Below are 456814 nucleotides of genomic sequence, written 5' to 3'. Positions count from 1 at the left end.
CGAGGGTGTGACTCTCGCCTCACTTCACGCGGCCAAGGGCCTCGAATGGGACGCCGTCTTCCTCGTCGGCCTCACCGAGGGCATGATGCCGATCACTTACGCCAAGACCGACGAGCAGATCGAGGAGGAGCGCCGGCTGCTCTATGTGGGCGTGACCCGGGCCCGCTCCCACCTCTTCCTGTCGTGGTCGCTCTCCCGCGCCCCGGGCGGCCGGGCCGTCCGCCGCCCCAGCCGCTTCCTGAACGGCCTGCGGCCGGGCTCCGCCGCCGCCCGCGCGGCCGGCGGCCTCCGGTCCGGCACGGCCGTCGCGGGCGCCGCGGGAGGCGTCTCCGGCGCCGAGCGGGGCGTCCGCAAGCGGCGCGGGCCCGCCCGCTGCCGGGTCTGCGGGCGGACGCTGACCGACGCGGGCGAGATCAAGCTGATGCGCTGCGAGGACTGCCCCTCCGACCTCGACGAGGCGCTCTACGAACGGCTGCGCGACTGGCGCGCCGGGCAGGCGGAGCGGCTCGGCCAGCCCGCCTACTGCGTCTTCACCGACAAGACGCTCCTCGCGATCGCCGAGGCGGTGCCGGGAACCGAACCGGAGCTCTCGTGCATCTCAGGTGTGGGAGGACGGAAGCTCGCCGCGTTCGGGGCCGACGTCCTGGCCCTGTGCGCCGGCGAGGACCCTTCGGAAGAATCTCCGGAAAAATAGTTTGCGCACGCGGACGGCATACCCATAGCCTTCCGAACACGGAGAACAGCGGTACTTCCGAGTTCCGGTGGATCCGTGCTGTACTGAGCCGACCCGGACTGGTTTCGACCGGTCCCCAAGACGCCGAGAGGAGGCGAAGACCAATGATCAGCTTCAACACCATCTGCAAAATGACCGATCGCCCGGTCGTCGCCACCCGTTCCCTCGGCTTCCCCTTCGGCTCTCTCGCGCTCTCGTCCCAGGGCACCGGTCTGTCCAACGCCGGTATTGCCCTGATCAATGAGCGACCGACCAAGGCGCCCAAGGTAACGGCAGCAGCAAAGGCACAGGCACACGCCTATGCCCTTGAAGCGAGGACGACCGCCGGCGCCGGATCCGCGCAGCAGCAGCACAGCACGATGTGGGCCTTCCGTGGGCTCGAACCCTGGAGAGATCCAGCCTGATCGGCATGATCAGGTCGGCACCTTCCAGGGCCGCGGAACCCACACCGGGATCCGCGGCCCTTTTGTTTGCCCCTCGCCAGGACGAGGGGCGTAAAGCCCGGCCACAAGCCGGCACAACAGACGAGGAAAAGACAACCGTGCAGCTCAAGGCACACACCCCGTCAGTAGCGACCGACCTGATCCCGCCGCCTGTCCCCACGGAGGACCCCTTGACCCCCCTCACCGCGCTCACCGATCTCGACGACGCCATCGAGAACCTGGGCACGCCCGTCCCCTGCCGCAGCTATGACCCCGAGGTCTTCTTCGCCGAGACCCCGGCCGACGTCGAGTACGCCAAGTCGCTGTGCCGCACCTGCCCGCTCCGCGAGGCCTGCCTGGCCGGCGCGCTGGACCGCCGCGAGCCGTGGGGCGTCTGGGGCGGCGAGCTGTTCGTCCAGGGCGTGGTGGTCGCCCGCAAGCGGCCCCGTGGCCGTCCGCGCAAGAACCCGGTCGCCGCATGAACGTCCTAGGCACCATCGACCGCCCCACCACGCACGACCCCAAGAAGCAGGATCCGACGATGCACCGCCCCGCCACCGAGCCATTCGGCTCCGAAGTCCTCTCCCGCAACACCTCGGGTGTGCCCACGGCACGCCAGAACAGGAACCGTGACATGCAACTCATCCCAGAAGCCCTGGCCCGTGCGCATATGCACGAGCGCCTCCGGGAGGCCGAGTCCGAACGAAGGGCCGTCCGCCTGGCCGCCGCGCGCCGGATGCAGCGCCGCGCCGAGCGCGCCTCGCTGCGCGCCCGCCGCGCCCTGGCCATGGCGGTCATGCACTGAGACCCCGCCGGGCCCCACCAGGGCCCGCCGGTCTCCGCCACCGAACAAAAACCCGTGGGGCCGGTCCGAACGGACCGGCCCCACGGGCCGTTGGGTGCGTCTGTGCACTCCCGGCCCGTTCGCGGGGATATCGTCTGGGAGTGGACCAGAAGACGCATGAATCAGTGCAGTTGGACCCTGAGGCCACCGAGACCGCCACGCCCATCACGTGCGCTCGCTGTGGCACCGCCGCCGACGGTACGCCGCCGACCTGGACCTGCTCCGTCGAGAACGGCAGCCGCCGCTACTTCTGCGACGACTGCGCCCGAGCCAACATCAGAGCCATCGAGGGCCGACTCGATTCGTCCTGGTGGTGAGGGCGGCCCCGCGGGCCGTCAGGCCGGTGTCTCCTGACTCTCATCGGCCGCCGCGAACCCGGGCACCCACGCCTCCATCTCCTCCCGCAGCCGCACGGTCGCGCCCAGCTGGCACAGCACCCCGATGGTGCTGGTCGTCACGCGGTGTATCAGCAGATACGCCGGCGGCAGATTGAGCTGCCGCGCCAGCTGGTACGCGGGGGAGCGGGGGTCGGCGATGCGCGTCGCCTGGGCGCGCATCCAGCCCCGGGTGAAGGTGAACTCCGCCACCTGCGCCGGCTCGATGATCGGCAGGAGGTAGTCCAGCACCGCACCCGGGTCCAGCTCGATGCCCGGCTTGACGAACCCCTCCTCCCGGAGCAGTTCGTGGACCTCCTCCGCCGCGCCGTCCAGGGTCATCCGCAGCGCGGTGCCGATCTCCTTCGGCAGGCCCTGCGGCAGGCGGTCCACCGTGCCGAAGTCCAGCACGCCCAGCCGCCACTTCTCCGGCGGCCCGTCGGGGGCGTCCCCCGTCAGCAGCCGGAAGTTGCCCGGGTGCGGGTCGGCGTGCAGCAGCCCCGTGCGCGCCGCGCCCGAGAAGAGGAAGCGCGCCAGTAGCTGCCCGGCCCGGTCCCGCTGCTCCTGCGTGCCCTCCGCTATCACCTCGGACAGCGGCACGCCCTCCAGCCACTCCGTGACCAGCACCTGCTCGCCCTGGTGCACCACGTCCGGCACCGTCACATCGGGGTCGCCCGCGAACTCCCGGGCGTGCGCGCTCTGGGCCCGGGCCTCCAGGCCGTAGTCCAGCTCCTCGGAGACGCGGTCCCGCAGCTCCGAGATCAGCGGCTTGATGTCCATCCCCGGGACCAGCGGCCCCAGCAGCCGGGCGAACCGGCTCAATTGGGTGAGGTCCGACAGCAGGGCCTCACCCGCCCCCGGATACTGCACCTTGACCGCGACCGGGCGCCCGTCGTGCCAGACCGCCCGGTGCACCTGACCGATCGACGCGGCCGCCGCCGGCTGGTCGTCGAACTCCTCGAAGAGATCCCGCCAGTCCTCGCCGAGCCGCTCCGCCAGCGCCGCGTGCACCGACTTCACCGGCATCGGCGGCGCCGCCTCCTGAAGCTTGGTCAGCGCCGCCCGATAGGGCCCGGCGACCTGCTCCGGGAGCGCCGACTCGAAGACCGACAGCGCCTGGCCGAGCTTCATCGCACCGCCCTTGAGCTGCCCCAAGGTCGCGAAGAGCTGCTCCGCCGTGCGCTGCTGAAGCTCCGCCGCGATCAGCTCCGCCGACCGGCCGCCGATGCGCTTCCCCAGGCCGAGCGCCGTGCGCCCCGCGAAGCCCAAGGGCAGCGCGGCCAACTTGGCGGTACGAGTGACCGCCTTGCGGGGTAGATCAGACATGCGCCCCTCCAACTAGCTGAACAGCCACGCCGCGGACGGCGGTTACCTGCTCATTGTCCCGTGCGGCGCCCCCGCGGCCGAGGCGTATACCGGATCGGAAGATCCCACCGCGCCGCACGGGCACCGCGGATGCGGCTCGACGGGCCGCGGGGACCAGGCCGGACCCGGCAGCGCCAGCTCCAGTCGCACCCCCGCGCCCGCCGGGGACCCGCCGTCGAGAAAGGCCAGCGCCCGCGCCACGGTGAGCCCCGCCACCACCGTGGCCAGTGCCATGTCGCAAGACGGTACCCCCGGCCCGCGGCCGGACCGCCACTGGGCGAGCATCCGGGGCCAGGCCGGGTCCCGCTCGGCCCGCCCCAGCTCGACGCACCCGGCACAGGCCGACCCGCCCGGCAGCACCAGCGGGCCCACCAGGCCGGTGGCCTCCAGCACGCCCGCGTACAGATGGGGCACACCCGCGGCGATCAGCTCACGGGCCGCTTCCGGGTCCGGGGCATAGGCGGCGAGTCCGTCCCGGGGCGCCCACACCACCAGCGACAGCGGCGGCTCCGCCTCCCCGCTCCCGCCCCCGCGGGTCCGGGGGCGGGGCCCCGGCGCCGCCTCCCGCACCACCCGGCGGGCCGCGGCGTCCCGCCGCTCGCCGATCCGCTCGGCGCCCACCCCGGCCGGCGCCACGTCCCACGGCTCGACACAGCCACCGTCCAGCACATCGACCCGGCCCACGCCCGAGGCCGACAGCAGCGCCGCCACCGCGGCCCCCACCCGGCCCGCGCCCCGCACCTGCACCCGCATCGCCTGCCGGGCGCCCATCAGCTCCATCGCCGCCCCCGCGCCGGCGTGCAGCACGGACAGGGACGCCAGATCCGGCCGCAGCCGCTCCACCGCCGGCCCCCGGTCCCGCACGGCCGCCGCGCGCTCGCCGCCCCCGTGCGGATCGTCGAGCAGCCCGGCCCGCGTGAGCCGCTCCACCAGACCGTCCACCCGAGCCTCGGTCAGCCCGACGGCTCTCCCTTCCTCGCGGAGCAGCGGCAGCCCCCGGGTGCCGTCGAGCAGCGTGAGGAAGCTGCTGGTCGCGGTGTCGACCGGGCCCACCCGCGTCGCGTGGGCCGGGGCCACGCCGAACTGCACGGTGTCACGGCTGTGCCAGGCGCGCCGCAGCGCGGGCTTGAGCATCGGATGCATGAGAAGTCCCCCCGTCGTTCCCTGTGGTTCCCCGTCGGTTCCCCGCCGTGCGTTCCCCTGTCGTTCCGGCCCCAGCATGGGCCTTCCGGCGCGACGCCGCGTGAAGTTGTCCACAGGTCCGGCGTGATAGTCGTACAAGCCAGGTGCTCTCCGGCTCTTTCGTCCCGACAACGACCGATGGGCGGGACTTCACGCCTCGCCAGCGGGTAACGTCGGGGCCGTGCCCGTCGACCCTCTGCACAGTGCCGCACGATCACCGCGCAGCGCCCCGAGCCCGCTCACCAGCGGCACGGGCACCGGTGCGGTGGAGGTCAGACGGAGCGCGCGGCGCCGCAGGACGGTCTCCGCCTACCGCGAGGCCGACCGCACGGTCGTGCTCATCCCGGCCCGGATGTCGGAGGCCGAGGAGCAGCGCTGGGTGCGGGTGATGCTCGACAAGCTCGCGGCCCAGGAGAGCCGGCGGATGCTGGGCGACACCGAGCTGGCCGAGCGGGCCGGGCGGCTCTCGGAGCAGTACCTCGGCGGCCGGGCCCGCCCCGCGACGGTCCGCTGGGTCACCAACCAGAACACCCGCTGGGGCTCGTGCACCCCCGCCGAGGGCAGCATCCGGCTCTCCCACCGCCTCCAGGGCATGCCCGAGTACGTCGTCGACTACGTCCTCCTCCACGAGCTGGCCCACCTGCTCGTGCCCGGTCACGGCCCGGACTTCTGGCGGCTGCTCGACGCCTATCCGCGCACCGAGCGCGCCCGTGGCTACCTCGAAGGGGTGGTGGCCTCCGACCGGCTGCCGCATCTCCCCGCCGCGCGGAGCGAATGACTCCGCGAGGCCCGGGCGCGGTCCGTCACGACCCCGAACGAATGCGAGAAGCACAGGCGTAACCGTTAGCCTGACGCAACGCATTCATCACATGTTCGGATGGGGGACGGTCGTTACGCATGGCCAGGGAATTCCAGCGCGGCCACAAGGCCAAGATCAGTGATCTGACGGCGGGGACCGATCTGTACGTGGGTGTGCAGATCGCCGGCCCCGGCCTGACCTTCGACATCAGCTGCTTCGGCCTCGACGCCCAGGAGCGGCTCTCCGACGACCGGTACTTCATCTTCTTCAACCAGCCCAAGTCGCCCGAGGGCGCCATCCAGCAGCTCGGCGCGCAGGCCGGCGACACCGAGTCCTTCCGCGTCACGCTGGACCGGATCCCCGCCCAGGTGCAGAAGCTCAGCTTCACGGCGACGGTCGACGGCGCGGGCCAGATGTCCCAGGTCGGCCCCGGCCATCTGCGGATCGTCGCGGGCGGCGAGGAAGTCGCCCGCTACTCCTTCACCGGCACCGAATTCAGCACGGAACGCGCCGTGATGCTCGGCGACTTCTACCTGAAGGACGTCTGGCGGTTCGCCGCGGTCGGACAGGGATTCGACGGCGGTCTGGAGGCGCTGCTCAGGAACTTCGGCGGCGAGGTGCTGGAGGAGGAGCCGGAGACCCCCGCCTTCCAGGCCCCTCCGGAGCACGCTCAGGCCGCCCCCGCGTTCGCGCCCCCGGCGCAGTCGGGCCCGCCCCCGGCCTTCGCGGCCCCGGCCGCCCCCGTGCCGCCGCCCGCCCCGGAACCGGCGCCCGCCTTCCAGACGCCGCCGCCGGCCCCCGCGCCCGCCTTCCAGGCCCCCACCCCGCCGCCGCACCAGGGCTTCCCGCCCCCGCCCGGCAGCACCCCGCCCCCGGCCGCCCCGCCGCAGATGCACGTGGCGCCCACCCTCGCCGCGCCCATCGCACCACCCGGCTACTTCGCCGACCAGACGGCGCCCGCCGGCGGCCAGCTCCCGCCGCCCCCCGGCCCCCCTGGCGTGCCCGGCCAGCCCGCCCCGTACGGCCAGCAGCAGCCGGGTGCGTACGGCCAGCAGCCTCCTTACGGACAGCAGCAGCCCTACGGACAGCCCCCGCACGCGCCCCAGCAGGCCGCCTCTCAGCCTTACGGACAGCCGGTACCGCAGCCCTTCCCGGGGCAGGCCGCGCCCTCGTACGGCCGGCCGGTCGCCGGCCAGGGCGCTCCGGGCGGCGCCGGGGTCCAGGCCGGCCTGGAGAAGTACCGCGAGGTCCCCACCGGGCAGCGCTGGACGCCGCAGAACCCCAAGCTCATCCGCGTCGACCTCGGCGTCGACCAGCAGCCCGTGCTCGCCCGCCAGGGCAGCATGGTGCTCTACCAGGGCAAGGTCGACTTCGGCTACAAGGGCGCGGGCTTCGCCGGCCGCATCGTCGGCAACGCCACCGGCCAGGAGATGCAGCTGATGCGCTGCACCGGCCGCGGACAGGTCTTCCTGGCGGAGAACTCCGCGCACGTCCACCCCATCGAGCTCCAGGGCGACGCCCTCTGCGTCTCCGCCGAGTCCGTGCTCGCCTTCGACGAGTCCCTCCAGCACGAGGTCCGCCGGATCGAGGGCCACGGCATCCCCGGCGGCGCGCTGTTCACCATGCAGTTCCAGGGCCACGGCACCGTCGTGGTCAAGACCCACGGCATCCCCGTGGTGCTGCCGGTCACCCCGACCACCTTCGCGGACAGCAACGCCGTCGTCGCCTGGTCCGCCGGCGCCCAGGTGATCGTCTCCAGCCAGGTGCGGCTGCGTCGCAGCTCCTACCCGGGCCACAGCGGGGAGGCCGTCAACCTCCAGTTCCGTGGCGCCCCCGGCAATTTCGTCGTCGTCCAGCCCTACGAGGTCTGAGGGAGCCCGCAATGACCATGAACCAGACTCCGATCCAGGGCTACGCCCCGACCCCGGTGACCGCCCGCATGGAGAACCACGGCAGCAGCATGCTGAAGGTCGCCCTCCAGACGGGTCACGACGTCTTCGCGCGCACCGGCTCGATGGTCGCCTACGAGGGCTACGTCCAGTACGACCCCAACCCGCCGGCCGTCCGGCAGATGGCCTCCCAGTGGATCACCGGCGAGGGCCTGCCGCTGATGCGCTGCCACGGCGACGGCCTGCTCTACCTCGCCGACTACGGCGCCGACGTCGTCTGCCTCCAGCTCAACGGCGACTCCCTCTCCGTCAACGGCACCAACATCCTCGCCTTCGACTCCCACCTCCAGTGGGGCGTGGAACGCGTCAAGGGCATGGCGAAGTTCGCCGGGCAGGGCCTGTTCAACGTCGGTATCAGCGGCACCGGATGGGTGGCCCTGACCTCCCGAGGCACCCCGATCGTCGTGGACTGCGGGCGCGGCGAGGACGAGACCTACGTCGACCCCGACGCGCTCGTCGCCTGGTCCAGCAACCTCCGGATGAAGGGCAAGCGCAGCTTCAAGGCATCCTCGCTCATCGGCCGGGGCAGCGGAGAGGCCTACCAACTCGGCTTCTCCGGCGAGGGATTCGTGGTCGTACAGCCCAGCGAGGACAGCACAGACCGGCTCCGGGCGCGGGGCTGAGGGGAAGCGAAGACACCATGCAGAGCCCGCTTTTCGGCTTCACCGAGGCCCAGACCCAGGACCGCTACGCCCTCCAGAACCCGCAGTTGCTGCGGGTCTCGCTCACCGGACACGACGACGTCCTCGCCCGTAAGGGCTCGATGGTCGCCTACCAGGGCCTCATCGAGTTCGACGGCGAGTACCAGACGCGCGGCCAGCGCGACTCGCGCGCCCGCACCGGCGAGGGCCTGGACATGATGCGCTGCTCGGGCCAGGGGACGGTCTACTTCGCCAACCTCGCGCAGTACGTCCACGTGCTGGACGTCGACCGCGACGGGCTGACCGTCGACGGCGCCTACGTCCTCGCACTGGACTCCACGCTGCACTGGGAGACCATCGCCGTCGACAGCCACGAGGCGATCTCCGGCACCGGCGCCCACCAGCTCAACATCACCGGACAGGGCAAGGTCGCCCTGATGACCTCCGGCCAGCCGCTGATGCTCCAGGTCACCCCGGACAAGGTCGTCAGCGCCGACGCGGACGCCGTCATCGCCTGGTCGACGTCGCTGCGCGTCAACATGCAGGCGCAGACGTCCTCGTCCGGTGTGTGGCGGCGGCGCGGCAGCACGGGCGAGGGCTGGGAGCTGAGCTTCGCCGGCCACGGCCACGCGCTCGTCCAGCCCAGCGAGCTGCTGCCGCCCCAGGGCGCGCAGATCGGCCAGGGCCTCATGGCCCAGTACGGCGTCGGCCAGCAGGGCGCCCACGGCCGCAACCAGGGCAACATCTGGTCCAACTGAGACACCGGCCCGAAGGACGCGTCCAGGGCAACGCGTCCAGGGCATGCGTAAGGGGCGGTCACCATGGGTGACCGCCCCTTACCGCTGCCCGTGCGCGGACCCCTACAGGCGCTCCAGCGTCCGCTTCACCAGCTGGACCACGGAGTCGTCCGCGACCTCGCCGACCTTGTCGTACGCGAACCAGCGCAGCTCCAGCGACTCGTCGCTGATGGCCTCCGCGGCGCCCGGCGGCACCAGCGCGGCGTACTGCACGTCCAGGTGCCAGTTGCAGGGCGCGGGGATCGGATGCCGGTCCAGGCGCACCGGGCCGCCCGGCAGCAGCGTCAGACCGGCGATGCCGGACTCCTCCGTCGCCTCCCGCAGCGCCGCGGCCTCCACCGTGGCGTCACCGGCCTCGCAGTGGCCGCCCATCTGGAGCCACATCCGCAGCTTGCGGTGGAGCGTGAGCAGCACCTTCCCGCGCGCCGGATCGATCACCAGCGCGCTCGCCGTGACATGCCCGGCCTCGCAGGGCTTCCACATGCCGTCCGGGTGGGCCGCCAGGTGCTCCAGATAGAGCCCGCGCAGCTCTTCCTGGTCCGGGTACGCGCCGAGCACCCGGACCGCGTCGTCGTGCAGGCTCACTTCTTGTCGTCGCCGTCCTTGTCGTCACCGGCCGGGCCGGCGTCGCCGGTGCCCTCACCGCTGCCCTTCGACAGGTCCGGCCCGGCCGCGCCGCCGCTCGCCGCCTCGCCGAGCATCTTGTCGATCTCGGAGAAGTCCAGGTGCTCGCGGTGGACGAAGCCGTCCGGGTCGTCGAGGTCACCGGCGGTCGGCAGCATGTCCGGGTGCTCCCAGAGGGCGTCCCGGCCCTCCAGGCCGCGCGCGTCCGTCAGCGACGCCCACAGCCGGGAGGCGTCCCGCAGGCGGCGCGGGCGCAGCTCCAGGCCGATCAGGGTGGCGAAGGTCTGCTCCGCCGGGCCGCCCGAGGCGCGGCGGCGGCGCAGCGTCTCGCGCAGCGCGTCGGCCGACGGCAGGTGCGGGGCCGCGGCGGCGTGCACGACCGCGTCCACCCAGCCCTCGACGAGCGCCAGGGCGGTCTCCAGGCGGGCCAGCGCGGCCTTCTGCGCCGGGGTGTCCTCCGGCTGGAACATGCCCTGCTGGAGAGCCTCCTGGAGCTGCTCCGGGTGCGTCGGGTCCAGCTGGCCGACGACGTCCTCCAGCTTGGAGGTGTCGACCTTGATGCCCCGGGCGTAGCCCTCGACCGCACCGAAGAGGTGCGAGCGCAGCCACGGCACGTGGGCGAAGAGCCGCTGGTGGGCGGCCTCGCGCAGGGCCAGGTACAGCCGGACCTCGTCCTGCGGGACACCGAGGCCCGAGCCGAGGGCCGCGATGTTCACCGGCAGCAGCGCGGCCTTGCCGGCCGGACCGAGCGGCAGGCCGATGTCCGTGGAGCCCACGACCTCGCCCGCCAGCACGCCGACGGCCTGGCCGATCTGGGTGCCGAACATGGCGCCGCCCATGGACCGCATCATGCCGATCAGCGGGCCCGCCATGGCCTGCATCTCCTCGGGCAGCACATCGCCCATGGCCGCGCCGACGCGCTCGGCGACCGGGTCCACCAGGTCCTTCCACACCGGGAGGGTCGCCTCGACCCACTCGGCGCGGCTCCAGGCCACGGCGGTGCCCGAGCCCGACGGCAGCGACGTCACGCCGTCCAGCCACAGGTCGGCCAGGCGGACGGCCTCCTCGACCGCGGAGCGCTCACCGGCGGTGACGCTGGCGTCCTTGGTGCCGTCGGCGGTGCCCTGCGCGACGGTCTGGCGCGCGATGTCCTTGGCCATGTCCCAGTTCACCGGGCCGCCCTCGTAGGAGAGCATCTGGCCCAGCTGCTGGAAGGCGGCGCCCAGGTCGCCCGGGTTCATCGAGGACCCGAACATCGCGGCGAAGGGGTTGTCCCCGCCGCCGGGCCCGCCGAACCCGAACGGATTCGCGGGGCCCTGGCCGCCCTGGCCACCGGGGGTCTTCTTGCCGTCGCCGCCGTTCTCCGGCTCCTCCGGCGGAAGACCGAATCCGAATGGGGTGTCACTCACGGGTTTCCTCGGCTCGTAGGGCCGCCGGCTTTCAGGACCGGCGGCGAATGCCCGACAACACCACCCAGCGTAGACACCTCGCCGGTATCCGGGCTTGGTGCTTCGCCGACCCGGGGCCTGCGGCAGGATGGACGTCACCTGGTCCGTACGCGTCATCTCGCGTACGTACTGAAGACAACCGCTGGAGACGCCCGGTGAGTTCCCCCGACCGAGAAGTTCGCGCAGCGCGAAACGGTTCCGCGCGAGACACCACGCGCCCGCATGCCCGGCGACCCGTCGTCGCGGTCACCGGCGCCGCCCGCGGCGTCGGCGCGCTGCTCACGCAGCGCCTCGCCGCCTCCGAGGAGGTCAGGCGGGTCGTGGCCATCGACGAGCGGCGCGGCGACGTGGCCGAGGCGCAGTGGCATGTGCTGGACGTGCGCGACCCCGCCATCGCCGAGAAGCTGCGCGGCGCCGACGTCGTGGTGCACCTCGCCCTCGACCTGGACCTGGAGACCGACGCCGCCGCCCGCACCGCCTACAACGTCCGGGGCACCCAGACCGTGCTCACGGCCGCCGCGGCCGCCGGGGTGCACCGGGTGGTGCTCTGCACCTCCGCCATGGTCTACGGCGCCCTCCCGGACAACGACGTGCCCCTCGCCGAGGACGCCGAGCTCCGCGCCACCGCCGAGGCGACGGGAGTGGGCGACCTCCTTGAGATAGAGCGGCTCGCCAGGCGTGCGCCCCGCGCGCACCCCGGCCTGAACGTCACCGTGCTGCGCCCGGCCGTCCTCGTCGGCGGCACCGACACGGCACTGACCCGTTACTTCGAGTCACCGCGCCTCCTGGTCGTCGCCGGGTCCCGGCCCACCTGGCAGTTCTGCCACGTGGACGACCTGGTGAGCGCCCTGGAGTTCGCCGCCCTGGAGAAGGCCGAGGGGGAGCTCGCGGTCGGCTGCGACGGCTGGCTGGAGCAGGAGGAGGTCGAGGAGCTCACCGGCATCCGGCGCATGGAGCTGCCCTCCGCCGTCGCGCTCGGCGCCGCCTCCCGGCTGCACCGCCTGGGCCTGACCCCCTCGCCCGCGGGCGACCTGGAATACACGATGCACCCCTGGGTGGTCAGCGGCAGCAGGCTGCACGCCGCCGGCTGGCGGCCCCGCTGGACCAACGAGGAGGTCCTCGCGGAGCTGCTGGCGGAGGTCGCCGGCCGGCACACGGTCGCGGGCCGCCGCCTCGGGCGCAAGGACGCCACCGCCGCGGGCGCCGCGGGGGCGACCGTGGCACTGCTCGGCACCGCCGCCCTGGTCCGTCGCGCCCGTAAGGCGCGCCGCAGGCTCTGACGACGCCGGGCGCGCGGCCCCCTCGGGGGCCGCACGCACGGGCGCTCGCACAGCCGACCGCCCGCCCCCGGTCCGCCGCGCTCCGGAGTGCGGCACGATGGACCGCATGGCCCGCACACATGACCACCCCGGCGAGCTCGCCGCCCCGGACCCCGTCCGCCTCCTCGCGATCCGCGACACCCCGCTGTCCGTGGACGAGGTCTTCGCGGCGGTCGGCGAGTCCTCGGCGGGCGGCACCGCCCTCTTCGTGGGCACGGTCCGTGACCACGACGGCGGCTCGGGCGTCGACGGGCTCGGCTATTCCGCGCACCCCTCGGCCGAGGCGGAGCTGCGCCGGGTCGCGGAGAAGGTCGCGGCGGACTTCCCGGTACGCGCGCTGGCGGCCGTCCACCGGGTGGGCGACCTGGCCATCGGTGACCTGGCCGTGGTGGTGGCCGTCTCCTGCCCGCACCGGGCGGAGGCGTTCGAGGCCTGCCGCAGACTGATCGACGACCTCAAGAGCGAGGTGCCGATCTGGAAGCACCAGAGGTTCTCGGACGGGACAGAAGAGTGGGTGGGCGCGTAGCGCCCTCGAGCAGGGAAATTGGGGGCACCTCCCAGCGGTAGCTGGGGGAGGGTGGGCGCGTAGCGCCCTCGAGCAGGGAAATTGGGGGCACCTCTCAGCGGTAGCTGGGGGAGGGTAGGGGCCTGAATCGGTCCCTCCGAGGCGCGTAAACCATCACCCCAAGCCACCTTCACCCCTGACGGGTGCGTTCCGCTTGCGTAACCGGCCCCCTGACGTGAGCGTTGAGGGGGCGGAAGATTAATCTGCTCATCAGTCAGTCATGGTGGCGCGAGGGTCGGGAGGGTGGCATGACAGCGCTCGTGTGGTTGCTGATTCCGGTCGCCGCGGCTGTCGTCGCGGCGCTGTGGGGCACCTGGGCTGCGTACGCGTCCCGCAACCGGAAGACCGGGGACGTCTCGGAGCTCGCCGGCTACGCGCGCTTCCGGGAGGCGATGGAGCGCTCGGACACGGGCAGCGGAGTCTCCTGAGCGCCGTCCGGAGCGGCGCCGGGCCCGTCCTGGGCGCCCCGCGTGAGACCGCGCGCCCCCCGCTTCCCCGGACGGACCGCCCCGAGGGTGGACTGTCCGACCGGTCCCGTACTGTCGTTCCATGCCCCGCCGCACCGCGACGATGCTCGCCTCCCTCCTGACGCTGATCGCGCTGCTCTGCGCCGGGGTGCTGATCCCCGTGCCGTATTCGGAGATGTCGCCGGGGCCGACGTACAACACGCTGGGTGAGCACGACGGCGAGCCGGTGCTCCAGATCTCGGGCCGTAAGACGTATCCGACCTCCGGCCACCTCAACATGACGACCGTCCGCGTCACCGGGTCCCAGTACCGGATGAACCTGGTCGAGGCGATCGCCGGCTGGATCGGCCACGACAATCTCGTCGTCCCGCACAGCACGCTCTACCCGGACGACAAGACCCCGGACCAGCTGAACCAGGAGACGGCGGAGGAGTTCAGCCAGTCCCAGGAGAGCGCCAAGGTCGCGGCGCTCAAGCAGCTGGACATCCCGGTGGGCACCCGCATCGTCGTGGCGTCCGTCGTCAAGGGCAGCCCCGCCGAGGGCAAGCTGCACGCGGGCGACGTGATCAAGTCCGTCGACGGCAAGGAGATCAAGCAGCCGGGCGACGTCGCCAAGCTGGTCACCGGGCACAAGCCGGGCGAGAACGTGACGTTCGTGATCGTGCCCGCCAAGGAGGCGGCCGCGGCGGAGAAGGAGAGGCGGGAGCCCAAGGGCGAGCAGACCGTCACCCTGACCACCGGCAAGGCGCCCGACGACAAGCGGGCGATCGTCGGGATCCAGGCGGGCACCGACCACACCTTCCCGTTCACCATCAACATCAAGCTGACGGACGTCGGCGGCCCGAGCGCGGGCCTGATGTTCGCCCTCGGGATAGTCGACAAGCTCACGCCGGACGACCTCACGGGCGGCAAGTTCGTCGCCGGTACGGGCACGATCGACGAGAACGGCAAGGTCGGGCCGATCGGCGGCATCGAGATGAAGACGGTCGGCGCGCGCTCCAAGGGCGCCCGGTACTTCCTGACGCCCAAGGCCAACTGCGCCGCGGCCGCGAAGGACGTCCCGTCGGGGCTGACCCTGGTCAAGGTCGACACCATCGACGACGCGATGAAGTCACTGGAGAAGATCCGCAAGGGCGACGCGGCGGGCCTGCCGCAGTGCTCCCGGAGCTGACCCCCTCGGCGCTGACCGCTCGGTATGCGCCAAAACGCCGGGCGGGCCGGAAGATCCAGCCCGCCCGGCGCATTTCAAGGACGAATCGGTAGGTGTCGGACCCGCCCGGGCTCAGTCGGCGAACGTGGCCGACAGCGCCTCGGCCAGCCCCGGCACCAGATCGGCGCCGGTCAGCACCTCGGTCGGGGTGTCCTTCTCGCGCAGCCGTACCGCGGACTCGCGGGCGCCGTCGCGCAGCACCGCCACCGTCATCCGGACCTCCTGGCGGTCCGGGTGGGCGGCGACCCACTTGGCGAGCTGCTTCTCGTTCAGGCCGTTGGGCACGGTGCCCTCGGCGGACGGCGGCAGCATCAGGCGCTCCACGGTCAGGGCGCACCCGGTCACCGCGTCGGGCCAGGCGATCGTGCCGAGGAACTTGTCCAGCGGCGTGCCGGCGGGCACCTCGTCCTGCTCGATCGGGGTGTACGAGCCGGCCTTGGCGTCGGCGTCGAGGCCGAGCTGGGCGGCGAGGCCGGGCTCCTGGGCGCGCAGCTTGGCGGTGTCGACGAGGGCGAACAGCCGGGCCGGCTGGTCCCAGCCGAGGGTGGAGGCGTACTCGTCGATCTCGAGGACGGCGCGGGTCAGCGGGCTGGCCGCCATGGGGGTGTTCGGCACGGCGGCGTCGGAGGCGTCGTGGGGGTCGGGAAGGCTGGAAGTGCTGGACATGCTCAATATCGTGCCCTGAGAGTGACCAAAAACGGGAACTGAGTAAAGCCTCGGTAAGTTGCCATCGTGGGCCCTAGGATCACTGGGCCCTGATCGACAGCTCCATTCACAGCGAACTTCGAGGTGCGCACCTTGGCTTTCCAGATGCCGGACCGCGGCGGAGGCCCGTCAGGGCCACGGATCAGAGTTGGCCGCCCGTCCCGGCGGATCCGGACCCTGCTGATGACATTGGGCGTGCTGGCCGCACTGGCCATGCTCTTCGTCATGTTCGCCGGGTTCTGGACGGACTGGCTCTGGTACCGCTCGGTCAAGTACTCCTCGGTGTTCACCACCACCCTCGGTACCAAGGTCGGCCTGTTCGCCGTCTTCGGGCTGCTGATGGCCGTCGTGGTGGGCGTCAACATCTGGCTGGCCCACCGGCTGCGGCCGCCGCTGAGCGCGATGTCGATGGAGCAGCAGAGCCTCGACCGCTACCGCATGAGCATCGCCCCGTACAAGAAGTGGGTGCTGCTCGCGGTCTCCGCGCTCGTCGGGCTGGTCGCGGGCGCCTCCGCGGCCGGGCAGTGGCGCACCTGGCTCATGTGGATCAACGGCGTCTCCTTCCAGCAGAAGGACCCGCAGTTCCACAAGGACATCTCCTTCTACACCTTCGACCTGCCCTGGTACCGCTTCCTGCTGAGCTTCGGCTTCGCGGCGGCGGTCCTGTCGCTGATCGCCGCCGCCCTGGTGCACTACCTCTACGGCGGCCTGCGGCTGACCAGCCCCGGCGGGCGGGCCACCGCGGCGGCCACCGGGCACCTCTCGGTCCTGCTCGGCCTCTTCGTGACGCTCAAGGCCATCGCGTACTGGCTGGACCGGTACGGCCTGGCGGTGAAGTCCAGCGGGCTGAAGTCGACGGACGGCTGGACGGGTCTGCGCTATGTGGACGCCAACGCCTATCTGCCGGCCAAGACGATCCTCTTCATCATCGCGCTGATCTGCGCGGTGCTGTTCTTCGCCACGCTCTGGCGCCGCACCTGGCAGCTGCCGGTGATCGGTTTCGGTCTGATGGTGCTCTCGGCGGTGCTGATCGGCGGGCTCTACCCGGCGATCGTGCAGAAATTCCAGGTCCAGCCGAACGAGCAGGCCAAGGAAGCGCCGTACATCAAGAAGAACATCACGGCCACGCGCGAGGCCTATGACATCGACGGCTCCGATGTGAAGGACTACAAGGGCACGAGCGACGTCAAGGGCAAGGACGCGGAGAAGCTGCGCGCCGCGGCGAACTCCACGGCCAGCCTGCGGCTGCTCGACCCGAACATCGTCTCGCCGACGTTCCAGCAGCAACAGCAGATCCGTGGCTACTACCAATTCCCGTCCACCCTCGACGTCGACCGCTACAAGATCGACGGCAAGGAGCAGGACACGGTCATCGGTCTGCGCGAGCTGAACATCAAGGGCATTCCCGAGCGCAATTGGATCAACGACCACTTCAAGTACACCCACGGCTACGGCGCCATCACCGCCAAGGGCACAACGACCGACGGCGCCGGCGCCCCGGACTTCACCGACAAGAACCTGCCCACCGAGGGCATGCTCAAGAAGTACGAGCAGCGGGTCTACTACGGCGAGAAGACCACGCAGTACTCCATCGTCGGCGGCCCGCAGAAGGAGCTGGACTACTCCAGCGACAGCGGTGAGAAGAGCTATTCGTACCAGGGCAAGAGCGGCGTGAGCCTCTCCAACCCGGTCAACCGCGCCGCGTACGCGGTGGCCTTCGGCGAGCCCCAGATCCTCTACTCCGGCGCCATCGGCGAGGGCTCGCGGATCCTGTACAACCGCACGCCCAAGGAGCGCGTCGAATCCGTCGCCCCCTGGCTGACCATCGACGGCGACGCCTACCCGGCCGTGGTCGACGGCCGCATCCAGTGGATCGTGGACGCCTACACCACGAGCAACGGATATCCGTACGCCTCCCGCACCACCCTCGGTGACACCACCGCGGATTCCCTGACCACGGGGCAGCGGGCCGTGGTGGCCCAGCAGAACCAGGTCAATTACATCCGCAATTCCGTCAAGGCGACCGTGGACGCCTACGACGGCACCGTGAAGCTCTACCAGTGGGACACCAAGGACCCGGTCCTCAAGACCTGGATGAAGGCCTTCCCGGGGACGGTCAAGGCGAAGAGCGAGATCAGCGGCACGCTGATGGACCACCTGCGCTACCCGCAGGATCTCTTCAAGGTCCAGCGCGAGCTGCTCACCCGCTACCACGTCACCGACCCGGGCACCTTCTACACCGGCAGTGAGCGCTGGCAGGTCCCGGACGACCCGACCAAGAGCAAGGGCAACGCGGTCCCGCCGTACTACCTGAGCATGAAGATGCCGGGCCAGTCGCAGCAGGCCTTCTCGCTGACGACCACGTTCACCCCCAAGAGCAGGGAGAACCTGGGCGCCTTCATGGCGATCGACGCCGACGCGAAGAGCAAGGACTACGGCAGGATCAGAATTCTGAAACTGCCGACCGAGAATCCGGTGCTGGGTCCCCAGCAGGTCCAGAGCAAGTTCAACAGCGAGACGGAGATCGCCAACGAGATCAACATCCTGAAGAAGGGTGACTCGGAGATCGAGTACGGCAATCTGCTGACCGTTCCCCTGGACGGCGGACTGCTGTACGTGGAGCCGGTGTACGTGCGCGGCAACCGCACGAACTACCCGCTGCTGAAGAAGGTGCTGGTCACCTACGGCGACCGGACGGCCTTCAAGAACACCCTGGACGAGGCGCTCGCCGAGATCTTCGGCGGCAAGGCCGACAGCGGCACCAAGCCCCCGGAGGGCACCAAGCCGCCCGAGGGCACGCCGCAGCCGCCCGCGGAGAGTCCCACGGTCAAGCAGGCCGTGAAGGACGCCCAGACGGCGTACGAGGCCGGGGAGAAGGCGCTGGAGGCCAAGGACTGGACGGCCTACGGCAAGGCCCAGAAGGACCTCAAGGACGCCCTGGACCGGATCGCCAAGGCCGAGGCCGGCGGCACCGGGGGTTCCGGGGGTCAGGACAAGGGCGACAAGCCCAACAGCTGACGGGCGGCCGGTAAGGCCCCACTCCGCGCCGTGGTACGGTTGTTCCACAACGGCGCGGGGTGGAGCAGCTCGGTAGCTCGCTGGGCTCATAACCCAGAGGTCGCAGGTTCAAATCCTGTCCCCGCTACTCAAAGACAAGGCCCGGAGTCCTCGGACTCCGGGCCTTGTCGTGTGCCCGGACCCGGGCGGCCCGGACCGCGAGGTGCCCGGACCGCGAGGTGTCCGGGAGGCGCGGACTGTGCGGGTTGTGTGCGGGGCTTCTGTGGAGAGTTTGGAGCCCCGTCGTGTCGGGAAGTCGGGAAGTCGACAAAACGCTGAAGTGACCTCACTGGCTGCGGCATACCAGGTGTACGCGGGTTGCGGGTGGTGCGACGATGGAGCTTATGGGGGACAGGACGAGGCTGTGGGAGACAGGTCGGCTTGTAGAAGCTCCCGGTGACGGGAGCGAACAGGAAGTGCCGTACGCCCGGACGGCGGATTCGGCCGACGCGGGCGACCCCGCCGACCTCGAGCTGGAGACTGCCCGCCGCCGTGCCGCGGAGACCGGTGACCCCGCCGCCCTGAGCATGCTCGGCGCCCTGCTGCTGCGCCGTGGCGACCTCGACGGGGCCGAGCGTCACCTGAGGGCCGCGACCGCCGACGGCGACCGCTCGGCCGCCAACAACCTGGGCGTCCTGCTGCACCAGCGGGGCTACGCCGACGAGGCCGCCGGCTGGTGGCGCATCGCCGCCGTCGCCGGTTCCGCCGCCGCCGCGCACGCCCTCGGCCGCTACCACCGCGAGCGCGGCGACGAGCCCGCCGCCGAGTACTGGCTGCGCCAGTCGGCGGAGTCCGGGCACGCCCTCGGCGCGTACGCCCTCGCCGACCTGCTGGAGCACCGCAGCGACGTCGGCGCCGAGCGCTGGTTCCGGGCCGCCGCCGAGCGGGGCCACCGCGAGGCGGCGTACCGCCTGGCACGCATCCTGGGCGGCCGCGCGCCGCGCGCCCGCTCCGGCGGCCTCGGCCCCGGCGGCGTGGAGACCTCCGTCCGCGAGCTGCGGGCCGCCGCGGCCGACAGCCGGGACGGCGGGCCGGCCGGCGAGGCCGAGCAGTGGTACCGGCAGGCGGCCGCCCGCGGCCACCGCCGCGCCGCCCTGCACCTGGGCACGCTCCTGGAGGGCCGCGGCGAGATCCAGGAGGCCGCCCGCTGGTATCTGACGTCCGCCAAGGACGGCGAGGCGCGGGCCGCCTGCGCGCTCGGCTTCCTGCTGCGCGACGCCGGTGACACCGACAGCGCCGCCGTCTGGTGGCGCCGCGCCGCCCAGGACGGCGACGGCAACGCCGCCAACGCCCTGGGCGCCCTGCACGCCGACCGCGGCGAGTCCGGCGAGGCCGAGCGCTGGTACCGCGCGGCCCTGGACGCCGGTGACATCAACGGCGCCTACAACCTCGGCCTGCTCTGCGCGGAGCAGGGCCGCACGGCCCAGGCCGAGCAGTGGTACCGCCGCGCGGCCTACGCCGGGCACAAGGAGGCGGCCAACGCCCTGGCCGTGCTGCTGCTCCAGGGCGGTGACGCCGCCGGCGCCGAGCCGTGGTTCTCCAAGGCCGCGGAGGCCGGCAGCGTCGACGCCGCCTTCAACCTGGGCATCCTCTACGCCGGCCGGGACGAGGACCAGCAGGCCTTCCAGTGGTACGAGCGCGCCGCCACCGCGGGTCACACCGACGCCGCCCTCCAGGTCGCCATGGCCTTGATGCGGGACGGCGACGAGGAGGCCGCCGAGCGCCATCTGCGGGTCGCCGTGCGCGGCGGCAACGCCGAGGCCGCCTTCCGGCTGGGCGCCCTCCTCGACCGCGACGACGACGCGCGCGAGGAGTGCGAGGAGTGGTACGGCAAGGCGGCCCGGCAGGGCCACCGGCGCGCCCAGGTCCGGCTCGGCATGCTCGTCGCCGAGCGGGGCGACGTGGTGGAGGCCGCGCACTGGTACCGCGAGGCCGCGGAGGCGGGCAGCCGTAACGGCGCCTTCAACCTCGGCCTGCTCCTGGCCCGCGAGGGCAGCGAGCCGGAGGCGGCCTTGTGGTGGGCCCGCGCGGCCGAGGCGGGCCACGGCCGCGCCGCCCTGCGGCTGGCCCTGCTGGCGGCCCGGCGCGGTGATCTCACGGAGGGCAGGCACTGGTGCGACTGCGCCGTGGAGCTGGGCCCGGCGGAGGTCTCGGAGCGGGCGGCGCGCTTGCGCGACGCCTTGCAGCAGGAGCTGACGGCCTGATCGCCGGGGCCCGGGAGCAGGCTCCCGGGCCCCGGGGGCCTCACCCGTTTGCCATGGTCGTCGTCGGCGGGTTAGAGTGGCGTTACCGACGCGGGGTGGAGCAGCTCGGTAGCTCGCTGGGCTCATAACCCAGAGGTCGCAGGTTCAAATCCTGTCCCCGCTACTTGCGGACGAAGGCCCGGATCCTGAGGATCCGGGCCTTCATCGTATGTGCGTAGGACGGCCGCGTGCAAAAGCGGGCGGCGCGAGGCCGCCCGCCGTCAGCCCGCCGCGCAGTTGGGGCACAGACCCCGGTAGGTCACCTCGACCGCCGCGACCTGGAAGCCGAAGCGCTCCTCCGGCGGCAGCTCCGCCAGGAGATCGCCCGACGGGTGGACATCACGGATCGTGCCGCACTGGGAGCACACCAGGTGCTGGTGGGCGTGGTGCGCGTTCGGGTCGTAGCGCTTGGCGCGTCCGTCCGTGCTCACCTCCATGATCTCGCCCAGGGAGACCAGCTCCCCGAGGGTGTTGTACACCGTGGCGCGTGAGATCTCCGGCAGCAGATGCGCCGCCCGGGCGTGCACCTCGTCCGCGGTGTAGTGCACATGGTCCCCGTCGAGGACCTCGGCGACGACGCGTCGCTGCGCGGTCAGCCGCCAGCCGCGTCCCCGGAGCCGTTCCAGCAGGTCACTCATGCCATTCACCTATCAGTCAGATGGGACCAGCGTAGCAGCGGGCCCTGTCCATCACTGGACCTGATGTTTATCTCTCCCTCTTCTTGACTTAGACAAAGTCCAATGTAGGATCGAGCTCGGTTCAGGCCAAGGTGGCAGGGCGAGATGACGACGGAGGCAGACGTGTCGGTTCAGAGCGAGGCCGTGACGCAGACGGGTCCGCTGACCACGGAGTCCGGAGCTCCGGTCGCGGACAACCAGAACAGCGAGACCGCGGGCATCGGTGGCCCCGTCCTGGTCCAGGACCAGCTCCTGATGGAGAAGCTCGCGCACTTCAACCGGGAGCGCATCCCGGAGCGCGTGGTGCACGCCCGCGGCGCCGGCGCCTACGGCACCTTCACCGTGACCGCGGACGTCACCCGGTGGACCCGCGCCGCCTTCCTCTCCGAGGTCGGCAAGCAGACGGAGACCTTCCTCCGCTTCTCCACCGTCGCCGGCAACCTCGGTTCGGCCGACGCCGTCCGTGACCCTCGCGGATTCGCGCTGAAGTTCTACACCGAAGAGGGGAACTACGACCTCGTCGGCAACAACACCCCGGTGTTCTTCATCAAGGACGCCATCAAGTTCCCCGACTTCATCCACACCCAGAAGCGCGACCCGTACACCGGCTCGCAGGAGGCGGACAACGTCTGGGACTTCTGGGGTCTCTCGCCGGAGTCCACCCACCAGGTGACCTGGCTGTTCGGTGACCGCGGCATCCCGGCGACGCTGCGCCACATGAACGGCTACGGCTCGCACACCTACCAGTGGAACAACGAGGCCGGCGAGGTCTTCTGGGTCAAGTACCACTTCAAGACCGACCAGGGCATCGAGAACCTCACCCAGGACGAGGCCAACAAGCTCGCCGGTGAGGACCCGGACTCCCACCAGCGCGACCTGCGCGAGTCCATCGAGCGCGGCGACTTCCCGAGCTGGACCGTCCAGGTGCAGATCATGCCGGCGGCCGACGCGGCCACGTACCGCTTCAACCCGTTCGACCTCACCAAGGTGTGGCCGCACGAGGACTACCCGCCGATCGAGATCGGCAAGCTGGAGCTCAACCGCAACCCGGAGAACGTCTTCGCCGAGGTCGAGCAGTCGATCTTCTCGCCGGCGCACTTCGTGCCGGGCATCGGCCCCTCCCCGGACAAGATGCTCCAGGGCCGGCTCTTCGCCTACGGCGACGCCCACCGCTACCGCGTCGGCATCAACGCCGACCACCTGCCGGTGAACCGTCCGCACGCCACCGAGGCCCGGACGAACAGCCGCGACGGCTACGCCTACGACGGCCGCCACGGCCGCGCCAAGAACTACGAGCCCAACAGCTTCGGCGGCCCGGCCCAGACCGGCCGCCCGCTGTGGCAGCCGGTCCCCGTGACCGGTGCGACGGGCAACACCGCCGCCCCCTCGCACGCCGAGGACAACGACTTCGTCCAGGCGGGCAACCTCTACCGGCTGATGTCGGAGGAGGAGAAGGAGCGCCTGATCGCCAACCTCGCCGGCTTCATCGCCAAGGTGTCGCGCGACGACATCGCCGAGCGCGCGATCAACAACTTCCGCCAGGCGGACCCCGACTACGGCAAGCGGCTCGAAGCCGCGGTCCAGGCCCTGCGCGGCTGAGCGCCCCGCGGCGGGTGAACCGCCGCGGGGGCTGTCCCACCAGCCGCTTGCCGTAAGAACGGAGAGGCCGGACGCCAATGGGCTCCGGCCTCTCCGGCTGCCCGCGGGCACCCCTGTCCGGAGCGTCCGGCCCTCAGGCCGACAGCGCGTCCTCCCGTGCCCGCTGGGACACCCAGGAGCGGATGATGTCGCGCACCGACACCACGCCCACCGGCCCCTGGCCGTCCAGGACGACGAGATGCCGGAAGCCGCCGCGCGACATGGCGTTCGCGGCCTCGTCGAGGGTCCACTCGGGGGCCGCGAAGACCACGTCGGTGGTGGTGTGGGCGTGGGCCGTCTCCCGGTCGGGGTCCTGGCCGGCGCCGACCGAGTTGAGGATGTCGCGCTCGGTGAGGATGCCGAGCCCGCACGTATCGGGGTCCAGGACGACCGCGGCGCCTATCCTGCGCGCGGACATCAGCCGTGCTGCCTGTCGGAGGGTGTGTGCGGGACCGATGGTGAGGACCACCGTGCTCATGGCGTCGCGGACGAGCATGGCTGGAGCCACCTCCTTGGCGGACCGTGAACTCCGAGAAGGAATTCACAAGTTCACAAGCGTGGAGTTCTCATCGTCACACGGTCCCGGGGGGACAACAAGGGGCGCGCGGGGCCGGAATATCCCTGCCGTGCGCTCCGGGGGGAGACGCCCCGGAGCGGGGGCGCGCGTCGGGGCCCGCGACCGGGCCCCGGGTACCTACGACTGGAGGTAGCCCAGCAGCTCGTCGTGGAGCAGGCCGTTCGAGGCGGCGGCGTTGCCGCTGTGCGGGCCGGGCACCCCGTCCAGGCCGGTGAAGCGGCCGCCCGCCTCCTCGACGATGACGACGTTGGCCGCCATGTCCCACAGGGACAGCTCCGGCTCGGCGCAGATGTCCACCGATCCCTCGGCGACCATCATGTACGGCCAGAAGTCGCCGTAGCCGCGCGTCCGCCAGCAGTCGCGGGTCAGGTCCAGGAAGCCCGGCAGCATCCCGCGCTCCTCCCAGCCGCTCAGCGAGGAGTAGGCGAAGGACGCGTCCGAGATCCGGCCGACCCGCGAGACCTGGAGCCGGGTGGCCGAGGTCAGGCTGCGGCCGGTGTAGGCGCCCGAGTCCCTGGCGGCCCACCAGCGGCGGCCCAGGGCCGGCGCCGAGACCACACCGACGACCGGCTGGTAGCCGCCCTCGCCCTGCACCATCAGCGAGATCAGCGTGGCCCAGACCGGCACCCCGCGGACGTAGTTCTTCGTGCCGTCGATCGGGTCGATGACCCAGCGGCGCGGCCCGGTGCCGTCGCTGCCGAACTCCTCGCCCAGGACGGCGTCGCGCGGACGGGCCCGCTGGAGATGGCCGCGGATCAGCTCCTCGGCGGCCTTGTCCGCCTCGCTCACCGGAGTCATGTCCGGTTTGGTCTCGACCTTGAGGTCGAGAGCCTTGAACCGGTCCATGGTCGCCGCGTCGGCGGCGTCCGCCAGGACATGGGCCAGGCGCAGATCATCGTGGTAGTCGGACATGGCTGAACAGTACCTGTGGGTGCCCTTCGGTCGGCCGAGGCCCGCCAGGACTCTTGACACCGTATGGCGGTACGTCAATTCTGTGCGCACGACCGCCGTGCGGCCGCACGGCCGGGGAGGCGACGATGCCCGCGGCACGAGAGCTTTTGCTGGACGCGGCCTTCGCGGCGCTCGGCAGCCGGCCCTGGAGCGGGGTCCGGATGGTCGACGTCGCGGCCGCCGCCGGGGTCTCCCGGCAGACGCTCTACAACGAATTCGGCAGCAAGGACGGTCTGGCGCGCGCCCTGGTGCGGCGCGAGACGGAGGCCTTCCTCGCGGGTGTCGTACGGGCCCTCGCCGGGCCCGGTCCCGGCGCGGACGCGGGGGCCCGCTGTGCCGCCGGAGCCGTATGGATCCTGCGTACGGCCCGTGTCAACCCCCTCGTGCGGGCCGCGCTGACCGGTTGCCGGGGCGACCGGGTCCCCGCGGCGGCGGCCCCCGCCGACCCGGCGCGGCGGGCCGCGCCCGGCTCCGCCGCGGCCCGCGCCACCCCGACGCCGGGAGGTCTGGCCGACGGCGTCCGGGACCGTGTCGTCGAGGCGGTCACGGCCGGGACGGCGGGTGCGGAGGGTCCGGCGGGAGACGCCGGGGACCGCGTGGCGGGGCCGGCCGGGGACGCCGGCCGGCCGGTGGGCGGGGTGCCGTGGGCCTGTGAGATGGCCGTCCGGCTGACGCTCTCCTACGTGGTCGCGCCGGTCGGCCCGGACGAGGAGGCCGCCGCGGATGTCGCCCGTCTGGTCCGCGCTCTTGTGGGCGACGGCCGCGGCGGCGGGTTCACTTGAGCCAGCCGATGCGGACGCTCGTCTCGCTGCCGAGCCCCGGGGCGCCGGTGTTGGCGAGGCCCTTGCGGACGGCCAGGATCTGCGGGCGCTGGTAGAGCGGCAGGGAGTGGCCGAGCTCCCAGACCTTGGCGTCGGCCTCGTTGTAGAGCGCGATCTGCTTCTGCGGGTCCGTGGTCCGGGACGCCTCCACCATCAGCTTGTCGACCTCGGGCGAGGAGACGCGGCCGTAGTTGCCGAAGGAGTTGTCGCCGTCCGGCTGCCGGTAGTCCTGGTAGGAGTCGGAGCGGTAGACGCGGTCGACCTGGCGGAACTGGGTGAGGTCGTAGTTGCTCCGGTGGACGTACCGGTCGAAGTAGTCGTCGCCCGGCACCTTGCGCAGCTCGGTCTTGACGCCGATCTCGCCGAGCATCTGCTGGGTGAGCTTGGCCTGGTCCTCCGCGAGCCCGGCGGCGTCGGAGGGCATCACGTACTCCAGGGTCAGCGGCTTGCCGTCCTTGGTGCGCGGCTTGCCCGCGCCCTCGTCCTTCCAGCCCGCCTCGTCCAGCAGCTTCTTCGCCCGGGCGACGTCGCGCTTGGCGAAGGCCCCCGCGTTGTCCCGGTAGCCCTCCTGGTTGGGCATGAAGAAGTGGTTGTTCACCACCTTGGGCTGGAAGGGGAGGTCCTTTCCGGCCACCTTCACCAGCGCCTCGCGGTCCACGCCCAGCGTCACCGCCTGCCGGACCCTGACGTCCTGGAGCGGACCCCGCCCGCCGTTGAGGCTGAGCGTCACCTGGTCCCAGCGGGCGCCGACGCGGAAGTCGGTGTCCTTGTCCTCCTTCAGCCGCTTGTACGCCTCGGGGGTGACCGCGGGGGTCTCGTGGATCTCCTTGTTGAGGTACGCGTCGGTCCGGGCCGTGCTGTCCATGGCCCAGAAGATGTACTTGTCCAGCTTCGGCTTCTCGCCCCACCAGGCCGGGTCCGGCACCAGGGTGATCGTCTTCGCGGTCTTGTCGTACTGCCCGACCTTCCAGGCGTTCGACGTCACGGGGACGGTCCCGGCCCAGCTCTTGTTGAAGCTGTCCGGGGTGGCGTTGAGGGACGCCGGGAGCAGCGGGTCGAAGAGCCGCTGCCAGTCGGCGAACGGGGTGGCGAAGGTGACCCGGACCTCGTGCTCGTCCTTGCCCTGCTCGACCTTGGCTATCTGGTCGTAGCCGCTGGTGGTCGCGACCTGGTAGCCCTTGTCCTTGCCGCTGAGGGCCTTCCACTGGGCCTCGAAGTCGGCGACGCCCAGCGGCTTGCCGTCCGACCACTTGGCCTTCGGGTTCAGCTCGTACGACACGACCTGCGGGTCGGTGGAGACGACCTTCGCGGAGGCGAGGAAGTCCGGGTTGGAGTGCGGGACGCCCTTGGCGTCGAAGGTGAACAGGTCCGGCTCCACCAGCTCCGTGATGGCGGAGGCGTCGCCCTGTGTGCCGTCCGTCTGGTTGGGGTTGTACTGGTTGATCCACTGCTGGATCGACACCTTGTACACGCCGCCCTGCTTGAGGTCGCCGGCCGGGTGCGGGTTGAGGTCCTGGGTGCCCGCCGCCGGTGCGGCCTTGCCCTGCGCGTCGTCGTCGGCGGAGCCGCTCCCTCCGCCGCCGCAGGCGGTGAGTACCAGCGCGGCGGAGACGGTCGCGGCGACGACGGCAGCGGCTCTGACGGCGCTGATCATGGGCGGAGTTCCTCTCGACTGGCGTACGTACGGCCCGGTCACCGTATGCACGTAACACCAGTCACAACAGGTCAGTTGAATGGGCGTTCGAAGCATTTATCACGCCTGAAACATCTATGAAACATGAAGAAACCAGTCCGCTTCATCCAGCGGATAGCGTCACCCACCGTGCTCGCCTATCTGACCAAACGGCTCGGGTACTACGCCGTGCTCCTGGCCGTGGCCGTCTTCGTGTCCTACGTGCTCTCGTCGCTCGCGCTGTCCCCGCGCGGCTACTTCGAGGGCCGCCAACCCCCGCCGCCCGCCGACTCGGTGGAGGCGCAGCTGACCGCGCTCGGGATCAACGACCACACCCCGCTGCTCGACCGCTTCGCCACCTGGCTCTCGCACGCCGCGCGCGGCGACTTCGGCCGCACCATCGACAGCGGGAGCGTGGGTGAGGAGTTCGGCCGCCGGATCGGCGTCAGCCTGCGGCTGCTGGTGGCGGGCACGGTGCTCGGCACGGTCGTCGGGATCCTGGCCGGCGCCTGGGGAGCGCTCCGGCAGTATCGATTCTCCGACCGGGCGGTCACCGTCTTCGCGTTCCTGCTCCTCTCCACGCCGACCTTCCTGCTCGCCGTGCTCCTCAAGGTCGGCGCGATGAAGGTGAACCAGAGCGCGGGCACCGAGATCATCTCCTTCACCGGCGAGAAGACCCCCGGACTCACCGGTTCCGTAGGCACGTTGCTCGGCGACCGCGCCGTCCACCTGCTGCTGCCCACCCTGTCCATCGGGCTGGGCACCGCCGCCGCGTACAGCCGCTACCAGCGCGGCACCATGCTCGACGTGCTCGGCTCCGACTTCCTGCGCACCGCGCGGGCCAAGGGCCTCACCTACCGCAGGGCCGTCCTCACCCATGGGCTGCGGACCGCGCTCGTGCCCATGTCCACCTTCTTCGCCTACGGATTCCTGGCGCTGTTCACCGGCGCCGCGTTCACCGAGAAGATCTTCGGCTGGCACGGCATGGGCTCCTGGTTCATCGACTCCATCGGCAAGAGCGACATCAACTCCGTCGTCGCGGTCAATGTGTTCGCCGCCGTGATGGTGCTGCTCTCGGGCTTCCTGGCCGACGTCCTCCACGCCGCGCTCGACCCGCGCGTCCGCACCAGCTGAGCCTTGACCGAGTGAGGCCCCCACCATGACCACCACCGCCACCCAGCCCTCGGCCGTACCCGAGCACACCCCGGGACGGGACGACCTCCCCGGGCCCGCCGCCCCGCCCGGCCGCGCCCGCGTCGCCCTGCGCCGCTTCGCCGGCAACGCCAACGCCGTCGTCGGCGCCGGCGTCCTGCTCCTGCTGTTCCTGCTCGCCTTCGCCGGCCCGTACCTGACACCGTGGAACCACACGGACATCGACTACACCGCCCTGCGCGAGGGCCCCTCCGCCGACCACTGGTGGGGCACCACCCGCATCGGCCAGGACGTCTACGCCCAAGTCCTGCACGGGCTGCGGAAATCCCTGCTCATCGGGCTGCTCGTCGCCCTGTTCGCCACCGTCCTGGCCTCCGTCGTCGGCGCCTGCGCGGGCTACTTCGGCGGCTGGGCCGACCGGCTCGTCACCTTCTTCATCGACCTGCTGCTCGTCTTCCCCGCCTTCCTGATCATCGCCATCGTCTCGCCCCGGCTGCGCGACACCGGCTGGCTCGCCCTCGTCGGCCTGCTCGCCGTCTTCGGCTGGATGATCACGGCCCGGGTGGTCCGCTCGATGACCCGCTCCCTGAAGGAGCGCGACTTCGTCCGCGCCGCCGAACTCATGGGCGTACACCCGCTGCGCATCGTCTTCCGGCACATCCTGCCCAACGTCTCCTCCTTCCTCATCGTCGACGCCACCATCGCCGTCGGCGGCGCCGTGATGAGCGAGACCGGCCTGTCGTACTTCGGGTTCGGCGTGCGGCCGCCCGACGTCTCCCTCGGCACGCTCATCGCCGACGGCTCCGACGCCGCCCTCACCTACCCGTGGATGTTCTTCTTCGCCGCCGGGCTGCTCGTGCTCTTCGTCCTCGCCGTGAACTTCCTCGGCGACGGCCTCCGCGACGCCCTGGACCCCACCTCGGGCCAGGGGTCCGGAAAGAAAAGGCGCCGCGCGCGCCGGAAGGGAGAGCGCCCATGAGCGCCCCGCTCACCGCCGCCACCCCCACCGGCACCCCCGCCGGAGACCCGCCGGTGCTCGACATCCGCGACCTGAGGGTCGACTTCGACGGGCCGGCCGGACCCGTGCCCGCCGTCCGGGGCGTCGACCTCACCCTGCGCCGCGGCGAAGTCCTCGGCCTGGTCGGTGAGTCGGGCTCCGGGAAGTCCACCGTCGCCCTCGCCGCCATGGGCCTGCTGCCCCGCACCGCCCGCGTCCACGGCTCCGTACGCGCCGCCGGCACCGAGCTGCTCGGCCTCGGCGACCGGGCCTTGTCCAGGATCCGCGGCCGGCGGATCGCCATGGTCTTCCAGGACCCGCTCTCCGCGCTCACGCCCGTCCACCGCGTCGGCGACCAGATCGCCGAGGCCGTCCGCGCCCACCAGGACGTCTCCCGCGCCCACGCCCGCCGCCGCGCCGTCGAACTCCTCGACCTCGTCGGCATCCCCGAACCCGGCCGCCGCGCCGACGCCTACCCCCACGAGTTCTCCGGCGGCATGCGCCAGCGCGCCATGATCGCCATGGCCGTCGCCAACGACCCCGACGTGCTCCTCGCCGACGAACCCACCACGGCCCTCGACGTCACTGTGCAGGCCCAGGTCCTCGACGTGCTGCGCACCGCGCAGCGTGAGACCGGTGCCGCCCTGCTGCTCGTCAGCCACGACCTCGGGGTGATCGCCGGCATGGCCGACCGGGTCGCCGTGATGTACGCCGGCCGGGTCGTCGAGAGCGCCCCCGCCACCGAACTCTTCGCCACGCCCCGCATGCCCTACACCATCGGACTCCTCGGCGCCGTGCCCCGCCCCGACACCGCGGACCGCCCCCTCACCCCGATACCGGGCGCACCGCCCGAGCTCCGCCTGCTGCCCCGGGGCTGCGCCTTCGCCCCGCGCTGCCCCCTCGCCGACGACGCCTGCGCCGCCGCCGAACCCGCCCTCACCGGCGCCGGGGACCACCTCGCGGCCTGCCTCAAGCCGCCCGCCGCCGACCCCGCCGCCCTGTACCCCGTACCCGACCACACCCCCGCGCGGGAGGCCGTACCCCGCGACGGACTGGCCTCCGTGCTCCGGGTGCGGGACCTGGCCCGGACCTTCCCCGTCCGCAAGGGCGGCGCCTTCGGCCGCCGCGTCGGCAGCGTGTACGCCGTCGACGGCGTGGACCTCGACATCCGGCGCGGCGAGACCCTCGGCCTGGTCGGGGAGTCCGGCTCCGGCAAGTCGACCACGCTCATGGAGATCCTGCGGCTGGCCGCCCCCGAGGCCGGCGAGGTAGAACTCCTCGGCCGCCCCACCCGAGACATGACGAAGCGTCAAGCGCACGCCCTGCGCGGCTCCGTGCAGCTCGTCTTCCAGGACCCCATGGCCAGCCTCGACCCCAGGATGCCCGTCGGCGAGATCGTCGCCGAACCGCTGCGCGCGCAGGGCACGAGCCGCGCCGCCGTGGCCCGGCGGACACCGGAACTGCTGCGCCTGGTGGGCCTGGAGGCCGCCCACGCGGGCCGCTTCCCGCACGAGTTCTCCGGCGGCCAGCGGCAGCGCATCGGGATCGCCCGGGCCCTCGCCGTCGAGCCGGAGCTGCTGGTCCTGGACGAGCCGGTGTCCGCGCTCGACGTGTCCGTACAGGCCGGCGTGCTCAATCTGCTGCGGCGGCTCAAGGACGAGCTGGGCCTCGCCTACCTCTTCGTCTCCCACGACCTCGCCGTCGTACGGCACATCGCCGACCGCGTCAGCGTGATGTACCTCGGCCGGACCGTGGAGTCGGGCTCGGTCGAGGAGGTCTTCTCCCGCCCCCGCCACCCCTACACCCGGGCCCTGCTCTCGGCCGTGCCCGTGCCCGACCCCGCCCGGGAGCGGCACCGGGAGCGGATCCTCCTCGCCGGCGACCCGCCGAGCCCGGTGCTGCGGGAGCCCGGCTGCCGCTTCCGCGGCCGGTGCCCGGTCTACGCGGGGCTGGCCGCGGACGAGCGGGCGCGCTGCGAGCGGGAGCGGCCCGCGGAGCGGTCGTTCGGGCCGGACCAGACGGCGGCCTGCCACTTCGCGGAGCGCGTCAGTGCGCCGAACCCGACAGCTGCAACCCCATGACCCCCAGGATCACCAGACCGATCGAGACGAGCTTGAGGGTGGAGACCAGGTCGCCGAGGAAGACCATGCCGTAGACGGCGGTGCCGGCCGCGCCGATGCCCGTCCACACCGCGTAGGCCGGGCCGACGTCGAGCTTCTTCAGGGAGAGCGTCAGCAGACCGAAGCTGCCCAGCGCGAAGCAGGCGAAGGCGATGGTCGGCCAGAGCCGGGTGAAGCCGTGCGAGAGCTTGAGACAGACGGCGAAGCCGGTTTCCAGCAGACCGGCGACCACGACCAGCAGCCACGCCATCAGATTGCCTCCCGTTGCTCGGTGACCGCCGTCCGTCCCGGTGCTGATGCCCTTGCCACTGACGGTCACCCGCAAACGTAGGCGATCAATCGCCTTCGCGCCGCTCCCTGGTCGCGAGCAGCCGGCGCAGCGAGTAGAGCCGCTGCGGATCGGCGTGGCCGTCCGCCACCCACTGGTCCAGCGCGCAGTCCTGCTCGTCGTGGCTGCACGCGCGCGGGCAGCCCTCGGTGCCCGGCTCCAGGTCGGGGAAGGCGTTGATGACGCGCGAGGGGTCGATGTGGTGCAGCCCGAAGGAGCGCACGCCCGGGGTGTCGATGACCCAGCCCGAGCCGTCCGGCAGCGGCAGGGCCAGCGCCGAGGTCGTGGTGTGCCGGCCCCGGCCGGTGACCGCGTTGACGTGCCCGGTCGCCCGCTGCCGCTCGACGAGGGCGTTGACGAGGGTGGTCTTGCCGACGCCGGAGTGGCCGACGAAGGCGGTGACCCGGCCCGTCAGCTGCTCGCGGACCCGCTCCGCGGCCCCGCCGTCCGCCAGCTCCTCCCGGCTGGTCACCACATGGCGGACCCCGAGCGTCCCGTAGGACTCCAGGAGCTTGTCCGCCGAGGCCAGGTCGGACTTGGTCAGCACGAGCAGCGGCTCCAGGCCGGCGTCGTAGGCCGCGACCAGGCAGCGGTCGATCAGCCGGGGGCGCGGCTCGGGGTCGGCCAGCGCGGTGACGATCGCCAGCTGGTCGGCGTTGGCGACGACGACCCGCTCGTAGGGGTCGTCGTCGTCGGCCGTACGGCGCAGCACGGAGGAGCGCCCCTCGACCCGGACGATCCGCGCCAGGGTGTCCTTGGCACCGCTCAGGTCGCCCACGACGGCGACCCGGTCACCGACGACGGCGCCCTTGCGGCCCAGCTCGCGCGCCTTCATCGCCACGATGGTGCGGTCCTCGACGAGGACGTGCAGCCGGCCGCGGTCGACGGTGAGGACGAAGCCCTCGGCGGCGTCCTCGTGCTTGGGGCGGATGTTGGTGCGGGGGCGGTTGCCCTTGCGGTTGGGGCGGACGCGGACGTCGTCCTCGTCGGGGTTCTTGCCGTAGCGGCGCATGGTGCTCTTCGTTCTCTCAGGCTCTCGACACCGTCGTCGCCCCCGCGACGGGCCCCAGCATCCCGGTCCACAGCTCCGGGAAGTCGGGCAGGGTCTTGGCGGTGGTGGCGACGTTCTCCACCTGGACGCCGTCGACAGCCAGGCCGATGACCGCGGCGGCGGTGGCCAGCCGGTGGTCCTCGTAGGTGTGGAAGACCCCGCCGTGCAGGGCGCGCGGGCGGATGCGCAGCCCGTCCTCGGTCTCGACGACGTCGCCGCCCAGCTCGTTGATCTCCTTGGCCAGCGCGGCCAGCCGGTCCGTCTCGTGCAGCCGCAGGTGGGCGATGCCGCGCAGGACGGACTCGGAGTCGGCGAGCGCGGCCACCGCGGCGATCACCGGGGTGAGCTCGCCGACCTCGTGCAGATCGGCGTCGATGCCGGTGATCCGGCCGGTGCCGGTGAAGGTCAGGCCCGCCTCGGACAGCTCGCAGCTGCCGCCCATGGCGGTGAAGATGTCGCGCAGCGCGTCACCGGGCTGCGTGGTGTGCTCGGGCCAGTCCGGGATGGTGACCCGGCCGCCGGTGACCAGGGCCGCCGCCAGGAACGGCGCGGCGTTGGACAGGTCGGGCTCCACGACGATGTCGCGGCCGAGCAGGGCGCTGGGGGAGACCCGCCAGACGTTCGGCTCGCCGCCGGACTCCGGGGTGTCGACCTGCGCCCCGGCCATCCGCAGCATGTCCACGGTCATCCGGATGTGCGGCATCGACGGCAGGACGGCACCGACGTGCCGGACCTCGACGCCCTGGTTGAAGCGCGGGCCGGAGAGCAGCAACGCGCTGACGAACTGGGACGAGGACGAGGCGTCGATCGAGACCGTGCCGCCCTCCAGCGCCCCGCCGCCGTGCACGGTCAGCGGCAGCGCCCCGCGCTCGTTGTCGTCGATCCGGGCGCCCAGGGCGCGCAGCGCGTCGATCACGCCGTGCAGCGGGCGCTCGTAGCTGCGCGGGTCGCCGTCGAAGCGGATGGGGCCGTCGGCCAGGGCGGCGACGGGCGGCAGGAAGCGCATGACCGTGCCGGCGTTGCCGACGTCCACGGTGGCCGGGCCGCGCAGCCGGGCCGGGATGACCCGCCAGGCCTCGCCCTCGCCGGCGCCCGCCGCGCTGCTGGAGGACACCGTCTCCTCGATGCCGACGCCCATGGCGCGCAGCGCCTCGGCCATCAGCAGCGTGTCGCGGGAGCGCAGCGGCCGGCGCACCCAGCCCGGCTCGGCGGCGAGGGCGGCCAGGACGAGGGCGCGGTTGGTGACCGATTTCGAACCGGGCACGGTGACGGTCGCGTCGACCGCCCCCGTGGCGAGGGGGGCGGGCCAGAGATCGGTGTGCGTGCTGCTCTCGGTCATGCCTTCACCTTAGTGGCTCGTACCGGGTCACAGACCGAGCAGCCAGCGCCCGCCTCCGGTCAGCGCGCACAGCGAGACGAGGTGGAAGAAGCCCAGCCAGACCACGGCGGGCAGATGGGTGAGCCGGGCGAGCTGGTCGGCGTCGGAGTCCGCCGCCCCGCCCAGCCGCCGCCTGCGCTGGAGCTCGAAGGCCGGCCGGACCCCGCCCAGCAGCAGGAACCAGACGACGCCGTAGGCGAACAGCGCCTGCACGGCCGGGCCGGTCAGCCAGGAGACCAGCACGAACGCGGCCCCGGTGACCACGACCGTCAGGACGCCGAAGGCGTTGCGGACCATCACCAGGAGCGCGGCGAGCAGCCCCGTCGCCCCCCACAGCAGCGCCGTGATGTGGCCCGCCGCGAGCAGCCAGGCCCCGGCGAGCCCCAGCAGCGACGCGGCGGGATAGCCGGCCGCGGCCGTGAGGACCATCCCGATACCGGTCGGTTTACCCCGGGAGACGGTCAGCCCGGAGGTGTCGGAGTGCAGCCGGATGCCGTCCAGCCGGCGCCCGCTCAGCAGGGCCGTCAGACCGTGGCCGCCCTCGTGGGCGATGGTGATGGCGTTACGGGTGATCAGCCAGACACCGCGCGGGACGACCGCCGCCAGGGCCACGACCCCCGTGACGACCACCAGCCACAGGGCGGGGTCGGGCTGGGTCGCGAAGACGCGGTCCCAGAGGTCGGTGGAGTGGGTGCTGTCCATTTGTGCGCGGCTCCTGGTGGGTCCGTGGCAGGGTGGCGATCATGTGTGGTCGATATGCGGCGGGCCGGAGTCCCGAGGATCTCGTGGGGTTCTTCGGGGTCGAGAAGTGGGAACCGACGGAGACGCTCGCTCCCGACTGGAATGTGGCACCCACGAAGAGTGTCCACGTCGTCCTCGAGCGTCCTCTGAAAGACGCCAGGGACCGGGGTCCGGTTCGCCAGCTGCGCTCGCTGAGATGGGGATTGGTTCCCTCGTGGGCGAAATCGTCCGAGGGTGCGGCGAAGATGATCAACGCCCGGGCCGAGACGGTCCACGAGAAGCCGTCCTTCCGTAGCGCGTTCGAGTCGCGCCGCTGCCTGATACCCGCCGACGGCTACTACGAGTGGGTCACCGGCGCGGCGGAGCGCGAACTGGAGGAACAGGGCCGGCGCAAGCGCGCCCGTAAGCAGCCGTACTTCGTCACTCCGGTGGACGGCTCGGTCATGGCGATGGCGGGGCTGTACGAGTTCTGGCGCGACCCTACGCTGCCGGGCGACGACCCCCGGGCGTGGTGGGTGACGTGCTCGGTGATCACCACGGAGGCGGAACGGGAGCCGTTCGCCTCCGGCGGGGGCCTGGAGGGGGCGCCGCGGTCCCTGGCGGAGATCCACCCGCGGATGCCGCTGGTGCTGCCGGCGGAGCGGTGGGGGGAGTGGCTGGATCCGTCGACGCCGGGGGGTGTCGTGCGGTCCTTGATGACGCCGCCGCCCGCGGTGTCGGTGCGGGCGTATCCGGTGGCGACGGCGGTCAGCGATGTCCGTAGGAACGGGCCGGAGCTTCTGACGGAGCTGGAGGCACCGGAGGAGGGGACGCTGTTCTGACTTTCCCCGGCCCCGCCCCTTCCCGTGTCCGGGGGCAAGCCCCCGGACCCCCGTTCCGCGCTGACGCGCGGTGTCCTCAAGCGCCGGACGGGCTGAATTTCGCCCCTGTCCGAGGCCGGCTTTCCCTGCCCGGTTCCGGGCGGCAACTCAGCCCGTCCGGCGCTTGAGGACCGGGGTCCGGGGCGGAGCCCCGGTTACGGGAAGGGGCGGGGTGGGGAAAGCTGGCACCCGTGATCGACATCGTTCCCACCCCCGCCGGCGACGCCCGTATCCACTGGCACAAAGCCCCCCGCCCCCGCCACGTCCTCGCCCTCGGCCACGGCGCCGGCGGCGGCGTCGAGGCCCGGGACCTCCAGGCCCTCGCCGCCGCGCTGCCCGCCCACCACGTCACCGTCGCCCTCGTCGAACAGCCCTGGCGCGTCGCCGGCCGCAAGGTCGCCCCCGCGCCGAAGACGCTGGACACCGCCTGGACCGCCCTGTGGCCCGCGCTGGCCGCGCCCGGTCTGCCGGTGATCGCGGGCGGCCGCAGCGCCGGGGCCCGGGTCGCCTGCCGGACCTCGGCGGAGCTCGGCGCCGCCGCCGTCCTCGCGCTGAGCTTCCCGCTGCACCCGCCGGGCAAGCCGGAGAAGTCGCGGGCGGACGAGCTGACCGGCACCGGCCTGCCCACGCTCGTCGTGCAGGGCGCCAAGGACCCCTTCGGCCGGCCCGGGGAGTTCCCGGCGGGCACCGCGCTCGTGCCCGTACCCGACGCGGACCACGGCTTCGCGGTGCCCAAGAAGGCCGTCACCGGACAGAAGGAGGCGCTGGAAGTGATCACGCGGGCCGTCGTCGGCTGGCTCGACGAACTCCGGAAGGAACCCCTCCGGTAATTCCCCCCGGCACCCGTTCGGCCGGTTGCGATCACCCGGGAATGCGTCGTGGTCCCCGGCTGTTGTGTACATCGTCACGACAGACCCGCTGGATACCGGCGTCCCGCCGGAGCGCAACGGCACGACAGAGGAATGGGAGCTCGCCGCATGGGTTCGATCGCATGCCTGTCCCGCCCGCAGCAGGCTGACCTGGGATGGTCCGCGCTGCATGTGGCGCAGCCCGCCCCTGCTGGAGCGGCGGACGGGCGGGATCGTCGTCTATTCTCCGATTCGAGCGGATCCGTTTCCGGTTCCGCCAGGGTGTTGGAGGAGGTGGGTCCGGTCACCGGGACCGACGAGGGGACCAAGGACAGCGCCGCCGGTGCCGAGAGCGCCGCCGAGCGCAACGCCCGTTTCGAGCGGGACGCGCTCACCTTCCTCGACCAGATGTACTCGGCCGCCCTGCGGATGACGCGCAATCCCGCCGACGCCGAGGACCTGGTGCAGGAGACCTACGCCAAGGCGTACGCGTCCTTCCACCAGTTCCGCGACGGCACCAACCTCAAGGCGTGGCTGTACCGCATCCTGACCAACACCTTCATCAACTCCTACCGCAAGAAGCAGCGCGAGCCGCTGCGCAGCGCGTCGGAGGAGATCGAGGACTGGCAGCTGGCGCGCGCCGAGTCGCACATGTCGACCGGTCTGCGCTCCGCCGAGTCCCAGGCTCTGGACCACCTGCCCGACTCCGATGTCAAGGAGGCCCTTCAGGCCATCCCCGAGGAATTCCGCATAGCGGTCTATCTCGCGGATGTGGAGGGCTTTGCCTACAAGGAGATCGCGGACATCATGGGTACCCCCATCGGCACGGTCATGTCCCGGCTGCACCGTGGCCGCCGCCAGCTGCGCGGCATGCTGGAGGACTACGCCCGCGAGCGCGGTCTGGTCCCGGCCGGTACGGCACCCGTGCCGCATGGTTCCGACGGGTCGCACAATCGGAAAGGCTCGGACTCATGAGCTGCGGAGAGCCGCACGACACGGACTGCTCTGAAGTCCTCGATCATCTTTACGAGTTCCTCGACCACGAGATGCCCGACGGCGACTGCGCCAAGTTCGAGGTGCACATCGACGAGTGCTCCCCGTGCCTGGAGAAGTACGGGCTGGAACAGGCGGTGAAGAAGCTCGTCAAGCGCTGCTGCGGCCATGACGACGTGCCCGCCGACCTCCGCTCCAAGGTCATGGGCCGGATCGAGCTGATCCGGTCCGGCCAGTCGGTGCCCGAGCAGGACGTGGTGGCCGAGGCGCGGGCGGCGGAGAAGGCCGCCGGTTCGCCGGTCGTCCAGGACTGAACCCGCGCCCGGGGCGGGCCCCCGGGGCGCCCCGCGGGAGCCCGCCAAACACCCTCCCCGAGGAACATCACCCGAAGGTGTGCATCCGCACGTCTCGGGCGGGGTAATACCCGAATGCGCCGTTCCCGGGCCTTTCCTGAGCCTATTCTCCCCATCCTGACGGCAAGCTTGTCGGCACCCGACGGGACGGGGAGGTCGCGCCATGTGGGCACTTCCGGCGTCGGCGCGCGCCTGTATCGCGTGCGCCGCTCTGGCCGCCGCCCTCTGCGTGGCCCCCGCGGCACCGCCCGCGGCGGACGTCCCCTGGTCCGCGGTCGTCCTGCTCGCCGCCGTCTGCGCGGCCTGCGAGCGGCTGCCGCGCCGCACCCTGACGCTCCCCGTGCTGCTCGCCGGGGCGTTCCTGCTGCCGCCCGCCGCCGCGGGCCTCGTCGCCGTGCCCGGCGCGCTCGCCGGGCGGGTCGAGCAGCGCCCGGCGGGCGCGCGCCGGCTGTGGCACGCCGCCCAGCTCTCCCTCGCCGCCTGCGCCGCCTCGTACGTCTTCGGCCTCGCCGCGCCCGGCCCCGGCCGCCCCGGCGGCTTCCCCGGCGCGCTGCCGCCGGCCCTCGCCGCCGCGCTCGCCTTCTCGCTCGTCTCGGCCGCACTCGACGGCGCGATCCGCGTCACCGCCGAGCGCCGTGCCCCGCGCGCCGCCTGGCGCGGCCTGCTGCCCGGCCCGCTGCTGCCGGTGCTGGTCTTCGGGCCGACGGGGCTGATGACGGCCGTCCTCTGGCGCAGCGCCTACGGGCCGCCCGCCGCGCTCCTCGTGCTGCTGCCGATCTCCGTCTCCTCCTGGTTCCTGGAGCGCTACGAACGCGAGCGCGCCGCCCACCAGGCCACCATCCGCGCCCTGGTGCAGGCCGTCGACCTCAAGGACCGCTACACCCGCGGCCACAGCGAGCGCGTGGGCCGCGCGTCCGTGCTGATCGCCCGCGAGCTCGGCATGGCCGGCGAGCGGCTGGAGGCGCTGCGGTTCGCGGGGATCCTGCACGACGTCGGCAAACTCGGCGTGCCCACCCGGCTGTTGCGCAAGGAGGGCCCGCTCACCCCGGAGGAGCGGCGCGTGATCCAGCTCCATCCCGAGTACGGGCACGAGATGGTACGCGGCATCGGCTTCCTGGACGAGGCGCGCGCGGCCATCCTGCACCACCACGAACGGCTGGACGGCAGCGGCTATCCCTACGGTCTGAAAGGGCGTCAGATCCCGTTGTTCGCCCGGATCGTGGCCGTCGCCGACGCCTTCGACGCCATGACCTCCACCCGCAGTTACAGCCGGGCCCGCCCGGTCCCGGCCGCCCTCGCCGAGCTCGACCGCTGCGCCGGCACCCAGTTCGACCCCCGCATGGTCGAGGCGCTCGCGGAGGCGCTCGACCGGCACGGCTGGCACCCCTCCGTCACCGCCGAGAGCGGCACGGGCTCGACGTTCACGGAATGCATAATTCTGCCCAGCGGAAACGTCCCTTCTACCCGGGACCCGGTCACCGGAGCGACCCGCCACGGCGGTGACGCATGACCTCCGCCCCGTACCCGAGGGCCACGGCCGGCGTGCGCGGCCCCGCGGCGCACCGCCCGGACGCCGGCGTCCGCACCGCCCGCCGGCTGCACGCCGCCGCCGCGGCCGTCGCCCTGACCGGCCTCGGCTGGACCGCCTGGCACGGCCTCGCCCAGCCCCGCGTCGCCCTCGCCTTCGGGGCGCTGATCGCCCTCGGCGAGGCGGCCCGGCGCCGCCACCCCACCACCGTCGAGGCCCGCGACACCGCGCCCGTCGGGGCCGCCGGCGGCCTCGCCTACGCCCTGCTGGGCGACGTCGCCGGGGCGCCCACCGCACACGGCGCCGCCCAGGTCGTCGCGGTCGTCCTCGCCGCCACCCTCACCGGCGCCCTCGGCCGCCCGCCCGCCCGCGACCACCTCGCCCGCCGCCTGCTGACCACCGGCTTCGCCGCCGTCTGCTTCCAGCCCCTGCACCACTCCGGCGCCCTCGACCGGTGGGTCGGCCACGGCCCCTACTACGCCCCGTTCCTGCTGCTCCTGCTCGCCCTCACCGCCCTCTGCGACGCCGTCCTCGCCGCCGCCCTCGGCCGCGCCCGCACCGGCGGCCCCTACGGCCCGGCCCTCCGCGACGAGCTGCGCGCCCTGCCCGGCATCGGCAGCGCCATCTGCGCCACCGGCGCCGTGATGGCCCTCGCCGTGGCCGTCGCCGGCCTCTGGGCCCTGCCCGTCTTCTGCCTGCCGCTGCTGCTCACCCAGCTGTCCTTCCGCCGCTGGTCCGCCGTGCGCGCCACCTGCCACCAGACGATCGCCTCGCTGGCCCGCTCCACCGAGATCGCCGGGCACACCCCGCCCGGCCACGCCCGCCGGGTCGCCGTCCTGAGCCGGGCCACCGGGCGCGAGCTGGGCCTGCGCGCGCCCGACCTCACCGTTCTGGAGTACGCGGCCCTCATGCACGACATCGGCCAGCTCTCGCTCGTCGACCCGGTGCCCGCCGGGGCCACAGAGCCGCTGCCGCCCGCGGAGCGCCGCCGGATCGCGCTGCTGGGCGGCGCCGTGGTCCGCCAGACCGGGGTGCCCGCCGAGGTCGCGGTCGTCGTGGAGCGTCAGGCCGATCCGTACCGTGAGCAGCCGCTCGCCGCCCGTATCGTCCGCACCGTCAACGCCTTCGACGACCTGACCGGCGACCGGGCGATCGGCCCGCTGCTCGCCCTGGAGCGGCTGCGCCTGGCCACCGCCCACGACCACGATCCGCAGGTGGTGGAGGCCCTCGGCCGGGTCCTGGCCCGTGGCCCGGACGCCTGAGCCCGGCCCGCCGCCCCGCCCGTAAGAGCCCGGTCAAAACCGGAGTAGGGGGCTGAACCCACGGGTAATGAGCGGGCGTCCAAAGGGGCATGGTTGGATGCGAAGAGCACGAAGAAAACGGCATGCAGAACGCAGAACGCGGTCTTCGGGGGGTGTCGGGCGCGCGACCGTCGGCAAGGAGGAACGGTAGGCGCAGCTTCCCGGAGCGAGTGAGATGTGGCAGGTTGTCCGTCAGGGAGGACGGCGGCCGTCACCTGGGACATCCGGCGTGGTCGCACGCAGAAACCGGCAGGCGGGAATCGTGAGGATCTTCGGCAAGGTACGGCATCGGCCTTCCGCCTCGTGGCGGCAGGCCACCGACCGCGCTTTCACTTTGATCGGCGACGGCCGGTACGAGGACGCGGGCGCGCTGCTGACCAGGGCGGCCGACATGGAGCCATGGCTGTCGGAGTCGTGGTTCAACCTCGCTCTGCTGCACAAGTTCCGGCACGACTGGGAGCAGGCGCGCGCCGCCGGGCTGCGCGCCGTGGCCCTGCTGGACCGCGAGGCCGGCGCCCCGGACTGGTGGAACGTCGGCATCGCCGCCACCGCGCTCCAGGACTGGCCGCTGGCCCGCCGCGCCTGGCAGGCGTACGGGCTGCGGGTGCCCGGCGAGGGCGGCCCGGCCGGCGAGCCGGTGGGCATGGAGCTCGGCAGCGCCGCGGTCCGGCTCTCCCCGGAGGGCGAGGCGGAGGTCGTCTGGGGCCGCAGGCTGGACCCGGCGCGGATGGAGGTGCTGTCCATCCCGCTGCCGTCCTCCGGGCGCCGCTGGGGCGAGGTCGTGCTGCACGACGGCGTCCCGCACGGCGAGCGGGTCACGGCCGCCGGGCCGTCCTACCCCGTCTTCGACGAGATCGAGCTGTGGGCCCCGTCACCCGTCCCCACCTGGGTCGTCCTGCTGGAGGCGGCGACCGAGGCGGACCGGGACGCCCTGGAGCGGCTCGCGGCCGACGCCGGCTTCGCCGCCGAGGACTGGTCCTCGTCCGTGCGGCTGCTGTGCCGCACGTGCTCCGAGAGCCGGATGCCCAGCGACGAGGGCGACGGCGAGCACCTGGACCCGCACGACCACAGCGAGCCCGGCCACCCCGGCCCGCTGGGCCACCGCACGGCCGGCTCCGGCTCGCTGTGGGTGCCCGAGCGCGAGTGCGGCATCGCGGCGCCCGCCGGGCTGGTCCGGGGCCTGCTGGACGGCTGGGTCGCGGACAGCCCCGATACGCGCGAGTGGCGCGATCTCGAAGAGGTCTGCTGACGGTCCGAGGCTGCCGCCCTTACCCTGTATAGGCATCCTTTTGGGTTTTGAGAGAGGCATAACGGCGGACATGGCGCAGCACGAGACCGACCAGCCGGTGAACGACGAGTTCACCGTGGACACCGAGGACTGCGAGGAGCGCGAGCTCGCGCACCGCGAGCGCGGCACGTCCCGCCCGATCACCGTCGTGGGCAACCCGGTGCTGCACCGGGAGTGCAAGGACGTCACCTCCTTCGACGACGAGCTGGCGCAGCTGGTCGACGACATGTTCGCCAGCCAGCGCACGGCGGAGGGCGTCGGCCTCGCGGCCAACCAGATCGGCGTCGACCTGAAGGTCTTCGTCTACGACTGCATGGACGACGAGGGCGTCCGCCACGTCGGCACCGTCTGCAACCCCGTCCTGGAGGAGCTGCCGGCCGAGTACCGCCTGCTCGACGACTCCAACGAGGGCTGCCTCTCGGTCCCGACCGCCTACGCCTCCCTGGCCCGCCCCGACTACGCCGTCGTGCGCGGCCAGGACATCGAGGGCAACCCCATCCGCGTCGAGGGCACCGGCTACTTCGCCCGCTGCCTCCAGCACGAGACCGACCACCTCTACGGCCGGCTCTACATCGACCGCCTCTCCAAGCGCGACCGCAAGGACGCCCTGAAGCAGATGGCCGAGGGCACGCCCCGCTACCCCGTCGTCGCCAACGACTGACCGGCCCCGCCCGCCCGGGCCCGTACGAGCGCGCGCTCCCCGCTGGAGCGCGCGCTCACGCGTATCCGGGGCCGGGGGCGGGTCAGCTCCCCGGGGGCCGGGTCAGCCCCCCGCCCTCTTCCGGAGCTCCTCGCGCAGGGCCTCCTCGCGGGCCGCCTCCTCCGGCGGGAGGACGTCGGCGGGGAAGTCCGAGGTCTCGAAGATCTGGCGGACCTCGATCTCCCCTTCCTTGAAGGGCACCTGCCGGGCCCACTCCAGGGCCTCGTCCAGGTCCGCGGCCCGGATCACCCAGTAGCCGGCGATCAGCTGGCGCGCCCCGGCGAACGGCCCCTCGGTCACGACCGGCCTGCCGCCCGAGAACGTCACCCTGGCCCCCGCGGCGGACTCCCGCAGGCCCTCGCCCGCCAGCATCGCCCCGGCCGCCGCCATCCGTTCGTTGAACCTCCCCATCTCGGCGATCTCCTCCTTGGCCGGCATCACTCCGGCCTCGGACTCCTCGCTCGCCTTCACGATCATCATGAACCGCGCCATGACGGACCTCCCGTTCGTTCCGCACGGACCCGTGGCCGGGCCCTCACTCTTCATCTATGCGTCGAACGGGCCGCCGTCGGATGGGCAGAGCGGGTGAACGGCTTTCCGGGACGTGGGCGTGAGGGCGGTGGAACAGTGTGGGAGCAGCGTCTTCCGCGCCGTCCAGCCCGTTCCCGTGATCACCCGTTCGACAGGGGAGGACCGATGTCCGCTCGTACCACCCGCACCCGCCTCACCAGACCCGCCGCCGGTGCCCTGGCCGCCGCCGTCGCCGTCACCCTGGCCGTGACGACCGCCGGCACCGCCGGGGCAGAGGGCGTACGGGCCGCAGCGCCGGCCTTCCTGGAGCCGTCGGAGCTGCCGCCGCACCCCGGAGGATGGCGGGCCGGGCCGGTCGAGCCGGGGCTGCCCGAGGGCGGGGTGCCCTGTGTCGTGGCCGCCGTCCTCGACGGCCAGGAGGACCGGGCCGCGCACCGCCGGTTCTTCACCGACCTGGACACCGGCGCGGACCAGGTGACGCTCACCGCGGCCGGCGAGGCGCAGGCCGCCGCGCTGGTCCGCGCGGCCGAGAGGTCCCTCAGGGGCTGCGCGGCCCGGGTCGTCCAGCAGGAGCCGCGGGCCAAGGCCGAGATGCGGGACTTCGGGGCGGTGAACGCCGGGGACGGCGGCCGCGTCCTCGGGATGCAGTCGGTCCACCCGCAGTCGTCGTGGGACATCAACCTCTTCGCCGTGGGCCGCTCCGGGACGAAGGTCACCCTGGTCCACTGGGGCCGGATGGGCCGCTGGGCCGACGCGCCCGTCCCCGCCTTCAAGAAGACGACGGCCACGGCCCTCGCCAGGCTCGGCCGCTGACCGGAGCGGGAGAAACGGGCCGAGGCCCGCCCCCTGGGAAGGGGACGGGCCTCGGTACCGGGGCTCGCGAGGTCTAGAACTCCTCGTCGAAGCCCACCGAACCCTCGACCGCCACCTGGTACGCGGACGCGCGGCGCTCGAAGAAGTTGGTCAGCTCCTGGACGTTCTGGAGCTCCATGAAGGAGAAAGGGTTCTCCGAGCCGAACACCGGGGCGATGCCCAGGCGCTGGAGACGCTGGTCGGCGACGCACTGGAGGTACTCGCGCATGGAGTCGGTGTTCATGCCCGGCAGGCCCTCACCGCACAGGTCGCGGGCGAACTGGAGCTCGCACTCGACGGCCTCCTTGAGCATGTCGGTGACCTGCTGCTGGAGCTCGTCGTCGAACAGGTCCGGCTCCTCCTCGCGGACGGTGTCCACGACGGAGAACGCGAAGTCCATGTGCATGGACTCGTCGCGGAAGACCCAGTTGGTGCCGGTCGCCAGGCCGTGCAGCAGGCCGCGGCTGCGGAACCAGTACACGTAGGCGAAGGCGCCGTAGAAGAACAGGCCCTCGATGCAGGCCGCGAAGCAGATCAGGTTGAGCAGGAAGCGACGGCGGTCGGCCTTCGTCTCCAGCCGCTCCAGCTTCTCGACCTCGTTGATCCACTTGAAGCAGAACTGGGCCTTCTCGCGGATCGAGGGGATGTTCTCGACCGCGTCGAAGGCGGCGGCGCGGTCCTCCGGGTCGGGGAGGTAGGTGTCGAGCAGCGTCAGATAGAACTGGACGTGCACGGCCTCCTCGAACAGCTGCCGCGACAGGTACAGCCGCGCCTCGGGGGAGTTGATGTGCTTGTACAGCGTCAGCACGAGGTTGTTCGCCACGATCGAGTCGCCGGTCGCGAAGAACGCGACGAGACGGCCGATCATGTGCTGCTCACCCGGGGACAGCTTGGCGAGGTCGGCGACGTCCGAGTGGAGGTCGACCTCCTCGACGGTCCAGGTGTTCTTGATCGCGTCGCGGTAGCGGTCGTAGAAGTCCGGGTACCGCATCGGGCGCAGCGTCAGCTCGAAGCCCGGGTCGAGCAGGTTCTTCTGTTCGGACGACATTACTGGCAGGCCTCGCAGGACTCGGGGTTCTCAAGGGAGCAGGCGACGGCGTCGGCGTCCGGGGTGACCTGCTGGACGGGGATGGTGGCGGCGGCCGAGGCCGAGCGGGCGATCCGGGTCGCCGGGCGCGAGCGCAGGTAGTACGTCGTCTTGATGCCCTGCTTCCAGGCGTACGCGTACATCGAGCTGAGCTTGCCGATGGTCGGCGAGGCCATGAAGAGGTTCAGCGACTGGCTCTGGTCCAGGTACGGCGTACGGGCCGCGGCCATGTCGATCAGGGCGCGCTGCGGGATCTCCCAGGCGGTGCGGTAGAGGTCGCGCACCTCCTGCGGGATCCAGTTCATGTCCTGGATCGAGCCGTTGGCGTCGGTCATCGCGTCCCGCGTGGTGCGGTCCCAGACGCCGAGCTTCTTCAGGTCCTCCACCAGGTAGGTGTTGACCTGGAGGAACTCACCGCTGAGGGTCTCGCGCTTGAAGAGGTTGGAGACCTGCGGCTCGATGCACTCGTACACGCCCGCGATGGAGGCGATGGTGGCCGTCGGCGCGATGGCCAGCAGCAGCGAGTTGCGCATGCCGACCTGGGCGATGCGGGCGCGCAGGGCGCCCCAGCGGTCGGCCCAGCGCTGCTCGGCGTTCGGGTAGTGGTCCGGGTGCAGCACGCCGCGCGCGGTGCGGGTCGCGGACCAGGCCGGGTGCGGGCCGTGCCGCTCGGCGAGGTCGGCGGAGGCCTCGTACGCCGCGAGCATGATGCGCTCGGAGATCCGGGTGGACAGCTCCTTCGCCTCGGCGGAGTCGAAGGGCAGGCGCAGCCGGAAGAAGACGTCCTGGAGACCCATGAGGCCCAGGCCCACCGGGCGCCAGCGGCTGTTGGAGTTGCCGGCCTGCTCGGTCGGGTAGAAGTTGATGTCCACGACGCGGTCGAGGAACGTCACGGCCGTACGGACCGTACGGTCGAGCTTCTCCCAGTCCATGTCGCCGTCGGTGCCCAGGTGGGCGGCGAGGTTGACCGAGCCGAGGTTGCAGACGGCGGTCTCGCCGTCGTCGGTGACCTCCAGGATCTCGGTGCAGAGGTTCGAGGAGTGTACGACCTTGCCGGGCTCGGCCGTCTGGTTCGCGGTGCGGTTGGACGCGTCCTTGAAGGTCATCCAGCCGTTGCCGGTCTGCGCGAGGGTGCGCATCATCCGGGAGTACAGCACGCGGGCCGGGATGGTCTTGACGGCCTTGCCGTCGGCCTCGGCCTTGCGGTAAGCGGCGTCGAACTCGTCGCCCCACAGGTCGACCAGCTCGGGCGTGTCGGCCGGGGAGAACAGCGACCAGTCGGCGTCGGCCTCGACGCGGCGCATGAACTCGTCCGGGATCCAGTGCGCGGTGTTGAGGTTGTGCGTGCGGCGGGCCTCCTCACCGGTGTTGTCGCGGAGCTCCAGGAACTCCTCGATGTCCGCGTGCCAGGTCTCCAGGTAGACGCAGGCCGCGCCCTTGCGCCGGCCGCCCTGGTTGACCGCGGCGACGGAGGCGTCGAGCGTGCGCAGGAACGGCACGATGCCGTTGGAGTGGCCGTTGGTGCCGCGGATCAGCGAGCCGCGGGAGCGGATGCGCGAGTACGACAGGCCGATGCCGCCGGCGTGCTTCGACAGCCGGGCCACCTGGTGGTAGCGGTCGTAGATCGAGTCCAGCTCGTCCAGCGGGGAGTCCAGCAGGTAGCAGGACGACATCTGCGGGTGGCGGGTGCCGGAGTTGAAGAGCGTGGGGGAGGAGGGGAGGTACGAGAGGGTGCTGGTCAGCCCGTACAGCTCGGCCACGTCGTCCAGGGCGCGCTCCGAGTGGTCCTCGGCCAGGCCGCAGGCCACGCGCAGCAGGAAGTGCTGCGGGGTCTCGACGACCTGCCGGGTGATCGGGTGGCGCAGCAGGTAGCGGCTGTGCAGGGTGCGCAGGCCGAAGTAGCCGAAGCGGTCGTCCGCGCCGTCGGCCATCGCCCGCTCGACGAGGGCGTCCAGGCGCGCGGCGTGGGCGCGCACGAAGGCGGCCGTCTCGTCGGCGATCAGGCCCTCGCGGTGACCCACCTCGACGGAGGCGGAGAAGGAGGTCGCGCCCTGCCCGGCCGCCTCGTCGGCGATCGCGCGGGTGAGCAGCCGGGCGGCGAGCCGGGAGTACTGGGGCTCCTCGGAGATCAGGCCGGCCGCGGCCTCGGTGGCCAGGGACCGCAGCTCGGCCTCGTCCGAACCCGGGTGGCGGCCGCGCAGCGCGGCGGCGGCGACCTTTCCGGGGTCGGTGGCGGGCAGATCGGCGGTGAGGTCGGTCAGGGTGCGCAGCAGCGCGGTCCCGGGGCCGCCGGTCGCTTCCGCGGACGCTGAGACCGGATCGGCGGGCGCGATGGTCACTGAGGCTCTCCCTCGCTCGGCAGGGGGCCGGGCGGGTGGCGCGCGACGGGCGCGTACGGGCATGCCTGACAGCACCAGGGCATGCTCGTAAGCGTCCATCGACCCAACCCGCGAGGCCCGGACGAATGCAAAACGCCCGGTGACGAGCGGGGGCTCGGCGGTGGGCGTGCTGTCGGCAGGTACTCGGACTCCTGCATGCGTCATTACGGCATACATGCACCGTTGCGGGACAGTTCCGGATTTCCACCGGATTCCCCTGCGACGACAGCGAGGACGAGCATACATCTAGTGCTGGCCGTCGCACGCACCACCACATCTTGTGTCACGCGGTAATCGCGCGGGTCGGAATGTGCTAACAGGGCCCAGGATTCCGGGCCTTGGCGCCGGGCACGAGAGAGGGCCGCCGCGCCCCTGCGAGGGGGTGCGGCGGCCCTGCGGGCCCCGGCCGGGGGCGCCGGACCGGCCTGGTCCGGGCGGGCCTTCCTGGGGGCTCCTAGTGGCCGCCCGGGGCACCCGCGGTGGCCGGCGGGAGCTCCTGCCGGACGCCCGGGTCGCCGGCGTCCGCGGTGTAGTCCGCGGCCTTGGTCTCGTCCACGCCGTCGGGCGCGCCGAGGGCCCTGAGGGCGAAGGTCAGGACGATGACCACGATCACATTGAGCACGAAGGCGGTCAGCCCGATATAGCCCTTTTCCCCGATAAGGGGGATGAGGTTGGTATTGCCGAAATGATCCTGGGTGGCGCTCGGCGTGTCGTACGCCCGCCAGGTGCCGTAGGCCATGCCGGCCACCCAGCCGCCGAGCAGCGCCCAGCGGTGGAACCAGCGGGTGAAGAGGCCGCCCACGAGGGCGGGCACGGTCTGGAGGATCCAGATGCCACCCAGCAGCTGGAAATTGATCGCGACCGTCTTGTCCATGGTCAGGACGAACACCAGCGCGCCGACCTTCACCAGGAGCGAGGCGAGCTTGGAGACCTTCGCCTCGTGCTCGGGCGAGGCGTCCGGCTTGATGAAGTCCTTGTAGATGTTGCGGGTGAAAAGGTTCGCCGCCGCGATGGACATGATCGCGGCCGGCACCAGGGCGCCGATGCCGATGGCGGCGAAGGCCACGCCCGTGAACCAGTCCGGGAACATGTCCTCGAACAGCTGGGGGATGGCGAGCTGCCCGTTCTTGACCTTGATCCCGGCGGCGATCGCCATGAAGCCGAGCATCGCCAGCAGCCCGAGCATCAGCGAGTACAGCGGCAGGATCGTGGTGTTCCGGCGGATGACGTTGCGGCCTTTGCTGGAGAGAACCGCCGTCACCGAGTGGGGATAGAGGAAGAGCGCCATCGCGGAGCCCAGCGCGAGCGTCGCGTACGCCCACTGCGCGTCCGGCCCGCTCACCAGGGAGCCGCGCGGCTTGCCCGTCTCCGGGTTCTTGACGGCGAAGGCGTCGCCCGCCGCGCTGAAGATGTGGTCGAAGCCGCCCAGCCGGATCGGGATGTAGATGATCGCGACGATGATCACGATGTAGATGAGGGCGTCCTTGACGAACGCGATCAGCGCCGGGGCCCGCAGCCCGGAGGAGTAGGTGTACGCCGCGAGCACACCGAACGCGATCAGCAGCGGCAGGTCCTTCATGAACCAGTTCGAGCCGCCGCCCACGCCGAGGACGTCCAGCACCGCCTGGATGCCGACGAGCTGGAGGGCGATGTAGGGCATCGTCGCGAGGATGCCGGTGAGCGCGAGCGCCAGCGACAGGCCCTTGGACCCGAACCGGCCGCGGACGAAGTCCGAGGAGGTCACGTAGCCGTGCTTGTGCGAGACCGACCAGAGCCGGGGCAGGAAGGTGAAGACGAGCGGGTAACACAGGATCGTGTACGGCACCGCGAAGAAGCCGGCCGCGCCGCCCGCGTAGATGGCGGCCGGGACGGCCACGAACGTATACGCGGTATAGAGGTCGCCGCCCAGCAGGAACCAGGTCACCCACGTCCCGAAGGACCGGCCGCCGAGCCCCCACTCGTCGAGGCTGTCCGCGTTCTCGGCGCGGCGCCACTTCGAGGCGACGAAGCCCATGACGGTGACGACGAGGAAGAAGAAGATGAAGACGGCGAGTGCCACGCCGTTCACGCCGTCCTTCATGCCCGCTCACCCGCCTTGCGCGCCCGCGCGAGCCGCTCGTGGCGCCGGACGATGGTGTACGCGACGACCGTCAGCAGGGTCGAGATCAGCACCCACAGCATCTGGTACCAGTAGAAGAACGGGATGCCGATGAAGGCGGGCGTGAGCCGGGAGTAGGAGTCGACCCACAGCATCGCGACGAAGGGTATGGCCAGGCATATGCCCGCCACGATCATCGGGACGGTCACGGCGGCGGTGGCCTTCCGGCCACCGTCCTCCGGTGTCCCTGTCGGTGGTTCCGTCATGCTGGTGACTCCCCCCTGTGTGATCACTGCGTGATGCGCAGGAAATCTAGGCGACGTCCCGGTGGGAGTCACCCCCTGTCCGTATATCGGTATGGCAATGTCATCTGGCCGGGAAGTGCCGTGCACGGACGGTGAGTTCGGGGGAGGGGGTTTCAGTAACCGGCGGTTACCGTTCCGGATGAGGGGTGGGGCGGTAAGGCATGACGGCCGCGCAAGGACTCGCGTACGGCGGCGACACCGCGCAGGGTGGCGGCGACGGCGCCGTCGGGGGTGGCGGCCGTGTGCGTACGGCAGTCCCGGCAGCGGGTCTCGTCGGACACCGGCCGCATCATGCGGCCGCACCCGCCGGTGCAGAGCCGCAAGGGGCGGGGCGGGGGCGCGGACGGGGTGACGGCCACCGGATCGGGCATCTTCCGCAGCAGCCGGTCGCGGGCGATCCCGGCGGGGGAGTGCACCCGCTCGGGCAGGCCATGGGTGAGCGCCTCCCGGAGATCGGCCGACGTCGCGCCGCGCAGCAGCCATTCCGCCGCCAGCGGGGCGAGCCGCGCGACGTCCCGCCCGGACAGCCGCAGCCGCCGCTCGGCGTGAGACACGGCGGCGAGGGCCCGGGCGCCGCGCTCGGCGAGCGGGTGGGGAGGGTGGGAGGTGTTCTCCCCTGTCTTCTTATGGGGACGACCGACGGACCGGGGGGTCGGCTCACCGACGGCCGGTTTTCGTGGAGTCGGTGCGGGGTGCTCGGGGGCGTCCGAGCCGATTGGCTGTCCGCCGTCCCGTACGCGTAAGGCGTCCCCGGCGGTCAGCGGTACGTTCGAGACGAGCTGCCGCGTGGCCCAGCGACCGCCCTCGCCCTGCGACCGCCACTCGTGCAGATAGCCCTCGGCGGCGAGCTCCCGCTTGGCACGGGTGAAGGCGGCGTTCTTGATACCGGCCCGTTCCCCGGTGACGGAGAGCGGCTGCGAGGCCGCGCCGTCGGGCAGCGAGAGCTGCCAGATGAGGAGGCGGACGGCGTTGGCGGACAACCGGGGGTGACGGACGAGGTCGTTGGGCACCTGCGAGAAGAAGCGCGCAGGGGCGATAACATGCCGGAGCATCCTAGGGAGGGCCTGTTCTCCTGGTGGGTGTAGACCCCCTTCGCCGGTTGCAGCCGGCGTTGGGGGTCGCTTCGTCCGCCGGAGGCGCGAAGCGAGGGAATCCCGGTCACGGTACCGTGAACTGACCGCACGAGCCGTCACCCGCAGGGGCGAATCACCCGGTGAATCGGCGGAGTTGAGGTCCTCCTCGCCGCCTACCGTTCGAGACACTCCGCGAGGAACCGCGCCCCCCGGCCGAGAACTTCCATGTACGCGGCCTCCGCCGCAGGCCCCTCGGCGCTCCCGTGCTTGAGATCGGCCCGGACTTGATCGATGAGCGCTTGCCAGCGGTCCCACTCCACGGTTCCCCGGTCGAGCCGGTCGACTTCCAGCTGTGCGTGGATGAGCAACAGGTTCAGCTGTCCCCGGAGCGTGCGGATGAGTTCTTCGATCTCGGCATTGGCGGGGCGGTTGAGCCGTTCCCGGCAGGCGCGGTGAGCGGTGGCGCGGACGGTGACGAGATCGAGGGGTGGGAGGTCGCCCGTCATCAGGGTGGTGAGGCGGGATGGGCGCCGGGTGGTGTGCTGGTCCATCTGTGGGAGTCCTCTTCGTCGTGGTGTCCCTACGACTCAAGTAACCGAGCGTGAGGCGGTGGGAGGGAGGCCGAAAAGGCTGTGGGCATCCTGTTCTCCACCGGACGAAATTGCCTGCGCATTACTTGCGTGCTGTTACGGACCCGATGCGTACGCCTACGGTGAGTCCATGCGGGAAAATGTCCGGCTGGTCACGCGGATGCAGGCACGCGACATGTCCCAGACCGAGCTGGCCGAGCAGATCAATGATGCGGTGGAGCAGCTCACGGGGCGACGCGGCGATGCGTCGGACAGGACGGTGCGCCGCTATGTCAGCGGGGAGACACGTTGGCCGCAGTCCCGCCAACGTGTGGCCTTGGAAGCCGTATTCGGGTGCACTGCGGAGGAGCTGGGGTTTACGCCCCGGGCGAAGAGGGCGCAGGGTGGGGCGATCGTCGCGTCAGACGCGCAGCATCCGCAGGAGGAGCCCGTGCACCGCCGCACCTTCATCGCCGCAACCACCGGAACCGCTCTGGCCGGTATGGCGCTGCCGACGGTCGGTACCGCGGACGTGCGACGGCTGCGCGGCGAGCTGGACGCCCTGTGGCTGCTGGACGACCAGGAGGGCGGCGGCCCGGCGCTTGAGGGACGTGCCTTGACCTTGAGCGAGCAGGCCATGAGTTTGCAGCGCAACGGAAGCGCGACCCAGCGCGTCCGCGGCCGCCTCTACGGATTGGCCGCCGCTTTCACCGCGACGGCGATGTGGGCGGCTGTGGACTCCCGTCGGCTCGATCGAGCCCAGCGGCACATGGAGTCGGCCATCACGTTGGCCGGCCTTTCGGGCGATGGGCAGGTACAGCATCAGACGTGGCGCTACGCGGCAATGCTCGCGGATCAGCGAGGGCGCCCGGCGGATGCCTTGGCTGCTGCCGAGGCGGCGATGTCCACGGGCGCGCATCGGCGCGATGCTCTTTATGCGAGTCTCAGCCATGCGCGACTGGCCCTGTCGCTTCCCGGTACCGGCGACCACCGCCGCGCACTCCGGGCACTTGATCGGGCTGCCGATGCGTTCAGCCGTGCGGATGGCTTTGAAAGCCGCCCCGCCTCCATGGGCTTCTTCACCCGAGGCGAACTTAGCGGGCTGACAGGCATCACGTATCTACGCCTCCGACAGCCGGACCAGGCTGAGTGCTACATGCATCGCTGTCTGACAGCCCTCCGTCCGGACCAGCATCGCAACCGGGCCTACTACATGGCGCATATGGCGCTGGCGCAGCTGGAGCAAGGGGACCTTGAACAGGCGTGTACGACCGCCGCGGCCGCTGTTCCACCCCGTGGTTCCGTCGGGACCGGCCGCACCCCGCATTTGCTCCAAGTGTTCACCACTGGGCTCAACATGAGAGCTGCCGGTTCGGCGGTTGCCAACGAATGGAACGAGCGTGCTCGCACTATCTGACTACCGAGGGAGATCGATATGTCCGCGAATGCCGACGCTGTGAAGCTGTTCCGTCACGGATTGGCGGACCTTCCAGCCGTCCAGTCAACGTTGGTGGCAGTTTATGCCGAGGTATACGCAGACCAGTTGGCCATCCCCTTCCACTCGGTGGAACGATTCGAGAAGCGACTGGCGGGTCATGCGTCACGCCCGGGGTGGGAAGCGGTCGTCGGTTATGTCGACGGTGAGCCTGTCGGTTATGCCTATGCTTCCCCTCTTCCGCAAGGCACACGCTGGTGGGCCGGAATGCTTAACCCGCTCCCTGAGGAGGACAGAGCCGAGGACGGTGCGCGGACCCTGGCCCTGTTCGAACTCATGGTGCGGCACCCCTGGCGCGGTACCGGCGTCGCACAGCGCATTCACGAGGAGCTGCTGACCGGACGCCCGGAAGAGCGGGTGACCCTATTGGTCGAACCCACGCACGTCAAGGTCAAGGCGCTGTACGAGCGCTGGGGATACGAGGACATCGGGGACCAGCGCCCGTTTCCGGACGCTCCCGTGTACGCCACAATGCTGCGAACCTTGAGGGCTTGAGCCGTGCTGGGACCCCGCGCCCATCCGCGCGACCGGACCAGGTCGAACACCGCTCGCCAGTCGTCGACCGAAGTGCCAGCCACCGAGACGTCGGGCAGTGCGACCATCAGCGGGGCGGGGCGTCCGACGGATCGGGGTTCTGTGCCTTCTCGCGTCACGGCCCGGCCGTGGCGGGCCACCGCCGATCCGAAGGCCGCTACGGCCGTCCCCGCCAGATCAACGCCTGGGCGACGATGACGTTCTCACCATTGAACGTGAGGGCGGGGCCTCCGTGCAGCTCGTAGCCGAGCTCGATCGCTTCGCTCACGCGTCGGCAGAACGCGGCGTCGTCGGAGCCGGTCATGACCCGGTAGACGGGCAATCCGTCTGGTGGTGTGCTCATGAGGAACAGGGTCTCAGCCGGTGGTGCGGGAGGGGAGCCGGATGCCCTGTCGGCCTGGGCCGCGGCGGTGTTTCCCGGCCACTTCCGGAACGTCCCGGGACGTGGGCGAGAATCACCGGCATGAAGATCGACGACCTTGTGATCCCCGAGACCGCCGCCTGTGTCGCCGCGCGCGAAGTGGCCACCGCCTACTGCTCGCCCGCGCTGCTGAACCATTCGATCCGGTCCTACCTGTGGGCCGCCGCGCACGCGAAGGAAGCCGGCATCGCCTTCGACGCGGAACTCCTCTACGTGGCGGCGCTGCTGCACGACATAGGCCTGGTGAAGGAGTTCGACAGCCACAGCGTGTCCTTCGACGAGGCGGGCGGGCATGTGGCCTGGGTGTTCGCGGCGGGGGCCGGGTGGCCCGTGGAGCGGCGGGTGCGGGTGGCCGAGGTGATCGTGCGGCACATGTGGAGCCGGGTGGACGTGGCGGAGGACCCGGAGGGGCACCTACTGGAGTACTCCACCTCCGTGGACATCTCCGGGCGCGGTATCGACGCCATCCCCGCCGGCCTCCGCGCGGAGGTGCTGGACCGCTATCCGCGGCTCGGCCTCAAGGACGAGTTCGTCGCGTGCTTCGAGAGCCAGGCCGAGCGCAAGCCGGACAGCTCCGCGGCGGCCGCGGTGCGCAACGGGATCGCCGCGCGCGTCGCCGCCAACCCCTGGACGCCTGAGCGGCCACGGTGGAGTCGAGTGCCGCCTCTTCTCGGAGTCCGGGCCTTCAGCGGGCCGGCCTACGAGGGGCGGCACGCTCCGACGCGTCAACTCGCGGGCTCGGACCGTTCGGCCCAGGCCTTCCGGCGACGCTTGATCGCGGTCTTGGCCGCCTCCATGGCGGAGTCGAACTCATGGTTCATCGGTGCGGGCAGGCAGAGGCTCTTACCGTTCACCAGGTCCAGCCTGATCCGGTACAGAGGGCCTGCCTTGCGGCCGAGGAGCTCGTCGATCCCCTTGTCCACGTCGACGTACTTGATGTCGTCCCAGGGGATGAACCGGCGCCTCAGCGGGGTCCTGGTGCGTATGCCGTCGGCCTCGACGAACGTGCGCCCGGAGTAGTAGTAGCACCCGGCCAGGGAGAGGGCCGCGATCATGAAGACCCCGATGGACCAGAAGCGCGTTCCCCCGCCGCGCGGTGACTCCGCGCAGCGCCGGCCGAACTCGTCCCAGCCCATGCCGAAGGTGATGAAGCACGGGAAGAGCACGCCGCTGAGGAGAAAGAGGGCGAAGGCCAACCACTGCCACCGGCGGGACACGGCACGAAATTCGATCGTTTGCACGCCCATACCCTACGTTTCAGGCGGATTGCGGAAGCGGCGCGTCAGAACCTGCTGGGTATCACTCGGTCCCGTGCGCGGAGCTTCACCGCCGTATCGGCGGCCGGCCGGCCGGCTCCGGCGCCACGTGGCGTGAATCGAGGGGGACGCGGCGACCCACGCGGGTGTAGACGGATGCCCGACGCATCCATTCCACCCCGTACCGAGGTGATGATGAAGACCACGACATCGCTCGCCGTCCCCCTCGCCGTCGGCCTGGCGCTGACGGCCGCGGCCGTCGCCCCCGCCTCGGCGGCCACCGCACCCCGTACGCACCAGCGGAGCGCCGCCCCCGCCGAGATCGTCCTGGGCAACCAGGACCACAACCGCACGGTCGCCGTGCGGAGCGGGGACGTGATCCAGGTCGAGCTGAAGGGTTCCCGGTCGGCCGGGGGCGTCTGGGCCTGGGACTACCCGGTCTCCTCCGACTTCCAGGTCCTCAGACACACCGGCCGCGGCAAGGACGGGAACGGCAACGCCTCGGGCACCTTCCTGGCCCAGGACAACGGGACCGCCGAGATCAACTCCACCCAGCAGTGCTACCCGGCACCGGACTGGTTCTGCCCCGCCGTCATCCTTCCCTGGAAGGTGACCGTCGTCGTGCGGTGAGCCCCGCGGCCGCCCCGCGTCACGCCCCCGCCGCGTAGCAGTGGACGGTCACCGTCCGGTCCGGGCTCCAGCGCTGCTCGGCCGTGGTGAGGCGGGTCCAGCCCGCGCGTTCGTACAGCGCCGTCGCCGCCGTGTCGGACGCGGCGACGTCGAGGACCGGGTGCAGGGCCCGCCGCCGGGCCTCCTCCGTGGCCGCGGCCAGGAGAAGGGCGCCCGCGCCGTGGCCCCGGGCCGCCGGGGCCACGAACAGCCGGCCGACCACCGCGGCCGCCCCGGGGGCGACGCCCCGGCGCGCGCTCCACACCGCCGCGGCGGTGTCCCCGGCCTCGGCGCGGGACAGGCCGATGTGTCCGGAGACCCGCCCGTCCAGCTCGGCCACCCAGGCCGCGAACAGGGAGGAAGGGGACAGCCAGGCCGCCGGGTCGGCCGGCCAGTCCAGGGGATAGGCGTCCCGCGCGTGGACCCGGGCGAGCGCGTCCACGCAGCCGTCGAGATCGGAGGCGAGGCGGGGGCGGACACGGACGCGGGCGTTCTCTTCGGTCATCCGGGCATGGAAACACGGTCTTCGAGGGCAGGGGTGACCGGCTCCGGCCCACGTCCGGTCCGGACGTTCTTGTCGGCTCCGGGCGTCCTTGCCCTCATCCCTCAGCCACGGGTAGCCCAGCTTCCTCGCGAACTCCGCCGCCCCGCCGCACACCTCCGCCCGTTCCCGCGGATCCCCCGACATGACCTGCGCCGTGAGCCGCTCGGCCTGCCGCTCCGGGGCCTCCTCCGGGGACGGTTCCAGGGAGATGTGCAACGGCATGGTGAACTGGAGCCACGGCTCGTCCCCGTGCTGGAGCCAGAAATAGTCACCGTCGACCCGGGCGCGGCGCGGGTGGTAGAAGTACACGCACAACTCGTCACGCGTGTCCGGCGTGAGGGTCACCCGGTCCAGGTCGCAGTCCCAGCGGTCGAACCAGTCGGGGTGACTCCTGAGCTCCTTCTCCAGGAGTCGCGCCACCGCCTCGGACCGGCTTTCCCAGCTGCGGTCGGCCGCCGCACGGGCGAGTTCCGCGTCGTACTGTGCGGCGTCGAAGCGGATGTCCGGAACGGTCTCGCCGCCGTCACCGGTGTTCCGCCAGTCCGCCCAGACCACCTGGTCCCCCTCGCGCCGGACGGTCACGGTGACGGCACCGCAGCAGGGTGCCCCGCACTCGGGCTCGGCCAGACGGACCTCACGCGGCACCTCCGTGGCCGTCAGCGGGCCCTCGGTGTCCAGCCATGCGCGGGGGCTGCCCGCGAAGCCGTCCGGGAACACCCGCTCCAGCACGTCCTGGCCGTCGATCAGCGGGCGGACCTCCTTGGGGTGGTCCCTGAAGCGGGGGTCGTTCCGGTCGGGGACGAGGAGGCGGAGGGTGAGAGTGCTGGTCGTAGCGGCCGTGCGGGGTGTTTCGTCGGGCATCGGACGATTGTCCCCTATGGGGGTGGGAAGGGGCGGGCGCTTCTCTCCTGCCCGCCCGTTCCTGACCCGGGCCCGGCTTTCGGACGCCGGACGTGCGGGGTCCTGCCGGTGATCGAGGACACCGCGCGCAGCGCGGTTACGTCACTCCGCCGGCCGCCTGAGCCGCGCCACGAACTTGTACCGGTCCCCCCGGTACACCGAACGCACCCATTCCACCGGCTCCCCCTGCGCGTCCAGGGAGTGGCGGGAGAGCATCAGCATCGGCAGCCCCACGTCCGTGCCCAGGAGGCCGGCCTCGCGGGGGGTGGCCAGGGACGTCTCGATGGTCTCCTCGGCCTCGGCCAGGCGGACGTCGTAGACCTCGGCCAGGGCGGTGTAGAGCGAGGTGTACTTGACCAGGCTGCGGCGCAGGGCCGGGAAGCGCTTCGCCGACAGGTGGGTCGTCTCGATCGCCATCGGCTCGCCGCTCGCGAGCCGGAGGCGCTCGATGCGCAGGACCCGGCCGCCCGCCGCGATGTCGAGGAGCGAGGAGAGCCGGTCGTCGGCCGTGACGTAGCCGATGTCGAGGAGCTGGGAGGTCGGCTCCAGGCCCTGGGCCCGCATGTCCTCCGTGTAGGAGGTCAGTTGCAGCGCCTGCGAGACCTTGGGTTTCGCGACGAATGTCCCCTTGCCCTGGATACGCTCCAGACGTCCCTCGACCACCAGCTCCTGAAGGGCCTGACGAACAGTCGTGCGAGAGGTGTCGAACTCCGCGGCGAGGGTGCGCTCCGGTGGCACGGGGGTGCCGGGAGGCATGGTTTCGGTCATGTCCAGCAAGTGGCGTTTGAGGCGGTAGTACTTGGGAACACGCGCGGTCCGCGCGCCGCCCGACGCGCTGCCGCTCTCCGCCGTACCGCCCTCGGTCACCATGGTGTGCCTTCCCGACTCCGATCCTGCTGCTGTCACCGGCTCCTCCGTCTGTCGCGGTCACATGGTGGCACGGGCAGAGCCCGAGGGGCCCGGAGATGCCCAGGTCGAGCTTGAGGTGTCGGTCCGGTAACGGAGCCGACAGCGACTCTTATACACCCTTGACACCCCAAAAGGTCTAGGCCAAGCTGCGGGCACTGGTCTAAACCATTAAAGACCACATTCGGTCCTTGAGGAGAGTGCTGTGAAGCGAGGGCTCATAGCGGCGACGGGTGTCGCGGCCATGTTGGTGAGTGTTGCTGCCTGTGGGTCCAGCGACAGTGACAAGGGATCGGGCGACTCCGGCGACAAGGCCAAGAGCCTCACGGTCTGGTTCATGGACGGCTCGAACCCGGCGGGCTGGACGAAATCGGTGCAGGCCGAGTTCGAACAGAAGACCGGCGCGAAGCTGAATATCCAGGTCCAGAAATGGGACGGAATTCAGCAGAAGCTCACCACCGCGCTTTCCGAGTCCAACCCGCCGGACGTCATCGAGGTCGGCAACACCCAGACCCCCTCCTACGCCCAGACCGGCGGCCTCGCCGAGCTCGGCGACCTCAAGAAGGAGATCGGCGGGGACTGGACCGAATCCCTCAACAAGCCGGCCGTCTTCGAGAGCAAGCAGTACGCCGCCCCCTGGTACGCCGCCAGCCGCGTCGTCATCTACAACAAGAAGGTCTGGGCGGACGCCGGCGTCAAGGAGACGCCCAAGACCCGCGCCGAATTCTTCAAGGCCCTTGAGGCCATCGAGAAGAAGGGCGAGGCCGAGCCGCTCTACCTGCCCGGCCAGAACTGGTACTTCTTCGACGGACTCACCATCGGCACCGGTGCCGACCTGGTGAAGAAGGACGGCAAGAAGTACGTCTCCAACCTCGCCGACCCCAAGGTCGCCAAGGCCATGGACATCTACAAGCAGTACCAGGCCTTCAGCAAGGCGCCCAAGGACAAGGACGAGGCCACCCCGCAGCAGGCCGACGTCTTCGCCAAGGGCAAGACCGGCGCCTTCATCGGCATGGGCTGGGAGGCCGCCACCGCGATCAAGGCGAACCCGGCCATCGAGAAGGAGATCGGCTACTTCACCATCCCCGGTGAGACCGCCGGCAAGCCCGAGGGTGTCTTCCTCGGCGGCTCCAACCTCGCCGTCGCGACGGGCAGCAAGAAGCAGGAACTCGCCAAGGAGTTCCTGAAGATCGCGCTGTCCGACAAGAACGAGAGCGCGCTGGCCAAGGAGGTCGGCTCGCTGCCCAACAAGGAGTCCCTGCTCGCCAGCGTCAAGGGCAACCCGGCCGCCGAGGCCGCGGCCCCGGCCGCCAAGGGCGGTGGCACCACGCCGCTGATCCCCGAGTGGGCCCCGGTCGAGAACGCGCCGAACCCGATCAAGGCGTACATGACGGCCGTCCTCAACGGGAAGTCCCCGGAGGAAGCCGCCAAGCAGGTCGAGGGCGACATGAACAAGCGCCTCAGCCAGAAGCAGTGAACCCACCGGTGACAGCCCACCGGTGACCGATCGGTGACCGACGGGGCCGTACGACCCGGCCCCGTCGCTCGGCGCGTCACCACCGCGCACCACCGCGTACCACAGCAATACCGTTCGACAGGGGAGAAGGCGGACGACGATGTCAGCGCAGATCGAAGAGGTGGCGGCGGATCCCGCCCCCCGGATCGGCAAAGGCGGCGCCCCGCCGCCCCGCGACGCCAAGGGGCGGGTCTCCCAGGGCGTTCCGTACCTCCTGATCCTCCCCGCCGCCGCGGCCACGGTGCTGCTGCTCGGCTGGACGCTGGTGAAGAACGGCATGCTGTCGTTCCAGAACCTCAACCCGCGCCAGCTGATCCAGCACGTCACCGAGTGGAACGGCGTCGACAACTACACCGAGGCGCTCGGCAGTTCCGACTTCTGGAGCGTCGCCGGCCGGTCGGTCGTCTTCACCGCCGCCAACGTCGTCCTGATCATGACGGCCGGCTGTCTGATCGGCCTGCTGCTCGCCCGTCTCGGCAGCAAGACGCGGCTGCTGCTCCTGCTCGGCCTCGTCCTCGCCTGGGCCATGCCCGTCGTCGCCGCGACCACTGTCTTCCAGTGGCTCTTCGCCCAGCGGTTCGGCGTCGTCAACTACCTGCTGGACTCGCTCGGCTGGCACTCGATGGCCGACTACAACTGGACCAGCGGGCAGTTCTCCACCTTCTTCGTGATCACCGTGCTGATCGTGTGGCAGTCGGTCCCCTTCGTGGCGATCAACCTCTACGCGGCCACGACCACGATCCCCAAGGAGCTCTACGAGGCCGCCTCGCTGGACGGCGCCGGCCCCTGGAAGCAGTTCACCTCGGTGACCTTCCCCTTCCTCAAGCCGTTCTTCCTCGCCACGACGTTCCTCGAAGTCATCTGGGTCTTCAAGTCGTTCACCCAGGTCTTCGCGATCAACGAGGGCGGGCCCGACCGGCTCACCGAGACGCTGCCCGTCTACGCGTTCGTCGAGGGCATGGGCAACCAGCACTTCGGCATGGGCGCCGCGATCTCCATCCTCACCATTGTCATCCTGCTGGCCCTGACGGCGTACTACCTGCGCCTTGTCCTCAAGCAAGAGGAGGACGAGCTGTGAAGCGCTCCTTGCTCGGCCGTGCCTGGCCCGGAACGGCCGCGGTCGTTCTCTTCGCCGTCTTCGCCTTCCCCGTCTACTGGATGTTCGCCACGGCCTTCAAGGCCAACAAGGACATCGTCAGCGACACCCCCACCTGGTTCCCCACGAGCCCCACCTTCGAGCACTTCTCCAAGGCCGTGGACGCCGACGGCTTCTGGACCCTGGTGGGCAACTCCCTCACCGTCACGCTGGTCGCCGTCGCCCTGTCGCTCGTCATCGCGCTCCTCGCGTCCTTCGCCGTCGCCCGCATGCGCTTCAAGGGCCGCAAGAGCTTCATCCTCGTGATGATGATGGCCCAGATGGCCCCCTGGGAGGTCATGGTCATCGCGTACTACATGATCGTGCGCGACGCCGAGATGCTGAACAGCCTCCTGCCGCTCATCGCCATCTACACCGTGATGGTGCTGCCCTTCACCGTCCTGACGCTGCGCGGCTACGTCGCCGCCGTGCCGAAGGAGCTGGAGGAGTCCGCGATGGTCGACGGGTGCACCCGCACCCAGGCCTTCATCAAGGTGATCTTCCCGCTGCTGGCGCCCGGCCTGATGGCCACCTCGCTCTTCGGCTTCATCACCGTCTGGAACGAGTTCCCGATGGTCCTGATCCTCAACAAGGACCCCGCCTCGCAGACGCTGCCGCTCTGGCTCACCAGCTTCCGCACCACCTTCGGCGACGACTGGGGCGCCACGATGGCCGCCTCCTCGCTCTTCGCCGTGCCCATCCTGATCCTCTTCGTCATCCTCCAGCGCAAGGCGGTCGGCGGTCTCACGTCCGGCGCGGTGAAGGGCTAATACTCCATGGACACGCTCACCCGGGACGCCCTGACGGTCCTCCAGCCCGGCTTCGAGGGCACCGACGCCCCCGACTGGCTGCTGAGGAGGGTCGGCGAAGGGCTCGCCTCCGTCGGCCTCTTCGGCCGGAACATCGCCTCACCCGAGCAGCTCGCCGCGCTCACGGCGCGGCTGCGCGCCGAGCGGCCGGACGTCCTCGTGGCCATCGACGAGGAGGGCGGTGACGTCACCCGCCTGGAGGTCCGCACCGGCTCCTCCTTCCCCGGCAACCTCGCCCTCGGCACGGTCGACGACACCGAGCTGACCCGCGCCGTCGCCCGGGAGCTCGGCCGCCGCCTCGCCGCCTGCGGCGTCAACCTCAACTGGGCGCCCTCCGCCGACGTCAACTCCGACCCGGACAACCCGGTCATCGGCGTACGGTCCTTCGGCGCCGACCCGCGCCTGGTCGCCCGGCACACCGCCGCCTATGTCGAGGGCCTCCAGTCCGCCGGCGTCGCCGCCTGCACCAAGCACTTCCCCGGGCACGGCGACACCGCCGTCGACTCCCACCACGACATGCCGCGCATCGACGCGGACCTCGCCACGCTGCACGCCCGCGAGCTGGTGCCCTTCCGCGCCGCCGTGGCGGCCGGCACCCGGGCCGTGATGAGCGCGCACATCCTGCTGCCCGCCCTGGACCCGGCCCTGCCCGCGACCCTCAGCCCGACCGCCCTGCACGGGCTGCTGCGCGCCCCCGTCACCGAGGGCGGCCTCGGCTTCGACGGCCTGATCGTCACCGACGGCATGGAGATGCGGGCCATCGCGGGCACCTACGGGATCGAGCGCGGCAGCGTCATGGCCCTGGCCGCGGGCGCCGACGCCATCTGCGTCGGCGGCGGACTGGCCGACGCGGAGACCGTGCTGGGGCTGCGGGACGCACTGGTCTCCGCCGTCCGCGCGGGCGAGCTCGCCGAGGAGCGGCTCGCCGACGCGGCCGAGCGGGTGCGCGCCCTGGCGCGCTGGACCTCGGAGGCGGGCGCGGCGCAGGAGGGGACCGCGCCCGCCCCCGAGGTGGGACTCGCCGCGGCCCGCCGAGCCCTGCGGATCACGGCCGCCGTGCCCTACGAGCCGCCCACGCGCCCCGTGCACGTGGCCGCCTTCACGCCCGTCGCCAACATCGCCGTCGGCGACGAGACCCCGTGGGGCGTCGGGGCCGAGCTGGCCCGGCTGCTGCCGGGCACCACGACCGGTACGTACGGCAGCGACGAGGCCGGCGCCGAGCGGGTGCTCCGGGACGCGGCGGACCGCCGGGTCGTCGCGGTCGTCCGCGACGCGCACCGCCACCCGTGGATGGCCAAGGCGCTCGACGCGCTGCTGGCCGCCCGGCCGGACACGGTGGTGGTCGAGATGGGCCTGAACGTCGCGCCTCCGGCGGGGGCGCTGCATGTGGCTACCCATGGGGCGGCCCGGGTTTGCGGCGTGGCCGCGGCGGAGGTCATAGCGGGGGCGTAGTTTCCCCTTGGGTACGCGAACGCCGGACGGGCTGGAAGATCCAGCCCGTCCGGCGTTCGAGGACGCGCCCGGAGGGCGCTCCCGCCGCAGGCGGCGAACCGGCCCGCGCCCGGGGAGCGACGAACTCCTGGCAGCGGGCGCCTACAGCCCCTGCCAGGCCGGCTTGTTCGCGTAGGTGTGGCGGAAGTAGTCCGCCAGCTTCAGCTTGGACGCCGCCGCCTCGTCCACCACGACCGTCGCGTGCGGGTGGAGCTGGAGCGCCGACGCGGGCACCAGCGCGGAGACCGGGCCCTCGACCGTCTGCGCCACGGCGTCGGCCTTGCCCTCGCCGGTGGCCAGCAGCACCAGGTGGCGGGCCTCCAGGATGGTGCCGATGCCCTGGGTGATGACGTGGTGCGGCACCTGGTCGATGTCGCCCTCGAAGAAGCGGGCGTTGTCGACGCGGGTCTGCTCGGTCAGCGTCTTGATCCGGGTGCGGGAGGCGAGCGAGGAGCACGGCTCGTTGAAGCCGATGTGCCCGTCGGTGCCGATGCCCAGCAGCTGGAGGTCCACGCCGCCGGCCTCCGGCAGCGCGCGGTCGTACGCCTCGCACGCGGCCTGGACGTCCTCGGCGGTGCCGTCGGGGCCCATGAAGGAGGACTCGGTCAGGCCGAGCGGCTCGACGACCTCGCGCAGCACCACCGAGCGGTAGGACTCCGGGTGGTCGGCGGGCAGGCCGACGTACTCGTCGAGCTGGCAGATGCGGGCGCGCGAGGCGTCCACGGCGCCCGCGCGGACCTTGGCGGTCAGCGCCTCGTAGATGGGCAGCGGGGTAGAGCCGGTGGCCACGCCCAGCAGGGCGTCGGGCTTGCGGCGCAGCAAGGCGGCCATGGCCTCCGCGATGAGCTCGCCGCCTGCCTTGGCGTCCGGGACGATGACAACTTCCACGACGGGCCTGCCGATCTGGAGAGTGGAGGAAACTCTTATGGGTGGTATAGACCAATCTAGCAGAGGGGGCGCCGCGGGCACGGCGGGCCGCCGGCTGGCGGGCCCGCGGGAACCCGTGGTCGACTGAAAGGGCTCCACGCGGCCGGGGACGGGCGCCGCCCGGCCCGTTCCGCGAGACCCGCCGGCGGGAGGCACGCAGGATGACTCGCGAGAAGCCGGGCCGGATGATGTCCGGCGAGATGGCCGAGCAGCCCGCCGTGCTGCGCCGGATCCTCGACGAGGGCGCCCCGGCGGTCCGCCGGACCGCCGGACGGATCGCCGCGCGGCACCCCCGCTTCGTCCTGCTGACCGCCCGGGGCAGCTCCGACAACGCCGCCCTCTACGCCAAATACCTCCTGGAAGTGCGGCTCGGCAAGCCCTGCGGCATGGCGTCCATGTCCACCATCACCGCCTACGGGGCCCGGCCGGACCTCACCGACGTGCTGGCGATCACCGTCAGCCAGTCCGGCGGCTCGCCCGACCTGGTCGCCTCCACCCGGGCCGCCCGCGAGGCCGGCGCGATCACCGTCGCGGTCACCAACAACGCGGACTCCCCGCTCGCGGCGGTCGCCGAGCACCACATCGACATGCTCGCCGGCCCGGAGAAGGCGCTCCCGGCGACCAAGACGTACACCGCCTCGCTGCTGACCCTCCACCTCTTCGTCATGGGGCTGGCCGGAGGCGACGGCGCCGAGGCGCGCGAGCTGCCCGGCCTCGCCGAACGGATCCTCGCGCGCGGCGCCGAGGTCAAGCGGCTCGCCGCGCGCTACCGCTTCGCCGAGCGCATGGTCCTCACCTCGCGCGGCTACGGCTTCCCGACGGCCCAGGAGGCGGCGCTGAAGCTGATGGAGACGAGCTACATCCCCGCCCTCTCCTACTCCGGCGCGGACCTGCTGCACGGGCCGCTCGCCATGGTCGACAACATCTCGCCCGTCATCGCGATCGTCCCCGACGGGCGCGGCGGGGAGGCGCTCCAGCCGGTGCTGGAACGGCTGCGCGGCCGGGGCGCGGATCTCTGCGTGGTGGGGAGCGAGGGGGAGGTGGCGGGGGCGTCGGCGGGGTTCGCGCTGCCGACGGCGGGGGTGCCGGAGGATCTCCAGCCGGTGCTGGAGATCCTGCCGCTCCAGATGCTGGCGTACGAGGTCGCGATCGCGCGGGGGCAGGATCCGGACGCGCCGCGGGCTCTGGCGAAGGTGACGGAGACGCGGTGACGGTGCGGGTGCGGTGCGGGTGCCGGTGCGCGGGGCTTTGTCCCCTGCCCGCCCCTTCCCACTGCATCCGATGTGCGGCTCCGCCGCGTGGCGGGGGCGGGCCCCCGGCCCCCTTTTCCGTGCTGCCGCGCGGTGGTCTCAAGCTCCCCCCAGCTACCGCTGGGAGGTGCCCCCAGCCGGGCTGGATCTTGCCCCTGTCCGAGGCCGGCTTTCCGCTGCGCCGGAGACCGCGTCCCTTGCCCATGGTCGGGTTTTCCTGCCCGGTTCCGGGCGACAACTCAGCCCGTCTGGGGGCACCTCCCAGCGATAGCTGGGGGAGATTGAGGACCGGGGTCCGGGGCGGAGCCCCGATCAGGGAGAGAAGGGCAACTCGAAGCCGGCCCGAAGCGCGCGGCCACTTCGGGCCGCGGCGCCAGACCCGGGACCCTCGACCCGGTTCGGCACCGCAGCCCGGAGCCGCCATCGGCCCGCCGGGACCGTGGGGTGTGCGGACCCCGCGGCCGGAGAGGCCGACCTGAGGCCGGGCGCGATCAGGGCAGAGAGCGCCGGGCCCCGCTCCGCCCTCCTGTGCGGGGAAGGCGGACGCTTTGCTCTTTCATTGTGGACTAGACCATTTGGCTCTGTCCATGCCTGTGCGGCCGGCAGGTGGACGAAATGCCGCCGTCGCCCGGCCGGCGGCCACGGGTAGGCTCACAGCGTGCCCTCCATGAACGACCTCGTACGCCAGCACACCGCCCTGGGCGACTCCGACCTGGAGTGGCTGCACCTGCTGGTCTCGGAGTGGCAGTTGCTCTCCGACCTGTCCTTCGCCGACCTCGTCCTGTGGGTGCCCACCCTCGACGGCACCCGCTATGTCTCGGTCGCCCAGATGCGTCCGAACACGGGCCCGACGTCCTATCAGGACGACATGGTCGGCCACCTCGTGCCGCGCGGCCGCCGGCCGATGCTCGACGCCGCCCTCGACGAGGGCCGGATCGTCCGGGAGGGCGACCCCGAGTGGCGGGAGGAGGTCCCGGTCAGGGTGGAGTCGATCCCCGTGCGCCGGGAGGGCCGGGTGCTCGGCGTGATCGCCCGCAACACCAACCTGCTGACCGTCCGGACGCCCAGCCGGCTGGAGCTCACCTACCTCCAGAGCGCCTCCGACCTCGCCCAGATGATCGCCAACGGCGCCTTCCCGTTCCCCGGTCAACAAGTCGACATGGACGCGTCGCCGCGCGCCGGCGACGGCCTGATCAGGCTCGACGCGGACGGCATCGTCCAGTACGCCAGCCCCAACGCGCTCTCGGCCTACCACCGTCTCGGCCTCGCCGCCGACCTCGTCGGGCATCATCTGGGCGAGACCACCGCTCAGTTGGCGCCCTCGCGCGGACCCGTGGACGAGTCGCTGGCCAAGCTCGCCAGCGGCTGGGCGCCCCGGGAGTTCGAGGTCGAGGCCAGTGACGGGGTCATCCAGCTCCGGGCGATTCCCCTCAAACCCAAGGGAAACCACATCGGTTCGCTCGTACTGCTGCGCGACGTCACCGAACTGCGTCGCCGCGAGCGAGAGTTGATCACCAAGGACGCCACCATCCGGGAGATCCACCACCGGGTGAAGAACAATCTCCAGACGGTGGCCGCCCTGCTGCGCCTCCAGGCCCGCAGGATCGGTTCGGCCGAGGGCCGCGAGGCGCTGGAGGAGGCGGTCCGCCGGGTCGGCTCGATCGCGATCGTCCATGAGACGCTCTCGCAGAATCTGGACGAGCGGGTCGAATTCGACGAGATCGCCGACCGGGTGCTCGCCATGGTCGCCGAGATCTCCCCCGGCCGGGTGGCCGGCCGGCGTACGGGCCGCTTCGGCATCCTGGACGCCGAGGTGGCGACACCGCTGTCGATGGTCCTGACCGAGCTGCTCCAGAACGCCATGGAACACGGCTTCGGCCCGGGGGAGCAGGGCACGGTCGAGGTCACCGCGGTGCGCAGCGGCACCCGGGCCGAGTCCCGGCTGCTGATCTCCGTGCAGGACGACGGCCGCGGGCTGCCGGAGGGCTTCGACCCGCAGCGTGCGGGCAATCTGGGGCTTCAGATCGTCCGGACGTTGGTGGAGGGGGAGATGGGCGGGACGTTCGACATGGTGCCGGCGGCTGGGCGGGGTACGCGGGTGGTGTTGGACATCCCGGTGCGGGCGGAGAAGGGGTGAGGTTCGGGGTGGGTGCGGGTGCGGGTGCGGGTGCGGTGGTGCGCCTGCGGCGGGCCTTTCCCCACCCCGCCCCTTCCCGAACCGGGGCTCCGCCCCGGACCCCGGTCCTCAAACGCCGGACGGGCTGAGTGGTTGCCCGGAACCGGGCAAGAAAGCCGCCCCGGCACAGCGGAAAGCCGGCCTCGGGCAGGGGCAATCCAGCCCGGCTGGGGGCACCTCCCAGCGGTAGCTGGGGGAGTGTGAGGCCACCGCGCGTCAGCGCGGAACCGGGGGCTTGCCCCCGCCACGCGGCGGAGCCGTACATCGGATGCAGAGGGAAGGGGCGGGGCTGGGGAAAAAGCCCCCACCGTCACCCCCGGACGCACTGAGCCCCGGACCCATCCGGATCCGGGGCTCAAAGCATGTATGGGGCACAACCCAGTGTGACCTGGGAGCGCGTCCGGGGGTACTGCGCGCTGCGGCTCGGGGGCCGAGGGGCGTCGATCAGGCGCTGGCGTTGCGCGCCCGGTTGCGAGCGGCGCGGCGCTTCATGGCGCGGCGCTCGTCCTCGCTGAGGCCACCCCAGACGCCGGAGTCCTGGCCGGACTCGAGCGCCCACTGCAGGCACTGCTCCATCACGGGGCAGCGACGGCAGACGGCCTTGGCTTCCTCGATCTGCAGCAGCGCAGGACCGGTGTTGCCGATGGGGAAGAACAGCTCGGGGTCTTCCTCGCGGCAAACGGCGTTGTGACGCCAGTCCATGGCTGCTCCATCTCCTCGTTATTGCGGCTACGTTGCTTGTGAATGTGAACGCTTTCACGAATCCCCCCGCAAGGGAAGGGCCGACGCCCAGTCAGGAAACTGGTGCGGTCCAGAGAAAAAGGGAGGGGGTTCGGGCTGAGTCGGTGGGCCGGATAGGCGGCCGTCCCGATCGCCATGAAGAGACTCGCAAACCTCGGCTGCGGATACAACCCCTTCTGGAAAGTTTTTTTTGATTCCTCGGTGTCGGCTAGGTCACAGCCGTACTTCCAGGGGGTGCAACCCAGTCTAAACGTTCGAGTGGAAGGACTTTAGCCCCTACCACTCACACAATCACACGCAGTGCACGGCGTACGCCTGTGAACGTCACGCTCGTACGCAGCCCGAGGTGGTCGCCGTCCATCTGGAAGGGCAAAGGAGCCTGCGAATGCAAGGTGAAGGCAGTCTGGTCGTGCAGCGACACGACGTGCTTTCCACGGGGTCCGCGCTCGGGTGTGGACGTCAACAGCTGGGTGACGTGCCGGCTCGCCGTCGCCGTGGACAGCTTGGTGAATCCCAGCACGTCAAGGGCGGTGTCGAAGGATGCCTGCGGTGAGGCGTAGACCGGGCGGTTGCCCAGGTACGTCCACGGCGCGGTGTTGCAGATTATCGACATGACGAGATTCTCGAGTGGCTCGTCGCCCGGTCGTTCGAGGGTGATCGTGCCGTGCCGGCGGTGCGATTCCTTGAAGAATTGGCGCATCACCTGTCGCACATACAGAGCGTGCGTCGAACGCTTGCCGCGCTCGCGCTGCTGCTCCACCCGGCCGATCACGCTCGCGTCGAATCCGAAGCCCGCGCAGAACGTGAACCAGCGGGACGGAACGCCCTCGTCCTCCGTGCCGGGCGAGCCGGCGGCGAGCCCGAGGCCCACCGTGCGCTCGGTGCCGTCGCGCAGCGCGTCGAGCAGCGCGCCCGTGGCCTCCACCACATCGTTGGGCAGGCCCAGGGCGCGGGCGAAGACATTGGTGGAGCCGCCGGGCACCACGGCCAGCCGGGGCAGGCCCTCCGGATCGGGGCCGGCGTGCAGCAGGCCGTTGACGACCTCGTTGACGGTGCCGTCCCCGCCGAGCGCGACCACGAGCTCGGTGTTGCCGTCCTCGGCCGCCCGCCGGGCGATGTCCCGGGCGTGACCCCGGTACTCGGTGGTGGCGACCTCCAGCTTCAGGTCGCTGGCGAGGGCGTGCGCCAGGACATCACGGGTACGGGCACTGGTGGTGGTGGCCGAAGGATTGACCACGAGAAGCGCACGCATGCGCGCCAGCCTACCTACCTGTCGGTACACGACCCATCCCCGGCCCGCCTTCCCGCCGCCTTCCCCGGCCCCCGCCGAGGGGCCGCCGACGCCCGCCGGGCCTCTCGCGACCGGCCCCCGGCGTTCCCCCTGCGGCTACCCTGCTGGGGTGAGCAGCAAGCAGTCCGCGTCGAAGACCCCCCGTAAGAGCGCCGCCCGGAAGGGTGCCGGCGCAGGCACCGGCCGCCCCGCGGGCCAGGGCGCGCCCGCCGGGCAGGCCGGGCCCGAGGGCCCGCGCCCCACCCGGCTGACGGTGGCGGCGGCGCTGTCCGGCCTGGAGGGTGTGGCGCTCGTCGCATCCGGGATCTACCTGCTGGTGATGGGGCTGCTGGGGAAGCCCGACAGCCCGCAGCAGGCGGAGACGGGCGGCCTGACCGTGCTGGCGCTGGCCGTGCTGCCGCTGGTGGCGGCGCGCGGCCTGTGGCTGCGGCGGCGCTGGAGCCGAGGGCCCGCGATGGTCACCCAGATCATGGCGCTGCCGGTCGCCTGGACGCTGGCCAACGCCGGGGGCGCGCTGATGATCACGGCGGGTGTGACGCTCGCGCTGGTGGCCATGGGCGCCCTGGCGCTGGTGGTGAACCCGACGGCGACCGAGGCGCTCGGCATCACACCGCGCGACGTCTGACCCCGCGGCGCCCCTGCCGGGCGGGGCCGCGGCACACCTCCGCGGGAGCCGGGGCCGCGCGGCCCCGCGACGCGGGGCGTCGCGGGATGCTCCCGCGCCGGGGACCGTACGCACCGCGGGATCCGTACGCGCCCCCGCGGTCACTCCTCGATGAGCAGCCGGTCCCGCAGCTGGGCGAGGGTGCGGGCGAGCAGCCGGGAGACGTGCATCTGGGAGATGCCGACCTCCTGGGCGATCTGCGACTGGGTCATGTTGCCGAAGAAGCGGAGCAGCAGGATCTTCTTCTCGCGCGGCGGGAGGTCCTCCAGCAGAGGCTTGAGGGACTCGCGGTACTCCACGCCCTCCAGCGCCTCGTCCTCGGCGCCGAGGGTGTCCGCGACGGCGGGGGACTCGTCGTCCGTGTCGGGCACGTCCAGCGAGAGGGTGCTGTAGGCGTTGGCGGACTCCAGGCCCTCCAGGACCTCCTCCTCCGAGATCCCCAGCTGCTCGGCCAGCTCATGGACGGTGGGCGCCCGGCCGTGCCGCTGGGAGAGCTCGGCGGTGGCCGTGGTCAGCGCCAGCCGCAGCTCCTGGAGGCGGCGCGGCACCCGCACCGCCCAGCCCTTGTCGCGGAAGTGCCGCTTGATCTCCCCGACCACCGTCGGCGTGGCGTAGGTGGAGAACTCCACGCCGCGGTCCGGGTCGAACCGGTCCACCGACTTGATCAGGCCGATGGTGGCGACCTGGGTGAGGTCGTCCAGCGGCTCACCGCGGTTGCGGAAGCGGCGCGCGAGGTGCTCCACCAGGGGCAGGTGCATCCGCACCAGGTGGTTGCGCAGCTCGGCGCGCTCGGGCGAGCCGTCCGGAAGCGTCCGCAGCTCGATGAACAGGGCCCGGGCACCACTGCGGTCGTTCGCATGGGGGTGCTGGTGCCACTGTTGTTGCTGGTGCTGATCCATGTGGTCCGCCCGCTCTGGTGGGTCGCTCGCCTCGCCCGGCTCCGGGTTCACCGGATCACCCGGATCCTCCGGGCGCGGCCGGGCAGGCTGCTGCGGGATGGCCGGGGTACGCACTCCCCGCGACGATGCAGTACTCACGGAGCCCCCTCTTCCGTCACGGCTGTCCGGGGCCGGCGCCGCGCTTCTTGTGCAGGCTGATGCTGACCGTGCGGTCGTCCGCGACGGTCGAGTCGACCTCACCGGCCAGGGCGGAGAGCACCGTCCAGGCGAAGGTGTCGCGCTCGGGTGCGCGGCCGTCCGTGGTGGGCGCCGAGACGGTCACCCGGAGCGCGTCGCCCACCAGGCGGAAGACGCAGCTGAGGACGGAGCCGGGCACGGCCTGTTGCAGAAGGATCGCGCACGCCTCGTCCACGGCGATGCGCAAGTCCTCGATCTCGTCGAGGGTGAAGTCCAAGCGGGCCGCGAGGCCGGCAGTCGCCGTCCGCAGCACCGACAGGTAGGCACCCGCAGCGGGCAGCCGGACTTCCACGAAGTCCTGGGTCCCGGGCTCGCCTGCGATTGGGGACACCCTCACCTCCAAGGTGGCACAAGCTTCTTGAGCTGTTACGAGCACCGGCACCGTGCTTCTGGGTGCCCTCCGGCGGAGGGCGGCGCGGTCCGGTGCGGCACATGGTTCGGCTGCGACGCTATCGCGATCCGAGGTTCCGTGGAGCAGCACCGCCACTGTCACTCATGGTAAACCCATGAGCACGGACAGTGCCTAGGGCCTTGCGGTCTCAATTCGAAAGAGCGGTCGCCCTGTTGGGATTTTCGTCACTCTGCGCGAGCGCCGCAAGAGTGCGGAGCGGTTCTCCGGACATCCGTTGCACCGTCCATTCGTTCATCGGCTCGGCACCGAGCGACTTGTAGAACGCGATCGAGGGGGCGTTCCAGTCCAGCACTGACCATTCGAAACGCTGATAGCCACGGTCGACGCAGATCCTGGCGAGCTCGGCGAGGAGCGCCTTGCCGAGCCCGGTGCCGCGGGCCCGCGGCCGGACGTAGAGGTCCTCCAGATAGATACCGTGCGTACCCGTCCAGGTGGAGAAGTTGCGGAACCAGAGCGCGAAGCCGAGTGGTTCACCCGCCGCCGCACCGCCGTCACCGGCGGATCCGTCACTCTCCGCTATCAGGGCGAAGATCGCCGGGTGCTCGCCGAACAGCGCTTCGCGCAGCTGCTCCTCGGTCGTCCGCACGTCCTCCAGCGCCCGTTCGTAGTCCGCCAGTTCGCGGATCATCACATGGATCTCGGGGACGTCGTCGGGCGTGGCGGGTCGGATCATGTCTGCATGCTAGCGGTCACCGGTGACAGTACCCCGGCGGCCGAGGGGCCACCCCCGCCGCCGGGCCGGGCGTCCGGGCGCCGGCCGGGCGACCGGTCCGACGGCAGGTCAGGCGGCCGGTCGGGCGGCCGCTCAGACGATCCGCCGGTCCACGTAGCACCAGCGCCAGCTCTGCCCCGGCTCGTAGCTGCGCATCACCGCGTGCCCCGACTCCTCGAAGTGCCCCGTGGCGTGCCGGAAGGGCGAGGAGTCGCAGCACCCCACGTGCCCGCACACCAGGCACAGCCGCAGCTGCACCGGGTGGCTGCCCGCCGCCTCGCACTCGGGGCAGGTGGCGTGCAGCGCCACCGGCTCGGGGCGCGGCAGCTCGGGAACGTGGGGGCATTCGCTCATGATTGCCAGATTAGAACTGAACCGAGACGGGTGGGGACCCATGGACGTAATGCCACTGCTGATGCTGGTCGCGGTCAGTGCCGCGATCGCCGGCGCGGCGCGGCGCACCCCCGTGCCCGCGCCCCTGCTGCTGGTCGCCGCCGGGCTCGTCGCCTCCTACGTGCCGGGGGTGCCGGACTACACCCTCGACCCGGCCATCGTGCTCCCCCTGCTGCTGCCGCCCCTGCTGCACACGGCCGCGCTCGACAGCTCGTACCTCGACCTCCGGGCCAACCTCCGGCCGGTCGCCCTGCTCTCCGTCGGCTACGTCCTCTTCGCGACGCTCGCCGTCGGCTATGTCGCCTATCTGGTGGTGCCCGGCCTGCCGCTGACCGCCGCGCTGGTGCTCGGCGCCGTGGTCGCGCCGCCGGACGCCGTCGCCGCCACGGCCATCGCGCGCCGCCTCGGGCTGCCCTCCCGGATCACCACGATCCTCCAGGGCGAGTCGCTGGTGAACGACGCGACCGCCATCACCGCCTTCAAGGTCGCGCTCGCCGCGGCCGTGGGCGAGGGCGCGACCTGGGGCGAGGGCCTGCGGGAGTTCGCGGTCGCCTCGGTCGGCGGGATCGCCGTCGGGCTGGTCCTCATGGTGCCGCTGCACTGGCTGCGCAAGCGGCTGCGCGAGCCGCTCCTCCAGAACACCCTCTCGCTCCTCATCCCCTTCTTCGCCTACGCCGCCGCCGAGCAGGTCGAGGCCTCCGGCGTGCTCGCCGTCGTGGTCGTCGGCCTCTTCCTCGGGCACCACGCCTGGCAGGTCGACTTCGCCACCCGGCTCCAGGAGGCGGCCGTGTGGCGGATGGTCGCCTTCGTCCTGGAATCCGCGGTCTTCGCGCTCATCGGGCTGCAACTGCCGGTGGTGCTGCGGGGCCTGGGCCAGTACGGGCTGGGGGAGACCGCCCTCTGGTACGCCTCCGCGGTCTTCGCCGCCGTCGTGGCCGCCCGTTTCGTCTGGGTCTATCCCGCGACCTTCCTGCCGCGCGTGTTCTCGCCGCGGATCCGTGAGCGGGAGACCGACACGACGTGGCAGGGCGTGTTCGTCGTTGGCTGGGCGGGCATGCGCGGTGTCGTCTCGCTCGCCATCGCCTTCTCCATCCCCGTCACCACGCACAGCGGCGAGCCGTTCCCCGCGCGCAACCTGGTCCTCTTCCTCACCTTCAGCACCGTGATCGGCACGCTGGTCGTCCAGGGGCTCACCCTGCCGCCGCTGATCCGCCGGCTGCGGCTGCCCGCCCGCGACCGGGCCGCCGAGACCCTCGCCGAGGCGCAGGCCCAGAGCGAGGCGTCCGTCGCCGCCGAGCGCCGCCTCGACGAACTCCTCGCCGACGGGAGCGCGTCCCTGCCGCAGCCCCTGGCCGACCGCCTCCGCACGGTCATGGAACGGCGCCGCAACGCGGTGTGGGAGCGGCTCGGGGCGGTCGACGAGACGACGGGGGAGTCGGCGGACGACACGTACCGGCGGCTGGCGAGGGAGATGATCGGGGCGGAGCGGGAGGTGTTCGTGTCGCTGCGGGACGCGCGGCGGATCGACGACGAGATGCTGCGGACGTTGTTGCGGCGGCTGGATCTGGAGGAGGCGGCGGCGTACCGGGAGGAGGAGTGAGGGTGGGTGCGGGTGCGGGTGCGGGTGCGGGTGGGGGTGCCGCTGCGCGGGGCCTTTCCCCAGCCCCGCCCCTTCCCGAACCGGGGCTCCGCCCCGGACCCCGGTCCTCGAACTCCCCCGGCTACCGCTGGGAGGTGCCCCCAGACGGGCTGAAATTCAGCCCGGCCGGCGTTTGAGGCCACCGCGCGTCAGCGCGGCCGGGGGCCCGGGGGCTTGCCCCCGGTTCAGGGAAGGGGCGGGGTGGGGGAAGAGCCCGCCGCGGGCGTCCGCCCCGGCGGCTCCGCCGGCTCCGCCGCCCCCGTCACCACCGCCGCCACCGTCGTACCCCTCGCGAACGCCCCCGCCTCCGTCAGCGTCGTCAGGCCGTGCAGCGCCTTCGCCACGTACAGCCGCTCCAGCGGCAACCCGTGCCGGGCCGTGAAGTCGTCCGCGAAGGCGTCCAGCTCGGGCGTGGTCCGGGCGTAGCCGCCCGCGTGGAAGCGCTCGTCCAGCCGCCAGTCGCCGCGCCGGCCGCCGAACGCCTCGGTCTGGAGGCGTTCGACCTCCTGGCCGAGGAAGCCGCCCTTGAGCACGGGGAAGCCGAGTGCCCGCTGGCCCTCGCCCAGCCCGGCCGCGAGTCCGGCGAGCGTGCCGCCGGTGCCGCAGGCCACGCCCACGACGTCCGCCATCCCGCGCAGTTCGAGGCCGAGCTCGGCGCAGCCCTGCGCGGCGGCGGCGTTGGAACCGCCCTCGGGCACGACGAAGCAGGGGCCGCCGGCCTCCGCGAGCAGGGCGGCCAGCACCTCCGGTTCCGTCTTGCGCCGGTACGTCGCGCGGCTGACGAAGACCAGCCGCATGCCGTCCGCCGCGCAGCGCGCCAGCGAGGGGTTGAGCGGCCGGTCCGCGAGCTCGTCGCCGCGCACGACGCCGACGGTCGCGAAGCCGAGCAGCCGGCCGGCGGCGGCGGTGGCCCGCAGGTGGTTGGAGTACGCGCCGCCGAAGGTCAGCAGCGTGCGGTGACCGGACGCCGCCGCGGCCCGCAGGTTCGGCGCCAGCTTGCGCCATTTGTTGCCCGGCAGGTCCGGATGTATCAGGTCGTCCCGCTTGAGCAGCAGCCGTACGCCGCGCCGCGCGAACCGCTCGTCCGCCAGCTCCACGAGCGGGGACGGCAGCCGCGGCCGCAGCGCGGCGAGCCCGGACGCGCCGCCGGCGTCGGCGGTACCGGCGCCACCGGCGGCACCGACGGCATCAGGCTCGCGCTCGGCGGGGAGGTCGCTGGTCATCCGCCTATTGTCACTTGAGTCGCTCACGGACCCGTTCGCGCAGCCGTTCCATGGAGAAGCCGACCGGGTCGCTCTTCCCCGGCCGCCATTCCAGATGGCCGATCACGGACCGCTCGGTCCAGCCGTGGTGCCGGCAGATCGCGGCCGCCACCTGCTCGGCGGCCAGCAGCTGCTCGGCCGGCCACGGGTCCTCGCCGTTCCCGAGGTTGACGCACTCGAAGCCGTAGAAGTGGACGTTGCCGTCGGTGTCCGCCCAGCGGACGGGTGGCAGCCGCTTCTCGGCGATCACCGCGCGGAGAACGTCGCTGTCGCCCGCCCCCGCGTGGTTGGTGCGCCCGCAGCCGACCAGGTGGATCCTGCCGTCCTTGGCGATCACGCCGTGGCAGAGCGGGCCGGGCAGCCGGTCGTAGCCGTTCCAGCAGAGGCGGACGGTGCTGTCGGTGCCCGAGGAGGCCGTGTGGTGGATCATGACGCCGTTCACCGGGCCCCAGGGGCCGTGGCCCGCGCGGTGGTGATTGCGCCATCCGTCGACCTCGACGACGGTGGCTCCCTCGCGTCTGAGCGCGGCGAGGAACTCGTTCGCGGACATGGGTGGGGCCATGCCGCCCTCCTTGGGAATGCGTATGACGTACGCCGGACGCGTAAGCCGAATGACCCCCTTCTACCCAAAAGTTCGCAGGTGGGCCGGGCGTTCGGATATCGTGCGAGCCGATCCGGCCTCCGGCCGAAAATCCCATCGTCGACACGGAAGCGCGAGACTCGGACAGTGGACTACCAGGCCGTTCTCGAAGAGGTCGCCGCGTTCGCGCGCCCACTGGTGGGCCGTGGCCAGGTGGCCGATTACATCCCCGCGCTGGCCGGGGTGGACACGGGACGCTTCGGGATGGCCGTCGTCGACATCGACGGCGGGGTGTACGGCGTGGGCGACTGGGAACACCCGTTCTCCGTGCAGTCGATCTCCAAGGCGTTCAGCCTCGCGCTCGTCCTCGCGGAGGGGGGCGGGCGGATCTGGGAGCGGGTCGGAACAGAACCGTCCGGAAATCCCTTCAACTCCCTGGTGCAACTCGAATACGAGAACGGCATCCCCCGTAACCCCTTCATCAACGCGGGCGCCCTCGTCGTCACCGACCGGCTCCAGACCCTGACCGGCGACGCCAGCACCACCATGCTGGAGTTCCTGCGCGCGGAGAGCGGCAACCCGGACGTCTCCTTCGACGCGGCCGTCGCGGCCTCCGAGACCGAGCACGGCGACCGCAACGCCGCCCTGGCCCACTTCATGGCCAGCTACGGCAACCTCGACAACCCCGTCCCCACGGTCCTGGAGCACTACTTCTGGCAGTGCTCCATCGAGATGAGCTGCCGCGACCTCGCCCTGGCCGGCGGGTTCCTGGCCCGCCACGGCCTGCGCGCCGACGGCACCCGGCTGCTGCCGCGCCGCGAGGCCAAGCAGATCAACGCGGTCATGCTCACCTGCGGCACGTACGACGCCGCCGGCGACTTCGCCTACCGGGTCGGCCTGCCGGGCAAGAGCGGGGTGGGCGGCGGCATCGTCGCCGTCATACCGGGCCGCTGCACGCTGTGCGTGTGGAGCCCCGGCCTGGACACGCGGGGGAACTCGGTGGCGGGTGTGGCCGCGCTGGACCACTTCACGACCCTGACGGGCTGGTCGGTGTTCTGACCCGCCCGGTGCGGTGGCGGGGCGCGGCCCCGTCCCTCATCGTGGACGAGGAGGTGCCGAGCCATGGAGCACGAGCTTCGCGCGGAGTACGCGGACGGGTTCTCGCCGGAGGACGCGGACGCGGTCGTCAAGACGTGGCATGTCGTCCGGCAGGAGGGGACGACCGGGATGTGCGGGCGGGAGCTTTCGCCGGGGGCGGCGACGCGGTCCGCGGACGACTGGGGGAAGGGTGGGGTGCCGATCTGCCATTCGTGCGGGGCGCTGTTCCTGCGGGAGTCGCCGTAGGGGCGGATCTTTCCCCTACCCACCCCTTCCCGATACCGGGGAGATCCCCGGGCCCCCTTCCGCGCTGACGCGCGGTGGCCTCAAACGCCGGCCGGGCTGAACAAGGGCGGGGCCGGGGAACAAAGCCCCGCAGGGCCGCCCCCTACGGGCAGCGGATGACCTGGCCCGCGTACGACAGGTTGCCGCCGAAGCCGAACAGCAGGACCGGCGCGCCGTGCGGGATCTCACCGCGGGCGACCAGCTTCGACAGGGCCAGCGGGATGCTCGCCGCCGACGTGTTGCCCGACTCCGTCACGTCCGTGGCGACGATCGCGTTCACCGCGCCCAGCTTCCGCGCCACCGGCTCGATGATCCGCAGGTTCGCCTGGTGCAGGACGACCGCCGCGAGCTCCTCCGGCGCGACGCCGGCCCGCTCGCAGACCTGGCGGGCGATCGGCGGGAGCTGGGTCGTGGCCCAGCGGTAGACGGACTGGCCCTCCTGGGCGAAGCGGGACGGGGTGCCCTCGATCCGGACGGCGTGGCCCATGCCGGGCACCGAGCCCCACACGACCGGGCCGATGCCGGGCTCGTCCGAGGCCGTGACGACGGCGGCGCCGGCGCCGTCACCGACCAGGACACAGGTGGTGCGGTCGGTCCAGTCGGCGACCGAGGTGAACTTCTCCACGCCGATGACCAGCGCGTTCCGCGCGGCGCCGGCCCGGATCGCGTGGTCGGCGGAGGCCAGCGCGTGGGTGAAGCCGGAGCAGACGACGTTGACGTCCATCGTGGCGGGCGCGCCCAGCCCCAGCGCGGCGGCGACCCGCGCGGCCGTGTTCGGGCTGCGGTCGTCCGCGGTGCAGGTGGCGACGAGGACGAGGTCGATGGCGTCCGCCGCCAGGCCACTGTTCGCGAGCGCCTTGCCGGCGGCCTCGGTGGCCATCGAGGCGACCGTCTCATCCGGCTCGGCGACGCGGCGGGTGCGGATGCCGACGCGGGAGCGGATCCACTCGTCGCTGGTGTCCACCATGGCGGCCAGCTCGTCGTTGGTCAGCACTCTGGCGGGCTGGTAGTGGCCGAGGGCGAGTACGCGGGACCCGGTCATCGGCGGTTCCTCCTGCGCGGGCGGGCAAGCTGGTACGGGAACCAACAGTCTCGACGGTACTCGTGTCGTACGGGGTATGTGATCCGCCAATGTTCAGGCCCGATAACTGGCACAAACCTCAGGGCCCGGCCGCGTCACACGGCCGGGCCCCGTCCTGCCGGCCCCCCTCGGGCCGTGGTCCGGGGTGCTCCCCGGCCCGGACTCAGCGCAGGGTGAGCGCCGAGCGGATCGTGGTGAAGAGCTGCGTCTGGTCGGTGACGCCGAGGACGCGCTCCGCCTGCGGGCCCTGCGCCGCGATGCGCACCTGGGTGCCGGTGTGCTCCTGGGCCTTGCCCGGGGTGTTGGTGGAGTAGTTCACCTTCAGCCGCCCGCCCTCGTTCGTCACGAGGGTGGAGGACAGGCCGGGCGGGGTCGCCTCCAGCGGGACGATCTGGCTGGTGTGGGCGTGGTCGGCGGTGGTGATCACGAGCGTGTCGGGGTGGGCGGCGGCGTACGCGCGGGCCACCTTCACCGCCCGGTCCAGGGCCGCGGTCTCGCCGATCTGGCCGCAGGGGTCGGCGGCGTGGTCCCGCTTGTCGATCGAGGCGCCCTCGACCTGGAGGAAGAAGCCCTTCTTGGAGCCCTTCTGCTTGGCCTCCAGCAGCTGGAGCGCCTTGCGGGTCTGGTCGTCCAGGGCCGGCGTGCCGGCCTTGCGCTCCGGGTTGCTCGTCACGCAGCGCTGCGGCTCGGTGCCGCCCTGCGCGGCGGCCTTGCCGGTCCACTCGACGGGCACGTTGCCGTCGGCGAAGAGGCCGAGGACGGGCTTGCCGGGCCGGGCCTTCTTCAGGCCCTTGTCGTCGGTGACCACCTGGTAGCCGAGCTTCTCGGCCTGCTGGGTGACGGTGCCGCCCTTGAAGCGGCCCTCGGTGATCTTCTGGTCGAAGCGGGCCTTGCCGCCGCCCAGCAGCACGTCCACCTTGTGGTTCACGCTCTGCTCGGCGATGGAGCCAGGGCCGCCCTTGGCGACCGTGTCGGCCGGGCACGCCTTCATGTCGGCCGGGCCCGCGCAGCTGCGGTCGGTGGCGTGCGAGGCGAGCACGGCCGGGGTGGCGTCGGTGAGCTCGGCGGTGGTGACGCTGCCGGTCGCCAGGCCGTTGCGCTGGGCCAGCTCCAGGATCGTCGTCATCGGCTTGTCGGTGCCGGGCGTCTTGGATATCCGGCCGTTGACGGTCTTCTGCCCGGTCGCCCAGCCGGTGCCGCTGGCCGCGGAGTCGGTGACGTAGTCCGGCTTGCCGTTCTTGTCGACGGAGTACGTGGTGTACGAGCCGGTGAGCGGGAACTTGTCCATGTTCAGGCGGCCCGCCGCGCCCACGGTGTAGTCACGGGCCAGGGTGATCTCCGAGTCGCCCATGCCGTCGCCGATGAGCAGGATGACGTTCTTGGCCTTCTTGGCGCCGTGGCCCGCGCTCAGCGCGGCGGGCGTCCCCTGCCCGGACGCGTCGCCCGAGTCCGACGCGGCGTACGCGGCCGGTACCGCGACCCCGGCGGCGAGCAGCGCGGCGGCACCCCAGGCGAGACGGCGCCGGTACGGACGAGAACCCATGGTGTTTCCTCCTCAGAGCCCGGGCGGGATGCCCGGCCGCACGAAGCTCACCAGGGGTGGGTGTACCGCGGGGGACGTCCAGGTGACGCCCAGGTCACCGCGGGCTGTCGGCGGGGGTCGCGGCGGAGGCCGGCGCCGTGGTGGGGGCCTCCGCCGCCGGCGCCGCGGCGTCGTCCGCCTTCAGCGCCTTGGCCTCGCTCTTGAGGATGCGCATCGACTTGCCCAGCGACCGGGCGGTGTCCGGCAGCTTCTTGGACCCGAACAGGACGACCAGGACGAGTACGACCACGAGGATGTGCCAGGGCTCCAGGGCGTTGCGCAGCATGGGGGCCGCACCTCTCTTCGGTTCAGCGGTGTCGGGTGGTGCCGCCGGACGGCGGCGTGGTTCCCGTTCACCATACTTGCCAGATTGCGCAACTGGACAACCAAAGTGGCCTCCCGGCCGTCTATGCGGTCGACAGGGCACGTGCCGGGGGAGCGCCGGGTAGCACCGGGGGAGTGGATGAGGGCTCGTAGATGACTGGCACCCGAGGGAAGCGCGGCTCCGGGCGGATGCGGATCCCGGCCGTGGTCTTGGTGTCGTTGCTGGCGCTGCTGACCGCCGGAGTCGGCTGGGTCTACCTCAAGCTCAACGGCAACATCAGCACCTTCGACGCGGGCGGCCTCTCCGACGACCGGCCCGGCGCCGGGGCCGCCGGGCAGAACGTCCTGGTCATCGGCTCGGACTCGCGCTCCGGCGGGAACAGCGGGCTGGGCGGTGGCGAGGGGGACGTGGGCCGCTCGGACACCGCCCTCCTGCTGCACGTCTACGGCGACCGCAAGCACGCCGTCGGCGTCTCCATCCCCCGCGACACCCTCGTGGACATCCCGCCCTGCCGGCGGCCCGACGGCACCTGGACGGCCCCGCGCACCCGGGCGATGTTCAACTCCGCCTTCTCCGTCGGGGAGTCGGCCAAGGGCAACCCGGCCTGCACCCAGAACACCGTCGAGAAGCTCACCGGCCTGCGGGTGGACCACACGGTCGTCGTCGACTTCGAGGGCTTCTCCGCCATGACCTCCGCCGTCGGCGGCGTCCCCGTGTGCGTCCCCAAGGACGTCTACGCGGGCGATCTGAACCCCAACCTCGGTGCCCGGGGCGACCTTTTGTTCCGCAAGGGCAAGCAGAGCGTCTCGGGGCAGAAGGCGCTGGACTACGTGCGCGTGCGCCACGGCATCGGCGACGGCTCCGACATCGGCCGCATCCGGCGGCAGCAGGCCTTCGTCGCCGGCATGATCAAGAAGGTGCGGTCGCAGGGCCTCAACCCGACGACCCTGCTGCCGCTGGCCGACGCGGCCACCAAGTCGATGACCGTCGACCCCGGCCTGGGCACGGCCGACAAGCTGATCTCCTTCGCGATGTCCCTCAAGAACATCGACCTGCACGACATCAAGTTCATCACCGTCCCCTGGCGTTACGCGGGGGACCGCGTCGACATCGTCCAGCCCGACGCCGACGCGCTGTGGGCCTCCCTCAAGGCCGACCGCACGATCGACGGCCAGGACGCCACGGAGAAGGGGCGCGAACCCGGCGGCGGCACCGGCGGGGCCGCGGGCGGGGCGGCCCAGGCGGACGCCGCCGCGCCGGTCACGGGCGACGGGACCCGGATCTCCGTGGCCAACGGCACCACCGTCACCGGCCTCGCCGCCCGCGCCGCCGCGGCCCTCCAGGAGCGCGGCTTCACCGTCACGGGCACCAGCACCGCGCCCGACCGCGACCAGGCGACCACCGTGATCACCTTCGGCCCCGGGCAGGCGGGCCGCGCCCGCGCCCTCACCCGGATGTTCCCCGGCGCCTACGTCCGGGGCGACGCGGCGGACGGCATCTCCGTCACCCTCGGGCGGGACTACGCCACCACGTCCGCCGCCTCGCCCGCCCCGGTCGCGGAGCCCTCCGCGGCCGCCTCCGGGACCCCCTCCCCGGAGACGAAGGAGCAGGCCCGGTCGGCGGACGACGACCCCTGCGCCGACCTCTCGTACGGCTGAGCGCGCGCCGCCGTACGGCAGGGGAGCACGGCCGGGGACATGGGCGCGTCCCGGCCGGGCAGGGGAACACCGTGCCTGTTTGATCCGTTTTCGTGGTAAACGCAGAGTGAGAGATCCGTTGATCCGTTCGTCGAGCAGTCCTTCTCCGAGGAGCAACGCCATGTCCGCCACCCACCGGGCGCTGCCCAGGCCGCTGCTGGTCCTGATCGCCGCCTTGATCGCGTTGGCCGGCGCGGCGTTCTCCGCCCCCGCCGCACACGCCGACCCCAGCACCACCGCCACCGGCCTCGACGCCGCGGCCGAGGTGCTCAAGAAGGGGCCCGTCTACGTCGACCCCCGGGCCGCCGCACAGCTCCCGGCGGCCGACGCCGAGGCGCTGGCGAAGAAGATCAGGGACGCGGGGAAGCCGGTCTTCGTGGCCGTCCTGCCCGCCACCGACGACTACCCCAAGGCGACGGTCTTCCAGGACCTGCGCACCAAGGTCGGCATCGCCGGCGTCTACGTCATCCACCGCGGCACCGAGTTCAACGCCCACGCCGACCGCAAGGTGATGCCGGTGGCCGCCGTCCGGAACCTCACCGGTTCCGTCCAGCGGTCCGGCGGCGACGCGAAGGCCCAGCTCAACAGCTTCGTCGACCAGGCCGACCGGCAGGCCAAGGGCCGTGAGCCCAGCTCGTGGGGCGACTCCGACTCCGGGGTCTCGGCGACCGGACTGATCACCGGCGGCGCGATCGTCGTCGCCGGCGGCGCGGGCGCGTACGCCCTCTACCGGCGCAACCGCAAGCGCCGGGAGGAGCGCGAGCGCGCCGAGCTCGACGCCCTCCGCGTCGTCGTCGACGAGGACATCACCGCCTTCGGCGAGGAGCTCGACCGGCTCGACTTCTCCCCCTCCGAGCCCGGCGCCGACGACACCATGCGCAAGGACTACGAGACGGGCCTCGACGCCTACGAGGAGGCCAAATCCAAGATGGCCGCCGCGAAGGTCCCGGCCGATGTGACGGCCGTGACCGAGACGCTGGACAAGGGCCGCTTCGCCCTCGCCACCCTCGCCGCCCGCCGCACCGGCGCCCCGCTGCCCGAGCGCCGCGTGCCGTGCTTCTTCGACCCGCGCCACGGCCCGTCCGTCAAGGACGTGGAGTGGGCGCCCCCGGGCGGCGCGGTCCGGACCGTGCCGGCGTGCGCGGCCGACGCGGCCCTGGTGGCCGACGGCCAGGAGCCGGCGTCCCGCACGGTCCGCACCCCGGACGGCCCGCAGCCGTACTGGAACGCCGGGCCCGCCTACGCCCCCTGGGCCGGCGGCTACTTCGGCGGCGGCCTGCTGCCCGGCCTGCTCGTCGGCACGATGCTGGGCGGCATGCTCACCGGCCCGGCCTACGCGGCCTCGCCCGAGGCGGGCGGGCCGGAGGGCGGGGACTACACGGGGTCGGACTTCAACTCGGACGACTTCGGCGGGGGCGGCTGGGGGGACGGCGGAGGCTTCGGCGACGGCGGGGGCGGAGGGTTCGGAGGCGGCGACTGGTGAGGGCGGTAGGGAGCTGGCCTGCTCGGGGTCGGCGTCCGCCCAGGACCGGCGGTGGCTCGGGGCCGGTGTCTGCCGGGACTGGCACCTGTCCAGGGCTGACACCCGCCCAGGAACGGCCGTCCGCCCAGGACGGCGGCGGCTCGGGATCGGCTCCCGCCAGTGGGGGCGGTGGCTCGGGATCGGCTCCCGCCAGTGGGGGCGGTGGCTCGGGATCGGCTCCCGCCAGTGGGGCGGTGGCTCGGGATCGGCTCCCGCCAGTGGGGGCGGTGGCTCGCGGCGGTGCGGGCGGCGGGGCTCCCGCCCCCGCCCCTTCCCGCATCCCCTCCGACATCCCTGAACGTCGTACGGGCCCGCCCTCAGCCCGTACGGCGTCCGGGGTCCGGAGCCGGGGGCCGCGCCCCGAAGCGCTTCCGCGCCGCCGCGAGCCCCAGCCCGTACAGCGCCAGCACGACCGCCATCAGCCCGTAGTACAGCGGCGGCAGCGCCGACATCCCCAGGGCCGGGCCCACCGGGGACAGCGGCAGCAGCAGGCCCACCACCGCCAGCGCCGACGTCGCGGCCCGGATCGGGCCCGGCACCCGGCCCTCCGCCGCGTGCCGCCCCGACCGCAGCAGCAGCATCACCAGCGCCTGCGTCAGCAGGTTCTCCGTGAACCACCCGGCGTGGAACGCCGCCTGCCCCTCCTCCTCGCCCAGCGACCGCACGGCCAGCGCCAGCACCCCGAACGTGGCGAGGTCCGCGACGGCGTTGAGCAGCCCGAAGCCGGTCATGAAGCGCAGCAGGTCGCGGGGGCGCAGCACCGCCGGCCGCCGGTGGGCGTCCGGGCCCGGGCGGTCGAAGGCGAGGGCGAGCTGGGCGGCGTCGAAGCACAGGTTCTGCACGAGCACCTGCGCGGGCAGCATCGGCAGGAACGGCAGCATCAGGCCCGCCACCAGCATCGCGATGACGTTGCCGAGGTTCGAGGAGAGCGTGATCCGCAGGTAGGCGGCGATGTTCCCGGTGCTGCGCCGGCCGGTGACGATCGCCCGCTCCAGGGCGGTCAGGTCCTTCGACGCGAGCACCACGTCGGCGGCCTCCCGCGCCACGTCCACCCCCTCGCGGGGGCAGATCCCGACGTCGGCGGAGCGCAGCGCGGCCAGGTCGTTGACCCCGTCGCCGAGGAACCCCGTGGTGCGGCCCGCCTCCCGCAGGGCCCCGACGATCCGCGCCTTGTGCTCGGGCGCGCACCGGGCGAAGACCGTGCTCCGGTCGGCCAGCACGGCCAGCTCCGGCCCGGTCAGCGCGTCGACGCGGTCGCCGGTGACGACCTCGCCGGGCTCCAGGCCCAGCTCCCGGCAGGCGCGGGCGGCCGTGCCGGGGTGGTCGCCGGTGAGGACCTTGACCGTCACGCCGCGCCGGGAGAGCGCCGCGAGCGCCTCGGCGGCGGTGGGCGCGAGGGCGTCGCGCAGCCCGACGAAGCCGAGGAGCGTCAGGCCGCGTTCGTCGGCCGGGGTGTACGGGCGGGCCCGGGCGGGCCGCTCGGCGACGGCCACGGCCAGCACCCGCAGCCCGTCCGCCGCCAGCTCGTCCGCGTGGCGGGCCAGCCGGGCGCGCTCCCCGTCGTCGAGGGCGCAGCGCTCCAGCACGTCCTCGGGGGCGCCCTTGACGACGAGGGTGTGCACGCGCCCGTCCACCGGCCCGGATCCGCGGACGACGGCGGTGGCGATGCGGCGGCCGGGCCCGTAGGGGAGGGCGGCGACGCCTTCGAGGTCCTCGGAAGCGGAGGCGGGGGTGGTGGGGGAGGGGACGGCGCGGAGGTGCCGGGCGGGGGTGTCCGGCCGGTCGGCCGGTGCGGGGGCGTCTCCGGCGGGGGCGATGTCGTCGCCGGTCCGGTCGGTGATCCCGCCGGCGATCCGGTCGGCCGGGGGCACGGGGAGCCCCGGGGCGGCGGCGGGGTGGGCGCCCTCCCGTTCGTACGCCTCTGTCCGGTCCGTCCCCGTCTCGTACGCCCCTGGCCCGTACGCCCCCGACGCGGCCGCCTCCTCGTCGGCGTCGAGGATCGCCTCGTCCAGGGCGTCCGGCGCGGGCAGCTCCGCGAGGTGGAGCGTCCACAGGGCGTTGACGGCGGCCCAGCGCAGCACGGCGGGGTCGTCCCGGCCGTCGGCGCCGACGGAGCGGGCCACGACGGGGCGGTCCTGGGTGAGCGTGCCCGTCTTGTCCACGCACAGCACGTCGACGGCGCCGAGGTCGTGCAGGGCCGGGAGGCGGCGGACGACGACCTCGCCGCCGCGCGCGAGCAGCGCGGCGCCGCGCGCCAGCGCGGTCGTGACGACGACCGGCAGCATCTCGGGCGTCAGCCCGACCGCCACCGCGACGGCGAACGGCAGGGTCTCCAGCCCGCGCCCGCGCAGCAGCGCACCGGCGATCAGCACGACCGGGGCGGTGAGCAGCATGAACCGTACGAGCGTCCAGGCGATGCCGTTCACGGACCGGTCGAACGGGCGCGGCACGCGCGAACGCTCCGGGCCGCGCGGGAGCGCCCCGGAGAGGACGGTGTCCGCCCCGGTGGCGATCACGACGCCGACTCCGCTGCCGGAGACGACGCTGCTCCCCTGGAGACAGAGGTCGGGGCGGGAGAGGAGATCGAGGGGTGCGGGGGCGTCCGCGGGCCGCGGGCCGGTGCCGTGCGCTTCGCCGGGTGACCGTTCCCGGTCGGCCGGAGGGCGTTGCGGGGCGGTGACCAGGACGGGGCGGCCCGGGGAGGGCGAGCCCGGTCCGCCGCGCGCGCCGGGGTGCCGCGTGCCGCCGGGCGCCGGGCCCGGCGCCGCCGGGGAACCCTCGTGGGCCGAGGCGCCGCCGCCCGCCGCGGGCACCCGCTTGCCGACCGGTGCCGACTCGCCCGTCAGGGCGGCCTCGTGCAGGGTCAGGCCCGTGGCGCGGAGCAGACGCAGGTCCGCCGGGACCACGTCGCCGGGGGCGAGCAGGACCACGTCGCCCGGTACGAGCTGGTCCACCGGCAGTTCGCGGGTGCCGGGCGGCGAGGTCTCCGTCGCGCGCCTGCGCACCGTGGCCGTGGTGGCGATCAGATCGCGCAGGGTGGCGGCGGCGCGGTCGGCGCGGTGCTCGCCGGTGGCGCGCAGGACGGAGCTGACCGTCACCAGCACCGCGATCACACAGGCCGTGCCCCAGGACGCCACCGCGGCCGAGACCAGGCCCAGGCCGAGCAGGACGGCGGTGAAGGGGTCGCGGAGGCCGCGGGCGAGCCGGCGCGGCCAGGACGCGGGGCGGCGGCCGGGGAAGACGTTCTCACCGTGCGCGGCGAGCCGTTCCTCCGCCTGCTGTTCGACGAGCCCGCGCGGTCCGCTGCCCAGCGCGCGCAGGGCCTCCAGGGTGGTGCCGGCCGCGCCCGCGCCGTCAGGCGCCCAGCCCACGGAGGCGCCCGGTGTGGGCCCCGGGGACGGCACCGGCACCGGCCTTGCGGTCGGCGAGCTGACCGACCATCAGCCGGACGATCGTGACGACGTCGGGGTCGTCGACGAGGTAGACCACGCGACGGCCCTCGCGGCGCGAGCGCACCAGCCCGGCCAGCTTCAGCTTCGCCAGGTGCTGGCTGATCGCGGGGAGGGCGCCGCCCACCCGCTCGGCCAGCCCGCTCACGTCGCTCTCGCCCTGCGCCAGCGCCCAGACCAGGTGGAGCCGGGCCGAGGAGGCGAGCAGTCCGAACGCGGCGGCGGCCTCGGAGAGCACCTCCGCCGAGGGGTCGTCGAAGTCCCCGCCCACGCCCCCGGGGAAGCCCTCGACGCTCCCGACACCTGCGGCCACTGTCGCTCTCCCGTCCCTGTCGGGCGTCCTGTGCCCGGCACGACCAGTCTAGGCACGGCGCGCGGCGGCGGCTCCGAGCGACGGAAGCCAGACATGCGCCGCCCGTCGGCTGGGCAGATGTCACCAGAGGAAACGGGCCGGATGGGCCGGAAAGGGCTCGATAGGGGGCGTCGTGGAAATCTCGGGAATTTTCAGTGCGATAGTCATCGGCCTGATCATCGGTGTGCTGGGGCGCCTGGTGGTGCCGGGACGCCAGCACATCGGTGTGCTGTGGACGATCGCGGTCGGTATCCTCGCGGCCCTCGTGGGCGCGCTCATCGCCCACGCGCTGGGCGTGGGCGACACCAAGGGGATCGACTGGATCAAGTGGCTGATCCAGATCGGTCTGGCGGCCCTGGGCGTGGCCTTCCTCGACTGTGCGAAGGCGAGGCGCCGCCACTGAGGCGCGGGAGCGGCCCGGCCGGCCTGGACCGCGGTCGGGAGGACGGCCGGCGGACCCGCCGGGCCGCGGTCAGGAGAGCTTGCCGCCGTAGTCCGGCAGCTTGAAGGTCCGCTCGGCGTGCCCGCCGGCCAGATCCGTGGTGTTGTTGCCGATATTGGCGATGATCTTGTAGCCCTGGGCCTCGATCTCCGCCCGCTTGGCGGTCTTGTACGTGCTCACGTCCCGGAAGAGGTCCGGGAGGTGACGTACGTACAGGCCGCTGACCGGATAGCCGACCCGCCGGAGGTTGTACTCGGTCGCCGCGTCCAGCAGGCCGGGCCGCGCGGTGACGAAGAAGACGGCGGCGCCCCGGGCGTGCGCGTACCGCGTCAGCTCCAGGACCGGTTCGATCGCCGGAGTCGGGTACTTCCAGTGGAAGTCCGTCTCCAGGGAGCTGTTGTCGATGTCGAGCACGACGGCCTGCTTCTCCCGCTGCGCGTTCGCCGTGCGCTCCACGACGTACGGCCGTGCCCCGTCGATGACGGACCTCACCTCACGCTGCCAGGCCGCGTAGTCGACGCCCTTCAGCCCGGCGGTTCCGGATGTCCGTGCGGCGCTCTCGGCCGGCGCGGGCGCCGGGGTGCCGGCCGCGCTCGCGGTGCTCGCGCCGGCGGTGGTCGCGCCCATGGCCAGAGCGGCCGTGGCCAGGGCAACGGCAGTGCTTCGGGCGGTGGCGCGGGAGATCGTTTCGGTCATGGACGGCATGCTCACGCCCGCCGATGACCGGTGCGGAAAGTCCTGGTGACCGGCCGGCGACGGCAGCCCCGCGCTTCCGTTTCCGCGCGCGTCCCTTCCGCGCGGCGAAAAACCGCAGGCATGCCCGCCAGGGCACCGGGTAGGCGGCGGGACGTCACCAACGGATCTGGGGAGGACGACGTGACCATCACGGCATCCACGGTTGCGACGGAGCGTTCGACGGCTGCCTCGCAGCGGTTCGAGGCATCGGTCGGGGGGCTGCCGTACATCGAGGACGCGACCACGGTGGCGCCACGGGACGCCCGCGAACTGTCGCGGCTCTTCTTCGACCGGCTCGCCGAGCTGGAGGAGGGGACCCACGCCTACCAGTACGCCCGTAACACCCTGATCGAGATCAACCTCTCGCTGGTGCGCTTCGCCGCCTCCCGCTTCCGCAGCCGGGGCGACCAGATGGAGGACATCATCCAGGTCGGCACGATCGGCCTGATCAAGGCGATCGACCGCTTCGACCTGTCGCGGGAGGTGGAGTTCACCACCTTCGCCGTGCCGTACATCGTCGGTGAGATCAAGCGCCACTTCCGTGACACGAGCTGGTCCGTGCACGTGCCCCGGCGCCTCCAGGAACTCCGGGTCGAGCTGGCCAAGGCCACCGGCGAGCTCTCCCAGGAACTGGACCACTCGCCGACCCCCGACGAGCTCGCCGCGCACCTCGGGCTGAGCCGCGAGGAGGTCGTCGAGGGCATCGTGGCCAGCAACGGCTACACCGCCGGCTCGATCGACGTGCCCGTGGACGAGGGCTCCGACCAGGTCGGCAACAGCTTCGCCGACCGGCTCGGCGACGTCGACCCCGCCCTGGAGGGCGTCGAGAACCTGCAAGCACTCAAACCGCTGGTCGCCGAGCTCGACGACCGGGACCGGCAGATCCTGCGGATGCGGTTCGGCGGGGAGATGACGCAGTCGGAGATCGGGGCGGAGCTGGGGATCTCGCAGATGCATGTGTCGCGGCTGCTGACGCGGATTCTGGGGCGGTTGCGGGTGGGGTTGCTGGGAGCTCGGTAGCGCTGGCGCTTGGCTTGTGGGTCGGGTGGTGCGGGTGCGGGTGCGGGTGCGGGTGCGGGTGCGTGGGGGTGCCGCTGCGCGGGGCCTTTTCCCCAGCCCCGCCCCTTCCCGAACCGGGGGCTCCGCCCCGGGCCCCCGTTCCGCGCTGACGCGCGGTGGCCTCAAACGCCGGCCGGGCTGGAGGTTGCCGGGGCCGGTCGTTGATCCGCCGAAGCCGAGCTGCGAGGCTGGACCGAGTGGACCGAGTGGACCGAGTGGACCGAGTGGACCGAATGGACCGAATGGACCGAATGGACCGAATGGGCTGAGCGGGTTGCTGCTCCGGTCCGGAGCAGCCCGGACCCGACCGGAGCAGCGGAGCCCCCTCCGAATGGGCCCCCGAGTCCGGGTGGGCCCCCGAGCGAGCGGGGAGCCCCGAGCCGCGAGCCGTGACCGCTCAGACCGCCAGCGGTAGCACCGGCCGCAGCCACGTCGCCCGTACCGTCTTGCCCTTGCCGTCGCCCTGCCGCACCACTTCCAGGTGCGTGGCCAGCTTCTCGACCATGTGCCAGCCCAGCCCGCCGCCCCCGGTCAGGTCCGGGGCGCGCGGTACCGGCGGCTCCGGGCTGGCGTCGGCGATCTCCACCACCAGGCGGCCCTGGACGGCCCGTACGCACAGCCGCCACCAGCCACCGGTGTGCCGGATGGCGTTGGCGACCAGCTCCGACACGACCAGGACGACGGCCTCGGGATCGGCCCAGGGACAGTGGCGGGCCAGGAACTCCGCCGTCGCGTGGCGGGCACCGGCGGCGTCCCCGTAAGGGGATTCGATGACGACCATCGTGCGGCTCCTTCTCGTTCTCCACCGGCCGCATACCCAGGGATCGCCGTCCCATGACGAATCGGTCCATGGGATACCCCACGCGACGATCCGGCCCCGGCGGGATTCAGCCCGGTTTTCAGCCCGGCCGGCGTTTGAGGCCACCGCGCGTCAGCGCGGAACGGGGGCCCGGGGGCGGAGCCCCGCCACGAGGCGGAGCCGCACATCGGATGCAGCGGGAAGGGGCGGGGCCGGGGAAAAGGCCCCGCGCAGCGGCACCCCACCCCCACGCACCGCCCGCCGCACACACTCACCCCAGCCGCTACCGCCCCACCCGTCCCACCCCCACAACCCCCACCGCCAGCAGCGCCAGCGCCCCACCGACCCACGCGGCCCCCGCCGCCGACCCCGCGTCCACCACCCGGCCGCCCACCAGCGCCCCCAGCGAGATCGCCAGGTTGAAGACCGACACGAACAGCGCCGAGACTCCTTCTCCTGTCCCCGGCGGCGCGCTCACCATCAGGCGGTTCTGCGTCGCCACCGACACCCCGCCGTACGCCAGCCCCCACAGCACCACGAGCACCGTGGCGCCCAGGACCCCGCCGCCGGCCACCGCCAGCGCGGGCATCACGACCGCCAGGGCGGCGGCGATCAGCAGGAGGGTGGCGCGCGGCCGGCGGGTCATCGTGGAGCCCGCGAGGAAGTTGCCGGCCACGCCCGCGACGCCGTACGCCACCAGGAGGCCGCCGATCAGCCCGGCGTCCGTCCCCGGGACCCGCTCCAGGAGCGGGCGTACGAACGTGTAGCCCGCGAAGTGGCCCGTCACCAGCAGCAGGACCAGCAGCAGCCCCACCCGTACCGGCGCGGCGCGCAGCGGGCCCAGGGCCTTTGCCGTGCCGCCGGCCGGTTCCGGGGCCGGCAGCGGCGGCAGCAGTACCGCGAGGGCGGCCGTCACCGCCAGCGCCACCGCGCCCATGGCCAGGAAGGCCGCCCGCCAGCCGCCCGCCGCGCCCACCACCGTGCCCGCGGGCACCCCGAGCACCGAGGCCACGGCTATCCCGCTGAAGATCAGGGAGGTGGCCGGACCCACCTGCCGCTCGGGGACGAGCCGGCCGGCCAGCCCGGCCGCGATCGCCCAGACCCCGCCGATGCACACCCCCACCAGTACCCGCAGCGCCACCAGCACCGCGATGCCCGTGGCGGCGGCCGACAGCAGGTTCGCCACCGTCAGCAGCCCCATCAGCCCCACCAGCAGCAGGCGCCGGTCCAGCCGCCCCGCGAGGCGCGTCACCGCGGGGGCGGCCACGGCCGCCACCAGCCCGGGCACCGTCATCGTCAGCCCCGCCGTCCCGGCGGACACCCCCAGGTCCTCCCCGATCGGGGTGAGCAGCCCCACCGGCAGCATCTCGGTCGTCACCACCGAGAACGTCCCGGCCGCCACCGCCGCCACGGCGGGCCGGCCCCCCGCCACCCTCGTCTTCTGTCGCACGTTCACCATGCGCCCCAGCCTCCGGAGCGGGGCCCCCGGGAACAACGCCCGATCCCTCACCCTTCCATGAGGGAGACTCATCGATCGGGAACGGACAGGGGAGGGGCGCCCGTGAGCGGCATGGACCTGCGGGAGCTGGAGTGTTTCCTCGTCCTCGCCGAGGAACTGCACTTCGGCCGCGCCGGCGAGCGGCTGTACGTGTCGCAGAGCCGCGTCAGCCAGCTGCTGCGTTCCCTGGAGGGCCGGATCGGCGCCCGCCTCGTCGAGCGCACCAGCCGCCGGGTCGCCCTCACCCCGCTGGGCGAGAGCTTCCGCGCCGCCCTGCGCCCGGCCTACGACGGGCTCCGCGCCACGGTGGAGGACGCCCGCGCCGCCGCCCGGGGCGTCGAGGGGGTGCTCCGGGTGGGGTTCCAGGGCACCGCGGACGGCGGGGTCATGGAGGCGATCGCGGCCTTCCAGGACCGCTATCCGGCCTGCGCGGTGGAGATCGTGGAGATCCCGTTCTCGGACCCGTTCGGCGCGGTGCGCCGGGGCGAGGTCGACACGGCCGTCGTGCTGCTGCCGGTGGCGGAGCCCGCGCTGGTCGTGGGCCCGGTCTTCTCCCGGCAGCGGCAGGCCCTCGCCCTCTCGGTGCGCCACCCGCTGGCCGGGCGGGCCGAGCTCTCCGCGGAGGACCTCGCCGGCTGCCCGCTCGTCGCCCCGGCCGGCCCCGCGCCCGCCTACTGGCGCGAGGCGCAGGCACCGACGGTCACGCCGGCCGGTCGGCCGGTCCCGCCGGGCCCCGCCGTCACCACCCTCCAGGAGGGCCTCACCCTGACGGCGGCCAACCGCGCCGGGATGCTGCTGTGCGGGCCGACCGCCGAGTACCACGGCCGCCGCGACATCACCTTCGTCCCCGTCACGGGCCTGCCCGAGTCGGCCCTCGGCCTGATCCGGCACCGGGACGGCGGGACCGAGCGGGTACGGGCCTTCGCCCGGGTGGTGGCCGCCACCGTGAGGTGACCGTGCGCCACGGCCGCCTCAGCGGGCCGGTCCGGGGAAGCCGGAAGGGACCGTGGAAGGAAAGGCGGAAGGGAAGTCCGAAGGGAAGCCGGAGGGAACGCCGGTGGGGAAGCCGGTGGGGAAACCGGAGGGAGCACCCGTGGGGAAGCCGTCCGGCGGCCCTGTGGGCATGTCCGCCGGGAAGCCCTCCGGAGCCCCCTTCCCGGGGTTTGCCGGATCCGGCGGCCCGGCCGGCCGCGGCGGCGCCGTCGTCCGGGGTATCTCCTCGATCCGCTCCGTGACCTTCTCCTTCGCGGGCTTGAACACGCCCAGGTAGAACGCCCCGAAGCCGACGCAGGCCGCGACGAACACCGCCAGGAAGCCCAGCAGGAGGACCATGCCGATCCGGGTCCGGACGTCCCCGGGCGGCAGCGCGGTGGCCCGCTCCGGCCGGCCCGCCGGGTAGCGGACGACGACGGCGTCCCCCTCCACCACCGTAGCGGAGCCGCCGGCCTCCTCGAACCGCCGCACCTCGCCCTCCGCCGTCGTGAACTCGTACACGTGGTGCAGGGCGGTCGAGGACGAGGAGTGGGCGCCCCGCCGCCGGGTGACCGTCCGCGCGTACAGCCGCAGGCAGCGGCCCGGCACTTCGATGCCGCTGCGCCACGCCGCCCTGAGCCGCCGCATCCGGACGATCGCCCAGACCATCCCCGCGATCCCGCCGGCCGCCATCAGCCCCGGCAGCGCGAGGAAGAAGAAGTCGAACATGTCCCCCCTTTGACGCGTGCCCGCGGCCCGCGTCGTATTGAACGAATCTTCGAATTGAACGAACCTTCGAAACAAATCCTTGAACAGGACTCTGTCCGGACCTCTCGGGGCCGGACGGGTGCGAAGAAAGAGGCCCGGCCGGAGAACCGGCCGGGCCTCTCTGTGACTTCGCTCCGCGCGTCAGGCCTTCTTGGTCTCCCGGAAGATCCTGTCGATCTCGGCGATGAGCTCCAGCGCCTTCTCGCCCGTCTTCGGGTCGTTCGACGCCTTGGCCGCGCTCAGCGCCTTGAGCGTGTCGTTGACCAGCTGGTGCAGTTCGGGGTACTTCTCGAAGTGCGGGGGCTTGAAGTAGTCGCTCCACAGCACCGAGACATGGTGCTTGGCCAGCTCCGCCCGCTGTTCCTTGATGACAAGGGCGCGGGTACGGAAGTCCGGGTCCTGGTTGGCCTGGTACTTCTCCTGGACTGCCTTGACCGACTCGGCCTCGATACGGGCCTGGGCCGGGTCGTATACACCGCAGGGCAGGTCGCAGTGGGCGCTGACCTGGACTTTGGCGGCGAACAGGCGGGAAAGCATAGAGCTGTCCTTCCTCGTGATCGTCTTCTCAGGTGCGAGATTACTCGGTGTGGGAAGGCTTTTCCCGGGTGCTGGAAGGGGCCCGGGGGCAAAAGTCCGGTAGTGGTCCGGTGCCGTCGCGGCACCGGTGGGACAGGCGGAGGAAGACGGACCGGGAGGTGCCGTGGTGCAGGAGCAAGTGGACGAGCGCGGGCAGGAGCTGGACCGCGAGCGTCGCGGACTGCTGCGGATCGGGCTCGCCGAGGTCCACAACCCGTCGATGGTGCCGACGCTGAACCCGGGTGACCAACTGGTCGTCCAGTACGGGGCGGTGGTCCGTCCGGGTGACGTCGTGGTGGTGCGCCACCCGTTCCGGCAGGACCTGCTCATCGTCAAGCGGGCCGTCGAGCGGCGCGAGGGCGGCTGGTGGGTGATGGGGGACAACCCCCTGGTGGAGAACGACAGCCGGGAGTTCGGCACGGTGCCCGACGAGTTGGTGGTGGCCCGTGCCTGGCTGCGGGTGCGCCGGCCGCCCGGCGCGGGTCAGCGCTCGGCGGGCGCGCTGCTGTCCTGGCTGGGCTCGGCGCTCAGGCCGGTGCGGGCCGTGCCGGCCGCCTCGGCGGCCCGGCTCTCCAGGCGCTTGCGGGCGCGGTAGGCGGCCACGTTCGCCCGGGTGGCGCAGCGGTCGGAGCAGTAGCGGCGGGAGCGGTTGGTCGAGGTGTCCAGATAGGCGTTGCGACAGGGGGCGGCCTGGCAGATGCCGAGGCGGTCGACGCCGTACTCCGTCAGATGGACGGCCAGGCCCATGCACGCGGTCGCGGTGTACGAGGCGCTCGCGCTCGCGGCGTGGTCGGCGATGTGCATGTGCCACTTGGGGCGGCCGTCGTCGTCGCGGAACTCGTGCCCGGAGATCTGCGGGCTGACGGGGAACTCCATCAGCAGCGCGTTCAGCAGGTCCACCGCGCGGACCTCGTCGTGCTCGGCCGCGGCCTCGAACACCCCGCGCAGCCGGGCCCGTACGGACCGCAGACGGGTGACGTCCGTGTCCGTGGCGCGCCGGGCGGCCTGCGCCCCGGCGCCGAAGAGCTCGCGGACGGCCTCCACGGAGGTGAGCGTGTCGGTGCCGCGGAGGGGCTCCTCGCTGTTGACCAGGCGCACGGCGAAGTCCGAGTAGTAGGCGAGTTCCACTTGGGGTCCTTACGCAGGCGGTCAGGGGGGCGTCGGTCCATGGCGGCCGGAGGTAATGGCCGACAAGCCATCGAGGGTATTACATGCCGGGCCTTCGTGCGGCGCGCTCCCGCAACGGCCGGGAGCGCGGCGGGGCGGCGGTACGGACCCACCCGTACCGCCGCCCCGCCGCGTCCATGCCCTCGCTCCTACAGCACCTTCGACAGGAACGCCTTCGTCCGGTCGTGCTGCGGGTTGGTCAGCACATCGCGCGGGTTGCCCGACTCGACCACCACTCCCTGGTCCATGAAGACCACGGAGTCGCCGACCTCCCGGGCGAAGCCCATCTCATGGGTGACGACGATCATCGTCATGCCGTCCTCGGCCAGGCCCCGCATGACGTCGAGGACGTCGCCCACCAGTTCGGGGTCGAGCGCCGACGTCGGCTCGTCGAAGAGCATCAGCTTCGGCTCCATGGCGAGCGCGCGGGCGATCGCGACGCGCTGCTGCTGGCCGCCGGAGAGCTGGGAGGGGTAGTTGCCCGCCTTGTCGGCGAGGCCCACCCGGTCCAGCAGCTTCATGGCCCGCTCCCGGGCGACCGCCTTGGTCTCGCCCTTGACCTGGACCGGCGCCTCCATGACATTGCCCAGCGCCGTCATGTGCGGGAAGAGGTTGAAGCGCTGGAACACCATGCCGATGTCCCGGCGGTTCCGGGCCACTTCGCTGTCCTTGAGCTCGTACAGCCGGTCGCCCTTCTGGCGGTAGCCGACCAGCTCGCCGTCGACGTACAGCCGGCCGGCGTTGACCTTCTCCAGGTGGTTGATGCACCGCAGGAAGGTGGACTTGCCGGACCCGGAGGGGCCGATGAGACAGAACACCTCGCGCGGGGCGACCTCCAGGTCGATGCCCTTGAGGACCTGCACGGCACCGTAGGACTTGTGGACGCCCTCGGCCTTCACCATCGCGTTCATGCGCGGACACCTCCGGACTGGCGGTTGCTGAAGGAGGTCAGGTTCGCCTTGATCTTCTGCCACGGGGTGAGCGGCAGGGAGCGCAGCGAGCCACGGGCGTAGTGCCGCTCCAGGTAGAACTGACCGATGCTGAAGATGCTGGTGAGGATCAGGTACCAGGTGGCGGCGAGGAAGAGCATCTCGACCGTGGCACCGGTGGACTGACCGATGTCCGTGGTGGAGCGCAGCAGCTCCAGGTACTGACAGGCGGCGGCCGCCAGCGACGAGGTCTTCAGCATGTTGATGAACTCGTTGCCGGTGGGCGGCACGATCACCCGCATCGCCTGCGGCAGAACGATTCGCCGCAGCGTGCGGCCCTGGTTCATGCCCAGCGCGTGCGCGGCCTCGGTCTGCCCCTCGTCGACGGACTGGATGCCCGACCGGACGATCTCCGACATGTACGCCGCCTCGTTGAGCCCGAGGCCCAGCAGCGCCGCCATGAACGGCGTCATGAAGTCGCTCATCTCGTCCCGGTAGATCGGGCCGAGGTTGATGTACGGGAAGATCAGCGCGAGGTTGAACCACAGCAGCAGCTGGACGTAGACCGGGGTGCCGCGGAAGAACCAGATGTAGGCCCAGGAGACCGCGGAGGTCACGGGGTTCTTCGACAGCCGCATCACGGCCAGGACCACGCCGAGCACCAGACCGAGCGCCATCGCCAGCACCGAGATCAGCACGGTCTTGCCGAGGCCGGTCAGGACGCTGGAGTCGAACATGAAGTCCGGGATGGCGTCGTAATTGATGTTCGCGGTGGCGAACGCGTTGACCAGCAGTCCCAGCAGGGCGAGCACGACGACGGCGGCGACCCACCGGCCGTAGTGCCGGACGGGGATGGCCTTGATCGCCTCCGGCTCGGGGCCGGGCGGAGGGGTGTCGGCGGGCCCCGACTTTTCGAGTGAAGCAGTCACGGGTAGTGCCTTTCAGCGTTGCCTACGAGGAAAGGGAGTGGGCCGGAGGCGGGGTCACTGACCGCCGTTGATCTTGACTTCCTTGACGGCGCCGGCCTCGACGCCCCAGGTCTTGAGGACCTTTTCGTACGCACCGTTCTTGATGATCGCCTCAAGGGCGGCCTTGAGGGCGTCCCTCAGCTGGGCGTCGTCCTTGCTGACGGCGATGCCGTAGGGGTTCGCCGCCACCTGGTCACCGATGATCTCGAAGTCCTTGCCGCCGCCGGAGGTGGCGACCGCGTACACCGCGGACGGGAAATCGCTGGAGACGGCGTCCACACCGCCGGCCTTCAGCCGGGTCTGGGCCTCCAGGTCGTTGTCGTAGGCCTCGATGGAGATCGGGTCCTTGTCGGACTCCTCGCACTTCTTGCTCTCGCCCTTGGCGAAGTTGTCCGAGACGGTGCCGCGCTGGACGCCGATCTTCTTTCCGCAGAGGTCCTCCCAGCCCTTGATCCCCTTGGTGTCGCCCTTCTTGGTGTAGAGCGACGCGCCGGCCGAGAAGTAGTCGATGAAATCGACGCCCTCGCTCGCCTTCTTGCCCGTCTTCGGGTCGATGCCCTCCTGGCGCTCCTTGGTGTCCGTCATCGCCGACATCGCGATGTCGTAACGCTTCGATCGCATTCCGGTCAGCAGGGCGTCGAAGACGCTGTTGTTGAACTCCAGCTTCACGCCGAGTTCCTTGCCGAGCGCGGCACCCAGGTCGAGGTCGACGCCGACGTTCTTGCCGTTCTTCTTGAATTCGATGGGCGGGTAGGCGATGTCGGATCCGACCTTGATGACCTTCGAGGCCTGGATCCGCTTGGGGAGCTTGTCGAAGAGCGGGGCGTTCGCGCCCTGCGGGGCACCGGCGGACTCGTCGCCGGTGCCGGGCTTGTCGCGCATATCGCCACAGCCGGACAGCAGCAGGGCGCCGGCGACCGCGATCGCGCCGGCGGCGGCCACACGACTCCTGGCGGCAGCCGTGCGAGGGGTGGTGCTTGCGGTCATTGCTGGTTCCTCCTGCGATCGAGGGGGTGGCCGACGGGATCGGACTGCAATTCACACAGCTCACACGAGGTCACGAGCACACATCGGCGGGCGCCGCGACCTCGTGTGATTGGGGCATCTTGCCATCTGGACTGCACCGTTCGGGGGGCTGTCTATGTCAAAATCGGATAACGGGTGATCCCCGTGCCGTACCGGCCCGCTTCGTACTACGGAACTTCGGCGCGCCTCTCCGGTACGAGACACAAGTCACGCACCTCTTGTCTCACTCCATGGACTTCCGGCACCAGTTGACACGCTTTTGACGTGCATGTGTGGGTGTCGTGACCTGCGGCGGCGTATCTCACTCGTCGGCCGTAGCGCTCATCCGGTAGAAAGACCAGTTACACCCCGCACCCCGGGGACCAGGGCACTTGTGCGCTTGTGCCCGGCGGCCCGCTACCTCGGGCGGCTACCCTCGACGGAAATCGACAAAGGGGTCAATGAAGTGGCAGCGGAGATTGTGAATCCTCGCAGCGAACGTGGTGCGGACGAGGCTCGGGACGAGCTCTTCGACCCGGCCTTCGCGCTGCACCGGGGCGGCAAGATGGCGATCGAGGCGACGGTGCCCGTGCGCGACCGGGACGACCTGTCCCTCGCGTACACGCCGGGCGTCGCCAAGGTGTGCAGCGCCATCGCGGAGCAGCCGGAGCTGGTGCACGACTACACCTGGAAGTCCCAGGTCGTGGCGGTCGTGACGGACGGCAGCGCGGTGCTCGGCCTCGGGGACATCGGTCCCGAGGCGTCCTTGCCCGTGATGGAGGGCAAGGCCATCCTCTTCAAGCAGTTCGGCGGCGTGGACGCGGTGCCGATCGCGCTCGACTGCCGGGAGGTCGACGACATCGTCGACACCGTCGCCCGTCTCGCGCCGTCCTTCGGCGGCGTCAACCTGGAGGACATCTCCGCGCCGCGCTGCTTCGAGGTCGAGCGCCGGCTCCAGGAGCGGCTGGACATCCCGGTCTTCCACGACGACCAGCACGGCACGGCCGTGGTCACCCTGGCCGCGCTTCGCAACGCCGCGAAGCTCACCGGCCGCTCGCTGGGCCAGCTGCGCGCCGTGATCTCCGGCGCGGGCGCGGCCGGTGTGGCCATCGCCAAGATCCTGGTGGAGGCCGGCATCGGTGACGTGGCGGTCTGCGACCGCAAGGGCATCGTGTCCGTGGGCCGCGAGGACCTCAACCCGGTCAAGCGCGAGGTCGCCGGGTTCACCAACAAGGCCGGTCTCAGCGGCCCGTTGGAGAAGGCGCTCGACGGCGCGGACGTCTTCATCGGCGTCTCCGGCGGCACCGTCCCGGAGGAGGCCGTGGCCACCATGGCGAAGGACGCGCTGATCTTCGCGATGGCCAACCCGACGCCGGAGATCCACCCGGACGTCGCCCACAAGTACGCGGCCGTCGTCGCCACGGGCCGCAGCGACTACCCGAACCAGATCAACAACGTCCTGGCCTTCCCGGGCATCTTCGCGGGCGCCCTCCAGGTGCGGGCGTCGCGGATCACCGAGGGCATGAAGCTGGCGGCCGCGGAGGCGCTGGCGGCGGTGGTCGCGGACGAGCTGAGCGCGGACTGCGTGATTCCGTCGCCGTTCGACGAGCGGGTGGCTCCGGCGGTGACGGCGGCTGTCGCGGCGGCGGCCCGTGCGGAGGGGGTGGCGCGGCGCTAGGTCTGTAGCGGCGCGTGGAGCCCTTGGGGTCCGCCGGGACGTTTCGTCGTCCGGGCGGGCCCTGCGGCGTTCGGGGTGCCGCTGCGCGGGGCTCTTTCCCCAGCCCCGCCCCTTCCCGACCGGGGCTCCGCCCCGGACCCCGGTCCTCAAGCGCCGGACGGGCTGAAATCAGCCCGTCCGGCGCTTGAGGACGCCGCGCGTCAGCGCGGCCGGGGGCCCGGGGATCTCCCCGGTTTCGGGAAGGGGCGGGGCTGGGGAAAGGCCCCGCGCAGCGGCACCCCCGTACCCGCACCCGCCGCCCCCTACCCCACCCGCCGCTGAAACACGTCATGCACCCCGTTCACATCACCCGCCACCAAATTGCTCCCCGAACTCCCGAACACCACGACCCGCCCCACCAGATCCACCGACACCCCACTCGCGTCCCCGTCGTCCTGCCCCCCGTCCGGCGCCAGATCGACCCGCTCCACGGCCCCCGTGCGCAGGTCGCGGGCGAACAGGTCCTGGTGGCCGTTGGTGTCGCCGGGCACCAGGTTCGTCGCCGTGGACGTGAAGTACGCCGTCCGGCCGTCGGCGCTCAGGACCGCGCCGTCGTAGGAGCCGTCGTTCGCCTGTGAGCCGTCGGGGGCGACGCTGAGCCGCTGGGTACGACCGGTGCGCAGGTCCTTGGCGAAGGCGTCCGTCCGGCCGTTGGTGTCGTCCGGCACGATCGAGGCCGAGACCGAGGAGTAGAGCGCGTACCGCCCGTCGGGGCTGAGCGCGATGCTCCCCGTGGCCGCCACGGGGCCGCCGTCGAGGGCCTGGGCGCCCCGCTGGGTGCGGCCGGTGCGCAGGTCGTGGACGTAGAACGCGCGAGCCCTCGGGTGCGGCGCCAGGAGCTCCGTGCCGCCCTCCGGGTCGGGGACCAGGACGGCCGCGCTCCTGAAGCCGACCGTGCCGCCGTCCGCGCTGATCACCGGGGAGGCGGAGAAGCCGTTCGCCTGGGAGCCGTCCTCGGCGACGCTCACCCGCCGGACGGTGCCCCGCACCCGGTCCTGGACGAAGACGTCCGCGACCTCGTTGGTGTCGCCCGGCACCAGGTCGCTCCGGGTGGACGCGAAGGCGACGAACCGGCCGTCGGCGCTGATCGAGGGATCGCGGTTGCCGGCCGGCGTCCCCGACGCGTTGGTCAGCAGGGCCTCCGTCCGGCCCGTCCGGCGGTCGCGGACGAAGACGTCGAGGCCGCCCGCCGGGTTCTGGCCCGGCGCGAGGTTCCCGGCCTCCGAGGTGAAGACGACGTACCGGCCGTCCCCGCTGATCGAGGCGTTGTACGAGGGCCCGTCGGCCCGGCCGCCGCCGGTGGCGACGCTCACCTGCTCCAGGGCGCCCGAACGCAGGTCCTTGACATAGACGTTGCGGAGGTCCGGCTTCCCCGGCACCAGGTTGGTGGCCCGCGACTCGAACACCGCGAACCGGCCGTCGGCGCTGACGCTCGCGTTGAGCGACTCGCCGTCCGCCCACGTCCCGTCGGCGGCCGCGCTCACCACGGCCGTGCGCGCCGGGCGCGCCTCACCCGCGGCCGCCGTGGCGGGCAGGGCCGCGGCACAGCTTCCCAAGAGCGCCACCACGACGGTGACGCGTCCGGAGCGACGCATGAGAATTCCCCCCTCGGGAACGAGCCCGTACGACACCTGTGCGGTACATGCGCGGGCCCGCAAAGCCAACCCGCCTCCGGGGCGCCCGGTCAACGGGAAAGCACACCCTCCACCGTGGATACGGCCGTTGCCGGAGCGGCCTGTGGACACCCCCGTGGCCGACGCGGCGCGTGTCACACCGGCGCCTGGTTCCGCCCCGCGCGTCGCGGGTCTAGGTTCGGATCATGTTCGCCGCCTATGCCGTACGCACCGACCGTGACCAGCCCCTCGAAGGACTTGAGTTGGGCCAGCGCCCCGAGCCCGAGGCGCCGCCGGGATGGACGGTCGTCAACGTCAAGGCGGCGTCCCTCAACCACCACGACCTGTGGTCGCTGCGCGGTGTCGGCCTCTCCGACGAGGTGCTCCCGATGATCCTCGGCTGTGACGCGGCGGGCCTCGACGAGGACGGCAACGAGGTCGTCGTCCACTCCGTCATCGGCCAGAGCGGCCACGGCGTGGGCCCGCGCGAGCAGCGCTCCATCCTCACCGAGCGCTACCAGGGCACCTTCGCCGAGCGCGTCGCCGTCCCCGCGTGGAACGTGCTGCCGAAGCCGAAGGAGCTGTCCTTCGCGGAGGCGGCCTGTCTGCCGACCGCCTGGCTGACCGCGTACCGGATGCTGTTCACCAACGCCGGCGTCCGCCCCGGCCAGAGCGTCCTCGTCCAGGGCGCCGGCGGCGGGGTCGCCACCGCGGCGATCGCCCTGGGCGCCGCGGCCGGGCTGCGGGTCTTCGCGACCAGCCGGGACGAGGCCAAGCGCCGGCGTGCCGTGGAGCTCGGCGCCGAGGGGGCCTACGAGCCGGGGGCGCGGCTGCCGCACCGCGTCGACGCCGTGATCGAGACCGTGGGCGCCGCCACCTGGTCGCACTCGGTCAAGTCCCTCAAGCCCGGCGGCACCCTGGTGATCTCCGGGGCCACCAGCGGCCCCAACCCGCCCGCCGCCGAACTCAACCGCATCTTCTTCCTGGAGCTGAAGGTCGTCGGCTCGACCATGGGCACCAAGGACGAGCTCGCGGACCTGCTCTCCTTCTGCGCCGCCACCGGCCTGCGACCGGTGATCGACTCCGTCCTGCCGCTCGACCGGGCGCGCGAGGGCTTCGAGAAGATGGCCGGTGGCGACCTGTTCGGCAAGGTCGTGCTGACGGTATGAACGGCGGATGCCTCCAAGACGCTTGCGCAAGGCGGCGCTGCTCGCCGTAGCCGCGGTCCTGGCACTCCTGGCACCGGGGGTTCCGGCGGCGGCCCGTACGGAAGCGGACATCCCGCCCCTCACCGACGACCGGGGCCGCGTGCTCACCGTCCGCGGCTGGAACCTCGCGGACAAGGAGCACCGCGGCGACGAAGCCCTCGCGGACATCACCGAGCGCTCGCTGCGCGACATGGCCGGGCGGGGCTTCGACCTCGCCCGGCTCGCGGTCTTCTGGGACGACCTGGAGCCGCGGCCGGGACAGTACAGCGAGCGCTACCTCCGGAAGATCGAACGGGTGCTGGACTGGGCGCACAAGTACCGCGTCCGCGTGGTGATCGACGCCCACCAGGACGTCTACGGGCCCGCGTTCGGCACCCACCGCGGCATCCCCGCCTGGGCCACCCGCACCGACGGCCTGCCCTACCGGCCGCACCCCGACGACTGGTTCGCCGAGTACTTCGAGCCCGCCGTCCAGGCCGCGTTCGAACACCTCTACCAGGACGAGGACCTGCGCCGCGCCCAGGCCCGGATGTGGCAGGTCCTCGCGGGGCGGCTCGCGGACCATCCCGCCGTGTTCGGGTACGACCTGATCAACGAGCCGATGGGGCGGATGCGCGAGGGCGAGAGCATCCCGGACGCGGCCCGCCGCATCGAGGCCACGCGGATCACTCCCATGTACAACCGCCTCGCCGACGCGATCCGGCGCGTCGACCGCCGCCACTGGCTGTTCGTCGAGCCCACCCCGGCCGCCGGCGAGGGCATCCCCACGGGCCTCGGCCGCGTCCACGACCCCAAGGTCGTCTACGCCCCGCACTTCTACAACGCGGCCATGGAGGCCGGGCGCGACTACGACCCGGCGGCGGGCTGGCTGCGGGCGTACGAGGCGGCCGTCGTCCACTACCCGCGCGCGATGCGCGTCCCGGTCGTCGTCGGCGAGTGGGGGCCGATGAACAGCTCCCTGCCGAACATGGGCCGCTTCTACGAGGACGCCCTCACCTCCATGTCCCGCTACGCGAGCGGCTGGGCGAGCTGGCAGTGGTGCTACGGCGGCGGCTACTGCGCCCTCGACGCGCGGGGCCGCTACCAGCCCAACAAGGCCCGCACGGCGGAGCCGTACGCCCCCGCCGTGGCGGGAGCGGTGCGGGAGGCGTCGTACGACGCGCGAACGGCCGTCTACCGCCTGCGGTACGCCCCGGCCGGCCCCGGCACGACGGAGCTGGCCCTGCCGCCCACGTCCCGCGGCTGGCGCCTGACGACCGAGGGCCCGGCCCGCGCCGACACGACGGCGGTGGGGCCGGGGGAGCGCGGCTCGGTGCGGGTGGTGGCGGTGCCGGGGAGGGGGCGGGGCGAGGTCAGGGTGACGGCGGTGCCGGGGCGGGGCTGAGCGGCGGGGCCCGTTCGGGCCCCGGGGTCCTCGGCACGCGCCCCGGCAGGGTGAGGCTCCGGCTCGCTCCCTCGCCCGCATGCCGTGGTGGAAGCCGGCCGCTTGTGCCGGTGGAGCGGACGCCCCGGCGGCCGGACGGCCCTCGGGGAGCCGGGCGGGTGCGGCGCGTCGCCGGTGCCCCGCCCGGAGCGTTCCCGGGCCCGGCGCCGGACGGCGTGCGGCGCCTCGGCCAAGGCCGCCCCGTCCGGGCGTCTCCGCGTCAGTCGTCCGGGTCGCGCAGTGCCGCGTCGATGCGGGCCGCCGCCTCCGCCAGGTGGCGGCGGGACTCGGCGAGCTGGGCGGGGGTGACCCCGTGGTCCCGGGCCGTGTCGCGGATGCCGTCGCGGAAGCGGTCCAGCAGGCGGTCCAGGTCGCGGGCCGGGTCCTCGGAGGGCTCGGACGGGTCCGTGGCCCAGTACGGGGCGGGTCCGTCCGGACGCGGGCGCCCGGAGCCGGACGCGCCAGCCCCGCGCGGCCCGCGGCCCGGGGCGTCCTTGCCCTCCGCCAGGCGCTGGCCGAGGTCGCCCAGTTCCCGGGTCAGGAGACCGAAGCCCTCCGCGATGCCGGACGGCCAGCCCTCCTGGCGGACGTGCTCGCCGACCTCCCGCTGGACGCGGTCGGCGATCCGCAGGACCTCCTCGTAGGCCTCCTCGTGCGCCTGCTTCGCCTGGCGGCGGGCCTGCTGGGCGTCCTGGCGGGCGCGGCGGCTCTCCTCCTTCGCCCGCCGGGCCTGCTCCTTCCACTGCTCCTTGGCGCGTCTGAACTCCTCCTTCGCGCTCTGGAAGGGGTCGCCCGCGGGCGGCTCCGCGCGCGTCCGGCGCGCGTCCTCGCGCATGTCGCGGCGGAGATCGCCCGCGGCGCCCCGGACGTCCTCGCGGATGTCGGAGGCGAGCGCGGAGACGGACTCGCGGATGTCCAGTTCGAGCTCGGCCAGCTCGCCCTGGCGGCCGGCGAGTTCGGTGCGGCCGGCGTCGGTGATCGAGTAGACCTTGCGGCCGCCCTCGGTGGCGTGCGTGACGAGGCCCTCGGCCTCCAGCTTGGCCAGCCGCGGGTAGACCGTGCCGGCGGAGGGGGCGTAGAGCCCCTGGAAGCGCTCCTCCAGCAGCCGGATGATCTCGTAGCCGTGGCGCGGGGCCTCGTCGAGGAGCTTGAGCAGGTACAGCCGCAGCCGGCCGTGGGCGAAGACGGGGGGCATCAGAGGACCTTTCCCTGGGCGGGGACGTCGGTGGGGGCGTCGTACGGGCCGTCGGCCCGGTCCGCGGCGTCCGGGCGGCGCAGCAGCGCGATCGCGCCGGTGACGGTGGTGACCTTGAGCTTCCCCCCGCCGGCGCCGAGCGTGCCGGTGACCTTCCGGGCGCCGAACCGGCCGCTGACGGCCAGCTCGTCGAAGGCGCAGGAGACCGCGCCGCCCGCGGTGTTCGCCCGTACCTCCGCGCCGGCGCCGGCCGGCAGCCGGACGGCGACCTCACCGGCGACGCTGCCCAGGGAGAGGTCGAGCCGCTTCGCGGCGGCCGCGGGGGAGAGGTCGACGACGACGGCGCCGGTGACCGTGTCGGCCCTGACAGCACCGCTCGCGCTCTCGACGAGCGTGATGTCCCCGGAGACGGAGTTGAGGCGCAGGTCGCCGCGGAGGCCCTGGGCCTCCAGCCGCCCGGCCACGGTCTCGGCGCGGACCTCGCCGGTCAGCCCGACGAGCGTGGCGTCGCCGGTGGCGCTCCGGATCTCCACGCGGCCCGCGAGGCCGGAGACGACGGCGTCCGCGGTGACGGTGCCGACCTCGGCGCGGGTGGCGGCCGGGACGGTGAGCGTCACGGTGGCCGTGCGCTTGCCCGCCATGCCGCCGAGGGGCCGGTCGAGGAGCTTCTTCCAGGTCAGGTCCTCGTAGGCGACGGTCAGCGTGCCGTCCACCAGGCCGACGGACAGCGGCGGGCCGTCGATCGCGGAGAGCTGGAGGGTCGCGGGGCCGGAGTCCGTGCCCACGACGTTGACCGCGCCGCCCAGGATCCGTACGGCGAGGGCCGTGACCGGCTCCTCGAAGGTGAGCTGCTCTGGCGTGGACAGTGACCACTCCGACCGGACCGGCATGCCGGGCCTCCTTGCTCGTACTCGTCAGGGCTCGTGCTGGGCTCGTGAGCGCTTGTCGGGTCCCGTCCGGGCCCGTCAGGGGCTCGTCATGGGCGCCCGGGGACGCCTGAGGGGTGGCACGCCCGGGGCGGCTCCCCGCGACGCAACCTATCGCGTCTTACGGGAAACACGATATATCGCGGATGGGTGAAGTCAAGAGGCGCCCGTTTGGCATAGCGTGGACGCATGTCCTCCGCTAATGACCACAGCCGCGCGGCCGGGGTCCTGCTGCTCTGCCGGGCCGAGCCCGACCGCGTACGCCCCTCCGCGCAGCTCCTGAACGAACCCCTGCTCCTGGTCCCGGCCGGCGAAGGATGGAGCGCGCTGATCCCCGGTGAGGACTCCTGGCGCTCCGAGGGCACGTCCCTGGCCGAGGCGACCGCGGGCTGGGCGCACGCCCTGGCCGTGGCCGAGTCCTGGCCCGTCGTCGGGCTGTGGTGGGACGCGAACGGCGCCGGGTTCGTGGTGGCCGCGGGGTTCCGCCGTACGGTCGGCTACCACTGGCTCGCCGACGGCACCCCGGCCGGCGAGGAGGCCGCCATGGGCGCCCTGCGCTCACGGCTCGGTCTCGACCCGGTGCTCGACGGCGCCGCCCTCGACGGGCTGGCCCGCCCGGACTCCGACGCCGGGGCCGCCGCCCGGGTGCTCGGCCTGATCGCCGTCCTCTCCCGCACCGGCCTGACGCTGCCGCCCGGCCTCGCGCCCGGCGCGAGCGCCGCCCGGCTGCGCGCGGCGGCCGGGGTGCTCCCCGAGGCCGAGGCCGTCGACTGGCCGGGCTGGCGGCAGGCCGTCCGGGCCGGGCTCGACGCCGCCGAACGCGGCACCCTCGGCGCGTGGACCCGCGGCCCCCGCGCCCGCGCCCTGGGCGCCGCCGAGATCGCGGCCGGCCTCGCGCTGGCCCTCGGCGCCCGCCGCGCCGGGCACCGGGGCTGGGCGGCCGTGGGCGCGGTGCTCGCCGCGGACGGCGCGCTGACCCTCGCCTACGACTGGTGGCGCGAGCGCACCTGAGACGGCCGGGGGCCCGGCGGGCTCCCGTGAACGCACGAAAGCGGCCGGTCCACCCCGCGGGGTGGACCGGCCGCTTTCTGCCGCAACCGTGTCTGCCGGTTCCGGCTCAGAGGTCGTCGTCGTCCTCGTCGTCCAGCCGCGCCAGCCACGTCGCCAGCCGCTCCACCGGCACCTCGAAGTCCGGGTTCAGGTCGACGAAGGTGCGCAGCTGCTCGGCCACCCAGCCCAGCGTGACCTCCTCCTCGCCTCGCCGGTTCTCCAGCTCCTCGATGCCGCGGTCGGTGAAGTACAACGTGCTCTCCGTCAGGGGTAGTCAGGGTGTGCGGGGACAGTTTCGCAGGGTGCGGGACATACCCGCCCAGGATAGGCGGGCCCCGAGCGCGCGCCGCGAAAGCGGCCGGCCCCCACCGCCGGAGCGATGGGGGCCGACCGCGTGGTCACCTCGGGTGAGGTCAGGCGTCGAAGACCTCGGCGACCAGAGCCTGCTGCTCCACCTGGTGGCGCTTGGCCGAGCCGACCGCCGGGGAGGAGGAGTGCGGCCGGGAGATCCGGCGCAGTCGCTCCCGGGCCGGGATGTCGGCACCCACGGCCAGGTCCAGGTGGTCGATCAGGTTGAGCGCGATGAACGGCCAGGCACCCTGGTTCGCCGGCTCCTCCTGCGCCCAGATGTACTTCTCCGCGCCGGAGTACTTGGCGATCTCCGCCTGGAGCTCGGCACCCGGCAGCGGGTACAGCCGCTCGATGCGGACGATGGCCGTGTCGTTCGCGCCGCGCTTGTCCCGCTCGGCGATCAGGTCGTAGTAGACCTTGCCGGAGCAGAAGACGACCTTGCGGACGTCCGCCGTGGCGACGGTGTCGTCACCGATCACCGGACGGAACGAACCGGTGGTGAACTCCTCCGCCTTCGACGCCGCGGCCTTCAGACGCAGCATCGACTTCGGGGTGAAGACGATCAGCGGCTTGTGGTGCGGGTTGTGGACCTGCCAGCGCAGCAGGTGGAAGTAGTTCGACGGCGACGTCGGCATGGCGACCGTCATGTTGTCCTGCGCGCAGAGCTGGAGGAAGCGCTCGACACGGGCCGAGGAGTGGTCCGGGCCCTGGCCCTCGTAGCCGTGCGGCAGCAGCAGGGTGACACCAGAGGTCTGGTTCCACTTCTGCTCGGAGGAGGAGATGAACTCGTCGATGATCGACTGGGCGCCGTTGACGAAGTCACCGAACTGGGCCTCCCACAGCACCAGCGCGTCCGGGCGGGCCAGGGAGTAGCCGTACTCGAAGCCCATCGCCGCGTACTCGCTGAGGAGCGAGTCGTAGACGTTGTAACGCGCCTGGTCCTCGGAGAGGTACAGCAGCGGGGTGTAGTCGTCGCCGGTCTCCCGGTCGACGAGCACCGCGTGCCGCTGGCCGAAGGTGCCGCGGCGGGAGTCCTGGCCGGCGAGCCGGACCGGGGTGCCCTCCATCAGCAGCGAACCGAAGGCCAGGGTCTCGCCCATGCCCCAGTCGATCGTGCCGTCCTCGACGCTGGCCGCGCGGCGCTGGAGCTGCGGCAGCAGGCGCGGGTGCACCGTGACGCCGTCGGGCAGGGTGACCTGCGACTCGGCGATCCGCTTGACGACCTCCTGGGAGATCGCGGTGTCCACCTGGACCGGGAAGCCGGTCTGCGGGGCCGGGACCTCCAGCGGGGCCGGGGCCGTGTCGGCCTGGCGGACCTCGATGAAGACCTTCTCCAGCTGCCCCTGGTAGTCCTGGAGCGCCTGCTCGGCCTCTTCCAGCGTGATGTCGCCACGACCGATGAGGGACTCGGTGTACAGCTTGCGCACCGAGCGCTTCTTGTCGATCAGGTCGTACATCAGCGGCTGGGTGAAGCCCGGGTTGTCGGACTCGTTGTGGCCGCGGCGGCGGTAGCAGATCAGGTCGATGACGACGTCCTTGTTGAACGCCTGGCGGAACTCGAAGGCGAGCCGCGCGACGCGGACCACGGCCTCCGGGTCGTCACCGTTCACATGGAAGATCGGCGCCTCGATCATCCGGGCGACGTCGGTGCAGTACATCGACGAGCGCGAGGACTCCGGCGGCGCGGTGAAGCCGACCTGGTTGTTGATGACGATGTGCACGGTGCCGCCGGTGCGGTAGCCGCGCAGCTGCGACATGTTCAGCGTCTCCGCGACGACGCCCTGGCCCGCGAAGGCCGCGTCGCCGTGCAGCTGGACGGGGAGGACCGTGAAGTCCGTGCCGGCCTTGCCGATGATGTCCTGCTTGGCGCGGGCGATGCCCTCGACGACCGGGTCGACGGTCTCCAGGTGCGACGGGTTGGCGGCCAGCGAGACCTTGATCTGCTCGCCGTCCAGGCCCGTGAAGGTGCCCTCGGCGCCCAGGTGGTACTTCACGTCGCCGGAGCCGTGCATCGACTTCGGGTCGAGGTTGCCCTCGAACTCGCGGAAGATCTGCGCGTAGGACTTGCCGACGATGTTGGCGAGGACGTTGAGGCGGCCACGGTGGGCCATGCCGATGACGACCTCGTCCAGGCGCGACTCGGCGGCCGCGTCCAGCACCGCGTCGAGCAGCGGGATGACGGACTCGCCGCCCTCCAGCGAGAAGCGCTTCTGGCCGACGTACTTCGTCTGGAGGAAGGTCTCGAAGGCCTCGGCGGCGTTCAGCCGGCGCAGGATGCGCAGCTGCTCCTCGCGCTCCGGCTTGGAGTGGCCGCGCTCCACCCGGTCCTGGATCCACTTGCGCTGCTTCGGGTCCTGGATGTGCATGAACTCGATGCCGGTGGTGCGGCAGTACGAGTCGCGCAGCACGCCCAGGATGTCGCGCAGCTTCATCATCGCCTTGCCGGCGAAGCCGCCGACCGCGAACTCGCGCTCCAGGTCCCACAGGGTGAGGCCGTGCTCGGTGATGTCCAGGTCGGGGTGCTTGCGCTGGCGGTACTCCAGCGGGTCGGTGTCGGCCATGACGTGGCCGCGGACCCGGTAGGAGTGGATCAGCTCGAAGACCCGGGCGGCCTTGGTGACGTCGTCGTCGTGGGAGACGTCGATGTCGCGCAGCCAGCGGACCGGCTCGTACGGGATCCGCAGGGCCTTGAAGATCTCGTCGTAGAAGTCGTTCTCGCCGAGCAGCAGCTGGGCCATGATCCGCAGGAACTCGCCGGAGGCGGCGCCCTGGATCACGCGGTGGTCGTACGTCGAGGTCAGGGTCATGACCTTGGAGATGCCCATGCGGTTCAGGGCGTCCTGCGAGGTGCCCTGGAACTCGGCCGGGTAGTCCATCGCGCCGACGCCGAGGATCAGACCCTGGCCGGGCATCAGGCGCGGCACGGAGTGCACGGTGCCGATGCCGCCGGGGTTGGTCAGCGAGGCGGTGACGCCGGTGAAGTCGTCCATCGTCAGCTTGCCGACGCGGGCGCGGCGGACGATGTCCTCGTACGCCTGCCAGAACTCGAAGAAGTTGAGCGTCTCGGCCTTCTTGATGGCCGCGACCACGAGCTGGCGGTCACCGTTGGGCTTGACCAGGTCGATCGCCAGGCCGAGGTTGACGTGCTCGGGCTTGACGAGGGTCGGCTTGCCGTCCTTCTCCGTGAAGGAGTGGTTCATGGACGGCATGAGCTTCAGCGCCTGCACCATGGCGTAGCCGATGAGGTGCGTGAAGGAGACCTTGCCACCGCGGGCGCGCTTGAGGTGATTGTTGATCACGATGCGCTGGTCGAACAGCAGCTTCACCGGGACCGCGCGGACGGACGTGGCCGTCGGCAGCTCCAGGGAGGCGTTCATGTTCTTGGCGACGGCGGCCGAGGGGCCGCGCAGCGTCACGTACTCGGGACCGGCGGGCGCCTCGGTGGCCGGAGCGGCCTTCTCGGGTGCCTTCGCGGCGGGCTTCGCCGGCGCGGCCGCGGCCGGCTTGGCGGGAGCCTGCTGCGGGGCGGCCGGAGCCTTGGCGACCGGCGCGGCCGGGGCGGCCTGGGCCGGGGCGGGCTGCGCGGGGGCAGCCGGAGCGGCGGCCGGAGCCGCCTGCGCCGCGACGGGCGCGGCGGCGGGCCGGGCGGGCTGCGGGGGCGTGGCCCCCGTCAGCGCCGTCGGCGGCGCGGCCGCGGCCTGGCCGGGCTTGTAGTCGGCGAAGAAGTCCCACCAGGCTCGGTCGACCGAGTTCGGGTCCTGGAGGTACTGCTGGTAGATCTCGTCGACGAGCCACTCATTGGAGCCGAAGACATCCGCAGGGCTCTTGCCCTGCCCGTCTTGGCCTGTCGAGATGCTCGAGGTGTTGGGGGACTGTGGCGACACGGCGGCAACCGCCCTCTTCCGCTTCACAAGGTGATGGACAGCGGAAATAAAGGCTACGCCTGTCCGGCCGGTTGATGCAGGCCACCCGGGCCAGCAGTCGCGCAAGTCACATTCCGCGACGGGTTTCGAGGCATGACTTGGCGGGAAACACACCGGGTTCCGCTTGGGCTGAGATCGGCCTGGGACCGGTCCACGGTGCGTCCGAGGGTGTCAGGGTTCGCCGGAGCGGGCCCCACACTCCCTCGAATGTGTGCTTCCGTCATCGACCCTACGTCAACTTTGATCACGGGGCTTTCCCGGAAGAGTGACCTGTATGCGACAGCCCTGGGGGGATTCGGCCACCCCGATGCTGCCGCCGTGCAGATCCACGGCCCAGCGGGCGATCGCCAGCCCGAGACCCGTACCGCCGTCCGTGCCCGGCCCCTGCTGGCCCGAGCCGCCCCGGTTGAACCGCTCGAAGACCCGGTGCCGCTCCGCCTCCGGGATGCCCGGCCCCTCGTCCAGCACCTCCAGCGCCAGCGACTGCGCCCCCTCGCCCCGGCGGGCCCGGACCGTCACCCGCCCGTGGGGAGGGCTGTGCTTGACGGCGTTGTCCACGAGGTTCGCCACGACCTGGTGCAGCCGCTCCGCGTCCGCGTGCGCGGTCAGCTCCGGCGGCGACACGTCCAGGTGCAGATGGACGTCCTTACGCGCGTTGGGGGAGGAGCCCGAGCCGTTGGCCATGCTCGTCTCCTTCAGCACCCCGGCCAGATACGGCCACACCTCGAAACGCCGGGCGTGCAGCGGCACCACCCCGTTGTCCAGCCGGGACAGGTCCAGGAGCTGCTCCACCAGCCGCCCCAGGCGCTCGGTCTGCCGCAGTGCCGTGCGCATGGTCTCCGGATCGGCCGCCGACACGCCGTCCACCACGTTCTCCAGCACCGCCCGCAGCCCCGCGATCGGGGTGCGCAGCTCGTGCGAGACATTGGCGACGAGCTCCTTGCGGTGCGTGTCCACCGCCTCCAGATCGGCCGCCATCCGGTTGAAGGCGTTGGCCAGGTCCCCGAACTCGTCCCGCCGCCCGGCCCCCACCCGGCGGGTGTAGTCACCCTGCGCCATCGCCCGGGTGACCTCGGTCATCTCGTCCAGCGGCGCGGTCAGGCCGTGCGCCACGAACTGCGTTATCAGCAGCGAGGCGATGATCGAGAAGACGGTGATCACCCGCAGCTCGGTGGCCGAGTGGATCGCCACGAACACCAGGAACGTCGTTATCACCACCGAGCCGATGACCAGCGCGCCCAGCGCCGCCTTCACCGACCGGTAGGGGTCCAGGGGCCGCAGCGCCTCCCAGACCCGGCCGCCCAGCCCCGCCGGGGCCGCAGGCCGCTCACCGGCCCGCGCCCGCTCCCGGGTCTCCCCGGCCCCGTCCCGTCCCGGGCGGGGGACCTGCCCGCCCCGCCGGTCGCGCCCGCGCTCGGCCCCGCCGCCGGTCATGCCGCCGGGGTCTCCAGCGCGTAGCCGACACCGTGGACCGTACGGATCCGCTCCGCGCCGATCTTCCGCCGGAGCGCCTTGATGTGGCTGTCCACGGTGCGGGTGCCGGAGGCGTCGGCCCAGTCCCACACCTCCGCGAGCAGCTGCTCGCGGGAGAGCACGGCCCGCGGCGTGTTCGCCAGGCAGACCAGCAGGTCGAACTCGGTCGGCGTGAGGTGCACGTCCTCGCCGCGCACCCGCACCCGCCGCTGCGCGTGGTCGATCTCCAGCTCGCCCAGCCGCAGGATGCCGCTGCGCGGGGTGTGCGCGGCCAGCGCCGCCCGCTCCACCCGCCGCAGCAGCACGTGCACCCGCGCGGCCAGCTCCCGCATGGAGAACGGCTTGGTCATGTAGTCGTCGGCGCCCACGCCCAGCCCGACGAGCATGTCCGTCTCGTCGTCCCGGGCCGTGAGCATCAGCACGGGCACCGGTCTCTGAGCCTGCACGCGCCGGCAGACCTCCAGGCCGTCGAAGCCCGGCAGCATCACGTCCAGGACCAGCAGGTCCGGCTGCCACGCCTCGGCGGTGTCCACGGCCGCGGGCCCGTCACCGGCGGTCCGCACCTGGAACCCCTCGGCCCGCAGGCGGGCCGCGATGGCGTCGACGATCGTCCGGTCGTCCTCGACGACCAGGACCCGGCGCTGGGCCCCCGCGGAGCCCGCGGCGCCGCTCGGGCTGATGTGTGTCTGCTCCATGCGCCCCGCCCCTAGCGTCTTCCCGTTCTGCTTCCCGGCCAGTCCCTTGCCACTGTGGCAAGCAGAGTACGGGCAGGTGGCGGGGGACGGCTACGCGGCACGGAGCGCGAGGTGGACGACGTCCGGGACGCCCCGGGCAACGGTGATCTCTTCGGTTCTTACCCCTTCGAACCCGGCATTCCGGAGGGCTTCCTCGAACTCCTCCGACGGCCGCGCGGACCACACGGCCAGCACCCCGCCGGGCGTCAGCCGCTCCCGGCACGCCGCGAGCCCGGCGGGGGAGTAGAGGCCGCCGTTGTCCTCGGTGACCGTCCAGCCCGGCCCGTTGTCGATGTCCAGGCACAGCGCGTCGTACGCCGCCGTGCCCGTCCTCAGGTGCGCGACCAGGTCCGCGCGGAGGATCTCCGTGCGCGGATCGGCGAGCGCCGCCGCCGAGACCGCGCCCAGCGGACCGGTCAGGTGCCAGTCGACGACCGCCGGCTCCCGCTCCACGACCGTGATCCGCCCCCAGCGCGGGGCGGCCGCCGCCCGCGCCAGCGAGAAGCCGACCCCGAGCCCGCCGATCAGCACCGACGGGCGCTCCCGGCCGGGCGGCAGGGCGGCGAGCGCGGCGTCGACCAGCAGCCGCTCGGAGCGGCCGTCGGAGGTGTCCATCAGGAAGCAGCCGTTGGCGATGATCTCGTGGACGTCACCCCGACGGCGCAGCGCCACCTCGCCGTACGGGCCGTCGCGCCGGTCCAGGGTGACCGGGGGCTCCGGATCCGGGCGGCTGAACCGGGCTTCCTGAGTGGTCATGGGCGGGCCTCCGGGGGATCGGATCGCTCGACGGACGCAAGGGGTGGAGCCGGGGTTGAGGGAGGTGACGGGAGTCACCGGGAGAAGGTGATTCGACGGGCCTCCGTGGACTTTAATGTTGCGGGTGCGGGCGGCGCACCCGTGTTTGACCGGTGCGGCGCGAGGCGCTCGTGAAGTGAGCGGGCCGCCCGCCGGGAACCCGTGGGGCACCGTGGGAGAGGGGTCTGGCCGAGTGAGTGTCGTGGACCCCGCCGACGTGCGGTCCGAGGCCGCCCGGGAGCCGGGGGACGCCTCCGCCGACGCCTCCGTGCCGGGCCGTGTGCCCGCGCGTGACGGCTCCCCCGGAGCCCCTCCCGCCGCTGACGTCTCCGGCGCCACCTCGCTCGACGGCGGCCGCCGCACGGCCGGCGACGCCCCCGCCGCGGACCGCGCCACCGCCTCCGGCGCCCAGGAGCCCGTACGAGCGCACCGCGCCTGGTGGCCGCCCCGGCGCGCGGGCCGGCGCCTGCGGCCGTGGCGCGTGCTCCCGACGCCCACCGGCACGCCCTTCAGCTTCGTCTACGGCCTGATACTCCTGGCCACCGCGCTCTACACCGACCTCGGCGACGAGGCGACCGTCGACCGGCTGCTGCGCGACTCCAGCACCGACGCCGCGAACCTCGCCGACCGGCCGCTCGTCGTCCTCGTCGCGAGCGCCCTGTGGGTCGCGGGCGGCCTGTACTCCGCGTACGGCATCCTCTTCGCCCTCGTCGTCAGCGCGCTGGAGCGCCGGGTCGGCGCCGCCCGGGCCGCCGGGGTCTTCCTCCTCGGCCATGTGCTGGCCACCCTCGCCACCGAGCTGCCCGTGGCGGGCGCGGTGGCCGCCGGGCGGCTGCCGGAGGCCTCGCTGCACCGCCTCGACTACGGCATCAGCTTCGGCGTGATGGCCTGCATAGGCGCGCTGGCCGTGCTGCTGCCCCGCACGGCGGGCCGGACCGTCCTCGGCCTGGCCGCCCTGACGTGCGCCCAGGACCTCGTCGAGCTCGCCGACCCCCTCGCCAGCTGGGGCCACCCGATAGCCCTGCTCACCGGCGTGGCCTGCCGTCCGCTTTTGCGCGACGGCCGGGAGACCGGTACGGAGGGGCGGGGCACCCGCTCAGCGGACCGTGCCGTCCCAGGCCCACTCCGCGCGCCGGTCGTGCCCGGGCAGCGCGCCCCGGCCGGTGGCCCACAGCAGGGTCGCGGCGGGGGAGTGCCCGGCGGCGGCGTCCGGGACGTCCGGGAACAGCCGGGCGAGGACGGGCGCGCAGAGCTCGTCGGGCAGCCGCCACCCGATGCCGAGGGCGCGCGCGAGGTCGTCGGTGTGCACGAGCGTCTCGACCAGGCCCATGGCGGCGAAGCCGGCCGCGTCGGAGTGGCCCCAGGGGTGCCAGGCCCGGTCCCGGGGGTCCGCGCCACGGATGGTGGCCGCCAGCAGCGCCGCGGCGATGCGGATGCCCTCCAGGCGGGCCGGTAGCGGCGCCTCCGGGTCGAGCGAGGCGAACAGCGCGATGTAGCGGTCGGTGGGCCGGGCGGTGAGCAGCCCCGCGTAGCCGACGAGGCCGAGCGCCAGATGGTCCAGGGTGGCGCGGCAGGACCAGTCGAGCCCGTGGGCGGGCCGCGCCCAGTCCTCCTCGCGCGACGCCCGCGCGAGGACGGCGGTGCACCGGTCGGCGGCCTCCGTCAGCATCGCGGCCCAGCCGGCCGCGGTGGGGGCCGGGGCGCCCGTCCGCGTGCCGGGGCTCTCCGGGTGGGTGACGCTCACGCCCGGCCCCCGTTCCGGACGACGTCGATCAGGCGCGCGTAACTGTCGCCGCCGTGGCCGGCCGCGACCGCCCGCTCCATGAACGCCTTGAACAGGCCCGGCACCTCCACGTCGAGCCCGCGCGCCGCGCTGGCCTGGACGAGGTGCTCGACGGACGCGAGATGCACGTCGAGGGTGGCGTCGTCGCCCGGGTACGCGCCGGCGTCGATCTGGGGCGCGTAGGTGTTCATGAAGCCGCAGACGGCCGTCATCCAGCGGATCGCGACCGGGGTGAACGCGGTCGCCGCGATCCCGTCCGCGCCGGTCAGCGCCGCGCCCTGGAGCCAGCCGCCGAGCGTCGCCCACATCATGCCGAGCAGCGCGGTGTCGTAGAGGGAGGCGGTCCCCGCGTCCTCGCCGAGGTGGACCGGCTCGCCCAGGCTCCGCAGGGTGCCCTCGTGCGCGGCGAAGGCGGCCGGCGAGCCGCTGTGGAGCAGCATCACCGCCGGGCTCCCGATGCCCGGCGGGGTCGACATGATCGCGCCGTCGAGGTAGTCGATCCCGTGTTCAGCGGCCCAGGCGGCGGTCTCGCGGGCCTGCTCGGGCGAGCCGGAGGTGAGGTTCACGAGCGTGCGGCCGCGCAGGACCCCGGCGCTGCCGGCCAGGACCTCCCGGACGACGTCGTACGTCGAGAGGCAGACGACGACCAGCGGGCTGGCGGCGACGGCCTCGGCGGGGCTGCCGGCGAGCCGGGCGCCGCGCGCGACCGGGCCGTCGGCCCGGCCGGCGGAGCGGTTCCAGACGGTGGTCGGGTGGCCGGCGGCCAGGAAGGCGTCGGCCAGGGCGGTGCCCATCTGTCCCAGGCCGAGAACGGTGACACTCATCGGTGGTCTCTCCCCGTGCGGTGCGAAGTGGATCAAGCGAGAACCACCCTCGCAGCGGCCGGAACGGCCCGACAGTGGCAGGACTGCCGACAGCCGAACCATTCCTGCCAATAGGCTGCCGGCATGAGCGCCGGAACCGTGGCAGTGGCCGTGATCGACGACGACGTCCCCTTCTGGGACCTGTACGAGCTGGGGGTCGTCACCACGGTCTTCGGCATCCCGCACCGGGACCTGGCCGACCCCTGGTACGAGCTCCGGCTGTGCGCGGTGGGCGCGGACCGGGGCGAGGCCGCGTCCGCCCACGGCTTCGGGCTGCGTACCCCGTACGGGCCCGAGGGGCTGATCGGCGCCGACACCGTGATCGTCCCCTCCGTGCCGGAGGCGTGCGTCGAGGGCGGCCGGGAGCTGCCCCCGGAGCTGATCGCCGCGCTGCGCGAGGCCGCCGCCCGGGGCGCCCGGATGGTGTCCCTGTGCGCCGGGGCCTTCGCGCTCGCCGAGGCGGGCGTCCTGGACGGCCGCCGGGCCACCTGCCACTGGATGCACACCGAGGAGCTCGCCCGCCGCCATCCGCGGGTGGAGGTCGACGACTCGGTGCTCTACGTGGACGACGGCGACGTCCTCACCAGCGCCGGCGTCACCGCCGGGCTCGACCTGTGCCTGCACCTGGTCCGCCACGACCTGGGCGCGCACGTCGCCAACCAGCTGGCCCGCCGCCTGGTCGTCCCCGCGCACCGGCCCGGGGGTCAGGCGCAGTACGTCGACCTGGCCGTCCCGGCCGCCGGGGACGACGGCCTCGCGCCCGTGCTCCAGTGGGCCACCGAGCACCTCGACCGCCCGCTGACCGTCGACGACCTCGCCCGCCGGGCCGGGATGAGCCCCCGCACGTTCTTCCGCCGGCTGCACGCCGCGACGGGCACGACGCCGCTGAAGTGGCTGCTGAACCAGCGGCTGGCCCGGGCGCGGGTCCTGCTGGAGACGACGGACCTGTCGGTCGAGCGGATCGGGGAGCGGAGCGGCCTGGGGACGGGGACGAACCTGCGGCGGCACTTCGCCCAGCACCTGGGGGTGTCGCCGACGGACTACCGGCGGGCGTTCCCGAACGCGGCGTAGGTGACTTCCTCCCCGGGCGCTGATCGCTCAGAGCGAACACGTCCGGGGGAACATCCGGCGGCGCCTACACATTGAGTCGATGTAGCTCAACTTGCCTGCCGAAGGGGAGATCATGGCTTTCACGTCCACACCGCTCACCCTGCCCGTCCTGCCCCTCGACGACGAGGTCGTGCTGCCCGGCATGGTCGTCCCCCTGGACCTCTCCGACGCCGAGGTGCGGGCCGCGGTGGAGGCCGCCCAGGCCGCCGCCACCGGGGACGACAAGCCGCGGGTGCTGCTTGTTCCCCGGATCGAGGGCGCGTACGTGGGCACCGGCACGCTCGGCCGCGTCGAGCAGGTCGGCCGGCTCTCCGACGGCGACCCCGGCGCGCTCATCCGGGGGCTCGCCCGCGTGCGCATCGGGGCCGGGACGACCGGGCCGGGCGCGGCCCTGTGGGTCGAGGGCGCCCGGATCGAGGAGATCACCCCGGACCCGCTGCCGGGCGCGGTGGCCGACCTGGTGAAGGAGTACAAGGCCCTGGCCACCAGCTGGCTGCGCAAGCGCGGCGCCTGGCAGGTCGTGGACCGCGTCCAGCAGATCGACGACGTCGGCCTGCTCGCCGACAACTCCGGCTACTCCCCGTTCCTCAACCTCGCCCAGCGCGTCGAGCTGCTGGAGACCGCCGACCCCGTGGCCCGGCTGAAGCTCGCCGTCCGCCGGCTCGGCGAGCACCTGGCCGAGCAGGACGTCGCCGAGTCCATCGCCAAGGACGTCCAGGAGGGCGTCGACAAGCAGCAGCGCGAGTTCCTGCTCCGCCGTCAGCTGGAGGCCGTCCGCAAGGAACTCGCCGACCTCAACGGCGACCCGGACAGCGAGTCCGACGACTACCGGGCCCGCGTCGAGGCCGCCGACCTGCCCGGGAAGGTCCGCGAGGCCGCGCTCAAGGAGGTCGACAAGCTCGAGCGCGCCTCCGACCAGAGCCCGGAGGGCGGCTGGATCCGCACCTGGCTCGACACGGTCCTGGAGATGCCGTGGAACGAGCGGACCGAGGACGCGTACGACATCCCCGGCGCCAAGGCCGTCCTCGACGCGGACCACGCGGGCCTGGAGGACGTCAAGGAGCGCATCACCGAATACCTCGCCGTCCGCAAGCGCCGGGCCGACCGCGGCCTGGGCGTCGTCGGCGGCCGGCGCGGCGGCGCGGTGCTCGCTCTGGTCGGCCCGCCCGGCGTGGGCAAGACCTCGCTCGGCGAGTCCGTGGCCCGCGCGATGGGGCGGAAGTTCGTCCGGGTCGCCCTGGGCGGCGTACGGGACGAGGCCGAGATCCGCGGCCACCGCCGTACGTACGTGGGGGCGCTGCCCGGCCGGATCGTCCGGGCGGTGAAGGAGGCCGGCTCGATGAACCCGGTCGTACTGCTCGACGAGATCGACAAGGTCGGCTCCGACTTCCGCGGCGACCCCGCGGCGGCCCTCCTGGAGGTCCTCGACCCGGCCCAGAACCACACCTTCCGGGACCACTACCTGGAGGTGGAACTGGACCTGTCCGACGTGGTCTTCCTGGCCACGGCGAATGTCCTGGACGCCATCCCGGAGGCGCTCCTGGACCGCATGGAGCTGGTCCGCCTCGACGGCTACACCGAGGACGAGAAGGTCGTCATCGCCCGCGACCACCTGCTGCCGAGGCAGCTGGAGCGCGCGGGGCTGGAGAGCGGCGAGGTGGTCCTGGAGGACGAGGCCCTCCGCAAGCTCGCCGGCGAGTACACCCGGGAGGCGGGCGTCCGCACCCTGGAGCGGGCGGTGGCCCGGCTGCTGCGCAAGATCGCGGCGAAGCACGAACTGGGCGAGCAGGAGCTGCCGTTCACCGTGGGCGTGGAGCAACTGCGCCCGCTGATCGGGCGCCCGCACCACACCCCGGAGGCGGCCCAGGACCCGGCCGAGCGCCGCACGTCGGTGCCGGGTGTGGCGACGGGCCTCGCGGTGACGGGCGCGGGCGGCGACGTCCTGTTCGTCGAGGCGTCCCTGGCCGACCCGGAGACGGGCGGCGCGGGCCTGACCCTCACGGGCCAGCTGGGCGACGTGATGAAGGAGTCGGCGCGGATCGCGCTGTCCTTCCTCCGCTCCCACGGTGCGGAACTGGAGCTGCCCGTCGGCGACTTCAAGGAGCGCGGCGTCCACCTGCACGTCCCCGCGGGCGCCGTCCCGAAGGACGGCCCGAGCGCGGGCGTCACGATGACGACGGCCCTGGCGTCCCTGCTGTCGGGCCGCCGGGTCCGCCCGGACGTGGCGATGACGGGCGAGGTCTCCCTGACCGGCCGCGTCCTCCCGGTCGGCGGCGTCAAGCAGAAGCTCCTGGCCGCCCACCGCGCCGGCCTCACGACCGTGATCATCCCGAAGCGGAACGAGGCGGACCTGGACGACGTGCCGGCGGAGGTCCTGGCGAAGCTGTCGGTGCACCCGGTCTCGGACGTACGCCAGGCCCTGGACCTGGCCCTCCGGCCGGCGGGGGCGCCGGTGGAGGTGCCGGTGGCGGCGTAACGGCCCTGATCCGGCGGTGAGACGGAGCGCCCCCACCCGTGAACGGGTGGGGGCGCTCCGTCGAGGTGTGTGCGCTCCGCGCGCGTCAGTCCGTGACCGCGCGCTGGAGCAGCGCCTGGAGCGCGTTCTGCTCCTCCAGGCTCAGGCCCGCCAGCGGGCCCTCCTCCTTGAGCAGGGTCAGGAGGCGCTCCCGCAGGTCCGTGCCCGCGGGGGTGAGGATCAGCTGCTTGGCGCGGCGGTCCGTCGGGTGCGGGTGGCGCTCCAGGAGGCCCTGGCTCTCCAGCTTGTCGATGACGAAGGTGGCGTTCGACGGCTCGCAGGCCATGCGGTCGGCCAGCTCCCGCATGGTCATCGGGCCGGTCAGCTCCCGCAGCGCCGTGGCCTGCGGGGCCGTGAGCTCCAGCCGGGCCGCGCGCTCCCGGACGTGGTCGGCGATCCGCCGGGCCAGGCCCGTGACCAGGCCGCACAGCTGCCGCTCGGCCGTCGCGAACGCCTCCCGGGCGTCCGCCGGGTCCACCTGGGTGCCCGTCGGCCGGCCCTGTGTGTCCGGGTGTGCGTCCGGTGTCGTCATGGCTCCCATTCTAGTCAGCGCATCAAGCTCACATCATGCGAGCCGACATTATTCAAGTCAGCATCATTCCAACTTGAATCATTCAAGCTGGAAGCTTATTGTCGGTCCGTCCCCACGACACCTCTGACGACACAGACGAAGACAAGGGCGGGAACATGGACGAGCGACTGCGGCGGCCGGCGGGCATGCACACACTCCGGCTCGGCGGTACGAAGCTGACCTACCTGCCCGACGGCGCCGGCCAGCTGACGCCCGGCTGGCTGCCCGACGCCACCGACGAGACCTGGGCCGCGCACCCCGAGTACCTGGACGCGACCGGCAACCTCGTCGCCAGCATGGGCGGCCTGCTGGTCGAGCGCGACGGCCGGGCGCTGCTCATCGACGCCGGCCTCGGCCCCCGGGCGACCCCCGCCGAACCCGGCAACGCCCACGGCGCCATGTACGGCGGCGCGCTCCTGGACAGCCTGGCGAAGGCGGGCCGCGCGCCCGGCGACATCGAGGCCGTGGCCTTCACCCACCTCCACCTCGACCACCTCGGCTGGGCCTGGCACCCGGCCCCGGGCAGCGACGCCCCGGCCTTCACCGCCGCCGAATACCTCTTCGCCGAGCCCGAGTGGGACCAGCGCCACCTCGCGGAGGAGCACGGCACGTCGAAGGAGATGCTCACGGCGCTGGAGCCCCGCGTCCGCACCGTCGCCGACGGGGAGGAGATCTTCCCGGGCGTCCGCGTCATGCTGACGCCGGGTCACACCGCGGGCCACGCCGCCTACGTCATCACCGACGGCGGGCAGCGCGTGATCGCCTTCGGTGACGCCCTGCACTCGCCGATCCAGGTCGACCACCCCGAGTGGTCCGCCGTCGTCGACCACGACCCCGTCCGGTCCGCCGACTTCCGCCACCGCCTGGTCGAGGAGATGGCCCGCCCGGACACCACCGGCTTCGGGCTCCACTTCGCCGACGTCGTCTTCGGACGGGTGGAGCGGGGCGGCGACGGCCCGGCCTGGCGCCCCGTCACCCCGTAGCCAGGACTGCCTCTTGCCCGTCGGCGGCCCGGTGGTGATGATCTGCTGAGTGTCCGGCGGCCCGCGGCGGGCCGGGGCCGGATCGGAGCGCTCGTGACGGAACAGCTGAAGCCTGGAGGACCGGCGGAGGAGACGGCACCGGTCCCGGGGGAGGCGGACCCCGCGCCCCGGCCGCACGGCACCAGGCGCCGCTTCCTCACCTACCTCCTCGCCGGCCCGACCCTCGCCGTCGCCGCCGGCCTCGGCCCGGAGGGGGCCACCCCGGCCGCCGCCGACGGCGTCGTGCCCACGCTCCCGGGCCCCGCCGACCTCGTCGACCTCGGCGACGTCCTGATCCTCGCCGGCGCCCCCACGGCACACCTGCTGGTGCTCACCGTCGGGGAGGACGGCACCGTCACCTTCCGGCTGCCCCGGGAGGAGGTCGGGCAGGGCATCACGACGGCGGTCGCGATGCTGGTCGCCGAGGAGCTGGACGTACCGCTCGCGCGGGTCCGCGTCCAGCTGGAGGACGCCCGGCCCGAGCTGCTGTTCAACCAGTTCACCGCGAGCTCCAACTCGGTCCGGTCGCTCTACGACCCCGTCCGGCACGCCGCCGCCGCGGCGCGCGCCCGGCTGGTGGCGGCCGCGGCCGACCGGTGGGACCTGAAGCCCGGGGCGCTCACCACCCGCGACGGCGCGGTCGTCGCACCCGACGGCCGCACCGCTCCCTACGGCTCCCTCACCACGGCCGCCGCCTCCCGGCACCTCGTGGCGCTCACGGCCAGGCCCAAACCGGAGTCCGCGCACACCCTCGTCGGCACGCCCACCCCCCGCGTCGACGCGCGGGCCATGGTCACCGGCCGGCAGCAGTACACCCTGGACCTCGACGTCCCCGGCGCCAAACCCTGCATGGTGCGCAGACCGCCGACGGTCCACGGCACGGTGCGCTCGGTGAACAACGAGGCCGCCGTCCGCGCCATGCCCGGTGTCCTCGACACGGCCGTCATCCCCACCGGTGTCGCCGTCGTCGCCGAGACCTTCGGCCAGGCGCTCGACGCCAAGAACGCCCTCGACGTCACCTGGGGACCCGGCACGGTCGACGGATACTCCGACGACGGCATCCGCGCCCGGCTCCGGTCGGCGGTCTCCTTCCCGCTGCTCCCGCTGCCGCTCACCGAACACCTCGACGCCGAGTTCGACTTCGCGCCCGTCAGCCACGCGCCCATGGAGACCAACGCCGCGGTCGCGGACGTCCGGGCCGACCGGGCGACGGTCTGGTCGGGCCTGAAGGCGCCGATCGTCGCCCAGCAGACCATCGCCAAGGAACTGGGGCTGCCGGTCGGCAAGGTCACCGTCCATGTGGTGCAGGCGGGCGGCTCCTTCGGCCGGCGGCTGTTCTTCGACGCCGCGCTGGAGGCCGCCCAGGTGTCGAAGAGGTGCGGGCGGCCCGTGCGGCTGATGTGGTCGCGCGTCGACGACATGCGGCACGGGCGGATGCGGCCCGCCACCCACCACAAGATCCGGCTCTCCTACGCCGCGGGACGGGTCGTGGGCCTCGACCACCGGGTGGCGGCCGTCGAGACCGACATGCGGCACGGCCTCGGCGAGATCCTCACCGCGACCGGCACCAAGCTCCCCGGCGGCCTGGGCAACGCGGCGTTCGCCCAGGGCCTCTTCCACCTCACCGTGAAGTCGCCGTACCACTTCGGCGTCACCAGCCAGCAGCTCACCGAGGTGCCGCTGCGGATGCCCACCGCCTCCTGGCGGTCGGTGTACTCGGCCAACACCCGGGGCGCGGAGGAGATGCTGATCGACGAACTCGCCGCGAAGATGGGCAAGGACCCGGTGGAGTTCCGGCGGTCCTTCCTCAGGAACCGCGCCCAGCGGGCCGTCCTCGACAAGGTCGCGGCCGAGGGCGCCTGGGGCCGCCCGATGCCCGCCGGGCACGCGCAGGGCATCGGCTTCCACGAGGAGTACAAGTCCCGCACGGCCGTCCTCGCCGAGATCGACGCGACCGACCCCCGGCACCCGCGCGTCACCAAGGCCGTGATCGCCGCCGACGTCGGCCGCGCCGTCAACCCCCGGGGCCTGGAGGCCCAGCTGCTCGGCGGGCTGACCGACGCGATCGCCACCACCCTCACGGCCGGGCTCCACATCGACAAGGGGTTGCCGCTGGAAGGCAGTTACTCGCAGTTCCACTACGCGCGGCAGAAGGACACGCCCCCGGACGTGCGGATCTTCGTCATGCCGGCCACCGGCGAGCCGGGCGGCGCCGGGGAGCTGGGCGTCCCGGCCGCGGTCGGCGCCATCGGCAACGCCTACGCGCGCGCCACCGGAACCCGCCCCCGCCGCTTTCCGGTCAACTTCGACGTCGACTTCACCCCCTTCCCCCGCTAGCGCCAGGAGCCCCGCCCGTGCCCTCCCACTCCTTCACCGTCAACGGCCGTCCGGTCACCGTGGACGCCCCCGACGACCTGCCCCTGCTCTGGGCGCTGCGCGACCTGCTCGGCGTCCGCGGCCCGAAGTACGGCTGCGGCATCGACGTCTGCAAGGCCTGCACCAGCCACCTCGACGGCGAGGCCGTCCGGCCGTGCGTCGTACCGGTCGCGGACGCCGCCGGCCGCGAGGTCACCACCATCGAGGGCCTCGCCGACGGTGACCGGCTGCACCCCGTCCAGGAGGCCTGGCTCGAACAGGACGTCGCCCAGTGCGGCTACTGCCAGCCCGGCCAGATCATGGCCGCCGTCGCCCTCCTGAAGCGCACGAAGAACCCCACCGACGCCGAACTCGACGCGATCGCCAACGTCTGCCGCTGCGGCACGTACTTCCGCATCCGCGAGGCGATCCGCAGCGCCGCGAAGAAGATGGGCTGACCTGGGACTGTCCCCGGCCGGACGCACCACACGGCGGGGCTTCGCGGCACCGGAGGCCGAAAGCCGCCCCTGGGCCCTCACGCCCCGTTGATCTCCCCGCGGCCCGTCGGTTGCATGTCCCCCGACCACAGATGTTCCGGCGTTCCGGCACTACGGAGGGGGAAAACCTTGCGTAAGCCCAGAGTACGTTCAGGAAGACCGGCCACGAAAAGCGGAATAGCAGGGGCGGCAGCGCTGTTGGGCGCTGCCGCCCTCGTCGTGTCCGCGATGCCCGCGCAGGCCGCCGCGCCCGCCCCGGACAAGGCGGAGGTGATCCCCGGGACGGGCACCGCGACCCCCGCCCTGGTGGACGGCATCCGCGAGCCGGTGAAGGCGAGCGGCAGCGCCGCCGACGCCGCGCGCGGCCACCTCGCCGAGAAGCAGAGCCGCTACCGCATCGACCGGCCGGCGCGTGACCTCGCGCCCGTACGGACCCAGAGCGCCGGCGCGGCGGAGACCGTGCGGCTCCAGCAGAAGCACCAGGGCGTGGAGGTCCTCGGTGGCCAGTACGTCGTCCGGATGGAGCGGAAGGACGGCAAGCGCGTCGTCACCGGCACCTCCGGCAAGTACTTCACCGGCCTCAAGGTGGGCACGACCGCGGAGATCGGCGAGGACCTCGCGGTCCAGCGGGCCGTCACCGCCACCCTGCGCGACCTCGGCGGCCACCGGCTCGACAGGACGGACGTCACCGCCTCGAAGGGGGCGCGGTCCAAGGCGGCGGAGTCGCTGACCGGCACCGCGCGCGGCCTGGTCGTGCTGCCCAAGGGCGCCGGCGTCCTCACCCACCACGTGACCGTACGCGGCACCGACCCGGCCACCGGCCGGCCCGTGCTGCGCGAGGTCTACATCGACGCCAAGGCCGGCTTCCCGGTGCTCCAGTACAGCGGGATCAAGACCTTCGGCAAGGACGGGGCCACCGACGGCGCCCGGGAGAAGGCCGCCTCGCGGGCCGCGGCGAAGGCGGCGAAGTCCGCCGGGCCCGCCGACGGCGGCGTGAGTCCCGGCGTCCTGGGCTCCGGCGTCAAGTACGACGGCACCACCGTCGAGCTGGGCCTGTACAAGGACACCGCCCGCAACGAGTACGTCATGACCGACCACGCCCGGATGTGGGACACCAGCAAGAACCTGCTGACCACCTGGGACGCGCGCGGCACGGACGTCGGCGAGGTCTCCGGCCGCTGGCCCGGCGGCATCAAGGAGTTCGGCTCGCCCGGCCCGCAGTTCGGCAAGGACGCCACCGAGGCCGGCGCGGTCGACGCGCACTGGGCCGCGGGCAAGGTCTACGACTACTACAAGAAGACCCACGGCCGGGACAGCCTCGACGGCCGGGGCATGACCATCAACTCCCTGGTCGGTGTGACCGAGTTCGGCGACGCGTACGTCAACGCCTTCTGGGACGGCACCAAGATGGTGTACGGCGGCGGCGACAGCGAGTACAAGACGCTCTCCGCCGACCTCGACGTCGTCGGCCACGAGATGACCCACGGCGTCGTGGAGAACTCCGCCAACCTCGTCTACGCGGGCCAGTCCGGCGCCCTGAACGAGGCGATCGCCGACTACTTCGGCAACGCCATCGACGTGGACGCCGCGGGCCTCGCCATGGACGACCCGAACGCGGGCCTCCTCGGCGAGAGCCTGTGCCGCACCAAGTCGCCGCGCGAGTGCGCCTTCCGCGACCTCAACGACGGCGCGACCACCTCCAAGAACTTCCTGGGGGTGAGCTTCGGCTCGGACAACGGCGGGGTGCACCTCAACTCCACGATCTTCTCGGGCGCCCTGTGGGACATCCGCGAGGACCTCGGCCGCACCCTCGCCGACAAGATCGCCTACAAGGCGCTGACGGAGTACATGACGCCGCTCGACGGCTTCACCGAGGGCCGTAACGCCGTCCTCGCGGCCGCCAAGGCGCTCAAGGTCTCCACGAAGGACCTGAACGTCGTCACGCGCTCCTTCAACGCCCACGGCATCGTGCCCAACTGGGAGCAGGCGCTCGGCGTCGACACCGACCTGCTGCTGCCCCGCCTCAACACCGCGGGCGCGGGCCTCGGCGCCGGCGGCGGCTGGTACGCGACGTCCAGGTCCAACGACGACGGCTCCGAGGCGTACTCGGTGTGGGCCGGCCGGGCGGACGGCAAGGGCGCGCCCAAGCTGATCAGCCCCAACGACGGACGCTTCCACGTCTACCCGGCGACCGACGGCAAGACGGTGGTCTGGGCGGCGTACGGCCAGACCGGCGTCGACGTCCTGTCGCGCCCGATCTCGGGCGGCCTGGCCAAGAAGCTCTACAGCACCCCCAACGGCGTCAGCGGTCTGCGGGTCGAGGGCGGCGTCGTCGTCCTGGAGTCGATGGACAACTTCGGCGGCCGGCACGTCGGTTACCTCCGCACCGGCGACAAGGAGCCGACCTGGGTCGACGAGGGGCGCTACGAGCTGGGTACGGCCCTGCCGTCGCTGAGCGGCGGCCGGATCGCCTACGCGAAGCTCTACCCGGAGGGTGACACCTACCGGATCGGCACCGAGGTGCTGGACCTCAAGACCGGCAAGAAGACCCTGATGGGCCAGGCCGGGAACCCGGAGTCCATCGGCCAGACGGGCATCAACGGCACCCACGTCTTCTGGCTCGCGGACGAGGTCCAGGACGAGGGGCAGCTGGCCGTGCGCCGGGCGAACCTCGACGGCACCGGGGTGAAGGACCTCAGCGCCGAGAAGGGCGCGGGCGCCCTCTTCCCCTTCGACCTCACGGCCTCCGACAGCGCGGTGACCGTCACCTCGGCGCTGCCGGACACGCGGTTCCGCAACGAGTCGATGCCCAAGCTGTGGCAGTTCGCCGCGGACGGCTCGGGCAAGGGCCGGGTCTCCTGCAACCGCGGTGAGCAGTCCTCGGCCGCCGCGGCCGGCGGCAAGCAGGTGCTGTGGATCGACGGCACCACGGGCTACACCGACCTGGTGACCCGCACCCGCCCGGCGGGCGCCTGCGGCTAGGCACCACCGGTCCCCGGGTGAGTGAAGGACCGGGCCCCCGGCGCCGATAGGCCGGGGGCCCGGCGTCCTGCCGGGCGGAGGGGACGGCCGTGCGACGGGCGAAGGGCCCGCGTCAGCCGTTGGCGAGTGCCTGGAGCCTGGTGTACGTGCCGTTGAAGCGGTTGTGGTCACCGACCACCGGGCCGGTGTCCGTGTACTGCCAGAAGGTGTGGAAGCCCCAGCCGGCCGGGAGCTCCCCCGCGGAGGCCCCGTACCGGGGGATCCAGAGCGGGTTCACGGCACCGAAGCCCGCGTAGTTGCCGGTGCACTGCTTCCACCAGCTCGTCGAGGTGTAGATGACCGCGTCCCGGCCGGTGCGGGCCCGGTAAGTGGCGAAGAAGTCCTTGGCCCAGTTGACGAGCTGGCTCGCGCTCATGCCGTAGCAGGCCTGACCCTCGGGGTTCCACTCCAGGTCGAGCACGCCCGGCAGCGTCTTGCCGTCACGCGACCAGCCCCCGCCGTGCGAGGCGAAGAAGTCGGCCTGCGCGGCACCGCTGGAGCTCGCGGGCTGCGCGAAGTGGTACGCGCCGCGGATCATGCCGGCGTTGTACGAGCCGTTGTACTGCTGGGCGAAGTAGGGGTTGGTGTAGCTGGTGCCCTCGGTGGCCTTGGTGTAGGCGAACCGGACCCCGCTGTCCCACAGGGTGGACCAGGCGACGTTGCCGTTGTGGCTGCTGACGTCCACGCCCTCGACGGCGGCGAGGGGCGGGATCGGCCCGGGGCCGTCCGGCGTGGACGGCTTCTCGTGGGACCGGATGGTGGAGCCCATCCAGTGCAGCTCGGGATGGGCCGGCGGCTTGCCGCGCGCTTCGTCCGCGGCGGCCCCCGTGTCCGCGGTGGCGGGCCCGGGGAGGACGAGGAGCAGGGCCAGCGAGGCGAGGAAGGAGAGGAGGGAGAGGAGAAACCGGGCGGGCCGGACGGTTGAGTGCGGGCGGACGCCGTGGGCGGGGCCTGGTCTGAGCTCGGGCATGGATGCCTCCGGGCAGCTCGTACGGCAGAGGAAGGACGCCGAATCGGAAATGACGTCATTGGTGTGACCATGTCATACCCAAAATTATGAGTGCGGACGCGCCAGGCATAGAGGGACGCGGTGCCGCCGTTGGTCTATTCCTGCGAAATACTGACGTAGCTGCGGTGACGACCCGCAGCTGGATGAAATTTTCACCAGCCGGAAAAAGCCGGAGAGGGCCCGACGTGCACCAGACGACACAGCCGCCCGCCGAGGGCGGCCGACCGCGCGCCGAGGACGGCAGTGGTATGGACCAGGCGTACCTCTCCCTGGAACGGGAGCTGGCCGTCTTCCTGCGCCGCGCCCGTGCCTCCTCCGGCGAGATGGCCCGCGCCGTCCACCCCGAGCTGGAGCCCGCGGCCTACGGCCTGCTGGTCCGCCTGGAGGACGCCGGGCAGCAGCGCGCCACCGACCTCGCCGGCTACTTCGGCGTCGGCAAGGCCACGATGAGCCGCCAGCTGCGCGCCCTGTGCGACCTCGGCCTCGTCACCCGCGAACCCGACCCGGCCGACGGCCGCGCCTCCCTGGTGCGGATCACCGAGGAGGGCCGCGCCCGCTTCACCCGCGTCCGCGACGCCCGCCGGGCGCAGTACGTGCGCAAGCTCGCCGACTGGGACCGCGGCGAGGTCGCCGAACTCGCCCGCCTCCTGCGCCAGCTGAACACCAGCGCCGAGAGCTAGCCGGGGCCCGGCGGCCGGGAGCCGTGCCGCGCCCGGCCCGTCACAGCTCCGCGTAGAGCGCCGTCGCGTCGTCGTGCGCCTTGCCGCGGCGCCCCGGGGCCGCGCGCTCCGCCTCGCGGACCCGGTCGATCAGGGCCTGCGGACCCTCCTTCGCCAGCACGCCGAAGCAGGCGGCCCAGTCGCCCTCGCGGAAGACCTCCACCCAGCGGCCCGCGCCGTCCGTGAGCGCCGCCAGCGCGCTGACCTCCGCGCGGGGCCGTACGCCCGTCACGGCGCGGGTCACGACGGCCGGGTCCGCGGCGGCCGTGAAGAAGCCGCCCTCGGCGTTGCGCTGCGCGTCCGTCACCGGCCCCAGCGCGCTCAGCCGGTCGATCCGGTCGTCCAGGACGGACGTGACCGTGCCGTCCGGGGCCGCCAGCAGCAACGCGGAGTCGGAGAGTACGAGGTGCTCCACCCGCTCCGCGTCCCAGCGCGCCACGACGACCGTGGCCTGCGGGGTGCGCCGGTGCGTGAGGTCGCAGGTGCCGCGATGGGCGTCCGCCGTGCGGGAGACGGCCTCGGCGAGGCACGACGCGAGCGCCATGTCCCGGCGGGATCCCGCGAGTTCGAGCAGCGCGCCGCCCAGCCGGGCGGTGAACCAGGGCACGTCGTGCGCGCAGCCCGTGTCCCCGTCGGGCGGTGGCGTCACCCCGTCCAGCAGGACCAGCGCCCCGCCGTCACCCGAGGCCGGCAGGGTCACGGACGCGAAGTCCTCGTTCGGGTGGTGCGGTTCCCCCGGGTGGGTGGCGAGTTCGATGCGCATGAGGTCAGTGTGCCGGATGTCGGAAATCTACGTCTGCGGGCGCGCATCCTGTCGGCCGCCGAAGCGTTCTTGAAGTGACGTACCGCAGGGGGTGTCGGTGCGCGCCGCGCGACCCCCTGACATATGTCGATGGTCAATTTCAAATTGATATTCACTCCTTCGAGTGGCCGGGCGGTCGAAGGGCGCCTGCCCCTCAGAGGTGCTGAAAGGGTCAAATCAGTACCAGGGGTGGGACGAGAGAAGATTGAGAGCACCGGTGCGGAAGAAGCGGCTTCGGGGCGGCGAGCGTGAGCAGCGGTCCACGGCGGTGCGGGAGCGCACCGCCCGGGTGCGTAACCGGCTGACCGCCTCCGTCGCGGTCACCGCCCTCGCCGTCCTCGGCGGCAGCGCCCTCGGCGTCGTCGACGCCGCCCGTGAACTCGGCCAGGCCCGGAAGCTCGTCACCCGGGCCGAGGACACCGGCCCCGCCCTCGCCCTCGCGCACTCCCTCGCGGACGAACGCGACGCCATGACCCAGTTCGTGGCGGCCGGCCGCGCCGACGCCGCGACGGCCGGCGTCTCCGAGGACCAACGCGCCCTTGTGGACCGGCAGATCGAGGAGTACCTCCCGGCCGCGCCCGCCTCGGTCCGCAGGCTCCTCGACGGTCTCTCCGCCACCCGCGAGCAGGCGCTCTCCGGCGGCGACGCCCTCACCGTCCACACCGCCTACACCACCACCGTGCAGGCCCTGCACCGCGCCGGTGACGCGGCCGGCACCGGCGGGCCCGCCGCCCTGCTGCCGCTGGGCCGCGCCGTCGAGGAGGCCTCGGCCACCCGCGCCCTGCTCCTCGCCGCCCTCACGGCGAAGCCCGCGCAGCCGGGCCGCCCCGCCTTCGCCGCGGCCGCCCGGCGCACCGCCCAGCGCGAGCAGGACGCCGTCGCCGACTTCCGCCGGCTCGCCGGGACGGGCGCGCGCGACACCTACGACCGGACCGTCGGCGGCGCCGAGGTCACCGTCGCCGAGGGCCATCTCACCCGTCTCCTGCGGGACTCCGCACCGGAAGGCCCCGCCGACCCCGTCCGTACCGCCCTCACCGTCCGCCTCGACCGGATGCGCGGCGTCGAGTCCGTCCTCGCCGCCGGAGAACTCGGGCGCCTCCAGCGGCTGCGCGGCGACGCCCTCACCGACCTGGAGCTGCGCGCCGCCGCCGCGGCCCTCTGCCTCCTCGTCGCCCTCGTCGCGGGCGTCCGCGCCGGCCGCTCCGTCACCCGGCCGCTCGACGTCCTGCGCCTCGGCGCCCGCCGCGTCTGCGCCGACCCCGCCGCCGAGCGGCCCATCGCCTTCAAGGGCCGCGACGACGAATTCGCCGAGACCGTGCGCTCGGTGAACGTCCTGCGCGAGACCGCCCACCGGATGCAGGAACGCATCGCCGTCCTGGAAGGCGAGCGCACCCGGCTCGTCGCCTCCCGCCGGACGCTCGCCGAGGAGCGCGAGGCCCTGCGCGCCCAGCACCAGGAGCTCACCGACCGGCTCTCCGAGCAGCTCGCCGAACAGCCCGCGGACCCCGCCCGGGAGCGCGCGCACGGCCTGCACGTCGGCCTGTCGCTGCGCACCCTCCGGCTGGTGGAGCGGCAGCTCGCCGTCATCGAGGGCATGGAGGCCCACGAGACCGACCCCGAGCGCCTGGAGACCCTCTTCACGCTCGACCACCTCGCCACCCGCATGCGCCGCAACAGCGAGAACGTCCTCGCCCTCGCCGGCGCCGAGACCGGCACCGGCCGCACCGCGCCCGTGCCCCTGCTCGACGTGCTGCGGGCCGCCGCCGGTGAGATCGAGCGGTACCAGCGGGTGCGGATCCAGTCCCTGCCGCCGCACGCCCGCCTCGCCGGCTTCGCCTCCGAGGACATCAGCCACCTCATGGCCGAACTCCTGGAGAACGCCACGGAGTTCTCCCCCTCCGAGGCCCATGTGCAGCTCTCCGGCTGGCTCCTGGAGACCGGCGAGGTCGTGCTCTCCGTCCAGGACGAGGGCATCGGCATCACCCCCGGCCGGCTCGCCGAGCTCAACGCCCTGCTCGCCGACCCGGACCCGGAGCCCCCGGCCCCCGCCCCGGGCGGCCGCGCGGGCCACCCGGAGCCGCGCGGCGAGCGGGGCGACGGCGAACAGGGCCAGGGCCTCGGGCTGCACGTCGTCGCCCGGCTCGCGGGCCGGCACGGCGTCCACGTCCAGCTGCGGGAGCAGATGACCGGCGGCACGGCGGCGGTCGTCGTCCTGCCGCTGCCGGTCCTGGCCGAGAGCTCGCCGACCGTCACCGGGCTCGCCGACGTCCCGCCCGTGCCGGGCGCCGCGGCGGCCCCGAGGGTCCACCTCCCCGGCACCCTCGCCGAGGCCGGCTCCCACACCCTGCCCGGCCGCCCGCAGCGGGCCGTCACCGGCCAGGGCACCGGACCGGGAGCCGCAGCCGGGCACGTCACGCCCGTACCGCTGCCCGCGCCCGTACACCCCGCCGACCCGCCGGCCCTGCCCCCGGGCAGCCCGATACGGGTCACGGGCCTGTCCGTCGCACCGGCCGTCGCCACCGGCCGGCACGCCCGTCTGCCGGCCCCCGCCGACCCCGCCGTCGGCAACGGCCTGCCCAAGCGCACGCCCAAGGCCGTCCCGCAGCAGCCCGCACCGCCGCCGGCGCGCGGCAGCGTCGACGCGGAGGCACTGCGGCGCAAGCTGTCCGGCTTCCAGCGGGGCGCGACCGCCGGCCGGCGGGACGCCGAGGCGGAGTGGGCCGGGCGCACCACCGATCGGAACGCAGCGGGGTCGCCCGCCGAGGGCGGCACTGTCGAGGAGGCACGCGGTTGACCGCAATTTCCCGGGGGGCGACCCCCGTCACCCCAGTCGGCCCCGTCGCCTTCGGGCTGAGCCACGAGGCCCGTAATCTGCGCTGGCTGCTGGCCGGCCTGGTGGAGGAGGTGCCCGGCGTCCGCTCGGTCGCCGTGGTCTCCTCCGACGGCCTGCTGCTGCTCTCCTCCGACCCGGACCGGCCGGCCTACCCCGGCACCGGCCGGCCGGAGGGGCCGCGCGGCTCCACCGGCGACCTCGCCACGATCGTCGCCGGCCTGGGCAGCCTCACCACGGGCGCCGCCTGCCTGATGGACGGCGGCGCCGTCAAACAGACCATGGTCGCGATGGACGAGGGCAGCCTCTTCGTCATGACCATCAGCGACGGCTCCCTGCTGGGCGTGCACACCTCGCCCGACTGCGACATGAGCGCCGTGGCGTACCACATGGCGCTCTTCGTGGGCCGGGCCGGCCACGTCCTCACCCCCGCCCTGCGCAGGGAGCTGCGCCAGTCGGTGGAGGCGGTCGAATGAGCCGGGCCGCCGCGCTCCGCCGCAGCCCGGCCCGGGTCCGCCCGTACTCGCTCGCCGGGAGCCCGCCGCACCGGTGCCGGCCGCTGCTCGTCGAGACCTTCGTCGCGGCCAGCGACGACCCCGACGCCCCGGCCGACTACCGGGCCGGTGCCCCGTCCGGGCCGCCCGGCGGCGGCCCCTGCCCGCGCGGGGTGCCCGAGGCGCGCGCCGTGGTGGAGCTGTGCCGCCGGCTCCGTACGGTCGCGGAGATCGCCGCGCTGCTGAGGATGCCGCTGGGCGTGGTGCGGGTGCTGCTCCTCGAACTGGCCGACGAGGGCAGGATCCGCGTCTTCGACAGCGACCACGGCACCGGCCGGCCCGACCGGGCACTGCTGGAAAGGGTGCGGGGTGGACTTCACCGACTCTGACCCGGGGGACGTCAGGAGGGGCGGCGGAGGCGCCTCCGCCGCCAAGGGCGCCGGCAGGGCCGCGGGGGCCGAGGCCGGCGAGACGGCCGGAGGCGCTGGGGTCCGGGGAGACGGGAGCGCCGGGAGCGGGGACGCCTGGGGCGCCGGGGCCGGTAAGGCCGCCAAAGGGGCCGGGGACGCCCGGGCCGCCCATGGGGGCGCGGGCGTCAAGGGCCCGGGGGACGCCGGGGGCGGCCTGGTGCCCAGGACGGGCGGGGCCGCCCGGGCCCGGACCCCCGGTGCGCCCGGTACCGCCGGCGCCGCCCTCGCCGTCCGGGAGGCCCCCGCGCCGCACCCCGTGGAGCGCGGCTGGCAGACCGACCGCACCCGCGCCCCCCACGCCACCAAGATCGTCGTGGCGGGCGGCTTCGGCGTCGGCAAGACGACCTTCGTCGGCTCCGTCTCCGAGATCACCCCGCTGCGCACCGAGGCCGCGATGACGGCCGCCGCCGAGACCCTCGACGACCTCACCGCCACGCCCCGGAAGACCACCACCACGGTCGCCATGGACTTCGGCCGGATCACCCTCGACGCCGACCTGGTGCTGTACCTCTTCGGCACGCCGGGCCAGAAACGATTCTGGTTCATGTGGGACGACCTGGTCCGGGGCGCGATCGGCGCGGTCGTGATGGCCGACACCCGGCGGCTGGCCGAGTGCTTCCCCGCGCTCGACTACTTCGAGACCTCCGGGCTGCCCTACATCGTCGCGCTCAACCACTTCGAGGGCTCGGCCCGCCACGAGCCCGAGGCGGTGCGCGAGGCCCTCGCCCTCCCGCGCCAGGTGCCCCTCGTGACCATGGACGCCCGGCAGCGGATCGCCGTCGTCGACACCCTGCTGATCCTCGTCGGCAGGGCACTCGACGCCACACCCGGATGAGAGACCCACGGGCCCCGCGGGGCCCGCAGGGTCCATGGGATCTACGGGACCTACGGGCCCCGCGGGAGGGGGAGCGGACCCGTGCGGAGCATCCTCATCGTCGGAGCCGGCCAGTCCGGACTCCAGCTGGCACTCGCGCTCCAGGCCCGGGGCTACGACATCACCCTGATGTCGGACCGCACGCCCGAGGAGACGCGCTCCGGCCGGGTGCCGTCCACCCAGTGCCTCTTCCCCACGGCGCTGCGCCATGAGCGCGAGCTGGGCCTGGACTTCTGGGCCGACCGCGCCCCGCGCATCGAGGGCCTGGGCGTCTCCGTGGCCGGCCCCGCCGACCTCCCGGGCGGCGGGCACCGCCGGGTGCTCGACTGGGTGGGCCGGTTCGACGGCTGCGCCCAGTCCGTCGACCCGCGGCTGAAGACGGCCGACTGGCTGGACACCTTCGCCGACCGCGGCGGCCGGCTCGTCATCCACGGCGCCACCGTCTCCGACCTGGACTTCCTGGTGCGCCGCTACGACCTCGTGCTCGTCGCCGCGGGCAAGGGCGAGCTCGCGGAGCTGTTCGGCCGGGACGCCGGCCGCTCCCCGCACACCGTCCCGCAGCGGGCGCTCGCCCTCGCCTGTGTGCACGGGCTCGGCCCGCGCCCCGAGCACCCGGGGTTCGAGGCGGTCCGCCGCAATCTGGTGCCCGGTGTCGGCGAGCTCCTCGTCGTCCCCACGCTCACCCTCTCCGGCCGGGCCGACGTCCTGTTCTGGTCGGGGGTGCCCGGCGGCCCGCTCGATGTCTTCCAGGACCTCCCGAGCCCCGGCGAGCACCTGGCCCGGACCCTGGAGCTGCTGGAGCGCTTCACCCCGTGGGAGTACGCGCGGGCCACCGCCGTCGAGCTGACGGACGGGGGCGCCACGCTGGCCGGCCGCTACGTCCCCACCGTCCGCCACCCCGTCGGGCGGCTGCCGTCGGGCGGGCTGGTCCTCGGCGTGGCCGACGCCGTCGTCGCCGACGACCCCGTGGCGGGCCAGGGCGCCAACGCGGCGGCCAAATGCGCGGCCTCCTACCTGGAGTCGATCACCGAGCGTGGCGCCCTGCCCTTCGACGAGGAGTGGATGACCGGCGCCTTCGCCCGCCACTGGGAGCGGGCCCGGCACGCCACCCGGTGCACCAACGCCATGCTCGCGCCGCCGGCCGCGCACGTCATGGAGCTGCTGGGGGCGGCGGCCGGGCTGCCGCCCGTCGCGGACCGCATCGCGCGCGGCTTCGACGACCCGGCCGACTTCGAGGACTACCTCTACGACCCCGAGCGGACGGCGGCCTATGTCGCCGGGGTGGTGGCGGAGTCCAGGGCCGCCGCCACCGCCGCGGGCAGCGCCGAGGCCCCGGACGGCCGCGGCACCGGCGGTACGTAGTCGCGCAGCGGGGCCTCTCCCGCGTCCGGGCGGACGGCCCCCAGCAGCGGGTTCGAGGCGATCGGCGAGATCTTCACGGCCGTGCCCGGCCGCGGGGCCTGTATGACGAGGCCGTCGCCGATGTACAGCGCGACATGCGTGGCGTCCTCGAAGTAGATCACCAGATCGCCGGGGCGCAGGTGGTCGAGCGAGACCCTCGGCAGCGTCCGCCACTGCTCCTGGCTCGTCCGGGGGATGACGTCGCCCGCGTGTGCCCAGGCCTGCGAGGTGAGGCCGGAGCAGTCGAAGGAGTCGGGGCCCTCGGAGCCCCACACATAGGGCTTGCCGAGCTGCGCGTACGCGTACGCCAGGGCCCTGCCGCCGGCCCGGGACGGCGCCCGCGCGCCGCTCAGCCGGCCGGAGGAGAGGAGGGTGCGCTGGGCCTTCCCTATGGTGCGCCGCTCCAGGCCGCGGAGGTCGGCGAGCTGTTCGGCGGAGAGGGAGGCCAGCAGCTTCTCCACCTCGGCCAGACCGCGGTTTATGGTGTCGCGCTGCTTCTTCTGCCGGGCGGCCAGCTTCTGCTGTGCGTCGAGGGCCTTGCGGGCCCTGACCGCGAGCTCCTCCGCCCGTCTCTCGTCGTGGGTGAGCCGGTGCACCGTCGCGGCGCGGTTGCTCGCGGCGCGGGTGATCTGGTGGCTGCGGTCGAAGGCGTGCCGGGGGTCGGGGCTGAGCAGGAAGCCGAGGAAGGGGGAGAAGGCGCCGCCGACGGCGCGGTACTGCTCCCGGGCGATGCGGCCGGCGTCGTCCCGGCTGTCGGTGAGGGCGCTCCGGGCGCGGGTGAGGTCGGTGCCCAGCCGGGTGGTCTCCGCGCGCTGCTCCTTGAGCTTCTCCTCGGTGGCGTTGTAGATCTCCGTGGCCGCCTCCGCCTTGCGGTAGAGGGCCTGGAGCCGGGCGAGCAGGGCGCTTACGGACTGGTCGGGCGGGTCGGCCGGCGCCGCGGACGCCGGGGGCGCCTGCAACGCGAGCGACGCGGCGCCGGCCATCAGCGCCGCGGTGCACACAGAGCGCACGAACCGTCCTGACACGGGCTCACCTCCGTTACTGGGCGTGATCGTTTGCCCACGGAGGATCGTGGCACGGCCGGTCGTACTTACGGCAGTGGGCATGGGCGAATCCGCCTAACCCGCTCACTCCTGCGGTGCCCCCACATCACCCACACGGAGGGGCGCGCGATTCCCGGCGCGCGCCACCTCCGGGGCCGTCACTTCCCGGGACGCGTCCATGGCCACTTGAGCCCGCCGGCCGGGAGGCCCTCGGGGTCGTACACGTACTTCCACCCCTTCGGCAGACCGAGCCGTCGCGTCGTGGCCGCCGTCTCCCTGCGGTACACGTACACGGCCGGGGCCCCGCCGTCCTCGGCCGGCACCGGTACCTCATAGATCTTCGGCGGATGCCCGGTGACGCCCAGCAGTACCGGCAGTACGCGCCCGTCCAGGGGCCCGCCCTCGAAGGGCGTATTTTCGCTTTTCACGCCACCAGTCTCCGTCAGACGGAGGACGGGCCCCCGGACGTAGCGGGGCCGGACGGGTCAGCCGGGCACCCGGCGCGGCGCGGGGAGGCGGGGATACGCCGCCGGGTCACCCGGGCCCGGCGGGCGCCGCGCTACGGGCCGTCCGCGGGGGAGGGGGAACGGCCTCCGGCCCGGCGGCGCCCTCGTGGGCTTCGTGACCCTGGTGGTCCTCGTCGTCCTCGTGGTTCCCGCCCGTGGCGCCGGGCTCCAGCAGGTGCCCGGAGTCCGTCACGACCCCCGCCACGCCCCGGGCCAGCCGCCCCACCGGTCCGTCCGCCGCCTCCAGCTCCAGCGCCGTCCGGGTGACCGCCGCCGCCTGGCTGTCGCTCGCCGCCGTCGCGACCAGCAGCGCCACGAAGTGGTCGACGAGCCAGTCGCGCACCTCCGGGGCCGCCGGCAGCTTCCCCTCGTCCAGCCAGATCAGCGACGCCGCCTCCACGGCGGCGATCCAGGTGCGGACCATCATCCGCAGCCGGGGACCCGGCGAGCCCACGGCCAGGTGGGTGAGGATGTGCCCGGCCGCCGCCCGCCGCACCCCGTCGACGATCGCGCCCGTACGGGACGTCTCGGCGACGCTGCCGCCCTGGAGCAGGGCGCTGAACCCGGCGTCGTGCTCGTCGACGAAGCCCAGGTAGCGGTCGAGGGCGGCGGCGAGCCGCTCGCTGAGCGGGCCGGTCTGCGGCTCGGCGAAGCACAGCTGGAGGTCGTCGGCCGCGCTGCGCAGCGCGGCCTCGTAGAGCTGCGGCTTGCCGCCGGGGAAGTAGCGGTACACCAGGGGCCTCGACACCCTGGCGACGGCCGCCACGTCGTCCAGGGACACCTCTTCGGGCGCGCGGTGCGCGAAGAGCGTGAGCGCGGCGGCGATCAGCTGGGTGCGGCGCTCCTCGACGCTGAGCCTGCGGTAGGCGGCGCGGGGGGCGGGAGTCGGTGCTGCCGGGGCGGTTCCGCTGCCGTTCATGCTCCGCAGCGTAACCGCCGCGCCGGAGCGCGGAACCGTGGTTGCGGGCCGTCCGTTCAGGCGAGCAGCCCCGAGCTGCGCCACAGCCGCCGGCCCGTCCCGCGCATCAGCCCGATGTCGTCCAGGAAGTCCGTGAGCCGCTTCGCGCCCGCCTGCATCACCTCGCGCCGGTGCCCGCTCGCCCGCACCTGGGCCACGGCCTCGTGGGGATCGAGGCCCACGTTCGTGTAGACGGCGGGGTTGACGAAGGCGAGGGAGAAGACGCGGGCGGCCTCACCGGCGCTCAGCCGGGTCAGCCCGGCCTCCCAGCGCGGGCAGCGCACCATCTGGCGGCGCAACTCCTCCCGCGCGTACCGCACATGGCGCGCCTCCTCGACCACGTGGATGCGGGTGACGCCCCGGACGAGCGGCTGGACGCGCTCGTCGGGGAAGGTCAGCCGCTGCATGTGGTCGAGTATCTCCTCGCCGAGGAGGGTGCAGGCGAACGAACCGGGGGTGGTGGACACCGTCTTGAGGACGCGGGCGAGGCCGTGGTGCAGCCGGGACACCGGGTACTCCGGGGCGCCGGCCTTCTCGACCATGCGGGCGAACATCTTCGAATGCCGGCACTCGTCGGCGATCTCGGTGAGCGCGTACCGGACGTGCGCGCTGGTCAGCGGCTTGTCGTAGAGATGGCGCACCAGCAGCTGCATCAGGATCACCTCGAACCAGATGCCGAGGGAGGCGAGCGCCGCGGCCTCGTGCCGGGACAGCTCCATGCGCTGCTCCTCGGACATCCTCCGCCACAGCGGGGTGCCGTAGAGGGAGAGCAGCTCCGGTGGCCAGAACCACTTGCCCGCCACGAGCGGCGCGTCCCAGTCCAGTTCGGTGTCCGGGTCGAAGGAGTGCCGGGCGGAGGACTCGAGCAGCCGCTCGGCGACCTTCTCACGGTCCTTGAGCAGGCCGAGCGCGTCCCGGAGCGGCTGCGGGGACGCGGCCTGGGACGCGGTCTGGGGAGTCACGGCGGTCATGGCTGAGGACACCTCATCTGTGAGTTACCCGTGTGAGTTACCCGCGGTCACACTTTATGAGACTGCTTGTCAGCAAGGACGTCAATCCCCCGGGAACACCCGGCGACCGGTCATTGACCCGGCGGTAACCGGCGTGTGAGCCTGCGAACCAGTCAGGCGCGCGAGGGACAACCTGGACACCGAGGGACAGGAGGCGTCGATGACGACGCGAGGGTTCCACACACACGAGCCGGCCGGACGCCTGTGGGAGGTGCCCGCCTCCGGGGCCGCCCGCTTCAGCTGGGACTACCAGGACGGCCGCGAACGGCTGCTGTCCCTGTACCAGAAGGGCAAGGACAAGCAGTGGGACGCCACCACCCGCATCGACTGGGACCTGCCGGTGGACCCGTACGACCCGGTGGGCATCCCCGACGAGAACCTGCCGGTCCACAACACGCCCTACTGGGACCGGATGACCAGGAAGGACCGGGACGAGCTGCGGCGGCTCTTCGCCTCCTGGCAGGTCAGCCAGTTCCTCCACGGTGAGCAGGGCGCGATGGTCTGCGCGGCCCGCATCGTGGAGTCCGTGCCGGACCTGGACGCGAAGTTCTACTCCGCCACCCAGACCATGGACGAGGCCCGCCACGCCGAGATCTTCAGCCGCTTCCTGCACGAGAAGGTCGGCCTGGTCTATCCGATCGACGACAACCTCCAGGCCCTGCTGGGCGACACCCTGCGCGACTCCCGGTGGGACATGCCCTACCTCGGCATGCAGGTCCTGATCGAGGGGCTCGCCCTCGCCGCCTTCGGCCTGCTCCGCGACAGCACCGACAAGCCGCTGATCCGGCAGATCCTGGCCTACGTCATGCAGGACGAGGCCCGCCACGTCGCCTTCGGCCGGATGGCGCTGCGCGACCACTACGCGCAGCTCACGGAGAAGGAGCTGCGCGAGCGGGAGGAATTCGTGATCGAGGGCTGCTACTTGATGCGCGACCGGCTGCGCGGAGAGGTGGTCCTCACGGACTTCGGGCTGCCCGCCGCCGACGCCGCCGAACTGAGCGAGCGCTCGGACTACCTGCGGATGTTCCGGAAGTTGCTCTTCAGCCGCATCGTGCCCTGTGTGAAGGACATCGGCCTGTGGGGCGAACGGCTCCAGCGCGCCTACGTCGACATGGGCGTCCTGGAGATGGGCGACTCCAGCCTGGACCTGCTCATGGCCCAGGACGAGGAGCTGGCCGAGCGGCTCGACGCGCAGCGCTTCGAGGCGGAGGAGGAGGCGCGCCGCAAGGAGGTGGCGGCCGTGATCGCGGCGGGCGCGGAGACCCCGGAACCGGAGGTGGCAGAGGTTTCCGAGGGGCGGGAATGAAGTGATCAAATCCCCGAAACCCCGGTCGTGACCAGTCCGTTAACACATCGCCGAACGACTCGTGCCTTCTTGGAACCTTCTTTTCGGTAGCGACGTCTTCGGGTGCACCAACGGCTACGAGTGCGTGCGCATGAGCACGCGCGCATAGCCACGCGGGGATCCGGAGCACACACCGAGGGAGGGGAAGTGCATGGCACGACTGACCGCTCGGAGGCGTCACCTCACGATGGCGGCGGTATCGGTCCTGGTGCTCGCCGCGACGATACCGGGCTGCGTGGCCATGGCCACGGAGGACTCGGGAAAACCTGAACAGACCCAAGGGAAGAGCCCGTCCGGCAGCGGGACGGCCGGGAGCACCGGGACGGACGGGAAGCCCGTGGCGTCCGCCACGCCGTCACCGCCGGAGCGGGTCTCCGCCGAGCTCACGCGCGGCAGCGAGAGCCTGGGGAAGGCGGTCAACCTCACCATCGACGACGGTCCCGAGCCGGGCTGGACGGTGAAGGTGCTCGACGTGCTGCGGAAGAACGGCGCCACGGCCACCTTCTGCATCGTCGGCTCCCGGGCGAAGGAGTACCCCGCCCTCGTCAAGAAGGTCGTGGCGGCCGGACACCGCCTCTGCGACCACTCCGTCGACCACAACGTGGCCATGGACAAGCGCTCCGAGGACTACCAGCGGCAGCAGGTCCTCGACGCCCGGAAGATGATCGAGGACGCCGCGGGCGGCGGCGCCAGGGTCCTCTACTACCGCGCCCCCGGCGGCGCCTTCACCCCGTACAGCCGGGAGGTCGCCGCCTCCCACGGCATGCGGCCCCTCGGCTGGAACGTCGACACCCACGACTGGAAGAACCCCGGTACCGACAGGATCGTCGCCACCGTGAAGCGCGATCTGCGCGAGGGCCCCACGATCCTCTTCCACGACGGCGGCGGGAACCGCGGCCAGACCGTGGCGGCCCTCGAACAGCTGCTGCCCTGGCTCAAGGAACAGGGCTACGCCTTCGGCTACCCGAGGATCCGGTAGCCGAGAAACCTTTCGCCGGACGGCGGCCGCCGCCCGGCTACCAGCGGAACGCGTCCGAGATCCCGGCCGGCGGGGCGGACGCCGGTCCCCGCAGCGGTGCGGCGTTGCGGGGATGCGCGGGATTCAGGAACCACCGGCGGGCCGAGACCAGCCACCAGATCCCGGCGAAGCCCAGCACCGCCGCCACGGCGATCGGCGCGTAGTTGAACGTGTCGACCGTGACCGGGCCCGACTGCGGCAGCATGAACAGCACCGTGATCAGCGCGACCCAGGAGATCGCCACCACCCCGACCGGCCGCGACCAGCGGCCCAGGTGCCAGGGCCCGCGCTCGAACGCGTCGCCCTGGCGCAGCCGCAGCAGCGTCGGCACGGCGTAGGCCAGGTAGAGGCCGATGGTGGCGATCGAGGTCACGGCCGCGTACGCCGTGGAGTTGATCAGATACGGCAGCCCGAGGACGAAGGCGCCGCCGGCGGCCAGCCACACGGCGTTCGTGGGCGTGCGCGTCTGCGGGTTGATCCGGTGCCACACGCGCGAGAACGGCAGGGCGCCGTCCCGCGAGAAGGCGTAGATCATCCGGGAGTTCGCCGTCACGGAGGCCATCCCGCAGAACAGCTGCGCCACGATCACCACGAGCAGCAGCAGCTTCCCGGCCGAGGCGCCGAGCGCGTCCAGGAAGATCTGGGCCGGCGGCACGCCCGTCGCGGTGTCGACCGTGCCCCGCCAGTCCTGGACGGCGTAGGTCAGCCCGGCCAGCAGCACGAATCCGGCGATCCACGACACCCAGATCGACCGTACGATCCCGCGCGGGCCGGCCACGGCGGCGTCGTTCGTCTCCTCGGTCATGTGCGCGGACGCGTCGTAGCCGGTGAAGGTGTACTGCGCGACCAGCAGCGAGATCAGCCCCACGTACAGGCCGGAGCTCCAGCCCGTCTCGTTGACGAAGTGGGTGAAGACGAACGACGTCGACCGGTGGTGGTCGGGCACGAGAGCCAGCGCGCCGACGATGACCACCACGCCGACCAGGTGCCACCACACGCTCACGGAGTTGAGGAACGCCACCAGCCGCACACCGAAGGTGTTCAGCACGGCGTGCAGCAGGAGCACGGCGCCGAACAGCGCGATGGTGTGGCCGGGGGTGGCGGCGAAGCCGAACTGGAGGTCCAGGTAGGCGTTGAGGAAGGACGCGGCGCCGAAGTCGATCCCGGCGGTCACCGCGACCTGCCCCAGGACGTTGAACCACCCGGTGAACCACGCCCACGCGGCCCGCGACCGCTCGGGCGCCATCCGGTGCGCCCAGAAGTACAGCCCGGCGGAGGTCGGGTACGACGAGCACACCTCGGCCATCGCCAGCCCGACGACCAGGGTCATGGCGCCGACGACGACCCAGCCCCAGGTGAGCATGGCGGGGCCGCCGGTGCGCATCCCGAACCCGTACATGGTCAGGCAGCCGGAGAGGACGGAGATGATGGTGAACGAGACGGCGAAGTTGGCGAAGCCGGACATCCGGCGGGCGAGGACCTGGGTGTAGCCGAGCTGCTGGAGGCGCTCTTCGTCGGAGGCGCTGGGGACGTCGAGTGGCACGCGATTCTCTTTCTCGTGGACACGGTCAAGGAATGTGCGGTGCGCGGTACTCAGCGGAGCGTGTGACTTCTTACGGCCTTACGGCTTACGGCTGGTGGCTTACGGCCTTACGGCGAACGGGGCGGCCGGATGGCGCGCAGAGCCCACTCCCGGTGGCGCAGGAAGAGCTCCTCGGCGTCGCCGCAGTAGGACCAGGGGACCTCGGAGGCGAACGGACCGATGGCGCGGAACACCTCGTACGCCTCGGCGTGCCGGCCCGCGAACGCCAGGGCGTGCGCGAGGTAGTTGGCGTCGTCCATGAACTGCGCGTGGGGGAGCGGCGGCCGGTGCCGCCACCAGTGCTCCAGCACATGGTCGATGTGCGGGCAGTCGACCCAGGGGTGGATGCTCAGGCCGTAGCTGCCGGCCTCGGTCTCCATCCGGTGCCGGTGCGACTCGGCGAGCGCCACCAGCGGGAGCGTGGCCAGCGGCAGGCCCTTGGGCGCGGTGTCGGCCCGCTCCTGCGCCCAGTGGAACATCTCGGCGCCCGAGCCGTGGTGACGGCCGAAGAAATAGGTGAGCACCTCGTGGTGGGCCTCGCGGTTGTACGGGTCCCGCGCCTCGACCTCCGCCCAGACCTGCCGCAGCATGTCACGGCCCGGGGCGTGCACCCGGATGAGGGCCAGCATCACCACCCAGGGCGACGGATCGGCGGGCCCGGCCTCGGCGGCGGCGAGGCAGGTGGCCCAGGCCCCCTCCATCTCCGCGCGCCCCTCGGCCACGCCGCTGATGATCGACCGCAGCGCCCGCACATGGGCCAGCAGCGCCAGCGCGTCCGCGGAGCGCGGCTCGGCCCGCACCCAGGTGTCGGCGAACCGGAAGCGCGCCCCGGCCCGTGCCAGCACCTGGAGCCGGAAGATCCGCCGGTCCCAGTCCCGCCCGCTCGCGGCCAGCAGATCCCGGGGCCCCTCCCAGCGCCCCATGGCCGCGTCCTCCAGCACCCCCCGCAACGGCAGGTCGTCCCGCGCGGGATGCCGGTCCACCACCGGCCCCGGCCGCCGTCCGTCGCCTCGCCGCAATCTCATGCGGACTTCCTCCTGATGAGCCATCAAGAAGGCAGGGCGACAGGCGACTTGCCGGACCCGGCCGTCACGTGATGCCCCCCGGGGCGGCACCCTACCCCTCGGGGCGGAGGGATGGCGTCGAACGACTGGGGCGGACGAGATTGAATTTTCGACAGGGGAACCGGGGAGGCGGTGAGCCGGGAAGCGCCCCAGGAAGCGACTCCGGAAACGCCCCTGACGAACGGACCTGGAGACGGCCCTGGAAGCACCCCTGGAAACGACAAAGAGCCGGACCCATGGGGTCCGGCTCTCGATGTCTGACACTTCGGCAGGTCGGCAACCTTACGGCGCCGACTGAAGCGAAGTGCCCCCGGCAGGATTCGAACCTGCGCACACGGCTCCGGAGGCCGTTGCTCTATCCCCTGAGCTACGGGGGCTTGCTTGTCGCTCGCTTGTCGCGGTGACGAGTAGAACACTACCAGCTCCGGAAGGGTGCCCCGCAACGTGGTTCGAGGGGCGGCCCGGGGGTGGTCCGGGAGGGCTGGAGAAAGATTCGGGAAGGCGCGGGGAGGGCCGGGAAGAGGGGCCTCAGGGTGGCGTGGCGGGGTAGCGCATGGGGTGGGGGCTCCGGTGGTGGTCGGGGAAAGCTCGCCCGCACGGGGTGGAAGTGGGGAAAACCCGGACGCAGCGTGGCGGGCGCGCTTACTCTCGGGGTGTGCCTGGCTTGTCCGGCCGGGTCCTTGTCGTCGACGACAACAAGGTCATCCGGCAGCTGATCAGGGTCAACCTCGAACTTGAAGGCTTCGAGGTCGTGACCGCGGCCGATGGTGCCGAATGCCTGGAGATCGTGCACCGCGTCCGGCCCGACGTGGTGACTCTGGATGTCGTCATGCCCCGGCTCGACGGGCTGCATACGGCCGCGCGCCTGCGGGCCGACGCGCGGACCCGCGACATACCGATCGCGATCATCAGCGCGTGCACCCAGCTGGAGGTCGACAGCGGCCGCTCGGCCGGGGTCGACGCGTTCCTGGCCAAGCCCTTCGAGCCGACCGAGATGGTCCGGCTCGTCCGGCGGCTGATGCGGCGCCGTAAGGGAGGGGGCGATGACCCGTTGCCGGGGGCCCCGGCCCCCGGGGACCGTCCCACCCATCGAAACCTGTTGGCCTAGCCTCCCCCCCTCTCCCCTAGGCTTGGGGCTGTGACCCCCGCCGATCTCACCCGCACCGTGCTGCACACCGTGCGCAGCGCCGTCGACGCGGACGAGCTGCCCGCCGTCGTGCCGGACCGGGTCACCGTGCGGGTCCCCTCCCGGCCGGGCTGCGGGGACTACGCCACCAACGTCGCCCTCCGCGTCGCCCAGGGCACCGGACGGCCCGCCGCCGAGGTCGCCGAGGTGCTGCGCCGGAGACTGGCCGCCGAGCCGGGGATCGCCCGCGTCGACATCGCCGGACCCGGCTTCCTCAATGTCACGCTCGTCGGGGACCCCTCCCTCCGGATCGTCCGCGACGTCCTCCGCCACGCCCGGCAGGAGGCCGGGACCCCCGCCCCGCTGCCCCTTCCCGCGCCGGACCCCGCGCTCCTGCGCCGCCTCGGGCCCGACGCCGCCCGCTGGAGCCAGGTCAGCCCGCCCGGCGTCGACCGGGCCGGACTGCTCGTCCAGCGCGAGAGCAACCCCCTCTTCCGCGTCCGCTACGCCCACGCGCGCAGCCGGGCGCTCCTCCGCAACGCCCACGACCTGGGATTCGCCCCCGAGCCGGGAGAGCTCGGCGACGCCACGGCGCACCCCTCTTCCCCGGCTCCCTCGGCACACTCGGCCCAGTCGGCGCTCCCCGCCCTCCTGGCCCTGCTCACCGACCACCCCCGGGTCACCGCCGCCCGCAGCCCCGAGCGCCTCGCCCGGCACCTGGAGCGGCTCGCCGACGCCTTTCTGAGATGGCAGACGGAGTGCCCCGTCCTGCCCCGCGGTGACGAGAAACCCTTGGCCGTCCACCGTGCCCGCCTGGCCCTCGCCCAGGCCGCGGGCACCGTGCTGGCCGACGGCCTTCACCAGCTCGGCATCACCGCACCCGCCCATCTCTGAAGATCCGAGGAGATCAGAGCCATGAGCCGCTCCGCCCACCCCGCCGGGCCCCGCTACGCCGACGTCCTGCCCGAGGGGCACTACACCGCCCCGCCGGCCGACCTCAACGCCCTCGACCCCCGCGTGTGGTCCCGCACGGTCGGCCGCGACGGGAACGGCGTCGTCACCGTCGGCGGGATCGACGTCACCCGGCTCGCCGAGGAGTTCGGGACCCCCGCCTACTTCCTCGACGAGGACGACTTCCGGGCCCGCTGCCGCGCCTGGCGCGACGCCTTCGGCACCGAGGCCGACGTCTTCTACGCCGGCAAGGCCTTCCTCTCCCGCGCCGTCGTGCGCTGGCTGCACGAGGAGGGCCTCAACCTCGACGTCTGCTCGGCCGGCGAGCTCGCCACCGCGCTCGACGCCGGCATGCCCGCCGAGCGCATCGCCCTGCACGGCAACAACAAGTCCGTCGAGGAGATCACCCGCGCCGTCGAGGCGGGCGTCGGGCGGATCGTCCTCGACTCCTTCCAGGAGATCGTCCGCGTCGCGCACGTCGCCGAGCGGCTCGGCAAGCGCCAGCGCGTGCAGATCCGGGTCACCGTCGGCGTCGAGGCGCACACCCACGAGTTCATCGCCACCGCGCACGAGGACCAGAAGTTCGGCCTCGCGCTCGTCGGCGGCCAGGCCGCCGAGGCCGTCCGCCGCGCCCTGAAGCTCGACGGGCTGGAGCTCATCGGCATCCACTCCCACATCGGCTCGCAGATCTTCGACACCTCCGGCTTCGAGGTCGCCGCGCACCGCGTCGTCGGCCTGCTCAAGGAGATCCGCGACGAGCACGGCGTCGAACTGCCCGAGATCGACCTCGGTGGCGGCCTCGGCATCGCCTACACCTCCGACGACGACCCCCGCGAGCCGCACGAGATCGCCCGGGCCCTGGGCGAGATCGTCACCCGCGAGTGCGCGGCGGCCGGCCTCGCCGTGCCCCGGCTCTCCGTCGAGCCCGGCCGCGCCATCGTCGGCCCGACCGCCTTCACCCTCTACGAGGTCGGCACCATCAAGGAACTGCCCGGTCTGCGCACATACGTCAGCGTCGACGGCGGCATGTCCGACAACATCCGCACCGCGCTCTACGACGCGGAGTACAGCGTCGCGCTGGTCTCCCGGACCTCCACCGCCGAGCCGATGCTCTCGCGCGTCGTCGGCAAGCACTGCGAATCCGGTGACATCGTCGTGCGTGACGCCTTCCTGCCCGCCGACGTGGCCCCCGGCGACCTGCTCGCCGTGCCCGCGACCGGCGCGTACTGCCGCTCCATGGCCAGCAACTACAACCACGCGCTGCGCCCGCCCGTGGTGGCGGTCAAGGACGGCGCGGCACGAGTGATCGTCCGGCGCGAGACCGAAGAAGATCTTTTTCGCCTCGATGTCGGCTGACGGTAATAAAGATCTCGGATACTGGACGGGTTGGGAAACGTCCGTCCGGTGAGTGAGACTGGTGCACTAGCCAAGATGTATGAGAAACGAGGTCGGATGATGCGTACGCGTCCGCTGAAGGTGGCGCTGCTGGGCTGTGGAGTGGTCGGCTCAGAGGTGGCGCGCATCATGACGACGCACGCCGACGACCTCGCGGCCCGCATCGGGGCGCCGGTCGAGCTCGCGGGCATCGCCGTGCGCCGCCCCGGCCGGGTGCGCGCCGGCGTGCCCGAGGAGCTGATCACCACAGACGCCACCGCCCTCGTCAAACGGGGCGACATCGACGTGGTCGTCGAGGTCATCGGTGGCATCGAGCCGGCCCGCACCCTGATCACCGCCGCCTTCGAGCAGGGTGCCAGCGTCGTCTCGGCCAACAAGGCGCTGCTCGCCGGTGACGGCGCGGCCCTGCACGCCGCCGCCGAGCAGCACGGCGCCGACCTCTACTACGAGGCCGCCGTCGCCGGCGCCATCCCGCTCGTCCGGCCGCTGCGCGAGTCCCTCGCCGGCGACAAGGTCAACCGGGTGCTCGGCATCGTCAACGGCACCACCAACTTCATCCTCGACAAGATGGACTCCAGCGGCGCGGGCTACTCCGAGGCGCTCGACGAGGCCACCGCCCTGGGCTACGCCGAGGCCGACCCGACCGCCGATGTCGAGGGCTTCGACGCCGCCGCGAAGGCCGCGATCCTCGCCGGCATCGCCTTCCACACCCGTGTGCGCCTCGACGACGTCTATCGCGAGGGCATGACGGAGGTCACCGCCTCGGACTTCGCTTCGGCGAAGCAGATGGGCTGCACCATCAAGCTCCTCGCGATCTGCGAGCGGGCCGCGGACGGCCGGTCGGTCACCGCCCGCGTGCACCCGGCGATGATCCCGCTCAGCCACCCGCTGGCCTCCGTCCGCGAGGCGTACAACGCCGTCTTCGTCGAGGCCGAGGCGGCCGGCCAGCTGATGTTCTACGGGCCGGGCGCCGGCGGCTCGCCGACCGCCTCCGCGGTCCTCGGCGACCTCGTCGCCGTCTGCCGCAACAAGCTCGCCGAGTCCACCGGGCCCGGCGAGTCGGCCTACACCCGCCTGCCGGTGAGCCCGATGGGTGAGGTGGTCACGCGCTACCACATCAGCCTCGACGTCGCCGACAAGCCGGGTGTCCTCGCCCAGGTCGCCACCGTCTTCGCCGCCCACGGCGTGTCCATCGACACGGTCCGCCAGACGGGCAAGGACGGCGAGGCGTCCCTCGTCGTGGTCACCCACCGTGCCGCCGACGCCGCCCTGTCGGCGACCGTCGAGGCGCTGCGCAAGCTCGACACGGTCCGCGGTGTCGCGAGCATCATGCGCGTCGAAGGCGAATAAGGGGAGTTACGAAAGCAATGTCTGCCATCAACAGCCGTCAGGCATCCGGGACCACGCACCAGTGGCGCGGCATCATCGAGGAGTACCGCGACCGGCTGCCGGTCACGGCCGACACGCCCGTGGTCACCCTGCGCGAGGGTGGCACGCCGCTCGTCCCCGCCCAGGTGCTCTCCGAGCGCACCGGCTGCGAGGTGCACCTCAAGGTCGAGGGCGCCAACCCCACCGGTTCCTTCAAGGACCGCGGCATGACCATGGCCATCACGCGGGCCAAGGAGGAGGGCGCCAAGGCCGTCATCTGCGCCTCCACCGGCAACACCTCCGCCTCCGCCGCGGCCTACGCCGTACGCGCCGGGATGGTCTGCGCCGTCCTGGTGCCCCAGGGCAAGATCGCGCTCGGCAAGATGGGCCAGGCGCTGGTCCACGGCGCGCGCATCCTCCAGGTCGACGGCAACTTCGACGACTGCCTGACCCTGGCCCGCGGACTCTCCGAGAAGTACCCGGTCGCCCTGGTCAACTCCGTCAACCCGGTGCGCATCGAGGGCCAGAAGACCGCCGCCTTCGAGATCGTCGACGCGCTCGGCGACGCGCCCGACATCCATGTGCTCCCGGTCGGCAACGCCGGCAACATCACCGCCTACTGGCGGGGCTACCGCGAGTACGCCGCGGACGCCCTCGCCACCCGCACCCCCCGGATGTGGGGCTTCCAGGCGGCCGGGTCGGCGCCCATCGTGCGCGGCGCGCCGGTCCTCGACCCGCACACCATCGCCACCGCGATCCGCATCGGCAACCCCGCCTCCTGGAAGTTCGCCGAGGAGGCGCGGGACGAGTCCGGCGGCCTCATCGACGAGGTGACCGACCGACAGATCCTCGCCGCCTACCGCCTGTTGGCCTCCCAGGAGGGCGTCTTCGTCGAGCCCGCCTCGGCCGCCAGCGTGGCCGGCCTGCTCAAGGCCGCGGAGGCGGGCCTGGTCGACCCCGGCCAGCGCATCGTCTGCACGGTCACGGGCAACGGCCTGAAGGACCCCGACTGGGCCGTCGCGGGCGCCCCGCAGCCGATCACCGTGCCGGTGGACGCCGCGGTGGCCGCCGAGCGGCTGGGCCTGGCCTGACCTTCACGTTCCACCCCGGGGCCGCGCCCCGGACCCGGCCGTCGGGCGCCGGGCGGGCCGCATTCCGGCCCGCCCGGCGCCCGGGGGCACGGCAAGGGCCCGTCCGGGCCCGGAAAACCGTCCACGGCGCCGCCGAAACGGGCGCGCCGCAGGCGACACGCATCGTGCGCCTCCTGTGCGCCCTATGTCGCCGCAGAACCTTCCTTCGATAGGCTGTACTCACTCCGCCCCGTCGCAGACCCCTGCCGCCCCCACGCGGCATCGCCGTCGCGGCCCCTTGCGGACGTTGCACGCCCCACCGAGGCCACACCAAGGAGAGTCATCGAGCGATGGCCGGTCCCGCCTTCCGCGCCGCCGCTGTCCGCGTGCGCACCCCCGCCACCAGCGCGAACCTCGGCCCGGGCTTCGACGCCTTCGGCCTGTCCCTGGGCCTCTACGACGACATCGTGGTCCGGGTGGCCGAATCCGGCCTGCACATCGACATCGCGGGCGAGGGTGCCGAGACCCTGCCGCGCGACGAGAGCCACCTGCTCGTACGCTCCCTGCGCACCGCCTTCGACCTGCTCGGCGGCCAGCCGCGCGGCCTCGAGGTCGTCTGCGCCAACCGCATTCCGCACGGCCGGGGCCTCGGTTCCTCGTCCGCCGCGATCTGCGCGGGGATAGTCGCCGCCCGCGCCGTGACCATAGGCGGGGCCGAGAAGCTCGACGACGCGGCGCTGCTGGAGCTCGCCACGGAGATCGAGGGGCACCCGGACAACGTCGCGGCCTGTCTGCTCGGCGGCTTCACCCTGTCGTGGATGGAGTCCGGAGTGGCGCGGGCCATTCGGATGAACCCCGCGGATTCCATCGTTCCGGTGGTCTTCGTCCCCGCGACCGCGGTCCTGACCGAGACCGCCCGGGGGCTGCTGCCGCGCAGCGTCCCCCATGTGGACGCGGCGGCCAACGCGGGTCGCGCGGCACTGCTCGTGGAGGCCATGACCAGGCGCCCCGAGCTGCTGCTGCCGGCCACCGAGGACCGCCTCCACCAGGACTACCGGGCCCCGGCGATGCCGGAGAGCGGTGCCCTGGTCAACCGACTGCGCGCGGACGGCGTCCCCGCGGTCATCTCCGGTGCGGGCCCCACGGTCCTCGCACTGGTCGAGAACGGTGCGGCCGACAAGGTCGCACAGCTGGCGGGAGAGGGATGGGCGGCCAACCGGCTGGCCCTCGACGCCGGGGGGACGAGCGTGCTGCCGCTCGCCTGAACACCGCGGGACCCGGGGCGACCCGGGACCCGCGAAAAATAGCGGTTGCCGGTCTTGGAGAGGGGGAATGTTTGTGGGATCCGGTAGTGTTAACCTCAAGTCTGCACTCGAAGCCACATCGGCTCGGTGCTCTGTGTCCCGATCAGGGACCGCTTTTCTTCCGGGAGCCTCCCAAACTGCCTGAGCAGCCTGCCTGAGCAGATTCGAGCACGCTCCGGAATCGGCGTGGGTGACATGAGTGAAGTTCTTGCGTCATGTCTTCACCTCATTTCTTCACGCCGGAACCAATGAACTGATTCTTCCGCCGTACCGGCGGACCACCGCCCCGGCCCGGTCCGCACAGCCAGACCGCAGCCGGACAGCACAACCGGTCGCCGAGCCAGACAGGCCGACGCCCGCTCCAGGGAAGGACCCCTTCGTGAGCGACACCACCGATCTGATGGGCGTGACCGCCTCCGGCACTGCCAGCAGTGCCGCCGGCAATGCCTCCGCGCCCGCCACGGACGCTCCCGCCGCGCCTGCCACCGGTGCTGCCACCGCCCCCAAGCGGCGACGCTCGGGCACGGGCCTCGACGCCATGGTCCTGGCCGAGCTCCAGCAGCTCGCCTCCAGCCTCGGCATCAAGGGCACCGCGCGGATGCGTAAAGGCCAGCTGATCGAGGTCATCAAGGAACGGCAGGCCGGCGGCTCCGCCGCGCCCGCCAAGGCCGGCGAGACGGCCTCCGACCAGGCCGCCGAGACCAAGCCGAAGCGCCGCGCCACCTCCAAGGCCCGTACGGGCGAGGCGGCCGCCGAGAAGGCCGACAAGCCCGCCGAGAAGGCCGCTGCCCAGCAGCAGATCGAGATCCCGGGCCAGCCGAGCAGTGACGAGGCGCCGGCCGGCGAGCGCCGCCGCCGTCGGGCCACCGCGCCCTCCGGCAGCCCCGAGCCCGCCGCCGAGGCCAAGGCCGAGGCGCGGACCGAGGACCGGGCGGCCGACAAGGCCGAGACGGCGCTGGACAGCGCCGAGGGCAAGGGCGCCAAGGGCGCCGACCGCCAGGACCGCGCCGAGCGCGGCCAGAAGGGCGACCGCCGCGACCGCCAGGACCGTGGCGAGCGCGGTGAGCGTGGGGAGCGGGGCGAGCGCGGCCAGCGCGGCGACCGTGACCGCGACCGCCGTGGCAACCGCGGCGAGGACGCCGGTCAGGGCGCCGGCCGCCAGCAGCGCGACAACCGTGGCGCGCCGCAGGGCGGCGCGGGCCAGGCCGGCCCGCAGGACGACGACGACTTCGAGGGCGGCCGCCGTGGCCGTCGCGGCCGCTACCGCGACCGCCGTGGCCGCCGTGGCCGCGACGAGGGCTTCGGCAACGAGCCGCAGGTCTCCGACGACGACGTCCTGATCCCCGTCGCGGGCATCCTGGACATCCTCGACAACTACGCCTTCATCCGGACGTCCGGCTACCTCCCGGGTCCGAACGACGTCTACGTCTCCCTCGCCCAGGTCCGTAAGAACGGCCTGCGCAAGGGTGACCACGTCACCGGCGCGGTGCGGCAGCCCAAGGACGGCGAGCGGCGCGAGAAGTTCAACGCCCTTGTCCGCCTTGACTCGGCCAACGGCATGTCGGCCGAATCCGGCCGTGGCCGCCCGGAGTTCAACAAGCTCACCCCGCTCTACCCGCAGGACCGCCTGCGGTTGGAGACGGACCCCGGTGTGCTGACGACCCGGATCATCGATCTGGTCGCCCCCATCGGCAAGGGCCAGCGCGGTCTGATCGTGGCCCCGCCGAAGACCGGTAAGACCATGATCATGCAGGCGATCGCCAACGCGATCACCACCAACAACCCCGAGTGCCACCTGATGGTCGTCCTGGTCGACGAGCGTCCGGAAGAGGTCACCGACATGCAGCGGTCGGTCAAGGGCGAGGTCATCTCCTCGACCTTCGACCGCCCGGCCGAGGACCACACCACCGTCGCCGAGCTGGCCATCGAGCGCGCCAAGCGCCTCGTGGAGCTGGGTCACGACGTGGTCGTCCTGCTGGACTCGATCACCCGTCTGGGCCGCGCCTACAACCTGGCCGCCCCGGCCTCGGGCCGCATCCTGTCCGGTGGTGTCGACTCGACCGCGCTCTACCCGCCGAAGAAGTTCTTCGGCGCCGCGCGCAACATCGAGGACGGCGGCTCGCTGACCATCCTGGCCACCGCGCTGGTCGAGACCGGCTCGCGCATGGACGAGGTGATCTTCGAGGAGTTCAAGGGCACCGGCAACATGGAGCTCAAGCTCGACCGGAAGCTCGCCGACAAGCGCATCTTCCCGGCGGTCGACGTCGACCCGTCCGGCACCCGCAAGGAGGAGATCCTCCTGGGCGCCGACGAGCTGGCGATCGTCTGGAAGCTGCGGCGGGTGCTGCACGCGCTCGACTCGCAGCAGGCCATCGAGCTGCTTCTCGACAAGATGAAGCAGACGAAGTCCAACGCCGAGTTCCTGATGCAGATCGCGAAGACGACGCCGTCCAACGGCAACGACTGAGCGCGGTTCGCGGCGCTGTAGCGCACCACCGGGGCCTCCCCGCCATGTCTGTGGCGGGGAGGCCCCGCGCGTATGCCTGGGCGGGTGCGGGTGCCGCTGCGCGGGGCTTTGCCCCCACCCCGCCCCTTCCCGAACCGGGGCTCCGCCCCGGACCCCGGTCCTGAAACTCCCCCAGCTACCACTGGGAGGTACCCCCGGACGGGCTGAGTTCTCGCCCGGAACCGGGCCGGAAAGCCCTGGCGCAGGGGAGAGCCGGCCGCGGGCAGGGGCGAAATCAGCCCGGTTGGCGTTTGAGGCCACCGCGCGTCAGCGCGGCCGGGGGCCCGGGGGCGTCAGCCCCCGGTTACGGGAAGGGGCGGGACCGGGGAAAACCCCGCCGTGACCTCCCCGTGACCTTTTGAGAGATGCACCACAGGGCCGGACCCCCGAGATGGCCGGAACCGATATCCCCGCATTGGCCGAAAGCGCAGGTCGCGATGGGGGTGAAAGATCCATTCGCACCCCCGCCGCCACCCGTTTTCTAAGAAGGTCCTCAGAAACCGCTGTGCAACCCTGACGCAGGCTTCCCCGTCATGAGAGATGACGGCGGACCCCGGCCACCCCGGGTGGCCGGATCGGCGGGGGTAGCCGAGAACCAGCGGAGAACAGAGGGACACGACGATGGCTGACGACAGCAAGAGCACGAGGGCGGGAGCGCACCGCCGCCGTGCCCGCGGGTCCGGCGGCCGCCGTCGCAAGGTCCGCACCCGCCGCAAGGGCCGAATAGCCCTGTGGACGGCCGGCGGGCTCGTCCTCGTGGCCGGCGCGGGCGCCGGCGTCCTGTACTTCAAGTTCAACGGCAACCTGCACAGCGTCGACATCAACGCGGCCCTGGGCAAGAACCGCCCCGAGAACGTCGACAACGGCTCCCAGGACATCCTCGTCCTCGGCTCCGACTCCCGGGCCGGCGCCAACAGCGCCTACGGCAAGGACGAGGGCAGCTCCCGCTCCGACACGGCGATGATCGTCCACGTCTACGCGGGTCACAAGAAGGCCAGCGTCGTCAGCATCCCCCGGGACACCATCGTGCCCCGCCCGGAGTGCCGGACGCCCGACGGGAAGAAGTCCCCGGCCGTCAAGCGCGCCCAGTTCAACGAGGCGTACTCGGTGGGCGGCGCGAGCTGCGCGGTCGCGACCGTCGAGAAGATGACCAACATCCGGATGGATCACTACCTGGAGGTCGACTTCGCCGGCTTCCAGAAGCTGATCGACAAGCTCGGCGGCGTCGAGGTCACCACCACCAAGCCGATCAAGGACAAGTGGAGCCACCTCGACCTGGCGGCGGGCACCCACACCCTCAACGGCGAGCAGTCCCTCGGCCTGGTCCGCACCCGGCACGGCGTGGGCGACGGCGGCGACCTCGGCCGGATCAAGCTCCAGCAGGCGTTCATCAAGGCGCTGCTGGACCAGATCAAGCACGTCGGCCTGTTCACCAGCCCCACCAAGCTCTACGGGATCGCCGACACCGCCACCAAGGCGCTCACCACCGACCGCGAGCTGGCCTCCGTCGACAAGCTGTACTCGTTCGCCAACGGCCTCAAGGGCATCGGCTCCGACGACATGCAGATGGTGACCCTGCCGGTCGCGGACGACCCCCTGGACCACAACCGGGTGGTCCCGGTGGCCGAGGCCACCGAGCCGCTCTGGACGGCGCTGCGCGGCGACCGGGAGATCCCGGAGTCCGTGCTCAAGGAGGCCGCGGGCGCCAGGACCGGGGCCGAGGGCGTCGTCAAATAGCCCGCCGTCCCCCGGGGCACCAGGGGAAACGGCCGGTGGAATAACCGGCCGCCACCTCTCGTTTTGGGGGATACGGCCAGTCCTGGCAAACTGGTACGTCGGCCCCGGTTCACGTAAGGCAATCCCGCCCTGCGACCCGGCGCCCTCCCGAACCTAGGAGATCCCTTGAAGCGCGACATCCACCCGGATTACGTCGAGACCCAGGTCAGCTGCACCTGTGGCGCGTCGTTCACCACCCGTAGCACCGTCGCCGACGGCACCATCCGTGCCGACGTCTGCTCCGAGTGCCACCCGTTCTACACGGGCAAGCAGAAGATCCTCGACACCGGTGGCCGCGTGGCGCGGTTCGAGGCCCGCTTCGGCAAGGCCGCCGCTGCCAAGAAGTAGCGACCCGCAGGCGCCGGTTCCCGGTCGCCCTTCGCGCGCGAGGGGTGACCGGACCGGCGCTTTGTCGTCCAGCAGGCCCGTCACTTCCAGCTAGGGAAACTTGATGTTCGAGGCAGTCGAGGAACTGATCGGTGAGCACGCCGACCTCGAGAAGCGGCTCGCCGACCCCGCCGTACACGCGGACCAGGCCAACGCCCGCAAGCTCAACAAGCGCTACGCCGAGCTGACGCCGATCGTCGCGACCTACCGTTCCTGGAAGCAGGCCGGCGACGACATCGAGACCGCGCGCGAGCTGGCCCAGGTCGACCCCGACTTCGCCGCCGAGGTCAAGGAGCTGGACAAGCAGCGCGAGGCCCTCACCGAGAAGCTGCGCCTGCTGCTGGTGCCCCGCGACCCCAGTGACGACAAGGACGTCATCCTCGAGGTCAAGGCCGGCGCCGGCGGCGACGAGTCGGCGCTCTTCGCCGGCGACCTGCTGCGCATGTACCTGCGCTACGCCGAGCGCGTCGGCTGGAAGACCGAGATCATCGACTCCACCGAGTCCGAGCTCGGCGGCTACAAGGACGTCCAGGTCGCGGTGAAGACCAAGGGCGGCAACGGCGCCACCGAGCCCGGCCAGGGCGTCTGGGCCCGGCTGAAGTACGAGGGCGGCGTGCACCGCGTCCAGCGCGTGCCGGCCACCGAGTCCCAGGGCCGCATCCACACCTCCGCCGCCGGCGTGCTCGTCACGCCCGAGGCCGAGGAGGTCGACGTCGAGATCAACATGAACGATCTGCGCATCGACGTCTACCGCTCCTCCGGCCCCGGCGGCCAGTCCGTCAACACCACGGACTCCGCCGTCCGCATCACCCACCTGCCGACCGGCGTCGTCGCCTCCTGCCAGAACGAGAAGAGCCAGCTCCAGAACAAGGAGCAGGCCCTGCGCATCCTGCGCTCGCGACTGCTCGCCGCCGCCCAGGAGAAGGCCGAGGCCGAGGCCGCCGACGCGCGCCGCAGCCAGGTCCGCACCGTCGACCGCTCCGAGAAGATCCGGACGTACAACTTCCCGGAAAACCGCATCTCGGACCACCGGGTCGGCTTCAAGGCGTACAACTTGGACCAGGTGCTCGACGGCGACCTGGACGCGGTGATCCAGGCCTGCGTCGACGCCGACTCCGCCGCGAAGCTGGCCGCCGCCGGCTGACCGGCCACGTCAGGCCCGTCCCGCCCGCCGGGCGGGCCCGACGCCCCCGGCCCGGCCGGGGGCACCTCCCGGCGTGAGCCGGGGGAGACCGACGACACCGTACGAACGCGCGAGAGGACCACCGTGAACCTGCTGCTCGCCGAGGTGGCGCAAGCCACCCAGCGGCTGGCCGACGCCGGCGTACCTTCGCCGCGCTTCGACGCGGAGGAGCTCGCCGCCTTCGTGCACGGCGTCAAGCGGGGTGAGCTGCACAACGTCGCGGACGCCGACTTCGACGCCCGCTACTGGGAGGCCGTCGCCCGCCGCGAGGCCCGTGAGCCCCTCCAGCACATCACCGGCCGCGCCTTCTTCCGCTACCTGGAGCTCCAGGTCGGCCCCGGCGTCTTCGTGCCCCGCCCCGAGACCGAGTCGGTCGTCGGCTGGGCCATAGACGCCGTGCGCGCCATGGACGTCGTCGAGCCCCTGATCGTCGACCTGTGCACCGGCTCCGGCGCCATCGCGCTCGCCCTGGCCCAGGAGGTGCCCCGCTCCCGGGTGCACGCCGTGGAGCTGGACGAGACCGCGCTCGGCTGGGCCCGCAAGAACGTCGAGGGCTCCCGCGTCACCCTCCACCACGGCAACGCCCTCACGGCGCTGCCCGAGCTCGACGGCCAGGTCGACCTGGTCGTCAGCAACCCGCCGTACATCCCGCTCACCGAGTGGGAGTACGTCGCCCCCGAGGCCCGCGACCACGACCCCGAGCTGGCGCTCTTCTCCGGCGAGGACGGCCTCGACACCATCCGCGGCATCGAGCGCACCGCCCACCGGCTGCTGCGCCCCGGCGGCGTCGTCGTGATCGAGCACGCCGACACCCAGGGCGGCCAGGTGCCGTGGATCTTCGCTGAGGAGTCGGGATGGGCGGACGCCGCCGATCACCCCGACCTCAACAACCGCCCGCGCTTCGCGACCGCGCGGAAGGCGATGCCGTGACCGCGGCTCCCCAGACATCTGCCCTGTTCGCCCCGTACGAGGAGGTCCGTTAAATGGCACGGCGATACGACTGCAGCGACGCGACCGACCGTAAGACCGGTCTGCGTGAGGCGGTGGCCGCGGTCCGCCGCGGTGAGCTGGTCGTGCTGCCCACCGACACCGTGTACGGGATCGGCGCGGACGCCTTCAGCGGGGACGCCGTGGGCGGCCTCCTGGAGGCCAAGGGCCGCGGCCGGGGCATGCCCTCGCCCGTCCTGGTCGGCTCCCCGAACACCCTGCACGGCCTCGTCACGGACTTCTCCGAGCAGGCCTGGGAGCTCGTCGACGCCTTCTGGCCCGGTGCGCTGACCCTCGTCGCCAACCACCAGCCGTCGCTCACCTGGGACCTCGGGGAGACCCACGGCACGGTGGCGGTCCGGATGCCGCTGCACCCCGTCGCCATCGAGCTGCTGACCGAGTTCGGCCCGATGGCCGTCTCCAGCGCCAACCTCACCGGGCACCCGGCGCCGCAGGACTGCGACGCCGCCCAGGAGATGCTCGGCGACTCCGTCTCCGTCTACCTCGACGGCGGCCCCACCCCCGCCGACGTGCCGTCCTCCATCGTGGACGTCACCGGCAAGGTCCCCGTCCTGCTGCGCGCCGGTGCCATCAGCGCCGAGCAGCTGCGCGAGGTAGTACCCGACCTCGAGGTGGCGAATTGATCGCCCCGCAGGGGCGTGGCATAGCGGGACCGGGCACGGACAGCACCACCGACACCTTCCGCATCCTCCACGTCAGCACCGGCAACGTCTGCCGCTCGCCCATCACCGAGCGGCTGTCCCGGCATGCCCTCGCCGACCGCCTCGGCGACCCCTTCGCCGGCGGCCTGGTGGTGGAGAGCGCGGGCACCTGGGGCCACGAGGGCGCCCCGATGGAGGCGCACGCCGCCACCGTCCTGGCCGACCTCGGCGCCGACCCGCACGGCTTCATCGGCCGTGAGCTGCTCGACGAGCACGTGATCCGCGCGGACCTGGTGCTCACCGCCACCCGCGACCACCGCGCCCAGGTCATCTCCATGGGCCACTCGGCGGGCCTGCGTACTTTCACGCTCAAGGAGTTCACCCGGCTCGTACGGGCCATAGACCCCGCGACCCTCCCCGACCCGGCCCGGGCCGGCGGGGTGGTCGACCGCGCCCGCGCCCTGGTCCAGGCCGCCGCCGCGCTGCGCGGCTGGCTGCTGGCCCCGAACGCGGAGGCGGACGAGGTCCACGACCCGTACGGCGCTCCCATCACCTTCTTCCGTTCCATCGGCGACGAGATCAACCAGGCGCTCGACCCGGTCCTCACCGCGCTCACCGGGGTCGCCGGCCGGCCCTGACCACCCGTCCACCGGGCCGGGACGGCCGGTGACCACCGACGGGCGGGGCCACCGCTCCCGGCCGGGAGCGGGCACGGCGGTGAACGCCGGACATTCGCCGGGCAGCTACCGGGCATATGCCCCGGCGTGGGCCTACATTGGTGCCAAGACCATCGCGCCGCACAGGCCGGAGGCAGCGATGCCCGCCACCCGAGCTTCGACCCGTGACCCCGGCGCGCCCCCCGCCGCCGCCGAGGCCGCGGCCGCGCCGCGCCCCGTCTGGGAGGGCGGCTTCGAGGCCCTGCTGCGGCAGGACCCCGAGCTCGCCGGGATCCTCGCCGGCGAGGCCCGCCGCCAGGCCGACGGCCTCCAGCTCATCGCGGCCGAGAACTTCACCTCGCCCGCCGTCCTCGCCACCCTCGGCTCCCCGCTGGCCAACAAGTACGCGGAGGGCTATCCGGGCGCCCGGCACCACGGCGGCTGCGAGCTGGTCGACCTCGCCGAGCGGATCGCCGTCGACCGGGCCAAGGCCCTCTTCGGCGCCGAGCACGCCAACGTCCAGCCGCACTCCGGCTCGTCCGCCGTCCTCGCCGCCTACGCCGCGCTGCTGTGCCCCGGGGACACCGTGCTCGCCATGGCCCTGCCGCAGGGCGGCCACCTCACCCACGGCTCCCCGGCGAACTTCTCCGGCCGCTGGTTCGACTTCGTCGGCTACGGCGTCCGCCGTGACACCGGCCTGATCGACTACGACCAGGTGCGCGCCCTCGCCCGCGAGCACCGGCCCAAGGCCCTCGTCTGCGGCTCGATCTCCTACCCCCGCCACCCCGACTACGCCGCCTTCCGCGACATCGCCGACGAGGTGGGCGCCTACCTCGTCGCGGACGCCGCCCACCCGATCGGGCTGATCGCCGGGGGAGCGGCGCCCAGCCCCGTCCCGTACGCGGACGTGGTCTGCGCCACCACCCACAAGGTGCTGCGCGGCCCGCGCGGCGGGCTGCTGCTGTGCCGGGCCGGCCTCGCGAGCAGGATCGACCGGGCGGTCTTCCCCTTCACCCAGGGCGGCGGCCAGATGCACACCGTCGCGGCCAAGGCCGTCGCCTTCGGCGAGGCCACCGCACCCGCCTTCACCGCGTACGCCCATCAGGTCGTGGCCAACGCCCGCACGCTTGCCGCCGCCCTGGCCGCTGAGGGCCTCACGGTGACCACGGGAGGCACCGACACGCACATGATGACCGTCGACGTCTCCGGGCTCGCCCTGGACGCCGTCACGGCCCGCGGCAGGCTCGCGGCCTGCGGCATCGTCCTGGACACCTGCGGGCTGCCGCACGGGAGCGCCCCCGGTCTGCGGCTGGGCGCCGCGGCGGTCACCACCCAGGGCATGCGCGAGCCCGAGATGGCCCGGATCGCGGTGCTCATGGGGGCCGCGCTGCGGGGCGAGGGCCCCGGGGGAGCCGGTGCGGGAGAGACCAGGGACACCCGGGGGACCCGCGCGGCGGTCGCCGAGCTGGTGACCACCTTCCCGCCCTACCCTCCTTACCCGGATCACATCCGGGAGCTGCAACCATCGCGGGATGGCCGCTCGTCTTGAGCTGTATTCACGGATCGGGGTCGGACGCGAATATGGTGTGGGGCTGTGATGTCCAGCGAGATCTCTGGGGCAGCCCGTGCGTGAATACCTGCTGACGTTGTGCGTCACCGCCGCGGTCACCTATCTGCTGACGGGGCCGGTGCGGAAGTTCGCGATCGTGGCCGGGGCCATGCCGGAGATCCGCGCGCGCGACGTGCACCGCGAACCGACGCCACGCCTCGGCGGTATCGCGATGTTCGGCGGGCTGTGCGCGGGGCTGCTGGTCGCCGCGCACCTGTCGAACCTCGGCAAGGTCTTCGAGCTCGGCAGCGAACCCCGGGCGCTGCTCTCCGGCGCCGGCCTGATCTGGATCCTGGGCGTCCTGGACGACAAGTGGGGCGTCGACGCCCTGGTGAAGCTGGGCGGCCAGATGATCGCCGCCGGTGTGATGGTGCTCCAGGGCCTGACCATCCTGTGGATCCCGGTGCCCGGCGTCGGCACCGTCTCCCTGACCTCGATGCAGGGCACGCTGCTCACCGTCGCGCTGGTCGTGATCACCATCAACGCGGTCAATTTCGTCGACGGCCTGGACGGCCTCGCCTCGGGCATGGTCTGCATCGCCGCCGCGGCGTTCTTCCTCTACGCGTACCGCCTGTGGTTCGGCCACAACGTGGAGGCGGCCGCGCCCGCGACGCTGTTCGCCGCCGTCCTGATGGGCATGTGCCTGGGCTTCCTGCCGCACAACATGCACCCCGCGCGCATCTTCATGGGCGACTCCGGCTCGATGCTCATCGGGCTGGTGCTGGCCGCGGGCGCCATCTCCATCACCGGCCAGGTCGACCCCGACCTGCTCTACCAGCAGGTCGGCGGCGAGCGGAACGCCGTGCAGACGATGGTGCCGGTCTACATCCCGCTGCTGCTGCCGCTGACGGTCATCGCGGTGCCGGTCGCGGACCTGCTGCTGGCGATCGTCCGGCGGACCTGGAACGGCCAGTCGCCGTTCGCCGCGGACCGCGGCCATCTGCACCACCGGCTGCTGGAGCTCGGGCACTCGCACAGCCGGGCCGTCCTGATCATGTACTTCTGGTCGGCGCTCATCGGCTTCGGCACGGTGGCCTACTCCGTGCACTCGGCGAGTGTCTGGATCGTGCTGCTGATCGTCGCCCTGAGCGCGGTCGGTCTGGTCCTCCTGCTGCTGCCGCGCTTCAAGCCGCGCGCGCCCCGCTGGGCCGAGTCCTTCGTGCCGCCGCGCTACCGCCGCCGGGCGGTGGCCGCCCCCGCCGGTGCCCTGAGCCCGGCCGAGGCCGCGGCCGCCGCCGACGCGGCGGGTCTGCACGGCGCCACCGCGGTGGGTGCGGAGGCCGACGCGGGGGCCGCGACCGCCGGGGAGCGGGAGCCCGTCCCGGCCGGACTGCACGGCGCGACGGCCATCGGCGACCGCTCGCGGTTCAGCCACGCACGGAAGATCAGCAGCCCCCGCTGAGGCGGGGACTCCCGGACGGCGGCGAGGCCTGCTTCGGGCCGAACCAGCCCGAAGCGGTCCGAACCGGTCAGGAGCGGGCCGGAGCCGATCGGTCACGGAGAGGTCACAGGAGGCCAAACGGAGGACGGGCCTCTAGCAGAGGAATCAGGGTCTCGTCAGCGCTATGACCAGCCACTTCACTCCTGCGTGTGACGTCGAGCACACGATGTAGGTAAAGACCTCATCAAATAGTTTGTGATACCGTTCACGAAACCCGGTGCTGAAGCCGAAGGACCGTAGTGCGGCGGCCCTTCGTCGCGAGTCCATGTCTCACTCCCGGGGATACGCTCGTTCACGACGAATCGTTGCTTCCGATCGCCGGAGAAACCCTTCATGCAGTCCAACGACGCCCGAACACTCCTTCAGTGCGCCGTCCCGACCGCCGCCGCCGGTGTTGTCGCAGTCGCCGTCAGCGGAGCGCTGGCCGGGGGCAAGGGCGCGATCGGCGGTGCCGTCGGCACGCTGGTCGCGGGCGGCGTCATGGCCATGGGGCTCTACGTTCTCCAGCGCACGGCCAAGTCCTTCCCGCACTTGTTCCAGGCCATGGGCCTGGTTCTCTATGTGACGCAGTTCCTGATCGCGGCCGTCGTGCTCGCGGTCTTCCGGGACACGTCGCTCTTCAACACCCGGGCCTTCGCGTTCTCCCTGCTCGCCGCGGTCCTCGTGTGGACCGCCGCCCAGACGCGGGCGTATCTGAAGGCCAAGATCCTCTATGTGGATCCGGAATCCGCCGAGGCGAAGAACACCACGCCCGCCGGGTCTCCGACGTGACCGGTAGGGCCGGAATAAAGGTGCCGGCGCTCACCTGCTATCGTCCGGTGCCATCTGAGGCACAGTGGGCGCAGGCGGCTGAACTCCCGAGTTTTCCGGGACGGAATCGGCGGTCCATGCAGCTGATGCCGAATACCCCGACCGGCCCCGCGCCGATCACGCCCCCCATCCGCATGACCAGTCCAGTGCCGTTCCGCGGCTGCGCGCCGTGCCGACACAACGAGGTTGCCGTACCTATGCGCCACGCTGAAGGAGCTCGCGGTGAGTGCTGACCAGATGCTCGCCTTCGAGACCGATTGCCACATCTTCGATGGGTGCGGCTTCCCGGCCCCAGGGCTTCACTCGTTCCTGTTCGAACCGATCTTCAGCATTGGCGGCTTCGACTTCAACAAGCCGATGCTGCTGGCCGTGCTGAGCACGGTCGTGATCATCGGTTTCTTCTGGGCGGCGTTCGGCCGGGCCAAGGTGGTCCCGGGCAAGTTGCAGATGGTCGGTGAGGCGGGCTACGACTTCGTGCGCCGCGGCATCGTCTATGAGGCGCTCGGCAAGAAGGAGGGCGAGAAGTACGTCCCCCTGATGGTCTCGCTGTTCTTCTTTGTCTGGATCATGAATCTCTGGTCGATCATTCCGGTCGCCCAGTTCCCCGTGACCTCGATCATCGCCTTCCCGGCGGCGCTCGCCCTGATCGTCTACGTCCTCTGGATGTACCTGACGTTCAAGAAGCACGGCTTCATCGGCGGCCTGAAGAACATCACGGGCTACGACAAGGCGCTGGGACCGATCCTCCCGCTGGCAGTGGTCCTCGAGTTCTTCTCGAACGTGATCATCCGCCCGTTCACCCACGCGGTCCGACTCTTCGCCAACATGTTCGCCGGCCACCTGCTGATCCTGATGTTCACGGTCGCCAGCTGGTACCTGCTGAACGGCATCGGGATCGCCTACGCCGGTGTGTCCTTCGTGATGACCATCGTGATGACCGCCTTCGAGCTCTTCATCCAGGCCGTCCAGGCGTACGTCTTCGTGCTGCTGGCCACCAACTACGTCCAGGGCGCTCTCGCCGAGCATCACTGAGCCCCACCCGGACCCCCGTCCACGCAATCGTCCGGTGGCCAACCCCCACCGGTCCGTGAAAGAGAAGGAAGAACGAGCATGTCTGCTGCTCTCCAGACCATCGCCGCTGGTGTCGAGATCAAGGGCAACCTGGGCTCGATCGGCTACGGCCTCGCCGCGATCGGCCCCGGCGTCGGCGTCGGCATCGTCTTCGGTAACGGCACCCAGGCGCTGGCCCGCCAGCCCGAGGCCGCCGGCCTGATCCGCGCCAACCAGATCCTCGGCTTCGCCTTCTGTGAGGCGCTCGCCCTGATCGGTCTGGTCATGCCGTTCGTCTACCCGTCTGCCTGATCGCAGCCTGACGACCACTGTTTTCGACGGAAGGCATTGATGTGAACGCCCTGATGTTGGCGTCGGAGGGGGAAATGGAACCCCCCCTCCTCCCGCCGCTCCCAGAGCTCGTCATCGGCCTGATCGCCTTCGCCATCGTCTTCTTCTTCCTCGCCAAGAAGCTCCTCCCGACGATCAACAAGTCTCTGGACGAGCGTCGCGAGGCCATCGAAGGCGGCATGGAGAAGGCCGAGGCCGCCCAGGCCGAGGCTCAGCAGGTGCTCGAGGACTACCGGGCGCAGCTCGCCGATGCCCGCCACGAGGCCTCCCGGCTGCGCCAGGAAGCCCAGGAACAGGGTGTCGCGCTGATCGCCGACATGCGGTCCGAGGGCCAGCGCCAGCGCGAGGAGATCATCGCTGCCGGTCACGCCCAGATCGAGGCCGACCGCAAGGCCGCCGCGGCCTCGCTCCGCCAGGACGTGGGCAAGCTCGCCGGCGACCTGGCCGGCCGGATCGTCGGCGAGTCCCTCGGGGACGCGTCCCGGCAGAGCCGTACCGTCGACCGCTTCCTCGATGACCTCGAGGCCAAGGCGGCCGACCAGAAGAAGGCCGAGGCCACCCGATGAGCGGAGCGAGCCGGGAGGCACTGGCCTCCGCACGCGAGAGCCTCGACGCACTCGCGGACAACACGTCCGTGGACGCGGCGAAGCTCGCCGACGAGCTCGCCGCGGTCACCGGGCTGCTCGACCGCGAGGTCTCGCTGCGTCGGGTCCTCACCGACCCGGCGCAGGGCGGCGAGGCCAAGGCCGAGCTGGCCCGGCGTCTGATCGGCGGACAGGTCGGCGGCGAGACCGCGGACCTGCTGGCCGGCATGGTCCGCTCCCGCTGGTCGCGCTCGCGTGACCTGGTGGACGCGGCCGAGGAGCTCGCCTCCGGTGCCGACCTCATCGCCGCCGAGCGCGCGGGTGTCCTGGACGACGTCGAGGACGAGCTGTTCCGCTTCGGCCGGATCGTGAGCTCCAGCAGCGAGCTCCGCTCCGCGCTGACGGACAAGGTCGCGGACCGCACGGCCAAGGCCGGGCTGGTCCGTGAGCTCCTGGGCGGCCGGGCCAACCCGGTCACCGAGCGGCTCGTGGCCCGATTGGTGACCGCGCCGCGTGGTCGTAGCCTGGAGTCAGGGCTGAACGCCCTCTCCAAGCAGGCCGCCGACCGCCGGGACCGGATGGTCGCGGAGGTCACCTCCGCGGTGCCGATGAGCGATGCCCAGAAGCAGCGCCTCGGTGACGTCCTGGCCAAGCTGTACGGCCGTCGTGTCCACCTCAACCTGGACGTGGACCCCGAGATCCTCGGTGGTGTCCAGGTGCGGATCGGCGACGAGGTCATCAACGGCAGCATCGCGGACCGTCTCGCCGAGGCGGACCGGCGGATGGCCGGCTGACCAGCCACCAATTCAAGAGCATGACTGACGGCCCGGGTTGGGCCGACGGTGTCCTCCGGGGGCCCGCAGCGCGACCGCTGTGGGCACCACACCCCGGAGAAGAAATACTTCGGGCCCAACAAGGAGAGCAGGGAACCCAGATGGCGGAGCTCACGATCCGGCCGGAGGAGATCCGGGACGCGCTGGAGAACTTTGTCCAGGCGTACAAGCCGGACGCGGCCTCGCGCGAGGAGGTCGGTACGGTCAGCGTTGCCGGCGACGGCATCGCGAAGGTCGAGGGTCTTCCCTCGGCCATGGCGAACGAGCTGCTGCGGTTCGAGGACGGAACCCTCGGTCTCGCCCTCAACCTCGAGGAGCGCGAGATCGGTGCGGTCGTCCTCGGCGAGTTCAGCGGCATCGAGGAGGGCCAGCCGGTGCAGCGCACCGGTGAGGTGCTCTCCGTCGCGGTGGGCGAGGGCTACCTCGGCCGCGTCGTCGACCCGCTGGGCAACCCGATCGACGGCCTCGGCGAGATCGCGACCGAAGGACGCCGCGCCCTGGAGCTTCAGGCTCCCGGCGTCATGGTCCGTAAGTCGGTCCACGAGCCGATGCAGACCGGTCTCAAGGCCGTCGACGCCATGGTGCCGATCGGCCGTGGCCAGCGTCAGCTGATCATCGGTGACCGTCAGACCGGCAAGACCGCGCTGGCCGTCGACACGATCATCAACCAGCGCGACAACTGGCGCTCGGGCGACCCGAAGAAGCAGGTCCGCTGCATCTACGTCGCCATCGGCCAGAAGGGCTCCACCATCGCGTCCGTGCGCGGCGCCCTGGAGGAGGCCGGCGCCCTGGAGTACACGACGATCGTCGCCGCTCCCGCGTCCGACCCGGCCGGCTTCAAGTACCTCGCCCCGTACACCGGCTCGGCCATCGGCCAGCACTGGATGTACCAGGGCAAGCACGTCCTGATCGTCTTCGACGACCTCTCGAAGCAGGCCGACGCCTACCGCGCCGTGTCCCTGCTGCTGCGCCGCCCGCCGGGCCGTGAGGCCTACCCGGGTGACGTCTTCTACCTGCACTCGCGTCTGCTGGAGCGCTGCGCCAAGCTCTCCGACGAGATGGGTGCCGGTTCGATGACCGGTCTGCCGATCGTCGAGACCAAGGCCAACGACGTCTCGGCGTTCATCCCGACCAACGTCATCTCCATCACCGACGGCCAGTGCTTCCTGGAGTCCGACCTGTTCAACGCGGGCCAGCGCCCGGCGCTGAACGTCGGTATCTCGGTCTCCCGCGTCGGTGGCTCCGCCCAGCACAAGGCCATGAAGCAGGTCTCCGGCCGACTCCGTGTCGACCTCGCCCAGTACCGCGAGCTGGAGGCGTTCGCCGCCTTCGGTTCCGACCTGGACGCGGCCTCGAAGTCGCAGCTGGAGCGCGGCAAGCGCATGGTCGAGCTGCTGAAGCAGGGCCAGTACGCCCCGTACTCCGTCGAGGACCAGGTCGTCTCCGTCTGGGCCGGCACCACCGGCAAGATGGACGACGTGCCGGTCGAGGACATCCAGCGCTTCGAGCGCGAGATGCTCGACTACCTGGGCCGCGAGCACAAGGGCCTGATGACCAGCATCGTCGAGGGCGGCAAGATGTCCGACGACACCCTCCAGGCGCTCGCCGACGCCATCGCCACCTTCAAGAAGCAGTTCGAGACCTCGGACGGCAAGCTTCTCGGTGACGACGCCACGGCCGGCTCCGCGAAGTGACCACGACGGAAGGGACCTGATCCATGGGAGCCCAGCTCCGGGTCTACAAGCGTCGCATCCGCTCCGTCACCGCGACCAAGAAGATCACCAAGGCGATGGAGATGATCGCCGCCTCGCGCATCGTCAAGGCGCAGCGCCAGGTGGCGGCATCGACGCCGTACGCGAGTGAGCTCACTCGCGCGGTGACGGCAGTGGCGACCGGCTCGAACACCAAGCACGCCCTGACCACCGAGGTCGAGAACCCGGTCCGGGCCGCGGTGCTGCTCGTCACGAGCGACCGCGGTCTGGCCGGCGGCTACTCCTCCAACGCCATCAAGGCCGCGGACCGCCTCACCGAGCGCCTGCGCTCGGAGGGCAAGGACGTCGTCACGTACATCATCGGCCGCAAGGGCGTGGCGTACTACGGCTTCCGGGAGCGCCCGGTCGTCGAGTCGTGGACCGGTTTCACCGACAGCCCGACCTACGCGGACGCCAAGAAGGTCGCGGGCCCGCTGATCGAGGCCGTCCAGCTGGACACGGCCGAGGGCGGCGTCGACGAGCTGCACATCGTCTTCACCGAGTTCGTCTCGATGATGACGCAGTCGCCGGTCGAGAAGCGGCTGCTGCCGCTGACCCTCGACAAGTCGGAGGAGGACGAGGAGGCCGCGAAGGGCAAGATCCTTCCGCTCTTCGACTTCGAGCCCTCGGCGGAGGACGTCCTCGACGCGCTGCTGCCGCGGTACGTCGAGAGCCGTATCTACAACGCCCTGCTGCAGTCGGCCGCTTCCGAGCACGCCGCCCGCCGCCGTGCGATGAAGTCGGCGACCGACAACGCCGGCGAACTCATCAAGTCGCTGTCGCGGCTTGCGAACGCGGCCCGCCAGGCCGAAATCACCCAGGAAATCAGCGAGATCGTCGGTGGCTCCAGTGCCCTGGCCGACGCTAACGCGGGGAGTGACTGACCACTATGACCACGACTGTTGAAACCGCCACGGCCACCGGCCGCGTCGCGCGGGTCATCGGCCCGGTCGTCGACGTGGAGTTCCCCGTCGACGCGATGCCGGAGATCTACAACGCGCTGCACGTCCAGGTCGCCGACCCGGCCGAGGACGGCAAGCTCAAGACGCTGACCCTCGAGGTCGCGCAGCACCTGGGCGAGGGCCTGGTCCGCGCCATCTCGATGCAGCCCACCGACGGTCTGGTCCGCCAGGCCGCCGTCACCGACACGGGCGCGGGCATCACCGTCCCCGTCGGCGACGTCACCAAGGGCAAGGTGTTCAACACCCTCGGTGAGATCCTGAACAAGCCGGAGGCCGAGTCCGAGGTCACCGAGCGCTGGGCGATCCACCGCAAGGCGCCGAGCTTCGACCAGCTCGAGTCGAAGACCGAGATGTTCGAGACCGGCGTCAAGGTCATCGACCTTCTCACCCCGTACGTCAAGGGTGGAAAGATCGGTCTGTTCGGTGGTGCCGGTGTCGGCAAGACCGTGCTGATCCAGGAAATGATCTACCGCGTGGCCAACAACCACGACGGTGTGTCGGTGTTCGCCGGTGTCGGTGAGCGCACCCGTGAGGGCAACGACCTCATCGAGGAAATGACCGACTCGGGCGTCATCGACAAGACGGCGCTCGTCTTCGGCCAGATGGACGAGCCCCCGGGCACCCGTCTGCGCGTCGCCCTGGCCGGTCTGACCATGGCGGAGTACTTCCGCGATGTGCAGAAGCAGGACGTGCTCTTCTTCATCGACAACATCTTCCGTTACACCCAGGCCGGTTCCGAGGTGTCCACCCTGCTCGGCCGTATGCCGTCCGCGGTGGGTTACCAGCCGAACCTGGCGGACGAGATGGGTCTGCTCCAGGAGCGCATCACCTCGACGCGTGGTCACTCGATCACCTCGATGCAGGCGATCTACGTCCCCGCGGACGACCTGACCGACCCGGCCCCGGCCACGACCTTCGCGCACCTCGACGCGACGACCGTGCTGTCGCGTCCGATCTCGGAGAAGGGCATCTACCCGGCGGTCGACCCGCTGGACTCGACGTCCCGCATCCTGGACCCGCGCTACATCGCGCAGGACCACTACGAGTGCGCCTCGCGTGTCAAGACGGTCCTCCAGAAGTACAAGGACCTCCAGGACATCATCGCGATCCTCGGTATCGACGAGCTGGGCGAAGAGGACAAGCTGGTCGTCCACCGCGCCCGTCGCGTCGAGCGCTTCCTGTCGCAGAACACCCACGTGGCGAAGCAGTTCACCGGCGTGGACGGTTCGGACGTGCCGCTCGACGAGTCGATCGCCGCGTTCAACGCGATCTGCGACGGTGAGTACGACCACTTCCCCGAGCAGGCGTTCTTCATGTGCGGTGGCATCGAGGACCTCAAGGCCAACGCCAAGGAGCTGGGCGTCTCCTAAGGCCCCGTGCCTTTCGACCGGGGGCGGGGCGCTCCCGCCCCCGGTCGTCACGTCCCCTATTCTTTGACCCAACACCTGCCGCACCCGGCAGGTGGAGACCCGAGGAGCCACGTTGGCTGCTGAGCTGCACGTCGAGCTGGTCGCGGCGGACCGAAGCGTCTGGTCCGGCGAGGCCACTCTGGTCATCGCGCGTACCACATCGGGTGACATCGGCGTCATGCCCGGCCACCAGCCGCTGCTCGGTGTGCTGGAGTCCGGCCCGGTGACCATCAAGACCGCCGACGGCAATGTCGTCGCCGCGGTGCACGGTGGTTTCATCTCGTTCGCGGACGACAAGCTGTCGCTCGTCGCCGAGGTCGCCGAGCTGGCCGACGAGATCGATGTCCAGCGCGCCGAGCGCGCGCTGGAGCGTGCGAAGTCGGAGGCCGACGCGGCCGCCGAGCGTCGCGCGGATGTCCGGCTGCGTGCGGTCACGGGCGTTCACTAGCCCGCGACCCACAGAGATCGTCCCTCAGCCGCGGACCGCACTGGAACATTCCAGGGCGGTTCGCGGCTGAGGCAATACAGGTGCGGTTGCTCTAGATGATGCGAGGAGGTCGGTGGAGATGGTCCTCGCTCTGCTCGTGAGCGGCATCGTCGTCTTGCTGGTGCTGTTGGGGCTGTTCGTCTTCGGGCTGCGCAGACGGCTGATCCAGCGGTCCGGCGGCACCTTCGACTGTAGCCTGCGGTGGAACGTGCCCGAGACGGACCCGGCCCCGGACGGCAAGGGGTGGGTGTACGGCGTCGCCCGCTACAACAGTGACCGGATCGAGTGGTTCCGGGTCTTCTCGTACGCGTACCGGCCGCGCCGGCTGCTGGAGCGCGCGTCGATCGAGGTGCTGGAGCGGCGGCCGCCGCTCGGCGACGAGGAGCTGGCCCTGCTGTCCGACGCGGTCGTGCTGATCTGTTCGCACCGGGGCACGCGCCTGGAGCTGGCGATGAGCGAGGACGCCCTGACGGGCTTCCTGGCCTGGCTGGAGGCGGCGCCGCCGGGCCAGCGCGTGAACGTGGCGTAGGTTTCCGTGGCATCGATCGTCGGCCGGGCGGGACATCTGTCCCACCCGGCCGACGATTCTCGCTATCGGAGCCCGTTGTCGACGGCGGTCATCAGTGTGCCGCTGTCCCCGGACATCTCCCAGATCATGACGCCACCCAGCCCCTTCGTCTTCAGCCAGGCCGTCTTCTTGCCGATCGACCAGACGTCGTCGAAGGTCCACCACTGACCGTTGGCGCCGGTGTAGCCGTACGTGGCCACGGACTGCTCGTCGTGGTGGACGGTCAGGTTCGGCACGGACGCCAGGAGGTTGTCGTAGCCGCGCGTACCGGCCTCCTCGGGGAACTGGCCGGGGGCCGCGCCGTTCGCCGTCTGCCACTCGCCGCGCGCGCCGCCGTCGGCGACCTGCTGCCAGCCGCGACCGTAGAAGGCCAGGCCCAGGACGATCTTGCGGGGGTCGACGCCGGCGTCGAGATAGGCCTGGACGGTCGACTCGACGCTGAACTTCGTGGTGTACGGGTCCTGGGCGTCGGTGTAGAGGTTGCCCTGGTGGCCGGTCCGGTTCGGCTCCCAGCTGTTGTCGCTGCCGGAGCCGTGGAAGTCGTAGCCCTGGACGTTGGCGAAGTCCATGTAGTCGAAGACGCTGGGCGTGCCGTCCTTGGTGGTGATGTCCCAGCCCGCCTCGATCTTGCCCGGGTCGGCCGGGGTGAAGGCCGTGACCAGGTACTTCTTGCCCGTGGTGGTGCTCAGGGCGTCGAGCTGGCGGCGGAATTCCGCGAAGAGCAGGGTGTTGTTGGCCTTGTCGTCCTTGGAGACGTGGTTGCCGGCGTGGCCCTCGGAGCCCGGCCACTCCCAGTCGATGTCGAAGCCGTCGAAGATCCCGGCGGCGACGCCGGCCCCGCCCCGCCCGTTGACGGCCGGCAGGTCACCCTTGATGTACATGTCGATGCAGGACTTCACGAACTTCTGCCGGGAGGCGTCCGTCTTGGCGACGTCCGAGAAGTACTTGCTGTAGGTCCAGCCGCCGAGCGACATATTGATCTTGAGGTTGGGGTGTTTGGCCTTGAGCTTCCTCAGCTGGTTGAAGTTGCCGGCCAGCTTCTGGTCCCAGGTGTCGCCCACGCCGTCGATCGACTCCCCGGCCGAGAAGCCCTTCTCGTAGTCGGCCCAGGAGTCGCCCGCGCCGTCCCCCTGGCTGGGGTCCTGGGGGTTGGGCGTGGTGGCCTTGGTGACGCCATTGAGGCAGGTGAGGTTGGTGGGGTGGATGTTGGAGAACGAGTAGTTGATGTGGGTGAGCTTGGCGGCGGCGCCGGTGGTCTCCAGCGACTTCACCGTGTAGCCGCGCCCGTAGATGCCCCACTGGACGAAGTAGCCCACCTTGGCGCGGTCGACCGGTGGCTGGGTGCCGCCCCCGGTGGTCCGTACGGTCAGCGGGGCGCTGGCCTTGCCGGTCTGGTCGGCGCTGTCGCGGGCCACGACGGTGTAGGTGTAGTCGGTGCCCGCGGTGAGGCCGGTGTCCTTGTGGGTCAGCTTGGTCACCGTGGCGACCTTCGTGGTGCCGCGGTAGACGTCGTAGTCCTTGACGCCCTTGTCGTCGGTGGCGGCGGGCCACTTCAGGGTGACGGTCGTGTCGGTGACCGCCGTCGCGGCCGGGGTGCCGGGCGCGGAGGGCGGCTTGTCGGTGCCGCCGCCGGAGCCGGTGCGCAGGGTGGCGGAGGGGCTCGCGGGGCCGGTCTGGCCGGCGGTGTCCCGGGCGACGACCTTGTAGGTGTAGTCGGTGTCGGCGCTGAGGCCCGTGTCGGTGAACGCCGTGGTGGAGACCGTGCCGACGACGGTCTCACCGCGGTAGACGTCGTAGTTCTTCACGCCCTTGTCGTCCGTGGCGGCGGCCCAGGTCAGGGCGATGCTGCTCGCCGTGACGCCGGTGGAGGAGGGCTGTCCCGGGGCGCTGGGCGGGGTGTCGGCGGGGGAGCCCTCGCAGGGGCCGCCGTCGAGCTTGCAGCCGGTGGGGTCGCCGTTGCCCGCGGCGACGAAGCCGAAGGTGACGCTCGCGCCGGGGGCGATGGTGCCGTTGTACTCGCGGTTCTTGGCGGTGTGGTGGGTGCCCGAGCTGGTGATCAGCGCGTCCCAGTAGGCGCCGACGCTGGTGCCGGAGGGGAAGTCCCACTCGACGGTCCAGGAGTTGATGGTGGTGGTGCCGGTGTTACGGATGGTCCACTCGGCCTGGTAGCCGGTGCCCCAGTCGGAGGTCTTGGCGAAGCCGGCGGTGGCCGCTGCCGCTTGGGGTGCTGCTCGGGGCGGTGCCTGGGATGCCGCCTGGGATGCCGTGGAGAGGCCGACGAGGGCGGCGGCCGGAAGCAGTAGCGCGGAGAACAGCGCCACCGCTCTGGATAAGGGGCGTCTGCTGCGTGGTGAGATGCCTGTGCTCAAGGGTGCTCCTCGAGAGTGGGCCGGCTGGTGGGGGGCCGTTCTGCTGGCCGGTGCGCCGTCGGGTGAGTGTGCGCTATCCGGTCATCCTCACCACGACTGTGAAGGGAGGTTAGAAAGGTCCGTACCAATGGTCAAGAGGTCTGGACCAACCCCAACTCCTGTGCCAGCACCGCCGCTTGCACCCGGCTGCGCAGCTCCAGCTTGGCCAGCAACCGGCTGACGTGCGTCTTCACCGTCGCCTCCGCCATGTGCAGCCGCGCCGCGACCTCCGCGTTCGACAGCCCCTCGCCCAGACAGACCAGCACCTCGCGCTCCCGGCGCGTGAGGGAGTCCAGCACCGAGGGGTCCGGCGCGCCCGGCGGGCGTACGGGCGCGGGGTGCGCGAACTCCGCGATCAGGCGGCGGGTCACGGCGGGGGAGATCAGGCCCTCGCCGCGCGCCACGGTCCGCACCGCCGCGACCAGATCGGCGGCCTCGCTGTCCTTCAGCAGGAAGCCGGAGGCCCCCGCGCGCAGCGCCCCGAACACGTACTCGTCCAGGTCGAAGGTGGTGAGCACCAGGACGTCGGCCAGCCCCTCCCCGGTCACCAGCCGGGTGGCCGACACCCCGTCCAGGCGCGGCATCTGCACATCCATCAGCACCAGGTCCGGCCGCAGCTCGCGGGCCAGCCGGACGGCCTCCTCGCCGTCCGCCGCCTCCCCGACGACCTCGATGCCGGGCGCCGAACGCAGGATGAGGACCAGCCCGGAACGCACGGCCGCCTGGTCCTCGGCGACCACGACCCGGACCGGCTCCCCGGCACCCCCGGCCGTACCCGCCGCCTCCGGCGCCCCACCACGTCGCTCCGTCATCGGATCCCCTTCTCAGGCTTCTCGGACCTCTCGGTCTTCTCTTGCTTCTCTTGTTTCTCCGGCACCGCCGCCCCGGTCAGCGGCAGCAGCGCCCGTACCCGCCACACCTTGCCGCCGGGCTCCTGCGCCGGGCCCGCCTCGAACGTCCCGTCCAGCAGCGCCACCCGCTCACCCATGCCGACCAGGCCCGCCCCCGAACCCGGCGCCCGGGGCACCGGCGCGGACCCGAACGGGCTGGTCACCTCCGTCAGCAGCGCCCCGCCCGCCCCCGCCAGCCGCACGGCGACCTCGCCCGGCGCCGCGTGCTTCACCGCGTTCGTCAGCGACTCCTGCACGATGCGGTACGCCGCCAGCTCCACCGGCGCCGGCAGCGGGCCGGGGCCCCGCTCGTCCCGCAGCACGAACGTGAACCCGTCGTCCACCACGGCCTTGCGGGCGTGGTCCAGCAGTGCGTCCACCCCGTCCAGCCGGGGCGTGGCCGCCGGCTCGCTCTCGGCGCCCGCCTGGCGCAGCAGCCCGATGAGCCGGCGCATCTCGGCCAGCCCCTGCACGCTGTTCTCCCGGATGACCCCGAGCGCCTCGCGGGACGTGCCCGGCTCGTTTATCGACAGCGCCGCCGAGGAGTGGATCGCGATCGCCGACAGGTGGTTCGCCACCATGTCGTGCAGCTCCCGTGCCATCCGGGCGCGCTCCGCGCCCACCGCCTGCCGCCGGTCCAGCTCGGCCAGCAGCGCCGTACGCTCCGCCTCCAGCCGGGCCGCGCGCGCCGCGTCCCGGTGCCGGCGGATGCCCACCCCGGTCCAGGCGGGCGCCACCAGGATCACGCCCACGCCGAACCCGATCAGCAGCGCCTCCGGCTCCCGCGTCAGCCCCACCGCCAGCAGCGTGGCCAGCAGCGTGAGCACCTCGCAGACCCGGGGGATCCGCCAGGCGACCGACGGCCGCCCGTAGAGCACCGCCGCGTAGACGACATCCGTGTACATGGCGATGGTCGCGACGAGCGAGCCCGAGCAGATGTCCACGGCGAGCGTGACCGTGGCGATCGCGAGGCCCGTCAGCGGGGCGCTGCGCCGCAGCAGTTCCGTCCCGCACATCACGACCAGCGCGACCAGGCTCAGCCACTTCGGCAGCCCGAACATCGCCGGGTTGTTGCGCAGGCCGAGGAACCACAGGAGGAGGCCGCCGAGCAGCCCGGCGACCGCGATGATCACATCGTCGCGCTCGGGGCGGCGGGGGAGACGGAGGACGCTGGCCGGCATGCGTCCATCACAGCACGTGGGAGCGGGTGCGGTCGTCCTCTGCCGGGCGCTTCGCCCCGGCGCGCGCTACATCGAACGATGCAGTCCGGGATCGTCAGGCGCGACGAGGAAAAGCCCGTCCCGCGCCGGGAGGCTGGAGGCGAGGGAAGGAGAGATCCGTGATCGTCACGTTGATCATCGTGTGCGAGGTGGGCTTCTGGGTCCTGCTGGCCGGCGGGCTGAGCCTGCGCTACCTGGCCCGGATGCCACGCACCGGGGCCGCCGTGCTGCTGCTGGAGCCCGTGCTGGAGCTCGTCCTGCTGATCGCCACGGCGGTCGACCTGAAGAACGGCGCGCAGGCAGACTGGAAGCACGGCCTGGCCGCCGTCTACATCGGCTTCTCGGTGGGCCTCGGGCACTCCACGATCAAGTGGGCCGACCAGCGCTTCGCGCACCGCTTCGCGGGCGGCCCGCCGCCGGTCAAGCCCCCGAGGTACGGCATGGCCCGCGCCGTCCACGAGTGGAAGACGGCCGCGCGCTGGATCCTGGCGGCCGCCGTCGCCATCGGCCTGCTCCAGGCCGCGACCTGGTACGTCGGCGACGCGGGTGACACCAGCTCGCTGCGCGGCTGGCAGACCAGGATGCTCTTCGTGGTCGGCATCAACCTGGTCATCGCGCTGAGCTACACCCTCTGGCCCAAGCAGCCGAAGCCCGGGACCGCCGCGGCCGAGGCCGGGGCCGAGGCCGAGCGCCCCCGGGTCCACGAGAAGCGCTGACACCCCGTCGGGCGGGGTTCCGGACCGGGCGCCGGCGTGTCCCTCACCGCTCCCCGCCCGGGACCCACAGGACGTCCCCCACCTCCTTGTTGGCCGCCCGCGCCAGGATGAACAGCAGGTCCGAGAGCCGGTTGAGGTAGGTGGCCGTCAGCGGGTTCATGATGTCGGCGTGCAGTTCCAGGGCCGCCCACGTGGAGCGCTCCGCCCGCCGGACCACCGTGCAGGCCTGGTGCAGCAGGGCCGCGCCGGGGGCGCCGCCGGGCAGGATGAAGCTGCGGAGCTTCTCCAGGTCCTCCAGGAAGCGGTCGCAGTCCGCCTCCAGCTTGTCGATGTACGGCTGTTCGACCCGCAGCGGCGGGTACTTGGGGTTCTCGGCGACGGGCGTCGCCAGGTCGGCGCCCACGTCGAAGAGATCGTTCTGGATGCGGACGAGCACCTTCACGATCTCCTCGGGCAGCTGCCCGAGCGCGATGGCCACCCCGATGGCGGCGTTGGCCTCGTTGGCGTCGGCGTAGGCGGCGATGCGGGTGTCCGTCTTCACGGTGCGGCTCATGTCGCCGAGGGCGGTCGTGCCGCTGTCACCGGTGCGGGTGTAGATGCGCGTCAGATTGACCATGGGACGAGCGTAGTCACGCGGCGGCCCGGCGGGAGGGGCCACGGGTGGCCGTGTCCCCGGCCCCGCACCTGTGACCCCTGGGGCTGAAGGGGCTCAACTGAGGCGTGGGATCAGGCTGATGGCCGTCTCGATGTGATGTCCGTCATGTGGGACGTGACGCGCATCTCTTACCGCCCAATGGCGCCTCCATGACCGCTAATGTCCGCCGGGAGAGTGCGTTCTGGAACAGCTATGTGCACAGGGAGTAAGGGGACAGCCGTGGCCAAGAAGCTCGCCGTGATCGGGGCCGGACTGATGGGCTCGGGCATCGCCCAGGTCTCCGCGCAGGCCGGGTGGGAGGTCGTCCTGCGGGACGTCACCGACGCGGCGCTGAAGCGCGGCACGGACGGCATCAAGGCCTCGTACGACAAGTTCGTCTCCAAGGGGAAGCTGGAGGCGGCCGCCGCCGAGGAGGCGCTCGGCCGGATCACCACCACCACCGACCTCGACGCCGCGGCCGACGCGGACATCGTCGTCGAGGCCGTCTTCGAGGACATCGACACCAAGCGGGACATCTTCCGCACCCTGGACGGTCTGGTGAAGGACGAGACGGTCCTCGCCTCCAACACCTCCGCCATCCCGATCACCAAGATCGCGGCGGCCACGCGGCGGCCGGAGCGCGTCGTCGGCGCCCACTTCTTCTCGCCGGTCCCGATGATGCAGCTCTGCGAGCTGGTCCGCGGCCACAAGACCAGCGACGAAACGCTGGCCAAGGCCCGTGAGTTCGCCGAGGGCGTCGGCAAGACCTGCATCGTCGTCAACCGCGACGTCGCGGGCTTCGTCACCACCCGGCTGATCTCGGCGCTCGTCGTCGAGGCCGCCAAGCTGTACGAGTCCGGGGTGGCCACCGCCGAGGACATCGACATCGCCTGCAAGCTGGGCTTCGGGCACGCGATGGGCCCGCTGGCCACCGCCGACCTGACGGGTGTCGACATCCTGCTGCACGCCACGGGCAACATCTACACGGAGTGCCAGGACGAGAAGTTCGCGCCGCCGGAGATCATGCGCCGCATGGTCGACGCCGGGGACCTCGGCCGCAAGAGTGGACAGGGCTTTTACCAGCACTGACGACAAGGCCGCCAGCTGATTCACCCTCTGGGGTGAATTAGGCATTGGTTCGCCGGTCGGCGGCAACTTTGTCGTGTGAGAGGCAGTCAGTTCTTTAGAACCTCACCCATACCAGGCACCACTCCCGGGAGCGCATATGCACATCAGGGGCGACCACGCCGAACTGGTCGTCGGGGGGCGCCTCGACGTCCGCAGCGCGGCGGACGCCCGTACGGTGCTGCACTCCGCCCTCGACTCCGGCCGCGGTGACCTGGTGCTCGACCTCACCGAGCTGGACTCCTGGGACGCCACGGGGCTCGGCGTCATCATGGGCGCGCACCGCCGCGCGGGGCGCACCGGCCGCCGGCTGGTCCTGCGCGGCGTGCCCGACCGGATGCAGCGGCTGCTGGTCGCCACCCGGCTGCACCGCATCCTCGCCATCGAGGGCGGCATCGCGGCCGAGTGCCTGCCGCGGGTCTGAGGCCCGGGCGGGATCCGGGCCGCGGAACCGGGCCGCCCCGGGCTCCGGATCCGGGCCCGCCGCGGTCGGATCTGGGCCCGAACCGTCATGAACCGGCCTGACAAAGGTCGGATTCGGGCCTGATTGCGGTCCGCTCCGGGCGCGATCAGCCCCCGCCGCCGGGCGCGCGATCCCCTGCGCCGACAGCCGGTACGGTGTGCCGGGAGGGGCCGGTGGGATGCCGGTGCCACCCATCGACCCATCCTGACGAGACCGTGACGTCCCCCGGGCGGCAGAGCCCCCTCGCATTCATGGATACTGTGCGAAGGTCTGAGGTTCGGTTTTCCCGCCGCATAAGGCCGCAACAGCACGCCCACGGCGGGCACCGGACGCGAAGCGCCGGCCGGGTACGTCCCGGCCGAGGGTTGAGGGAGTGCGGACAGGCCGGGAGGGCACGACGGCACGCCACGCATCTGGGGGGCTTTGACCATGGACCCGACGAACCGATCCGACGAGTTCGACGACCGCGGCCCGGAGTCCGCGGACAGCGGCTCCGAGCGGCCGGCGGCGGCCCACGACACCCCGGGCGCGGGCGCCGGACCGGTGCGCGTCGTCCAGCTCGTCGCGGCCGAGTACGTCCTCACCGTCAACCCCGTCGACGGCAGTGAGATCGAGCCCTGCCTGCCCGGCCGGCGGCCCGACCGCCCCGGGCGGCGCGGCCCCGCCGACCGGGCCGAGCTGGACCGGGCCTCCGTCCCGCCGGCCCCCGCCCGCCAGGTGGGTCCCGAGCTGCCCCTGCTGGACCGCCAGGAGGAGCGCGAGCGGCTGTCCCGCCTGCTCTCCCGCGGCCGCTCCGTGCGCCTCACCGGCCCCTCCGGCTCCGGCCGCACCAAGCTCCTGGACGCCGTCGCCGCGGACTGCGCGGACCTCGCCCCCGACGGCGTCGTCCGCCTCAGCGGCCACCACCGCACCACCTCCGACCTCCTGTACGAGCTGTACGCCGCCGTCCACGACGCGCCGCGCTACCGCCCGGACAGAGCCGAGCTGCTCACCGCCGTCCATGAGATCGGCGCGGTCGTCGTCCTCGACGACCTGGAGTTCGGCGGCGCCGCGCTCGACGAGCTGCTCGACGCCACCCCCGAGTGCGCCTTCCTCCTCGCGGCCACGCCCGAGGTCGCCGCGCCGTCCGCGGACTCCCACCTGGAAGAGGTGTTCCTCGGCGGGCTCGACCGCACCGGCTGCCTGGAGCTGCTGGAGCACGCCGTGGACCGGCCCCTCACGGACGAGGAGGCCGACTGGGCGGCGGACCTGTGGTTCGCCTCCGAGGGGCTCCCGCTGCGGTTCGTCCAGGCCGGCGCCCTGCTGCGGCAGCGCGACGAGATGGCCGCCGACCCCGCCGTCGACGAGTTCGGCGTCTTCGCCGAGCGGCCCTACGTGGCCGCCGAGGCCGAGGCCGCTCCGGGCCCCGAGGGCGTGCCGCTGCCCGCCCTCGCCGAGGTCACGGCGCCGGTGCCGCTGCTCGCCTCCCGGCTCGGCGACGCCGCCCGCACCACCCTGGAGTTCGCCGTCGCGCTCGGCGGCGAGGTCCCGCACCAGGCCCACCTGCCCGCCCTCGTCGGCGACACCCACGCGGACGCCGCCGTCGGCGAGCTGCTCGCCTCCGGCCTGATCACCGCCACCGGGTCGCACTACCGGCTGGCCGCCGGCGTCACCGAGGCGCTGCTGGCCGAGGGCTACGGCGCGGAGGCCGCCGACCGCGCGCACTCCGCCGCCCAGCACTACTCCTGGTGGGCCGGCCACCCGTCGGTGGCCCCCGAGCGGGCCGCCGCCGAGGCCGACGCGATCCTCGCCACGATGGCCGTGCTGGCCGCCGACGGAACGGCCGGGCACCCGGCCGCCGCCGTGCTGCTGGCCCGTACGGCCGCGCCCGCCTTCGCCGCGGCGCTGCACTGGAGCGCCTGGGAGCGCAGCCTCCGGCACGGCCAGGAAGCCGCCCGGCACTCGGGCGAGGTCGGTGAAGAAGCGTATTTCCACCATGAGTTGGGCGTGCTGGCGCTGTGCACGGGCAACCTCGACCGGGCCCGTGCGGAGCTGGAGGCGTCCGTCGGGATGCGCGGCGTCCTCGCGGACAAGCGCGGCGCCATAGCGGGCCGCCGGGCGCTCGCGCTGGTCGCGGACCGCTCCGGCCTGTCGATGGGCGCCGCCGCGGTGCCGATGGCCGTGCCCCGGAACGAGCCGGGCCGGCCGGGCCCCGTGCCCCCGGGCCTGACCAAGGCGCCCGCCGGCCCGCCGGTCCCGCCGCGTGAGCCGGCCCCCGGCCGTACGCCCGCGGGCGAGGAGGTGCCGGCCGCGCGCAGCGAGGAGTCGGCGACCCCGCCCTCGGCGCTGGTCCCGCCGGGCCGCGACGCCGGCTCGACGACGGCCGTCACCCGGATCGTGGGCGCCGGCGCGGCGCCCTTCGCGGGCCAGGGCGGCACCTTCGGGCAGAGCGGTGCTCCGGGTGCTCCGGGCCAGGGCGGTGCTTTCGGTAAGGGTGGCGCCGCCGCCCCGGCCGGTGCGGCCCCGCGGCAGCCGTGGGCGCGGAAGCTGATGGTGGCCGGCGCCCGCCGCAATCTCGCCGCGGCCGGCGCGGGCACCCTGCTCGCCGCCGTGCTCGGCACCGTCGTCACGCTGGGGATCACCTCCGGCGGCCAGGACGGCGACTCCTCGGACAGCGGTGTGAAGCCCGACCGCTCCGCGTCCCAGCAGGACGGCGACAACCCCATGAACGCCGACCAGCCGGCCCAGGGCGGCCCCGGCCACGCCCAGGTGCCGGGCAAGCACGGGAAGCCCGGCCAGTCGGGCGGTCCGGACGCCTCGGGCAGCCCGTCGCCGGGCGCCTCCGGCAGCGCCTCGCCGAGCGGCTCCCCGAGCGGCAGCGGCGAGCCCTCGCCGTCCTCCTCCTCGTCCTCCTCGGGCAGGCCCTCCCACAGCCCCTCGCAGTCGCCGGGCGGCGGCTCCTCGAAGCCGTCGGAGAAGCCCTCGCCCAGCCAGAGCGGCGGCGGGCAGTCCCCGTCGCACTCCCCGGAGCCGGAGCCCAGCAGCCCGTCCCAGCCCGCGTCGGGCGGCGGCTCCTCGGCGGCCAGCCAGTCGGCGGCGGGGCAGCCGTCGGGGGGTCGGCCGGCGGACGGGTCGGGCGGCGGGGAGCCGTCGTCCGGGACGCCGGTGGCGTGACGGGGCCTGTGCGGCCCGAGGAGCGTCTCGGAGTGTGACTGAGGGCCCGTACGGGTCGTGCCTTGCGGCACGGGCTGTACGGGCCCTCGGTGCGGGTGGGGCGGGGGCGGGGTGCCGCCGCGCGGGGCTTTTTCCCCGGCCCCGCCCCTTCCCGCTGCATCCGATGTGCGGCTCCGCCGCGTGGCGGGGGCAAGCCCCCGGGCCCCCGGTTCCGCGCTCCGCGCGGTGGCCTCGAACGCCGGCCGGGCCGAAATGAGCCCGAGGACCGGGGCGGAGCCCCGGTTCGGGAAGGGGCGGGGCCGGGGAAACCCCCTGCGGTCAGAACAGCCGCAGCTTGTCGTCCTCGATGCCACGCATCGCGTCGTAGTCCAGCACCACGCAGCCGATGCCCCGGTCCGTCGCCAGGACCCGCGCCTGCGGCTTGATCTCCTGCGCGGCGAAGATGCCGCGGACCGGGGCCAGGTGCGGGTCGCGGTTGAGGAGTTCGAGGTAGCGGGTGAGCTGCTCGACGCCGTCGATGTCACCGCGGCGCTTGAGCTCCACGGCCACGGTCGCGCCGTCGGCGTCGCGGCAGAGGATGTCGACCGGGCCGATGGCCGTCTGGTACTCGCGGCGGATCAGGGTGTAGCCCTCGCCGAGGATCTCGATGCGGTCCGCGAGGAGCTCCTGGAGGTGTGCTTCCACGCCGTCCTTGATGAGGCCGGGGTCCACCCCGAGCTCGTGCGAGGAGTCGTGCAGCACCTCCTCCATGGTGATGATCAACTTCTCGCCCGCCTTGTTGACAACCGTCCAGACCGATCCGTCGCCCTCCTTGAGGGTGCAGGGCGGGGACATCCAGTTGAGGGGTTTGTAGGCCCGGTCGTCCGCGTGGATCGAGACGCTGCCGTCCGCCTTGACGAGGATCAGTCGCGGGGCGGAGGGGAGGTGGGCGGTGAGCCGGCCCGCGTAGTCCACGGAGCAACGGGCAATGACGAGACGCATGGTGAGTCACGCTACTCGACACCTGCCCCTCGACGCGATTCGCCTCTTTTCGTGCGCCCGCCGTGGCCGGTTGTTGGTGCGTTCTCCTGGTGCCCCCGCAGTGGCCGAATTACCGTTGATGCGGGCGGTCGTCGTACGGGCACAGGGCGTCGTCGTCCGCTCGCCCATCCCTGAGACCCCGCTCGCGGGGTCGCGAGAGGAGAACTCATGTCGCTCGACGTCTCACCGGCCCTCCTTGAACAGGCCGAGCGAGGCGAGGTCGACGAAGCGGAATTCGTCGACTGCGTCCGGACCTCCCTGCCGTACGCGTGGGAAATGATCAGCTCCCTGGTGGCCCGGCTCAGGATCGACGGTGGCGAGTTCGCCGACAACCAGACGCCTCCGCCGGATGAGCGGGCCCGTGGGCAGCTGCTGCGCGCCCTGGCGAGTGACGCGATCCGCGGTGCGCTGGAGCGGCACTTCGGTGTGCGCCTGGCGTTCCAGAACTGCCACCGCGTGGCGGTCTTCCCGCTCGACGCGTCCGCCGACGACCGCCTGACCCGCTTCACCTCGATCCGGGGCCAGCTGCTGAACCAGTCCCCGGAACTCAGGGACTGCTGACGCGGGTGTGCTGCCGTTCCGCACGCGTACGACGTGATCGGTGCGGGCGGCAGCTCCGGGGGACCGCGGTGCGGCGCGGGCGTGCTCGGCGCCGGCGGCGGGACGGACGGGGGCCGTGCCGGTGTCAGGCGAGCAGGGGAAGGACCTCGCCGCCCAGCCGCCGGAGGTTGTCCTCGGTGGCGGCGAGATCGCCGGAGCCCTCGGCCAGCAGGGCGAAGCGGGTGATGCCCGTCCGCTCGGCGGTGGCGGCGAGCCGGTCGGCGCAGAGCCGGGGCGGGCCCACCGGGTGGAGCTCGCAGAGCAGTTGGGTGTACTCCAGCGGATCGCGCATCCGCCGCAGTCTGCCGTCGACGGTCACATGGGCCGAGAGGCCCTGGTGCAGCCAGCCCGGCATGGCCTTGGTGAGCGTCTCCGCGGCCTCCTGCCGGCGGTCACCGATCTGGACGACCCCGGCCGACACATGACCGGCCGCCGCGACCTCCTCGGGCGAACGCCCCGCCTCCAGCGCGCACTTGCGCCACAGGGCGACCATCTCGGCCTTCTCCTCGTCCCCGCTGTGCATGCCGAGCAGCATCGGCAGCCCGTGCCCGGCCGCGAGCCGCACGCTCGCGGGCGAGGTGCAGGCCACGATCACGGGCGGGCCGGAACGATCCTCCAGTTCGTCCGGGCGCGGTACGACCGGCACCGCGCGGAACCGGAACCGCGGTCCGGCGGCGCCGACCCGGGGTTCGCGCAGCCAGCGCATCAGCAGATCGAGCGATTCGGGGAACCCCTCCTCGTAGGCGCCGAGGCCGGAGCCGAAGACCTCCAGGTCCACCCAGGGGCCGCCGCGGCCCACCCCGAGGGTGAACCTTCCTTCGGAGACCAGGTGCAGCAGCGCCGTCTGCTCACCCAGCGCGACCGGATGCACGGTGGGCAGCACGCTGACCGCCGTGCCCACCTGGATCCGGCGGGTGCGGCCCAGCAGCAGGGCGGCCAGCGTCACGGCGGACGGGCAGACGCCGTACGGCACGAAGTGGTGCTCGGCGAGCCAGACCGCGTCCAGCCCGGCCTCCTCGGCGACCACCGCGGACCGCACGGCGCGGTGCAGCGCTTCCCCGTGCCCCTGCCCGGGGAACTGCGCTGCCAGGACGAATGCTCCAACGCGCATCGCTCTTACTCCTCCTAGCGACCGACGCGGCATCCCCCCACCCGAAATAACGCCTGACACGTGCCATGGGCACGGCCCGGCGTTAAGTTTTCATGATGATCGGAGAGCGGTCCGGGTGGTGGCGCGAGGACGCCCGCCCGAGGCGGTGACCGTGACGCGTAACCTGGTCACGGCCCGTAGCTCCCCAGACCTCCGAGGTGCCCCGTGTCCCCGCGCCGAAACCGCCCGCGAGGCGGTCCAGAAAGAGCAGCCGACGCCCCGCGCGAGGGCGGTGGCGGCGGCGATCGCTACGGACTGGAGCGGGCGGAGAGCTGGCAGGGGGAGGAGTGGGCCGTGCGCACCGTCAGCGGCGGCTCGGCGGCGAAGCACTACCGCTGCCCCGGGTGCGACCAGGAGATCCCGCCGGGCGTCCCGCACCTGGTGGCCTGGCCGCAGTACGGCGGCGGGGTCGAGGACCGGCGCCACTGGCACAAGGCCTGCTGGAACGCGAAGGACCGCCGGAGCGCGCGGCTCCAGCGGTCCCGTAACGCGCCGAGGTACTGACCGGGGGCGCGGCGCGCGCCCCGTCCGTCACGCGTCGCGGCTGACCAGCGACGTGTACGCGCCGCCCAGGGCGACGCCCGCCACGACGAGGACGATCCACAGCGGCTCCCAGCCGGTGGGCCCGGAGGACGCCTCGGCGGCGCCCGTCTCGTAGAAGGCCGCGAGCTGGTTGGGGATCGAGTACTCGAAGAGGGCCTTGCGGACGCTCTCCAGGCTCTCCGAGAACATGAACATCGCGACGACCAGCGGCAGCAGGACGACGCCCAGCATCAGCGTGATCGCCCCGGCCGAGTGGCGCAGCAGCGCGCCCATGGCGAGTGCGACCAGGCCCAGGGACGCGATGAACAGGCTCACGCCGACCGTCGCCTTGAAGTACGCGGCACCGGAGAGCTCGCCGTCCCACTGGTCGGCCAGCAGCGCGGAGTCGAACATGGCCACCAGCGTGGTGGCGACGAGGGTGAGCACGAAGGTCAGCAGGAAGAAGACGACCGCCTTGGCCGTCAGCACCCGGGCGCGGTCCGGGCACGCGGTCAGCGTCGTCCGGATGAGCCCGGTGCCGAACTCCGAGGAGATCGTCAGCACCCCGAGCGTCATCACGCAGATGGTGCTGAGCAGCACCCCGAAGAAGCCGAAGGCGAGCGGCGAGGACTCCTTGCCGAGCTCGTTGCCCGTGCCGTTCACCAGGCCGGCGGCGAGCAGGCCGATGCCGAGGATGAGGACGAGCATCACGCCGAGCGTCCACAGCGTGGAGCGGACGGACCTGATCTTGGTCCACTCGGACTTGAGGGCGTCGCCGAGGTTCGCCTTGCGCACCGGGATCGGCGAGACGTAGACGAAGGGCGCCGCCGCGCCGGTCCACTGCTGCTGCGGGGGCATGCCCGGCTGACCGGGCTGCGGGGCCTGCGCGAAGGCCGGCTGCTGCGGGGGCTGGGGGGCGGTCATCGGGCGTCCTCGCTGTCACGCTTGGTCAGGTCGGCGGGGCCGGAGGGTGCGGCACCAGGGGAGGCGTCGAGGGGGCGGCGGGGGCCGCGGGCGCGACGGGCGGGGCCGGCGGCGCCTGGGGCACCGGAGTGGCCTGAGGCTGCGGCGGCGCCTGGGGCGCGGTCTGCGGCGGCATCGGCTGGGCGTACGGGTTGGGCTGCTCGCCCGTGAGCGCCGGGTAGGGGTTGCCCGCCGGGGCGGCGGCCCAGCCCTGCGGGGCGGGGGCGCCGGGCCCGTAGCCGTACGGGTCGGCGGGCTGGAGGTGGGCCCGCGGGTCGGCGGTCGAGCGGTAGTCGACCGCGCCCTGCGTCATCCGCATGTACGCCTCCTCCAGGGAGGCCCGGTGCGGGGAGAGCTCCCAGAGGCGGACGTCGGCGTCGTGCGCGAGGTCGCTGATCCGGGGCAGCGGCACGCCCGTGACGCGCAGCGCGCCGTCCGGCTCGGGCAGCACCTGGCCGCCCGCCTCGACCAGCGCGGCCGTGAGCTTCTCGCGGCCCTCCGGCGCGGTGTCGGGCGTCCGCACGCGCGCGAAGTCGGCGGAGTTCGCGGAGATGAAGTCCTGCACGCTCATGTCGGCGAGCAGCTGGCCGCGCCCGATGACGATGAGGTGGTCGGCGGTCAGCGCCATCTCGCTCATCAGGTGCGAGGAGACGAAGACCGTGCGGCCCTCGGCGGCGAGCTGCTTCATCAGGTTGCGGACCCAGAGGATGCCCTCGGGGTCGAGACCGTTGACGGGCTCGTCGAAGAGCAGCACCTGGGGGTCGCCGAGCAGGGCGGCGGCGATGCCCAGACGCTGGCCCATGCCGAGCGAGAAGCCCTTGGAGCGCCGCTTGGCGACGTCCTGGAGGCCGACGACGCCGAGCACCTCGTCCACCCGGCGGGCCGGGATGCCGGCGAGCTGGGCGAGCGAGAGCAGGTGCAGACGGGCGCTGCGCCCGCCGTGCACGGCCTTGGCGTCGAGGAGGGCGCCGACCTGGCGGGGGGCGTTGGGCAGCTTGCGGAAGGGGTGGCCGCCGATGGTGACATGGCCGGACGTGGGCATGTCCAGGCCAAGGATCATGCGCATCGTCGTGGACTTGCCGGACCCGTTGGGGCCCAGGAAGCCGGTCACCGCACCAGGCCTGACCTGGAACGACAGATTGTGCACGGCCGTCTTGGCGCCGTAGCGCTTCGTCAGACCGACTGCCTCGATCATTCTCCGCCCCTCGCGAGCTTTCGTCGGGGCGCAAGCCCCCGTAAGGCTTAGGAGGATAACGAGAAGCTGACGGTTCCCGTTTTGTGAGAGTTAAGCGCGCGGTAGGTGGGACGGTGCGGACCGTGGCCGGAGCGGGGGAGCCGGGGGCAGCTCGTCGTAGCGGCGCGGGGCGGCACCGGTCTCCTCCGGCGCGGGCAGGCCGCTCGCCGTCAGCAGCGGGCCCCGGCCGCGGAGGATCCGGCGGCCCTCCGTCCGGACCGCCTCGTCGGCCCGCGCCCGGGCGACCCAGCTGGCCGGGTCCGGGCCGAGCAGGGCCCGCAGCTCCGCCGAGGCGGCGAGCAGCCCGCTGAGCAGGGCGTGCTGGTCGCCGCCGCCCGGCAGCGGCAGGCCGGTGGCCTCGTCGACGAGGACGCCGTGCACGCTGACGTAGAGATACGCCCCGCCGAGCCGCTCGCCGGACGGCATCGCCATGGGGAAGCCGGGCCCGGGCAGCAGGGCGCGCCGGTAGTTGAACTCGGTGGCGTCGACGGCCGCGAGCTGCTCGGTGTCCAGCCAGCTGATCACCAGCACGCGGTCCGCCGCCGGATCGGCGTACGGGGCCGCCGCCACATAGCCGTGCCGCCCGATGTGGCCCGAGCAGCCCACCCCGACGCCGCGCACCCGCACCGGGACCATCGGCACGGCCGTGGACAGGCCGTGCCCGGTGAGCTTGTGGAGGAGCTGGGCGGGGGAGGCGTTGGACCCGACGGCGATCACGGGGTGGCGCCGGCCCGCCGTGGGCCGGCCGAGCGCGGTCAGGGCGGCGTCGAGCCGTGGCCCGGAATCCGGCGGCCCGGCCTCGTCGGTCACCACCCGCCAGTCGCCGAGCCGCCGCCCCTCGGCCGCGCACAGCGGCAGCAACTGGTCACCGGTGAGCAGCGCGGGCTCGGTGACCGGGCGGCCGGGGTAGGTCAGCGGCAGCTCGGCGGGCGCGCCGCCGAGGCCGAGGGCTGCCAGGCTGCGGTCCGTCACCGGCGCCCGTCCTTCCCGGGCGTGCCCGCCCGTCCCCCCGCTCCGGTCCCTCCGGGCGGCTACGCGTCGCGCTTCTTGAGCAGGGCGTACGCCCCGATCAGGGCCGCGACCACCCACAGCACCATGATCGTGAAACCGCCCCAGGGGCCGTACGGGGCGTCGTCGTCGACGGTCACCACCTGCATGACCTTATGGCCCGCCTGGTCGGGGAGGTACTGGCCGACCTTCTTCGTGGCGCTGACGTTCCCCAGGATGCTGGAGACGAGGAAGAAGAACGGCATCAGGATGCCCAGCGACAGCATGGGGCTGCGCAGCATCGTGGCGACGCCCATCGAGAAGACCGTGATCAGGGTCATGTAGAGCCCGCCGCCGATGACGGCGCGCAGGACGCCGGGATCGCCGAGCGACGCCTTGTGCTCGCCGAGCATCGACTGGCCGACGAAGAAGGAGACGAAACTGGTGATCATCCCGATGGCCAGCGCGAGCAGCGTGGCCACGGTGATCTTGCTGAACAGGAAAGTGCCGCGCTGGGGAACGGCGGCGAGTGAAGTCCTGATCATTCCCGTGCTGTATTCGTTCGAAACCACCAGCACACCAAAAACGATCATTGCGAGCTGACCGAGCCCCATGCCCGCGAAACTCGTGAACGTCGGATCGAATTGGATCCGATCCTCGGCTGACAATTTGTTGAAGTCGTTTTTGGACAATGCGCTGATCAGCGCGCCGAGAGCGACCGTCACCACGACCGCGAGGCCGAGCGTCCACACCGTGGAGCGCACGGATTTGATCTTTGTCCATTCCGACTGGAGGACCTGGCTCGCCACCGCCATCGTCTCAGGATCCCTTCCCGCGCCAGCCGGCGCCCCAGCCCGCACCCGGCGGCGGATCACCCGGCCCCTGGCCGGCGGCCCGGCCCCCGGCTTCCGGTGCCGGTCCCACGCCCGGCGCGCTGTGCGCGTGGTACTCCACCGACTCGGCGGTGAGCTGCATGAACGCCTCCTCCAGGGAAGCCTGCTGCGGGCTCAGCTCGTGCAGCACGATCTGATGGCGCGCCGCGAGCTCGCCCAGCCGCGCGGCGTCCGTGCCGTCGACCTCCAGCGTGCCGTCCACGGTGGTCACCGGGGTGACCCCGGCGCCGGCCAGCGCGTCCAGCAGCCGCTCGTGGTCGGGCGAGCGCAGCCGGACGTACGAGCGGGAGTTCTGCGCGATGAAGTCGGCCATCGAGGTGTCCGCGAGCAGCCGGCCCTGGCCGATGACCACCAGGTGGTCGGCGGTCAGCGCCATCTCGCTCATCAGGTGCGAGGAGACGAAGACCGTGCGCCCCTGGGCGGCCAGGTTCTTCATCAGATTGCGGATCCAGTGGATGCCCTCGGGATCCAGGCCGTTGACCGGCTCGTCGAACATCAGGATGCGCGGGTCGCCCAGCAGGGCGCCCGCGATGCCCAGGCGCTGCCCCATGCCGAGCGAGAAGCCCTTGGAGCGCTTTTTCGCCACCGAGGTCAGGCCGACCGTGTCCAGAACCTCCCGCACCCTGGAGCGTGGGATTCCGTTGCTCTGCGCCAGGCACAGCAGGTGGTTGTAGGCGCTCCGGCCGCCGTGCATCGCCTTGGCGTCCAGCAGGGCGCCCACGGCCCGCAGCGGATCCCGCAGCTGGCGGTAGTGCTTGCCGTCGATCAGGACCGTGCCGGCCGTCGGATTGTCGAGATCGAGCATCATCCGCATGGTCGTGGACTTGCCCGCGCCGTTGGGACCCAGGAAGCCGGTGACGATCCCGGGCCGCACCGTGCAGGTGAGGCCGTCCACGGCGAGTTTGTCGCCGTAGCGCTTGGTCAGACCCTGGAGCTCGATCATTCAGCCACGGTAAGGGCCCTCCAGGCCGCCCGCCACCGGTGGCGGACCATCCGGATGGCGGCCGGGGACCGCGCCGTGCCGGGACGCCCCCGGCGTGCGCCCCGGCACGCGACGATGCCCCGGGCGCCGCCTTCGGGCGGCACACGGGGCATCGTCGTACGGGGGTGGGTGCTGCTCTCCGCTCGTCCTCGCGGGCGCCGGGTCAGCGGCTCTGCTGGGCCGGGACGCCGCGGGAGATCGGCTCGTCGTCACCGGGGACACCGGCCGCGGCCACGGCCGCGCCGGTCAGCGTGGCCAGCATCTCGCGGACGTTGGTCAGCTGGGCGTTGATGGAGTCGCGGCGGTTGGTGAGCGCCGCCAGCTCGCGCTCGGACTCGCTGCGGATGCGGTCCGCCTTGGCGTTGGCGTCGGCCACGATGTCCTCGGCCTGGCGCTGCGCGGTCTCCACCGTCTGGCGGGCCCGGCGCTCGGCGTCCGTCCGGAGCTTCTCCGCCTCCAGGCGCAGCTGCTCGGCGCGGTGCTCGATCTCCGCCAGCCGCTTCTCGGCCTTCGCCTGACGCGACGCCAGGTCGCGCTCGGACTGCTCGCGGCGCTTGGCCAGGTTGGTCTCGAAGTCCGCGGCGGCCTGGGCGGCCTTGGCGCGGGTCTCCTCGAAGAGGGCGTCCGCCTCCTCACGCTTGGACTGCGCGTCCTTCTGCGCCTCGGCACGCAGGGTCGCGGCGTCGCCCTTCGCCTTCTCGACGATCCGGGCGCCCTCGTCCTCCGCCTTGGCCTTGCGGTCGGCGGCGAACGACTCGGCGTCGTTGCGCACCTGCTGGGCGGCCGACTCGGCCAGCTCGCGGTGCTGTTCGGCCGCGCGACGGGCCTCCTCACGCAGATCCTTGGCCTCTTCCTCGGCCAGCCGAAGGATCTTCTCGACCCGGGCCCCCAGCCCCGCGTAGGACGGTTCCGCGTCGTTGACCTGGGCCTGAGCATTCTGCGTTTCGAGGTGGAGCTCCTCGATGCGCTTTTCCAGAGAGGTGATTCGGGCCAGTGCGCTGTCACGGTCGGCGACGAGCTTGGTAATGCGGTCGTCCACCTGGCCGCGGTCGTATCCACGCCGCACGAGCTCGAAGCCGAAGGGGGAGGAAGTGTCACTCATGGGGTTCCTGTCATAAGAGACCGGTGAGGTGATAGAGGGAATCCTAGGGGTGCGAGCGGCGTGGCATCGAGTGGAAGGTCGGCAAACCTGGAGAATGTCCCCTCGTTTGAGTGGCTACTTCTGGGACTGCTTACCACCCGATCGAGTTGCACCCGCACCCGCTGCCGCCTTCACCCCGCCCTCTTTGGCGCTTCCCGCCCCCGGGGCTTCAAAAGATTCCAACGCTTCCAACACGTCCTGGACACGGGAAATCTCGGCATTGATGTCCTCGCGGCGGCGCACCAGCACCTCCAACTCCCGCTTCCCCTCGTCCACGAGCCGCTTGGCCTCCTCCGCACCCTCGGTGCGCAGGCGCTCCGCCTCGCGTACAGCCGCCGCCTTCTTGTCCTGGGCCTCCTTCAGCAGCGCCTGGGACTCCCGCACCACGGCGGCCTTCTTCTGCTCCGCCTCCTTGAGCAGGCCCTCCGCCTTGCGCACCGCGGCGAGGCGGACCTTGCTCGCCTCGTTGCTGGCGTCGGAGACGAGCGTCTTCGCCTTCTCCTCGGCCTCCGCGAGCTGTTCGGTCGCCGCGGCCACGAGCTTGTCGCACCGCTCGCCCGCCGACTGCATGGCCTCGGCGGCCTCCCGGCGCGCCCGGCCGTGCAGCTCCTCGACCTCGCTGTCCACCCGGGTGCGCAGCTCGTCCGCGCGCTCCCTTATGGCCGTCGCGTCCCCGCGCGCCTCCGCGAGCAGGGTGTTGGCGTCCGTACGGGCCTGCTCCACCAGCGTGTTGCCCTCGCCGGTGGCCTCCGTGACGATCCGCTCGGCCTCCCGGCGGGCGGCGCCCACCATGGTGTCGGCCTGCTCCTCGGCCGCGGCCGCGGCCCGCAGGGCCTCCTCCTGGGCCTTCGCGACCAGCGCGTCCGCCTTCTCGGCGGCCTCGGCCAGCCGCTGCGCCGCGGCCTCCCGCGCCTCGTCCGCAGTGCGGTCGCCCTCGGCGCGCGCCTCGGCGACCAGCCGCTCCGCCTCCAGGACTGCGTCGGCCTTGAGCTTCGCGGAGTCCGCGCGCGTGCTGTTGGCGTTCTCCTGCGCGGAGCTCAGCGCCTCCGCGGCCTCGGCGGCCATCCGCTCCGCCTCGGCCGTGGCCTCCGCGACGAGCTTGTCCGCCTGCGCCGCCGCCTCCGCACGACGGGTGTTCGACGCCTCGCGGGCCTCGTCCACCATCCGCTCGGCCTCGCGCTGCGCGCGCTCCAGGGCCTCGGCCCCGTCCGCCCGCAGCCGGTCCGCCTGCGCGGTCGCCTCGGCCCGGGTCCGCTCGGCCTGCTCGGCGGCCTCCGCCCGGCGGGCCTCGGCGGCCTCCCGGGCCTTCTCCAGCGCAGCCGCGGCCTCGGCCGCCATCCGCTCCGCCTCGGCCGTGGCCTCGGCGATCAGGGCGTCCGCCTGCTCGGCCGCCTCGGTGCGGTGGGCGTTCGCCGCCTCCCGCGCCTCGTCGACGATCTTGTCCGCGTCGTCCTGCGCGGAAGAGGTCAGCTCGGCCGCGGTGTTGACGATCCGCTCCGCCTCGGCGTGCCCCTCCGTCCGCATCTTGTTCGCGTCCTCGCGGGCCTCGGCCCGCGCCCGCGCCGCGTCCTGTTCGGCTGAGGCCAGCGCGTCGGACGCGTCCGTACGCATCTGCTGGGCCTTCGCCGAGGCGTCGGACACCATCCGCTCCGCCTCGGCCGTCGCCTTGGCGATCAGCGCGTCGGCGTGCTCGGCCGCCTCGGTGCGGTGGGCGTTCGCGGTCTCCCGTGCCTCGTCCACCGTCCGCTCGGCCACGGACACCAGGCGCTCGGCCTCCGCCGTCGCCTCCGCCGTGAGGGTGCCGGCGTCCTCGCGGGCCTCCTCCAGCGTCCGCGCGGCCTCGGCCCGCACCCGGTCCGCCTCCTCGGCGGCCTCCGCGCGATGCGCCTCGGCGGCCTCCCGGGCGTCGTCGACGGTCCTGGCGGCCTCGGCGACCAGCCGCTCCGCCTCCGCCGTCGCTTCGGCCATCAGGGCGTCCGCCTGCTCCGCGGCCTTCGCCCGGCGGGCGTCGGCGGCCTCGCGGGCCTCGTCGACGGTCCTGGCGGCCTCGGCGACCAGCCGCTCCGCCTCCGCCGTGGCCTCGGCCATCAGGGCGTCCGCCTGCTCCGCGGCCTCCGCGCGGCGGGCGTCCGCCGCCGCGCGCGCCTCGTCGGCCGTCCGCGCCGCGTCCCGCTGCGCCTTCTCCACCGCGGCCTCGGCCTCGGTGATCAGCCGCTCGGCCTCGGACATCGCCTCGGCCAGCAGCTCGTCGGCCTGCTCGGCCGCCTCCGTACGGCGGGCACCCGCCGCCTCCCGGGCCTCGTCCAGTGTGCGGGCGGCCTCCGCCTCCAGCCGCTGACCCTCGGCGATCGCCTCCGCGACCGTACGCTCCGCGAGCGACTTGGCCGCCTCGGACGCCGCCTGGGCCTCCGCCCGGGTACGGGCCGCGTCCTCGCCGGCCCGCTCCCGCTCGGCGTAGGCGTCGGCACGGACCCGGTCCGCCTCCACCTGCGCGTCCGTGACCGTGCGCTCCGCGTTGTGCTCCGCGGCCGAGCGCAGCCCGGCGATCTCCTCCTCGGCCTGCTCGTGCAGCCCGGCGACGGAGTCCCGCACCTGCTGCGCCGTCTGCTCGGCGGCGGACACCAGCTCGGCGGCCCGCGCCTCGGCCTCCTCGACCAGGCGCCGCGCCTCCTCCTGCGCCTCCGCGACCCGCTTGCGCGCCGAAGCCAGCAGCTCCTCGCTCTGCTCGCGCGCCGCCTCCCGCTCCGCCTGCGCCTCGGTCCGGGCGTCGCCCAGCAGCTCCTCGGCCTCCCGGCGGCGCCGGGCGGCCTCCTCCTGCGCGGCGGCCAGCGCCTCGGCCGCCTCGGCGGCCGTACGCTCCGCGGCGGCGTTCGCCTCGGCCCGCACCCGGTCGGCGGTCTCCTGTGCCTCCGAGCGCAGCCGCTCCGCCTCGGCGTTCGCCTCGGCCCGCAGCCGCGCGGCCACCGACTCGCCCTCGGTACGGGCGGCGGCCGCCTCCTCGGCGGCCTCGGCCCGCAGCTCCTCGGCCTCGGACTCGGCCTGCTCACGCAGCGCGCGCACCCGCTCCGCGGCCTCCGACCGCTGCCGCTCGGTCTCCTCGCCGGCCTCCCGGCGCAGCCGCTCGGCCTCCGCGCGGGCGTCGCGCAGCGCCTCCTCGGCGGCCTCCACCCGCTGCTCGGCCTCGGTGTGCAGCCGGGTCAGCTCGGCCTCGGCCTCCGCGCGCCGCGCCTCCGCGGCCCGCTCGGCCTCCTCACGCAGCCGCTTGGCGGCCTCGGCGGCCTCCGTACGGGTGCGCTCGGCGTGGTCCTCGGCCTCCTCGGCCATCTCCTCGGCCTCGGCACGGGCCCGCTCCAGGGCCTCCTCGGCCTGCTTGCGCAGGGTCGCGGCCCGCTCGGCCGCCTCCCCGCGCACCCGCTCGCTCTCCGCGCTCGCGCCGGACCGGGTCTCCTCGGCGTCGGCCTTGGCCTTCGCCAGCAGCTCCTCGGCGGTGCTGGCCGCCTCCTCGATCTGCTGGAGCGCCTCCCGCCGGGCCTCGCTCCGCAGCCGCTCGCCCTCGGCGACGGCGTCGGCCCGCAGCTGCTCGGCCTCGCCGCGCAGCCGCCGCGCCTCCTCCTGGAGCTCGACGGTCCGGGCGCGGTACTCCTTGGTGTCGTCCTTCGCCTCGCCCTTGAGCTGCTCGGCGGTGTCCGCGGCCTGCTCGCGCAGCCGCTCGGCCTCCGCCTCGGCCTCACGGCGGATCCGCTCCGCCTCCGCGGCGGCGGCCTTCGTGGTGGCCTGGGCGTCCTCCGACGCCTTGGTCAGCACCTCCTCGGCGGTCCGGGCGGCCTTGGCGAGCTGCGCCGCGGAGTCCTCCGCGGCGGCGCTGCGCGCCTTCTCGGCGGCCTCGGCCAGCAGCCGCTCCGCCTCCGCCCGCGCGTCGTCGCGCAGCTGCTCCGCCTCGGCCCGCAGGGCCTCGGCCTCCTTGGTGGCCTCGCCGACCACCCGGGCGATCTCCGCCTTGGCCGTGCGGGCCCGCTGCTCGTTCTCCGACTCGGCCGAGGACAGCCGGCGCTCCGCCGACTCCTTGGCCTCCGTGAGGAGCTTCTCGGCCTCCGCCCGCGCCTCGCGCAGGGTCGTGTCGGCCTCCTGGACGCGCGCCTCCGCCGTACGCGTCAGCTCCGCCGAGGCCGCGCGGGCCTGGTCGGACTCCGCGCTGGTCACGGTGCGCAGCTGCTCGGCGTGGTCGGTGGCCTCCTGCGCCTGCGCGGAGGCGGCCGTCAGCAGCCGCTCCGCGTCGGCGCGGGCGCGCCGCAGCAGCGCCTCGGCCTCGGCACGGGCCTCCTCGGCGGCGGCGCTGAGCCGGCCGCGGGCCTGCTCCGTCAGCCGCTGGGCCTCCGCGCGGGCCGCGCCGAGCGACTGCTCGGCCTCCGCCCGGGACTCCTCCAGCAGCCGTCTGGCCTGCGACTCCGTACGGGCCCTGAGCTGCTCGGCCCAGGCCACGTTCTCGTTGACGTGCGACTCGACGGTCTGGCGGCGCTCGTTGAGCTCCTCGTCCAGCCGCTGGCGGCGGGCGACGGCCTCCGCGTGGAGCTCCGCCTCCATCCGCGCCTGACGCTCCGCCTGCTCCTGGAGCAGACGCTGCGTCTGGGCGCGCGCCTCCCGCAGCTCGCGCTCGGCGTCGGTGCGCAGCTGTTCGGCCTGAATCTGGGCATTACGGAGCAACTGCTCCGCCTGGTACCCGATGTCGGCGGTGTCGTACGCCGGACGGTGGGCGAGGTTGCGGCGCGCCTCGTGGAGCTTGGCGCGCAACACCTCGACCTGATATCCGAGGTCGTCGGCGTGCTGGACCGCCTTCTCCCGCTCCTTCTTCAGCCGCTCCATCTCGGCTTCGAATTGCGAGAGGTGGTCGTCAGCCTCGTAGCGGTCGTTGCCCCGCACTGCGCGGTCCCATCCGTCCCCTGGTCGCGTTGGCGGCCGGCCCCGTCCCGCGTAACCGGTGGAACCCGGAGCCCGCCCTTCCGAAGAAATGGTGTCAGATCATCGGTACAGCCTGGGCCGGGCCCCCACCCCTGACCCCGGCCGGACCTGCACTCTACCGGCCGGGGGAGGTGCGGGTCAGTGCTCCGGGTCGGCGGGGGGTGCCGAGGTGACCAGTTCGGTCAGTACGCCGTGGCAGTCCTTGGGGTGCAGAAAGGTGATGCGGGACCCCATGGATCCCTTACGGGGCTCGTCATAGAGGACGCGTACGTCCTTCTTACGGATCGCGTCCGCGTCGGCGTCCACATCCGGCGTACCGAACGCGATGTGGTGAACGCCCTCCCCGTTCTTCGCGAGCCACTTCCCGACCGCCGAGTCCTCCCGGATGGGCTCCAGCAGCTGGAGGTACGAGGCGCCGCCGTCCGAGGTCTCATTGATCTTGAGCATGGCCTCACGCACGCCCTGCTCCTCGTTGACCTCGGAGTGGAACACCTCGAAGCCGTAGGTGGCACGGTAGAACTCGACAGTCCGGTCGAGGTCGAAGCAGGCGATCCCGATGTGGTCGATGCGCGTCAGCATGGAACCAGTGCACCCCCCGCGCGAGCGGTTACGCAACGTGCGCGCGATCACACCCGCCGCCCGGTGACCGGGCGCGTACCGCTCAGTACATTGACGGAAACCCTCGTTAACCTCTCCGCTCGAAGGGGCCGCGCCTCATGTCTGGTACGAACGGTTCGACCGGCAACACCTCCGTGATCGTCGCGGGCGCCCGCACACCCATGGGCAAGCTCCTCGGGTCCCTGCGGACCTTCTCCGCGGCCGACCTCGGCGGCATCGCCATCAAGGCGGCCCTGGACCGGGCCGGCATCGGCGGCGACCAGGTGCAGTACGTGATCATGGGTCAGGTGCTCCAGGCGGGCGCCGGCCAGATCCCGGCCCGCCAGGCCGCCGTCAAGGGCGGCGTCCCCATGAGCGTGCCGGCCCTGACCATCAACAAGGTCTGCCTCTCCGGCCTCGACGCCATCGCCCTCGCCGACCAGCTCATCCGCGCGGGTGAGTTCGACGTCGTCGTCGCCGGCGGCATGGAGTCGATGACCAACGCCCCGCACCTGCTGCCCAAGTCCCGCGAGGGCTACAAGTACGGCGCGATCGAGATGCTCGACTCGATGGACCACGACGGCCTCACCGACTCCTTCGAGTCCATCGCCATGGGCGCGTCGACGGAGAACCACAACACCCGCCTCGGCATCGGCCGCGCCGCCCAGGACGAGATCGGCGCCCGCTCCCACCAGCGCGCCGCCGCCGCCCAGAAGAACGGCGTCTTCGAGGCCGAGATCACCCCCGTGGAGATCCCGCAGCGCAAGGGCGAGCCGGTCGTCTTCAGCAAGGACGAGGGCGTTCGCCCCGACACCACCGTCGAGGTGCTCGGCAAGCTGCGCCCGTCCTTCCACAAGGACGGCACGATCACCGCCGGCACCTCCTCGCAGATCTCCGACGGCGCCGCCGCCGTGGTCGTGATGAGCAAGGCCAAGGCCGAGGAGCTGGGCCTTGAGTGGATCGCCGAGATCGGCGCCCACGGCAATGTCGCGGGTCCCGACAACTCCCTGCACTCCCAGCCGTCCAACGCGATCAAGCACGCGCTGGACCGCGCGGGCCTGACCGTCGACGACCTCGACCTCATCGAGATCAACGAGGCGTTCGCCGCCGTCCTCGTGCAGTCAATCAAGGACCTGGGCGTCTCACCGGAAAAGGTGAACGTCAACGGTGGCGCCATCGCGCTCGGCCACCCCATCGGCATGTCCGGCGCCCGTACGGTGCTGCACCTCGCCCTGGAGCTCAAGCGGCGCGGCGGCGGTACGGGCGCGGCGGCCCTGTGCGGCGGCGGTGGTCAGGGCGACGCCCTGATCATCCACGTGCCGGGGAAGTGAACCGGGGGCCCGGCACGGGTCCCGGAGAGCGGCCCTGAGTCACGCACGTTCGGAACGGAGCAGGTCATGGTGGACGTCCCCGCACTGGTCGAGCAGGCAAGGGAGGGCCGGCCGCGCGCGGTGGCCCGGCTGATCTCCCTGGTGGAGGGGGCGTCCCCGCAGCTGCGCGAGGTCATGGCCGCGCTGGCCCCACTGACCGGCAACGCCTACGTCGTCGGCCTCACGGGCTCGCCGGGCGTCGGCAAGTCGACGTCCACCTCGGCCCTGGTCAGCGCGTACCGCCGGATGGGCAAGCGGGTCGGCGTCCTCGCCGTCGACCCGTCCTCGCCGTTCTCCGGGGGCGCCCTGCTGGGCGACCGGGTCCGGATGTCCGACCACGCCTCCGACCCCGGTGTGTACATCCGCTCCATGGCCACCCGCGGCCACCTCGGCGGCCTGGCCTGGGCCGCCCCGCAGGCCATCCGCGTCCTCGACGGCGCGGGCTGCGACGTGATCCTGGTCGAGACGGTCGGCGTCGGCCAGTCGGAGGTCGAGATCGCCTCCCAGGCCGACACCTCCGTGGTGCTGCTGGCCCCCGGCATGGGCGACGGCATCCAGGCCGCGAAGGCCGGGATCCTGGAGATCGGCGACGTCTACGTCGTCAACAAGGCCGACCGCGACGGTGCCGACGCCACGGCCCGCGAGCTCAACCACATGCTGGGCCTCGGCGAGGCCCGCGGCCCCGGCGACTGGCGGCCGCCCATCGTCAAGACGGTCGCCGCCCGGGGCGAGGGCACCGACGAGGTCGTCGAGGCCCTGGAGAAGCACCGGGCCTGGATGGAGGAGCGGGGCGTCCTCGCGGACCGCCGGGCCGCCCGCGCGGCCCGCGAGGTCGAGACCATCGCGGTCACGGCGCTGCGTGAGCGCATCGGCGACCTGCACGGCGACCGCCGTCTGGGCGCCCTGGCGGAGCGCATCGTGGCCGGCGCGCTGGACCCCTACCGGGCGGCGGACGAGCTGGTCGCGGGGATCACGGAGGGGGCGGGCGCGTAGGCGTCCCGGCCGGCGGGAACCGGCACCGCCGGCGGGCGAAGACTGCCGGGTTCCGGCAGTGCGGGCCGGGCTCCACCGAGATGATCATGTGAGGGCGCGGAGAGGTCTGCCGGGGCCCGGCAAGGGCGGCCCGGCGGCCGTCCGGCGCCGGCGCGGCCCCTGGCGGCCGGTGACGGCGCCCGCCGGCGGTCCGGTGCCGCCGCCCCGGTGACGGGCGGCCGGCCGCCCGTCCCGGCCGTCCGCGCGGTACGACCCACGCGACCGTTGGAGCGAACTCGTGAACACCCCTGCCCCCGGCTCCCCGTACACCGGCCCGACCGTGCCGGCCCCGTATCCGCCGGTGCCGATGGAGATGCCCGGCGGCGTCAGGACCGCACGCGTGTGCCTGTGGGTGCTCGGCGGTCTCAGCACCCTCGGCGGTCTGATCTTCACCGCCGTGGCCGCCTTCGCGGAGCGCGGCGACTCGGAGTTCTCCAGGGCCGGACTGGCCGGGATCGCCGTCCTGTCCCTGGTCCTCGGGGTCGCCTCACTGGTCCTCGCGGCGAAGTTCCGCACGGGCGGGAACGGGGTCCGGGTGGGGGCGCTGGTGGTGTCGGGGGTGGTGCTGCTCAACGCGCTGGTCAGCCTGGCGTCGGGGGCGGTGGTGGGCGGGCCGGGGATCGCGTTGGGGGCGCTGGTGCTGGTGAATTGCGTGAAGAAGGACGGGGTGGGGTGGTTCAAGCGGCCGCGGGCCTGAGCCCGCGGCGGGCTTGTCCCCCGACCCCGCCCCTTCCCGCCCGTCGAAGCCGTCGTCTCCCGGCCGCTTCCCGTCCGTACCGGCGCTGTCGCGCCATTCCTTGAGGAAGACGTCCGGGGCGGGGCTGCCCGTGCCCGTGCGCACGTAGTTCTTCAGCGAGGGATCAGGCCGTTCGGTCTTGTCCCGGGCCGACCGGATCAGCGCGGTTCATGACCACGGCCGCCGGCCGTCAGTCGCACGTGTTGAGCATCGCGACCAGCTGGTTCGCCTCCGCCTCGGTCACCGACAGGTCGTACAGGTACTTCACGTCCACCCAGGCGCGGGAGTACGTGCACCAGTACGTGCGGTCCGGCGGGCTCCACTGGTCGGGGGACTGGTCGCCCTTGCTGCGGTTCGAGGCGGCGGAGACGGCGATGAGCTGCGAGTGCGTCAGGTCGTTCGCGAACTGCTTGCGCCGAGGCGTCTCCCAGTGATCGGCCCCGGACCGCCAGGCGTTGGCCAGCGGCACCATGTGGTCGATGTCCAGCTGCGACGCCGAGGTGAAGTCCTTGCCGTCGTACAGGCTGTGCCAGGTGCCGCTCGTGGCCCGGCACTTGGCGTCCTGGGTGACGTTCTGGCCGTCCCGCTTGAGGACGGTCTCGCGGGTGTCGCAGTCGTCGCCCTGCTGGATCCAGTGGGGGAACTTCGCCCGCGAGTAGCCGGTCATGGGGTGCGGTGCCTCGACGGCCAGATCGGCGAGCTCGTTGCGGGCGGTGTCCGCGGGGGACGGCTCGGGCATCCGGGCGGGCACGGCGACGGCCGGTGTGGTGGCGCTGGGGGAGCCGAGGACCGCGGCGGCGGCGAGCGCGAGGGTGACGGCGGTGGACCGCCGAGCACGTGAGGTGAGCATGCGTCAGAAGTAGCAGCAGCCCCTGGGAGGTAAGGGGCATAGCGGAACGGTCGGCGTGTCATGGACGGTCGGGCGCCACGCCGGAAAAACCGGCCCCGGACGCCTTGTTCACCGCCTCGTTCGTCACAGCAACCACACATGTCACAGAACGCTCATACAAATTATCGAACCAGCGCTCGCCCGGGACCGTCTCAGCCGTCAACACCGAGTTCCGCAGGAATCCGTACGGAGATGCCTCGTCCAGGAGTGACCGGCCCTTGAGCAAGCACCGTGACAAGCCGCGCCCCCGCCGCAAGGGGAAGGAGAAGCCGGCCGGCAGGAGACTCGTCGACTACCCGCGCCACGGCAGACGCGGCGTCCGGCGCTGGCTCCCGTCCTGGCGGCAGCTCCTGGGCGTGCTCACGGTGTGCGTCGGCACCCTGGCCGGGCTGTTCGCCTGGGTCTACGCGAGCGTGGACATCCCCGACGAGAACGCCGCGGCCTTCCAGGAGGCCAATACGTACTACTGGTCGGACGGCAGCCAGATGGTGAGCCTCGGGCAGGTCAACCGGAACATCGTCCGCCTGTCGGAGGTGCCGGAGTCCGCCCGGACCGCCGTGATCGCCGCGGAGAACGAGAGCTTCTACAGCGACCGCGGGGTGTCGTTCAAGGGCATCCTGCGGGCGTTCGCCAGTACCGCCCAGGGCGGGGAGACCCAGGGCGGTTCCACGATCACCCAGCAGTACGTGAAGAACACCTACCTCTCGCAGGAGCAGACCGTCACGCGGAAGGTCAAGGAGTTCGTCATCTCGCTCAAGGTGGACCGGACGAAGAGCAAGGACGAAGTCCTCCAGGGCTATCTGAACACCAGCTGGTTCGGCCGCGGCGCCTACGGGATCGAGGCCGCGGCCCAGGCGTACTACGGCATCCCCGCCAAGAAGCTGAACCCGGGTCAGAGCGCCATGCTGGCCTCCCTGTTGAAGGGGGCGGAGCTCTACGACCCCGCCACCAGCGCGGCCAACCACGCCCGCGCGGTCGACCGCTGGAAGTGGATCCTCGACCGGCAGGTCAAGGCGGGGCTGCTCGCCGAGGAGGAGCGCGAGAAGTACCGGACCTTCCCGGAGCCGCTCAAGCAGTCGATGTCCACGAGCCTGGGCGGCCAGACCGGCTATCTCGTCGACGTCGCCAACAAATACATCAAGCAGCGCACGATGCTCACCGACCAGGACCTCGCGCGCGGCGGCTACAAGATCCACACCACCTTCGACAGGAACCGGATGCGGCAGCTGTCGAAGGCTGTGGAAGGCGTGCTCGGCCGGGACGTCGACCCGAAGAAGCGCCCGGCCGACGAGGGCGTCCAGGTCGGCGCCGCCTCGGTGCGGCCCTCGGACGGCGCCGTCCTCGCCCTCTACGGCGGCCCCGACGCCACCAAGCACTTCGCCAACAACGCGGACACGTCCGGCGTCCCCGCGGGCTCCGCGTTCAAGCCGTTCGTCCTCGCCGCCGCCCTCAAGCGCGGCGACGACCCCGACAGCTACTACGGCAAGGACGGCACCCTGCTCGCGCCGTCGGCCGACGGCCCCGGCCCGGACGACTCGCACCCCACCCTGCGCCAGGCGCTCACGACCGGCGGCAACGCCACCTTCACCCAGCTCGGCCGGGACGTGGGCCTGGAGGAGGTGCGGGACACGGCCGTGCGCGCGGGCCTGCTCAAGGGCAGCATGGCCGAGCTGGAGCGGACGTTCCCCATCGGGACCTCGACGCCCAGCGCCATCCGGATGGCGGGCGCGTACGGCACCTTCGCCAACCACGGGATGCAGAACGACCCGTACTCGGTGACGAAGCTGCTCAAGGACCGGGTGTCCGTCGGCGGCTTCGAGGACCGGGCGAAGGCGCGGCGGGCCATGGACAAGGGCGTGGCCGACGGCGTCACGGAGGTGCTCCGGGAGACGGGCGCCAAGGGCGTGGACGAGGCCGTGACCGACGGGGCGAAGGGGACCGGCCCCTTCGCGGCGGCCCGGACCGGGGACCAGGACCGGCTGCGGTCGGCGTGGTTCGTGGGCTACACCGAGGAGCTGTCCACGGCCGTGACCCTGTTCCGTACGAAGCCGGGGGAGCCGCAGCTGCTGCCGGTGTCGGAGGTCGGCGGCGAGGACGGGCGGCGCGGCAATGTCTTCCCGGCCCGCGTCTGGGCCGACTACACGCGCGCCGCGCGGTCCTGAGGAGTGCCGGGGCGCCCGCGCGAGGCGCCCCGGCCGGTGGGGCCGGGACTCAGACCCGCCCGCGCGTGGTCCGCAGGTGCTGGGCCACCGGGGCGAGGGAGGCGTAGAGCGCCTTGAGGTCCGCCTCGCCCAGCAGGTCGATGAAGTGCTCGCGGACGGAGGCGACATGGTGCGGGGCGACCTCCCGCATCATCTCCCAGCCCTGCTCGGTGAGGACGGCATACAGGCCACGCCGGTCGGACTCGCAGTTCTCGCGGCGGACGAGACCGGCGTTCTCCATGCGGGTGATCTGGTGGGAGAGCCGGCTCTTGGACTGGAGGGTGGCGGTGGCGAGGTCGCTCATCCGCATCCGGTGGTCCTCGGACTCCGAGAGATTGACGAGGATCTCGTAGTCGTTGTTGGTGAGGCCGAACGGCTGGAGGTCCCGTTCGAGCTGGTGCATCAACAGGCGGCTGACGTCCAGATGGGCGCGCCAGGCGCGCTGTTCCTCTTCGCTGAGCCAGCGGGTGCCGTTCTCGGTGTCCATAGACATAGAGGAATTCTACCTAAGAAAGTTGAAAAATTAACCAGTGTGGGTGCGGGTGACGAGGTCACGCGTTCGACGTCACCCTCCGCAGGGTACCGCTCACAGCCCGAAGCGGCGCTGGAGGTCTCCCAGCTGGCCCGGCATGCGTGGCATAGATGGCTGATTCGGCGGGGTTGCGCCCGGGACACCGGCCTGCTGCGGCACGCTGCCCGTCGAGATCTCCGCCATCAGCTGCTCCGTGGACTGAAGCAGTACCGTACCGGCACCGACGAACTCGAACTGATGCTCCTCGCCCGAGGTGCCGCCGATCCCGGTGAACGCCCGTACCCCGCCGAGGACCCCGGTCAGGTACTGGTGGTCGTAGTGGTGGCACGGCGAGGGGCAGTCCGCCCAGCCGACGAGCGCCTGCGGGTCGACCCGGATCGGCGGCTCGGCGAAGACGACCGGGCCGTTGGAGGCCGCGACGAACTTGCCGGTGCCGATCAGCGTGAGGAAGCCGGGGACGATCGACTGCTTGAGGGACAGGGACGGCTGGAAGGCCAGCAGATTCCCCGAGCGCACCGTGAGGTTGCCGTCCTCCAGGTCGAAGGAGTTCACGTCGAAGGAGCGGTCGGCGAGCAGCATCTTGCCCTGGCCCTCGGCCACCACCCAGTCCGCGGCGTGCAGCGGGGAGTGGAAACTGCGGGCGATGAGACGGTCGAGGCGGCCGTGGCCGATGCCGTGGAAGTCGATACGCCCGTAATAGGCGATCATCTTCCCCTTCTGGAGGAACCACTGGCCGTCGAGGTCCACGCTGAAGGCGTACGGATTGACGTTGTCGTCGACCGGCAGCGTGTGCGCGTCATGGATCACCGGGCCGTTCACAGCTTCTCCTCCGAGGCCTGTACGTACACCGTGCCGCTGCCGGACAGTTCGAGCTGGAACGCCTCACCGGAACCGCGGCCGACCATCTCGCGCCAGCCGAGCGCGGCCGAGAGTTTGTTGCGGACCTCGCCGCGGTGCGCGACGTACGCCTGCGGGTCGACGTGCACGGGCCGCCGCGGGGTGATCGGCAGCTCGATGAAGCCGCCGTGCGCCATCACCGCGACGGCGCCGTGCCCCTTGAGCGTCGTGGTGAACAGGCCCTGGCCCGTGACCTGGCCGCGGACCATGCCCATGACGCCGCCCTGCGAGCCCATGAACATCGTGCCCTGCTGGAGGGAGCCGTCGAAGGCGAGGAGGCGGTCGGCCTCCACGTAGAGCGTCTCGCCGGACAGCTCGATCACATGCACGTGGTGCCCGCCGTGGCCGAACATCACCGTGCCGGCGCCCTCCACGGTCATCAGGGGCGTCGCCTCGTTGGCCACCCGGCGGCCGATCATGCCCATCACGCCGCCCTGGCCGCCCGTGATGCTGGGCGTGAAGGACACGTCGCCCTTGTAGGCGAGCATGGCGCCGCGCTGGCTGAAGAGCCGCTGGCCGGGGACGAGCTTCGCCTCGACCATGCGGGAGTTCAGGAGCCGGAAGGGCATCAGACGTCACCGCCGATCGTGTTGCGCTCGCTGGGCTGTACGTACACCAGGCCCTCGCCCTCGAAACGGATCTGGAAGGCCTCGCCGGAGCCCTCGCCGATGAAGGTCCGGAAGTTCACCCCGGACTGGAAGTGCTGCTTCAGCTTGCCGGTGTGCGCGATGTACGCGCCCGGGTCCACCTGGAGCGGCGTCGACGGCGTCACCCGCAGCACGACCGCCTGGCCGTCCGACATGATCGCCGCCTGGCCGGAACCCTCGACGGTCGTCGTGAACAGCCCGGTGCCCTGGGAGGCGCCGCGCAGACCGGTGAAGGAGGTGCCGGTGCGCAGGGCGGCGTCGGTGCACAGCAGATTGCTGGACTCGACGTAGAGCGTCTCGCCGCGCAGTGTGACCAGGTTTATCTCGGTGGCGCGGTCGGCGAAGTAGCAGGTGCCGCGCCCCTTCACCTCCATCACTTCCATCTGTTCGCCGGTGAGCCGGCGCGTGACCATGCCGCGCAGGCCGTCGCCGCCGCCGGTCATCTTCTTGAACGACATCTCGCCCTCGTACGCGACCATCGCGCCGTTCTTGGCCTTGACCGCGTCGCCGGAGAGGTCGACGGCGAGAACTTTGCTCCCTTGGAGCCGAAACTGAGCCACGGGACGACGCTAGCGGCAGGACATACCGCTCGAACAGGCCCTGTTTGTCGTTGTGGCCCCGGAAGCGACCCGGAACCGTCCCGGAATGTCCCGGACCGGACCCCCATCCCGTGATCGTCCGCCGGGCTGAGACAATGGACCGGCTTGTGAATACCCTCACAAGCGGTAGTCGTTCCGCCACTCACACTCCGAAGGTGCCCCCGTGGACATCAAGACCGCCTCCGCCCTGCGCCGGCTCCGCCTGGTCTCCGCCCCGGAGGCCGTTTCCTTCCTGCTGCTGATGGTCTGCTCGGTGCTCAAGCGCACGACCGACTTCAACGCCGTGCCGGTGATGGGCGCCATCCACGGCATCCTCTTCGTCATCTACGTCCTGTTCTGGCTGGACGCCTGGAACAAGACCAAGTGGCAGCTGAAGACCGCCGCCCTGTACTTCATCCTCTCCGTCCTCCCCTTCGGCGGCTTCTTCGCCGAGCGCAAGCTGCGCCGCGAGGCCGAGGCGAGCGTCATCGCCGCCCGCGCCCGCAAGGAAGGCGTGGTCAACGCATGATCGTCGCCTTCTCCGTCTCGCCCCTGGGCGTCGGCGAGGACGTCGGCGAGTACGTGGCCGACGCCGTCCGTGTGGTCCGCGAGTCCGGCCTGCCCAACCGCACGGACGCGATGTTCACGTCGGTCGAGGGCGAATGGGACGAGGTCATGGACGTCGTCAAGCGCGCCGTCGCCGCGGTGGAGGCCCGCTGCGGCCGCGTCTCCCTCGTCCTGAAGGCGGACATCCGCCCCGGCGTCACGAACGGTCTGACGTCGAAGGTCGAAACGGTCGAACGCCACCTGTCGGAAGGCTGACCCGACCCGGCCCGCGCCTTCTTCGAGCGGCCGCCCGGAACGGACCCCACGGTCCGTTCCGGGCGGCCGCTTTCGCGTGGGACCGGGCGGCGAACCGCCGTGAACCGGTCGGACGCGCCAGGACCGGATGCGGTCGGCCGCGTCGTAGGCGTCCGCACGGTTGGCGTCCATGTCGCGGGCGAGATCGAGCAGGGCGCCGTACGGAGGGTCGAGGGCCTCATCGGCCGCGCTCATGTAGGCCACGACGACGGCAGCGCCGAAGACGTGGTGGCCGGAACCGGGGTGAGCGGCACACTGGTGGTGGGGATCGTGGTGCGGGGTGTCGTACGCTCGGCGGCGGCAAGATCGACAGCAGGACCGACAGGGGGAGTCAGCCGTGTTCAAGCTGCTCAAGAACGGTAACGGCGACGAGAAGTCCGCGCCCGGCCTCGACGCCGTGGTCGTGCTCCGCGACTCGGCCGCCGTGGCCGACGCCGTCGCCGAGGCGCTGGCCTCGGCGAGCGACGCGGAGCGGCCCGGCCTGGAGCGCGCCGCCGCGCTGATCGCCGAGCGGGCCGCCCGCCCGGAGCGCGAGGTGCGGGCCGAGTGGGTGCGCGGCGTCTGCGCCGAGGCCGGCGTCGACCCCGTCGCCCAGGAGCTCCACGCCATCCGGGCCGTCCGCAAGGCGGAGCCGCGGCTGCGCCTCGCGGACGCCGTGCAGCTGGTGCGTGAGGCACGGGAGACCGCCGCGTGACGAGGGAAACGCCTAGTCCTTCCCCTGTGCCGTCCGGAATTTGAGATACCGGCGGTCACCATGTGGCCGGGCGGTAGGCTCGTCCCGTGCCGAAGCCGCTCAGCCTCCCCTTCGATCCCATCGCCCGCGCAGACGAGCTCTGGAAGCAGCGCTGGGGGTCCGTGCCGTCGATGGCCGCGATCACTTCGATCATGCGGGCCCACCAGATCCTGCTGGGCCAGGTCGACGCGGTCGTCAAACCGTACGGGCTGACCTTCGCCCGCTACGAGGCGCTGGTGCTGCTGACGTTCAGCAAGGCCGGCGAGCTGCCGATGTCCAAGATCGGCGAGCGGCTGATGGTGCACCCCACCTCGGTCACCAACACGGTGGACCGGCTGGTCGTCTCGGGCCTGGTGGCCAAGCGCCCCAACCCCAACGACGGCCGGGGCACCCTCGCCTCGATCACCGACAAGGGCCGCGAGGTCGTCGACGCGGCCACCCGCGACCTGATGGCCATGGATTTCGGCCTGGGGGTGTACGACGCGGAGGGCTGCGCGGAGATCTTCTCGCTGCTGCGGCCCCTGCGGGTGGCGGCGGAGGACTTCGAGGACGCGGAGCCGGGGAGCGCCGAGGAAGGCGCGGACTTCGAGGGCGCGCGGGGCGCGTAGGCCGGGGCGCCCGCCGCCGCGAGGACACGCGCCGCGGCGGGGAAGGGGCGGCGAAGATCGCCCCGGAACGTGCGGTTACGCTCGTAGGCATGAAAAGAAGCGTGCTGACCCGCTACCGCGTCCTCGCGTACGTCACGGGCGTGCTGCTGGTCCTGCTGGTGATCGGGATGATCGCCAAGTACCTGCTCGACATGGATGTCTCGGGCGCCGTCCGGCTGATCGCCATCGCCCACGGCTGGCTCTTCATCCTGTACCTGGTCTTCGCCTTCGACATGGGCTCCAAGGCCAAGTGGTCGTTCGGCAGGCTGGCGTGGGTCCTGGTGGCCGGCACCATCCCCACGGCGGCCTTCTTCGTGGAGCGCAAGGCGGTCAAGGAGCTGGAGCCCCTGATCGTCGACGACGCCTCCCGCGCCACCGCCTGAGCCCCGCGGCTCGCGACACACGCCCCGGACACCCCTTGTGTTCGGGGCGTTCTTGCGCGACGATTTACTAGGACGTCCTAGTAAATCGGCCCCGAGAGGCGGCCCGCGCGGCGCCAGCCGCCGATCACTACCACTCGCGCCGGGGCGCGGAGAGGCGGACGACAGATCATGGACGCAAGCGCGATCGAGGCGGGGCGCAGCCGCTGGCAGGCCCGGTACGACGCGGCGCGCAAGCGCGAGGCGGACTTCACCACCCTCTCCGGTGACGAGGTCGCGCCCGTCTACGGCCCCCGCCCCGGTGACGCCTACGAGGGCTTCGAGCGGATCGGCTGGCCCGGTGAGTACCCCTTCACCCGGGGCCTCCACGCGACCGGCTACCGCGGCCGCACCTGGACCATCCGCCAGTTCGCCGGCTTCGGCAACGCCGAGCAGACCAACGAGCGGTACAAGATGATCCTCGCCGCCGGCGGCGGCGGCCTCTCCGTCGCGTTCGACATGCCGACGCTGATGGGGCGCGACTCCGACGACCCGCGCTCGCTCGGCGAGGTGGGGCACTGCGGCGTCGCCATCGACTCCGCCGCCGATATGGAGGTCCTCTTCAAGGACATCCCGCTCGGCGACGTCACGACCTCCATGACGATCAGCGGGCCCGCCGTCCCCGTCTTCTGCATGTACCTGGTCGCGGCCGAGCGCCAGGGCGTCGACCCGGCCGTGCTCAACGGCACGCTCCAGACGGACATCTTCAAGGAGTACATCGCCCAGAAGGAGTGGCTCTTCCCGCCCGAGCCCCACCTCCGCCTGATAGGCGATCTGATGGAGCACTGCACCGGGGGCATCCCCGCCTACAAGCCGCTCTCCGTCTCCGGCTACCACATCCGCGAGGCCGGGGCGACGGCCGCGCAGGAGCTCGCCTACACCCTGGCCGACGGCTTCGGCTATGTGGAGCTGGGCCTCAGCCGCGGGCTGGACGTCGACACCTTCGCACCCGGGCTCTCCTTCTTCTTCGACGCCCACCTCGACTTCTTCGAGGAGATCGCCAAGTTCCGGGCCGCCCGCCGGATCTGGGCCCGCTGGATGAAGGAGGTCTACGGCGCGAAGACCGACAAGGCCCAGTGGCTGCGCTTCCACACCCAGACGGCCGGCGTCTCGCTCACCGCCCAGCAGCCGTACAACAACGTGGTGCGGACGGCCGTGGAGGCCCTCTCGGCCGTCCTCGGCGGCACGAACTCCCTGCACACCAACGCCCTGGACGAGACGCTGGCCCTGCCCAGCGAGCAGGCCGCCGAGATCGCCCTGCGCACGCAGCAGGTGCTGATGGAGGAGACCGGCGTCGCCAATGTGGCGGACCCGCTGGGCGGTTCCTGGTACGTCGAGCAGCTCACCGACCGCATCGAGGCCGACGCGGAGAAGATCTTCGAGCAGATCAGGGAGCGCGGCACCCGGGCCGTGCCCGACGGCCGGCACCCCATCGGGCCCATCACCTCGGGCATCCTGCGCGGCATCGAGGACGGCTGGTTCACGGGCGAGATCGCCGAGAGCGCCTTCCGCTACCAGCAGTCGCTGGAGAAGGGCGACAAGCGGGTCGTCGGCGTCAACTGCCACCACGGCTCGGTCACGGGCGACCTGGAGATCCTCCGGGTCAGCCACGAGGTCGAGCGGGAGCAGGTCCGGGTCCTGGACGCCCGTAAGGCGGCCCGCGACGACGCGAAGGTCTCCGGCGCGCTGGCCGCGATGCTGGCCGCCGCCCGCGACGGCTCGAACATGATCGGGCCGATGCTGGAGGCGGTGCGGGCGGAGGCGACGCTGGGCGAGATCTGCGACGTCCTGCGCGAGGAGTGGGGGACGTACACGGAGCCGGTGGGCTTCTGAGCGGCCCCCGGGCCAGGGCGTGGTGAGGGCCTCCGGCAGCCGCCGGGGGGCCTCGCCACGCGCTGTCTCCCGGCACGCGGTCCCGTCCGCCGCACAGCCGCCCGTCACGCGGCCGTCCGGCGCGTCCGCCGGCGGCCGTCCCGGTCAGGCCGGGCGGCCCGCCAGCCCGCCGACCAGCAGGTCCGTGAAGGAGCGCGTCCACTCCTCGTCGACCGGCTCGGCGCTCACCAGGGCGCGGTGGACGACCGCCCCGGCGATCACGTCGAAGATCAGGTCCGCGTGGCGGGCCGCGGCCGCGGGGCTCTCCTCGTACGGGAGTTCACCGCGCTTCTGCGCCCGCTCGCGGCCGATCAGCACCAGCTGCTTCTGCCGGTCCACGATCGCGGAGCGGATCCGCGCCCGCAGCGCGTCGTCGCGGGTGGACTCGGCGACGACGGCCATCAGGGCCGTCTTCGTCTCCGGGCGCTCCAGCAGCGACGCGAACCGCAGGACCACGCCCTGGATGTCGGCCTGGAGGCTGCCCAGGTCGGGCAGGTCGAGGTGCTCGTCGAAGAGGGCCGCGACCGCGTCCACGACCAGCTCGCTCTTGCCCGCCCAGCGCCGGTAGAGGGTGGTCTTCGCGACCCCCGCGCGGGCCGCGACGTCGCTCAGCGTCAGCTTCCCCCAGCCCAGCTCGACCAGGGCCTCGCGCGTGGCGCCGAGGATCGCGCGGTCGGCCTCGGCGCTGCGCGGCCGGCCCGTACGCCCCTGGCCGCGCTGCCCGGGGCGCCCTGGGGGAGGGGCGTGAGTCATGCCGCGACCTTACCGCCGGGTAGCCCCTCGCATATGAGCCAGATCACGGAAAAGCTCGCCGGGGAGCTCCCGGAGGCACGGGAGTTGCAGTTACGCTACGAGGCGTAGCGTAAGAGCGACAACCACAGGTGCCGGGTGGGGACCCGGTGCCGGACTCCTTGCTACGGGCGCCCTCGACGGCGCGCTTTTCCGATCGCCGCGCGGAGGGGGGAGGATAGGGCCATGCAGCCACGGAACATGTCCATGAGTGGAGTGGTCGACCTCGCCGCGGTGAAGGCGGCCGGGGAAGCCAAGCAGAAGGCGGAGCAGGCACGGGCCGAGCAGGCCCGCCAGGGCGGCACGCCGCCCGCCGGCGCGCAGCGTCTCGTCTTCGACGTCGACGAGGCAGGCTTCGAGCCGGAGGTCCTCCAGCGCTCCGCCGAGGTGCCCGTCGTCATCGACTTCTGGGCCGACTGGTGCGAGCCGTGCAAGCAGCTCGGCCCGCTGCTGGAGCGGCTCGCGGCGGAGTACGCCGGCCGCTTCGTCCTCGCGAAGGTCGACGTCGAAGCCAATCAGATGCTCTTCCAGCAGTTCGGCGTGCAGTCCATCCCGGCGGTCTTCGCCGTGGTGGCCGGGCAGGCCCTGCCGCTGTTCCAGGGCGCCGCGCCGGAGGCGCAGATCCGCGAGGTGCTGGACCAGCTCGTCGCGGTGGCCGAGCAGCGCTTCGGCATCGTGGGCGCGCCGGTCGACCCGGCCGCGGCCGGCGCCGAGGCGCCCGCCGCTCCGCAGCCCGCCCCGATGAGCCCGCACGACGCGGCGCTGGGCCTGGCCCATGACGCGCTGGACGCCGGTGACCTGGGCGGTGCCGTCCGGGCGTACAAGAACGTCCTGTCCGACGACCCGGGCAACGCCGAGGCGAAGCTGGGCCTGGCCCAGGCCGAACTGCTCCTGCGGGTCCAGGACATGGACCCGCAGCAGGTCCGCAAGGCCGCCGCGGAGAACGCCGCGGACGTCCCGGCGCAGATCGCCGCGGCCGATCTGGACCTGGTCGGCGGGCATGTCGAGGACGCCTTCGGCCGGCTGCTCGACGCCGTCAAGCGGACCGCGGGCGAGGACCGCGACGCCGCGCGGGTGCGGCTCCTGGAGCTCTTCGAGGTGATCGGGGGCGACGACCCGCGGGTGGCCGCGGCGCGTACGGCGCTGTCCCGCGCGCTGTTCTGACGGGCCGGGGGCTCCGCTCCCGCCCACCGGTGCCCCAGGCGGCACCCTGAGCGGCACCAGCACCGCGCTTTACCAAAACTTGGTAATCGCGGGGGCTGTTACCGTGCGTAAGAAGGACCCGGGCATTCGCCCGGGTTTTTCTTTTATCTCCAGATCTCTCCGAACACGTTGCGGCGATCCCTCACGGTCGGCCGATGCGCACCCATCACCCCTTGGTTATCGGCTCGTTACTCGCTAGTAATGAACCTCTTGTGCCCCGGCCGCGAATGGACCACGATCGGCCGAGCTCGGTCCATTCCCCCGTCGCGGCAGCCGGTCGGTGTCAGGGGCATGGGTCCCCACCGGGTGGGCCCGCCCCCTTCGGGCGGCCCAGGGACAGGGGGGTCTCCGCCCCGGCGGCGGTGCCTGTCCCCGTGGTCGCGCACACGCGCGGCCTTGTGGTTGTCGCTCGGGGGTGATCGCCGGTGCTGTCGGGGCGTTCCGCGCCACCGGGTGCGGCGGCGCTCTTCCTCCGAGGACGTAGCACGTCTCCCATCCCCGGGTCCGGGTCCGCTCCCGCGGCTCCCGCACCGGAGATGCACGTCCGAGAAGGAGGCAAGTCATGGAGTCCCAGACTCGTGGTGGGACCAGATGGCGGCGGTTCGCCGTCGTCATGGTGCCCAGCGTCGCGGCGACGGCCGCGATCGGGGTGGCGATGGCGCAGGGCGCCCTCGCGGCGTCGTTCAGCGTTTCGGGCCAGCAGTTCGAGGTCGCCGCGGAGCGGCTGGAGGGCACGGGCTTCGTCCAGTACGGAGCCAACGACGTGACCAAGACGGGCAACAAGCCCGTCGCCGTGGTCGGCATCAGCGACGCGACGATCACCAAGCTCTGCCAGGCGGTGACCATCCCGACGCCGTTCGGCAAGGTCTCGATGAAGCTGAAGGCCGGTGGCGGGAAGGACAAGGTCAAGGCGACGAAGCTGTACATCGACGCCGACGAGATGAACGCCAACGCGGTGTTCACCAACGTCGACATCGGTGTGGCGGTCGACTCCACCACCCAGGGTCCCGGGCCGTCCAAGCCCGGTGGCGAGCACGGCGAGCGAGGCGGCTATGTGCCCGGTTCGTTCGCACAGCAGGCCGAGTCGGTGGTGTTCACGAACGTCAGCCAGCGCGCCTGGGCGACCTCCGCGGGCTCGTTCACGCTGCCCGGTCTCAACATGGGCGTCAGCATGGGCGCCGCCGACTGCAAGGACAACTGAGTCCGCCCGCGCGGGTGCGGGGTGCCTCCATACGCTTCCGTGCCCGTGCCGCGCCGCGCTCCGCAGCAGCCGGGAGCGCGGCGCCGGGCGCACGTACCACCGAATTCGCCAGTCCCGAGGAGCTGTACGACATGAGCGCCGACACGCGACCCCGGCAGGCAGACGCATCCGGCAGTGCCCGCACCTCGTTCCGGGAATGGCGGGGGCGACGTCCGTTCTGGGGCGGGCTGTGGACTCTGCTGGCCGGCATTCCGATCATGTACATCCCGTACCAGACCATGACCTTGGGCGATCTGCACATCCGCCTGGCCACCACCGCCGGCGCGGGCTCGCTGATCATCGGCGTGCTGCTGGTCGTCCTCGGCCTGACGCTCTGGTTCCAGCGGCAGTCGCGGATCTTCGCCGGTGTCGCGGCGATCCTGCTCGCGCTCGTGTCCCTGGTGGTGTCCAACTTCGGGGCGTTCCTGATCGGGTTCCTGCTCGCCCTCATCGGCGGCGCGCTCGGCGTCTCCTGGGTGCCGGGGAAGCCGGTCGCCGCGGCCGGGCGGGACGGATCGGACGTGCCGGACGCGCCGGATGTTCCGGACGGGCCTGACGGGAAGGGCGACGAGGGCCCTGAGGACGACCGGTCCCCGCTGTCCCTGACGAAGGAGACGAACGGGAGGCACCGTGCCGACTGACGAGGAGCGCGAGAACGGACGGGTGAGAACGGGTCCCCGGCACGCCGCGCCCCGGAAGCACCTGCTGGCCAGGCTGCACATGCCGGCGGGCAAGGCGGTGGCCCTGGCGGCGATGCCGTCCGCGGTGCTGATGGGCATGGGCCTCACGCCCCAGCTGGCGCGGGCCGAGCCGACGCCGGCGAACCCCTTCGAGGGTGCGTGCGCGACGGTGCCGGACCGGACGCCGGAGCCGGACGCCGGGAAGGGCGAGGCCGGGAACGAGGAGGGCGCGAAGGACGAGGGCCGGGACGGCGAGGCCCGCGACAAGGCCTCCGCCGAGGACGCGGCCCGCGCGGCCGGGAAGGCCGACGGCACCGGGAAGGCCGGAGAATCCGGCAAGGCCGGTACGGACAAAGCCGGTACGGACAAGGCGGGTAGGGGCGGCACATCCGGTACGGGCGACAAGGCCGGCACCGGCGGTGGGAACGGCACCGGCGGCAAGGCCGGTACGGGTGACGAGGCCGGTGACGGCACCGGCAAGGGCGGCCGGCTGCCCGCGCCGCCGCCCGCCGCGCCGTCCTCGCCCTCCCCGTCGCCCTCGTCCTCCAAGTCGGTCAACCCCCTCGACCCCCTGGGGCTCGGCGACGCGCTCAAGGACATCTTCACCGGGGGCTCCAAGTCCGGTGCGAAACCGCCGTCCCCTGGCCCCTCACCGTCCCCTTCCGCCCCGCGTTCCTCCGCGCCGGCCACCGGCGACGGCCAGGGTGAGGGCGGCAAGACCGGCCGCCCCGCCGCCCGGCCCTCGGGCTCCGGCGGCGCGTCCGCCTCGCGTTCCCCGTCCTCCCCGGCGGCGACTCCTTCCGGGTCCCCGTCAGGGTCGGCCTCCGCGTCACCCTCCGGCTCCCCGTCCCCCTCCGCCTCGGCGAAGGACGGCCTGCCGCCCTGTCCGGCGCCCAAGGTCGTGGACGGGAACGAGGGGCACGCCTTCCCGGTCAACCCCTGGTTCCTGGAGTCCGACAAGCTCACCCTCGGCGGTCTGACCTACGAGGGGATCAAGAAGATCACGATGGTGGACGGGAAGGAGAAGTCCGTCCTGAAGTTCACCGCGGACTCGGTGTCCATCGGCGACCTGCACCAGATCGTCAACGACCGGGCCAAGCAGTACCACGTGGCCGGGCGCGGCACCACGTCCACGATCACGGGCGGCAAGGTGACCATGTACACCGAGTCGCTGAAGGGCAAGCTCCTCGGGCTGCTTCCGGCGGACTACAGCGCCACCAGCCCGCCGCCCATGATCCCCGGCATGAAGCTGCCCGTCCCGATCTTCTTCACCGGAGTGAAGATCCGTCAGGGCGGTCAGTACGGCGGGACGCTGCACATCCCCAACCTGCACCTGTACGTCACCGAGGGAACGTATCCGCAACAGTGAGCAGCGGATTCCGGCCGGGCCGGACGGGAACGGCCGTGGCCGCCACCCCCGCGAGGGGATGGCGGCCACGGCCGTCGTACGTACCGGGGCGCGCGGACTAGCGGCTCTCGCCCAGGTGGTGCACCCGCACCATGTTGGTGGTGCCGGGGACACCGGGCGGGGAGCCCGCCGTGATGATCATGGTGTCGCCCTCGCTGTAGCGCTTGAGCTTCAGCAGCTCGGCGTCGACCAGGTCGACCATGGCGTCCGTGTTGTCCACGTGCGGCACGACGAAGGTCTCGACGCCCCAGCTCAGCGCGAGCTGGTTGCGGGTCGAGGCGTCCGTGGTGAAGGCCAGGATCGGCTGGGCCGTGCGGTAGCGGGACAGACGGCGGGCGGTGTCACCGGACTTGGTGAAGGCGACCAGCGCCTTACCGCCCAGGAAGTCCGCGATCTCGCAGGCCGCGCGGGCGACGGAGCCGCCCTGCGTGCGCGGCTTCTTGCCCGGGACCAGCGGCTGGAGACCCTTGGAGAGCAGCTCCTCCTCGGCGGCCTGGACGATCTTGGACATCGTCTTGACCGTCTCGATCGGGTACGCGCCCACGCTGGACTCGGCGGAGAGCATGACCGCGTCGGCGCCGTCGAGGATGGCGTTGGCGACGTCGGACGCCTCGGCGCGGGTCGGCCGCGAGTTGGTGATCATCGACTCCATCATCTGGGTCGCGACGATCACCGGCTTGGCGTTGCGGCGGCAGAGCTCGATGAGGCGCTTCTGCACCATCGGGACCTTCTCCAGCGGATACTCCACCGCGAGGTCACCACGGGCCACCATCACACCGTCGAACGCCATGACGACGTCCTGCATGTTGGCGACGGCCTGGGGCTTCTCGACCTTGGCGATGACCGGCACCCGGCGGCCGACCTCGTCCATGACGCGGTGGACGTCCAGGACGTCCTTGGCGTCGCGGACGAAGGACAGCGCGACCATGTCGCAGCCCATCGCCAGGGCGAACTTCAGGTCCTCGATGTCCTTCTCGGACAGCGCCGGGACGTTCACCGCCGCGCCGGGCAGGTTGATGCCCTTGTGGTCGGAGATGACACCGCCCTCGATGACGATGGTGCGCACCCGCGGACCCTCGACCTCGGTGACCCGGAGCTCGACGTTGCCGTCGTTGATCAGGATCTGGTCGCCCTTGGAGACGTCGCCGGGCAGGCCCTTGTAGGTGGTGCCGCAGATCGTCCTGTCGCCCGCGACGTCCTCGGTGGTGATGGTGAACTCGTCACCGCGCACCAGCTCCACGGGGCCGTCCGCGAAGGTCTCCAGACGGATCTTCGGGCCCTGGAGGTCGGCGAGGACGCCGACCGCGCGGCCGGTCTCCTCGACGGCCTTACGGAGACGGTGGTACCGCTCCTCGTGCTCCGAGTGGGTCCCGTGGCTCATGTTGAAGCGGGCCACGTTCATACCGGCCTCGATCAGCGTCTTCAGCTGCTCGAAGGAGTCGACGGCGGGGCCCAGGGTGCAGACGATTTTGGAACGGCGCATGGGGCAGATCCTATCGGTTTGTTTCGGAGCGGAATATTCGAGCTGTGGGAAAGACCGAGAGTCGGCCGGTGATCAAGCGCTGACCAGGGCGTAAGCCTGGGTGGCGATCTCCAGCTCCTCGTCGGTGGGCACCACGGCGACGGCGACCCGGGCGTACTCGGGCGAGATCAGCCGCGGCTCGTCGGCCCGCACGGCGTTGAGACCGGCGTCCACGGCCAGGCCCAGCTCCTCCAGGCCCGCGACGGCGGCCTCGCGCACCGGGGCGGCGTTCTCGCCCACACCGGCGGTGAAGGCCACGGCGTCGACCTTGCCGAGCACCGCGTAGTAGGCGCCGATGTACTTCTTCAGCCGGTGCACGTAGACGTCGAAGGCCAGCGCCGCGCGCTCGTCGCCCTCGTCGATGCGCCGGCGGATCTCGCGCATGTCGTTGTCGCCGCACAGACCGATCAGACCGCTCTTCTTGTTCAGGAGCGAGTCGATCTCGTCGACGGACATCCCGCCGTTGCGGGCCAGGTGGAAGATGACCGCCGGGTCGATGTCACCCGAGCGGGTGCCCATGACCAGGCCCTCCAGCGGGGTGAGGCCCATGGAGGTGTCCACGCAGCGGCCGCCGCGCACGGCCGAGGCCGAGGCGCCGTTGCCCAGGTGCAGAACGATCACGTTGACCTCGGAGGGGTCCTTGCCCAGCAGCTTGGCGGTCTCGCGGGAGACGTAGGCGTGCGAGGTGCCGTGGAAGCCGTAGCGGCGGATGCGGTGGGCGTCCGCGGTCTCCACGTCGATCGCGTAGCGGGCGGCCGACTCCGGCATCGTCGTGTGGAAGGCGGTGTCGAAGACCGCGACCTGCGGGAGGTCGGGGCGGAGCGCCTGGGCGGTGCGGATGCCCGTGATGTTGGCGGGGTTGTGCAGCGGCGCCACCGGGATCAGCCGCTCGATCTCCGCGACGACCTCGTCCGTGATCACGGTCGGGGCGGTGAACTTCTGGCCGCCGTGCACGACCCGGTGCCCGATCGCGGCGAGCTCCGGCGAGTCCAGGCCCAGCCCGTCCGCGGCCAGCTCCTGGGCGACGGCCTTCAGCGCGGCCTCGTGGTCGGCGATCGGCGCCTCCTTCTCGCGCTTGTCGCCGCCCGTGGCGAGCGGGGTGTGCGCGAGGCGGGAGGTCTCCTCACCGATGCGCTCCACCAGACCGACGGCCAGCCGGGCGCCGTCGGCCATGTCGAGCAGCTGGTACTTGACGGACGAGGAGCCGGAGTTGAGGACGAGGACGCGGGTGGGGTTGGCAGTCATGAAGGGCTTTCCGGGTCGGTTGTGGGGGATGTGGGGCGTGGGGGCGGTGGCGGTCACTGCCGGCCCCGGGGCCACGGCGGTCACCGCGGCCCCGGGGCCGGTCGTACGGGGGCCGGGCAGCCCCCGTACGACCGTACGGGTGTCAGGCGCGCTGCTCACCCTGCGCCTGGATGGCCGTGATGGCCACGGTGTTCACGATGTCCTGGACCAGGGCGCCGCGCGACAGGTCGTTCACCGGCTTGCGCAGACCCTGGAGGACCGGGCCGACCGCGACGGCGCCCGCCGAGCGCTGCACGGCCTTGTAGGTGTTGTTCCCGGTGTTGAGGTCCGGGAAGACCAGCACGGTGGCCTTTCCGGCGACCTCGGAGCCCGGCAGCTTGGTCGCCGCGACGGCGGCGTCGACGGCGGCGTCGTACTGGATCGGGCCCTCGACCTTGAGGTCGGGACGGCGCTCCCGGACGAGCTCGGTGGCCCGGCGGACCTTGTCGACGTCCGCGCCGGACCCGGAGGTGCCGGTGGAGTACGACAGCATCGCGATCCGCGGCTCCACCCCGAACTGGGCGGCGGTCGCGGCGGACTGGATGGCGATGTCCGCGAGCTGCTCGGCGTTCGGGTCCGGGTTGACGGCGCAGTCGCCGTAGACGAGGACCCGGTCGGCCAGGCACATGAAGAAGACCGAGGAGACGATCTGCGCGCCCGGCGCGGTCTTGATGACCTCGAAGGCCGGGCGGATGGTCGCCGCGGTGGAGTGCACCGCGCCGGAGACCATGCCGTCGGCCAGGCCCTCCTGGACCATCAGCGTGCCGAAGTACGACACGTCGGCGACGACGTCGTGCGCCAGCTCGACGGTCATGCCCTTGTGGGCGCGCGCCTTCGCGTAGAGCTCCGCGAAGCGCTCGCGCAGCGGCGAGGTGTGCGGGTCGATCAGCTGCGCCTCGGCCAGGTCGATGCCCAGCTCCCCGGCGCGCTTGCGGATCGCCTCCTCCTCGCCCAGCAGGGTGAGGTCGCAGACGTCACGGCGCAGCAGCACGTCGGCGGCGCGCAGCACGCGCTCCTCGGTGCCCTCGGGCAGCACCACCCGGCGGCGGGCGGAGCGGGAGCGCTCGATCAGCTCGTGCTCGAACATCATCGGGGTGACGCGGCCGGAGCGGGCCACGGAGATGCGGTTCGTCAGCTCCGCCGTGTCCACGTGCCGCTCGAAGAGGCCGAGGGCCGTCTCCGCCTTGCGCGGCGAGGCGGCGTTGAGCTTGCCCTCGACCGCGAAGAGCTCGGTGGCGGTCGGGAAGGACTTGCCCGGCACGGAGATCACCGGGGTGCCGGGGGCGAGCCGGCCCGCCAGCGCCAGGATGTCCGCCGTCGGCCGCTCGTCCAGGGTGAGCAGCACACCGGCTATCGGCGGTGCGCCCGCGCTGTGCGCGGCCAGCGCGCCGATGATCAGATCGGTGCGGTCGCCGGGGGTCACGACCAGGCAGCCGTCGGTCAGGGCTGGCAGGAAGACCGGGAGCATCGCGCCGCCGAAGACGAAGTCCTTCACGTCGCGGGCGAGCCCGGCGTCGTCGCCGAGCAGCACCTCGGCGCCCAGCTTGCGGACGATCTGGCCCACGGTCGGCGCGGAGAGCGAGGCGTCCTCGGGCAGCGCGTAGCAGGGCACCGGCAGGCTGGTGGCGAGCTCGGCGACGGCCTCGCGGTCGGCCGGGGCCACTCGGTTGACGACGAGCGCGACGACGTCGCAGCCCAGCGCCTCGTAGGCGCGGTAGGCGTTGCGGGCCTCGGCGCGGACGGCCTCGGCCTCCTGGTCCTGACCGCTGACCACGGTGATCACCGAGGCGCCGAACTCGTTCGCCAGCCGCGCGTTGAGCGCCAGCTCGTCCGGGACGCTGGTGTCGGCGTAGTCGGTGCCCAGCACCAGCACGTACTCGTACTCCCGGGCCACCGCCAGGAAGCGCTCCACCAGGGCCGAGACCAGCTCGTCCGTGCCGCGCTCGGCCTGGAGGGCGGACGCCTCGCCGTAGCTCAGGCCGTACACGGTCTCCGGTGACTGGCCGAGCCGGTAGCGGGACCGCAGCAGGTCGAAAAGCCGGTCCGGGCCGTCGCCGTGGACGAGCGGGCGGAAGACGCCCACCCGGTCCACATGGCGGGTGAGGAGCTCCATGACTCCCAGCTCGATGACCTGGCGGCCGTCACCCCGGTCGGTCCCGGTCACGTACACGCTGCGCGTCACGCGTGCTCTCCTTGCTCCATCGCCGTGTTCATGCGGTTCAAAAATTACCCGTTATGGTGGGCTTGCCCTCTTGACAATACCTGCGCCGCTGGTTAAGGCGCGCGTCAGTGCCCTCGACGGGGCGCCCCGGATCCTCCGCAGCGGCTCCGTGCCTGGTCAGGGACTTTCTCTGACGGAAGCCACGGCCGGTTCGGTTCCGTGCCGGCTGTGGGCCGGGCCCGGGCCGGACGCCTCCAGCCCCCCGGCGCGGGGCCGGCCGGGGTCCGGCCTGAGGCAGGATTACCGGGGGTTGCGCCACTACCCCCCGGCCCGTGAAACAATCGGTTCGGCTCACATGTACCAGTAGCGAGCAGGAGACACAGCCAGATGCGCATCGGAGTTCTCACCGCAGGCGGCGACTGCCCCGGCCTGAACGCTGTCATCCGCTCGGTCGTGCACCGTGCGGTCGTCGGCCACGGTGATGAGGTCATCGGCTTCGAGGACGGCTTCAAGGGCCTGCTCGACGGCCGGCACCGCAAGCTGGACCTGGAGGCCGTCAGCGGCATCCTGGCCCGCGGCGGCACCATCCTCGGCTCCTCGCGCCTGGAGCGCGCCCGGCTCCGCGAGGCCTGCGAGAGCTCCAAGGAGCTCGCCCGCGACCTGGGCATCGACGTGCTGATCCCGATCGGCGGCGAGGGCACGCTCACCGCGTCCAAGATGCTCTCCGACGCGGGCCTGCCGGTGGTCGGCGTCCCGAAGACCATCGACAACGACATCTCCTCCACGGACCGCACCTTCGGTTTCGACACGGCCGTCGGTGTCGCCACCGAGGCCATCGACCGCCTCAAGACCACCGCCGAGTCGCACCAGCGCGTCATGGTCGTCGAGGTCATGGGCCGGCACGCCGGCTGGATCGCGCTGGAGTCCGGCATGGCCGGCGGCGCCCACGGCATCTGCCTGCCCGAGCGCGCCTTCGACCCGGCGGACCTGGTCAAGATGGTGGAGGAGCGCTTCGCCCGCGGCAAGAAGTTCGCCGTCATCTGCGTCGCCGAGGGCGCCCACCCGGCCGAGGGCTCCATGGACTACGCCAAGGGCGCCATAGACCAGTTCGGTCACGAGCGCTTCGCCGGCATCGGCACCAAGCTCGCGACCGAGCTGGAGCGCCGCCTGGGTAAGGAGGCCCGCCCGGTCATCCTCGGCCACGTCCAGCGCGGCGGCACCCCCACCGCGTACGACCGCGTGCTCGCCACCCGCTTCGGCTGGCACGCCGTCGAGGCCGCCCACCGGGGCGACTTCGGCAAGATGACGGCGCTGAAGGGCACCGACATCAAGATGGTGCCGCTCGCGGACGCCGTCACCGAGCTCAAGCGGGTCCCGGAGAACCGGATGGACGAGGCCGAGTCGGTCTTCTAGCCCGCCCGCAGGTCTTCGACAGGCCCCCGCCGACCAGGTCGGCGGGGGCTTCGTCATTTCGTGAGGCATGCCACGTTTCGTCGATACGGCAGGAAAATATACCGAATTCAAGGCGGAGAGAAAGAGATCTTCCGCTCCGCTGCATGCCTTACCGCAGGTTATTTATGCAGAGTGTTTTTGTTTAATACACCCTCATATTGGCTTTATCTCGCCACATGTCCGGCTCTTCCCTCAGGTCTGTTACGTTCTTGATCATCTGCGGCGCGCCCACCGGGTCCGCCGCACGCGCCGATCGGGGGGATCGGGGGGATCGGCGGTCACGGCCCAGGTGCCGAAGCATGCCGCGCACGCCTTGCGCACCCTCTCCGCCCGGCCGGAAGAAACGTTTCTTCTGAGGGGGGTCCTCAGAGCGTGAACACAAGGGGGAACCGGGTGTCCGACCTCACCCGCCGCCGCATGCTGGGCCGTACGGCCGCGGTGGCCGCAGGATTCGCACTGGTGGCACCGGCCGCGCAGGCCATGGCCGCGGACGGCGCCACGTCCGCCGCCGGGCACGAGCACGACCACCACACCGGTGGCGGCCACCAGCCGTTCGACGAGGTCTACGAGGGCCGTCGCATCGAGGGCCGGCTCACCGCCGGCGGCGGCCACCACGACTTCGGCATCGCCGTGTTCGTCGACGGGCGCCCGCTGCACATCATGCCGCGCGGCAACGGCTGGATCAGCGTCATGAACCACTACGAGGTCTTCGACTCGCCGTACGAGGTGACGCGCGCCGCCGTGCGCGCGCTGCGTGGCGTCAACCTCGTCTGAGCTCGTCCCTTCGTTCGTGACACGGTAAAGGTCTGAATTTTTATGGCAGTTCGCAAGAACCAGGCAAAGCTGAGCAAGGCCGAGCGGCGCGACTTCGTCGAGGCCCTGCTGGAGCTCAAGCGCCGCGGCGGTTACGACAAGTACGTCGAGATCCACGACCGCTTCGTGATGAGCGACCTGGACGACCAGGAGCGCACGGGCCACGTCTCCCCGTCGTTCCTCCCCTGGCACCGCCAGTTCCTGCTCGACTTCGAGCGGGACCTCCAGTCCGTCAACCCGGCGGTCACGCTGCCGTACTGGGACTTCACGGTCAACCGCTCGCTGTCCGACCCGATCTTCGCCCCCGACTTCCTGGGCGGCACCGGCCGGGAGCGGGACGCCCAGGTCATGGACGGTCCGTTCGCCTACAGCGGCGGCCGCTGGCCGATCTACTTCAAGGCCGACGAGCGCCCCTTCCTGATGCGCGAGATCGGCAAGAACAAGGGGACGCCGCAGCTGCCCACGGCCGCCACGGTCGAGGCCGCGCTGGCCGCCCCGTACTACGACGAGGCGCCCTGGAACTCCACCTCCAAGGCCGGTTTCCGTAACCTCGTCGAGGGCTGGGCCAACGGCAACACCGGCCCGCACAACGCCGTCCACCGCTGGATCGGCGGCCACATGAACACGGGGATGTCGCCCAACGACCCCGTCTTCTGGCTGCTCCACTGCTTCATCGACAAGCTGTGGGCGGACTGGCAGAAGCGCCACCCGAAGGTGCCCGCGTACCTGCCGGTCGAGCCGGTCAAGGACATCGTCGCCCTGAACCAGCCGATGAAGCCGTGGATCGAGCAGGGCAAGCGGGTCGTCCCGGCCGACCTCATCGACCACAAGAAGTTCTACAAGTACGACACCGACGTGTAGTCGGTGGCCGGGGCCCGAGGGGGGGCTTCGGGTGCGCCGTACCGCGGAAGCGGTGCGGCGCACCGCTGTTTTTCCCGGGTGCCCGGGTCCGGGGCGGGGGCCCGATGTCGCCCGCGTGCCCGCGTGTCTGTGTGCGCACACGCCCACGCGCCTACGCGTCGCCGTCCCGCAGCAGCCGCAGCACCCGTTCGAACGCGCGCCGGTCCTCCTCCGACAGCCGGCCGCTCACGTGCGTGCGCAGGTGCGCGAGATGCCGTGACAGCGCCCGGTCCAGGGCCTTCTCGCCCGCCGGTGTCAGCACCGCCAGCGCGGCCCGCCGGTCGTCCGGGTCCGGTTCGCGGCGGATCAGCTCCGCCTCCTCCATGCGGTCCGCGAGCCGGGTGAAGCCGCCCGAGCTGAAGGCCACCGCGGTCGCCAGGTCGCTCATCCGCAGGGCGTGGCCGGGGGTCCGGCCCAGGCGCAGCAGTACCTCGAACCAGGTGTCCGGTACCCCGAGATCCTCGTGGACCAGCGGTTTCAGTCGGCTGAAGGCCTCCACGAACAGGCCGTACAGCGTCACGTCGTCGTCATTCAGCATGCGCTCCTTCACCCCACCAGGGTCGCAGAAAGCCACCCGACGGCAGAACCTTCCCTTGCAGTATCTGCTTCGGCAGACATATTGTCTGCCGAAGCAGATATTTCTTTTCGCAAGGTTTGGAGTCCGATCATGCGCAAGCGCGCGCTTCCCGCCCTGGGTCTCACCGTCGCCGCCGCCGGTATCGCCGGTGCCGCCCTCGCCCTGAGCCCGGCCACCGCGGGCGCCGCGAGCCCCGCGTACACCGGCCCGCGCACGGTCACGATCGAGGCCGTCGAGCGCGGCACCTCGATCAACATGGTCGACGTCGCCCCGGCCGACTCGGCACTCGGCGACCAGCTGATCGGCACCGGCGACCTCGTCGGCACCGACGGCCGCACCCTCGGGACCAGCAGCTTCCAGGGCATCTCCACCGACGCCGAGCCGCGTACGTCCGAGATGCTGACCTTCGTCTACGACCTGGGCGACGGCAACAAGATCACCACGTCGGGCACCGCGAAGCTGAACGCCAAGGGCCCGGTCTTCGACGAGCAGTTCGCCATCACCGGCGGCACCGGCAAGTACAAGAACGCCCGCGGCCAGGTGCGCGTGCTCCAGGAGACGGTGGAACAGGCGAAGGTCACCTTCGACATCCAGCTCTGACCCCGTCCGGCCGGCCGCCGGCCGTGACCACTCCCGACCCGTACGACTTGGAGAAACCCCGCATGACCACCTCCGTCAAGCTCACGGTCCTCGGCGCCACCGGCATGGCGGGCAGCCGCATCGTGGCCGAGGCGCTCACCCGCGGCCACGCCGTGACCGCCGTCGCCCGCAGCCACGACGAGCAGGCCCCGGCCCGGGACGGCCTGCGCCGGGTGTCCGCCGACGTCGCCGGCGCCGTGCCGGCCCCGGAGCTGCTGGACGGCGCGGACGTCGTCGTCAGCGCGCTCCCGGCCCGGACCGTGCTGCCGCTGCTGCCCGAGCTCGTCACCGCGGCGGGCGGCACCCGCCTGGTCTTCGTCGGCGGCGCCGGCAGCCTGCGCCTTCCGAACGGCGAGCGCGTCATCGACCAGCCCGGCTTCCGCGACGAGTGGAAGCCCGAGGCGTCCGCGCACGTCGAGCTGCTGGACGCGCTGCGCGCCCTGCCCGAGGGCGTGGACTGGACCTTCCTGAGCCCGTCGGCGCTGTTCCTGCCCGGCGAGCGCACGGGGACGTTCCGGCTCGGCGGCGACGACCTGCTGACCGACACCGAGGGCGCGTCCCGCATCTCGGGCGAGGACTACGCCGTCGCGCTGCTGGACGAGGTGGAGACGCCCGCGCACCGGCGCGCGCGCTTCACCGTGGGGTACTGACCGGGGGACCGGTCGAAGGGTTCCGGGGGGCGAGGCCGCAGGAGGGGGCGGCCTCGCCCCCCGGACGCATGCCCGGGGGAAGTGGCGGTGCGGGGTGGTCCGTGCGGCGGGGGCGTACGGGCCGCTCCGTACGGCCGGGGGGTACGGGCCGCTCGCGTGGTGGAACCGCGGGACGGGTTCTCGCGGCGGACCGGCGCGGCGGGTTCGTACAACGAATGCGTACGACGGGGTCACGCCGGCTTCGTCAGGAGCCCCACGATCCCCGTCACGTCACCCGCCCCGCCGCCCTCCGCGACCAGCCGGTCCAGCAGCGGCCGCAGCGGCGCGATCAGCTCCCCGCTGACCCCCTGGTCCTCCGCCGTCCGCAGGAGGTTGCCGAAAGCCGCCGCCTGCATCGCCGCGTTGGAGACGACGCCGTCCGTGTAGTCGCCCGACTCGGCCTGCTCGGCCATGTGCGGGATCGCGGTCGCCATCGCGCCGATCCAGCCCGTCAGCAGCGGCGCGAACTCCGCCGCCGGCACCTGCTCCGTGCCGACCAGGGCCAGGGCGTGGAAGACGCCCGCGAACATCCCGTACATCCCGCTCAGCAGCGCGATGTCGTAGAGCGCGGCCAGCCCCGCGTCCGCGCCGACGAAGCGCGCCGCGCCGAGCCGCTCCAGCGCCGGCCGGTGGGCCGCGAAGGCGTCCTCCGCGCCGCTGTAGAGGACGAACGCCTGGTCGGTGCCGATGCCCGGCGGTACGGCCATGATCCCGCCGTCGACGTAGGCGATGCCGTGCGCGGCCGCCCACCCGGCCGTCGCGCGCGCCTGTGCCGGGGTGCCGTTGGTGAGGTTGACGAGGGTGCGCCCGGCGAGCTCCGCCGCGACCGGGTCCAGCGTCTCGTGGACGGAGGCGTCGTCCAGGAGGCAGACGACCACCAGCTCGCTCGCGGTGACGGCCGCCGTGACGTCGGCGGCGCGGGCCGCGCCGAGGGCGACGAGCGGGTCGGCCTTGCCGGGCGTGCGGTTCCACACGGTCGTCGGGTGCCCGCCGGTCAGGAAGGCGGTGGCCAGGGCCTTTCCCATGGCGCCGAGGCCCAGGACGGAGACGGGGGAGTTGCTGCTCATGTACGTGCTCCTGAAGTGCGGTGATCGTGATCGTCGGAGGGGTTCGGCGCGCCCTCATCAGACTGCGCGACGCCGCGCGCCGCGCCAAGTACGCACAAAAAAGTGGGTGCTTACCCCGGGGTGGGTGCCGGGGCCGGGCACACGGAACGGCGGTGGGCCGGGACCCCTTCCGCAAGGGGTCCCGGCCCACCGCCGTCTGTCGTGCGTCCTCCGTGGCTACTGCGCCCCGATCGACTCCAGCATGTTGAGCTTCGCCGCCCGGCGGGCCGGCCAGACCGCGGCCAGCACGCCCACCGCGAGCGCGATCAGCAGGAACACGGCGATCCGGCCCCACGGCACGATCATCGAGTACTGCGGGAACGACGACCGCACCAGGTGCCCGCCGGACCAGGCCAGGAAGATGCCGACCCCGACGCCCAGCACCGCGCCGAACATCGCGATCATCACCGACTCCAGCCGCACCATCTGCTTGACGCCCGTGCGGGCCAGGCCGATCGCGCGCAGCATCCCGATCTCCCGGGTCCGCTCGAAGACCGACATGGCGAGGGTGTTGACGACGCCGACGACCGCGATCACGACGGCCATGCCCAGCAGCCCGTACATCAGGTAGAGGATGTCGTCGATGTTCCCGGCCTCCGAGCGGCGCAGGTCCTCCTGGCTCTGCACCTTGATGAGCGGGTTGCCGCCGAGGGTCTCCTTGATCTTGGCGCGGAGCTCGCCGGCCTTGCCGGGGGCGGCCTTCACCAGCACCTCGTCGTCACGCACCTTCTCCAGGTGCGGGTCCACCAGCGAGGGGGTGGCGAGGACGGCGGAGACGACGTCGTTCTTGGCGTAGACCGCGGCGACCTTCGGGGTGGCCTTCTCGCCGTCGTAGAAGTCCATCGGCAGAGGGGAACCGACCTTCAGGCCGCGGTCCTTGGCGTATTGGTCGGACACCGCGACGGTGCCCTTCCGCACGTCGGCGGGGGAGCCGCTGACGAACCGGATGTCCGCCACCTTACGGAGCGCCGTGAGGTCCGCGGCGTAGGCGAGCGCGGGGTCGTTCGAGGACTGGAAGCCGACCGAGCGCAGCGGGACCGCGGCGGTGACGCCGGGCTCCTTGGCGAGGGTCTTGGCGATGTCCGTGGACAGGCCGCCGAAGTTCGCCGACGTGACCTTGTAGTCGGCCGTCAGGTCCTGCTGGCCCATCTTCGCGACGCCGTGGTCGGCGGAGACGGCGACCACGGTCAGCCCGGTGATCAGGGAGAGGCCGATCATCAGGGCGGAGGCGGTCGCGGCGGTGCGGCGCGGGTTGCGCAGCGCGTTCTCCTTGGCGAGCTTGCCGCTGATGCCGGTCAGCCGGCCCGTCGCCTTGGCGAAGAGGTGGACGAACGGTCGCGAGAGCAGCGGGGCCAGGACGATGACGCCCGCCATCGTCAGGGCCGCGCCGGCCATGGCGATCTCCAGGCCGCCGCTGTCCTTGAGCGTGGTGATGTACAGCATGATCGCGACACCGGCGGCGGTCAGCAGGGCCCCGAGGGAGTTGCGCACCAGCAGGCCGCGGGGGGCCGGCGGCTGCTCCGCGGCGGCCAGCGCCTCCACGGGGGCGATCTTCGCGGCCTTACGGGAGGGCAGCCAGGCGGCCAGGACGGTCACCACGACGCCGACGGCGAGGGCGCTGAGCGCGGACACCGGCTCGATCACCAGCGGACCGTCGGGCAGGCTCGCCCCGGCCGAGTTCAGCACCGCGCGCAGGCCGGTGGCGACGCCGAGGCCCAGGACGAAGCCGGCGGCGGAGGCGACGAGGCCGAGCAGCCCGGCCTCGATCAGCACCGAGCGGACCACCTGGCGGCGGGACGCGCCCACCGCGCGGAGCAGGGCGATCTCCCGGCTGCGCTGGGCGATGAGCATGGTGAAGGTGTTGGCGATGATGAAGACGCCGACGAACAGGGCGATGCCCGCGAACGCCAGGAAGGTGTTGCGGATCGAGCTGGTCTCCTTGTCGATCGCCTTGGACTCCTCGGCCGCCAGCTCCTTTCCGCTCTGCGTCCGGAAGGCGTCCTTCGGCAGCGCCCGGCGGACCTCGGCGGTCAGCTTCTGCTGGTCGGTGCCGGGCTTCGCGACGACGATGAGCTCGCTGAACTGCCCCGGGGTGCCGAGGAGTTTCTGCGCGGTCGCGGTGTCGAAGAGCGCGAGGCTGCCGCCCGCGCTCACCTTCGGGTCGTCGGTCTCGGCGATGCCGACGAGCTTCTTGGTCATGACGGGCCCGTCGATGGCCAGCCGGACGGTGTCGCCCACCTTGGCGCCCGTCTTCGCGGCGGTCTTCGCGTCGAGGACGATCTCGCCCTCGGCGGCGGGGCCCCGGCCCTTGACGATCGGGTAGCGGCTGTCCTTGCCGTTCGCGCCGGGCACGAAGTTGGCGCCGGAGCTGCCCCACTCGCTGCCCGCCGGGTTGTTCTCCTTGTCGGCGACCATGACGGTGCCGCTCACGGACGGGCGTACGGAGGCCACGCCGGGCAGGGAGCGCACGGACTCGACCACGCGGGTGTCGAGGACGTCCTTCTCCTTGAGGGCGGACCGGCCGGTGGTGACGGAGACGGCGACGTCGTCGAGGCTCTTGGCCATCTTGTTGCGGTAGGCGCTGCCGACGGAGTCGCTGAAGACGAGGGTGCCGGAGACGAAGGCCGTGCCGAGGAGGACCGCGAGCGCGGTCATCATCAGCCGGGTCTTGTGCGCGAGGAGGTTGCGCAAGGCGGTACGGAACATGGGTGTGGTCTTGTCCAGGGTTCGTGGGGGCGAGCCGGGCGGTGGCGGGACGGCCGCGGGGCCGTGCGCGGGGCGGTGCGCGAAGGACGCGCGCGAGGCCGCGCGCGGGTGCCTCAGCTCGTACGGCCCTTGGCGTCGAAGCGCTTCATCCGGTCCAGCACCGCGTCCGCGGTGGGCTCGCGCATCTCGTCGACGACGCGTCCGTCGGCCAGGAAGATCACGCGGTCGGCGTAGGAGGCGGCGACCGGGTCGTGGGTGACCATGACGATCGTCTGCTGGAGGGCCCGTACGGACTCGTGCAGGAAGCCCAGGAGCTCGGCGCCGGAGCGGGAGTCGAGGTTGCCGGTCGGCTCGTCCGCGAAGATGATCTCGGGCCGGGCGGCGAGCGCGCGGGCCACGGCGACGCGCTGCTGCTGGCCGCCGGAGAGCTGGCTCGGGCGGTGCGCGAGGCGCCCGGAGAGGCCGACGGTGCCGACGACCATGTCCAGCCACTGCTGGTCGGGCTTGCGGCCCGCGATGTCCATGGGCAGTGTGATGTTCTCCAGCGCGGTCAGCGTCGGGAGCAGGTTGAACGCCTGGAAGACGAAGCCGATCCGGTCCCGGCGGAGCCGGGTCAGCTGCCGGTCGCCGAGCGAGGCCAGCTCGACGTCCCCGATCCGGGCGGACCCGGAGGAGACGGAGTCCAGCCCGGCCAGGCAGTGCATCAGCGTCGACTTGCCGGAACCGGACGGTCCCATGATCGCCGTGAACTCCCCCCGGCGGAACTCGACGGAGACCGAGTCCAGGGCGGTGACCCGGGTCTCGCCCTGCCCGTAGACCTTGCTCAGATCGGTGGCGCGGGCGGCGACGGCGCCGGTGGGGGCCTGGGCGAGCGGGAAAGCGGCCGCGTGGGACACGGGTCTCCTCCGGAGGGGTGGGATGGGACGTGGGGTGTGACAGACGTGTCCGGCGGGGGCCCGGGGACGGGCGCAATGGCCGGAATCGACTCCTCCAATTCTGTCGGGGCGGGGGGTGGGGGGCCTCAGCCGTACGGTCTGAATCGGGGGGTCGGCCGTAAGTCCGAGAGGGGGTGCGTCCGTAGTACTTGAGGGGGACGGGGTCGTTCTCAGGGGGCATGGGGGTGCCGCTGCGCGGGGCTTTTTCCCCACCCCGCCCCTTCCCGAATGTCCTCAAACGCCGGACGGGCTGAAATCAGCCCGTCCGGCGTTTGAGGACACCGCGCGGAGCGCGGAAAAGGGGGGCCCGGGGGCTTGCCCCCGGTTACGGGAAGGGGCGGGGCTGGGGAAGATCTCCCGGGCACGGGCACGGGCACGGGCCGACCGCCGTCTCCGTCGGCCCGCCGTCGCTACCGGCCCCGCCGCCCCGCCGCCGTCACCGTTCCCGCCGTCAGCCCCGCAGGGTCCGCGACGGCGCGTGCCCGTACACCCGCCGGTACTCGCCCGCGAACCGCCCCAGATTCCCGAACCCCCACCGGTACGCGACCTCCGCCACCGTCACGTCCGCCCGCCCCCGCGCGGCGAGCAGCTCCTGGTGGGCCCGGCCCAGACGTACCTCGCGCAGGTAGCCGAGCGGTGTCGTGCCCAGGTGGCGGCGGAAGGCCTCCTGGAGGGCGCGGGGGCTGACACGGCCCGCCGCGGCCAGGTCGGCGAGGGTCAGCGGCTGGTCGGCCCGTTCCTCGGCGGCCGCCATCGCCCGGCGCACGGCGGGGTGCGCGACCACGCCGGGCCGCTGCGCGTCCACCCCGTCGGTGACCAGCTGATGCGTCTCCATCAGCATCGCGGCCGTCGTCTGCGTCAGCTGCGAGGCCACGAGCGGGCTGCTCCGGGCGACGCCCTCGCCGAGCACCTCGCGGTGCACGGCGGCCGAGATGCCGGCCCAGCTGCGCGCGGCGCTCGGGGAGATCGCCCCGCTGAGGGTGAACCGGGCCCGTAACGGGCCTTCGACGCCGAGCAGGTCGGCCGCCGCCTGCTCGATGGTCTCGCGCGCCAGCCGGACCGTGGTCATCCGGGCGCCGGGGGCCCAGTGCACCTGGAACTTGCGGTACGGATCGAGGACGTACGTCTCGCCGGGCCCCACGACGCGCTCCTCCCGCCCGGGGGAGATGACCTTCACCCGCCCGCGCACCAGCTGGCACACCAGGAGGTACGAGTCCAGCGGCTGCGGCACCACCAGCGTCTCGGCCCCGTACTGGAGCCCGGAGACCGTCACCCCGGGGAAGCTGCCCTCCGCGTACCAGGCGGAGAACTCCTTGGGGTCGCCGAGCACGCTGAGCCGGTACGGGCTGTAGGCGGTACTGATGATCTCCCGCGTCTCGTCGAGATCATTGCTGAGGACGAGCGTGTGCATGTTGCCTGGGGCGTTGGGCCCCACGCCGGGTTCAGTCATGAGGCTTTCCTCGGGTGCCCGCGTTCTCCGGCCAGGAGCCGCGTTTGGCGAGTAGCCGACAGATGGCCCCGTTAGTACCGTTCTGCTTGGCCGCAGTCAAGGCAGGGGTTCTCCCCACAACGCTTTCGGGACAGCCCCGGCCGTGCGGTCACGGCCCTGGATACACGGGGGACATCCAGGGCCGTTCAACGGAGGGGTGCCCCGCCGTCCGCGGACAGACGGCGGGGTTTCTTCGCGCCCGGACGCGAACAGGGCACGTACGTGCGTCAGCCCTTGACCGCGCCGCCCAGGGTGAAGCCGCCGCCGAGCCTCCGCGAGATCAGCGCGTAGAGCAGGACCACGGGCGTGGAGTACAGGATCGAGAAGGCGGCCAACTGCCCGTACGTGACCTGCCCGTAGTCGCCGAAGAAGGTGAAGACCGTGACAGCGGCGGGCAGTTGCTCGGGGGAGAGCAGGAGCAGGAAAGGCACGAAGAAGTTGCCCCACATCAGCACGAAGCAGTAGATCGCGACGACGCCGACACCGGGCCCCATCAGGGGCAGCACCACGCGGGTGAGCGTCTGGAGCCACCCCGCGCCGTCGGTCCACGCGGCCTCTTCGAGCGTCTTCGGCACCCCGTCCATGAAGTTCTTCATCAGCCAGATGGCGAAGGGGAGTTGGGCGGTGGCCATGAACAGGGCCGTCCCGTACACCGTGTCGATCAGGTCGATCCGGACGAACAGGCCGTAGACCGGGACCATGACGGCGGTGATCGGCAGACAGGTCGAGAAGAGGATCGTCAGGAGATACGGGCGGTTGAACCGGGAACGGTAGCGGGACAGGGGATAGGCGGCGAGGGCGGCGCAACCGACGGTGAGGGCGGTGGCGCCGCCGCACAGCAGGAGGCTGTTGAGCATCGGGGTGAAGGTGATCTCGTCCGTCAGCACCGCCGAGAAGTTCTCGGCCGTCGGCCCGTCGGGCGCCTTCACCCGCAGCCCCGCCCCGGCGTCCACCGATGCCAGCAGCAGCCAGAGCAGCGGCAGCGCGAAGGAGGCGGCGACGACGAGGAGGGCGGCGTCGGCGGCGAGCCGGCGACGGGTGCGGCGGGAGGGTCTGGGGAGCGTGGGCATGGCACCTCCGTACGGAGCGGGGGTCGCTGCCGGGATACGTACCCACGCGGCGGGGCCGGGGCGCTCAGCGGCGGCCCGGCGGCGGCCCTATCCGGCGTGCCACTGCTGGTGCCCGGCACCGGCGACGCAGTCCCGGATCGTGACCGAGGCACCGGCCCACCAGTTCGCGTCGGTGATGGTCAGGCACCGGTGGTTGAGGTCCGTGTGCAGCTCGGTGCCGTTCCAGTGCCAGCCCTGGCGGGCCGGCCCGGAGCAGCTGTAGACCTGTACGGCGGCGCCGTTGTCGCCGTTGTCGAGCGCGGGTTCCAGGCACTTGCCGCCCAGATCGCTGCGGTACTGGTTGCCGTTGGGGGTCCAGCGCCGGCTGGGGGAGCCGTCGCAGTCGTACATCTGCACGGAGACGCCGTCGCCGGGGTTCAGGTGGGCGACGTTGAGGCATCTGTTGTTGTCGTTGGAGATGATCTGGACGCCGGCCGCCTTCGGCTCGGCCCGCTCTTCCCGGGTGGCGTCGGCGGACGCCGACGAGGTGCCGAGAACGCCGCCGATCACGAGCCCGGCGGCCGCCAGCAACCGCACCGAGCGGTACGTCAGTTCCATGTCTTTCCCCTCGGGGACGTGTGCACGGATGTCACGCACGCCTGAGGATGCCGTGGGTCTCGCGGAGTGGGAAGCCACCGGGTCTGGCGGGCCTGTTGTGACCGATAACCGACTCCTGGGGCGTGGGCGCCGAGGGGCCGTACCGCCGGCGCGGCGCCCGTGGGCCGCCGCGCCGGTACGGGGCCGGGTCCGTGTGAGGGCGCGGGTACGGGTCAGCCGGTCAGTTCGCGGGCGGCCAGGGCGGCGCCCTCCACCCGGGAGCGGATCTTGGCGAAGGCGGTCTCGCGAGAGGTGGAGGTGTCGTCGGCGAAGGGCGCGAAGCCGCAGTCGTCGCAGGTGCCCAGCCGGTCGACGGGCAGGTGGCGGGCGGCGGCGAGGACCCGGTCGCGGACCTCCTCGGGGGTCTCGACGCGCGGGTCGATCGGATCGGTGACGCCGACGAACACGCGGGCGTGCGCGGGCAGATGGTCGGCGAGTACGCCGAGCGCCTTGTCCGGGTCCGGCTCGCTCGCCAGCTGGACGTAGAAGACGCCGGCCTTGAGCCGCAGCAGCGCGGGCAGGAGGGCGGGGTACTCCACGTCGAGGCTGTGGGTGGAGTCCTGGTCGCCACCAGGGCAGGTGTGCACGCCGATCCGGGCCTGTTCGGCGGCGGAGAAACGTTCGAGCACACGGTTGTTGAGCGCGACGAACTGATCCAGCAGACCGCCGCCGGGGTCCAGCTTGAGCGCGAGGCGGGCCTCGGTGAAGTCGAGCTGGACGACGTGCGCGCCCGCGTCCAGGCAGCCGCGGATGTCGGCCTCGGCGCTGAGATCGTCGAGGAAGGCGTCGCGGGAATAGCCGTCGATGCCCTCCGGCGGGTAGAGCAGGCTGAGCGCCGAGGGGGCGATGACCGCCTGCTTGACGGGGACCGTCGCGTGCCGCTGGGCGGCCCGCAGATAGCGGTCGGCGTGCACGGCGTAGCGCAGCGGGCCCGAGACGAGACGGGGCAGCTGCCGCTGGTGGCCGTCGTCGAAGGGGATCACGACGCCGTAGGGCCCGAGGCCGTCCAGCCCGGTGAGCGGGTAGGTGGCGAAGCTGGGCTTGGACTGCTCGCCGTCGGTGACGACCGGCGAACCGATCTCCTCCAGGCGGCGGACGGTGTCGCGGACGGCGTCGTCCTGGGCGGCGGCGAGTTCGCCGTCGCCGATCCGGCCTTCGGCGTGGGCCGTCATGGCCGCGAGCAGTTCGGGCGGCCGGGGGACGCTGCCGATGGGCTCGGTGGGGATTCCCGCGGGGTTCGCGGTCATGGGCGGATCTCCAACTGGGCCCGGCCGTGGCTGCCGGTGAGACCGGAGGTGAGGCACTGGGTGGGCAACTGGCCGGGCAGCGCGGCAACGGTCCGGTGGGCCTCTTGTCCCTTGCCCCGCCCCGCCGTGACGTGCCCCGACAGCCTGAGGGTGAGAAGCCCGGCGGCGCGGCCGGTGGCGCCGTGGGTGTAGGCGATCTCCGAGCGCTCGCCGTCGGCGTACCGCACGGTCTCGGCGACATGGGAGCCGCCGGCCAGGGTGACGCAGGACGCGGCGGGGGAGACCCCGTCCAGGGTGCCGGTGGCCGCCACGGTGCGGCCGGGGCCGATGCCGCAGGTGTACCGGGCCTCCGCGTGGACGCGGGTCTCGCGGGGCTGGAGGGTGAGGGGTGGGTCGTATGTGCTGTCGCTGTCGCCGACGCACACGACGGCCTCTGTGTGCCGCCCGTCCTCATGGGCCTGACCGGCCGGCCCCCAGCCTTAGGACGCCCCCACCAGGACCAGCGAGCTCAACGCCACCGCCGTACCACGTCTGCCGATCATGCGCCCTCCAGGTCTCCGGATCCGCTACCGCCCCTGGCTACCCCGGTGATGCCTCCGGCCACCCCGGCCTTCGCAGCAGTCGCCCCGCGCGCGACCCCGCCCGTGCGCGGGTCGCACCTCGCGTGCCTCGCGGCGTGGCTGTGCGAGCCGCCGGGGGGGGAGGAACCGTGGACGGGGAACAGATAAGGGCATTGCGCAATGAATCCGATGAAAGGTGTCTCGATGAGCGGAACCGAAGCGAAGCGGCTCGTCTTCGCGATGCTGGACACGGACGGCGACGGCATCGTCTCGAAGGCCGAATACGCCGCGAGGGCCGAGCGGGTGGCCCTGGCCTCGGGCCGCACCCTGGACGACCCCATGGTCGCCGCCGCCCGCGCGGCCGGTGAGCGGGCCTGGAACGCGATGGACGCGAACGGCGACGGAGGGGTGACCTTCGAGGAGTGCGAGGCGTGGGCGGGCGCCGAGGCGTTCGACACGGTCTGCGAGCCGGTCCTGGCCGGCCTCTTCGACCTGGCCGACGGCGACGGGGACGGCGCGCTGACCCTCCCGGAGTTCCTGATGCTGCGGACGGCTCTGGGGAACCCGCCGCGCAACATCGCGGCGGCCTTCGAGGCGTTGGACGCGGACGGGGACGGGCGGGTGGGCCGGGACGACTATCTGGCGTCGATCCGCGCGCATGTGGCGGGGGAGAACTCGCCTGTGGGGAAGGCGCTTTATGAGAGGGGTGATGGGGTTCGCCCCGAGGGGCGGTGATTCCGGGTCCACTCTTTGGTCCGCCGGTCACGGCCCGGGGGTCGCCGCAGTGCCGCGTCGGTTCCGCGACCGGTGAGGCACTGCGGCGTTCACGGGTTATGCCTTGACGTTCACACCGGCCCAGGCGGCGTCCACGGCCTTGGCTTCGGCACTGTTCGCGCCGTAGAGGTCAGCGGCCGCCTTCAAGGTGCCCTCGCGGGCGCCGTGGTAGTCGGTGGTGGAGGTGAAGTAAGTGGTCAGTGCCCTGTACCAGATCTGCACTGCTTTGTCGCGGCCGATGCCCGTGACCGTGGAGCCGTCCACGGTCGGGCTGTCGTAGTGCACACCATTGATGTCCTTCGCGCCGCTTCCCTCGGACAGCAGGTAGAAGAAGTGGTTGGCGACACCGGATGAGTGGTGCACGTTGAGATCACCGATGCCGGGGCTCCAGTAGTCGGCCGAATGGCCGTCCCTGCTCGGCTTGTCCTGGTAGCGCCCGGGCTTGCCGTTGCCGAAGTAGTCGTTCTTCTCGAGGAGCAGGTAGTCGCCCTTGTCCTCCGCGTTGTTCGCGTACCACTCCACCGCGGTGCCGAAGATGTCCGAGGTGGCCTCGTTCAGGCCGCCGGATTCGCCGGAGTACTGCAGGTCCGCGGTGGCGGAGGTGACGCCGTGGCTGAACTCGTGGCCGACCACGTCGAGCTGGGTGAGCGGGTGCTGGTTGTTCCTGCCGTCGCCGTAGGTCATGGTGAAGGAGTCGTCGTCCCAGAAGGCGTTCTGGTAGGCGTCGCCGTAGTGGACGCGGGAGACGGGAGCCCGGCCGTCGTTCCTGATGCCGTTGCGGTGCAGGACGTTCTTGTAGAAGTCCCAGGTCTGGGCGGCGCCGTAGGCGGCGTCCACGGCGGCGGTCTGGTTGTCGGCGGGGCTGCCGGTGCCCCACTTGTTGTCCGCGTCGGTGAAGACGGTGCCCTTCCCCTTCGTGCGGTGCTTGAGGTCGACGGTGCTGGAACCACCGCGCACGCCGTCGATGAGGGAGTAACCCGTGGACGACTTGGTGGTGTTCAGTGCGACGGTGCCGCTGTACTGGCTGGCGCCGGAGCCGGTGGCGGGGACCTGTGAGCGGTCCGGTGCGGCCGCCCCGGAGCCGTCGTCGGGCGTGACGCCCTCGGCTATGTCGTTGATCAGCTGGATCTCGTACAGCTTCCTGCCGGTTTCGGCGTCGGTGATGACACGCAGTTTGCTCGGCGTGACACCGTCGTGCTGGGTGCCGGTGACGATGCTTTCATAGGCGAGGACGGGCTTGCCGCCGACGGCCCAGACGACCTTGCGGGGGGCGTCGCCGGTGGCCGCACCCGTGGTCTTCGCGGCCTTGGCCGTCTTGACCGCGGCGGACGTGGCGGCAGCCGGGGTCAGCTTCGGGTCGAGTGAGCCGATTCTGATGGGGGTCCTGACGGCCTTGGTGACGTCCTTGATGGTGCCGTCGGCGGCGCGGTGGACGACGAGGTCGCCGCCGACGACCGGAAGTCCGGCGTAGGTGCGCTCGTAGCGCGTGTGGACCGTCCCGTTGGCATCCTTGATGACGTCCTTGACGACCAACTCCTCCTGCGCGCCGAGGCCGAGCGCCTGGGCGGTGGCCGCGACGGACGTGCCGTCAGGGTGTTCCGCAGCGGCACCCGCCGATGCGGTGGCGGCACCGGCGGCGAGCAGGGCGCCGGTGAGGACGAAGACGCCGGATGTGAGAGCGAGACGACGGGCCCTGTCGCCGGCGGGGAAGAGTGAAGACATGCGGTTTCTCCGGAGAGTTATAGGGAGTGGGGCGGTTTTCGCCGCCTGTCCGTCCAGGGAGGGGAGGGACGGTTGAGGGGACACTCTCAGCCCATCGCACGCATGTCATATGACATATTGGCGATTTCGACCCCTTATTTCGATTTAGGGCTTGGTGCTTCACAGGAAGGACAAAGTCCTGATACGCGCCGACACGGGGAGCGCAGAAGCCTGCAACATGCCGCAAAGACGCCTTGCGGTGCGTACGGGGCCCCGGAGCACTCGGCCCCTTCGGCGGCATGCCGCTGAAGCCGTCCGCGTCTGAGCGGACGGGGGTGGTGGAGGCTGCCCGGGAAGGGCGCCTGTACGCGGCCGCGGAACTGGGCGAGCGACGAGGCGGCAACGGCGGTCGCCCGCCTAGTCGATGACGCCCGCGTCTGTGTGCCCGACCTCATGGGGAAGGAGGTCTGGTTCGCGCTGCGGGGCAGGTGAGGGTTGCCCGTGCTTGGTTCGCCGGATCGAGCCTCGGCGCGCGACGGGATTCCAGCCGTGCGCCCCCGAACCGGGCGTCCCCACCTATCCCTTGGCATCCCTCGACAAACCGGGCATCCTCAAGAAGGGCGCCGCACACGCGCGAACGCGCCCGGTTGGGGGGAACCATGTCCGGCATCAGAGGCGATACGGCGCACATCCCGGCACCACGCGAGTCCCCGCCGGAACGATCCGAACGACCCGAACAGCCCGAACGACCCGCACGAACCAACCCACCCACCCCACCCGACCGTCCCCACCTCACCCTCCGCCTCCTGGGCGGCTTCCGGCTCACCCGGGACGGCCACGACGTGACACTCCCCGCCGGCGCGCAGCGCCTCGTCGCCGTGCTCGCGCTACGCGGCCGGCTCGGCCGCAGCCGCCTCGCGGGCACCCTGTGGCCGGAGACGGAGCAGCACCGGGCCCTGGCGCGGCTGCGCACAACGATCTGGCGGGTCAACCGGGCGGCGCCGGGGCTGGTGTCCGGCACCGGCGCCCAGGTCGCCCTGGACGCCCGCGCGGACGTGGACGTGTCCGTGCTCGTCGACCACGCGCTGCGGGTGTTCCGGGGCGGGGAGGCCGACCCGGCCGCGGCCTGGTCCTCGGAGGGCGTGGGCGCGGACCTGTTGCCGGACTGGACGGACGAGTGGCTGACGGACGACCGCGAGCGGCTGCACCAGATGCGGCTGCACGTCATGGAGCGGATGGTCGAGAGCCTCTGCGAGGAGGGCCGGTTCGGGCTCGCCATCGAGATCGCGCTGCGGGTGGTGCGCGCCGACGTCCTGCGGGAGAGCGCCCACCGCGCGCTGGTGCGCGCCCATCTCGCGGAGGGCAACGTCGGCGAGGCCGTGCGCGCGTACGAGGCGTGTGTGGAGATCCTCCGGCGCGAGCTGGGGGTGGGGCCTTCCCGGGCGACGAGCGGACTGTTCGCGGACGACGCGGGCCGTGGGCACCTCGTGTGGACCGCCACGGCCTTCCGCGGCGGCCCCCGCACCCGTACGACCGCGCCCCCGGCCCGGTGAACCTACGACCCCGCGATCGGTGGCGCCCCTGAGGACGGGGACGCCGGCCCCCTGAGCGTACGACCGTGCCCCGCACCCCTCGAAGGGGTGCGGGGCACAGTCACGGACGGACGGTTCAGGCGCGGGAGCCGGCCTTCTCCTCCGCGTCGGCCTGCTTCGCCTCGCCCTTGGCGGCGACGGCCGAGCCGCCGGCCGCCGCCTGCGCGCCGCGGCGCGGCAGCAGGAGCGCCACCACGACCGTGCCCACGCCGAGGACGACGGCGCCGACCACGCTGGTGTGGGCGACGGAGTCGGCGAACGCCTTGTGCACGGCCTCGACGACGGTCTGGGCCTGCTGGGCGCCAAGCTGCGCGGCCTTCTCGGCCCCGATCTTGGGCGCGGCACCGGCCGCGACCTGCTTGCCGACCTCCTCGGCGACGTACAGCCCGGCGCCGACGGAGTCCTGCGCGGCGCCGAGCGCCTTCTCCGGCAGCTTCGGGCCGCCGCCCGCGGCGACCTTCGCGGCCGCGTCGGCGAGGTTGGAGGAGTAGGTCTTGGCGAGCACCGTGCCCAGGATGGCGATGCCGAGTGAGCCGCCGAGCTCGATCGAGGTGCTGTTGACCGCGCCGCCGACACCGAGCTGGGTCTCGGGGAAGGAGCCCATGATGGCGTTGGTGCAGGGCGACAGGGACAGGCCGATGGCCAGGCCCAGGATCATCAGCGGCACGAGGAAGTCGTCGTACGTGGAGCCCGCGTCGACGCGGGTGAGCAGCGCGATGGCGACCGTGCCGACCGTCATGCCCAGCGCGACGGTGACCTTCATGCCGAACTTCGGGGTGAGGAAGGCGGTCAGCGCGCCGCCGACGAAGACGGCGCCGGCCAGCGGCAGCATCCGGACACCGGTGTCGAGCGGCGAGTAGCCGAGCACGAACTGGAGGTGCTGGGTGAGGTAGTAGAAGGCGCCGAAGACGGCGAGGAAGAACAGCGCGACGGCCAGCGTGGAGCCCGCGAAGGCGCGCTGGGCGAAGCGGCGGACGTCCAGGACGGGCCGCGGGTGACGCAGCTCCCAGAGGACGAAGAGGACGAGGCCGACGCCGGCCAGCACGGCCGCGGTGATCGCCTTGGCGCCCCAGCCGAAGTGCGGACCCTCGATGATCATGAAGATCAGGGAGCCGACCCAGACGACGGAGAGCGCGCCGCCGACGTAGTCGATGCTGTCGACGCCGGACGCCTTGGACGGCGGGACGAGCAGCAGGGCGCCGACGATGCCGAGCGCCGCGATCGGCACGTTGATCAGGAAGGTGGAGGCCCAGCCGTGGTCCTCCAGCAGCGCGCCGGCCACCAGCGGGCCGACGGCGATGGCGAGGCCGGCCGTGGCGGTCCAGATGGTGATGGCCTTCGCGCGCTCCTCGCGCGGGAAGGTCGCGGCGAGCAGCGACAGGGTGGCGGGCATGATCATGGCCGCGCCGACGCCCATGACGGCGCGGGAGGCGATGACCCCGGTCGAGCTGTCGACGAGCGAGCCGGCGACGGAGGCCGCGCCGAAGACGAAGAGGCCGAGGACGAGCGCGCCCCGGCGGCTGTACTTGTCGCCGACGGCGCCGAGGATCAGCATCAGCGCGGCGTACGGGACGGTGTAGCCGTCGATGACCCACTGGAGGTCCGAGCTGCCGAGGCCGAGGTCCTTGACCATGTCGGGGGCCGCCACCGTCAGGGACGTGTTCGCCATGACGATGATCAGCAGGCTGAGGCAGAGGACCACCAGCGCCAGCCAGCGCCTCTTGTACGGACCGTCCATCTCGTCGACCGGGGTCGACATCGCGAGGCCCATCGGGCCACCCCTTCCATAACTTGCACACTGCTGTGCAATTACACAGCAGTGTGCAAGTTACGGGACTGCACGGCCACGTGCAAAATGAGGGGCACGATGTCGGCCAACGGCCGCGTCCGCAGCACCGTCTCCCCGATCGACCGACCGAGAAGAGTCCCCATGGCCGGCAGAGCGGACGCCAACCGGCGCCGCATCATGGATGTCGCGCTCGCCGAGCTGCTGCGCGACCCGGACGCGAGCATGGACCAGATCGCCCGCGCCGCCGGCGTCGTCCGGCGCACGGTCTACGGCCACTTCCCCAGCCGGGACGCGCTGATGAGCGCGCTCGTCGACGACGCCGCGAGCGCGGTGGAGATCGCCCAGGCGAAGGCCCTGCACGACGTCGGCGACCCCGCCGAGGCCCTGGCCCGCTCCATGCTCGCCGCGTGGGACATCGCCGACGGCTACCGCCTGCTGATCTCCCTCGCCCAGCGCAGCGTCACGGTCGAGGGCATCCACCGCCGCCTGGAGCCGGTGCGCCTGGAGTGCGCGGCGATGCTCCAGCGGGGCCTGGACGAGGGCCGCTTCGCCTCCCCGCTGCCGGCGATCGCCCTGGCCTACGTCCGCGAGCAGGTCCTCTTCGGCCTGATCCAGGCGGTCAACGACGGCGTCCTGGACCCCGCGACGGCGGGCCGCTCGGCCGCGGTGACGACGCTCACCGCCGCGGGCATCCCGGCGGCGGAGGCGGTGGAACTGGTGGCCGGGCTGCCGGACGCGGGAACGGACTGACGGCCTCCGGTAAGAGGCGTCAGGCGGCCGGACCGGCCGGCGTCCCCTCGGGCGCCGGCGCCTCTTCCATGCGCCACCACTGGCCCGGACTGTCCGTGTCCTCCCACTGCCGGACGTTCGCGCCCGGCTCCGCCGACCCGTCCTCGACCTCCAGCAGCAGCCCGCTGATGTGCGCGATCAGCGTGACGGTGCCCGGCGCGTCCAGGTGCCGCTCGACGAGCCACTCCTGGGCACCGTAGTTGTTGGCCTTCCACTGCTGGACGTTGGCGCCGTTCTCGGTGGAGGCTCCGGCGACGTCCAGCCGCTTGCCGCTGGCGGCGTTCACCAGGTGGTACAGCCCGGCACCCTCGTGGACGGGGCTCACGTGCCACAACTGCGCGGCGCCGCCGTCCTCCACGCCTTGGCGCACATTGGCACCGCTGCCCTTGCGGCCGCCCTCGACCTCCAGGAGCAGGCCACTGCCGACGTTGCGCACGCGGTACGTGCCTTCCATGGAGCCCAGCACCTCTCATCACGATTCAGGCACGACGAAAACATATTGATCTCTTTACCTATGCATGACTATAAGTTGGCCTCTCACCGATCCAGCAGAGGAACACGTTTCATGCGCCGCACCACCGTCCGCCGTACCGCTGTCGCCGCCTCCGCGGTCTCGCTGGCCCTGCTCGTGAGCGCCTGCGGCTCGGACAAGAAGTCCGACGCCAAGGACGAGCCCAAGGGCAAGGCCTCGCAGAGCGCCCCGGCCGCCGGCGGCGGCAAGGCCCTCTCGCAGGCCGAGCTGGAGAAGCTCATGGTGACCGAGGCCGACGTCCCGGGTCACAAGGTCACCCCCGCGACCGCGGCGGACCTCGCCACGGCCAAGGCCGTGTCCACCGACAAGGCCGAGTGCAAGCCGCTGGTGGAGGCCATGAACCTGCACGGCGCCGGCGCGCCGTCCGCGACCGTGACCCGCAAGGTCGTCGCGCTGCCCCAGAAGCCGTCCACGGCCCCGGACGCCTCGCCCGAGGACAAGGCGAAGGCCGCCCTCGGTGCCCTCGGCGCCACGATCACCGCCGACACGCTGGGCGCGCACAGCGACGAGAAGGCGGCCGGCGAGGCCCTCGCCGGGCTGAAGAAGGCCGGCGCGGCCTGCGCCGGCGGCTTCACCGTGATCGCCGACGGCGAGAAGACCAAGATGACGAAGGTGGCGCCCGCCGACTACACCGCGGGCGACGAGGCCGTCGCGTTCACCCTCGGCCTGGACGTGGAGGGCGGCCAGACCGCCCCCACGCACCTGGTCGCGGTCCGCAAGGGCAGCACGGTCGCCACGTTCTACGCCCTGAGCCTCACCGGCCAGGCCCAGCAGCCGAAGGCCGTCGTCGACGCCCAGGTGAAGAAGCTCGGCTGAGCCGGGCTCCCGGCGGGAGGAGGCGCTGGGTCTCGGACGCTCAGACCTCCTCCCGCATCAGCCGCAGATAGACCACCGAGAACACCGCCCCCACCAGCAGCAGAAGCAACGCCACCGCCGTGCCGTACCCGATCAGCGACTTCAGGAACGCCCGGTCGTACATGAACACCGGCAGCGTCTGGCTGCGGTTGCCGGGGCCGCCGCGGGTCATGGCCCAGATGAGGCCGAAGACCGACAGCGTCTGAAGGGTGTTGAGCATCAGGTTGGTGGCGATCGAACGGCGGATCATGGGCAGCGTGATGTGCCAGAAGCGGCGCGGCCCGCTCGCGCCGTCGACCTCCGCCGCCTCCGTCACCTCGCGCGGGATCCCGGAGAGCGCGGCGGAGTAGACGAGCATGGAGAACGCCGTGCCCCGCCAGACGTTGGCGAAGGAGACAGCCAGGATCGGCAGCGTGAACAGCCAGTTCTGGGCGGGCAGATGCAGCTGCTCCAGGACGGCGTTCAGGGTCCCGCGCCGGTTGAAGAAGGTGTAGAGCAGGAAGCCCGCCACGATCTCGGGCACCACCCACGCCGCGATCACGACCGCCCCCGTCAGCGCCCGTACGGGCCGTGAGGCCCGGCGCATCAGGGCCGCCAGGGCGAAGCCCAGCGTGTTCTGGCCGACGATCGACGACAGGACCGTGAAGAGCAGCGTCAGCACCACCGCGTGGCGGAAGTCCTCGTCCGCGAAGGCCCGCCGGAAGTTGGCCAGGCCGACGAAGGACGCGGACTCCTGCCCGGTCAGCTGGGTGTCGGTGAAGGCCAGGTAGACGCAGTACGCGATGGGGCCGGCGAGGAAGACGAGCAGCAGGACCGTCGCCGGGGCGAGCGGCAGCCAGCGGGCCGCCCGCCGCGCCGCACCACGGCCACCCGGTCCGGTGCCGCCCCTCCGGCCCGTGCCGGGCGGGGCGAGCGCCCGGGCGCCGGGCACCTCACCGCTCCCTTGCGGTCACACCGTCGGCGCCCGCGATCGACTTGAGCTCGTCGTCGTAGCGCCCGGCGGCCCGCGCCACGGACGCGTCGCCCGTCGTCACCGACTCCATCGCCTCCTGGATCGCGCTCGACACCTGCGGATAGACCGGCAGCGCGGGCCGGTAGTGGGTGTACTTCACCAGGCCCGTGAAGAAGTCGATGCCCGGCGTCGAGGACAGGTACTTCGGCGCCTTCGCCACGTCGTCCCGTACGGCGATCTGCCCGTCCCGCACGGTCCACTCCGTCGCGTTCCTCTCCGTCTGGAGCGTCTCGATCACCTGCCAGGCGAGGTCGGCCTTGCGGGACTTGGCGCTGACCGACCACGTCCAGCCGCCCGACATGCTGACCGCCCCGGGTGCCGCGCCGTCCTGCGTCGGGAACGGGGTCCGTCCCATCACCTTCGTCCACGCCGGCCACGGCTTGTCGCCGGACGGCACCCAGTTCTTGCCTAGCCAGTTGCCGTCCAGGGCGATGGCGAGCCTGCCCGACGGGAGCCAGTCGGTGGCGACGCGGGCGTCGACGTGCGGGTCGAGGGCGTCGGAGGGGTCCGGGCCGAGCTTCTGGGCGTAGACGGTGCGGACGAACTCCAGCGCGTCCCGGAAGCCCTTGCCGCCCGCGACCCACTTCTTCGCCGCCGGGTCGTACAGCGGGTCCTTCCCCGTGCCGTACAACAGCATCTCGAAGCCCTGCATGGTGGCGGCCTCGCCCGGCCCCTTGCCGGTGTAGACGTTGAGCGGAGTGACGCCGGGGACCTTCTCCTTCACCGCGCGGGCGGCCGCGAGGACGTCCCGCCAGGTCCGCGGGTGCCAGTCGGCGGGCAGCCCGGCCTTGGCGAACAGCTCCTTGTTGAACCACAGGCCCCGGGTGTCGGTGCCGTCCGGCACCCCGTACGTCTTCCCGTCCTCCCCGCGCGCCGCGGCCTTCGCCGTGGGGGTGAAGCGCTCCCAGTCCCGCCAGCCGGCCAGCTTGTCGTCCAGGGGTCTCAGATACCCGGCCTTGATGTCGGAGTTGATGAGGAAGGTGTCCTCACGGACGACGTCCGGCGCGGTCTTCGGCGACCGCATCATCTGCTGCACCTTGCTGTAGTAGTCCGCCTGCGACGCCTGCACCGGGACCAGCTTGAGCTTCTTGCCCTTGTGCGCGCGCTCGAACTCCTTCTTGATGCCGGCCAGATAGTCGTCCATGATCCGGACCTTGTTGTCCGTGCTGCGCTGGTAGGCGATCTTCACGGTGCCCGGGTCACCGCCCGAGCCGCCTCCGCAGGCGCTGAGCGGGACCGCCGCGGCGAGCGTGGCGGCGGCGAGGAGCAGAGAGGTGGTGGTGGAACGCACGGCTACGACCTCCTACGAGCGTCGGCCCTATGTGAGGAGTGACGTTCCCTCCTTGGCGCCGCCGCACGCGTCGGTCAGGGGTGCGGCGGGTCAGGGGCACGTCCCGTGCGACCAACTCGCCGGAGTCCTTGGGGATCACCGCGAACGTGTTGCGCAGGAAATGAACGCGGCATCGCTGACAGCCGGCGCCGAACCCGACCTTGCGGACGGCTTCGACCAGGCAGTTGCGCGATGGCCGCCCCATGACCAGAGGCTTCCCATTCGAGTGCCATGGGCGTGAGCATAAACAGGGCCGGCCGGCTGCCAGGGCTGGGGGTGACTGCTGTGTCAGAGGCTCAGCCAGCGGTAGCGCAGCTCCGGCCGGCCGACCTGGCCGTAGCGCGGGGCGCGGGTGGCCCGGCCCGTGGTGACCAGGTGTTCCAGGTAGCGGCGGGCCGTGATCCGGGAGATGCCGAGGCAACCGGCCGCCGCGGCCGAGGAGATGCCGTCGGGGCCCGCCTCGCGCAGCGCCGCCGTGATCGTCTGGAGGGTGTCCAGGCTCAGGCCCTTGGGGAGCGCGGCGGGCTGGGGGGCGCGCAGGGCCGCGAGGGCCGCGTCCACCTCCTCCTGGCCGCTGGCCTCCCCGACGACCGCGCGGAACTCCGCGTAACGGGTGAGGCGGTCGCGGAGGGTGGTGAAGGTGAAGGGCTTGAGCACGTACTGGACGACGCCGAGCGAGACGCCCTCGCGGACGACCGCCAGGTCGCGCGCGGACGTCACGGCGATGACGTCGGCCGTGTGCCCGGCCGAGCGCAGGGAGCGCAGGAGCTGGAGGCCGTGCCCGTCCGGCAGGAACAGGTCGAGCAGCAGCAGGTCGACGGGCGTGCGCTTGAGGAACTGCGCGGCGTCGCCCCGGCTGTGCACCACCCCGGCCACGGTGAACCCGGCCACCCGCCGTACGTACAGGGCGTGCGCGGCGGCGGCGAGCGGGTCGTCCTCGACCACGAGCACGCGGATCGGGCGCGGCAGCGCCTGGGGCACGGTCATGACGGCGCTCCCGCCGGGGAGCGCTCCCCGGCCGGTGCCCGCAGGGGCAGCCGGACGGTGAACTCGGCGCCGCCGCCCGGCGCCTCGGCGACGGTGACCGTACCGCCGTTGCGCCGCGCGGCCTGCCGTACGAGCGCGAGCCCGAGCCCCCGGCCGTGCGGGGCGGTGCCGGGCGACTTGGTGGACCAGCCGCGCCGGAAGACCTCGTCCATGACCTCGGGGGCGACGCCGGCGCCGTTGTCGGCGACGCGCAGGAGCAGCTCGCCGTCCCCGTCCTCCTGTCCGTCGGCCCGGACGGTGACGGTGACGTGGGCGCGCCGGGTGCCGGTGCGCGGCGCCCGGTTCGCCTCCTCGGCGGCGGCGTCGACGCCGTTGTCGATGAGGTTGCCCAGGATGGTCACCAGGTCACGGGCCGGGAGGCCGGGCGGCAGCAGCCCGTCGTCGACACGGGTGTCGGGGGCCAGGAGGAGCTCCACGCCGTGCTCGTTGGCCTGGGCGGCCTTGCCGAGCAGGAGGGCGGCGAGGACGGGTTCGGCGACGGCGGCGACGACCTGGTCGGTGAGGGCCTGGGCGAGTTCGAGCTCGGAGGTCACGAAGTCGACGGCCTCGTCGGCGCGGCCCAGCTCGATCAGGGAGACGACGGCGTGCAGCCGGTTCGCCGCCTCGTGCGCCTGCGAGCGCAGGGCCTCCGCGAGGCCGCGCACGGAGTCCAGCTCGCCGGAGAGCGCCTGGAGTTCGGTGTGGTCGCGAAGGGTGACGACGGTGCCGCAGCGCTCGCCGCCCGAGACCGGGGAGGTGTTGACGACGACGATCCGGTCGGCGGTCAGGTGCACCTCGTCCACCCGGGGCTCGGTGGCCAGCAGCGCCCGGGTGAGGGCGCGCGGCAGGCCGAGGTCCGCGACGGGCCGGCCGATCGACGCGCCGTCCAGGCCCAGGAGTTCCCGCCCGCCGTCGTTGAGCAGCGCGATCCGCCGCTGCCCGTCGAGCATCAGCAGGCCCTCGCGTACCGCGTGCAGGGTGGCCTGGTGGTAGTCGTGCATCCGGCTGAGCTCGGTGGCGTTCATGCCGTGCGTGTGGCGGCGCAGCCGGGCGTTGAGGAGGTACGTGCCGACGCCGCCGAGGGCGAGGGCGCCCAGGGCCACGCCGAGCAGGCCGATGAGCTGCCGCCGCACCTCGGCGCTGATCACCTCGACGGTGATGCCCGCGCTGACGAGCGCGACGGTGCGGTCCCCGTCCATGACGGGCGCGACGGCCCGGACGGAGGGCCCGAGGGTGCCGGTGTAGGTCTCGGAGAAGGTGCGGCCGCGCAGGGCGGGGCCGGTGTGGCCGAGGAAGGGCTCGCCGATGCGGGCGGGGTCGGGGTGGGTCCAGCGGATGCCGGACGGGTTCATGATCGTCACGAAGTCGACGCCGGTGTCGTGGCGGACCCGCTCCGCGTACGGCTGGAGGGTGGCGGCCGGGTCGACCCCGTGGACCGCTCCCCGTACGACCGGTGCGGCGGCGACGGCGGCCGCGGCGGTGGTGACCTGGCGGCGCGCGGCGTCCTCGGCCTGACCCCGGTCCGAGACGTACGCGAAGGCCGCGCAGCCGGTCACCACGGCGGCGACCAGCACGGTCTGCATCGCGAAGAGCTGGCCGGCCAGGCTGCGGGGGCGGGGTACGCGGGGTCTGCGCATGGCGGACAGTCTGCACCGGGGTGCCGTGGTGAACGTAATGCACGCAAGGGTGACCACGGTCACAGACCCGTGCATAGTCACCGGAGCCCCTCTCGTCGGGAGAGCGGGGCCGTGCAGGAGCCGCGTCGACGAGGAGACCTCCGTGACATCCGTGACAGCGCCGTCACCGCCGGGCGAGGACGGGCAGCCCCGCGCCCGCCGGGACCGTACGCACTACCTCTACCTCGCGGTGATCGCCGCGGTGGTGGCCGGCGTCGTGGTCGGCTTCGCCGCGCCCGGGGTGGCCGTCGAGCTCAAGCCGCTCGGCACCGGGTTCGTGAACCTGATCAAGATGATGATCTCGCCGATCATCTTCTGCACGATCGTGCTGGGCGTGGGTTCCGTCCGCAAGGCCGCCAAGGTCGGCGCGGTCGGCGGGCTGGCCCTCGGCTACTTCATGGTGATGTCGACGGTGGCCCTGGCCATCGGCCTGGTGGTCGGCAATCTGCTGGAGCCCGGCAGCGGGCTGCACCTGACCGAGTCGCTGCGGCACGCCGGCGAGGCCCAGGCCAAGGGCGCGCACGAGTCGACGGCCGACTTCGTCCTCGGCATCATCCCCACCACGATGGTCTCCGCGTTCACCGGCGGCGAGGTCCTCCAGACCCTGCTGGTGGCGCTGCTCGCGGGCTTCGCGCTCCAGGCCATGGGATCCGCCGGTGAGCCGGTGCTGCGCGGCGTCGGGCACATCCAGCGGCTCGTCTTCCGCATCCTGTCCATGATCATGTGGGCGGCGCCGGTGGGCGCGTTCGGCGCGATGGCCGCGGTGGTCGGCGCGACGGGCGTGGACGCCCTCAAGTCGCTCGCCGTCATCATGATCGGCTTCTATGTCACCTGCCTGCTCTTCGTGATCGTGGTGCTGGGGACCCTGCTGCGGCTGGTGGCGGGCGTGAGCGTCTTCGCGCTGCTGAAGTACCTGGGGCGGGAGTTCCTGCTGATCCTGTCCACCTCGTCGTCGGAGTCGGCGCTGCCGCGCCTGATCGCGAAGATGGAGCACCTGGGCGTGAGCCGCCCGGTCGTCGGCATCACCGTCCCGACCGGCTACTCCTTCAACCTCGACGGCACGGCCATCTACCTGACGATGTCCTCGCTCTTCGTCGCGGAGGCGATGGGCGACCCGCTCTCGCTGAGCCAGCAGATCTCCCTCCTGCTCTTCATGATCATCGCCTCCAAGGGCGCGGCGGGCGTCACCGGCGCGGGCCTCGCGACCCTCGCCGGCGGCCTCCAGTCGCACCGCCCCGAACTGGTCGACGGCGTCGGCCTGATCGTCGGCATCGACCGCTTCATGAGCGAGGCCCGCGCCCTGACCAACTTCGCGGGCAACGCGGTGGCGACGGTCCTGGTCGGCACCTGGACGAAGGAGATCGACAAGCCCCGCGTGGCCGAGGTCCTCAGCGGCCGGCTGCCGTTCGACGAGACGACGCTGTCGGGCGACGGGCACGAGGCGGCGCCGGAGCGGCGGGAGCCGGTGACGGCGGCGTAACGGGCGGGGGCCGGGGACCGGCCCTGTCCCTGGAGATCCGCCGGACGGGCTGTCCTTCAGCCTGTCCGGCGTCCGAGTACCGGGGTCCGGGGCGGGGCCCCGACCGGGAAGGGGGCAGGCAGGGGGAAGGCCCCAGCCCTCAGCCCCCCACCGCCGCCCCGCCCGCGTCCCGCGCCGCCGTCCCGTCGTCCCCTTCCGCCGTGCCGCGCGCCCGTGCGAGCCCCACCGCCTCCGTCAGCCATTCCGGCGGCCCCCCGCCGTCGACCGCCGCGCCCGGGTCCGCCGGTGTGCCGCCGGCCGGTGTCCCCGCGTCCCCGTCCGGCACCGGGTCCGGTCCGGCCCCGGTGGGGGCCGTGACCGCGACCGCCGCCTCGCCGTCCGCGACCGTGATCGTGACCTTCATGCCCGACTCCCTAATTGAGGACCGCGAAGCGGCCTTCGAACTGCAACTGGGCGCTGCTCAGGTTGCGTACCGTCAGCCAGTACGTCACATGCGTCCCCGAGGCCCGCTCGACCTGGGTCTCCCATTCGAGCTGCGGTGCCCCCGGCTGCGGGCTCGTGGGCATGAAGTACCAGATGACGTGCCATTCCTGCGGCCAGCTGTGGGTGAACCAGCGGCCGGTCTGGCCCGGGGCCAGGGTTCCGGTGAACTGCGTGCCTACGCGCATGCCTGTCTCCTCTCACCAGCCGAGGACCGCGAACCGGGCCTCGAAGTCGACCGGGTCGGTCACGAGGTTGGTCACGTCGATCCAGTACGTCGCGAAGCCGTCGCTCGCCCGCTCGACCCGTACCTTCCAGCGGACCTGCGGGGCGCCGGGGCGCGGGCTGGTCGGCACGACCGTCCACACCACGTGCCAGTGGGCCGGCCAGCTGTGCGTGAACCAGCGCCCGGTGCGGCCGCCGGCCAGGGTGCCGCGGAACTGCACGCCCACCCAGGTGGCCGTCTGGAGCGCCGCGGGGATCAGCTGCCGGAGGTTGGGCCGGTTACCGATGCGCTGGGTGGCCGGGCGGCCCGGGGCGTCCTGCTGGGGTGAGCCCGTGGCCCGGAGCAACTGCCGTGAGCGCGCGGGCGACAGCGGGATCCTGCCGTTAGCCCGCAGCACGCCCTGGGTGGCCGCCAGGGCTCCCACGACGATGGGGGAGGCGCTGGACGTGCCGCTGAACCGGTCGGTGTACCAGAGATCCTGGCCGGTGCCGCCCTGGAGGTCGCCGTAGCCGGTGGTGGTCACCTCGCGGCCCCAGCCCTGGGCGTCCACGCAGGCCCCGAAGTTGGAGAAGTCGAGCCGGGACCGGTCCGGCCCGTGGTCCGCGCCGTGGGTCCCCGGCGGCGGCGCCCCCGCGCCGACGACCACGGCGCCGGCGTCCAGCGCGGTACGCCGGAAGGGGTTGCGCCACCAGGCGGGGAAGCCGGGCTGCGGGGTGTCGTAGACCGGGTCGTCCAGGTTCTCCGCGCCGTTGCCCGCGGCCTCGACGACCGTGATGCCCCGGTCGACGGCGTACCGGATCGCCAGGTAGTCGTCCGGCCACCACTCGACGGCGATGAAGCCCTGCTGGCCGGCGCCCGTGGCCCGGGGGCCCGGCCGGTGGATCTCCAGCAGGATGATGTCGCCCGGGCCGAGCCGGTCGGCCGCGTTGCGGATCGCGGTCGCCGTAGGGATCGAGAACGCCGAGGCGCTCGTCACCGCGTCCGGGGAGATCCCGGTGACGCCGAAGGCGTTGACGTCACCGCCGATCTCCCCGAGCACCGCGGTGCCGTGGTTCACGAAACCGGTGTCCGTGCTGCCGGTGCCCGAGACGATCCCGCCCTGGTTCCGCAGCAGGTCCTCGTGGGTGAAGCGCCAGCCCCACTCGCAGTCGATCACCCGGACGCCGGCGCCCCGGCCGCCCGGCAGCGTCCAGGCGTAGCGGGCGTCGATCCCGCCCGGCGCGGCGTCGAGATAGCCCTGGCGGGCGGTGAAGTCCGGGGTGACGGGCGGGGCGTCGGCGGTGTCCGGGACCATGGCGTTGAGGGCGCCGGGCCCCTCGGCGCCGTCGGCCCCGGTCCGGCGGGCGGCCGTGCCGCCGGGCTTCCGTACGGCCTTCTTCACCGCCTTCTTCGCCGTCTTCGCGGCCTGCGCGGGGACCGTCCTCCGCTCCGTCCGCTGGACCGCCAGGTCCACCCCGGGCTTGACGTACGCGGCCTCGACCGCGTCCGAGGAGCGGAGCCGCTCGGCCAGCTCCTCCAGCCGGTCCGCCGGGGCGTCCACGTGGTGGAAGCGCGCCATCGTGTCGAGGGTCCACCGGGCCGCGTCGTCGCCGGCGGGCCCGCCCGCCGCGACCGTTCCGTCCGGCCCCGCCGGACCGTCCGCGCCGCCGTCCGCGGAGGCGCGCGCCGCCCGCCGGTCCACGCCGAAGAGCGGCGTGATCAGCACGTCGGACTCGGCCGCGACCGCGTCGAGGGCGCCCACCGCGACGCCCGCGTCCGCGGTCGCGCCGGTGGCGGTGATCCGCACCCCGGCGCCGGGGCGGGTCACACACACCAACTCGGGCCGCCCGAAGAGCGATTCGGGCGGTGGCGGCGAGCCGCCGGAATTCTCCGCACCTGAGGGCTGGGGCACGGCACTCTCCTCACCGCGTGAAGGGAAGGCGCGTCACGGCGGGCCCGCCTGGGGTTTCACATAGGCGGCCGCGACGTCCGGACGGGCGCGCAGTGCCTCGGCGACCGACTCGGCGTCCACCCCGGCGGGCACGTCGACCGTGCGCCACGCGAGGGCCTCCGGGTCGTCCGCGCCGGGGTGCAGGGGGCGCGAGAGCAGCCCGAACCGCCGTCGCAGACAGCCGTCGACGCCGCCCCCGGCCCCCTCGGGGCCGCCGGGCGCCGCGCCGTCGGCCGGGGGAGGGCGCGACGGCGTACGAAGCTGGACCACGACCTCGGCCACCGGGTTACCTCCGACACCCCTGACCCCACGGCTGCCGCCGGATCACTGGGCCCGGCCGACGTTAGTGAAACCGGCGTCACCGGCCCGTCACGCCGGCGTCACCAGGAGCGGAACGGGCGCCGCGGGGCACGCGGGAAGCGGACGGGGCCCCGGGCGTGACCGCGCGGCCGCCCGCCCGCCCCTGCCGCACAGCCGCCGTGTCACCCGCCGCCTGCCCGGTGGACAGGCCCCCGGTGCGTCACCGCGCACCCGATCGCCCCCGCCCCGGCGCACGGTGGTGTGTCAGGGCGCGCGTCGGTATGCCGTCACGCCCTGACCGCTCTCACACCGGCCGGAACCACACCGTCGCCAGCGGCGGCAGCGTCACCGTGACGCTCGCCGGGCGGCCGTGGCTGCGCACCGCCTCCGTCTTCACCGGGTCCGGGTGGGTGACACCGCCGCCGCCGTACCGCTCGGCGTCCGTGTTCAGGTACTCGCCCCACGCGGTGTACCGCGCCGGCACCCCCAGCGTGTACCCGTGCCGGACGACGGGCGAGAAGTTGCTGACCGCGAGCAGCGGCGAGCCGTCCGCGTCGTAGCGCAGGAAGGCGAAGACGTTGTCCTCGCTCGCGTCGCCGTCCACCCACTCGAAGCCCTCGGGCACGGTGTCCCGCTGCCACAGGGCGGGCTCGGCGCGGTAGGCCGCGTTGAGGTCGCGGACCAGGTCGCGCACGCCCCGGTGGTCGGCCTCGGCGGAGTACGAGGGGTCCAGCAGCCACCAGTCGGGGCCGTGGCTCTCGGACCACTCCGCCCCCTGCGCGAACTCCTGCCCCATGAAGAGCAGTTGCTTACCCGGGTGTGCCCACATGAAGCCCAGGTACGCGCGGTGGGTGGCGCGCTGCTGCCACCAGTCGCCCGGCATCTTGGAGACCAGGGAGCGCTTGCCGTGCACCACCTCGTCGTGCGAGATCGGCAGCACGTAGTTCTCGCTGTACGCGTAGATCATGGAGAAGGTCATCTCACCGTGGTGGTACTTCCGGTGGACCGGCTCCTTGGAGACGTAGACCAGCGAGTCGTGCATCCAGCCCATGTTCCACTTCAGGCCGAAGCCCAGGCCGCCGAAGCCGCCGGGTCCCACGTGGTGGGTGGCGCGGGTGACGCCGTCCCAGGCGGTGGACTCCTCGGCGATGGTGACGACGCCGGGGCAGCGGCGGTAGACCGTGGCGTTCATCTCCTGGAGGAACGCCACCGCGTCGAGGTTCTCCCGGCCGCCGTGGACGTTCGGCGTCCACTGGCCCGCCTCGCGGGAGTAGTCGAGATAGAGCATCGACGCCACGGCGTCCACCCGCAGCCCGTCGATGTGGAACTCCTGGCACCAGTGGACGGCGTTCGCCACCAGGAAGTTACGGACCTCCGTGCGGCCGTAGTCGAACTCCAGCGTCCCCCAGTCCGGGTGGGCGGCCCGCTGCGGGTCCCCCGGCTCGTACAGCGGCCGGCCGTCGAACTCCGCCAGCGCCCAGTCGTCCCGGGGGAAGTGCGCCGGCACCCAGTCCATCAGCACCCCGATGCCGGCCGCGTGCAGCGCGTCGACCAGGTACCGGAAGTCGTCGGGCGTGCCGAGGCGCGCGGTCGGCGCGTAGAAGCCGGTGACCTGGTAGCCCCACGAGCCGCCGAAGGGGTGCTCGGCGACCGGCATCAGCTCGACGTGGGTGAAGCCCAGGTCCTTGACGTACGCGGGGAGCTGGTCGGCGAGCTGCCGGTAGGTGAGGCCGGGGCGCCAGGACGGCAGGTGCACCTCGTAGACGGAGAAGGGCGCCTCGTGCACGGGCGTGGCCGCCCGGCGCGCCATCCACTCCTGGTCCCGCCAGACGTGGTGCGAGACGTCCACGACCGACGCGGTCGCCGGGGGCGCCTCGGTGCGGCGGGCCATCGGGTCGGCGCGCAGGGTGTACGAGCCGTCGGGGCGGGTGATCTGGAACTTGTACAGGGTGCCCTCGCCGATGCCGGGCAGGAACACCTCCCACACCCCGGACGCGCCCAGGGACCGCATCGGGTGGCCCGTGGCGTCCCAGTAGTTGAAGTCGCCCGCCACGCGCACGCCCTGGGCGTTGGGCGCCCAGACCGTGAAGCGGGTGCCGGGCACGCCGCCGTGCGTCATGGGCACCGCGCCGAGCGCCCGCCACAGCTCCTCGTGCCGGCCCTCGCGGACGAGGTGCAGGTCCAGGTCGCCGAGGGCGGGCAGGAAGCGGTACGGGTCCTGGAGCTCCAGCTCCGCGTCGTCGTACGTCACCAGGAGCCGGTAGTCGGGGATCTCCCGCAGTGGGAGCACCCCGGCGAAGAGGCCGTCCCCCTCGTCGTACAGCTCCGCCCGCAGGCCGGCGCCGGTGACCGCCACCGCGCGGGCGAACGGGCGCAGGGCCCGGAACGCCACCCCGCCGGGGACGGGGTGCGCTCCGAGCAGCGCGTGCGGGTCGTGGTGGGCGCCGCGCAGCAGCCGCCCGCGCTCCTCGTCGCCGAGCGGCTCGGCGGGCCGCACGCCGCGCCGGGCGGCGGGCGCGGGGTCGTCCGCCGTCCGGGGCCCGGTGGCCGCGGCGGCGGGCTCCCGTGCCGCGCCGTCGCCCCCGGGTTCCGTCTCCGGCGTGGTGGGCCGGGCCCGCGAGCCGTCCGGGAGGAAGGTCGCGGGGACCCCGGCCAGGCCGTCGGGAGGTGCGGCGCCGGGCTCGTACGGCGGTCGGCTGGACGGGGGTCGAGCGGTCACGGGGCGGTCCTCCTCGCGGCCCCGGCCGGTGACCGGGGGGTCGTCGCTGATGCGGGTCGGCGGTTCACGTGGGTTCCTCGGGGTCCGGCCGGCCCGGGGGTCCGGGGGCACCGCCGGGGTGGGCCGCGCCGTCCGCCCCCGGTCCGTGCCGGTACGTCACGGTGGCCGCCCGCGCGGCGGAAGCCGCGGCGGGCTTCCGGACGGCGGGCGGTGGCCCCGGCGCGTCCGCCTCGTCCCGCTCCCGCGGGTCCGCCAGCCGGCGGATCGCGGACATGGGGACCGGGAGCCAGTCGGGGCGGTGCCGGGCCTCGTAGAGGACCTCGTAGACGGCCTTGTCGGTCTCGTGGGCGCGCAGCAGCTGGGGGTCCTCGCGGGGGTCCTCGCGCACTCCGGCGTAGCCCTCGCAGAACGCGGCGCGGGCGCGGGCCGACCAGGTGGTGGCGGTCGCGCGGCCGACCGCGGCGGCGTAGTCGAAGGAGCGCAGCATGCCGGCGACGTCCCGGGCCGCGGGCTGCGGGCGGCAGCGCTCGGCCAGCGGGCGGGCGGGCTCGCCCTCGAAGTCGATGAGCGCCCACCGGCCGTCCTGGGCCGTGCGCAGCGCCTGTCCCAGGTGCAGGTCGCCGTGGATGCGCTGGGCGTGCCAGGTGCGGCCGGCCCGGCCGAGCGCCGCCAGCTCGTCGTAGGCGCCGCGCAGCGCGGCCCGGTAGGGGCGCAGGGCGGGGACGGCGTCGGCGGCGGCGTCCAGCCGCCGGGTCATCGAGGCGGCCAGGTGTTCGAGCTGGGGGCGGCGCAGGACGACCGTGGGCAGCGCCTCGGCGAGCGCGCCGTGCACCTCGGCGGTGGCGTGGCCGAGGGCGCGGGCGGAGGCGGTGAAGTCGGCCCGTACGGCCAGGGCGCTGAGGGCCAGCTGCCAGCCGTCGGCGGAGCCCGGCAGATAGGGCTGGAGCACGCCGAGGGTCATGGGGCCCGCGTCGGTGCCGGGCAGCTCGGCCTCGAACCAGGCGGCGGGCGGTGGCACCCGGTCGCAGGGGGTGCCGGCGAGGGCGAGGGGCAGTTCCAGATCGGGGTTGGTGCCGGGGCAGACGCGGCGGAAGAGCTTGAGGATATACGTTTCGCCGTAGACGACGGAGGAGTTGGACTGCTCGGCGCCGAGCATCCTCGGCGTCAGTCCGGCGGCGATGACGGCGCCCTCCTCGCGGGTGAAGCGCAGCGGCCCGAGCCGGCCGGGCACCCGCAGCCGCTCCAGGAGCAGGGCGGCCAGCCGGGGGTCGGCGAGGCCCTCGTAGACGGCGCGGCCGTGCAGCGGGCCGCCGGCGGGCCGGCCGATGAGGGCGGGGGCCAGGTGCGGCGGCAGGACGTCATGGACGCCGAGGAGCAGCTGGTAGCAGTCGTCGGTGCCGGCGTGCACGGCGGGGCCGCCGGCCGCCGTGGCTCCCGGGTGGCCGGTGGGGGAGCCGGGCTGCTGGGCCCGGACGAGGACGTGGAGCAGGCCCGGTGCGGTGCCCCCGGCGGTGTGGGGGAGCAGCTCGGTGGCCGCGACGAGCGTGAAGCCGGTGATCGGGCGGCCCTTCCCCGCGAACCACCGCTGACAGGGCAGCCACTCGGAGAGCAGCGGCACCAGCGAGCCGAGCAGCCCCGGCCCGTCGGCGTCCGGCCGCGGGACGGCCGTGGCCGACCCGGCGCGGACCGAGGACAGCAGCGGTCCGGGGGGCGTCCCCCGGCGGGTGGTCCCCCGGCGGGACGGTGCAGCGTCCGACATGGCGTCGCGTCCTTTCCCCGGGCACACGACAGGTAGGGCAAAGTGTCCCGGATTGCGGCTTTGACCGGTGCGCGGTGCGGGACGTGTCGGGCGAGGATCGTCCGTACGGTCAGCCCCAGCGGCCTCTGCATGCGGTGCGTGCGATGCGTGCGGTGCTAGCGGTGCGTGCGGGTGGCGGTCTGTGCGGCCGCCGCGGCGGATTCGAGCGGTGGCGATCCGGTCGGCCCGGCCCGTGCGTAGTAGTGAGGGTTCCCAGGGTTCGGAAGGGAAAACCGCCCGTGCGCGGCCGATCGGGACGCGCACGGGGATCCGCTCTCAGTGTCCGGCCGGCGGCGGCGCGCCGTGGCGCAGCCGGAACCAGTAGAAGCCGTGGCCGGCCAGGGTGAGCAGGTACGGCAGCTCGCCGATGGCCGGGAAGCGCACTCCACCGATGAGCTCGACCGGGTGGCGGCCGCTGAACATCTGGAGGTCGAGTTCGGTCGGCTGTGCGAAACGGGAGAAATTGTTCACGCACAGGACCAGGTCGTCGTCCCGCTGCCCCGGCACCCGGACCTCCCGGAGGAAGGCGAGCACGGCGGGGTTGCTGGAGGCCAGCTCGGTGTACGAGCCGAGTCCGAAGGCGGGGTTCTGCTTCCGGATCTCGATCATGCGGCGCGTCCAGTGCAGCAGCGAGGAGGGGCTGCTCATGGCGGCTTCGACGTTGGTGACCTGATAGCCGTAGACCGGGTCCATGATGGTCGGCAGGTACAGCCGCCCGGGGTCGCAGGAGGAGAAGCCGGCGTTCCGGTCGGGCGTCCACTGCATCGGGGTGCGCACCCCGTCGCGGTCGCCGAGCCAGATGTTGTCGCCCATCCCGATCTCGTCGCCGTAGTAGAGGATCGGCGAGCCGGGCAGCGACAGCAGGAGCGCGGTGAACAGCTCGATCTGATTGCGGTCGTTGTCGAGCAGCGGGGCCAGCCGGCGCCGGATGCCGATGTTGGCGCGCATCCGCGGGTCCTTGGCGTACTCCGCGTACATGTAGTCGCGCTCTTCGTCCGTGACCATTTCGAGCGTGAGCTCGTCGTGGTTGCGCAGGAAGACGCCCCACTGGCAGCCGGAGGGGATGGCCGGGGTCTTGGCCAGGATCTCCGAGACCGGATAGCGGGATTCCCGCCGGACGGCCATGAAGATGCGCGGCATCACGGGGAAGTGGAACGCCATATGGCATTCGTCGCCGCCCGCGGCGTAGTCGCCGAAGTAGTCGACGACGTCCTCGGGCCACTGGTTGGCCTCCGCCAGCAGCACCGTGTCCGGGTAGTGGGCGTCGATCTCGGCCCGGACCCGCTTGAGGAACTCGTGGCTGCGCGGGAGGTTCTCGCAGTTGGTGCCCTCCTCGGCGAAGAGGTACGGCACCGCGTCGAGCCGGAAGCCGTCGATGCCGAGGTCCAGCCAGAACCGGAGGGCGGCCAGGATCTCCTCCTGTACGGCCGGGTTCTCGTAGTTCAGGTCCGGCTGGTGGGAGAAGAAGCGGTGCCAGTAGTACTGCTTGCGCACCGGGTCGAAGGTCCAGTTCGAGGACTCGGTGTCCACGAAGATGATCCGCGCGTCCTGGTACTGCTTGTCGTCGTCGGCCCAGACGTAGTAGTCGCCGTACGGGCCTTCGGGGTCCGTGCGGGACTGCTGGAACCACTCGTGCTGATCGCTCGTATGGTTCATGACAAAGTCGATGATGACGCGCATGCCCCGCTGGTGCGCCGCGTCCACGAACTCCACGAAGTCGGCGAGGTCGCCGAACTCCGGGAGCACCGCGGTGTAGTCGGAGACGTCGTAGCCGCCGTCGCGCAGCGGGGACTGGAAGAACGGCGGCAGCCAGAGGCAGTCGACGCCCAGCCACTGAAGGTAGTCCAGCTTGGCCGTCAGACCCTTGAGGTCGCCGATGCCGTCGCCGTCGCTGTCCTGGAAGGACCGCACGAGCACCTCGTAGAAGACGGCGCGCTTGAACCAGTCGGGATCCAGGTCCTTGGCGGGGGTGTCCTCGAACGTGTCGTGGACGGGCTCATTGACGATCATGGTGTGGGTGACCCTCCGATCGGTGAGGACGGTCGCAGCGAGAACACGTGCGCGGGCGCGATGGAACGGCCCGGCTCCAGGCGCACATAGTTGTCCCTGCCCCAGTGATAGGTCTCTCCGGTGAGCTCGTCGCGCACCGGGACGGACTCGTGCCAATCGAGGCCGAGTTCCGGCATGTTCAACGAGACCGTGGCCTCCTGGGTGTGGTGGGGGTCGAGGTTGACGACCGTGAGGACGCACGAGCCGCCGGCCCGCTTGGAGTAGGCGATGACGGCGTCGTTGTCGGCGTCGTGGAAGCGCAGGTTGCGCAGCCGGCGCAGCGCGGGCTGGCGCCGCCGAAGCCGGTTCAGGAGGGTCAGCAGCGGAGCGAGGCCGGTGCCCGCCCGCTCGGCCGCCGCCCAGTCCCTCGGGCGCAGCTGGTACTTCTCGGAGTCCAGGTACTCCTCGCTGCCCGGCCGCACCGGGGTGTTCTCGCACAGCTCGTAGCCGGCGTAGACGCCCCAGGAGGGGGAGAGCGTGGCGGCGAGCACGGCCCGGATCTCGAAGGCCGCCCGGCCGCCGTCCTGGAGGTAGGCGTGCAGGATGTCAGGGGTGTTGACGAAGAGGTTGGGGCGCATGAAGGCGGCCGCCTCGCCCGACAGCTCGGTGAGGTAGTCGGTGAGTTCGTGCTTGCCGTTGCGCCAGGTGAAGTAGGTGTAGGACTGCTGGAAGCCGACCGCGCCGAGGGCGCGCATCATCGCGGGCCGGGTGAAGGCCTCGGCGAGCAGGACGACGTCCGGGTCGGTGCGGCCCAGCTCGGCGATGACCTTCTCCCAGAAGACCACCGGCTTGGTGTGCGGGTTGTCGACCCGGAAGATCCGGACGCCGTGCTCCATCCAGAACCGCATGACGCGCAGCGTCTCCCGGACGATGCCGTCGAAGTCCTCGTCGAAGGCCAGGGGATAGATGTCCTGGTACTTCTTCGGCGGGTTCTCGGCGTGGGCGATGGTGCCGTCGGCGCGGTGGTGGAACCACTCGGGGTGCTTGTGCACCCAAGGGTGCTCGGGGGAACACTGGAGCGCGAGGTCCAGCGCCACCTCCATCCGCAGCTCGCGCGCCCGCGCCACGAAGTGGTCGAAGTCCTCGAAGGTGCCGAGGTCCGGATGGAGCGCGTCGTGACCGCCGTCCGCCGAGCCGATCGCCCAGGGGCTGCCCACGTCGTACGGGCCCGCCGTCAGGGAGTTGTTGGGACCCTTGCGGAAGGCGGTGCCGATGGGGTGCACCGGGGGCAGGTAGACGACGTCGAAGCCCATCGCCGCGACCGCCGGCAGCCGCTTGGCCGCCGTGCGGAACGTGCCGCTGACGGGCGGGCCGTCCGGCGGCAGCAGCGCGCCCTCGGAGCGGGGGAACAGCTCGTACCAGGAGCCGAAGAGGGCCCGCTCGCGCTCCACCAGCACCGGCACCGCGCGGCTGGTGGTGACCAGCTCGCGCAGCGGATGCGCGGCCAGCGCGGCCGAGACGGCGGGCGCGAGGGCCGCCGAGAGCCGGGCCGCGGCCGGGCGGCCGGCGTCCCGCAGCGCGTCGACCGCCGCCAGCACCACCTCCCGGCCCTCGTTCTTGGGCACCCCGGCGGCGGCCCGCTCGTGGAGCAGGGCGCCCTCCTCCAGGACCAGTTCGGTGTCGATGCCGGCCGGGATCTTGATGCCCGCCTGGTGCCGCCAGCTCGCCACCGGATCGCTCCACGCCTCCACCGCGTACGTCCAGCGCCCCTCGGCGTCGGGCGTCACCTCCGCGCCCCAGCGGTCGGTGCCCGGCGCGAGCTCCCGCATCGGCGTCCAGGGGCCGCACCGGCCCGCCGCATCGCGCAGGACGACATTGGCGCCCAGCGCGTCATGGCCCTCGCGGAACACGGTGGCGGTGACCTGGAAGGTCTCACCGGCCACCGCTTTGACGGGCCTGCGACCGCAGTCCACGAGCGGGCCGAGGTCCAGGACGGGGATGCGACCGATCATGGGATCACCTGGAGGTTCGACGGAATCGGGCGGTCTGGAGGGTTCGGTTCTTTCTATCTGCTCCGCCGGCAGTCGGCCGGGTGCGCGCATGACTGCTCCTGTCCGCGTTCACTCGGGTGGGTGCGGAAGAAGTGCGGAGACGACGGGACCGTGCGACGGAGGCGATGGAGGAGGGGGCGGTACGGCTGACGCGTGACTTCCCTGCATACCGATGGAGCTTTCCCACCGGTCCCGGCCGGGCATGCCCGCCTCGGATGAACTACCGGTGCGTAGTTCCCCTGGCACCGTGTGGGGAGGACGGACGGCACTCCGTCACCCGTATGAAGTCTCCTCGTTGAGCCGATCGTGTGCAATGAGCGAAAAGGGGGTAAGTGGCGGCCGGACGGGGTAACGCCCACCCGGATCCGCCGCGGGAGGCCGTAGTGCCGCCCGGCCGCCCGTGACCCGTGCGTACGCGCGGCGTATTTCCGGGTCACCCCCCTGCATCAGCCGGTGATCCGCGCCGAGCGGTCACCGGCCGCGTACGGTCCACCATGCGGACCTGGAATGCCCGCCTCCGAGACCGACGAGGCCAGCAGCCGCAGCGCCGCCTCCGACGGGGAGCCCGGCTCCGCGCTGAACGCCAGCAGCCGCTGGCCGTCCGTGTCCGGCAGCCCCATCATCTCGAACTGGAGGGACATCGCCCCCACCAGCGGATGGTGGAAGACCTTCGTGCCCGAGGTGCAGGCCCGCACCGGATGCCGCGCCCACAGTGCCGCGAACTCCTCGCTGCGCATGCAGAGTTCACCGATCAGCTCGGCCAGCCGGCGGTCCTCCGGATGGGCGCCCGCCGCCAGCCGCAGCGCGGCGACCGCCCGCCTGGCCTCCTCCTCCCACCGCGGGTACAGCTCCCGCGCGTGGCTGTCCAGGAACAGGATCCGCTGGGTGTTGGGCCGCTCCTCCGGCCGGCCGGGCCCCGCGGCGTCGACATGGCCCGCCAGCAGGGCGTGACCCAGCGGGTTCCAGGCCAGCACGTCGTGGCGCAGGTCCAGCACCACCGCCGGCGTGCCCATCGCCGCCACCAGCTGCCGCACCCCGGCCCCCGCGCTCTGCGGCCGCGCCGCGGCCCGCCGCCCCGTCCGGCCCGGCCGGGCCAGGTTCCGCAGGTGCGCGTGCTCGTCCGGGGTCAGCCGCAGCGCCCGCGCCAGGGCGTCCAGCACCCCGTCCGAGGCGTTCCCCGACTGCCCCTGCTCCAGCCTGGTGTAGTACGCCACGCTCACCCCGGCCAGCTGCGCGAGCTCCTCGCGCCGCAGCCCCGGCACGCGCCGGCTCTTCCCGTACGCCACCAGGCCCACGTCCTCCGGCTGGAGGCGGGCCCGGCGCGTACGGAGGAAATCTCCCAACTCCGCAGGTGTGTCCATGTGCCCCAGTCAACATCAGGGGGCGCGGCGTCCGCCTGCCCCTGCCAGGGTCAGGCAGTTGCGCCCAACACGCGGAAACCGGAGCCGCCGCGCCGCTACCTTCGTGAGGGTGAAGGCCATTCGTCGATTCAGTGTGCGCCCCGTCCTTCCGGAGCCCCTACGACCGCTCAGCGAGCTGGCGCGCAATCTGCGCTGGTCCTGGCACCCCGAGACCCGTGAGCTCTTCCAGGCCGTCGACCCCGAGGGCTGGCGGGCCGCCGCCGGTGACCCGCTGCGGCTGCTGGGCGCCGTGCCCGCCACCCGCCTGGCCGCCCTCGCCGAGGACCGCCGCTTCCGGCGGCGGCTCGCCGCGGCGGCCGACGACCTGCACGACTATCTGACCGGCCGGCGCTGGTACCAGGAGCAGCCGGAGGGGCTGCCCGCCGCCGTCGCCTACTTCTCGCCCGAGTTCGGCATCACCGCCGCCCTCCCGCAGTACAGCGGCGGCCTCGGCATCCTCGCCGGCGACCACCTGAAGTCCGCGAGCGACCTCGGCGTCCCCCTCATCGGCGTCGGGCTGCTCTACCGCCACGGCTACTTCCGCCAGTCCCTCTCCCGCGAGGGCTGGCAGCAGGAGCACTACCCCCTGCTCGACCCCAACGAGCTCCCGCTCACCATGCTCCGCGAGCCCGACGGCACCCCCAGCCGCGTCAGCCTCGACCTCCCCGGCGGCCGCTCGCTGCTCGCCTACATCTGGCAGGCCCGCGTCGGCCGGGTGCCGCTGCTGCTCCTCGACTCCGACGTCGAGGAGAACGCCCCCGGCGAGCGCGAGGTCACCGACCGGCTCTACGGCGGCGGCGGCGAGCACCGGCTGCTCCAGGAGATGCTCCTGGGCATCGGCGGGGTGCGTGCCGTGCGCACGTACTGCCGGCTCACCGGCCACCCCGAACCCGAGGTGTTCCACACCAACGAGGGCCACGCCGGCTTCCTCGGCCTGGAGCGCATCCGCGAACTCGTGGAGCGCGGGGCGGACTTCGACGGCGCACTGGAGTGCGTGCGGGCCGGCGCCGTCTTCACCACGCACACCCCCGTGCCCGCCGGCATCGACCGCTTCGACCGCGAGCTCGTCGCCCGGCACTTCGGCCACGGCGCGGAACTGCCCGGCATCGACGTCGAGCGGGTGCTCGAACTCGGCCTGGAGACCTACCCCGGCGGCGAGCCCAACCTCTTCAACATGGCCGTGATGGGCCTGCGCCTGGCCCAGCGGGCCAACGGCGTCTCCACCCTGCACGGCCAGGTCAGCCGGCAGATGTTCGCCGGCCTCTGGCCGGGCTTCGACCCCGAGGAGGTGCCGATCACCTCCGTCACCAACGGGGTGCACGCCCCCACCTGGGTCGCCCCCGAGGTGCTCCGGCTCGGCGCCCGGCAGATCGGCGCCGGCCGGGCCGAGGACGCCCTGACCGTCGGCGGCTCCCAGCGCTGGGACGCCGTCGCCGACATCTCCGACGCCGACATCTGGGAGCTCCGCCGCACCCTGCGCGAGCAGCTGGTCGAGGAGGTCCGCGAGCGGCTGCGCGCCTCCTGGCGGGAGCGCGGCGCCGGCACCGCCGAGCTCGGCTGGATCGACGGGGTCCTCGACCCCGACGTGCTCACCATCGGCTTCGCCCGCCGCGTCCCGTCCTACAAACGCCTCACCCTGATGCTCCGCGACCGCGACCGGCTGATGGAGCTGCTGCTGCACCCCGAGCGGCCGATCCAGATCGTCGTCGCGGGCAAGGCCCACCCGGCGGACGACAGCGGCAAGCGCCTGGTGCAGGAGCTCGTGCGGTTCGCCGACGACCCGCGTGTACGCCACCGCGTCGTCTTCCTGCCCGACTACGGCATGGCCATGGCGCAGAAGCTCTACCCGGGCTGCGACGTCTGGCTCAACAACCCGCTGCGCCCGCTGGAGGCGTGCGGCACCTCGGGCATGAAGGCCGCGCTGAACGGCTGTCTCAACCTCTCCGTGCTCGACGGCTGGTGGGACGAGTGGTTCGAGCCCGACTTCGGCTGGGCGATCCCCACCGCCGACGGCACGGCCACCGACGAGAACCGCCGGGACGACCTGGAGGCCGCGGCGCTCTACGACCTGCTGGCCGAGCGGGTCGCCCCGCGCTTCTACGACCGCGGGGCGGGCGGGCTGCCCGGCCGCTGGATCGAGATGGTCCGCCGGACCCTCGCCACCCTGGGGCCCAAGGTGCTCGCCGGGCGGATGGTGCGCGAGTACGTGGACCGGCTCTACACCCCGGCCGCCGAGGCCCAGCGGGCGCTGAACCCGGACGCGGCCCGGGAGCTCGCCACCTGGAAGGCCCGGGTGCGGGACGCCTGGCCGGGGGTGGCCGTGGACCATGTGGAGGCGGTGGCGGACACGGCCCTGAACGGCACGGCCGAGCTGGGCTCCACGGTCTCGCTGCGGGTGAGCGTGACGCTCGGCGCCCTGGACCCGGCGGACGTCGAGGTCCAGGCCGTGGCCGGCCGGGTCGACCCCTCCGACCACCTCAGCCGCACCAGCACCTTCCCGCTCAAGCCCACCGCGGGCCCGGGCACCGACGGCCGCCGGATCTACGAGGGCCCGCTCACCCTCGACCGCACCGGTCCCTTCGGCTACACCGTCCGGATCCTGCCCGCGCACCGGCTGCTGGCCAGCGGCGCGGAGCTGGGGCTGGTGACGCTGCCGTCGGAGGCGGCGGACCGGGCGTCGGGGGTGTTGTTGCGCTGACGTAGTGAGGCGCCGTCCGGGGGAGGCGAACTCACCCCGGACGGCGCCTGGTTCATGCGGTGCCGTGCGGTGTCCGGTCAGTGGGGGTACCGGACGGGACCGGGGTGCAGGGCGGCGTGGTCGTCCACGTCGTGCGCACCCCGCGGGTCGCTCAGAAGCTCAGCTTCCAGCTGTTGACCGTGCCGTCGTCACCGGAGTAGACGTCCTGGACCTGGAGCTTCCAGGTGCCGCTCGCGGAGGCGCCGGAGGCGTCGACGGTGTAGGTCTCCTTGACGTCCTCGGCGGAGTCCCACGGGTCGGAGCCCTTGAGCTGCCAGGACTTGCCGTCCGGGGCGACCAGGTCGATCTTGAGGTCACCGCGGTAGGTGTGCGTGATGTTCACGTCCACCTTCAGCGTCGAGGAGCCGTTGCCGCTGCGGGTCACGACGATCGGCGAGGTGACGGCGCTGCTGGCGTCCGGGATCGCCACCGGGGTGGTGTTCTCGAAGACGCTGCCGCCACCGGTGGTGTTCACGGTCCACTTGAAGGAGGACGTGCCGGTCTGGCCGGCCGAGTCCTTCACCGTCACCGTGACGTTGCTGGTGCCGGTGGCCGTCGGGGTGCCGGAGATCAGACCCGTCGAGGAGTTGATCGACAGGCCGGCGGGCAGGCCCGTGGCCGAGTAGGTCAGGGCGCCGGAGGAGGAGCTCGACGCCTTGATCTGGAGCTGTACGGCGGTGTTCACGATGCTGGTCTGGTCGCCGGGCGCGGTGACCGAGACACCGGTGGTGGCCCGGCTGCCGACGTTGATCGCGGCCCACGCGTTGGCGGCGTTGTTGTACGTCTCGCTGCCGACGCCGAAGAGCTCACCGGCGGCCCACAGCGTCGCGTCGCGCGCGCCCGCGTAGTTGGTGTTGGACTGCATCCGCTGGGTCAGCGCCTTGAACCAGATCTTGGCGGCGTTGTCCCGGCCGATGCCGGTGACGGGCTTGCCGTCGGAGGTCGGGGAGTCGTAGGAGACGCCGTTGACGACCTTCTGGCCGCTGCCCTCGGAGGCCAGGTAGAACCAGTGGTTGGCCGGGCCCGACGAGTAGTGCACGTCGATGGAGCCGATGCCCGAGTACCAGGCGTCCTTGGAACGGCTGTCCTTGCTGGGCTTGTCCATGTAGCGCAGCGGGGTGCCGTTGCTGTTGATGTCGATCTTCTCGCCGACCAGGTAGTCGCCCTTGTCGGTGGGGTTCTCGGCCCAGAACTCCACGGCGGCCGCGAAGATGTCCGAGGTGGCCTCGTTCAGACCGCCGGACTCGCCGCTGTAGGTGAGGTTCGCGGTGGCCGAGGTGACGCCGTGCGTCATCTCGTGCGCGGCCACGTCGATCGAGGTCAGCGGCTTGGCGTTGCCGCTGCCGTCGCCGTACGTCATGCAGAAGCAGGTGTCCTGCCAGAAGGCGTTCACATAGGCGTTGCCGTAGTGGACCCGGCTGTACGCGCCCTTGCCGTCGCCCTTGATGCCGCTGCGCCCGTGGACGTTCTTGTAGTAGTCCCAGGTGAGCTGCGCGCCGTAGTGGGCGTCGACGCCCGCCGTGGCCGGGTCACTGCTGGTGCCGTTGCCCCAGGTGTCGTCCGCGTCCGTGAAGAGCGTGCCGGTGCCGGACGTGCCGCGGTTGAGGTTGTAGGTCTTGTGGCCGCCGCGCGTGGGGTCGTTGAGCTGGAACGACGGGGCGGACCCCGAGGTGCCGATGGTGACCTTGCCGCTGTACTGGCTGTTGCCCACGCCCTGCTTGACGCCCTGGAACTCGAAGAGCTTCTTGCCGGTCCGCGCGTCCGTGATGACGTGCAGCTCGTTCGGGGTGCCGTCGTGCTGGAGGCCGCCGACCACGGTCTCGTAGGCGAGGACGGGCGTGCCGTCGGCCGCCCAGATCACCTTGCGGGGCGCCCGCTCCGCCTTGGTGGCCTTCGAGCCCTGTGCCTGCGCGGCCTTGACCGCGTCCTTCTCGGCGGTGCCGGCGGCGAACGAGGCGCTGGTCGTCGGGACCGCGAGGCGCGCCTTGGTCGCCTTGGCGACGGTCTTGGGGGTGCCGCCCTTGGTGGCGTCGACGACGAGGTCGCCGCCGAGGACCGGCAGACCGTCGTAGGTGCGCTCGTAGCGGGTGTGCAGCGTGCCGTTGGCGTCCTTGCTGATGTCACGGACGACCAGCTGCTCCTTGGCGCCGAGGCCCAGGGTCTTCGCGGTCTGCGCCTTGGTGGCGTTCGCGTCGCGTATCAGCTCGGCGCGCTGCGAGGGGGTGAGCTTGACGGGCATGGCGCCCGGGTCCGCCTTGGCGACGAGGGTGCGGCCGGCGTCCGTGGCGTCGGTGCGGGCGGTGGCGGAACCGGTCTGCACGCCGACGGCCAGCATCGCCGTCACGGCGACCAGCGCGCCGGTGGCGACTGCGCGCCGATGGGGGGTGGGTCTCACGCTGACTCCTTCTGCGGTGACCACGGTGGGCGTGGCCTGAGGCGGCCGGACGGCGAACTGGCCGTCCGGGCAGAGCGAGGCAGAACACGTGGAACGTCCCCGGACACGGTGGGCCGCCCGGCGCTGTCGGGCACTCGGGAGGGGCCAACGGGAGCGGGGGGTGTGGGGGCCGGGTACGGGCCGGGGCGGCGGAGCCGAGACAGCGCGGCGGAGCCGGACCGGCGAAGCCGATAAGGGGATATGGAGGTAGCCGGCGCCCGGCGGTGGTGCCGTGGGGAAGCCGTGCGTCGGTGGAGGGAAGAGTGCCACCGCGGGCATGTACGTGTCAGGAGTGCGGCGGCAAGTTGGCCAAATTCCGTCCGTTGACGAAAGAACGTGGTCCGCATAGCGGTGCACGGCCCCTCGGGGCGGTCACGGTCGCCGCCGCCAGCGCGTACCCCCGGTCGCGCCGGGAACGCGGAAGTCCCCTTCGCGCGCCGGGCGGTGGTGCGTCCGGGATCGCTGGTCGACCGGAAATGGTGTGGTCCAATGACGGGCCCACGGGGGGCGACGGGTGCGGTGGGCCACCGGGGGACGGGGCGCGGACCGGCGGGCAACCCGGGTGCGGGGCGCGGCGTCACTCCGTTCACGAGGGGCCGGTCCGGCCCCAGGAGTGACGGAGGCAGCACCGATGAGGCAGCGAGCCGTACGCACCGCACTGCTCTCCCTGGCCGTGACCGCCGTGCTGGGCGCCACCACCGCGGGCACCGCCCTCGCCCCGGCGTACGCGGCCGGGCCGGCCACCGCCACCACGGCCACCGCTCCCGGCCGGGAACGGGGCTCCGGCCACGAGGCGACCCGGGCCGCGCTGCGGAGGCTGGTGGAGGAGGGCCGGCTCCCCGGCGCGGCCGCCGTGGCCAGGGACGGCCGGGGGACCTGGTTCGGCTCGGCCGGCGTCGCGGACACCGGCACGGGCGCGAAGCGCACGGCGGACGACCGCTTCCGGGCGGCGAGCATCACCAAGGTCTTCATCGCCACCGTGCTCCTCCAGCTGGCGGCGGAGGGGAGGCTGGGCATGGACGACACCGTCGAGAAGTGGCTGCCGGGCCTGGTCCGGGGCAACGGCAACGACGGCCGCCGGGTCACGCTGCGCCAGCTCCTCAACCACACCAGCGGCATCCCCAACCACACCGAGGACCCCGCCTTCCAGCACAACTCCTCCGGCAAGGGCTTCCCGGAACACCGCTACGACACCCATACGCCCGAGTCGCTGGTCGCCCTCGCGATGACGTACCCGCCGCGGTCCGCCCCGGGGGAGAAGCCGGTGTACTCCAACACCAACTACGTGCTCGCCGGCCTGGTCATCGAGAAGGCCACGGGACGGACGTACGCCGAGGAGGTCACGCGCCGCGTCATCGAGCCGCTGGGGCTGCGCGGGACCTCGTTCCCCGGCACCGGCGCCCGGATGCCCGCGCCGCACCCCGTCGGCTACTCCCGGTTCCACGACGACGCGCCCGACGCCCCGGTCCACGACGCCACCGAGCAGAACATGACCTGGCTGGGCGCGGCCGGCGACCTGATATCCACCGCCGGCGACCTCGACCGCTTCCACCGCGCCCTGTTCCGGGGCGACCTGCTGCCCCCGGACCGGCTCGCGGAGATGCTCGACGGGGTGCCCGGGCAGGGCGGGATGCGCTACGGCCTCGGGGTGCAGTCCGCGGAGCTCACCTGCGGGGTGACCGTCGTCGGCAAGGACGGCCGCACCAACGGCTCGATGTCCGCGACGGTCGGCACCGTGGACGGCCGGCACCAGCTCACCTTCAACATCAACGGCGACTGGCTCCAGGACACCTCGCTCTACTTCGACGTGATGGAGGCGGAGTTCTGCGGCAAGGTCCCCGGGCGGTCCTGACACCGTGATCTCCGGGGCCCGGCCTCCCGGGGCCCCGGAGCTCCCCGGAGATCAGACCAGGCTGTCCCGCCAGGCGCGGTGCAGCTCCGCGAAGCGGCCCGTGCCCGCGATCAGCTCGGCGGGGGTGCCGTCCTCCACGATCCGGCCGTCCGCCATCACCAGCACCCGGTCCGCGATCTCCACGGTCGACAGCCGGTGGGCGATCACCACGGCCGTGCGCCCGCGCAGCACCGTGCCCATGGCCCGCTGCACCGCCCGTTCGCCCGGGACGTCCAGCGAGGACGTGGCCTCGTCGAGGATGAGCACCGCCGGGTCGGCGAGCAGGGCCCGCGCGAAGCCGACGAGCTGCCGCTGCCCCGCCGAGATCCGCCCGCCGCGCTTGCGGACGTCCGTGTCGTAGCCGTCCGGCAGGGCCGTGATGAAGTCGTGCGCCCCGATCGCCCGGGCCGCCCGCTCGATCTCCTCGCGGGTGGCGCCGGGGCGGCCGATGGCGATGTTGTCGGCGACCGTGCCGGAGAAGAGGAACGACTCCTGCGTCACCATCACCACCCCGCGCCGCAGCTCCGGCCCGGCCAGCTCGCGCAGCGGGACGCCGTCCAGCCGGACCTCGCCCTCCGTCGGGTCGTAGAAGCGCGCGAGGAGCTTGGCGAGCGTGGACTTGCCCGCGCCCGTCGAGCCCACCACGGCCACCGTCCGGCCGGCGGGCAGCGTCAGGTCGAAGCGGGGCAGCACCTCGCCGCCCGTGCGGTACGCGAACCGCACCCCGTCGAAGACCACCTCGCGGCCCGGCCCGCCGGACGTCCGCTCCGGCAGCGGCCGCGGCTCCGCCGGCTCGGGGACCGACGGCCGCTGGGCCAGCAGGCCCGCGATCTTCTCCAGGGACGCGGCCGCGGACTGGTAGGAGTTGAGGAACATCGCGAGCCGGTCGATCGGGTCGTACAGCCGGCGCAGATACAGCACCGAGGCCGCCAGCGCGCCCAGCGCGAGCGCGCCGTCCGCCACCCGGTAGGCACCCCAGAGCACGATCCCCGCCAGCGCGGTGTTGGCCACCAGCCGTGAGGTCACCACATAGCGGGCCATCTCCAGCATCGCCTCGCCGTTGGCCTTCAGGTGCCGGGCGTTGAGCGCGTCGAAGTCCTTCTCGTTGGCGCGCTCGCGGCGGAACGCCTGGACCGGCCGGATGCCGTTCATCGTCTCGGTGAACTTCACGATCACCCGCGCGACCGCCGTGGACCGCTCCCCGTAGACGCGCATCGAGCGGCGCCGGTAGGAGCGCACGAGCAGATACAGCGGCGCGAAGGAGAGCACGGCCGCGGCGCCGGTGCCCCAGTCCAGGTACAGCAGCACCGCGGAGACGTAGACCACCGACAGGGCGACGCCGATCAGCTCCTGGAGGCCCTCGTTCAGCAGCTCGCGGATCGACTCGACGTCCGTGGTCGCCCGGGAGATCAGCCGGCCCGAGGTGTAGCGGTCGTGGAAGTCGACGCTGAGTGACTGGGCGTGGCGGAAGATCCGGCCGCGCAGGTCCAGCAGGACGTCCTGGCCGACGCGCGCGGTGATCCGGATGAAGGCGAACTGGAGCAGCCCGGAGGCCAGCGCGGAGACCAGATAGGCGGCGCCGATCAGGGTCAGCGGGCCGTGGTCGCCCCGGCGGAGGGCGGGCACACCGCGGTCGATGGCGAACGCGACGAGCAGCGGCCCGGCCTGCACGGCGGCCTGCTGGAGCAGCAGCACCACGACGGCGACCCGCACCGGCCACCGGGCGGGCGCGAGGAGCGAGCGCAACAGGGTGAGGGAGGCGCCCTTCGGCGCGGGCAGCACGTCCTTGTCGAAAGGATCGGCGGGACCGGAGGAATCGGAGGAGTCGGAGGGGTCAGTGGGAGCTGTGGGAGCTGTGGGTTCCGCGGAGTGAGGGGTGTCGGACGGGCCGGAGGAGGTCCGCCGGTCGGGGGTGCTGGTGGTCATCGGGGCCGCTCTTCCTCGCCGTGGGGGTCGCCGGACATCAGGGCGGCGTACTCGCGGTTCTCCTGGAGCAGTTCGTGGTGGGTGCCGACGGCGGTGACGCGCCCCTCGGAGAGCAGGGCCACCCGGTCGGCCAGCAGGACCGTGGACGGGCGGTGGGCGACGACCAGCGCGGTGGTGGTCGCCAGCACCTTCCGCAGCGCCGCCTCCACCAGCGCCTCGGTGTGCACGTCCAGGGCGGACAGCGGGTCGTCGAGGATCAGGAAGCGGGGTTCGCCGACGACGGCGCGGGCCAGCGCCAGCCGCTGCCGCTGACCGCCCGACAGGCTGAGTCCCTGCTCCCCGACCTGGGTCGCCGTCCCGTCGGGGAGGTCGTGCGCGAAGTCGGCCTGGGCGACGGACAGCGCCCGTACGAGCTCGGGCTCGCCGGCCCCCTCGGCCCCCATCAGGACGTTCTCGGCGACGCTGGCGGAGAAGAGCGTGGGGTCCTCGAAGGCGACCGAGACGAGCTGCCGCAGCCGTTCGCGGGGCAGCGCGGCGATGTCCTGGCCGTCCAGCGTGATCCGGCCGGCCGTCGCCTCGTGGAGCCGGGGGATGAGCGCGGTGAGCGTGGTCTTGCCGCTGCCCGTGGTGCCGACGAGGGCCATGGTCTCGCCGGGTCGGATGTGCAGGTCGACGCCCCGCAGCACGGGCGGCGCGTCCGCCGGGGCGTCGGGATAGCGGAACTCCACGCCCTCCAGGCGCAGCCCCGCCGATCCCTCCTCGCCCGCGCCGCTCCCGCCGCCGGCCGTGCCGGACCTCGCGCCGGCCTGCCCGGCCTTCCCGGTGCCCGTCCGCTGCGCCGGGATCGACGCCGTCTCCTCGGCGGGCGGCGGGGAGTCCAGCACCTCGAAGAAGCGGTCCGCCGCCGTCGCCGACTCATTGGTGATCGCGATCAGGAAGCCCATCGACTCCACCGGCCACCGCAGTGCCAGCGCCGTCGACAGGAACGCCACCAGCGTGCCCGCCGACAGCTCGCCGTCGGCGACCTGCACCACGCCCAGCACCAGCGCCGCGCCGAGGGCCAGCTCCGGCAGGACCATGATCATCGCCCAGAGCGACCCCAGCAGGCCCGCCTTGCGCAGTTCGAGGCCGCGCACCTCGCCGGCCAGCTCCCCGAACGCCCGCTCCTGGCCGCGGTGGCGGCCGAAGCCCTTGACGACGCGGATGCCGAGGACGCTCTCCTCGACGACCGTCGTCAGGTCGCCGGTCCGGTCCTGCGCCGAGCGCGCGGCCCGGGAGTAGCGCTCCTCGAAGTGCCGGCAGAGCACGATCAGCGGCACCACCGGGGCCAGCAGGACCAGGCCCAGCGTCCACTGCTGCGTCAGCAGGATCAGGAAACCGGCCACGATGGTCACGCTGTTGACCAGCAGGAAGGTCAGCGGGAACGCGAGGAAGATGCGCAGCAGCATCAGGTCCGTCGTGGCCCGGGACAGCAGCTGGCCCGAGGGCCAGCGGTCGTGGAAGGAGACGGGCAGCCGCTGGAGGTGGCGGTAGAGCGACGCCCGCATGTCCGCCTCGACGCGCGCCAGCGGCCGCGCGGTCAGCGCCCGGCGCGCCCAGAACAGGGACGCCTCCGCGCTCCCGAGCACCAGCAGCACCAGGCCGCCCAGCCACACCCCGGAGGGGTCGCGGCCGGCGACCGGGCCGTCCACCATCCACTTGAGGGCCAGCGGGATGACCAGGGACGTCAAGGACCCCAGGACCGCCATCAGGGCCGCCGCCAGCAAGCGGCCCCGCACCGGCCGGACGTACGGCCACAGACGGAGCAGCGAACGGGTGGCCGAGCGGCGTCGGGGCCGGGCGGGGTCTCCTCGGGTCTCAGTCATCAGGAGTGAGATTACGGTTCACCACTGACACCGCTCACTAGTTTTTTGGACCCAGGACCTCCGGTGGAGGGGCCGTCGGTCCCTGGGCCCGGGCCCGCAGCAGGAGGACCGAGCGGGGCCGGACGGCGACCGGCGAGCCCGCGCGCCGCAGGCCGCCCGGTGCCGCGTCCTGCTTCTCCAGGGCGGTGTTGACGAGGAGTTCGTAGCTGTCCGCCCACGGCGGCCCGGGGAGCGTGAAGCGCACCGGCCCCTCGCCGGCGTGCAGCACCGCGAGGAAGCTGTCGTCCGTCACGGGCTCGCCCTCGGGCCCGCGCTCGCTGATGTCACGGCCGGAGAGGTACATCCCGAGGGTGGCCTTGGGGGCGTACCAGTCCGCCCGGGTCATCTCCGTGCCCTCCGCCGTGAACCACGCCAGGTCCCGCAGGCCGTCCGCGCCCTGCGGACGGCCGGAGAAGAAGGCCCGGCTGCGCAGCACGGGGTGGGCGCGGCGCAGCGCGAGCAGCCGGCCGGCCAGGTCCCGCAGCGCCCGCCAGCCCGGGTCCTCCAGCAGGGACCAGTCGACCCAGCTGGTCGCGTTGTCCTGGCAGTAGGCGTTGTTGTTGCCGCCCTGGGTGCGGCCCATCTCGTCGCCCGCGACCAGCATCGGCACGCCCGTCGACAGCAGCAGGGTGGTCAGCAGGTTCCGCAGCTGCCGGCGCCGCAGGGCCAGCACGCCGGGGTCGTCCGTCGGGCCCTCCGCGCCGCAGTTCCAGGAGCGGTTGTCGCCCGTGCCGTCGCGGTTGCCCTCGCCGTTGGCCTCGTTGTGCTTCTGCTCGTAGCTCACCAGGTCGCGCAGGGTGAAGCCGTCGTGCGCGGTGACGAAGTTGACGGAGGCGTAGGGGCGGCGGCCGCCCCAGGCGTAGAGGTCGCTGGAGCCCGAGAGGCGGTAGCCGAGGTCCCGTACGTCCGGCAGGGCGCCGCGCCAGAAGTCCCGTACCGCGTCGCGGTAGCGGTCGTTCCACTCCGTCCAGAGCGGGGGGAAGGCGCCCACCTGGTAGCCGCCCGAGCCCACGTCCCACGGCTCGGCGATGAGCTTGACCCGGCGCAGCACCGGGTCCTGGGCGATGACCGCGAGGAACGGCGAGAGCATGTCGACGTCGTGCATCGAGCGGGCCAGCGCCGCCGCGAGGTCGAAGCGGAAGCCGTCGACGCCCATCTCCGTCACCCAGTAGCGCAGCGAGTCGGTGATCAGCCGCAGGACGTTCGGCTGCACCACGTGGAGGGTGTTGCCGCAGCCGGTGTAGTCGGCGTAGCGGCGGGCGTCGCCCTGGAGGCGGTAGTAGCGGCGGTTGTCGACGCCGCGCAGCGAGAGCGTGGGGCCCAGTTCGCCGCCCTCCGCCGTGTGGTTGTAGACGACGTCGAGGATGACCTCGATGCCGGCCGCGTGCAGGGCCCGGACCATCCGCTTGAACTCGCCGACCTGCGGGCCCCGGGTGCCCGAGGCGGCGTAGCCGGCGTGCGGGGCGAAGTAGCCGATGGAGTTGTAGCCCCAGTAGTTGCGCAGGCCGCGCCTCAGCAGGTGGTCCTCGTGGGCGAACTGATGGACCGGCAGCAGTTCGACGGCCGTCACGCCCAGCCGCGTCAGGTGCTCGACGGCCGCCGGGTGCGCGAGCCCGGCGTAGGTGCCGCGCAGGCGTTCCGGTATGCCGGGGTGGCGCATGGTGAAGCCGCGGACGTGCAGTTCGTAGATGACCGAGTCGGCCCAGGGGGTCTTGGGGCGGCGGTCGTCCGACCAGTCGTCGCCGTCCGCGACGACCACGCCCTTGGGGACGTACGGCGCGGAGTCGCGCTCGTCGCGCACGGTGTCGGCGATGTGCTGCTGCGGCCAGTCGCGGACGTGGCCGTACACCTCGGGCGGCAGGGTGAAGTCGCCGTCGACCGCGCGGGCGTAGGGGTCCAGGAGCAGCTTGGAGGGGTTCCAGCGGGCGCCGGTCCACGGGTCCCAGCGGCCGTGGACGCGGTAGCCGTAGCGGCGGCCGGGGCGGACGCCGGGGACGAAGCCGTGCCATATCTCGTGGGTCAGCTCGGTGAGGAGGTGGCGGGTCTCGCGCTCCCGGCGGCGGGGGCCGCCCTCGCCGCCGGCGCCGTCCGGTCCGCCGCCGGCGCCGCCCGGGCCGTCCGGGCCGTCGTCACCGCCGTCGTCGTCGAAGAGGCAGAGCTCCACGGCCTCGGCGCCGCCGGCCCACAGCGCGAAGTTCGTCCCGGCCACCCCGTCGGCGCCGCCCGCCTTGAAGCGGGCGCCGAGCGGCTCGGAGCTGCCCGGCCACACCGCGGCGGGCGGCGGACCGGCCCGGGGCGCCCGGGGCCGGCCGTTGGCCGCGGCCGTCACGGCCGGTCCCGCGGTGGCGCCGGCGGCCGTACGGGACCGCTCCGGGGCGCGCCCGAACCTGTCGTCCTGTTCCGCCTCTTGCTCGGGTGCGCTCGACACGTCTTCGCCTCCGGCGGCTCTCGACCAGCGCGCCGGGCACCCGGCTTCCCGTACCGGGCGTCGGCGGTCCTGTCCTTCCCCCAGTTCTGCCCACATCCACGGGCGCGCTCACCCGTGTGATCGGGCCCGCCGCGCGGGCGCGCGGGCCGCTCCCGCCGACCCGACCCCCCGGTGTCGCGCCCGTGGTTGGCCGGAATAAGATGCCTCACTCCGGCCACCGGCCGCGCCTCATGCGCACAGCGCGCATCGCCGTTCTCAGGACCATCTCATTTGGGACCGAACGGTGACATTCCCCAAGGGACGTGCTGTCCGTGGCATGTGGTTATCTATCGCCGAAGCGCGTGCCGCGCTCTGGGGGCTCCGCCTGGCCGCGGGCCGTGCGAGGGGAGACGACCGTAGTGAACGTGCAGCCGACATCGAGAGGGCGCGCGGGCCGCAAGGGCCTGTTGGCGCTGCTGCTCGGAATGGTGTTGCTGCTGGTCAGCGCCTGTGGTGGCGATGACGAAGGCAAGAAGAAGGGTGAGAAGGCCGATGACGGCAAGCCCTCGAAGGCCGTCGTGGAGATCGCCCCGAAGGACGGCGCGAAGGACGTCGCGACGAGCGGCGCGCTCAAGGTCACCGCGGCCCAGGGCAAGCTGACGTCCGTCAAGGTCGCCGACGCCAAGGGCAGGACCGTCGAGGGCAAAATAACCGGGGGCGGTTCGGCCTGGGAGCCGACCGCCCATCTCGCCGCCTCCGCCAAGTACACGGTGGACGCGCTGGCCAAGGACGAGGACGGCCGCACGTCGGCCAAGCACGCGTCGTTCACGACGCTCACCCCGCAGAACACCTTCGTCGGCTACTTCACGCCGGAGGACGGCGAGACCGTCGGCGTCGGAATGCCCGTATCGATCACTTTCAGCCGTGGCATCACGGACCCCAAGGCCGTCGAGCGGGCCATCAAGGTGACCGCCGAACCGGCCGTCCCGGTCAAGGCGCACTGGTTCGGCAACGACCGCGTCGACATCCGCCCCGAGAAGTACTGGGCGGCCGGTACGAAGGTGAAGGTCGACCTGAACCTCGACGGCGTCCAGGGCCGCGAGGGCGTGTACGGCTCGCAGACGAAGACCGTGAAGTTCACGGTCGGCCGCAGCCAGGTCAGCACGGTCGACGCCAAGTCGCACCAGATGACGGTCGAGCGGGACGGCAAGGTCATCCGGACCATCCCGATCTCCGCCGGCGCCCCCGCCAACCCCACCTACAACGGCCAGATGGTCATCAGCGAGAAGCACGACGTGACGCGCATGAACGGCGCCACCGTCGGCTTCACCAAGGGCGACGGCAAGGGCGAGTACGACATCCCGGACGTGCCGCACGCGATGCGCCTCTCCACCTCCGGCACCTTCCTGCACGGCAACTACTGGTCCGGTTCGTCCACCTTCGGCTCGGAGAACGCCAGCCACGGCTGCGTGGGCCTGGAGGACCAGCGCGGCGGTGGCGACCCGAACACCCCGGCCGCCTGGTTCTACACCAACTCCCTCGTCGGTGACGTCGTGGTCGTCAAGAACTCCGACGACAAGACGATCCAGCCGGAGAACGGCCTCAACGGCTGGAACATGCCGTGGTCCGAGTGGGGCAAGAGCAAGCCCACCGCCGGCTGACGGCCCTTCCGGCACGGCCCCGCGGCCCGGAGCACTTGTGACCGAGTGCACCGGGCCGCGTTCCGTTAACCGGGATTAACCTGTTGTCATGACTGTGCATCTTGAGGTTTCCGAGGGCGTCGGCACCATCCGTCTGGACCGGCCGCCGATGAACGCGCTCGACATCTCCACGCAGGACCGGATCCGCGAGCTCGCCGAGGAGGCGACCCACCGCGAGGACGTCCGCGCCGTCGTGCTCTGGGGCGGCGAGAAGGTCTTCGCGGCCGGCGCGGACATCAAGGAGATGCGGGACATGGACCACGCCGCCATGGTGGCGCGGTCCCGCGGTCTCCAGGACTCCTTCACCGCCGTCGCCCGGATCCCCAAGCCCGTCGTCGCCGCCGTCACCGGCTACGCCCTGGGCGGCGGGTGCGAGCTCGCGCTCTGCGCCGACTTCCGGATCGCCGCCGACAACGCCAAGCTCGGCCAGCCGGAGATCCTGCTGGGCCTGATCCCGGGCGCGGGCGGCACCCAGCGGCTGGCCCGGCTCATCGGCCCGTCCAAGGCCAAGGACCTCATCTTCACCGGACGTCAGGTCAGGGCGGACGAGGCGCTGACCCTCGGCCTCGTCGACCGGGTCGTGCCGGCCGCGGAGGTCTACGAGCGCGCGCTGGAGTGGGCGACCCGGCTCGCCGCCGGGCCCGCGCTGGCCCTGCGCGCCGCCAAGGAGGCGGTGGACACCGGCCTGGAGACCGACATCGACACCGGGCTCGCCATCGAACGCAACTGGTTCGCGGGGCTGTTCGCGACCGAGGACCGGGAGATCGGCATGCGGAGCTTCGTCGAGGACGGGCCGGGCAAGGCCAAGTTCGTCCGGCCGTCCGCCGGTTGACGGACCCCGCCCCCGGCCCGGCGGGGTCCGGGCCGGGGCACACCCGCCCGGGGTTGCCCCTTGTGGGGGAATTCCGGGACGAGCGGGCCCGTCTGCGCAGGGCTCCGGGGCGGCTCCGGGCGATCATTCCTACGGGGGCGGTCGCCGCAGGTCAGTATCGATTTTTCGGGCAACTGCCTGCCCATGGCATATGTCGTGCCGACCCCTTGGAGGGGCGGATTCCGGTACATCGAATCCCCCCGTTCCAGCCCATGACGTCTTTACGGCGGCCATGATGGGTGGCATGGCGGGCCTGGAAGGAACGGAGCAGCCGCGGCAGCGGGGCGGGGCGGCCGCGGTGCGGTGGTCGCCGGTCGTCGACGGCGAACCGGCGCTCAAATCGTTCGACCTGTTCGGCAACCCCGCGCTCGGCGAGGTCCGGCTGCCCTCGCGGCCGCAGTCCGCGGTGGCCGCGCGCCGGCTGACCCAGGCGGTGGTGCTGCGGCAGTGGGGCCTCTCCGCCCAACTCACCGAGCACGCCGTCCTGCTGGTCTCCGAGCTCGTGGGCAACGCCGTGCGGCACACCGGGGCCCGGTTCTTCGGCCTGCGGATGCTGCGCCGCCGCGGCTGGCTCCGGATGGAGGTCCGGGACCCCTCCCGCGGGCTGCCGTGCCTGATGCCCGTGCACGAGATGGACACCAGCGGGCGCGGCCTGTTCCTGGTGGACAAGCTCTCGGACCGGTGGGGCGTGGACCTGCTGGCGCGGGGCAAGACGACCTGGTTCGAGATGCGGGTCGCGGACCGCTGACCGCGGCGGTGCCGGGCGGCCCGGGGGAGAACCCAGGGGAAAACGAAGAGGCCCCCATCCGTCGGAGTGCGACGGGCCGGGGGCCTCTTCGTGTTCGCCGCGGAGAATTGGGGTGTGTTCCACGGCGGGATGCGCGACCTGGCCCGGGTCAAGGGAGGGTCGACGCGTCGACTATGACAGACGGCCTCGTTCCAGCCAAAGCGGCTATCACGTCATATTCGGGCAATCCGGAAAAGCGTCCTCGATAATCCAAGGTGAGATGGGACACCCGCCTTGTAAACCATGAATGAACCAGCAGTAACTCCTATTTTTATCCGGAGTCCGTGTCGGTGCTCGCGGGCGTGGGCATTCTGGAGTGTCATGTCCCGGACCACCCTGGAGGGCCGTCTTGGAAGAGAACCCCGTCGCCGCGTACCCGCCCACCCACTGGATACCGGCGGCCGGCGCCAACTACACGGTCTCCGCCCGCCCGGGCGCGTACCCGGTCGACCTCGTGGTGATCCACCTGACCCAGGAGACGTTCCCCGACGCGATGCGGATCTTCCAGGACCCCGCGGCCAAGGTCTCCGCGCACTACATGGTCGCCTCCGCCGACGGCTACATCGGCCAGTTCGTCCGCGAGAAGGACATCGCCTGGCACGCCGGGAACTGGAACCGCAACACCCGCAGCATCGGCATCGAACACGAGGGCTGGATCGACCGGCCCGAGTACCTCACGGACGCCCTCTACCGCTCCTCGGCGCGGCTGACCGCCGCCGTCTGCGACCGCTACGGCATCCCCAAGGACCGCACACACATCATCGGGCATGACGAAGTCCCCGGATCCACCCATACCGACCCCGGTCCGCACTGGGACTGGGACCGCTATCTCAAGCTGGTGACCGACGGCCGCTAATCTGTGCCGGTCACACCAGCACACAAGGGGAGGCCCACATGGCCGACATCGCCGACATCGAGGCGCGCAAGGCCGAGGCGCGAAAGGCTTTCGAGCGGTTCGACGTGGACGGGGACGGCCTGATCACGGCCGCCGAATACAAGAGCGTGATGGCTCAGCTCGGCGACTTCCACGTCACCGAGACGGTGGCCCAGGCCATCATCAAGAACAAGGACGGCAACGGCGACGGCGTGCTGTCCTTCGACGAGTTCTGGTCGTCCCTCAACGGCTGACCCGGGCCCGGCGCGGCGACCGGGTCAGCGCCAGCCCCGACGCTGCGCGCCGGCCCGGCGCCGCCGGTCGTTGCACAGCAGGCACCGGCCCCAGCCCGGCGGCAGCGGGTCCTCCGTGTCGCCGTAGAGCGGGTCGACGGCACCCTTGGGGTGCTCGGCGCACCCGGTGGCCGTCGCGCCGGCCCCCAGGGCATTGGCCGCGGCCAGCGCCCGGCGCAGGGCGTCGGCGAGCTGATCGGCCTCATGGGCCGCCGGTGCGGCGTCGAGAGCGAAGGCGATGTCCGAGGCGGTGTTGAGCGCGCTCTGGAGTTCGCGCAGGTCTGCGTAACTCATGCTCGTGAGCGTAACCGCCGGCACTGACAACGCCGCCCCCCGCCGGTGTACGGTCGGCGCCATGCCCGACGCCGCGTACCTCGCCGTGATGACGACGACCGACAGCGAGGAGCGCGCCCGGCTCCTCGCCACCACCGCCATCGAGCGCCGCCTCGCGGCCTGCGCGCAGATCGACGGACCGGTCACCAGCCACTACCACTGGCGGGGCAAGGTCGAGTGCGATACGGAGTGGCGGGTGCTGTACAAGACGACGGGGGAGCGGTACGCGGAGCTGGAGGCGCACATCAAGGGTGCGCAGGTGTACGCGACGCCGGAGATCATCGCTACGCCGATCACGGCGGGGAGTGACGAGTATCTGGCGTGGTTGCGGACGGAGACGGGGGTGGGGGCGCGGGGGTAGGCCCTGCGGGCGGCTTTTTCCCCAGCCTCGCCCCTTCCCGTGACCGGGCTCCGCCCCGGACCCCGGTCCTCAAACTCCCCCAGCTACCGCTGGGAGGTGCCCCCAGACGGGCTGAATTGTCGCCCGTAACCGGGGGCCCGGGGGCTTGCCCCCGGTTACGGGAAGGGGCGGGTAAGGGACAAGGCCCCGCGCAGCGGCACCCCGCCCCCGCCCGCACTCAGGCCGCCCCGACCCGCCACCTCTGCGCCGCCGACCCCCCGTCACGAACGTCCCGCACCCCCTCCCCCCGCGCCCCGCTCCGCCGCTCCACCTGCTCCCACACCCGCCCGTCCGCCTCCGACACCACTCTCACCCGGGTATCGCCCCCACCCACCCGCTCCGCCCGGAAGCGCTGGTCCGCCGCGTCCGCGTCGCACAGCGACGTCACCAGCAGACCGCCCCGCCGCTCGACGCACCGGTAGGGCTCGGCGACCGACTGGTACTGGTGGGTGTCGGGGCTGTAGCGCCAGGACTGGCGGTACGCGGCGCCGGTCTCGCAGGGCTGGAGTGCCACGAGCCAGGGGCGGAGCGTGCCGCGCGGGTCGCGGTACGCCGAGCCCTCGGCCGTGAGGCAGCCGCCGTACGCGGCGCTGTGGATCCGTACGGCGGACGCCGGGGCGGGGGCGTCGGCCATGGCGGGGGAGGCGAGACCGAGGGCGGCGACGGCGGTGCCGAGGAACGCGGCGGTGGAGCGGAGCGGACGGCGCATGGCGGGAACTCCTCGGATCGAAGGGGGAGGTCGAGGAACTGCGAGGGCGCTGACATTACTGACGGCATCAGGGTGCTGACACGCTGTTTCCGGTCATGGTCATCCGGAGACGGAACCGCTGGTCGGTCGGGATATCCTCACCAAAACCTTACGAAATATGAATAAGGGACGGTAAGAGCCTTGAAGGCGATACGTAAGACCGTCGTGGCGGCCACCGGAGTCGCGCTCGCGCTGAGCCTGGCCGCGTGCGGCGGCGGTGACAGTGGGGACACGTCGGACGGCTCGGCTGCCGGTAAGAGCGCGGCGGAGAAGAACGACGGCGCCGACAAGGCGCTCAAGGCGGCGGACCCGGTGACCGCCCTCAAGGCGGCCGCGGCCAAGGGCGCGCGGCAGAACACCTACCGCGCCAAGGGGAAGCTGAAGGACGAGCGGGGCGATTCCGTCACCGAGGGCGCCTTCCAGGTGAAGCCGCACGCCTCCGAGATGAAGGAGACCGGCCCGAAGACGGCCGAGGCGCCCGACGGAGTCACCCGTGTCATCGCGGTGGGCGACAAGATGTACTTCGACTCGCCCATGGTCCCGGGCAAGAAGTGGTGGACCTTCGGCGTCGGCGGCGCGAAGGACACCGACCCGTCGGAGCCCTTCGTCCGGATGGCGTCCGCCCTCAGCACCGCCAAGGACCTCAAGAACGCCGGTGTCGAGACGGTCGGCGGCCGCCGCGTGGCCCACTACCAGGGCACCGTCGTCGTGTCGGAGCTCGCCGGGTACAAGGGCGACGCGATGAAGGAGAACGACCGCGACTTCACCGCGAAGGGCTGGAAGGGTGACGGCCTGGAGAAGGTCACCCTCGACGTCTGGGTGGACGGGGACGGCGTGATCGCCAAGACCCAGGAGGCCGGCAAGCGCTCCAAGGGCGACTACCTCAAGGCCGACGAGTACAGCGACTTCGGCGCCGACCTGAAGATCCAGCCGCCGCCGGCCGCGGAGACCGCGACCGAGAAGGAGGCCATGGAGGCCCAGATGAAGAAGGCCAAGTAGCGGGCCCCTACGCACGCACGGGAGGGCGGGTGCCGGGACCCGGCACCCGCCCTCCCGCGTCAGCGGATCAGCGCGCGCTCAGCACTCGATGACGTTGACCGCGAGACCGCCCCGCGCCGTCTCCTTGTACTTGACCTTCATGTCCGCGCCCGTCTCCTTCATGGTCTTGATGACCTTGTCCAGGGAGACGTGGTGGCGGCCGTCGCCGCGCAGCGCCATCCGGGCCGCGGTGACGGCCTTGGCGGCGGCCATGCCGTTGCGCTCGATGCACGGGATCTGCACCAGGCCGCCGACCGGGTCGCAGGTGAGGCCCAGGTTGTGCTCCATGCCGATCTCGGCGGCGTTCTCGACCTGCTCCGGGGAGCCGCCGAGGACCTCGGCGAGGCCGCCGGAGGCCATCGAGCAGGCGGAGCCGACCTCGCCCTGGCAGCCGACCTCGGCGCCGGAGATGGAGGCGTTCTCCTTGAAGAGCATGCCGATCGCGCCCGCGGCGAGGAGGAAGCGGACGATGCCGTCCTCGTCCGCGCCGGGCACGAAGTTCATGTAGTAGTGCAGCACGGCCGGGATGATGCCCGCGGCGCCGTTGGTCGGGGCCGTCACGACGCGGCCGCCCGCGGCGTTCTCCTCGTTGACCGCCATGGCGTAGATCGTGATCCACTCCATCGCGCGGGCCTGCGGGTCGCCCTCGGCGCGCAGCTGGCGGGCGGTGTTCGCGGCGCGGCGGCGGACCTTGAGGCCGCCCGGCAGGATGCCCTCGCGGGACAGGCCGCGCGAGACGCAGGCCTGCATGACGCGCCAGATCTCCAGGAGGCCCTCGCGGATCTCCGTCTCGGTGCGCCAGGCCTTCTCGTTCTCCAGCATCAGGGCCGAGATCGACAGGCCCGTCTCGCGGGAGAGGCGCAGCAGCTCGTCACCGGTGCGGAAGGGGTACTTCAGCACGGTGTCGTCGAGGACGATCCGGTCCTCGCCCACCGCGTCCTCGTCGACGACGAAGCCGCCGCCGACCGAGTAGTACGTCTTCTCCAGCAGGGGCGCGCCGTCCTCGTCGTAGGCGAAGAGGGTCATGCCGTTGGCGTGGTACGGCAGGGAGCGGCGGCGGTGCAGGATCAGCTGGGTCGACTCGTCGAAGTCGATCTCGTGGGTGGAGCCGATCTCGGCGCCGAGCAGCCGCAGCCGCTTCGTGGCGCGGATCCGCTCGACCTCGTCGTCCGCGGTCTCCACGTCGACGGTGCGCGGGGAGTGGCCCTCCAGGCCGAGCAGCACGGCCTTGGGCGTGCCGTGGCCGTGGCCGGTGGCGCCGAGGGAGCCGAAGAGCTCGGCGCGCACGGAGGTGGTGTGGGCCAGGAGGCCCTCGTTCTTCAGGCGGCGCGTGAACATCAGCGCGGCCCGCATGGGACCGACCGTGTGGGAGCTGGACGGGCCTATGCCGATCGAGAAGAGATCGAATACGGAGATGGCCACGGTGGCTGCTCCCTCTGGTCGGTGGTACGTGGGTGGTGCGCGTGACGCGGGTCGTGCTGCGGTGCTGACGTGGCGCGGGGCACCGGGCTCACCTTCCAGTGTGCCCAGTGCCCCGAACCAACGGGTGAATCCGGTGCCGCTCTGTTACTTCAGACCGGCGTACAGCGGGTGCTTGTCCGCCAGGGCGGTGACGCGGCCGCGCAGCGCCGCCACGTCGTAGGACGGCTTCAGCGCCTCGGCGATGATGTCCGCGACCTCGCGGAAGTCCTCGGCCTGGAAGCCGCGGGTGGCCAGCGCCGGCGTGCCGATCCGCAGACCCGAGGTGACCATCGGCGGCCGCGGGTCGTTCGGGATGGCGTTGCGGTTGACCGTGATGCCGACCTCGTGGAGGCGGTCCTCGGCCTGCTGGCCGTCCAGCTCGGAGTTGCGCAGGTCCACGAGGACCAGGTGCACGTCCGTGCCGCCGGAGAGGACGGAGACGCCCGCCTCGGCCACGTCCGGCTGCACCAGGCGCTCCGCGAGGAGCCTGGCGCCCTCCAGCGTACGCTGCTGGCGCTCCTTGAACTCCTCGCTGGCCGCGACCTTGAAGGAAACGGCCTTGGCGGCGATCACGTGCTCCAGCGGACCACCCTGCTGACCGGGGAAGACGGCAGAGTTGATCTTCTTGGCGAGCTCCGCAGTGGAGAGGATCACACCACCGCGCGGGCCGCCCAGCGTCTTGTGGGTGGTCGTGGTGACGACGTGGGCGTGCGGCACCGGGTTGGGGTGCAGACCCGCGGCGACCAGGCCCGCGAAGTGGGCCATGTCGACCATGAGGTACGCGCCGACCTCGTCCGCGATCCGGCGGAAGGCCGCGAAGTCCAGCTGCCGCGGGTACGCCGACCAGCCGGCGATGATCAGCTTCGGGCGGTGCTCCTTGGCGAGGCGCTCGACCTCGTCCATGTCGACCACGTTGGTCTGCTCGTCGACGTGGTACGCGACCACGTTGTAGAGCTTCCCGGAGAAGTTGATCTTCATGCCGTGGGTCAGGTGACCGCCGTGCGCGAGGTTCAGGCCCAGGATGGTGTCGCCGGGCTTGATCAGCGCGAACATCGCGGCGGCGTTGGCCTGCGCGCCGGAGTGCGGCTGGACGTTCGCCGCCTCGGCGCCGAAGAGCGCCTTGATCCGGTCGATGGCGATCTGCTCGACGACGTCGACGTGCTCGCAGCCACCGTAGTAGCGGCGGCCCGGGTAGCCCTCGGCGTACTTGTTGGTGAGGACCGAGCCCTGGGCCTCCATGACGGCGACCGGAGCGAAGTTCTCCGACGCGATCATTTCGAGGGTGGACTGCTGGCGGTGGAGTTCGGCGTCGACAGCGGCGGCGACGTCGGGGTCGAGCTCATGGAGGGAGCTGTTCAGAAGCGACATGAGTTCTTCCTGGACTTCCTGGGCGGAGGAGGGCGGGATCAGCCTGCGGTGAAGGCGGTGTACTCGTCGGCCGACAGCAGCTCGTCCGGCTCGTCCGTGATCTTCACCTTGAACAGCCAGCCGCCCTCGAAGGGGGCGGAGTTCACCAGCGAGGGGTCGTCCACGACGTCCTGGTTGGCCTCGACGACCTCACCGGTCACCGGGGCGTACAGGTCGCTGACCGACTTGGTCGACTCCAGCTCGCCACAGGACTCGCCCGCGGTGACCGTGTCGCCGACCGCCGGGAGCTGGGCGTAGACCACGTCACCGAGCGAGCTCGCCGCGAACTCGGTGATACCGACCGTCGCCACGCCGTCCTCGGCGGCCGACAGCCACTCGTGCTCCTTGCTGTAGCGCAGCTGCTGGGGGTTGCTCATGGCTTGATTCTCCTGGATGCGCGTGGGTGCTTGTGCAACGGGTCTTGACAGGTGGGACGGGAATGAGGTGAGAGGGGTCAGCGCTCGCGCTTGTAGAAGGGCAGGGCGACGACCTCGTAGGGCTCATGGCTGCCGCGAATGTCCACGGACACACCCTTTGTACCGGGTGCGGCGTGCGCGGCGTCGACGTACGCGATGGCGATCGGCTTGCCGAGGGTGGGGGAGGGGGCGCCGGACGTGACCTCGCCCACCACCGCGCCGTCGGCGACCACGGAGAACCCGGCGCGCGGCACCCGGCGGCCCTCGGCGATCAGCCCGACCAGCTTGCGCGGCGGGTTCGTCGCGGCGCGCTCGGCGGCGGCCGTGAGAGCCTCGCGGCCGGTGAAGTCACCGTCGTTCGTGGTCTTGTCGAACTTCACCACCCGGCCCAGGCCCGCGTCGAAGGGCGTGGTCGCGGTCGTCAGCTCGTGCCCGTACAGCGGCATGCCCGCCTCCAGGCGCAGCGTGTCGCGGCAGGAGAGGCCGCAGGGCACCAGACCGGCGTCGGTGCCCGCGTCGGTCAGCGCCCGCCACAGCCGCTCGGCGTCGCCCGGCGCCACGAACAGCTCGAAGCCGTCCTCGCCGGTGTAGCCCGTACGGGCGATCAGCGCCGGGACGCCCGCGACGGTGCCCGGCAGGCCCGCGTAGTACTTCAGTCCGTCCAGGTCGGCGTCGGTGAGGGACTTCAGGATGCCCGGGGCCTCGGGGCCCTGGACGGCGAGCAGCGCGTAGTTCTCCCGGTCGTCGCGCACCTCGGTCTCGAAGCCCGCCGCGCGCTCGGTCAGGGCGTCCAGCACCACCTGGGCGTTGGAGGCGTTGGCGACGACCATGTACTCCTGCTCGGCCAGCCGGTAGACGATCAGGTCGTCCAGGATGCCGCCGCCGGCCTCGCAGATCATGGTGTAGCGGGCGCGGCCGACCGCGAGCGCGGAGAGGTTGCCGACGAGCGCGAAGTCGAGGGCCTGGCCCGCCTGCGGGCCGGTGAGGGTGATCTCGCCCATGTGGGAGAGGTCGAAGAGGCCGGCGCGGGTGCGGACCGCGACGTGCTCGTCACGCTCGCTGCCGTACCGCAGGGGCATGTCCCAGCCGGCGAAGTCGGTCATGGTGGCGCCGAGCGTGCGATGCAGCGCGTCGAGGGCCGTACGGCGAGGGGCATCGGTCATGGTGTGGGCTCCCAGGCATGGCGGTGAGGACGTCCTCCCCATCTGTCATCGGAACCTGAGAGGTTCACCGGAGCCGCGTCGACACGCGGGGCCCCGGCTTGCACCTTGGGTGGGACCGCACACGGCGGCCCGCTTTTCAGATCTGCCTCACCCGCGCGGTACGGGGCCTGAGAGATTCAAGGGAGGAACTTGCTCCTTCGGCGTCCAGCACGGGACGGCTGGAACTCTCCCGCGCGGATTCGAGCGGCCGGTATGCAGTTGGGTATGCGCTTGGCGCGCACATCATTGCATGGACCGGCCCGCGAAAGACTGCCCACGGCCCTCTTAATTGCATTACCTTTTCTTTACATTTCGTGGGTAGGGGGGCAGGGACCGGAACCGGGGGAGGGCGAACACCATGGGGACGCGGGGCGCTGGAGTGAGACGGGCCGAGCCCGCACCACGGGGCTGCCCGGTGCGCGGCGGGCCGGACGGCCCGGACGGACACGACCCCGCCGCGCCCGGCGGCCGGGCCCGGGTGCTCGACCTGCGCGACGGCGCGGGCCGGCCGGAGCTGCGCTTCCCGCCGGGCGACCTGCTGATCGTCTCCGGCCTGCCGGGCAGCGGGAAGTCCACGCTGATCCGGCGCGTGGTGCCGCCGCTCGACGGCCGCGCCGGCCTCGTGTGGTGCGTCGACTCCCAGGACTCCCGCGAGCGGCTGGAGCGCCGGCTGCCCGCCCGGCTGCCGTACGGCCTCTACCGCCCCTTCGCCCGCCTCGCCCACTACGCGACCCTGCGCCGTGCCCTCCGCTCCGGCTCCAGCGCCGTCGTCCACGACTGCGGGGAGCGCGGCTGGGTGCGCCGCTGGCTGGCCCGGGACGCGCGGCGGCGCGGCCGCGACGTCCATCTCCTGCTGCTGGACGTCGCCCCCGGCACGGCCCTCGCCGGCCAGGCCGCCCGCGGCCGGCATGTCTCCCCGCGCGCCTTCGGCCGCCACCGGAAGGCGATGACCCGCCTGGTGACGGAGGCGACGACGGGCCGGCTGCCATGGGGGACGGCGTCGGCGGTGGTGCTCGACCGTGCCGCGGTGGACGTGCTGCGGCGGGTCGCGTTCGAGGAGGGCCGGCCCGGGAAGGGCTGAGCCCAGCGGCCCGGGACGGCCCGCCGCGCGGCGCCCGGCGGCGGTGCGCAACCGATCACGCCCCGTGTACGTCCTCGCCCGCGGCGGCGGCGGCAACGGCACTCCCGTTAAAGTGCGGTTGCGGCCCGCACAAGACGTGGCGAGACGGTGGTTGAACGGCGTTGGAAGAGATGAGCATCCCCCAGCAGTACGACGGCACCCCAGGTGCCGCCCCGGCCGGCACCCCGGCCGGCGGAGTCCACCCCGGGTGGCCCGCCAACGAGCTCGAAGCGGTGCTCGCCGCTTCCCTCGGCGTCCCCGGCGCCGGGCCCCGCATCGTCGAGGTGCTCGGCCGCAGCCACGTATGGGTCCCGCTGCCGAACGGCGGCGGTCCCGGCAGCCCCGACCTGGACGTGCCGACCGTGGAGATCGAGGGCGCGGCGTTCGTCCCGGTCTTCAGCTCCGAGGGTGAGTTCCTGCGGGTCGCGGGCGACCGGATGTCCTTCACCGTGGCCCCCGCCGTCGAGTTCGCCCGCGGCCTGCCCCCGCAGGTCGGCATCGTCGTCAACCCCGAGGGCGCCGTCGGCGTGCCCCTCCCGCCGCCCGCGGTCGCCGCGCTCTGCCGGGCCGGGCGCACCGCCCTCGACGGGGAGGCCACCGGCGGCCGGGTGCGCCTCTTCGAGCCCGACTGGCAGGACGAGCCCACCGCCTTCCTCGCCGCCGCCGGCCTGGAGTTCGCCGGCGCGCAGGTCGTCCGGACCGCCCGCCGCGCCCTCGCCGCCGTCGAGGGCGGCGCCCCGGCCCTCTTCGTCGGCGTCGAGCTCGACCTGCCCGACCCGGGCAGCCGAGGCACCGTCATGGACGCCCTCGGCCGCGCCCTCGGCGCCGTGCCCGTGCCCTGGCCCGTCCAGCTCGTCTTCCTCGACGTGGCGCAGGACCCGGTCGTCGACTGGATGCGCTCCCGGGTCCGCCCGTTCTACGACCGTGACCTGTGACTCCTCTCCTGCTCGCCGCCGCGGGCTCGTAAGCTGGTTGGATGACCGCAGGGGGTGCGTCGGCGTGCCCCGGTGCGGTGGAGAGACGGCCGAGAGAAGAGGCGGACCCAGGTGAGCGCGGGCGCGGAGAGCGGCGTGGAGCAGATGCTGCGCCAGGTGGCGCCCGGTCGGTACGACGCGTACGAGGGCCTGCTGAGGGCCCTCGCCGAGGGCACCGTCTGGATGCTGCTCTGGCACGGGCAGTCCGGGGCGCCCGACGCCCAGTACGGCAACATGGAGGTCGACGGCCTCGGCTACGCCCCGTGCGTGACCTCCGCGCAGGAGCTCGCCGCCAGCGGCTGGAACCGCGCCCATGAGGTGATCTCCGGCCACGCCGTCGCCACCTCCCTCTACCCCGGCCGCTGGGGCCTGTGGCTCAACCCGCACGCCCCCGGCGGCGGCGTCGGCGTGCCCTGGCTCGACCTGCGGCGGATCGCCGCCGGCATGGACCGGCTGCCGGCCGGCCCGCTCCTGCTGAGCGAGCCCGCCATAGAGATCCCGCAGTTCTACGCCCTGCTCGGGCAGAACGCCCACCGCACGCCCGCGGTCCGGGCGCTGCGCCGCGCCTGGGTGCAGCCCTCCCTGGGCAGCCCGTACCTGGCGATCGGCCTCGACCTCTACGACACCTCCCCGGCCGCCGTGGAATCGGTGCGGTCGATGATGCAGCAGTCGGTCGGCGCGGTGCCCGAGGGGCTGCCGGTCTCCACGGTCGCGATGTCCGACGAGCACGACCCCGTCGCGATGTGGATGCACGCCAACACCCGGCCCTTCTTCGACCGCGACGCCTACGGCGGCGGCGCGCCCGCCCCGGCGGCCGGCTACGGCTACCCGCCCCAGGGCGGCGGCCGCACCGGCGCGTACTGACCGGCGCGTACCCGCCGTCCACCCCGCGTCCACAGGACGCCAGGGGCCCGCGGTGACCCCGCCGGCGGGTCCGCTGACGTCTCCGCGCTGCCCGTATAACGGAAGCCCCCTGCGCACATCACGGTTGCGCATCCTTTGCGAATGAGGGCTGGCGGGTGATCGCGGGGGCGTTGAAGACTCCCGCCCACAAGGACTTCCGGTCCTGTGTACGACCTGCTCCGCGTGTACGCACCGCACCATCGCACCTTTCGCACCAGTGATGTGAACCAGCCGCATACGCGCTGGGCGTTGGGCCGGCCAGCACCGGCCGAGAGGGGTCCTCCAGACGATGACGGCACCACTGCACGACACGGGCGCGGAGACCGCGGCCGTCGATGTCACCGCCGGCGTCCCGGCCAAGGCCATCGAGGGCCGCTCTCCCTGGCGCATCGCCTGGATCCGCCTCAAGCGCGACAAGCTGGCGCTGGCCGGCGGGATCGTCGTCCTGCTGCTGATCCTGGTCGCGGTCTTCGCGCCGCTGATCGTGAGCGTCCTCGGGCACCCGCCGAACGAGTTCCACGAGGAGGAGATCGACCCGCTGTTCAGCGTCCCCAAGGGCTCCTGGGGCGGCATCAACTCGGACTTCCTCCTGGGCGTCGAGCCGCGCAACGGGCGCGACGTGTTCAGCCGCATCGTCTACGGCGCGCGGGTCTCGCTGCTCGTCGCCTTCCTCGCGGCGGTCGTCGCGGTCGTCCTGGGCACGCTGTTCGGGATCGTCGCCGGCTTCTTCGGGGGCTGGGTGGACACGGTCGTCAGCCGCCTCATGGACCTGCTGCTGGCCTTCCCCCAGCTGCTGTTCATCATCGCGCTGGTCTCCGTGGTCCCCGACTCCCTCTGGGGGCTCACGGGTTCGGGCGTCCGCATGGGGGTGCTGATCGTGGTGATCGGCTTCTTCGGCTGGCCCTACATCGGGCGCATCGTGCGCGGCCAGACGCTCTCGCTCCGGGAGCGGGAGTACGTGGAGGCGGCGCGCAGCCTGGGCGCCGGCCGGGGCTACATCCTGCTCCGGGAGCTGCTGCCCAACCTGGTCGCGCCGATCACCGTCTACACCACCCTGATGATCCCCACCAATGTGCTCACCGAGGCCGCCCTCAGCTTCCTCGGTACGGGCGTCAAGCCGCCCACCGCCTCCTGGGGCGACATGCTCTCCCGGGCCGTCGACCACTACGAGGCCGACCCACTGTTCATGATCATCCCGGGTCTCGCCATTTTCGTCACCGTCCTGGCGTTCAACCTCTTCGGTGACGGGGTGCGGGACGCGCTGGACCCCAAGGGTTCGCGTTAGTCACGCCCGTAACAGCTCTGAACTCCCCCGCATGTGAGTGCCCCTGTCGATCCGTCAGGAGGCCGTTCCACCGAACCGCCGGCCCGTTACCCGGGCGGCGTCGATCACGGAGGTCGCTGCATCGTGACAACCCAGAGAACTTCGAGGCGGAGGGCGGCCGCAGGGGCGGCCCTCGTGGTCGCGGCCCTGGTCTCCACCGCGGCCTGCGGCGGTGGCGGCGGCAAGGACGACGACGGCGGCGACGGCAAGGCCGCGGGCTTCAACGCGGGCATCGGCAAGGTGGCCTCGGCCTCGGACAAGAAGGGCGGCGAGCTGAAGTTCATCGGCACGCAGGACGCCGACTCCTGGGACCCGCAGCGCGGCTACTACGGGTTCATGTGGGACTTCGCCCGCTACTACACCCGCACCCTGGTCACCCCCAAGGCCGCCCCCGGCCCGGAGAGCACCACGGTGGTGCCGGACATGGCCACCGACACGGGCAAGATCTCGGACGACAAGAAGACCTACACCTTCACCCTGCGCCCCGGACTCACCTGGGAGGACGGGCAGCCGATCACCTCCCGGCACATCAAGTACGGCATCGAGCGCACCTGGGCCACGGACAAGATCTCCGGCGGCCCCACCTGGCTGATGCAGGTCCTGGACCCGGACAAGGAGTACAAGGGCCCGTACAAGGACCAGAGCAAGGACAAGCTGGGCCTGAAGGCGATCGAGACGCCCGACGAGAAGACGATCATCTTCAAACTGCCCAAGCCCAACGGTGACTTCCTCCAGATGCTGGCGCTGCCCGCGGCCGCCCCGGTGCGCCCGGACAAGGACACCGCGGAGCGCTACGGCCTCAAGCCGTTCTCCAGCGGCCCCTACCGGTTCGTCTCGTACGGCCCGAACAAGGGCCTGGAGCTGGTCCGCAACGAGAAGTGGGACAAGGCCTCCGACCCGGTCCGCAAGGCCCTGCCGGACAAGATCTCCGTCACCCTGATCACCAACGCCGAGGACATGGACAACCGGCTGCTCGCCGGCGACTACGACCTCGACATCAACGCGACGGGCATGGGCTCGGCGGGCCGCCAGAAGGCCCTCAAGGCCCACAAGGGCAACGTCGACAACCCGCAGACCGGCTTCATCCGCTACGCGGCCTTCCCCAAGACCGTCGCGCCGTTCGACAACGAGCACTGCCGCAAGGCGGTCATCTACGGCGCCGACCACACCTCGCTCCAGACCGCGCGCGGCGGGCCCCAGGCGGGCGGGGACATCGGCGTCAGCATGCTGCCGCCGGCCGTCGTGGGCTTCGACGAGTCCTACGACCCGTACAACCTCAAGCAGGGCAAGCCCGACGTCGCCAAGGCCAAGGAGGAGCTGAAGGCCTGCGGCAAGCCCAACGGCTTCTCGACCACCATCGCGGTCCGCAACAACAAGCTCGCCGAGGTCGCCACCGCCGAGTCCCTCCAGGCGTCCCTGAAGGCCATCGGCATCGAGGCGCAGATCGACAAGTACGACGGCGCCCAGTCCACCGGCATCATCGGCTCGCCGCAGAACGTCAAGGCCAAGAACTACGGGATCATCATCATGGGCTGGGGCGCCGACTTCGCCAGCGGCCAGGGCTTCCTCCAGCCGATCACGGACGGCCGCTTCATCCAGCAGAGCGGCAACCAGAACTACCCCGAGCTCAACGACCCCGCGGTCAACAAGCTCTTCGACGACGGCATCGCCGAGATCGACCCGGCCAAGGCCGGAAAGATCTACCAGGAGGCCAACAAGAAGGTCATGGAGGGCGCCTGGTACCTGCCCTTCACCTACGAGAAGAACATCATCTGGCGCAGCTCGCGGCTGACCAACGTCTACACGGCCGACGCCTGGAACGGCCGTTACGACTACGCCTCGCTGGGTGTCGTCAAGTGACCGTCCGTCCGCTCCGCCGGCGCGCCCGCCGCTAGGCCCGAAGGGCAGGTGATGGCCGAGCGCGGCGGCCGGGGAGCCCCCAGCGGGCTCCCCGGCCGCCGCCGGGCCGACCGCTGTGTTCGCATATATCGTCAGGCGACTGTTCGCCGCCATCGTGATGCTGCTCGTCGTCATCCTCGTGACCTTCGGCATCTTCTTCGCGATCCCGAAGTTCACCGGGACCGACCCCGCGCTGATGTACGTCGGCAAACAGGCGGACCCGGAGGCCATCGAGGGCATCCGGCAGAAGCTGGGCCTCGGCAAACCCATCCTCGAACAGTTCTGGGACTTCGTCACCGGGCTCTTCGCCGGCCGTGACTACAGCGGCGGCGGCACGAGCGCCCACTGCCCGGCCCCCTGCTTCGGCTACTCCTTCAAGCACGACCTGCCCATCTGGCCCGAGCTGAAGGAGAAGCTGCCCGTCACCCTGACGCTCGCGGGCGGCGCCTGCGTGCTGTGGGTCACCGGCGGCGTCCTCACCGGCGTCGTCTCCGCCCTCAAGCGCGGCACCCTGTGGGACCGCACCGCGATGACCGTGGCGCTGGCCGGCGTCTCGCTGCCGATCTACTTCACGGCGCTGCTCTCCCTCGCCGTCTTCAAGTACCAGCTCGGCTGGGCCGAGAGCGCCGGCACCGCGTTCGCCGACGACCCGGCGGGCTGGTTCCGGGGCATGATCCTGCCCTGGGTCACCCTCGCCTTCCTCTACGCGGCGATGTACGCCCGCCTCACCCGGGCCACCATGCTGGAGGTCCTCGGGGAGGACTACATCCGCACCGCCCGCGCCAAGGGCCTGCGGGAACCGGTGGTCATCGGCAAGCACGCGATGCGCTCCACCATGACCCCGATCCTCACCATCCTCGGCATGGACCTGGGCGCGCTGGTCGGCGGCGCGATCCTCACCGAGACCGCCTTCAGCATCAAGGGTCTCGGCGCGGCGGCGGTCACCGCGATCAACGAGCGGGACCTGCCGATGATCCTGGGCGTCACCCTGATCACGGCCTCCGCCGTCGTGTTCGCCAACGTCGTCGTGGACCTGCTGTACGCCGTGATCGACCCGCGAGTGAGGCTCTCATGACCGACCTGCACAGGACGGGGGCCGTCGGCGAGCCCGTACGCCCGGACACCGCGCCGCCCGCCGCCTATCTCGACGTGCGCGACCTGCGCATCCACTTCCCCACCGACGACGGCCTGGTGAAGTCCGTCGACGGGCTGTCCTTCCGGCTGGAGCGGGGCAGGACCCTCGGCATCGTCGGGGAGTCCGGCTCCGGGAAGTCGGTCACCTCGCTCGGCATCATGGGCCTGCACACCGTCGGCCAGTACGGGCGCGGCAAGGCCCGGATCTCCGGGGAGATCTGGCTGGACGGCAAGGAGCTGATGACCGCCGACCCGGACGAGGTGCGGCGGCTGCGCGGCCGCGAGATGGCGATGATCTTCCAGGACCCGCTGTCGGCCATGCACCCCTACTTCACCGTCGGCCACCAGATCGTCGAGGCCTACCGGGTCCACAACGACGTCGACAAGAAGACCGCCCGCAAGCGCGCCGTCGAGCTCCTGGACCGGGTCGGCATCCCCCAGCCCGACCGGCGCGTGGACGACTACCCGCACCAGTTCTCCGGCGGCATGCGCCAGCGCGCGATGATCGCGATGGCGCTGGTCAACAACCCCGACCTGCTCATCGCGGACGAGCCGACCACCGCCCTGGACGTCACCGTGCAGGCGCAGATCCTCGACCTGATCCGCGACCTCCAGAAGGAGTTCGGCTCGGCGGTCATCGTGATCACCCACGACCTGGGGGTCGTCGCCGAGCTCGCCGACGACATCCTGGTGATGTACGGCGGCCGGTGCGTCGAACGCGGCCCGGCGGAGCAGGTCTTCCACACCCCGCAGCACCCCTACACCTGGGGGCTGCTCGGCTCGATGCCCCGGATCGACCGGGAGCAGACCGAGCGGCTGATCCCGGTCAAGGGGTCCCCGCCCAGCCTGATCAACGTGCCGGCCGGCTGCGCCTTCAACCCGCGCTGCCCCTACGCCGACGTCCCGGCGGACGGCATCACCCGCACCGAGCGCCCCGAGCTGCGGCCCGTCGCCGGCGCCGAGGGCGGCCGGCACCACTCCGCCTGCCACATGTCCCAGGAGGAGCGGACCCGCATCTGGACCGAAGAGATCGCGCCCAAGCTGTGAAGGACCACGAGATGAGCATCCCCGAACAGCAGGCGCCCGGCGGGCCGGAGCCGATCCTCAGGGTGAAGGGCCTGGTCAAGCACTTCCCGATCACCAAGGGGCTGCTGCGCCGGCAGATCGGCGCGGTGCAGGCCGTGGACGGCCTGACCTTCGACGTCCTCGCGGGGGAGACCCTGGGCGTGGTGGGGGAGTCCGGCTGCGGGAAGTCCACCATGGGCCGGCTGATCACCCGGCTGCTGGAGCCCACCGGCGGCACGGTGGAGTTCCAGGGCAAGGACATCACCCACCTCGGGGTCGCGGGCATGCGCCCGATGCGCCGCGACGTCCAGATGATCTTCCAGGACCCGTACTCCTCGCTGAACCCCCGGCACACCGTCGGCACCATCGTCGGCGCGCCCTTCCGGCTCCAGCGGATCACGCCCGAGGGCGGGGTGAAGAAGGAGGTCCAGCGGCTGCTGGGGCTGGTCGGCCTGAACCCGGAGCACTACAACCGCTACCCGCACGAGTTCTCCGGCGGCCAGCGGCAGCGCATCGGCATCGCGCGGGCGCTCGCCCTCAATCCGAAGCTGGTGGTCGCGGACGAGCCCGTGTCGGCGCTCGACGTGTCGATCCAGGCGCAGGTGGTCAACCTGCTGGACGACCTCCAGACCGAACTGGGCCTGACCTACGTGATCATCGCCCACGACCTGTCGGTCATCCGCCACGTCTCGGACCGGATCGCGGTGATGTACCTGGGCAAACTGGTGGAACTGGCCGACCGTTCGTCCCTCTACGCCCGGCCCATGCACCCGTACACCAAGGCGCTGCTGTCCGCGGTGCCGGTGCCGGACCCGGGAAGGCGGACGAAGCGGGAGCGCATCCTCCTCAAGGGCGACGTGCCCTCGCCGATCTCCCCGCCGTCCGGGTGCCGCTTCCACACCCGGTGCTGGAAGGCGACGGAGGTGTGCGGGACGCAGGAACCGGCGCTGGTGGCACTGGAGCCGGGGCACCAGGTGGCCTGCCACCACCCGGAGTCCGTGCCGGAGCCGGCGGCCGCCGCGTCCACGGTCTGAGCGCTTGTCCGAGTGTGTGTGCGGGACGAGTAAGAATGTCGCGTGCTCACCGATCTGTTCAGTCCCTCCGTCCAGCACTCGCTGGATCTCGCCGGGATCTTCGTCTTCGCGATCTCCGGCGCCCTGCTCGCCGTCCGCAAGAATTTCGACGTCTTCGGCATGGCGGTGCTGGCGGAGGTCACGGCGCTGGGCGGAGGTCTCCTGCGGGACCTGATCATCGGTGCGGTGCCGCCCGCCGCCTTCACCGACCTCGGCTACTTCCTGACCCCGCTGTTCGCCACGCTGATCGTCTTCTTCCTGCACCCGGAGGTCGAGCGGATCACCAAGGCGGTGGGGGTCTTCGACGCGGCCGGGCTCGGGCTGTTCTGCGTGGCCGGCACGGTCAAGGCGTACGAGCACGGGCTCGGCCTCACCTTCGCCGCCACGCTGGGCCTGGCCACGGCGGTCGGCGGCGGTGTGCTGCGCGACATCCTCGCCCACGAGGTGCCGTCGCTGCTGCGCTGGGACCGCGACCTCTACGCGGTGCCCGCGATGGTGGGCGCGGCGATGGCCGCGCTGCTGATCCGCTTCGGGTCGCTCAACGGGACGACGATCGTGGCCCCGGTGCTCACGGCGTTCGTGCTGCGGCTGATGGCGATGAAGTTCCACTGGCGGGCGCCGCGGGCGTGGCACCGGAGGAGTGCGGCGACGGAGGAGGTCTGAGGGCCTGTTGAATCTTCATACGGAATCCCTCAAAGATACTACCCGCGAGTAACTTTCGGGTGTAGCGTCGGATCATGGCACAGGCAACCATCGGTAACAGCGAGTTCGACCGGGACACGGCCATCCGGCCGCGGGTCCCCGGCGAGGGGGACGGCGGTGCCCCCGGCACCGCCGCGTACGACGTGGAGCTCTCCGAGGGATGGACCATCCTCGGCGCCGTCAACGGCGGCTACCTCCTGTCCGTGCTGGGCCGCGCCCTGGGCGCCGCCCTGCCGCACCCGGACCCGTTCACGATCACCGCGCACTACCTGACCACCTCCCGGTCCGGGCCCGCCGTCGTCCGCACCCAGATGGTCCGCACCGGCCGCAGGCTCTCGACGGGCCAGGCCGGCCTGTTCCAGTTCGCCGAGGACGGCACCGAGGTCGAGCGGATCCGGGTCCTCGCGACCTACGGCGACCTCGGCGCGCTGACGGACGACGTCCGCACCACGGCCAAGCCGCCCGCCATGCCGCCCCTGGAGCACTGCCTCGGCTCCGACTCCGTCCCGCCCCACCTGGTCAGCGAGCTGACCGGCCGCCTCGACCTCCGCCTCGACCCCGCCACGGCGAACTGGATCGAGGGCGAGCCCAGCGGCCGCGGCGAGACCCGCGGCTGGTTCGCCCTCGCCGACGGCCGCCCCGCCGACGCGCTGTCCCTCCTGCTCGCCGTCGACGCGCTCCCGCCGACCACCTTCGAGATGGGCCTGCCGGGGTGGGTCCCGACGGTCGAGCTCACGGCGCACATCCGCCGCCGGCCGGCGGCGGGGCCGCTGCGGGTGACGGTCACGACGCGGAATCTGGCGGGCGGGTATCTGGAGGAGGACGTGGAGGTCTGGGACGCGGAGGATCGGCTGGTGGCGCAGGCTCGGCAGTTGGCGGTGACGCCGCGGGGGTAGTGGCGGCGGGTGCGGGCGGTGCCGCTGCGCGGGGCGTTGTCCCCAGCCCCGCCCCTTCCCGTAACCGGGGGCTTCGCCCCGGGCCCCCGGCCGCGCTGACGCGCGGTGTCCTCAAGCGCCGGACGGGCTGAATTGTCGCCCGGAACCGGGCAAATCCAGCCCGTCCGGCGTTTGAGGACCGGGGTCCGGGGCGGAGCCCCGGTTCGGGAAGGGGCGGGGTGGGGAATGGGCCCGCCGCAGGCGCTCCCCGGCACGCACCCCCCGCTCAGACCTCGCGCCCCAGCCACCCCGCCAGTCGCCCATACGCGTCCGCCCCCGCGGGCACCGCCCGTACCTCCCCGAACGGCACCCCCTCACCCCGCCGCCCCGCCGGCAGGAACCGCTCCGCCCAGCCCAGCACCAGCTCCGCGAGCTCCGGGTCCAGCGGCAGCGGGTGACCCAGGGCCCGGGAGAGGTCCCAGGTGTGGGCGACCGTCTCCAGCACCATCCCCGACGTCAGATAGACCGCGCCCGGGAACTCGCCCCACTCCACCTTCACCGTCCGCGCGAGCTTCGCGTCGTCCGCCCACGCCGCGACCAGCCGCGCGCGGGCCTCCTCGTAGGCGGCGGACCAGCCGTCGTCCGCCACACCCTCCGGCGGCCCGCTCCACTCGACCGTGCCCGTCTCGCCCAGCTCCGCGCCGTCGTGCGCCCCCGCCACGAGGTGGCCGAGCAGGGCGCGGACGTCGAACTCGGTACAGGGGGTCGGGTCGCCGAGCCGGTCCGCGGGCACGACCGCGACGAGCCCGGCCAGCTGGGCGACGGCGCGGTCGAGGAGGCGACGGGGGTCGGCGGTGACGTCGGGCGTGGCGCTCATGGCGGATCTCCAGGTGAGGGTGCGGGACGGAACGGGAGCGGGAGTCGCCCCCGCTTCCGGCGTGTGCCGAGCATCCCGCCATAACCTGACAACGGCCGTCAGGTTTTCCGGGCCATCCTTGGCGGGTGAAATCCGACCGTCTGCTGTCGATACTGCTGCTGCTCCAGACCCGGGGCCGGGTCACCGCCGCCGAGCTCGCCGAGCGCCTCGACGTCTCCGTCCGCACCATCTACCGCGACATCGACTCCCTCTCCACGGCCGGCGTGCCGGTCTACGCCGAGCGGGGCCGGCACGGCGGCGTCGCGCTGCTCCCTGGCTTCCGCACGGACGTCACCGGCCTGACGGCCGACGAGGCGCGGGCCCTGTTCGTCCTCGCCTCCCGGAGCGCCCACGCCGACCTGGGCCTCGACGGGGCCCTCGGCTCCGCGCTGCGCAAGGTCATGGCCGCCTTGCCCGCCCCGCACCGCCCGGCCGCCGAGGCCACCAGCCGGCGCATCCTCGTCGACCCCGTCCGCTGGCTGACCGGCCCGGCCGCCGAGGTCCGGCTGGACGAGCTGAACGCCGCGGTCTTCGCCGACCGGCGGCTGCGGCTGCGCTACCGCCACGGCGGCGAGAGCGAACCGAGGACCTACACCGTCGATCCGTACGGGCTCGTGGCCAAGGCCGGTGTCTGGTACCTGGTCGCCGACCGGCGCGCACGGCCGCGGCTCTTCCGCGCCGACCGGGTGGCCGCCGTGACGGTCACCGACCGGCCCGTGCGCCACCGGCCCGGCGTGGAACTGGCGGACGCGTGGGAGGAACTGCGCCGCCGGGTCGAGCGGCGCCCGGCGGAGTTCCGGGTGACGGCGACGGTGCGGCGGGCCCGGCTCGACATGTTCCTGCGCATCGCCGGCTACCAGCTCGCCGGCCCGCCCTCCGACGGCGACCCGGCCACCGTCGAGCTTCTCCTGCCGGAGGCCCGCGCGGCGCGGCAGCTGCTGTCCTTCGGCCCGGACGTGGAGGTCCTCGCGCCGGAGGAGGTGCGGGAGGATCTCGCGGCGGTGGCGGCGCGGACGGTGGAGCTGTACGGCGGGGGCGGGAGGTCTGAGCGGGCGGGTGCGCCTGCGGCGGGCTTGTCCCCGCCCCGCCCCTTCCCGAACCGGGGGCAGGCCCCCGGACCCCGGCCGCGCTGACGCGCGGTGTCCTCAAACGCCGGACGGGCTGAGATCAGCCCGTCCGGGGGCACCTCCCAGCGGTAGCTGGGGGAGTTTGAGGACATTCGGGAAGGGGCGGGCAGGGGAAAGAGCCGCCGGAGGCCGTGTCCCCGGCAGACCGGGAACGCCCGGTACGCTCCCGCCCCCCAGCTCGTAGAATCGTGCGCACCATGGCCTACCTCGACCACGCCGCCACCACCCCGATGCTCCCGGAGGCGGTGCAGGCGATGACCGCCCAGCTCGCCCTCACCGGAAACGCCTCGTCGCTGCACGCCGCGGGCCGCCGTGCCCGCCGTACCGTCGAGGAGTCGCGCGAGTCGCTCGCGGCGGCGCTCGGCGCCCGGCCCAGCGAAGTGGTGTTCACCTCGGGCGGCACCGAAGCCGACAACCTCGCCGTCAAGGGCCTGTTCTGGGCCCGCCGGGACGCCGACCCGGCACGTACGCGCGTCCTCACCTCCCCCGTGGAGCACCACGCCGTCCTCGACGCCGTGCACTGGCTCGGCGAGCACGAGGGGGCGACCGTCGAGTACCTCCCGGTCGACCCCTACGGCCGGGTGCACGCCGACGCCCTGCGCGAGGCCATCGCCCGCAACCCCGACGACGTCGCCCTCGTCACGGTGATGTGGGCGAACAACGAGATCGGCACGATCATGCCGGTCCGTGAACTGGCCGGGGTGGCGGCGGAGTTCGGCATACCCGTGCACGCCGACGCGGTGCAGGCCTTCGGCCAGCTCGACGTCGACTTCGCGGCCTCGGGCCTCGCCGCCATGACCGTCAGCGGCCACAAGGTCGGCGGCCCCTACGGCATCGGCGCCCTGCTGCTGGGCCGCCAGTACACGCCCGTTCCCGTGCAGCACGGCGGCGGGCAGGAGCGGCACGTGCGCTCCGGGACGCTCGACGTGCCGGCCGTCGCCGCGTTCGCCGTCGCGGGCACCCTCGCCGCCGAGCGCCGCGAGGCGCACGCCCGGGAGGCCGGCGCCCTGCGCGACGAGCTGATCGAGGCGGTCCTCGCGGCCGTCCCGGACGCCGTCCTCGGCGGCGACCCCGACCCGGCCGGCCGGCTCCCCGCCAACGCCCACTTCTCCTTCCCCGGCTGCGAGGGCGACTCCCTGCTGCTCCTCCTGGACGCGCGGGGCATCGAATGCTCCACGGGTTCCGCCTGCACGGCGGGGGTGGCCCAGCCCAGCCACGTCGTCCTCGCCACGGGCACGGACCCGGCCCTGGCCCGGGGCACCCTGCGGTTCTCCTTCGGACACACGTCCTCGCGGGCGGACGTACGGGCGGTGGCCGACGCGATCGGCCCGGTGGTCGAGCGGGCGCGCACGGCGGGGCTGAGCTAGAGGGCGGGGCGGCACGCGGCCGCTCCGCTTTCCTGGGGCGCGGCCCCGGGCCTTCGGCTAAAGGACGACCTGTACGCGATCCAGCCCGGCCGGCGTTTGAGGCCGCCGCGCGGAGCGCGGAACCGGGGGCCCGGGGGCTTGCCCCCGGTTCGGGAAGGGGCGGGGCGGGGACAAAGCCGCCCGCAGGGCCCACCCGGCCCCGCACCGCCGTCCGGCCCCCGCCGGCAGGCCCCCGCACCGGCCAGCACCCCCGCCGCCGGCCACCCCGTACCCTGGTAACGCTATGACTGAATCCCTCGGCTTCCCCGGTGCCCCCGACCCCACGGCCCCCCGCAAGGGACTGCGCGTGCTCGCCGCCATGTCCGGCGGCGTCGACTCCGCCGTCGCCGCCGCCCGCGCCGCCGAAGCCGGGCACGACGTGACGGGCGTGCACCTCGCGCTCTCCGCGAACCCGCAGTCCTTCCGTACGGGCGCCCGCGGCTGCTGCACCATCGAGGACTCGCGCGACGCCCGCCGCGCCGCCGACGTGATCGGGATCCCCTTCTATGTCTGGGACCTCGCCGAGCGCTTCCGCGAGGACGTCGTCGACGACTTCATCGCGGAGTACGAGGCGGGCCGCACCCCCAACCCGTGCCTCCGCTGCAACGAGAAGATCAAGTTCGCGGCGCTGCTGGACAAGGCGCTCGCGCTGGGCTTCGACGCGGTCTGCACGGGGCACTACGCGACGGTCGTCCTGAAGGACGACGGCAGCCGTGAGCTGCACCGCGCGAGCGACATGGCCAAGGACCAGAGCTACGTCCTCGGCGTGCTGGACGAGAAGCAGCTCGCCCACGCGATGTTCCCCCTGGGTGACACGCTCACCACCAAGGAGGAGATCCGGGCGGAGGCGGAGCGGCGCGGCCTGGCCGTCGCCAAGAAGCCGGACAGCCACGACATCTGCTTCATCGCCGACGGCGACACCCAGGGCTTCCTGGCGAAGCACCTCGGCACCGCCGAGGGCGACATCGTCGACGAGTCCGGCGCCAAGGTGGGCACGCACGAGGGCGCGTACGGCTTCACCATCGGCCAGCGCAAGGGCCTGCGCATCGGGCACCCGGCCCCGGACGGCAAGCCGCGCTACGTCCTGGACATCTCCCCGGTGAACAACACCGTGACGGTCGGCCCGGTGGAGGCGCTGGACGTCACCGCCCTCACCGCGATCAAGCCCCGCTGGTGCGGCGTCGCCCCAGCCGGCCCCGGCACGTACACCGCCCAGCTGCGCGCGCACGGCGGCGAGACGGAGGTCTCGGCCGAGCTGGTCGGCGGCGAGCTGCGGGTGAGCTTCACCGAGCCGGTCCGCGGCGTGGCCCCGGGCCAGGCGATCGTGCTCTACGACGGCACCCGCGTGGTCGGCTCGGCGACGATCGCGACCACGGAGCGGGCGGTTGCCGGAGTGGTCACCTCTGGTTGACGCGTGTCTGGCGCATCGCTGAACCACGCCATAGGGTGTCTGGTGAGGGTTACCCGTACGTAAGAGCGTTAGGCGGCTATCGAGGCTCCGCCTCGTAGGGAGGTTCAGCCGTGCTGCTCAGCTTCCGCGTGGCCAATCACCGGTCGATCCGTGAAGAACAAGAGCTGTCGCTGGTGGCGACAGAGTTCAATGGGAAGACGGGTCGCGAGACGGATCTTCGTTCGGACGGCAAGACTGTCTCGGTGCTCCCCGCAATTGGCATCTTTGGAGCCAACGCTTCGGGCAAGTCAAATGTGCTGTCGGCGCTTCGATTCATGCGGAAGGCCGTCCGGGAGTCCTTCGCGGAGTGGAGCAAGGACTCCGGCGTGGCGGAGCGCGAGCCTTACGCGCTAGATCCCGCCGCCCGCGAGGAGACCAGCCTCTTCGAGGTCGAACTGCTGCTGGGAGTCCGCAACCCCACCCGTTTCACCTACGGCTTCGAGCTCTCGGACGAGCGCGTCGAGGCGGAGTGGCTCCATGCGTATCCCTCCGGGCGCCGCCAGGTGTGGTTCGACCGGGAAGCCGGCCGGTCGGACGACGAGGGGGGGAATTCCACTTCAAGGGCACGGGGCTGCGCGGCCCCAAGGACACCTTCGTCTCCCTCACCCGGCCCAATGCTCTCTTCCTCACGGTCGCCGCGGCTATGAACCATCCGCAGCTCTCGGCGGTGCACCGCTGGTTCCTCGACAACCTCTGGCTGGTCACCTCCGGAGCCGACGTCCCGGCCCGTACGGAATGGACCCGGGACCTCCTGGCCGACCCCAAGCGGACCGACGACGAGCTGCGTGAACGGTTCAACACTCTCCTCAAGGCCGCGGACCTCGGTATCAGCGAAGTGACGACCGACCCGGACACCGGTGAGCTCCAGCTCTTGCACCGGTCCCCGGACGGCTCCGAGCGGCCGTTGGATTTCCTGCGCCAGGAGTCACTCGGCACGCACGCGTGGTTCGCCTTCCTGGGTCCGCTCCTCACCGCTCTGAAGAACGGCGGCGTGCTCCTCGCCGACGAGCTTGATTCGAGCCTGCATCCGCTCCTCGCGGCGGAGGTCATCCGGTTGTTCCAGGACCGGGTGGCGAACCCGAAGAGCGCCCAGCTTGTCTTCACGACCCACGACGCCACCCTTCTCGGCCCCTCGGTGGCCGAGCGCCCGTTGGACAGGGACCAGGTGTGGCTCACGCTCAAGAACAGCACCGGCGAGACGGCCCTCTACCCGCTGACGGCCGCCAGGAAGGCCCGTAAGGACGACAATCTGGAACGCCGCTATCTGCACGGTCACTACGGCGGTACACCTCGCTTGGACGCGGGTGACATCGCGCGGGGGATCGCCCTGCTCGAAGAAGAGCTGAAGGCGACGGCGTGAGCAGGGGAAACCGGGACCAGGAGCAGGCCGGCGGCCGTCGTCGTCGTGGACGCCCGACGGGCGGCGGGCAGCTGCGCCGCACTGTTGACTCGTACGGTGATCAGTCGGTCCGGGTGATCTACGTGGCCGGCGAGGGCGCGAGAACCGAGCCTGAGTACTTCCGCCTGATCAACAAGACCTTCGGAGACCGACCGGGTCGGGAGAAGTTCCACCTCAAGGTGTGCGAGCCCAGTAATCCTAATGGGCTGCGGCCCGAGGCCGTGGTCGATCTCGTACTGTCCGAAGCGGAGAAGAAGGGGGACCAGGACTGCGAGAAGTGGGCCTTCTTCGACCGCGACGCGGAGGACAACAGGGACACGGAAATCCCCCGAGCCATGCGCAAGGCGTCCGAAAACGGCGTACATGTGGCGCTGTCCCATCCCTCGTTCGAAATATGGTTGCTGCTGCACTTCCGGCCGTTCACGAGTCAGGAGAACGGGCGGGACGCCGAGGTGATCAAACAGCTACGCAACCACCCGAAGGCCGACGGCTTCAAGGAGTACGACAAGGCGTCCGGTGACCGGGGCAAGGGGCTCGGTGGTGGCAGGGGTGAAGCTCTGATGAGGGAAGCGAGGGGGAGGGAGCAGGCGCCGATACGCAACGCCGTGCGCAACGCGCGGAAACTCGTTACCTCCTGTCCGCATGGTGATTGCTCGCCCAAGCGGGCGGACGATCTTCTCGCCGCGTCGAAGGCGGCGCGAGCCGATGCCGGGTCCTCCGGTGAGACGGCACCCGAGTCGTACGAGACATGGCGCACACGGACCGGCCACGCGGCCGACTGCGACCCGCTGAAGCGGGACCCGTCCAGTGACGTATGGAGATTTCTTGCCGATCTGGAGATCGCCACCGAAGACTCCTACTGACCGTGGCGATCGGTTTCCGTATGAGGCCGTGACCCGATTACGCTGCCCGGAGACTTTCCGAATCCCCACGGCGTACGAAGGACCGGTGCGTGGCCAGAATCACACTGCCCCAGCTGGAACGGCATCTCTTCTCCGCCGCGGACATCCTGCGCGGGCGGATGGACGCCTCGGAGTACCGGGACTTCATCTTCGGGATGCTGTTCCTCAAGCGCTCCTCGGACGAGTTCCAGCCCGAGTGGGAGCGGGTGTACGAGGCGGCACTCAAGAGCACGGGTGACGTGGAGAAGGCGCTCGCCCGCGCGAACAACCCCGAGAAGTACCCCTCGGTCTTCTATGTTCCGCCGCGGGCCCGCTGGTGGAAGGGTCCGCACGCCGACCCCGGGCAGCCGGGTGAGCCCGCGCTCGGCATCTCCATGCTCACCGACAAGGTGGGGGAGCGGCTCGACCAGGCGCTGGTGGCACTCCAGGAGACCAACGAACGGCTCACAGGCGTCGCCGCCCACATCACCTTCAACGAGATCATCGGCAACAAGCCTCGTTTCACCAACAACGAGCTGCGTGCCCTCATCCGCCACTTCAGCCTCTACCGGCTGCGGAACGAGGACTTCGAGTTCCCCGACATGCTCGGTGCGGCGTACGAGTACCTGCTCGGCCGGTTCGCGGACACCGCCGGCCAGCGTGGTGGTGAGTTCTACACCCCGCGCGAGGTGGTGCGGATGATGGTCCGCCTCGTCGATCCCCAGCCGGGAGACACGGTCTACGACCCGTGCTCGGGCTCCGGCGGCATGCTGATCGCCGCCAAGGAGCACGTGGAGGAGCACGGCGGTGATCCGCGGGAGCTCTCGGTCAACGGCCAGGACAAGAACGGCCCCTCCTGGTCCATGGCGAGCATGAACATGGTGCTGCACGGCATCCGGGAGTTCGACCTCCAGCACGGCGACACACTCGCCGAGCCGCTGCACCTGACGGCGGGCGGGCGGCTGCGTACGTTCACCAAGGTGCTGTCGAACCCTCCGTTCTCCCTCAACTACGACGCGGAGCAGGTCGCCGACGCGGACCAGCGCCACGGGACCCGGATGAAGGAGTGGACACCGGAGGGCGGCAAGAAGGCCGACCTGATGTTCGTCCAGCACATGATCGCGGTGCTGGAGGAACGCGGCGTCGCCGCGACCGTCATGCCGCACGGTGTGCTCTTCCGCGCCGGCAAGGAGCGGGACATCCGCCGTCGGCTGCTCGCCGACGACTGCATCGAGGCTGTGATCGGCCTCGGCCCGAACCTCTTCTACGGCACCGGCATCCCCGGCTGCATCCTGGTGCTCCGGCGCCCGGGCCGGAAGTCGAAGGACCGCGAGAAGCAGGTCCTCTTCATCAACGCCGACCGCGACTACCGGGCGGCCAGCAATCAGAACCAGCTCGGCCCGGAGCACATCGAGAAGATCGTCACCGTGTATCAGGGGTGGCGCGCGGAGCCCGGCTACTCGCGGGTGGTGGACAGGGACGTCCTCCTGGCCGCCGACGCGAACCTCAATATCCGCCGCTGGGTCGACAACTCGCCGCCTGCAGAGCCGCAGGACGTACGGGCGCACCTGTACGGCGGTGTGCCGAAGGCCGAGGTGACGGCCCGGGCGGCTCTGTTCGGCGCGTACGGGGTGGACCCGGCGGAGCTGTTCGCGGAGCGGGACGGGGACGCCGACTACGTCGACTTCCTCCCGGAGGGCCCGGAGGTCACCGCCGAGCGCATCCCGGCCCTTGCTGCGGCCAAGGAAGCGGAGCTGCGTGCCGCGTACGAGAAGTGGTGGGCCGGGCAGGCCGATCTCTTCGCCGCGCTGGCGGAGAACGGGCGGCTGATGGTGCTGCGCGGTCGCCTCCTCGAAGGCTTCAAGGACGCCGTCGGAGCGGTGAACGTCCTGGACGAGTACACGACGGCCGGCATCGTCGCCGACTGGTGGACGGAAGCGCGGTACGACCTCAAGGCACTGGCGGCGGGCGGCTACGAGCGGGTGCTCGACGGCTGGGTCGACTCGGTGGAGGCGATGGTCGAGCCGGCGGTCCCGCAGGACGACGGCACCACCGTCAAGGGGCGCAAGAAGACGAGTGTCACGGGTGCGGACCGGCGGCGTGCGATGGACCAGCCGGTGGTGCGGGTGCTGATTCCGGAGTTCCTGAAGGAAGTGGCCCGGGCTGACGAGGCGCTTGGGCTGGCGGACGCCGCGTACAAGTCGGCGGTGGAGGCTTTGGGGACGGCGCAGGGCGTGGGGGACGGCGCGGATGCGGATGCGGATGCGGATGCGGATGCCGATGAGGACGAGGGTGAGGGCGAGGCCGTGGAGCGCACGCCGGTCACTCCCGAAGAGCTCGCGCGCCTTGAGAAGGCGGTAGCCGCGCGCAAGAAGGAGCGCACGGCTGCCTCGAAGAAGCGGAAGGCTCTGGACGAGCGGTTCCTGAAGGACCTGCTCGCCGCGGCGGACGTGACGAAGGCGGAGGAGGGCGGCGCGGAGCGCGTCGTTCTGACCGTTCTGGACGATGACCTGTCCGGCCGTCTGGACGCGGCCGTTGCGTCGGGGCGGCGGGAGCTGGTGGCGGTGTTCCGTCGTTGGGCGGAGAAGTACGCGGTGTCCTTGGAGGAGCTGGAGAGGGAGAGCGCGGGGGCGGTCAGCGACTTTGGTAAGCAGCTGAGGGAGCTCGGCTATGAGCGGTGAGGTGCAGCTCGGTGAGCTCTTGCAGTACATCGAAGTTGGTACAGCTGTGCCAGCGCAAGCGCAATCGCCGACAAATGACGAGTGGGGCGTTCTACGTCTGGGTGCCCTAACCACAGGGCGGTTTGTTCCTGAGCAGGCTAAGCGGTTGCCGTCATGGGGCGCTGGGTATGCGAAATTGGAAGTAAGTGCCAACGATGTACTCATGGTGCGAGTCAATGGAGCGAAGTCCTTGGTGGGTGCAGCGCATGTTGTGAAGCATGTGCGACCTCGACTTATTCTGTCCGACCTTATGTTCCGACTCGTGCCAGATCGTGCAAGGCTTAACCCAAATTTCCTTGGTTTGTTGCTCGGATCAGAGGGTGTGCGGCGGCAGATTCATGGCGCTATGCGTGGTACGAGTGGTCAGTTCCAGTTGCCGCAATCGGAAGTCAAGAGACTCAAAGTTCCGTACATTCCACTGGTCGCGCAGCATCGGGTAGTGGCCGCCCATGCCGCGATCGAGCGGCGGATCACTGCGTTGGAACGGGTGAGCACCAAGCTTCGGACAGTCGAGGTTGCCCTCGTTGAGCAGTCGCTGGCCGGGGCACAGGACTGTGTGCCCTTGGAGAGCTGGCTGTATCGCATCGAGACCGGCAAGAGTCCAGCGGCCGAGAATGTCCCGGCAGGAGAGGGCGAATGGGGAGTTCTTAAGGTCAGCGCGGTGCAGAGTGGCTGGTTTGAGGCTCGCGAGAACAAGGTTGTTCGTGATGCTGGGCTGATCAACCCTCATTACGAGGTCCAAACGGGCGATCTGCTCATGACGCGAGCCAACACCGAGGACCTGGTTGGTCTGGCATGTGTCGTGCAGTCGGCACCGCCGCGCCTCATGCTCAGCGATAAGACTCTGAGGCTTGTGACCAACGAGTCGATGGCCGAGTCTTCCTTCATTCAGATGGCCCTGGCGAGTCCAGGTGTGCGAAATCAAATCAAGGCAGAGGCAACGGGTACGAGCGGCAGTATGAAGAACATCAGTCAGGCTGCGATCCGGCGATTGCTTGTGCCAAACGTCGCTATCCAGGAACAGCAGCGGGTGACTGCGGCGGTTGCATCCAGCCGGATGCGCATGGATAGCGTGCGGCGGCAGATCGCTAAGTTGCGAGCAGTGCGACAAGGTCTCCTTGACGACCTTCTCAGTGGTCGGGCCCGCGTCCCTCAAGGATGATCCAGGATGGATGACGTCATGTCGCCGGTCCTCTGAACCTGCCCGCTTTTATGCCTATGAGTAGGGTACTGAGCATGCCCCGGTCAGTCGTGATGTTCTGGTCCGGGGCCTCGCTTTCGCGGATGACTATCCCGCTGCCCGCCGCCGCGATTTCGACGCAGTTGTTTCCGCCACCCCCACTGAATGTCGATCGCTGCCAGCCACACTCGGCCATTTTCTCGGTCCTCTCACAAGTTGAGTGCGATGGACCGGATGAAACTCTGCGATGCGTCGGGCGGCAGTGCGGAACTTTCCATCAGGTCCAAGAGTGCACGGTAGTTGGCAAGTGGTGTCGGGGCGTTAATGAATTGGGCACCCAACGCGGTGTCCAAATGCACAGTGTCAATCTGAGGAACGGGGCCCTCGGTATAGAGGATTGATTGATCTGCGCCGGGAAACCCTCCTGCGCTGAAGGGGATGACCCGGAGCGTGACGTTGGTTCGATCTGCTGCCTCTGCCAGATAGTTCAGCTGCTTTCGGGCCACGTCTCGCCCGCCGAACTCCAATCGAAGTGCTGCCTCATGGATGATGCCGGTGTACGGCGTGGGATTGTCGCCCGTAATGACGGTTTGGCGACTCATACGGTGCGCGACTCGCAGTTCCACTTCAAGGCGTGGAAGCTTCGGCACAGTGAACTCGAAGATGGCCCGCGCGTGATCTTCCGTTTGGAATAGGCCGGGTACGTGCACAGTTTGGGCGGTTCGGATCCGGGCGGCGTAGTGCTCGATCTCCGAGACGTCGAGGTGTCCATCAGGCAGCTTCCCCCGGTACTCGTCCCACCATGGCCGCGTCCTGCGGCTGCCCGCCATTGCCGCGAGGGCATCGATCAACGCGGTGTCCGGGCACTTGTAGTGACAAGCCAGTTGGCGGACGCGGTCTCCACTCAGTCCGGTCCGGCCTGCCTCGATGTTGGAGATCATCGTGCGGTCCGCGCCGAGCATTGCGGCCGCTTCCTGGATGGAGACGCCGGCCTGTTCACGCAGGCGGCGCATCTCGGCCGCCAAACGTCGTTGGCGACCGGTGGGGGCGTTCCGTGGGGCCATGGGTCCTCTCTTGTGCGCGCGTACAGTCTGGCAGTGGCCTGCGCAACGGGTCTAGTGAGTCCGTCAGTTGTTCACTAATTCGTGAAAGTTGACTCACGTGTGAGTTGCAATGCCCTACGGTGTGACCCAAGCCACTCGCCTGGCATCCGCCTGCGGAAGCGCACCCGTCCGCCCGTACCCACCCGTACGGCTCGGACCGGCAACGACACCGTCCGGCGCCGGACGCGTGGCCGCACCGCATCCGACACACCCACCCCTCACGCCGCCGCACATGGAGGTGCCCGCGTGAACCTGAACCCGCTGCTGGAACGGACCCCCCACTCCCACCCGCCGCGCTCCACACCCACCCCCATCCCCTTCACCGACCCCTGGCAGTACGAGCTCACCCTCCCCCGCGACCCCCGTGGGCCCGGCATCGTGAGGATCACCCTGCGGGCGATCCTCGACGCGCACGGCCTGGGTGAACTCATCGAGTCCGCCGTGCTGTTGACCTCGGAGCTCGCCACCAACTCCGTCCGGTACGCGAAGGGTCCCGCCACGGTCTGCCTTCGCTGGACGCACCCCGTGCTGAGGGTCGGCGTCTCCGACGTCAGCCCGAAGTTCCCGGTGTACGCGTTGTTCCCCATGCCCGCCGCCGACGCGCACCGGGGCCGGGGGCTCCGGATTCTCGACCGGGTCGCCGACGCGTGGGGTGGCTGTCTCCTGGGCGACCTCCTGCTGACGCCCACCGGTAAGACCATCTGGTTCGAGCTGTCCCTGGACGCCGCGCCGCCGCCGGGGGTGCCGACAGCCATGGCAGGGTAACCCCGTACGTCCGTCACCCTGGTCTCTTCTCACCCGCAGGTAAAGTTCCTCTGCGCCCTCCTGGAGGGTGCGGGCGGGGGCCGGACAGCTATGGGTGGGGAGACCGGTGATGGCGCAGCCGGAGTATGACAAGGTCGAGCGACCGCTGATCGAACAGCTGGTCGCGATGGGCTGGGAGCACCTTCAAGGTGCCTCGCCGGGTGCTCCCGCCAACCACGCGGCCGACTCCGAGCGTGCTTACTTCACCGAAGTGGTCTACGCGAAGCGCTTCCGCACCGCCGTGGCCCGTATCAACCCGGGCCCGAGCGGCCACGGCACCTGGCTCACCGACGCGCAGCTGGACCACCTGCTCGCCCTCCTCCACGGACGGGTCCATGGTCAGGGGCCGACCGGGCACGGCGTGGCCGGGAACCTCGAAGTGACCCGCATGCTGCGCGATGGGATCAACGCTCGCACCGTCCCCGGCTGGACGAAGGGCGATCCGGAGTACATCCGGCTGGTCGACTGGGACGGCGACTTCGCCGTAGGGAACGACCTGCTCGCCGTCTCCCAGTTCCGGGTGGAGCGAAGCAAGCGCGAGCCCGCGACCCCGGACATCGTGCTGTTCGTCAACGGTCTGCCCTGGGTGATCATCGAGTGCAAGGCGCCGGTGACCAAGGGGAGGGACAGCCGGAGCGCGCTCGACGGCGCGGTCGGGCAGGTGCTGGATTACGCGGGCGTCGAGTCCCCGTTCGCGGTTGCCGAGTTCACGCGGTTCGCGCAGGTGCTTGTGGCCACCGACCGTGACCACGCCGAGATCGGTACGATCACAGCCGAGCCGAAGCACTTCGCGCCGTGGCGCACCGTGGCACCTTCCGGTGAGGATGAGTTCAGGTTCGCACCGTGGCGCACGGTGGTGCCCACCGGGGAGGACTGGGTCCGGAAGGAGATCGGGGTACCCGAGGGCCGGGAACTCACCGCCCAGCAGATCCTCGTCGCCGGCGTACTGCGGCCGTCCCACCTCCTCACCCTGGTCCGGGATTTCACCACCGAGACCGGTCGGGGCTCCCGCACGGTGAAGGTGGTCGGCCGGTACCAGCAGTTCCGTGCCGTGCACGTGCTCGCGCGCAACATCCTCGACCGGCGTGAGGCTCTCGCCGCCGGTGAGGACCCCGGGCACCGGGGTGGCGTCATCTGGCACACCCAGGGTTCGGGCAAGAGCCTGACCATGGCGTTCCTGGTGCGCTACCTGCGCACCCACCGGAAGCTGTCCGGGCAGAAGGTCGTCGTCGTCACCGACCGGCTGGACCTGGAGAAGCAGATCCGGGAGAGCCTCGCCGCCACCGGTGAGACAGTGCACCGTGCCCGTACGGTCACGGGCGCGCGTAAGCAGCTGGCCGTGGACGTCCCGGACGTCGTCCTGGTGATGATCCAGAAGGCGCGCAAGGACGACACGGCCGACGACGGCCGTGAGGAGTCGCTCGGGCACCGGCCGGGCGAGGAGCTCCACGTCCACAACCTGGTGGTGAACGACAGCTCCGACATCGTGCTGCTGATCGACGAGGCCCACCGGTCGCATGCCACCTGGCAGCACACGCGGCTGCGTGCCATGCTGCCGAGCGCCATCTTCATCGGCTTCACCGGCACCCCGATCCTCAGCGGAGACAGGAAGACCACTGAGGAGATCTTCGGTTCCTTCGCCGACACCTACACCCTGCGCGACGCGGAGCGGGACGGTGCGGTCGTCCCCGTGCGCTACGAAGCGCACAACGTGCCCCTGGAAGTGATCGAGAAGGCCGCGCTTGACGCCAAGTTCGACGAAGAGGTCCCTGAGGACCCCGAACAGCGGAGCCGGGTGCTGCGGAAATTCGCCCGCCGTAAGGAGGTCCTGGAGGCGCCCGCCGTCATAGCCGCGAAGGCCGATCACATGCTGCGGCACTGGGCGAGGACGGGGCTTCCGGACCGGTTCGGCGCCCAGGTGGTCGCGGTGTCGCGGCGTGCGGCGGTCGACTATCGTGTGGCCCTGCTCGAGGCCCGCGACCGGCTGCTGGAAGACCTGGACGCGATCGAGGCCGATCTGAGGCATGACCCCATGGCCGAGGAGAACGCCACCCCTGCGGAGCGTGAGCTCCTCTTCCTGCTGGGCCACCGGCACGTCCTCGCGTCGATCGACGCGGCCGTTGTGATCTCCAAGGCCCAGCCCGGCAAACGCAAGGACCCCGATGACTGGCAGCCCTGGACGCAGAAGACCCGCCAGGACACCCACATAGAGCGCTTCAAGCAAGGGCTGGGCGACCCCCTCATCGCGGCGGCGGTCGATCCGGCGTGGGAGGCGGTGACCCACGGGGCGCCGGCGGCAGGTGTGTACGGAGACTCGGCGGGTGACCCCTGGGAGCAAGACGCACCGACGACCCCGGACGCTGGTACGGAAGAAATGGATGGAGCGGAAGAAGACGGCGAGCCGATCGCGTTCCTCGTCGTCCAGTCCATGCTGCTCACCGGATTCGACGCCCCGGTCGAACAGACCCTGTACCTCGACCGCCCGCTCTACGGCGCCGGGCTGCTGCAGGCGATCGCCCGCACCAACCGCCCGTACACCAACAAGGAGTGGGGCCAGGTCGTCGACTACATCGGCATCGGTCCCGAGCTCGCGCGGTCCCTCGCTGAGTACGACCAGGCCGACCTGCGCGCGGTCTATGGATACGACGTGTCCTTCGACCACCTGGACCCGGACCACAAGGGCACCCAGCCCACCAGGGACCGGATGCTGCTCCAGGCGGACGCCGCCGCCGAAGCGCTGCTGACCGACCTGCACCGCCAGGTCACCGCGTTCCTGCGCGCACAGGGCATCGCCTCCCTCAGTGACGAGGCCCGGCGCGAGGATCTGCTGGAGGCCCTCGCCGACCCGCTCCTCCGTGGTGAGTTCGACGAACTCGTACGGGACTTCCTGACCGCCCTCAACGCGGTGCTGCCACTGCCCACCGCACTTGCCTACGAGGACATCGCGCGTCTCCTCGGCGAGACGCAGTACCTGGCTCGGCGCCGCTACCTGGACGGCCGGGACGAGTTCAGCCCGCGTCGTTACGGGGCGAAGGTGCGGCAGCTGATCTCGCGGCATCTGCTGGTGACGGAGATCCACGAGCGGGTTCCGTCCGTGGAACTGACCGACTCGGACTTCATGGAGCGCGTCAACGCCAACCGGGATCCCCGGGCCAGGGTCTCGTACATGACCAGCTCGCTCCGGATGCGCATCACCGCCAGCCTGGCCTCGGACCGTCCCCGGTACCAGAGGTTCAGCGACCGGCTGGAGGAGATCGTCCGGCAGATGGGTGAGGACTTCGAGCGGGCGGCCGCCGAGATGGCCGACCTGGTGAGCGATGTCACCGCCGCCGGGGCAGGGGAGGGTGGGGACGCCGGCCTCGACCCCTGGACGGAACAGCCGGTCCACGGGCTGCTCCGTGCCGAGTTCGAGCGGACCGGTGGGCCGGATCTCCCTCCGGGCGTCGACCTGATCCAGGCGGCCCGTGAGCTCACCGTGGAGATGGCCGGGCTGGTGCGGTCCCCCGACTTCGTCAGGCTGAGCGACACCCGGACCCGGGTGGGCCGGGAGCTGCGGAACTATCTGGAGGACCAGCTGGCAATGGACTGGGATCACACTGGTCCGCTGTCGAGCCTCCTGGTGGAGCTGGCGGTGGAGCGGCACCCGGAGTTTGTGCGATACGGCCGGCAGACAGGCCGCTGAGCCTGGCACCCGGGTGTCGTACCCGGGTGCTAGGAATGACCGGTGAGTACTTCGGTCCAGCAGGCGATCGCGTCACTCCCCGTACCCGGGGAGTGGACGTGGAGCGTCGCTGTCCGCCCGCGGCGGCGCACGCTGGGCATCGAGATCTCACCGGACGGCGGGGTGGTCTTCGCCGTGCCGGCGGACGCCGACCCGCGGGCCGTGGCCGACGCCGTACGGGCCAGGCTGCCACGTCTGGCCGAGGAGGTCAGACGTCGGCTACGCCGTCCCGCGGAACCGGTCAAGGAACTGGTCGGTGGGACCGGTTTCCCCTACCTCGGGCGCAACCATCGGCTGAAGCTGGTCTGTGGTGCGCAGGCTCGTAAGGTCCGGCTCTATCAGGGCTGGCTTGAGCTGCCCGACCCTGCCACAGCCGATGTCGGCGCCCAGCGGCTCGCAGCCTGGTACAGCGGTCTCGGGGACCGCTGGCTGGCGGCGCGCATGCCGCCGCTCGCGCTGCGGGTCGGAGTGGCGCCGAAGGCGGTGATGACGCGCGATCTCGGCCACCGGTGGGGTGCTCTCGGCCCGGACGGGGTGATCCTGGTGCACTGGGCGGTGATGCAGCTCCCGCCCGCCCTCGTGGACCTGGTCCTCATCCATGAGCTCTGCCACCTGCGGGTGCCCGGCCATGGCGCGGCATTCCGTCGGCAGGTGCGCCTTGCCCTCCCGGACGCCGACCGGCGTGAGCGGTGGTTCGCGGAGGTGGAACCGCTCCTCTGGCGGGGTGCTGCCCGCTGAGCGGCACATTCCCCCCGCTCGTCCGTCGGCGGGCCGCCCCGGACGCACCGCACCCGCCGGGCGGCCTGCCCGGCGGGTGCGTCGTCTCTCGGGGCGCGTGGCGCGCGGCGCGGTCGTCAGCGCCCGTTGACGGTCCGGGTGACGTTCGTGACCTCGCACTTGCCGCCGCTGGTCGGGCCGCCCGGCTTGGGGACGTACGGGGTCGACACGTCGAGGTTGCTGGTCTTGCCCGGGCCGACCCACATGATCGACGGGTTGCGGGTGGACAGGAGCGCGCCGTCCGGGCCGGTGAACTTCACCGTGAGGCGGTAGTCGTAGGTCGTCGTCGAGCTGCTGTTGGTGGCGCTCAGCTTCGCCGTGATGCCGAGGCGGTCGGTGTACGCGCAGTCGACGATCTTGATGTCCCGCATCGCGCTGTTGCGGCTGCCGCCGGACGAGCCCAGCGTGGAGGAGCCGCCGGAGGTCGTGGAGTCACCGGTGGTGCCGGAGGTTGTGCCGCTGGTCGTGCCCGAGCTCGTCGTGCCGCCGCTCGTGGTCGAGCCGCCGAAGGTGCCGCCGGTGCTGTCACCGCTGGTGCCCCCGGACGTGCTGCCGCCGGAGGAGGACGAGCTGCTGCTGTGGCTGGAACCACCGCCGCCGCAGCTGCCGCCGTGGCTGCCGCGCGCACCGGTGAGAGCGACTACTGCAATGGCGAATACCGCGGCGGCGCGGACATGACGAAGCTTCACGCTGAAGAACTCCCCCGAGAAGTGGCTTGAATTCATGCTCGCTTGACGAGCGCACGTCAGGCTAACAACGGCTTTACAAGCCGCCAAACCAGGCCGCTGTCTGTGACGAACCCGCAACCGAACGGGGCCCTAACCCTGACAGCAGAACACCCAAATCAGGCCAGATGGGGGCGGTGGGTCCGACGGCGTACGGTGGCCCGTATGAACATCACCGTCTTCTGCTCCGCCGCCGACCTCGACGACCGTTACACCACCCCCGCCCGCGAGTTCGCCGCGCTCATCGGCCGGGGCGGGCACACCATGGTCTGGGGAGGTTCCGAGTCCGGGCTGATGAAGGTGATGGCCGACGGCGTGCAGGACGGCGGCGGCCGGCTGGTCGGGGTGTCGGTCGAGTTCCTCGCGGCGAAGGCCCGGAAGGGCGCCGACGAGATGGTGATCACCAGGGATCTCGCCGAGCGCAAGGCGCGGTTGCTCGCGCGCGGCGACGCCGTCGTCATCATGGTCGGCGGCACGGGCACGCTGGACGAGGCGACGGAGATCCTGGAGCTGAAGAAGCACGGCATGCACGGCAAGCCCGTGGTCCTGCTGAACACGGCGGGCTTCTACGACGGGCTCAAGCAGCAGTTCCAGCGCATGGAGGCCGAGGGCTTCCTGCCGCTTCCCCTCACCGACCTGGTGTTCTTCGCCGAGGACGGGGTGGGCGCGCTGGCCTACCTGGAGGAGTCGGCCGGAGTGCGGTAGGGCATGGTGGGGGTATGGCAACACACCTGATCACCGGCGCCGGCTCGGGCATCGGCGAGGCCGTCGCGAACCACCTGCTCGCGCGCGGCGACGAGCTGTACCTCTTCGCGCGGGACGCCGGCCGGGCCAAGGAGCTCGCCGCGCGGTTCCCCGGTGCCCGTACGCTCGTCGCCGACCTCGGCAACCCCGACCGGATCGCCTGGGCCCTCGCCCAGCAGACCCTGCCCGACCACGTCGACTCGCTGCTGCACATCGCGGGCGTGTGCGACCTCGGCCAGATCGGCGAGCTGTCCACCCGCGCCTGGAACCACACGCTCGCGGCCAACCTCATCGCCCCCGCCGAGCTGACGCGCCTCTTCCTGCCGCAGCTGCGGGTCGCCCACGGGCACGTCGTCTTCGTCAACTCCGGCGCCGGCATGCACGCCCACGCCAACTGGGGTGTCTACGCGGCCAGCAAGCACGGCCTGAAGGCCGTCGCGGACTCGCTGCGCGCCGAGGAGCACGAGAACGGCGTCCGCGTCACCAGCGTCTACCCGGGCCGCACGGCCACGGCGATGCAGGAGAAGGTGCACCAGCAGGAGGGCAAGGAGTACGACGCCTCGAAGTGGATCGACCCGGAGTCGGTCGCGAAGACCATCCTGCTCTCGCTCGACCTGCCGCGCGACGCGGAGATCAACGACCTGACGGTCCGCCCCGGCCGCTGAGGCCGTGGGAGGGAGAGCGGGGCCGTCGTCTCGTACTCTTCCTGGGTGAGCGAGAAGAGCAACGTGAGCTGGGGCGCGGGGGCCGCCACCGGGATCGGTTCGATGCCCGGTGGTGACGCCCGCGAGGCCGTGAAGACCGTCACGGGGTCGCTGGAGGCCCTGCCGTACCTCCCGGAGCTGCCCGCGCGCGGGCCCGGCGCGGACATGATCGGACGGACCGCCGGGATGCTGGTGGACGTCTTCGCCCGCGTCGAGCCCAGCGGCTGGCGGATCGGCGACCACCCGGGCCGCGACACCAAGCGGGCCCGCTCCTGGCTGGGGGAGGACCTCGACGCCCTGGAGGAGTTCACCCAGGGGTACGACGGCACGCTCAAGGTCTCGGCCGTCGGCCCCTGGACGCTGGCCGCCGCCCTGGAGCTGCGCGGCGGCGAGGCGGCGCTCGGTGACCCCGGGGCCTGCCGGGACCTGGCCGCCTCGCTCGCCGAAGGGCTGCGCGAGCACCTCGCCGAGGTCGGGCGCCGGGTGCCCGGCGCCAAGGTGGTGCTCCAGCTGGACGAGCCGTCGCTGACCGCCGTGCTGTCCGGCCGGGTGCGCACCGCCAGCGGCTACCGCACCTACCGGGCTGTCGACCGCGCCGTCGTCGAGGGCGCCCTGCGCGACCTGGCGGACGTGGCGCGCGCGGCCACCGGTGCGTCCCCCGTCGTGCACTCGTGCGCCCCCGGCGTGCCTTTCGCGCTGCTGCGCCGCGCCGGGGTCGAGGGCGTCTCCTTCGACTTCTCGCTGTTCACCGAGCGTGAGGAAGAGGCGGTCGGTGAGGCCGTGGAGGCGGGCACCAAGCTCTTCGTCGGTGTGGTGCCCGGTGTGGACGGCCCATTGTCAGACCCTGCCGGTAGCGTCATGGGTGTCAGGACGCTGTGGCGCAGGCTGGGGCTGTCGCCGGGGACCCTCGCGGAGTCCGTGGTGATCACCCCCGCGTGCGGGCTCGCGGGTGCTTCGCCCGCATATGCCCGTGCGGCCCTCGCCCACTGCGCCCGGGCGGCGAGATCGCTCGCGGACAACCCTGAGTGACGGTGCTCAAGGGCCCGCCCATGGAACAACGGGAGGACGAGACGGTGGCTGGCGGACAGCACGGCGACGAGAAGCTCGCGGCGGAGGCCGCGCTTGCCGGAGCACCCGCGGAGGTGCGGGAGCAGCACGCGCGGCTCGCCGAGCAGATCGAGGAGCACCGCTTCCGGTACTACGTCAAGGACGCCCCGGTCGTCAGCGACGCCGAGTTCGACCAGCTGCTGCGCTCCCTGGAGGCGCTGGAGGAGGAGTACCCGCAGCTGCGCACCCCGGACTCGCCCACCCAGAAGGTCGCGGGGGCGTACGAGACGGAGTTCACGGCGGTCGAGCACCGCGAGCGCATGCTCTCCCTCGACAACGCCTTCGACGACGAGGAGCTCACCGCCTGGGCCGAGCGCGTCGCCAAGGACGTCGGCGAGGGCTCCGCGTACCACTTCCTGTGCGAGCTGAAGGTCGACGGCCTCGCCGTCAACCTGACCTACGAGCACGGCCGGCTCACCCGCGCCGCCACCCGGGGCGACGGCCGCACCGGCGAGGACATCACGCCCAACGTCCGGACGATCGCCGAGATCCCGGACCGGCTCCAGGGCGACCGGATCCCGGAGCTCGTCGAGATCCGCGGCGAGGTCTACTTCCCGATGGAGAAGTTCGAGGCGCTCAACGCCTCCCTGGTGGAGGCCGGCAAGCCCCCCTTCGCCAACCCGCGGAACGCGGCGGCCGGTTCGCTCCGCCAGAAGGACCCCAGGGTCACCGCCACCCGCCCCCTGCACATGGTGGTGCACGGCGTCGGCGCCCGCGAGGGCTTCGCCATCGAGCGCCAGTCGCAGGCCTACGACCTGCTCCGCGAGTGGGGCCTGCCGACCGCCGCGCACAACCGCGTCGTGGCCTCCCTGGCGGAGGTGCGGGAGTTCATCGCCCACTACGGCGACCCCGAGGTCCGGCACTCCATGGAGCACGAGATCGACGGCGTCGTCGTCAAGCTCGACGAGATCCCCCTCCAGGGGCGCCTCGGCTCCACCTCCCGCGCCCCCCGCTGGGCCATCGCCTGGAAGTACGCCCCGGAGGAGGTCAACACCAAGCTGGTCGACATCCGTGTGGGTGTCGGCCGCACCGGTCGCGTCACGCCGTACGCGGTGGTGGAGCCGGTCACGGTCGCGGGCTCCGAGGTCGAGTTCGCCACCCTGCACAACCAGGAGGTCGTCAAGGCCAAGGGCGTCTTCATCGGGGACACCGTCGTGCTGCGCAAGGCGGGCGACGTCATCCCCGAGATCCTGGGCCCGGTGGCCGAGCTGCGCGACGGCACCGAGCGGGAGTTCGTGATGCCCGCCGAGTGCCCCGAGTGCGGCGAGGCCCTGCGGCCCATGAAGGAGGGCGACATCGACCTCCGCTGCCCCAACGCCCGCGCCTGCCCCGCCCAGATCCGCGAGCGCCTCTTCTACCTCGCCGGCCGCCAGTGCCTCGACATCGAGAACCTCGGATACGTGGCCGCCACGGCGCTCACCCAGCCGCTGGAGCCCGCCGAGCCGCCCCTGCGGGACGAGGGCGACCTGTTCGGCATGACCATCGAACAGCTGCTGCCCATCAAGTCCCACGTCGTGGACCCGGACTCCGGCCTGCCCAAGCGCGACCCGAAGACGGGGGAGGAGAAGGTCGTCACCTTCTTCGCCAACCAGAAGGGTGAGCCGAAGAAGAACGCCCTGGCCATGCTGGAGAACATCCAGGCGGCCAGGCGGCGTCCCCTCGCCCGGATCATCAACGGTCTGTCCATCCGGCACGTGGGCCCGGTGTCGGCCGCCGTCCTCGCCCGCGAGTTCCGCTCCGTCGACCGCATCGCCGAGGCGAGCGAGGAGGAGCTGGCCGCCGTCGAAGGCGTCGGCCCGATCGTCGCGGCCGCCGTCAAGGAGTGGTTCGCCGAGGACTGGCACCGCGAGATCATCGAGAAGTGGCGCGCCGCCGGCGTCCGGATGGAGGAGGAGGCCGCGGCGGACGAGGGCCCGCGCCCCCTCGCCGGCCTCACCGTCGTCGTCACCGGCACGCTCGCCTCGCACACCCGCGACGGCGCCAAGGAGGCCCTCCAGAGCCAGGGCGCCAAGGTGACCGGCTCGGTGTCCAAGAAGACGGACTTCGTGGTCGTCGGCGACAACCCCGGCTCGAAGTTCGACAAGGCGATGGCGCTGAAGGTCCCGGTCCTGGAGGAGGACGGCTTCGCCGTGCTCCTCACGGAGGGGCCCGAGGCGGCGCGCGAGGCGGCCGTGGCACAGCCGTGAGGTGAGCGGCGCGCGGCGGGGGAGGCGCCGGGCCCTTCCGGCGACCCCCGCGGGACCCGGACGGGCGAAGGGGGCGCGGGAGAACGGGAGAGAGCGGGGGAGAACGGGGGAGGTCCGGGGCTCGCGGGGGATGGGCGCGGTGAGCTCCTTCGGGGGAGCTCCCCGCCGGGGCGCCCCCTCGTCCCCTCCCGGCTCCCCCGCAGCCCCCGCACCGGCCCGGCCCGCCGGCGCCACTCGAACCCAGGTCGCCACCCCGCCGGAGTAATGCCCGCATAGTCAGTGGGCATTACCCCTACAGCGCCTACCAGATGGCTACAAGAGGCCGTATCCCAATCGGGCAACCGCTGCCGATCGCTGCCCGTCGTAGCCTTCTGCGGCCTACTGTTGAGATGTGCGCCTGCCGTGGCGCGGGCACCGCCGGCTGTGAGAGGGACGGGCATGAAACCCACCGACAGCGCCGAACCGGTATCTCGGCTGCGCCGGGTCCCTCCGCCCGCGCTGCCGACCGTCTGCGTCACCGTGGCCGCGGTCGCCCTGGCGACCGGCATCTGCCGTGTCCTCGGCGCCGGCCACGCGATGTTCCCCCGGCACACCGTCGGCTGGGCCCTCGCCACCCTCACCGCCCTGATCGTCGCCCACCTCGTCGCCCTCGGCCGGGACCGCTGGTGGGGCGGCACGGGCTCCGGTGCCGCGCTCACCCTCGCCGTCCTGCTGCTCTACGGCTGGCTGCCCGCCGTCCTGATCAGCATCGCCGTCGTGCTGCTCGTCGCGACCGCGCGCCGCCACCGATGGCGGCAGGCGTTACTCCACGGCGCCGTCGACATCCTCGGCATCGGGGCCGCCGGCCTGTCCCTCGCCGCCTGCGGGGTCGTCGCCTCCGTCGAGCACCCCTGGCTGCCCGACACCTGGCCGCTCACCGCCGTCCCCAAGATCGCCCTGGCCGCGTTCATGTACCTGGCCGTCACCCGGGCCCTGCTCTGGTACTCCATGGCCCCGCGCACGGGCCTCACCAGCATCGCCCGCACCGCGCTCGTCCGGCAGGCCCTGGTCGGCGGCGCCCTGCTCGGCATCGCCCCGCTGATCGCCGTCGTCGCCGACCACGCGCCGCTGCTGCTGCCGCTCTTCGCCGTCCCGCTGATCGCCCTCGACTCCACGCTGTGGATCGCCCGCGCCCGCGCCGAGGAGCAGCTCCGCGACCCGCTCACCGGCCTGCCCAACCGCCAGTGGCTGCTGGAGCGCACCTGGACCGCGCTCGACGAGGCGGAGCGGGCCGGGTCCCGGTCCGCGCTCGTCCTGATAGACCTCGACCGCTTCCGGTCCGTCAACGACACCCTCGGCCACCTCGCCGGGGACCGGCTGCTCCTCCAGATAGCCGAACGCCTCCGCCTCGCCCTGCCGCGCGACGCGGAGGCCGCCCGGCTCGGCGGCGACGAGTTCGCGGTGCTGCTCCCCGTCGCCGACTCCCTCACCAGCGCCCAGCGCGTGGCGCGTTCGCTCGTCGCCGCCCTCGGCTCCCCCCTCGACCTGGACGGCCTCACCCTCGTCCTGGAGGCCAGCGCCGGCGTGGCCGTCTACCCCGACCACGCGCTCGACGCGGAGGGCCTGCTCCGCCGCGCGGACGTGGCGATGTACCAGGCCAAGCGCGACCGCAGCGGCGTCGAGGTCTACGAGGCCCGCCGCGACGGCAACACCCCCGACCGGCTGGGCCTGTTGGGCGACCTGCGCCGCGCGCTCGACGCGGGCGACGTGGAGCTGCACTACCAGCCGAAGGTCGGCTTCGACGGCCATGTGGAGGGCCTGGAGGCGCTGGTCCGCTGGGTGCACCCGGAGCGGGGCCGGGTCTCGCCGGACGAGTTCATCGCGATAGCCGAGTCCTCCGGGCTGATGCCGCGGCTGACCGAGTACGTGCTGGAGACCGCGCTCGGCCAGGTCGCGAAGTGGCGGGCGATGGGCCTGGAGGTGCCGGTGGCCGTCAACGTCTCCCCCCGCGACGTTCACACCCCCGGGTTCGCGGGTTCGGTCGCGGCGCGGCTCGCCCGCCACGGGGTCCCGCCGGGGGCCCTTCAGCTGGAGATAACCGAGCACGTCCTCCTGGAGGACCCGCAGCGCGCCGCCGACACGCTCGCCGGCCTGACCGGGCACGGCGTGAAGATGTCCCTGGACGACTTCGGCACGGGCTACTCCTCCCTGGTCCACCTGCGCCGCCTCCCGGTGAGCGAGCTGAAGATCGACCGTTCCTTCGTGGCCCGCCTCGCCATCGACAACGAGGACGCGGAGATCGTCCGCTGCACGCTCGACCTCGCCCACTCGCTGGGCCTGCTCGTCGTCGCCGAGGGCGTCGAGGACGACGAGACCTGGGAGCGCCTGCGCGACCTAGGCTGCGACGCCGTCCAGGGCTGGCTGGTCGCCGCCGCGATGCCGCCGGACGAGACGACGGCGTGGCTCCGCCTCCGCGGGGAGAGCGGCTGGCACCGCGAGGCCGACCGCGTCCCGGCCGCGCAGCCGGTGGACCGGCCGGCCCTCCAGCCGTCGGAGGAGGAGGCGGACCAGCCGGTGACGTGACCTCGTCCGGCGGTTCTTTCCCCTGCCCCGCCCCTTCCCGTAACCGGGGGCTCCGCCCCCGGGCCCCCTTTTCCGCGCTCCGCGCGGTGTCCTCAAGCGCCGGACGGGCTGAATTTCAGCCCGTCCGGCGCTTGAGGACCGGGGTCCGGGCGGAGCCCCGCACGCGGCGGAGCCGCACATCGGATACAGCGGGAAGGGGCGGGGTGGGGAAAAGCCCCGCGCAGCGGCCCCGCACCCCGCACGCCCACCCCCGCCCCCACCCGCCGGACCCCCCGCGGGGAAAGCGTTTCGCGGGCACATGCCACGGCGCCATAGGATTGGGCGCACAACCCGCCCAGAAACCGTCACGAACCCTGAGGATCGCCGCATGCCTGGCATCACGCGCGAGGAGGTCGCCCACCTCGCCCGGCTGGCACGTCTGGAGCTCAAGGACGAAGAGCTCGACCACTTCGCCGGACAGCTCGACGACATCATCGGCGCGGTCGCCCGCGTCTCCGAGGTCGCCGACCAGGACGTACCGCCGACGTCCCACCCGCTGCCGCTGACCAACGTCATGCGCCCGGACGAGATCCGTCCGTCGCTGACCCCGCAGGAGGCGCTCTCCGGCGCCCCGGCCCAGGAGCAGCAGCGTTTCAAGGTGCCGCAGATCCTGGGGGAGGACTGACCATGACTGACCTGATCAAGCTGACCGCGGCCGAGATCGCCGCGAAGATCGCCTCGGGCGAGGTCACCGCCGTCCAGGTGACCGAGGCCCACCTGGCCCGCATCGAGGCCGTCGACGAGAAGGTCAACGCCTTCCTGCACGTCGACCGTGAGGGCGCCCTCGCGCAGGCCCGCGCCGTCGACGAGAAGCGCGCCCGCGGCGAGAAGCTCGGCCCGCTGGCCGGCGTCCCGCTCGCGCTCAAGGACATCTTCACCACCAAGGGGATCCCGACCACTGTCGGTTCCAAGATCCTCGAAGGCTGGATCCCGCCGTACGACGCGACGCTGACCCGCCGGCTCAAGGACGCCGACGTCGTCATCCTCGGCAAGACCAACATGGACGAGTTCGCCATGGGGTCCTCGACCGAGAACAGCGCCTTCGGCCCCACCGGCAACCCCTGGGACCTGACCAAGATCCCCGGCGGTTCCGGCGGCGGTTCCTCCGCCGCCCTGGCGTCGTACGAGGCCCCCCTGGCCATCGGCACGGACACCGGCGGTTCCATCCGCCAGCCCGCCGCCGTCACCGGCACCGTCGGCGTCAAGCCGACCTACGGCGCGGTGTCCCGCTACGGCATGGTCGCCTTCTCCTCCTCCCTCGACCAGGGCGGTCCCTGCGCCCGTACGGTCCTGGACGCGGCCCTGCTGCACGAGGTCATCGCCGGCCACGACCCGCTGGACTCCACCTCCATCGACGCCCCCGTCCCGCCGGTCGTCGAGGCGGCCCGGAACGGCGACGTCAAGGGCATGCGCGTCGGCGTCGTCAAGCAGTTCCGCGGCGAGGGCTACCAGGCCGGTGTCCTCCAGCGCTTCGACGAGTCCGTCGAGCTGCTCAAGGAGCTCGGTGCCGAGGTCGTCGAGGTGGACTGCCCCTCCTTCGACCTGGCCCTGGCCGCGTACTACCTGATCGCGCCGTCCGAGTGCTCCTCCAACCTGGCCCGCTTCGACGCCATGCGCTACGGCCTGCGGGTCGGCGACGACGGCACGAAGTCCGCCGAGGAGGTCACCGCGCTCACCCGCGAGGCCGGCTTCGGCGACGAGGTCAAGCGCCGCGTGATCCTCGGTACGTACGCCCTGAGCTCCGGCTACTACGACGCGTACTACGGCTCCGCGCAGAAGGTCCGCACCCTCATCACGCGGGACTTCGAGAAGGCGTTCGGCGAGGGCGGTGTCGACGTGCTGATCTCGCCGACCACGCCCACCACCGCGTTCCCGATCGGCGAGCGCGCGGACGACCCGATGGCGATGTACCTCGCCGACCTGTGCACCATCCCGACCAACCTGGCCGGCAACGCCGCCATGTCGCTGCCCTGCGGCCTGGCGCCCGAGGACGGCATGCCGGTGGGTCTTCAGATCATCGCGCCCGCCATGGCCGACGACCGGCTCTACCGGGTGGGCGCCGCGGTCGAGGCCGCGTTCGACGCCCGCTGGGGACACCGACTGCTGGAGGAGGCACCCGTACTGTGAGCAAGCTCGAGAAGGCCAAGGGCTTCAAGAAGTCCAAGCCCGGTACCTACCTGTCCATCGGCACCACGCTGTTCGGCGCGGTGAGCGTCATCAAGCAGGCGAAGAAGGCCCGCGGCGAGAGCGACACGCTCCAGCTCGTGGACGCCGTCGTCTCCGCCGCCGCCATCGCCACCGGTGTCGCCCTGCTCGTGCGTGAGCTGCGCCGGATGAGCAGCGACGACGTCCTCGCGGACTGAAGGGTTATTTTCCGTGACCGTCACTGAACTGGTGTCGTACGAGGACGCGCTGGCTTCCTACGACCCCGTCATGGGCCTTGAGGTCCATGTCGAGCTCGGCACCAAGACCAAGATGTTCTGCGGGTGCTCCACGGAGCTGGGCGCCGAGCCCAACTCGCAGACCTGCCCCACCTGCCTCGGCCTGCCCGGCTCGCTGCCGGTCGTCAACGCGATCGGCGTCGAGTCGGCCGTGAAGATCGGTCTCGCGCTGCACTGCGAGATCGCCGAGTGGTGCCGCTTCGCCCGGAAGAACTACTTCTATCCGGACATGCCGAAGAACTTCCAGACCTCCCAGTACGACGAGCCCATCGCCTTCAACGGCTACCTGGACGTCCAGCTGGAGGACGGCGAGGTCTTCCGCGTGGAGATCGAGCGCGCCCACATGGAGGAGGACACCGGCAAGTCCACCCACGTGGGTGGCGCGACCGGCCGCATCCACGGCGCCTCGCACTCGCTGCTGGACTACAACCGCGCGGGCATCCCGCTCATCGAGATCGTCACCAAGCCGATCGAGGGCGCGGGCGAGCGGGCCCCCGAGGTCGCCAAGGCGTACGTCGCCGAGCTGCGCGAGCTCATCAAGGCGCTCGGCGTCTCCGAGGCCCGTATGGAGCAGGGCCAGATGCGCTGCGACGTGAACCTCTCGCTGCGCCCGAACGGCACCGAGAAGTTCGGCACCCGCTCGGAGACGAAGAACGTCAACTCCCTGCGCTCGGTCGAGCGCGCGGCGCGCTTCGAGATCCAGCGGCACGCGGCGGTGCTGTCCTCCGGCGGCACGATCGTGCAGGAGACCCGGCACTTCCACGAGGAGGACGGGTCGACCACGGCGGGCCGCATCAAGGACAACGCCGAGGACTACCGCTACTTCCCCGAGCCGGACCTGGTGCCGGTCGCTCCCGCCCGGGAGTGGGTGGAGGAGCTCCGCAAGGGGCTGCCCGAGCTGCCGCGCGTGCGCCGCAACCGGCTGCGCGAGGAGTGGGGCGTCTCCGAGCACGACATGCAGTCGATCCTCAACGCCGGCGCCGTCGACCTGATCGTCGCCACGATCGACGCGGGTGCCGACGCGGCCTCCGCCCGTAAGTGGTGGATGGGCGAGCTGGCCCGCCGGGCCAACGAGGCCGGTACGGACCTCGCGGCGCTGGAGATCACCCCGGAGCAGGTCGCGCGGGTGTGCGCCCTGGTCGCCGAGGGCTCGCTCAACGACAAGCTGGCCCGCCAGGTGATCGAGGGCGTGCTCGCGGGCGAGGGCGACCCGGACGCGGTCGTCGCCGGCCGCGGTCTCGCGGTCGTCTCCGACGAGGGCGCGCTGGGCACCGCCGTGGACGAGGCCATCGCGGCCAACGCCGGCATCGCCGACAAGATCCGCTCCGGCAAGGTCGCGGCGGCGGGCGCGCTCGTCGGCGCGGTCATGAAGGCCACCCGTGGCCAGGCCGACGCGGCGCGGGTGCGCGAGCTGATCCTGGAGAAGCTGGGCGTCGAGGGCTGATCCGCCCGCCGGCCGCCCGGTCCGCCGATGGCCGCCCCCACCACTGGTGGGGGCGGCCATCGGCGTTCACACTGTCGTATAACCGAAATCGGCTGCGATCAGCCATAGTTGGCCGGAATTGAACGGTGTGTCCCACGCCCGTCGAAACGGTCCGGCATGATCGCGAGGTGCGGGCCCACAACGTGTCCGCGATCGATGCCTGGGGGTAGTTATGCGACGGTGGAGCAGAGCGCTGACGGCGCTCGTGCTGGCGGGTGCGGGGATCACTGCCACGACGGTTTCGGCCACCGCGGCCGAGCGGGACCCGGCGGCCACGGCGCACTGCGACGTGGCCTGGGGAAGCCTCACCAAGGCGAGCAAGGACACGTCGTACAAGCCGCTGACGGACATCAGGGCCGGGCAGCACGAGTGCTACGACCGGCTGGTCTTCGACGTCCCGACCGCGGACGGCCGCCCGGTCGGCTACCGCGTGGCCTACGTCGACAAGCTGTTCCAGGACGGCTCGGGCGAGCCCGTCCAGGTCGGCGGCGGCGCCGTCCTGGAGATCCGGGTGGCCGCGCCGAGCTACGACCCGCTCTCGGGCAAGCAGACCTACCCCGGCCGCGTCGGCCAGCCCCTCCGCGGCGTGGACGTCTCCGGCTACCGCACGTTCCGCGACACGCGCTACGCGAGCAGCTTCGAGGGGGACACGCAGATCGGTCTGGGGGTGCGGGCGCGGCTGCCGTTCCGGGTGTTCCAGTGGGGGGACCGGGTGGTGGTGGATGTGGCGCACGGGTGGAACGTGGGTCGTTAGGCGGGGCGCCTGCGGCGGGCTTTTCCCCAGCCCCGCCCCTTCCCGAACCGGGGCTCCGCCCCGGACCCCGGTCCTCAAGCTCCCCCCCCAGCTACCGCTGGGAGGTGCCCCCAGACGGGCTGATTTCAGCCCGTCCGGCGCTTGAGGACACCGCGCGTCAGCGCGGCCGGGGGTCCGGGGATCTCCCCGGTTACGGGAAGGGGCGGGGCTGGGGAAAAGCCCCGCGCAGCGGCCCCGCACCCCGTCCGCCCACGCCCCCGCCACCACCACCAAACCCCCGCCGTTCACCCCCGCTCCCACCCCCCGCCTTCCCTCCGCCACCCCGCCCCACTACCGTCCCCGCCGGTAGCCCACGCCGCCCCGGACCCACCGGGCCCGGCCCGTCGGCCGCCGAAGGGGAGGACACACGTGTCGTACGGAGACGGAAGCCCGCTGCCCGGCCCCGGCATCCCGCGCAGACGCGCCCTCGCGCTGGGCGCCGGCGCCGTCGGCCTCGCCGCCGCGGGCTCGCTGCTGCCGCCCTCGCTCCGGGAGGCGATCGCGGCCCGGCCCGCCACCGCGGGCAAGGGGCGGGACGGCGGCCTCGCCGACATCCGGCACGTCGTCGTGCTGATGCAGGAGAACCGTTCCTTCGATCACTACTTCGGCACGCTCCGCGGCGTACGCGGCTACGCCGACCGCAACGCCGTCCGGTTGCCCGACGGCGCGAGCGTCTTCGAGCAGCCCGGCCCCGCAGGCCGTGTCCTGCCCTTCCCGGTCCGGGAGGCCGCCGCGGCGCAGCGCAAGGACCTCCAGTACATCGGCGCCCTCGACCACAGCTGGAACGGCGGGGCCAAGGCCTGGCGCGACGGCTGGACGGACGGCTGGGTCGGCGCGAAGTCCGCCGCGACCATGGCCCACTACGACCGCGCCGACATCCCGCTGCACCACGAGCTCGCCGACACCTTCACCGTCTGCGACGCGTACCACTCCTCGATCCACTCCTCCACCAGCCCCAACCGCAACCACCTGGTCAGCGGCTGGACCGGCTTCGAGCCGGGCGGCGCCCGCGCCGTCGGCAACGACGCCTACGCCGAGGACACCCACCCCGGCTACTCCTGGACCACCTACGCCGAGCGCCTCCAGAAGGCGGGCGTCGGCTGGCAGGTCTACCAGGAGTGGGACAACTTCACCGACAACAACCTGGAGTTCTTCGCGAGCTTCAAGGCCGTCGCGCGCAAGGCCCTCGCCAAGGCCGGCGGCGTGCGCACCATGACCGCCTTCTACGAGAAGGCGGCGGCCGCCGACGAGGCCGGCCGCAAGCGGCTGCTGGCCCTCCTCGACGAGGGCGTCGCCGCCCTGGACCCCGCCGACCGCACCCTCTTCCGGCGCGCCCTGCACCGCGGCGAGCCCGGTTCCCTGGCCACCGCCTTCGCCGCCGACGTGGCCGCCGGGACGCTGCCGAGCGTCTCCTACCTCGTCCCCTCCGCCGCCGACTCCGAGCACCCCGGCTCGTCCTCGCCCGTCGCCAGCGCCTCGATCGTCTACCAGGTGCTCGACGCGCTCGGCCGCAACCCGGAGGTCTGGCGGCACACGGCGCTCTTCCTCACCTACGACGAGAACGACGGCTTCTTCGACCACGTGCCGCCGCCGGTGCCCCCGGCCGGCACCCCCGGGGAGTTCTGGCAGGGCCGACCGGTCGGCCTCGGCATCCGGGTGCCCATGCTCGTCGTGTCCCCCTGGTCGCTCGGCGGCTACGCCTGCTCCGAGGTCTTCGACCACACCTCGGTCGTCCGCTTCCTGGAGCGCTGGACGGGCGTCCGGGAGCCCAACATCAGCGCCTGGCGGCGGACCGTCTGCGGCGACCTGACCAGCGCCTTCGACTTCACCCGGGGCCGCCCGCTGCCCGCCGTGACGGCGCCCGGGCCGGTACCGCCCTTCACCGGCCGCTGGAGCCCCAAGCCGCCCGCCGAGCAGCGCCTGCCGCGCCAGGAGCCCGGCACCCGCCCGGCGCGGGCGCTCCCGTACCAGCCCGACGCGGACGGCGCGCCGGCCGCCGACGGCTCCGCCTTCGCTCTGGAGCTGCGGAACAGCGGCACCGCCAGCGCGCACTTCGCGCTGTACCCGTACGCCGGTGAGTACGCGGCGCCGCTGCACCGCGACGTCCGGGGCACCGCCTCCCTGTCCGTACCGCTGAAGAAGGGCGCGTACCGCTTCACGGTGACCGGGCCGAACGGCTTCCGGCGCGAGTACGAGGGCACGGCGCGCGGCGCGGCCGGCCGGCTGCGCCTGGCCACCCGCCTCGACGCGGCCCGGCGCGAGCTCCACCTCACCCTCACCCACCAGGGGGCGAAGGGCGGCAAGCCCCTCACGCTCACCCTGGGCGCCGACGGCTACGGCGGCGGCGCGCCCCGCACCGTCACGCTCGCGCCGGGGGCGACGCGGACCCTGCCGCACGCCGCGGGCCCGGCCGGCGGCTGGTACGACCTCGTCCTCACCGCGGCGGAAGACCCCTCGTTCAGGCGACGCCTGATGGGACACATCGAGAACGGGGAGGAATCGGTCACCGGCTGACACTTCCGCTCTCCGGCGCGCACCCCTCCGTCCCCTGTGTGGGGTAACCCACAAAGGGGACAAAGGATCTTTTTCCCCTGCCACAGTGGCGACAGAGCCCCCCTCCCGAACCGCTGATCCGCTGGTTCGGACGCCGGCGGGGCCGTTCGCTCCAGAAGCCCCAGCGCTCGGCACCACGGGTCATTGCCCGGCGAGATCGACGCGATACCCGGGAAGAGCAGGGAATGACCTCACTTGCCCGGTGGTGCCTGCGCCGCCGCTTCGCCGTCATCGTCCTCTGGCTCGTCGCCCTGCTGGGCACCGGCGCCGCGGCGACGTTCGCCGGCTCCAGCTACTCCAACGACTACGGCGTGCCCGGCACCGAGTCCGCTCAGGCCACCGCGCTGCTCCAGAAGGCGTTCCCCGACGGCACCGGCGACGACACCGTCGTCTGGCACACCGACACGGGCACCGTGCGCGCCGCCGGCGTCGAGCAGCGCATGGCCACCGCGCTGCGCGAGATCGCGGAGCTCCCGGGGGTCACCGACGTCAGCGGCCCGTACGGCGCCGACGGCGCCGCCCGCGTCAGCCCCGACGGGCACACCGCCTACGCCTCCCTGACCTTCACCGCCGACGCCGGGGGGCCGGACAAGAAGCTGGTCCAGAAGGTCGTCGACACCGCCCGCGGCGCGGCCACGGACGATCTCCAGGTCGCGCTGGGCGGCAGCTCGATCGCGACGACCGAAGCCAAGAGCGGCCACCTCAGCGAGATCATCGGCGTGCTGGTGGCGGCGGTCGTGCTGTTCGTCGTCTTCGGCTCCCTCGCCGCCAGCCTGCTGCCCATCGCCACGGCGCTGGTCGGCGTCGGCACGGCCGCCATGGGCACCGTCCTGCTCGGCCACCTGATGAAGGTCGCCGACTTCGCGCCGATGCTCGGCACGCTCATCGGGCTCGGCGTCGGCATCGACTACGCCCTGTTCATCGTCACCCGGCACCGCAAGGGCCTGCGGGCCGGTCTGTCCGTGGCCGAGGCGGCCGAGCGGGCCGTCGCCACCACCGGGCGGGCCGTCGTCTTCGCCGGCGGCACCGTCTGCGTGGCGCTGCTCGGCATGCTCATCCTGCGGCTCAGCTTCCTCAACGGCGTCGCGATAGCCGCCTCGCTCACGGTCGTCCTCACCGTCGCCGCCTCCGTCACCCTGCTGCCCGCGCTGCTCGGCCTGATCGGCCACCGGGCCCTCAGCCGCCGCGAGCGCCGCCACCTCGCCGAGCGCGGCCCGCGCACCGAGGCGCTCACCGGGCTCGCCGCCCGCTGGTCCGCCTTCGTCGAGCGCCACCCCAAGCTGCTGGGCACGCTGGCGGCGGCCGTCATGCTCGTCATCGCCCTGCCGACGCTCTCCCTCCACCTCGGCACCTCCGACCAGGGCAACAACCCGGCCACCAGCACCACCCGCCAGGCCTACGACATGCTCGGCGACGGCTTCGGCCCCGGCGTCAACGGCCCGCTCACCCTGGTCGCCGACCTCGACGGCGCCGCCGACCGGCTCGCCTTCAACCGCCTGCCCGACACCCTGCGCCACACCGAGGGCGTCGCGTCCGCGAGCCCGTCGGTCCTGAGCAGCAGCGGCGACACCGGCGTCATCACCGTCGTCCCCACCACCTCGCCCCAGTCCCGCGACACCAGCGACCTCGTCGAGCGGCTGCGCGGCACGGTCCTGCCCAAGGCCATGGACCACACCGGCGTCGACGTCCACGTCGGCGGCCTCACCGCGAGCTACGACGACTTCGCCGGCGTCATCCTCGGCAAGCTGCCGCTCTTCGTCGGCACGGTCGTGGGCCTGGGCTGCCTGCTCCTGCTGCTGGCCTTCCGCAGCATCGGCATCCCCCTGAAGGCCGCGGTGATGAACATCGCCGCCGTCGCCTCCTCCTTCGGCCTGATCGTCGCGATCTTCCAGTGGGGCTGGGGCAGCGAGCTGCTCGGCCTCGGCGGGGCGGGCCCGATCGAGCCGTTCCTGCCGGTCGTCATGGTCTCGGTGCTCTTCGGGCTCTCCATGGACTACCAGGTCTTCCTGGTCAGCCGGATGTACGAGGAGTGGCTGGCCACCCGGGACAACCGCCGCGCGGTCCGGGTCGGCCTCGCGGAGACCAGCCGCGTGATCAACTCCGCGGCGGTCATCATGATCTCGGTCTTCCTCGCGTTCGTCCTGAGCGGTGACCGCGTCATCGCGATGTTCGGCATCGGCCTCGCCGCGGCGGTGGCCCTGGACGCCTTCGTCCTCCGGACGCTGCTGGTGCCGGCCCTGATGCACATGCTGGGCGGCGCGAACTGGTGGCTGCCGGGGTGGCTGGACCGCCGGCTGCCCCGCATCAGCATCGAGCCGCCGGAGCGGGAGAAGGTGCCGGTGGTGGCTGTGGTGCCGGCGCGGGTGGTGACGGAGGAGGGGGCTCGGGAGCGGGTGCCGGTGTAGGTGGCGGGGTGGGTGCGGTTGCCGCTGCGCGGGGCCTCTTCCCCACCCCGCCCCTTCCCGGAACTGGGGGCTCCGCCCCCCAGGCCCCCTTTCCGCACTCCGCGCGGTGTCCTCAAGCGCCGGACGGGCTGATTTTCAGCCCGTCCGGCGCTTGAGGACCGGGGTCCGGGGCGGAGCCCCGCACGCGGCGGAGCCGCACATCGGATGCAGCGGGAAGGGGCGAGGCCGGGGAAAAAGCCGCCGGCACGGCTAAGGCCCCACCCACCCCGCACCCGCCCCCGCCCAAGGCCTCCACCCCCGCCAGCGCCCGGCCGACCACCCCGAGGTCTATCCGTCGTGCGGCGCCGGGGGCGCCCTCAGCGAGGTCGACCTGCTGGCCGAGACCGCCGTCGCCGCCCAGATGGCGGGCGACCGGGAGCGGGCGCTCGCCCTCACCAAGCGCGGCCTGCGGCTGCTCGACGAGACCGAGGACCCGCTGCGGTCCGCCTGGTTCTGGACCCAGCGCGGCAAGCTGATGGTCGGCCTGGCGCGCGGTGACGGCTGGGCCGAGATCGAGCGCGCGCAGCGGCTGGTGAGCGGGCTGCCGGCGTCCCCCGTGCACGCCGAGGTGGTGACGCACGCCGCGGGCTGGCAGGCGACCCACGCCCCGGGGGCCGGGGCCTTCGAGACGGCCGAGCGGGCGGTCGGGCTGGCCCGGCTGGTCGGTGCCGAGGGCACCGAGCTCAGCGCCCGGCTCACCCGGGGCGGCCTCATGATCGACTCGGGTGAGGTGGAGGCGGGCCTCGCCGAGATGCGCGCCGTCTGCGCGCGCGTGGCCGAGGAGGGCCACCTCCTGGTGCTGACCCGCAGCCATGTGAACCTCGCGTCCGCCCTGGAGGGCGTGGGCCGCTCGGCGGAGGCCGCCGAGGTCGCCGCCGCCGGCGCCGGCACCCTCGACCGCTTCGGCCTGCGGGACGCCCGCGGCTGGGTGTACGGGAACCTGGCCGAGTCGCTGTTCTCCCTCGGCCGCTGGGAGGAGGCGGACCGGGCCGCGTGCGACTCCCTGCGCCTCGCCCAGGGCCGCAAGCCGCGCGGCACCGCCTCCCTGCGCCTCGCCGAGCTCGCCCTCGCGCGCGGCGACCACGACGCCGCCGAGCGCGAGCTCGCCGCCGCCCGGGAGTACTACGGCACCCACGACGAGCAGCCGCAGTACACCGTCCCGCTCGCCCGGCTCACCCTGGAGCTGGCCGCCGCGCGCGGCCGGATCCTGGAGGCGCGGGAGGCGCTCGCGGGCCCGCTCGCCAGGGGCCTGACCTCCGCCGTGCAGCGTTACGGATGGCCGCTCCTCGTGGCCGCCGCCACCGCCGAGGCCGACGCCCGCGGCCTTCCGGCGGCCGAGCCCGGCCGCGCCGCCGTGCTCGACGGCATCCGCGCCGCGGCCGGAGGACTGGCCCGCCACGCCCCCGTCTGGGAGGCGTACGGGCTGTTCCTGGAGGCCGAACTGCCACGCGCGGAGGGACGGGACGACGCCGGCCGGTGGGCCGCGGCCGTCGCCGCCTTCGAGCCGCTCGACCGCCCTTACGAGCTGGCCAGGGCGCGGTACCGGTGGGCCGACGCGCTGCTCGCCGCCGGTGACGCCCGGAGCGCCGCCGGACCGCTGGCGCGGGCCCACGAGGAGGCCGGCCGGCTCGGTGCCGTACCGCTGCGGGACGCCGTCGCGCTGCTGGCCCGGCGCGCCCGCCTGCCGCTGGGCGGGGACGCCGCGCCGGCCCGCGCGGCGGCACCGGAGCCCGACCCGGCCGAGGCGCTCGGCCTGACCCCGCGCGAGCGCGACGTCCTGCGGCTGGTCGCCGCGGGCCGCGGCAACCGGCAGATAGCCGAGGAGCTCTTCATCTCACCGAAGACGGCGAGCGTCCACGTCTCCCGCATCATCGCGAAACTGGGGGTCTCCAGCCGTGGCGAGGCCGCCGCCACGGCCCACCGGCTGCGGCTGGTCAGCCTCGCCGGGGCCGTATGACCACATGGCCCGAGTCGAGGTCCACCGGGCCCTTCCCCGGATCCGCGTCCCCCGCGTCCTCCCGTACCAGCTCAAGGCGGTTGCGCTCCTCCTCGGTGTGCTTGCGACCCGGTACGAAGAGCTCTTCCATCAGGTTGAACATGTCAACTCCCGTCGCGGCACCGTCACTCCAGTGTACGCAGACGGTTGTACGGGCCATGGGAATCGGGCGCGGAAGCCGTCAGCTCACTTCCAGCCGCAGGACGCGGTCGTCCTCGTCGCCAGGCCGGCCCCGGCCGTCCGTGTTGCTCGTCGTCAGCCACAGCCCGCCGTCGTCCGTGGCGACCACCGTGCGGAGCCGGCCGTACTCGCCCTTGAGGAACGCCTGCGGCTCCGCCACCGGCTTCGCGCCGCGCAGCGGGATCCGCCACAGCCGCTCGCCCCGCAGGCCCGCCGTCCACAGGGAGCCCTTGGCGTAGGCGAGGCCGCTGGGCGACGCGTCGGCCGTGCCCCACTGCGCCACGGGGTCCTTGAACCCCGCCTTCCCGGCCTTGCCCTCCACCGCCGGCCAGCCGTAGTTCCCGCCCGGTTCGACGAGATTGAGCTCGTCCCAGGTGTTCTGGCCGAACTCCGAGGCCCACAGCCGCTTGTCCGCGTCCCAGGCCAGGCCCTGCACATTGCGGTGGCCCGAGGAGTAGACCACCGAGTCCACCCGCGGGTTGCGGGGCGCGGGCCGGCCGTCGGGCGTCATCCGCAGGATCTTCCCGCCGAAGGACTCCGGGTCCTGGGCGAGGCCCCTCTCGCCGCTCTCACCGGTGCCCGCGTAGAGCATCCGGTCGGGGCCGAACGCGATCCGCCCGCCGTTGTGGACCGTCCCCTTGGGAATGCCCCGGAAGACCGTGTCCGGTGCCCCCAGCCGCCGCGCCGCGGGCTTCGCGTCGTCGTAGCGCATCCGGGCGATCCGGTTGTCCGACTCGGTGGTGAAGTACGCGTACACCAGGTGGTCGGTGGCGTAGTCGGGGGAGACGGCCAGGCCCAGCAGCCCGCCCTCGCCGCCCGCGGCCACCCCCGGCACCGTGCCGAGCTCGCTCTGCGCGCCGTCCTTCGCCGAGACCCGGACGATCTTCCCCGTGTCGCGGGATCCCACCAGCAGGTCCCCGCCGGGCAGCGCGGCCAGCCCCCAGGGCGACCCCAGCTTGGCGGTGAGCGTACGGACGACCTTCACGGAGCCCTTGGCGGGGGCGGCCGGCGGCTCGGTGGCCGCGGAACCCGAAGGGCCGCCCGGTCCCGGCGACTTGGCGCCGGAGGGTGTGCCGGGGAGGTCGCGGCCGGGGAGGCCGGCGCCGTCGTCGGAGCAGCCGGCGAGCGTCAGGAGGGCGGCGAGGGCCAGCAGGGGGCGGGTGGCGCGGCGCATGGGGTGGTCCTCTCGCCGTGGCGGGTGCGACTGCTGTTCCTTATACACGGTCGGCCGCGTGTACGAACGTGCCGTCGCCGCGCGGGCTTTCCCCGGCCCCGCCCCTTCCCGCCGCCTCCTATGCGCGGCTCCGCCGCGGGTGGGGCTCCGCCCCGGACCCCGGTCCTCGAACTCCCCCGGCTACCGCTGGGAGGTGCCCCCGGACGGGCTGGATACCCCGGGGAGCCGGGCAGACCGGGTCCTTCAGTCCCACGACCCCATCGCCCGCGGCAACGCCCCTATCTCCGCCAGGTCCTCCGGCCCCAGCCGCACCCCGGCGGCCCCCGCGTTCTCCACCGCCCAGCGTTCCTTCTTCGTCCCCGGCACCGGCACCACGTGCCGCCCCTGCGCCAGCACCCACGCCAGCGCGACCTGCGCCGCCGTCGCGCCGTGCCGGCGCGCGACCCGCCGCAGACCGGCCACCACCGGCTGGTTGGAGGCCATCATCTCGGCCGTGAAGCGCGGGTGGCGGGCCCGGACGTCCTCCGGTTCGAAGCCCTGGCCCGGGGTGAGCGTGCCGCTGAGGAAACCATTCCCCAGGGGCATCGCCGCGAGCACGCCGACGCCCCGCGAGGCGCACCACGGGATCAGGGCGTCGAGCGCCTCGCGCGACCACACGGACAGCTCCGCCTGCACACAGCTCACCGGGAAGACCTGCTGCACCCGTTCCAGCTGCCGGATCGTGGCGTCGTACAGCCCGGCCCGCGACCTGCGGTGCGTCCGGGCGCCGATCGCGCACCAGCCCAGGGCGCGCACCTTCCCCGCGGAGACCAGCTCCGCCATCGCGCCCCAGGTCTCCTCGACCGGCACCTCGGGGTCGGGCCGGTGCAGCTGGTAGACGTCGATGACATCGGTCTGGAGCCGGCGCAGCGACGCGTCGCAGGCCCGCTTCACATAGCCCGGCCGGCCGTTGGCGACCACGTGCTGCTCACCCACCAGCAGGCCGCACTTGGTCGATATGAACGCCTCCGAGCGCCGCTCCCGCAACGCCCGCCCCACCAGGAGCTCATTGGTGAACGGCCCGTACATGTCGGCGGTGTCCAGCAGCGTCGTGCCGGCGTCGAGCGCCGCGTGCACCGCGCGCAGCGCGCCCTCGCCGCTCCGCTGGGAGGCCGTGTACGCCCAGTGCATGGGCATGCAGCCCAGGCCGATCGCCCCCACCTCGAGCGCCGACGCGCCGATTGTCCTGCGCTCCACCGGCCGTTCCCCTCCCGTTCCTCGCCCTCAAAACTAACCTCTGCGGGCGGTGACTCTTCGCATAGCCTCCAGGCATGAGTGCAGATGACAGCGGTTCCGCCCGCCCCCTCGCCTGGCTGCCCATCCCGCCCGAGGAGATCGAGGGGCTCCCGGCGGGCCTGGAGTACGCCCACTGGAACGGCGAGCCCGACTACCCCACCGATCCCGCCCGGTGCGCCTTCTACGTCCCGCCGTACGTGACGAGCGGTGACGTCTGCGTCCGCCCCCTGCCCGCGATGACCGGCCTGCGCGTCGTGCAGACGCTGACCGCGGGCCTCGACCACATCCTGCCGTCCGCGCACCTGCTGCCGTCGGGCGCCCTGCTGTGCAACGCCCGTGGCCTGCACGACACCAGCACCGCCGAGCTGGCGCTCACCCTCACCCTCGCCTCCCTCCGGGACATCCCGGGCTTCGTCCGGGCGCAGGACGCGGGGGAGTGGCGGCAGGGCTTCCGGCCCGCGCTCGCGGACCGGTCCGTGCTCATCGTCGGCTACGGCTCGATCGGCCGCGCCATCGAGGACCGGCTCCTGCCCTTCGAGTGCGCGCGGGTCGTGCGCGTCGCGCGCTCCCCGCGCGAGTCCGAGCTCGGGCACGTACACGCGATCACCGAGCTGCCCGGCCTGCTCCCCGACGCCGACGTCGTCATCCTCGCGACCCCGCTCACCGAGGAGACCCGCGGCCTGGTGGACGCGGACTTCCTCGCGCTGATGAAGGACGGCGCCCTGCTGGTGAACATCGCGCGGGGGCCCGTCGTCGACACCAAGGCCCTGCTCACCGAGGTGGAGAGCGGCAGGCTGCGCGCGGCCCTGGACGTCACCGACCCCGAACCGCTGCCTTCCGGCCATCCGCTGTGGAGCGCCCCCGGCGTGCTCATCACCCCCCATGTGGGTGGACCTTCTTCGGCCTTTCTGCCGCGCGCCAAGAGGATGCTGCGTGATCAGCTGGCCAGATTCGCCCTGGACGCGCCACTGCAAAATGTCGTAGTCACCGCACCCTAGATACCACGTAGAGGTACCGTTCGACTGCACTGAGTGTCCATAACGCCGCTGCCGATTACGCTATGTATATGAGCTATGTCCCTGAGTGACGAGTCTGGTGTATCGTCCCGACCGGGGGCTGCGCCGGGCACCGTACGGCCGCAGCGAAGTACCGGAACTCGAGGGGGGCGACGGGCGATGCACGGCCAATGGACGATCAACCCGACGCGGCTCACGTACCGACCACGGCACCGCTGCGCGGCGCCACCGCCCGGCCCTCGGACAGGCCCTCGTCCCCGCCCCCGGTGCGGGCCCTCGCGCGGGACGGCGGCGCGGTGAGCGCCTCCGGAGCGGCGCTGCCCCGCCGCACCGGCGGCGGCTCCGGGCCGGCCTCGCCGCTGCTCCTCGCCCTCGTCTGCGGCGGCTACGCCACGGGCGCCCTCTTCGGCTGGGGGTCCGAGGAGCTCGCCTCGGCCATGGGCGACTTCGGCCTGGGCGGCGCGGCGGCGCTCGCCGCCGTCTCCTGCTTCTGGTACGGCCGGACGCACAAGACCCGGTTCCGCCTCGCCTGGCTCCTCTTCGCGGCCTCCTCCGCCATGGCCGGCCTCGGCAACCTCATCTGGGGCTGGTACGAGGTCGTCCTCGACCAGGACGTGCCCGCGCCGTCCCCGGCCGACTTCTGCTTCCTGCTCTTCGCGCCGCCCGCGATCATCGGCCTCCTGGTCCTCGCCCGCCGCCCCGTCACCCGCGCCGGCTGGGTCTGCCTGGCCCTCGACGCCTGGCTGACGGGCGGCTCGCTGCTGACCCTCTCCTGGAGCCTGGCCCTCGCGCACACCGCCCAGTTCCAGGGTGAGAACGTCGCCCACGCCGCCCTCTCGCTGGCCTATCCGCTGCTCGACATCGCCCTGGTCTCCATGGTCCTGGCGCTCCACTTCCGGCGCTCCACGGCCAACCGCTCCGCCATCAACACCGCCATCGCCGCCCTCGCCCTGACCGTCCTGTGCGACGCCCTGTTCACCTCGCCCCTGCTGCGCTCGCACTACCGCTCCGGCCAGATCCTCGACGCCGGCTGGTTCGCGGGCTACATGCTGATGGCGTACGCCCCCTGGGTGGCCCGCGAGAAGGGCGACGACACCGGTGCCGCCGGGCGCCGCGCCGCGCACACCCCGAGCCGCCCCATCGCCGGCTCCCTCGCCGCCCTCACCCCGTACCTGGCCGCCGCGGTCTGCACGCTGGGGATCCTCTACACCTTCCTCAACGGCCACCACGCCGACCGCGTCGTCATCTTCACGGGCTGTACGGTCGTCCTCGCCCTGGTCATCCGCCAGGGCATCATGCTGCTGGACAACATCTCCCTCACCCAGGAACTGGCCCAGAAGGAGAACCACTTCCGCTCCCTGGTGCAGGGCTCCAGCGACGTCATCATGATCGCCGCGCCCACCGGCATACTGCGCTACGTCAGCCCCGCCGCCGCGGGTGTCTACGGCCGGGACGCCGAGGAGCTCGTCGGCTCCGAGCTGGCCTCGCTGATCCACCCGGAGGACCTCGGCAGGGTCGTCCACGAGGTGCGCCGCTTCCTCGCCGCGCCACCCGCCGAGGAGCCCACCACCCGCATCGAGTGCCGCTTCCGCTCCGGCGGCGGCGACTGGCTCAACGTCGAGTCCACCGTCAACCGCCACCACGGCGGCCTGATCTTCAACAGCCGTGACGTCACCGAGCGCGTCCGGCTCCAGGCCCAGCTCCAGCACACCGCCGAGCACGACCCGCTCACCGACCTGCCCAACCGCGCCCTGTTCACCAAGCGGGTCCAGCAGGCCCTCACCGGCCGCAGAGCGACCGACGCCGGCACGGCCGTGCTCTTCATCGACCTGGACGGCTTCAAGGCGGTCAACGACACCGTCGGCCACCAGGCGGGCGACGAGCTCCTGGTCCAGGCGGCCCGCAGGCTCCAGGACTCCGTGCGCGCGGGCGACAGCACCGCCCGCTTCGGGGGCGACGAGTTCGCCGCGCTGATCATCGGCGACGGCACCCGCGACCCCGAGGCCCGCGAGTACCGCATCCACGAGATCGCCGACCGGCTGCGGCTCACCCTCTCCCAGCCCTACCGCGTGGAAGGAGGCACCGAGGTCCGCGTCGCCGCCAGCATCGGCGTCGCCTTCGCCGAGCCGGGCATCACCCCCGGCGCGCTGATGCGCAACGCCGACCTCGCGATGTACCGCGCCAAGCAGGCTGGCAAGGGCCGCGTCGAGCTCTACGCCCCCCAGATGCAGGCCGACGTGGTGCGCCGCGCCGAGCTCGCCACCCGGCTGCGCACCGCGCTGCACGAAGGCGAGTTCGCCCTGCTCCACCAGCCGATCGTGGAGCTCGGCACGGGCCGGGTCACGGCCGTCTCCGCGCAGCCCCGCTGGCGCTCCGCCCAGGGCGTCCTCTTCACCCCCGCCGAGTACCTCCGGGTGGCCGAGACCGAGCGGGGCGACGAGGGCGCGCGCGCCGCCGAGCTGGGCCGCTGGACGGTCGAGAAGGCCGTCGAGCAGGCCGCCCAGCGCTGCCGCGCGGGCCACGCCGTGCCCGTGTACGTCCGGCTCACGGCCGGCCGGCTGATGGACAAGTCGCTGCCGCCCAAGTACCTCGAAGGGCTGCTGATCCGGCACGGCCTGCCCTCCGGCGCGCTCGTCCTGGAGCTGTCCGGAAGTGATCCCCGGGTGCCCCTGGACGAGCTGGAGCGGCGGCTCGTCGCGCTGCGCCGGCTGGGCGTGCGGATCGCCCTGGACGGCTTCGGCAGCGGATACGCCGCGATCAGCGCCCTGCGCCGGCTTCCCATCGATACACTCAAGCTCGATCGCGGACTGGTCGACGGAGTGGTCGAGTCCGCGCGGCTGCACAAGATCACCGCAGGGCTGCTGAGGATCGCCACCGACCTCGGCATGCAATCAGTCGCCGACGGCGTCGACGTCCCCGAGCAGGCGCTCGCCCTCCGGGTCATGGGGTGCACCCACGGTCTGGGCGCGGCCTTCGCCGGCCCGCTCGACGAGCACCGGCTGCGGCACGCCCTCGACCGCGGTGCCTATCCGGTACCGGGCGCCGCCGTGGACGGTGGGAACGTCCTCGTCGGCGGCGCGGCGGGCCATGCCGGCGGGCACCTCCCGATCGGCATCCCGGCCCACCTCCCGGTGAACGCCCCGGTCAACGTCCCGCTGAACGCCGTCAACGCGGCCCTTCCGTCGGCCGTCCGATCGGGGGCCGCGGGCGGCGCCGGATCCCTTGCCCATGCTCCATTGCGTTCAAATAATGAGACGCCCGTCCCACCCACTTGACACTTCACATGCGCCGGGTGGAGGGTCAACCACATGCGCACCCGAATTCTCGTACTTGGAAAGCGCGTCGGCTGAAGCAGGCCTTCCAGAAGCCCTGCTGACCACCCCGGCGCGCTCCCCTCGCTTGCCTCATGGCACGAGGGGTTTTTTGTTGCACCGGAACCACGCGGAACTACGCAGACCCACCCAAACTCATCCGTCGAATCCTTCGAGAAGAGAATGTCGATGACCGAGCAGGCCACCGGGGCCCACCATCCGCAGCCGCGGGCCCGTAGCGGCGCCGCGCAGCAGCAGCCCGCCACCGTCGAGCACGTCACGGGTGCGCAGTCCCTCATCCGTTCGCTGGAGGAGGTAGGGGCGGAGATCGTCTTCGGTATCCCGGGTGGGGCGATCCTTCCGGCGTACGACCCGATGATGGACTCGTCGAAGGTGCGCCACGTCCTGGTCCGTCACGAGCAGGGCGCGGGGCACGCCGCGACCGGTTACGCGCAGGCCACCGGCAGGGTGGGCGTCTGCATGGCGACCTCGGGCCCGGGGGCGACGAACCTGGTGACGCCGATCGCGGACGCACACATGGACTCGGTGCCGCTGGTGGCGATCACGGGCCAGGTGGCGTCCAAGGCGATCGGTACGGACGCCTTCCAGGAGGCGGACATCTGCGGCATCACGATGCCGATCACCAAGCACAACTGGCTGGTCACCGACCCGGCGGAGATCCCGCGGACGATCGCCGAGGCCTTCCACGTCGCCTCCACCGGCCGGCCCGGCCCGGTGCTCGTCGACATCGCCAAGGACGCCCTCCAGGCGCGCACCACCTTCAGCTGGCCGCCGCACACGGACCTGCCGGGGTACCGGCCGGTGACCAAGCCGCACGCCAAGCAGATCCGCGAGGCCGCGAAGCTGATCACGCAGGCGCGGCGCCCGGTGCTGTACGTGGGCGGCGGCGTGATGAAGGCGCGGGCCACGGCCGAGCTGAAGGTGCTGGCCGAACTGACCGGCGCCCCCGTCACGACGACGCTGATGGCGCTCGGCTCGTTCCCCGACAGCCACCCCCAGCACCTGGGGATGCCGGGGATGCACGGCTCCGTCGCCGCGGTGACCGCGCTCCAGAAGTCCGACCTGATCGTCGCCCTCGGCGCGCGGTTCGACGACCGGGTGACCGGCAAGCTCGACTCCTTCGCCCCGTACGCCAAGATCGTCCACGCGGACATCGACCCGGCGGAGATCGGGAAGAACCGGGCGGCGGACGTGCCGATCGTCGGGGATGCCCGTGAGGTCATCGCGGACCTGATCGTCGCGATCCAGGCCGAGCACGCCGACGGCCACACCGCCGACTACAGCGCCTGGTGGAGCGACCTGAACCGGTGGCGCGAGACGTACCCGCTGGGCTACACCCTGCCGGAGGACGGCAGCCTCTCGCCGCAGCAGGTCATCCAGCGCATCGGGCAGCTCGCCCCGAAGGACACGATCTACGCCGCGGGCGTCGGCCAGCACCAGATGTGGGCCTCGCACTTCATCGACTACGAACAGCCGCGCACCTGGCTGAACTCCGGCGGCGCGGGGACCATGGGCTACGCGGTCCCGGCGGCGATGGGCGCCAAGGCCGGCGCGCCGGAGCGCACGGTGTGGGCGATCGACGGCGACGGCTGCTTCCAGATGACCAATCAGGAGCTGGTCACCTGCGCGCTGAACAACATCCCGATCAAGGTCGCGGTCATCAACAACGGCGCGCTGGGCATGGTCCGCCAGTGGCAGACCCTGTTCTACAACGAGCGTTACTCCAACACCGTGCTCCACTCGGGCCCCGGCTCGGACGGCACCGAGTCGCACGCGGGCACCCGGGTCCCGGACTTCGTGAAGCTCGCGGACGCCATGGGCTGCGTGGGTCTGCGCTGCGAGCGCCCGGAGGACCTGGACGCGGTCATCGAGAAGGCCAACGCCATCAACGACCGGCCCGTCGTCGTGGACTTCATCGTCCACCAGGACGCCATGGTCTGGCCGATGGTCGCCGCCGGCACCTCCAACGACGAGATCCTCGCGGCCCAGGGCGTCCGCCCGGACTTCGGCGACACCGAGGACGACTGAGAGTCCGCGAGAAGAGAGAGAACAAGCAGATGACCAAGCACACGCTCTCCGTCCTGGTGGAGAACACCCCCGGCATCCTGGCCAGGATCGCCGCGCTCTTCTCCCGCCGCGGCTTCAACATCGACTCCCTCGCCGTCGGCGTCACCGAGCACCCCGACATCTCCCGCATCACCATCGTGGTCAACGTCGAGTCGCTGCCGCTGGAGCAGGTCACCAAGCAGCTCAACAAGCTCGTCAACGTCCTGAAGATCGTGGAGCTGGAGGACAGCGCCGCCATCCAGCGCGAGTTGGTGCTGGTGAAGGTCCGCGCCGACAACGAGACCCGCTCCCAGATCGTCGAGATCGTCCAGCTGTTCCGCGCCAAGACCGTGGACGTCTCCCCGGAGGCCGTCACCATCGAGGCCACCGGCGGCAGCGACAAGCTCGGCGCGATGCTCAAGATGCTGGAGCCGTTCGGCATCAAGGAGCTGGTGCAGTCCGGCACCATCGCCATAGGGCGTGGCGCCCGTTCCATCACGGACCGGAGCCTGCGCGCCCTGGACCGCTCGGCCTGAGCCGAACGGCCGGAACCCGACGGGACCGGCGCACCGCGACCCGGCCCGTACACCCCTTCCGCCTCGACCCCCGCCCACCCGTCATACGGTGGGACGTACAACCGGAAACCCGGAAACAAGGAGATACCTCACGTGGCTGCCGAGCTGTTCTACGACAACGACGCCGACCTGTCCATCATCCAGGGCCGCAAGGTCGCGGTTCTGGGCTACGGCAGCCAGGGCCACGCCCACGCGCTGTCGCTGCGCGACTCCGGCGTCGATGTCCGGGTGGGCCTGCACGAGGGCTCCAAGTCCAAGGTGAAGGCCGAGGAGCAGGGCCTGCGCGTCGTCACCCCCGCCGAGGCCGCGGCCGAGGCCGACGTCATCATGATCCTGGTGCCGGACCCGATCCAGGCCAAGGTCTACGAGGAGTCCGTCAAGGACCACCTCAAGGACGGCGACGCCCTCTTCTTCGGCCACGGCTTCAACATCCGCTTCGGCTTCATCAAGCCCCCGGCCGGCGTCGACGTCTGCATGGTCGCCCCCAAGGGCCCGGGCCACCTGGTCCGCCGTCAGTACGAGGAGGGCCGCGGCGTGCCGTGCATCGCGGCCGTCGAGCAGGACGCCACGGGCAAGGCCTTCGCGCTGGCCCTCTCCTACGCCAAGGCCATCGGCGGCACCCGCGCCGGCGTCATCAAGACGACCTTCACCGAGGAGACCGAGACCGACCTGTTCGGCGAGCAGGCCGTGCTCTGCGGCGGCGCCTCCGCGCTCGTCAAGGCCGGCTTCGAGACCCTGGTCGAGGCGGGCTACCAGCCGGAGATCGCGTACTTCGAGTGCCTCCACGAGCTGAAGCTGATCGTGGACCTGATGTACGAGGGCGGCCTGGAGAAGATGCGCTGGTCGGTCTCCGAGACCGCCGAGTGGGGCGACTACGTCACCGGCCCGCGGATCGTCACCGACCAGACCAAGGCCGAGATGAAGAAGGTCCTCGGCGAGATCCAGGACGGCACCTTCGCCAACAACTGGATGAAGGAGTACCAGGCCGGCCTGCCCAAGTACAACGAGTACAAGAAGGCCGACGAGGACCACCTGCTGGAGACCACCGGCAAGAAGCTCCGCAAGCTGATGAGCTGGGTCGACGACAAGGAGTAGTCGCGGCCCCGGCGCCCGGTGCGCGGCGGACGGGGCCTCCGGGGGCGTGCGCGAACACGCCTCCCGGGGGCCCCGTCGCCCCCTTGTCCATGGTGTCCACCTCTCGTGGGTGACGTTTACGGATCGGCACCGGGCGGCCTCGTAACCCCCGATACACTGCGGAGCACAAACGCGTCAGGCTCACAGCGTCGTGCGTCACACGCGGCTGCCCTTCACCGCCTTCGGCCGTCGGGACGGCCGTCCGCAGAGGACTAGTGAGGACTGAGGACCACGTGAGCACTGCTTCGCCCCGCAAACCCGTCGTACTCATCGCGGAAGAGCTGTCCCCCGCGACCGTCGACGCCCTGGGCCCCGACTTCGAGATCCGCCACTGCAACGGCGCGGACCGTGCCGCGCTGCTGCCCGCGATCGCCGACGTGGACGCCGTCCTCGTCCGCAGCGCCACCAAGATCGACGCCGAGGCCGTCGCGGCCGCGAAGCGGCTGCGGGTCGTCGCCCGCGCCGGCGTCGGCCTCGACAACGTGGACGTCGCCGCCGCCACCAAGGCCGGCGTGATGGTCGTGAACGCCCCGACCTCCAACATCGTCACCGCCGCCGAGCTCGCCTGCGGCCTGCTGATCGCGACCGCCCGCAACATCCCGCAGGCCAACTCCGCGCTGAAGAACGGCGAGTGGAAGCGCTCCAAGTACACCGGCGTCGAGTTGTCCGAGAAGACCCTCGGCGTCGTCGGCCTCGGCCGCATCGGCGTGCTCGTCGCCCAGCGGATGTCCGCCTTCGGCATGAAGATCGTCGCCTACGACCCCTATGTGCAGCCCGCGCGGGCCGCGCAGATGGGCGTCAAGCTCCTCACGCTCGACGAGCTGCTGGAGACCGCCGACTTCATCACGGTGCACCTGCCCAAGACCCCCGAGACCCTCGGTCTCATCGGTGACGAGGCGCTGCACAAGGTCAAGCCGAGCGTCCGCATCGTCAACGCCGCGCGCGGCGGGATCGTGGACGAGGCCGCGCTGGCCACCGCCCTCAAGGAGGGCCGGGTCGCCGGCGCGGGCCTGGACGTCTACGCCTCCGAGCCCTGCACCGACTCCCCGCTCTTCGAGTTCGACAGCGTCGTGGCCACCCCGCACCTGGGCGCCTCGACGGGCGAGGCCCAGGAGAAGGCGGGCATCGCCGTCGCCAAGTCGGTGCGCCTCGCGCTCGCCGGCGAGCTGGTGCCGGACGCGGTCAACGTCCAGGGCGGCGTCATCGCCGAGGACGTCAAGCCGGGCCTGCCGCTGGCCGAGAAGCTCGGCCGGATCTTCACCGCGCTCGCGGGTGAGGTCGCGGTCCGCCTCGACGTCGAGGTCTACGGCGAGCTCACCCAGCACGACGTGAAGGTCCTCGAACTCTCCGCCCTGAAGGGCGTCTTCGAGGACGTCGTCGACGAGACGGTCTCGTACGTCAACGCCCCGCTGTTCGCCCAGGAGCGCGGCGTCGAGGTCCGGCTGACCACCAGCTCCGAGTCCACCGAGCACCGCAATGTGGTCACGGTGCGCGGCACGCTCTCCGGCGGCGACGAGGTGTCCATCTCCGGCACCCTCGCCGGCCCGAAGCACCTCCAGAAGATCGTCGCCGTCGGCGACCACGACGTGGACCTGGCCCTCGCCGACCACATGGCCTTCCTCCGCTACGGCGACCGCCCCGGCGTCGTCGGCACGGTGGGCCGCATCCTCGGCGAGGCCGGCATCAACATCGCCGGCATGCAGGTCTCCCGCGCCACGGAGGGCGGCGAGGCCCTGGTCGCCCTCACGGTCGACGAGTCGATCCCGGCCCCGGTCCTCGCGGAGATCGCGGAGGAGATCGGCGCGGTGTCGGCGCGCGCGGTGAACCTCACGGACTGACGCCCCGTACGACCGGAGGCCCGGCCGTCCCCTTACGACGGGGCGGCCGGGCCTCCGCCCGTACCGGCGGGCAGCTCAGGGGCGCCGCTGCCCCGCGTCCTCCCCGTCGTACTTCCCGCTCGTGTACTCCTCGATGCTCATGGTGTCCTTGGCCGCGGGCACCTGGATCTTCGGGTCGACCCCGTAGTCCGTGTACTCCTCGGTGGTGTCGACCGGGCCCTTGGAACCCTTGCCCGACTCCCGGGCCTTGAGGGGGAGATCGTCCCGGCCTACCCAGATGTCGATGTCGACCTCGTGGAGCCCGGAGATCCGGCGCGGCCGCGTGAAGTGCTCGCGCTGGTCGTCCTGTATCGCGTCGCCCTTGTACTCGTCGAGTTCGTCGAGGACGACGGTGCCCTTGAAGTGCGTGGCGGGCTTCCCGCCGACGGTCTCCTCGCCCACCTTGGTGACGCCCTTCGACGCGCCGAGGGCCGCGAGCCAGTCGGGCAGCTCGCCCTGGGCCTCCCGCGGACCGGGGTCCTTCTTCCCGGGAACCGGGCCGTCGCGATCGGTCCGCAGCCACCGGTCACGGGACATCCGGGGGGCCCTGGCGAACAGCGTCTTCTCGGTGCTGATCATCTCTATGGAGACCTCGGAGCCCCGGCCCGGGGCCTTGCCCCGGGGACCCCAGCTCTTCGTCGACGAGAGGTCGGGCTCGCGCGAGAAGGCGTGCTCCTCGCGCTTCTCGCCGCCGGCGTCCTTGGTCAGTTGCTTCGTCTTGTACGAGTTCTGCTGCGCGGTCTTCTGCCGGGCCGCCTTGAGCGCGGCGTGCGGGTCACGCTCCTCGCCGCCGCCGCAGGCCGTCAGTCCTAAGGTGAGGGCGGCACCGGCGGCCGCCACGACGCACTTCTGTATGCCGTTCAAGGGGGTCTGCTGTCCTCTGCCTCGCTCGGATCTTTCCGCAGAGAGTAACCCCTTGATTACAGGGCCGGGCCGCCGGCCGGGGTTCAGCCCTTGGTGCCGGCCCCCGAGGCCCCCTTGTCGTAGGCCTCCTGTGCGAACTGGTCGAGCGTGATGGAGTCCTTGAGCACGGGCACCTGGATCTTCGGGTCGACCCCGTAGTCCGTGTACTCCTCCGTCATGTCGCGCGTGCCCTTGGAATCCTTGCCGGACTCCTGGCCCTTGACGGGGAGGTCGTCGCGGCCGATCCAGACGTCGATGTCGACCTTGGCGAGCCCGCGCTTCCGGCGTTCCTCCACGAAGGCCTCGCGCAGCCAGTCCCGCATCGCGTCGCCCTTGTACCTCTCCAGTTCGTCGAGGACGACGGTGCCCTTGAAGTGCGTGGCGGGCTTCCCGCCGACCGTCTCCTCGCCGGCCTTGGTGACGCCCTTGGACGAGCCCAGGACCCCGAGCCAGTTGGGCAGCTCGCCCTCGGCCCGCTTCTGGATCTCGCCCTTCCGGGTGGCTTCCTTCTCCGCGGCCTTGTCCTTCACGTCGGTCCGCAGCCAACGGCCGCCGGCCAGCCCGGCGTTCCTGGTGAAGAGCGCGTCCTCGGTGCCGACCATCTGGTCGTAGTTGTCGAGCCCGTTGTCCTTGGGCTTGCGGGGCTGGTCCCAGCTCTTCTTGTCGGTGAGGTCGGGTTTCCGCGAGAAGGCGTACTCGACGCGCTCCTGGCCCTCCGAATCCTTGGACAGCCGCTTCGTCTTGTACGAGTTCTGCTGCGCGACCTTCTGCCGGGCCGCCTTGAGCACGGCGTAGGGGTCACGGGTGTCGGCCTTGGCGCCGTTCTCGGCGGTCCCGCCGCCGTGTTCACTCCCACCGCCGCCGCACGCGGTGAGGGTCAGGGCGAGGACGGCCCCTGTGGCCGCCAGGAAGGTCTTCTGTATCGCCTTCAAGGGCTTTACTGTCCTTTGTCGCGTATAAGTATCTCCGCAGAGAGTAACTCTCCGGTCACGGAGCCCGATGATCGCCCCCGAGGCGGACGGGCGAGGCCGGACCCCGTCGCCGCGTTCCCGATCTCTATGCTGGCGCCATGATCCGCATACCTCTTTCGGCGCTGGAAGTCGCGATGGTCCAGACGGGCACCCGCGCCGTCGACACCCTGCGCGACACCGCGGCCTTCGCTCAGGAACTCGAACGGCTGGGCTACCGCCGGATCTGGTACGCCGAGCACCACCACTCGCCCGCGATCGGCGCGTTCCCGCCGGTCGTGCTGACCGCGCACGCCGCCGCCTCGACCTCGTCCATCCGGCTCGGTTCGGGCGGTGTGCTGGCGCCCAACCACGCGCCCCTCACGCTGGCCGAGCAGTTCGGGACGCTGGCCGCCCTGCACGAGGACCGCGTCGACCTGGGGATCGGCCGTGGCCCCGGGACCTTCGACGAGGGCATCGCGCGGGCGCTGCGCCGAGGGGCCGGGCCGGCGACGGACGAGGAGTACCGGGGTGATGTCGCCGCGATCCTTTCCTTCCTCGTCGACGAGGTCGCGCTCGGGCCGCTGCCCGAGCCGTGGCTGCTGGCGTCCAGCACCGCGGGTGCCGCCCTGGCCGCGGAGCTCGGGCTGCCGATCGCCCTCGCGCACCACATCCGGCCGGAGAACACCCTGGCGGCGGTGGAGCGTTACCGGGCGGCGTTCACCCCGTCCCGCTGGTGCGCGGAACCCCGGGTGCTGGTGTGCGTGGAGGCCGTGTGCGCCGGGACGGAGGAGGAGGCCGCGTGGCGGCTCGGGCCGATGGAGGTCGTCAAGGCCGGGCTCCTCAAGGGCCGGAGCGACTTCCCCTTCCCGACGCCCGAGGAGGCGGCCGCCCACTCCTTCACGGCGGAGGAGCGCCGCGCGCTGGACGGCTTCCGCGCGCAGCAGGCCGTCGGCACGCCCGAGGCCGTCGTGGAACGGCTCGCCCGGCTGGCCGACGAGACCGGGGCGGACGAGCTCATGCTGACGACCCCCGTCCACGACCTGCGCGACCGCGTCCGCTCGTACGAACTCATCCAGCGTCACCTCGGGGCGACTTCGGCGCGCGAGTAATCTGCCCGCATGGGCGCACCAGAACGGTCGGCGGCCACCGCCCCGGCCCCTACCTCCGGATCGCCGCGGAGCTCCGCGACCGCATCGCCTCCGGCGAGCTGCGCGCGGGCGAGCGGATCCCCTCCACCCGGCGGATCGCTCAGGAGTGGGGCGTCGCCATGGCCACCGCCACCAAGGTCCTGGCGGTCCTCCGGCGGGAAGGGCTCGTACGGGCCGTGCCCGGCGTCGGCACCGTGGTGGAGGCCCCCGGCAACGGGCCGGACCACCCGGCCCGTGCGCCCCGGCGCAACGGCGCCCGCAACGGAACGCGGCACGGCGCGCGCGACGGTGAATCCGCGCTCACCCGGGAGCGCGTCGTGCGGGCCGCGATCGGCATCGCCGACGCCCAGGGCGCCGCGGCGCTGTCCATGCGCGCCATCGCCGCCCGGCTCGGCGTCTCCACGATGGTGCTGTACCGCTATGTGCCCGGCAAGGACGAGCTCGTCGTCCTGATGGCCGACGCCGTCTTCGGTGAGGTCGAGCTGCCGGCCGGGGCCCCCGCGGACTGGCGCGGACGGCTGGAGGCCGCCGCCCGGCTCCAGTGGGCCCTCTACCGACGTCACCCCTGGCTGGCCGGGGCGATGTCCTTCACCCGCCCGCTGCTCTCCCGGAACGCCCTCGCCCTGATGGAGTGGATGATGGCCCCGGTGCGCGAACGCGTCGCCGATGCCTCGGAGTTGCTCCACATCGCGGTCACCGTGGCCGGCTACGTGCGCGGCGTCGCCGTGAACCTCGAGGACGAGGCGGAGGCCGAGCAGGACACGGGCGTCACGAGCGCGCAGTGGCTGGAGAGCCGGCAGGGGCGCCTGGAGGAGATCCTCCAGGACGGCGGCTATCCGGTGTACGCACGGATCGCGGCGCGGCGGGACATCGCCTTCGACCTCGACTCGATGTTCACGTTCGGGCTGGCCAGGCTGCTGGACGGCATGGGTCCGCTCCTCGCGGGGAGCGCTCCCGGTCCGGACGCGTAGGGCGCGCGGGGCGTACGCGCGGCGCTCGTACGCCCCGTCAGCGGTAGGAGTCGATCAGCCGCGCCAGATGCCGCCCCGCGATCAGCAGCGGCGCCTCGTCCCGCGCGAGCTGGGCCGCGAGCTCGGCGCCCTCCAGGGTGCTGATCACGGTGTGCGCGAGCTCGTGCGCGCTCTCCGCGCCGAAGCCGCGGTCGAGGAGCTTCTCCTCGACCAGGCCCCGCCAGCGCGCGAACGCCTCGGCCGCCGCCCGCTGGATGTCGGGCGCCCGCTCGGCGGTGCCGATGCTGGTGGCCGTGACCGGGCAGCCGTCGATCCAGTCGGAGGCGCGCAGGGCCCCGGCGACCGTCCGGGCGCAGGCGTCGACCGCCTCGGCGGGGTCGTCCGTGCCGTCCAGCGCGGCCCGCAGGATGTCCGTGAACTCCTGGTCGCCGTGGCGGATCGCCTCCGCGGCCAGCTCCTGCTTGCCGCCGGGGAAGAAGTGGTAGACCGAGCCGAGCGTGGCCCCGGCCTCCCGGGAGATCTGCTTGATGCCGGTGCCCTCGTAGCCCTGGCGCTGCATCAGCCGTGAGGCCGCCCGCACGATGCGCTCGCGCGTGCCGAGGGCGGCGTCCGCGTCGCGTCCTGCCTCCGTGGTCGTGTTCACGCCCCAAGAATATCGGATAGAGCGTTCGTTCTAGAGCGTGCTACGTTCCTCCCTAGATAGAGCGTTCGTTCTAGAGGGGATCCTTCTGTGTCTTCCATGTCTTCCATGTCTGCCTCCGCGCCCTCCGTCACCGTCATCGGCCTCGGCCCCATGGGCCGCGCGATGGCCGGTGCCTTCCTGGACAGCGGCCACCGCGTCACCGTCTGGAACCGCACCGCCGCCAAGGCCGACGAGCTGGTGGCCCGGGGCGCCGAGCGCGCCGCCACCGTCGAGGAGGCGCTGGCCGCGAACGAGCTGGTGATCCTCAGCCTCACCGACTACGACGCGCTGTACGCGATCCTCGGCCCGGCCGCCGACTCCCTGGCCGGCCGTGTCCTGGTCAACCTCAGCTCCGACACCCCCGCGCGGGCCCGCGAGGCCGCCGCGTGGGCCGCGCGCCACGGCGCCGTCCACCTCACCGGCGGGGTGCAGGTGCCCCCTTCGGGCATCGGCAACCCGGAGTCGTCGACCTTCTACAGCGGTCCGGAGGACGTCTTCGAGGCCCACCGGCCCACCCTGGAGGTCCTCACCGGCGCCGACTACCGCGGCGCCGACCCGGGCCTGGCCGCGCTGTTCTACCAGCTCCAGATGGACATCTTCTGGACCACGATGGTCAGCTACCTGCACGCCGTCGCCGTCGCCCGCCGCAACGGCATCACGGCCGAGGAGTTCCTGCCGTACGCCTCCTCCACGGCGGCGTCGATCCCGGGCTTCCTCGCCTTCTACACCCCGCGCATCGACGCCGGCCGGTACGAGGGCGACGTCGACAACCTCGCCATGGGGCTGGCCAGCGTCGAGCACATCCTCCACACCACGGCGGACGCGGGCGTCGACACCACGCTGCCCGCCACCGTCCGGGACTTCATGCGGCGCGCCGTGGAGCAGGGGCGGGCGGGGGAGAGCGTCGTCAGCCTGGTCGAGACGTTCTCCCCGGCGGCCACCGGGAAGGGGGCGGCCGCGTAAGGCGTGCGTCCCGAAGGGGCCTGAAAGGCCGAGGGGGCTCGGGAAGGGCCCGAAGAGGCCCGAAGAGGGGGGTCGTGAGACATATTCGGCCGTTCTGCGGGATATGGCTGAACTATGCGTGGCGGACAGCGGTCAAGAAGCCTGGACTGGACTTACTGGATGTAGAGGACATCGTTCCGAACGCCTGGAGGTTGCCCATGACCGACGCCGGCCGAGTCCACGCCACCGTTCCGTCAGTTCCGCCGGCCCCCTCCTTCCCCCGCGACCGTACGTGTCCGTACCGGCCGCCGGAGAGCTACGGCGCGCTGGCCGCCGACGGACCCGTCACCCGCGTCGCGCTGTACAACGGGCGCGTGGTGTGGCTGGTGACCGGGCACGCGGAGGCGCGTGCCCTGCTCACCGACCCCAGGGTCTCCACCAGCAGGCAGAACCCGGACTTCCCCATGGTCGCGCCGCGCACCGAGTCGCAGAGCACCGTCGTCCTGCCACTGCTCGGCGTCGACGACCCCGAACACGCCCGCCAGCGCCGGATGCTGATCCCCCGCTTCGGCCTCAAGCGCGTCAACGAGATGCGCCCGCAGATCCAGGCGGTCGTGGACCGGCTCCTCGACGCCATGCTCGCCGCCGGGCCCGGCGCGGACCTCGTCGCCGCCTACAGCCTGCCCGTCCCCTCGACGGTCATCTGCTCCCTGCTCGGCGTCCCCTACGCCGACCACGACTTCTTCGAGTCCAGGTCGCGGCAGCTGTTCCTGGCGCGGACCGCGGTCGGGTCCACGGCCGCCCTCGACGAACTGCGCGACTACCTCAGAGGCCTGATCGCCCGCAAGGAGGCCGAGCCGGGGGAGGGGCTGCTGGACGAGCTCATCGCCGAGCGGCTCGCCGAAGGGGAGGTCGACCGCGAGGAACTGGTCATGATGGCCGTGCTGTTGCTCGTGGCCGGCCACGAGACGACGTCCAACATGATCTCCCTCGGCACGTTCACCCTCCTGGAGCACCCCGAGGAGCTCGCCGCGCTGCGCGCCGACCCGGCGCTGATGCCGGGCGCCGTCGAGGAGCTGCTGCGCTTCCTGTCCATAGCCGACGGTCTGGTGCGCGTCGCCGTCGAGGACCTCGACCTCGGCGGGCGGACGGTGCGGGCCGGCGACGGCATCATGATCAGCACCTCGGTGGTCAACCGCGACGCCGCCGCCTACGAGCGCCCCGAGGCCCTCGACGTGCACCGTTCGGCCCGTCACCACGTCGCCTTCGGGTACGGCGTCCACCAGTGCCTGGGCCAGAACCTGGCCCGCGCGGAGCTGGAGATAGCCCTCACCACGCTCGTCCGCCGCATCCCGACGCTGCGGCTGGCCGTGCCGGCCGGCGAGGTGCCGGTCAAACCCGGCGACACCCTCCAGGGGCTTTTCGAGCTGCCCGTCACCTGGTGAACTACCCGCAGCGGCAAAGAGATCAGCCACGAAGAGATCAGCAGCGAACAGATCAAGAGACAAGAGAGAACGGAACCGCGCCATGAGCAGCATCCGCGTCAGTATCGACTCCGACAACTGCATCGGCTCCGGCCAGTGCGCCCTGACCGCCTCCAGCGTCTTCACCCAGGACGACGACGGGTTCGGCATGGTCCTGCCCGGCCGCGAGGACGGCGCCGGCGATCCGCTGGTCCGGGAGGCGGTACGGGCCTGCCCGGTCCAGGCGATCGCACTTGAGGAGGACTGACCGGAGGACGTGCGGGCGGCCTCGTCAGGGGGCCGTCAGCATCGGCAGGGAGGACAGGTGCTCCTCCGGGACGTCGAAGGCCTCCGTCAGCGCCGCCAGATGCGGGGCGAGCCGGGCGGTCAGCTCCTGCCGGACCCGGGGGAGCGAACGGACCTGATCCGCGGTCAGCGCCCCCTCGGTCAGCAGCAGGCCGCTCCGGGAGTCCACCTGGTCCAGCAGGAACAGCGCGTTCAGGTCGGCCAGGACCGCGCGTGCGGCCGGGTCGGCGGCGCGGTCGCGGGCCGCGGCGAAGGCGTCGGCGGCCTTGCCCACCGTGTACGCCTCGACCAGATCCAGGGCGGCGGTGGAGGCGTTGTTCCAGCGTCCGAGCGCGTCCCCCGCCCCGCCGCCGCGCAGGTCGCTCCGGGCGGTGGTGTGCCAGTGGCGCTCGACGGCGGCGACGGCCCGCCGGAGGAAGCCGGGGTCGGCGGGGTCCTCCAGGCCGGTGGCCTTCGGCGGCTCCGGGGCGAGCGTGTGACCGAAGATCATCTCGGCTCCCGCCTTGCACCAGATCGCCAGGTTGTCCCCCTCCGCGGTGATCGCCCCGTCCGCGTTCGCGGCGAACTCGGCCAGCCCGTTCACCGGGAACAGCGCCCTGGCGCCGCAGCGCTCCCGGCTCTCGATCGTGATCTCCCGGGCCCGCCAGGTGATCCAGCCCTTCGCGACCGCCACGAGACGCTCGGCCTCGGCCCGCTCCCCGGGCCGGTGGGTGACCCAGTGCTCGGTGACCGCCCGGTGGAGGAAGGTCATGGCGTAGGCGGTGGCCACCCGTTCGAGCAGCCGGCCGTGGTGGCTGCGGTGGGCGGCCAGCGGTACGCGCCGCCCCGCCACCGGGCCGGAGATCCGCCGGGCGTGCGCGTAGCGGACGGCGATCGCCAGCGCCGCCCGGCAGCCGCCGAGCGTGCTCGCGCTCATGCACAGCTTCCCGACCGTCACCCGGGCGATGGCGTGCAGGAACCGCTTGCGCGGACTGCCCACGGCGCTGCTGAACGTGCCGTCCGGCGACAGCCGCCCGTGCGCGCCCTGGACGAGCGCGGTCCGGGGCAGACGGACGTGGTCGAAGGCGGTGACGCAGTGGTCCACCGGGCTGCCGATCCGTTCCGGGAGCATCGTCACGGTGACGCCCGGCAGGGTTCCCCGGTGGTCGCTCAGCGGGGTGAGGAAGAGGAAGACGCCCTGGTCCTGATCGTCGATCAGCAGCCGGGCCGCCACCACCGCGCTCTTCGGGCCGCCCGCCGGGCTGGTGTTGGGCATGAACTTCCGCGCGCCCTCGTGCGGGGTGTGCAGCACGAACTCGTCGCGCTCGCGGTCGTACCGGGCGGTGGTCTCCAGCGCGGCCGCGTCGTTGCCGTGCCCGTGCTCGGTGCACAGGAAGGTGCCGGTACGGGACATGGCGGTGAACTCGCTCACGTCGCGTGACGGCGAGATCACGTCGTCGAGCAGGCTCCCGAGGAAGAGGTTGTAGTGGATGCCGGCCACGGTCGCCGTGGCGCCGTCCACCACCGACGTCCACTCGTGCAGGGCCGCCAGCCCGCGCGGATCGCCGGCCAGGTGTCCGGGGGAGGGCAGCTCTTCGTTCAGGGCCCGCAGGCGGGCGTAGGAGAGCCGCCATCTCTCCTCGGTGCGGGTGTCACCGGGGTGGCGGAAGAGTTCGGTCGAGATCGCCTTGCGCCAGCGGCCGTGGGCATCGGTGCCCTCGGGGCCGTCGTGGAACAGGAGTTGGGTGAGCCCGGAGATGTCGAGAGCGGGCGAGGAGTCGGTCACGGGGGCAGTGTTGATCAACATGACCGAACCAACGACGAAGACCGGCCACCGGAAACCATCCGAAATTACTGTCGGTCAATCTTTCGTGACGGTCGGCGCGCGGCGCGGCGCGACCCGCGTCCCCGGGGCCGGCCGGGCGCCCGCCGCCGTCAGAGCCGCGCCGCCTTCAGACCCATGTGGAGCAGCAGCCGGTCCTCGCCCTCGTCCAGGTCGAGGCCCGTGAGCTGTTCCACGCGGGCCAGGCGGTAGTAGAGGGTCTGGCGGTGGATGCCGAGGGCCGCGGCCGTGCGGCCGGCCTGGCCGGCGCAGTCGAGGAAGGCCTCCGCGGTGCGGGCCAGTTCGGCGTGGGCCGCGGCCAGCAGCGGGCGTACGGAGGGGTCCGCGCCGGCCTCCGGGGGCAGCGCGGCCAGCGCGCGGTACGGGCCGATGTCCGCCCACTCCGCGACCGGGCCCAGCCGGGGCTCGGCCGCCGCCGCGCGGGCCGCGGACAGCGCCTCCACCCAGGCGGCCGACAGCTCGGCGAGGCCGCGGCGCGGCGCGGCGAGCCCGGCCGTCGCGGACACGGGCGCGACGCCCGCCGCCGGCGGGCCGCCCGCGCGCGGCGAGCGCAGCAGCCGGTCGGCGGCCGTCCGCGCGGGTGCCGGGGAGGCCATGGCCCGCAGCCGGATCAGCGCGGCCAGGGCCGGCGAGCCGTCCGGCAGGCTGTCCGGCACCGCGCACAGCGCCGCCACGCCCGACTGCGCCGCCAGTGCCGAGCCGGCGCCCTCCGCCTCCTCGCCCTCGGCGTCGCCCGCCGCCCGCCACGGGGTCACGGCCATCAGCACCAGCGGCCCGTCGCCCGAGGGGCCGAGCGCCTCCCGCAGCGCGGCCCGCGCCGCGTCCCGCCCCGCCGGCCGGCCGATCAGCAGTTCCCGCAGGAGCTCGCCCAGCTCGGCCTCCGCGCGGGCCTCGGCGGCCAGCAGCGCCCCGATCCGGGCGGCGGTCTCCATCGCCTGGGCGAGCCGCGGGTCGGCCGGTGGACCGCTCAGGTCCAGGCCGGCCAGCTGCTCGTCGTCCAGCAGCCACACATAGCCGTGGACCACGCCCCGATGGCGTACGGGCAGGCAGATGCGGCCCTTGAAGACCCCGGCCGCCGGGTCCGGCGGGATCCGCAGCGGCGCCTGGGCCCGCGCGATGCCGAACGCCTCGAACCACGCCCGTACGGCCGCCGTCGACCGCCGCTGGAGGATCGAGCGGGTGCGCACCGGGTCCATCGTCAGCTCGACGTCGTCGTCGCCGTGCGCGCCGAACGCGATCAGCACGAAGTCGCGGTCCTCCAGCGTCGCGGGCGCGCCGAGCGCCGCCGAGATGTCGTCCACGAGCTGCTGATAGTCGCCCCGCATGCGAGCCCCCCGCTCCTTTCCTCGGATGTTCCCTATGTCGGTTCTCCTATTGTCATACATCTGTCTGAGATCCCGGCCACGGATGCGTGACAGCTGTCGATGGTGGCGCGGTGGTGCGAACTCTACGTTTCACGTTGAGTTACTTATGCCGTCTCCCCAGGTGGGGGCGGCCGTCATCGTGGAGGTGCCCGTGCTGGGTCCCGTGATTCTCGCTGCGTCGCGCAGCGACAAGATGCGCCGCTTCGTGTCGGCAGCCCCGGGCACCAAGCAGGTCGTCGACCGGTTCATCGCCGGCGAGACCGTCGACCAGGTCGTCCCGATCGTGCGGGACGCCGCGGACAAGGGCCTTGAGGTCACCCTGGACGTGGTGGGCGAGGACATCACCACCGTCGAGCAGTCGTACGCCGCGCGCGACGCGTACCTGGAGCTGGTCGGCCGTCTGAAGGAGCTCGGCCTCGGCACCCGCGCCGAGATGTCCGTCAAGCTGTCCATGTTCGGCCAGGCGCTGGAGGGCGGCCACGAGCTGGCGCTCGCCAACGTCCGCCCGGTCGTCGAGGCCGCCGCCGCCATCGGCACCACGGTCACGCTGGACGCCGAGGACCACACCACCCTCGACTCCATGTTCGCCATCCACGAGGAACTGCGGAAGGACTTCCCGCAGACCGGCTGCGTCATCCAGGCGTACCTCTTCCGCACCGAGGACGACGCCCGCCGCCTGGCCGCCGCCGGCAGCCGCGTGCGTATCGTGAAGGGTGCGTACAAGGAGCCGGCCTCCGTCGCCTACCAGGACAAGGCCGAGGTCGACAAGGCGTTCGTCCGCATCGTGAAGATCCTGATGGCGGGCGAGGGCTACCCGATGATCGGGTCGCACGACCCGCGCCTGATCACCATCACCCAGGAGCTGGCCCGGCAGGCGGGGCGCAAACTGGACGAGTACGAATTCCAGATGCTGTACGGCATCCGCAGCGACGAGCACGTCCGCCTGGCCGCCGAGGGCCACCGGATGCGCGTCTACACGGCGTACGGCACCGACTGGTACGGCTACTTCATGCGACGTCTCGCCGAGAAGCCGGCGAACCTGCTGTTCTTCGGCCGCTCCATCCTCACCAAGGGCTGAGCCCCACCCCCCTTCCCCCCATAGCCCCCAAGGAGACACGGAACTCATGGACGCAGTGACCCAGGTCCCCGCCCCGGTCAACGAGCCGGTGCACAGCTACGCGCCCGGCAGCCCGGAGCGTGCCCGCCTCGAGGCCAAGCTCAAGGAGCTGGCGGGCAACCCCATCGACCTCCCGATGACCATCAACGGTGAGAAGCGCATGGGCGGCGGCGAGCCGTTCGACGTCGTGCAGCCGCACAACCACTCGGCCCGCATCGGCACCTTCCGCAACGCCACCACCCAGGACGCCCAGGACGCGGTCGACGCCGCCCTGGCCGCCGCCCCGGCCTGGCGCGCCATGTCCTTCGACGACCGCGCCGCGATCATCCTGCGCGCCGCCGAGCTGCTGGCGGGCCCCTGGCGCGAGACGCTGGCCGCCTCCACCATGCTGGGCCAGTCGAAGACCGCCCAGCAGGCCGAGATCGACACCCCGTGCGAGCTCGTCGACTTCTGGCGCTTCAACGTGCACTTCGCGCGCCAGATCCTCGCCGAGCAGCCGGTCGCCAACTCCGCCGGCGTGTGGAACCGCAGCGACCACCGCCCGCTCGAGGGCTTCGTCTACGCGATCACGCCGTTCAACTTCACCGCGATCGCCGGCAACCTGCCGACCGCCCCCGCCCTCATGGGCAACGTGGTCGTGTGGAAGCCGTCCCCGACCCAGACGCACTCCGCCGTGCTCCTGATGGAGCTCCTGGAGGAGGCGGGCCTGCCCAAGGGCGTCATCAACCTGGTGACGGGCGACGGCATCGCCGTCTCCGAGGTGGCCCTGAACCACCCCGAGCTGGCCGGCATCCACTTCACCGGCTCGACCAAGACCTTCCAGTACCTCTGGAAGACGGTCGGCAACAACATCGAGAAGTACAAGTCCTACCCGCGCCTGGTCGGCGAGACCGGCGGCAAGGACTTCGTCGTCGCCCACCCGAGCGCCGACCGCGAGATCCTCAAGACCGCGCTGACCCGCGGCTCCTTCGAGTTCCAGGGCCAGAAGTGTTCGGCCTCCTCCCGCGCCTACATCCCGCGCTCCATCTGGGAGAACGGCTTCAAGGAGGAGTTCGCGGCCGAGGTCGACGGCATCACCATGGGTGACGTCACCAACCTGGCCCACTTCATCGGCGCCGTCATCGACGAGCGCTCCTTCGCCAAGAACAAGGCCGCGATCGACCGCGCCAAGTCCGACCCGACCTGCACCATCGTGGCCGGCGGCACGTACGACGACTCGGTCGGCTACTTCGTCCGCCCGACGGTCATCGAGTGCACCGACCCGGCGAACGAGGTCTTCACGACCGAGTACTTCGGCCCGATCCTGGCCGTGCACGTCTACGAGGACGCCGACTTCGACGCGATGCTGGCCCAGATGGAGTCCGTCTCGGCGTACGCGCTGACCGGCTCGGTCATCGCCCAGGACCGCTACGCCGCGGCCGACGCGATGGAGAAGCTCCGCTTCGCCGCGGGCAACTTCTACATCAACGACAAGTCGACCGGCGCCGTCGTCGGCCAGCAGCCCTTCGGCGGCGGCCGTGCCTCGGGCACGAACGACAAGGCCGGCGCCGCGTCCAACCTGATGCGCTGGACGTCGACCCGCTCCATCAAGGAGACCCTGGTCCCGCCGACCGACTACCGCTACCCGCACATGGGCTGATCCCGGCCCGCTGCTGAGCCCCGCCCCCGTCCGGCCCCCCAGCCGGACGGGGGCGGTGTCGTGCCGGGCCCGGCCGAGGGCCCGGCACAGCTGTCACAGGCCGCCGCAGTAGGGCGGGATGATGTGGGAGTGGGCCACCCAGCCGGTGGTGCCCTTGGGCAGGCCGCCGCGGCTCTTGGCCTTCAGGACGACGCGGTCCCAGCCGCCCGACTTGCCGGTGATCCGGATCGGGTCCTTGAAGTAGAGCTGGCCCTTGACGGCGCCGGACGAGCCGGCCTTGGCGCGCAGCCGGGTGCCGTCGGTGTAGATCATGGCGTTGTCGGCGTTGCACACCTTGGCGGCGGCCTGCGCCGGGGCGGCGATCACGGCGGTGCCGCCGATGAGCGCGGCCGTGGTGAGCGTGAGGGACACAAGGGATATTCGGCGCACGGAAGCGTCCTCCGGTGGTTCGGTCAAGCGGTGTTCCGGACAAGATCGCGGCGTTGCCGCGGCGATCACCATAGGCGGCGGAGCATGGAGGTCCTGTGGAGACGTTGTCACGCCCCTGCCACGACTCCCGGCGCGTCGGCGCCGGCCCGCCACGATCAGTGCCAGGCCGGCGGTGAAGCCGCCGCCCAGCAGGACGAGGTAGAGCGGATGGAGCCGGCGCAGCCGGCGGGCCGCGACGCCCAGGGCCGCGACGCCCAGGGCCGCGACGCCCAGGGCCGCGACGCCCAGGGCCGCGACGCCCAGGGCCGCGACGCCCAGGGCCGCGAACGCGAGCCCCACGCCCACGGTGCGCGCCGACCGGGCCTTCGCCGCGGCGGCGAGGAAGTCACCGGCCGGGACCTCCGCCCGGCCCGCCGCGGCCGCGTAGATCTTGAACGGCACCCCGTTCCACGGCTGGTGGGCGACCGCCCCGGCCCGTTCCCCCCGCCCGGGCGGTGAGGGCCGCGACGGCCGTACGGGCCCGGTCGGGGGAGACCGCGCCGTACAGCGGCTCGCCGATGCGGACCCGTACGGCCGACCGGCGCAGCCTGCCGTGCTTGGGCAGCAGCCGGTCCGTACCCGCGATCCCCACCGGTACCACCGGCACCCCGGCCCGCTCCGCGAGCAGCAGCGCGCCCCGGTGGAACGCGCCGACCTCGCCGTCCTCCCCGTCGCCGCGGCGGGTGCCCTCGGGGAAGAGCACCACGGCCCGGCCCGCGCGCAGTTCGCCGGCCGTCGCCAGCAGGTCCGTCAGCCCGCCCCCGGTGCGCCGTACCGGGAAGCCCGCCGCGAGCCGTCGGCAGACGCGGCGCCGCCACGGCGTGGCGAACCAGTAGTCGGCGGCGGCGCCGATCAGCGGCGCGTGCCGCGCGTCCAGCGCGGCGAGGAGGGCGGCCGTGTCGGCGTGCGAGGAGTGGTTGGCGACGACGACGCACCCGCCGCGGGGCAGCCGGCCGCTCCGGGAGACCCCGCCCGTGAGGGTCAGCGCGACCGTCCACAGGGCGCGCCGCAACCACGCGGCGGCGACGGCGCGGCGGGCGGGCCGGCCGTCACGCGGACCGGTGGGCGGGGCGGCGCCGCGGCCCGTACGCCCCAGGGCTCCGGCCCTCCGCCGGGCGCGTCGTCCGGTGAGGAGGGAACCGCGCGCGGCGTACAGCTCGGTGGCGAGCCCACCCGGATGCGCGGCACGCACAGCGCCCCTCGGGCGCCCGGCCACCACCGTCCGGTGCCGGGCGGGACCGCGTACGACCCTGCCCAGCCGGCCCCGGAGCGCCGTGCCCCGCGGGCCGCGCCGACGGGGCGCGAGGGCTCGTACGCGCGCCCGCCCGGCGACACGGCGTGTGCCACCGCCGGGTGTGCCGTGGCGCCGGCGCGGCCGGACCGCGGCCGTCGCGGTCCCGTCTCCGTGAGCAGAAACCGTCCTCACAGCGTCACCACCATCGCGAGCAGCAGCGCCACCAGCAGCGAGTCGATCCGGTCGAGGAGACCGCCGAAGCCCGGCAGCCAGGTGCCCGCGTCCTTGACGCCGGCCTCGCGCTTGATCATGGATTCGAGGAGGTCGCCGAAGACGCAGCCGGCCAGCACCGCCGCCCACAGGGTGACGGTGAACGCGCCGGCGACGTCCAGGCCCGCGGCCACGCCCATGCCCGCGCCGAGCACCCCCGCCCAGGTCTTGCCGGGCGAGAGCCGCGACAGCGGCCGGGCGAGCCCGCCACCCATCCGGGCCAGCAGCATGCCCCCGCACCAGGCGCCGATGTCGCCGAAGGCGACGGCCACACCGATGGCGACCACGGTGTCGTCCAGCAGCACGAGCCCGGTCAGGGCGACCGGGATCCACAGCAGTCCGAAGACCGTGCGCGCGGCCCGCTCACCGCCCCGGGCGGGTGTCGCCGGACAGCAGCGCGGGCAGCGCGCCCGCCACGAGCAGCAGGGCGACGAGCCGCAGGTCGAAGACGCGCGGCGCCACGTCCGAGAGAATCCCCAGCAGCGGGACCAGCACGGCGGCGGTGCTCAGCACCACCCGCTCGCCCCGCCCCAGACGCACCATCCGGGCGTACTCGGCGACCGCGACCAGGCCCAGCATCACGGCCAGCAGCGCCCCGCCGAACGGGCCCATGCACAGCGCGCCGAGGAACAGCGGTGCCGCCACGGCCCAGGTGCACCAGCGGCGGCGCAGCTCACGGCGCATCCCCACGCGCGCGGGGAGCGCCGCCACGGCCACCCCGCCCACGGCCAGCGCGCCGGCGACGACGGGTACGACGCGGGTGAGCACGTCCTCGTTGGCTATGTAGGCGTTCACCGGCTCGCACCCAGCTCGCGCCACAGCCACCCCAGCCGGAACAGCGCCGTCAGCGCCGAGCCCACCGCGACCACGACGAGCACCGGCACGGCCCAGCCCGTCGCCGCCGCCACGACCGCCAGCAGACAGCGTTCCGTCTTGCCCACCGGGCCGCCGTTGCGCCGGGCGGCACCCGCCGCCGCACCCGCGAGCGACACCCAGGACGGCAGCGTCGCGGCGAGCGCTGCCACCGCCACCAGCCACAGCGGCGCGAGCGGCAGGAAGCCGGCGAGGACGAGCAGATCGGCCGCCCGGTCCCCGAGCTCGTTGAGCACCGCGCCCCGGCGCGTGGTGCGCCCGGTGTCGCGGGCGAGCGCGCCGTCGAGGTTGGCGAAGGCGAGGCGCGCGGCGAGGAGGAACGCGACGGGGGCGGCTGCCAGGGGCGCGGGCAGCAGCGCGAGCGCCGCCCCCGCGCCGGCCGCGCTGAGCACGCCGGCGGCGGTCAGGGTGTCCGGGGACACCCCGTGCCGGGCGAGCGCGGCGCGCAGCCCGCCGAGGCGGGCCGCGTACCAGGGCTTGAGTGCGTACAGGCCGTTCATGGGCCTTACTTTCGCCGACCGGTCCGCCGCCCGGATCGGCGCGGGTACTCAGGACCGCTACTCAGGCCGGTCCGGCGCGCGCTGAGTAGGCGGCCGTCCGGAGGCCCCCGTCCCACCGGCGAGGAGGGGCTCTTCGCCCGGACGGCCGAGCCTCCGTCTCAGATAGTAGGAAGACCGAGTAATTGTGCAGACAGCGAGCGCGGGCTGTCCTAGCGTGGAAGAAGCCGAACGTCCCGCTCCATCGAGCGATCAGCGGTTGTGGCCCCGTGCGCGAGCGCAGGTGATCCCTGCGGCACCCCGGCCCCCGCGTTCCTTCCGGCTCTCCGGCCCACCACGCCCCGGCCCCGGCGCTCTTCGAACCTTCCGCCGCCGTGCCGGGAACGGCGGGCCGGAGACAGGCAGCCGAACCCGACGCCGCGCGCCTCGCCCGCGCGCCCCCACGCAGAGGAGACGTGACCCCATGGCCGACACCGCCGTCCGCAGGACCCGCCGCTCCGCCCGCCGCGCAGACAGCACCGAGCGCGCGGCCGACCGCGTGAACGCCGCCGCCGCGCTCCAGCGGGCGCTCGACCGCCGCGACAACGGCGGCGTCACCGGGCACTGACGCACCCCGGGCCCGGACGCCGGCGGCTCTGCGCGTCGTCCGGCCGGGTTCAGCGCCCCGGCCGGACGATGTCGAAGTGGTCGATCCGCTCGCCGTTCTCCGCCAGGGCCGTCACCCGCAGCCGTGGCCGGCCGCCCGGAGCGGCCGGTTCCACCTCGACCACGAGGAAGGAGTAGCCGGTGTAGCGCACCCGCGACCACTCCACCGTCTCCGGCCGCTTCACCCCGCCCTTGCCCCAGGAGTAACTGGCGACGCCGTCCAGGTCCTTGACGTGGCCCTCGTAGCTGTCCGGCACGGGGAAGTCGTACAGCGACTTCCCGGCGCCCCCGGCGGTGACGTACACGATGCCGTCGCGCGGGGAGTCGACGGTCGTCCCGAGGGGCACCGCCTTGGTGACCCGCCCGCCCCGGATCGCGTCGGTCCGTTCGTAGACGTGGTTGTGGCCGTTGATGACCAGATCGACCTGGTGCTTCTCGAACAGCGGCAGCCACTGTTCGCGCACGGCGCCGTCCGAGGCGTGCGCCTTCGTCGTGGAGAAGGCGCAGTGGTGGAAGAAGCCCACGAGGAAGTCGATGTCCCGGCACCCGCGCAGCTCGCCGAGGCGCCGGTCGAGCCAGCGGGTCTGCCGGCCGCCGGTGTAGCCGGTGTTGGCCGTGATCTCGTACGAGATGTCGTTGGCGTCGAGCGCGACGACGCCGGTGTTGCCGTAGACGAAGGAATAGACGCCGGGCGCGGTCCGCGGGTCGACGCCGTTGGCCGGCAGCGTCCAGCGGGCGCTCTGCCCGCCGTAGCCGTTGGGCGAGTACCAGGCCTCCATGTCGTGGTTGCCCGTGGTCACCATCCAGGGGACGGACCCGGCCACCGACTCGGTCTGGGCGAGGAACTGGTCCCACACCCGCGCGTCGTAGACGTCCGCCGGCTTTCCGGCGCCGCTGTCGTCCGCGTAGCAGATGTCGCCGGCGTGCAGGTGGAAGGCCGGGTTCTGGCCCAGGATCAGCTGGTCGTTGGCGAGTGCGTGATAGCTGACGCCCTGGTCGCCGAAGGCCGTGAAGGTGAACTTCTCCGCGCGCGCCGGGGCGGTGCGGAAGGTGCCGATGGTCCGGAAGTGGCGCGGGTCGGCCGGGTCGTGGCCGTCGTGGCCGACGCCGTAGTAGTACGTCCGGCCGGGACGGAGGTTGTCCAGGGCGGCGTGCAGATAGACCTGGTCGACGGCCGGTAGCTTCCCGGACAGGGCCGGCGTGTGCAGGTCCCGCACCTCGGCCTCGATCCGCTGTCCGAGGTCCCAGGGCTCGGCCCCCACCCGGACGAACGGCTTCCGGACGGCGGACGGCACCTGCCAGGAGATCCGCATCCGGGTCCGCGGGTCGGCACCGAAGGCGAGGTGCCGGCCGAAGGGCGCGACGTGCCTGCCGTCCACCCGGCCGGTGGCGGGCCGGGTCAGCAGGCCGGGCGAGGTGAGCGCGCCGTTCACGACGGGGGCGTGCTGCCGGGCGTACGCGTCGGGGGCGCCGCCCAGCAGGCCCGTGCCCGCGACGGCCCCCGCCGCCACCGCCCCGGCGCGGAGCGCGCCCCGCCGGGTCAGCCGCGCGCGGAGGTACTCGTGCTGCTCCGGCATGGTCATACGGCTCGCGAGGTGCTCCGGGATGCCTACCCGTGGTGTGTCCATGCGGCAGAACGTGTCAGGAACCGACGGCTCCGGCATGGAGTTCGGGTGAACATGACCTTTCCGGATCGCAATGCGTCCGCATGGTGGACGGAGTGTGTCAACCAGCGGGACAGGAGAGTACGGTCCGCGTATGTCTCGCAGCATTCGCCTCGCAGTGATCCCCGGTGACGGTATCGGCCCTGAGGTCGTGGCCCAGGGCCTCAAGGTCCTCGCGGCCGCCCTCCCTTCGGACGTCAAGCTGGAGACCCGGGAGTACGACCTGGGTGCCCGCCGCTGGCACGCCACCGGTGAGACCCTGCCGGACGCCGAGCTCGCGTCCCTCAAGGACCACGACGCGATCCTCCTCGGCGCGATCGGCGACCCCTCCGTGCCCTCCGGCGTCCTGGAGCGAGGGCTGCTGCTCAAGCTGCGCTTCGCCTTCGACCACTATGTGAACCTGCGCCCCTCGCGGCTCTTCCCCGGCACGGCCACCCCGCTCGCCGGCCGCCCCGAGATCGACTTCGTCGTCGTCCGGGAGGGCACCGAGGGCCCGTACGTGGGCAACGGCGGCAGCCTGCGCACCGGGACCCCGGCCGAGGTCGCCACCGAGGTCAGCCTCAACACCGCGTACGGCGTGGAGCGCGTGGTGCGCGACGCCTACGAGCGCGCCCAGGCCCGCCCGCGCAAGAAGCTGACCCTCGTCCACAAGAACAACGTCCTCGTCCACGCGGGCCACCTGTGGAAGAACATCTTCGACCGTGTCGGCCGTGAGTACCCCGAGGTCACCACCGACTATCTGCACGTCGACGCCGCGACGATCTTCTTCGTCACCCAGCCCGAGCGCTTCGACGTGATCGTCACCGACAACCTCTTCGGCGACATCCTCACCGACCTCGCGGCCGCCGTCACCGGCGGCATCGGCCTCGCCGCCTCCGGCAACATCAACCCCGCCGGGGCCTTCCCCTCGATGTTCGAGCCGGTGCACGGCTCCGCCCCGGACATCGCGGGCACCGGGAAGGCCGACCCGACGGCCACCGTCCTCTCCGTCGCGCTGCTCCTCCGCCACCTCGGACACGAGCCGGAGGCGGCCCGGATCGAGGCCGCCGTCGAGGCGGACCTCGCCGCCCGCGACGGCTCGCCGAGGACGACGGACCAGGTCGGCGACGCCCTGGCGGGGCGAGTAACCGGCTAGCCCAGCCGCTGTGCTAGCGCGCGGTTGGGTGCGACCATCGACCCCGGGCCGCGCACACGTTTCCGTACCCGGCCCCACGCGAGCGATAATCGAACGTGGGGCCGCGGCATGAGAGGAAGCTCGGACGTCCTGGAGCCACCTGGACGGAGTGAGCGCGGTCCGCCACACACAAATGTGAAGGACACGCATCCATGACGACGCCCACGATCGAGCTCAAGCCCTCCGCGCACCCGCTGTCCGACGCAGAGCGCGAGCAGATCCTCGCCGACCCCGGTTTCGGCCGCCACTTCACCGACCACATGGTCACCATCAAGTGGACCGAGGGCCGCGGCTGGCACGACGCCCAGCTCGTTCCGTACGCGCCCCTGTCGATCGACCCGGCGAACATGACCCTGCACTACGCGCAGGAGATCTTCGAGGGTCTGAAGGCCTACCGCGGCCCCGACGGCTCGGTCGCCACCTTCCGCCCCGAGGCCAACGCCGAGCGCTTCCAGAAGTCCGCCCGCCGCCTGGCCATGCCCGAGCTGCCGGTCGAGACCTTCATCGCCGCGTGCGACGCGCTCGTCCAGCAGGACAAGGCGTGGGTGCCGGCGCACGGCGGCGAGGCGTCCCTTTACCTGCGTCCCTTCATGATCGCCACGGAGGTCGGCCTGGGCGTCAAGCCGGCCAACGAATACCTCTTCATCGTGATCGCCTCGCCCGCCGGCGCCTACTTCTCCGGCGGCGTGAAGCCGGTCTCCGTCTGGCTGTCCGAGAACTACGTCCGCGCCGTCCCCGGCGGCATGGGCTTCGCCAAGACCGGCGGCAATTACGCGGCCTCCCTGCTGGCCCAGGCCGAGGCGGCCGAGAAGGGCTGCGACCAGGTCGTCTGGCTGGACGCCCTGGAGCACAAGTGGGTCGAGGAGATGGGCGGCATGAACCTGTACTTCGTGTACGGGTCCGAGGCCAATGAGAAGCCCGTGATCGTCACCCCCGAGCTCACCGGCTCCCTCCTCGCCGGCATCACCCGTGACTCGCTGCTCACGGTCGCCAAGGACCTCGGTTACGAGTCCGCGGAGGGCCGCATCTCCACCGCCGACTGGAAGCGCGACACCGAGAACGGCACGCTCACCGAGGTCTTCGCCTGCGGTACGGCCGCGGTCATCACCCCGGTCGGCTCGGTCAAGTCGGCGGGCGCCGACTGGACGCAGGGCGACGGGACCCCGGGCGAGGTCACGATGAAGCTCCGCAAGGCGCTGCTCGACATCCAGACCGGTGCCGCCGAGGACACCCACGGCTGGATGCACCCCCTGGGCTGATCCCCGGGCCGGCCCCTGGGCTGCCTCTGGGCTCTCCCTGGGCAAGGGGCTTTCTTTCCGTACCTTCCACATCTTCCGTCCGTACCGACTCACGCGTACTCGCGTGCGTGCGCCATGAACGCAACGCACGCAAGTACGCGTGATCGTTGCTGCCCGGACCCTTTCCCAACCCGGCTCCGTCCGCCACCGTGATCGTTCATGGGACAGGAACAGACACGGGCGCGGGACGAGGCGCCGGACGCGCGGCACTGGAAGAAGATCTGGGTCGGCTCGGCCGGCAACATGGTCGAGTGGTTCGACTGGTTCGTCTACGCCAGTTTCGCCACCTATTTCGCGGGGTCCTTCTTCCCCGAGGGGAACGACACCGCCAAGCTCATGAACACCGCCGGCATCTTCGCCGTCGGCTTCTTCATGCGGCCGGTCGGCGGCTGGCTGCTGGGCCGGGTCGGCGACCGCCGCGGGCGGAAGGCCGCGCTCACGCTGACCGTCACCCTGATGTCCGCGTCCGCCGTCCTGATCGCCGTCGCCCCCACCTACGCGGTCGCGGGCTACGGCGGCGTCGCCGTCCTGCTCGTCGCCCGGCTGCTCCAGGGCCTGTCCGTCGGCGGTGAGTACGCGGCCAGCGCCACCTACCTCACCGAGGCGTCCGCGCCCGGCCGGCGCGGCTTCGCCTCCAGCTTCCAGTACGTGTCCATGACCGCGGGCCAGATCCTCGGCCTGGGCATCCAGATCATCCTCCAGCGCACGCTCACCAGCGGCGAACTGCACAGCTGGGGCTGGCGCATCCCCTTCGTCGTGGGCGCGCTCGGCGCGGCCGTCATCTTCTACCTGCGGCGCAACATGCTGGAGACGGAGGTGTACGACGCGGCCGACGACACCCCGGAGCGGGAACGCGGCACGATGCGGGCGCTGCTGCGGCACAAGCGCGAGGCGTTCCTGGTGATCGCGCTGACCATGGGCGGCACCCTCGCGTACTACACGTACACCACCTATCTGACGAAGTACCTCTCCAACAGCGTGGGCCTGCCCAAGCAGACCGCCACCCTCGTCAGCTTCTGCGCCCTGCTGGTCTTCGCCTGCCTCCAGCCGCTGGCCGGCGCGCTGTCGGACCGGATCGGCCGCCGGCCGCTGCTGATCACCTTCGCGGTGGGCGCCACCTTCCTGACCGTGCCGATCATGTCGCTGCTCAAGCACGCCGGGTCCTTCTGGCCGGCGCTGGGCCTGTCCCTGGTCGCGCTGGTCGTCATCACGGGCTACACGTCGATCAACGCGTGCGTGAAGGCCGAACTGTTCCCCACGGGCGTGCGGTCGCTGGGCGTCGCCCTGCCGTACGCGATCGCCAACGCCCTCTTCGGCGGCACGGCGGAGTACGTGGCGCTGTGGTTCAAGAACAGCGGCATGGAGTCCGGCTTCTCCTGGTACGTGGCGGGTTGCGCGGCGGTGTCGCTGGTCGTCTATCTGACGATGCGGGAGACGCGCGACATCGACCTGAAGAGGGTGGGGGAGGAGGGGCCGGGCGGACCGGAGGGCCAGGCCGGCCCGGCGTCGGAGACCGCTCCGGCGGACACCGGTTCGCCGGTGAACCCGTCCGCGCCCGCGCCGTCCGGCTGACCGCACGGGACGGCGGGTCCCACGGTGCGGGTGCCCGCATCGTGAGACCCGCCCGCGCGAAAACGGAATCCCTGCCAGGATGGCGCCCGTGCTCTCGTTCGCCATGATTATTGGCAGCAGGCGCGCCGGTCCGCAGTGACCGCCTCGTACCACCCGTACGTCGCGGTCGCCGTCGTCCCAGACCCGCGCGCAGACCTCTCGCACCCGCGAGAGGTCTTTTCGTTTCCCGGCCCACCTTCAGCCGGGGGCGGAGCGCATGCGGGACCATCAGGGGATGGTGGAGCCGGTCATTCCGGTAGACCGAGATCCCGACAGGAGTCAGAGCAGCATGACGGACGCAACCGACGACAGCCCTCGGCCCGATGGAGGCCGTCACGTGGACGACAGCTTCCATGTGTTCGACACGACGCTGCGCGACGGCGCGCAGCGCGAGGGCATCAACCTCACCGTCGCGGACAAGCTGACCATCGCCCGGCACCTGGACGACTTCGGCGTCGGCTTCATCGAGGGGGGCTGGCCCGGCGCCAACCCCCGTGACACCGAGTTCTTCCAGCGCGCCGCCGAGGAGATCGACTTCCGGCACGCACAGCTCGTCGCGTTCGGCGCCACCCGCAAGGCGGGCGTACGCGCCGAGGACGATCCGCAGGTCGCCGCCCTGCTCGACTCCGGGGCCCCGGTGATCACCCTGGTCGCCAAGTCCCACGACCGGCACGTCGAACTCGCCCTCCGCACCACGCTGGACGAGAACCTCGCGATGGTCCGCGACACCGTCGCGTACCTGCGGGAGCGGGGCCGCCGGGTCTTCGTCGACTGCGAGCACTTCTTCGACGGCTACCGCGCCAACCCCGGCTACGCGCTGCGGGTCGTCCGCGCCGCGCACGAGGCCGGCGCCGATGTCGTCGTCCTCTGCGACACCAACGGCGGGATGCTCCCGGCCCAGGTCGAAGCCGTGGTCCGGGCCGTTCTCGACGGCACCGGCGCCCGACTGGGCATCCACGCGCAGGACGACACGGGCTGCGCGGTGGCCAACACCCTGGCCGCCGTGGACGGCGGCGCCACCCATGTGCAGTGCACGGCCAACGGCTACGGCGAACGGGTCGGCAACGCCAACCTGTTCCCGGTGGTCGCCGCCCTGGAGCTGAAGTACGGCCGTACGGTGCTGCCCGCGGGCGCGCTCGCGGAGATGACCCGGATCTCGCACGCGATCGCCGAGGTCGTCAACCTCACGCCCTCCACCCATCAGCCGTACGTGGGAGTCTCCGCCTTCGCCCACAAGGCCGGGCTGCACGCCTCCGCGATCAAGGTCGACCCGGACCTCTACCAGCACATCGACCCCGAGCGGGTCGGCAACACCATGCGGATGCTCGTGTCGGACATGGCGGGCCGCGCGTCCATCGAGCTCAAGGGCAAGGAGCTGGGCGTCGAGCTGGGCGACGACCGCGAACTGGTCGGCCGGGTCGTCGAGCGGGTCAAGGAGCGCGAGCTCGCGGGCTATACGTACGAGGCGGCGGACGCCTCCTTCGAACTGCTGCTGCGCCAGGAGGTCGAGGGGCGGGCCCGCCGCTACTACCGGGTGGAGTCCTGGCGCGCGATCGTCGAGGACCGCCCGGACGGCACCCACGCCAACGAGGCGACGGTGAAGCTCTGGGCCAAGGGCGAGCGGATCGTCGCCACGGCGGAGGGGAACGGCCCGGTCAACGCGCTGGACCGCGCGCTGCGGGTGGCGCTGGAGCGCATCTACCCGCAGCTGGCCGAGCTGGAACTGGTCGACTACAAGGTCCGCATCCTGGAGGGCAGGCTGGGCACCGGCTCGATCACGAGGGTCCTGGTGTCGACGAGCGACGGACGGAACGAGTGGTCGACGGTGGGTGTGGCGGAGAACGTCATCGCGGCGTCGTGGCAGGCGCTGGACGACGCGTACGCGTACGGGCTGCGGCGGGCGGGGGTGGAACCGCAGGAGTGAGCGCCGGCAGCCCGTCCGGGGGCACCTCCCGGCGGTAGCCGGGGGAGTTCGAGGACCGGGGGTCCGGCGGCGGAGCCCCCGGTTCCGGGAAGGGGCGGGGCTGGGGACAATCCGCCGGGGGCAAGGTCAGAGCCCCCGCGCCCCCAGCCCGTCCCCGAGCAGCTCGTACGCCCGGTCCGCGTCCGCGTGCGCGTCGCCCAGAACCTCCGCCGCGGAGGCGCCGCCGGCCAGCCGCTCCCAGTTCCCCCGGGCCAGCACCTGGTGCACGGTGATGATCTGCGCCGCCCCCAGCCGCGCCGTCATCCCGTCCGCGCCCACCTCTCCCAGGGCGGCCGCCAGCTCCCGCTCGTCCTCCAGCGCGTAGAGCGTCAGTCGCGCCAGCAGGCTGGGCGTGCCGTACAGAAGGTCCCGGTAGGCCAGCACGGCCGGGACGTCGCACAGACCCGTGATCGGGTCGTGCGCGTCGAGCCGCTCGTGGAAATGGGCGCGCAGCGCTGCCAGGGCCCGCTCGCCGGGGGCCCGGCCGCGCACGACGCGCGCCGCCTCGCCCTGGTGGTCGGCGATGCCGTGCAGGACCAGGTCCTCCTTGGCGGGGAAGTAGCGGAAGAGCGTCGGCTTCGACACCTCCGCCGCCGCCGCCACCTCGGCGACCGACACCCGGTCGAAGCCGCGCTCCAGGAAGAGCTCGATGGCGGTCCTGGACAACAGCTCCCGGGTGCGCTGCTTCTTGCGCTCCCGCAGTCCCGTCTCCTCGTTCACGCCCTCACCCTATCAGGTGGTCGTTACTCGGAATCTTTTGTTACTCGGTTGCGTTTTCTGCTCCGCCGGTCTTTCATGGAGGAACCGAACGACGGAGGGACAACCGCATGACCACCTCAGTGCTGATCGTGGGCGCCGGGCCGACCGGGCTCACCCTCGGATGCGTGCTCGCCCGGGCCGGAGTGCCGGTCCGGATCATCGACAAATCCCCGGAGTTCCACCGGGCCTCGCGGGGCAAGGGGCTCAATCAGCGCAGCCTGGAGCTGCTGGCGGACCTGGGCGTCGCGGAGGAGGCCGCGGAGTCGGGGATCGAGCACATCGTGCTGCGCAAATACCGCGACGGCGTGGCGGTCGCCGACCACGTGGCGTTCGGGGACCGCGCCCCCACGCCCGACGCTCCGTACGCGAGCGGGCTGGTCATCCCGCAGTGGCGCACCGAGGAGATCCTCCGCGGCCGGCTCGCCTCGTACGGCGTGGAGGTCGAGCCGGGCTGCGAGATGACGGGGTTCACCCAGGACGAGCGGGGGGTGACGGCGACGCTGGCCGACGGCCGGCGCGTCGAGGCCGGCTATCTGGTCGGCTGCGACGGCGGCCACAGCCCGGTGCGCAAGGCGCTCGGTGTCGGCTTCGAAGGGGCGACCGAGGCCGAGGAGTGCATGGTCATCGGGGACGTGGAGGTCGACGGCCTCGACCCGGGCTTCTGGCACCAGTGGTTCGACGAGGACGGCGCCGTGATGCTCTGCCCCTTCCGGGGCAGCCGGCACTGGCAGTTGCAGGGCGCGGCCGAGCGGGACGCCGAGGGGCGCCTGGCCGAGCCCTCGCTCGCGTCCTTCCAGCGGCTCTTCGACCGGCATGTGCGGGTCCCGGGGATGCGGCCCGCGAACCCCACCTGGCTGTCGAGCTACCGCATCAACGTCCGGATGGCCGACCGGTTCCGGGTGGGCAGGGTCTTCCTCGCCGGCGACGCGGCGCACGTCCACTCGATAGCCGGCGGCCTGGGGATGAACACCGGGATCCAGGACGCCTTCAACCTGGGCTGGAAGCTCGCGCTCGTCGCGCGGGGCGTGGCGGGCCCCGGTCTGCTGGCCACCTATGAGGAGGAGCGGCTGCCGGTCGCCGCGTGGACGCTGAAGCTGACCGACGAGCGGCTGCGGGCGGTGCGCGAGGGCGTCATGACGGCGGGCGTCGGCACGGAGGCGGTCGTCACCGACGACATCACCACCCTGGGCGTCGGCTACGGCTGGTCCTCACTGGCCTGGGGCGGGAAGACGGCGGGCGAGCGGGCTCCCGACGCTCCCTGTACCGAGGCGGGGACGGGGCGGCCGGTCCGGCTCTTCGAGGTCTTCTCGGGCCCGCACTTCACCCTGCTGGGCTTCGGGGCCGACAGTGCGGCCGCCCTGGCGGAGGTGTCGCGGGCGTGCGGGGACCTGGTGCGCACCTGCCTCGTCGACGGGCGCGGGGGAGCGGCGGACGTGGCCGGCGCGGCGGCGGCCGGTGCCGGCCATCTGGAGCTGGTGGATTCCGAGGGGCACGCCCGCGCGGCGTACGGAGGGGAGACCGGGCGGAGCGGCCTGGTGCTGATACGGCCGGACAACCACATCGCGATGAGCGCGGCGGCGGACCGGGGCGCCGAGGTCGTGGACCGTCTCGGGCGCCTCGGCCGCTGACACCGCACGGGGTCAGGCCTGGGGGGCGGACTTGACGGCGGAGATGTCGAAGGTGAGCTTCACCTTGTCGCTGACCATCACGCCGCCGGTCTCCAGGGCCGCGTTCCAGGTCAGGCCCCAGTCGGAGCGCAGGATCTCGGCACCGCCCTCGAAGCCGACGCGCTCGTTGCCGTAGACGTCGGTGGCCGAGCCGTTGAACTCCAGGTCGATGGCGAGCGGGCGGGTGACGTCCTTGATGGTGAGGTCGCCGGTGACGCGGTAGCGGTCGCCGCCGAGCTGCTCGGCGGAGGTGGAGCGGAAGGTCATCAGGGGGAAGCGGGCGGCGTCGAAGAAGTCCTCGCCGCGCAGGTGGGCGTCGCGGTCCTTGATGCCGGTGTCCACGCTCTCGATCCTGACGTCCAGGGAGGCGGTGGAGCGGGCGGGGTCGGAGCCGTCGAGGCGGAGGCTGCCCTCGTGCTCGGCGAAGGAGCCCTTGACGTTGGTGACCATGGCGTGGCGGACGGTGAAGCCGATGCTGCTGTGCGCCGGGTCGATGGTGTAGTCGCCGGTCAGCGCGGCGAGCGCCGGGTCGACGGGGGCGGCCGTGCCGGTCGGGGTGCCGGCCGGTGCGGCGGTGGCGGCGGCGCGCTTGCGGGTGAAGAGACCCATGACTGCTCCTTGGGGGAATCGATGTCGTTGAATGTTCAACGAGAACGACGGTAGCGCGATCTGGTTCAAGTTTCAACATCTGGGAGGGTGGGTCGTGGGACGGCTCGGGAAGGGCTCCGTGGCGGTGCGCGCGGCGGCACTCGCGAAGAGGCTCGTGAGGGGTCTCGCGAGGGGATGCGCAAGGTCTCCCGCGGCGCCGCGGGAGCCCGGCCCGGGTAACCGGGGGAACCGGAGGAACCGGATCGCGACACACGCGTCACGGCCATTGCGGCCGTGTCGCGGCCGTGCGACGGTGCCTCCCGCACCGGTTCCCCGCGCCCGCGCCCCGTACGCCGTCGCACCTCCGCCCACCAGGGAAGGCTTCGCCGTGCCGTCTGCCCCGGCCTGGACCCGCCGTGGATTTCTCGCCGCCTCCGCCGCCGGCCCGCTCGGCCTCGCCCGCGCCCGGCCCGCGCGCGCCGCCACCCCGGACGACTTCGCCGTCCTCCGGCGGCGGTGGCGCGCGCTCATGCTCGGAGACGGCTTCGACAGCTCCGCCGAGCCCTACGCCTCGGTCCTGCGCCGCACCGGCGACCTCGCCCGCGCCCACCGCGGCAGCATGCGACCCGCGCCCGCCTCCCTCTGGCCCGACGCCCCCTTCGACCCGCCCTCCGGGATCACCCGCAGCTACTCCCGGCTGCACACCATGGCCCAGGCCTACGTCCAGCCCGGTACCGGCCTCACCGGGGACGGCGGCCTCGCCGCGGACGTCCTCGCCGGGATCGACCACCTCCACGAGCACGTCTACCACCCCGGCACCACCCGCTACGGCAATTGGTGGGAGTGGCAGATCGGCAGCCCCCGGCTGCTCCTGGACACCCTCACCCTGCTCCACGACGAGGCCGGCCCCGGCCGCCGGGCCGAGTCCCTCGCCGCCGTCGGCCACTTCGTCCCCGACACGGTCCTCGCCGACTACAGCGGCACGAGCACCGGTGCCAACCGCGTCGACCTCTGCCGCGTGGTGGCCCTGCGCGGCATCCTCGGCACCGACCCCGCGCGGACCGCCCTCGCCCGTGACGCCCTGTCACCCGTCTTCCCCCATGTGACGAAGGGCGACGGCCTCTACGCCGACGGCTCGTTCGTCCAGCACACCTGGGTCGCCTACTCCGGTACGTACGGCCAGGTGCTGCTCGACGGGCTCGGGCGGCTGTTCGCCCTGCTGCGCGGCTCCCCCTGGGAGGTCACCGACCCCGCCCGGCAGGTCATCCACGACAGCGTGGAGCACGCCTACGCACCCCTGATCCACGACGGCCTGATGATGGACAGCGTCTCCGGGCGCGCCGTCAGCCGCGGTGCGCAGAGCACCGATCCGCGCCGGCTCGCGCAGAGCGACCACCAGCGGGGGCGCGCCGTCATCGCCGCCGTCGCCCTGCTCGGCGACAGCGCGAGCGCCGCCGAGCGGGCCCGCTGGCACGCCATGATCAAGGGCTGGGCCGCGCGCGACACCACCTGCTCGCTGCGCGCCGACCCGCAGTTCGGCACCGCCGACCTCGCGCGCCTCGCCGCCGTCCTCGACGCCCCCGGCCTCGCCGCGCCCGAGCCGCTGGGCCACCGCCTGTTCGCCGCCATGGACCGCGCCGTGCACCGCCGCCCCGGCTGGACCGCGTCGATCGCCATGGCCTCAGACCGCATCACCTACTACGAGAACGGCAACGGCGAGAACCCCCGCGGCTGGCACACCGGCGCCGGCATGCTCAGCTGGTGGGGACCGCCGGCCACCACGGACCAGTACGGCGACGCCTTCTGGCCCACCGTCGACCCCTACCGGATGCCCGGGACCACCGTCTCCGCCAAGCGGCTCGCCGACAACGAAGGCGGCGGCTGGGGCATGCCCAAACCCGCCGTGCGCTGGGTCGGCGGGGTGACCGACGGCGAGTTCGCGGTCGTCGGGCAGCACCTCAAGGGGCTGTCGTCCACGCTGGAGGCCCGCAAGTCCTGGTTCTGCGTGGCCGATACGGTCGTCTGCCTGGGCGCGGGCATCACCGCCCGCGACGGCACCCCCGTGGAGACGGTCGTGGACAACCGCAACCTCGGCGAGCGCGGGGCGCCCCTGCTCACCGTGGACGGGGAGGCCCAGCCGCGCGACACCGGCTGGTCGCGCTCCTTCCCCCGCGCCCACTGGGCCCACCTCGAAGGACACGGCGGCTACGTCTTCCCCGGCGGCGCGCCCCTGGAGGCCCTGCGCGAGGCCCGCACCGGAGCCTGGCGGGACATCAACGCCGGCGGCGCCCCCGATCCGCTCACCCGCCGCTACATCACCCTCCGGCACCCGCACGGCACCGACCCCGTCGACGCCTCGTACGCCTACCTCCTGATGCCCGGCGCCGGGCCGCGCGCCCTCGCCGCCCGGGCCGCGGACCCGGGCTGGCTCAGGATCCTCGGCAACACCCGGGACCGGCAGGCCGTCGCCCTGCCCTCGCTCGGCCTCACCGCCGCCGCCTTCTGGGCCCCCGGGGCCGTGGGCGCGCTCGCCGTGACCGCCCCGGTCGCCGTGCTCGTCCGGGCGCGCGGGCGCACGGCCACGCTCTGCCTGGGTGAGCCCCCACGCACCGGCGTACCCCTGGAGATCGTCTGGTCCCGGCCAGTGCGCCGGGTGATCGCACAAGACCCCTCGGTGCGGGTGCTGTCCACAGGCGCGGCCCTGCGGCTGCGCGTCACCCCGGGTACGGCGTGCGCGACGCATCGCTGCACGGTGACCCTGGGCGACCAGGGGTGACGGCTGCGGAGCCGCCGGGCGCGCGGAGGCGCGTCAAGCTGCGCAGCCTACGGCTCCTACTGAAGAGTTTTGTGGGGTGTGGACAGCGGCCACCCCCGATCGGGGGTGGCGTAGGGGGAGGCGCCTGTGTAGTTCTGTTCCGCCTGCCCACCAAATCGCACATGACGTTGTATGGAACCGACATGAGGTTCGGGCCCCCCGGCCACGTACCGTCTATGCATGAGCAATCTCGAAGGTGCGCCCGTAGAGGCGAGTGACGTCCGTGGGCGCGTCGCCGAGCTGCACGCCATCCGCGAGCAGGTTCGGCGGGGTCCGAGCGAGCGGGCGACCCAGGCCCAGAAGGCCAAGGGGAAGCTGACGGCCCGGGAGCGGATCGACCTGCTCCTGGACGAGGGTTCCTTCTCCGAGGTGGAGCCGCTCCGCCGGCACCGTGCCACGGGGTTCGGCCTGGAGAGCAAGAAGCCCTACACCGACGGTGTGATCACCGGCTGGGGCACGGTCCACGGCCGGACCGTGTTCGTCTACGCCCATGACTTCCGGATCTTCGGCGGCGCGCTGGGCGAGGCCCACGCCACCAAGATCCACAAGATCATGGACATGGCCATCTCGGCCGGGGCGCCGCTGGTCTCCCTGAACGACGGTGCCGGCGCCCGTATCCAGGAGGGCGTCTCGGCGCTCGCCGGTTACGGCGGTATCTTCCAGCGCAACACCAAGGCCTCGGGTGTCATCCCGCAGATCTCCGTGATGCTCGGCCCCTGCGCGGGTGGCGCGGCCTACAGCCCGGCGCTGACCGACTTCGTCTTCATGGTCCGCGAGACCTCCCAGATGTTCATCACCGGCCCCGACGTCGTCCGCGCCGTCACCGGTGAGGAGATCAGCCAGAACGGCCTCGGCGGCGCCGATGTGCACGCCGAGACCTCGGGCGTCGCGCACTTCGCGTACGACGACGAGGAGACCTGCCTCGAAGAGGTCCGCTATCTCCTCTCGCTGCTCCCGCAGAACAACCGGGAGAACCCGCCCCGCGTGGCGAGCGAGGACCCGGCCGACCGGACCGGCGAGGCCCTCCTCGACCTGGTGCCCGCCGACGGCAACCGCCCGTACGACATGCGCAAGGTCATCGAGGAGCTCGTCGACGACGGCGACTACCTGGAGGTCCACGAGCGCTGGGCCACCAACATCATCTGCGCGCTGTCCCGGCTGGACGGCCAGGTGGTCGGCATCATCGCCAACCAGCCGCAGTCCCTCGCCGGGGTCCTGGACATCGAGGCCAGCGAGAAGGCCGCCCGATTCATCCAGATGTGCGATGCCTTCAACATCCCGATCATCACCCTTCTGGACGTACCGGGCTTCCTCCCGGGCGTCGACCAGGAGCACGGTGGGATCATCCGGCACGGCGCCAAGCTGCTCTACGCCTACTGCAACGCCACCGTGCCCCGGATCTCGGTCATCCTGCGCAAGGCCTACGGCGGCGCCTACATCGTCATGGACTCCCAGTCCATCGGTGCCGACCTCACCTACGCCTGGCCGACCAACGAGATCGCCGTCATGGGCGCCGAGGGCGCGGCCAACGTGATCTTCCGCAAGCAGATCGCCGAGGCGGACGACCCCGAGGCGATGCGGGCGCGGATGGTCAAGGAGTACAAGGCCGAGCTGATGCACCCGTACTACGCCGCCGAGCGCGGTCTGGTCGACGACGTGATCGACCCGGTCGAGACCCGGTCGGTGCTGATCAAGTCGCTGGCGATGCTTGCCACCAAGCACGCCGACCTGCCCTCCCGCAAGCACGGCAATCCGCCCCAGTAAGGGAGTACCCGCAATGGACAACACGCTCGTACGCGTAGAGAAGGGCACCGCCGACGCCGAGGAAGTGGCGGCCGTGACGGCCGTCCTCCTGGCCCGCGCCGCCGCCGTCGGCCACCACTCGGCCCCGGCCCGCCCGCGCCGCACCGCCGCCGGCTGGCGCCGCCTGGAGCGCAGCTCCGGCTTCCGGGCGCCGCACAGCTGGCAGGGCTGAGCACCGCCGGTCCGCGACCCGCACCGGGGCCCACCGGGCCCCGCCGGGGTCACCTCCGGCCGAGGCGCCACCACCCGGCTACGCAGAAGGTCCCCGCACTCCTCGTGAGTGTGGGGACCTTTTTGCGTCGGCGCGGCCGACGGCTCACCGCAGGCGCGCCATGAGGGCATGCTCGACCAGCGTGATCAGCGCGCTCTTCGCCTCGTTCCGGTGCCGGGCGTCCGTGATGATGATCGGTGCGTCCGGGCCGATTTGGAGCGCCTCACGGACCTCGTCCGGCGTGTACGGCTGGTGGCCGTCGAAGCCGTTGAGGGCGATGACGAAGGGCAGGCCGCTGTTCTCGAAGTAGTCGACGGCCGGGAAGCAGTCCGCGAGTCTGCGGGTGTCCACGAGCACGACGGCGCCGATGGCGCCGCGCACCAGGTCGTCCCACATGAACCAGAAACGGTCCTGACCCGGCGTACCGAAGAGGTACAGGATCAGGTCCTGGTCCAGGGTGATACGGCCGAAGTCCATCGCCACGGTCGTCGTGGTCTTGTCCGGCGCGTGGGTGAGGTCGTCGATCCCGGCCGACGCGGAAGTCATCACGGCTTCGGTGCGCAGCGGGTTGATCTCCGAGACCGCGCCGACGAACGTGGTCTTGCCCACGCCGAATCCACCCGCCACCACGATCTTCGCGGAGGTGGTGGAGCGGACCGCCTCGCCGCTAGAGGTTCCGAAGTCCACTGAGCACCCTTTCGAGCAGTGTCACGTCAGGCTGGCCGCCGGCGGACTCGTCGCCGCCGGGCTGATGGATGGCGACGAGCCCGGCCTCCGCCAAGTCGGCGACGAGGATTCGGGCGACGCCGAGGGGAATGGAGAGAAGTGCCGAGATCTCGGCGACCGACTTGATCTCACGGCACAGATGGCAGATGCGCTGGTGTTCAGGCAACTGCCCTTGAAGCTGGGACTGCTGTGCCGTGGTGTGCACCAGTGCCTCGATGGCGAGCTGGTACCGCGGCCTGGTCCGGCCACCCGTCATGGCGTACGGGCGGACCAGCGGATTGTGCTTGCCCCCGGACTTGCCCCCCGAGGGGGAGCCCGAGGCGCGCCGGTGCTGCTGGGGCGGCTGCGCCGGGGCATGAGGCTGCCGCGGAGGTCCCGCGGGCGCTTGGTGGCTTGGCGCGGAGGGGAAGTTGAAGCGGTTCAACGGGGGTTGAGCCTGCTGGTCATTTCCGTACGGGTAACCGCCTGGGGGCGTTGCCACGTCTCCTCCTCCGACTTGCCTGTCTGCTGCTGGTCGCGCCACCGCACCCTATGGCGCGGTGGCGCGAAACGCACTGCCTCTTTATTAGTTGAGAAGGCTCCCCTGCAGTTCGGCACGGAGATCGGGCGTCAGCACACTGCCCGCCCGGTCGACCAGGAGGGCCATCTCGTAGCCCACGAGGCCGATGTCGCACTCGGGGTGCGCCAGCACGGCCAGCGAGGATCCGTCGGAGACGGACATGATGAAGAGGAAGCCGCGCTCCATCTCCACCACGGTCTGGTTGACGGCGCCGCCCTCGAAGATCCGGGAGGCACCGGCCGTCAGCGAGGTCAGGCCGGAGGCGACCGCCGCCAGCTGGTCGGCACGGTCCCGCGGGAACCCTTCGGACATCGCCAGAAGAAGTCCGTCGGCGGAGACCACGACGGTGTGGGACACCCCGGGGGTGTTCTCCACGAAGCTGGTGATCAACCAGTTCAGGTTCTGCGCCGCCTGGCTCATCGGGCTCACACTAACGCTCCTGATCGTAGGTACCGCCGGGGCCGAAGCCCTGGCCGTGTTGCTCATGCTGCTCGTGCGCGGTGGTGTCGTTACCCGCGCTGCGCCCCTGCTGGACACCGCGGCGGAGATTGCTCAGCCTGCCGCGTACGTCCTCCGGGGCACGGGAGATCTGGGGCCCGTCCTGGGGGGTCTGCGCTGCCTTGCCCTCGACCAGATTGGCCTTGGGCACTCGGCGAGGCAGACCGGAGGAGGTGATGCCGCCGGCTTTCGGCTCACGGAGCTGCTCGGCACGGTGCCAGCGCTCGTCGTTCGTCGATCGCCAGTCGGGCTGTTCACCCTCCTGGGGCTGCTGTGGGACGTCCTGCTGGGGCGGCTCCGGTACACCGGCCCCCGTGGCCTCCTCGACTGACTCGGGCTCCTGCCACTGCTTCGCGCGGCGCGGCAGACCGGCCCCGGTCAGCGAGTGGGAGCCGCTCGAAGCGGGGCCCGGACGGTCGAACTCTACGCGCTCGGGCTGCGCCGTGTCAGCGGGCGGCAGGGATTCCGAATCCGCTCCGTAACCCTGCCGGCCGGCGTCCTGGTACGGACCGGAGTCCTGCCAGCCGGCCTGCTGCGCCGGGGTCTCGGGGCCGCCGAAGGGCTGCTGCGCCTCCGGGTAACCGGCCTCCGCGTAACCCTGTTCCGGATAACCCGCGTCCGGATAGCCGTGCTGCTGGTGGTGGGACCGGTCGTAACCCTGGTCGTAGCCCTGCGGGTCGGCCTGCGGAACCGCGTGCTGGCCGGTGTGCTGCTGCGCGTGCTGGCCGGTGTCCTGGTCGGGCCGCTGCTCGTACGGCTGCGCCTGCTGGGGCTGCTCGTACTGCTGGCCGAAGGACTGCTGGTCGTACGACTGCTGCTGCGGGACCTCGTCCCGGAACAGCGGACGGTTGTCGGCGGCCTGCTGCTGCGCCTCCAGAGCGGCGCGCCGCTCCTCACGGAGCCGCGAACGGCCGACCGGGTCCAGCGAGGGGGCACCGGAGGGCGCCTCCTGGCCGGCCTCGTAGCGGGAGTCGTCGAAGCCGAGCTCGGCGGCGGTGCGCTGCCGGCTCACCGGGGCGGTCTGCTGCTCGGGCACCATCCGGGAGACCGTGAAGTCGTCGCCGGACAGCTCGTCCTCGCCACCGCCACCGTGCGTGATCGCGTCCGGCAGCATGACCAGCGAGGTGGTGCCGGCCTGCTCGCCCGACGGGCGGAGCTGGACGCGGATGCCGTGCCGGGTGGCCAGCCGGCCGACCACGAAGAGGCCCATGCGCTGCGCGATCGCGACGTCCACGCTCGGCGGGTTGGCCAGGCGGTGGTTGATGTCCGCGAAGTCCTCGGCGGTGAGGCCGATGCCCTTGTCGTGGATCTCGACCATGACGCGGCCGTCGGGCAGCCGGGTCGCGGTCACCCGGACCTTGGTGTGCGGGGAGGAGAACGTGGTCGCGTTCTCCAGCAGCTCGGCGAGCAGGTGCACGAGGTCGGTCACGGCCAGGCCGTGGATCTCGGCGTCCGGGACGCCGGACAGCTCGATGCGCTCGTAGGCCTCCACCTCGGAGGAGGCGGCGCGCAGCACGTCGACCAGCGGGACCGGCTGGTCCCAGCGGCGGCCCGGCTCCTCGCCGGCGAGGACCAGGAGGTTCTCGCCGTTGCGGCGCATACGGGTGGCCAGGTGATCCAGGCGGAAGAGGTTCTCCAGCTGGTCCGGGTCGGCCTCGTGCTCCTCCAGCTCCGTGATCAGGGTCAGCTGGCCCTCGATCAGGGACTGGTTGCGGCGCGAGAGGTTGGTGAAGATCGCGTTGACGTTGCCTCGCAGCAGTGCCTGCTCGGCGGCCAGCCGGACCGCTTCCCGGTGGACCTGGTCGAAGGCGCGGGCGACCTCGCCGATCTCGTCCCGGGTGGTGATCGGAATGGGCTGGATGCGGGTGTCGACACGGCCGGGGTCGGTGCGCGAGAGCTGGTCGACCAGGGCCGGCAGCCGCTGCTCGGCGACATCGAACGCCGCGCGTCGCAGGTGGCGCATGTTGCGGCTCATCGAGCGCGCCATCATCCCGGCCACGAAGAACGCGATGAGCAGGGCGACGATCATGATGGAGGAGTGCAGGATGGCGTCGCGCTGGGCGTTGGAGGAGATCAGCTCGGCCTCGTCCACGGCCTTGTCGGCGAGCTCCTTCTCGACCTCGCGGTAGGCGTCGAACTTCGCCGTCGCGGCGGTGAACCACGCGTCCGGGGTGACACCCGCCTCCGCGAGCTGCTTGGGCGTCTTGCCCGAGGAGATCGCGGCGAACATCTTGTCCTGCTCGGAGATCTTGGCCTTCGTGGCCATGATGTCGTTGAGCCGGCTGATGTCGTCCTCGCCACCGGCGGCGTCGTACTCGCCGCGGGCGATGTACTCCAGGAAGTTGTAGGAGGAGAACGCGGTGACCTGCACCTCGTGCTCCGAGCCGGTCGCGGCCTCGGCGGAGCCCGCCGAGCCGGCCGCACCGGCGGCCGGGTTGGTCTTGGACGCCGAGGCGCCGGGCTTGACCAGCAGGTGGGTGCCGATGGACCGCTGGAGCGACTCGGCGGCCTTGGCCAGCTCGATCGCGTAGACCATACGGCCGTAGGAGTTGCTGCCGGTGCCCAGGCCCAGCTCGTTGGCGAACGCCATGAGCGGACGCTGGATGGCGCCGTAGCCGTCCTCGGTCTTCACTCCGCCCAGGTCGGAGGTGTAGGCGATCTTGCGCAGCTTGGGCAGCGTCTGCTCGGCCTCGCGGAAGAGCTTGACGCGGCGGCGCAGGCTCAGGGTGTCCGGGGCCTGCTTGACGGCGTTGTCGAACTCCTCGCGGGCGGCGTCCGTCGCGCCCTGCGCCTTCTTGATCGTGGCGTTCTCGCGCTCACCCTTCAGCATCGGCTCGGCGATGATGTCGCGCTCGTCGATGACGGCGTGCGCGTAGGTGGCCGCGGCACGGACCAGCCGCGCGGTGTTCGCGGCGTCCTTCGCCTCGGTCCAGGTGTCGACGGAGCTCTTCACGTCGAGACCGCCGAAGACCAGCGCCACGAGCACCGGGATCATCAGGATCGCGTTCAGCCGGACGGGCACCCGCCAGTTGCGCGGCGAGAGCCGTCCACCGCGGCCGGCGGGCGGTGCGGGAGTTTCGGGGACGTCGGAAGGCGGCACCGCTGTGCGCGACGGCGGGGTGAAGTTGCCCCGTTCGTCCCGCGCCTGCTGTGCGGCGCCCGTCTTTCTGCGCGTCACTCGACCAACAACCTCTCGGCGTCGGCACCTGCGTTGTGTGCCGTTTTTCGGCTGAGCCGTTACTGCTCAGTTCCTGGAATTCCAGCACGTCAGCCGTGTGCATTCCAAACACTGGACATGACGGCCGGGCGAAGCGATTTGCCCGACATAAAACGGGCATTAAGAGCGAGCGGCGCCAAATGCCGGGGCAAATGTGCGCACAGTGAAGTCGGCCGAACGCACCGAGTGGTCGCGTCCGGCCGATTCTCTGTCGAAACGTTATGAAGCATGTGCCGTGCCGTGGCCAATGCCACAACCCATTTGTCATGCCTGGGTGGTGTGCGCAACGTTATTTCAGTCGGGCCATCAGAGCGTGCTCCACAAGCGTGATCAGCGCGCTCTTGGTCTCATTGCGGTGCCGGGCGTCCGTCGTGATGATCGGCGTGTCCGGTCCGATCTGGAGCGCCTCGCGCACCTCCTCCGGCCCGTAGGGCTGCTGCCCGTTGAAGCCGTTGAGGGCGATGACGAAGGGCAGGCCGCTGTTCTCGAAGTAGTCGACGGCCGGGAAGCAGTCCGCGAGTCTGCGGGTGTCCACGAGCACGACGGCGCCGATGGCGCCGCGCACCAGGTCGTCCCACATGAACCAGAAACGGTCCTGACCGGGCGTACCGAACAGATACAGGATCAGATCGTCGTCGAGAGTGATACGGCCGAAATCCATCGCCACGGTGGTCGTGGTCTTGTCCTGGACATGGCTCAGATCATCGATCCCGGCCGACGCGGACGTCATCACGGCCTCGGTACGCAGCGGGCTGATCTCCGAGACCGCGCCCACGAACGTGGTCTTGCCGACGCCGAAGCCGCCGGCCACCACGATCTTCGCGGACGTGGTGGAACGGCCCACGCCTCCGCTAGAGGTTCCGAAGTCCACTGAGCACCCTTTCGAGCAGTGTCACATCCGGCGTCCCGCCGGACTCTCCGCCGCCACCCGGCTGGTGGATGGCCACCATGCCGGCCTCCGCCAGGTCCGCGACGAGGATGCGCGCCACGCCCAGCGGCATGTTCAGCAGCGCAGAGACCTCCGCGACCGACTTGACCTCCCGGCACAGGTGGCAGATCCGCTGGTGCTCGGGGAGCAGCCCCGCCAGGTGGGCCGGGTCGGCCGTGGAGCTGACCAGCGCCTCGATGGCGAGCTGGTAGCGGGGCCGGGTGCGGCCACCCGTCATGGCGTAGGGGCGGATCAGCGGCTCTTCGCCTTCACTCCCGTACGGCGCGTGATGAGAGGCGCCGTACGGGCCGGGCGAGGCGGGCGGGGTCATGAATCCTCCGGACGGGACAGCAGGACTGGCAATAATGCCGTCGAGCGCGGGCCGGTGGGGGGTTTTCGGCCGTACGGTCGGACGGGATCAGCGGGATACATCGGTCAGTTCAGCAGGCTGCCCTGGAGCTCGGCGCGGAGATCGGGCGTCAGCACGGTGCCCGCCCGGTCGACCAGGAGGGCCATCTCGTAGCCCACGAGGCCGATGTCGCACTCGGGGTGCGCCAGCACGGCCAGCGAGGATCCGTCGGAGACGGACATGATGAAGAGGAAGCCGCGCTCCATCTCCACCACGGTCTGGTTGACGGCGCCGCCCTCGAAGATCCGGGAGGCACCGGCCGTCAGCGAGGTCAGGCCGGAGGCGACCGCCGCCAGCTGGTCGGCACGGTCCCGCGGAAAGCCTTCGGACATCGCCAGAAGAAGTCCGTCGGCGGAGACCACCACGGTGTGGGACACCCCCGGGGTGTTCGCCACGAAGTTGGTGATCAACCAGTTCAGATTCTGCGCCGCCTGGCTCATCGGACTCAACTAACGCTCCTGCTGGTAAGTGGGACCAAGGTTGTGATTACCGGTCGAGGTGTTGCCGGCCTGGCGTCCCTGCTGGATACCCCGGCGCAGGTTGGTCAGGCGACCGCGTACGTCGTCGGGCGCGCGCGAGACCTGCGGACCGACCGGGGTGGACTGCTGCTGCTCGGCGGTGCCGTCGACCAGGTTCGCACGCGGCACCCGCCGCGGCAGACCGGACGGGGTGGTACCGCCTGCCGCCGGCTCCCGGACCTGCTCGGCCCGGCGCCAGCGCTCGTCATTGGTGGTGTCGCGCCAGGTGTCCTGCGCGCCCTGCGGGGCCGGGGCGGCCTCGGGGGTCTGCGGGGCCTGGATGTTACCCAGGGGCTGGCGGGACTCCCGGCGCGGCAGCCGCTGCGGCATGCCGGCCGACTGCTCCGGAGCCGCGGCCTGGCCTTCGCCCGCCGCGCCCCGGAACCAGTGGGACTCCATCTCGTCGAAGAGCGGCGTCCGCCCGTCGCCGGCGCCGGCCGACGGCAGCTGGGCCGGAGCCTGCTCACCGTGCCGGCCGTTCGGGGCGTCGTGGCCCGAGCCGCTCTCCGGCAGCGCGAACCGGCCGGTGCCGGTGCGGGTCTGACGCGGCTCGCGCGGGGCGGCGTCGGCCGTCGGCCAGTCGTCGGCCGGGGCCTGCGGGGCCGCCGGCCGCGCGAACTGGCCGGTGTCACCCGGGCCGTCGGGGCGTGCGAACTGACCCGTGTCACCCGGGCCGTCCGGCCGGGCGAACTGACCGGTGTCGCCGCTCGGGAGGGCGAAGCGGCCGGTCGTCTCGGCGGCGTCGGGCTGCGCGAACTGACCCGTGTCGCCGGGGCCGTCCGGGCGGGCGAACTGGCCCGTGGTGCTGTTGGGCTGCGCGAACTGGCCGGTGTCGCCGGGGCCGTCGGGGCGGGTGAACTGGCCCGTGGTGCTGTTCGGCTGTCCGAACTGGCCGGTGTCGCCCGGACCGTCGGGGCGCGCGAACTGACCCGTCGAGCCGCCGGGCAGCTCGAACTGGCCGGTGCTGCCGGGGCCGTCCGGGCGGGCGTACTCGCCGGACGTGCTGCCGCGCGGCTCGGGCTCGGACGAGGCCGGGAGCGCGGGGAACTGGGCGGTGTCGCCACCGCCCCGCGGCGCCTCGGCCGGCCGGGCGAAGCCGCCGGTGGTCTCGGGGTCCTCGTGACCGCGCGGGGTGTCCTGCGCGGCGCGCGGCGCCGGGTCGGCCGCCGGCCAGTCGTCGGCCGGAGCCTTCGGGGCCGCCGGAGGCTGCTGGTTGCCCCAGCTCGCGGCCGGGCGGCCGGCCATCTCGGAGGCGGGGCCGTTGCCACGGCGCTTGGGCATCTTCGGGCGGCGGACGCCCTCGGACGGCGGCGGCACGGCGGCCGGACCGCCGGCGCCGCGCGTCGGCAGCGAGGGACGGCCGTCGGCACCCGGGGCGCCCTTGGCGTCCGCGGCACCGCGCGGCGGCGCGTCGAAGAGGCTGCCGCCGGAACCCGTGCCCGGCTCGGGCCGGGAGCCCTTGGCCGGACGCGTCGGCAGACCGGCCTCGGTCATGCCCGGGCGGCCGGGCAGCGCGGGGCGCGGACCGGAGGCGGGCGCCGCCGGACGGCGCGGCGTGGAGCCGCCGCCCATGAGACCGGGGCCGCCGGCCGGGCCGGACGGCATGGCGCCGGGCATACCGCTGGACATGCCGGCACCGGGCATACCGCCCTGCGGCGCCGAGCCGCCCATCGCGGGCGCGCCCGCCGCACCGGGCATCGGCCGCTTGCCGCCCTGGGCGACGTCGACCGGAAGCATGACGAGCGCGGTCGTACCGCCCGAGTCGGACGGGCGGAGCTGGATGCGGATGCCGTGTCGCAGGGACAGGCGGCCGACCACGAAGAGGCCCATGCGGCGCGAGACCGAGACGTCCACGGTCGGCGGGCTCGCGAGCCGTTCGTTGATCGCCGCGAGGTCCTCCGGCGAGAGGCCGATACCGGTGTCGTGGATCTCGACCAGCACCCGCCCGTCGGGCAGCGCGTGGCCGGTGACCTTGACCTTGGTCTGGGGGGAGGAGAACGAGGTCGCGTTCTCCAGCAGCTCGGCGAGGAGGTGCACGAGGTCGTTGACCACGCGGCCGGCGACCTCTGTCGGCGGCACGCCGGACAGCTCGATGCGCTCGTACTGTTCCACCTCGGACGCGGCGGCGCGGAGCACGTCGACGAGCGGCACGGGGCGGGTCCACCGGCGACCGGGCTCCTCGCCCGCGAGGACGAGGAGGTTCTCGCCGTTACGGCGCATGCGGGTCGCGAGGTGGTCGAGACGGAAGAGCGAGGAGAGCTGGTCGGGGTCGGCCTCGCGGCTCTCGAGCTCGGAGATGAGCGAGAGCTGGCGCTGGATGAGGCCCTGGCTGCGGCGCGAGAGGTTGGTGAACATCGCGTTGACGTTGCCTCGCAGCAACGCCTGCTCGGCGGCGAGGCGGACCGCCTCGCGGTGCACGTCGTCGAAGGCCGCGGCCACCTTGCCGATCTCGTCACGGCTGTGCACACCGACGGACTCGACCGTGGTGTCGACGTCCTGCGGGTCGGTCTCGGACAGCTGCTTGACGAGCTCGGGCAGGCGTTCCTGGGCGACGCGCTGGGCGGTCCGCTGGAGGCGGTGCAGCGAGCGCACCATGGAGCGGGCCACGACGAAGGCGCCGATGAGGGAGATGCCGAGGACCAGGATGATCAGGACACCGTTGAGGATCGCTTCCTGCTGCGCCTCGTCACGCAGCTCGCGGGCCTTCTGGTCCATCTGGCTGAGCAGGGTCTGCTCGATCTTCGACATCTCGTTGAGCTTGACGGTCGACTGGTCGGACCAGTCCATCCACGACGGCGCGTCGTTCTTGAGACCGTCGGACTTGGTGAAGACACGGTCGGCGAAGGTGTTCGCCGCGGTGATGTCGGAGATGCCGCCGTTGAGCGAGAGCAGCAGCTGCTTGGCGTCGCCGGAGCGGATGGCGGTGAAGCGCTTGATCGCTTCGACCTCCGCGCCCAGCGCCTCCTGGCCGTACTGGCTGTCGTTGGGGGAGAGCCGGGCGCCGCCCTTCGCGGCGAGGGCCGCGGTGATCACGGCGCGCTGGATGGACGCGTACTCCTTGGCGGCGGAGAACGTGGCCAGCGCGCGGGTGCTGGTGATCATCTCGCTGTTGCTGGTGGCCTGGGCCATGTCCTGCGAGAGCGAGAGCAGCGAGTTGATGAGGCCGTCGTAGTTGTTGACGGTCTGCGCGATGTAGTCGCGGTCCCTGTAGGCGTTCTTGCGGACGTCGTCGATCTTCCGCAGCTGGCGGGAGATGTCGACGAGCGTGGTCTGCACACCGACCATCGTGGTGTCGGTGGGCTTGACGCCCTTCGTGGCCTCGGTGAAGGCCTTGATCTCCCGGTCGGACTTCTGCCGGGTCGCCACGACACGGTCGTCCGAGGCGCCGGAGCCGGCGGCCAGCGGACCGGCCGAGCGGTCGCGCTCCTCCTGGAGGGCGCTGGCGAGCGCGGTGGCCCGACCGGTCATCTCCGTGAGGAGCTTCATGTGGTCGAGCTGGTCGATGTTGTCGAGCGAGCTGTCGATACGCAGGGCACCCAGCGTCGTCGCCGCGACGACGGGCAGTGCCAGCAGGGAGACCAGTCGCGTGGAGATGCGCCAGTTGCGCAGGGCTATTCGCGCACCCGGCCCGCCAGGACTTTTCGTCCTGCTCACCTTGGACTTGGACTTCGACCGTTCGGCGGACTCGCCGCCGGTCGGCGCGTCGGCGGACGTGCCGCGGTCGGTCGCACCGCGCGGCTCCGGCTCCGCCGCAGCGCTGCCATCCCTCTTGAAACGTCCCTGCACTAGCGTCGCAACCTCTGGACCAGGCGTCCCACCGGCTGAGCGGCGGGACGGTGTCGAGTCGTGGGGGGACCGCGGTTGCCCCCTGGCGGTCCGTGGAATTCCAGCACAGTGCCGGATCTCCCAACAAGGCCGGTGCATACCCCTGGGGAGGGGGTGACGCTCAGTGCCGGGGGTGGTCACTGGGCGTAGAGGACCGGAGCCCTTATATGGGACTTACGTGGATGAACCTCCTGGGTAAGCCGGTCGTCGGTCCGGTGTCCCAGTCCTCATGATCAGGAGCGGAATATCTGATTCAGTCCTGCGATGTCCGATTCGCGGGGCCCCGGAGGCCGACCGCTATGCGGCTTTTTTCGGCCCGCTCGTGAGCAAACTCACAAGCAACTCATGACTTCTCTCGCGGACGGCTGGGGATAGGCGCGCCTAGCCTGGTCCTTTACACAAGACGCGAGAACGACAGCGCGCACCCCGACACCGCGAGGCAGCAAGTGCAGACCACGAAGACGACGAAGACGGCGAAGATCAAGGCGAAGGCGCTCCGCAAGACCGCCAACCCGCGCCGTACGACGCTCGCGCACCTCAAGGACGCGGAGGCGCTGCGCCCCGCCGCCCGGGAGCACGCCACGGAGCTGCCCCAGGTCACCGCCAACCCGCGGCGCACCGTGCTGATGACCGCCCCCGTGGTCACCCCGCTCGACTAGCTCCGGCCCGGCCGGCTCCGCTCCGGAGCCGGCCGGTTTCACCCGCCCCGGCGGTACGAGCGGCCGTGAGCGGCGTCCGTAAGGCCGCTCGTAACGCCGTCCGCCTCCGGATCCGGCCGAAAACCGCCGCGCACGGGCCGCGCACGCCCCCCGCGATAGCCTGAGGTGTCAGACTCCGGCCGGATCAGATAGGGGCAAAAGCTTCCCGTGCGCATCGCCAGGTTCTCCATCGACGGCAACGTCGCCTTCGGCGTCGTGGAAGGGGACGCTTCCACAGAAGGCGGCCCCCTCCTCGACATCATCAAGGGTCACCCCTTCGCCGAATTCGAGCGCTCGGGGCAGAAGATCCCTCTGAGCAAGGTGCGGCTGCTGCCGCCCGTCCTGCCCAACAAGGTCGTCGCCATCGGCCGCAACTACGCCGAGCACGCCGCGGAGCTGGGCAACGAGGTCCCCGCGGCCCCCGTCACCTTCTTCAAGCCGTCCACCGCGGTCATCGGCCCCGGCGACCCCATCGCGTACCCCTCCTTCTCCGAAGAGGTGCACCACGAGGCCGAGCTGGCCGTGGTCATCGGACGGATGTGCCGTGAGGTCCCCCGCGAGCGGGTGAAGGACGTCATCCTCGGCTACACCTGCGCCAACGACATCACCGCGCGTGACGTCCAGCGCAGCGAGCAGCAGTGGGCCCGCGCCAAGGGCTTCGACAGCTCCTGCCCCCTCGGCCCCTGGGTGGAGACCGAGCTCGACCCGAGCGACCTCGGGATCATGTGCACGGTCAACGGCGAACAGCGCCAGCTGGGCCGCACCAGCGACATGGTGCGCTCCATCGAGGACCTGATCGTCCACATCACCGAGGCGATGACGCTGCTCCCCGGCGACGTCGTCCTCACCGGCACCCCGGCCGGCGTCGGACCCCTGAACGTCGGCGACGAGGTCGCCGTCACCATCGAAGGCATCGGCACTCTCACCAATAAGGTGATCAAGCGTGGCTAACGCGAACTCCCCCAAGCTCTCGACTTCGCTCGAGCAGGGGGTACCCCCCGCGTACGGTTCTGTCCCTCGCCGACCGGCAACCCTCATGTGGGTCTGGTCCGCACCGCCCTGTTCAACTGGGCGTTCGCCCGCCACCACGGCGGCACCCTGGTCTTCCGCATCGAGGACACCGACGCGGCCCGCGACTCCGAGGAGTCGTACGAGCAGCTGCTGGACTCCATGCGCTGGCTGGGCTTCGACTGGGACGAGGGCCCCGAGATCGGCGGCCCGCACGCCCCGTACCGCCAGTCGCAGCGCATGGACATCTACCGCGATGTCGCGCGGAAGCTGCTGGACGCCGGCCACGCCTACCACTGCTACTGCACCGCCGCGGAGCTCGAGGAGCGCCGTGACGCCGCCCGCGCCGCCGGCAAGCCGTCCGGCTACGACGGCAAGTGCCGGGTCGTGACGCCCGAGCAGAAGGCGGCCTACGAGGCCGAGGGCCGCCCCTCGATCGTCCGCTTCCGGATGCCCGACGAGACGATCACCTTCACGGACCTGGTCCGCGGTGAGCTGACCTTCACCCCGGAGAACGTTCCGGACTACGGCATCGTCCGGGCCAACGGCGCGCCCCTCTACACGCTCGTCAACCCCGTCGACGACGCCCTGATGGAGATCACGCACGTGCTGCGCGGCGAGGACCTGCTGTCCTCCACACCGCGCCAGATCGCGCTCTACAAGGCACTGACCGAGCTGGGCATCGCCAAGGAGACCCCGGCCTTCGGCCACCTCCCGTACGTCATGGGCGAGGGCAACAAGAAGCTCTCCAAGCGTGACCCGCAGGCGTCGCTGAACCTCTACCGCGAGCGCGGCTTCCTCCCGGAGGGCCTGCTCAACTACCTCTCCCTGCTCGGCTGGTCCTTCTCCGCCGACCAGGACGTCTTCACCATCCCCGAGATGGTCGCGAAGTTCGACCTCGCGGACGTGAACGCCAACCCGGCCCGCTTCGACCTGAAGAAGGCCGAGTCGATCAACGCCGACCACATCCGCCTGCTGGACGCGAAGGCCTTCGCCGAGGCCTGCGCGCCCTGGCTCAAGGCCCCGCACGCCAACTGGGCGCCCGAGGCCTTCGACCAGGCCGCCTGGGAGGCGATCGCCCCGTACGCCCAGACCCGTGTCACGGTCCTCTCCGACATCACCGCCAACGTCGACTTCCTCTTCCTCGACGAGCCGGTGGAGGACGAGGCGTCCTGGGCGAAGGCGATGAAGGAGGGCTCGGACGCGCTGCTGCGCACCGCGCGGGCCAAGCTGGCGGCCGCCGACTGGAACGCCGACGCCGTCAAGGCGGCCGTCGTCGAGGCGGGCGAGGAGCACGGCCTGAAGCTGGGCAAGGCCCAGGCCCCGGTCCGGGTGGCCGTCACCGGCCGTACGGTCGGTCTGCCGCTGTTCGAGTCCCTGGAGATCCTGGGGCGCGAGCGCACCCTGGCGCGCGTGGACGCCGCCCTGGCGAAGCTCACGGCCTGACGCCCGGCCCTTGACGCCCCCGTGGGCCCGGCAGCCTCTCCAGGCCGCCGGGCCCCACGCGTATCCGCGGCCCTGCGCCGAGCCGCGCGGCGCGGGCCGTACGGCGGACGCTCAGCGGCTGTTCAGGGGCCGTCCCGGGCCGTTCGAACGGCCACCGGAGGTGCCCGGGCGGCGGTGGCGGGTTATCGGTTTTGGAGCCCCGACCACCTTCGGGTAATGTTCTTCCTGCGCCGCCCGAGAGGGCCGAGAGGCCGGAACGGACGGAGCAAGCCCGAGCAAGACCCCTTCAAAAGGGTCGAGTTCTGGTGGGGTATGGTGTAATTGGCAGCACGAGGGTTTCTGGTTCCCTTAGTCTAGGTTCGAGTCCTGGTACCCCAGCAAAAGAAATTCACTCGGATTTCTTTTGATAAAGTAGGAAACGCAGTAACAAGCAGTAAAGCGCAGTGCGAGCCCCCGTTGTGTAGCGGCCTAGCACGCCGCCCTCTCAAGGCGGTAGCGCCGGTTCGAATCCGGTCGGGGGTACAGATCCTGAATCCGTCACCATCCAGGTAGTCACTGGAGGCGACGACGAATGGATCGCTAGGGCCCCCGTTGTGTAGCGGCCTAGCACGCCGCCCTCTCAAGGCGGTAGCGCCGGTTCGAATCCGGTCGGGGGTACTGGTAATCACCATGGGATATGGTGTAATTGGCAGCACGAGGGTTTCTGGTTCCCTTAGTCTAGGTTCGAGTCCTGGTATCCCAGCGCAGAGAGCAATAGCTCTGCAAGCAAGCTAGCCCCCGTTGTGTAGCGGCCTAGCACGCCGCCCTCTCAAGGCGGTAGCGCCGGTTCGAATCCGGTCGGGGGTACAAGCGAAGAAATGCCTTCCGCAACAGCGGGGGGCATTTTTTCATGCGGCCTTCCGCCCGCCCGTGCCTGCCCCGATAATCCACGCATGGTCCCTCCTCACGGCGTGCACCGCCGGGTCCACGTCGGTGATCTCCGGCCCGGCGACCACGCGTGCCTGCTGTTCGCGTCGGACGAGGAGCGGACCTCGATCCTGCGCGGCTTCGTCCTCGGGGGCCTCGACGCCGAACACAAGATCCTTTATCTCGCGGGCGCGGACGGGCCACCGGGGCCCCAGGCACTCCTGGAGCAGTGCCGGCTCGCCGGACTCCCCGGCGGCCTGGCCGGCCAGCTGGAGGTCCTCGGGCCCGCCGAGCTCGGCTCGGGGCAGGGCGAGTTGGACCCCGCCGCGTTACTCGGCCGGCTGCGGGACGCCGCCGACCGCTCCCGGAGCGAGGGCTACCGCGCCCTGCGGGTGACCGGCGATCTGTGCGCCGTCCTGCGCGACGGGTCCGACCTCTCCCGGCTGCTGCGCTACGAGACCCTGCTGGCCACCGAGTTCAGCTCGGGCCGGACGCTCGCGGTGTGCCAGTACGACATCCGCCGCTGCGACCCCACCGCCCTGGACGCCTTCACCTCGGCCCACCTCAGGAGTGTGGAAGTGGACCCGCTCGTCCGCACGGCCGAACTGACCGTCGTCCGCACCTGGAGCCCGCCGGGCCTGCGCATCGAGGGCGTGGTCGACGCCGACTCCCACCGCCGCGTCCGGGACGCCCTGCGCTCCGTCGCCTCCGTCCGCGGTGACCTCCGCCTGGAGATGTCCCGGGTGGAGTTCCTGGACCTCGCGGGCCTGCGGCTGCTGATGACCTTCGCCCGGGCCCGCGCCGCCCGCCACTGCACCGTCGAGCTGACCGGGCTGCCGCCCCACCTCCTGCACGTCATCACCCTCATCGGCTGGGACCGCACCCCGGGCCTCCGGCTGGGGGCCGCGCATGCCTGCTGACCACGCCGACGGGCCCGCGCCCGCACCAGGACGCGCCCGGGGCTTCGTCCACCACGCCTGTCTCTACGGCAGCGACGAGGACTTCCTCGCGATGGCGCTGCCGTTCGTCCGGGCCGGGCTGGCGGCGGAGGAGCCCGTCCTGGCCGCGACCACACCCGCCAACATCGACCTGCTCCGGCGGGCCCTGGGGGAGCGCGCGTACGCCCTCGACACCGCCGAGACCGCCTACTTCGGCCGCCGTCCCGTCGAGCGGGTCTCCGCCTTCCTGCGCTACCACGACCGGCGCGCCCGGCCGGGCCGCCGGATGCGGATGATCGCCGAGCCGGTGTGGGGCGGCCGGTCCGACCGCCAGATCGCCGAGTGGCAGCGGATGGAGTCCGGGCTCAACGTCCTGCTGGCCGCGCTGCCGGTGTGGATGATCTGCCCGTACGACACCCGCGTCGTGTCCCCGGCCGTGGCCGAGGCCGCCTGCGCGACCCACCCGGCGTGTCTAAAGGGCGAACGGCTGACGCCTTGCGCGTCCTACACGGACCCCGGGGTCTACGCCGAGGCCGTCCGCCCCGCGCCGGTCGCCGCGCCGCCCACGGCCGCCGTGGCCGGCCCGGCCGACCGGGTCGCGGACGTGCGCCGGTTCGCCCGGGAGCGGGCCGCCGCCGCGGGCCTGGCCGGCGAGCGCCTGGCCCTGGCCGAGCTGGCCGTCTGCGAGGCCGCGAACCACCTGCTGGGCGCCGGGGGCGCGCGCCTGGCCCTGCGGGCCTGGGAGGAGCCGGGGGCCGTGCTCTACGAGCTGACGCGCCCGGAGCCGTCGGGCGCCCCCGTGCCGCCCTTCGCCGGCTTCCGGCCGCCCGGCGACGCCCCGGGCGCCGAGGACGGCCTCTGGCTCGCCCGCAGCCTCAGCGAGTGGCTGGACGTGCGGACGGCGGGCCCGGCCACGCTGATCACGCTGCGCGTCGCGGGCCCGCGGGACGCCGAGTGGCTGTGAGCCCCCGGAGCCGGTGAGCGCCGGGATTTCCGCGCGGGGCCGGGCCGCTCTCCACGGCTTCCACGGGCGGCGCCCGTACGCAGTCCGTCAGAGGAAGCGGCGGGCGGACTCCTCCGCGTGGGCCAGCCGGCGCAGGCTCAGCAGCACCGGCTCGTAGAGCACGGTCAGCACGACGGCCGCCTCGATCTGCTCCGTCCGGGTCCGCTCCCGCTCCACGAGGTCGAGGTCGCTGACGGCCAGCCGCTCCGCCAGCAGCCCGTAGGGCAGCAGCTGCTCCACGTCGGCGGGGTAACCGAGGCGGACGAGCGCGGCGACGGCGGCGATCAGCGTGCGGTGGGCGGGGGAGGGCTCCTCCAGACCGGACTCGAACGGCCAGTCGAGCCGCCGCAGCAGCTCCGCCACCGAACGGCGGGCGGTCTCCGTGGCCGGATCGTCCTCGGCGAGGTCGGGGCCGAGCGGCAGGGCCAGCGTCGCCGCGCCGAGGCGCTCGTGGTGGTCCAGCGCCTCGTCCTCGGCGGCGGAGATCACCTCGCGGGCGGTGGCCACCGGCACCTTGCCGATCTGGATCAGCGCCCGCGCCAGCCGCAGCCGCCGCAGATGGTCCTCGCCGTACTCGGACTGGGTGGCGGAGATCCTGCGGCCGGGCTGGAGGAGGCCTTCCCGCAGGTAGTACTTGATCGTCGCGGTGGACACCCCGCTGCGTTCGCTCAGCTCCGCCAGTCGCATCCTCTTGCATCCCCTTGTTAGGTAGTGGCACTATCCAAGCATGGATAGCGACGCTATCCAATGTGGATCGGGGGAATCCCATGAGTGGTACCGAAGTCATCGCCGAGCGGGTCACGGCCAAGGGCGAGGACGGTGTGGTCGTCTTCCTCGTCGGGATGCGGATCAACCGGTGGCGGGCGGTCCGGCACTGGCTGCCCGCCCTCCTCGCCATGCCGCGCATGGTCGAGGAACTGTCCGGCGACAAGGACAGCGGGCTGCTGGCCAGCCGGCGGCTCAACGAGGGGCCACGGGTCTTCACGATGGTCCAGTACTGGGAGTCGCGCGAGAAGCTGCTCGCGTACGCCTCGGCCGCCGGCAAGCAGCACCGCCCCGCGTGGGCGGCGTTCAACCGCCGCGCGCGGGGCGCCAGGGGCATGGTGGGCATCTGGCACGAGACGTTCGTCGTCCCGGCCGGCTCCGTCGAGTCCCTCTACTCCGGAATGCCGGTGGCGGGCCTCGGTGAGGCGTTCGGCACCGAGCCCCTGGGGCGGCGCGGCGAGCGCGCCGCCGCCGTAAGGACCGAGGGTGAGCCTGTCCCGGGGTAGCCGGGGGCCCACCGCCGCGGCGGTCAGCCGTTGCGGCGCAGCGCCTCGCTGAGCCGCACGGCCGCGTCGATGACCGCCTGGGCGTGCATCCGGCCCGGGTGGCGGGTCAGCCGCTCGATCGGTCCGGAGACCGAGACGGCGGCCACGACCCGGTTGGACGGGCCGCGCACGGGCGCCGAGACCGAGGCCACGCCCGGCTCCCGCTCGCCGATCGACTGCGCCCAGCCGCGGCGCCGTACGCCCGAGAGCGCGGTCGCGGTGAAGCGCGCGCCCTGGAGGCCGCGGTGCAGTCGCTCCGGCTCCTCCCAGGCCATCAGCACCTGTGCCGCCGAGCCGGCCTTCATCGGCAGCGTGGAGCCGACCGGCACGGTGTCCCGCAGGCCGGACAGCCGCTCCGCCGCGGCCACGCAGATGCGCATGTCGCCCTGCCGGCGGTAGAGCTGCGCGCTCTCGCCCGTGACGTCCCGCAGGTGCGTGAGCACCGGGCCCGCCGTGGCCAGCAGCCGGTCCTCGCCGGCCGCCGCGGCCAGCTCGCTCAGCCGCGGGCCGAGGATGAAACGGCCCTGCATGTCCCGCGCCACCATCCGGTGGTGCTCCAGCGCGACCGCGAGCCGGTGCGCCGTCGGGCGCGCCAGCCCGGTCGCCGTGACCAGCCCGGCCAGCGTGGCCGGACCGGACTCCAGAGCGCTGAGAACCAGAGCCGCCTTGTCGAGAACGCCCACACCGCTCGAGGCGCCACCAGAGTTGTCCATGAAACGATACTTGCGTCTCACACTGTGAAACGCAAGTTCAAATTCTCCGGAGACGCGCCAACCTGGAACGCACAGGACCCCACAGGCACGACTACTTGGTCCGGCGACGGCGCCGGCCGGAGGGACAGCGATGGGACGGACACTCGCGGAGAAGGTCTGGGACGACCACGTCGTCACGCGCGCCGAAGGCGAGCCCGACCTCCTCTTCATCGACCTGCACCTGCTCCACGAGGTGACCAGCCCGCAGGCCTTCGACGGCCTGCGCAAGGCCGGCCGCGCGGTGCGCCGCCTGGACCTCACCATCGCCACCGAGGACCACAACACCCCCACCCTCGACATCGACAAGCCCATCGCGGACCCCGTCTCCCGCACCCAGCTGGAGACCCTCCGCCGCAACTGCGCCGAGTTCGGCGTGCGGCTGCACCCGCTGGGCGACGTCGAGCAGGGCGTTGTCCACGTGGTGGGACCGCAGCTGGGACTGACCCAGCCCGGCACCACCGTGGTCTGCGGCGACAGCCACACCTCCACGCACGGCGCGTTCGGCGCGCTGGCCTTCGGCATCGGCACCAGCCAGGTCGAGCACGTGCTCGCCACCCAGACGCTGCCGCTGGCCCCCTTCAGGACCATGGCCGTCACCGTGGAGGGTGAACTGCCCGAGGGCGTCACCGCCAAGGACCTGATCCTCGCCGTCATCGCCCGGATCGGCACCGGCGGCGGCCAGGGTTACGTCATCGAGTACCGCGGCTCCGCCATCGAGAAGCTCTCGATGGAGGCCCGGATGACCGTCTGCAACATGTCCATCGAGGCGGGCGCCCGGGCCGGCATGATCGCCCCCGACGAGACCACCTTCGCCTACCTGAAGGACCGCCCCCACGCCCCCGCGGGCGACGACTGGGACGCCGCGGTCGCCTACTGGCGCACCCTGCGCACCGACGACGACGCCGTCTTCGACCACGAGGTGGTCATCGACGCCGCCGGGCTCTCCCCGTTCGTCACCTGGGGCACCAATCCGGGCCAGGGCGCACCGCTGTCGGCGGCCGTCCCCGACCCCGCCTCGTACCCCGACCCGTCGGACCGCTTCGCCGCCGAAAAGGCCCTGGAATACATGGGGTTGACGGCAGGTCAGGCGCTGCGCGACATCACCGTGGACACCGTTTTCGTGGGCTCCTGCACCAACGGCCGCATCGAGGACCTGCGCGCCGCCGCGGCCGTCCTCGACGGCCGCCGGATCGCCGGCGGAGTCCGGATGCTGGTGGTCCCCGGCTCCGTGCGGGTGGGGCTCCAGGCCGTCGCGGAGGGGCTGGACAAGGTGTTCACCGCGGCCGGCGCCGAGTGGCGGCACGCGGGCTGCTCGATGTGCCTGGGCATGAACCCCGACCAACTCGCGCCGGGGGAGAGGTGCGCGTCGACCTCCAACCGCAACTTCGAGGGCAGGCAGGGGAAGGGCGGCCGGACCCATCTGGTCTCGCCGCAGGTCGCCGCCGCCACCGCCGTACTGGGCCATCTGGCCTCCCCGGCCGACCTCGCCGGCCGGGCCGGCGCGTCCGACGTCCGCACCCCCGTGGAGGCCTGAGCAGTCATGGAAGCATTCACCACGCACACCGGCCGTGCCGTACCGCTGCGCCGCAGCAATGTCGACACCGACCAGATCATCCCGGCGCACTGGCTGAAGAAGGTCACCCGCGACGGCTTCGAGGACGGCCTCTTCGAGGCCTGGCGCAAGGACCCGGAGTTCGTCCTGAACCGTCCGGAGCGCGCCGGGGCCTCGGTCCTGGTCGCCGGACCCGACTTCGGCACCGGCTCCTCCCGCGAGCACGCGGTGTGGGCGCTCCAGAACTACGGCTTCCGGGCCGTGGTCTCCTCCCGCTTCGCCGACATCTTCCGGGGCAACTCGCTCAAGAACGGACTGCTGACCGTCGTCCTGCCCCAGGAGACCATCGAGGCCCTCTGGCGGCTGACCGAGGCCGACCCGGCCGCCGAGGTGACCGTGGACCTCGTCGGGCGGCAGGTCCGGGCCGAGGGCATCACGGCCGATTTCGCCCTTGACGAGAACGCCCGGTGGCGCCTGCTGGAGGGACTGGACGACATCGGCCTGACCCTGCGGCACGCCGCCGACATCACCGCCTACGAGGCCCGCCGACCCCCCTTCAAGCCCTCCACCACGCCCGTCAGGGCCCAGGTCTGACACGGATTTCCGGCAGTTTCGGGGAGGTCCGGGCAACCGGCCGGGGACCCGGATTTTCGCTGCTCACCCAGGGTTTGACATGATGCGCCCCCTGTCTTCGGACAGGGGGCGCATCGCTCTGTTGAGGCCCTGTGAAGCGACAACTCGCCTCAGATGGCACAATCGGTGCATGGAACGCGACAGCCAACTCGAGCTTTACCGGCTCGTCGCCGACCGACTCAAGGAAGCGCACACAAGGGTGCGCACACTGCAAGTCCCGGAGGGCGTACGGATGGCGCTGTCCCGGAAGCTGCTGGCCATCACGGCCGCGGCAAAGCACGATCTCTCAGGCGCGGCAATGCGTCTGGACCGGCTGATGAACGACCTCGACGAGGGCCGTTTCCCCGAAGAGCCCGACCGTGACGGAACTCCGTGATGGTCGAGTTCGTTGCGGCACAAGGGTGATTAGACCGTTTCGTGTTTGATTTGCGGTATATATCTGCCTAACGTGCGAAAAGGCTGGAACGCATTCGTTCCAGCAATGTCTCCGAAGGGGAAGACGTGAACAAGGCGCAGCTCGTTGAAGCGATTGCCGACAAGCTCGGCGGCCGTCAGCAGGCCGCAGACGCCGTCGACGCGGTGCTCGACGCGATCGTCCGTGCGGTTGTCGCCGGCGACCGGGTCTCGGTCACCGGCTTCGGCTCGTTCGAGAAGGTCGACCGCCCGGCCCGTTACGCCCGCAACCCGCAGACGGGTGAGCGCGTGCGGGTCAAGAAGACCTCGGTGCCGCGCTTCCGCGCGGGTCAGGGCTTCAAGGACCTGGTGAGCGGCTCGAAGAAGCTGCCGAAGAACGACGTCGCGGTGAAGAAGGCGCCCAAGGGCAGCCTTTCGGGCGGCACCAAGACCACCGCCAAGGCCGCGGCCAAGAAGGCCACCGCCAAGAAGGCCACGGCGAAGAAGGCCACCACGGCCACCACCGCCAAGAAGACCACGGCGAAGACCGCGGTCAAGAAGACCACGACGGCGGCCGCGAAGAAGGCCACCGCCACCACCAAGAAGGCCGCGGCGAAGAAGGCCACGCCGGCCAAGAAGACGACGGCCGCCGCCACCAAGGCCGCCGCCGCCAAGAAGGCCACGCCGGCCAAGAAGACCACGGCCACGGCGAAGAAGGCGACCGCCAAGAAGACGGCGCCCGCCGCCAAGAAGGCCACGGCGACCAAGGCTCCGGCGCGCAAGACCACCGCGCGCAAGACCACCGCCAAGAAGGCCGCCGCCAAGAAGTAAGGCAGCGGACGGCGTCACGCGCCGGGCCGGGCTCCCCTCGGGGAGCCCGGCCCGCGGTGTGTGCCGGCCGTGGGCTCCCGCGCGGTCCCTGACAGGGCCGGGGCGGGACCCCGGCGTGTCCGGGACACCCCGGGCGGCCTCCCCCGGGGGGAGCCCCGCCGGGTCCCGGGCCCCGGCCCTCAGAAGGTCTGGAGCGTCACCAGCGTCACCCGGCGGCCCTCCGGGGCGTCCTCGACGACGATCCGGACCCGCTGGCCGGGCCGCAGCAGCCGCAGTCCGCCCGCGTCGAAGGCCGCCGCGTCGAAGGGCACCGGGGTGCCGTCGTCCAGGAGGACGCTCCCGGAGCGGGTCTGAGGGTCGTAGGTGTACGCGGTGGCCTGCATACGGGCAGCCTAGTCGGCCCCTATGACACCGGGGGTCAGCAGGCCGTCGGCCGCGGCCGCCGTGCGCGGCCCCACGCCCAGTGCCAGGGCCGCCCGCAAATCCTCCGCCGTGTCCACGTCCCGGCGCACCGAATCCACGCCGGCCAGCTCGATCTCACGGGCCCCCGAAGCGCGGTGACGGGCGCGCGAACGTCCCTCGAACGCCGGAGCCAATTCCATTCCCGGGGCCGCCGCCAGCAGCGTCGTCCCGATTCCCGCCGCGTCGGCGAGAAATGCCCGGGGGAATTCCGTGGCCGAATCGAGCACCCGGCCGAGTTCCCCCGGGCGAAGCGCCGGCAGATCCGCGTTGAGTGTCGCCACCGCCGCCCGCGGGGCCCGTTCCCGCACCGTGCGCGCACCGTGCGCGAGGGCGCCGTTCAGCCCTCCCGTGCCGGGCGGCTCGGGCAGGATCCGGGCGCCGAGCGCTCCGAGCCGGGCCCCCGCCACCGGGTCGTCAGTGACGACCACCACATCCCCCACGGCCCGACAGGCCAGTGCCGCGGCCACCGTGTCCAGCGCGAACGCCAGCGCGAGCGTGGGCCGTGGTGCCCGCCCGGTCCCCGTGGCGAGTCGGCTCTTGGCCAGTGCCAGCGGCTTCAGCGGCACCACCAGGGTCCAGACCACATCCGCCCCCTCTCTTCGCATCAGCCACATTGTCACCCGCTGCCGCAGCCGCCCGGGGAGCGCGGGGTTACGGTGTTCTCGACAGACCGGGTACCTGGGGCGACACTTGTGCGGCCCCCGGGTTCATACAGCCCCCAGGTCCCAAGAGAAGGGTGTCCGAGTGTCCCGCCACAGAATCGGCTTCTGGTACCGCTTTACGGCGGTGTTGGCAAAACCGCCGCTCGTGGTTCTGTTCAAGCGGGACTGGCGAGGAATGGAGCACATTCCGGCCGACGGCGGTTTCATCACCGCGGTCAACCACAACTCCTATCTCGACCCGCTGTCGTACGCCCACTTCCAGTACAACACCGGGCGCGTCCCGCGCTTCCTCGCCAAGGCCGCCCTGTTCAAGGGTGGCTTCGTCGGCACGATCCTGCGCGGCACGGGCCAGATCCCCGTCTACCGCGAGTCCACCGACGCCGCCACCGCCTTCCGGTCCGCGGTCGACGCCATCAACCGGGGCGAGTGCGTGGCCTTCTACCCCGAGGGCACCCTCACCCGGGACCCGGAGATGTGGCCCATGGAGGGCAAGACCGGGGCCGCCCGGGTCGCCCTGCTCACCAAGGCGCCCGTCATCCCCGTCGCCCAGTGGGGCGCCAACGAGGCCATGCCGCCGTACGCCAAGGAGAACAAGCTCCGGCTGTTCCCCCGCAAGACGCTCAGGGTGGTGGCGGGCCCGCCCGTCGACCTCTCCGCGTACTACGGCAAGGAGCCGACGGCCGAGGTGCTGCGCGGGGCCACCGAGGACATCATGTCCGCCATCACCGCTCTGCTCGCCGAACTCCGCGGCGAGCCCGCGCCCGCCGAGCCCTACAACCCGCGGAAGGCGCTGGCCGAGGCCCGCCGCCGGGCCCGCGAGGAGAAGCGGGCGGCGGAGGTCGGACAGCCGGCGGGGCGGGAAGAGGGGAACGACAAGTGACGAAGTGCGCCGTGTACGGCACCGGCTCCTGGGGCACCGCCTTCGCGATGATCCTGGCCGACGCCGGCTGCGAGGTGACCATGTGGGGCCGCCGGGCGGCCCTCGTGGACGCGATCAACACCACCCGGGTCAACCCCGACTACCTCCCGGGCATCGAGCTCCCGGCGGCCGTGCGGGCCACCACCGACCCCGCCGAGGCGGCCGAGGGAGCGGCGTTCGCCGTGCTCGCCGTGCCCTCCCAGACGCTGCGCGGCAATCTCTCGGAGTGGGCGCCGCTGCTGCCCTCCGACACCGTGCTGGTCTCCCTGATGAAGGGCGTCGAGCTGGGCACCGCCAAGCGGATGAGCGAGGTCATCGAGGAGGTCGCCAAGGTCTCCCCGGACCGGGTCGCCGTGCTCACCGGCCCCAACCTCGCCAAGGAGATCGCCGACCGGCAGCCCGCCGCCGCCGTCGTCGCCTGCCGGGACGAGTCGGTGGCCAAGCGCCTCCAGGCCGCCTGCCACACCCCTTACTTCCGCCCGTACACCAACACCGACGTCGTCGGCTGCGAGCTGGGCGGCGCCGTGAAGAACGTCATCGCGCTCGCCGTCGGCATCGCCGACGGCATGGGCCTGGGCGACAACGCCAAGGCGTCCCTCATCACCCGCGGGCTCGCCGAGACGACCCGGCTGGGCCTCGCGATGGGCGCCGACGCGCACACCTTCGCCGGTCTCGCGGGCATGGGCGACCTCGTCGCGACGTGCTCCTCGCCGCTCTCCCGGAACCACACCTTCGGCACCAACCTCGGCCGCGGGATGACCCTGGCCGAGACCATCGCGGTCACCAAGCAGACCGCCGAGGGCGTCAAGTCCTGCGAGTCGGTGCTGGATCTGGCCCGCCGGCACGACGTCGACATGCCCATCACGGAGACCGTGGTGGAGATCGTCCACGAGGGGAAGCCCCCGCTGGTGGCCCTCAAGGAGCTGATGTCGCGCAGCGCCAAGCCGGAGCGGCACTGACCCACGCCGTACCACGAGGTAGTCTCGTCGCGATATGAGCAGCGAGACCTCCACCCAGAGCCCTGACCGGAAGCCGCGTGTCGCGGTCGTGTTCGGCGGCCGCAGTTCCGAACACGCGATCTCCGTCGTCACCGCCGGCGCCGTGCTGGCCGCCATCGACCGCACGAAGTACGACGTGCTGCCGATCGGCATCACCACCGACGGCCGTTGGGCGCTGACCGCCGACGACCCCGAGCGGATGGCCATCGCCGACCGCGCGCTGCCGAACGTCGAGCAGCTCGCCCAGTCGCCGGACGGCACCGTGGTCCTCCCGGTCGACCCCTCCAGCCGCGAGGTCGTCTACTCCGAGCCCGGCACGGTGCCCAAGTCCCTGGGCGAGGTCGACGTGGTCTTCCCCGTGCTGCACGGCCCGTACGGCGAGGACGGCACCCTCCAGGGCATGCTGGAGCTCTCCGGCATCCCCTACGTCGGCGCCGGTGTCCTCGCCTCCGCCGTCGGCCAGGACAAGGAGTACATGAAGCGCGTCTTCGTCTCCTTCGGCCTGCCCGTCGGCCCGTACGAGGTGATCCGCCCGCGCGAGTGGCAGGCCGACCCGGCCGCCGCCCGCAAGAGGATCGTGGACTTCGCCGGCGAGCACGGCTGGCCGCTCTTCGTGAAGCCCGCCCGCGGCGGTTCCTCCATGGGCATCACCAAGGTCGACGACCTCTCCGGCCTGGACGAGGCCGTGGCCGAGGCCCAGCGCCACGACCCGAAGGTCATCGTCGAGTCGCTGCTGCGCGGCCGGGAGATCGAGTGCGGCGTCCTGGAGTTCGAGGACGGGCCGCGCGCGAGCGTCCCCGCCGAGATCCCCCCGGTCACCGCCCACGACTTCTACGACTTCGAGGCGAAGTACATCGACTCCGCGGCCGGCATCGTGCCCGCGCCGCTCACGCCCGAGGAGACCGCCGAGGTCCAGGAGCTGGCCGTCAAGGCCTTCGACGCGACCTCCTGCGAGGGCCTCGTCCGCGCGGACTTCTTCCTCACCGAGGACGGCGAGTTCGTCATCAACGAGATCAACACCATGCCGGGCTTCACGCCCATCTCGATGTACCCGCGCATGTGGCAGGAGAGCGGTGTCAGCTACCCGGAGCTGATCGACACCCTCGTCCAGGCGGCGCTGCGCCGCTCCACGGGCCTGCGCTAGACGATCCCGATGGGGACGGTCGCGGCGACGGCGGCGGCGAGATCGGTGAGCGCACCGAGATCGCCGGCGTCGCCCGCGACCTTCTTCGGCAGGGTCACCTCCACATGCGCCTCGCGGAGCACGGTGGTGCAGCGGACACTGCCGTCCGACCGCCGCTCGGCGAGCCACTCCACGCCGTCGATCTCCACCGACGGGGCGTTGGGGTCGTAGTGTGGGTTCCCCTCCGTGACGACCTCGGGCTTGGGGACTCCGCAGCGCAGCTCGATCGCGGGTCTTCCCCAGACGGCCGTGAAGTCCGAGACGGGGTGGGCGGTGCCCCGCCGCGATCCGCCCACGGTGTCGGGAAGCTTCTCGTGCAGTGCCCGGCAGAGCCCGGCCGCCCGCGCCGACGGCGTGGGGACCGGGGGCCCCGCCGGACCGCCGGCCGACGAGCAGCCGGCGGCGCAGAACACGAGGAGGGCGGGCACGGCCAGCGACCGGCGGAGCGAGGACTTCACCGGCCGAGCATACGGGGGAGCTAGAGATGGACGACCGGGCAGGTCAGGGTGCGGGTGATGCCCTCCACCGACTGGATCTTGGCGACCACCATGCGGCCGAGCGCGTCCACGGTGTCGGCCTGGGCACGGACGATCACGTCGTACGGACCGGTCACGTCCTCGGCCTGGATCACCCCCGCGATCTTTGCGATGACTTCGGCGACGGTCGACGCTTTGCCGACCTCGGTCTGGATCAGGATGTACGCCTGTACCACGGAACCTCCAGGGCGGCTACGAGGATCATGTGGGGAGAAGAGACGCCACGGTACCGCGTCGCCGTACGGCGCGGGGAGACCCGCGCTGCCTGCGCGGCGCGGCGCATGTCACAACCGATACTCCTAGGAGGAGCTCAGTGAAAGGCACCGTGGGCGAGTTGGGGGAGTTCGGGCTCATCAGAGAGCTGACCTCCCGGCTCACCACCACCCCTGCGGTCCGGCTCGGGCCGGGTGACGACGCCGCGGTGGTGGCTGCGCCCGACCGTAGGGTCGTGGCCAGTACGGACGTGCTCCTGGAGGGGCGGCACTTCCGCCGCGACTGGTCCACCGCGTACGACGTCGGCCGTAAGGCGGCCGCGCAGAACCTCGCGGACATCGCCGCCATGGGCGCGGTGCCCACCGCGATCCTGCTGGGCCTGGTCGTGCCCGCCGAACTCCCGGTCACCTGGCCGACCGAGCTGATGGACGGCATCCGGGACGAGTGCCAGGTCGCCGGCGCGGCCGTGGTCGGCGGCGACGTGGTGCGCGGCGACACCATCACCGTGGCCATCACGGCCCTGGGCGACCTGCGCAACCACGAGCCCGTCACCCGCTCCGGCGCGCAGCCGGGCGACGTGGTCGCGGTCACCGGCTGGCTCGGCTGGTCCGCGGCCGGGCACGCGGTGCTCGCCCGCGGCTTCCGCTCGCCCCGGGCCTTCGTCGAGGCCCACCGCCGCCCCGAGCCGCCGTACCACGCGGGCCCCGCGGCCGCCGGGCTCGGCGCGACGGCGATGACGGACATCAGCGACGGCCTGATCGCCGACCTCGGGCACATCGCCGAGGCCAGCAAGGTCCGGATCGACCTGCGGACGGCCGCGATCGACGTGCCGACCCAGATGTCCGACATCGGGCAGGCCGTCGGCGTCGACCCGCTCCAGTGGGTGCTGACCGGGGGAGAGGACCACGCCATCGTGGCGACCTTCCCGCCGGACGTGAAGCTGCCCGCCCGTTGGAAGGTCATCGGCGAGGTGGTCAACCCCTCCGCCCTGCCCCAGGTCACCGTCGACGGCGCCCCCTGGGACAAGGCCGGCGGCTGGGACCACTTCGGGGACGCCGAGCCCGAGGACCCCTCCGGAGGCGGCCGCCCCGCGGGGTAGATTCGGCCGCATGCCGATATCGCGCCCCTCTCCGGCACCGCCGGTACCTCCACGCGTGCTGACCGTCGCCGGGTCCGACTCCGGCGGCGGTGCGGGCATCCAGGCCGACCTGAAGACCATGCTCGCCCTCGGCGTGCACGGCATGAGCGTGCTCACCGCCGTGACCGCCCAGAACTCGCGCGGGGTGCAGGGGGCCTGGCCGCTGCCCGCCGACGTGGTGCGGGCACAGTTCCGCAGCGTCGTCGACGACATCGGGGTGCAGGCCGTCAAGACCGGGATGCTCGCCTCCGCCGAGCTGGTGGAGACCGTCGCCGCACTCCTCACCGGAATCAGAGCCTCCGGTATCCCCGTGGTCGTCGACCCCGTCGGCATCTCCAAGCACGGCGACCCGCTGCTCGACGCCTCCGCCCTGGAGGCCGTCCGGCTGAAGCTGCTGCCCGCCGCGACCGTGGCCACCCCCAACCTCGACGAGGTCGCCCGGCTCACGGGCGTCCGCGTGACCGGCGAGGACGGCCTCCGGCGGGCGGCGGAGGCGCTGCTCGCCCACGGGCCCGCCTGGGCGCTGATCAAGGGCGGGCACCTGCCCGGCGGGCACGACGCCGTCGACCTGCTGACCGACGGCACCGAGGAACACTGGTTCCGGGCGCCCCGCCACGACAACCGCCACACCCACGGCACCGGCTGCACGCTCGCCAGCGCCGTCGCCTCCGAGCTCGCCAAGGGTCGTACGGTCCCGGAAGCCGTGGCGGAGGCCAAGGACTACGTCACCGGAGCCATCGCGGCGGGCTTCCCGCTGGGCGGGGGCATCGGCCCCGTCGACCACGGCTGGCGGTTCCGGGCCTGACCCCTCGGCGGCGGTTCCGCACCGCCGCCCCCGGGCCGTCCGGGCATGCGAAAAGCCGGCCCACCGTGAGGTGGACCGGCTTCCCAGGCAACCGGAGGGGGCTCCGCGCGACGCGAACGTCACCGCGGGGCCGACTCACCCCCGCTTGCGCGGGGAGAACCACTCGCTAGCGCGAGACCTTGCCGGCCTTGATGCAAGAGGTGCAGGCGTTGATCCGCTTCGGCGTGCGCCCGATCACTGCGCGCACCCGCTGGATGTTGGGGTTCCAACGACGGGGGGTACGGCGGTGCGAGTGCGAAATAGCGTTGCCGAAGCCCGGCCCCTTGCCGCAGACGTCGCAGTTGGCAGCCACGGGTTACTCCAAAGACGGGTCACCCCCGCTTACGCGGGGACAACAGGCACGTACGGTGAATCCCTGCGTGCCGAGATCTCTGAAGCAGTGACCGGCAAAGTCAGGGGGGTATGGCCCGATTCTCATCGGGCAACCGGAGCAGCATACAACGACCGCTCCCGTACAACGAAACTACCATGGCTGTTCTTGTCGTGGTCCCGCCGCGGTCCCGCCGGGGCCCGCCCCCGACCCGTAACGGTCCCGCCAAGGACCGGTCATGCTCGGCCACCCCCGGGCCCGGCCCCCGGCACCGGGCTACGCTGCCGATCACTGCCCCGAAGCCCCCAGGACGTCCGAGGAGGACACAGGTGCCGCAGACGCTGGACGCCGCGGCGGTACGCACCTGGTGCGCCCTCGCCCTCGACGCGCTCGGCCGGGCCCGCGAGGAGATCGACGCGATCAACGTCTATCCCGTCGCGGACGGCGACACCGGCACCAACCTCTACCTGACCGTGGAATCCGCGACCCGGGCCGTCGAGGCGGTCTTCGACGGCCATGCCACCGCCGGCCCCGCCTCCCGGCCCACCCTCCCCGACGCCGTCCGGGCGATGGCCCACGGCGCCCTCATAGGCGCGCGCGGCAACTCCGGCACCATCCTCGCGCAGCTCCTCCGCGGCATGGCCGAGGTCCTCACCGCCCCCACCGGTGTCTCCGACGACGCCGAACTGCTCCGCCAGGGGCTCCGCCGGGCCGTGGCGTCCGCCTACGAAGGGGTCGCCCGCCCCGTCGAGGGCACCGTCCTGACCGTCGCCACGGCCGCCGCCGAGGCCGCCTCGCGCACCCCCGGCGACGTCGCGACCGTGGCCCGCGCCGCCGACGAGGCGGCCCGTACGGCCCTCGCCGTCACCCCCGGCCAGCTCGACGTCCTGGGGCGCGCCGGGGTCGTCGACGCCGGCGGCCTCGGCCTCGTGGAGGTGCTCGGCGCGCTGGCCCGGGCGCTCTCGGGGACCCCGGCCGGCCGTGCCCCCGCGCGCGGCGGGCGGCGACCGGCACCGCCCCGGAGCGGGAGCCGTCCCCGGGGTCCGTGGCGGCGGAAGGCTGCCACACCGAGCCCGCGACCGGCGCCGGCCCCGCCTTCGAGGTGATCTATCTCCTGGAGGCCGGTGACGCCGCCGTGGCCCGGCTGCGGACCCGGCTCGACGCGCTCGGCGACTCCCTCGTCGTCGTCGGCGGGGACGGCCTGTGGAACGTCCACGTCCACGTGGACGACGCCGGAGCGGCCGTCGAGGCCGGCATCGAGGCCGGCCGCCCCCACCGGATCCGCATCACCCACTTCGGCGCCACCGCCTCCACCGGCCCCGCCGCGCCCCGCACCCGGGAGCCCGCGCAGCGCGCCGTCGTGGCCGTCGTCCCCGGCGAGGGCCTGGCCGGACTGTGCGCGGAGGCCGGGGCCACGGTCGTCGCGACCCGCCCGGGGGAGCCGCCCGCCAGCGGGGAGCTGCTGGAGGCCATCCGGCGCGCGCACGCGCGCGAGGTCGTCCTGCTGCCCAACGACCCCGAGCTCCGGCACACCGCGGCCGCCGCCGCCGAGCAGGCGCGGGCCGAGGGCGTACGCGTCGCCCTCATCCCCACCCGCGCCGCCGTCCAGGGCATCGCCGCGCTCGCCGTCCACGAACCGGGCCGCCGCTTCGACGAGGACGTCGTCGCCATGACGTCCGCCGCCGGCGCCACCCGCTACGCCGAGCTGGCCGTCGCCGAACGGCAGTCCTGGACCATGGCCGGCGTCTGCCAGGCCGGGGACGTGCTCGGGCTGATCGACGGCGACGTCGCCGTCATCGGCGCGGAGCTGACCGGCACCGCCGAGACCGTCCTCGACCGCATGCTCGCCGCCGGCGGTGAGATGGTCACCCTCGTCCTCGGCGCGGGCGTCCCCGACACCGTCGCCGACCGCCTGGAGCGGTACGTCCGCGGCGGCCACCTCGCCGTGGACACGGTCGTCTACCGCGGCGGACAGCAGTCCGCGCCGCTGCTCATCGGCGTCGAATGACGGCGGGTGCCCCGCTCTGTCACACCCATGGTGTGCAATGGACGGCGTGCCCGCGCTGCAAGAACCCCTGAAGAAGATCCTCGGCGGCAACACCGCGAAGGTGATGGCCGAGCACCTCGACCTGCACACCGTCGGCGATCTGCTGCACCACTACCCGCGCCGGTACGCCGAGCGCGGCGAGCTCACCCGCCTCGCCGACCTGCCGCTCGACGAGCACGTCACGGTCGTCGCGCAGGTCGCCAAGGCCGCCATGAAGACCTTCAACCACGGCAAGGGCGTCCGCCTCGAAGTGGTCGTCACCGACGGCAGCGGCTCGCTGACCCTGGTCTTCTTCGGCCGGGGCGCCTACGCGCGGGAGAAGGAGCTGATTCCCGGCCGTCGCGGCATGTTCGCGGGCAAGGTCTCCGTCTTCAACCGGACCCGGCAGCTCCTCCACCCCGACTACGAGCTGCTCGACAAGGACGGCACCTCCGCCGGAGCCGTGGAGTCCTTCGCCGGGCGGCTGCTGCCCATCTACCCCGCGTGCAAGCAGTTCCAGTCCTGGAAGCTCACCAAGGCCGTGGACACCCTGCTCGACCTCTTCGAGGCCGAGCACTGGGAGAACATCGTCGACCCGCTGCCCGCCGCGCTGCGCGACGGCCGGGGCCTGGCCGAGCTCGCCGACGCCTTCCGCAAGGTCCACCGGCCGGGCTCGAAGGCCGACATCGAGGACGCCCGGGCCCGGCTGAAGTGGGACGAGGCGTTCGTCCTCCAGGTCGCCCTCGCCCGCCGCCGGCACGCCGACGGCCAGCTCCCGGCCGTCGCCCGCAAGCCCGTCGCGGACGGCCTCCTCACCGCCTTCGACGCCAAGCTGCCCTTCACCCTCACCGACGGCCAGCGCAAGGTCTCCGCCGAGATCTTCGACGACCTGGCCACCGAGCACCCCATGCACCGCCTCCTCCAGGGCGAGGTCGGCTCGGGCAAGACCATGGTCGCCCTGCGCGCCATGCTCGGCGTCGTGGACGCCGGCGGCCAGGCCGCGATGCTCGCGCCCACCGAGGTGCTCGCCCAGCAGCACCACCGGTCGATCACCGAGATGATGGGCGAGCTCGCCGAGGGCGGCATGCTCGGCGGGGCCGAGCGCGGCACCAAGGTGGTGCTGCTGACCGGCTCCATGGGCGCCGCCGCCCGCCGGGCCGCGCTGCTCGACCTGATCACGGGCGAGGCGGGCATCGTCATCGGCACCCACGCCCTGATCGAGGACAAGGTGCGCTTCCACGACCTCGGCCTGGTCGTGGTGGACGAGCAGCACCGCTTCGGCGTCGAGCAGCGCGACGCCCTCCGCTCGAAGGGCAAACAGCCCCCGCACCTGCTGGTGATGACCGCGACCCCCATCCCGCGGACCGTCGCCATGACCGTCTTCGGCGACCTGGAGACCTCCGTCCTCGACCAGCTCCCGGCCGGCCGCTCGCCCATCGCCACCCACGTCGTGCCCGCCAAGGACAAGCCGCACTTCCTCGCCCGCGCCTGGGAGCGCGTCCGCGAGGAGGTCGCCGGCGGCCACCAGGCGTACGTGGTCTGCCCGCGCATCGGCGACGAGGAGGACACGCCGAAGAAGAAGTCCGCCGAGGACGACGCGGAGAAGCGCCCGCCCCTCGCCGTCCTCGACATCGCCGCGCAGCTCGCCAAGGGGCCGCTCGGCGGACTGCGCGTGGAGGTGCTGCACGGCAGGATGCAGCCCGACGCCAAGGACGACGTCATGCGCCGCTTCGCCGCCGGGGAGGCCGACGTCCTGGTCGCCACCACCGTCATCGAGGTGGGCGTCAACGTCCCCAACGCCACCGCCATGGTGATCATGGACGCCGACCGGTTCGGCGTCTCCCAGCTGCACCAGCTGCGCGGCCGCGTCGGCCGTGGCTCCGCCCCCGGCCTGTGCCTGCTGGTCAGCGAGATGCCCGAGGCGTCCCCGGCGCGCGCCCGGCTCACCGCCGTCGCCGGCACCCTGGACGGCTTCGAGCTCTCCCGCATCGACCTGGAGCAGCGCCGCGAGGGCGATGTCCTCGGCCAGGCCCAGTCCGGCGTCCGGTCCTCCCTGCGGATGCTCACCGTCATCGACGACGAGGAGGTCATCGCGGCAGCCCGCGAGGAGGCCACCGCCGTGGTCGCCGCCGACCCCGAGCTCACCGCCCTGCCCGACCTGCGCACCGCCCTGGACGCCCTGCTCGACAAGGACCGCGAGCAGTATCTGGAGAAGGGCTGAAAGAAGCCCCCGGAAGGGCCCGCCCGGGGCCCTTCCGGCCCGGCCGATTGTCAGACCCCCCTGGGAGAATGGACATAGTCCGAGCCAATCCATAAACGGATGGGCGGACTTGGACCATTGGGGGCTCATTCATGTCGTTCCGTCACATCAATGAACTGCCGCTCGGTGACAAGATCTTCCGGATCGAGCTCGCCAGCGACGACGACACCACCGTCACCCTGACCCTCACCGGCTGGCAGGAGGACGCGCCGGAGACCCCGCTCGCCTCCGGCACCCTCACCCTGCCCCTCACCGACGTCCCGCCGCTGCGCATCGCGCTCAACCGCGCCCTGCGCGCCCTCGCCCTCGTCGCCGACGTCGCCGAGCCGATCCCCGACCGCGACGTCCTGCGCGAGCTCTTCCCCGGCCACGGCGCCCCGTGGATCCCGCAGCACGAGGAGGACCTCACCCAGCGCTTCCACGCGGGCGAGAGCATCGCCCGGACGGCCGCCCGCTTCGGCCGTACGCCCGACTCGGTGCGCACCAAGCTCCGGGAGCTCGGCCACGACCCGCGCCGCCCGGAGTACTGCCCGCCCGACGGCTGCATGTCCTGGTCGCGGTACGCCTCGCCGGCCCTCGTGGGCGCGGCCGGGGACACCGCGCAGGGCTGACCCCGCGCCGACGGCCTAGGCTGATGGGGTGGCGGCCGCCCGTACGGCGCCGCCGCCCCGTCACCCACCGCGAAGGACACCAGGACCGATGACCCGCGTGATCGCCGGCGCCGCCGGCGGACGCCGCCTCGCCGTGCCGCCCGGCACGGGCACCCGCCCCACCTCCGACCGGGCGCGCGAGGGCCTGTTCTCCACCTGGGAGTCGCTGTACGGCCCCCTGGAGGGCGCGCGCGTCCTGGACCTCTACGGCGGGTCCGGCGCGGTCGGTCTGGAGGCGCTCTCGCGCGGCGCCGCGCACGCCCTGCTGGTGGAGGCCGACGCCCGCGCCGTCCGCACCATCCGGGACAACGTCCGCGCGGTCGGCCTGCCGGGCGCCGAGGTCCGGGCCGGAAAGGCCGAGCAGGTCGTCGCCGGACCCGCGCCCACCCACCCGTACGACGTGGTGTTCCTCGACCCGCCCTACGTGGTCGAGGACGCCGCGCTCCGCGAGATTCTCCTCACACTCCGCACCCAGGGCTGGCTTGCCGACGACGCGCTGGTCACCGTGGAGCGCAGCACCAGGGGCGGGGAATTCCCCTGGCCGGACGGGTTCGCCGCACTGAGGGCCCGTCGCTACGGCGAGGGAACGCTTTGGTACGGTCGCGCCGCCTCGACGTGCACCGCAGAGACATCGCCATGCGCGTCATGAATGGACCGGAGAGCGAGGAACCACTGTTGCGCCGCGCCGTCTGTCCGGGGTCTTTCGACCCCGTCACCAATGGACACCTCGACATCATCGCCCGCGCTTCCAGGCTGTACGACGTCGTGCACGTCGCGGTGATGATCAATAAGTCGAAGCAGGGACTGTTCACCGTCGACGAGCGGATAGACCTGCTCCGCCAGGTCACCGCGGAGTACGGCAACGTGCAGGTGGAGTCCTTCCACGGCCTGCTCGTCGACTTCTGCAAGCAGCGCGACATCCCCGCGATCGTCAAGGGGCTGCGGGCCGTCAGCGACTTCGACTACGAACTCCAGATGGCCCAGATGAACAACGGCCTCTCGGGCGTCGAGACCCTGTTCGTCCCCACCAACCCCACCTACAGCTTCCTCTCCTCCAGCCTGGTCAAGGAGGTCGCGGCCTGGGGCGGGGACGTCTCCCACCTGGTGCCGCCGCTGGTGCTGGAGGCGCTCACCGAACGGCTCGGCGACCGCTGACGCGCTGACAGCGCGTCAACAGGTGTCGGGCGGGGGCCGACTGGCCGTACAGTCGTCCCCGTTCGTTCCCATCGGCCAAGAGAGAGCGGCGAGCGTCAAGGTGGACGTGCAGAAGAAGCTCGACGAGATCGTGGCGACCGTCTCCGGAGCCCGGTCCATGCCCATGTCGGCCTCCTGCGTGGTCAACCGCTCCGAGCTGCTCGCCCTGCTGGCCGAGGTCCGCTCCGCGCTGCCCGACTCCCTGGCCCGGGCCGAGGAACTCATCGACGGCCGGGAGCGGCTCGTCGCCGACGCCCGCGAGGAGGCGGAGCGGATCATCGAGTCCGCCCGCGCCCACCGCGGGTCGCTGATCTCCGACACCGAGGTCGCCCGGCAGTCCCAGGACGAGGCCGACCGCATCCTCGCGGCCGCCCGCCGCGAGGCCGAGGAGATCCGCGCCGAGGCCGACGACTACGTCGACAGCAAGCTCGCCAACTTCGAGGTCGTCCTCACCAAGACCCTGGGCTCGATCGACCGGGGCCGCGAGAAGCTCCTGGGCCGCGCCGGACCGGGCACCGCCGACCCCGACGGCACGCTCGACGACGTCCCGGAGCCCAGCTCCGACCCGCGCGTCCAGAAGGAGCGCGTCGACGCCTACGCCGACGCCCGGCTCGGCGCCGTCGCGGCCGTCCTCGCCGGCACCCTCGAAGCCGTGGGCAAGGGCCGCCAGAAGCTGCTCGGCGCCCGCCCGGCCGACGAGCTGGGAGCCCACATGGCCGCCCAGGAGCAGCTCCCCGCGGGCCACCGCACCAGTGACGCCGACTTCCTCGCCGAGCTGGCCGCGCCCCAGCGGACCGCCGCGCGGACCGCACCGGCCGCGCAGACCGGGCACGCCGCCCCGGCGGGCCCCGCCGAGCCGGAGGTGGTCTCGGTGACGTCGCTGCCCGCCCGGCCGCCCGCCCAGCCCGACTACACCGGCCACGGCGGCTACGCCGACCCCTATGCCGCGGCCTACCAGCCGGACCCGTACGTCTACCCGTCGTACGCCCCGCAGGCCGACCCGTACGCCCCGCAGGGCGGCTACACCCAGCACGACCCCTACGCCTGGCCCGCGCAGGCCGCCACGGACGGCTACGGGGCGCAGGGCGGCTATGTGCCGGAGCCCCGGCATCAGGAGTCGCAGCAGCCGCAGGCAGCCCATGAGTCCCACCAGTCTCATCAGGCCCACCGGCCTCAGCTCGACGAGACCAGCCTCTTCGACACGAGCATGATCGACCTCGATCAGCTGCGCCGGTACGAACAGGGGCTCTGACGGCCCGGAGCGCCCCGGCCCGGCGCTGAACAGCCGGTACCCGGCCGCCGCCCGGCCGCCGATTGGGTCTACGGCGGCCCGTCCAGTATCCTGGCTCATCGGTCGCGTGTGCATTCGCGATCAGGGCTGCCCGCGACGCCTCCGAGCGTCGGGCGCGGCCGACACCGCAGCGTAGAAAGCAGGAAACCCTGAACGCCCGCCTTGATCACCGTTCCCCTCTCGTGTTCGACACGCGTGAGCTGGGCCGGCGTCCCGGCGCGCTGAAGAGGGTCGCCCGCTCCGTCCCGGCCCCCGCGGACCTCGGCATCGAGGTCATCGGGATCGCCGAGGGCGCGACGGTGGAGCTCGACCTCCGACTGGAGTCGGTCATGGAAGGGGTGCTTGTCACAGGCACCGCCCGTGCGCCGCTGACAGGGGAGTGCGTAAGGTGTCTGGAGCCGCTGGAGCGAGAGCTCGACGCGGACTTCCAGGAGATGTACTCCTACCCCGACGCCGACGCCCGGAGCCGCCTCGCGGCCACGGACGACGACGCCGAGGAAGACGAGGAGGACACGCTCTTCCTCGAGGACGACATGATCGACCTCGAACCCGTGCTGCGGGATGCGGTGGTGCTCTCACTGCCGCTGCAGCCGGTGTGCCAGGAAGACTGCCCCGGCCTGTGCTCCGAGTGCGGAGCGCGGCTGGCGGACGACCCGGACCACCACCATGAGTCCGTCGACATCCGTTGGGCGGCACTGAAGGGACTCGCCGGTTCACCCCAGGACGGCGAGATGGACAACGCACCCCGTTCCGACGGGGATGACTCACAGGAGAAGTAGCCGTGGCTGTTCCGAAGCGGAAGATGTCGCGCAGCAACACGCGCCACCGCCGGTCGCAGTGGAAGGCTGCGGTCCCCACCCTGGTGGCATGCGCTAGCTGCCACGAGCCGAAGCTCCAGCACATCGCGTGCCCGAGCTGCGGCACCTACAACAAGCGCCAGGTCCTCGAGGTCTGATCGGCGGGTGACAGGCTTCATGTCAGACGCCACCAGGTCGTCCCGCACTCGCGGGAACGAACCGGAACCGAAGGCGCCGACGGACACGGCCTCGTCTCACACGCTTCTGGAAGGGCGGCTCGGGTACAGACTCGAGACCGCCCTTCTGGTGCGTGCGCTGACTCACCGTTCCTACGCGTACGAGAACGGCGGGCTGCCCACCAACGAACGACTGGAGTTCCTCGGGGACTCCGTGCTCGGTCTGGTGGTCACGGACACGCTCTACCGCATCCACCCCGACCTCCCCGAGGGCCAGCTCGCCAAGCTGCGCGCCGCGGTGGTCAACTCCCGTGCGCTGGCCGAGGTCGGCCGCGGACTGGAGCTGGGCTCCTTCATCCGGCTCGGCCGCGGTGAAGAGGGCACGGGGGGTCGCGACAAGGCGTCCATCCTCGCCGACACCCTGGAAGCGGTGATCGGGGCGGTCTATCTGGACCAGGGCCTCGAAGCCGCCGGCGAGCTCGTGCACCGGCTCTTCGATCCGCTGATCGAGAAGTCCTCGAACCTCGGCGCCGGCCTGGACTGGAAGACCAGCCTCCAGGAACTGACCGCCACCGAGGGGTTGGGCGTCCCGGAGTACCTCGTCTCCGAGACCGGTCCCGACCACGAGAAGACCTTCACGGCTGCTGCCCGCGTCGGTGGTGTCGCGTACGGCACCGGCACCGGCCGCAGCAAGAAGGAAGCGGAGCAGCAGGCGGCGGAAGCCGCCTGGCGCGCCATCCACGAGGCGGCGGAGGCCCGTGCGGCCGAGGCCAAGGCAGAGGCCGAGGCCGACGCCACTTCGTGACGCTCGCGTCGTCGATCGCCGGGTGTGCCCTTCGGGCCACCCGGCGATCGCGATGACGGCGCCGTACCCTTGAGGACTCTTCCGGAGGAGCACCGTGCCCGAACTGCCCGAGGTCGAGGTCGTCCGGCGCGGCCTGGAGCGATGGATCTGCGGGCGCACGGTCGCGGAGGTGGAGGTCCTGCACCCCCGCGCGATCCGCCGGCACCTCGCGGGCCCCGACGACTTCGCCGCCCAGCTGACCGGCCGCCGCCTCGGCGTGGCTCACCGGCGCGGCAAATACCTCTGGCTGCCCCTGGAGGCCGAACCGGCCGAGGGCCCGGCCGAAGGCCCCACCACTCCGGACCGGTCCGTCCTCGCGCACCTGGGCATGAGCGGCCAGCTCCTCGTCCAGCCGCACGACGCCCCCTCCGAGAAGCACCTGCGCATCCGCGTCCGCTTCGCCGACGCCACCCCCACGGAGCTGCGCTTCGTGGACCAGCGCACCTTCGGCGGCCTGTCGCTGCACGACACCGTGACCGGCGACCCCGAAGGCCTCCCCGACGTGATCGCGCACATCGCGCGCGACCCCCTGGACCCCGGCTTCGACGAGGCCGCCTTCCACGCCGCCCTGCGCCGGCGCCGCACGACCGTCAAGCGGGCCCTGCTCGACCAGTCGCTGATCAGCGGCGTCGGCAACATCTACGCCGACGAGGCGCTGTGGCGCTCCCGGCTGCACTACGACCGCCCGACGGCCACCCTGACCCGCCCGCGCAGCGCCGAGCTCCTCACGCACATCCGCGAGGTCATGAACGAGGCCCTGGCAGTCGGCGGCACCAGCTTCGACAGCCTCTACGTCAACGTGAACGGCGAGTCGGGCTACTTCGACCGGTCCCTGGACGCGTACGGGCGCGAGGACGAGCCGTGCCGCCGCTGCGGCACGGCCATGCGCCGGCGGCCCTGGATGAACCGGTCCAGCTACTTCTGCCCGCGCTGCCAGCGCCCGCCGCGCCCGGCCTGACGGACACCGGGTCAGTAGCCGAAGTCCTGGGTCCACCAGGGGCCGTTCGCGCCGTTGAGGTTCACCCCGATCCCGAGGGTGCGGTACGCGCGGTTGAGGATGTTGGCGCGGTGGCCGGTGCTGCGCATCCAGGCCTCCATCACGGCGCGGGCGTCCGGGTGGCCGCGGGCGATGTTCTCGCCGCCGAGATTGCCGATGCCGCGCTTGGCGGCGCGGTCCCAGGGCGTCCGGCCGTCCGGGTCGGTGTGGGAGAAGAAGCCGCGCCGGGCCATGTCGTCGCTGAAGGACTGGGCGAGCACGCTGAGCCGGTGGCTGGCGACCAGGGGTGTGAGACCCGCCTTGGCCCGCTCCTCGTTGACCAGGGCCAGGATCTGGGCCACCGGGCCCGCCCGGAGGGTGTCGGCCGCGGGTTCCGAGGGCCGGGCGCCCGCGGAGCCGGTGTTGTACGCGACGGCCGGGGTGGCGGTGACGGGGCTCGGGGGGCCGTGCGCCTCGTCCGCGGGAGCGGGGGAAGAGGGGTCGGCTGCGGGCCGCTGTGCCGAGGGTGTCCCGGAGTCGGCCGGGGCGGGGGTGTCGAACCGGGCGACGGGGGCGGTGCGGCCGTGCGGGCGCTCCGCGCCGTGGCCCACCGGGAGCCGGCCGCGCCCGGGAGCGGGGGCGACGGGTGGTTCGGCCCCGGTCTCCAGCGCGGGCGGGTCCTCGGTCCGCACCTGCCCGCCGCCGCTGGGGCCGCTGCCGAGCTGGAGGGCGTCACCGCCGGAGAAGAAGCCGGAGGCGACGGCGACCACGCCCATCGCCATCGCGGCGGAGGCGCCCAGCAGCCCCGTGCGTACGGGGGCCTTGGCCCGGGTGCGTGACGAGGGCGGGGGCGCGGGGGGCGCAGGGGGCGCGACGGGCCTGTCGGGCCTGGCGGGTGTCGTGGGGAGCGGGATCGTCGGGTGAGGGGGGCCGGAACCGGCCGCCCTGCGGGGCGGGGGAGCGGGGGCCGCGGGGGAGTCGCCGGCGTGCGACGGGGGGTCTGGGGGGCAGAGCGTCGATGGCGACCCATCCGCTGCCTTCCTTACGTGCTCGGCGTTGTGGTGCGTCACTCGTACGGGCTAGACCTGTTGAGCGGCGACTGTACGGCAATAGGGACGGGGTCAAAGTGCTGCGTACGCAATTGGCCGGTTAGCGTGCAGACATGAACGAAGATGTCCGTCTGACGGTCTGGGTCCGTGGTCATGTGCAGGGTGTCGGCTTCCGCTGGTTCACCCGCGAGAACGCTTTGCGTATCGGAGGGCTCGCCGGCTTCGCCTCGAATCTCGCCGACGGACGGGTGCAGGTCGTCGCGGAGGGCGGTCGCCTGAGCTGCGAACAATTGCTCGATTGGCTGCGTGACGGTGACACGCCCGGCCGCGTGGACGGCGTCACCGAGCTCTGGGGTACGCCACGCGGGGGTTATGACGGTTTCGAGATTCGTTGACCCCTACCGATCAAAAAAACGAATCTTCTCCCGGGAAGACGGGAGAAGACCCGGGAGGGGGGTCGTGAAGAAGGGGCGGCGTGGGCCGCGATGACCTTATTGATATGCCGCTGGCATATTCGGAAGGCAGAAATTCCCTGATGGTTGCCAACTCGGCCCCGGCGTGGAAGGCTGCCACTCAACGGATGATCTCCACGCCCCTCCGGGCCCCAGGTCGGATGGTCGCCGCGCATTCTGCGCCGCGCACCCTTGGGACGCCTGCGGATACGGGGTGTGATCGTGTTGACCGTCAAAACTTTTGGTGAGACTCTGGAAGCCCCGCGCACCTTAGCTGTTTGGCATTGAAGACGCAGTAGCGATGGCAGACACCGCGGGTGCGAATCCCTCACGACCCACACCGCTTCGGTCGGTCACTCAGTGTGGAGGACCATCCATCATGGCAAAGGCGCTTCTCGGTTACGTCGGCGGCTCCGACCCCCGAGTCCTCTCCGAGATGCGACGGCTTCAGCAGCGTGTCCAGGACCTGGAATCCGAGCTCATTCGGATGCAGGCCGAGAACGACGCGCTGTCTGCCGCCGCTCACCACGGCGACTCGTTGCTCGACAGCATCGACGTATCCCACGCGGAGCCTGCGCTCGCCTGACCGCCAGCCCTGCCCCGGGGGCCTGGTCGGGCTGCACTGTCAGCCGCTTGAGAGTTGCAAGGGACGCTTCGGCGTCCCTTCGTCGTATCCCGCCAGGCCGCGGCTGTCCGATCGTATGACCGTCAGACGATTGCGGTCGATTTTTTCGTTTTTTCCTTTGCCCCCCTCACGACACTGATGTGCCCGGGACGTTCCGGCGTGAAACCAAAAAGGGAAACGGGGGCCGGGCCGGCGGGCTCGTGCCGGGTGCCGTGGCGACGCCGTGGCCGTGGGCACCCGGGCGGTAGAGTCCTTCCGCGTGCACCTCAAGAGCTTGACCCTGCGTGGGTTCAAATCCTTCGCTTCCGCGACGACCCTGCGCTTCGAACCGGGCATCACCTGTGTCGTCGGCCCCAACGGGTCGGGTAAGTCCAACGTCGTCGACGCCCTTTCCTGGGTCATGGGCGAGCAGGGCGCGAAGTCGCTGCGCGGCGGCAAGATGGAGGACGTCATCTTCGCCGGGACGACCGGCCGCCCGCCGCTGGGCCGCGCCGAGGTCTCCCTCACGATCGACAACTCCGACGGCGCGCTCCCCATCGACTACGCCGAGGTCACCATCACGCGGACGATGTTCCGCAACGGCGGCAGCGAGTACCAGCTCAACGGCGACACCTGCCGGCTGCTCGACATCCAGGAGCTGCTCTCCGACTCCGGCATCGGCCGCGAGATGCACGTCATCGTCGGCCAGGGGCAGCTCGACTCCGTCCTGCACGCCGACCCGACGGGCCGCCGGGCCTTCATCGAGGAGGCCGCGGGCGTACTGAAACACCGCAAACGCAAAGAGAAAGCGCTGCGGAAGCTCGACGCCATGCGCGCCAACCTCGCGCGCGTGCAGGACCTGACCGACGAACTCCGGCGCCAGCTCAAGCCGCTCGGGCGGCAGGCGGCGGTCGCCCGCCGGGCCGCGGTCATCCAGGCGGATCTGCGCGACGCCCGGCTGCGGCTGCTCGCCGACGACCTCGTGACCCTGCGGGAGGCGCTGCGCGCGGAGCTCGCGGACGAAGCCGCGCTCAAGGCCCGCAAGGAGGCCGCCGAGGCCGATCTCCGCGAGGCGGCGCTGCGCGAGGCCGCGCTGGAGGAGCAGGTCCGCGCCCTCACCCCGCGGCTGGCTCAGGCCCAGCAGACCTGGTACGAGCTGTCCCGGCTCGCGGAGCGGGTGCGCGGCACGATCGGCCTGGCGGACCAGCGCGTCACGAGCGCCACCTCGGCACCCGGCGAGGAGCGGCGCGGCCGCGACCCGGAGGACCTGGAGCGCGAGGCGGCCCGGATCCGCGAGCAGGAGGCCGAGCTGGAGGCGGCCCTGGAAGCGGCGGGCCGCGCCCTGGAGGACACGGCGGAGCACCGCGCGGAGCTGGAGCGCCGCCTGGCGGAGGAGGAACGGCGGCTCAGGGACGCCGCGCGGGCCGTCGCCGCCCACCGCGAGGGCCTGGCCCGGCTCCAGGGAAAGGTGACCGCGGCCCACGGCCGCGCGGCCTCCGCCCAGGCCGAGATCGACCGGCTGGCCGCCGCCCGCGACGAGGCCCTGGAGCGGGCCACCGCCGCACAGGAGGAGTACGAGCGCCACCGCGCCGAGGTCGAAGGGCTCGACGCCGGCGACGCGGAGCTCGCCGGTCTGTACGAGGAGGCCCGCCGGGAGCTGGCCGCCGCCGAGGCCGCCCTGACCGAGGCCCGCGAGACGGCGACGACGACCGAGCGCCGCCGCGCCGCGACCGCCGCCCGCCGCGACGCCCTTGCGCTCGGCTTGCGCCGTAAGGACGGCACGGGCGCGCTGCTGGCCGCGCAGGAACGATTGGGCGGACTGCTCGGACCGGCGGCGGAACTGCTCTCCGTCGCCCCCGGCCACGAACTGCCGGTCGCCGCCGCGCTGGGCGCGGCCGCCGACGCCCTGGCCGTCACGGACACGGCGACCGCGGCCGGGGCCCTACGGCTGCTCCGTAAGGACGACGCGGGACGGGCGGCACTCCTGATCGCACAGGCGACCCCGGCACCCGAGGACGCTCCCGCGCCCCGCCCCGCCGGCCTGCCGGCGGGCGCCGTGCCCGCCACCGACCTCGTCCGCGGACCCGCCGGTCCGCTGGCCGCCGTCGCGCGGCTGCTGCGGGACGTCGTGGTCGTCGCGACGCTGGAGGACGCCGAGGAGCTGGTCACGGCGCGCCCGGAGCTCACCGCCGTCACCGCCGAAGGCGATCTGCTCGGCTCCCACTTCGCGCAGGGAGGCTCCGGCGGCGCCCCGAGCCTCCTGGAGGTCCACTCGGCGGTGGACGAGGCCACGGCCGAACTCACCGGACTGGACGCCCGGTGCGCGGAGCTGGCGGCCGCTCAGCGCGCCGCCGGCGAACGGCGTGCGGCGTGCGCCGCGCGCGTGGAGGAGCTCGCGGCCCGGCGCAGCGTCGCGGACCGCGAGAAGTCCCAGGTCGCGCAGGCGCTGGGACGGCTCGCCGGACAGGCGCGCGCGGCGGCCGACGAGGCGGGCAGGACGGCCGCCGCCGTGACCCGGGCCGAGGAGGCGCTCGTCCGGGCCACTGAAGAGGCCGGGGAACTCGCCGAACAGCTGGCCGTGGCGGAGGAGGCGGCTCCCGAGGACACCGAGGAGCCGGACACCGCCGTCCGCGACCGGCTCGCGGCCGACGGGGCCAACGCCCGCCAGACCGAGATGGAGGCGCGCCTCCAGGTCCGTACGCACGAGGAGCGGGTCAAGGCGCTCGCCGGACGGGCGGACGGCCTCGACCGCGCGGCACGCGCCGAGCGGGAGGCGCGGGCGCGCGCCGAACAGCGGCGCGCCCGGCTGCGGCACGAGGCGCGGGTCGCCTCGGCCGTGGCGGCCGGCGCCCGGCAGCTGCTGGCGCACGTCGAGGTGTCGCTGGTCCGCGCCGAGGGGGAGCGCACCCACGCCGAGGCGGCGAAGGCCGAGCGGGAACGCGAGCTGGTCGCCGAGCGGAACCGGGGCCGGGAGCTCAAGGGCGAGCTCGACAAGCTCACGGACTCGGTGCACAAGGGCGAGGTCCTGGGCGCCGAGAAGCGCCTGCGCATCGAGCAGCTGGAGGCCAGGAGCCTGGAGGAGCTGGGCGTGGAACCGGCGGCCCTGGTCGCGGAGTACGGGCCCGACCAGCCCGTACCGCAGGCGCCGGCCGAGGACGAGGAGTCGTCGGACGACATCGCCGTGCCGTACGTACGGGCCGAGCAGGAGAAGCGGCTGAGGGCGGCCGAGCGCGCGTACCAGCAGCTGGGCAAGGTGAACCCGCTGGCCCTGGAGGAGTTCGCGGCGCTGGAGGAGCGGCACCAGTTCCTCTCCGAACAGCTGGAGGACCTGAAGAAGACCCGCAGCGATCTCCTTCAGGTGGTGAAGGACGTCGACAGAAGGGTCGAGGAGGTCTTCACGGAGGCCTACCGGGACACGGCCCGTGAGTTCGAGGGAGTGTTCTCCCGGCTCTTCCCCGGGGGCGAGGGACGGCTCGTCCTGACCGATCCCGGCGACATGCTCGCGACGGGCGTGGACGTCGAGGCGCGCCCGCCGGGGAAGAAGGTCAAGCGGCTGTCCCTGCTGTCCGGCGGCGAGCGCTCGCTGACCGCGGTGGCGCTGCTGGTGGCGATCTTCAAGGCCCGCCCGAGCCCGTTCTACGTGATGGACGAGGTCGAGGCGGCGCTGGACGACACCAACCTCCAGCGGCTGATCAGGATCATGGAAGAGCTCCAGGAGAGCTCCCAGCTGATCGTGATCACTCATCAGAAGCGGACCATGGAGGTCGCGGACGCGCTCTACGGCGTCTCCATGCAGGGGGACGGGGTTTCCAAGGTCATCAGCCAGCGTCTGCGGTGATCGTCTTCAAGTGTTGAACGCAACAGTGGGGAAGCTCTGAGGAAACTTCTTGGTTACGACCTATTGACTTAGAAAATTGAAGGCATAAGGTCTGCACCGTTGCTAATACCTTCAAGTGGTGGGCCCCAAGGAGTTATGCCCCACTTGAAGGGCCAGCCCCCCACGCCCGGCAATGCCGCCGGGCCTCAGGAGTTCACGTTGACCAGCACTGCGATGGCGCAGGGGTCCGAGGGCCGCAAGGCCCAGCCGGACCACCTCGGCCATGTCATCTTCATCACCGCGGCAGCGGCCATGGGTGGCTTCCTCTTCGGCTACGACAGTTCCGTGATCAACGGCGCTGTCGAGGGCATCCGCGGGAAGTACGACATCGGCTCCGCCGCTCTGGCCCAGGTCATCGCCATCGCCCTGATCGGCTGCGCGATCGGTGCCGCCACCGCGGGCCGCCTCGCGGACCGCATCGGCCGGATCCGCGTCATGCAGATCTCCGCGACGCTCTTCACGATCAGCGCGGTCGGCTCGGCACTGCCCTTCGCCCTCTGGGACCTCGCCTTCTGGCGCGTCCTCGGCGGCATCGCCATCGGTATGGCCTCGGTCATCGGCCCGGCCTACATCGCCGAGGTCTCCCCGCCCGCGTACCGCGGCCGCCTCGGCTCCTTCCAGCAGGCCGCCATCGTGGTGGGCATCGCCGTCTCCCAGCTCGTCAACTGGGGCATCCTCAACCTCGCCGACGGCGACCAGCGCGGTCACGTGATGGGCATCGAGGCCTGGCAGCTGATGCTCGGCGTCATGGTCGTCCCGGCCGTCCTCTACGGCCTGCTCTCCTTCGCGATCCCCGAGTCGCCGCGCTTCCTGATCTCCGTCGGCAAGATCGACCGCGCGAAGGCCGTCCTGGCCGAGGTCGAGGGCCGCGGCATCGACCTCGACAAGCGCGTCGCCGAGATCGAGCTGGCCATGCACAGCGAGCAGAAGTCCACCTTCAAGGACCTCCTCGGCGGCAAGGCGGGCCTGCTGCCCATCGTCTGGGTCGGCATCGGCCTCTCGGTCTTCCAGCAGCTCGTCGGCATCAACGTGGCCTTCTACTACTCGGCCACCCTCTGGCAGTCCGTCGGCATCGACCCGAGCGACTCGTTCCTCTACTCGTTCACCACGTCGATCATCAACATCGTCGGCACCGTGATCGCGATGATCTTCGTCGACCGCATCGGCCGCAAGCCGCTCGCGCTCGTCGGCTCCGCCGGTATGGCCGTCTCCCTGGCCCTGGAGGCCTGGGCCTTCTCCGCCAAGGCCGCCGACGGCTCCCTGCCGACCACCGAAGGCACGGTGGCCCTGATCGCGGCCCACGCGTTCGTGCTCTTCTTCGCCCTCTCGTGGGGTGTCGTGGTCTGGGTCTTCCTCGGCGAGATGTTCCCGAACCGCATCCGTGCCGCGGCGCTCGGTGTGGCGGCGTCCGCGCAGTGGGTCGCCAACTGGGCCATCACCGCGAGCTTCCCGAGCCTGGCGGACTGGAACCTGTCCGGTACGTACGTGATCTACACGGTCTTCGCCGTGCTCTCGATCCCCTTCGTGATGAAGTTCGTGAAGGAGACCAAGGGCAAGGCGTTGGAGGAGATGGGCTAACCCCCCCGCTGCCCTCTCCTCAAGGGCGCTGCCCCGGCTCACCGACGAGCCGGGGCAGCGCCCTTTGGCGTGTACAGGCGACGACGGAGAAGGCGACCTCTCGACCCGTGGTGGGCTCTGACCGGGTGGGCCGAGAACGCCGGGGGCGACACCCGGAGCGCCCCGCCCCCTGCCCCAGCCCCCACCGGCCCACGCCGAAGGCGGCGCGGCGCGGCGGCGGACCACGGCGGGGGCAGGGGCGGCGCAGGACCCGCACCCCGGAGGCGGCCCGCACCGGCGGACGAGCCGGCGCCGCAGAAGCCACCCGCACAATCAGCCCCACACAAACAGCCCCGCACAAACAGAAACGCCCCCTCCGCCGCAGCAGCAGCGAAGGGGACGTTCGTTGAACCAGCCGCACCCGATGAATCAGGCGCAGACGCGCTAGGCCGCGACCTTCTCCGGGGAGGAAGAACCGGCCTCGACCGCGTCCTCGGAGGAGCCGCCCTCCTTCGGCGTGGGCAGCACCGCCATCAGGATCGCCGAGATGGCGATCGTCGCGGCCCAGCTCAGGCCGTACTTGCCGACGAAGGTGGAGGCCAGCGGACCGGTGAACCAGTCGCACTTGGTGAAGCAGATGCCGGCGGCCAGGGCGACGGTCCACGCCGTCATCGCCTGCCAGCAGAAACCGCCGACGTACCAGTAGCGGCTGGTGCGGCCGGTGTCCATCAGGCCCTCCGCGTCGTAGCGCACGGCGCGCGACCGGCGGCGGGCCATGTCGACGGCGTAGACGCCGATCCAGGCGGAGAAGGAGACCGCGAGCAGGATCAGGAAGGTGATGAAGGAGCTGAGGAAGCTCTTCGCGACCAGCATCAGCAGCAGGCCGCCGACCAGCGAGATCAGGGCGTTGATGCTGACGGCCATCGCGCGCGGCAGCTTCACGCCCATGGTCTGGGCGGTGAAGCCGGCGGAGTACATCGAGAGGCTGTTGATCAGCAGCATGCCGACGATCGCGGTGATCAGGTACGGCACGGCCAGCCAGGTCGGCAGGATGTCGCCGAGGAAGGAGACCGGGTCCGGCGCGTCGGCCAGACCGGGGGTGGCCACGGCCATGACCGCGCCCATCAGCACCATCGGGACCATCACCAGACCGGCACCGGAGATCGTCACACCGGCGATCTTCTTGCCGGACGCGGCGTGCGGGAGGTAGCGCGTGAAGTCGGGGCCGGTGGGCACCCAGCTGATGCCGCCGGCGGCGATGGTGCCGATACCGGCGATCATCATCGCCGTGGTGCCGGCGGGCTTGGAGAAGACGTCGTCCCAGTGGATGTTGGCGATCAGATAGCCGAGCACCAGCACGCTGAAGATGCCGAAGAGGTACGTCGACCACGTGTTGCAGACGTTCAGGGCCTTACGGCCCATGCCGCTCACCAGGAAGGTGCAGGCGACGAACACGAACAGCGTGATGACGATGAGGATGTTGTTGCTCTTGATGCCGAAGAGCAGATCGAGAACGGTCAGCACCGCGTACGCGCCGGTGACCGCGTTGATCGTCTCCCAGCCGAAGCGGGCGACCCACAGGATCGCGCCCGGGAAGAGGTTGCCGCGGACGCCGAAGGTCGCGCGGGAGAGCATCGCGCCCGGGGCGCCGCCCCACTTGCCGGAGACCGACAGCACGCCGACCATGCCGAACGACGCGAGCGCGGCGCACGCGGCGACGATGAGGACCTGCCAGAAGTTCAGCTGGTTGAAGACCACCAGGGCGGCGCCCATGGTGAGCAGCAGCACGCTGATGTTGGCGGCGACCCAGGTCGGGAAGAGCTCGCGGACCCTGCCGTGGCGCTCGTGATCCGGTACGGGCTCGATGCCGCGGGTTTCTATTGCGCCTTCGGAATCGGCGGGGACGACGTTGTCCATGTGGGGGGCTCCGTGCGGGTGAAGCGGGGGCGGGTCAAGCGCTGAGGCCTGGGCAGAAAGAGACGCTGCGGACTCTACGCGCGTCACACAGGGTCACGCCATCGTACTTTGCTCCAACTTTGGTCGGTTAGTGGCTTTGGTCCTTGTCGTTAAGTACGAACTGGGTAGCAAGTCACATGTCAGCGGCGCGGCCGTGCGCCGACGGCGAGGTGTCCGATACTGGGTGCGTTATGGAAATCGTCATCCTTGCTGTAGTCATCGCTGTGGTCGCGCTCGGCGCGATCAGCGGGCTCGTGGTCAGCAGCCGTAAGAAGAAGCAGCTGCCCCCGGCCCCGCCGAGCAGCCCGTCCGTCACCGCGCCGCCCGCCGAGCCACACGTCGGCGAGGAGGCCGAGACCCCGACCGCTGAACCCCGCAGGCCCATCGAAGAGGTGGACCTGCCCGTCGCCGAGGCCCCCGCGGCCGAGGCGCCCGTCGTCGAGCCGGAGCTCCCCGAGGCCCCGGCCGCCCCCGAGATCGAGGTCCCGGAGCCCACCGCCGGCCGGCTCGTCCGGCTGCGCACCCGGCTCTCCCGCTCCCAGAACTCCCTCGGCAAGGGTCTGCTGACCCTGCTCTCCCGTGAGCACCTCGACGAGGACACCTGGGAGGAGATCGAGGACACCCTCCTCACCGCCGATGTCGGCGTCGCCCCCACCCAGGAGCTGGTGGAGCGGCTGCGCGAGCGCGTCCGGGTGCTCGGCACCCGCACGCCCGACGAGCTGCGCACCCTGCTCCGCGAGGAGCTCCTCACCCTCATCGGCACGGACTCCGACCGCAGCGTCCACACCGAACCCGGCGTGGGCGTGAACGGCGAGGAGAAGCCGGGCGTCGTCCTGGTCGTCGGCGTCAACGGCGTCGGCAAGACCACGACCACCGGCAAGCTCGCCCGGGTGCTCGTCGCGGACGGCAAGTCCGTGGTCCTCGGCGCGGCCGACACCTTCCGCGCCGCCGCCGCCGACCAGCTCCAGACCTGGGGCGAGCGCGTCGGTGCGCGTACGGTCCGCGGGCCCGAGGGCGGCGACCCGGCGTCGATCGCCTTCGACGCCGTCAAGGAGGGCATCGCCGAGGGCGCCGACGTCGTCCTCATCGACACCGCCGGCCGCCTGCACACCAAGACCGGCCTCATGGACGAGCTCGGCAAGGTCAAGCGCGTCGTGGAGAAGCACGGCTCGGTCGACGAGGTGCTGCTCGTCCTCGACGCCACCACCGGTCAGAACGGCCTGGTCCAGGCGCGGGTCTTCGCCGAGGTCGTGGACATCACCGGCATCGTGCTCACCAAGCTCGACGGCACCGCCAAGGGCGGCATCGTCGTCGCCGTCCAGCGTGAGCTGGGCGTGCCGGTGAAGCTGGTGGGTCTCGGTGAGGGCGCGGACGACCTCGCGCCGTTCGAGCCGGAGGCGTTCGTCGACGCCCTGATCGGGGAGTGACGCCGGACGGCCGGTGAGACCGGCCGTCCGGTGACCCGGAGTCGCCGGATCATCCGGAGGGGCACACTCTCCCGGACCATGTCGGGGCCCCGCCGCAGGTGCAGCTGCGGCGGGGCCCCGACGTCTGTGCGGGCGGTGGTCCGCCCATGGCTCCCGGGGCGCTCAGCCGCGGGACGGCGTGCGGTGGCAGACATACGCCAGGGTGCCCAGCAGCAGCCGGGCCTCCGGAGGGCGGCCCGCCGTGTCCAGCGTCGGCGCGCGCAGCCAGCGCATGGGGCCCAGGCCCGCGTGGTCGGAGGGCGGGGCCGTGATGTGGTCGCCGGGGCCCAGACAGCGCAGGTCGAGCCGGGCGTCGTCCCAGCCCATGCGGTAGAGGAGCTGGGGGAGCTCGGCGGCGGCGCCGGGCGCCACGAAGAACAGCGCCCGGCCGTGCGGCGTCAGCGCCACCGGGCCCAGCGGCAGCCCCATCCGCTCCAGCCGGGCCAGCGCGTGCCGGGCGACCGGCTCGGCGACCTCCAGGACGTCGAACGAGCGGCCCACGGGCAGCAGGACGGCGGCGCCCGGCACCTCGGCCCACGCGGCCGCGGCGGCGTGGAGCGTGGCACCCGCGGGGACCGGCGGCGCGAAGGACAGCGGGTGCGCGCCGGGGGAGGGGCAGTCGTCGGCGCCGCACGAACACATCACGCCCCCGCCGCGGGTGGCGCGGGCGCCCGGGACGACGTCCCATCCCCACAGGCCGGTGTACTCCGCCACCGTGGTCGCGTACTCCGACGCGCGTCCGCGGCGCCGAGAGCTCGAGCGCAGGTCCCGGATGCCGCCGATTGTGAAGCCCATGCCCCCTCCAACGGGTCGTGCTCGCCGATGGTTACGACTCGGAGTGTCTCGAACACGGACGGTTGCTGAATCCCTTTCCGTGGCGGCGTGACGGTGCGCGACAGGTGGTGCGGAGCGGGCCATGCGCCATGGCGCGCTCCGGTCCGCCCCCGTCCTGATCGCCATGTGTCAAGTCAATCGCGTAGAGGTGCGGTTGAGTTCATTCCTTGGGGTGGCGAATGGTGGCGTTTACTGGACTGCACTCGCGGGAGCGGTGATCGTAGGATTACTTTCGGTGCACGGACCCAAGGAGATGCACCCACCGGCGGGTACGCCCGAGGGCGTGGCCCGTACCGCCGCTCGGTCGTTACTACCCCTGACCGGGGTGTTGCATCGCCGGACGCGCCGCCGCGACGGACGGCGGGCTGTCCGCGGTTCACGCACAGAGCAGAGTTTCGGGATGGGGGCTTCCAGGTGGGCGGCAACGGCAGCGGCGCCGAAGGTGCCGAAAGGGCCGACAAGGCCGACAGGTCCGATCGGCCCGATCGGGCCGAGAAGCGTCCCAACGAGCAGTTGGGCTCCTGGTTCCTGCGCAGCGGCTGGTCGAAGGGCGAGCTGGCGCGCCAGGTCAACCGCAGAGCGCGACAGCTCGGCGCCCATCACATCAGCACGGACACCTCACGTGTCCGCCGCTGGCTCGACGGCGAGCAGCCGCGCGAGCCGATCCCGAAGATCCTCTCCGAGCTGTTCTCCGAGCGCTTCGGCTGTGTCGTCGGCATCGAGGACATCGGCCTGCGCACCGCCCATCAGTCGCCCTCCGTCTCGGGGGTCGACCTGCCCTGGGCGGGCCCCCAGACCGTGGAGCTCATCAGCGAGTTCTCCCGCAGCGACCTGATGCTGGCCCGCCGGGGCTTCCTCGGCGCCTCCCTCGCCCTCTCCGCCGGCCCCGCGCTGATCGAGCCCATGCAGCGCTGGCTGGCCCCCGGCCCGTCCGGCCGCGACTTGCGCGACGGGCAGTCCGCCGCCCGCGCGTCCCGCCTCTCCGCGCCCGAGCTGGACCTCCTCGAGTCCACGACCATGATGTTCCGGCAGTGGGACGCCCAGTGCGGCGGCGGCCTGCGCCGCAAGGCCGTCGTCGGCCAGCTCCACGAGGTCACCGACCTGCTCCAGGAGCCCCAGCCGGAAGCCACCTCCAAGCGGCTCTTCCGGGCCGCCGCCGAGCTGGCCGAGCTGGCCGGCTGGATGAGCTACGACATCGGCCTCCACCCCACCGCGCAGAAGTACTTCGTGCTGGCCCTGCACGCCGCCAAGGAAGCCGGCGACCGCCCCCTCGGCTCGTACATCCTCTCCAGCATGAGCCGGCAGATGATCCATCTCGGCCGGCCGGACGACGCCCTGGAGCTGATCCACCTCGGGCAGTACGGCTCCCGCGAGACGGCCACCTCCCGCACCCAGGCGATGCTCTACGCCGTCGAGGCCCGCGCCTACGCCAACATGGGCCAGCCCGCCAAGTGCAAGCGCGCGGTGAACATGGCGGAGGACTGCTTCTCCGACTGTGCCACGGGCGACGGCGACCCCGACTGGATCCGCTTCTTCTCCGAGGCCGAGCTCAACGCCGAGAACGCCCACTCCTACCGCGACCTCGCCTATGTGGCCGGCCGCAGCCCGACCTACGCCTCCCTCGCGCGCCCCAAGATGGAGCGAGCGGTCGAGCTCTTCGAGCAGGACACGGAGCACCACCGGTCGTATGCGCTCAACCTCATCGGCATGGCCACCGTGCACCTGATGGAGCGCGAGCCCGAGCAGTCCACGGTCCTCGCCGGGAGGGCGCTGAAGATCGCCAAGCAGGTCCGCTCGGAGCGGGTCAACAACCGCCTCCGCAAGACCGTGGACAACGCCGTCCGGGACTTCGGCGAGGTCGCCGAGGTCGTCGCGCTCACCGAACAGCTGGGCGTCCACCTGCCGGAATCGGCGGAGGCCGTGCACGCGGTCTGAGCTTCTTCCGGCCCCTGATCCCGGCCGCGGCGACCTTCCCGTACAGCCCGACTCGGCTCCCCCACGCCAGGTCACACAGGGCGGTCGTCGCGGTCGGTCGCCCGATGACGAACGGGCGACACCGAGCGGAACGGCGTCCCCCCGCGGTTCATCCGGGCGTAACACGCACGGGGCCATCGTCACTGCCGCGAAACAACCGGCCGCATCGACTGAAATCCCGCTGCGCGAACCTCATGGCGAAAACCGGCCCGCTGAGATCCTGCCCGTACGGGCCGCCGCTGTGAGGGGACGCGACCGTGAATGGCGCAGATACCGCTTTCGTATTGATCAGTGCCGCGCTCGTCATGCTGATGACACCGGGGCTGGCCTTCTTCTACGGCGGCATGGTGCGGGTCAAGAGCGCCCTCAACATGCTGATGATGTCCTTCATCTCGCTCGGCATCGTCACCGTGCTGTGGGTCCTCTACGGCTACTCCCTCGCCTTCGGCGACGACCTCGGCGCCGGCCTGCTGGGGAACTTCGACCACATCGGCCTCAAGGGCATCAGCCCGGAGACCCTGACCGGCGGCAAGGAAGGCATCCCCGTCTTCGCCTTCGCCCTCTTCCAGCTGATGTTCGCGGTCATCACCCCCGCGCTGATGAGCGGGGCACTCGCGGACCGGGTGAAGTTCAGCGCCTGGGCCGTCTTCATCACCCTCTGGGTGTCGGTCGTCTACTTCCCCGTCGCCCACTGGGTCTGGCAGGCCGACGGCTGGCTCTTCAAGCTCAAGGTGATCGACTTCGCCGGCGGCACGGCCGTCCACATCAACGCGGGCGTCGGCGCCCTCGCCGCGGTGCTCGTGGTCGGCAAGCGCATCGGCTTCAAGAAGGACCCGATGCGCCCGCACAGCCTGCCGCTGGTGATGCTCGGCGCGGGCCTGCTGTGGTTCGGCTGGTTCGGCTTCAACGCCGGCTCGGCGCTCGCCGCCAACGGCACCGCCGCTAACATGGCGCTGAACACCCAGGTGGCGACCGGCGCCGCGATGCTCGGCTGGCTCGCCTACGAGCGCGTCCGGCACGGCGCGTTCACCACGCTCGGCGCCGCCTCCGGAGCCGTCGCGGGCCTCGTCGCCATCACCCCGGCCGGCGCGGCCGTGGGCGCCTTCGGGGCGATCCTCATCGGCCTCGTGGCCGGAGCCGTCTGTGCCTGGGCCGTCGGCATCAAGTTCAAGCTCGGCTTCGACGACTCCCTCGACGTGGTCGGCGTGCACCTGGTCGGCGGCGTCATCGGCACCCTGCTCGTCGGACTCCTCGCCACCGACGGCGTCGGCGGCCTCACCCAGCTCGGCCGGCAGGCCGCCGGGGCGTTCTCGGTGATGGCCTACTCCTTCGTCGTCTCCTGGCTCCTGGCCGAGCTGGTCGACCGGACGATCGGCCTCCGGGCCGCCGAGGACGACGAGCTCGGCGGCATCGACCAGGCGTTCCACGCCGAGACCGCCTACGACTTCAGCGCGGTCGGCGGCGTCTCCGCCACCCGCGGCGGCGGACACCCCGCCGTCCCCGGCCACGCCGCTCCGGGCCGGGACGACGAGAGCGGCACGCAGGACAAGCAGGCGAACAAGAAGGTGGACGCATGAAGCTCATCACCGCGGTCGTCAAGCCGCACATGGTCGACGAGATCAAGGCCGCACTACGGGCCATCGGCGTCCGGGGCATGACCGTCAGCGAGGCCAGCGGATCCGGCCGGCAGCGCGGCCACACCGAGGTCTACCGCGGCGCCGAGTACACCGTCGACCTCGTACCGAAGATCCGCATAGAGGTCCTCGCCGAGGACGGCGACGCCGACAGGGTCGTCGACACCGTCGTCGGAGCCGCCCGCTCGGGGGACCAGGGAAAGATCGGCGACGGCAAGGTCTGGGTGGTCCCCGTCGAGACCGTCGTCCGCGTCCGGACCGGCGAGCGCGGACCCGACGCCCTGTGAACCCAGGAGGGAGCCTGTGTTGACGGACACCCCGGCCACCACGGCGAGCGACCCCCGCCCCGACGGCTACGCGGCGGCCCGGCTGCGCCTCCTGCACCAGGGCGCGCTGACCGGACCGCCGCGCCGCGCCGCGCTCGCCCGGCTCACCGACCAGTGGCTGGCCGCGCTGCTCGGCGAGGCGCGGGGCGTCGCCCTCGTGGCCGTCGGCGGCTACGGACGAGGGGAGCTGTCCCCGCGCAGCGACCTCGACGTCATGCTGCTGCACGACGGCTCCGCGGACGCCTCGAAGATCGCCGCCGTCGCCGACCGCGTCTGGTACCCCGTGTGGGACATGGGCCTCGCGCTCGACCACTCCGTGCGCACCCCGGCCGAGGCCCGTAAGACCGCCGCCGGCGACCTCAAGGTCCACCTCGGCCTGCTCGACGCCCGCCACCTCGGCGGCGACGACCGGCTCACCGCCGCCCTGCGCGCCACCGCCTACGCCGACTGGCGGGCCCAGGCGCCGCTCAGGCTGCCGGAGCTGCGCGAGCTCGGCGAGGAGCGGGCCCGGCGCCAGGGCGAACTGCGGTTCCTGCTGGAGCCCGACCTCAAGGAGGCGCGCGGCGGGCTCCGCGACGCCACCGCCCTGCGCGCCGTCGCCGCCTCCTGGCTGGCGGACGCCCCGCGCGAGGGCCTGGAGCGGGCCCGCGGCCTGCTGCTCGACACCCGGGACGCCCTGCACCTGGTCACCGGCCGCGCCACCGACCGGCTCGCCCTCCAGGAGCAGGACCAGATCGCCACGGCCCTCGGCCTGCCCGGCGCCGACGCCCTGCTGCGCGAGGTCTACGAGGCCGCGCGCACCGTCTCGTACGCCGCCGACGTGACCTGGCGCGAGGTCGGCCGCGTCCTGCGCGCCCGCTCCGGGCGGCCCCGGCTGCGGCGGATCCTCGGCGGCCGCGGCGGGCGGGGCGGGTTCGTGGAGCCCGAGCGGGTGCCGCTGGCCGAAGGCGTCGTCGAGCAGGACGGCGAGGCCGTGCTGGCCCGTACGGCCCGGCCCGAGCGCGACCCCGTGCTGCCGCTGCGCGCCGCCGCCGCGGCGGCGCAGGCGGGCCTGCCGTTGTCCCCGCACGCCGCGCGGCGGCTCGCGGCCACCGTGGGCCCGCTGCCGGTGCCCTGGCCCGCCGAGGCCCGCGAGGCGCTCGTCACGCTGCTCGGCGCGGGCGAGCCGGCCGTCGTGGTCTGGGAGGCCCTCGACGCCGAGGGCCTCGTCTCCCGGCTGCTGCCCGAATGGGAGCACGTGCGCTCGCGCCCGCAGCGCAACCCGGTGCACCGCTGGACCGTCGACCGCCACCTCGTGGAGACGGCCGTCCGCGCGGCGGGCCTCGCGCGCGGTGTGGGCCGCCCCGATCTGCTGCTCGTCGCCGCTCTGCTGCACGACATCGGCAAGGGCCGGCCCGGCGACCACTCCGCGGCCGGCGAGGCCCTCACCCGGGAGGCGGCCGCCCGGATCGGCTTCGGACCCGCCGACACCGAGGTCCTGGCCACGCTCGTCCGCCACCACCTGCTGCTCGTCGAGACCGCCACCCGCCGCGACCTCGACGACCCCGCGACCGTCCGCGCCGTCACCGACGCCGTCGCGCACCCCGGCACCCTGGAGCTGCTGCACGCCCTCACCGAGGCCGACGCCCTCGCCACCGGACCCGCGGCCTGGAGCACCTGGCGCGCCTCGCTGGTGGCGGACCTGGTGCGCCGCGCGGCCGCCGCCCTCGCGGACGGCGCCGCCCCGGACCGCCGCGCCCCGGGCCCGCCCTCCGCCGAGGACGCCCGCGTCGTCGCCGAGGCCCTGCGCACCGGCGGCCCGGCCGTGCGGCTGCGCTCGCGCCCGGAGGGCACGGCCCCGGACGACGCGGCCGTCCCGGTCGGCGTCGAGCTGACGATCGCCGTCCCCGAGCGGTCCGGGGTGCTGCCCGCGACGGCCGGCCTGCTGGCCCTGCACCGCCTCACGGTCCGCGCCGCGGAGCTGCGGGCCGTCGACGGCGCACTGCTGCTGAACTGGCGGGTGGCGACGGAGTTCGGCTCCCTGCCGGAGCCCGCGCACCTGCGCAACGACCTCGTGCGGGTGCTGGACGGCTCGCTCGACGTCGTGGCACGGCTGGCCGAGCGCGAGGCCGCGTACAGCGACCGGCGCAGGGGAATTACGCACGCGCCGCCCCGGGTGACCGTCGCCGCCGGCGGATCGCGGGACGCGACGGTGCTGGAGGTGCGGGCCCAGGACGCCCCGGGACTGCTGCACCGCATCGGCCGGGCCCTGGAGGCGGCGGGGGTGTGGGTGCGCAGCGCGCACGTCTCGACGCTGGGTTCCAACGCCGTGGACGCGTTCTATGTGACGACGGGGGAGGGGGCTCCGCTGACGGCCGGAGCGGCCGCCTCCGTCGCCTCCGAGGTGGAGCAGGTACTGGGCGGCTGACCGCACCAGGAGTGTGCGGATACCCTTGGGGGTCAGCCGCCGACTTGAGACCCGACAAGAAGGATCCGCGACCACCGTGTTCGATACCCTCTCCGACCGCCTCGCAGCGACGTTCAAGAACCTCCGGGGCAAGGGCCGCCTGTCAGAGGCGGACATCGACGCCACCGCACGCGAGATCCGCATCGCCCTGCTCGAGGCCGACGTCGCCCTCCCGGTCGTCCGCTCGTTCATCAAGCAGGTCAAGGAGCGCGCCCTCGGCGCCGAGGTCTCCCAGGCGCTCAACCCCGCCCAGCAGGTCATCAAGATCGTCAACGAGGAGCTCATCGGCATCCTCGGCGGCGAGACCCGGCGCCTGCGCTTCGCCAAGACCGCGCCGACCGTCATCATGCTCGCCGGTCTCCAGGGTGCCGGTAAGACGACGCTGGCCGGAAAGCTCGGCCACTGGCTCAAGGGCCAGGGCCACGCCCCGCTGCTCGTCGCCTGTGACCTCCAGCGCCCCAACGCCGTCAACCAGCTCGCGGTCGTCGCCGAGCGCGCCGGTGTCGCGATCTACGCCCCGGAGCCGGGCAACGGCGTCGGTGACCCGGTGCAGGTCGCCAAGGACTCCATCGAGTTCGCCCGGTCCAAGCAGCACGACGTCGTGATCGTCGACACCGCCGGCCGCCTCGGCATCGACCAGGAGCTGATGCAGCAGGCCGCGGACATCCGCGACGCCGTCAGCCCGGACGAGGTCCTGTTCGTCGTCGACGCGATGATCGGTCAGGACGCGGTCAACACCGCCGAGGCCTTCCGCGACGGCGTCGGCTTCGACGGCGTGGTGCTCTCCAAGCTCGACGGCGACGCCCGCGGTGGTGCCGCGCTGTCGGTCGCGCACGTGACCGGCAAGCAGGTCATGTTCGCCTCCAACGGCGAGAAGCTGGACGACTTCGACGCGTTCCACCCGGACCGCATGGCGTCCCGCATCCTCGGCATGGGCGACATGCTCAGCCTCATCGAGAAGGCCGAGCAGACCTTCAGCCAGGACGAGGCCGAGAAGATGGCGGCCAAGCTGGCGAAGGGGCCGAAGGAGTTCACGCTCGACGACTTCCTGTCCCAGATGGAGCAGGTCCGCAAGATGGGCAGCATCAGCAAGCTGCTCGGGATGCTGCCCGGCATGGGCCAGATCAAGGACCAGATCAACAACCTCGACGAGCGCGACGTCGACCGCACGGCCGCGATCATCAAGTCGATGACCCCGGCCGAGCGCCAGGACCCGACGATCATCAACGGCTCCCGTCGCGCCCGTATCGCCAAGGGCTCCGGCGTGGAGGTCAGCGCCGTGAAGAACCTGGTGGAGCGCTTCTTCGACGCCCGCAAGATGATGTCGCGGATGGCCCAGGGCGGCGGCATGCCCGGGATGCCGGGCATGCCGGGCATGGGTGGCGGCGCGGCCCGTAAGAAGAAGCAGGTCAAGCAGGCCAAGGGCAAGCGCAAGAGCGGGAACCCGATGAAGCGCAAGGCCGAGGAGCAGGCCGCGGCCGCCCGCCGTGAGCAGCAGGCGGAGAACCCGCTGGGTCTGCCGCAGGGTGGTCAGTCCGCGCAGAACTTCGAACTGCCGGATGAGTTCAAGAAGTTCATGGGCTGACCTTACGGACAGCCGGAAGCCCCTCGCGGTCGGCCGCGGGGGGCTTCCGTCGTACGGGCGCGAGGGTCGGGCCGTGGCGGCCGGGGCGCGCGTTCCCTCACGCCGTAAGGCTCGCGCGCGTCCTTACGGCGTGCGCTAGACGCGGGCTATGAGATAGCGGAAGACATTGGGCATCCATACGGTGCCGTCACGGCGCAGGTAAGGGTGGAGGGCCTCGGCCAGCTCCTTGGTGACCTGCTCCTCGTCCGTGGCCCGGGCCGCCGCGTCGAAGGCGCCCGTGGAGAGCATGCCGCGGACCGCGCTGCCCATGTCGGCGTAGCCGTACGGGCACGCCACCCGGCCGGAGCCGTCGGGGCGCAGCCCCGCCCGCTGGGCGAGCTCCTCCAGGTCGTCGCGCCCGCTCGGGCGCCAGCGCGCGGGGGCGCACATGGGGTCCGCGAGCCGGGCCGCGACCCGGAGCGCCCCGGAGGCCGCACAGCGCTCCTGGGGGCCCCAGCCGGCCAGGACGACGGGTGCGCCGTGCTCGGCGAAGCCGGCCGCCCGGGCGAGTGCCCCGGCCATGCCGCGGGCGCTGCCGCCCGCGCAGTAGAGCGGGTCGAAGGCCGTGATGAGGTTGAATGCCGGACCGCCGGGGTCCGCGACGGACTCCGGGCCGCCGTGCCCCAGGCGCGCGCCGCCCTCGCGGGCGTCCTCCGGCACCAGGCGCTCACGGGCCAGCGCCAGCCGCCGCCCGTCGGTGTCGACCCCGCGGACCGAGGCGCCCCGGCCCGCCGCCATCAGGAGTGCCAGCCCGGAGCCGCAGCCCAGGCTGAGCAGCCGGGTGCCGGCCCCGACCTCCAGCCGTTCGTACACCGCTTCGTAGAGCGGCACCAGCATCCGTTCCTGGATCTCCGCCCAGTCGCGGGCCCGGGTCATGGACCCGGGCGACGAAGAGGACGGCAGGTGCCGCCGCACGAGCGTTGGTGTCATCGAAAGCGCCCCAATCCGCCGAGAGACGTGTGCGTGCCCGAATCTGCCCCGCCCCCATGTGCTGCCGTGCGCGCTGCTGTGAAGCACCCCCGTATGCCAGAGAACTCCGCTTCCGTCCCCGAGTCCAGAGGGTGGCGCGAGAACACTGCCCGTATGCCCACGATGGCATGTGCCGCGTGCCCGCGCACGGGAAGCCGGGGGTGGCGCGCGCCCCGGCGGGCGGTCCGCCGCGAGGGTCGGCGAGGAGGGGATTCACGCTCGGACGGATCGGCCCCGTACCATTCGCACCATGGCAAAGGCTCCCATTCTCACCCCCCAGGCGGACGACTTCCCGCGCTGGTACCAGGACTTGATCAACAAGGCCGAGCTGGCCGACAACGGCCCGGTGCGCGGCACCATGGTCATCCGCCCGTACGGGTACGGGCTCTGGGAGCGGATGCAGCAGGAGATGGACGCGCGCATCAAGGACGCGGGCGCCTCCAACGCGTACTTCCCCCTCTTCATCCCGCAGTCCTACCTGACGCGGGAGGCCGAGCACGTCGAGGGCTTCGCCCCCGAGCTCGCGGTCGTCACGCACGGTGGCGGCAAGGAGCTGGACGAGCCGGTCGTCGTCCGGCCCACCTCCGAGACGATCATCAACGAGTACTTCTCGAAGTGGGTGCAGAGCTACCGCGACCTGCCCCTGCTGATCAACCAGTGGGCCAACGTGGTCCGTTGGGAGATGCGTCCGCGCGTCTTCCTGCGCACCAGCGAGTTCCTCTGGCAGGAGGGCCACACCGCCCACGCCACGTACGAGGACGCCCGCGACTACGCCGCCCGGATCCACCGTGACGTCTACTACGACTTCATGGTCAACGTCCTGGGCATCGACGTCGTCCTGGGCCGCAAGACGGCCAAGGAGCGCTTCGCGGGCGCCATCAACACCCTCACCCTCGAGGGCATGATGGGTGACGGCAAGGCCCTCCAGATGGGCACCAGCCACGAGCTGGGCCAGAACTTCGCCAAGGCCTTCAACACCTCCTACCTGTCGAAGGACGGGCAGCAGGAGATGGTCTGGCAGACCTCCTGGGGCGTCTCGACCCGGATGGTCGGCGGTCTGATCATGTCCCACGGTGACGACAGCGGCCTGCGGGTCCCGCCGCGCCTGGCCTCCGTCCAGGCCGTCGTCCTCGCGATCAAGGGTGACGACGCCGTGATCGCCAAGGTCCGCGAGATCGGCGACCAGCTCAAGGCCGCGGGCATCCGCGTGCAGGTCGACGACCGCACGGACACCCCCTTCGGCCGCCGCGCCGTGGACTGGGAGCTCAAGGGCGTACCGGTGCGCATCGAGGTCGGCCCGCGCGACCTGGAGAACGGCACCGCGATGCTGGCCCGCCGGATCCCGGGCGGCAAGGCCCCGGTCCGTCTCGACGAGCTCGTCGCGCTGCTGCCGAAGGTCCTGGAGGAGGACCAGGCCACGCTGCTGCGCGAGTCGCGCGAGCGCCGTGAGGCCCGTACGACCGACGTGGCGACGATCGAGGAGGCCGCCGAGGCCGCCGTGGCCGGTGGCTGGGCGCGCATCCCGTGGGCCGACCTCGGCCCGGAGGGCGAGGCCAAGCTGGCCGAGCAGGCCGTGTCCGTGCGCTGCCTGGTCGGCGAGGACGGCTCCGTGCCGGACGCGGACGACGCTCCGGGCACGATCGCCATCGTGGCCCGCGCCTACTGACGCACCCCGGGTGCGCGCGGGGGCGCCCGAATCGGTACGCCCCCGTGATGCGCGCTTACCGAGGAGTCAGTACGTCCCGGCTTGCGAACGGGTGCGCGGGTTCTCCACAGATCTGCGCACCCGCCCTCGTCGCGACGCATGAGCATGAAACTGACTGGTACGTGCAAAATATTTGGGATGGCCCGGTATCGGAACACCGGGCCACCTCTGCTCGTTGTCACGACGTGAGCACGACACCACCTGTTCTCGCCGCAGAGCTGGCGCAGGCGTGGGCCGACATTCAGCGGTACCACCCCGAGCTGCCGGATCTTGCCGCGCCCGAATCCTTGATCGGGGAGTCGTCGTCCGCATGCGGCGCCGAGCTCTCCTTCGAACGGCTGCTGCACGAGGCAGTGCACGGCATCGCGGCCGCCCGCGGTGTCCGTGACACCTCGCGAGCCGGCCGCTACCACAATCGCCGGTTCCTGGCGATCGCCGAGGAGCTGGGGCTCGACCACAGCGAGGAGCCGCATCCCAGCAGCGGCTTCTCGCTGGTCGTACTCAATCCGGAGGCGCGCAAGCGCTACCGCCCGACCATCGACAGACTCCAGCGGGCCCTGAAGGCGCACACGGTCGCCACCACGGCGGCCGACACCTCGCGCACGTTCCGCGGCCCGGCCGCGCGGCACGGCTCGTCCGGCGGAGGGGTGCGCGTCAAGGCGGTGTGCGACTGCGGCCGTAATGTCCGGGTCGTGCCCTCCGTGCTCGCGCAGGCGCCGATCATGTGCGGTGGATGCGGTCAGCCTTTCCGGATCCCCGAGGCGGTCTCGGTCGGCTGACCTGGAGCGGTGTGGCACAATGGGTCGCTGTACTCGACAGTCGCACAGGACCCCTCTCTCCTCCGGCTGACGCGTCCATCGGGCACTCCGAGTGCCGCAACCCCACGTGGCATCCCGTTGTGCCCAACCACGTCAAGACCAGGAGACACCACTCCAGTGGCAGTCAAGATCAAGCTGAAGCGTCTGGGCAAGATCCGTTCGCCTCACTACCGCATCGTCGTCGCCGACTCCCGTACCCGCCGTGACGGCCGGGCCATCGAGGAGATCGGTCTGTACCACCCGGTGCAGAACCCCTCGCGCATCGAGGTCGACTCCGAGCGTGCCCAGTACTGGCTGAGCGTCGGCGCGCAGCCGACCGAGCCGGTCATGGCCATCCTCAAGGTCACCGGTGACTGGCAGAAGTTCAAGGGTCTGCCGGCCCCGGCCCCGATGCTCCTCCCCGCGACCAAGGAGGACAAGCGTCGCGCGTTCGACGAGTTCACCAAGGGTCTCGAGGCCGGCGCCGCGAAGGGTGAGGCCATCACCCCGAAGGCCAAGAAGTCGGAGAAGAAGGACGAGGCCGCCGCGGCCGAGTCCGCTGAGTCGACCGAGGCCTGAGGATGCTCGAGGAGGCCCTTGAGCACCTCGTAAAGGGCATCGTCGACAACCCCGACGAGGTGCAGGTCGCGTCCCGCAACCTGCGGCGCGGGCGTGTGCTGGAGGTCCGGGTCCACCCCGACGACCTCGGCAAGGTGATCGGCCGTAACGGCCGCACCGCACGCGCACTGCGCACCGTCGTGGGCGCCATCGGCGGCCGTGGGATCCGCGTCGACCTCGTCGACGTCGACCAGGTCCGCTGAGAAGCGATTGAGCACCGGCACGGGCCGGGAAGGGTCACGGCCCTTCCCGGCCCGTTGTCGCGTTCGTACGGAAAAGCAGAGGTACAGAAAGTGCAGCTTGTCGTCGGCAGGATCGGCCGCGCCCATGGGATCAAGGGCGAGGTCAGCATCGAGGTGCGTACGGACGAGCCCGAGCTCCGGCTCGGCCCCGGCGCCGTCCTGGCCACGGACCCCGCCGGCGCGGGTCCGCTGACCATCGAGACCGGCCGGGTCCACAGCGGCCGGCTGCTGCTGCGCTTCGCGGGCGTCAAGGACCGCACGGCCGCCGAGGCGCTTCGCAACATCCTCCTGATCGCCGAGGTCGACCCCGAGGAGGGTCCGGAGGACCCCGAGGAGTTCTACGACCACCAGCTGATCGACCTGGACGTCGTCACGGTCGACGGCGAGGAGATCGGCCGGATCACGGAGATCGCGCACCTGCCCGCGCAGGACCTGTTCATCGTCGAGCGCCCGGACGGCGGCGAGGTGATGATCCCCTTCGTCGGTGAGATCGTCACGGAGATCGACCTGGAGGAGCAGCGCGCGGTCATCGACCCGCCGCCGGGTCTGATCAACAGCGCCGAGGCCGTGGTCGCCAGCGCGCGCGAGGCCGACACCGCCGACGCCGACGAGACCGGTGAGTCCGGCGATGTGAAGGGTGACGCCTGATGCGACTCGATGTCGTCACCATCTTCCCGGAGTACCTGGAGCCGCTGAACGTCTCGCTCGTGGGCAAGGCGCGCGCGCGTGGCCAGCTGGACGTGCGCATCCACGACCTGCGGGAATGGACCCACGACAAGCACAACACCGTCGACGACACCCCGTACGGCGGCGGCCCCGGCATGGTCATGAAGCCCGAGCCCTGGGGCGAGGCACTGGACGCGGTCGTCGCGTCCGGGACCGGTGAGGACAAGCCCGTCCTCGTCGTGCCCACGCCCAGCGGCCGGCCGTTCACCCAGGCGCTCGCCGTCGAGCTGTCCGAGAAGCCGTGGCTGGTCTTCACGCCCGCCCGCTACGAGGGCATCGACCGCCGCGTCATCGAGGAGTACGGCGACCGGCTCGACGTCCGCGAGGTCTCCATCGGCGACTACGTACTGGCCGGCGGCGAGGCCCCCGTGCTGGTCATGGTCGAGGCCATCGCCCGGCTGCTGCCCGGTGTCCTCGGCAACGCCGAGTCGCACCGCGACGACTCCTTCGCGCCCGGTGCCATGGCCGATCTGCTGGAGGGCCCCGTCTACACCAAGCCGCCGGAGTGGCGCGGCCGGGGTATCCCGGACGTCCTGGTCAGCGGCCACCACGGCAAGATCGCCCGGTGGCGCCGCGACGAGGCCTTCCGGCGTACGGTCGCGAACCGGCCGGATCTGATCGAGCGCGCGGACCCCGCGGTCTTCGACAAGAAGGACCGCGAGATGCTCTCGATCCTGGGCTGGGGCCCGGGCCCCGACGGCCGATTTTGGCGAGTGGCCCCGGACGTGGAAGAATAAGCCGTTGCCTTGCGCCCGGCGCGCGCCCCTGCCACAGGGGGAACGACGTCCGCCCGGTACAACGCACGACCCCCATCATCATTTCGATTTTCCGCTGATGACCTGTGGCATCAGCGAGGAGAGCAGACGGTCATGAACCTTCTCGACAACGTCGACGCCGCTTCGCTGCGCACCGATGTCCCGTCCTTCCGCCCCGGCGACACCGTGAACGTCCACGTTCGCGTCATCGAGGGCAACCGCTCCCGTGTGCAGCAGTTCAAGGGTGTCGTCATCCGCCGTCAGGGCGACGGCGTGCGCGAGACCTTCACGGTCCGCAAGGTCTCCTTCTCCGTCGGCGTGGAGCGTACCTTCCCGGTGCACACCCCGATCGTCGAGAAGATCGAGCTCGTGACCCGCGGTGACGTCCGTCGCGCCAAGCTGTACTACCTCCGTGAGCTGCGCGGCAAGGCCGCGAAGATCAAGGAGAAGCGCGACAACTGAGCCTGAGGTCGGAGTCCGGGCCGGACCGGGGCCGGATAGGCTTTCGGCTCGATGGACACCGACGTACAGCTTTCGGAGCGCGACCGCTCTCCTGAACCCGTTGCGGGGGAGGAGCAGGGGTCGCGCTCCTCGCGTTTTTCCCCGGGGTCCGCGGCGCGTGCCGCCGGGGCCTGGCTCAGGGGCGGCGGCGCGCTGCGCCGGGCGGGCCTGCTGCTCACGGCCTGCCTGGTCTTCCTGCTCCTGCTCAGCAATTTCGTCGTCCAGCCCTTCCTGATCCCCAGCGGTTCCATGGAGAACACGCTGCGGATCGGGGACCGTGTGCTGGTCAACAAGCTCGCCTACCGCTTCGGCGACGAGCCCCGGCGCGGCGATGTCGTGGTCTTCGACGGCCGGGGTTCCTTCGTCCAGGAGGCGCCCGCCGAGAATCCCGTGGCGGCGCTGGTCCGCAAGGGCGCCTCGTCCGTCGGCCTGATGCGCCCGGCGCAGACCGACTACGTCAAACGGGTCGTGGGCGTGGGCGGTGACCGGGTCACCTGCTGCGACGCGCGGGGCAGGCTGATGGTGAACGGCCGGCCGGTGACCGAGGACTACCTCCACCCGGGGGACGAGCCCTCGGCGGTGCCCTTCGACATCGTGGTGCCGCAGGGGCGGCTGTGGGTGATGGGCGACCATCGCGGCGACTCCCGGGACTCCCGTGACCACCTCGGCGAGCCGGGCGGCGGCACGGTCCCGGTCGGCAAGGTGATCGGGCGGGCCGACTGGATCGGCTGGCCGTTCGGCCGGATGTCCTCGCTGAAACACCCCGACGCCTTCGACGGCGTACCGCCCCCGGGGACGGGGCATTCCGCGGGACCGGGACCCGGGCCGCATGGGTAGCCACGGGCGTACGAGCGCGGCGGACTCCCCCGGGGTGGCCGGCCCGGCCGGCTGGCCGGGCGCTCCGCCGGAGGGCCGGCACGGCGCGGGCCCCGGGCGCGCGGGCGGCCGGGCAGCGCGCCGGAAGGCCGCGCGCCGGGTCGAGCGCCGTCGGCGCCGGTCCGTGGTCAAGGAGGTGCCGATCCTCATAGCGGTGGCCCTGCTGATCGCGCTGGTGCTGAAGACGTTCCTGGTGCAGGCCTTCGTGATTCCGTCCGGCTCGATGGAGCAGACGATCCGCATCGGTGACCGGGTGCTGGTGGACAAGCTGACGCCGTGGTTCGGCTCCCGTCCGGCCCGGGGTGACGTGGTGGTCTTCAAGGACCCGGGCGGCTGGCTCGAAGGTGAGGAGACCAAGGCCGGGCCGGATCCGGTGGGGGTCAAGCAGGTGAAGCAGGCGCTGACCTTCATCGGGCTGCTGCCCTCCGCCGACGAGCAGGATCTGATCAAGCGGGTCATCGGTACGGGCGGGGACACCGTCAAGTGCTGTGATGCGAACGGCAAAATCACCGTCAACGGAACGCCGCTCGACGAGCCGTACGTCAATCCGGGAAATCCGCCGTCGAAACTGGAGTTCACCGTGCGGGTTCCGGAAGGGCGGCTCTTCGTGATGGGGGATCACCGCTCGAATTCCGCTGATTCGCGCTATCACCTGGACGGTCCGGGCCAGGGCACCGTCCCGGAGAAGCTGGTGGTGGGCCGGGCCGCGGTGATCGCCTGGCCGCTCGGCCACTGGCGGAGTCTGTCGGAACCGGACACCTTTGTTTCGGTGGGGGACGCGCCGCGCGCGGGGGCGCGGGCGGCTGATTCGCCGAATAGTGTGTCCCCCATGGATCAGAACGGATCGATCCAGCTCCCGACCCCTGCGGAACTCCCGCTCGTTATGGGAGTGGTGGGCCTGCGTCGTATGTACGACAGGCAGCAGAGTGGAGAGAGGAGCGGATGTGGGGGACTTGGCGGTCGGCGCACGTTCCGGTCACGGAGAGCCCGAGAAGCGACCCGAGGGGCCCGGAGGGGCTGAGGGGAGCGGCGGGACGCCCGGTGGCGAAGCGCCCGAAGCGGCCTTGTCCCAGGCGCCCGTGGCGGCCCAGGCATCCGGCGACGCGGTGGAAGGCCCGGACGGGCCGAAGGACACGGGGAGCGGCGGAGTGACGCCCGACGAGGACGGCGAGGGCCCCGGCGCGACCCGGCCGAAGAAACAACGATCCTTCTGGAAAGAACTGCCGATCCTGGTCGGCATCGCCCTGGTGCTGGCGCTGATCATCAAGACCTTCCTGGTCCAGGCGTTCTCCATCCCCTCGGACTCGATGCAGGACACCCTCCAGCGGGGTGACCGCGTGCTGGTCGACAAGCTGACGCCGTGGTTCGGGGCGAAGCCCGAGCGCGGCGAGGTGGTGGTCTTCCACGACCCGGGCAAGGGCAGCCAGAGCTGGCTCGGCCCCGAGACCCAGCCGCAGGAGACCGGTCCGCTGGGCAGTGGCGTCCAGAAGGTCCTCAGCTTCATCGGGCTGATGCCCTCCGCCGAGGAGCGCGACCTCATCAAGCGGGTCATCGCGGTCGGCGGCGACACCGTGGAGTGCCAGGGCGCCGGCGGCCCGGTGAAGGTCAACGGCAAGGCCCTCGACGAGAAGTCGTACATCTTCCCGGGCAACTCGCCCTGTGACGACAAGCCCTTCGGCCCGATCAAGGTGCCCAAGGACCACATCTGGGTGATGGGCGACCACCGCCAGGACTCCCTGGACTCGCGCTACCACCCCACCCTGTACGAGGGCACGGTGCCGGTCAGCGACGTCGTCGGCCGCGCCATCGTCGTCGCCTGGCCGGTCAACCGCTGGTCCTTCCTGCCCGTCCCGGGCACCTTCGACCAGCCGGGGCTGAACGCCGCGGCCGCCGCCGTGCCCCCGGCGCTCGGCCTCGCGGGCGCGGTGCCGCTGGTCCTGTGGCGGCGGCGCCGGCTGCTCGGCCGGACCACGTCCGTCGCGGCCGTGAAGAGCGCCGCGGACAGGACCTCGTCGAAGGGCTGACTCGCGTCCGTACCGCCCGGTAGTGTGCGATCCCCTGCCCTCGGGCAGGGGATCCGGTCTTTTCGAGGCGGGCGGGAGCTGGGGGATGAGCGGAGCGGGACGTACGGGCGACGGCCGCGGCCGCGCGGGCAGGGTGCTGTCCGGGCTGGCCGTGGCCGTCGGCTGTGTGCTCTTCCTGGGGGGATTCGTCTGGGGCGCGCTGCTGTACCAGCCGTACACCGTTCCCACCGACTCGATGGCGCCGACCATCGGGCAGGGCGCGCGGGTGCTCGCCGAGCGCGTCGACGGCAGTGAGGTGCGGCGTGGCGACATCGTCGTCTTCAAGGACAAGGCCTGGGGCGACGTACCCATGATCAAGCGTGTCGTGGGCGTGGGCGGCGACAGCGTCCGGTGCTGTGACGACCGGGGGCGGCTGACGGTCGGCGGGAAGCCGGTCGAGGAACCGTATCTGCGGGGCGGTGGCCCGGCCTCGCCCACGGAGTTCTCCGCCGACGTCCCCGAGGGGCAGCTTTTCCTCATCGGTGACCACCGCCTGACCTCGGTCGACTCCCGCTCCCACCTGGCCGACGCCTCCCGTGGCTCGGTGCCGCGCGGGGCCGTCGAGGGGCGGGTGGACGCCACGGCCTGGCCGATGGACGGCTGGGGCATGATGGACAGGCCGGAGTCGTTCGCCGCCCTGCCGGGCGGTACGTCCCGGCCGGGGCCGCTGCCAATGGTGCTGGCCGCGGTCGTCGGCGGCGCGGTGCTCATCCTGGGCGGCGCGGCGTACGGACCGGTCGCGAGCCTCCTGAGGCCCCGGCGTGCCACCGGCGTGAGCGAGAACAGGAAGGAGGGGACCGCGGAACGTGTGCGATGAGAGCCCCCGGAAGGCCGCGCGGATCGTCCTCCTCGACCCCGACGAGCGCCTCCTGCTGATCCACGGCTTCGAACCGGAGGATCCCTCGAACACCTGGTGGTTCACCCCGGGCGGCGGCCTGGAGCCCGGTGAGAGCTGGGAGCAGGCGGCCCGCCGGGAGCTGGCCGAGGAAACGGGCGTCACGGAGATCGAACTGGGCCCGCTGCTCTGGCGGCGCGCCTGTTCCTTCCCGTTCGACGGCCGCCGCTGGGACCAGGACGAGTGCTACTACCTGGCGCGCACCCGGCAGCCGGCCATGTGGACCGGCGGGGAGACGGAGCTGGAGCGGCGCAGCGTCACGGGCCTGCGCTGGTGGACGTGCGAGGAACTCCTCGCGACCCGTGAGACGGTGTATCCGACCAAGCTCGCCGGGCTGCTGCGTACGCTGCTCGACGAGGGGCCCCCGCGTACGCCGGTGCTTCTGGAGACGGAGCGCGCCTGACGCACAATAGGGGGACGCACGGCTGAAGGGGAACATGCCATGAGCGCCGAGGACCTCGAGAAGTACGAGACCGAGATGGAGCTGAAGCTCTACCGGGAGTACCGCGACGTCGTCGGTCTGTTCAAATACGTGATCGAGACCGAGCGGCGTTTCTACCTCACCAACGACTACGAGATGCAGGTGCACTCGGTGCAGGGTGAGGTCTTCTTCGAGGTCTCGATGGCCGACGCCTGGGTCTGGGACATGTACCGGCCGGCCCGCTTCGTGAAGCAGGTGCGGGTGCTCACCTTCAAGGACGTGAACATCGAGGAGCTCAACAAGAGCGACCTCGACCTTCCGGGTGGCTGAGTTGTCCACAACCGCCGGGTTTTCCACCAAGATCCAATAGATCGGGGCGGTGGCGGCAGAGTCGGTGCCGGAGGTGGTGCCGATGAACGCCCGAGGAGCTCTCGGTCGCTACGGCGAGAAACTCGCGGCCCGGCGGCTCGCCGAGTCCGGGATCGTCATCCTGGAGCGGAACTGGCGGTGCCGCGAGGGCGAGATCGATCTCGTCGCCCTCGACGCGGACGCCCTGGTCGTGTGCGAGGTCAAGACCCGCCGCTCCGGTGCCTACGAACACCCGATGGCGGCCGTCACCCCGGCCAAGGCCGGCCGATTGCGCCTGCTGGCCGAGCGCTGGCTGGAGCGGAACGGCGGCCCGCCGCCGGGCGGGGTGCGGATCGACGTGGTGGGCGTGGTCGTCCCCGACCGGGGCGCCCCCGCGATCGAGCACGTCAAGGGGGTGGCCTGATGGGCTTCGCCCGTACGTGCTCGGTGGCGCTGGTCGGCGTCGAGGGCGTGGTCGTGGAGGTCCAGGCCGATCTGGAGCCGGGCGTCGCGGCCTTCACGCTGGTCGGCCTTCCCGACAAGAGCCTGTCGGAGAGCCGCGACCGGGTCCGTGCCGCGGTGGTCAATTCCGGGGCCGAGTGGCCGCAGAAGAAGCTGACGGTGGGTCTGAGCCCGGCCTCCGTCCCCAAGGGCGGCAGCGGCTTCGATCTGGCGGTGGCCTGCGCGGTGCTCGCCGCCGCCGAGCGCGTCGATCCACGCGAGATCGCCGACCTGATGATGATCGGCGAGCTGGGTCTCGACGGCCGGGTCCGCCCCGTCCGCGGGGTCCTCCCCGCGGTCCTGGCCGCCGCCGACGCGGGGTACCGCCAGGTCGTCGTCCCCGAGCGCACGACGGCGGAGGCCGCTCTCGTCCCCGGTGTCTCGGTCCTCGGTGTGCGCAGCCTGCGGCAGCTCATCGCCGTGCTGACCGACGAGCCGGTTCCGGACGAGGAGGAGGACCTGCCTCAGGAGGGCCGGCCGGATCCGATGCTGGCGGGGCTCTCGGTGCCGGGGCTGGGTCTGGGCTCGGGAGCGCTCTGCGGTGCGGACGGCGCTGCCCGGGTGCCCGATCTGGCGGAGGTCGCGGGGCAGCGGCAGGCCCGCAAGGCCCTGGAGATCGCGGCGGCGGGCGGTCACCACCTCTATCTCAAGGGCCCGCCCGGAGCGGGCAAGACCTTGCTGGCGGAGCGGTTGCCCGGTCTGCTGCCGCCACTGTCGCAACAGGAGGCCCTGGAGGTCACGGCGGTGCACTCCGTCGCGGGAGTCCTGCCGCCCGGCAAGCCGCTGGTGGACGCTCCGCCGTACTGCGCGCCCCACCACTCGGCCACGATGGCGTCCCTGGTGGGCGGGGGCAACGGCCAGCCGAGGCCCGGGGCGGTGTCCCTGGCTCATAGAGGTGTTCTGTTTCTGGATGAAGCGCCCGAATTCAGCGGGCGGGCGCTGGACGCATTGCGGCAGCCCCTGGAATCCGGGAGCGTCGTGGTGGCCCGCTCCGCGGGGATGATGCGGATGCCCGCCCGCTTTCTGCTGATGCTCGCGGCGAATCCCTGCCCTTGCGGCAGGCACTCGCAGTTCGGAGAGGGGTGCGACTGCCCTCCGGCGGCCATCCGCCGCTATCAGGGCAGGCTTTCGGGGCCCCTGCTGGACCGGGTCGACCTGCGGGTCCGCGTCGAGGCCGTCACCCGGGCCGAACTCACCGGCCGCGACGGCGCGGTGGAGGACACCGCGACGGTCGCCGCGCGGGTCCGCGAGGCGCGGGAGCGGGCGGCGGCCCGGCTCGGCGCCACACCCTGGAGGACCAACGGCGAGGTGCCCGGCCATGAGTTGCGGACCCGGTGGCACCCGCTGCCCGGAGCCCTGGCGGAGGCCGAGCGCGACATGGAGTGCGGCCTGCTGACCGCCCGTGGGCTCGACCGCGTCCTCCGGGTCGCCTGGACCGTGGCCGACCTGGCCGGGCACCCCCGGCCGGACGCGGACGACGTGGCACAGGCACTGCAATTGCGCACCGGCGTCGGCCGCGGTGTGCCCGTCGAGGCGGGGGTGCGCCGATGACCGTCCGGGGCGGGCGCGGGGACCGGGGTGCCGCGCGGGCCGAGGGGGCGTCGTGACTGCCCCCGCCCCGGACCGCCTGGCGCGGGCCGCGCTCACGCGGCTGACCGAGCCGGGGGACGAACGGGTCGGGCGGTGGCTCCGCGAGATGGGGGCCGAGGCCCTCGCCCGGGGGCTGACGGGTGCCGGGCCCGCGCCGCCGGGAGCGGGGGAGGAGCGGCTCGCGGGGTGCCGGGCGCGGGCCGCCGCTCTCGACCCCCGGGGCGACCTCGACGCCATCGCCCGGCTGGGCGGGCGCTTCCTCGTCCCCGGCGACGCCGAGTGGCCGCGACAGCTCGACGACCTCGGCGACGCCCGCCCCCTCGGCCTCTGGGTGCGGGGCACCGCCGACCTGAGGCTCTGGGCCCTGCGCTCCGTCGCCGTCGTCGGCGCCCGGGCCTGCACCGACTACGGCTCGCACGTGGCGACCATCCTCGGCGCCGGTCTCGCCGAGCGCGGCTGGGTGGTGGTCTCGGGGGCGGCGTTCGGGGTCGACGGGGCGGCGCATCGAGGAGCCCTCGCCGCCGGTGGGGCCACCGTGGCCGTGCTGGCCTCGGGCGTGGACGTGCCCTACCCACGCGGACACGCCGAGTTGATCGACCGCATCACGGAACAGGGTCTGGTGCTCGCGGAGTTGCCGCCCGGCGGCCACCCCACCCGCAGCCGCTTCGTCCTCCGCAACCGCGTCATCGCCGCCCTGACGAGGGGAACGGTGGTCGTCGAGGCCCAGTACCGCAGCGGATCGCTGGTCACGGCGCGGTGTGCCCGGCGGCTCGGCCGGCACACGATGGGCGTTCCCGGCCCGGTCACCTCGGGGCTCTCCGCGGGGGTCCATGAACTGCTGCGGG

Annotated in this window: 398 protein-coding genes, 8 tRNA genes, 6 pseudogenes and 2 riboswitches (2 of these 414 running past the window's edge); of the genes and pseudogenes, 247 read left to right on the top strand and 165 right to left on the bottom strand. The window is 72.3% G+C overall.

The window, feature by feature from the left end:
• The 5 genes from SMD11_RS11580 to SMD11_RS11560 form a co-directional block, all read left to right on the top strand.
• Positions 1-694: the end of an ATP-dependent DNA helicase UvrD2 gene (locus SMD11_RS11580; protein WP_324614721.1), read on the top strand. Its footprint begins 1508 nt before the window's first position; only the last 694 of its 2202 coding nucleotides appear in the window; its start codon lies off the left edge, out of view; its stop codon occupies positions 692-694.
• A 143-nt stretch (positions 695-837) separates the two neighbouring features.
• Entirely contained in the window at positions 838-1137 is a 300-nt protein-coding gene (locus SMD11_RS11575; protein WP_087926378.1) for a hypothetical protein, read from the top strand.
• Between the two features lie 137 nt (positions 1138-1274).
• Positions 1275-1637, top strand: a complete 363-nt coding sequence (locus tag SMD11_RS11570) for a WhiB family transcriptional regulator (RefSeq protein WP_087926377.1) — start codon at positions 1275-1277, stop codon at positions 1635-1637.
• Positions 1634-1960 carry a hypothetical protein gene (locus SMD11_RS11565; protein WP_087926376.1) on the top strand — a complete coding sequence of 109 codons (327 nt, stop codon included), beginning with the start codon at positions 1634-1636 and terminating at the stop codon, positions 1958-1960. Before SMD11_RS11570 ends, SMD11_RS11565 begins: the two co-directional genes overlap by 4 nt.
• A gap of 164 nt (positions 1961-2124) precedes the next feature.
• The gene (locus SMD11_RS11560) at positions 2125-2316 is read left to right on the top strand and encodes a hypothetical protein (protein WP_087926375.1); all 192 of its coding nucleotides are present in this window, start codon (positions 2125-2127) and stop codon (positions 2314-2316) included.
• Positions 2317-2334: 18 nt separating this feature from the next.
• Here SMD11_RS11560 and SMD11_RS11555 read toward each other — a convergent pair whose 3' ends face one another.
• Together SMD11_RS11555 and SMD11_RS11550 are read right to left on the bottom strand one after the other, a co-directional pair.
• Entirely contained in the window at positions 2335-3699 is a 1365-nt protein-coding gene (locus SMD11_RS11555; RefSeq protein ID WP_087926374.1) for an ABC1 kinase family protein, read from the bottom strand.
• A 42-nt stretch (positions 3700-3741) separates the two neighbouring features.
• Complete coding sequence (locus SMD11_RS11550) at positions 3742-4881, bottom strand: ThiF family adenylyltransferase (RefSeq protein ID WP_087926373.1); 1140 nt, start codon at positions 4879-4881, stop codon at positions 3742-3744.
• Positions 4882-5101: 220 nt separating this feature from the next.
• On the opposite strand from SMD11_RS11550, the gene SMD11_RS11545 reads away from it, so the two are divergent.
• The 4 genes from SMD11_RS11545 (at position 5102) to SMD11_RS11530 (ending at position 9067) form a co-directional block, all read left to right on the top strand.
• A complete protein-coding gene (locus tag SMD11_RS11545) occupies positions 5102-5698 on the top strand; it encodes a M48 family metallopeptidase (protein WP_087926372.1) in 597 nt (198 codons plus the stop codon).
• Positions 5699-5817: 119 nt separating this feature from the next.
• Entirely contained in the window at positions 5818-7590 is a 1773-nt protein-coding gene (locus SMD11_RS11540; protein ID WP_087926371.1) for a TerD family protein, read from the top strand.
• Positions 7591-7607: 17 nt separating this feature from the next.
• Positions 7608-8291 carry an AIM24 family protein gene (locus SMD11_RS11535; RefSeq protein WP_087930431.1) on the top strand — a complete coding sequence of 228 codons (684 nt, stop codon included), beginning with the start codon at positions 7608-7610 and terminating at the stop codon, positions 8289-8291.
• Between the two features lie 17 nt (positions 8292-8308).
• Positions 8309-9067 (top strand): AIM24 family protein, encoded by a 759-nt coding sequence (locus SMD11_RS11530; RefSeq protein ID WP_087926370.1) that lies wholly within the window; start codon positions 8309-8311, stop codon positions 9065-9067.
• Positions 9068-9169: 102 nt separating this feature from the next.
• Here the strand turns inward: SMD11_RS11530 and SMD11_RS11525 are convergent, their stop codons facing one another.
• The gene (locus SMD11_RS11525; protein ID WP_087926369.1) at positions 9170-9691 is read right to left on the bottom strand and encodes an NUDIX hydrolase; all 522 of its coding nucleotides are present in this window, start codon (positions 9689-9691) and stop codon (positions 9170-9172) included.
• Positions 9688-11139: a zinc-dependent metalloprotease gene (locus SMD11_RS11520; protein WP_087926368.1), complete on the bottom strand. Its 1452-nt coding sequence runs from the start codon at positions 11137-11139 to the stop codon at positions 9688-9690. The genes SMD11_RS11525 and SMD11_RS11520 overlap by 4 nt, the downstream gene beginning before the upstream one ends.
• Before the next feature lie 194 nt (positions 11140-11333).
• Here SMD11_RS11520 and SMD11_RS11515 point away from each other — a divergent pair, with 194 nt between their 5' ends.
• From SMD11_RS11515 to SMD11_RS36825, 4 genes are all read left to right on the top strand, one after another.
• Positions 11334-12458 carry an SDR family oxidoreductase gene (locus tag SMD11_RS11515; RefSeq protein WP_087926367.1) on the top strand — a complete coding sequence of 375 codons (1125 nt, stop codon included), beginning with the start codon at positions 11334-11336 and terminating at the stop codon, positions 12456-12458.
• A 97-nt stretch (positions 12459-12555) separates the two neighbouring features.
• Complete coding sequence (locus SMD11_RS11510) at positions 12556-13023, top strand: molybdenum cofactor biosynthesis protein MoaE (RefSeq protein WP_087926366.1); 468 nt, start codon at positions 12556-12558, stop codon at positions 13021-13023.
• Positions 13024-13310: 287 nt separating this feature from the next.
• Positions 13311-13490, top strand: coding sequence for a hypothetical protein (locus SMD11_RS11505; protein ID WP_087926365.1), 180 nt, complete (start codon positions 13311-13313; stop codon positions 13488-13490).
• A gap of 121 nt (positions 13491-13611) precedes the next feature.
• Positions 13612-14700, top strand: coding sequence for a PDZ domain-containing protein (locus SMD11_RS36825; protein ID WP_087926364.1), 1089 nt, complete (start codon positions 13612-13614; stop codon positions 14698-14700).
• A 111-nt stretch (positions 14701-14811) separates the two neighbouring features.
• Here SMD11_RS36825 and SMD11_RS11495 read toward each other — a convergent pair whose 3' ends face one another.
• Positions 14812-15405 (bottom strand): PPA1309 family protein, encoded by a 594-nt coding sequence (locus tag SMD11_RS11495; protein ID WP_418952434.1) that lies wholly within the window; start codon positions 15403-15405, stop codon positions 14812-14814.
• Between the two features lie 144 nt (positions 15406-15549).
• Here SMD11_RS11495 and SMD11_RS11490 point away from each other — a divergent pair, with 144 nt between their 5' ends.
• The 4 genes from SMD11_RS11490 to SMD11_RS11475 all read left to right on the top strand — a co-directional run bounded on the left by SMD11_RS11490 (position 15550) and on the right by SMD11_RS11475 (position 20868).
• On the top strand, positions 15550-18462 hold the full coding sequence (locus SMD11_RS11490) for a UPF0182 family protein (protein ID WP_087926363.1): 2913 nt from the start codon (positions 15550-15552) through the stop codon (positions 18460-18462).
• Between the two features lie 53 nt (positions 18463-18515).
• Positions 18516-18589 (top strand) — tRNA-Met (locus SMD11_RS11485).
• Positions 18590-18836: 247 nt separating this feature from the next.
• Positions 18837-20705, top strand: a complete 1869-nt coding sequence (locus SMD11_RS11480) for a tetratricopeptide repeat protein (protein ID WP_087926362.1) — start codon at positions 18837-18839, stop codon at positions 20703-20705.
• A gap of 89 nt (positions 20706-20794) precedes the next feature.
• Positions 20795-20868, top strand: a tRNA-Met gene (locus SMD11_RS11475).
• 97 nt (positions 20869-20965) lie between these two features.
• Here SMD11_RS11475 and SMD11_RS11470 read toward each other — a convergent pair.
• On the bottom strand, positions 20966-21382 hold the full coding sequence (locus tag SMD11_RS11470) for a Fur family transcriptional regulator (protein WP_087926361.1): 417 nt from the start codon (positions 21380-21382) through the stop codon (positions 20966-20968).
• A gap of 162 nt (positions 21383-21544) precedes the next feature.
• Here SMD11_RS11470 and SMD11_RS11465 point away from each other — a divergent pair, with 162 nt between their 5' ends.
• Complete coding sequence (locus tag SMD11_RS11465) at positions 21545-23020, top strand: catalase (RefSeq protein ID WP_234366005.1); 1476 nt, start codon at positions 21545-21547, stop codon at positions 23018-23020.
• A 133-nt stretch (positions 23021-23153) separates the two neighbouring features.
• Here the strand turns inward: SMD11_RS11465 and SMD11_RS11460 are convergent, their stop codons facing one another.
• A complete protein-coding gene (locus SMD11_RS11460; RefSeq protein ID WP_087926359.1) occupies positions 23154-23555 on the bottom strand; it encodes a cyclic nucleotide-binding/CBS domain-containing protein in 402 nt (133 codons plus the stop codon).
• Between the two features lie 198 nt (positions 23556-23753).
• Positions 23754-24548 (bottom strand): histidinol-phosphatase, encoded by a 795-nt coding sequence (gene hisN, locus SMD11_RS11455; protein ID WP_087926358.1) that lies wholly within the window; start codon positions 24546-24548, stop codon positions 23754-23756.
• 125 nt (positions 24549-24673) lie between these two features.
• Between hisN and SMD11_RS11450 the strand changes: the two genes are divergently transcribed.
• Positions 24674-25369, top strand: a complete 696-nt coding sequence (locus SMD11_RS11450) for a TetR family transcriptional regulator (RefSeq protein WP_087926357.1) — start codon at positions 24674-24676, stop codon at positions 25367-25369.
• On the opposite strand, the gene SMD11_RS11445 is transcribed toward SMD11_RS11450, so the two are convergent.
• The gene (locus SMD11_RS11445) at positions 25362-27062 is read right to left on the bottom strand and encodes an ABC transporter family substrate-binding protein (RefSeq protein WP_087926356.1); all 1701 of its coding nucleotides are present in this window, start codon (positions 27060-27062) and stop codon (positions 25362-25364) included. The genes SMD11_RS11450 and SMD11_RS11445 overlap by 8 nt on opposite strands.
• Before the next feature lie 168 nt (positions 27063-27230).
• On the opposite strand from SMD11_RS11445, the gene SMD11_RS11440 reads away from it, so the two are divergent.
• The 3 genes from SMD11_RS11440 to SMD11_RS11430 are packed head-to-tail and all read left to right on the top strand — an operon-like array spanning position 27231 to position 31310.
• The gene (locus SMD11_RS11440; protein WP_087926355.1) at positions 27231-28214 is read left to right on the top strand and encodes an ABC transporter permease; all 984 of its coding nucleotides are present in this window, start codon (positions 27231-27233) and stop codon (positions 28212-28214) included.
• A gap of 25 nt (positions 28215-28239) precedes the next feature.
• Positions 28240-29211, top strand: a complete 972-nt coding sequence (locus SMD11_RS11435) for an ABC transporter permease (protein ID WP_087926354.1) — start codon at positions 28240-28242, stop codon at positions 29209-29211.
• Entirely contained in the window at positions 29208-31310 is a 2103-nt protein-coding gene (locus SMD11_RS11430; protein ID WP_087926353.1) for an ABC transporter ATP-binding protein, read from the top strand. The genes SMD11_RS11435 and SMD11_RS11430 overlap by 4 nt, the downstream gene beginning before the upstream one ends.
• Here the strand turns inward: SMD11_RS11430 and SMD11_RS11425 are convergent.
• The 4 genes from SMD11_RS11425 to SMD11_RS11410 all read right to left on the bottom strand — a co-directional run bounded on the left by SMD11_RS11425 (position 31276) and on the right by SMD11_RS11410 (position 34808).
• Complete coding sequence (locus SMD11_RS11425; protein ID WP_087926352.1) at positions 31276-31599, bottom strand: DMT family transporter; 324 nt, start codon at positions 31597-31599, stop codon at positions 31276-31278. The two genes, SMD11_RS11430 and SMD11_RS11425, sit on opposite strands and share 35 nt — an antisense overlap.
• Before the next feature lie 85 nt (positions 31600-31684).
• On the bottom strand, positions 31685-32689 hold the full coding sequence (gene rsgA, locus SMD11_RS11420; RefSeq protein WP_087926351.1) for a ribosome small subunit-dependent GTPase A: 1005 nt from the start codon (positions 32687-32689) through the stop codon (positions 31685-31687).
• 16 nt (positions 32690-32705) lie between these two features.
• A complete protein-coding gene (gene aroA, locus SMD11_RS11415; protein WP_087926350.1) occupies positions 32706-34067 on the bottom strand; it encodes a 3-phosphoshikimate 1-carboxyvinyltransferase in 1362 nt (453 codons plus the stop codon).
• Positions 34068-34094: 27 nt separating this feature from the next.
• Entirely contained in the window at positions 34095-34808 is a 714-nt protein-coding gene (locus tag SMD11_RS11410) for a M50 family metallopeptidase (protein WP_087926349.1), read from the bottom strand.
• Between the two features lie 41 nt (positions 34809-34849).
• Here SMD11_RS11410 and SMD11_RS11405 point away from each other — a divergent pair, with 41 nt between their 5' ends.
• From SMD11_RS11405 to def, 8 genes are all read left to right on the top strand, one after another.
• Positions 34850-35668: an SOS response-associated peptidase gene (locus SMD11_RS11405; RefSeq protein ID WP_087930429.1), complete on the top strand. Its 819-nt coding sequence runs from the start codon at positions 34850-34852 to the stop codon at positions 35666-35668.
• Between the two features lie 230 nt (positions 35669-35898).
• Positions 35899-36537: an alpha/beta family hydrolase gene (locus tag SMD11_RS11400; protein WP_418952433.1), complete on the top strand. Its 639-nt coding sequence runs from the start codon at positions 35899-35901 to the stop codon at positions 36535-36537.
• A gap of 312 nt (positions 36538-36849) precedes the next feature.
• Complete coding sequence (locus SMD11_RS11395; RefSeq protein WP_199843852.1) at positions 36850-37530, top strand: sigma-70 family RNA polymerase sigma factor; 681 nt, start codon at positions 36850-36852, stop codon at positions 37528-37530.
• Positions 37527-37862, top strand: a complete 336-nt coding sequence (rsrA, locus tag SMD11_RS11390; protein WP_087926346.1) for a mycothiol system anti-sigma-R factor — start codon at positions 37527-37529, stop codon at positions 37860-37862. Before SMD11_RS11395 ends, rsrA begins: the two co-directional genes overlap by 4 nt.
• Before the next feature lie 202 nt (positions 37863-38064).
• Positions 38065-39411, top strand: a complete 1347-nt coding sequence (locus tag SMD11_RS11385) for an HD-GYP domain-containing protein (RefSeq protein ID WP_087926345.1) — start codon at positions 38065-38067, stop codon at positions 39409-39411.
• Complete coding sequence (locus tag SMD11_RS11380) at positions 39408-40691, top strand: HD-GYP domain-containing protein (protein ID WP_234366004.1); 1284 nt, start codon at positions 39408-39410, stop codon at positions 40689-40691. Before SMD11_RS11385 ends, SMD11_RS11380 begins: the two co-directional genes overlap by 4 nt.
• Before the next feature lie 301 nt (positions 40692-40992).
• Positions 40993-41979, top strand: a complete 987-nt coding sequence (locus SMD11_RS11375; protein WP_087926344.1) for a tetratricopeptide repeat protein — start codon at positions 40993-40995, stop codon at positions 41977-41979.
• 70 nt (positions 41980-42049) lie between these two features.
• Complete coding sequence (def, locus tag SMD11_RS11370; RefSeq protein ID WP_087926343.1) at positions 42050-42679, top strand: peptide deformylase; 630 nt, start codon at positions 42050-42052, stop codon at positions 42677-42679.
• Positions 42680-42781: 102 nt separating this feature from the next.
• Here the strand turns inward: def and SMD11_RS11365 are convergent, their stop codons facing one another.
• Positions 42782-43210: a YciI family protein gene (locus tag SMD11_RS11365; protein WP_199843851.1), complete on the bottom strand. Its 429-nt coding sequence runs from the start codon at positions 43208-43210 to the stop codon at positions 42782-42784.
• A gap of 204 nt (positions 43211-43414) precedes the next feature.
• Here SMD11_RS11365 and SMD11_RS11360 point away from each other — a divergent pair, with 204 nt between their 5' ends.
• A complete protein-coding gene (locus SMD11_RS11360; RefSeq protein WP_087926342.1) occupies positions 43415-44062 on the top strand; it encodes a hypothetical protein in 648 nt (215 codons plus the stop codon).
• Positions 44063-44135: 73 nt separating this feature from the next.
• On the opposite strand, the gene SMD11_RS11355 is transcribed toward SMD11_RS11360, so the two are convergent.
• From SMD11_RS11355 to SMD11_RS11330, 6 genes are all read right to left on the bottom strand, one after another.
• Positions 44136-45149 carry a ribonucleotide-diphosphate reductase subunit beta gene (locus SMD11_RS11355; RefSeq protein ID WP_087926341.1) on the bottom strand — a complete coding sequence of 338 codons (1014 nt, stop codon included), beginning with the start codon at positions 45147-45149 and terminating at the stop codon, positions 44136-44138.
• On the bottom strand, positions 45149-47527 hold the full coding sequence (locus SMD11_RS11350; RefSeq protein ID WP_087926340.1) for a ribonucleoside-diphosphate reductase subunit alpha: 2379 nt from the start codon (positions 47525-47527) through the stop codon (positions 45149-45151). Before SMD11_RS11350 ends, SMD11_RS11355 begins: the two co-directional genes overlap by 1 nt.
• A gap of 156 nt (positions 47528-47683) precedes the next feature.
• Positions 47684-47825, bottom strand: a riboswitch (cobalamin riboswitch).
• 195 nt (positions 47826-48020) lie between these two features.
• A complete protein-coding gene (gene mctP / locus SMD11_RS11345; protein ID WP_087926339.1) occupies positions 48021-49646 on the bottom strand; it encodes a monocarboxylate uptake permease MctP in 1626 nt (541 codons plus the stop codon).
• Positions 49643-49930, bottom strand: coding sequence for a DUF3311 domain-containing protein (locus SMD11_RS11340; RefSeq protein WP_087926338.1), 288 nt, complete (start codon positions 49928-49930; stop codon positions 49643-49645). The genes mctP and SMD11_RS11340 overlap by 4 nt, the downstream gene beginning before the upstream one ends.
• A gap of 152 nt (positions 49931-50082) precedes the next feature.
• Entirely contained in the window at positions 50083-51021 is a 939-nt protein-coding gene (locus SMD11_RS11335) for a hypothetical protein (RefSeq protein WP_087926337.1), read from the bottom strand.
• Between the two features lie 194 nt (positions 51022-51215).
• Positions 51216-51593, bottom strand: coding sequence for a DUF6415 family natural product biosynthesis protein (locus SMD11_RS11330; RefSeq protein ID WP_087926336.1), 378 nt, complete (start codon positions 51591-51593; stop codon positions 51216-51218).
• A gap of 169 nt (positions 51594-51762) precedes the next feature.
• Here SMD11_RS11330 and SMD11_RS11325 point away from each other — a divergent pair, with 169 nt between their 5' ends.
• A complete protein-coding gene (locus SMD11_RS11325) occupies positions 51763-53028 on the top strand; it encodes a Tat pathway signal protein (RefSeq protein WP_087926335.1) in 1266 nt (421 codons plus the stop codon).
• Between the two features lie 18 nt (positions 53029-53046).
• A complete protein-coding gene (locus SMD11_RS11320; RefSeq protein WP_087926334.1) occupies positions 53047-53601 on the top strand; it encodes a GNAT family N-acetyltransferase in 555 nt (184 codons plus the stop codon).
• 196 nt (positions 53602-53797) lie between these two features.
• On the opposite strand, the gene SMD11_RS11315 is transcribed toward SMD11_RS11320, so the two are convergent.
• The gene (locus tag SMD11_RS11315; protein ID WP_087926333.1) at positions 53798-53983 is read right to left on the bottom strand and encodes a DUF1737 domain-containing protein; all 186 of its coding nucleotides are present in this window, start codon (positions 53981-53983) and stop codon (positions 53798-53800) included.
• A 120-nt stretch (positions 53984-54103) separates the two neighbouring features.
• Between SMD11_RS11315 and SMD11_RS37285 the strand changes: the two are divergent.
• Positions 54104-54361, top strand: a pseudogene (locus tag SMD11_RS37285) (HD domain-containing protein); the annotation flags it as partial.
• A gap of 425 nt (positions 54362-54786) precedes the next feature.
• Here SMD11_RS37285 and SMD11_RS37280 read toward each other — a convergent pair.
• Positions 54787-55116 carry a PH domain-containing protein gene (locus SMD11_RS37280; protein ID WP_418952518.1) on the bottom strand — a complete coding sequence of 110 codons (330 nt, stop codon included), beginning with the start codon at positions 55114-55116 and terminating at the stop codon, positions 54787-54789.
• Between the two features lie 357 nt (positions 55117-55473).
• On the opposite strand from SMD11_RS37280, the gene SMD11_RS11300 reads away from it, so the two are divergent.
• Positions 55474-55947 (top strand): hypothetical protein, encoded by a 474-nt coding sequence (locus SMD11_RS11300; RefSeq protein ID WP_159395281.1) that lies wholly within the window; start codon positions 55474-55476, stop codon positions 55945-55947.
• Between the two features lie 19 nt (positions 55948-55966).
• Here the strand turns inward: SMD11_RS11300 and SMD11_RS37045 are convergent, their stop codons facing one another.
• Together SMD11_RS37045 and SMD11_RS11290 are read right to left on the bottom strand one after the other, a co-directional pair.
• On the bottom strand, positions 55967-57391 hold the full coding sequence (locus SMD11_RS37045; RefSeq protein WP_324614720.1) for a GNAT family N-acetyltransferase: 1425 nt from the start codon (positions 57389-57391) through the stop codon (positions 55967-55969).
• Positions 57392-57532: 141 nt separating this feature from the next.
• Positions 57533-58300, bottom strand: a complete 768-nt coding sequence (locus tag SMD11_RS11290; RefSeq protein ID WP_087926329.1) for a GntR family transcriptional regulator — start codon at positions 58298-58300, stop codon at positions 57533-57535.
• Positions 58301-58541: 241 nt separating this feature from the next.
• Here SMD11_RS11290 and SMD11_RS11285 point away from each other — a divergent pair, with 241 nt between their 5' ends.
• The 4 genes from SMD11_RS11285 (at position 58542) to SMD11_RS11270 (ending at position 63248) form a co-directional block, all read left to right on the top strand.
• Complete coding sequence (locus tag SMD11_RS11285; RefSeq protein ID WP_087926328.1) at positions 58542-59813, top strand: extracellular solute-binding protein; 1272 nt, start codon at positions 58542-58544, stop codon at positions 59811-59813.
• A 139-nt stretch (positions 59814-59952) separates the two neighbouring features.
• On the top strand, positions 59953-60930 hold the full coding sequence (locus tag SMD11_RS11280; RefSeq protein ID WP_087926327.1) for a carbohydrate ABC transporter permease: 978 nt from the start codon (positions 59953-59955) through the stop codon (positions 60928-60930).
• Positions 60927-61757, top strand: a complete 831-nt coding sequence (locus tag SMD11_RS11275; protein WP_087926326.1) for a carbohydrate ABC transporter permease — start codon at positions 60927-60929, stop codon at positions 61755-61757. The genes SMD11_RS11280 and SMD11_RS11275 overlap by 4 nt, the downstream gene beginning before the upstream one ends.
• A 6-nt stretch (positions 61758-61763) precedes the next feature.
• Positions 61764-63248: a glycoside hydrolase family 3 protein gene (locus tag SMD11_RS11270; protein WP_087926325.1), complete on the top strand. Its 1485-nt coding sequence runs from the start codon at positions 61764-61766 to the stop codon at positions 63246-63248.
• A 141-nt stretch (positions 63249-63389) separates the two neighbouring features.
• Here the strand turns inward: SMD11_RS11270 and nagB are convergent, their stop codons facing one another.
• Positions 63390-64175: a glucosamine-6-phosphate deaminase gene (gene nagB, locus SMD11_RS11265; protein WP_087926324.1), complete on the bottom strand. Its 786-nt coding sequence runs from the start codon at positions 64173-64175 to the stop codon at positions 63390-63392.
• 200 nt (positions 64176-64375) lie between these two features.
• On the opposite strand from nagB, the gene SMD11_RS11260 reads away from it, so the two are divergent.
• Both SMD11_RS11260 and SMD11_RS11255 read left to right on the top strand, forming a co-directional pair.
• Positions 64376-65425 carry an SIS domain-containing protein gene (locus SMD11_RS11260; RefSeq protein WP_234366003.1) on the top strand — a complete coding sequence of 350 codons (1050 nt, stop codon included), beginning with the start codon at positions 64376-64378 and terminating at the stop codon, positions 65423-65425.
• Between the two features lie 706 nt (positions 65426-66131).
• The gene (locus SMD11_RS11255) at positions 66132-67601 is read left to right on the top strand and encodes a sensor histidine kinase (protein ID WP_087926323.1); all 1470 of its coding nucleotides are present in this window, start codon (positions 66132-66134) and stop codon (positions 67599-67601) included.
• A 483-nt stretch (positions 67602-68084) separates the two neighbouring features.
• Here SMD11_RS11255 and SMD11_RS11250 read toward each other — a convergent pair whose 3' ends face one another.
• Positions 68085-68342: a WhiB family transcriptional regulator gene (locus SMD11_RS11250; RefSeq protein ID WP_003953983.1), complete on the bottom strand. Its 258-nt coding sequence runs from the start codon at positions 68340-68342 to the stop codon at positions 68085-68087.
• A 322-nt stretch (positions 68343-68664) separates the two neighbouring features.
• Positions 68665-69633, bottom strand: coding sequence for a diacylglycerol/lipid kinase family protein (locus SMD11_RS11245; protein ID WP_087926322.1), 969 nt, complete (start codon positions 69631-69633; stop codon positions 68665-68667).
• 148 nt (positions 69634-69781) lie between these two features.
• On the opposite strand from SMD11_RS11245, the gene SMD11_RS11240 reads away from it, so the two are divergent.
• A complete protein-coding gene (locus tag SMD11_RS11240) occupies positions 69782-70297 on the top strand; it encodes a hypothetical protein (RefSeq protein WP_087926321.1) in 516 nt (171 codons plus the stop codon).
• A gap of 140 nt (positions 70298-70437) precedes the next feature.
• On the opposite strand, the gene SMD11_RS11235 is transcribed toward SMD11_RS11240, so the two are convergent.
• From SMD11_RS11235 to SMD11_RS11220, 4 genes are all read right to left on the bottom strand, one after another.
• Positions 70438-71373: an RNA polymerase sigma factor SigF gene (locus tag SMD11_RS11235; RefSeq protein WP_234366002.1), complete on the bottom strand. Its 936-nt coding sequence runs from the start codon at positions 71371-71373 to the stop codon at positions 70438-70440.
• 16 nt (positions 71374-71389) lie between these two features.
• Complete coding sequence (locus SMD11_RS11230; RefSeq protein ID WP_030366270.1) at positions 71390-71803, bottom strand: anti-sigma regulatory factor; 414 nt, start codon at positions 71801-71803, stop codon at positions 71390-71392.
• 208 nt (positions 71804-72011) lie between these two features.
• Complete coding sequence (locus tag SMD11_RS11225; RefSeq protein ID WP_087926319.1) at positions 72012-72557, bottom strand: GNAT family N-acetyltransferase; 546 nt, start codon at positions 72555-72557, stop codon at positions 72012-72014.
• A gap of 132 nt (positions 72558-72689) precedes the next feature.
• On the bottom strand, positions 72690-72950 hold the full coding sequence (locus SMD11_RS11220; protein ID WP_087926318.1) for a UBP-type zinc finger domain-containing protein: 261 nt from the start codon (positions 72948-72950) through the stop codon (positions 72690-72692).
• Between the two features lie 40 nt (positions 72951-72990).
• Between SMD11_RS11220 and SMD11_RS11215 the strand changes: the two genes are divergently transcribed.
• Entirely contained in the window at positions 72991-74589 is a 1599-nt protein-coding gene (locus SMD11_RS11215) for a Na+/H+ antiporter (protein ID WP_087926317.1), read from the top strand.
• A 224-nt stretch (positions 74590-74813) separates the two neighbouring features.
• Here SMD11_RS11215 and SMD11_RS11210 read toward each other — a convergent pair whose 3' ends face one another.
• Together SMD11_RS11210 and SMD11_RS11205 are read right to left on the bottom strand one after the other, a co-directional pair.
• Positions 74814-75851, bottom strand: a complete 1038-nt coding sequence (locus SMD11_RS11210) for a 1-aminocyclopropane-1-carboxylate deaminase/D-cysteine desulfhydrase (RefSeq protein WP_087926316.1) — start codon at positions 75849-75851, stop codon at positions 74814-74816.
• A gap of 10 nt (positions 75852-75861) precedes the next feature.
• Entirely contained in the window at positions 75862-76452 is a 591-nt protein-coding gene (locus tag SMD11_RS11205) for an N-acetylmuramoyl-L-alanine amidase (RefSeq protein WP_087926315.1), read from the bottom strand.
• Between the two features lie 165 nt (positions 76453-76617).
• Between SMD11_RS11205 and SMD11_RS11200 the strand changes: the two genes are divergently transcribed.
• Both SMD11_RS11200 and SMD11_RS11195 read left to right on the top strand, forming a co-directional pair.
• The gene (locus SMD11_RS11200) at positions 76618-77529 is read left to right on the top strand and encodes a glutaminase (RefSeq protein WP_087926314.1); all 912 of its coding nucleotides are present in this window, start codon (positions 76618-76620) and stop codon (positions 77527-77529) included.
• 63 nt (positions 77530-77592) lie between these two features.
• Positions 77593-77814, top strand: a complete 222-nt coding sequence (locus tag SMD11_RS11195) for a hypothetical protein (protein WP_087926313.1) — start codon at positions 77593-77595, stop codon at positions 77812-77814.
• Between the two features lie 142 nt (positions 77815-77956).
• Here SMD11_RS11195 and SMD11_RS11190 read toward each other — a convergent pair whose 3' ends face one another.
• The 3 genes from SMD11_RS11190 to tatA form a co-directional block, all read right to left on the bottom strand.
• Complete coding sequence (locus SMD11_RS11190; protein ID WP_087926312.1) at positions 77957-78895, bottom strand: beta-ketoacyl-ACP synthase III; 939 nt, start codon at positions 78893-78895, stop codon at positions 77957-77959.
• Between the two features lie 202 nt (positions 78896-79097).
• Complete coding sequence (locus SMD11_RS11185) at positions 79098-80477, bottom strand: alkaline phosphatase (protein WP_087926311.1); 1380 nt, start codon at positions 80475-80477, stop codon at positions 79098-79100.
• Positions 80478-80571: 94 nt separating this feature from the next.
• Positions 80572-80802 (bottom strand): Sec-independent protein translocase subunit TatA, encoded by a 231-nt coding sequence (gene tatA, locus SMD11_RS11180; protein ID WP_087926310.1) that lies wholly within the window; start codon positions 80800-80802, stop codon positions 80572-80574.
• A gap of 191 nt (positions 80803-80993) precedes the next feature.
• Here tatA and SMD11_RS11175 point away from each other — a divergent pair, with 191 nt between their 5' ends.
• Positions 80994-82499 (top strand): LCP family protein, encoded by a 1506-nt coding sequence (locus SMD11_RS11175; RefSeq protein WP_199843850.1) that lies wholly within the window; start codon positions 80994-80996, stop codon positions 82497-82499.
• Positions 82500-82659: 160 nt separating this feature from the next.
• Positions 82660-84021: a hypothetical protein gene (locus SMD11_RS11170; RefSeq protein WP_087926309.1), complete on the top strand. Its 1362-nt coding sequence runs from the start codon at positions 82660-82662 to the stop codon at positions 84019-84021.
• 356 nt (positions 84022-84377) lie between these two features.
• Here the strand turns inward: SMD11_RS11170 and SMD11_RS11165 are convergent, their stop codons facing one another.
• On the bottom strand, positions 84378-87431 hold the full coding sequence (locus SMD11_RS11165) for an HAD-IC family P-type ATPase (RefSeq protein ID WP_199843849.1): 3054 nt from the start codon (positions 87429-87431) through the stop codon (positions 84378-84380).
• Positions 87415-87822: an ArsR/SmtB family transcription factor gene (locus SMD11_RS11160; protein ID WP_418952432.1), complete on the bottom strand. Its 408-nt coding sequence runs from the start codon at positions 87820-87822 to the stop codon at positions 87415-87417. The genes SMD11_RS11165 and SMD11_RS11160 overlap by 17 nt, the downstream gene beginning before the upstream one ends.
• 172 nt (positions 87823-87994) lie before the next feature.
• Between SMD11_RS11160 and SMD11_RS11155 the strand changes: the two genes are divergently transcribed.
• Entirely contained in the window at positions 87995-88264 is a 270-nt protein-coding gene (locus tag SMD11_RS11155) for a GlsB/YeaQ/YmgE family stress response membrane protein (RefSeq protein WP_087926307.1), read from the top strand.
• A 69-nt stretch (positions 88265-88333) separates the two neighbouring features.
• Here the strand turns inward: SMD11_RS11155 and SMD11_RS11150 are convergent, their stop codons facing one another.
• Positions 88334-88999, bottom strand: a complete 666-nt coding sequence (locus SMD11_RS11150) for an HAD family acid phosphatase (protein WP_087930422.1) — start codon at positions 88997-88999, stop codon at positions 88334-88336.
• Positions 89000-89185: 186 nt separating this feature from the next.
• Between SMD11_RS11150 and SMD11_RS11145 the strand changes: the two genes are divergently transcribed.
• Positions 89186-90058: an RNA polymerase sigma factor SigF gene (locus SMD11_RS11145; protein WP_418952517.1), complete on the top strand. Its 873-nt coding sequence runs from the start codon at positions 89186-89188 to the stop codon at positions 90056-90058.
• Positions 90059-90494: 436 nt separating this feature from the next.
• Here the strand turns inward: SMD11_RS11145 and SMD11_RS11140 are convergent, their stop codons facing one another.
• Both SMD11_RS11140 and SMD11_RS11135 read right to left on the bottom strand, forming a co-directional pair.
• A complete protein-coding gene (locus SMD11_RS11140; protein ID WP_087926305.1) occupies positions 90495-90878 on the bottom strand; it encodes an ATP-binding protein in 384 nt (127 codons plus the stop codon).
• Positions 90879-91179: 301 nt separating this feature from the next.
• A complete protein-coding gene (locus SMD11_RS11135; RefSeq protein ID WP_199843848.1) occupies positions 91180-92355 on the bottom strand; it encodes an MFS transporter in 1176 nt (391 codons plus the stop codon).
• A gap of 111 nt (positions 92356-92466) precedes the next feature.
• Here SMD11_RS11135 and SMD11_RS11130 point away from each other — a divergent pair, with 111 nt between their 5' ends.
• Positions 92467-93348 (top strand): LysR family transcriptional regulator, encoded by an 882-nt coding sequence (locus SMD11_RS11130; protein WP_418952516.1) that lies wholly within the window; start codon positions 92467-92469, stop codon positions 93346-93348.
• Positions 93349-93366: 18 nt separating this feature from the next.
• Here SMD11_RS11130 and SMD11_RS11125 read toward each other — a convergent pair whose 3' ends face one another.
• Complete coding sequence (locus tag SMD11_RS11125; protein WP_087926303.1) at positions 93367-94095, bottom strand: DUF3592 domain-containing protein; 729 nt, start codon at positions 94093-94095, stop codon at positions 93367-93369.
• 180 nt (positions 94096-94275) lie between these two features.
• On the bottom strand, positions 94276-94671 hold the full coding sequence (sodN, locus tag SMD11_RS11120) for a superoxide dismutase, Ni (RefSeq protein ID WP_087926302.1): 396 nt from the start codon (positions 94669-94671) through the stop codon (positions 94276-94278).
• A 166-nt stretch (positions 94672-94837) separates the two neighbouring features.
• Here sodN and sodX point away from each other — a divergent pair, with 166 nt between their 5' ends.
• Positions 94838-95305, top strand: a complete 468-nt coding sequence (gene sodX / locus SMD11_RS11115) for a nickel-type superoxide dismutase maturation protease (protein ID WP_234366000.1) — start codon at positions 94838-94840, stop codon at positions 95303-95305.
• Here sodX and SMD11_RS11110 read toward each other — a convergent pair.
• The 4 genes from SMD11_RS11110 to SMD11_RS11095 form a co-directional block, all read right to left on the bottom strand.
• Entirely contained in the window at positions 95194-95838 is a 645-nt protein-coding gene (locus SMD11_RS11110; RefSeq protein WP_087926301.1) for a CGNR zinc finger domain-containing protein, read from the bottom strand. The genes sodX and SMD11_RS11110 overlap by 112 nt on opposite strands.
• Positions 95839-96026: 188 nt before the next feature.
• Positions 96027-96788, bottom strand: coding sequence for an amino acid ABC transporter ATP-binding protein (locus SMD11_RS11105; protein WP_087926300.1), 762 nt, complete (start codon positions 96786-96788; stop codon positions 96027-96029).
• On the bottom strand, positions 96785-97735 hold the full coding sequence (locus tag SMD11_RS11100; protein WP_087926299.1) for an amino acid ABC transporter permease: 951 nt from the start codon (positions 97733-97735) through the stop codon (positions 96785-96787). Before SMD11_RS11100 ends, SMD11_RS11105 begins: the two co-directional genes overlap by 4 nt.
• A gap of 54 nt (positions 97736-97789) precedes the next feature.
• Positions 97790-98761, bottom strand: coding sequence for an ABC transporter substrate-binding protein (locus SMD11_RS11095; protein ID WP_087926298.1), 972 nt, complete (start codon positions 98759-98761; stop codon positions 97790-97792).
• A gap of 484 nt (positions 98762-99245) precedes the next feature.
• On the opposite strand from SMD11_RS11095, the gene SMD11_RS11090 reads away from it, so the two are divergent.
• Positions 99246-100457 (top strand): NAD(P)-dependent malic enzyme, encoded by a 1212-nt coding sequence (locus tag SMD11_RS11090; RefSeq protein ID WP_087926297.1) that lies wholly within the window; start codon positions 99246-99248, stop codon positions 100455-100457.
• Between the two features lie 302 nt (positions 100458-100759).
• Here the strand turns inward: SMD11_RS11090 and SMD11_RS11085 are convergent, their stop codons facing one another.
• Positions 100760-102091 carry a TolB family protein gene (locus SMD11_RS11085; protein WP_087926296.1) on the bottom strand — a complete coding sequence of 444 codons (1332 nt, stop codon included), beginning with the start codon at positions 102089-102091 and terminating at the stop codon, positions 100760-100762.
• 224 nt (positions 102092-102315) lie between these two features.
• On the opposite strand from SMD11_RS11085, the gene SMD11_RS11080 reads away from it, so the two are divergent.
• Positions 102316-103278: a zinc-binding dehydrogenase gene (locus tag SMD11_RS11080; RefSeq protein WP_087926295.1), complete on the top strand. Its 963-nt coding sequence runs from the start codon at positions 102316-102318 to the stop codon at positions 103276-103278.
• A gap of 7 nt (positions 103279-103285) precedes the next feature.
• The gene (locus tag SMD11_RS11075; protein ID WP_087926294.1) at positions 103286-104701 is read left to right on the top strand and encodes a cellulase family glycosylhydrolase; all 1416 of its coding nucleotides are present in this window, start codon (positions 103286-103288) and stop codon (positions 104699-104701) included.
• A 259-nt stretch (positions 104702-104960) separates the two neighbouring features.
• Here SMD11_RS11075 and SMD11_RS11070 read toward each other — a convergent pair whose 3' ends face one another.
• On the bottom strand, positions 104961-105935 hold the full coding sequence (locus SMD11_RS11070) for a PadR family transcriptional regulator (RefSeq protein WP_087926293.1): 975 nt from the start codon (positions 105933-105935) through the stop codon (positions 104961-104963).
• Positions 105935-106825, bottom strand: a complete 891-nt coding sequence (locus SMD11_RS11065) for a DUF4097 family beta strand repeat-containing protein (RefSeq protein WP_087926292.1) — start codon at positions 106823-106825, stop codon at positions 105935-105937. Before SMD11_RS11065 ends, SMD11_RS11070 begins: the two co-directional genes overlap by 1 nt.
• Before the next feature lie 225 nt (positions 106826-107050).
• Between SMD11_RS11065 and SMD11_RS11060 the strand changes: the two genes are divergently transcribed.
• Entirely contained in the window at positions 107051-107872 is an 822-nt protein-coding gene (locus SMD11_RS11060; protein ID WP_087926291.1) for a hypothetical protein, read from the top strand.
• 106 nt (positions 107873-107978) lie between these two features.
• Here the strand turns inward: SMD11_RS11060 and SMD11_RS11055 are convergent, their stop codons facing one another.
• The 5 genes from SMD11_RS11055 to SMD11_RS11035 all read right to left on the bottom strand — a co-directional run bounded on the left by SMD11_RS11055 (position 107979) and on the right by SMD11_RS11035 (position 115148).
• Positions 107979-108164 carry a DUF6104 family protein gene (locus tag SMD11_RS11055; RefSeq protein ID WP_087926290.1) on the bottom strand — a complete coding sequence of 62 codons (186 nt, stop codon included), beginning with the start codon at positions 108162-108164 and terminating at the stop codon, positions 107979-107981.
• A gap of 160 nt (positions 108165-108324) precedes the next feature.
• A complete protein-coding gene (locus SMD11_RS11050; RefSeq protein ID WP_087926289.1) occupies positions 108325-112146 on the bottom strand; it encodes a multifunctional oxoglutarate decarboxylase/oxoglutarate dehydrogenase thiamine pyrophosphate-binding subunit/dihydrolipoyllysine-residue succinyltransferase subunit in 3822 nt (1273 codons plus the stop codon).
• A gap of 273 nt (positions 112147-112419) precedes the next feature.
• Positions 112420-113619 carry a HAMP domain-containing sensor histidine kinase gene (locus SMD11_RS11045; protein WP_234365999.1) on the bottom strand — a complete coding sequence of 400 codons (1200 nt, stop codon included), beginning with the start codon at positions 113617-113619 and terminating at the stop codon, positions 112420-112422.
• Positions 113616-114353: a response regulator transcription factor gene (locus SMD11_RS11040; protein ID WP_087926288.1), complete on the bottom strand. Its 738-nt coding sequence runs from the start codon at positions 114351-114353 to the stop codon at positions 113616-113618. Before SMD11_RS11040 ends, SMD11_RS11045 begins: the two co-directional genes overlap by 4 nt.
• A gap of 90 nt (positions 114354-114443) precedes the next feature.
• A complete protein-coding gene (locus SMD11_RS11035; protein ID WP_087926287.1) occupies positions 114444-115148 on the bottom strand; it encodes a spermidine synthase in 705 nt (234 codons plus the stop codon).
• 115 nt (positions 115149-115263) lie between these two features.
• On the opposite strand from SMD11_RS11035, the pseudogene SMD11_RS37040 reads away from it, so the two are divergent.
• A pseudogene (locus SMD11_RS37040) lies at positions 115264-116187 on the top strand (rhomboid-like protein); the annotation flags it as partial.
• A gap of 96 nt (positions 116188-116283) precedes the next feature.
• Here the strand turns inward: SMD11_RS37040 and SMD11_RS11025 are convergent.
• Both SMD11_RS11025 and SMD11_RS11020 read right to left on the bottom strand, forming a co-directional pair.
• Positions 116284-116856, bottom strand: coding sequence for a maleylpyruvate isomerase N-terminal domain-containing protein (locus SMD11_RS11025; RefSeq protein ID WP_087930418.1), 573 nt, complete (start codon positions 116854-116856; stop codon positions 116284-116286).
• Positions 116857-116927: 71 nt separating this feature from the next.
• Entirely contained in the window at positions 116928-117794 is an 867-nt protein-coding gene (locus SMD11_RS11020; RefSeq protein WP_087926286.1) for an NAD(P)-dependent oxidoreductase, read from the bottom strand.
• A 138-nt stretch (positions 117795-117932) separates the two neighbouring features.
• Between SMD11_RS11020 and SMD11_RS11015 the strand changes: the two genes are divergently transcribed.
• Positions 117933-118904, top strand: a complete 972-nt coding sequence (locus tag SMD11_RS11015) for a GlxA family transcriptional regulator (protein WP_418952515.1) — start codon at positions 117933-117935, stop codon at positions 118902-118904.
• Positions 118905-119016: 112 nt separating this feature from the next.
• Positions 119017-121419, top strand: a complete 2403-nt coding sequence (gene lon, locus SMD11_RS11010; protein WP_087926284.1) for an endopeptidase La — start codon at positions 119017-119019, stop codon at positions 121417-121419.
• Between the two features lie 85 nt (positions 121420-121504).
• Here the strand turns inward: lon and SMD11_RS11005 are convergent, their stop codons facing one another.
• Positions 121505-121990 carry a MarR family winged helix-turn-helix transcriptional regulator gene (locus SMD11_RS11005; RefSeq protein ID WP_087926283.1) on the bottom strand — a complete coding sequence of 162 codons (486 nt, stop codon included), beginning with the start codon at positions 121988-121990 and terminating at the stop codon, positions 121505-121507.
• A 155-nt stretch (positions 121991-122145) separates the two neighbouring features.
• Here SMD11_RS11005 and SMD11_RS11000 point away from each other — a divergent pair, with 155 nt between their 5' ends.
• The 4 genes from SMD11_RS11000 to SMD11_RS10985 all read left to right on the top strand — a co-directional run bounded on the left by SMD11_RS11000 (position 122146) and on the right by SMD11_RS10985 (position 128885).
• The gene (locus SMD11_RS11000) at positions 122146-123012 is read left to right on the top strand and encodes an MBL fold metallo-hydrolase (RefSeq protein WP_199843846.1); all 867 of its coding nucleotides are present in this window, start codon (positions 122146-122148) and stop codon (positions 123010-123012) included.
• 93 nt (positions 123013-123105) lie between these two features.
• Positions 123106-125388, top strand: a complete 2283-nt coding sequence (locus SMD11_RS10995) for a xanthine dehydrogenase family protein molybdopterin-binding subunit (RefSeq protein ID WP_234365998.1) — start codon at positions 123106-123108, stop codon at positions 125386-125388.
• A gap of 17 nt (positions 125389-125405) precedes the next feature.
• Positions 125406-125864, top strand: a complete 459-nt coding sequence (locus SMD11_RS10990; protein WP_087926282.1) for a (2Fe-2S)-binding protein — start codon at positions 125406-125408, stop codon at positions 125862-125864.
• Positions 125865-126131: 267 nt separating this feature from the next.
• A complete protein-coding gene (locus SMD11_RS10985; RefSeq protein ID WP_234366383.1) occupies positions 126132-128885 on the top strand; it encodes a M4 family metallopeptidase in 2754 nt (917 codons plus the stop codon).
• A gap of 112 nt (positions 128886-128997) precedes the next feature.
• Here the strand turns inward: SMD11_RS10985 and SMD11_RS10980 are convergent, their stop codons facing one another.
• Positions 128998-129894 carry a lysozyme gene (locus tag SMD11_RS10980; protein ID WP_087926280.1) on the bottom strand — a complete coding sequence of 299 codons (897 nt, stop codon included), beginning with the start codon at positions 129892-129894 and terminating at the stop codon, positions 128998-129000.
• A gap of 287 nt (positions 129895-130181) precedes the next feature.
• Here SMD11_RS10980 and SMD11_RS10975 point away from each other — a divergent pair, with 287 nt between their 5' ends.
• A complete protein-coding gene (locus SMD11_RS10975) occupies positions 130182-130613 on the top strand; it encodes a MarR family winged helix-turn-helix transcriptional regulator (RefSeq protein WP_087926279.1) in 432 nt (143 codons plus the stop codon).
• Between the two features lie 40 nt (positions 130614-130653).
• Here the strand turns inward: SMD11_RS10975 and SMD11_RS10970 are convergent, their stop codons facing one another.
• Positions 130654-131415: a hypothetical protein gene (locus SMD11_RS10970; RefSeq protein ID WP_087926278.1), complete on the bottom strand. Its 762-nt coding sequence runs from the start codon at positions 131413-131415 to the stop codon at positions 130654-130656.
• 256 nt (positions 131416-131671) lie between these two features.
• Here SMD11_RS10970 and SMD11_RS10965 point away from each other — a divergent pair, with 256 nt between their 5' ends.
• From SMD11_RS10965 to SMD11_RS10945, 5 genes are all read left to right on the top strand, one after another.
• Entirely contained in the window at positions 131672-134248 is a 2577-nt protein-coding gene (locus tag SMD11_RS10965; RefSeq protein WP_234365997.1) for a nitrate- and nitrite sensing domain-containing protein, read from the top strand.
• The gene (locus SMD11_RS10960; RefSeq protein ID WP_087926277.1) at positions 134245-134760 is read left to right on the top strand and encodes a roadblock/LC7 domain-containing protein; all 516 of its coding nucleotides are present in this window, start codon (positions 134245-134247) and stop codon (positions 134758-134760) included. Before SMD11_RS10965 ends, SMD11_RS10960 begins: the two co-directional genes overlap by 4 nt.
• Positions 134757-135167, top strand: coding sequence for a DUF742 domain-containing protein (locus SMD11_RS10955; RefSeq protein WP_087926276.1), 411 nt, complete (start codon positions 134757-134759; stop codon positions 135165-135167). The genes SMD11_RS10960 and SMD11_RS10955 overlap by 4 nt, the downstream gene beginning before the upstream one ends.
• Before the next feature lie 337 nt (positions 135168-135504).
• Positions 135505-136083: a GTP-binding protein gene (locus SMD11_RS10950; protein ID WP_087930414.1), complete on the top strand. Its 579-nt coding sequence runs from the start codon at positions 135505-135507 to the stop codon at positions 136081-136083.
• 81 nt (positions 136084-136164) lie between these two features.
• On the top strand, positions 136165-137484 hold the full coding sequence (locus tag SMD11_RS10945) for a styrene monooxygenase/indole monooxygenase family protein (RefSeq protein ID WP_087926275.1): 1320 nt from the start codon (positions 136165-136167) through the stop codon (positions 137482-137484).
• Here the strand turns inward: SMD11_RS10945 and SMD11_RS10940 are convergent.
• From SMD11_RS10940 to SMD11_RS10925, 4 genes and pseudogenes are all read right to left on the bottom strand, one after another.
• Positions 137391-138548: a C40 family peptidase gene (locus SMD11_RS10940; RefSeq protein ID WP_087926274.1), complete on the bottom strand. Its 1158-nt coding sequence runs from the start codon at positions 138546-138548 to the stop codon at positions 137391-137393. The genes SMD11_RS10945 and SMD11_RS10940 overlap by 94 nt on opposite strands.
• 176 nt (positions 138549-138724) lie before the next feature.
• The gene (locus SMD11_RS10935; protein ID WP_087926273.1) at positions 138725-138994 is read right to left on the bottom strand and encodes a hypothetical protein; all 270 of its coding nucleotides are present in this window, start codon (positions 138992-138994) and stop codon (positions 138725-138727) included.
• Positions 138995-139241: 247 nt separating this feature from the next.
• A pseudogene (locus SMD11_RS10930) lies at positions 139242-139991 on the bottom strand (TetR/AcrR family transcriptional regulator); the annotation flags it as partial.
• 56 nt (positions 139992-140047) lie between these two features.
• Entirely contained in the window at positions 140048-141001 is a 954-nt protein-coding gene (locus tag SMD11_RS10925) for an AurF N-oxygenase family protein (RefSeq protein ID WP_087926271.1), read from the bottom strand.
• A 199-nt stretch (positions 141002-141200) separates the two neighbouring features.
• On the opposite strand from SMD11_RS10925, the gene SMD11_RS10920 reads away from it, so the two are divergent.
• Together SMD11_RS10920 and SMD11_RS10915 are read left to right on the top strand one after the other, a co-directional pair.
• Positions 141201-142346: a ferritin-like domain-containing protein gene (locus tag SMD11_RS10920; RefSeq protein ID WP_087926270.1), complete on the top strand. Its 1146-nt coding sequence runs from the start codon at positions 141201-141203 to the stop codon at positions 142344-142346.
• 190 nt (positions 142347-142536) lie between these two features.
• The gene (locus SMD11_RS10915) at positions 142537-143364 is read left to right on the top strand and encodes a polysaccharide deacetylase family protein (protein ID WP_234365996.1); all 828 of its coding nucleotides are present in this window, start codon (positions 142537-142539) and stop codon (positions 143362-143364) included.
• A gap of 37 nt (positions 143365-143401) precedes the next feature.
• On the opposite strand, the gene SMD11_RS10910 is transcribed toward SMD11_RS10915, so the two are convergent.
• The 3 genes from SMD11_RS10910 to SMD11_RS10900 all read right to left on the bottom strand — a co-directional run bounded on the left by SMD11_RS10910 (position 143402) and on the right by SMD11_RS10900 (position 146426).
• Positions 143402-144946 carry an amino acid permease gene (locus tag SMD11_RS10910; protein WP_234365995.1) on the bottom strand — a complete coding sequence of 515 codons (1545 nt, stop codon included), beginning with the start codon at positions 144944-144946 and terminating at the stop codon, positions 143402-143404.
• A gap of 107 nt (positions 144947-145053) precedes the next feature.
• A complete protein-coding gene (locus SMD11_RS10905) occupies positions 145054-146010 on the bottom strand; it encodes a hypothetical protein (RefSeq protein WP_087926268.1) in 957 nt (318 codons plus the stop codon).
• 344 nt (positions 146011-146354) lie between these two features.
• Positions 146355-146426: transfer RNA gene (locus tag SMD11_RS10900), tRNA-Arg, on the bottom strand.
• A gap of 176 nt (positions 146427-146602) precedes the next feature.
• On the opposite strand from SMD11_RS10900, the gene SMD11_RS10895 reads away from it, so the two are divergent.
• The 25 genes from SMD11_RS10895 (at position 146603) to SMD11_RS10775 (ending at position 173236) form a co-directional block, all read left to right on the top strand.
• The gene (locus SMD11_RS10895) at positions 146603-147157 is read left to right on the top strand and encodes a response regulator (protein WP_087926267.1); all 555 of its coding nucleotides are present in this window, start codon (positions 146603-146605) and stop codon (positions 147155-147157) included.
• A gap of 30 nt (positions 147158-147187) precedes the next feature.
• Positions 147188-148069 carry an ArgS-related anticodon-binding protein NrtL gene (gene nrtL / locus SMD11_RS10890; protein WP_087926266.1) on the top strand — a complete coding sequence of 294 codons (882 nt, stop codon included), beginning with the start codon at positions 147188-147190 and terminating at the stop codon, positions 148067-148069.
• A 21-nt stretch (positions 148070-148090) separates the two neighbouring features.
• Positions 148091-149482, top strand: coding sequence for a diaminopimelate decarboxylase (gene lysA / locus SMD11_RS10885; protein ID WP_087926265.1), 1392 nt, complete (start codon positions 148091-148093; stop codon positions 149480-149482).
• Positions 149483-149578: 96 nt separating this feature from the next.
• Positions 149579-150871 (top strand): homoserine dehydrogenase, encoded by a 1293-nt coding sequence (locus SMD11_RS10880; RefSeq protein WP_087926264.1) that lies wholly within the window; start codon positions 149579-149581, stop codon positions 150869-150871.
• A 17-nt stretch (positions 150872-150888) separates the two neighbouring features.
• Positions 150889-151980 (top strand): threonine synthase, encoded by a 1092-nt coding sequence (thrC, locus tag SMD11_RS10875; RefSeq protein ID WP_087926263.1) that lies wholly within the window; start codon positions 150889-150891, stop codon positions 151978-151980.
• Positions 151981-152309: 329 nt separating this feature from the next.
• A complete protein-coding gene (thrB, locus tag SMD11_RS10870) occupies positions 152310-153224 on the top strand; it encodes a homoserine kinase (RefSeq protein ID WP_087926262.1) in 915 nt (304 codons plus the stop codon).
• Positions 153225-153642: 418 nt separating this feature from the next.
• The gene (rho, locus tag SMD11_RS10865; RefSeq protein WP_087926261.1) at positions 153643-155730 is read left to right on the top strand and encodes a transcription termination factor Rho; all 2088 of its coding nucleotides are present in this window, start codon (positions 153643-153645) and stop codon (positions 155728-155730) included.
• 660 nt (positions 155731-156390) lie between these two features.
• The gene (locus SMD11_RS10860; protein WP_087926260.1) at positions 156391-157506 is read left to right on the top strand and encodes an LCP family protein; all 1116 of its coding nucleotides are present in this window, start codon (positions 156391-156393) and stop codon (positions 157504-157506) included.
• Between the two features lie 165 nt (positions 157507-157671).
• Positions 157672-157893 carry a 50S ribosomal protein L31 gene (gene rpmE / locus SMD11_RS10855; protein ID WP_087926259.1) on the top strand — a complete coding sequence of 74 codons (222 nt, stop codon included), beginning with the start codon at positions 157672-157674 and terminating at the stop codon, positions 157891-157893.
• Positions 157894-157996: 103 nt separating this feature from the next.
• On the top strand, positions 157997-159076 hold the full coding sequence (gene prfA / locus SMD11_RS10850; RefSeq protein WP_087926258.1) for a peptide chain release factor 1: 1080 nt from the start codon (positions 157997-157999) through the stop codon (positions 159074-159076).
• A gap of 123 nt (positions 159077-159199) precedes the next feature.
• On the top strand, positions 159200-160045 hold the full coding sequence (prmC, locus tag SMD11_RS10845; protein ID WP_087926257.1) for a peptide chain release factor N(5)-glutamine methyltransferase: 846 nt from the start codon (positions 159200-159202) through the stop codon (positions 160043-160045).
• A gap of 53 nt (positions 160046-160098) precedes the next feature.
• Complete coding sequence (locus SMD11_RS10840; RefSeq protein WP_087926256.1) at positions 160099-160746, top strand: L-threonylcarbamoyladenylate synthase; 648 nt, start codon at positions 160099-160101, stop codon at positions 160744-160746.
• Positions 160743-161402, top strand: a complete 660-nt coding sequence (locus SMD11_RS10835; RefSeq protein WP_087926255.1) for a protein-tyrosine-phosphatase — start codon at positions 160743-160745, stop codon at positions 161400-161402. Before SMD11_RS10840 ends, SMD11_RS10835 begins: the two co-directional genes overlap by 4 nt.
• A gap of 178 nt (positions 161403-161580) precedes the next feature.
• Entirely contained in the window at positions 161581-162969 is a 1389-nt protein-coding gene (gene glyA, locus SMD11_RS10830) for a serine hydroxymethyltransferase (protein ID WP_087926254.1), read from the top strand.
• Positions 162970-163045: 76 nt separating this feature from the next.
• Entirely contained in the window at positions 163046-164431 is a 1386-nt protein-coding gene (locus SMD11_RS10825; protein ID WP_199843843.1) for an MraY family glycosyltransferase, read from the top strand.
• Between the two features lie 372 nt (positions 164432-164803).
• Positions 164804-165241: a hypothetical protein gene (locus SMD11_RS10820; RefSeq protein ID WP_087926252.1), complete on the top strand. Its 438-nt coding sequence runs from the start codon at positions 164804-164806 to the stop codon at positions 165239-165241.
• A gap of 261 nt (positions 165242-165502) precedes the next feature.
• On the top strand, positions 165503-166312 hold the full coding sequence (gene atpB / locus SMD11_RS10815) for a F0F1 ATP synthase subunit A (RefSeq protein ID WP_087926251.1): 810 nt from the start codon (positions 165503-165505) through the stop codon (positions 166310-166312).
• Positions 166313-166390: 78 nt separating this feature from the next.
• Positions 166391-166642, top strand: a complete 252-nt coding sequence (gene atpE / locus SMD11_RS10810) for an ATP synthase F0 subunit C (protein WP_087926250.1) — start codon at positions 166391-166393, stop codon at positions 166640-166642.
• Between the two features lie 53 nt (positions 166643-166695).
• On the top strand, positions 166696-167247 hold the full coding sequence (locus SMD11_RS10805; protein ID WP_418952514.1) for a F0F1 ATP synthase subunit B: 552 nt from the start codon (positions 166696-166698) through the stop codon (positions 167245-167247).
• On the top strand, positions 167244-168059 hold the full coding sequence (locus SMD11_RS10800; RefSeq protein ID WP_087926248.1) for a F0F1 ATP synthase subunit delta: 816 nt from the start codon (positions 167244-167246) through the stop codon (positions 168057-168059). The genes SMD11_RS10805 and SMD11_RS10800 overlap by 4 nt, the downstream gene beginning before the upstream one ends.
• Before the next feature lie 140 nt (positions 168060-168199).
• Complete coding sequence (gene atpA, locus SMD11_RS10795) at positions 168200-169792, top strand: F0F1 ATP synthase subunit alpha (RefSeq protein ID WP_087926247.1); 1593 nt, start codon at positions 168200-168202, stop codon at positions 169790-169792.
• Between the two features lie 23 nt (positions 169793-169815).
• On the top strand, positions 169816-170733 hold the full coding sequence (locus SMD11_RS10790; RefSeq protein ID WP_087926246.1) for a F0F1 ATP synthase subunit gamma: 918 nt from the start codon (positions 169816-169818) through the stop codon (positions 170731-170733).
• A 5-nt stretch (positions 170734-170738) separates the two neighbouring features.
• Positions 170739-172181: a F0F1 ATP synthase subunit beta gene (atpD, locus tag SMD11_RS10785; RefSeq protein ID WP_087926245.1), complete on the top strand. Its 1443-nt coding sequence runs from the start codon at positions 170739-170741 to the stop codon at positions 172179-172181.
• 112 nt (positions 172182-172293) lie between these two features.
• Positions 172294-172668, top strand: a complete 375-nt coding sequence (locus tag SMD11_RS10780) for a F0F1 ATP synthase subunit epsilon (RefSeq protein WP_087926244.1) — start codon at positions 172294-172296, stop codon at positions 172666-172668.
• A 118-nt stretch (positions 172669-172786) separates the two neighbouring features.
• Complete coding sequence (locus SMD11_RS10775) at positions 172787-173236, top strand: DUF2550 domain-containing protein (RefSeq protein WP_087930412.1); 450 nt, start codon at positions 172787-172789, stop codon at positions 173234-173236.
• A 62-nt stretch (positions 173237-173298) separates the two neighbouring features.
• Here the strand turns inward: SMD11_RS10775 and SMD11_RS10770 are convergent, their stop codons facing one another.
• The 3 genes from SMD11_RS10770 to SMD11_RS10760 form a co-directional block, all read right to left on the bottom strand.
• Positions 173299-175644, bottom strand: coding sequence for a glycoside hydrolase family 18 chitinase (locus tag SMD11_RS10770; RefSeq protein WP_087926243.1), 2346 nt, complete (start codon positions 175642-175644; stop codon positions 173299-173301).
• A gap of 131 nt (positions 175645-175775) precedes the next feature.
• A complete protein-coding gene (locus SMD11_RS10765; protein WP_087926242.1) occupies positions 175776-176495 on the bottom strand; it encodes a response regulator in 720 nt (239 codons plus the stop codon).
• Entirely contained in the window at positions 176492-177754 is a 1263-nt protein-coding gene (locus tag SMD11_RS10760) for a sensor histidine kinase (protein WP_087926241.1), read from the bottom strand. The genes SMD11_RS10765 and SMD11_RS10760 overlap by 4 nt, the downstream gene beginning before the upstream one ends.
• A gap of 158 nt (positions 177755-177912) precedes the next feature.
• Here SMD11_RS10760 and SMD11_RS10755 point away from each other — a divergent pair, with 158 nt between their 5' ends.
• A complete protein-coding gene (locus SMD11_RS10755; RefSeq protein WP_087926240.1) occupies positions 177913-178509 on the top strand; it encodes a hypothetical protein in 597 nt (198 codons plus the stop codon).
• Positions 178510-178552: 43 nt separating this feature from the next.
• On the opposite strand, the gene SMD11_RS10750 is transcribed toward SMD11_RS10755, so the two are convergent.
• Positions 178553-179125: a cob(I)yrinic acid a,c-diamide adenosyltransferase gene (locus SMD11_RS10750; protein WP_087926239.1), complete on the bottom strand. Its 573-nt coding sequence runs from the start codon at positions 179123-179125 to the stop codon at positions 178553-178555.
• Between the two features lie 258 nt (positions 179126-179383).
• Here SMD11_RS10750 and SMD11_RS10745 point away from each other — a divergent pair, with 258 nt between their 5' ends.
• The 3 genes from SMD11_RS10745 to SMD11_RS10735 all read left to right on the top strand — a co-directional run bounded on the left by SMD11_RS10745 (position 179384) and on the right by SMD11_RS10735 (position 183884).
• Positions 179384-180232: a 3-hydroxyacyl-CoA dehydrogenase family protein gene (locus tag SMD11_RS10745; protein ID WP_087926238.1), complete on the top strand. Its 849-nt coding sequence runs from the start codon at positions 179384-179386 to the stop codon at positions 180230-180232.
• A 136-nt stretch (positions 180233-180368) separates the two neighbouring features.
• Positions 180369-180692, top strand: coding sequence for an STAS domain-containing protein (locus SMD11_RS10740; RefSeq protein WP_087926237.1), 324 nt, complete (start codon positions 180369-180371; stop codon positions 180690-180692).
• 468 nt (positions 180693-181160) lie between these two features.
• Positions 181161-183884 carry an ATP-binding protein gene (locus tag SMD11_RS10735; RefSeq protein WP_199843842.1) on the top strand — a complete coding sequence of 908 codons (2724 nt, stop codon included), beginning with the start codon at positions 181161-181163 and terminating at the stop codon, positions 183882-183884.
• Between the two features lie 318 nt (positions 183885-184202).
• On the opposite strand, the gene nucS is transcribed toward SMD11_RS10735, so the two are convergent.
• The gene (gene nucS, locus SMD11_RS10730; protein ID WP_087926236.1) at positions 184203-184865 is read right to left on the bottom strand and encodes an endonuclease NucS; all 663 of its coding nucleotides are present in this window, start codon (positions 184863-184865) and stop codon (positions 184203-184205) included.
• A gap of 207 nt (positions 184866-185072) precedes the next feature.
• Between nucS and SMD11_RS10725 the strand changes: the two genes are divergently transcribed.
• A complete protein-coding gene (locus SMD11_RS10725; RefSeq protein ID WP_087926235.1) occupies positions 185073-185465 on the top strand; it encodes an SCO5389 family protein in 393 nt (130 codons plus the stop codon).
• Between the two features lie 124 nt (positions 185466-185589).
• Here SMD11_RS10725 and SMD11_RS10720 read toward each other — a convergent pair whose 3' ends face one another.
• Positions 185590-186615, bottom strand: a complete 1026-nt coding sequence (locus SMD11_RS10720; protein ID WP_087926234.1) for an LLM class flavin-dependent oxidoreductase — start codon at positions 186613-186615, stop codon at positions 185590-185592.
• A gap of 204 nt (positions 186616-186819) precedes the next feature.
• On the opposite strand from SMD11_RS10720, the gene SMD11_RS10715 reads away from it, so the two are divergent.
• Entirely contained in the window at positions 186820-187158 is a 339-nt protein-coding gene (locus SMD11_RS10715) for an ATP/GTP-binding protein (RefSeq protein WP_087926233.1), read from the top strand.
• A 27-nt stretch (positions 187159-187185) separates the two neighbouring features.
• Here the strand turns inward: SMD11_RS10715 and SMD11_RS10710 are convergent, their stop codons facing one another.
• From SMD11_RS10710 to mce, 8 genes and pseudogenes are all read right to left on the bottom strand, one after another.
• Entirely contained in the window at positions 187186-188100 is a 915-nt protein-coding gene (locus SMD11_RS10710) for an ABC transporter permease (protein ID WP_418952431.1), read from the bottom strand.
• Positions 188097-189334: pseudogene (locus tag SMD11_RS10705) on the bottom strand (ABC transporter ATP-binding protein). Before SMD11_RS10705 ends, SMD11_RS10710 begins: the two are co-directional and overlap by 4 nt.
• A gap of 90 nt (positions 189335-189424) precedes the next feature.
• Complete coding sequence (locus SMD11_RS10700) at positions 189425-190345, bottom strand: hypothetical protein (protein WP_199843841.1); 921 nt, start codon at positions 190343-190345, stop codon at positions 189425-189427.
• Between the two features lie 59 nt (positions 190346-190404).
• On the bottom strand, positions 190405-191175 hold the full coding sequence (locus tag SMD11_RS10695; RefSeq protein ID WP_087930410.1) for an ABC transporter permease: 771 nt from the start codon (positions 191173-191175) through the stop codon (positions 190405-190407).
• A 4-nt stretch (positions 191176-191179) separates the two neighbouring features.
• Positions 191180-192196: an ABC transporter ATP-binding protein gene (locus SMD11_RS10690; RefSeq protein ID WP_087926231.1), complete on the bottom strand. Its 1017-nt coding sequence runs from the start codon at positions 192194-192196 to the stop codon at positions 191180-191182.
• Positions 192197-192398: 202 nt separating this feature from the next.
• The gene (locus SMD11_RS10685; protein ID WP_087926230.1) at positions 192399-193337 is read right to left on the bottom strand and encodes a cellulose-binding protein; all 939 of its coding nucleotides are present in this window, start codon (positions 193335-193337) and stop codon (positions 192399-192401) included.
• 114 nt (positions 193338-193451) lie between these two features.
• Positions 193452-198293: a polarized growth protein Scy gene (gene scy, locus SMD11_RS10680; RefSeq protein ID WP_087926229.1), complete on the bottom strand. Its 4842-nt coding sequence runs from the start codon at positions 198291-198293 to the stop codon at positions 193452-193454.
• Between the two features lie 177 nt (positions 198294-198470).
• Positions 198471-198911: a methylmalonyl-CoA epimerase gene (gene mce / locus SMD11_RS10675; RefSeq protein ID WP_087926228.1), complete on the bottom strand. Its 441-nt coding sequence runs from the start codon at positions 198909-198911 to the stop codon at positions 198471-198473.
• Positions 198912-199084: 173 nt separating this feature from the next.
• Here mce and SMD11_RS10670 point away from each other — a divergent pair, with 173 nt between their 5' ends.
• The 3 genes from SMD11_RS10670 to SMD11_RS10660 all read left to right on the top strand — a co-directional run bounded on the left by SMD11_RS10670 (position 199085) and on the right by SMD11_RS10660 (position 202028).
• Positions 199085-200260 (top strand): acetyl-CoA C-acetyltransferase, encoded by a 1176-nt coding sequence (locus SMD11_RS10670; RefSeq protein ID WP_087930409.1) that lies wholly within the window; start codon positions 199085-199087, stop codon positions 200258-200260.
• A gap of 66 nt (positions 200261-200326) precedes the next feature.
• Positions 200327-201292 (top strand): methylmalonyl Co-A mutase-associated GTPase MeaB, encoded by a 966-nt coding sequence (meaB, locus tag SMD11_RS10665; protein WP_087926227.1) that lies wholly within the window; start codon positions 200327-200329, stop codon positions 201290-201292.
• A gap of 277 nt (positions 201293-201569) precedes the next feature.
• Complete coding sequence (locus tag SMD11_RS10660) at positions 201570-202028, top strand: hypothetical protein (RefSeq protein ID WP_087926226.1); 459 nt, start codon at positions 201570-201572, stop codon at positions 202026-202028.
• 229 nt (positions 202029-202257) lie between these two features.
• Here the strand turns inward: SMD11_RS10660 and SMD11_RS10655 are convergent, their stop codons facing one another.
• Positions 202258-202917, bottom strand: coding sequence for an HNH endonuclease family protein (locus SMD11_RS10655; RefSeq protein ID WP_087926225.1), 660 nt, complete (start codon positions 202915-202917; stop codon positions 202258-202260).
• Positions 202918-203174: 257 nt separating this feature from the next.
• Between SMD11_RS10655 and SMD11_RS10650 the strand changes: the two genes are divergently transcribed.
• Positions 203175-205118, top strand: coding sequence for a transglycosylase domain-containing protein (locus SMD11_RS10650; protein ID WP_087926224.1), 1944 nt, complete (start codon positions 203175-203177; stop codon positions 205116-205118).
• A gap of 49 nt (positions 205119-205167) precedes the next feature.
• Here the strand turns inward: SMD11_RS10650 and SMD11_RS10645 are convergent, their stop codons facing one another.
• The 4 genes from SMD11_RS10645 to SMD11_RS10630 all read right to left on the bottom strand — a co-directional run bounded on the left by SMD11_RS10645 (position 205168) and on the right by SMD11_RS10630 (position 207793).
• On the bottom strand, positions 205168-205644 hold the full coding sequence (locus SMD11_RS10645; protein ID WP_087926223.1) for a MarR family winged helix-turn-helix transcriptional regulator: 477 nt from the start codon (positions 205642-205644) through the stop codon (positions 205168-205170).
• Between the two features lie 99 nt (positions 205645-205743).
• Complete coding sequence (locus tag SMD11_RS10640) at positions 205744-206508, bottom strand: AIM24 family protein (protein WP_087926222.1); 765 nt, start codon at positions 206506-206508, stop codon at positions 205744-205746.
• Entirely contained in the window at positions 206505-207155 is a 651-nt protein-coding gene (locus SMD11_RS10635; RefSeq protein ID WP_087926221.1) for an AIM24 family protein, read from the bottom strand. Before SMD11_RS10635 ends, SMD11_RS10640 begins: the two co-directional genes overlap by 4 nt.
• The gene (locus SMD11_RS10630; RefSeq protein WP_087926220.1) at positions 207155-207793 is read right to left on the bottom strand and encodes an AIM24 family protein; all 639 of its coding nucleotides are present in this window, start codon (positions 207791-207793) and stop codon (positions 207155-207157) included. Before SMD11_RS10630 ends, SMD11_RS10635 begins: the two co-directional genes overlap by 1 nt.
• A gap of 202 nt (positions 207794-207995) precedes the next feature.
• Between SMD11_RS10630 and SMD11_RS10625 the strand changes: the two genes are divergently transcribed.
• The 6 genes from SMD11_RS10625 (at position 207996) to SMD11_RS10600 (ending at position 212304) form a co-directional block, all read left to right on the top strand.
• Positions 207996-208340, top strand: coding sequence for a DUF3817 domain-containing protein (locus SMD11_RS10625; protein ID WP_087926219.1), 345 nt, complete (start codon positions 207996-207998; stop codon positions 208338-208340).
• On the top strand, positions 208337-208633 hold the full coding sequence (locus SMD11_RS10620) for an MTH1187 family thiamine-binding protein (protein ID WP_087926218.1): 297 nt from the start codon (positions 208337-208339) through the stop codon (positions 208631-208633). Before SMD11_RS10625 ends, SMD11_RS10620 begins: the two co-directional genes overlap by 4 nt.
• A gap of 376 nt (positions 208634-209009) precedes the next feature.
• Positions 209010-209366 carry a hypothetical protein gene (locus SMD11_RS10615; RefSeq protein WP_234365994.1) on the top strand — a complete coding sequence of 119 codons (357 nt, stop codon included), beginning with the start codon at positions 209010-209012 and terminating at the stop codon, positions 209364-209366.
• 86 nt (positions 209367-209452) lie between these two features.
• Complete coding sequence (locus tag SMD11_RS10610; protein ID WP_087926217.1) at positions 209453-210013, top strand: MarR family winged helix-turn-helix transcriptional regulator; 561 nt, start codon at positions 209453-209455, stop codon at positions 210011-210013.
• An 89-nt stretch (positions 210014-210102) separates the two neighbouring features.
• Entirely contained in the window at positions 210103-210435 is a 333-nt protein-coding gene (locus tag SMD11_RS10605) for a DUF3817 domain-containing protein (RefSeq protein WP_087926216.1), read from the top strand.
• Positions 210436-210603: 168 nt separating this feature from the next.
• Positions 210604-212304, top strand: coding sequence for an acyl-CoA mutase large subunit family protein (locus SMD11_RS10600; RefSeq protein WP_087926215.1), 1701 nt, complete (start codon positions 210604-210606; stop codon positions 212302-212304).
• Positions 212305-212448: 144 nt separating this feature from the next.
• Here the strand turns inward: SMD11_RS10600 and SMD11_RS10595 are convergent, their stop codons facing one another.
• Positions 212449-213096 carry a TetR/AcrR family transcriptional regulator gene (locus SMD11_RS10595; protein WP_087926214.1) on the bottom strand — a complete coding sequence of 216 codons (648 nt, stop codon included), beginning with the start codon at positions 213094-213096 and terminating at the stop codon, positions 212449-212451.
• A gap of 222 nt (positions 213097-213318) precedes the next feature.
• Between SMD11_RS10595 and SMD11_RS10590 the strand changes: the two genes are divergently transcribed.
• From SMD11_RS10590 to SMD11_RS10575, 4 genes are all read left to right on the top strand, one after another.
• Positions 213319-214296 (top strand): tetratricopeptide repeat protein, encoded by a 978-nt coding sequence (locus SMD11_RS10590; RefSeq protein WP_087926213.1) that lies wholly within the window; start codon positions 213319-213321, stop codon positions 214294-214296.
• 601 nt (positions 214297-214897) lie between these two features.
• Positions 214898-215536: a DUF6230 family protein gene (locus tag SMD11_RS10585; protein ID WP_087926212.1), complete on the top strand. Its 639-nt coding sequence runs from the start codon at positions 214898-214900 to the stop codon at positions 215534-215536.
• Between the two features lie 131 nt (positions 215537-215667).
• Positions 215668-216216 (top strand): DUF6114 domain-containing protein, encoded by a 549-nt coding sequence (locus tag SMD11_RS10580; RefSeq protein WP_234365993.1) that lies wholly within the window; start codon positions 215668-215670, stop codon positions 216214-216216.
• A complete protein-coding gene (locus SMD11_RS10575; protein WP_087926211.1) occupies positions 216206-217624 on the top strand; it encodes a hypothetical protein in 1419 nt (472 codons plus the stop codon). The genes SMD11_RS10580 and SMD11_RS10575 overlap by 11 nt, the downstream gene beginning before the upstream one ends.
• Positions 217625-217721: 97 nt before the next feature.
• Here the strand turns inward: SMD11_RS10575 and pyk are convergent, their stop codons facing one another.
• The 3 genes from pyk to pta all read right to left on the bottom strand — a co-directional run bounded on the left by pyk (position 217722) and on the right by pta (position 222651).
• The gene (gene pyk / locus SMD11_RS10570; protein ID WP_087926210.1) at positions 217722-219146 is read right to left on the bottom strand and encodes a pyruvate kinase; all 1425 of its coding nucleotides are present in this window, start codon (positions 219144-219146) and stop codon (positions 217722-217724) included.
• 72 nt (positions 219147-219218) lie between these two features.
• Positions 219219-220430: an acetate kinase gene (locus tag SMD11_RS10565; RefSeq protein WP_087926209.1), complete on the bottom strand. Its 1212-nt coding sequence runs from the start codon at positions 220428-220430 to the stop codon at positions 219219-219221.
• A 142-nt stretch (positions 220431-220572) separates the two neighbouring features.
• Entirely contained in the window at positions 220573-222651 is a 2079-nt protein-coding gene (gene pta, locus SMD11_RS10560; RefSeq protein WP_087926208.1) for a phosphate acetyltransferase, read from the bottom strand.
• 366 nt (positions 222652-223017) lie between these two features.
• Here pta and SMD11_RS10555 point away from each other — a divergent pair, with 366 nt between their 5' ends.
• The 3 genes from SMD11_RS10555 (at position 223018) to SMD11_RS10545 (ending at position 225756) form a co-directional block, all read left to right on the top strand.
• Entirely contained in the window at positions 223018-224043 is a 1026-nt protein-coding gene (locus SMD11_RS10555) for an ATP-dependent 6-phosphofructokinase (protein WP_087926207.1), read from the top strand.
• Positions 224044-224475: 432 nt separating this feature from the next.
• Positions 224476-224856, top strand: a complete 381-nt coding sequence (melC1, locus tag SMD11_RS10550) for an apotyrosinase chaperone MelC1 (RefSeq protein ID WP_087926206.1) — start codon at positions 224476-224478, stop codon at positions 224854-224856.
• A gap of 42 nt (positions 224857-224898) precedes the next feature.
• Positions 224899-225756, top strand: a complete 858-nt coding sequence (locus tag SMD11_RS10545) for a tyrosinase family protein (RefSeq protein WP_087926205.1) — start codon at positions 224899-224901, stop codon at positions 225754-225756.
• 151 nt (positions 225757-225907) lie between these two features.
• Here SMD11_RS10545 and SMD11_RS10540 read toward each other — a convergent pair whose 3' ends face one another.
• Positions 225908-226333 (bottom strand): MarR family winged helix-turn-helix transcriptional regulator, encoded by a 426-nt coding sequence (locus SMD11_RS10540; protein ID WP_234365992.1) that lies wholly within the window; start codon positions 226331-226333, stop codon positions 225908-225910.
• Positions 226334-226462: 129 nt separating this feature from the next.
• Between SMD11_RS10540 and SMD11_RS10535 the strand changes: the two genes are divergently transcribed.
• Positions 226463-226972: an allene oxide cyclase barrel-like domain-containing protein gene (locus SMD11_RS10535; protein ID WP_087926203.1), complete on the top strand. Its 510-nt coding sequence runs from the start codon at positions 226463-226465 to the stop codon at positions 226970-226972.
• Positions 226973-227034: 62 nt separating this feature from the next.
• Positions 227035-227661, top strand: coding sequence for an NAD(P)-dependent oxidoreductase (locus SMD11_RS10530; protein WP_087926202.1), 627 nt, complete (start codon positions 227035-227037; stop codon positions 227659-227661).
• A gap of 230 nt (positions 227662-227891) precedes the next feature.
• Here SMD11_RS10530 and SMD11_RS10525 read toward each other — a convergent pair whose 3' ends face one another.
• The 8 genes from SMD11_RS10525 to SMD11_RS10490 form a co-directional block, all read right to left on the bottom strand.
• Positions 227892-228767, bottom strand: a complete 876-nt coding sequence (locus SMD11_RS10525; protein ID WP_087926201.1) for an NAD(P)-dependent oxidoreductase — start codon at positions 228765-228767, stop codon at positions 227892-227894.
• A 216-nt stretch (positions 228768-228983) separates the two neighbouring features.
• A complete protein-coding gene (locus tag SMD11_RS10520) occupies positions 228984-231512 on the bottom strand; it encodes an ABC transporter permease (protein ID WP_087926200.1) in 2529 nt (842 codons plus the stop codon).
• A 113-nt stretch (positions 231513-231625) separates the two neighbouring features.
• The gene (locus SMD11_RS10515) at positions 231626-232408 is read right to left on the bottom strand and encodes an ABC transporter ATP-binding protein (protein WP_087926199.1); all 783 of its coding nucleotides are present in this window, start codon (positions 232406-232408) and stop codon (positions 231626-231628) included.
• 490 nt (positions 232409-232898) lie between these two features.
• The gene (locus tag SMD11_RS10510) at positions 232899-233897 is read right to left on the bottom strand and encodes an AraC family transcriptional regulator (RefSeq protein ID WP_234365991.1); all 999 of its coding nucleotides are present in this window, start codon (positions 233895-233897) and stop codon (positions 232899-232901) included.
• A gap of 266 nt (positions 233898-234163) precedes the next feature.
• On the bottom strand, positions 234164-235006 hold the full coding sequence (locus SMD11_RS10505) for a carbohydrate ABC transporter permease (protein WP_087926198.1): 843 nt from the start codon (positions 235004-235006) through the stop codon (positions 234164-234166).
• A gap of 87 nt (positions 235007-235093) precedes the next feature.
• Complete coding sequence (locus tag SMD11_RS10500) at positions 235094-235603, bottom strand: RICIN domain-containing protein (RefSeq protein ID WP_087926197.1); 510 nt, start codon at positions 235601-235603, stop codon at positions 235094-235096.
• 212 nt (positions 235604-235815) lie between these two features.
• Positions 235816-236889: a cobalamin-independent methionine synthase II family protein gene (locus SMD11_RS10495; protein WP_087926196.1), complete on the bottom strand. Its 1074-nt coding sequence runs from the start codon at positions 236887-236889 to the stop codon at positions 235816-235818.
• Positions 236886-237314 carry a hypothetical protein gene (locus tag SMD11_RS10490; RefSeq protein WP_087926195.1) on the bottom strand — a complete coding sequence of 143 codons (429 nt, stop codon included), beginning with the start codon at positions 237312-237314 and terminating at the stop codon, positions 236886-236888. The genes SMD11_RS10495 and SMD11_RS10490 overlap by 4 nt, the downstream gene beginning before the upstream one ends.
• Positions 237315-237653: 339 nt before the next feature.
• Here SMD11_RS10490 and SMD11_RS10485 point away from each other — a divergent pair, with 339 nt between their 5' ends.
• Positions 237654-238184, top strand: a complete 531-nt coding sequence (locus SMD11_RS10485) for an EF-hand domain-containing protein (protein ID WP_234365990.1) — start codon at positions 237654-237656, stop codon at positions 238182-238184.
• 96 nt (positions 238185-238280) lie between these two features.
• Here SMD11_RS10485 and SMD11_RS10480 read toward each other — a convergent pair whose 3' ends face one another.
• Entirely contained in the window at positions 238281-239945 is a 1665-nt protein-coding gene (locus tag SMD11_RS10480; protein WP_087926193.1) for a M4 family metallopeptidase, read from the bottom strand.
• Between the two features lie 821 nt (positions 239946-240766).
• Here SMD11_RS10480 and SMD11_RS10475 point away from each other — a divergent pair.
• Positions 240767-241477 carry an AfsR/SARP family transcriptional regulator gene (locus tag SMD11_RS10475; RefSeq protein WP_159395280.1) on the top strand — a complete coding sequence of 237 codons (711 nt, stop codon included), beginning with the start codon at positions 240767-240769 and terminating at the stop codon, positions 241475-241477.
• 115 nt (positions 241478-241592) lie between these two features.
• On the opposite strand, the gene SMD11_RS10470 is transcribed toward SMD11_RS10475, so the two are convergent.
• Positions 241593-243287, bottom strand: a complete 1695-nt coding sequence (locus tag SMD11_RS10470) for an MFS transporter (RefSeq protein WP_087926191.1) — start codon at positions 243285-243287, stop codon at positions 241593-241595.
• Positions 243288-243446: 159 nt separating this feature from the next.
• Between SMD11_RS10470 and SMD11_RS10465 the strand changes: the two genes are divergently transcribed.
• On the top strand, positions 243447-244055 hold the full coding sequence (locus SMD11_RS10465) for a TetR/AcrR family transcriptional regulator (RefSeq protein ID WP_087926190.1): 609 nt from the start codon (positions 243447-243449) through the stop codon (positions 244053-244055).
• 19 nt (positions 244056-244074) lie between these two features.
• Here the strand turns inward: SMD11_RS10465 and SMD11_RS10460 are convergent, their stop codons facing one another.
• On the bottom strand, positions 244075-244548 hold the full coding sequence (locus tag SMD11_RS10460; protein ID WP_087930406.1) for an RICIN domain-containing protein: 474 nt from the start codon (positions 244546-244548) through the stop codon (positions 244075-244077).
• A 111-nt stretch (positions 244549-244659) separates the two neighbouring features.
• On the opposite strand from SMD11_RS10460, the gene SMD11_RS10455 reads away from it, so the two are divergent.
• On the top strand, positions 244660-245442 hold the full coding sequence (locus SMD11_RS10455) for a hypothetical protein (RefSeq protein WP_087926189.1): 783 nt from the start codon (positions 244660-244662) through the stop codon (positions 245440-245442).
• 40 nt (positions 245443-245482) lie between these two features.
• Here SMD11_RS10455 and SMD11_RS10450 read toward each other — a convergent pair whose 3' ends face one another.
• The 5 genes from SMD11_RS10450 to SMD11_RS10435 all read right to left on the bottom strand — a co-directional run bounded on the left by SMD11_RS10450 (position 245483) and on the right by SMD11_RS10435 (position 250486).
• Entirely contained in the window at positions 245483-246412 is a 930-nt protein-coding gene (locus SMD11_RS10450; RefSeq protein ID WP_087926188.1) for a carbohydrate ABC transporter permease, read from the bottom strand.
• Position 246413: 1 nt separating this feature from the next.
• Positions 246414-247784: an extracellular solute-binding protein gene (locus SMD11_RS10445; protein ID WP_234365989.1), complete on the bottom strand. Its 1371-nt coding sequence runs from the start codon at positions 247782-247784 to the stop codon at positions 246414-246416.
• Complete coding sequence (locus SMD11_RS37275; protein ID WP_107421945.1) at positions 247693-248028, bottom strand: transposase; 336 nt, start codon at positions 248026-248028, stop codon at positions 247693-247695. The genes SMD11_RS10445 and SMD11_RS37275 overlap by 92 nt, the downstream gene beginning before the upstream one ends.
• Positions 248029-248111: 83 nt before the next feature.
• The gene (locus SMD11_RS10440) at positions 248112-248810 is read right to left on the bottom strand and encodes a response regulator (protein WP_087926187.1); all 699 of its coding nucleotides are present in this window, start codon (positions 248808-248810) and stop codon (positions 248112-248114) included.
• Positions 248807-250486, bottom strand: a complete 1680-nt coding sequence (locus SMD11_RS10435) for a sensor histidine kinase (protein ID WP_087926186.1) — start codon at positions 250484-250486, stop codon at positions 248807-248809. The genes SMD11_RS10440 and SMD11_RS10435 overlap by 4 nt, the downstream gene beginning before the upstream one ends.
• A gap of 151 nt (positions 250487-250637) precedes the next feature.
• On the opposite strand from SMD11_RS10435, the gene SMD11_RS10430 reads away from it, so the two are divergent.
• Entirely contained in the window at positions 250638-252005 is a 1368-nt protein-coding gene (locus tag SMD11_RS10430; protein WP_418952513.1) for a cation:dicarboxylate symporter family transporter, read from the top strand.
• A gap of 139 nt (positions 252006-252144) precedes the next feature.
• Here SMD11_RS10430 and SMD11_RS10425 read toward each other — a convergent pair whose 3' ends face one another.
• The 9 genes from SMD11_RS10425 to SMD11_RS10380 form a co-directional block, all read right to left on the bottom strand.
• The gene (locus tag SMD11_RS10425) at positions 252145-252408 is read right to left on the bottom strand and encodes a hypothetical protein (RefSeq protein WP_087926184.1); all 264 of its coding nucleotides are present in this window, start codon (positions 252406-252408) and stop codon (positions 252145-252147) included.
• Between the two features lie 10 nt (positions 252409-252418).
• Positions 252419-252673 (bottom strand): hypothetical protein, encoded by a 255-nt coding sequence (locus SMD11_RS10420; protein WP_087926183.1) that lies wholly within the window; start codon positions 252671-252673, stop codon positions 252419-252421.
• A 12-nt stretch (positions 252674-252685) separates the two neighbouring features.
• Positions 252686-254602 carry a S8 family serine peptidase gene (locus tag SMD11_RS10415; protein WP_234365987.1) on the bottom strand — a complete coding sequence of 639 codons (1917 nt, stop codon included), beginning with the start codon at positions 254600-254602 and terminating at the stop codon, positions 252686-252688.
• A 33-nt stretch (positions 254603-254635) separates the two neighbouring features.
• Complete coding sequence (locus SMD11_RS10405; protein ID WP_087926182.1) at positions 254636-254923, bottom strand: hypothetical protein; 288 nt, start codon at positions 254921-254923, stop codon at positions 254636-254638.
• 322 nt (positions 254924-255245) lie between these two features.
• A complete protein-coding gene (gene glgB / locus SMD11_RS10400; RefSeq protein ID WP_087930403.1) occupies positions 255246-257438 on the bottom strand; it encodes a 1,4-alpha-glucan branching enzyme in 2193 nt (730 codons plus the stop codon).
• Positions 257439-257724: 286 nt separating this feature from the next.
• Entirely contained in the window at positions 257725-259419 is a 1695-nt protein-coding gene (locus tag SMD11_RS10395; protein WP_159395279.1) for a maltokinase N-terminal cap-like domain-containing protein, read from the bottom strand.
• Between the two features lie 315 nt (positions 259420-259734).
• Complete coding sequence (gene treS / locus SMD11_RS10390; RefSeq protein ID WP_087926181.1) at positions 259735-261468, bottom strand: maltose alpha-D-glucosyltransferase; 1734 nt, start codon at positions 261466-261468, stop codon at positions 259735-259737.
• A complete protein-coding gene (locus SMD11_RS10385) occupies positions 261465-263459 on the bottom strand; it encodes an alpha-1,4-glucan--maltose-1-phosphate maltosyltransferase (protein WP_087926180.1) in 1995 nt (664 codons plus the stop codon). The genes treS and SMD11_RS10385 overlap by 4 nt, the downstream gene beginning before the upstream one ends.
• 485 nt (positions 263460-263944) lie before the next feature.
• Entirely contained in the window at positions 263945-264859 is a 915-nt protein-coding gene (locus SMD11_RS10380; protein WP_087926179.1) for a helix-turn-helix transcriptional regulator, read from the bottom strand.
• Between the two features lie 109 nt (positions 264860-264968).
• Here SMD11_RS10380 and glgP point away from each other — a divergent pair, with 109 nt between their 5' ends.
• Entirely contained in the window at positions 264969-267596 is a 2628-nt protein-coding gene (gene glgP, locus SMD11_RS10375; RefSeq protein ID WP_087926178.1) for an alpha-glucan family phosphorylase, read from the top strand.
• Positions 267597-267747: 151 nt separating this feature from the next.
• Here glgP and SMD11_RS10370 read toward each other — a convergent pair whose 3' ends face one another.
• A complete protein-coding gene (locus SMD11_RS10370) occupies positions 267748-270030 on the bottom strand; it encodes a M4 family metallopeptidase (protein ID WP_087926177.1) in 2283 nt (760 codons plus the stop codon).
• A gap of 670 nt (positions 270031-270700) precedes the next feature.
• On the opposite strand from SMD11_RS10370, the gene SMD11_RS10365 reads away from it, so the two are divergent.
• Complete coding sequence (locus SMD11_RS10365; RefSeq protein ID WP_087926176.1) at positions 270701-271921, top strand: serine hydrolase domain-containing protein; 1221 nt, start codon at positions 270701-270703, stop codon at positions 271919-271921.
• Positions 271922-271972: 51 nt separating this feature from the next.
• Here SMD11_RS10365 and SMD11_RS10360 read toward each other — a convergent pair whose 3' ends face one another.
• Genes SMD11_RS10360 through glgX form a run of 3 tightly spaced genes read right to left on the bottom strand, consistent with a single transcriptional unit; the run spans position 271973 to position 278218 of the window.
• Positions 271973-273886, bottom strand: coding sequence for an ABC transporter ATP-binding protein (locus SMD11_RS10360; RefSeq protein ID WP_087926175.1), 1914 nt, complete (start codon positions 273884-273886; stop codon positions 271973-271975).
• Positions 273883-275751, bottom strand: coding sequence for an ABC transporter ATP-binding protein (locus SMD11_RS10355; RefSeq protein WP_087926174.1), 1869 nt, complete (start codon positions 275749-275751; stop codon positions 273883-273885). Before SMD11_RS10355 ends, SMD11_RS10360 begins: the two co-directional genes overlap by 4 nt.
• Positions 275752-275788: 37 nt before the next feature.
• Positions 275789-278218 carry a glycogen debranching protein GlgX gene (glgX, locus tag SMD11_RS10350; protein ID WP_087926173.1) on the bottom strand — a complete coding sequence of 810 codons (2430 nt, stop codon included), beginning with the start codon at positions 278216-278218 and terminating at the stop codon, positions 275789-275791.
• Between the two features lie 398 nt (positions 278219-278616).
• Between glgX and SMD11_RS10345 the strand changes: the two genes are divergently transcribed.
• The 5 genes from SMD11_RS10345 (at position 278617) to SMD11_RS10325 (ending at position 282683) form a co-directional block, all read left to right on the top strand.
• On the top strand, positions 278617-279858 hold the full coding sequence (locus SMD11_RS10345; protein WP_418952430.1) for a L,D-transpeptidase: 1242 nt from the start codon (positions 278617-278619) through the stop codon (positions 279856-279858).
• A gap of 88 nt (positions 279859-279946) precedes the next feature.
• The gene (locus SMD11_RS10340) at positions 279947-280729 is read left to right on the top strand and encodes an enoyl-CoA hydratase/isomerase family protein (RefSeq protein WP_087926172.1); all 783 of its coding nucleotides are present in this window, start codon (positions 279947-279949) and stop codon (positions 280727-280729) included.
• Positions 280730-281012: 283 nt separating this feature from the next.
• Complete coding sequence (locus tag SMD11_RS10335; RefSeq protein ID WP_087926171.1) at positions 281013-281516, top strand: ATP-binding protein; 504 nt, start codon at positions 281013-281015, stop codon at positions 281514-281516.
• A gap of 388 nt (positions 281517-281904) precedes the next feature.
• A complete protein-coding gene (locus tag SMD11_RS10330) occupies positions 281905-282411 on the top strand; it encodes an N-acetylmuramoyl-L-alanine amidase (protein ID WP_234365986.1) in 507 nt (168 codons plus the stop codon).
• Positions 282412-282449: 38 nt separating this feature from the next.
• Positions 282450-282683: an EF-hand domain-containing protein gene (locus SMD11_RS10325; protein WP_087926169.1), complete on the top strand. Its 234-nt coding sequence runs from the start codon at positions 282450-282452 to the stop codon at positions 282681-282683.
• A 24-nt stretch (positions 282684-282707) separates the two neighbouring features.
• Here the strand turns inward: SMD11_RS10325 and SMD11_RS10320 are convergent, their stop codons facing one another.
• A complete protein-coding gene (locus SMD11_RS10320; RefSeq protein WP_087926168.1) occupies positions 282708-283016 on the bottom strand; it encodes a hypothetical protein in 309 nt (102 codons plus the stop codon).
• 61 nt (positions 283017-283077) lie between these two features.
• Between SMD11_RS10320 and cutA the strand changes: the two genes are divergently transcribed.
• On the top strand, positions 283078-283416 hold the full coding sequence (cutA, locus tag SMD11_RS10315; protein WP_087930401.1) for a divalent-cation tolerance protein CutA: 339 nt from the start codon (positions 283078-283080) through the stop codon (positions 283414-283416).
• Positions 283417-283633: 217 nt separating this feature from the next.
• Here the strand turns inward: cutA and SMD11_RS10310 are convergent, their stop codons facing one another.
• Positions 283634-284164: an RICIN domain-containing protein gene (locus SMD11_RS10310; RefSeq protein WP_087926167.1), complete on the bottom strand. Its 531-nt coding sequence runs from the start codon at positions 284162-284164 to the stop codon at positions 283634-283636.
• A gap of 180 nt (positions 284165-284344) precedes the next feature.
• On the opposite strand from SMD11_RS10310, the gene SMD11_RS10305 reads away from it, so the two are divergent.
• Positions 284345-285202, top strand: a complete 858-nt coding sequence (locus SMD11_RS10305) for a hypothetical protein (protein WP_087926166.1) — start codon at positions 284345-284347, stop codon at positions 285200-285202.
• Between the two features lie 78 nt (positions 285203-285280).
• On the opposite strand, the gene SMD11_RS10300 is transcribed toward SMD11_RS10305, so the two are convergent.
• The 4 genes from SMD11_RS10300 to gcvT all read right to left on the bottom strand — a co-directional run bounded on the left by SMD11_RS10300 (position 285281) and on the right by gcvT (position 289688).
• The gene (locus tag SMD11_RS10300) at positions 285281-286663 is read right to left on the bottom strand and encodes an L-serine ammonia-lyase (RefSeq protein WP_087926165.1); all 1383 of its coding nucleotides are present in this window, start codon (positions 286661-286663) and stop codon (positions 285281-285283) included.
• A 144-nt stretch (positions 286664-286807) separates the two neighbouring features.
• Positions 286808-288070 carry a serine hydroxymethyltransferase gene (gene glyA / locus SMD11_RS10295; RefSeq protein ID WP_087926164.1) on the bottom strand — a complete coding sequence of 421 codons (1263 nt, stop codon included), beginning with the start codon at positions 288068-288070 and terminating at the stop codon, positions 286808-286810.
• Between the two features lie 38 nt (positions 288071-288108).
• On the bottom strand, positions 288109-288486 hold the full coding sequence (gene gcvH, locus SMD11_RS10290; RefSeq protein ID WP_087926163.1) for a glycine cleavage system protein GcvH: 378 nt from the start codon (positions 288484-288486) through the stop codon (positions 288109-288111).
• Positions 288487-288563: 77 nt separating this feature from the next.
• The gene (gene gcvT / locus SMD11_RS10285; protein ID WP_087926162.1) at positions 288564-289688 is read right to left on the bottom strand and encodes a glycine cleavage system aminomethyltransferase GcvT; all 1125 of its coding nucleotides are present in this window, start codon (positions 289686-289688) and stop codon (positions 288564-288566) included.
• A 146-nt stretch (positions 289689-289834) separates the two neighbouring features.
• A riboswitch (glycine riboswitch) is annotated at positions 289835-289930 on the bottom strand.
• 212 nt (positions 289931-290142) lie between these two features.
• On the opposite strand from gcvT, the gene SMD11_RS10280 reads away from it, so the two are divergent.
• The 10 genes from SMD11_RS10280 (at position 290143) to SMD11_RS10235 (ending at position 300817) form a co-directional block, all read left to right on the top strand.
• A complete protein-coding gene (locus SMD11_RS10280; protein WP_234365985.1) occupies positions 290143-290808 on the top strand; it encodes an AAA family ATPase in 666 nt (221 codons plus the stop codon).
• Positions 290809-290978: 170 nt separating this feature from the next.
• Positions 290979-291782 (top strand): enhanced serine sensitivity protein SseB, encoded by an 804-nt coding sequence (locus tag SMD11_RS10275; RefSeq protein WP_087926160.1) that lies wholly within the window; start codon positions 290979-290981, stop codon positions 291780-291782.
• A gap of 144 nt (positions 291783-291926) precedes the next feature.
• A complete protein-coding gene (locus tag SMD11_RS10270; RefSeq protein ID WP_087930400.1) occupies positions 291927-292685 on the top strand; it encodes an enhanced serine sensitivity protein SseB C-terminal domain-containing protein in 759 nt (252 codons plus the stop codon).
• 328 nt (positions 292686-293013) lie between these two features.
• Positions 293014-294009, top strand: coding sequence for an ABC transporter permease (locus SMD11_RS10265; RefSeq protein WP_087926159.1), 996 nt, complete (start codon positions 293014-293016; stop codon positions 294007-294009).
• A 123-nt stretch (positions 294010-294132) separates the two neighbouring features.
• Positions 294133-295908, top strand: a complete 1776-nt coding sequence (locus tag SMD11_RS10260) for an ABC transporter substrate-binding protein (RefSeq protein ID WP_087926158.1) — start codon at positions 294133-294135, stop codon at positions 295906-295908.
• A gap of 115 nt (positions 295909-296023) precedes the next feature.
• Positions 296024-297022: an ABC transporter permease gene (locus SMD11_RS10255; protein WP_087926157.1), complete on the top strand. Its 999-nt coding sequence runs from the start codon at positions 296024-296026 to the stop codon at positions 297020-297022.
• Positions 297019-298128 (top strand): ABC transporter ATP-binding protein, encoded by a 1110-nt coding sequence (locus SMD11_RS10250; protein WP_087926156.1) that lies wholly within the window; start codon positions 297019-297021, stop codon positions 298126-298128. The genes SMD11_RS10255 and SMD11_RS10250 overlap by 4 nt, the downstream gene beginning before the upstream one ends.
• Positions 298129-298139: 11 nt before the next feature.
• Positions 298140-299180, top strand: a complete 1041-nt coding sequence (locus tag SMD11_RS10245; RefSeq protein ID WP_087930399.1) for an ABC transporter ATP-binding protein — start codon at positions 298140-298142, stop codon at positions 299178-299180.
• A 42-nt stretch (positions 299181-299222) separates the two neighbouring features.
• Complete coding sequence (locus tag SMD11_RS10240) at positions 299223-299882, top strand: trimeric intracellular cation channel family protein (protein ID WP_087926155.1); 660 nt, start codon at positions 299223-299225, stop codon at positions 299880-299882.
• Between the two features lie 74 nt (positions 299883-299956).
• Positions 299957-300817, top strand: a complete 861-nt coding sequence (locus SMD11_RS10235) for a thioesterase family protein (RefSeq protein ID WP_087926154.1) — start codon at positions 299957-299959, stop codon at positions 300815-300817.
• A 265-nt stretch (positions 300818-301082) separates the two neighbouring features.
• Here SMD11_RS10235 and SMD11_RS10230 read toward each other — a convergent pair whose 3' ends face one another.
• Entirely contained in the window at positions 301083-301673 is a 591-nt protein-coding gene (locus SMD11_RS10230) for a TIGR03086 family metal-binding protein (protein WP_087926153.1), read from the bottom strand.
• A gap of 125 nt (positions 301674-301798) precedes the next feature.
• Between SMD11_RS10230 and SMD11_RS10225 the strand changes: the two genes are divergently transcribed.
• From SMD11_RS10225 to SMD11_RS35420, 8 genes are all read left to right on the top strand, one after another.
• On the top strand, positions 301799-302845 hold the full coding sequence (locus SMD11_RS10225; RefSeq protein WP_087926152.1) for a helix-turn-helix transcriptional regulator: 1047 nt from the start codon (positions 301799-301801) through the stop codon (positions 302843-302845).
• Between the two features lie 191 nt (positions 302846-303036).
• On the top strand, positions 303037-304206 hold the full coding sequence (locus tag SMD11_RS10220) for a cysteine desulfurase family protein (RefSeq protein ID WP_087930398.1): 1170 nt from the start codon (positions 303037-303039) through the stop codon (positions 304204-304206).
• Positions 304207-304489: 283 nt separating this feature from the next.
• On the top strand, positions 304490-305656 hold the full coding sequence (gene mnmA, locus SMD11_RS10215; RefSeq protein ID WP_087926151.1) for a tRNA 2-thiouridine(34) synthase MnmA: 1167 nt from the start codon (positions 304490-304492) through the stop codon (positions 305654-305656).
• A gap of 110 nt (positions 305657-305766) precedes the next feature.
• A complete protein-coding gene (locus SMD11_RS36325) occupies positions 305767-306342 on the top strand; it encodes an AAA family ATPase (RefSeq protein ID WP_234365984.1) in 576 nt (191 codons plus the stop codon).
• Positions 306339-307055 (top strand): AAA family ATPase, encoded by a 717-nt coding sequence (locus SMD11_RS36320; protein ID WP_234365983.1) that lies wholly within the window; start codon positions 306339-306341, stop codon positions 307053-307055. Before SMD11_RS36325 ends, SMD11_RS36320 begins: the two co-directional genes overlap by 4 nt.
• Positions 307052-307957 carry an RloB family protein gene (locus tag SMD11_RS10205; RefSeq protein WP_087926150.1) on the top strand — a complete coding sequence of 302 codons (906 nt, stop codon included), beginning with the start codon at positions 307052-307054 and terminating at the stop codon, positions 307955-307957. Before SMD11_RS36320 ends, SMD11_RS10205 begins: the two co-directional genes overlap by 4 nt.
• A gap of 89 nt (positions 307958-308046) precedes the next feature.
• A complete protein-coding gene (locus SMD11_RS10200; RefSeq protein WP_087926149.1) occupies positions 308047-310656 on the top strand; it encodes a type I restriction-modification system subunit M in 2610 nt (869 codons plus the stop codon).
• Positions 310646-311857 (top strand): hypothetical protein, encoded by a 1212-nt coding sequence (locus SMD11_RS35420; RefSeq protein WP_159395278.1) that lies wholly within the window; start codon positions 310646-310648, stop codon positions 311855-311857. The genes SMD11_RS10200 and SMD11_RS35420 overlap by 11 nt, the downstream gene beginning before the upstream one ends.
• 16 nt (positions 311858-311873) lie before the next feature.
• Here SMD11_RS35420 and SMD11_RS10190 read toward each other — a convergent pair whose 3' ends face one another.
• Positions 311874-312071, bottom strand: coding sequence for a DUF397 domain-containing protein (locus SMD11_RS10190; RefSeq protein WP_087926147.1), 198 nt, complete (start codon positions 312069-312071; stop codon positions 311874-311876).
• A 13-nt stretch (positions 312072-312084) separates the two neighbouring features.
• Positions 312085-312939, bottom strand: a complete 855-nt coding sequence (locus SMD11_RS10185) for a helix-turn-helix domain-containing protein (protein ID WP_087926146.1) — start codon at positions 312937-312939, stop codon at positions 312085-312087.
• 285 nt (positions 312940-313224) lie between these two features.
• On the opposite strand from SMD11_RS10185, the gene SMD11_RS10180 reads away from it, so the two are divergent.
• The 3 genes from SMD11_RS10180 (at position 313225) to SMD11_RS10170 (ending at position 318241) form a co-directional block, all read left to right on the top strand.
• On the top strand, positions 313225-313743 hold the full coding sequence (locus tag SMD11_RS10180) for an ATP-binding protein (protein WP_234365982.1): 519 nt from the start codon (positions 313225-313227) through the stop codon (positions 313741-313743).
• Between the two features lie 109 nt (positions 313744-313852).
• Entirely contained in the window at positions 313853-317464 is a 3612-nt protein-coding gene (locus SMD11_RS10175) for a type I restriction endonuclease subunit R (RefSeq protein ID WP_087926145.1), read from the top strand.
• 42 nt (positions 317465-317506) lie between these two features.
• The gene (locus SMD11_RS10170; RefSeq protein ID WP_087926144.1) at positions 317507-318241 is read left to right on the top strand and encodes a M48 family metallopeptidase; all 735 of its coding nucleotides are present in this window, start codon (positions 317507-317509) and stop codon (positions 318239-318241) included.
• Between the two features lie 116 nt (positions 318242-318357).
• Here the strand turns inward: SMD11_RS10170 and SMD11_RS35415 are convergent, their stop codons facing one another.
• A complete protein-coding gene (locus tag SMD11_RS35415) occupies positions 318358-318651 on the bottom strand; it encodes a hypothetical protein (protein ID WP_159395277.1) in 294 nt (97 codons plus the stop codon).
• Between SMD11_RS35415 and SMD11_RS35410 the strand changes: the two genes are divergently transcribed.
• From SMD11_RS35410 to SMD11_RS37035, 14 genes are all read left to right on the top strand, one after another.
• Complete coding sequence (locus tag SMD11_RS35410; RefSeq protein ID WP_159395276.1) at positions 318641-318958, top strand: hypothetical protein; 318 nt, start codon at positions 318641-318643, stop codon at positions 318956-318958. The genes SMD11_RS35415 and SMD11_RS35410 overlap by 11 nt on opposite strands.
• A gap of 212 nt (positions 318959-319170) precedes the next feature.
• Positions 319171-319710, top strand: coding sequence for a TIGR00730 family Rossman fold protein (locus tag SMD11_RS10160; RefSeq protein ID WP_087926142.1), 540 nt, complete (start codon positions 319171-319173; stop codon positions 319708-319710).
• 14 nt (positions 319711-319724) lie between these two features.
• Positions 319725-320414: an SDR family oxidoreductase gene (locus SMD11_RS10155; protein ID WP_087926141.1), complete on the top strand. Its 690-nt coding sequence runs from the start codon at positions 319725-319727 to the stop codon at positions 320412-320414.
• Positions 320415-320459: 45 nt separating this feature from the next.
• Complete coding sequence (locus tag SMD11_RS10150) at positions 320460-321482, top strand: methionine synthase (protein WP_087926140.1); 1023 nt, start codon at positions 320460-320462, stop codon at positions 321480-321482.
• A gap of 20 nt (positions 321483-321502) precedes the next feature.
• Positions 321503-323746, top strand: coding sequence for an NAD-dependent DNA ligase LigA (ligA, locus tag SMD11_RS10145; RefSeq protein ID WP_087930396.1), 2244 nt, complete (start codon positions 321503-321505; stop codon positions 323744-323746).
• Positions 323747-324184: 438 nt separating this feature from the next.
• A complete protein-coding gene (locus SMD11_RS10140) occupies positions 324185-326308 on the top strand; it encodes a putative bifunctional diguanylate cyclase/phosphodiesterase (protein WP_087926139.1) in 2124 nt (707 codons plus the stop codon).
• 367 nt (positions 326309-326675) lie between these two features.
• On the top strand, positions 326676-326972 hold the full coding sequence (gene gatC, locus SMD11_RS10135) for an Asp-tRNA(Asn)/Glu-tRNA(Gln) amidotransferase subunit GatC (RefSeq protein WP_087926138.1): 297 nt from the start codon (positions 326676-326678) through the stop codon (positions 326970-326972).
• Positions 326973-326974: 2 nt separating this feature from the next.
• Entirely contained in the window at positions 326975-328474 is a 1500-nt protein-coding gene (gatA, locus tag SMD11_RS10130) for an Asp-tRNA(Asn)/Glu-tRNA(Gln) amidotransferase subunit GatA (protein ID WP_087926137.1), read from the top strand.
• Complete coding sequence (locus tag SMD11_RS10125) at positions 328471-328710, top strand: hypothetical protein (protein WP_087926136.1); 240 nt, start codon at positions 328471-328473, stop codon at positions 328708-328710. The genes gatA and SMD11_RS10125 overlap by 4 nt, the downstream gene beginning before the upstream one ends.
• A 13-nt stretch (positions 328711-328723) precedes the next feature.
• Entirely contained in the window at positions 328724-330232 is a 1509-nt protein-coding gene (gene gatB / locus SMD11_RS10120) for an Asp-tRNA(Asn)/Glu-tRNA(Gln) amidotransferase subunit GatB (RefSeq protein ID WP_087926135.1), read from the top strand.
• Positions 330233-330443: 211 nt separating this feature from the next.
• A complete protein-coding gene (locus SMD11_RS10115) occupies positions 330444-331025 on the top strand; it encodes an AMIN-like domain-containing (lipo)protein (protein ID WP_087926134.1) in 582 nt (193 codons plus the stop codon).
• Positions 331026-331472: 447 nt separating this feature from the next.
• Positions 331473-333578: a phosphocholine-specific phospholipase C gene (locus SMD11_RS10105; protein ID WP_087930395.1), complete on the top strand. Its 2106-nt coding sequence runs from the start codon at positions 331473-331475 to the stop codon at positions 333576-333578.
• Positions 333579-333802: 224 nt separating this feature from the next.
• Complete coding sequence (locus tag SMD11_RS10100; RefSeq protein WP_087926133.1) at positions 333803-336022, top strand: MMPL family transporter; 2220 nt, start codon at positions 333803-333805, stop codon at positions 336020-336022.
• Positions 336023-336422: 400 nt separating this feature from the next.
• A complete protein-coding gene (locus SMD11_RS37035) occupies positions 336423-338018 on the top strand; it encodes a response regulator transcription factor (RefSeq protein ID WP_199843839.1) in 1596 nt (531 codons plus the stop codon).
• Here the strand turns inward: SMD11_RS37035 and SMD11_RS35855 are convergent.
• The 3 genes from SMD11_RS35855 to SMD11_RS10085 all read right to left on the bottom strand — a co-directional run bounded on the left by SMD11_RS35855 (position 337996) and on the right by SMD11_RS10085 (position 340647).
• The gene (locus tag SMD11_RS35855; RefSeq protein ID WP_170116627.1) at positions 337996-338160 is read right to left on the bottom strand and encodes a DUF6191 domain-containing protein; all 165 of its coding nucleotides are present in this window, start codon (positions 338158-338160) and stop codon (positions 337996-337998) included. The two genes, SMD11_RS37035 and SMD11_RS35855, sit on opposite strands and share 23 nt — an antisense overlap.
• A gap of 78 nt (positions 338161-338238) precedes the next feature.
• On the bottom strand, positions 338239-339411 hold the full coding sequence (locus SMD11_RS10090; RefSeq protein ID WP_087926131.1) for a PQQ-dependent sugar dehydrogenase: 1173 nt from the start codon (positions 339409-339411) through the stop codon (positions 338239-338241).
• Positions 339412-339654: 243 nt separating this feature from the next.
• A complete protein-coding gene (locus SMD11_RS10085; protein WP_087926130.1) occupies positions 339655-340647 on the bottom strand; it encodes an aldo/keto reductase in 993 nt (330 codons plus the stop codon).
• A 74-nt stretch (positions 340648-340721) separates the two neighbouring features.
• On the opposite strand from SMD11_RS10085, the gene SMD11_RS10080 reads away from it, so the two are divergent.
• From SMD11_RS10080 to serA, 6 genes are all read left to right on the top strand, one after another.
• Positions 340722-341684 (top strand): 2-hydroxyacid dehydrogenase, encoded by a 963-nt coding sequence (locus tag SMD11_RS10080; protein WP_087926129.1) that lies wholly within the window; start codon positions 340722-340724, stop codon positions 341682-341684.
• A 314-nt stretch (positions 341685-341998) separates the two neighbouring features.
• Positions 341999-344977: a putative bifunctional diguanylate cyclase/phosphodiesterase gene (locus SMD11_RS10075; RefSeq protein WP_087930394.1), complete on the top strand. Its 2979-nt coding sequence runs from the start codon at positions 341999-342001 to the stop codon at positions 344975-344977.
• A gap of 225 nt (positions 344978-345202) precedes the next feature.
• Positions 345203-347062, top strand: coding sequence for an acetolactate synthase large subunit (locus tag SMD11_RS10070; protein ID WP_199843838.1), 1860 nt, complete (start codon positions 345203-345205; stop codon positions 347060-347062).
• 29 nt (positions 347063-347091) lie between these two features.
• Positions 347092-347616 (top strand): acetolactate synthase small subunit, encoded by a 525-nt coding sequence (ilvN, locus tag SMD11_RS10065; protein ID WP_087926127.1) that lies wholly within the window; start codon positions 347092-347094, stop codon positions 347614-347616.
• Between the two features lie 132 nt (positions 347617-347748).
• On the top strand, positions 347749-348750 hold the full coding sequence (gene ilvC / locus SMD11_RS10060; protein ID WP_087926126.1) for a ketol-acid reductoisomerase: 1002 nt from the start codon (positions 347749-347751) through the stop codon (positions 348748-348750).
• A gap of 272 nt (positions 348751-349022) precedes the next feature.
• Positions 349023-350627 carry a phosphoglycerate dehydrogenase gene (gene serA, locus SMD11_RS10055; protein WP_087926125.1) on the top strand — a complete coding sequence of 535 codons (1605 nt, stop codon included), beginning with the start codon at positions 349023-349025 and terminating at the stop codon, positions 350625-350627.
• 75 nt (positions 350628-350702) lie between these two features.
• Here serA and SMD11_RS10050 read toward each other — a convergent pair whose 3' ends face one another.
• On the bottom strand, positions 350703-351530 hold the full coding sequence (locus tag SMD11_RS10050; RefSeq protein WP_087926124.1) for a hypothetical protein: 828 nt from the start codon (positions 351528-351530) through the stop codon (positions 350703-350705).
• Positions 351531-351613: 83 nt separating this feature from the next.
• Entirely contained in the window at positions 351614-352501 is an 888-nt protein-coding gene (locus SMD11_RS10045) for a hypothetical protein (protein ID WP_087926123.1), read from the bottom strand.
• A 137-nt stretch (positions 352502-352638) separates the two neighbouring features.
• Here SMD11_RS10045 and SMD11_RS10040 point away from each other — a divergent pair, with 137 nt between their 5' ends.
• Together SMD11_RS10040 and SMD11_RS10035 are read left to right on the top strand one after the other, a co-directional pair.
• Positions 352639-353628: an LLM class flavin-dependent oxidoreductase gene (locus tag SMD11_RS10040; protein WP_087926122.1), complete on the top strand. Its 990-nt coding sequence runs from the start codon at positions 352639-352641 to the stop codon at positions 353626-353628.
• A complete protein-coding gene (locus SMD11_RS10035; protein ID WP_087930393.1) occupies positions 353628-354638 on the top strand; it encodes a TetR/AcrR family transcriptional regulator C-terminal domain-containing protein in 1011 nt (336 codons plus the stop codon). The genes SMD11_RS10040 and SMD11_RS10035 overlap by 1 nt, the downstream gene beginning before the upstream one ends.
• A gap of 37 nt (positions 354639-354675) precedes the next feature.
• Here SMD11_RS10035 and SMD11_RS10030 read toward each other — a convergent pair whose 3' ends face one another.
• Complete coding sequence (locus tag SMD11_RS10030) at positions 354676-355281, bottom strand: TetR/AcrR family transcriptional regulator (protein ID WP_267896813.1); 606 nt, start codon at positions 355279-355281, stop codon at positions 354676-354678.
• A 105-nt stretch (positions 355282-355386) separates the two neighbouring features.
• Here SMD11_RS10030 and SMD11_RS10025 point away from each other — a divergent pair, with 105 nt between their 5' ends.
• The 3 genes from SMD11_RS10025 to SMD11_RS10015 all read left to right on the top strand — a co-directional run bounded on the left by SMD11_RS10025 (position 355387) and on the right by SMD11_RS10015 (position 357993).
• A complete protein-coding gene (locus SMD11_RS10025; RefSeq protein WP_087926121.1) occupies positions 355387-356283 on the top strand; it encodes an NAD(P)-dependent oxidoreductase in 897 nt (298 codons plus the stop codon).
• 197 nt (positions 356284-356480) lie between these two features.
• Positions 356481-357707 (top strand): cytochrome P450, encoded by a 1227-nt coding sequence (locus tag SMD11_RS10020; protein ID WP_087926120.1) that lies wholly within the window; start codon positions 356481-356483, stop codon positions 357705-357707.
• Positions 357708-357789: 82 nt separating this feature from the next.
• The gene (locus tag SMD11_RS10015) at positions 357790-357993 is read left to right on the top strand and encodes a ferredoxin (RefSeq protein ID WP_418952429.1); all 204 of its coding nucleotides are present in this window, start codon (positions 357790-357792) and stop codon (positions 357991-357993) included.
• A gap of 24 nt (positions 357994-358017) precedes the next feature.
• Here the strand turns inward: SMD11_RS10015 and SMD11_RS10010 are convergent, their stop codons facing one another.
• Together SMD11_RS10010 and SMD11_RS10005 are read right to left on the bottom strand one after the other, a co-directional pair.
• Entirely contained in the window at positions 358018-359796 is a 1779-nt protein-coding gene (locus SMD11_RS10010; RefSeq protein ID WP_234365981.1) for an acyl-CoA dehydrogenase, read from the bottom strand.
• Between the two features lie 149 nt (positions 359797-359945).
• The gene (locus tag SMD11_RS10005) at positions 359946-361178 is read right to left on the bottom strand and encodes a PucR family transcriptional regulator (RefSeq protein ID WP_087926118.1); all 1233 of its coding nucleotides are present in this window, start codon (positions 361176-361178) and stop codon (positions 359946-359948) included.
• Between the two features lie 190 nt (positions 361179-361368).
• On the opposite strand from SMD11_RS10005, the gene SMD11_RS10000 reads away from it, so the two are divergent.
• Together SMD11_RS10000 and pruA are read left to right on the top strand one after the other, a co-directional pair.
• On the top strand, positions 361369-362295 hold the full coding sequence (locus SMD11_RS10000) for a proline dehydrogenase family protein (RefSeq protein ID WP_087930390.1): 927 nt from the start codon (positions 361369-361371) through the stop codon (positions 362293-362295).
• A 46-nt stretch (positions 362296-362341) separates the two neighbouring features.
• Positions 362342-363973: an L-glutamate gamma-semialdehyde dehydrogenase gene (pruA, locus tag SMD11_RS09995; RefSeq protein WP_087926117.1), complete on the top strand. Its 1632-nt coding sequence runs from the start codon at positions 362342-362344 to the stop codon at positions 363971-363973.
• A 93-nt stretch (positions 363974-364066) separates the two neighbouring features.
• Here pruA and SMD11_RS37270 read toward each other — a convergent pair whose 3' ends face one another.
• The 5 genes and pseudogenes from SMD11_RS37270 to SMD11_RS09975 all read right to left on the bottom strand — a co-directional run bounded on the left by SMD11_RS37270 (position 364067) and on the right by SMD11_RS09975 (position 367318).
• Positions 364067-364285 (bottom strand): SH3 domain-containing protein, encoded by a 219-nt coding sequence (locus SMD11_RS37270; protein WP_418952512.1) that lies wholly within the window; start codon positions 364283-364285, stop codon positions 364067-364069.
• 255 nt (positions 364286-364540) lie between these two features.
• A pseudogene (locus SMD11_RS09985) lies at positions 364541-365537 on the bottom strand (lysophospholipid acyltransferase family protein); the annotation flags it as partial.
• A 326-nt stretch (positions 365538-365863) separates the two neighbouring features.
• Positions 365864-366250, bottom strand: coding sequence for a phosphatidate cytidylyltransferase (locus SMD11_RS36305; protein ID WP_324614718.1), 387 nt, complete (start codon positions 366248-366250; stop codon positions 365864-365866).
• 58 nt (positions 366251-366308) lie between these two features.
• A complete protein-coding gene (locus SMD11_RS36300) occupies positions 366309-366740 on the bottom strand; it encodes a hypothetical protein (RefSeq protein WP_234365978.1) in 432 nt (143 codons plus the stop codon).
• A complete protein-coding gene (locus SMD11_RS09975; protein ID WP_087926116.1) occupies positions 366737-367318 on the bottom strand; it encodes a CDP-alcohol phosphatidyltransferase family protein in 582 nt (193 codons plus the stop codon). The genes SMD11_RS36300 and SMD11_RS09975 overlap by 4 nt, the downstream gene beginning before the upstream one ends.
• Before the next feature lie 460 nt (positions 367319-367778).
• Between SMD11_RS09975 and SMD11_RS35850 the strand changes: the two genes are divergently transcribed.
• On the top strand, positions 367779-367922 hold the full coding sequence (locus tag SMD11_RS35850) for a hypothetical protein (RefSeq protein WP_087926115.1): 144 nt from the start codon (positions 367779-367781) through the stop codon (positions 367920-367922).
• A 49-nt stretch (positions 367923-367971) separates the two neighbouring features.
• On the opposite strand, the gene SMD11_RS09965 is transcribed toward SMD11_RS35850, so the two are convergent.
• Positions 367972-369588 carry a purple acid phosphatase family protein gene (locus SMD11_RS09965; protein WP_087926114.1) on the bottom strand — a complete coding sequence of 539 codons (1617 nt, stop codon included), beginning with the start codon at positions 369586-369588 and terminating at the stop codon, positions 367972-367974.
• Positions 369589-369718: 130 nt separating this feature from the next.
• Here SMD11_RS09965 and SMD11_RS09960 point away from each other — a divergent pair, with 130 nt between their 5' ends.
• From SMD11_RS09960 to cimA, 4 genes are all read left to right on the top strand, one after another.
• On the top strand, positions 369719-370759 hold the full coding sequence (locus SMD11_RS09960) for a 3-isopropylmalate dehydrogenase (protein ID WP_087926113.1): 1041 nt from the start codon (positions 369719-369721) through the stop codon (positions 370757-370759).
• Positions 370760-370950: 191 nt separating this feature from the next.
• Positions 370951-372057: a branched-chain amino acid aminotransferase gene (locus SMD11_RS09955; protein ID WP_087926112.1), complete on the top strand. Its 1107-nt coding sequence runs from the start codon at positions 370951-370953 to the stop codon at positions 372055-372057.
• A 282-nt stretch (positions 372058-372339) separates the two neighbouring features.
• Positions 372340-373668, top strand: a complete 1329-nt coding sequence (locus SMD11_RS09950) for an MFS transporter (RefSeq protein ID WP_199844048.1) — start codon at positions 372340-372342, stop codon at positions 373666-373668.
• Between the two features lie 328 nt (positions 373669-373996).
• Positions 373997-375631 carry a citramalate synthase gene (cimA, locus tag SMD11_RS09945; protein WP_087926110.1) on the top strand — a complete coding sequence of 545 codons (1635 nt, stop codon included), beginning with the start codon at positions 373997-373999 and terminating at the stop codon, positions 375629-375631.
• Between the two features lie 126 nt (positions 375632-375757).
• On the opposite strand, the gene SMD11_RS09940 is transcribed toward cimA, so the two are convergent.
• Positions 375758-376390, bottom strand: coding sequence for a TetR/AcrR family transcriptional regulator (locus tag SMD11_RS09940; RefSeq protein ID WP_087926109.1), 633 nt, complete (start codon positions 376388-376390; stop codon positions 375758-375760).
• A gap of 107 nt (positions 376391-376497) precedes the next feature.
• Here SMD11_RS09940 and SMD11_RS09935 point away from each other — a divergent pair, with 107 nt between their 5' ends.
• Positions 376498-378057 carry an FAD-dependent monooxygenase gene (locus tag SMD11_RS09935; protein ID WP_087926108.1) on the top strand — a complete coding sequence of 520 codons (1560 nt, stop codon included), beginning with the start codon at positions 376498-376500 and terminating at the stop codon, positions 378055-378057.
• 12 nt (positions 378058-378069) lie between these two features.
• Here SMD11_RS09935 and SMD11_RS09930 read toward each other — a convergent pair whose 3' ends face one another.
• Positions 378070-378705 carry a YceI family protein gene (locus tag SMD11_RS09930; protein ID WP_087926107.1) on the bottom strand — a complete coding sequence of 212 codons (636 nt, stop codon included), beginning with the start codon at positions 378703-378705 and terminating at the stop codon, positions 378070-378072.
• A gap of 367 nt (positions 378706-379072) precedes the next feature.
• On the opposite strand from SMD11_RS09930, the gene SMD11_RS09925 reads away from it, so the two are divergent.
• From SMD11_RS09925 to SMD11_RS09915, 3 genes are all read left to right on the top strand, one after another.
• Positions 379073-381460 carry a polysaccharide lyase 8 family protein gene (locus SMD11_RS09925; protein WP_234365977.1) on the top strand — a complete coding sequence of 796 codons (2388 nt, stop codon included), beginning with the start codon at positions 379073-379075 and terminating at the stop codon, positions 381458-381460.
• A 219-nt stretch (positions 381461-381679) separates the two neighbouring features.
• Positions 381680-383263, top strand: coding sequence for an acyl-CoA carboxylase subunit beta (locus SMD11_RS09920; RefSeq protein ID WP_087926105.1), 1584 nt, complete (start codon positions 381680-381682; stop codon positions 383261-383263).
• 13 nt (positions 383264-383276) lie between these two features.
• The gene (locus tag SMD11_RS09915; RefSeq protein ID WP_087926104.1) at positions 383277-383474 is read left to right on the top strand and encodes an acyl-CoA carboxylase subunit epsilon; all 198 of its coding nucleotides are present in this window, start codon (positions 383277-383279) and stop codon (positions 383472-383474) included.
• A gap of 144 nt (positions 383475-383618) precedes the next feature.
• Here SMD11_RS09915 and SMD11_RS09910 read toward each other — a convergent pair whose 3' ends face one another.
• From SMD11_RS09910 to SMD11_RS09875, 8 genes are all read right to left on the bottom strand, one after another.
• Complete coding sequence (locus SMD11_RS09910) at positions 383619-384200, bottom strand: GTP-binding protein (protein ID WP_087926103.1); 582 nt, start codon at positions 384198-384200, stop codon at positions 383619-383621.
• Positions 384181-384720 (bottom strand): DUF742 domain-containing protein, encoded by a 540-nt coding sequence (locus SMD11_RS09905; RefSeq protein ID WP_087926102.1) that lies wholly within the window; start codon positions 384718-384720, stop codon positions 384181-384183. The genes SMD11_RS09910 and SMD11_RS09905 overlap by 20 nt, the downstream gene beginning before the upstream one ends.
• 84 nt (positions 384721-384804) lie before the next feature.
• Positions 384805-385227, bottom strand: a complete 423-nt coding sequence (locus SMD11_RS09900) for a roadblock/LC7 domain-containing protein (RefSeq protein ID WP_087926101.1) — start codon at positions 385225-385227, stop codon at positions 384805-384807.
• Between the two features lies 1 nt (position 385228).
• Positions 385229-388474, bottom strand: coding sequence for a nitrate- and nitrite sensing domain-containing protein (locus tag SMD11_RS09895; RefSeq protein ID WP_087926100.1), 3246 nt, complete (start codon positions 388472-388474; stop codon positions 385229-385231).
• A 328-nt stretch (positions 388475-388802) separates the two neighbouring features.
• Positions 388803-389384: a GTP-binding protein gene (locus tag SMD11_RS09890; protein ID WP_087926099.1), complete on the bottom strand. Its 582-nt coding sequence runs from the start codon at positions 389382-389384 to the stop codon at positions 388803-388805.
• On the bottom strand, positions 389365-389772 hold the full coding sequence (locus SMD11_RS09885; protein ID WP_087926098.1) for a DUF742 domain-containing protein: 408 nt from the start codon (positions 389770-389772) through the stop codon (positions 389365-389367). The genes SMD11_RS09890 and SMD11_RS09885 overlap by 20 nt, the downstream gene beginning before the upstream one ends.
• 104 nt (positions 389773-389876) lie before the next feature.
• Positions 389877-390290 (bottom strand): roadblock/LC7 domain-containing protein, encoded by a 414-nt coding sequence (locus SMD11_RS09880; protein WP_170116805.1) that lies wholly within the window; start codon positions 390288-390290, stop codon positions 389877-389879.
• A gap of 9 nt (positions 390291-390299) precedes the next feature.
• Entirely contained in the window at positions 390300-394154 is a 3855-nt protein-coding gene (locus SMD11_RS09875; protein WP_199843837.1) for a nitrate- and nitrite sensing domain-containing protein, read from the bottom strand.
• A gap of 485 nt (positions 394155-394639) precedes the next feature.
• Here SMD11_RS09875 and SMD11_RS09870 point away from each other — a divergent pair, with 485 nt between their 5' ends.
• The 10 genes from SMD11_RS09870 (at position 394640) to SMD11_RS09825 (ending at position 400153) form a co-directional block, all read left to right on the top strand.
• Positions 394640-394852 (top strand): hypothetical protein, encoded by a 213-nt coding sequence (locus SMD11_RS09870; RefSeq protein ID WP_418952428.1) that lies wholly within the window; start codon positions 394640-394642, stop codon positions 394850-394852.
• Between the two features lie 207 nt (positions 394853-395059).
• Positions 395060-395842, top strand: a complete 783-nt coding sequence (locus SMD11_RS09865) for a fumarylacetoacetate hydrolase family protein (protein WP_087926095.1) — start codon at positions 395060-395062, stop codon at positions 395840-395842.
• Between the two features lie 87 nt (positions 395843-395929).
• Positions 395930-397345, top strand: a complete 1416-nt coding sequence (gene gltX, locus SMD11_RS09860; protein WP_087926094.1) for a glutamate--tRNA ligase — start codon at positions 395930-395932, stop codon at positions 397343-397345.
• A gap of 306 nt (positions 397346-397651) precedes the next feature.
• Positions 397652-397723: transfer RNA gene (locus tag SMD11_RS09855), tRNA-Gln, on the top strand.
• A gap of 71 nt (positions 397724-397794) precedes the next feature.
• Positions 397795-397867, top strand: a tRNA-Glu gene (locus SMD11_RS09850).
• A 62-nt stretch (positions 397868-397929) separates the two neighbouring features.
• Positions 397930-398002: transfer RNA gene (locus SMD11_RS09845), tRNA-Glu, on the top strand.
• Positions 398003-398015: 13 nt separating this feature from the next.
• Positions 398016-398087, top strand: a tRNA-Gln gene (locus SMD11_RS09840).
• Positions 398088-398118: 31 nt separating this feature from the next.
• A tRNA-Glu gene (locus SMD11_RS09835) sits at positions 398119-398191 on the top strand.
• 86 nt (positions 398192-398277) lie between these two features.
• On the top strand, positions 398278-399171 hold the full coding sequence (locus SMD11_RS09830) for an MEDS domain-containing protein (RefSeq protein ID WP_159395275.1): 894 nt from the start codon (positions 398278-398280) through the stop codon (positions 399169-399171).
• Entirely contained in the window at positions 399161-400153 is a 993-nt protein-coding gene (locus SMD11_RS09825; RefSeq protein WP_087926092.1) for an MEDS domain-containing protein, read from the top strand. Before SMD11_RS09830 ends, SMD11_RS09825 begins: the two co-directional genes overlap by 11 nt.
• An 87-nt stretch (positions 400154-400240) precedes the next feature.
• Here SMD11_RS09825 and SMD11_RS09820 read toward each other — a convergent pair whose 3' ends face one another.
• A complete protein-coding gene (locus SMD11_RS09820) occupies positions 400241-400879 on the bottom strand; it encodes a MerR family transcriptional regulator (RefSeq protein WP_087926091.1) in 639 nt (212 codons plus the stop codon).
• 80 nt (positions 400880-400959) lie between these two features.
• Here SMD11_RS09820 and SMD11_RS09815 point away from each other — a divergent pair, with 80 nt between their 5' ends.
• On the top strand, positions 400960-401463 hold the full coding sequence (locus SMD11_RS09815; RefSeq protein ID WP_087926090.1) for a DUF4188 domain-containing protein: 504 nt from the start codon (positions 400960-400962) through the stop codon (positions 401461-401463).
• 23 nt (positions 401464-401486) lie between these two features.
• On the opposite strand, the gene ndgR is transcribed toward SMD11_RS09815, so the two are convergent.
• On the bottom strand, positions 401487-402215 hold the full coding sequence (gene ndgR, locus SMD11_RS09810) for an IclR family transcriptional regulator NdgR (RefSeq protein ID WP_087926089.1): 729 nt from the start codon (positions 402213-402215) through the stop codon (positions 401487-401489).
• A 130-nt stretch (positions 402216-402345) separates the two neighbouring features.
• Here ndgR and leuC point away from each other — a divergent pair, with 130 nt between their 5' ends.
• The 4 genes from leuC to SMD11_RS09790 all read left to right on the top strand — a co-directional run bounded on the left by leuC (position 402346) and on the right by SMD11_RS09790 (position 405663).
• Positions 402346-403788 carry a 3-isopropylmalate dehydratase large subunit gene (gene leuC / locus SMD11_RS09805; protein WP_087926088.1) on the top strand — a complete coding sequence of 481 codons (1443 nt, stop codon included), beginning with the start codon at positions 402346-402348 and terminating at the stop codon, positions 403786-403788.
• A gap of 6 nt (positions 403789-403794) precedes the next feature.
• The gene (gene leuD, locus SMD11_RS09800; protein WP_087926087.1) at positions 403795-404400 is read left to right on the top strand and encodes a 3-isopropylmalate dehydratase small subunit; all 606 of its coding nucleotides are present in this window, start codon (positions 403795-403797) and stop codon (positions 404398-404400) included.
• 169 nt (positions 404401-404569) lie between these two features.
• Positions 404570-404815 carry a hypothetical protein gene (locus SMD11_RS09795; protein ID WP_087926086.1) on the top strand — a complete coding sequence of 82 codons (246 nt, stop codon included), beginning with the start codon at positions 404570-404572 and terminating at the stop codon, positions 404813-404815.
• A 125-nt stretch (positions 404816-404940) separates the two neighbouring features.
• Positions 404941-405663 carry an HU family DNA-binding protein gene (locus tag SMD11_RS09790; RefSeq protein ID WP_087926085.1) on the top strand — a complete coding sequence of 241 codons (723 nt, stop codon included), beginning with the start codon at positions 404941-404943 and terminating at the stop codon, positions 405661-405663.
• 179 nt (positions 405664-405842) lie between these two features.
• Here the strand turns inward: SMD11_RS09790 and SMD11_RS09785 are convergent, their stop codons facing one another.
• Complete coding sequence (locus SMD11_RS09785; protein WP_087926084.1) at positions 405843-406046, bottom strand: hypothetical protein; 204 nt, start codon at positions 406044-406046, stop codon at positions 405843-405845.
• A 9-nt stretch (positions 406047-406055) separates the two neighbouring features.
• On the bottom strand, positions 406056-406730 hold the full coding sequence (gene cofC / locus SMD11_RS09780; protein WP_418952427.1) for a 2-phospho-L-lactate guanylyltransferase: 675 nt from the start codon (positions 406728-406730) through the stop codon (positions 406056-406058).
• A 139-nt stretch (positions 406731-406869) separates the two neighbouring features.
• On the opposite strand from cofC, the gene SMD11_RS09775 reads away from it, so the two are divergent.
• The 3 genes from SMD11_RS09775 to SMD11_RS09765 are packed head-to-tail and all read left to right on the top strand — an operon-like array spanning position 406870 to position 409848.
• A complete protein-coding gene (locus tag SMD11_RS09775; protein WP_087926082.1) occupies positions 406870-407667 on the top strand; it encodes a lysophospholipid acyltransferase family protein in 798 nt (265 codons plus the stop codon).
• On the top strand, positions 407664-408665 hold the full coding sequence (locus tag SMD11_RS09770) for an NAD(P)H-dependent glycerol-3-phosphate dehydrogenase (protein ID WP_087926081.1): 1002 nt from the start codon (positions 407664-407666) through the stop codon (positions 408663-408665). Before SMD11_RS09775 ends, SMD11_RS09770 begins: the two co-directional genes overlap by 4 nt.
• Positions 408666-408699: 34 nt before the next feature.
• On the top strand, positions 408700-409848 hold the full coding sequence (locus SMD11_RS09765; protein WP_087926080.1) for a D-alanine--D-alanine ligase family protein: 1149 nt from the start codon (positions 408700-408702) through the stop codon (positions 409846-409848).
• Here the strand turns inward: SMD11_RS09765 and SMD11_RS09760 are convergent.
• The gene (locus SMD11_RS09760) at positions 409845-410345 is read right to left on the bottom strand and encodes a DUF3515 domain-containing protein (RefSeq protein WP_087926079.1); all 501 of its coding nucleotides are present in this window, start codon (positions 410343-410345) and stop codon (positions 409845-409847) included. The two genes, SMD11_RS09765 and SMD11_RS09760, sit on opposite strands and share 4 nt — an antisense overlap.
• 20 nt (positions 410346-410365) lie before the next feature.
• A complete protein-coding gene (locus SMD11_RS09755) occupies positions 410366-410599 on the bottom strand; it encodes an Lrp/AsnC family transcriptional regulator (RefSeq protein WP_087926078.1) in 234 nt (77 codons plus the stop codon).
• A gap of 137 nt (positions 410600-410736) precedes the next feature.
• Between SMD11_RS09755 and SMD11_RS09750 the strand changes: the two genes are divergently transcribed.
• The gene (locus tag SMD11_RS09750; protein WP_087926077.1) at positions 410737-411735 is read left to right on the top strand and encodes a thiamine-phosphate kinase; all 999 of its coding nucleotides are present in this window, start codon (positions 410737-410739) and stop codon (positions 411733-411735) included.
• Between the two features lie 10 nt (positions 411736-411745).
• Positions 411746-412579 carry a bifunctional hydroxymethylpyrimidine kinase/phosphomethylpyrimidine kinase gene (gene thiD / locus SMD11_RS09745; RefSeq protein ID WP_087926076.1) on the top strand — a complete coding sequence of 278 codons (834 nt, stop codon included), beginning with the start codon at positions 411746-411748 and terminating at the stop codon, positions 412577-412579.
• A 166-nt stretch (positions 412580-412745) separates the two neighbouring features.
• On the opposite strand, the gene rpmB is transcribed toward thiD, so the two are convergent.
• Entirely contained in the window at positions 412746-412931 is a 186-nt protein-coding gene (rpmB, locus tag SMD11_RS09740) for a 50S ribosomal protein L28 (protein ID WP_087926075.1), read from the bottom strand.
• A gap of 347 nt (positions 412932-413278) precedes the next feature.
• Between rpmB and SMD11_RS09735 the strand changes: the two are divergent.
• The 10 genes and pseudogenes from SMD11_RS09735 (at position 413279) to mutM (ending at position 423145) form a co-directional block, all read left to right on the top strand.
• Positions 413279-414957 (top strand): annotated as a pseudogene (locus SMD11_RS09735) (DAK2 domain-containing protein).
• Between the two features lie 37 nt (positions 414958-414994).
• Positions 414995-417196, top strand: a complete 2202-nt coding sequence (gene recG, locus SMD11_RS09730; RefSeq protein WP_087926074.1) for an ATP-dependent DNA helicase RecG — start codon at positions 414995-414997, stop codon at positions 417194-417196.
• A 131-nt stretch (positions 417197-417327) separates the two neighbouring features.
• Complete coding sequence (locus tag SMD11_RS09725) at positions 417328-417846, top strand: hypothetical protein (protein WP_087926073.1); 519 nt, start codon at positions 417328-417330, stop codon at positions 417844-417846.
• An 88-nt stretch (positions 417847-417934) separates the two neighbouring features.
• Entirely contained in the window at positions 417935-418534 is a 600-nt protein-coding gene (gene rsmD, locus SMD11_RS09720) for a 16S rRNA (guanine(966)-N(2))-methyltransferase RsmD (protein WP_087926072.1), read from the top strand.
• Positions 418531-419040 (top strand): pantetheine-phosphate adenylyltransferase, encoded by a 510-nt coding sequence (gene coaD / locus SMD11_RS09715; RefSeq protein WP_087930387.1) that lies wholly within the window; start codon positions 418531-418533, stop codon positions 419038-419040. Before rsmD ends, coaD begins: the two co-directional genes overlap by 4 nt.
• Before the next feature lie 100 nt (positions 419041-419140).
• On the top strand, positions 419141-420331 hold the full coding sequence (locus SMD11_RS09710; RefSeq protein ID WP_087926071.1) for a cell division initiation protein: 1191 nt from the start codon (positions 419141-419143) through the stop codon (positions 420329-420331).
• A gap of 221 nt (positions 420332-420552) precedes the next feature.
• Positions 420553-421149 (top strand): YceD family protein, encoded by a 597-nt coding sequence (locus SMD11_RS09705; RefSeq protein ID WP_199843835.1) that lies wholly within the window; start codon positions 420553-420555, stop codon positions 421147-421149.
• Between the two features lie 2 nt (positions 421150-421151).
• The gene (gene rpmF / locus SMD11_RS09700; protein ID WP_030087884.1) at positions 421152-421325 is read left to right on the top strand and encodes a 50S ribosomal protein L32; all 174 of its coding nucleotides are present in this window, start codon (positions 421152-421154) and stop codon (positions 421323-421325) included.
• Between the two features lie 19 nt (positions 421326-421344).
• Positions 421345-422148: a ribonuclease III gene (rnc, locus tag SMD11_RS09695; RefSeq protein ID WP_087926070.1), complete on the top strand. Its 804-nt coding sequence runs from the start codon at positions 421345-421347 to the stop codon at positions 422146-422148.
• A gap of 94 nt (positions 422149-422242) precedes the next feature.
• The gene (mutM, locus tag SMD11_RS09690; RefSeq protein WP_087926069.1) at positions 422243-423145 is read left to right on the top strand and encodes a bifunctional DNA-formamidopyrimidine glycosylase/DNA-(apurinic or apyrimidinic site) lyase; all 903 of its coding nucleotides are present in this window, start codon (positions 422243-422245) and stop codon (positions 423143-423145) included.
• Between the two features lie 11 nt (positions 423146-423156).
• Here the strand turns inward: mutM and SMD11_RS09685 are convergent, their stop codons facing one another.
• Positions 423157-423945, bottom strand: coding sequence for a CAP domain-containing protein (locus SMD11_RS09685; RefSeq protein WP_087926068.1), 789 nt, complete (start codon positions 423943-423945; stop codon positions 423157-423159).
• A 380-nt stretch (positions 423946-424325) separates the two neighbouring features.
• Between SMD11_RS09685 and SMD11_RS09680 the strand changes: the two genes are divergently transcribed.
• From SMD11_RS09680 to SMD11_RS09665, 4 genes are all read left to right on the top strand, one after another.
• On the top strand, positions 424326-424607 hold the full coding sequence (locus tag SMD11_RS09680; RefSeq protein WP_087926067.1) for an acylphosphatase: 282 nt from the start codon (positions 424326-424328) through the stop codon (positions 424605-424607).
• Between the two features lie 436 nt (positions 424608-425043).
• Entirely contained in the window at positions 425044-425250 is a 207-nt protein-coding gene (locus SMD11_RS09675; protein ID WP_087926066.1) for a hypothetical protein, read from the top strand.
• Positions 425251-425548: 298 nt separating this feature from the next.
• Entirely contained in the window at positions 425549-429106 is a 3558-nt protein-coding gene (gene smc / locus SMD11_RS09670) for a chromosome segregation protein SMC (RefSeq protein WP_087930385.1), read from the top strand.
• 198 nt (positions 429107-429304) lie between these two features.
• Entirely contained in the window at positions 429305-430723 is a 1419-nt protein-coding gene (locus SMD11_RS09665) for a sugar porter family MFS transporter (protein ID WP_199843834.1), read from the top strand.
• A gap of 423 nt (positions 430724-431146) precedes the next feature.
• Here SMD11_RS09665 and SMD11_RS09660 read toward each other — a convergent pair whose 3' ends face one another.
• A complete protein-coding gene (locus SMD11_RS09660) occupies positions 431147-432619 on the bottom strand; it encodes a purine-cytosine permease family protein (protein WP_087926064.1) in 1473 nt (490 codons plus the stop codon).
• Between the two features lie 230 nt (positions 432620-432849).
• Between SMD11_RS09660 and ftsY the strand changes: the two genes are divergently transcribed.
• Positions 432850-434085 (top strand): signal recognition particle-docking protein FtsY, encoded by a 1236-nt coding sequence (gene ftsY / locus SMD11_RS09655; protein ID WP_087926063.1) that lies wholly within the window; start codon positions 432850-432852, stop codon positions 434083-434085.
• A 162-nt stretch (positions 434086-434247) separates the two neighbouring features.
• Here ftsY and SMD11_RS09650 read toward each other — a convergent pair whose 3' ends face one another.
• On the bottom strand, positions 434248-434919 hold the full coding sequence (locus tag SMD11_RS09650; RefSeq protein WP_087926062.1) for a bifunctional DNA primase/polymerase: 672 nt from the start codon (positions 434917-434919) through the stop codon (positions 434248-434250).
• 453 nt (positions 434920-435372) lie between these two features.
• Here SMD11_RS09650 and SMD11_RS09645 point away from each other — a divergent pair, with 453 nt between their 5' ends.
• From SMD11_RS09645 to ffh, 5 genes are all read left to right on the top strand, one after another.
• Entirely contained in the window at positions 435373-436893 is a 1521-nt protein-coding gene (locus SMD11_RS09645) for a hypothetical protein (protein ID WP_418952426.1), read from the top strand.
• Positions 436894-437189: 296 nt separating this feature from the next.
• Entirely contained in the window at positions 437190-438509 is a 1320-nt protein-coding gene (locus tag SMD11_RS09640) for an ammonium transporter (protein WP_087926061.1), read from the top strand.
• Positions 438506-438853: a P-II family nitrogen regulator gene (locus tag SMD11_RS09635; protein ID WP_087926060.1), complete on the top strand. Its 348-nt coding sequence runs from the start codon at positions 438506-438508 to the stop codon at positions 438851-438853. Before SMD11_RS09640 ends, SMD11_RS09635 begins: the two co-directional genes overlap by 4 nt.
• Before the next feature lie 19 nt (positions 438854-438872).
• The gene (locus SMD11_RS09630) at positions 438873-441299 is read left to right on the top strand and encodes a [protein-PII] uridylyltransferase (RefSeq protein ID WP_087926059.1); all 2427 of its coding nucleotides are present in this window, start codon (positions 438873-438875) and stop codon (positions 441297-441299) included.
• Between the two features lie 76 nt (positions 441300-441375).
• Positions 441376-442923 carry a signal recognition particle protein gene (gene ffh / locus SMD11_RS09625; protein WP_087926058.1) on the top strand — a complete coding sequence of 516 codons (1548 nt, stop codon included), beginning with the start codon at positions 441376-441378 and terminating at the stop codon, positions 442921-442923.
• A gap of 135 nt (positions 442924-443058) precedes the next feature.
• Here ffh and SMD11_RS09620 read toward each other — a convergent pair whose 3' ends face one another.
• Positions 443059-443892, bottom strand: coding sequence for an SAM-dependent methyltransferase (locus SMD11_RS09620; RefSeq protein ID WP_087926057.1), 834 nt, complete (start codon positions 443890-443892; stop codon positions 443059-443061).
• 289 nt (positions 443893-444181) lie between these two features.
• Between SMD11_RS09620 and proS the strand changes: the two genes are divergently transcribed.
• The 16 genes from proS to dprA all read left to right on the top strand — a co-directional run.
• Positions 444182-445597, top strand: a complete 1416-nt coding sequence (gene proS / locus SMD11_RS09615; RefSeq protein WP_087926056.1) for a proline--tRNA ligase — start codon at positions 444182-444184, stop codon at positions 445595-445597.
• Between the two features lie 224 nt (positions 445598-445821).
• Positions 445822-446415 (top strand): hypothetical protein, encoded by a 594-nt coding sequence (locus SMD11_RS09610; RefSeq protein WP_087926055.1) that lies wholly within the window; start codon positions 445822-445824, stop codon positions 446413-446415.
• Between the two features lie 156 nt (positions 446416-446571).
• On the top strand, positions 446572-447012 hold the full coding sequence (gene rpsP, locus SMD11_RS09605) for a 30S ribosomal protein S16 (RefSeq protein WP_087926054.1): 441 nt from the start codon (positions 446572-446574) through the stop codon (positions 447010-447012).
• Between the two features lie 2 nt (positions 447013-447014).
• Positions 447015-447254 (top strand): RNA-binding protein, encoded by a 240-nt coding sequence (locus SMD11_RS09600; protein ID WP_020868149.1) that lies wholly within the window; start codon positions 447015-447017, stop codon positions 447252-447254.
• Positions 447255-447344: 90 nt separating this feature from the next.
• Positions 447345-447941: a ribosome maturation factor RimM gene (rimM, locus tag SMD11_RS09595; protein WP_087926053.1), complete on the top strand. Its 597-nt coding sequence runs from the start codon at positions 447345-447347 to the stop codon at positions 447939-447941.
• Positions 447941-448756 (top strand): tRNA (guanosine(37)-N1)-methyltransferase TrmD, encoded by an 816-nt coding sequence (trmD, locus tag SMD11_RS09590; RefSeq protein WP_087926052.1) that lies wholly within the window; start codon positions 447941-447943, stop codon positions 448754-448756. Before rimM ends, trmD begins: the two co-directional genes overlap by 1 nt.
• Before the next feature lie 132 nt (positions 448757-448888).
• Positions 448889-449236 carry a 50S ribosomal protein L19 gene (gene rplS / locus SMD11_RS09585; RefSeq protein ID WP_087926051.1) on the top strand — a complete coding sequence of 116 codons (348 nt, stop codon included), beginning with the start codon at positions 448889-448891 and terminating at the stop codon, positions 449234-449236.
• Between the two features lie 51 nt (positions 449237-449287).
• A complete protein-coding gene (lepB, locus tag SMD11_RS09580) occupies positions 449288-450112 on the top strand; it encodes a signal peptidase I (RefSeq protein ID WP_087926050.1) in 825 nt (274 codons plus the stop codon).
• Positions 450105-451172: a signal peptidase I gene (lepB, locus tag SMD11_RS09575; RefSeq protein WP_087926049.1), complete on the top strand. Its 1068-nt coding sequence runs from the start codon at positions 450105-450107 to the stop codon at positions 451170-451172. The genes lepB (SMD11_RS09580) and lepB (SMD11_RS09575) overlap by 8 nt, the downstream gene beginning before the upstream one ends.
• Positions 451096-452175, top strand: a complete 1080-nt coding sequence (lepB, locus tag SMD11_RS09570; protein WP_418952425.1) for a signal peptidase I — start codon at positions 451096-451098, stop codon at positions 452173-452175. Before lepB (SMD11_RS09575) ends, lepB (SMD11_RS09570) begins: the two co-directional genes overlap by 77 nt.
• A gap of 85 nt (positions 452176-452260) precedes the next feature.
• Positions 452261-453031 carry a signal peptidase I gene (gene lepB / locus SMD11_RS09565; RefSeq protein ID WP_087926048.1) on the top strand — a complete coding sequence of 257 codons (771 nt, stop codon included), beginning with the start codon at positions 452261-452263 and terminating at the stop codon, positions 453029-453031.
• Entirely contained in the window at positions 453021-453512 is a 492-nt protein-coding gene (locus SMD11_RS09560; RefSeq protein WP_087926047.1) for an NUDIX hydrolase, read from the top strand. Before lepB (SMD11_RS09565) ends, SMD11_RS09560 begins: the two co-directional genes overlap by 11 nt.
• A gap of 39 nt (positions 453513-453551) precedes the next feature.
• Entirely contained in the window at positions 453552-453860 is a 309-nt protein-coding gene (locus tag SMD11_RS09555) for a DUF2469 domain-containing protein (protein ID WP_009714730.1), read from the top strand.
• 82 nt (positions 453861-453942) lie between these two features.
• Entirely contained in the window at positions 453943-454302 is a 360-nt protein-coding gene (locus SMD11_RS09550) for a YraN family protein (RefSeq protein WP_087926046.1), read from the top strand.
• A complete protein-coding gene (locus SMD11_RS09545; protein ID WP_087926045.1) occupies positions 454302-455930 on the top strand; it encodes a YifB family Mg chelatase-like AAA ATPase in 1629 nt (542 codons plus the stop codon). The genes SMD11_RS09550 and SMD11_RS09545 overlap by 1 nt, the downstream gene beginning before the upstream one ends.
• A protein-coding gene (gene dprA / locus SMD11_RS09540; RefSeq protein ID WP_418952424.1) for a DNA-processing protein DprA crosses the window boundary here: on the top strand, positions 455899-456814 show its 5' portion. Its footprint extends 347 nt past the window's final position; 916 of the gene's 1263 nt are visible here — the first part of the coding sequence; it begins with the start codon at positions 455899-455901; its stop codon lies off the right edge, out of view. Before SMD11_RS09545 ends, dprA begins: the two co-directional genes overlap by 32 nt.

Origin of the sequence: Streptomyces albireticuli (assembly GCF_002192455.1) — a bacterium.
In the GTDB taxonomy this organism is placed as follows: Bacteria; Actinomycetota; Actinomycetes; order Streptomycetales; family Streptomycetaceae; genus Streptomyces; species Streptomyces albireticuli_B.
Note: the sequence above shows the minus strand (reverse complement) of the source record. Positions and strands in the feature narration are given on the sequence as shown.

What these genes read in the sequence shown, in the direction of transcription:
- SMD11_RS11575 (WP_087926378.1), top strand. Translation starts at nt 838, where the DNA reads ATGATCAGCTTCAACACCATCTGCAAAATGACCGATCGCCCGGTCGTC.
- SMD11_RS11565 (WP_087926376.1), top strand. Translation starts at nt 1,634, where the DNA reads ATGAACGTCCTAGGCACCATCGACCGCCCCACCACGCACGACCCCAAG.
- SMD11_RS11555 (WP_087926374.1), bottom strand. Translation starts at nt 3,699, where the DNA reads ATGTCTGATCTACCCCGCAAGGCGGTCACTCGTACCGCCAAGTTGGCC.
- SMD11_RS11550 (WP_087926373.1), bottom strand. Translation starts at nt 4,881, where the DNA reads ATGCATCCGATGCTCAAGCCCGCGCTGCGGCGCGCCTGGCACAGCCGT.
- SMD11_RS11540 (WP_087926371.1), top strand. Translation starts at nt 5,818, where the DNA reads ATGGCCAGGGAATTCCAGCGCGGCCACAAGGCCAAGATCAGTGATCTG.
- SMD11_RS11535 (WP_087930431.1), top strand. Translation starts at nt 7,608, where the DNA reads ATGAACCAGACTCCGATCCAGGGCTACGCCCCGACCCCGGTGACCGCC.
- SMD11_RS11530 (WP_087926370.1), top strand. Translation starts at nt 8,309, where the DNA reads ATGCAGAGCCCGCTTTTCGGCTTCACCGAGGCCCAGACCCAGGACCGC.
- SMD11_RS11510 (WP_087926366.1), top strand. Translation starts at nt 12,556, where the DNA reads ATGGACCGCATGGCCCGCACACATGACCACCCCGGCGAGCTCGCCGCC.
- SMD11_RS11505 (WP_087926365.1), top strand. Translation starts at nt 13,311, where the DNA reads ATGACAGCGCTCGTGTGGTTGCTGATTCCGGTCGCCGCGGCTGTCGTC.
- SMD11_RS36825 (WP_087926364.1), top strand. Translation starts at nt 13,612, where the DNA reads ATGCCCCGCCGCACCGCGACGATGCTCGCCTCCCTCCTGACGCTGATC.
- SMD11_RS11495 (WP_418952434.1), bottom strand. Translation starts at nt 15,405, where the DNA reads ATGTCCAGCACTTCCAGCCTTCCCGACCCCCACGACGCCTCCGACGCC.
- SMD11_RS11490 (WP_087926363.1), top strand. Translation starts at nt 15,550, where the DNA reads ATGCCGGACCGCGGCGGAGGCCCGTCAGGGCCACGGATCAGAGTTGGC.
- SMD11_RS11480 (WP_087926362.1), top strand. Translation starts at nt 18,837, where the DNA reads ATGGAGCTTATGGGGGACAGGACGAGGCTGTGGGAGACAGGTCGGCTT.
- SMD11_RS11470 (WP_087926361.1), bottom strand. Translation starts at nt 21,382, where the DNA reads ATGAGTGACCTGCTGGAACGGCTCCGGGGACGCGGCTGGCGGCTGACC.
- SMD11_RS11460 (WP_087926359.1), bottom strand. Translation starts at nt 23,555, where the DNA reads ATGCTCGTCCGCGACGCCATGAGCACGGTGGTCCTCACCATCGGTCCC.
- hisN (WP_087926358.1), bottom strand. Translation starts at nt 24,548, where the DNA reads ATGTCCGACTACCACGATGATCTGCGCCTGGCCCATGTCCTGGCGGAC.
- SMD11_RS11450 (WP_087926357.1), top strand. Translation starts at nt 24,674, where the DNA reads ATGCCCGCGGCACGAGAGCTTTTGCTGGACGCGGCCTTCGCGGCGCTC.
- SMD11_RS11445 (WP_087926356.1), bottom strand. Translation starts at nt 27,062, where the DNA reads ATGATCAGCGCCGTCAGAGCCGCTGCCGTCGTCGCCGCGACCGTCTCC.
- SMD11_RS11435 (WP_087926354.1), top strand. Translation starts at nt 28,240, where the DNA reads ATGACCACCACCGCCACCCAGCCCTCGGCCGTACCCGAGCACACCCCG.
- SMD11_RS11430 (WP_087926353.1), top strand. Translation starts at nt 29,208, where the DNA reads ATGAGCGCCCCGCTCACCGCCGCCACCCCCACCGGCACCCCCGCCGGA.
- SMD11_RS11425 (WP_087926352.1), bottom strand. Translation starts at nt 31,599, where the DNA reads ATGGCGTGGCTGCTGGTCGTGGTCGCCGGTCTGCTGGAAACCGGCTTC.
- rsgA (WP_087926351.1), bottom strand. Translation starts at nt 32,689, where the DNA reads ATGCGCCGCTACGGCAAGAACCCCGACGAGGACGACGTCCGCGTCCGC.
- aroA (WP_087926350.1), bottom strand. Translation starts at nt 34,067, where the DNA reads ATGACCGAGAGCAGCACGCACACCGATCTCTGGCCCGCCCCCCTCGCC.
- SMD11_RS11410 (WP_087926349.1), bottom strand. Translation starts at nt 34,808, where the DNA reads ATGGACAGCACCCACTCCACCGACCTCTGGGACCGCGTCTTCGCGACC.
- SMD11_RS11405 (WP_087930429.1), top strand. Translation starts at nt 34,850, where the DNA reads ATGTGTGGTCGATATGCGGCGGGCCGGAGTCCCGAGGATCTCGTGGGG.
- rsrA (WP_087926346.1), top strand. Translation starts at nt 37,527, where the DNA reads ATGAGCTGCGGAGAGCCGCACGACACGGACTGCTCTGAAGTCCTCGAT.
- SMD11_RS11385 (WP_087926345.1), top strand. Translation starts at nt 38,065, where the DNA reads ATGTGGGCACTTCCGGCGTCGGCGCGCGCCTGTATCGCGTGCGCCGCT.
- SMD11_RS11380 (WP_234366004.1), top strand. Translation starts at nt 39,408, where the DNA reads ATGACCTCCGCCCCGTACCCGAGGGCCACGGCCGGCGTGCGCGGCCCC.
- def (WP_087926343.1), top strand. Translation starts at nt 42,050, where the DNA reads ATGGCGCAGCACGAGACCGACCAGCCGGTGAACGACGAGTTCACCGTG.
- SMD11_RS11365 (WP_199843851.1), bottom strand. Translation starts at nt 43,210, where the DNA reads ATGGCGCGGTTCATGATGATCGTGAAGGCGAGCGAGGAGTCCGAGGCC.
- SMD11_RS11360 (WP_087926342.1), top strand. Translation starts at nt 43,415, where the DNA reads ATGTCCGCTCGTACCACCCGCACCCGCCTCACCAGACCCGCCGCCGGT.
- SMD11_RS11355 (WP_087926341.1), bottom strand. Translation starts at nt 45,149, where the DNA reads ATGTCGTCCGAACAGAAGAACCTGCTCGACCCGGGCTTCGAGCTGACG.
- mctP (WP_087926339.1), bottom strand. Translation starts at nt 49,646, where the DNA reads ATGAAGGACGGCGTGAACGGCGTGGCACTCGCCGTCTTCATCTTCTTC.
- SMD11_RS11340 (WP_087926338.1), bottom strand. Translation starts at nt 49,930, where the DNA reads ATGACGGAACCACCGACAGGGACACCGGAGGACGGTGGCCGGAAGGCC.
- SMD11_RS11335 (WP_087926337.1), bottom strand. Translation starts at nt 51,021, where the DNA reads ATGCTCCGGCATGTTATCGCCCCTGCGCGCTTCTTCTCGCAGGTGCCC.
- SMD11_RS11330 (WP_087926336.1), bottom strand. Translation starts at nt 51,593, where the DNA reads ATGGACCAGCACACCACCCGGCGCCCATCCCGCCTCACCACCCTGATG.
- SMD11_RS11325 (WP_087926335.1), top strand. Translation starts at nt 51,763, where the DNA reads ATGCGGGAAAATGTCCGGCTGGTCACGCGGATGCAGGCACGCGACATG.
- SMD11_RS11320 (WP_087926334.1), top strand. Translation starts at nt 53,047, where the DNA reads ATGTCCGCGAATGCCGACGCTGTGAAGCTGTTCCGTCACGGATTGGCG.
- SMD11_RS11315 (WP_087926333.1), bottom strand. Translation starts at nt 53,983, where the DNA reads ATGAGCACACCACCAGACGGATTGCCCGTCTACCGGGTCATGACCGGC.
- SMD11_RS37280 (WP_418952518.1), bottom strand. Translation starts at nt 55,116, where the DNA reads ATGATCGCGGCCCTCTCCCTGGCCGGGTGCTACTACTACTCCGGGCGC.
- SMD11_RS11300 (WP_159395281.1), top strand. Translation starts at nt 55,474, where the DNA reads ATGCCCGACGCATCCATTCCACCCCGTACCGAGGTGATGATGAAGACC.
- SMD11_RS37045 (WP_324614720.1), bottom strand. Translation starts at nt 57,391, where the DNA reads ATGCCCGACGAAACACCCCGCACGGCCGCTACGACCAGCACTCTCACC.
- SMD11_RS11290 (WP_087926329.1), bottom strand. Translation starts at nt 58,300, where the DNA reads ATGGTGACCGAGGGCGGTACGGCGGAGAGCGGCAGCGCGTCGGGCGGC.
- SMD11_RS11280 (WP_087926327.1), top strand. Translation starts at nt 59,953, where the DNA reads ATGTCAGCGCAGATCGAAGAGGTGGCGGCGGATCCCGCCCCCCGGATC.
- SMD11_RS11270 (WP_087926325.1), top strand. Translation starts at nt 61,764, where the DNA reads ATGGACACGCTCACCCGGGACGCCCTGACGGTCCTCCAGCCCGGCTTC.
- SMD11_RS11260 (WP_234366003.1), top strand. Translation starts at nt 64,376, where the DNA reads ATGACTCGCGAGAAGCCGGGCCGGATGATGTCCGGCGAGATGGCCGAG.
- SMD11_RS11255 (WP_087926323.1), top strand. Translation starts at nt 66,132, where the DNA reads ATGAACGACCTCGTACGCCAGCACACCGCCCTGGGCGACTCCGACCTG.
- SMD11_RS11250 (WP_003953983.1), bottom strand. Translation starts at nt 68,342, where the DNA reads ATGGACTGGCGTCACAACGCCGTTTGCCGCGAGGAAGACCCCGAGCTG.
- SMD11_RS11245 (WP_087926322.1), bottom strand. Translation starts at nt 69,633, where the DNA reads ATGCGTGCGCTTCTCGTGGTCAATCCTTCGGCCACCACCACCAGTGCC.
- SMD11_RS11225 (WP_087926319.1), bottom strand. Translation starts at nt 72,557, where the DNA reads ATGATCCGACCCGCCACGCCCGACGACGTCCCCGAGATCCATGTGATG.
- SMD11_RS11220 (WP_087926318.1), bottom strand. Translation starts at nt 72,950, where the DNA reads ATGAGCGAATGCCCCCACGTTCCCGAGCTGCCGCGCCCCGAGCCGGTG.
- SMD11_RS11215 (WP_087926317.1), top strand. Translation starts at nt 72,991, where the DNA reads ATGGACGTAATGCCACTGCTGATGCTGGTCGCGGTCAGTGCCGCGATC.
- SMD11_RS11210 (WP_087926316.1), bottom strand. Translation starts at nt 75,851, where the DNA reads ATGACCAGCGACCTCCCCGCCGAGCGCGAGCCTGATGCCGTCGGTGCC.
- SMD11_RS11205 (WP_087926315.1), bottom strand. Translation starts at nt 76,452, where the DNA reads ATGGCCCCACCCATGTCCGCGAACGAGTTCCTCGCCGCGCTCAGACGC.
- SMD11_RS11195 (WP_087926313.1), top strand. Translation starts at nt 77,593, where the DNA reads ATGGAGCACGAGCTTCGCGCGGAGTACGCGGACGGGTTCTCGCCGGAG.
- SMD11_RS11190 (WP_087926312.1), bottom strand. Translation starts at nt 78,895, where the DNA reads ATGACCGGGTCCCGCGTACTCGCCCTCGGCCACTACCAGCCCGCCAGA.
- SMD11_RS11185 (WP_087926311.1), bottom strand. Translation starts at nt 80,477, where the DNA reads ATGGGTTCTCGTCCGTACCGGCGCCGTCTCGCCTGGGGTGCCGCCGCG.
- tatA (WP_087926310.1), bottom strand. Translation starts at nt 80,802, where the DNA reads ATGCTGCGCAACGCCCTGGAGCCCTGGCACATCCTCGTGGTCGTACTC.
- SMD11_RS11175 (WP_199843850.1), top strand. Translation starts at nt 80,994, where the DNA reads ATGACTGGCACCCGAGGGAAGCGCGGCTCCGGGCGGATGCGGATCCCG.
- SMD11_RS11170 (WP_087926309.1), top strand. Translation starts at nt 82,660, where the DNA reads ATGTCCGCCACCCACCGGGCGCTGCCCAGGCCGCTGCTGGTCCTGATC.
- SMD11_RS11150 (WP_087930422.1), bottom strand. Translation starts at nt 88,999, where the DNA reads ATGACCGAAACGATCTCCCGCGCCACCGCCCGAAGCACTGCCGTTGCC.
- SMD11_RS11140 (WP_087926305.1), bottom strand. Translation starts at nt 90,878, where the DNA reads ATGGTCGTCATCGAATCCCCTTACGGGGACGCCGCCGGTGCCCGCCAC.
- SMD11_RS11135 (WP_199843848.1), bottom strand. Translation starts at nt 92,355, where the DNA reads ATGGTGAACGTGCGACAGAAGACGAGGGTGGCGGGGGGCCGGCCCGCC.
- SMD11_RS11130 (WP_418952516.1), top strand. Translation starts at nt 92,467, where the DNA reads ATGGACCTGCGGGAGCTGGAGTGTTTCCTCGTCCTCGCCGAGGAACTG.
- SMD11_RS11125 (WP_087926303.1), bottom strand. Translation starts at nt 94,095, where the DNA reads ATGTTCGACTTCTTCTTCCTCGCGCTGCCGGGGCTGATGGCGGCCGGC.
- sodN (WP_087926302.1), bottom strand. Translation starts at nt 94,671, where the DNA reads ATGCTTTCCCGCCTGTTCGCCGCCAAAGTCCAGGTCAGCGCCCACTGC.
- SMD11_RS11105 (WP_087926300.1), bottom strand. Translation starts at nt 96,788, where the DNA reads ATGAACGCGATGGTGAAGGCCGAGGGCGTCCACAAGTCCTACGGTGCC.
- SMD11_RS11095 (WP_087926298.1), bottom strand. Translation starts at nt 98,761, where the DNA reads ATGACCGCAAGCACCACCCCTCGCACGGCTGCCGCCAGGAGTCGTGTG.
- SMD11_RS11085 (WP_087926296.1), bottom strand. Translation starts at nt 102,091, where the DNA reads ATGCGTCGCTCCGGACGCGTCACCGTCGTGGTGGCGCTCTTGGGAAGC.
- SMD11_RS11080 (WP_087926295.1), top strand. Translation starts at nt 102,316, where the DNA reads ATGTTCGCCGCCTATGCCGTACGCACCGACCGTGACCAGCCCCTCGAA.
- SMD11_RS11075 (WP_087926294.1), top strand. Translation starts at nt 103,286, where the DNA reads ATGCCTCCAAGACGCTTGCGCAAGGCGGCGCTGCTCGCCGTAGCCGCG.
- SMD11_RS11070 (WP_087926293.1), bottom strand. Translation starts at nt 105,935, where the DNA reads ATGCCCCCCGTCTTCGCCCACGGCCGGCTGCGGCTGTACCTGCTCAAG.
- SMD11_RS11065 (WP_087926292.1), bottom strand. Translation starts at nt 106,825, where the DNA reads ATGCCGGTCCGGTCGGAGTGGTCACTGTCCACGCCAGAGCAGCTCACC.
- SMD11_RS11060 (WP_087926291.1), top strand. Translation starts at nt 107,051, where the DNA reads ATGTCCTCCGCTAATGACCACAGCCGCGCGGCCGGGGTCCTGCTGCTC.
- SMD11_RS11045 (WP_234365999.1), bottom strand. Translation starts at nt 113,619, where the DNA reads ATGACCGGCGGCGGGGCCGAGCGCGGGCGCGACCGGCGGGGCGGGCAG.
- SMD11_RS11040 (WP_087926288.1), bottom strand. Translation starts at nt 114,353, where the DNA reads ATGGAGCAGACACACATCAGCCCGAGCGGCGCCGCGGGCTCCGCGGGG.
- SMD11_RS11035 (WP_087926287.1), bottom strand. Translation starts at nt 115,148, where the DNA reads ATGACCACTCAGGAAGCCCGGTTCAGCCGCCCGGATCCGGAGCCCCCG.
- SMD11_RS11025 (WP_087930418.1), bottom strand. Translation starts at nt 116,856, where the DNA reads ATGCTGACGGAGGCCGCCGACCGGTGCACCGCCGTCCTCGCGCGGGCG.
- SMD11_RS11020 (WP_087926286.1), bottom strand. Translation starts at nt 117,794, where the DNA reads ATGAGTGTCACCGTTCTCGGCCTGGGACAGATGGGCACCGCCCTGGCC.
- lon (WP_087926284.1), top strand. Translation starts at nt 119,017, where the DNA reads ATGGCTTTCACGTCCACACCGCTCACCCTGCCCGTCCTGCCCCTCGAC.
- SMD11_RS11005 (WP_087926283.1), bottom strand. Translation starts at nt 121,990, where the DNA reads ATGACGACACCGGACGCACACCCGGACACACAGGGCCGGCCGACGGGC.
- SMD11_RS11000 (WP_199843846.1), top strand. Translation starts at nt 122,146, where the DNA reads ATGGACGAGCGACTGCGGCGGCCGGCGGGCATGCACACACTCCGGCTC.
- SMD11_RS10985 (WP_234366383.1), top strand. Translation starts at nt 126,132, where the DNA reads ATGCCCGCGCAGGCCGCCGCGCCCGCCCCGGACAAGGCGGAGGTGATC.
- SMD11_RS10980 (WP_087926280.1), bottom strand. Translation starts at nt 129,894, where the DNA reads ATGCCCGAGCTCAGACCAGGCCCCGCCCACGGCGTCCGCCCGCACTCA.
- SMD11_RS10975 (WP_087926279.1), top strand. Translation starts at nt 130,182, where the DNA reads ATGGACCAGGCGTACCTCTCCCTGGAACGGGAGCTGGCCGTCTTCCTG.
- SMD11_RS10970 (WP_087926278.1), bottom strand. Translation starts at nt 131,415, where the DNA reads ATGCGCATCGAACTCGCCACCCACCCGGGGGAACCGCACCACCCGAAC.
- SMD11_RS10955 (WP_087926276.1), top strand. Translation starts at nt 134,757, where the DNA reads ATGAGCCGGGCCGCCGCGCTCCGCCGCAGCCCGGCCCGGGTCCGCCCG.
- SMD11_RS10925 (WP_087926271.1), bottom strand. Translation starts at nt 141,001, where the DNA reads ATGACCGCCGTGACTCCCCAGACCGCGTCCCAGGCCGCGTCCCCGCAG.
- SMD11_RS10920 (WP_087926270.1), top strand. Translation starts at nt 141,201, where the DNA reads ATGACGACGCGAGGGTTCCACACACACGAGCCGGCCGGACGCCTGTGG.
- SMD11_RS10915 (WP_234365996.1), top strand. Translation starts at nt 142,537, where the DNA reads ATGGCACGACTGACCGCTCGGAGGCGTCACCTCACGATGGCGGCGGTA.
- SMD11_RS10905 (WP_087926268.1), bottom strand. Translation starts at nt 146,010, where the DNA reads ATGAGATTGCGGCGAGGCGACGGACGGCGGCCGGGGCCGGTGGTGGAC.
- SMD11_RS10895 (WP_087926267.1), top strand. Translation starts at nt 146,603, where the DNA reads ATGGGGTGGGGGCTCCGGTGGTGGTCGGGGAAAGCTCGCCCGCACGGG.
- lysA (WP_087926265.1), top strand. Translation starts at nt 148,091, where the DNA reads ATGAGCCGCTCCGCCCACCCCGCCGGGCCCCGCTACGCCGACGTCCTG.
- SMD11_RS10880 (WP_087926264.1), top strand. Translation starts at nt 149,579, where the DNA reads ATGATGCGTACGCGTCCGCTGAAGGTGGCGCTGCTGGGCTGTGGAGTG.
- thrC (WP_087926263.1), top strand. Translation starts at nt 150,889, where the DNA reads ATGTCTGCCATCAACAGCCGTCAGGCATCCGGGACCACGCACCAGTGG.
- thrB (WP_087926262.1), top strand. Translation starts at nt 152,310, where the DNA reads ATGGCCGGTCCCGCCTTCCGCGCCGCCGCTGTCCGCGTGCGCACCCCC.
- SMD11_RS10860 (WP_087926260.1), top strand. Translation starts at nt 156,391, where the DNA reads ATGGCTGACGACAGCAAGAGCACGAGGGCGGGAGCGCACCGCCGCCGT.
- prfA (WP_087926258.1), top strand. Translation starts at nt 157,997, where the DNA reads ATGTTCGAGGCAGTCGAGGAACTGATCGGTGAGCACGCCGACCTCGAG.
- SMD11_RS10840 (WP_087926256.1), top strand. Translation starts at nt 160,099, where the DNA reads ATGGCACGGCGATACGACTGCAGCGACGCGACCGACCGTAAGACCGGT.
- glyA (WP_087926254.1), top strand. Translation starts at nt 161,581, where the DNA reads ATGCCCGCCACCCGAGCTTCGACCCGTGACCCCGGCGCGCCCCCCGCC.
- SMD11_RS10820 (WP_087926252.1), top strand. Translation starts at nt 164,804, where the DNA reads ATGCAGTCCAACGACGCCCGAACACTCCTTCAGTGCGCCGTCCCGACC.
- atpE (WP_087926250.1), top strand. Translation starts at nt 166,391, where the DNA reads ATGTCTGCTGCTCTCCAGACCATCGCCGCTGGTGTCGAGATCAAGGGC.
- SMD11_RS10805 (WP_418952514.1), top strand. Translation starts at nt 166,696, where the DNA reads ATGTTGGCGTCGGAGGGGGAAATGGAACCCCCCCTCCTCCCGCCGCTC.
- SMD11_RS10800 (WP_087926248.1), top strand. Translation starts at nt 167,244, where the DNA reads ATGAGCGGAGCGAGCCGGGAGGCACTGGCCTCCGCACGCGAGAGCCTC.
- atpA (WP_087926247.1), top strand. Translation starts at nt 168,200, where the DNA reads ATGGCGGAGCTCACGATCCGGCCGGAGGAGATCCGGGACGCGCTGGAG.
- SMD11_RS10790 (WP_087926246.1), top strand. Translation starts at nt 169,816, where the DNA reads ATGGGAGCCCAGCTCCGGGTCTACAAGCGTCGCATCCGCTCCGTCACC.
- atpD (WP_087926245.1), top strand. Translation starts at nt 170,739, where the DNA reads ATGACCACGACTGTTGAAACCGCCACGGCCACCGGCCGCGTCGCGCGG.
- SMD11_RS10775 (WP_087930412.1), top strand. Translation starts at nt 172,787, where the DNA reads ATGGTCCTCGCTCTGCTCGTGAGCGGCATCGTCGTCTTGCTGGTGCTG.
- SMD11_RS10765 (WP_087926242.1), bottom strand. Translation starts at nt 176,495, where the DNA reads ATGACGGAGCGACGTGGTGGGGCGCCGGAGGCGGCGGGTACGGCCGGG.
- SMD11_RS10760 (WP_087926241.1), bottom strand. Translation starts at nt 177,754, where the DNA reads ATGCCGGCCAGCGTCCTCCGTCTCCCCCGCCGCCCCGAGCGCGACGAT.
- SMD11_RS10750 (WP_087926239.1), bottom strand. Translation starts at nt 179,125, where the DNA reads ATGGTCAATCTGACGCGCATCTACACCCGCACCGGTGACAGCGGCACG.
- SMD11_RS10740 (WP_087926237.1), top strand. Translation starts at nt 180,369, where the DNA reads ATGCACATCAGGGGCGACCACGCCGAACTGGTCGTCGGGGGGCGCCTC.
- SMD11_RS10735 (WP_199843842.1), top strand. Translation starts at nt 181,161, where the DNA reads ATGGACCCGACGAACCGATCCGACGAGTTCGACGACCGCGGCCCGGAG.
- nucS (WP_087926236.1), bottom strand. Translation starts at nt 184,865, where the DNA reads ATGCGTCTCGTCATTGCCCGTTGCTCCGTGGACTACGCGGGCCGGCTC.
- SMD11_RS10725 (WP_087926235.1), top strand. Translation starts at nt 185,073, where the DNA reads ATGTCGCTCGACGTCTCACCGGCCCTCCTTGAACAGGCCGAGCGAGGC.
- SMD11_RS10720 (WP_087926234.1), bottom strand. Translation starts at nt 186,615, where the DNA reads ATGCGCGTTGGAGCATTCGTCCTGGCAGCGCAGTTCCCCGGGCAGGGG.
- SMD11_RS10710 (WP_418952431.1), bottom strand. Translation starts at nt 188,100, where the DNA reads ATGACCGCCCCCCAGCCCCCGCAGCAGCCGGCCTTCGCGCAGGCCCCG.
- SMD11_RS10695 (WP_087930410.1), bottom strand. Translation starts at nt 191,175, where the DNA reads ATGGCGGTGGCGAGCCAGGTCCTCCAGTCGGAATGGACAAAGATCAAA.
- SMD11_RS10690 (WP_087926231.1), bottom strand. Translation starts at nt 192,196, where the DNA reads ATGATCGAGCTCCAGGGTCTGACCAAGCGCTACGGCGACAAACTCGCC.
- SMD11_RS10685 (WP_087926230.1), bottom strand. Translation starts at nt 193,337, where the DNA reads ATGAGTGACACTTCCTCCCCCTTCGGCTTCGAGCTCGTGCGGCGTGGA.
- mce (WP_087926228.1), bottom strand. Translation starts at nt 198,911, where the DNA reads ATGCTGACGCGCATCGACCACATCGGGATCGCCTGCTTCGACCTCGAC.
- meaB (WP_087926227.1), top strand. Translation starts at nt 200,327, where the DNA reads ATGGTGGACGTCCCCGCACTGGTCGAGCAGGCAAGGGAGGGCCGGCCG.
- SMD11_RS10655 (WP_087926225.1), bottom strand. Translation starts at nt 202,917, where the DNA reads ATGCTCACCTCACGTGCTCGGCGGTCCACCGCCGTCACCCTCGCGCTC.
- SMD11_RS10645 (WP_087926223.1), bottom strand. Translation starts at nt 205,644, where the DNA reads ATGGACACCGAGAACGGCACCCGCTGGCTCAGCGAAGAGGAACAGCGC.
- SMD11_RS10635 (WP_087926221.1), bottom strand. Translation starts at nt 207,155, where the DNA reads ATGCCCTTCCGGCTCCTGAACTCCCGCATGGTCGAGGCGAAGCTCGTC.
- SMD11_RS10620 (WP_087926218.1), top strand. Translation starts at nt 208,337, where the DNA reads ATGATCGTCGCCTTCTCCGTCTCGCCCCTGGGCGTCGGCGAGGACGTC.
- SMD11_RS10605 (WP_087926216.1), top strand. Translation starts at nt 210,103, where the DNA reads ATGAAAAGAAGCGTGCTGACCCGCTACCGCGTCCTCGCGTACGTCACG.
- SMD11_RS10600 (WP_087926215.1), top strand. Translation starts at nt 210,604, where the DNA reads ATGGACGCAAGCGCGATCGAGGCGGGGCGCAGCCGCTGGCAGGCCCGG.
- SMD11_RS10595 (WP_087926214.1), bottom strand. Translation starts at nt 213,096, where the DNA reads ATGACTCACGCCCCTCCCCCAGGGCGCCCCGGGCAGCGCGGCCAGGGG.
- SMD11_RS10590 (WP_087926213.1), top strand. Translation starts at nt 213,319, where the DNA reads ATGCAGCCACGGAACATGTCCATGAGTGGAGTGGTCGACCTCGCCGCG.
- SMD11_RS10585 (WP_087926212.1), top strand. Translation starts at nt 214,898, where the DNA reads ATGGAGTCCCAGACTCGTGGTGGGACCAGATGGCGGCGGTTCGCCGTC.
- SMD11_RS10580 (WP_234365993.1), top strand. Translation starts at nt 215,668, where the DNA reads ATGAGCGCCGACACGCGACCCCGGCAGGCAGACGCATCCGGCAGTGCC.
- pyk (WP_087926210.1), bottom strand. Translation starts at nt 219,146, where the DNA reads ATGCGCCGTTCCAAAATCGTCTGCACCCTGGGCCCCGCCGTCGACTCC.
- SMD11_RS10565 (WP_087926209.1), bottom strand. Translation starts at nt 220,430, where the DNA reads ATGACTGCCAACCCCACCCGCGTCCTCGTCCTCAACTCCGGCTCCTCG.
- SMD11_RS10555 (WP_087926207.1), top strand. Translation starts at nt 223,018, where the DNA reads ATGCGCATCGGAGTTCTCACCGCAGGCGGCGACTGCCCCGGCCTGAAC.
- SMD11_RS10545 (WP_087926205.1), top strand. Translation starts at nt 224,899, where the DNA reads ATGGCAGTTCGCAAGAACCAGGCAAAGCTGAGCAAGGCCGAGCGGCGC.
- SMD11_RS10540 (WP_234365992.1), bottom strand. Translation starts at nt 226,333, where the DNA reads ATGCTGAATGACGACGACGTGACGCTGTACGGCCTGTTCGTGGAGGCC.
- SMD11_RS10535 (WP_087926203.1), top strand. Translation starts at nt 226,463, where the DNA reads ATGCGCAAGCGCGCGCTTCCCGCCCTGGGTCTCACCGTCGCCGCCGCC.
- SMD11_RS10530 (WP_087926202.1), top strand. Translation starts at nt 227,035, where the DNA reads ATGACCACCTCCGTCAAGCTCACGGTCCTCGGCGCCACCGGCATGGCG.
- SMD11_RS10525 (WP_087926201.1), bottom strand. Translation starts at nt 228,767, where the DNA reads ATGAGCAGCAACTCCCCCGTCTCCGTCCTGGGCCTCGGCGCCATGGGA.
- SMD11_RS10520 (WP_087926200.1), bottom strand. Translation starts at nt 231,512, where the DNA reads ATGTTCCGTACCGCCTTGCGCAACCTCCTCGCGCACAAGACCCGGCTG.
- SMD11_RS10510 (WP_234365991.1), bottom strand. Translation starts at nt 233,897, where the DNA reads ATGACTGAACCCGGCGTGGGGCCCAACGCCCCAGGCAACATGCACACG.
- SMD11_RS10505 (WP_087926198.1), bottom strand. Translation starts at nt 235,006, where the DNA reads ATGCCCACGCTCCCCAGACCCTCCCGCCGCACCCGTCGCCGGCTCGCC.
- SMD11_RS10500 (WP_087926197.1), bottom strand. Translation starts at nt 235,603, where the DNA reads ATGGAACTGACGTACCGCTCGGTGCGGTTGCTGGCGGCCGCCGGGCTC.
- SMD11_RS10495 (WP_087926196.1), bottom strand. Translation starts at nt 236,889, where the DNA reads ATGACCGCGAACCCCGCGGGAATCCCCACCGAGCCCATCGGCAGCGTC.
- SMD11_RS10485 (WP_234365990.1), top strand. Translation starts at nt 237,654, where the DNA reads ATGAGCGGAACCGAAGCGAAGCGGCTCGTCTTCGCGATGCTGGACACG.
- SMD11_RS10480 (WP_087926193.1), bottom strand. Translation starts at nt 239,945, where the DNA reads ATGTCTTCACTCTTCCCCGCCGGCGACAGGGCCCGTCGTCTCGCTCTC.
- SMD11_RS10470 (WP_087926191.1), bottom strand. Translation starts at nt 243,287, where the DNA reads ATGGGCCTCGCGATGTCGACCCCGGTCGACGAGATGGACGGTCCGTAC.
- SMD11_RS10465 (WP_087926190.1), top strand. Translation starts at nt 243,447, where the DNA reads ATGGCCGGCAGAGCGGACGCCAACCGGCGCCGCATCATGGATGTCGCG.
- SMD11_RS10460 (WP_087930406.1), bottom strand. Translation starts at nt 244,548, where the DNA reads ATGGAAGGCACGTACCGCGTGCGCAACGTCGGCAGTGGCCTGCTCCTG.
- SMD11_RS10455 (WP_087926189.1), top strand. Translation starts at nt 244,660, where the DNA reads ATGCGCCGCACCACCGTCCGCCGTACCGCTGTCGCCGCCTCCGCGGTC.
- SMD11_RS37275 (WP_107421945.1), bottom strand. Translation starts at nt 248,028, where the DNA reads ATGGGGCGGCCATCGCGCAACTGCCTGGTCGAAGCCGTCCGCAAGGTC.
- SMD11_RS10440 (WP_087926187.1), bottom strand. Translation starts at nt 248,810, where the DNA reads ATGACCGTGCCCCAGGCGCTGCCGCGCCCGATCCGCGTGCTCGTGGTC.
- SMD11_RS10435 (WP_087926186.1), bottom strand. Translation starts at nt 250,486, where the DNA reads ATGCGCAGACCCCGCGTACCCCGCCCCCGCAGCCTGGCCGGCCAGCTC.
- SMD11_RS10425 (WP_087926184.1), bottom strand. Translation starts at nt 252,408, where the DNA reads ATGAAGGTCACGATCACGGTCGCGGACGGCGAGGCGGCGGTCGCGGTC.
- SMD11_RS10420 (WP_087926183.1), bottom strand. Translation starts at nt 252,673, where the DNA reads ATGCGCGTAGGCACGCAGTTCACCGGAACCCTGGCCCCGGGCCAGACC.
- SMD11_RS10395 (WP_159395279.1), bottom strand. Translation starts at nt 259,419, where the DNA reads ATGTCGGACGCTGCACCGTCCCGCCGGGGGACCACCCGCCGGGGGACG.
- treS (WP_087926181.1), bottom strand. Translation starts at nt 261,468, where the DNA reads ATGATCGTCAATGAGCCCGTCCACGACACGTTCGAGGACACCCCCGCC.
- SMD11_RS10385 (WP_087926180.1), bottom strand. Translation starts at nt 263,459, where the DNA reads ATGATCGGTCGCATCCCCGTCCTGGACCTCGGCCCGCTCGTGGACTGC.
- SMD11_RS10380 (WP_087926179.1), bottom strand. Translation starts at nt 264,859, where the DNA reads ATGGACACACCTGCGGAGTTGGGAGATTTCCTCCGTACGCGCCGGGCC.
- SMD11_RS10365 (WP_087926176.1), top strand. Translation starts at nt 270,701, where the DNA reads ATGAGGCAGCGAGCCGTACGCACCGCACTGCTCTCCCTGGCCGTGACC.
- SMD11_RS10360 (WP_087926175.1), bottom strand. Translation starts at nt 273,886, where the DNA reads ATGACCACCAGCACCCCCGACCGGCGGACCTCCTCCGGCCCGTCCGAC.
- SMD11_RS10355 (WP_087926174.1), bottom strand. Translation starts at nt 275,751, where the DNA reads ATGACTGAGACCCGAGGAGACCCCGCCCGGCCCCGACGCCGCTCGGCC.
- SMD11_RS10340 (WP_087926172.1), top strand. Translation starts at nt 279,947, where the DNA reads ATGACTGTGCATCTTGAGGTTTCCGAGGGCGTCGGCACCATCCGTCTG.
- SMD11_RS10335 (WP_087926171.1), top strand. Translation starts at nt 281,013, where the DNA reads ATGGCGGGCCTGGAAGGAACGGAGCAGCCGCGGCAGCGGGGCGGGGCG.
- SMD11_RS10325 (WP_087926169.1), top strand. Translation starts at nt 282,450, where the DNA reads ATGGCCGACATCGCCGACATCGAGGCGCGCAAGGCCGAGGCGCGAAAG.
- SMD11_RS10320 (WP_087926168.1), bottom strand. Translation starts at nt 283,016, where the DNA reads ATGAGTTACGCAGACCTGCGCGAACTCCAGAGCGCGCTCAACACCGCC.
- cutA (WP_087930401.1), top strand. Translation starts at nt 283,078, where the DNA reads ATGCCCGACGCCGCGTACCTCGCCGTGATGACGACGACCGACAGCGAG.
- SMD11_RS10310 (WP_087926167.1), bottom strand. Translation starts at nt 284,164, where the DNA reads ATGCGCCGTCCGCTCCGCTCCACCGCCGCGTTCCTCGGCACCGCCGTC.
- glyA (WP_087926164.1), bottom strand. Translation starts at nt 288,070, where the DNA reads ATGTCGCTTCTGAACAGCTCCCTCCATGAGCTCGACCCCGACGTCGCC.
- gcvH (WP_087926163.1), bottom strand. Translation starts at nt 288,486, where the DNA reads ATGAGCAACCCCCAGCAGCTGCGCTACAGCAAGGAGCACGAGTGGCTG.
- gcvT (WP_087926162.1), bottom strand. Translation starts at nt 289,688, where the DNA reads ATGACCGATGCCCCTCGCCGTACGGCCCTCGACGCGCTGCATCGCACG.
- SMD11_RS10275 (WP_087926160.1), top strand. Translation starts at nt 290,979, where the DNA reads ATGAGCATCCCCCAGCAGTACGACGGCACCCCAGGTGCCGCCCCGGCC.
- SMD11_RS10270 (WP_087930400.1), top strand. Translation starts at nt 291,927, where the DNA reads ATGCTGCGCCAGGTGGCGCCCGGTCGGTACGACGCGTACGAGGGCCTG.
- SMD11_RS10265 (WP_087926159.1), top strand. Translation starts at nt 293,014, where the DNA reads ATGACGGCACCACTGCACGACACGGGCGCGGAGACCGCGGCCGTCGAT.
- SMD11_RS10250 (WP_087926156.1), top strand. Translation starts at nt 297,019, where the DNA reads ATGACCGACCTGCACAGGACGGGGGCCGTCGGCGAGCCCGTACGCCCG.
- SMD11_RS10245 (WP_087930399.1), top strand. Translation starts at nt 298,140, where the DNA reads ATGAGCATCCCCGAACAGCAGGCGCCCGGCGGGCCGGAGCCGATCCTC.
- SMD11_RS10235 (WP_087926154.1), top strand. Translation starts at nt 299,957, where the DNA reads ATGGCACAGGCAACCATCGGTAACAGCGAGTTCGACCGGGACACGGCC.
- SMD11_RS10230 (WP_087926153.1), bottom strand. Translation starts at nt 301,673, where the DNA reads ATGAGCGCCACGCCCGACGTCACCGCCGACCCCCGTCGCCTCCTCGAC.
- SMD11_RS10220 (WP_087930398.1), top strand. Translation starts at nt 303,037, where the DNA reads ATGGCCTACCTCGACCACGCCGCCACCACCCCGATGCTCCCGGAGGCG.
- mnmA (WP_087926151.1), top strand. Translation starts at nt 304,490, where the DNA reads ATGACTGAATCCCTCGGCTTCCCCGGTGCCCCCGACCCCACGGCCCCC.
- SMD11_RS36320 (WP_234365983.1), top strand. Translation starts at nt 306,339, where the DNA reads ATGAACCATCCGCAGCTCTCGGCGGTGCACCGCTGGTTCCTCGACAAC.
- SMD11_RS35420 (WP_159395278.1), top strand. Translation starts at nt 310,646, where the DNA reads ATGAGCGGTGAGGTGCAGCTCGGTGAGCTCTTGCAGTACATCGAAGTT.
- SMD11_RS10190 (WP_087926147.1), bottom strand. Translation starts at nt 312,071, where the DNA reads ATGGCCGAGTGTGGCTGGCAGCGATCGACATTCAGTGGGGGTGGCGGA.
- SMD11_RS10185 (WP_087926146.1), bottom strand. Translation starts at nt 312,939, where the DNA reads ATGGCCCCACGGAACGCCCCCACCGGTCGCCAACGACGTTTGGCGGCC.
- SMD11_RS10175 (WP_087926145.1), top strand. Translation starts at nt 313,853, where the DNA reads ATGGCGCAGCCGGAGTATGACAAGGTCGAGCGACCGCTGATCGAACAG.
- SMD11_RS35410 (WP_159395276.1), top strand. Translation starts at nt 318,641, where the DNA reads ATGTCCCGCATCGCGCTGTTGCGGCTGCCGCCGGACGAGCCCAGCGTG.
- SMD11_RS35415 (WP_159395277.1), bottom strand. Translation starts at nt 318,651, where the DNA reads ATGCGGGACATCAAGATCGTCGACTGCGCGTACACCGACCGCCTCGGC.
- SMD11_RS10160 (WP_087926142.1), top strand. Translation starts at nt 319,171, where the DNA reads ATGAACATCACCGTCTTCTGCTCCGCCGCCGACCTCGACGACCGTTAC.
- SMD11_RS10155 (WP_087926141.1), top strand. Translation starts at nt 319,725, where the DNA reads ATGGCAACACACCTGATCACCGGCGCCGGCTCGGGCATCGGCGAGGCC.
- ligA (WP_087930396.1), top strand. Translation starts at nt 321,503, where the DNA reads ATGGAACAACGGGAGGACGAGACGGTGGCTGGCGGACAGCACGGCGAC.
- SMD11_RS10140 (WP_087926139.1), top strand. Translation starts at nt 324,185, where the DNA reads ATGAAACCCACCGACAGCGCCGAACCGGTATCTCGGCTGCGCCGGGTC.
- gatC (WP_087926138.1), top strand. Translation starts at nt 326,676, where the DNA reads ATGCCTGGCATCACGCGCGAGGAGGTCGCCCACCTCGCCCGGCTGGCA.
- gatA (WP_087926137.1), top strand. Translation starts at nt 326,975, where the DNA reads ATGACTGACCTGATCAAGCTGACCGCGGCCGAGATCGCCGCGAAGATC.
- SMD11_RS10115 (WP_087926134.1), top strand. Translation starts at nt 330,444, where the DNA reads ATGCGACGGTGGAGCAGAGCGCTGACGGCGCTCGTGCTGGCGGGTGCG.
- SMD11_RS10100 (WP_087926133.1), top strand. Translation starts at nt 333,803, where the DNA reads ATGACCTCACTTGCCCGGTGGTGCCTGCGCCGCCGCTTCGCCGTCATC.
- SMD11_RS37035 (WP_199843839.1), top strand. Translation starts at nt 336,423, where the DNA reads ATGGCGGGCGACCGGGAGCGGGCGCTCGCCCTCACCAAGCGCGGCCTG.
- SMD11_RS35855 (WP_170116627.1), bottom strand. Translation starts at nt 338,160, where the DNA reads ATGTTCAACCTGATGGAAGAGCTCTTCGTACCGGGTCGCAAGCACACC.
- SMD11_RS10090 (WP_087926131.1), bottom strand. Translation starts at nt 339,411, where the DNA reads ATGCGCCGCGCCACCCGCCCCCTGCTGGCCCTCGCCGCCCTCCTGACG.
- SMD11_RS10080 (WP_087926129.1), top strand. Translation starts at nt 340,722, where the DNA reads ATGAGTGCAGATGACAGCGGTTCCGCCCGCCCCCTCGCCTGGCTGCCC.
- SMD11_RS10070 (WP_199843838.1), top strand. Translation starts at nt 345,203, where the DNA reads ATGACCGAGCAGGCCACCGGGGCCCACCATCCGCAGCCGCGGGCCCGT.
- ilvN (WP_087926127.1), top strand. Translation starts at nt 347,092, where the DNA reads ATGACCAAGCACACGCTCTCCGTCCTGGTGGAGAACACCCCCGGCATC.
- SMD11_RS10040 (WP_087926122.1), top strand. Translation starts at nt 352,639, where the DNA reads ATGATCCGCATACCTCTTTCGGCGCTGGAAGTCGCGATGGTCCAGACG.
- SMD11_RS10025 (WP_087926121.1), top strand. Translation starts at nt 355,387, where the DNA reads ATGTCTGCCTCCGCGCCCTCCGTCACCGTCATCGGCCTCGGCCCCATG.
- SMD11_RS10020 (WP_087926120.1), top strand. Translation starts at nt 356,481, where the DNA reads ATGACCGACGCCGGCCGAGTCCACGCCACCGTTCCGTCAGTTCCGCCG.
- SMD11_RS10015 (WP_418952429.1), top strand. Translation starts at nt 357,790, where the DNA reads ATGAGCAGCATCCGCGTCAGTATCGACTCCGACAACTGCATCGGCTCC.
- SMD11_RS10005 (WP_087926118.1), bottom strand. Translation starts at nt 361,178, where the DNA reads ATGCGGGGCGACTATCAGCAGCTCGTGGACGACATCTCGGCGGCGCTC.
- pruA (WP_087926117.1), top strand. Translation starts at nt 362,342, where the DNA reads ATGGACGCAGTGACCCAGGTCCCCGCCCCGGTCAACGAGCCGGTGCAC.
- SMD11_RS37270 (WP_418952512.1), bottom strand. Translation starts at nt 364,285, where the DNA reads ATGATCTACACCGACGGCACCCGGCTGCGCGCCAAGGCCGGCTCGTCC.
- SMD11_RS09975 (WP_087926116.1), bottom strand. Translation starts at nt 367,318, where the DNA reads ATGAACGGCCTGTACGCACTCAAGCCCTGGTACGCGGCCCGCCTCGGC.
- SMD11_RS35850 (WP_087926115.1), top strand. Translation starts at nt 367,779, where the DNA reads ATGGCCGACACCGCCGTCCGCAGGACCCGCCGCTCCGCCCGCCGCGCA.
- SMD11_RS09965 (WP_087926114.1), bottom strand. Translation starts at nt 369,588, where the DNA reads ATGGACACACCACGGGTAGGCATCCCGGAGCACCTCGCGAGCCGTATG.
- SMD11_RS09960 (WP_087926113.1), top strand. Translation starts at nt 369,719, where the DNA reads ATGTCTCGCAGCATTCGCCTCGCAGTGATCCCCGGTGACGGTATCGGC.
- SMD11_RS09955 (WP_087926112.1), top strand. Translation starts at nt 370,951, where the DNA reads ATGACGACGCCCACGATCGAGCTCAAGCCCTCCGCGCACCCGCTGTCC.
- SMD11_RS09950 (WP_199844048.1), top strand. Translation starts at nt 372,340, where the DNA reads ATGGTCGAGTGGTTCGACTGGTTCGTCTACGCCAGTTTCGCCACCTAT.
- cimA (WP_087926110.1), top strand. Translation starts at nt 373,997, where the DNA reads ATGACGGACGCAACCGACGACAGCCCTCGGCCCGATGGAGGCCGTCAC.
- SMD11_RS09935 (WP_087926108.1), top strand. Translation starts at nt 376,498, where the DNA reads ATGACCACCTCAGTGCTGATCGTGGGCGCCGGGCCGACCGGGCTCACC.
- SMD11_RS09930 (WP_087926107.1), bottom strand. Translation starts at nt 378,705, where the DNA reads ATGGGTCTCTTCACCCGCAAGCGCGCCGCCGCCACCGCCGCACCGGCC.
- SMD11_RS09920 (WP_087926105.1), top strand. Translation starts at nt 381,680, where the DNA reads ATGAGCAATCTCGAAGGTGCGCCCGTAGAGGCGAGTGACGTCCGTGGG.
- SMD11_RS09915 (WP_087926104.1), top strand. Translation starts at nt 383,277, where the DNA reads ATGGACAACACGCTCGTACGCGTAGAGAAGGGCACCGCCGACGCCGAG.
- SMD11_RS09885 (WP_087926098.1), bottom strand. Translation starts at nt 389,772, where the DNA reads ATGACCCCGCCCGCCTCGCCCGGCCCGTACGGCGCCTCTCATCACGCG.
- SMD11_RS09880 (WP_170116805.1), bottom strand. Translation starts at nt 390,290, where the DNA reads ATGAGCCAGGCGGCGCAGAATCTGAACTGGTTGATCACCAACTTCGTG.
- SMD11_RS09830 (WP_159395275.1), top strand. Translation starts at nt 398,278, where the DNA reads ATGGTCCCTCCTCACGGCGTGCACCGCCGGGTCCACGTCGGTGATCTC.
- SMD11_RS09825 (WP_087926092.1), top strand. Translation starts at nt 399,161, where the DNA reads ATGCCTGCTGACCACGCCGACGGGCCCGCGCCCGCACCAGGACGCGCC.
- SMD11_RS09820 (WP_087926091.1), bottom strand. Translation starts at nt 400,879, where the DNA reads ATGCGACTGGCGGAGCTGAGCGAACGCAGCGGGGTGTCCACCGCGACG.
- SMD11_RS09815 (WP_087926090.1), top strand. Translation starts at nt 400,960, where the DNA reads ATGAGTGGTACCGAAGTCATCGCCGAGCGGGTCACGGCCAAGGGCGAG.
- ndgR (WP_087926089.1), bottom strand. Translation starts at nt 402,215, where the DNA reads ATGGACAACTCTGGTGGCGCCTCGAGCGGTGTGGGCGTTCTCGACAAG.
- leuC (WP_087926088.1), top strand. Translation starts at nt 402,346, where the DNA reads ATGGGACGGACACTCGCGGAGAAGGTCTGGGACGACCACGTCGTCACG.
- leuD (WP_087926087.1), top strand. Translation starts at nt 403,795, where the DNA reads ATGGAAGCATTCACCACGCACACCGGCCGTGCCGTACCGCTGCGCCGC.
- SMD11_RS09795 (WP_087926086.1), top strand. Translation starts at nt 404,570, where the DNA reads ATGGAACGCGACAGCCAACTCGAGCTTTACCGGCTCGTCGCCGACCGA.
- SMD11_RS09785 (WP_087926084.1), bottom strand. Translation starts at nt 406,046, where the DNA reads ATGCAGGCCACCGCGTACACCTACGACCCTCAGACCCGCTCCGGGAGC.
- cofC (WP_418952427.1), bottom strand. Translation starts at nt 406,730, where the DNA reads ATGCGAAGAGAGGGGGCGGATGTGGTCTGGACCCTGGTGGTGCCGCTG.
- SMD11_RS09765 (WP_087926080.1), top strand. Translation starts at nt 408,700, where the DNA reads ATGAGCAGCGAGACCTCCACCCAGAGCCCTGACCGGAAGCCGCGTGTC.
- thiD (WP_087926076.1), top strand. Translation starts at nt 411,746, where the DNA reads ATGCCGATATCGCGCCCCTCTCCGGCACCGCCGGTACCTCCACGCGTG.
- recG (WP_087926074.1), top strand. Translation starts at nt 414,995, where the DNA reads ATGGACGGCGTGCCCGCGCTGCAAGAACCCCTGAAGAAGATCCTCGGC.
- SMD11_RS09725 (WP_087926073.1), top strand. Translation starts at nt 417,328, where the DNA reads ATGTCGTTCCGTCACATCAATGAACTGCCGCTCGGTGACAAGATCTTC.
- rsmD (WP_087926072.1), top strand. Translation starts at nt 417,935, where the DNA reads ATGACCCGCGTGATCGCCGGCGCCGCCGGCGGACGCCGCCTCGCCGTG.
- coaD (WP_087930387.1), top strand. Translation starts at nt 418,531, where the DNA reads ATGAATGGACCGGAGAGCGAGGAACCACTGTTGCGCCGCGCCGTCTGT.
- rnc (WP_087926070.1), top strand. Translation starts at nt 421,345, where the DNA reads ATGTCAGACGCCACCAGGTCGTCCCGCACTCGCGGGAACGAACCGGAA.
- SMD11_RS09685 (WP_087926068.1), bottom strand. Translation starts at nt 423,945, where the DNA reads ATGGCGATGGGCGTGGTCGCCGTCGCCTCCGGCTTCTTCTCCGGCGGT.
- SMD11_RS09680 (WP_087926067.1), top strand. Translation starts at nt 424,326, where the DNA reads ATGAACGAAGATGTCCGTCTGACGGTCTGGGTCCGTGGTCATGTGCAG.
- SMD11_RS09675 (WP_087926066.1), top strand. Translation starts at nt 425,044, where the DNA reads ATGGCAAAGGCGCTTCTCGGTTACGTCGGCGGCTCCGACCCCCGAGTC.
- SMD11_RS09660 (WP_087926064.1), bottom strand. Translation starts at nt 432,619, where the DNA reads ATGGACAACGTCGTCCCCGCCGATTCCGAAGGCGCAATAGAAACCCGC.
- ftsY (WP_087926063.1), top strand. Translation starts at nt 432,850, where the DNA reads ATGGAAATCGTCATCCTTGCTGTAGTCATCGCTGTGGTCGCGCTCGGC.
- SMD11_RS09650 (WP_087926062.1), bottom strand. Translation starts at nt 434,919, where the DNA reads ATGGGCTTCACAATCGGCGGCATCCGGGACCTGCGCTCGAGCTCTCGG.
- SMD11_RS09635 (WP_087926060.1), top strand. Translation starts at nt 438,506, where the DNA reads ATGAAGCTCATCACCGCGGTCGTCAAGCCGCACATGGTCGACGAGATC.
- SMD11_RS09620 (WP_087926057.1), bottom strand. Translation starts at nt 443,892, where the DNA reads ATGACACCAACGCTCGTGCGGCGGCACCTGCCGTCCTCTTCGTCGCCC.
- proS (WP_087926056.1), top strand. Translation starts at nt 444,182, where the DNA reads ATGGCAAAGGCTCCCATTCTCACCCCCCAGGCGGACGACTTCCCGCGC.
- SMD11_RS09600 (WP_020868149.1), top strand. Translation starts at nt 447,015, where the DNA reads ATGCTCGAGGAGGCCCTTGAGCACCTCGTAAAGGGCATCGTCGACAAC.
- trmD (WP_087926052.1), top strand. Translation starts at nt 447,941, where the DNA reads ATGCGACTCGATGTCGTCACCATCTTCCCGGAGTACCTGGAGCCGCTG.
- rplS (WP_087926051.1), top strand. Translation starts at nt 448,889, where the DNA reads ATGAACCTTCTCGACAACGTCGACGCCGCTTCGCTGCGCACCGATGTC.
- lepB (WP_087926050.1), top strand. Translation starts at nt 449,288, where the DNA reads ATGGACACCGACGTACAGCTTTCGGAGCGCGACCGCTCTCCTGAACCC.
- lepB (WP_087926049.1), top strand. Translation starts at nt 450,105, where the DNA reads ATGGGTAGCCACGGGCGTACGAGCGCGGCGGACTCCCCCGGGGTGGCC.
- lepB (WP_087926048.1), top strand. Translation starts at nt 452,261, where the DNA reads ATGAGCGGAGCGGGACGTACGGGCGACGGCCGCGGCCGCGCGGGCAGG.
- SMD11_RS09555 (WP_009714730.1), top strand. Translation starts at nt 453,552, where the DNA reads ATGAGCGCCGAGGACCTCGAGAAGTACGAGACCGAGATGGAGCTGAAG.
- SMD11_RS09550 (WP_087926046.1), top strand. Translation starts at nt 453,943, where the DNA reads ATGAACGCCCGAGGAGCTCTCGGTCGCTACGGCGAGAAACTCGCGGCC.
- SMD11_RS09545 (WP_087926045.1), top strand. Translation starts at nt 454,302, where the DNA reads ATGGGCTTCGCCCGTACGTGCTCGGTGGCGCTGGTCGGCGTCGAGGGC.